The sequence below is a fragment of the Bacteroidota bacterium genome (genome assembly GCA_016715425.1).
In the GTDB taxonomy this organism is placed as follows: Bacteria; Bacteroidota; Bacteroidia; order Chitinophagales; family BACL12; genus JADKAC01.
On the sequence record JADKAC010000005.1, the window covers coordinates 1 to 461,373 of the forward strand.

At 34.5% G+C, this 461,373-nt stretch carries 354 protein-coding genes, 8 tRNA genes, 1 other RNA gene and 8 pseudogenes (1 of these 371 only partly in view); 237 read left to right on the forward strand and 134 right to left on the reverse strand.

What is annotated here, in order from left to right:
• Nucleotides 1-123: 123 nt before the first annotated feature.
• The 3 genes from IPN31_05935 to IPN31_05945 all read left to right on the forward strand — a co-directional run bounded on the left by IPN31_05935 (nucleotide 124) and on the right by IPN31_05945 (nucleotide 3,422).
• Entirely contained in the window at nucleotides 124-1,191 is a 1,068-nt protein-coding gene (locus IPN31_05935) for a tyrosine-type recombinase/integrase (protein MBK8681436.1), read from the forward strand.
• A 476-nt stretch (nucleotides 1,192-1,667) separates the two neighbouring features.
• Entirely contained in the window at nucleotides 1,668-3,173 is a 1,506-nt protein-coding gene (locus IPN31_05940; GenBank protein ID MBK8681437.1) for a F0F1 ATP synthase subunit beta, read from the forward strand.
• A 6-nt stretch (nucleotides 3,174-3,179) separates the two neighbouring features.
• Nucleotides 3,180-3,422, forward strand: a complete 243-nt coding sequence (locus tag IPN31_05945; GenBank protein ID MBK8681438.1) for a F0F1 ATP synthase subunit epsilon — start codon at nucleotides 3,180-3,182, stop codon at nucleotides 3,420-3,422.
• 51 nt (nucleotides 3,423-3,473) lie between these two features.
• Here IPN31_05945 and IPN31_05950 read toward each other — a convergent pair whose 3' ends face one another.
• Together IPN31_05950 and IPN31_05955 are read right to left on the reverse strand one after the other, a co-directional pair.
• Complete coding sequence (locus IPN31_05950) at nucleotides 3,474-5,450, reverse strand: hypothetical protein (protein MBK8681439.1); 1,977 nt, start codon at nucleotides 5,448-5,450, stop codon at nucleotides 3,474-3,476.
• Nucleotides 5,451-5,752: 302 nt separating this feature from the next.
• Complete coding sequence (locus tag IPN31_05955) at nucleotides 5,753-6,934, reverse strand: hypothetical protein (protein ID MBK8681440.1); 1,182 nt, start codon at nucleotides 6,932-6,934, stop codon at nucleotides 5,753-5,755.
• A 238-nt stretch (nucleotides 6,935-7,172) separates the two neighbouring features.
• On the opposite strand from IPN31_05955, the gene IPN31_05960 reads away from it, so the two are divergent.
• The 17 genes and pseudogenes from IPN31_05960 (at nucleotide 7,173) to IPN31_06040 (ending at nucleotide 23,562) form a co-directional block, all read left to right on the forward strand.
• Nucleotides 7,173-8,441 carry a c-type cytochrome gene (locus IPN31_05960; GenBank protein ID MBK8681441.1) on the forward strand — a complete coding sequence of 423 codons (1,269 nt, stop codon included), beginning with the start codon at nucleotides 7,173-7,175 and terminating at the stop codon, nucleotides 8,439-8,441.
• Nucleotides 8,442-8,484: 43 nt separating this feature from the next.
• Nucleotides 8,485-11,555 (forward strand): annotated as a pseudogene (locus tag IPN31_05965) (TAT-variant-translocated molybdopterin oxidoreductase).
• 8 nt (nucleotides 11,556-11,563) lie between these two features.
• Nucleotides 11,564-13,009, forward strand: a complete 1,446-nt coding sequence (gene nrfD / locus IPN31_05970; protein ID MBK8681442.1) for a polysulfide reductase NrfD — start codon at nucleotides 11,564-11,566, stop codon at nucleotides 13,007-13,009.
• Nucleotides 13,010-13,015: 6 nt separating this feature from the next.
• On the forward strand, nucleotides 13,016-13,552 hold the full coding sequence (locus IPN31_05975) for a DUF3341 domain-containing protein (GenBank protein MBK8681443.1): 537 nt from the start codon (nucleotides 13,016-13,018) through the stop codon (nucleotides 13,550-13,552).
• A gap of 10 nt (nucleotides 13,553-13,562) precedes the next feature.
• Nucleotides 13,563-14,225 carry a cytochrome c gene (locus IPN31_05980; GenBank protein ID MBK8681444.1) on the forward strand — a complete coding sequence of 221 codons (663 nt, stop codon included), beginning with the start codon at nucleotides 13,563-13,565 and terminating at the stop codon, nucleotides 14,223-14,225.
• 33 nt (nucleotides 14,226-14,258) lie between these two features.
• Nucleotides 14,259-15,626, forward strand: coding sequence for a quinol:cytochrome C oxidoreductase (locus tag IPN31_05985; protein ID MBK8681445.1), 1,368 nt, complete (start codon nucleotides 14,259-14,261; stop codon nucleotides 15,624-15,626).
• 9 nt (nucleotides 15,627-15,635) lie between these two features.
• Nucleotides 15,636-15,878, forward strand: a complete 243-nt coding sequence (locus tag IPN31_05990; GenBank protein ID MBK8681446.1) for a hypothetical protein — start codon at nucleotides 15,636-15,638, stop codon at nucleotides 15,876-15,878.
• Entirely contained in the window at nucleotides 15,875-17,071 is a 1,197-nt protein-coding gene (locus IPN31_05995) for a hypothetical protein (protein MBK8681447.1), read from the forward strand. The genes IPN31_05990 and IPN31_05995 overlap by 4 nt, the downstream gene beginning before the upstream one ends.
• Before the next feature lie 23 nt (nucleotides 17,072-17,094).
• Nucleotides 17,095-18,990, forward strand: a complete 1,896-nt coding sequence (locus IPN31_06000) for a cbb3-type cytochrome c oxidase subunit I (protein MBK8681448.1) — start codon at nucleotides 17,095-17,097, stop codon at nucleotides 18,988-18,990.
• 37 nt (nucleotides 18,991-19,027) lie between these two features.
• Nucleotides 19,028-19,854, forward strand: a pseudogene (gene cyoE / locus IPN31_06005) (protoheme IX farnesyltransferase).
• Nucleotides 19,855-19,856: 2 nt separating this feature from the next.
• Nucleotides 19,857-20,450 (forward strand): cytochrome c oxidase subunit 3, encoded by a 594-nt coding sequence (locus IPN31_06010; GenBank protein MBK8681449.1) that lies wholly within the window; start codon nucleotides 19,857-19,859, stop codon nucleotides 20,448-20,450.
• 30 nt (nucleotides 20,451-20,480) lie between these two features.
• Nucleotides 20,481-21,145 (forward strand): annotated as a pseudogene (locus IPN31_06015) (cytochrome c oxidase subunit 3).
• A gap of 66 nt (nucleotides 21,146-21,211) precedes the next feature.
• A complete protein-coding gene (locus IPN31_06020; GenBank protein MBK8681450.1) occupies nucleotides 21,212-21,484 on the forward strand; it encodes a cytochrome C oxidase subunit IV family protein in 273 nt (90 codons plus the stop codon).
• Between the two features lie 6 nt (nucleotides 21,485-21,490).
• Entirely contained in the window at nucleotides 21,491-22,129 is a 639-nt protein-coding gene (locus IPN31_06025) for a hypothetical protein (protein ID MBK8681451.1), read from the forward strand.
• Nucleotides 22,116-22,769, forward strand: coding sequence for an SCO family protein (locus IPN31_06030; GenBank protein MBK8681452.1), 654 nt, complete (start codon nucleotides 22,116-22,118; stop codon nucleotides 22,767-22,769). The genes IPN31_06025 and IPN31_06030 overlap by 14 nt, the downstream gene beginning before the upstream one ends.
• Nucleotides 22,766-23,284 carry a DUF420 domain-containing protein gene (locus tag IPN31_06035; GenBank protein ID MBK8681453.1) on the forward strand — a complete coding sequence of 173 codons (519 nt, stop codon included), beginning with the start codon at nucleotides 22,766-22,768 and terminating at the stop codon, nucleotides 23,282-23,284. The genes IPN31_06030 and IPN31_06035 overlap by 4 nt, the downstream gene beginning before the upstream one ends.
• An 11-nt stretch (nucleotides 23,285-23,295) precedes the next feature.
• Entirely contained in the window at nucleotides 23,296-23,562 is a 267-nt protein-coding gene (locus tag IPN31_06040; GenBank protein ID MBK8681454.1) for a hypothetical protein, read from the forward strand.
• Nucleotides 23,563-23,695: 133 nt separating this feature from the next.
• Here the strand turns inward: IPN31_06040 and IPN31_06045 are convergent, their stop codons facing one another.
• Nucleotides 23,696-25,282, reverse strand: a complete 1,587-nt coding sequence (locus tag IPN31_06045; protein MBK8681455.1) for a T9SS type A sorting domain-containing protein — start codon at nucleotides 25,280-25,282, stop codon at nucleotides 23,696-23,698.
• Nucleotides 25,283-25,567: 285 nt separating this feature from the next.
• Nucleotides 25,568-26,617, reverse strand: coding sequence for an IS110 family transposase (locus tag IPN31_06050; protein MBK8681456.1), 1,050 nt, complete (start codon nucleotides 26,615-26,617; stop codon nucleotides 25,568-25,570).
• A 317-nt stretch (nucleotides 26,618-26,934) separates the two neighbouring features.
• Between IPN31_06050 and IPN31_06055 the strand changes: the two genes are divergently transcribed.
• Together IPN31_06055 and IPN31_06060 are read left to right on the forward strand one after the other, a co-directional pair.
• A complete protein-coding gene (locus tag IPN31_06055) occupies nucleotides 26,935-27,225 on the forward strand; it encodes a hypothetical protein (GenBank protein MBK8681457.1) in 291 nt (96 codons plus the stop codon).
• A 226-nt stretch (nucleotides 27,226-27,451) separates the two neighbouring features.
• Nucleotides 27,452-28,771: a T9SS type A sorting domain-containing protein gene (locus IPN31_06060; GenBank protein ID MBK8681458.1), complete on the forward strand. Its 1,320-nt coding sequence runs from the start codon at nucleotides 27,452-27,454 to the stop codon at nucleotides 28,769-28,771.
• 273 nt (nucleotides 28,772-29,044) lie between these two features.
• On the opposite strand, the gene IPN31_06065 is transcribed toward IPN31_06060, so the two are convergent.
• The gene (locus IPN31_06065) at nucleotides 29,045-29,764 is read right to left on the reverse strand and encodes an SDR family oxidoreductase (protein ID MBK8681459.1); all 720 of its coding nucleotides are present in this window, start codon (nucleotides 29,762-29,764) and stop codon (nucleotides 29,045-29,047) included.
• A gap of 42 nt (nucleotides 29,765-29,806) precedes the next feature.
• Here IPN31_06065 and priA point away from each other — a divergent pair, with 42 nt between their 5' ends.
• From priA to IPN31_06090, 5 genes are all read left to right on the forward strand, one after another.
• Nucleotides 29,807-32,248 carry a primosomal protein N' gene (priA, locus tag IPN31_06070; GenBank protein MBK8681460.1) on the forward strand — a complete coding sequence of 814 codons (2,442 nt, stop codon included), beginning with the start codon at nucleotides 29,807-29,809 and terminating at the stop codon, nucleotides 32,246-32,248.
• 281 nt (nucleotides 32,249-32,529) lie between these two features.
• Complete coding sequence (locus IPN31_06075) at nucleotides 32,530-32,964, forward strand: Rrf2 family transcriptional regulator (GenBank protein ID MBK8681461.1); 435 nt, start codon at nucleotides 32,530-32,532, stop codon at nucleotides 32,962-32,964.
• 76 nt (nucleotides 32,965-33,040) lie between these two features.
• Complete coding sequence (locus IPN31_06080; protein MBK8681462.1) at nucleotides 33,041-34,072, forward strand: SLC13 family permease; 1,032 nt, start codon at nucleotides 33,041-33,043, stop codon at nucleotides 34,070-34,072.
• A gap of 23 nt (nucleotides 34,073-34,095) precedes the next feature.
• Complete coding sequence (locus IPN31_06085) at nucleotides 34,096-34,794, forward strand: anion permease (protein MBK8681463.1); 699 nt, start codon at nucleotides 34,096-34,098, stop codon at nucleotides 34,792-34,794.
• Nucleotides 34,795-34,821: 27 nt separating this feature from the next.
• Complete coding sequence (locus tag IPN31_06090; protein MBK8681464.1) at nucleotides 34,822-35,886, forward strand: hypothetical protein; 1,065 nt, start codon at nucleotides 34,822-34,824, stop codon at nucleotides 35,884-35,886.
• Between the two features lie 449 nt (nucleotides 35,887-36,335).
• On the opposite strand, the pseudogene IPN31_06095 reads toward IPN31_06090, so the two are convergent.
• The 3 genes and pseudogenes from IPN31_06095 to IPN31_06105 all read right to left on the reverse strand — a co-directional run bounded on the left by IPN31_06095 (nucleotide 36,336) and on the right by IPN31_06105 (nucleotide 39,584).
• Nucleotides 36,336-37,731: pseudogene (locus IPN31_06095) on the reverse strand (sugar transferase).
• A gap of 6 nt (nucleotides 37,732-37,737) precedes the next feature.
• Nucleotides 37,738-38,565, reverse strand: a complete 828-nt coding sequence (locus IPN31_06100; protein ID MBK8681465.1) for a hypothetical protein — start codon at nucleotides 38,563-38,565, stop codon at nucleotides 37,738-37,740.
• A 38-nt stretch (nucleotides 38,566-38,603) separates the two neighbouring features.
• Nucleotides 38,604-39,584: a Gfo/Idh/MocA family oxidoreductase gene (locus IPN31_06105; protein MBK8681466.1), complete on the reverse strand. Its 981-nt coding sequence runs from the start codon at nucleotides 39,582-39,584 to the stop codon at nucleotides 38,604-38,606.
• 121 nt (nucleotides 39,585-39,705) lie between these two features.
• Here IPN31_06105 and lnt point away from each other — a divergent pair, with 121 nt between their 5' ends.
• Nucleotides 39,706-41,391, forward strand: a complete 1,686-nt coding sequence (lnt, locus tag IPN31_06110) for an apolipoprotein N-acyltransferase (protein MBK8681467.1) — start codon at nucleotides 39,706-39,708, stop codon at nucleotides 41,389-41,391.
• Nucleotide 41,392: 1 nt separating this feature from the next.
• Nucleotides 41,393-42,184: an inositol monophosphatase gene (locus tag IPN31_06115; GenBank protein ID MBK8681468.1), complete on the forward strand. Its 792-nt coding sequence runs from the start codon at nucleotides 41,393-41,395 to the stop codon at nucleotides 42,182-42,184.
• On the opposite strand, the gene IPN31_06120 is transcribed toward IPN31_06115, so the two are convergent.
• Together IPN31_06120 and IPN31_06125 are read right to left on the reverse strand one after the other, a co-directional pair.
• Nucleotides 42,177-43,187: an inorganic phosphate transporter gene (locus IPN31_06120; GenBank protein ID MBK8681469.1), complete on the reverse strand. Its 1,011-nt coding sequence runs from the start codon at nucleotides 43,185-43,187 to the stop codon at nucleotides 42,177-42,179. The two genes, IPN31_06115 and IPN31_06120, sit on opposite strands and share 8 nt — an antisense overlap.
• Nucleotides 43,188-43,191: 4 nt before the next feature.
• On the reverse strand, nucleotides 43,192-43,839 hold the full coding sequence (locus tag IPN31_06125) for a DUF47 domain-containing protein (protein MBK8681470.1): 648 nt from the start codon (nucleotides 43,837-43,839) through the stop codon (nucleotides 43,192-43,194).
• Between the two features lie 181 nt (nucleotides 43,840-44,020).
• Between IPN31_06125 and IPN31_06130 the strand changes: the two genes are divergently transcribed.
• From IPN31_06130 to IPN31_06155, 6 genes are all read left to right on the forward strand, one after another.
• Nucleotides 44,021-44,965 (forward strand): PstS family phosphate ABC transporter substrate-binding protein, encoded by a 945-nt coding sequence (locus IPN31_06130; GenBank protein MBK8681471.1) that lies wholly within the window; start codon nucleotides 44,021-44,023, stop codon nucleotides 44,963-44,965.
• Between the two features lie 20 nt (nucleotides 44,966-44,985).
• Nucleotides 44,986-45,867, forward strand: a complete 882-nt coding sequence (pstC, locus tag IPN31_06135) for a phosphate ABC transporter permease subunit PstC (GenBank protein ID MBK8681472.1) — start codon at nucleotides 44,986-44,988, stop codon at nucleotides 45,865-45,867.
• Nucleotides 45,860-46,714 (forward strand): phosphate ABC transporter permease PstA, encoded by an 855-nt coding sequence (gene pstA / locus IPN31_06140; GenBank protein ID MBK8681473.1) that lies wholly within the window; start codon nucleotides 45,860-45,862, stop codon nucleotides 46,712-46,714. The genes pstC and pstA overlap by 8 nt, the downstream gene beginning before the upstream one ends.
• A 7-nt stretch (nucleotides 46,715-46,721) precedes the next feature.
• Complete coding sequence (locus tag IPN31_06145) at nucleotides 46,722-47,477, forward strand: phosphate ABC transporter ATP-binding protein (protein MBK8681474.1); 756 nt, start codon at nucleotides 46,722-46,724, stop codon at nucleotides 47,475-47,477.
• An 18-nt stretch (nucleotides 47,478-47,495) separates the two neighbouring features.
• Nucleotides 47,496-48,167 (forward strand): phosphate signaling complex protein PhoU, encoded by a 672-nt coding sequence (phoU, locus tag IPN31_06150; GenBank protein MBK8681475.1) that lies wholly within the window; start codon nucleotides 47,496-47,498, stop codon nucleotides 48,165-48,167.
• Nucleotides 48,168-48,432: 265 nt separating this feature from the next.
• Nucleotides 48,433-50,805 carry an arylsulfatase gene (locus IPN31_06155; protein MBK8681476.1) on the forward strand — a complete coding sequence of 791 codons (2,373 nt, stop codon included), beginning with the start codon at nucleotides 48,433-48,435 and terminating at the stop codon, nucleotides 50,803-50,805.
• Nucleotides 50,806-50,976: 171 nt separating this feature from the next.
• On the opposite strand, the gene rny is transcribed toward IPN31_06155, so the two are convergent.
• From rny to IPN31_06175, 4 genes are all read right to left on the reverse strand, one after another.
• Entirely contained in the window at nucleotides 50,977-52,569 is a 1,593-nt protein-coding gene (gene rny / locus IPN31_06160; protein ID MBK8681477.1) for a ribonuclease Y, read from the reverse strand.
• 81 nt (nucleotides 52,570-52,650) lie between these two features.
• Nucleotides 52,651-52,950 (reverse strand): cell division protein ZapA, encoded by a 300-nt coding sequence (locus IPN31_06165; GenBank protein ID MBK8681478.1) that lies wholly within the window; start codon nucleotides 52,948-52,950, stop codon nucleotides 52,651-52,653.
• 97 nt (nucleotides 52,951-53,047) lie between these two features.
• A complete protein-coding gene (locus tag IPN31_06170; GenBank protein ID MBK8681479.1) occupies nucleotides 53,048-53,344 on the reverse strand; it encodes a hypothetical protein in 297 nt (98 codons plus the stop codon).
• Entirely contained in the window at nucleotides 53,344-55,773 is a 2,430-nt protein-coding gene (locus IPN31_06175) for a phenylalanine--tRNA ligase subunit beta (protein MBK8681480.1), read from the reverse strand. The genes IPN31_06170 and IPN31_06175 overlap by 1 nt, the downstream gene beginning before the upstream one ends.
• A 176-nt stretch (nucleotides 55,774-55,949) precedes the next feature.
• Here IPN31_06175 and IPN31_06180 point away from each other — a divergent pair, with 176 nt between their 5' ends.
• Nucleotides 55,950-57,062, forward strand: a complete 1,113-nt coding sequence (locus tag IPN31_06180) for a hypothetical protein (GenBank protein MBK8681481.1) — start codon at nucleotides 55,950-55,952, stop codon at nucleotides 57,060-57,062.
• Between the two features lie 2 nt (nucleotides 57,063-57,064).
• Here IPN31_06180 and IPN31_06185 read toward each other — a convergent pair whose 3' ends face one another.
• Together IPN31_06185 and IPN31_06190 are read right to left on the reverse strand one after the other, a co-directional pair.
• Complete coding sequence (locus IPN31_06185) at nucleotides 57,065-57,931, reverse strand: Omp28-related outer membrane protein (GenBank protein ID MBK8681482.1); 867 nt, start codon at nucleotides 57,929-57,931, stop codon at nucleotides 57,065-57,067.
• A gap of 9 nt (nucleotides 57,932-57,940) precedes the next feature.
• A complete protein-coding gene (locus tag IPN31_06190; protein ID MBK8681483.1) occupies nucleotides 57,941-59,515 on the reverse strand; it encodes a hypothetical protein in 1,575 nt (524 codons plus the stop codon).
• A 163-nt stretch (nucleotides 59,516-59,678) separates the two neighbouring features.
• Here IPN31_06190 and IPN31_06195 point away from each other — a divergent pair, with 163 nt between their 5' ends.
• Nucleotides 59,679-60,179, forward strand: a complete 501-nt coding sequence (locus tag IPN31_06195; GenBank protein MBK8681484.1) for a TlpA family protein disulfide reductase — start codon at nucleotides 59,679-59,681, stop codon at nucleotides 60,177-60,179.
• A gap of 149 nt (nucleotides 60,180-60,328) precedes the next feature.
• Nucleotides 60,329-62,308, forward strand: coding sequence for a S9 family peptidase (locus IPN31_06200; GenBank protein MBK8681485.1), 1,980 nt, complete (start codon nucleotides 60,329-60,331; stop codon nucleotides 62,306-62,308).
• Here IPN31_06200 and hemW read toward each other — a convergent pair whose 3' ends face one another.
• Nucleotides 62,309-63,436, reverse strand: coding sequence for a radical SAM family heme chaperone HemW (gene hemW / locus IPN31_06205; protein MBK8681486.1), 1,128 nt, complete (start codon nucleotides 63,434-63,436; stop codon nucleotides 62,309-62,311).
• A gap of 47 nt (nucleotides 63,437-63,483) precedes the next feature.
• Between hemW and IPN31_06210 the strand changes: the two genes are divergently transcribed.
• The 8 genes from IPN31_06210 (at nucleotide 63,484) to gldN (ending at nucleotide 73,013) form a co-directional block, all read left to right on the forward strand.
• The gene (locus IPN31_06210; protein MBK8681487.1) at nucleotides 63,484-65,268 is read left to right on the forward strand and encodes a BamA/TamA family outer membrane protein; all 1,785 of its coding nucleotides are present in this window, start codon (nucleotides 63,484-63,486) and stop codon (nucleotides 65,266-65,268) included.
• 1 nt (nucleotide 65,269) lies between these two features.
• Nucleotides 65,270-66,133: a DUF4271 domain-containing protein gene (locus tag IPN31_06215; protein MBK8681488.1), complete on the forward strand. Its 864-nt coding sequence runs from the start codon at nucleotides 65,270-65,272 to the stop codon at nucleotides 66,131-66,133.
• A 34-nt stretch (nucleotides 66,134-66,167) separates the two neighbouring features.
• The gene (locus IPN31_06220) at nucleotides 66,168-66,929 is read left to right on the forward strand and encodes a uroporphyrinogen-III synthase (protein ID MBK8681489.1); all 762 of its coding nucleotides are present in this window, start codon (nucleotides 66,168-66,170) and stop codon (nucleotides 66,927-66,929) included.
• A gap of 269 nt (nucleotides 66,930-67,198) precedes the next feature.
• Nucleotides 67,199-68,182, forward strand: a complete 984-nt coding sequence (locus IPN31_06225) for a type IX secretion system membrane protein PorP/SprF (protein MBK8681490.1) — start codon at nucleotides 67,199-67,201, stop codon at nucleotides 68,180-68,182.
• A 142-nt stretch (nucleotides 68,183-68,324) separates the two neighbouring features.
• Nucleotides 68,325-69,614 (forward strand): SUMF1/EgtB/PvdO family nonheme iron enzyme, encoded by a 1,290-nt coding sequence (locus IPN31_06230; GenBank protein ID MBK8681491.1) that lies wholly within the window; start codon nucleotides 68,325-68,327, stop codon nucleotides 69,612-69,614.
• A gap of 82 nt (nucleotides 69,615-69,696) precedes the next feature.
• Nucleotides 69,697-70,521 carry a gliding motility protein GldL gene (gene gldL, locus IPN31_06235; GenBank protein ID MBK8681492.1) on the forward strand — a complete coding sequence of 275 codons (825 nt, stop codon included), beginning with the start codon at nucleotides 69,697-69,699 and terminating at the stop codon, nucleotides 70,519-70,521.
• 37 nt (nucleotides 70,522-70,558) lie between these two features.
• Nucleotides 70,559-72,172 carry a gliding motility protein GldM gene (gene gldM, locus IPN31_06240; protein ID MBK8681493.1) on the forward strand — a complete coding sequence of 538 codons (1,614 nt, stop codon included), beginning with the start codon at nucleotides 70,559-70,561 and terminating at the stop codon, nucleotides 72,170-72,172.
• A gap of 10 nt (nucleotides 72,173-72,182) precedes the next feature.
• Entirely contained in the window at nucleotides 72,183-73,013 is an 831-nt protein-coding gene (gene gldN / locus IPN31_06245; GenBank protein MBK8681494.1) for a gliding motility protein GldN, read from the forward strand.
• Nucleotides 73,014-73,040: 27 nt separating this feature from the next.
• Here gldN and IPN31_06250 read toward each other — a convergent pair whose 3' ends face one another.
• From IPN31_06250 to IPN31_06270, 5 genes are all read right to left on the reverse strand, one after another.
• Complete coding sequence (locus tag IPN31_06250) at nucleotides 73,041-74,864, reverse strand: excinuclease ABC subunit C (GenBank protein MBK8681495.1); 1,824 nt, start codon at nucleotides 74,862-74,864, stop codon at nucleotides 73,041-73,043.
• Nucleotides 74,865-74,887: 23 nt separating this feature from the next.
• Nucleotides 74,888-75,652 carry a M15 family metallopeptidase gene (locus tag IPN31_06255; GenBank protein MBK8681496.1) on the reverse strand — a complete coding sequence of 255 codons (765 nt, stop codon included), beginning with the start codon at nucleotides 75,650-75,652 and terminating at the stop codon, nucleotides 74,888-74,890.
• Between the two features lie 19 nt (nucleotides 75,653-75,671).
• Complete coding sequence (locus tag IPN31_06260; GenBank protein ID MBK8681497.1) at nucleotides 75,672-76,136, reverse strand: DUF1801 domain-containing protein; 465 nt, start codon at nucleotides 76,134-76,136, stop codon at nucleotides 75,672-75,674.
• Nucleotides 76,137-76,227: 91 nt separating this feature from the next.
• Nucleotides 76,228-78,519, reverse strand: coding sequence for a penicillin-binding protein (locus IPN31_06265; protein MBK8681498.1), 2,292 nt, complete (start codon nucleotides 78,517-78,519; stop codon nucleotides 76,228-76,230).
• A gap of 3 nt (nucleotides 78,520-78,522) precedes the next feature.
• Nucleotides 78,523-81,168 (reverse strand): tetratricopeptide repeat protein, encoded by a 2,646-nt coding sequence (locus tag IPN31_06270; GenBank protein MBK8681499.1) that lies wholly within the window; start codon nucleotides 81,166-81,168, stop codon nucleotides 78,523-78,525.
• Nucleotides 81,169-81,253: 85 nt separating this feature from the next.
• Between IPN31_06270 and IPN31_06275 the strand changes: the two genes are divergently transcribed.
• From IPN31_06275 to IPN31_06295, 5 genes are all read left to right on the forward strand, one after another.
• Nucleotides 81,254-82,135 carry a M23 family metallopeptidase gene (locus tag IPN31_06275; GenBank protein MBK8681500.1) on the forward strand — a complete coding sequence of 294 codons (882 nt, stop codon included), beginning with the start codon at nucleotides 81,254-81,256 and terminating at the stop codon, nucleotides 82,133-82,135.
• Between the two features lie 13 nt (nucleotides 82,136-82,148).
• Entirely contained in the window at nucleotides 82,149-82,586 is a 438-nt protein-coding gene (locus IPN31_06280; protein MBK8681501.1) for a polymer-forming cytoskeletal protein, read from the forward strand.
• Nucleotides 82,531-82,776 (forward strand): AtpZ/AtpI family protein, encoded by a 246-nt coding sequence (locus IPN31_06285; GenBank protein MBK8681502.1) that lies wholly within the window; start codon nucleotides 82,531-82,533, stop codon nucleotides 82,774-82,776. The genes IPN31_06280 and IPN31_06285 overlap by 56 nt, the downstream gene beginning before the upstream one ends.
• Nucleotides 82,773-83,147, forward strand: a complete 375-nt coding sequence (locus IPN31_06290; protein MBK8681503.1) for a hypothetical protein — start codon at nucleotides 82,773-82,775, stop codon at nucleotides 83,145-83,147. The genes IPN31_06285 and IPN31_06290 overlap by 4 nt, the downstream gene beginning before the upstream one ends.
• Nucleotides 83,148-83,183: 36 nt before the next feature.
• Nucleotides 83,184-83,256: transfer RNA gene (locus tag IPN31_06295), tRNA-Arg, on the forward strand.
• Between the two features lie 70 nt (nucleotides 83,257-83,326).
• Here the strand turns inward: IPN31_06295 and IPN31_06300 are convergent.
• The 3 genes from IPN31_06300 to IPN31_06310 all read right to left on the reverse strand — a co-directional run bounded on the left by IPN31_06300 (nucleotide 83,327) and on the right by IPN31_06310 (nucleotide 88,490).
• A complete protein-coding gene (locus IPN31_06300) occupies nucleotides 83,327-84,151 on the reverse strand; it encodes a KilA-N domain-containing protein (GenBank protein ID MBK8681504.1) in 825 nt (274 codons plus the stop codon).
• A 212-nt stretch (nucleotides 84,152-84,363) separates the two neighbouring features.
• Nucleotides 84,364-86,520 carry a S9 family peptidase gene (locus IPN31_06305; protein ID MBK8681505.1) on the reverse strand — a complete coding sequence of 719 codons (2,157 nt, stop codon included), beginning with the start codon at nucleotides 86,518-86,520 and terminating at the stop codon, nucleotides 84,364-84,366.
• A gap of 86 nt (nucleotides 86,521-86,606) precedes the next feature.
• Complete coding sequence (locus IPN31_06310) at nucleotides 86,607-88,490, reverse strand: CBS domain-containing protein (GenBank protein ID MBK8681506.1); 1,884 nt, start codon at nucleotides 88,488-88,490, stop codon at nucleotides 86,607-86,609.
• A 106-nt stretch (nucleotides 88,491-88,596) separates the two neighbouring features.
• On the opposite strand from IPN31_06310, the gene ung reads away from it, so the two are divergent.
• The 5 genes from ung to IPN31_06335 all read left to right on the forward strand — a co-directional run bounded on the left by ung (nucleotide 88,597) and on the right by IPN31_06335 (nucleotide 96,620).
• Entirely contained in the window at nucleotides 88,597-89,280 is a 684-nt protein-coding gene (ung, locus tag IPN31_06315) for a uracil-DNA glycosylase (protein ID MBK8681507.1), read from the forward strand.
• A gap of 434 nt (nucleotides 89,281-89,714) precedes the next feature.
• Nucleotides 89,715-90,596, forward strand: a complete 882-nt coding sequence (locus IPN31_06320; GenBank protein MBK8681508.1) for a T9SS type A sorting domain-containing protein — start codon at nucleotides 89,715-89,717, stop codon at nucleotides 90,594-90,596.
• Entirely contained in the window at nucleotides 90,593-90,934 is a 342-nt protein-coding gene (locus tag IPN31_06325; protein ID MBK8681509.1) for a hypothetical protein, read from the forward strand. The genes IPN31_06320 and IPN31_06325 overlap by 4 nt, the downstream gene beginning before the upstream one ends.
• Nucleotides 90,931-93,939, forward strand: coding sequence for a hypothetical protein (locus IPN31_06330; GenBank protein MBK8681510.1), 3,009 nt, complete (start codon nucleotides 90,931-90,933; stop codon nucleotides 93,937-93,939). Before IPN31_06325 ends, IPN31_06330 begins: the two co-directional genes overlap by 4 nt.
• A 206-nt stretch (nucleotides 93,940-94,145) precedes the next feature.
• Nucleotides 94,146-96,620, forward strand: a complete 2,475-nt coding sequence (locus tag IPN31_06335) for a T9SS type A sorting domain-containing protein (protein MBK8681511.1) — start codon at nucleotides 94,146-94,148, stop codon at nucleotides 96,618-96,620.
• A 7-nt stretch (nucleotides 96,621-96,627) separates the two neighbouring features.
• Here the strand turns inward: IPN31_06335 and IPN31_06340 are convergent, their stop codons facing one another.
• The 13 genes from IPN31_06340 to IPN31_06400 form a co-directional block, all read right to left on the reverse strand.
• The gene (locus tag IPN31_06340; GenBank protein ID MBK8681512.1) at nucleotides 96,628-97,764 is read right to left on the reverse strand and encodes an efflux RND transporter periplasmic adaptor subunit; all 1,137 of its coding nucleotides are present in this window, start codon (nucleotides 97,762-97,764) and stop codon (nucleotides 96,628-96,630) included.
• Between the two features lie 8 nt (nucleotides 97,765-97,772).
• Nucleotides 97,773-98,993 (reverse strand): TolC family protein, encoded by a 1,221-nt coding sequence (locus tag IPN31_06345; protein ID MBK8681513.1) that lies wholly within the window; start codon nucleotides 98,991-98,993, stop codon nucleotides 97,773-97,775.
• A 220-nt stretch (nucleotides 98,994-99,213) separates the two neighbouring features.
• The gene (locus IPN31_06350; protein ID MBK8681514.1) at nucleotides 99,214-99,591 is read right to left on the reverse strand and encodes a GxxExxY protein; all 378 of its coding nucleotides are present in this window, start codon (nucleotides 99,589-99,591) and stop codon (nucleotides 99,214-99,216) included.
• A gap of 305 nt (nucleotides 99,592-99,896) precedes the next feature.
• Nucleotides 99,897-103,130, reverse strand: a complete 3,234-nt coding sequence (locus IPN31_06355) for an efflux RND transporter permease subunit (GenBank protein MBK8681515.1) — start codon at nucleotides 103,128-103,130, stop codon at nucleotides 99,897-99,899.
• Nucleotides 103,131-103,239: 109 nt separating this feature from the next.
• Complete coding sequence (locus tag IPN31_06360; protein ID MBK8681516.1) at nucleotides 103,240-103,632, reverse strand: hypothetical protein; 393 nt, start codon at nucleotides 103,630-103,632, stop codon at nucleotides 103,240-103,242.
• Between the two features lie 195 nt (nucleotides 103,633-103,827).
• A complete protein-coding gene (locus tag IPN31_06365) occupies nucleotides 103,828-104,226 on the reverse strand; it encodes a group III truncated hemoglobin (GenBank protein ID MBK8681517.1) in 399 nt (132 codons plus the stop codon).
• A 7-nt stretch (nucleotides 104,227-104,233) separates the two neighbouring features.
• Entirely contained in the window at nucleotides 104,234-104,638 is a 405-nt protein-coding gene (locus IPN31_06370; protein MBK8681518.1) for a cytochrome C, read from the reverse strand.
• Nucleotides 104,628-104,903 (reverse strand): hypothetical protein, encoded by a 276-nt coding sequence (locus IPN31_06375; GenBank protein MBK8681519.1) that lies wholly within the window; start codon nucleotides 104,901-104,903, stop codon nucleotides 104,628-104,630. The genes IPN31_06370 and IPN31_06375 overlap by 11 nt, the downstream gene beginning before the upstream one ends.
• Nucleotides 104,903-105,910: a cytochrome c gene (locus IPN31_06380; GenBank protein MBK8681520.1), complete on the reverse strand. Its 1,008-nt coding sequence runs from the start codon at nucleotides 105,908-105,910 to the stop codon at nucleotides 104,903-104,905. The genes IPN31_06375 and IPN31_06380 overlap by 1 nt, the downstream gene beginning before the upstream one ends.
• Before the next feature lie 10 nt (nucleotides 105,911-105,920).
• Complete coding sequence (locus IPN31_06385) at nucleotides 105,921-107,669, reverse strand: cbb3-type cytochrome c oxidase subunit I (protein ID MBK8681521.1); 1,749 nt, start codon at nucleotides 107,667-107,669, stop codon at nucleotides 105,921-105,923.
• A 48-nt stretch (nucleotides 107,670-107,717) separates the two neighbouring features.
• A complete protein-coding gene (locus IPN31_06390; protein ID MBK8681522.1) occupies nucleotides 107,718-108,152 on the reverse strand; it encodes an Rrf2 family transcriptional regulator in 435 nt (144 codons plus the stop codon).
• Nucleotides 108,153-108,298: 146 nt separating this feature from the next.
• On the reverse strand, nucleotides 108,299-109,144 hold the full coding sequence (locus tag IPN31_06395) for a T9SS type A sorting domain-containing protein (protein ID MBK8681523.1): 846 nt from the start codon (nucleotides 109,142-109,144) through the stop codon (nucleotides 108,299-108,301).
• Nucleotides 109,098-109,640 (reverse strand): hypothetical protein, encoded by a 543-nt coding sequence (locus tag IPN31_06400; protein MBK8681524.1) that lies wholly within the window; start codon nucleotides 109,638-109,640, stop codon nucleotides 109,098-109,100. Before IPN31_06400 ends, IPN31_06395 begins: the two co-directional genes overlap by 47 nt.
• A gap of 207 nt (nucleotides 109,641-109,847) precedes the next feature.
• Here IPN31_06400 and IPN31_06405 point away from each other — a divergent pair, with 207 nt between their 5' ends.
• On the forward strand, nucleotides 109,848-110,300 hold the full coding sequence (locus IPN31_06405) for a carboxymuconolactone decarboxylase family protein (protein ID MBK8681525.1): 453 nt from the start codon (nucleotides 109,848-109,850) through the stop codon (nucleotides 110,298-110,300).
• Nucleotides 110,301-110,347: 47 nt separating this feature from the next.
• Here the strand turns inward: IPN31_06405 and IPN31_06410 are convergent, their stop codons facing one another.
• On the reverse strand, nucleotides 110,348-111,382 hold the full coding sequence (locus IPN31_06410) for an NAD(P)-dependent oxidoreductase (protein ID MBK8681526.1): 1,035 nt from the start codon (nucleotides 111,380-111,382) through the stop codon (nucleotides 110,348-110,350).
• 83 nt (nucleotides 111,383-111,465) lie between these two features.
• Nucleotides 111,466-112,926 carry a catalase gene (locus IPN31_06415; protein MBK8681527.1) on the reverse strand — a complete coding sequence of 487 codons (1,461 nt, stop codon included), beginning with the start codon at nucleotides 112,924-112,926 and terminating at the stop codon, nucleotides 111,466-111,468.
• A 262-nt stretch (nucleotides 112,927-113,188) separates the two neighbouring features.
• Between IPN31_06415 and IPN31_06420 the strand changes: the two genes are divergently transcribed.
• Both IPN31_06420 and IPN31_06425 read left to right on the forward strand, forming a co-directional pair.
• Nucleotides 113,189-115,000, forward strand: a complete 1,812-nt coding sequence (locus tag IPN31_06420) for a hypothetical protein (protein ID MBK8681528.1) — start codon at nucleotides 113,189-113,191, stop codon at nucleotides 114,998-115,000.
• A gap of 132 nt (nucleotides 115,001-115,132) precedes the next feature.
• Entirely contained in the window at nucleotides 115,133-116,953 is a 1,821-nt protein-coding gene (locus IPN31_06425) for a hypothetical protein (protein MBK8681529.1), read from the forward strand.
• A gap of 21 nt (nucleotides 116,954-116,974) precedes the next feature.
• Here IPN31_06425 and IPN31_06430 read toward each other — a convergent pair whose 3' ends face one another.
• The 3 genes from IPN31_06430 to IPN31_06440 all read right to left on the reverse strand — a co-directional run bounded on the left by IPN31_06430 (nucleotide 116,975) and on the right by IPN31_06440 (nucleotide 122,547).
• Nucleotides 116,975-120,415: a T9SS type A sorting domain-containing protein gene (locus IPN31_06430; GenBank protein ID MBK8681530.1), complete on the reverse strand. Its 3,441-nt coding sequence runs from the start codon at nucleotides 120,413-120,415 to the stop codon at nucleotides 116,975-116,977.
• Nucleotides 120,416-120,519: 104 nt separating this feature from the next.
• Entirely contained in the window at nucleotides 120,520-121,239 is a 720-nt protein-coding gene (locus tag IPN31_06435) for a 3'-5' exonuclease (protein ID MBK8681531.1), read from the reverse strand.
• A 27-nt stretch (nucleotides 121,240-121,266) separates the two neighbouring features.
• Nucleotides 121,267-122,547 (reverse strand): NAD(P)/FAD-dependent oxidoreductase, encoded by a 1,281-nt coding sequence (locus IPN31_06440; GenBank protein ID MBK8681532.1) that lies wholly within the window; start codon nucleotides 122,545-122,547, stop codon nucleotides 121,267-121,269.
• A gap of 93 nt (nucleotides 122,548-122,640) precedes the next feature.
• Here IPN31_06440 and IPN31_06445 point away from each other — a divergent pair, with 93 nt between their 5' ends.
• On the forward strand, nucleotides 122,641-123,846 hold the full coding sequence (locus tag IPN31_06445; protein MBK8681533.1) for an aminotransferase class I/II-fold pyridoxal phosphate-dependent enzyme: 1,206 nt from the start codon (nucleotides 122,641-122,643) through the stop codon (nucleotides 123,844-123,846).
• Nucleotides 123,847-123,876: 30 nt separating this feature from the next.
• On the forward strand, nucleotides 123,877-124,947 hold the full coding sequence (locus IPN31_06450; GenBank protein MBK8681534.1) for a 3-oxoacyl-ACP synthase III family protein: 1,071 nt from the start codon (nucleotides 123,877-123,879) through the stop codon (nucleotides 124,945-124,947).
• A 34-nt stretch (nucleotides 124,948-124,981) separates the two neighbouring features.
• On the opposite strand, the gene IPN31_06455 is transcribed toward IPN31_06450, so the two are convergent.
• Entirely contained in the window at nucleotides 124,982-125,272 is a 291-nt protein-coding gene (locus IPN31_06455; GenBank protein MBK8681535.1) for a hypothetical protein, read from the reverse strand.
• Between the two features lie 106 nt (nucleotides 125,273-125,378).
• Here IPN31_06455 and IPN31_06460 point away from each other — a divergent pair, with 106 nt between their 5' ends.
• From IPN31_06460 to IPN31_06470, 3 genes are all read left to right on the forward strand, one after another.
• On the forward strand, nucleotides 125,379-125,744 hold the full coding sequence (locus tag IPN31_06460) for a CoA-binding protein (GenBank protein MBK8681536.1): 366 nt from the start codon (nucleotides 125,379-125,381) through the stop codon (nucleotides 125,742-125,744).
• Nucleotides 125,745-125,755: 11 nt separating this feature from the next.
• Nucleotides 125,756-126,418, forward strand: a complete 663-nt coding sequence (locus IPN31_06465) for a metal-dependent transcriptional regulator (GenBank protein ID MBK8681537.1) — start codon at nucleotides 125,756-125,758, stop codon at nucleotides 126,416-126,418.
• Between the two features lie 209 nt (nucleotides 126,419-126,627).
• Nucleotides 126,628-126,987 carry a hypothetical protein gene (locus IPN31_06470; protein ID MBK8681538.1) on the forward strand — a complete coding sequence of 120 codons (360 nt, stop codon included), beginning with the start codon at nucleotides 126,628-126,630 and terminating at the stop codon, nucleotides 126,985-126,987.
• On the opposite strand, the gene IPN31_06475 is transcribed toward IPN31_06470, so the two are convergent.
• The 5 genes from IPN31_06475 to IPN31_06495 are packed head-to-tail and all read right to left on the reverse strand — an operon-like array spanning nucleotide 126,979 to nucleotide 131,616.
• Nucleotides 126,979-127,824 carry a metal ABC transporter permease gene (locus IPN31_06475; protein ID MBK8681539.1) on the reverse strand — a complete coding sequence of 282 codons (846 nt, stop codon included), beginning with the start codon at nucleotides 127,822-127,824 and terminating at the stop codon, nucleotides 126,979-126,981. The two genes, IPN31_06470 and IPN31_06475, sit on opposite strands and share 9 nt — an antisense overlap.
• The gene (locus tag IPN31_06480) at nucleotides 127,817-129,103 is read right to left on the reverse strand and encodes a metal ABC transporter permease (GenBank protein MBK8681540.1); all 1,287 of its coding nucleotides are present in this window, start codon (nucleotides 129,101-129,103) and stop codon (nucleotides 127,817-127,819) included. Before IPN31_06480 ends, IPN31_06475 begins: the two co-directional genes overlap by 8 nt.
• Nucleotides 129,096-129,893, reverse strand: a complete 798-nt coding sequence (locus IPN31_06485) for a transporter (GenBank protein ID MBK8681541.1) — start codon at nucleotides 129,891-129,893, stop codon at nucleotides 129,096-129,098. The genes IPN31_06480 and IPN31_06485 overlap by 8 nt, the downstream gene beginning before the upstream one ends.
• A 6-nt stretch (nucleotides 129,894-129,899) precedes the next feature.
• Nucleotides 129,900-130,688 (reverse strand): metal ABC transporter ATP-binding protein, encoded by a 789-nt coding sequence (locus tag IPN31_06490; GenBank protein ID MBK8681542.1) that lies wholly within the window; start codon nucleotides 130,686-130,688, stop codon nucleotides 129,900-129,902.
• A gap of 4 nt (nucleotides 130,689-130,692) precedes the next feature.
• Nucleotides 130,693-131,616: a zinc ABC transporter substrate-binding protein gene (locus IPN31_06495; GenBank protein MBK8681543.1), complete on the reverse strand. Its 924-nt coding sequence runs from the start codon at nucleotides 131,614-131,616 to the stop codon at nucleotides 130,693-130,695.
• 92 nt (nucleotides 131,617-131,708) lie between these two features.
• On the opposite strand from IPN31_06495, the gene IPN31_06500 reads away from it, so the two are divergent.
• Both IPN31_06500 and smpB read left to right on the forward strand, forming a co-directional pair.
• Nucleotides 131,709-132,104: a hypothetical protein gene (locus IPN31_06500; GenBank protein MBK8681544.1), complete on the forward strand. Its 396-nt coding sequence runs from the start codon at nucleotides 131,709-131,711 to the stop codon at nucleotides 132,102-132,104.
• Nucleotides 132,101-132,562 (forward strand): SsrA-binding protein SmpB, encoded by a 462-nt coding sequence (gene smpB, locus IPN31_06505; protein MBK8681545.1) that lies wholly within the window; start codon nucleotides 132,101-132,103, stop codon nucleotides 132,560-132,562. Before IPN31_06500 ends, smpB begins: the two co-directional genes overlap by 4 nt.
• Before the next feature lie 6 nt (nucleotides 132,563-132,568).
• Here the strand turns inward: smpB and IPN31_06510 are convergent, their stop codons facing one another.
• Together IPN31_06510 and IPN31_06515 are read right to left on the reverse strand one after the other, a co-directional pair.
• On the reverse strand, nucleotides 132,569-133,183 hold the full coding sequence (locus tag IPN31_06510) for a hypothetical protein (protein MBK8681546.1): 615 nt from the start codon (nucleotides 133,181-133,183) through the stop codon (nucleotides 132,569-132,571).
• Between the two features lie 253 nt (nucleotides 133,184-133,436).
• Nucleotides 133,437-134,093, reverse strand: coding sequence for a protein-L-isoaspartate(D-aspartate) O-methyltransferase (locus tag IPN31_06515; GenBank protein MBK8681547.1), 657 nt, complete (start codon nucleotides 134,091-134,093; stop codon nucleotides 133,437-133,439).
• A 133-nt stretch (nucleotides 134,094-134,226) separates the two neighbouring features.
• Between IPN31_06515 and IPN31_06520 the strand changes: the two genes are divergently transcribed.
• The 3 genes from IPN31_06520 (at nucleotide 134,227) to IPN31_06530 (ending at nucleotide 137,605) form a co-directional block, all read left to right on the forward strand.
• Nucleotides 134,227-135,093 carry an alpha/beta hydrolase gene (locus IPN31_06520; GenBank protein MBK8681548.1) on the forward strand — a complete coding sequence of 289 codons (867 nt, stop codon included), beginning with the start codon at nucleotides 134,227-134,229 and terminating at the stop codon, nucleotides 135,091-135,093.
• A 79-nt stretch (nucleotides 135,094-135,172) separates the two neighbouring features.
• Nucleotides 135,173-136,573: a phosphoglucomutase/phosphomannomutase family protein gene (locus tag IPN31_06525; protein ID MBK8681549.1), complete on the forward strand. Its 1,401-nt coding sequence runs from the start codon at nucleotides 135,173-135,175 to the stop codon at nucleotides 136,571-136,573.
• A 21-nt stretch (nucleotides 136,574-136,594) separates the two neighbouring features.
• Nucleotides 136,595-137,605, forward strand: a complete 1,011-nt coding sequence (locus IPN31_06530; GenBank protein MBK8681550.1) for a DUF2279 domain-containing protein — start codon at nucleotides 136,595-136,597, stop codon at nucleotides 137,603-137,605.
• Nucleotides 137,606-137,842: 237 nt separating this feature from the next.
• On the opposite strand, the gene IPN31_06535 is transcribed toward IPN31_06530, so the two are convergent.
• A complete protein-coding gene (locus tag IPN31_06535; protein MBK8681551.1) occupies nucleotides 137,843-138,067 on the reverse strand; it encodes a DUF1456 family protein in 225 nt (74 codons plus the stop codon).
• Nucleotides 138,068-138,246: 179 nt separating this feature from the next.
• Between IPN31_06535 and IPN31_06540 the strand changes: the two genes are divergently transcribed.
• Complete coding sequence (locus IPN31_06540; GenBank protein ID MBK8681552.1) at nucleotides 138,247-141,384, forward strand: T9SS type A sorting domain-containing protein; 3,138 nt, start codon at nucleotides 138,247-138,249, stop codon at nucleotides 141,382-141,384.
• Between the two features lie 55 nt (nucleotides 141,385-141,439).
• Here IPN31_06540 and IPN31_06545 read toward each other — a convergent pair whose 3' ends face one another.
• Entirely contained in the window at nucleotides 141,440-142,087 is a 648-nt protein-coding gene (locus IPN31_06545) for a methyltransferase domain-containing protein (protein MBK8681553.1), read from the reverse strand.
• Nucleotides 142,088-142,160: 73 nt separating this feature from the next.
• Nucleotides 142,161-142,829, reverse strand: coding sequence for a hypothetical protein (locus IPN31_06550; GenBank protein MBK8681554.1), 669 nt, complete (start codon nucleotides 142,827-142,829; stop codon nucleotides 142,161-142,163).
• A gap of 20 nt (nucleotides 142,830-142,849) precedes the next feature.
• Between IPN31_06550 and IPN31_06555 the strand changes: the two genes are divergently transcribed.
• From IPN31_06555 to IPN31_06575, 5 genes are all read left to right on the forward strand, one after another.
• A complete protein-coding gene (locus IPN31_06555) occupies nucleotides 142,850-143,827 on the forward strand; it encodes a Smr/MutS family protein (protein ID MBK8681555.1) in 978 nt (325 codons plus the stop codon).
• A 14-nt stretch (nucleotides 143,828-143,841) separates the two neighbouring features.
• Nucleotides 143,842-144,221, forward strand: an RNA gene (rnpB, locus tag IPN31_06560) — RNase P RNA component class A.
• Nucleotides 144,222-144,232: 11 nt separating this feature from the next.
• Nucleotides 144,233-144,424 carry a hypothetical protein gene (locus IPN31_06565; protein MBK8681556.1) on the forward strand — a complete coding sequence of 64 codons (192 nt, stop codon included), beginning with the start codon at nucleotides 144,233-144,235 and terminating at the stop codon, nucleotides 144,422-144,424.
• Nucleotides 144,414-145,154 carry a toxin-antitoxin system YwqK family antitoxin gene (locus tag IPN31_06570; protein MBK8681557.1) on the forward strand — a complete coding sequence of 247 codons (741 nt, stop codon included), beginning with the start codon at nucleotides 144,414-144,416 and terminating at the stop codon, nucleotides 145,152-145,154. Before IPN31_06565 ends, IPN31_06570 begins: the two co-directional genes overlap by 11 nt.
• Before the next feature lie 93 nt (nucleotides 145,155-145,247).
• Entirely contained in the window at nucleotides 145,248-146,603 is a 1,356-nt protein-coding gene (locus tag IPN31_06575; GenBank protein MBK8681558.1) for a sigma-54-dependent Fis family transcriptional regulator, read from the forward strand.
• A gap of 446 nt (nucleotides 146,604-147,049) precedes the next feature.
• On the opposite strand, the gene IPN31_06580 is transcribed toward IPN31_06575, so the two are convergent.
• Together IPN31_06580 and IPN31_06585 are read right to left on the reverse strand one after the other, a co-directional pair.
• The gene (locus IPN31_06580; protein ID MBK8681559.1) at nucleotides 147,050-149,872 is read right to left on the reverse strand and encodes a T9SS type A sorting domain-containing protein; all 2,823 of its coding nucleotides are present in this window, start codon (nucleotides 149,870-149,872) and stop codon (nucleotides 147,050-147,052) included.
• Between the two features lie 951 nt (nucleotides 149,873-150,823).
• Nucleotides 150,824-152,086, reverse strand: a complete 1,263-nt coding sequence (locus IPN31_06585) for a metallophosphoesterase (GenBank protein ID MBK8681560.1) — start codon at nucleotides 152,084-152,086, stop codon at nucleotides 150,824-150,826.
• Between the two features lie 144 nt (nucleotides 152,087-152,230).
• Here IPN31_06585 and IPN31_06590 point away from each other — a divergent pair, with 144 nt between their 5' ends.
• The 3 genes from IPN31_06590 to IPN31_06600 are packed head-to-tail and all read left to right on the forward strand — an operon-like array spanning nucleotide 152,231 to nucleotide 154,044.
• Nucleotides 152,231-152,749, forward strand: a complete 519-nt coding sequence (locus IPN31_06590; GenBank protein MBK8681561.1) for a DinB family protein — start codon at nucleotides 152,231-152,233, stop codon at nucleotides 152,747-152,749.
• Between the two features lie 15 nt (nucleotides 152,750-152,764).
• Complete coding sequence (locus IPN31_06595; GenBank protein MBK8681562.1) at nucleotides 152,765-153,403, forward strand: FMN-binding negative transcriptional regulator; 639 nt, start codon at nucleotides 152,765-152,767, stop codon at nucleotides 153,401-153,403.
• A gap of 5 nt (nucleotides 153,404-153,408) precedes the next feature.
• Nucleotides 153,409-154,044, forward strand: a complete 636-nt coding sequence (locus IPN31_06600; GenBank protein ID MBK8681563.1) for a carbonic anhydrase — start codon at nucleotides 153,409-153,411, stop codon at nucleotides 154,042-154,044.
• Here the strand turns inward: IPN31_06600 and IPN31_06605 are convergent.
• Nucleotides 154,032-155,018, reverse strand: a complete 987-nt coding sequence (locus IPN31_06605; GenBank protein ID MBK8681564.1) for a PhoH family protein — start codon at nucleotides 155,016-155,018, stop codon at nucleotides 154,032-154,034. The genes IPN31_06600 and IPN31_06605 overlap by 13 nt on opposite strands.
• 67 nt (nucleotides 155,019-155,085) lie before the next feature.
• Between IPN31_06605 and IPN31_06610 the strand changes: the two genes are divergently transcribed.
• Genes IPN31_06610 through IPN31_06625 form a run of 4 tightly spaced genes read left to right on the forward strand, consistent with a single transcriptional unit; the run spans nucleotide 155,086 to nucleotide 158,421 of the window.
• A complete protein-coding gene (locus tag IPN31_06610) occupies nucleotides 155,086-155,853 on the forward strand; it encodes an SAM-dependent chlorinase/fluorinase (GenBank protein ID MBK8681565.1) in 768 nt (255 codons plus the stop codon).
• Nucleotides 155,850-156,143 carry an antibiotic biosynthesis monooxygenase gene (locus IPN31_06615; GenBank protein MBK8681566.1) on the forward strand — a complete coding sequence of 98 codons (294 nt, stop codon included), beginning with the start codon at nucleotides 155,850-155,852 and terminating at the stop codon, nucleotides 156,141-156,143. Before IPN31_06610 ends, IPN31_06615 begins: the two co-directional genes overlap by 4 nt.
• A complete protein-coding gene (gene aroB / locus IPN31_06620) occupies nucleotides 156,140-157,204 on the forward strand; it encodes a 3-dehydroquinate synthase (protein ID MBK8681567.1) in 1,065 nt (354 codons plus the stop codon). The genes IPN31_06615 and aroB overlap by 4 nt, the downstream gene beginning before the upstream one ends.
• Nucleotides 157,201-158,421 (forward strand): 3-phosphoshikimate 1-carboxyvinyltransferase, encoded by a 1,221-nt coding sequence (locus IPN31_06625; GenBank protein MBK8681568.1) that lies wholly within the window; start codon nucleotides 157,201-157,203, stop codon nucleotides 158,419-158,421. The genes aroB and IPN31_06625 overlap by 4 nt, the downstream gene beginning before the upstream one ends.
• On the opposite strand, the gene IPN31_06630 is transcribed toward IPN31_06625, so the two are convergent.
• From IPN31_06630 to IPN31_06640, 3 genes are read right to left on the reverse strand one after another with little or no spacing between them, the layout of a single operon-like run.
• Nucleotides 158,361-159,917: a hypothetical protein gene (locus IPN31_06630; GenBank protein MBK8681569.1), complete on the reverse strand. Its 1,557-nt coding sequence runs from the start codon at nucleotides 159,915-159,917 to the stop codon at nucleotides 158,361-158,363. The two genes, IPN31_06625 and IPN31_06630, sit on opposite strands and share 61 nt — an antisense overlap.
• The gene (locus IPN31_06635) at nucleotides 159,907-160,875 is read right to left on the reverse strand and encodes an MCE family protein (protein ID MBK8681570.1); all 969 of its coding nucleotides are present in this window, start codon (nucleotides 160,873-160,875) and stop codon (nucleotides 159,907-159,909) included. Before IPN31_06635 ends, IPN31_06630 begins: the two co-directional genes overlap by 11 nt.
• 51 nt (nucleotides 160,876-160,926) lie before the next feature.
• Entirely contained in the window at nucleotides 160,927-162,069 is a 1,143-nt protein-coding gene (locus IPN31_06640) for an N-acetylmuramoyl-L-alanine amidase (GenBank protein ID MBK8681571.1), read from the reverse strand.
• 60 nt (nucleotides 162,070-162,129) lie between these two features.
• Here IPN31_06640 and IPN31_06645 point away from each other — a divergent pair, with 60 nt between their 5' ends.
• From IPN31_06645 to pdeM, 4 genes are all read left to right on the forward strand, one after another.
• Nucleotides 162,130-164,799 (forward strand): LPS-assembly protein LptD, encoded by a 2,670-nt coding sequence (locus IPN31_06645; GenBank protein MBK8681572.1) that lies wholly within the window; start codon nucleotides 162,130-162,132, stop codon nucleotides 164,797-164,799.
• A gap of 145 nt (nucleotides 164,800-164,944) precedes the next feature.
• Nucleotides 164,945-167,371 (forward strand): DUF3536 domain-containing protein, encoded by a 2,427-nt coding sequence (locus tag IPN31_06650; protein ID MBK8681573.1) that lies wholly within the window; start codon nucleotides 164,945-164,947, stop codon nucleotides 167,369-167,371.
• 157 nt (nucleotides 167,372-167,528) lie between these two features.
• Nucleotides 167,529-170,141 (forward strand): ATP-dependent chaperone ClpB, encoded by a 2,613-nt coding sequence (gene clpB / locus IPN31_06655; protein MBK8681574.1) that lies wholly within the window; start codon nucleotides 167,529-167,531, stop codon nucleotides 170,139-170,141.
• A gap of 31 nt (nucleotides 170,142-170,172) precedes the next feature.
• Nucleotides 170,173-170,811 carry a ligase-associated DNA damage response endonuclease PdeM gene (gene pdeM / locus IPN31_06660; GenBank protein ID MBK8681575.1) on the forward strand — a complete coding sequence of 213 codons (639 nt, stop codon included), beginning with the start codon at nucleotides 170,173-170,175 and terminating at the stop codon, nucleotides 170,809-170,811.
• On the opposite strand, the gene IPN31_06665 is transcribed toward pdeM, so the two are convergent.
• Nucleotides 170,812-171,381, reverse strand: coding sequence for a YqgE/AlgH family protein (locus tag IPN31_06665; protein MBK8681576.1), 570 nt, complete (start codon nucleotides 171,379-171,381; stop codon nucleotides 170,812-170,814).
• Between the two features lie 163 nt (nucleotides 171,382-171,544).
• Between IPN31_06665 and IPN31_06670 the strand changes: the two genes are divergently transcribed.
• The 4 genes from IPN31_06670 to IPN31_06685 all read left to right on the forward strand — a co-directional run bounded on the left by IPN31_06670 (nucleotide 171,545) and on the right by IPN31_06685 (nucleotide 175,591).
• The gene (locus IPN31_06670) at nucleotides 171,545-172,780 is read left to right on the forward strand and encodes a hypothetical protein (GenBank protein MBK8681577.1); all 1,236 of its coding nucleotides are present in this window, start codon (nucleotides 171,545-171,547) and stop codon (nucleotides 172,778-172,780) included.
• Nucleotides 172,781-173,561: 781 nt separating this feature from the next.
• Nucleotides 173,562-174,017, forward strand: a complete 456-nt coding sequence (locus tag IPN31_06675) for a hypothetical protein (GenBank protein MBK8681578.1) — start codon at nucleotides 173,562-173,564, stop codon at nucleotides 174,015-174,017.
• Between the two features lie 43 nt (nucleotides 174,018-174,060).
• Nucleotides 174,061-175,053: a hypothetical protein gene (locus tag IPN31_06680; protein ID MBK8681579.1), complete on the forward strand. Its 993-nt coding sequence runs from the start codon at nucleotides 174,061-174,063 to the stop codon at nucleotides 175,051-175,053.
• Between the two features lie 43 nt (nucleotides 175,054-175,096).
• Nucleotides 175,097-175,591 (forward strand): hypothetical protein, encoded by a 495-nt coding sequence (locus tag IPN31_06685; GenBank protein MBK8681580.1) that lies wholly within the window; start codon nucleotides 175,097-175,099, stop codon nucleotides 175,589-175,591.
• A gap of 55 nt (nucleotides 175,592-175,646) precedes the next feature.
• Here the strand turns inward: IPN31_06685 and IPN31_06690 are convergent, their stop codons facing one another.
• Nucleotides 175,647-176,072 (reverse strand): BrxA/BrxB family bacilliredoxin, encoded by a 426-nt coding sequence (locus tag IPN31_06690; protein ID MBK8681581.1) that lies wholly within the window; start codon nucleotides 176,070-176,072, stop codon nucleotides 175,647-175,649.
• 160 nt (nucleotides 176,073-176,232) lie between these two features.
• Here IPN31_06690 and IPN31_06695 point away from each other — a divergent pair, with 160 nt between their 5' ends.
• Together IPN31_06695 and IPN31_06700 are read left to right on the forward strand one after the other, a co-directional pair.
• Entirely contained in the window at nucleotides 176,233-177,549 is a 1,317-nt protein-coding gene (locus IPN31_06695) for an adenosylhomocysteinase (GenBank protein MBK8681582.1), read from the forward strand.
• Nucleotides 177,550-177,634: 85 nt separating this feature from the next.
• Nucleotides 177,635-178,348, forward strand: a complete 714-nt coding sequence (locus IPN31_06700; protein MBK8681583.1) for a pyridoxine 5'-phosphate synthase — start codon at nucleotides 177,635-177,637, stop codon at nucleotides 178,346-178,348.
• 51 nt (nucleotides 178,349-178,399) lie between these two features.
• On the opposite strand, the gene IPN31_06705 is transcribed toward IPN31_06700, so the two are convergent.
• Nucleotides 178,400-179,260: an Omp28-related outer membrane protein gene (locus tag IPN31_06705; protein MBK8681584.1), complete on the reverse strand. Its 861-nt coding sequence runs from the start codon at nucleotides 179,258-179,260 to the stop codon at nucleotides 178,400-178,402.
• Between the two features lie 131 nt (nucleotides 179,261-179,391).
• Between IPN31_06705 and IPN31_06710 the strand changes: the two genes are divergently transcribed.
• The 8 genes from IPN31_06710 to IPN31_06745 all read left to right on the forward strand — a co-directional run bounded on the left by IPN31_06710 (nucleotide 179,392) and on the right by IPN31_06745 (nucleotide 194,615).
• Nucleotides 179,392-181,224, forward strand: a complete 1,833-nt coding sequence (locus tag IPN31_06710; GenBank protein ID MBK8681585.1) for a PQQ-dependent sugar dehydrogenase — start codon at nucleotides 179,392-179,394, stop codon at nucleotides 181,222-181,224.
• 122 nt (nucleotides 181,225-181,346) lie between these two features.
• Nucleotides 181,347-183,776: an endopeptidase La gene (gene lon, locus IPN31_06715; GenBank protein MBK8681586.1), complete on the forward strand. Its 2,430-nt coding sequence runs from the start codon at nucleotides 181,347-181,349 to the stop codon at nucleotides 183,774-183,776.
• Between the two features lie 85 nt (nucleotides 183,777-183,861).
• Entirely contained in the window at nucleotides 183,862-184,899 is a 1,038-nt protein-coding gene (porQ, locus tag IPN31_06720) for a type IX secretion system protein PorQ (GenBank protein MBK8681587.1), read from the forward strand.
• Nucleotides 184,900-184,941: 42 nt separating this feature from the next.
• Nucleotides 184,942-185,619 carry a (d)CMP kinase gene (locus tag IPN31_06725; protein ID MBK8681588.1) on the forward strand — a complete coding sequence of 226 codons (678 nt, stop codon included), beginning with the start codon at nucleotides 184,942-184,944 and terminating at the stop codon, nucleotides 185,617-185,619.
• A gap of 88 nt (nucleotides 185,620-185,707) precedes the next feature.
• On the forward strand, nucleotides 185,708-187,672 hold the full coding sequence (locus IPN31_06730; protein ID MBK8681589.1) for a T9SS type A sorting domain-containing protein: 1,965 nt from the start codon (nucleotides 185,708-185,710) through the stop codon (nucleotides 187,670-187,672).
• 151 nt (nucleotides 187,673-187,823) lie between these two features.
• Complete coding sequence (locus tag IPN31_06735) at nucleotides 187,824-189,884, forward strand: T9SS type A sorting domain-containing protein (protein ID MBK8681590.1); 2,061 nt, start codon at nucleotides 187,824-187,826, stop codon at nucleotides 189,882-189,884.
• A gap of 176 nt (nucleotides 189,885-190,060) precedes the next feature.
• Nucleotides 190,061-192,205, forward strand: a complete 2,145-nt coding sequence (locus tag IPN31_06740) for a T9SS type A sorting domain-containing protein (GenBank protein MBK8681591.1) — start codon at nucleotides 190,061-190,063, stop codon at nucleotides 192,203-192,205.
• Nucleotides 192,206-192,581: 376 nt separating this feature from the next.
• On the forward strand, nucleotides 192,582-194,615 hold the full coding sequence (locus tag IPN31_06745; protein ID MBK8681592.1) for a T9SS type A sorting domain-containing protein: 2,034 nt from the start codon (nucleotides 192,582-192,584) through the stop codon (nucleotides 194,613-194,615).
• Nucleotides 194,616-194,680: 65 nt separating this feature from the next.
• Here the strand turns inward: IPN31_06745 and IPN31_06750 are convergent, their stop codons facing one another.
• From IPN31_06750 to lepA, 3 genes are read right to left on the reverse strand one after another with little or no spacing between them, the layout of a single operon-like run.
• Nucleotides 194,681-195,262: a 7-carboxy-7-deazaguanine synthase QueE gene (locus IPN31_06750; protein ID MBK8681593.1), complete on the reverse strand. Its 582-nt coding sequence runs from the start codon at nucleotides 195,260-195,262 to the stop codon at nucleotides 194,681-194,683.
• 39 nt (nucleotides 195,263-195,301) lie between these two features.
• Nucleotides 195,302-196,186: a bifunctional 5,10-methylene-tetrahydrofolate dehydrogenase/5,10-methylene-tetrahydrofolate cyclohydrolase gene (locus IPN31_06755; GenBank protein ID MBK8681594.1), complete on the reverse strand. Its 885-nt coding sequence runs from the start codon at nucleotides 196,184-196,186 to the stop codon at nucleotides 195,302-195,304.
• A 10-nt stretch (nucleotides 196,187-196,196) separates the two neighbouring features.
• Nucleotides 196,197-197,987, reverse strand: coding sequence for an elongation factor 4 (gene lepA, locus IPN31_06760; protein ID MBK8681595.1), 1,791 nt, complete (start codon nucleotides 197,985-197,987; stop codon nucleotides 196,197-196,199).
• A 174-nt stretch (nucleotides 197,988-198,161) separates the two neighbouring features.
• Between lepA and IPN31_06765 the strand changes: the two genes are divergently transcribed.
• Complete coding sequence (locus IPN31_06765) at nucleotides 198,162-198,689, forward strand: RDD family protein (protein ID MBK8681596.1); 528 nt, start codon at nucleotides 198,162-198,164, stop codon at nucleotides 198,687-198,689.
• Between the two features lie 4 nt (nucleotides 198,690-198,693).
• Here IPN31_06765 and IPN31_06770 read toward each other — a convergent pair whose 3' ends face one another.
• Together IPN31_06770 and IPN31_06775 are read right to left on the reverse strand one after the other, a co-directional pair.
• The gene (locus IPN31_06770; protein MBK8681597.1) at nucleotides 198,694-200,793 is read right to left on the reverse strand and encodes a hypothetical protein; all 2,100 of its coding nucleotides are present in this window, start codon (nucleotides 200,791-200,793) and stop codon (nucleotides 198,694-198,696) included.
• Entirely contained in the window at nucleotides 200,780-201,598 is an 819-nt protein-coding gene (locus tag IPN31_06775) for a hypothetical protein (GenBank protein ID MBK8681598.1), read from the reverse strand. Before IPN31_06775 ends, IPN31_06770 begins: the two co-directional genes overlap by 14 nt.
• A gap of 140 nt (nucleotides 201,599-201,738) precedes the next feature.
• Here IPN31_06775 and IPN31_06780 point away from each other — a divergent pair, with 140 nt between their 5' ends.
• Nucleotides 201,739-204,009 (forward strand): sodium-translocating pyrophosphatase, encoded by a 2,271-nt coding sequence (locus tag IPN31_06780; GenBank protein MBK8681599.1) that lies wholly within the window; start codon nucleotides 201,739-201,741, stop codon nucleotides 204,007-204,009.
• Between the two features lie 680 nt (nucleotides 204,010-204,689).
• Here IPN31_06780 and IPN31_06785 read toward each other — a convergent pair.
• The 4 genes from IPN31_06785 to IPN31_06800 all read right to left on the reverse strand — a co-directional run bounded on the left by IPN31_06785 (nucleotide 204,690) and on the right by IPN31_06800 (nucleotide 209,536).
• On the reverse strand, nucleotides 204,690-206,810 hold the full coding sequence (locus IPN31_06785; GenBank protein ID MBK8681600.1) for a T9SS type A sorting domain-containing protein: 2,121 nt from the start codon (nucleotides 206,808-206,810) through the stop codon (nucleotides 204,690-204,692).
• A gap of 261 nt (nucleotides 206,811-207,071) precedes the next feature.
• Nucleotides 207,072-207,560 (reverse strand): hypothetical protein, encoded by a 489-nt coding sequence (locus IPN31_06790; protein ID MBK8681601.1) that lies wholly within the window; start codon nucleotides 207,558-207,560, stop codon nucleotides 207,072-207,074.
• Nucleotides 207,561-207,776: 216 nt separating this feature from the next.
• Nucleotides 207,777-208,277: a DinB family protein gene (locus tag IPN31_06795; GenBank protein MBK8681602.1), complete on the reverse strand. Its 501-nt coding sequence runs from the start codon at nucleotides 208,275-208,277 to the stop codon at nucleotides 207,777-207,779.
• A 2-nt stretch (nucleotides 208,278-208,279) separates the two neighbouring features.
• Nucleotides 208,280-209,536, reverse strand: a complete 1,257-nt coding sequence (locus IPN31_06800) for a DUF5103 domain-containing protein (protein ID MBK8681603.1) — start codon at nucleotides 209,534-209,536, stop codon at nucleotides 208,280-208,282.
• Nucleotides 209,537-209,723: 187 nt separating this feature from the next.
• Here IPN31_06800 and IPN31_06805 point away from each other — a divergent pair, with 187 nt between their 5' ends.
• The 7 genes from IPN31_06805 to IPN31_06835 are packed head-to-tail and all read left to right on the forward strand — an operon-like array spanning nucleotide 209,724 to nucleotide 216,676.
• On the forward strand, nucleotides 209,724-211,082 hold the full coding sequence (locus tag IPN31_06805) for a Na(+)-translocating NADH-quinone reductase subunit A (protein MBK8681604.1): 1,359 nt from the start codon (nucleotides 209,724-209,726) through the stop codon (nucleotides 211,080-211,082).
• 18 nt (nucleotides 211,083-211,100) lie between these two features.
• Nucleotides 211,101-212,339 (forward strand): NADH:ubiquinone reductase (Na(+)-transporting) subunit B, encoded by a 1,239-nt coding sequence (locus IPN31_06810; GenBank protein ID MBK8681605.1) that lies wholly within the window; start codon nucleotides 211,101-211,103, stop codon nucleotides 212,337-212,339.
• A gap of 10 nt (nucleotides 212,340-212,349) precedes the next feature.
• Complete coding sequence (gene nqrC, locus IPN31_06815) at nucleotides 212,350-213,048, forward strand: NADH:ubiquinone reductase (Na(+)-transporting) subunit C (GenBank protein MBK8681606.1); 699 nt, start codon at nucleotides 212,350-212,352, stop codon at nucleotides 213,046-213,048.
• Between the two features lie 7 nt (nucleotides 213,049-213,055).
• The gene (locus tag IPN31_06820) at nucleotides 213,056-213,703 is read left to right on the forward strand and encodes an NADH:ubiquinone reductase (Na(+)-transporting) subunit D (GenBank protein MBK8681607.1); all 648 of its coding nucleotides are present in this window, start codon (nucleotides 213,056-213,058) and stop codon (nucleotides 213,701-213,703) included.
• Between the two features lie 18 nt (nucleotides 213,704-213,721).
• Nucleotides 213,722-214,312 carry an NADH:ubiquinone reductase (Na(+)-transporting) subunit E gene (gene nqrE / locus IPN31_06825; GenBank protein MBK8681608.1) on the forward strand — a complete coding sequence of 197 codons (591 nt, stop codon included), beginning with the start codon at nucleotides 213,722-213,724 and terminating at the stop codon, nucleotides 214,310-214,312.
• 10 nt (nucleotides 214,313-214,322) lie between these two features.
• Nucleotides 214,323-215,588, forward strand: coding sequence for an NADH:ubiquinone reductase (Na(+)-transporting) subunit F (locus IPN31_06830; protein ID MBK8681609.1), 1,266 nt, complete (start codon nucleotides 214,323-214,325; stop codon nucleotides 215,586-215,588).
• Between the two features lie 59 nt (nucleotides 215,589-215,647).
• Complete coding sequence (locus IPN31_06835; protein ID MBK8681610.1) at nucleotides 215,648-216,676, forward strand: FAD:protein FMN transferase; 1,029 nt, start codon at nucleotides 215,648-215,650, stop codon at nucleotides 216,674-216,676.
• A 423-nt stretch (nucleotides 216,677-217,099) separates the two neighbouring features.
• Here the strand turns inward: IPN31_06835 and IPN31_06840 are convergent, their stop codons facing one another.
• Nucleotides 217,100-217,297: a hypothetical protein gene (locus tag IPN31_06840; GenBank protein ID MBK8681611.1), complete on the reverse strand. Its 198-nt coding sequence runs from the start codon at nucleotides 217,295-217,297 to the stop codon at nucleotides 217,100-217,102.
• A gap of 83 nt (nucleotides 217,298-217,380) precedes the next feature.
• Between IPN31_06840 and mazG the strand changes: the two genes are divergently transcribed.
• The gene (mazG, locus tag IPN31_06845) at nucleotides 217,381-218,157 is read left to right on the forward strand and encodes a nucleoside triphosphate pyrophosphohydrolase (protein MBK8681612.1); all 777 of its coding nucleotides are present in this window, start codon (nucleotides 217,381-217,383) and stop codon (nucleotides 218,155-218,157) included.
• Nucleotides 218,158-218,437: 280 nt separating this feature from the next.
• On the opposite strand, the gene IPN31_06850 is transcribed toward mazG, so the two are convergent.
• Nucleotides 218,438-221,359, reverse strand: a complete 2,922-nt coding sequence (locus IPN31_06850) for a TonB-dependent receptor (protein ID MBK8681613.1) — start codon at nucleotides 221,357-221,359, stop codon at nucleotides 218,438-218,440.
• A 139-nt stretch (nucleotides 221,360-221,498) separates the two neighbouring features.
• Here IPN31_06850 and IPN31_06855 point away from each other — a divergent pair, with 139 nt between their 5' ends.
• From IPN31_06855 to IPN31_06865, 3 genes are all read left to right on the forward strand, one after another.
• On the forward strand, nucleotides 221,499-225,221 hold the full coding sequence (locus tag IPN31_06855) for a HAMP domain-containing histidine kinase (GenBank protein MBK8681614.1): 3,723 nt from the start codon (nucleotides 221,499-221,501) through the stop codon (nucleotides 225,219-225,221).
• A gap of 64 nt (nucleotides 225,222-225,285) precedes the next feature.
• A complete protein-coding gene (locus tag IPN31_06860; protein MBK8681615.1) occupies nucleotides 225,286-226,281 on the forward strand; it encodes a HAMP domain-containing histidine kinase in 996 nt (331 codons plus the stop codon).
• A gap of 89 nt (nucleotides 226,282-226,370) precedes the next feature.
• Nucleotides 226,371-227,075 (forward strand): response regulator transcription factor, encoded by a 705-nt coding sequence (locus IPN31_06865; protein ID MBK8681616.1) that lies wholly within the window; start codon nucleotides 226,371-226,373, stop codon nucleotides 227,073-227,075.
• Between the two features lie 15 nt (nucleotides 227,076-227,090).
• On the opposite strand, the gene IPN31_06870 is transcribed toward IPN31_06865, so the two are convergent.
• The gene (locus tag IPN31_06870; protein ID MBK8681617.1) at nucleotides 227,091-227,519 is read right to left on the reverse strand and encodes a hypothetical protein; all 429 of its coding nucleotides are present in this window, start codon (nucleotides 227,517-227,519) and stop codon (nucleotides 227,091-227,093) included.
• A gap of 128 nt (nucleotides 227,520-227,647) precedes the next feature.
• Complete coding sequence (locus IPN31_06875) at nucleotides 227,648-230,086, reverse strand: TonB-dependent receptor (GenBank protein MBK8681618.1); 2,439 nt, start codon at nucleotides 230,084-230,086, stop codon at nucleotides 227,648-227,650.
• A gap of 245 nt (nucleotides 230,087-230,331) precedes the next feature.
• On the opposite strand from IPN31_06875, the gene IPN31_06880 reads away from it, so the two are divergent.
• Nucleotides 230,332-231,840, forward strand: a complete 1,509-nt coding sequence (locus IPN31_06880) for an acyl-CoA carboxylase subunit beta (GenBank protein ID MBK8681619.1) — start codon at nucleotides 230,332-230,334, stop codon at nucleotides 231,838-231,840.
• A 52-nt stretch (nucleotides 231,841-231,892) separates the two neighbouring features.
• Nucleotides 231,893-232,984, forward strand: coding sequence for a M42 family metallopeptidase (locus tag IPN31_06885; GenBank protein MBK8681620.1), 1,092 nt, complete (start codon nucleotides 231,893-231,895; stop codon nucleotides 232,982-232,984).
• A 3-nt stretch (nucleotides 232,985-232,987) separates the two neighbouring features.
• Here the strand turns inward: IPN31_06885 and IPN31_06890 are convergent, their stop codons facing one another.
• From IPN31_06890 to IPN31_06900, 3 genes are all read right to left on the reverse strand, one after another.
• The gene (locus IPN31_06890; GenBank protein MBK8681621.1) at nucleotides 232,988-234,196 is read right to left on the reverse strand and encodes a DUF1501 domain-containing protein; all 1,209 of its coding nucleotides are present in this window, start codon (nucleotides 234,194-234,196) and stop codon (nucleotides 232,988-232,990) included.
• Nucleotide 234,197: 1 nt separating this feature from the next.
• Nucleotides 234,198-235,592, reverse strand: a complete 1,395-nt coding sequence (locus tag IPN31_06895; protein MBK8681622.1) for a DUF1800 domain-containing protein — start codon at nucleotides 235,590-235,592, stop codon at nucleotides 234,198-234,200.
• 133 nt (nucleotides 235,593-235,725) lie between these two features.
• Entirely contained in the window at nucleotides 235,726-237,129 is a 1,404-nt protein-coding gene (locus tag IPN31_06900; protein MBK8681623.1) for a hypothetical protein, read from the reverse strand.
• Nucleotides 237,130-237,245: 116 nt separating this feature from the next.
• On the opposite strand from IPN31_06900, the gene IPN31_06905 reads away from it, so the two are divergent.
• Entirely contained in the window at nucleotides 237,246-238,883 is a 1,638-nt protein-coding gene (locus tag IPN31_06905) for a hypothetical protein (protein ID MBK8681624.1), read from the forward strand.
• A 330-nt stretch (nucleotides 238,884-239,213) separates the two neighbouring features.
• Here the strand turns inward: IPN31_06905 and IPN31_06910 are convergent, their stop codons facing one another.
• The gene (locus IPN31_06910; GenBank protein ID MBK8681625.1) at nucleotides 239,214-239,549 is read right to left on the reverse strand and encodes a MerR family transcriptional regulator; all 336 of its coding nucleotides are present in this window, start codon (nucleotides 239,547-239,549) and stop codon (nucleotides 239,214-239,216) included.
• Nucleotides 239,550-239,616: 67 nt separating this feature from the next.
• Nucleotides 239,617-240,588, reverse strand: coding sequence for a M23 family metallopeptidase (locus IPN31_06915; protein MBK8681626.1), 972 nt, complete (start codon nucleotides 240,586-240,588; stop codon nucleotides 239,617-239,619).
• A 113-nt stretch (nucleotides 240,589-240,701) separates the two neighbouring features.
• On the opposite strand from IPN31_06915, the gene alaS reads away from it, so the two are divergent.
• Nucleotides 240,702-243,353 carry an alanine--tRNA ligase gene (gene alaS / locus IPN31_06920; GenBank protein ID MBK8681627.1) on the forward strand — a complete coding sequence of 884 codons (2,652 nt, stop codon included), beginning with the start codon at nucleotides 240,702-240,704 and terminating at the stop codon, nucleotides 243,351-243,353.
• Between the two features lies 1 nt (nucleotide 243,354).
• Here alaS and IPN31_06925 read toward each other — a convergent pair whose 3' ends face one another.
• Nucleotides 243,355-245,997, reverse strand: coding sequence for a T9SS type A sorting domain-containing protein (locus IPN31_06925; GenBank protein ID MBK8681628.1), 2,643 nt, complete (start codon nucleotides 245,995-245,997; stop codon nucleotides 243,355-243,357).
• Nucleotides 245,998-246,223: 226 nt separating this feature from the next.
• Between IPN31_06925 and gatB the strand changes: the two genes are divergently transcribed.
• The 5 genes from gatB to IPN31_06950 all read left to right on the forward strand — a co-directional run bounded on the left by gatB (nucleotide 246,224) and on the right by IPN31_06950 (nucleotide 251,322).
• Nucleotides 246,224-247,672: an Asp-tRNA(Asn)/Glu-tRNA(Gln) amidotransferase subunit GatB gene (gatB, locus tag IPN31_06930; GenBank protein MBK8681629.1), complete on the forward strand. Its 1,449-nt coding sequence runs from the start codon at nucleotides 246,224-246,226 to the stop codon at nucleotides 247,670-247,672.
• 43 nt (nucleotides 247,673-247,715) lie between these two features.
• On the forward strand, nucleotides 247,716-248,855 hold the full coding sequence (locus IPN31_06935) for an AhpC/TSA family protein (GenBank protein ID MBK8681630.1): 1,140 nt from the start codon (nucleotides 247,716-247,718) through the stop codon (nucleotides 248,853-248,855).
• Between the two features lie 74 nt (nucleotides 248,856-248,929).
• Nucleotides 248,930-250,189, forward strand: a complete 1,260-nt coding sequence (locus tag IPN31_06940; protein ID MBK8681631.1) for a M1 family metallopeptidase — start codon at nucleotides 248,930-248,932, stop codon at nucleotides 250,187-250,189.
• Nucleotides 250,190-250,434: 245 nt separating this feature from the next.
• The gene (locus tag IPN31_06945; GenBank protein MBK8681632.1) at nucleotides 250,435-250,836 is read left to right on the forward strand and encodes a T9SS type A sorting domain-containing protein; all 402 of its coding nucleotides are present in this window, start codon (nucleotides 250,435-250,437) and stop codon (nucleotides 250,834-250,836) included.
• Nucleotides 250,837-251,061: 225 nt separating this feature from the next.
• Nucleotides 251,062-251,322, forward strand: a complete 261-nt coding sequence (locus IPN31_06950; GenBank protein MBK8681633.1) for a T9SS type A sorting domain-containing protein — start codon at nucleotides 251,062-251,064, stop codon at nucleotides 251,320-251,322.
• 67 nt (nucleotides 251,323-251,389) lie between these two features.
• Here the strand turns inward: IPN31_06950 and IPN31_06955 are convergent, their stop codons facing one another.
• Nucleotides 251,390-252,352 carry a T9SS type A sorting domain-containing protein gene (locus IPN31_06955; GenBank protein MBK8681634.1) on the reverse strand — a complete coding sequence of 321 codons (963 nt, stop codon included), beginning with the start codon at nucleotides 252,350-252,352 and terminating at the stop codon, nucleotides 251,390-251,392.
• Between the two features lie 431 nt (nucleotides 252,353-252,783).
• Here IPN31_06955 and IPN31_06960 point away from each other — a divergent pair, with 431 nt between their 5' ends.
• Entirely contained in the window at nucleotides 252,784-254,619 is a 1,836-nt protein-coding gene (locus tag IPN31_06960) for a fibronectin type III domain-containing protein (GenBank protein MBK8681635.1), read from the forward strand.
• A 56-nt stretch (nucleotides 254,620-254,675) separates the two neighbouring features.
• On the opposite strand, the gene IPN31_06965 is transcribed toward IPN31_06960, so the two are convergent.
• Together IPN31_06965 and IPN31_06970 are read right to left on the reverse strand one after the other, a co-directional pair.
• Nucleotides 254,676-255,623 (reverse strand): ribonuclease Z, encoded by a 948-nt coding sequence (locus IPN31_06965; protein MBK8681636.1) that lies wholly within the window; start codon nucleotides 255,621-255,623, stop codon nucleotides 254,676-254,678.
• Between the two features lie 8 nt (nucleotides 255,624-255,631).
• Nucleotides 255,632-256,003: an STAS domain-containing protein gene (locus IPN31_06970; protein ID MBK8681637.1), complete on the reverse strand. Its 372-nt coding sequence runs from the start codon at nucleotides 256,001-256,003 to the stop codon at nucleotides 255,632-255,634.
• Between the two features lie 231 nt (nucleotides 256,004-256,234).
• Here IPN31_06970 and IPN31_06975 point away from each other — a divergent pair, with 231 nt between their 5' ends.
• Both IPN31_06975 and IPN31_06980 read left to right on the forward strand, forming a co-directional pair.
• The gene (locus tag IPN31_06975) at nucleotides 256,235-258,787 is read left to right on the forward strand and encodes an ATP-dependent Clp protease ATP-binding subunit (protein MBK8681638.1); all 2,553 of its coding nucleotides are present in this window, start codon (nucleotides 256,235-256,237) and stop codon (nucleotides 258,785-258,787) included.
• A gap of 484 nt (nucleotides 258,788-259,271) precedes the next feature.
• The gene (locus tag IPN31_06980; GenBank protein ID MBK8681639.1) at nucleotides 259,272-259,904 is read left to right on the forward strand and encodes a hypothetical protein; all 633 of its coding nucleotides are present in this window, start codon (nucleotides 259,272-259,274) and stop codon (nucleotides 259,902-259,904) included.
• Nucleotides 259,905-259,976: 72 nt separating this feature from the next.
• Here the strand turns inward: IPN31_06980 and IPN31_06985 are convergent, their stop codons facing one another.
• Both IPN31_06985 and IPN31_06990 read right to left on the reverse strand, forming a co-directional pair.
• Entirely contained in the window at nucleotides 259,977-260,795 is an 819-nt protein-coding gene (locus IPN31_06985) for an SDR family oxidoreductase (protein ID MBK8681640.1), read from the reverse strand.
• Nucleotides 260,796-260,832: 37 nt separating this feature from the next.
• Nucleotides 260,833-261,375 carry a hypothetical protein gene (locus IPN31_06990; protein ID MBK8681641.1) on the reverse strand — a complete coding sequence of 181 codons (543 nt, stop codon included), beginning with the start codon at nucleotides 261,373-261,375 and terminating at the stop codon, nucleotides 260,833-260,835.
• Nucleotides 261,376-261,430: 55 nt separating this feature from the next.
• Between IPN31_06990 and IPN31_06995 the strand changes: the two genes are divergently transcribed.
• A complete protein-coding gene (locus tag IPN31_06995; GenBank protein ID MBK8681642.1) occupies nucleotides 261,431-262,033 on the forward strand; it encodes a cytochrome c oxidase subunit 3 in 603 nt (200 codons plus the stop codon).
• 51 nt (nucleotides 262,034-262,084) lie between these two features.
• Here the strand turns inward: IPN31_06995 and IPN31_07000 are convergent, their stop codons facing one another.
• The gene (locus IPN31_07000) at nucleotides 262,085-262,423 is read right to left on the reverse strand and encodes a hypothetical protein (GenBank protein ID MBK8681643.1); all 339 of its coding nucleotides are present in this window, start codon (nucleotides 262,421-262,423) and stop codon (nucleotides 262,085-262,087) included.
• Between the two features lie 350 nt (nucleotides 262,424-262,773).
• A tRNA-Pro gene (locus IPN31_07005) sits at nucleotides 262,774-262,847 on the reverse strand.
• Between the two features lie 131 nt (nucleotides 262,848-262,978).
• Between IPN31_07005 and IPN31_07010 the strand changes: the two genes are divergently transcribed.
• The 5 genes and pseudogenes from IPN31_07010 to IPN31_07030 all read left to right on the forward strand — a co-directional run bounded on the left by IPN31_07010 (nucleotide 262,979) and on the right by IPN31_07030 (nucleotide 268,898).
• Nucleotides 262,979-265,030 carry a BatA domain-containing protein gene (locus IPN31_07010; protein MBK8681644.1) on the forward strand — a complete coding sequence of 684 codons (2,052 nt, stop codon included), beginning with the start codon at nucleotides 262,979-262,981 and terminating at the stop codon, nucleotides 265,028-265,030.
• Nucleotides 265,014-266,285, forward strand: a complete 1,272-nt coding sequence (locus IPN31_07015) for a dihydroorotase (GenBank protein MBK8681645.1) — start codon at nucleotides 265,014-265,016, stop codon at nucleotides 266,283-266,285. Before IPN31_07010 ends, IPN31_07015 begins: the two co-directional genes overlap by 17 nt.
• Before the next feature lie 2 nt (nucleotides 266,286-266,287).
• Nucleotides 266,288-266,815 (forward strand): DUF4199 domain-containing protein, encoded by a 528-nt coding sequence (locus IPN31_07020; protein ID MBK8681646.1) that lies wholly within the window; start codon nucleotides 266,288-266,290, stop codon nucleotides 266,813-266,815.
• Between the two features lie 6 nt (nucleotides 266,816-266,821).
• Nucleotides 266,822-267,775 carry a glycosyltransferase family 2 protein gene (locus tag IPN31_07025; GenBank protein MBK8681647.1) on the forward strand — a complete coding sequence of 318 codons (954 nt, stop codon included), beginning with the start codon at nucleotides 266,822-266,824 and terminating at the stop codon, nucleotides 267,773-267,775.
• Nucleotides 267,775-268,898 (forward strand): annotated as a pseudogene (locus IPN31_07030) (glycosyltransferase). The gene IPN31_07025 and the pseudogene IPN31_07030 overlap by 1 nt, the downstream one beginning before the upstream one ends.
• Nucleotides 268,899-269,013: 115 nt before the next feature.
• On the opposite strand, the gene IPN31_07035 reads toward IPN31_07030, so the two are convergent.
• The 6 genes from IPN31_07035 to icd all read right to left on the reverse strand — a co-directional run bounded on the left by IPN31_07035 (nucleotide 269,014) and on the right by icd (nucleotide 277,935).
• Nucleotides 269,014-269,826, reverse strand: coding sequence for a T9SS type A sorting domain-containing protein (locus IPN31_07035; protein MBK8681648.1), 813 nt, complete (start codon nucleotides 269,824-269,826; stop codon nucleotides 269,014-269,016).
• Entirely contained in the window at nucleotides 269,784-270,506 is a 723-nt protein-coding gene (locus IPN31_07040) for a hypothetical protein (protein MBK8681649.1), read from the reverse strand. Before IPN31_07040 ends, IPN31_07035 begins: the two co-directional genes overlap by 43 nt.
• A gap of 1 nt (nucleotide 270,507) precedes the next feature.
• Nucleotides 270,508-272,004: a T9SS type A sorting domain-containing protein gene (locus tag IPN31_07045; protein MBK8681650.1), complete on the reverse strand. Its 1,497-nt coding sequence runs from the start codon at nucleotides 272,002-272,004 to the stop codon at nucleotides 270,508-270,510.
• Between the two features lies 1 nt (nucleotide 272,005).
• Complete coding sequence (locus tag IPN31_07050; GenBank protein MBK8681651.1) at nucleotides 272,006-274,621, reverse strand: T9SS type A sorting domain-containing protein; 2,616 nt, start codon at nucleotides 274,619-274,621, stop codon at nucleotides 272,006-272,008.
• A gap of 297 nt (nucleotides 274,622-274,918) precedes the next feature.
• Nucleotides 274,919-276,241: an amino acid permease gene (locus IPN31_07055; protein MBK8681652.1), complete on the reverse strand. Its 1,323-nt coding sequence runs from the start codon at nucleotides 276,239-276,241 to the stop codon at nucleotides 274,919-274,921.
• 407 nt (nucleotides 276,242-276,648) lie between these two features.
• Nucleotides 276,649-277,935, reverse strand: a complete 1,287-nt coding sequence (icd, locus tag IPN31_07060) for an isocitrate dehydrogenase (NADP(+)) (protein ID MBK8681653.1) — start codon at nucleotides 277,933-277,935, stop codon at nucleotides 276,649-276,651.
• Between the two features lie 135 nt (nucleotides 277,936-278,070).
• On the opposite strand from icd, the gene IPN31_07065 reads away from it, so the two are divergent.
• Nucleotides 278,071-279,462: an amino acid permease gene (locus tag IPN31_07065; protein ID MBK8681654.1), complete on the forward strand. Its 1,392-nt coding sequence runs from the start codon at nucleotides 278,071-278,073 to the stop codon at nucleotides 279,460-279,462.
• Between the two features lie 789 nt (nucleotides 279,463-280,251).
• On the opposite strand, the gene IPN31_07070 is transcribed toward IPN31_07065, so the two are convergent.
• Nucleotides 280,252-281,139: a hypothetical protein gene (locus IPN31_07070; protein ID MBK8681655.1), complete on the reverse strand. Its 888-nt coding sequence runs from the start codon at nucleotides 281,137-281,139 to the stop codon at nucleotides 280,252-280,254.
• Between the two features lie 254 nt (nucleotides 281,140-281,393).
• Here IPN31_07070 and ruvB point away from each other — a divergent pair, with 254 nt between their 5' ends.
• Entirely contained in the window at nucleotides 281,394-282,386 is a 993-nt protein-coding gene (gene ruvB, locus IPN31_07075; GenBank protein MBK8681656.1) for a Holliday junction branch migration DNA helicase RuvB, read from the forward strand.
• Nucleotides 282,387-282,389: 3 nt separating this feature from the next.
• Here ruvB and IPN31_07080 read toward each other — a convergent pair whose 3' ends face one another.
• Nucleotides 282,390-283,010 carry a PorT family protein gene (locus tag IPN31_07080; protein ID MBK8681657.1) on the reverse strand — a complete coding sequence of 207 codons (621 nt, stop codon included), beginning with the start codon at nucleotides 283,008-283,010 and terminating at the stop codon, nucleotides 282,390-282,392.
• A gap of 67 nt (nucleotides 283,011-283,077) precedes the next feature.
• On the opposite strand from IPN31_07080, the gene IPN31_07085 reads away from it, so the two are divergent.
• Together IPN31_07085 and IPN31_07090 are read left to right on the forward strand one after the other, a co-directional pair.
• Nucleotides 283,078-283,350, forward strand: coding sequence for a hypothetical protein (locus tag IPN31_07085; GenBank protein MBK8681658.1), 273 nt, complete (start codon nucleotides 283,078-283,080; stop codon nucleotides 283,348-283,350).
• Complete coding sequence (locus tag IPN31_07090) at nucleotides 283,347-284,114, forward strand: MBL fold metallo-hydrolase (GenBank protein MBK8681659.1); 768 nt, start codon at nucleotides 283,347-283,349, stop codon at nucleotides 284,112-284,114. The genes IPN31_07085 and IPN31_07090 overlap by 4 nt, the downstream gene beginning before the upstream one ends.
• A gap of 131 nt (nucleotides 284,115-284,245) precedes the next feature.
• Here the strand turns inward: IPN31_07090 and IPN31_07095 are convergent, their stop codons facing one another.
• Nucleotides 284,246-287,056 (reverse strand): T9SS type A sorting domain-containing protein, encoded by a 2,811-nt coding sequence (locus IPN31_07095; GenBank protein MBK8681660.1) that lies wholly within the window; start codon nucleotides 287,054-287,056, stop codon nucleotides 284,246-284,248.
• A 62-nt stretch (nucleotides 287,057-287,118) separates the two neighbouring features.
• Between IPN31_07095 and IPN31_07100 the strand changes: the two genes are divergently transcribed.
• The 34 genes and pseudogenes from IPN31_07100 to IPN31_07265 all read left to right on the forward strand — a co-directional run bounded on the left by IPN31_07100 (nucleotide 287,119) and on the right by IPN31_07265 (nucleotide 326,245).
• The gene (locus tag IPN31_07100; protein MBK8681661.1) at nucleotides 287,119-288,414 is read left to right on the forward strand and encodes a hypothetical protein; all 1,296 of its coding nucleotides are present in this window, start codon (nucleotides 287,119-287,121) and stop codon (nucleotides 288,412-288,414) included.
• A 2-nt stretch (nucleotides 288,415-288,416) separates the two neighbouring features.
• Nucleotides 288,417-289,379 carry a T9SS type A sorting domain-containing protein gene (locus IPN31_07105; protein MBK8681662.1) on the forward strand — a complete coding sequence of 321 codons (963 nt, stop codon included), beginning with the start codon at nucleotides 288,417-288,419 and terminating at the stop codon, nucleotides 289,377-289,379.
• Nucleotides 289,380-289,826: 447 nt separating this feature from the next.
• A complete protein-coding gene (locus IPN31_07110) occupies nucleotides 289,827-292,787 on the forward strand; it encodes a T9SS type A sorting domain-containing protein (protein MBK8681663.1) in 2,961 nt (986 codons plus the stop codon).
• A gap of 168 nt (nucleotides 292,788-292,955) precedes the next feature.
• The gene (locus IPN31_07115) at nucleotides 292,956-295,949 is read left to right on the forward strand and encodes a T9SS type A sorting domain-containing protein (protein ID MBK8681664.1); all 2,994 of its coding nucleotides are present in this window, start codon (nucleotides 292,956-292,958) and stop codon (nucleotides 295,947-295,949) included.
• Between the two features lie 110 nt (nucleotides 295,950-296,059).
• Nucleotides 296,060-296,680 (forward strand): DUF3575 domain-containing protein, encoded by a 621-nt coding sequence (locus IPN31_07120; GenBank protein ID MBK8681665.1) that lies wholly within the window; start codon nucleotides 296,060-296,062, stop codon nucleotides 296,678-296,680.
• A 123-nt stretch (nucleotides 296,681-296,803) separates the two neighbouring features.
• Nucleotides 296,804-297,865 (forward strand): efflux RND transporter periplasmic adaptor subunit, encoded by a 1,062-nt coding sequence (locus tag IPN31_07125; protein ID MBK8681666.1) that lies wholly within the window; start codon nucleotides 296,804-296,806, stop codon nucleotides 297,863-297,865.
• A 30-nt stretch (nucleotides 297,866-297,895) separates the two neighbouring features.
• A complete protein-coding gene (locus tag IPN31_07130; GenBank protein ID MBK8681667.1) occupies nucleotides 297,896-300,928 on the forward strand; it encodes an efflux RND transporter permease subunit in 3,033 nt (1,010 codons plus the stop codon).
• Complete coding sequence (locus tag IPN31_07135) at nucleotides 300,928-302,253, forward strand: TolC family protein (GenBank protein MBK8681668.1); 1,326 nt, start codon at nucleotides 300,928-300,930, stop codon at nucleotides 302,251-302,253. The genes IPN31_07130 and IPN31_07135 overlap by 1 nt, the downstream gene beginning before the upstream one ends.
• A 229-nt stretch (nucleotides 302,254-302,482) precedes the next feature.
• A complete protein-coding gene (locus tag IPN31_07140; GenBank protein MBK8681669.1) occupies nucleotides 302,483-304,156 on the forward strand; it encodes a sodium-dependent transporter in 1,674 nt (557 codons plus the stop codon).
• A 194-nt stretch (nucleotides 304,157-304,350) separates the two neighbouring features.
• Nucleotides 304,351-305,502, forward strand: coding sequence for a helix-hairpin-helix domain-containing protein (locus IPN31_07145; protein ID MBK8681670.1), 1,152 nt, complete (start codon nucleotides 304,351-304,353; stop codon nucleotides 305,500-305,502).
• Complete coding sequence (locus tag IPN31_07150; GenBank protein MBK8681671.1) at nucleotides 305,499-306,032, forward strand: adenine phosphoribosyltransferase; 534 nt, start codon at nucleotides 305,499-305,501, stop codon at nucleotides 306,030-306,032. The genes IPN31_07145 and IPN31_07150 overlap by 4 nt, the downstream gene beginning before the upstream one ends.
• Before the next feature lie 11 nt (nucleotides 306,033-306,043).
• A complete protein-coding gene (locus tag IPN31_07155; GenBank protein MBK8681672.1) occupies nucleotides 306,044-307,183 on the forward strand; it encodes an acyl-CoA dehydrogenase family protein in 1,140 nt (379 codons plus the stop codon).
• A 64-nt stretch (nucleotides 307,184-307,247) separates the two neighbouring features.
• Complete coding sequence (locus IPN31_07160) at nucleotides 307,248-307,442, forward strand: 30S ribosomal protein S21 (GenBank protein ID MBK8681673.1); 195 nt, start codon at nucleotides 307,248-307,250, stop codon at nucleotides 307,440-307,442.
• Between the two features lie 42 nt (nucleotides 307,443-307,484).
• Nucleotides 307,485-308,390, forward strand: coding sequence for a tyrosine-type recombinase/integrase (locus IPN31_07165; protein ID MBK8681674.1), 906 nt, complete (start codon nucleotides 307,485-307,487; stop codon nucleotides 308,388-308,390).
• A 28-nt stretch (nucleotides 308,391-308,418) separates the two neighbouring features.
• The gene (raiA, locus tag IPN31_07170; protein ID MBK8681675.1) at nucleotides 308,419-308,721 is read left to right on the forward strand and encodes a ribosome-associated translation inhibitor RaiA; all 303 of its coding nucleotides are present in this window, start codon (nucleotides 308,419-308,421) and stop codon (nucleotides 308,719-308,721) included.
• Between the two features lie 109 nt (nucleotides 308,722-308,830).
• Nucleotides 308,831-308,903, forward strand: a tRNA-Thr gene (locus tag IPN31_07175).
• A 10-nt stretch (nucleotides 308,904-308,913) separates the two neighbouring features.
• Nucleotides 308,914-308,996 (forward strand) — tRNA-Tyr (locus IPN31_07180).
• A gap of 75 nt (nucleotides 308,997-309,071) precedes the next feature.
• Nucleotides 309,072-309,144, forward strand: a tRNA-Gly gene (locus IPN31_07185).
• 76 nt (nucleotides 309,145-309,220) lie between these two features.
• A tRNA-Thr gene (locus IPN31_07190) sits at nucleotides 309,221-309,296 on the forward strand.
• A gap of 58 nt (nucleotides 309,297-309,354) precedes the next feature.
• Nucleotides 309,355-310,542: an elongation factor Tu gene (gene tuf / locus IPN31_07195; protein MBK8681676.1), complete on the forward strand. Its 1,188-nt coding sequence runs from the start codon at nucleotides 309,355-309,357 to the stop codon at nucleotides 310,540-310,542.
• 42 nt (nucleotides 310,543-310,584) lie between these two features.
• A tRNA-Trp gene (locus IPN31_07200) sits at nucleotides 310,585-310,657 on the forward strand.
• Nucleotides 310,658-310,672: 15 nt separating this feature from the next.
• The gene (secE, locus tag IPN31_07205; GenBank protein MBK8681677.1) at nucleotides 310,673-310,864 is read left to right on the forward strand and encodes a preprotein translocase subunit SecE; all 192 of its coding nucleotides are present in this window, start codon (nucleotides 310,673-310,675) and stop codon (nucleotides 310,862-310,864) included.
• A gap of 17 nt (nucleotides 310,865-310,881) precedes the next feature.
• Complete coding sequence (gene nusG / locus IPN31_07210) at nucleotides 310,882-311,430, forward strand: transcription termination/antitermination factor NusG (protein MBK8681678.1); 549 nt, start codon at nucleotides 310,882-310,884, stop codon at nucleotides 311,428-311,430.
• Nucleotide 311,431: 1 nt separating this feature from the next.
• Complete coding sequence (gene rplK, locus IPN31_07215) at nucleotides 311,432-311,875, forward strand: 50S ribosomal protein L11 (protein MBK8681679.1); 444 nt, start codon at nucleotides 311,432-311,434, stop codon at nucleotides 311,873-311,875.
• 28 nt (nucleotides 311,876-311,903) lie between these two features.
• A complete protein-coding gene (locus tag IPN31_07220) occupies nucleotides 311,904-312,599 on the forward strand; it encodes a 50S ribosomal protein L1 (GenBank protein ID MBK8681680.1) in 696 nt (231 codons plus the stop codon).
• 32 nt (nucleotides 312,600-312,631) lie between these two features.
• Nucleotides 312,632-313,159, forward strand: a complete 528-nt coding sequence (locus IPN31_07225) for a 50S ribosomal protein L10 (protein MBK8681681.1) — start codon at nucleotides 312,632-312,634, stop codon at nucleotides 313,157-313,159.
• 49 nt (nucleotides 313,160-313,208) lie between these two features.
• Complete coding sequence (rplL, locus tag IPN31_07230) at nucleotides 313,209-313,595, forward strand: 50S ribosomal protein L7/L12 (protein MBK8681682.1); 387 nt, start codon at nucleotides 313,209-313,211, stop codon at nucleotides 313,593-313,595.
• A gap of 114 nt (nucleotides 313,596-313,709) precedes the next feature.
• Entirely contained in the window at nucleotides 313,710-317,522 is a 3,813-nt protein-coding gene (gene rpoB, locus IPN31_07235; protein ID MBK8681683.1) for a DNA-directed RNA polymerase subunit beta, read from the forward strand.
• A 36-nt stretch (nucleotides 317,523-317,558) separates the two neighbouring features.
• Nucleotides 317,559-321,877 (forward strand): annotated as a pseudogene (gene rpoC, locus IPN31_07240) (DNA-directed RNA polymerase subunit beta').
• A gap of 169 nt (nucleotides 321,878-322,046) precedes the next feature.
• Nucleotides 322,047-322,364, forward strand: coding sequence for a DUF3467 domain-containing protein (locus tag IPN31_07245; GenBank protein ID MBK8681684.1), 318 nt, complete (start codon nucleotides 322,047-322,049; stop codon nucleotides 322,362-322,364).
• Between the two features lie 10 nt (nucleotides 322,365-322,374).
• Nucleotides 322,375-323,097, forward strand: a complete 723-nt coding sequence (locus IPN31_07250; protein ID MBK8681685.1) for a glycosyltransferase — start codon at nucleotides 322,375-322,377, stop codon at nucleotides 323,095-323,097.
• Nucleotides 323,094-324,217: pseudogene (gene rffA, locus IPN31_07255) on the forward strand (dTDP-4-amino-4,6-dideoxygalactose transaminase). Before IPN31_07250 ends, rffA begins: the two are co-directional and overlap by 4 nt.
• Before the next feature lie 68 nt (nucleotides 324,218-324,285).
• On the forward strand, nucleotides 324,286-325,140 hold the full coding sequence (locus IPN31_07260) for a hypothetical protein (protein MBK8681686.1): 855 nt from the start codon (nucleotides 324,286-324,288) through the stop codon (nucleotides 325,138-325,140).
• Between the two features lie 166 nt (nucleotides 325,141-325,306).
• The gene (locus IPN31_07265) at nucleotides 325,307-326,245 is read left to right on the forward strand and encodes a hypothetical protein (GenBank protein ID MBK8681687.1); all 939 of its coding nucleotides are present in this window, start codon (nucleotides 325,307-325,309) and stop codon (nucleotides 326,243-326,245) included.
• Here IPN31_07265 and IPN31_07270 read toward each other — a convergent pair whose 3' ends face one another.
• From IPN31_07270 to IPN31_07280, 3 genes are read right to left on the reverse strand one after another with little or no spacing between them, the layout of a single operon-like run.
• Entirely contained in the window at nucleotides 326,246-326,974 is a 729-nt protein-coding gene (locus tag IPN31_07270) for a shikimate dehydrogenase (protein MBK8681688.1), read from the reverse strand.
• Between the two features lie 16 nt (nucleotides 326,975-326,990).
• Nucleotides 326,991-327,929 carry a DUF368 domain-containing protein gene (locus IPN31_07275; protein MBK8681689.1) on the reverse strand — a complete coding sequence of 313 codons (939 nt, stop codon included), beginning with the start codon at nucleotides 327,927-327,929 and terminating at the stop codon, nucleotides 326,991-326,993.
• A gap of 5 nt (nucleotides 327,930-327,934) precedes the next feature.
• On the reverse strand, nucleotides 327,935-328,696 hold the full coding sequence (locus IPN31_07280; GenBank protein ID MBK8681690.1) for a phosphosulfolactate synthase: 762 nt from the start codon (nucleotides 328,694-328,696) through the stop codon (nucleotides 327,935-327,937).
• A 120-nt stretch (nucleotides 328,697-328,816) separates the two neighbouring features.
• Here IPN31_07280 and IPN31_07285 point away from each other — a divergent pair, with 120 nt between their 5' ends.
• The 5 genes from IPN31_07285 to IPN31_07305 all read left to right on the forward strand — a co-directional run bounded on the left by IPN31_07285 (nucleotide 328,817) and on the right by IPN31_07305 (nucleotide 335,106).
• Nucleotides 328,817-329,413, forward strand: coding sequence for a methyltransferase domain-containing protein (locus tag IPN31_07285; protein ID MBK8681691.1), 597 nt, complete (start codon nucleotides 328,817-328,819; stop codon nucleotides 329,411-329,413).
• Between the two features lie 108 nt (nucleotides 329,414-329,521).
• The gene (locus IPN31_07290; GenBank protein ID MBK8681692.1) at nucleotides 329,522-330,403 is read left to right on the forward strand and encodes a hypothetical protein; all 882 of its coding nucleotides are present in this window, start codon (nucleotides 329,522-329,524) and stop codon (nucleotides 330,401-330,403) included.
• A gap of 442 nt (nucleotides 330,404-330,845) precedes the next feature.
• A complete protein-coding gene (locus IPN31_07295) occupies nucleotides 330,846-331,475 on the forward strand; it encodes a fibronectin type III domain-containing protein (protein MBK8681693.1) in 630 nt (209 codons plus the stop codon).
• A 156-nt stretch (nucleotides 331,476-331,631) separates the two neighbouring features.
• The gene (locus IPN31_07300; protein MBK8681694.1) at nucleotides 331,632-334,196 is read left to right on the forward strand and encodes a T9SS type A sorting domain-containing protein; all 2,565 of its coding nucleotides are present in this window, start codon (nucleotides 331,632-331,634) and stop codon (nucleotides 334,194-334,196) included.
• A gap of 7 nt (nucleotides 334,197-334,203) precedes the next feature.
• The gene (locus IPN31_07305) at nucleotides 334,204-335,106 is read left to right on the forward strand and encodes a T9SS type A sorting domain-containing protein (GenBank protein ID MBK8681695.1); all 903 of its coding nucleotides are present in this window, start codon (nucleotides 334,204-334,206) and stop codon (nucleotides 335,104-335,106) included.
• An 81-nt stretch (nucleotides 335,107-335,187) separates the two neighbouring features.
• Here IPN31_07305 and IPN31_07310 read toward each other — a convergent pair whose 3' ends face one another.
• A complete protein-coding gene (locus tag IPN31_07310; GenBank protein ID MBK8681696.1) occupies nucleotides 335,188-336,600 on the reverse strand; it encodes a tetratricopeptide repeat protein in 1,413 nt (470 codons plus the stop codon).
• Between the two features lie 99 nt (nucleotides 336,601-336,699).
• Here IPN31_07310 and IPN31_07315 point away from each other — a divergent pair, with 99 nt between their 5' ends.
• The 6 genes and pseudogenes from IPN31_07315 to IPN31_07340 all read left to right on the forward strand — a co-directional run bounded on the left by IPN31_07315 (nucleotide 336,700) and on the right by IPN31_07340 (nucleotide 345,687).
• Nucleotides 336,700-339,708 (forward strand): M1 family metallopeptidase, encoded by a 3,009-nt coding sequence (locus tag IPN31_07315; GenBank protein MBK8681697.1) that lies wholly within the window; start codon nucleotides 336,700-336,702, stop codon nucleotides 339,706-339,708.
• 396 nt (nucleotides 339,709-340,104) lie between these two features.
• Nucleotides 340,105-341,097 carry a glycosyltransferase family 2 protein gene (locus tag IPN31_07320; GenBank protein ID MBK8681698.1) on the forward strand — a complete coding sequence of 331 codons (993 nt, stop codon included), beginning with the start codon at nucleotides 340,105-340,107 and terminating at the stop codon, nucleotides 341,095-341,097.
• 7 nt (nucleotides 341,098-341,104) lie between these two features.
• Nucleotides 341,105-342,799 carry a glycosyltransferase family 39 protein gene (locus IPN31_07325; GenBank protein ID MBK8681699.1) on the forward strand — a complete coding sequence of 565 codons (1,695 nt, stop codon included), beginning with the start codon at nucleotides 341,105-341,107 and terminating at the stop codon, nucleotides 342,797-342,799.
• A gap of 150 nt (nucleotides 342,800-342,949) precedes the next feature.
• A pseudogene (locus tag IPN31_07330) lies at nucleotides 342,950-344,476 on the forward strand (aldehyde dehydrogenase family protein).
• 61 nt (nucleotides 344,477-344,537) lie between these two features.
• Nucleotides 344,538-345,392 (forward strand): hypothetical protein, encoded by an 855-nt coding sequence (locus tag IPN31_07335; protein ID MBK8681700.1) that lies wholly within the window; start codon nucleotides 344,538-344,540, stop codon nucleotides 345,390-345,392.
• A gap of 31 nt (nucleotides 345,393-345,423) precedes the next feature.
• Nucleotides 345,424-345,687: a hypothetical protein gene (locus IPN31_07340; protein MBK8681701.1), complete on the forward strand. Its 264-nt coding sequence runs from the start codon at nucleotides 345,424-345,426 to the stop codon at nucleotides 345,685-345,687.
• Nucleotides 345,688-346,285: 598 nt separating this feature from the next.
• Here the strand turns inward: IPN31_07340 and IPN31_07345 are convergent.
• From IPN31_07345 to IPN31_07360, 4 genes are all read right to left on the reverse strand, one after another.
• Nucleotides 346,286-349,093 (reverse strand): T9SS type A sorting domain-containing protein, encoded by a 2,808-nt coding sequence (locus tag IPN31_07345; GenBank protein ID MBK8681702.1) that lies wholly within the window; start codon nucleotides 349,091-349,093, stop codon nucleotides 346,286-346,288.
• 206 nt (nucleotides 349,094-349,299) lie between these two features.
• A complete protein-coding gene (locus IPN31_07350; protein ID MBK8681703.1) occupies nucleotides 349,300-350,739 on the reverse strand; it encodes a hypothetical protein in 1,440 nt (479 codons plus the stop codon).
• Nucleotides 350,673-351,338, reverse strand: coding sequence for a hypothetical protein (locus IPN31_07355; GenBank protein ID MBK8681704.1), 666 nt, complete (start codon nucleotides 351,336-351,338; stop codon nucleotides 350,673-350,675). The genes IPN31_07350 and IPN31_07355 overlap by 67 nt, the downstream gene beginning before the upstream one ends.
• 50 nt (nucleotides 351,339-351,388) lie before the next feature.
• Nucleotides 351,389-351,751: a hypothetical protein gene (locus tag IPN31_07360; protein MBK8681705.1), complete on the reverse strand. Its 363-nt coding sequence runs from the start codon at nucleotides 351,749-351,751 to the stop codon at nucleotides 351,389-351,391.
• A 103-nt stretch (nucleotides 351,752-351,854) separates the two neighbouring features.
• Here IPN31_07360 and IPN31_07365 point away from each other — a divergent pair, with 103 nt between their 5' ends.
• On the forward strand, nucleotides 351,855-353,156 hold the full coding sequence (locus IPN31_07365) for a glycosyltransferase family 4 protein (protein ID MBK8681706.1): 1,302 nt from the start codon (nucleotides 351,855-351,857) through the stop codon (nucleotides 353,154-353,156).
• Nucleotides 353,157-353,502: 346 nt separating this feature from the next.
• On the opposite strand, the gene wecB is transcribed toward IPN31_07365, so the two are convergent.
• Complete coding sequence (wecB, locus tag IPN31_07370; GenBank protein ID MBK8681707.1) at nucleotides 353,503-354,609, reverse strand: UDP-N-acetylglucosamine 2-epimerase (non-hydrolyzing); 1,107 nt, start codon at nucleotides 354,607-354,609, stop codon at nucleotides 353,503-353,505.
• 112 nt (nucleotides 354,610-354,721) lie between these two features.
• On the opposite strand from wecB, the gene IPN31_07375 reads away from it, so the two are divergent.
• The 3 genes from IPN31_07375 (at nucleotide 354,722) to IPN31_07385 (ending at nucleotide 360,592) form a co-directional block, all read left to right on the forward strand.
• Complete coding sequence (locus tag IPN31_07375) at nucleotides 354,722-355,657, forward strand: NAD-dependent epimerase/dehydratase family protein (GenBank protein ID MBK8681708.1); 936 nt, start codon at nucleotides 354,722-354,724, stop codon at nucleotides 355,655-355,657.
• A 450-nt stretch (nucleotides 355,658-356,107) separates the two neighbouring features.
• A complete protein-coding gene (locus IPN31_07380) occupies nucleotides 356,108-359,650 on the forward strand; it encodes a S8 family serine peptidase (GenBank protein MBK8681709.1) in 3,543 nt (1,180 codons plus the stop codon).
• Nucleotides 359,651-360,592 (forward strand): PD40 domain-containing protein, encoded by a 942-nt coding sequence (locus tag IPN31_07385; GenBank protein MBK8681710.1) that lies wholly within the window; start codon nucleotides 359,651-359,653, stop codon nucleotides 360,590-360,592.
• A gap of 355 nt (nucleotides 360,593-360,947) precedes the next feature.
• On the opposite strand, the gene IPN31_07390 is transcribed toward IPN31_07385, so the two are convergent.
• The gene (locus IPN31_07390) at nucleotides 360,948-362,366 is read right to left on the reverse strand and encodes an MFS transporter (GenBank protein ID MBK8681711.1); all 1,419 of its coding nucleotides are present in this window, start codon (nucleotides 362,364-362,366) and stop codon (nucleotides 360,948-360,950) included.
• Between the two features lie 107 nt (nucleotides 362,367-362,473).
• On the opposite strand from IPN31_07390, the gene pfkA reads away from it, so the two are divergent.
• Nucleotides 362,474-363,454, forward strand: a complete 981-nt coding sequence (gene pfkA / locus IPN31_07395; GenBank protein MBK8681712.1) for a 6-phosphofructokinase — start codon at nucleotides 362,474-362,476, stop codon at nucleotides 363,452-363,454.
• Here pfkA and rlmB read toward each other — a convergent pair.
• Nucleotides 363,451-364,230 (reverse strand): 23S rRNA (guanosine(2251)-2'-O)-methyltransferase RlmB, encoded by a 780-nt coding sequence (gene rlmB, locus IPN31_07400; GenBank protein MBK8681713.1) that lies wholly within the window; start codon nucleotides 364,228-364,230, stop codon nucleotides 363,451-363,453. The two genes, pfkA and rlmB, sit on opposite strands and share 4 nt — an antisense overlap.
• Nucleotides 364,196-367,687, reverse strand: coding sequence for a DUF2723 domain-containing protein (locus IPN31_07405; GenBank protein ID MBK8681714.1), 3,492 nt, complete (start codon nucleotides 367,685-367,687; stop codon nucleotides 364,196-364,198). Before IPN31_07405 ends, rlmB begins: the two co-directional genes overlap by 35 nt.
• Nucleotides 367,688-367,776: 89 nt before the next feature.
• Here IPN31_07405 and IPN31_07410 point away from each other — a divergent pair, with 89 nt between their 5' ends.
• Nucleotides 367,777-368,490, forward strand: a complete 714-nt coding sequence (locus IPN31_07410; protein ID MBK8681715.1) for an RluA family pseudouridine synthase — start codon at nucleotides 367,777-367,779, stop codon at nucleotides 368,488-368,490.
• 300 nt (nucleotides 368,491-368,790) lie between these two features.
• On the opposite strand, the gene IPN31_07415 is transcribed toward IPN31_07410, so the two are convergent.
• From IPN31_07415 to IPN31_07425, 3 genes are all read right to left on the reverse strand, one after another.
• Nucleotides 368,791-375,756 (reverse strand): PKD domain-containing protein, encoded by a 6,966-nt coding sequence (locus tag IPN31_07415; protein ID MBK8681716.1) that lies wholly within the window; start codon nucleotides 375,754-375,756, stop codon nucleotides 368,791-368,793.
• A 111-nt stretch (nucleotides 375,757-375,867) separates the two neighbouring features.
• The gene (locus IPN31_07420; protein ID MBK8681717.1) at nucleotides 375,868-378,765 is read right to left on the reverse strand and encodes a histidine kinase; all 2,898 of its coding nucleotides are present in this window, start codon (nucleotides 378,763-378,765) and stop codon (nucleotides 375,868-375,870) included.
• Between the two features lies 1 nt (nucleotide 378,766).
• A complete protein-coding gene (locus IPN31_07425; protein MBK8681718.1) occupies nucleotides 378,767-379,555 on the reverse strand; it encodes a response regulator transcription factor in 789 nt (262 codons plus the stop codon).
• Between the two features lie 368 nt (nucleotides 379,556-379,923).
• On the opposite strand from IPN31_07425, the gene IPN31_07430 reads away from it, so the two are divergent.
• Entirely contained in the window at nucleotides 379,924-380,790 is an 867-nt protein-coding gene (locus IPN31_07430) for a hypothetical protein (protein ID MBK8681719.1), read from the forward strand.
• A gap of 80 nt (nucleotides 380,791-380,870) precedes the next feature.
• Nucleotides 380,871-381,368, forward strand: a complete 498-nt coding sequence (locus tag IPN31_07435; GenBank protein MBK8681720.1) for a hypothetical protein — start codon at nucleotides 380,871-380,873, stop codon at nucleotides 381,366-381,368.
• 23 nt (nucleotides 381,369-381,391) lie between these two features.
• On the opposite strand, the gene IPN31_07440 is transcribed toward IPN31_07435, so the two are convergent.
• The 5 genes from IPN31_07440 to IPN31_07460 all read right to left on the reverse strand — a co-directional run bounded on the left by IPN31_07440 (nucleotide 381,392) and on the right by IPN31_07460 (nucleotide 384,673).
• Complete coding sequence (locus tag IPN31_07440) at nucleotides 381,392-382,024, reverse strand: nucleotidyl transferase AbiEii/AbiGii toxin family protein (protein MBK8681721.1); 633 nt, start codon at nucleotides 382,022-382,024, stop codon at nucleotides 381,392-381,394.
• Nucleotides 382,014-382,268, reverse strand: coding sequence for a hypothetical protein (locus IPN31_07445; GenBank protein MBK8681722.1), 255 nt, complete (start codon nucleotides 382,266-382,268; stop codon nucleotides 382,014-382,016). Before IPN31_07445 ends, IPN31_07440 begins: the two co-directional genes overlap by 11 nt.
• Before the next feature lie 257 nt (nucleotides 382,269-382,525).
• Entirely contained in the window at nucleotides 382,526-383,425 is a 900-nt protein-coding gene (locus tag IPN31_07450) for a T9SS type A sorting domain-containing protein (protein ID MBK8681723.1), read from the reverse strand.
• Between the two features lie 7 nt (nucleotides 383,426-383,432).
• Nucleotides 383,433-384,326 carry a T9SS type A sorting domain-containing protein gene (locus IPN31_07455; protein MBK8681724.1) on the reverse strand — a complete coding sequence of 298 codons (894 nt, stop codon included), beginning with the start codon at nucleotides 384,324-384,326 and terminating at the stop codon, nucleotides 383,433-383,435.
• Nucleotides 384,327-384,601: 275 nt separating this feature from the next.
• A tRNA-Glu gene (locus IPN31_07460) sits at nucleotides 384,602-384,673 on the reverse strand.
• A gap of 92 nt (nucleotides 384,674-384,765) precedes the next feature.
• Here IPN31_07460 and gap point away from each other — a divergent pair.
• From gap to IPN31_07550, 18 genes are all read left to right on the forward strand, one after another.
• On the forward strand, nucleotides 384,766-385,779 hold the full coding sequence (gap, locus tag IPN31_07465) for a type I glyceraldehyde-3-phosphate dehydrogenase (protein ID MBK8681725.1): 1,014 nt from the start codon (nucleotides 384,766-384,768) through the stop codon (nucleotides 385,777-385,779).
• A 48-nt stretch (nucleotides 385,780-385,827) separates the two neighbouring features.
• The gene (locus IPN31_07470; GenBank protein ID MBK8681726.1) at nucleotides 385,828-387,024 is read left to right on the forward strand and encodes a phosphoglycerate kinase; all 1,197 of its coding nucleotides are present in this window, start codon (nucleotides 385,828-385,830) and stop codon (nucleotides 387,022-387,024) included.
• Between the two features lie 90 nt (nucleotides 387,025-387,114).
• The gene (locus IPN31_07475; protein ID MBK8681727.1) at nucleotides 387,115-388,683 is read left to right on the forward strand and encodes a PKD domain-containing protein; all 1,569 of its coding nucleotides are present in this window, start codon (nucleotides 387,115-387,117) and stop codon (nucleotides 388,681-388,683) included.
• Between the two features lie 183 nt (nucleotides 388,684-388,866).
• Nucleotides 388,867-389,319, forward strand: a complete 453-nt coding sequence (mraZ, locus tag IPN31_07480) for a division/cell wall cluster transcriptional repressor MraZ (protein MBK8681728.1) — start codon at nucleotides 388,867-388,869, stop codon at nucleotides 389,317-389,319.
• Nucleotides 389,312-390,220, forward strand: a complete 909-nt coding sequence (rsmH, locus tag IPN31_07485; protein MBK8681729.1) for a 16S rRNA (cytosine(1402)-N(4))-methyltransferase RsmH — start codon at nucleotides 389,312-389,314, stop codon at nucleotides 390,218-390,220. The genes mraZ and rsmH overlap by 8 nt, the downstream gene beginning before the upstream one ends.
• A 9-nt stretch (nucleotides 390,221-390,229) precedes the next feature.
• Nucleotides 390,230-390,577, forward strand: a complete 348-nt coding sequence (locus IPN31_07490) for a hypothetical protein (protein MBK8681730.1) — start codon at nucleotides 390,230-390,232, stop codon at nucleotides 390,575-390,577.
• Nucleotides 390,577-392,667: a transpeptidase family protein gene (locus IPN31_07495; GenBank protein ID MBK8681731.1), complete on the forward strand. Its 2,091-nt coding sequence runs from the start codon at nucleotides 390,577-390,579 to the stop codon at nucleotides 392,665-392,667. The genes IPN31_07490 and IPN31_07495 overlap by 1 nt, the downstream gene beginning before the upstream one ends.
• Entirely contained in the window at nucleotides 392,664-394,130 is a 1,467-nt protein-coding gene (locus IPN31_07500; protein ID MBK8681732.1) for a UDP-N-acetylmuramoyl-L-alanyl-D-glutamate--2,6-diaminopimelate ligase, read from the forward strand. Before IPN31_07495 ends, IPN31_07500 begins: the two co-directional genes overlap by 4 nt.
• Nucleotides 394,130-394,588, forward strand: a complete 459-nt coding sequence (locus IPN31_07505) for a hypothetical protein (GenBank protein ID MBK8681733.1) — start codon at nucleotides 394,130-394,132, stop codon at nucleotides 394,586-394,588. Before IPN31_07500 ends, IPN31_07505 begins: the two co-directional genes overlap by 1 nt.
• 124 nt (nucleotides 394,589-394,712) lie before the next feature.
• Nucleotides 394,713-395,432, forward strand: coding sequence for a phospho-N-acetylmuramoyl-pentapeptide-transferase (locus tag IPN31_07510; GenBank protein MBK8681734.1), 720 nt, complete (start codon nucleotides 394,713-394,715; stop codon nucleotides 395,430-395,432).
• Nucleotides 395,432-396,772, forward strand: coding sequence for a UDP-N-acetylmuramoyl-L-alanine--D-glutamate ligase (murD, locus tag IPN31_07515; protein ID MBK8681735.1), 1,341 nt, complete (start codon nucleotides 395,432-395,434; stop codon nucleotides 396,770-396,772). The genes IPN31_07510 and murD overlap by 1 nt, the downstream gene beginning before the upstream one ends.
• Nucleotides 396,773-396,781: 9 nt before the next feature.
• Complete coding sequence (locus tag IPN31_07520; protein MBK8681736.1) at nucleotides 396,782-397,975, forward strand: cell division protein FtsW; 1,194 nt, start codon at nucleotides 396,782-396,784, stop codon at nucleotides 397,973-397,975.
• On the forward strand, nucleotides 397,976-399,073 hold the full coding sequence (murG, locus tag IPN31_07525) for an undecaprenyldiphospho-muramoylpentapeptide beta-N-acetylglucosaminyltransferase (protein ID MBK8681737.1): 1,098 nt from the start codon (nucleotides 397,976-397,978) through the stop codon (nucleotides 399,071-399,073). It begins immediately after the preceding gene.
• Nucleotides 399,074-399,081: 8 nt separating this feature from the next.
• Nucleotides 399,082-400,437, forward strand: coding sequence for a UDP-N-acetylmuramate--L-alanine ligase (locus IPN31_07530; protein MBK8681738.1), 1,356 nt, complete (start codon nucleotides 399,082-399,084; stop codon nucleotides 400,435-400,437).
• The gene (locus IPN31_07535; GenBank protein MBK8681739.1) at nucleotides 400,434-401,222 is read left to right on the forward strand and encodes a hypothetical protein; all 789 of its coding nucleotides are present in this window, start codon (nucleotides 400,434-400,436) and stop codon (nucleotides 401,220-401,222) included. The genes IPN31_07530 and IPN31_07535 overlap by 4 nt, the downstream gene beginning before the upstream one ends.
• Nucleotides 401,219-402,568 carry a cell division protein FtsA gene (gene ftsA / locus IPN31_07540; GenBank protein MBK8681740.1) on the forward strand — a complete coding sequence of 450 codons (1,350 nt, stop codon included), beginning with the start codon at nucleotides 401,219-401,221 and terminating at the stop codon, nucleotides 402,566-402,568. Before IPN31_07535 ends, ftsA begins: the two co-directional genes overlap by 4 nt.
• Before the next feature lie 43 nt (nucleotides 402,569-402,611).
• Nucleotides 402,612-404,234, forward strand: coding sequence for a cell division protein FtsZ (ftsZ, locus tag IPN31_07545; protein ID MBK8681741.1), 1,623 nt, complete (start codon nucleotides 402,612-402,614; stop codon nucleotides 404,232-404,234).
• Between the two features lie 171 nt (nucleotides 404,235-404,405).
• On the forward strand, nucleotides 404,406-405,731 hold the full coding sequence (locus tag IPN31_07550; GenBank protein MBK8681742.1) for a T9SS type A sorting domain-containing protein: 1,326 nt from the start codon (nucleotides 404,406-404,408) through the stop codon (nucleotides 405,729-405,731).
• Nucleotides 405,732-405,747: 16 nt separating this feature from the next.
• On the opposite strand, the gene IPN31_07555 is transcribed toward IPN31_07550, so the two are convergent.
• Together IPN31_07555 and lpdA are read right to left on the reverse strand one after the other, a co-directional pair.
• Nucleotides 405,748-406,095, reverse strand: coding sequence for a DUF4260 domain-containing protein (locus tag IPN31_07555; protein ID MBK8681743.1), 348 nt, complete (start codon nucleotides 406,093-406,095; stop codon nucleotides 405,748-405,750).
• Nucleotides 406,096-407,164: 1,069 nt separating this feature from the next.
• On the reverse strand, nucleotides 407,165-408,553 hold the full coding sequence (gene lpdA, locus IPN31_07560; protein MBK8681744.1) for a dihydrolipoyl dehydrogenase: 1,389 nt from the start codon (nucleotides 408,551-408,553) through the stop codon (nucleotides 407,165-407,167).
• A gap of 305 nt (nucleotides 408,554-408,858) precedes the next feature.
• Between lpdA and IPN31_07565 the strand changes: the two genes are divergently transcribed.
• The 3 genes from IPN31_07565 to IPN31_07575 all read left to right on the forward strand — a co-directional run bounded on the left by IPN31_07565 (nucleotide 408,859) and on the right by IPN31_07575 (nucleotide 412,376).
• On the forward strand, nucleotides 408,859-410,499 hold the full coding sequence (locus IPN31_07565) for a T9SS type A sorting domain-containing protein (protein MBK8681745.1): 1,641 nt from the start codon (nucleotides 408,859-408,861) through the stop codon (nucleotides 410,497-410,499).
• Nucleotides 410,500-410,733: 234 nt separating this feature from the next.
• Nucleotides 410,734-411,489 (forward strand): hypothetical protein, encoded by a 756-nt coding sequence (locus tag IPN31_07570; protein ID MBK8681746.1) that lies wholly within the window; start codon nucleotides 410,734-410,736, stop codon nucleotides 411,487-411,489.
• Nucleotides 411,486-412,376, forward strand: coding sequence for a T9SS type A sorting domain-containing protein (locus IPN31_07575; GenBank protein MBK8681747.1), 891 nt, complete (start codon nucleotides 411,486-411,488; stop codon nucleotides 412,374-412,376). Before IPN31_07570 ends, IPN31_07575 begins: the two co-directional genes overlap by 4 nt.
• Before the next feature lie 162 nt (nucleotides 412,377-412,538).
• On the opposite strand, the gene glpK is transcribed toward IPN31_07575, so the two are convergent.
• Together glpK and IPN31_07585 are read right to left on the reverse strand one after the other, a co-directional pair.
• Entirely contained in the window at nucleotides 412,539-414,023 is a 1,485-nt protein-coding gene (gene glpK / locus IPN31_07580) for a glycerol kinase GlpK (protein MBK8681748.1), read from the reverse strand.
• A 7-nt stretch (nucleotides 414,024-414,030) separates the two neighbouring features.
• The gene (locus IPN31_07585; protein ID MBK8681749.1) at nucleotides 414,031-415,092 is read right to left on the reverse strand and encodes an endonuclease/exonuclease/phosphatase family protein; all 1,062 of its coding nucleotides are present in this window, start codon (nucleotides 415,090-415,092) and stop codon (nucleotides 414,031-414,033) included.
• Between the two features lie 68 nt (nucleotides 415,093-415,160).
• On the opposite strand from IPN31_07585, the gene IPN31_07590 reads away from it, so the two are divergent.
• Both IPN31_07590 and IPN31_07595 read left to right on the forward strand, forming a co-directional pair.
• Nucleotides 415,161-416,000, forward strand: a complete 840-nt coding sequence (locus IPN31_07590) for an alpha/beta hydrolase (GenBank protein ID MBK8681750.1) — start codon at nucleotides 415,161-415,163, stop codon at nucleotides 415,998-416,000.
• 28 nt (nucleotides 416,001-416,028) lie between these two features.
• Nucleotides 416,029-416,445, forward strand: a complete 417-nt coding sequence (locus tag IPN31_07595; protein ID MBK8681751.1) for a hypothetical protein — start codon at nucleotides 416,029-416,031, stop codon at nucleotides 416,443-416,445.
• A gap of 51 nt (nucleotides 416,446-416,496) precedes the next feature.
• Here IPN31_07595 and IPN31_07600 read toward each other — a convergent pair whose 3' ends face one another.
• Complete coding sequence (locus IPN31_07600) at nucleotides 416,497-417,333, reverse strand: hypothetical protein (GenBank protein ID MBK8681752.1); 837 nt, start codon at nucleotides 417,331-417,333, stop codon at nucleotides 416,497-416,499.
• Nucleotides 417,334-417,417: 84 nt separating this feature from the next.
• Between IPN31_07600 and IPN31_07605 the strand changes: the two genes are divergently transcribed.
• Complete coding sequence (locus tag IPN31_07605) at nucleotides 417,418-419,100, forward strand: hypothetical protein (protein MBK8681753.1); 1,683 nt, start codon at nucleotides 417,418-417,420, stop codon at nucleotides 419,098-419,100.
• 66 nt (nucleotides 419,101-419,166) lie between these two features.
• Complete coding sequence (locus IPN31_07610; protein ID MBK8681754.1) at nucleotides 419,167-419,667, forward strand: hypothetical protein; 501 nt, start codon at nucleotides 419,167-419,169, stop codon at nucleotides 419,665-419,667.
• Here IPN31_07610 and IPN31_07615 read toward each other — a convergent pair.
• From IPN31_07615 to IPN31_07625, 3 genes are read right to left on the reverse strand one after another with little or no spacing between them, the layout of a single operon-like run.
• On the reverse strand, nucleotides 419,664-420,719 hold the full coding sequence (locus tag IPN31_07615) for a VOC family protein (protein ID MBK8681755.1): 1,056 nt from the start codon (nucleotides 420,717-420,719) through the stop codon (nucleotides 419,664-419,666). The two genes, IPN31_07610 and IPN31_07615, sit on opposite strands and share 4 nt — an antisense overlap.
• A gap of 37 nt (nucleotides 420,720-420,756) precedes the next feature.
• A complete protein-coding gene (locus tag IPN31_07620; protein MBK8681756.1) occupies nucleotides 420,757-421,551 on the reverse strand; it encodes an SDR family oxidoreductase in 795 nt (264 codons plus the stop codon).
• Between the two features lie 8 nt (nucleotides 421,552-421,559).
• Complete coding sequence (locus tag IPN31_07625) at nucleotides 421,560-423,788, reverse strand: hypothetical protein (GenBank protein ID MBK8681757.1); 2,229 nt, start codon at nucleotides 423,786-423,788, stop codon at nucleotides 421,560-421,562.
• Between the two features lie 122 nt (nucleotides 423,789-423,910).
• Between IPN31_07625 and IPN31_07630 the strand changes: the two genes are divergently transcribed.
• From IPN31_07630 to pepE, 9 genes are all read left to right on the forward strand, one after another.
• Nucleotides 423,911-424,348, forward strand: coding sequence for a hypothetical protein (locus IPN31_07630; GenBank protein ID MBK8681758.1), 438 nt, complete (start codon nucleotides 423,911-423,913; stop codon nucleotides 424,346-424,348).
• A 75-nt stretch (nucleotides 424,349-424,423) separates the two neighbouring features.
• On the forward strand, nucleotides 424,424-426,916 hold the full coding sequence (locus IPN31_07635) for a PIG-L family deacetylase (GenBank protein MBK8681759.1): 2,493 nt from the start codon (nucleotides 424,424-424,426) through the stop codon (nucleotides 426,914-426,916).
• Nucleotides 426,917-427,048: 132 nt separating this feature from the next.
• The gene (locus IPN31_07640; protein ID MBK8681760.1) at nucleotides 427,049-428,773 is read left to right on the forward strand and encodes a sodium:solute symporter; all 1,725 of its coding nucleotides are present in this window, start codon (nucleotides 427,049-427,051) and stop codon (nucleotides 428,771-428,773) included.
• A gap of 97 nt (nucleotides 428,774-428,870) precedes the next feature.
• Entirely contained in the window at nucleotides 428,871-430,199 is a 1,329-nt protein-coding gene (locus tag IPN31_07645; GenBank protein MBK8681761.1) for an alginate export family protein, read from the forward strand.
• A gap of 109 nt (nucleotides 430,200-430,308) precedes the next feature.
• The gene (locus IPN31_07650; GenBank protein MBK8681762.1) at nucleotides 430,309-431,103 is read left to right on the forward strand and encodes a thymidylate synthase; all 795 of its coding nucleotides are present in this window, start codon (nucleotides 430,309-430,311) and stop codon (nucleotides 431,101-431,103) included.
• Nucleotides 431,100-431,597: a dihydrofolate reductase gene (locus IPN31_07655; protein MBK8681763.1), complete on the forward strand. Its 498-nt coding sequence runs from the start codon at nucleotides 431,100-431,102 to the stop codon at nucleotides 431,595-431,597. Before IPN31_07650 ends, IPN31_07655 begins: the two co-directional genes overlap by 4 nt.
• A gap of 300 nt (nucleotides 431,598-431,897) precedes the next feature.
• Nucleotides 431,898-433,241 carry a vanadium-dependent haloperoxidase gene (locus IPN31_07660; protein ID MBK8681764.1) on the forward strand — a complete coding sequence of 448 codons (1,344 nt, stop codon included), beginning with the start codon at nucleotides 431,898-431,900 and terminating at the stop codon, nucleotides 433,239-433,241.
• Between the two features lie 67 nt (nucleotides 433,242-433,308).
• On the forward strand, nucleotides 433,309-434,019 hold the full coding sequence (locus IPN31_07665) for an FKBP-type peptidyl-prolyl cis-trans isomerase (protein ID MBK8681765.1): 711 nt from the start codon (nucleotides 433,309-433,311) through the stop codon (nucleotides 434,017-434,019).
• Nucleotides 434,020-434,086: 67 nt separating this feature from the next.
• Nucleotides 434,087-434,791, forward strand: a complete 705-nt coding sequence (gene pepE, locus IPN31_07670) for a dipeptidase PepE (protein ID MBK8681766.1) — start codon at nucleotides 434,087-434,089, stop codon at nucleotides 434,789-434,791.
• A 9-nt stretch (nucleotides 434,792-434,800) separates the two neighbouring features.
• On the opposite strand, the gene IPN31_07675 is transcribed toward pepE, so the two are convergent.
• Nucleotides 434,801-436,279 carry a proline--tRNA ligase gene (locus tag IPN31_07675; GenBank protein MBK8681767.1) on the reverse strand — a complete coding sequence of 493 codons (1,479 nt, stop codon included), beginning with the start codon at nucleotides 436,277-436,279 and terminating at the stop codon, nucleotides 434,801-434,803.
• Nucleotides 436,280-436,370: 91 nt separating this feature from the next.
• Between IPN31_07675 and IPN31_07680 the strand changes: the two genes are divergently transcribed.
• From IPN31_07680 to IPN31_07695, 4 genes are all read left to right on the forward strand, one after another.
• On the forward strand, nucleotides 436,371-437,843 hold the full coding sequence (locus tag IPN31_07680) for a hypothetical protein (protein MBK8681768.1): 1,473 nt from the start codon (nucleotides 436,371-436,373) through the stop codon (nucleotides 437,841-437,843).
• A 40-nt stretch (nucleotides 437,844-437,883) separates the two neighbouring features.
• Nucleotides 437,884-439,392, forward strand: a complete 1,509-nt coding sequence (locus tag IPN31_07685; GenBank protein MBK8681769.1) for a hypothetical protein — start codon at nucleotides 437,884-437,886, stop codon at nucleotides 439,390-439,392.
• 96 nt (nucleotides 439,393-439,488) lie between these two features.
• Nucleotides 439,489-441,396, forward strand: coding sequence for a menaquinone biosynthesis decarboxylase (locus IPN31_07690; protein MBK8681770.1), 1,908 nt, complete (start codon nucleotides 439,489-439,491; stop codon nucleotides 441,394-441,396).
• Nucleotides 441,397-441,515: 119 nt separating this feature from the next.
• A complete protein-coding gene (locus IPN31_07695) occupies nucleotides 441,516-442,568 on the forward strand; it encodes a tryptophan 2,3-dioxygenase (GenBank protein ID MBK8681771.1) in 1,053 nt (350 codons plus the stop codon).
• On the opposite strand, the gene IPN31_07700 is transcribed toward IPN31_07695, so the two are convergent.
• The 3 genes from IPN31_07700 to IPN31_07710 form a co-directional block, all read right to left on the reverse strand.
• Nucleotides 442,565-444,736: an OmpA family protein gene (locus IPN31_07700; GenBank protein MBK8681772.1), complete on the reverse strand. Its 2,172-nt coding sequence runs from the start codon at nucleotides 444,734-444,736 to the stop codon at nucleotides 442,565-442,567. The genes IPN31_07695 and IPN31_07700 overlap by 4 nt on opposite strands.
• 128 nt (nucleotides 444,737-444,864) lie before the next feature.
• The gene (locus tag IPN31_07705; GenBank protein ID MBK8681773.1) at nucleotides 444,865-445,293 is read right to left on the reverse strand and encodes a hypothetical protein; all 429 of its coding nucleotides are present in this window, start codon (nucleotides 445,291-445,293) and stop codon (nucleotides 444,865-444,867) included.
• 338 nt (nucleotides 445,294-445,631) lie between these two features.
• The gene (locus tag IPN31_07710) at nucleotides 445,632-446,504 is read right to left on the reverse strand and encodes a universal stress protein (protein MBK8681774.1); all 873 of its coding nucleotides are present in this window, start codon (nucleotides 446,502-446,504) and stop codon (nucleotides 445,632-445,634) included.
• A gap of 119 nt (nucleotides 446,505-446,623) precedes the next feature.
• Here IPN31_07710 and IPN31_07715 point away from each other — a divergent pair, with 119 nt between their 5' ends.
• Both IPN31_07715 and IPN31_07720 read left to right on the forward strand, forming a co-directional pair.
• Nucleotides 446,624-447,520 (forward strand): MerR family transcriptional regulator, encoded by an 897-nt coding sequence (locus IPN31_07715; protein MBK8681775.1) that lies wholly within the window; start codon nucleotides 446,624-446,626, stop codon nucleotides 447,518-447,520.
• Nucleotides 447,521-447,622: 102 nt separating this feature from the next.
• The gene (locus IPN31_07720; GenBank protein MBK8681776.1) at nucleotides 447,623-448,138 is read left to right on the forward strand and encodes an RNA polymerase sigma factor; all 516 of its coding nucleotides are present in this window, start codon (nucleotides 447,623-447,625) and stop codon (nucleotides 448,136-448,138) included.
• 101 nt (nucleotides 448,139-448,239) lie between these two features.
• On the opposite strand, the gene IPN31_07725 is transcribed toward IPN31_07720, so the two are convergent.
• Both IPN31_07725 and IPN31_07730 read right to left on the reverse strand, forming a co-directional pair.
• On the reverse strand, nucleotides 448,240-448,623 hold the full coding sequence (locus IPN31_07725; GenBank protein ID MBK8681777.1) for a VOC family protein: 384 nt from the start codon (nucleotides 448,621-448,623) through the stop codon (nucleotides 448,240-448,242).
• Nucleotides 448,620-448,997 (reverse strand): YraN family protein, encoded by a 378-nt coding sequence (locus IPN31_07730; protein ID MBK8681778.1) that lies wholly within the window; start codon nucleotides 448,995-448,997, stop codon nucleotides 448,620-448,622. The genes IPN31_07725 and IPN31_07730 overlap by 4 nt, the downstream gene beginning before the upstream one ends.
• Nucleotides 448,998-449,277: 280 nt before the next feature.
• Between IPN31_07730 and lipB the strand changes: the two genes are divergently transcribed.
• The 6 genes from lipB (at nucleotide 449,278) to IPN31_07760 (ending at nucleotide 455,014) form a co-directional block, all read left to right on the forward strand.
• The gene (lipB, locus tag IPN31_07735) at nucleotides 449,278-449,982 is read left to right on the forward strand and encodes a lipoyl(octanoyl) transferase LipB (GenBank protein ID MBK8681779.1); all 705 of its coding nucleotides are present in this window, start codon (nucleotides 449,278-449,280) and stop codon (nucleotides 449,980-449,982) included.
• 2 nt (nucleotides 449,983-449,984) lie between these two features.
• Nucleotides 449,985-451,034, forward strand: coding sequence for an RluA family pseudouridine synthase (locus tag IPN31_07740; protein ID MBK8681780.1), 1,050 nt, complete (start codon nucleotides 449,985-449,987; stop codon nucleotides 451,032-451,034).
• Nucleotides 451,035-451,126: 92 nt separating this feature from the next.
• A complete protein-coding gene (locus IPN31_07745; protein MBK8681781.1) occupies nucleotides 451,127-452,407 on the forward strand; it encodes a T9SS type A sorting domain-containing protein in 1,281 nt (426 codons plus the stop codon).
• A gap of 46 nt (nucleotides 452,408-452,453) precedes the next feature.
• Nucleotides 452,454-453,647 (forward strand): aminofutalosine synthase MqnE, encoded by a 1,194-nt coding sequence (mqnE, locus tag IPN31_07750; protein ID MBK8681782.1) that lies wholly within the window; start codon nucleotides 452,454-452,456, stop codon nucleotides 453,645-453,647.
• A gap of 1 nt (nucleotide 453,648) precedes the next feature.
• A complete protein-coding gene (locus IPN31_07755) occupies nucleotides 453,649-454,263 on the forward strand; it encodes a histidine phosphatase family protein (protein MBK8681783.1) in 615 nt (204 codons plus the stop codon).
• Complete coding sequence (locus tag IPN31_07760) at nucleotides 454,232-455,014, forward strand: menaquinone biosynthesis protein (GenBank protein MBK8681784.1); 783 nt, start codon at nucleotides 454,232-454,234, stop codon at nucleotides 455,012-455,014. The genes IPN31_07755 and IPN31_07760 overlap by 32 nt, the downstream gene beginning before the upstream one ends.
• Before the next feature lie 2 nt (nucleotides 455,015-455,016).
• Here the strand turns inward: IPN31_07760 and IPN31_07765 are convergent, their stop codons facing one another.
• Nucleotides 455,017-455,886: a nucleoside phosphorylase gene (locus IPN31_07765; GenBank protein ID MBK8681785.1), complete on the reverse strand. Its 870-nt coding sequence runs from the start codon at nucleotides 455,884-455,886 to the stop codon at nucleotides 455,017-455,019.
• Nucleotides 455,887-455,936: 50 nt separating this feature from the next.
• On the opposite strand from IPN31_07765, the gene IPN31_07770 reads away from it, so the two are divergent.
• The 3 genes from IPN31_07770 to IPN31_07780 all read left to right on the forward strand — a co-directional run bounded on the left by IPN31_07770 (nucleotide 455,937) and on the right by IPN31_07780 (nucleotide 460,364).
• The gene (locus IPN31_07770; protein MBK8681786.1) at nucleotides 455,937-456,782 is read left to right on the forward strand and encodes a universal stress protein; all 846 of its coding nucleotides are present in this window, start codon (nucleotides 455,937-455,939) and stop codon (nucleotides 456,780-456,782) included.
• Between the two features lie 621 nt (nucleotides 456,783-457,403).
• A complete protein-coding gene (locus IPN31_07775; GenBank protein MBK8681787.1) occupies nucleotides 457,404-458,879 on the forward strand; it encodes a T9SS type A sorting domain-containing protein in 1,476 nt (491 codons plus the stop codon).
• On the forward strand, nucleotides 458,880-460,364 hold the full coding sequence (locus tag IPN31_07780) for a T9SS type A sorting domain-containing protein (protein MBK8681788.1): 1,485 nt from the start codon (nucleotides 458,880-458,882) through the stop codon (nucleotides 460,362-460,364).
• A 402-nt stretch (nucleotides 460,365-460,766) separates the two neighbouring features.
• Here the strand turns inward: IPN31_07780 and IPN31_07785 are convergent, their stop codons facing one another.
• On the reverse strand, nucleotides 460,767-461,373 hold the 3' portion of the coding sequence (locus IPN31_07785) for an ABC transporter permease (GenBank protein ID MBK8681789.1). 602 nt of this gene lie beyond the right edge of the window; the window shows 607 of its 1,209 coding nt (coding positions 603-1,209); its start codon lies off the right edge, out of view; its stop codon occupies nucleotides 460,767-460,769.

Here is a 461,373-nt window from a genome sequence, read left to right on the forward strand (position 1 = left end):
AATATACGAAACTCCACATCTCGCCAATAAAAATAGAGCATTCTTGTATTATGCTAACTATCAAAGGGATGAAAGCAGGAAATTCAAGAATGCGAAGTTTCGTATAAGTTGTATTTTTATGCAATGAATCTAAATGAATATTCAATATCCGAAGGAACACATAATGGTAAAAATGTTATTTGGTTAGAGTTTCCCAATATTGAAAAACTGAAGGCTGCCTTTAAGAAGAAATTTCCTAAGGGCAAATGGAGTGCTTCTGAAAGATGCTGGTATTTACCTGATAATGATTTTATTCGTTCTGAATTGGGTTTGCAACAAGCCTTAATCGGTAAAAATGTAATTGCACATTTGCATGCTAATAATCAGGATGCATTTATGGCTTTTGTTGCTCAGCTTAAATTGAAAGCATATAGTCCGCATACCATTAAAGTATATAGTAATGAGTTTGCTCAATTTTTATTTTTATTGAAATCTAATCATGCAGATAAATTATCACCTGAAAAATTAACTGCTTATTTTCTGTATTGTGTTGAGCATTTGCAATTGAGTGAAAGTCATTTGAACAGCAGAATAAATGCGGTGAAATTTTATTACGAACAGGTGTTACATCGCAGTAAAATGTTTATTGATATTCCACGTCCGAAGAAACCAATTAAATTACCTAAGACTTTAAATCAGGAAGAGATTCGCAGACTGCTTTCTGTTTCTGTAAATGATAAGCATAAACTGATATTACAATTTGCTTATGGAATGGGTTTAAGAGTAAGTGAAATTGTAAATCTGAAAATTGCAGATATTGATTCTGTGAATATGCAGGTATTAATTGAATCGGGTAAAGGCAAAAAAGACAGAATGGTAAACTTGCCAAAATCATTACTTAAAGATTTGCGCAATTATTATAAAGCATATCGTCCAGAAACATATTTATTTGAAGGTCAATATGGAAATCAATATACTGCACGATCTGCTCAATTGGTATTTAAATCAGCAATGAAAAAAGCACGCATAAGAAAAAAGGTGGGCATTCATGGTTTACGCCATAGTTATGCAACACATCTATTAGAAGCCGGAACTGATATTGTGTTTATACAAAAGTTATTGGGCCATAAGGATATAAAAACTACATTGGGCTATACACATATTTCTCAAAAACAAATTAAGAATGTAAATAGTCCGCTTGATAAATTGTAATTACTTTGTTCGAGCATTTGACCCATCTCTTATCTTCCCTTAAAAGTTTACCCGCCGAAGGAGGGGGGAAGATGTTTATGCAGTGGTTCTATCAAATACATTTAATAATAAATAGCAATCGTGCTGTCTAAAATAAGAACAAACAAATATCAATTTGATTAAGAACATCAATAGAAAACTAATTTATCGCTCTCCCTGCCTTCGGCAGGTAAACTTTTTAAGCCTGCCTGCCGAAGGTAGGGGAGAGTAAGGAGAGGGTCAGACGAGGCTAAGAATGAAAGAAAGTAATTAGTCTGCTTGATAATTAATAAAGCAAAAGATTCATCGCTAATCACCCTCACAATACTGATCTCAAAAAAGAATTATCTAAATCACCATTCAACCTACTTATCCCCATTACCAAAAAACCTTTCAGCAGTCTTTGAATATGTAGGGTCTTAATTCTATCTTTGCGGCGAAATTTAAAAACAGAATACATGCCCGGAAAAGGTAAAATCAAGCAAATAATCGGAGCCGTTCTTGACGTTAGCTTCGAGGAAGGGAATCTCCCCGAAATTTTAAACGCATTAGAAATCACTCGTGAATCCGGTGAGAAATTAATTTTAGAAGTGCAGCAACACCTTGGTGAAGACAGTGTGCGGGCAATTGCCATGGAATCTACGGATGGTTTGGTAAGAGGTATGGAAGTGCGGGATTTGGGTGAGAATATTAGTATGCCAACAGGTGAAGGAATCCGTGGCCGTTTATTTAATGTGGTGGGTGAACCTATTGATGGTATTGGTGAAGTGAAAGCGGAAGGCAAAGCACCTATTCACCGCAAACCACCTTTATATGAAGATCTTTCTACGGAAAGCGAAGTGTTGTTTACAGGAATTAAAGTGATTGACTTGATTGAGCCTTATGCAAAGGGTGGTAAAATCGGTTTGTTTGGTGGAGCCGGTGTGGGCAAAACAGTATTGATTCAGGAATTGATTAACAATATTGCAAAGGCTTATGCGGGTATGAGTGTTTTCGCCGGAGTGGGCGAGCGCACAAGAGAGGGTAATGATTTATTGCGTGAATTTATTGAGTCGGATGTAATCCGTTATGGCGAAGAATTTAAACATAGCATGGAAGCCGGCGGATGGGATTTGAGTAAAGTGGATAAACAAGAATTACTGAAATCTCAGGCAACCTTAGTGTTCGGACAGATGAATGAACCTCCGGGTGCTCGTGCTCGTGTTGCGTTGAGTGGATTAACCATTGCCGAGTATTTCCGTGATGGTGATGCAAGCGATGCAAAAGGTAGAGATATCTTATTCTTTATTGATAATATTTTCCGTTTCACCCAAGCAGGTTCTGAAGTATCGGCATTATTAGGTCGTATGCCTTCAGCGGTTGGTTATCAGCCAACACTTGCATCAGAAATGGGATTGATGCAGGAAAGAATTACTTCAACAAAGCGTGGTTCTATTACATCGGTTCAAGCAGTGTATGTGCCTGCGGATGATTTAACAGATCCGGCTCCGGCAACTACATTTAGTCACCTGGATGCCACAACAGTATTAAGTAGAAAAATTGCTGAGTTAGGTATTTATCCTGCGGTGGATCCTTTGGATTCTACTTCCAGGATCTTAACTGCGGATATAGTAGGTGCTGAACATTATAAATGCGCACAGGATGTAAAAATGATTTTACAGCGCTATAAAGAATTGCAGGATATTATCGCCATTCTCGGTATGGAAGAGTTGAGTGAAGAAGATAAGCAAGTGGTGCATCGTGCTCGTCGTGTACAGCGATTTTTATCACAACCATTCTTCGTGGCTGAGCAGTTCACAGGATTAAAAGGTGTATTGGTTCCGATTGAAGAAACTATCCGTGGATTTAATATGATTATGGATGGCGAAGTAGATGAATATCCTGAAGCAGCATTTAATCTTGTGGGTACAATTGATGATGCGATTGAGAAAGGAAAACGATTATTAGCTGAAGCAAATAAATAAAATAATATGCTGGTTGAAATATTATCACCCGAAAAAAAATTGTTTGCAGGTGAAGTGATATCTGCACAATTTCCCGGAACAACAGGATCATTCCAAGTGCTGAAAAATCATGCAGCTATGATAGCATCAATTAAACAAGGGAATATTGTTTTGAAAACCGATTCAGGTGTAAAAACATTTAGCGTTACAGGTGGATTTGTGGAGGTGCTGAATAACCATGTAAATGTGTTGATAGAAGGAACTTTATAAATATTATATTGAAAATAAAAAAAGCCGCCTGATTTTCAGACGGCTTTTTTATTAGGAAGCTCTCTTGAGCTTTTCCGACATAATTCTTGAAATCTTTTTCGGAATACGAATTATAAAAGTACTTCCACTTCCTTCTTCAGAAATTACATCTATCGAACCCTTCAATCGGGTAATTATTTTTTTAGTGATAGCTAAACCTAAACCACTACCTGAATATTCTTCACGATTGTGCAAGCGTTTAAACATCTCGAAAATTTTACCATGATATTTCGGATTTATACCAATACCATTATCCTTTATTGAGATAGTATATTCCAAATCATTTTCTACTGCTAAAATATGTATTTCAGGAATTTCAGATTTGTTATAAGTAATACCATTTTCAATAATATTTCTTAAAGCAAGCACCAACATATTGGTATGTGTTAAAATATTCCCGGTATGAATATCTGTTTCAATTTCCACATGCTTCTTTTTTATTTCCGGAGAAAGAGAACGCAATGCATCATTAATAAGTGAATTAAGTGCAACAGATTTTAAATCAAAATTCACTTTTTTAATTTTTGTAAATTCATAAATATCATTCACTAATTGTGTCATTTGGTTTCCATTAAATTGAATGAGAGATATAAAATCATTCAATTCTGCCTGAGATAATTTTTCACCTTTGCGTTTTATCAAACTGCTAAAACTTACAATGTTTCGAATAGGCTCCCGCAAATCATGCGATGATATATATGCAAACTCTTCCAGTTCTGCATTCGCTTCTAATAATGATAAATTAGATGCAGATAATTCTACTGTTCGGCGTTGTACTTCCTGCTCCAACAGGGCACTTTGATATCTCTTGTTTCTATAAATTATGATGAGTGTGAATACACATGCCATGGCAAAAATAAAAGCAATGGTAATCAGCAAATTTGATTTTTGTTGTTCGCTAATTATTTTTTGATCTTTCACTCGATCTTTAACTAATGCCAGATTATCTTTTTCTGCTTGAGCATATCGCTGTTGAATTTCTAACAAGTTTAAATTCACACTTCGATTCTGTACGTTCAGAGAGTCACTGAATTTTTTAAATAATTTATTATAATGCAATGATGTTTGATAATCTCCTTTTTTCTCATACAAAGAAGTTAACTGCTCATAGATGTCCATTTTGAAATCAATATAATTGAAGTTATCCATGCTTTTCAAAACAGATAGAAGATAAAATTCAGCAGAATCTAATTGATTGAGACCTAAGTAACTTCTTGCAATACATTCCAGTGTACCTTCTATTGAATACGCATCATTCTCACTTACAAAATAGCTGAGCGCATTTTTACATAAATCAATACTCTTGTTATAGTTTCCCTCATAATAATAAGTGTATCCAAGTCCGTAAGCATTAAATGCAAGGGTATGTTTATCGTCGATTAGTCTGGCTAAAGAATCTGATTTAGCATAACATTTTTTTGATTTTTCAAACTCTCTTAATTCAGCGTAGATGCCTGCCTGATTACCCAGAAGTAAACTGTATTCATAGATAAGATCTTCAGTTAATGCATTATATTTTACTATTAAGTCAATTCCTTTTTGATAATAATCATGAGAATCATGGTAATTCTCCACACCATAATGAATATCACCGAGCAAATGATATGCATTGATAAGACTGATTGTATCTTGAACAGCATTATTCCATCGTAGAGATTGTAAGATATAATACTGGCTACTGTCCGGTTTTCCTTCATTCAGGAACACCGTACCTAAATCCAGATTTGTTAACACCAACATTTCTGGCAGGTTATTTTTTTCAGCTATTTGCTTTGCATATTTATAATAATTAAAGCTTTGTGAATTGTAGCCGGCATCATAAGCCAATTTCCCCTGCTTGCGACTAATATCTATTTGAAGGGGAATATTATTTTGTAAAGAACTGAGCAATAATGCTTTTTCATAATATAATTGAGCTGTTGCATATGAATCCTGCGTTTTAAAAATCTCAGCTGAATCCAAAAGATTATATACATATTTCCAACCCAATTCGTCATTTTGTGTTGTTATTTTTTGGGTGGTATTGAAACAAATTTCTTGTCCGAAAAGGGGTAATGTGTTTATAAGTAAAAGGCACAAGACCACTTTTAAGAAAAGGCCCTTGGATGCAAGTAGCGATTTTAATGGTAGATAATTCATGTAGATAGATTTGATTCAAATTAAGCTATATATGAATACGCTCCAATAGTATTGAAAATAATGTGTTAAAATGCCTGTAACTTTTTTCAGGAAAAAGAAGCATACAATTTTGCAAAACAGATTATAGGTTTCTGTGAGATTCTGTAAGGAAACTATTTATTCAGATACTTATAATTATTGTCTTGCATCAATTGTTCTAAAACAGTTTCCAATGTGGCTATTGATTGTATTAAAAGCGCATTGTCAGAAGGAAAAGGCAGTGGTTTTCCTCCTAATTTTTCACGAGAAGCTGGAGTTAAGGCATCATTATATCCTGTAGCCATAGCATAATAATTCTGAAAAATCCCATCCCCCTTCGCAGGAATTGAAGTAATCAACTTCCCATTTGAATCCAGGTAACGAATTTCAGCTTCTACAGTAGCTATTTTTTCCTGAGTTGTTTCACTCACATAGGCAGATATCCATTTATAGGTGGATGTTTTAAGGGGATTACCTAAGCTGTCCAACACCTTATTTCCTTCGGAGTCAAATATATAAGTCCAGCCATCTTCCACCTGCCGTGTTTCTTCATAATTATTCGTGTTAATTACTTCCGGAAAAGATTCTACTTTTTTTATGCGCATCACTACCAAATAATCAAAATATTCTTTTTCATTATAGGGATTTATTTGGTACCAGTCTCCATAAGGATCTCCAGGTGCAATGTCGTATAATGCATTTGCCACTTCCTCACTTAAATTACTATTTGAATTGTTTTCAATAACAAAACCTACTTGATTAGTACCCAATGCACTTGCTTGTTCCAACAAAGATTTTATTTCCGGATGATTTGGATTTAATTCCTGAATCCGGATTAATTCGCTATAAGCTTCACGAGCAGAATATTTATTTCCGGAATTTATTTTTTCTTTGGCCGATGCAAGTAAATAATTTACAGCATTCTTCTTTGCATTAATTAATTCAGCAACCACATCTATCATTTCAAAGGTGGCATTTCTGTCTTCTGATTCAATAAATAATGGTAGAAGAGGATTGATTTTATTTTGACGGCGGCCAATACTTTGATATACATTGTAAATATCTTCCCATCTGTCTGGATTGCCTTCCAGGTTTAATGCTTTAATATATCCAAGATCAGCGGCATTAGCCCGCTTAAAGCCCTCTTCAAGAATTAAAATATATTCTTCTTTTTGCGGATTACGAGTAAGCTTATTTATGCTAATATCAATTGCATGATTATAATCACCTTCACGAAAAACTTTTTCTGCCGATTTGCAACTACTTAAAACAAATAAACTGGAAATAATAAATGCGAGTGTGTAATAATTTTTCATAGAATAATTTTAAGCCAACAATTAAAATAATTATGCCAGATATTGAATATATAAGTGTTTCAATAAAGGCCGGAATTTAAATTCCGGAAAAATATACTTTAAAAATAAATAAGCGAATAAAATTTTTGTTTGTAGAAATGGGTGTAAAATTGTTATTGAATGTTAAAGATTTTAAAATGCAAACATTACATTTGCAGCAATTATAAACAAGGTAATTAAACCTAATAAACTATTGATTGTGCGCACCAGTAAGGTTTCATCTACTTATCGCCTGTTATTTTTAACTCTGTTATCCGTATCGTTTTCACTCTTCAACTCAGCAAATGCAATGGCTGGAGAGGGAGAAGGCAAGCAATTATATCAGGCTAATTGCGCCAAATGCCATATGATTGATCGTAAGATGACGGGGCCGGCACTGCAAGGAGTGAGAGAACGTTGGCCGGATTCTACTCATTTGTATGCATGGATTCATAACTCGCAATCATTTCTTGCTACAGGAGATGAGTACGCAAATAAATTATACCAAGAGTATAATAAAAGTCCAATGCAGGCTTTTCCAAATTTAAAGGATGGAGATATACATGATATTCTTGTTTATATAGATGCGGAAGCGGCGAGAATTGCAGAATCCAAGAAAGTAGCAGAGGCTCCTGTAGGTGGAGTTAGCGCTCAACCTAAAAAGGATAACACTTTATTATATGTGGTGCTTGTCGCAATACTTCTCATTATTGCAATTATTCTCTCCCGTACTATAAATCAGTTACAACGGCTAAACAGAGAAGTAAATAATGAAGATGAGCCGAAATCTGTTCCATTCTACAAGCGCAAAAATCTCAGGGCTTTTCTGGCAATTGTTGGATTGTTTGTTTTTTGTTGGCTGTGTTATTCGATGTATGATAGTGCAACATCATTAGGCAGACAGCAAGGGTATGCACCTGAGCAGCCAATTAAATTTAGTCATGAAGTGCATGCCGGTATAAATATGATTGATTGTAAATATTGCCATTCAGGAGCTGAAAAAGGAAAGGCGGCAGTTATTCCATCCATTAATGTTTGTATGAATTGCCACTACAATATTCAGGAAATGTCGCCCGGAACTGCTGGCTACCCGCCTGAAGAGTATACTCCCGAGATAAAGAAAATTTATGAATTTGCAGGGTTTGATCCGGAAAATTTGGTTTATGATAAAGAACCTAAACCGGTGGAATGGATAAAAATCCATAATCTCCCAGATCATGTTTATTTCAATCATGCTCAACACGTCACTGTTGCAGGTTTAGAATGTCAGTCCTGTCATGGTAAAATTCAAGAAATGAAAGTGGTGGAGCAGGCTGAAAATCTTGGTATGGGATGGTGTATAAATTGCCATCGTCAAACAGAAGTGAAATTTTCGAATGCATTTTATACAGATTACCGGGAATTACAAGAGAAAATGCAAAATGGCGAAATTGATATGGTACATGCATCCGATATTGGTGCTACAGAATGTCAAAAATGCCACTATTAATTAATTCAATATTGCTGAAAGCAAACAAATAAGTTACAACGCAATGGCAGAAAAGAAATATTGGAAGGGACTGGAAGAATTAAAACCGACACCTGAATTTTTACAGAATTCCCAGCAAGAATTTGGAAAAGAACTCGAAACAGAATTCTTTGAAGAAAGCAATGCATTAAGCGGTTCACGCAGGGATTTTTTAAAGGTAATGGGATTCAGTCTCACGGCAGCCACTTTAGCTGCAGGTTGTGAAATGCCTATTAATAAAGTAGCACCTTATATTTTTAAACCGGAAGATATTACACCAGGTATCGCTACGTGGTATGCTTCCACTTACAGCGATGGTGGTGATTATTGTAGTATATTAGTAAAAACCCGGGAAGGACGCCCAATTAAAATAGAAGGGAATAAGGCTTCAACAATAACTAAGGGTGGCACCAGCGCTCGTGTTCAGGCAAGTATTCTAAGTTTGTATGATACAAGCCGCATTAGAACACCTTTGAAAAGGGATTCTGCGGGCAAATTTTCTGAAACTACTTGGGAAGAATTAGATCAGGCGGTGTTGAATAAATTGAGTGCTTCGCCAGATGCACAAGTTCGCATATTAACTTCTACTGTAATTAGTCCTTCTACAAAAAAGGTATTTGATAAATTCACTGAAAAATATCCAAATACCAAAGTTTATACATATGATGCGGTTTCCTATTCAGGTATGTTAACTGCCAATGAGCAATCATTTGGTATGCGGGCAATTCCTAATTATGATTTCGCAAAAGCAAAAGTTATTTTAAGCTTTGATGCAGACTTTTTAGGCACATGGATTTCTCCCGTGGAATACACCAAAGCTTATATCCAAAACAGAAAAGTAAATAAAGATAAAAGGGAAATGTCCCGCCATTATCAAGTGGAATCTAGAATGAGTTTAACAGGAGCAAATGCAGATTATAGAATTGCATTAAAGCCTTCCGAACTGCATTCTGCGATTCAGCATGTTTTCAATGCAATTACCGGAGGGGGAAGTGTTGCTGTAGGTGATGAAAGTAAAATGAGCCACTTGAATCAGGCAGTAGAAATGTTGAAAGCAAACATGGGAAATTCATTGGTAATTTCCGGTTCAAATGATATTAATGCGCAAATTTTAATTAATGGAATTAATAATGCGTTAGGCAATTATGGTACTGTGATAAAATTGAATAGTGCCAATAAATTGCGTCAGGGTTCTGACACAGATTTGAAAAATTTTATTTCTGATTTAAATGCGAGTGCAGGGAGTGTAGCAATGATTTATAATTGCAATCCGGTATATGATTCACCTTTGGGAGCACAAATTGAAGAAGCAATTGGAAAAGCAGAAATCAGTATAGGCTTTACAGGTAATATGGATGAGACATCTCATATTTGTAGTCATATTGCGCCGGATCATCACTATCTGGAATCCTGGAATGATGCCGAACCACATACAGGTGTGTATTCATTTGCCCAACCTACAATTCAGCCCTTGTTTAATACAAGACAAATGCAGGATTCAATGCTTAAATGGGCAGGTTCTGAAATGAATTACCATGATTTTATGGTGGAAAATTGGAACACTACAAATTTTGTTAGCGAAACAAATAAGATAAGAGCATTTAATAAAGCATTGCAATCAGGATTATATCAATCTGAAATGCCAATGGATGCTATTTTGCCTGTATTCAGCGGAGACCTTGCAAAAGCAAGTGCCGGTATTTCTAAATCAGGTGCTGATGGTTTGGAAGTTCAGTTATATGAATCTATTGGATTAGGTGATGGCCGTTACGCAAATAATCCATGGTTACACGAAATGCCAGATCCGGTAACAAAGATTACTTGGGATAATTACTTAAACATATCTCCTGAGTGGGCCGAAGAAAATGATTTGATGCACGGTGATATTGTTACTCTTACAATCGGTTCTAATTCTGTGGATCTACCTGTTTCAATTCAACCCGGTCAAGCCAAAGGTTCTGCATCTGTTGCAATAGGTTTTGGTAGAACAATAGTTGGTAAAGTAGGTCAAGGTGTTGGTAAAGCAGTAGCAATTTTTGCTGATGCTTCTGGAGAGACAGTGAATTATAATCTGAGTGGTGCTTCAATTTCTAAGACAGGACAAAATGTAGTTTTTGCACAAACACAAACACATTTTAATCTGAATGATGGTATTGCAAAAAGAAAAATTGTAAAAGAAACCACCTTAGCAGAATACAAGAAAAATCCTTTAGCTGGTAATACAGATCGTGCTGCAGTATTAGGACAATTGGATACCTTCTATCCTGATTTTCAAGCTGGAAAAAATGGCTTTAATTGGGGGATGAATATAGACCTGAATACTTGTATCGGGTGCGGTGCATGTACAATTGCTTGTATCAGTGAAAATAATATTCCTGTTGTAGGAAAGGATGAAGTACGTAGAGCACATGAAATGCATTGGATACGTATTGACCGGTATTATGCAGGTGAAAATCCTGAAAATCCGGAAGTAGTATTTATGCCGATGATGTGCCAGCATTGTGAAAATGCGCCTTGCGAAAATGTTTGTCCTGTGGGCGCTACCAACCATAGTAGTGAAGGATTTAATCAAATGGCTTATAACCGTTGTATTGGAACAAGATACTGTGCAAACAACTGTCCTTATAAAGTAAGGCGATTCAACTGGTATGATTACACTGGTGCTGATACATTCGGTGAAATGAATGATGCAACTGAAAATGTTAGAATGGATACAATGGATGATTTAACTAGAATGGTTTTAAATCCGGATGTTACTGTAAGATCAAGAGGTGTAATTGAAAAATGTTCTTTCTGTGTGCAGAGAATTCAGGAATCAAAACTCACAGCCAAAAAGAAAACCGCCAATTGCGTGATGGTGATATTCGCACCGCTTGTCAGAATGCATGTCCTGCGGATGCAATCGTATTTGGAAATATGTTTGATGAAAATACAGAAGTGTATAAGTTGAATACCAGTGAACGTGCGTATGGAGTAATTGAAGAAAACCACTGGTTGCCCTCTGTATTGTATATGACTAAAGTGAGAAATAAAGATGCTGAGGATCATGTACACGAAGAGAGATTGGATATAATGGATCTATATAATTATAAATAGCAAGAAAGATGTTTGTATCACCAATTAGGGAACCACTTATTACGGGCCATAAAACTTACGCTCAAATGTCGGATGACATTATTGGGCCGATAGAGGCCAAACCAAATAAAATTTGGATGTTGGCTGTAACCGCAATGGGTATGCTGGCAATTACAGGTTTTATAATGATCGGTCTTACCATCACTTATGGTATTGGACTGTGGGGATTAAATAAAACAATTGGCTGGGCATGGGATATCACCAATTTTGTTTGGTGGATTGGTATTGGTCACGCCGGTACTTTAATCTCGGCGATACTTCTCATCTTCCGTCAAAAATGGCGCACCGGTGTAAACCGTTCGGCAGAAGCTATGACAATTTTTGCGGTAATGTGTGCGGGTTTATTTCCACTTATTCACATGGGAAGAATTTGGCTGGCATTCTTTATTTTCCCTTATCCGAATACTCGTGGACCGCTTTGGCCAAACTTTAATTCGCCATTACTTTGGGATGTATTTGCAATCTCTACTTACTTCACCGTTTCATTGTTATTCTGGTATGTAGGTTTAATACCTGATTTAGCAACTGTAAGAGATCGTGCAAAAACTGCCTTCAGAAAAAAAATATATAATGTTGTTTGTTTTGGATGGACCGGTTCAGCAAAACACTGGCAACGTTTCGAGTCATTAGGACTTGTACTTGCGGGTTTATCAACTCCACTTGTACTTTCAGTACACACAATTGTATCTTTTGACTTTGCCACTTCAGTAATTCCCGGCTGGCACACAACAATCTTTCCGCCCTACTTTGTTGCAGGGGCAATTTTCTCTGGCTTTGCAATGGTGCTTACACTGATGTTAGTAGTTCGAAAAGTCTTTCATCTGGAGGATTACATAACGATTGGCCACATTGAATCTATGAATAAGATTATTATTCTCACAGGCTCAATAGTGGGTGTTGCTTATATCACCGAATTATTTACTGCATGGTATTCTCAGAATCAATATGAGCAATACGCATTTATTAATAGAAGTACCGGACCATACTGGTGGGCTTATTGGGCAATGATGACTTGTAATGTTATCTCTCCTCAATTATTCTGGGTAAGAAAATTAAGAAGAAGCCCTGTATTTACATTCTTCATGTCCATCATTATTAATGTAGGTATGTGGTTCGAGCGCTTTGTAATTATTGGTACTTCATTACACCGTGATTATTTAGTTTCAAGTTGGTCGTATTATATACCAACTTATGTAGAGATATTTATTTATGTGGGAACTATAGGCTTCTTTATGACGCTGTTCCTCTTGTTTTCAAAAGTGGCGCCTGTGGTGGCGTTGGCGGAAGTCAAGAGTATTTTAAAATCAACCGGGGATCAGTATGTTGGCGAAAATGCTATACATGGGCACCACGAAGAACATGCCGGAGGGCATGGCTCAGATGGACATTATGAAACATTAATTAAACCTCAATAAAATAACATGTCAGATAAAAAAGTATTATTTGGTTTGTTTGAAGACGAACAAGTGTTGATGAAAGCGGTAAAAAATGTGCGGGCAGAAGGTATGAAAATTACAGACGTGCTTACACCTTTTCCTGTTCACGGCTTAGATGATGCAATGGGTTTACGTATGACTAAATTGCACAGTGCCGGTTTCATTTTTGGTATTGCCGGAACACTCACTGCATTAGTTTTTATTACATGGATCAGCACTATGAATTATCCAATTAATTATGGCGGTAAACCTTACTTCTCTTTACCTGCATGGATACCAATAACATTTGAATTAACAGTATTATTTTCTGCCGTAGGTATGACACTTACTTATATGTATCTGAATAGACTTGCACCTGGAATGAAACCAAAAATTCTGGATGAAAGAATAACCAGCCACATGTTTGCAATGACTTTTGAATTAGATGGACAAACAGCTGAAAATAAAAAACAGGAAATTCGGGATGTATTGATTGGTAATGGTGCAGTGGAAGTTTATGAAAAAGAACTGGATGCATTATAAATATATAGGCATGAAGAAATTTTTAATAATAATAATAACCGGTGCTTTTGCAATACTAATGTTGCAATCTTGCAAGAAGGCAAGTGGTGATTTTCCAGGTACTTCTTATACTAATGATATGATGTATTCACGTGCGTATGAAACATACGGACCTAATCATTTACTTAAAGATAGTATGGGTGCAATGCTACCGGTAGAAGGTACAGTGCCATTTAGTGGTGATCCACATACTGGAGAATATGATTCGACAATTGCTGCTATCAGTCTGCCTTATGAATATTCAAATTCAATAGAAGACTACGAACGTTCCGCAATGAATCCTAATCCTGTAGCGGCTAGTGCAGAAAACATTGCCCATGGCAAAATTATCTTTGATATTTATTGTGCAGTTTGTCATGGAGTTGCCGGCAATGGTCAAGGTAATATTGTTACATCGGGAAAATATAAAGCGGCACCACCAAATTATTTTGATTCATTGTATATGGTTATGCCTGATGGTAAAATGTATCATTCAATTACATATGGAAAAAATGCTATGGGTCCTTATGCATATGCAGTTTCAAAAGAAGATCGGTGGAAGGTAATTCAATACATTAATAAATTGCAGAATGATTATGCGTTGGCAAATGGCATTGCTATTCCAACAGCTACCGCAGAAGTAACAAATGAATAAGAGAAATTAACGACTGAAAATAACTTTATAACAATGAGCAGTTCAAATTCTTTTGAGTACACAAAAAAACACAAACAAACCTTCCTGTTAATGATTGTGATTGGTTTGGTTGCCGTGCTTGCCGGGTTAATTACCGGGCAGATTAATATGGAGCGTTTTTGGGCAAACTTGCTTTTGAACTCAGTATATTTTTTAGGCATTGCAGTGCTCGCCACTTTTTTTATAACAGTGCATCAAATCGCAATGGCCGGATGGCATATTAATGTGCTGCGTGTTGCTGAAGCAATGAGTCAGTTTACAAAGTATGGTGCTATATTTATTTTGGTAATTGTATTAGGAACTGCCTTTGATTATCACCATCTCTATCATTGGAGTGATGATTTTATAAAACAAGAGTATGTTACACCTACTGAATTAAAAGCCTATGAGATAGAACATACCCATAATGAGATGAAGGAGCATACCGAAGAACACAGTTTGCATTTGCAAAATGCAGAAGTTGTGCTTGCATCCACTGCAAGCGGTGAACAGGAAGAAGTTGTAAATGCGGATGGTAAAATTTTAAATCCATTTTACGATAAAATAATAGCAGGTAAAAAAGCATATCTTAATGATGGTTTCTTTATTCTGCGCACAGTTATCTATTTAGTTCTTTGGTCATTCATTGGTTTCAATCTGCGAAAATTTTCAAAAGCCCAGGATAAGGATGGTGATATAAAATGGTATAATAAAACAAGAAGTTGGTCTGCAGTATTCCTGGTTATTTGGGCGGTGTCCAGTTCTATGATGGCTTGGGATTGGGTTATGTCACTTGACCCGCATTGGTTTAGTACATTGTTTGGATGGTATCTCTTTATATCTATGTTTGTGGCAAGTCTTTGTGTTATGACTTTAATACTTGTGTATTTAAAAAACAAAGGATACATGGTTCAACTAAATGAAAATCATTTACACGATCTTGGAAAATATATTTTTGGCTTTAGTATATTCTGGACTTACTTATGGTTCTCGCAATTTATGTTGATTTGGTATAGCAATATTCCCGAAGAAACTGCATGGTTTCTTGAAATGAAACGTGAATATGGATTATTGTTTCTTCCAAATATGTTTGTCAATTTCCTTGTGCCTTTATTAGTATTAATGCGCAGGGATTCAAAAAGAAATTTAGCTGTTCTTGTAGTGGTTTCATCTATACTAGTAATTTTCCATTGGATAGATTTCTATCTGATGATTATGCCATTTACAGTAGGAGCAGATTGGGGAATAGGTTATTTTGAAATAGGAATGGTATTGGTTTTTACAGGCATGTTCTTATATGTTACTTTCAGCGAATTGGCGAAGGTTTCATTAATGCCTACCAAGCATCCGATGTTTAGAGAAAGTGTTGATCATCATCAATAAAAGAAAGAAATGACAGGTTGGTTAATTTTTATTGCAATTGCATTGGTCCTGATAGTATTATATCAGGTTACCCGCACATTAGATATTGTAAGCCAGTTAAGAGGTCAGGACGACGAAAATGTAGAGCATAGTACAAAAGTGCAGGCAATAGGATTGTTAATTTTTATGATCCTGGGTACTTATGGTTTCTTCTGGTCATTTGGCCATTTTAAAATACTAATATCGCAGCAGCTTCAGAACATGGTGAATTGATTGAACGCATGTTCATTGCCACTTTAATTGTTACAGGGGCAGTATTTGTTATCACTAATATTTTGCTTTTCACATTTGCATATATTTATAGATATCGCAGAGGACGAGAAGCCGAGCATTTTGCGCATAGCAATAAACTGGAATTAATCTGGACCGTAATACCTACAATTGTACTTACAGGGTTTGTAGTATTCGGATTGCAATCATGGACAAAAATTACGGGCAAAGCATCACCCGAAGCGATTGTTTTTGAAGTAACTGGTCAACAGTTTTTCTGGAGTGTAAGATATCCCGGCGTAGATGGTGTTTTAGGTATGAGAGATTATAATCTTATTTGCGCAGACAATCCGGTTGGAATTGTTACTAAAGAATTTATTCAACATAAAATTGCAGTGTTATCCGGCAACCCGGATTTAGGAACAAGAGGTGAAATAGGAGATCTGGAATCAAGAAAAGAAGCATTGCCTGGATTGATAGCAAATTTGCAAACAGATTTGGCGAAAAGACCAAACAGATATAAAGCGGATGATATAAAAGCAGAACTTAAAAAACTGCAAGATGAATTAGATGATATTGATGACCATATTATTGTAAGACAAAAAAATCTAGAGAGAATAGAATTAAAATATACAGATGCATATTTAACTGCAAACGCTTCTTTAATGAAAGCAGGTTATGATGATTTAATGCCATCTCAAATTCATCTGCCTGTAAATAAAGAAGCACTTGCAAAAATTACTGCATTAGATGTATTGCATGATTTTTATGTGCCTCACATGAAAGTAAAAATGGATGCAGTTCGCGGTATGCCCACTTCTTTTAAATTTACACCTACACTTACCACAACAGAAATGCGTGATATATTAAGTAGCAATCCGATTTGGCAAAAAGTGAAGGATGGAGATACCGATCCGATTTGGAAAAGTTTTAACTATGAAGTTGCCTGCGCAGAATTATGTGGAACTGGACATAGTGCAATGAAATTTATTATGGTAATTGATACAGAACCAGAATATGAAAAATGGCTTTCTGAGCAAGTGCCGTATTGGGATAATGTAGCGGGAAATTTGAAAATCAGCAAATTGAGTAATGATGCACCCGTGAAGAAATCGGAAGAACCTGTACAACCTGCAGAAACTAAAGTTGATTCGACAACAGCTGATTCAAGTGCTGCTGTTGCAGTGAAAAATTAATTCATTTTTAAATTCTTTGTATAATGTCAGTTGAAACATCAATTCAAGAACAGCAACATACGGATGTACACGCACATGATCACGATCATGCGCACCATGAACATCACCAAAGTTTTATAACTAAGTACATTTTTTCTACCGATCACAAGGTGATTGCAAAGCAATTTCTAATCACCGGAATTATATGGGCAATAGTTGGTGGTGGCTTATCTGTTTTATTCCGTATTCAACTCGGTTATCCGGATGCAGATCTTACTTGGATTAAGCCCTTCTTAGGAAAATGGATTACAGAGGATGGACATATTGCACCTGAATTCTATAATGCATTAATTACTATGCATGGTACCATTCTTATATTCTTTGTATTAACAGCAGGATTAAGTGGTACGTTTTCAAATTATTTAATTCCATTAATGATTGGTGCCCGAGATATGGCCTCCGGATTTATAAATATGTTATCCTATTGGTTCTTCTTTATTTCCGGTCTTGTAATGGCATTATCTTTTTTCTTAGCTACTGGTCCTGCATCAGGTGGTTGGACAGCATATCCTCCCTTAAATGCCTTGCCGCAAGCAACAAGTGGAAGTATTGCAGGAGTAGATTATTGGCTTATCAGTATTGCATTGTTTATTATATCAGTTCTTCTTGGAGGCTTAAATTATATCACCACAATAATTAATTTGAGAACTAGAGGCATGAAGATGTTTCGTTTGCCACTTCCTATTTGGGCATTTTTACTAACAGCAGTCATCGGTGTTTTATCTTTCCCGGTGTTATTATCTGCTTCTGTTTTAATGTTGTTTGACAGAAATATGGGAACAAGTTTTTACCTCGATCAGATTTATATCAGCGGTGAAGCTTTAGCAAATTCCGGAGGTAGCCCTATTTTATACCAGCACTTATTCTGGTTTCTTGGTCACCCGGAAGTATATATTATTATTTTGCCGGCAATGGGTATTGTTTCCGAAGTGCTATCAGTCCATTCCCGAAAACCGATTTTTGGATATACTGCGATGGTGTATTCCTTATTTGCCATTACGGTCTTATCCTTTATTGTGTGGGCGCATCACATGTTTGTTACCGGTATGAATCCTTTTGTCGGGTCCATCTTCGTAATTTTTACTTTAATTATTGCCGTCCCCTCGGCGGTAAAAGTCTTTAACTGGCTCACCACCTTATGGCATGGGAATATCAAACTGAATCCGCAAATGTTATTTGCAATCGGATTTGTTTCGGTGTTTATCTCCGGAGGTGTTACCGGAATTTTCCTCGGAAACTCTTCTCTTGATATTGAATTACACGATACTTATTTTGTGGTTGCACACTTCCATCTTGTTATGGGTGTTGCTGCATTTTTGGAATGTTTGCAGGTATTTATCATTGGTTTCCAAAAATGTTTGGACGACATGAATCAAACACTTGGTTATGTTCATTTCTGGGGAACACTGATTTGCGCATACCTCATTTTTTATCCAATGCACTTTGAATATATGTTGCCACGTCGTTATCCTACACATGTTGGGTTCGACACCTTCGGAATGTTTGCTCAATTAAATCAATTTATTTCCATCGCTGCATTCTTTTCTTTTGCATTCCAATTGCTGTTTGTATTTAACTTTTTCTATAGCATTTGGTACGGAAGAAGAATGAAAGAATTAAATCCTTATCATGCAAATACATTAGAATGGACTACACCTTTGCGTCCGGGACATGGTAACTGGCCGGGTGAAATTCAGACGTGCATCGTTGGGCTTATGATTACAGCAAACGAGGAAGAGAATTTATTCCACAAACTGAGCCATTATCACAACAAGAAATTGAGTTGGGCGAGCATGGGGATGAATCTGATACTGATAAGATTAAAGAAGAAGAAACATATCGTAAATAATTTTGCCACGCAGTATTTCCATATTATCTGATTTTACTTCCCGAGTTAAATCCAAAGTAACAGACTATTTGTTATTGGTGAAATTCCGGCTGAGTTTTATTGTTGTATTCAGTGCAGGAATAGGATATGTATTTGCCAGTGGCGATATGCATTATTTCGGATTATTTCTGCTTGCAGGATTTTTTAATTACCGCCGCTTCCAATGCTTTGAATCAGATTATAGAAGTGGAAACAGATAAGCTGATGGGGCGCACTGCTAACCGTCCATTACCAGCCGGAAGAATGCAAAGCACCGAAGCCATAATTGCTGCAGGAACTATGGGCATTTCAGGTATTGTTTTAATGTGGATATTATTTAATCCTATAAATTGCATTACTGGGCGCACTTTCATTATTGAGTTATGCATTTATTTATACTCCCATAAAAAGAATATCGCCACTCGCAGTTTTTGTAGGTGCATTTCCCGGAGCAGTTCCACCACTAATTGGATGGGCGGCTGCAACAGGTTCAATTGGCGAGATGGCAATTATTTTATTTGTTATTCAATTCATGTGGCAGTTCCCGCATTTCTGGGCAATTGCATGGGTGGCATTTGATGATTATAAAAGGGCTGGTTTTCAATTATTGCCTACAGTTTCAGGGCAAAGCAAAGCATCTGCTTTTCATGTGTTGATGTACACTATTTTTTTAATTCCAATTAGTTTGATTCCATTTTTATCCGGATTTACAGGAAGTGTTTCTGCAATAATAATTGCATTAACAGGATTAGGATTTTTATATCAGGCTATACAATTGTATAAATCATGTGATGTAAAGTCTGCCAGAAAACTTATGTTTGGATCGTTTCTGTATTTACCTATAGTTTTAATCGCTTTATTTTTTGACAGAATATAATAATGCAAAGAACAATAACACATAGCAGATATATTATTCATCCATTCAGATTTAATCTGTGGATTGCAATAGTTACAATGATCATGATGTTTGCTGCTTTCACCAGTGCCTATATCGTGAAGAAAGGAAACGTAAACTGGGCAGTTACTTCGCTTCCACAATTATTTACCTATAGTACTATAGTGATAGTTGCCAGTAGCGTGATGATGCACATGGCTTATATCAGTTTCCGAAAAAATAATGTATATCGCTATCGGGTTTTTATTGTAATTACTACTTTGCTGGGAGCTACATTTTTGACAATGCAAATTTTAGCATGGATGCAATGGGTGGATAGTGGAATAACACTTACTTCCAGTATTCCAGGTGCTTTTATTTATATCATTACGGGAGCCCATTTTGTGCATGTGGCCGGAGGAGTAATTGCATTGATTATTTTTAGTGTGAAAGCATTTACAAGTATAAAAACTCCCGTGGATTCTGTAATGCAAAATTTAGATCCTGATAAAAAAGTAAGTGTTGAATTAATGGCTACCTATTGGCATTTTGTAGATTTTTTATGGCTCTATTTATTTTTCTTTTTTCAATACGCATAATTAAAAGATAGTATTTTGGAAACAACAACCATGCAATCAAACCCTAACGAACTCTGGAGTGGAGGAGAATCACCATTTGGTTCCAGCTATGGAAAAATAATGATGTGGTACTTTTTGATTTCAGACACATTTACTTTTGCCGGACTGCTGATTTCTTATGGCGCTATTCGCACAAGTCATCCTGCGCATGATCCTACAAATCCTTATAGCTGGCCGGATCCAAATGAAGTATTTAATGGCGTACCTTTTTTGAAGCACATGCACCTTTGGTGTTTGTAACCTTCATGACTTTTACGCTGATTCTTTCCAGTGTTACCATGGTTCGTGCAGTTCAGGAAGGGCATGCCATGAATCGCAAAGGTGTATTGTTCTGGTTAGGCTGGACTATCCTTGGCGGATTAGTGTTCGTGGGAAGTCAGGCTTTTGAATGGACACACTTAATTCATGAAGGAATGAATCTGAAAGGCAATCCATTTGGTGCGCAAAGTTTCGGTCAATTATTTTTTGTGATTACCGGTTTCCACGGATTGCATGTGAGTGTGGGCGTGTTGTTAAATACATGGGCATTCTCAATGGTATTTTTAGGAGTATTTGAACGCCGTGGACATTATGAAATGATTGAAAAATTAGGATTATACTGGCACTTTGTTGATTTAGTTTGGGTGTTTGTTTTCCTTGCATTTTACTTACTATAAAAAAACAGAACGCATGAGTACTTTAACACATGAAGAGGCTGCAAAAAAGTTTGGCAAGTTTGTTATATTCTTGCTTTTGTAACTGCTTTTGAAATTGCTGCGGCGCTTATTCATTATTTCTATATTCCGGAAAGTCCGAGATGGTGGTTGGATATTTTATTCGTGGTACTCAGTGCTGCGAAAGCCTACTATATCATGAGTGAATTTATGCACTTGAAGTACGAATTGAAACCTATGGCGGTAAGTATTATTGCACCTTTTATTTTCCTGATTTGGGCAATAGTTTCATTTCTTTGGGAAGGAAGTTATTGGCTGAGTGCACGAGAATTGTGGAAATAATATTGCATGTTCAAGAAACGGCATTTCATCTTTGCAGGCATTCTTGCAATCATAATTGTATTACCAATACTTAGTTACTTAAGCGTTAAGTCCGGGGCTGAAGTTCGCAGGAATGTGCATGCAAGTGCAATGTATGATTCCATTGGTTACACTTTCCCAACGTTTTATTTTATTTCGCATAGAGGTGATACAATTACTTCGGATAAAATGCATGGTAAAGTTATTGTTCTGGAATTGTTTTCTGCCAAATGCAAAGATGATCCTGAAAAAATAACACATCCATTATTTGAATTGCAGGAGGATTATAATACCAAGACTTTAAGCTTGCGTTTTATTTCTTTAATTACAGACTCTCTTTATATTAATACCGATCTTGAAGAATATGCTACCCGTTATGCTGCCCGTGATCAATGGCATGTAGTGCATGATACTATTACAACATTTAATCCTGTGCTGCAATCTTATAATCAATATCTGCAAAAAGAAGGTATCCTAAATTCAAACCTTTCTTGTCCTGAAAATGTATTGCTTATTGATAAGAATGGAATTGTAAGAGGATGTTATAATATTTTTGATGAACTGCAATATTCTGATTTATATAACGACATACTTTTTCTGATAGATAAAAAATATGAATCGCAATAAAACAATTTTAATTTGGGGAGTAATAGGTGTAGCATTTGTTATGTTTTTCATTTTTGTGTATTTGCCTTATGCAGACAGAAGAGATGCTACCACAAAATTTGCTGATGGACTCACTTCATCCGATTTATTACACGAACCAATTAAACAAGTACCTGCATTTAGTTTTGTAAATCAAGCGGGTAAAATAATTACTGAAAAAGATGTTGCAGGTAAAGTATATGTAGCTGATTTTTTTTACACTTCTTGTGAAGCCGCCTGCCCGATGATGAGCAGTCAATTAACAAGAGTGCAACAAACTTTTGACAATGATTCTTCATTCAAGATTCTTTCTTATTCTCTCGATCCCGAAAATGATTCTATACCTGTGTTGCAAGATTTTGCATTAAAATTTAAAGCAAACAAAAACACTTGGTATTTAATGACGGGTAATAAAAAAGAAATTTATTCTTTGGGCGAACAGGGTTATATGCAATCGGTTTTAAATGATGAAAAATCAATTGTTAATCATTCACAAAAATTTATTTTGGTAGATCAGGATAGAATGATTCGTGGTTTTTATAATGGACTGGATAGTGCAGAAGTGGATTTAATGATTCAGGATATTCGCTATCTGTTATATAAAAGCAGTGTTCGATTATGAATGAAAGAAGTGTAAGTAAATGGATTATTATAATCAGTATTGCCGTTCCTGCATTAATTGCATTTTTATTTTACAGTCCGGTGGTGCATTTAAATGTAGATGTTTCTTTTCTACCAAAATTCCATGCTTTTCTTAATTCCTGTGTTTTTATTTTATTGTTAAGCGGTTATTATTTTATCCGACATAATAAAATTCGTCAGCATAAGTATTGTATGATTTCCGCTTTTTCTCTTTCGGGATTGTTTCTTATTAGTTATGTGTTTTATCATGCTGCAACAGAATCTACAAAATACGGTGGCGAAGGAATTATTAAGTATATATATTATTTTATTTTGCTTACACATATTGTTCTTGCAGCATTGGTATTACCGTTTATTTTAATAACACTCTCCAGAGCTTTATCACAACGATTTGATAAACATAAACGCATTGCCCGTATTACATTACCCATTTGGTTATATGTATCATTCACAGGAGTTATTGTTTATTTTATGATTTCACCTTACTATGCTTAAATTTGTATAACATGAAATTTAAATACATCACTTTAATTGTATTTGTTGTTGCAATACTATTTTTTGCGAACTCAGCAGAAGCACAATGTGCCATGTGTAAGATTACTGCCGAAAGTGGTAGTCAAGCCTCAGACCCACCGGCACCGGGCCTTAATCAGGGAATATTATATCTCGTCTCATTTCCATATATCGCATTCATAGTTATTGTTTTTTTATTCTGGAGAGGATACAAAAAACGCAAAGCAGAAGCGGCCGAATACGGCGTACAGGATTTTTAAATTCTAACTAATTTTCGGTATTTGTAATTATCCTTACCAACCGATAGCCCAAAATAATTAACAGTAAAGCAATGATTATTTCAATGGGTTAATAAAAAAATGCCGACATATTTTTTATGCCGGCATTGTAATTTTATTCTTTTACAAAAGGTGTAAGTGTTTCTTTATTATCAGAAATAATTCTCAGCATATAAACACCTGCTGATAAATCAGACACATCAAGTGCTATCTCAAAGCTTCCATTATACTGTTGTACAACACGGCCATTTATATCTATTAATTCAATTTGCATTTCTTCAAAATCTGTTTTTACGTAAACAAAATCAGAAGCAGGATTAGGGAATATATTCAACGCCACATCAGACTTATTTGCTAAACGCATTACAGCATCCAAATCCCAGCGTGAAGTAATTTCATGATAACTATAATCAGGATTCTGCTTTTGTCCTGTTATGTAAAACTCCGAACCATTAAGTGTTGAAAAATCCGCTACTGAGTAATATCCTTTGAGCGGAGACAACATTTCACCTATCTTGTTTCCTGATGGGTCAAACATAAATAGAGAGGGTACATAATTATAGATAGTATCTACATATTCAGAAACTACAATATAGCAACCTTCCATGTCTTCAGGTACTTCCAGATCAACCAGAGTCTGACCATCTACTTTTTTCTGCCATGCGGTGCTTCCGTCTTCATTTAATCGAGCTACATAAATACCATACGCCCCATTTTTATACACTGAGGCTGCAAAATAGGTAGAACCTGGTCCATTATCTTTCAGTAACATATTCTGGAAGATATAAGCTGATGCACCAAAATTCTGTTCTGTGGCATTTAAGAGTGTTCCATCCGGATGGTAAACAATTGTAATTATACTACCCGAACCGCTTGAGCCGGCAACAACTAAATTTCCGCTATTATTAATTGCAAGTGCATATCCAAAATTAAATTCAAAGGCAGTATCCGCTTCAAATAATTGTGTCCATTCGTAATTACCTTCAGTATCAAATTTTATAGTTTGCATATCATAACTATAATCTACATCTTGTAAGTAACCTGTGAAATAAACGCCGGTACTACCGGCAACCATATCGTAAAAATAGGAATACGTGTCGCCGGGTATATGCACTGCATCCCATTCAACTGTACCATCTGCCAATAGCACAGAATACAATCGCAGTTCAGATGTATAAGTAGCCCCAACATAATTATAAGTCCATGCGGCTATATACACATTATCACCATCAGCACCGGGTTCCATTCCTATAAAGTAAGAATAGCTATCATCCTCATTAATAAACTGTGCCCAGTTAAAACCACCCCCGGAACTATAGGAAAGGATAAATAACTCGTAAATCATTTCATCGGTATTATACACTTGTCCGGAAACAATAACATTGCCTGCATCATCTATATGCATTGCGGATGGCGACCAGCTTGAATACCCGGCATTATTTATATTCTTGGACCAGACTAAATCCCCTTCATTTGTACGGCGTGTAACATTCATAGCATCATAAGTGCCGGCTGAAGCTGCAGTATATACACTTGTTTCGCCGGTTGCTTCATCCAAATCTGCCTGAATTATTCTACCTACAGCATAACTGCCTAAGTCACGTTCTTCATACCAGTTTGGAGTAAACTGTGCACTGGTAAGCACAGGGTTTAACCATGTACATAAAATAGTTAAAACCACGTAAGGAGTAAATTTTTTCATAATAAATATTTGTTTGTTTAATTAAAGGTAAAAAAACCGAAGTAAGATTCAGTTCATTTTTTGCGTACTGCTGATGTTACAGAATGTATTTATGCTTTTATTACAAAGTGGTGAAAGTGGGTAAATAAATTATGCAATTTCTCCTATCTGTTAGGGCTCATACCAATTGATAAATAAGAAAAAAAATTAGGAGCTATTTCTCGCTATCCGTTCCACCCCGATAGATTCTGTGTTAATTTCCAAATAAATATTAATTTTATTTTTGAATTTTAAAACGGCTTAAAGCTAGTTTGTAAGAGGAGCAACTTCCATTAGTTGCCCTCTTTTAGTTTCTATATATTCCTTACAATAGCTGGTTTTGTTCTTGTATAGTGTATAAATTAATTCCAACATCTTTCGTTGAATTGCGATAAGTGCTTTCATTTTTATTCCGTGCTTAGACACTATTCTTTTATAAACCTCCTTATAATTTTCATCATGTTTTACAGTAGACAATGAGGGTAGATGCATTGCTTTGCGTAAATGCCTGTTGCCTTTTTTTGATATACGTGGTTTGCTTTTTATAGAAGTTCCAGACTGCTTCTCTTTAATATCAAACCCTGCATAACTACTCAATTGTTTTTTGTTTCGGATTAATTCAAAACCGTTAGTTTCGGCTAGCACTATTACTGCCGTTAACTTTCCTACACCTGGTATAGTGGTGATATTTTTAATTTGTGCTTGTATATCTTTTTCCTCTTCCAGACTCACATCAATGTCGTTTTTAATTTCTTGTTCTTGTTGGTTCAAAAATTTAATGCGTTGTTTTAATCGCTTTATACTTCTTAAATTGGGTAGGGCTTCTACTTGTTCAGCATGTAGTTGATTTTTAACCATGCTACGTTCTGCCACTATCTGATCACGTTCCCGGGTCAGCTGAAGTAAACACTTGTAGATTGCTTTAGGCCGTTGCCAAGTATCTAACTGTCTTTCTAAACCAAAGAGTGTAATGGCATGAGAACAGGTTTTGTCTGTTATGGTTTTAGTTTCAAGGGTGCGCATGTAATTACTTATTTTATTAGGCAATACAATACTTACACTATACCCTTTTTCATCTAAAAAATAGGCAAGCTTTTCATGATATACACCCGTGGCTTCCATAACAAAATGTACATCCACATTTTCAAGGCTATTTTTTTTTACCCACTTTAATAATGCCATAATTCCACTTGCTTTGTTGCTAAAAACCTTGTGAGCATACACTTCTTTTGAAAGGTCATTAAAAATACGGCCTAAGGATACCACCAGTTCCTTTTGGGCTACATCTACGCCTAGTACTTGTTTTACGATTTCCATTTTTAAATAATTTGGTTGAATTAATTAAGTGAAAATCTCTCATCGTTTTGTCTCCTAGTTGGATATTCTGGATATAATGAAGTTGCATTATTCCTTACATTCTGTTCAAACTCAAAGAGAAAAAAAGAATGAGGTGGTATCTATCGGACAGTATACTTCACGAGCTACTTAGCCATCGATGTACTCTCATTCTTCTTCACTTATTTTCTACTAAAATAATTAATGGCAAACATAGGAGCTATCGGGGCCCCGTGAAAAACGGGGTGCGGGCTTTCCACTGCTATCGGGGCTAAAAATGCAAAAACAATTTTGACTAAATGTCTCAGCAGATTCCCCGCATTTGGCATTTGTGCGGCTGCCTGCGGGAATCTGCGTATAGTTGTTATTTACGCAGGTTCTCAAAGGCTAACGCACAAGGCTATGGTTTGAGGAACCTGCTGACACGGTGGGGATTATGGAGAGAAGAAACAATTATTGATGATCCAATATTTTCAAGTTATTATTATACCCTAACAATGACCGACGAGAGTTCAAGTTATAAATTTGTAAGGCTTTTTTTTAGAGGCAATTTAAAAAATATAAATGTAGATATCTATGAAGTGGAATAGATTGTTACTAATACAACTTTTGTTACTGCCATATTTATGTTTTACACAGGTAGATATACGCTGGTCTAAGATATTAGAAAATGATTTAGATATATTTAGTTTAACTGAGACAGAGGATGGCATACAGGTAATGGGGATAAATTATTTTCAAAGCGCCCTTGTTTTTTGGCAGGTCGATCCGTCTGGGGAATTCAGCCAGGAGAATCTTGTAGCTCATTCGGATACAGTGAAGTACCTCAATATTGATCAGATTGTTTATTGGGAAGATTATAAAGTTGTTTCTGGTAGCATAACTTATTATGGTGCTGGGCGCATTGCAATTTCGGTTATTTCAAGTGATTATGAAATTATTTGGGAAAAGATATTGCCTGATTCTTTAGGGGGAATTACTTCTCAATCATTATCTATTTCCGAGGATACGTTATTTGCACTTACTGCAACTTCAGGCGCACCATTTATAGACCCTATTTTTAGTATCCATAGCTGGAATATTGATGGTGTGGCACTCCCCATAATACAAATACCTCGTTCTTCTGGTGGACAAAATTTTTCATTGACTGAATCAAACGGATTACATTTTATACACGATAAGACAGAAGCATTATATGTTTATGTCGTAAATAGAAATGGGGTAGTAATACAGGAGTCAATTTCTGAATGGCCTGTGGAAGTTGCTACCACATTCTACGGTGGTATGGCAACCACTGAGCCTATACAATTTAATGGATCTATCTATGATGCAACTCCAAAATCAAGTGATGATGGACTTTATTCGTTTGTTTATAATCAAGTGTACACTTTGGGATTTGATCCTGTAATTCAACCCATATCAGGACCAAGTAATGCCTATGGAGTGAATTTAAGTTTAATTAAAAGTACTATTGCAAACAGATTTTTATCATCAGAATACCTTAGTAAAATTGATGGAAGTAAGCTGTTTATTTTGACCGAACTAGATAGTAACCTTCTCATATTAAATACTCGATCATTTACTCTGACGGACATTCCAAATTTACCTAGTTTAGGATCTCACGGAGTGAGTCAAGATTGGAAACATCATTACCACTTTTACCCATATGACGGATCAAGCACAAGCCAAGCATATTTCGTAACTGTAGATGAATTGAATAATTACAACATTGATACATTGAAGGATGGGTTTACAACACATCCCGAATCCGGGACAATGTTGGTTACATCTGATGCTATATATTTGCATGTAAAAAAAACTGATGCTTTGGGAGTAAGCATTCAACAACTGTTGTGTTTAGGAGCACCTGGTTTAAGCATAGAAACAAGCCTTAATTCAACTAGTTGTTTTGTCTATCCCAACCCATTCAGAACAGAGCTTACAATTTCTAATCTTAAACCCGGTCGTTATCATTGTCGTTTGCTATATCTGTCCGGACAAGATGTTTGGTCTTCATCTCAAACGTTATCAGGCGATCAGTTAAAATTACAATTCCCTGCCTTGCCAAATGGATACTATATTTTGGAGTTAAGTGAAAAAGATGTGGTGTACAGAAAATCAATAATTAGATTTTAGATTGCGATATGCTATTTTCTATTCTCCTCGGTTTACCGCCAATCCGATTAATAAATAAAAATTTATTATCTATTTATTACTAAAACAAGTAATGATATGTTAAACACTTAATTATGAAAATTTAATACGTTATATATTTAAATAATGCGGGAATCTTTTACGGTTTGGCGAGGACGCCAACCGTGGAGAAACGATTCAACAATTACACTTTTCAGTTCTACATTTTCCGATTCGACGATTCAACAATTCGACATTTCCCCGATTCCCCAATTCTCAAATATCCCCCAATTGCGGACGAATTAAAATTTCTTCTATCACCGTACTTGCAGAAGTATCATACGCATTGAAAATAATTTTCGCAATATCTTCCGCAGGAATAAATCTTTCAATCGGAAAATCGGTGGCGCCTTCCCAGGATGCGGTATATGTGGCGCCTACAATTAATGCGGTTACTTTAATTTGTTTTTCTTTTAATTCATGGCGCAGGTTTTTTGAAAAACCCAATAAGCCTGCTTTTGAAATTGCATAAGAACCACCTCCTTCATAAGCACCAATACTCGCAACAGAACACAGATTAAATATATGTCCGGATTTCTGTGGCAACATTCTTTTTAATATTTGCCGGCTGATATTATATGCACTTAATAAATTGGTGTCAATTGTTTTTTCTAATACACCTTCTTCTTCATCATAAATATTCCCCGGAATAAAAGTGCCCGCATTATTTACAAGAATATCTATACGCTTACAATGTTCTAAAACATAATTGCAGAAATCCATTGCTTCACTTTTATTCGAAACATCGCAGGTTTTGGAAATAACTGTTACAGCCGGATTTATTTTCTGTAATGCGTCCGCTACTTCTGCAACATCGTTAGCATTGCGTGCACAAAAAGCAATATTGAATCCTTTAGTTGCAAATAATTCGGCTGTAGCTTTACCAATACCTTTGGTGGCACCGGTAATCACAATCGTTGGGAACTCATTTTTCATCGGGTAAATTAAATACATTTATTTTGAATCGTAATGTCTGATTTGTTATTTGCTGATATCATCCTGCCTTTTGCATTGGAAAAGAATTATACATATTCAATTCCGCAAACGATGTACAATGCGGTGAAGCCGGGTACTCGGGTGGAGGTGCAGTTTCGCAATAAATTGTATACGGGTGTGGTGGGCAAGGTGCATAATCAACAGCCGAAGGGATATGCTGTGAAAGAAATTTTATCCTTGCCCGATCATTTGCAAATAGTAAATAAAACACAATTGGATTTTTGGCAATGGATGGCCAATTATTATATGTGTGCAATGGGTGATGTGATGAATGCTGCTTTACCTGCGCCGTATAAATTAAGCAGTGAAACAATTTTGGTTTTGGATAATGAAAAGGAGATTGATTCGGCGCAATTGAATGATAAAGAATATTTAATTGCAGAAGCACTTACTATTAAAAATGAATTGTCGCTGAAAGATATTCAGCAGATATTACAACAGAAAAGTGTGCAACCTGTAATGAAAGGTTTAATTGAAAAAGGTATTGCTTTTATTAAAGAAGAATTAAAAGAAACCTATAAAGAAAAAACACAAAAAGTAATTCGATTAAATCCAATTTATGTGGATGATGAAGAAGCGGCTAAAGAGTTATTTCAGAAACTGGAAAAAGCACCAAAGCAACTTGCATTATTAATGACTTATTTTCAATTAACACATGATGCAAACAGTATTACAAAAACAAGATTGCTGAAAAAATCGGAAGTGTCTTCTTCAGTTTTGCAAACAATGGTGAAGAATAAAGTTTTTATTGAAACAGAAGAATCTGTTAGCCGATTGGTTGATAAAAAAGTAAAAACAGAATCGTTTGAATTAACAGCAGTGCAGCAAAAAACATTATCAGAAATAAAAGAAAATTTTGAAACCAAGAATGTTGTTTTGCTACATGGAGTTACCGGCAGTGGTAAAACAGAAATTTATATTGAGCTGATTAAAGAATATATTGCTAAAGGCGAGCAAGTGTTGTATTTACTTCCTGAAATTGCATTGACTGCACAAATTATTAATCGGTTAAAAAAACATTTTGGAAATGATGTCGGCGTATATCATTCTAAGTTTAATCAAAACGAACGCATTGAAATTTGGCAACGGGTATTACATGGTGAATTTAAAATTATTGTAGGCGCACGTTCTGCATTATTTCTTCCTTTTATAAAAATAGGTTTAGTGATTGTGGATGAAGAACATGATCAGAGTTATAAGCAAATGGATCCTGCACCTCGATATCACGGAAGAGACAGTGCAATTTATCTCGCCAATTTATTTGGTGCAAAAACATTATTAGGAACTGCAACACCTGCTGTTGAAAGTATCTATAATGCGCAACAAGGAAAATATGGTTTGGTGCAATTATCAGAACGCTTTGCTGGAATGCAATTACCGGAAATCATGATTGTAGATATAAAAGAACAAACAAAACTTGCAAAGATGCAATCGCATTTTTCGCAAATATTATTAGATGCAATTCAAAATACTTTACAAAATAAAGAGCAGGTAATTATATTTAGAAATCGCAGAGGATATTCTCCTTTTATTATGTGTCAGCAATGTGGTTGGTCGCCCTCGTGTATTAATTGCGATGTGCATTTGGTATATCATAAATACGAAGATGAATTGCGATGTCATTATTGCGGACATCGGGAAAATACTTATACTGCATGTCCGGCTTGTGGCAGTACACGATTATTAATTCAGGGTTTCGGCACAGAGAAAATTGAAGATGAATTGCAAGGCATATTTCCCAATAACACAATTGCACGATTGGATTTAGATACTGCAAAAGGAAAGCATAGTCATGAACGAATTATTCATGATTTTGAAGAAGGCGGAATTGATATTTTAGTAGGAACACAAATGGTTACCAAAGGATTGGATTTTGATCATGTAAATCTTGTTGGTATTTTAAATGCAGATCAGCTTTTAAATTTCACCAACTTCCGAGCAGCAGAACGTGGTTTTCAAATGTTGATGCAAGTGAGTGGTAGAGCAGGAAGAAAAAATAAAAAAGGAAAAGTAATTATACAGGCAATAGCAACTAATCAACCGGTATTAAATCGTGTAATTCAAAATGATGTTGCGGGATTTTATGAAAAGGAATTAGATGAACGTCGTCAATTTAATTATCCGCCATTCACAAGATTAATTCGCATTACAATGCGACATAAAGAAAAGGAACTTACTTATGCTGCTATGGAATTTCTTGCAAATAATCTGCGTCAGAAATTAGGAAAACGAGTGCTTGGTCCTGCAATTCCTCCCGTAGGCAGAATCCGAAACAGATATTTAATTGAATTACTTATTAAAGTAGAAAATACACCGAAAGCATTAAGTGCAACAAAGCAAATAGTAAAGTCTGCTTATGATATTATTTATTTGCATCGCACATTTAAAAGAGTGGATATAATTACTGATGTAGATCCGCTGTAAAGTGAAGTTTACTAAAGCGAATAAATCAATTTGATATTTATTTATTTTAATCATAATTAGAACTATGCATTTGAATGCACAACTGCATTAACGTCCTCCCTGTTTGAGGGAGGATAAGAGGTGGGTCAAATACAAGATATAATAGGTCAAATTCAGAAAAAGAATTGATTCAATATAAAGACAAAAGCAATTAATCTACTTATAACCCTCTTCTCTTTTGCAAGAAGAATAATTGATGATTTAATATTATACTCTTCAGCTTATTTTATAATCTTTGCTGCATGTTATCAAAAAAAGCCAAGTATGGTTTAATGGCAGTATTCCGTTTAGCAAAAGAATATGGTAAGCAACCCATGTTAATTGTGGAACTTGCTGAACAAGAAAACATACCCAGAAAATTTCTTGAAATCATTTTATTGGAATTAAAAAATGAAGGAATTCTAATCAGTAAAATGGGAAAGGGTGGGGGATACACACTTGCAAAAGCGCCTGCAAAAATTAAGATTGGTCAAGTAGTGCGAGCATTGGACGGGCCGCTTGCACCGATACCTTGTGTAAGTAAAACTGCCTATCAACCTTGCGAAGAATGTGTGAGCGAAAGAACTTGTAACATACGGCTTATTATGAAACAAGTGAGGGAAGCTACTACAACAATATTGGATAGCACATCTCTTGCAGATGCATCCAAAGCAAAATTTTCTCTGTCTCGTTTATGATTATTTTTTCCTTAATAATCTATCAATGAAGTAGATTATTAGAACAGAACATTTATTTTTGACAAAATTTATTTGAATGGAAATAGCGATTGTCTTACTTCTTCTTGTTGTCGCTGTAGCTGCCTTTGCATCAGAAAAATTTCCCGTTGATATAGTAAGTGGAAGTCTTTTAATCATGCTGGTAGTTTTCGGCATTATCACACCCAAAGAAGCATTCACACCATTTGGCAGCGATTTTATTATTATGCTCGCAGCAATTTTTGTAGTAACTACTGCTATTGACAGCAGTGGTGTTTTGGAATCATGGTCTATGCTGTTGATGAAAAATAATAAAGGCATGAAGAAGTGGTTTTTATTTCCTCTTGTAACTATCACCAGTATTTTTTCTGCATTCATGAATAATACTTCTGTTACAGCAATGATGATAAATCCGGCGATGTCAATTGCACGAAGAACAGGTACCAGTTATTCAAAAGTATTAATGCCGCTTGCCTACGCATCCATCGTAGGAGGTACTTGCACATTGATAGGCACATCAACAAACGTTGCTGTAAATGCATATCTCTCAACAAATGGATATGAGACATTGGGTATGTTTGATTTCACTTCCATTGGAATTGTAATGGTAGTTATCACTATTATTTATTTAAGTTTTTTTGCAAAATATTTATTACCTGATCGCAAAACAGAAGTGCTTACAGAAGACTATGGATTGCGTGAATATTTATGTGAAATTGTTATCAGAGATAATGCAATTATAAAAAATCAAACTGTTGCAGAATCTATGCTGACATCAATGGGATTTCAAGTGTTGTCCATTACAAGAAACAAAAGACAATTTGTTCCCGGACCGAATATTCGAATTGAAGCAGATGATGTGTTATTATTAAAAGGTAAGGTGGAACAACTACTTCATATTCGCACCATGTCTGGAGTGGATGTAAAGGCAGATATTCCGGATTTTAATACGTTAGATAAATCTGTACAATTACAGGAAGTGGTAATTCCCGGTCGCTCTGGTTTGGATGGACAAACATTAAGTGAGGCGGACTTGCGCAGAAATTATGGAATGACAGTAATTGCTATTCATCGTCAGGGAAAAATATAATTGATACACCGGAGAATATTATTTTGGAAGTTGGTGATATGCTGCTTGTGCAGATTGATGAAAAAAGATTGCGCAATCCTGAAACACATACTGATCTGATTATTCTTGCTAATCATGAATCAAAAAGTAATAATACGAATAGAGGTTATGCAATGCTCGGTATTTTCGTTGTTGCAGTAATTTGTAGTGCTGCAAATATTTTACCTGTGAGTATTGCATTTTTAGCTGCCGCCGTTATGAGTGTTTTAATTAAAGCAATGCATCCGGATGATATTTATAAAAGTATTGAATGGAAATTATTAGTGTTGATTGGTAGTATGTCTGCATTTGGTACAGCAATGACAAATAGTGGTGCTGATAAATTTCTTGCAGATTTTATTGTGAATATTTTTCAACCATTTGGCGGCGCAGGGATTGTTGCGGGCTTCATGTTGATGACTGTTATACTTACGCAGCCCATGAGCAATGCGGCGGCTGCATTAGTAGTGTTGCCTGTTGCATTGAGTGCTGCAGCAATTCTGCAATTAAATCCTATGACTTTTGCAGTGGCGGTAATGTTATCTGCTTCTGTTTCATTAATCACACCTTTCGAGCCTTCCTGTATTTTGGTGTATGGACCGGGTAAATATAAATTTACTGACTATATAAAAACCGGAGGAATACTTACTGTGATTTTAATGATTTGTATTTATTTCGGAACATTAATGTTATGGCCATTATAATAAAAAAGTAATATAGAAATTACTGTATTGAAAACAATAACTGCAATAGTATTTTTAATAACATGTTTCATTACCCGAAGCAATGCACAATCAGATACTGCCTTATTAAATGTAAAATATGTTTCAGGAGAAACGCCGCCGGATAATTATTTGCAGGTAGGGAAATACATGCAATTCAAAGGATTAATTCAAGGTGGTTTTTTATGGAGTGATGCAGAAACAATTCCAGATGCTTTTTATTTGCGCAGAATACGATTAGATCTTACCGGTGAAATATTTAACAACTTTTCTTATCGCTTGCAAATGGATTTAGTAAATACATTTCGCATTTTAAATGCGGAAGTGGAATATAAAATAGATCCATTATTGAGTTTGCATTTTGGCGCTTCTAAGATTCCTTATTGTTATGATAATTTTTATAGTCCTTATACTTTACCTACTATCAGCCGCACATTATTAGATGAAAATCTAGCCGCAAGATCATCAGATTTTTATGGTAATCAATATGGCCGTGATTTAGGTTTTTGGATTACAGGAAATTATAATCACAACAACAATCGTCCATTGATGGAATATACTTTGGGAATTTATAATGGTGCCGGATTAGCCGTTACAGATAATAATACAGAAAAAGATATTGCAGCAACATTGCGTATTTCACCGGTAAAAAATTTATGGATGAGTGGCAGATATTATACAGGAACAGGTGAAACTATTGCCAACCCAAATATTGCAACAAAAAGAAAAAGATATGGCGGTGATGTTTCTTTTAAACATAAAAAATATTTGTTGGAAGCGGAATATTTATATGGTGAAGATTCCAATGATAGTCTTGGTTTAAAAAATCGCAGCGGATGGTATGTTACCGCAGGTTATATGTTGATTGAAAATAAATTACAAGCAGTAGTAAGACTAGATACTTTTAATGATGATATAAATTTGGATATGGACGGTGTGAAAAGATACGTTATTGCAGGTAGTTGGTTCTTTACAAAAAACACACGTATTCAGTTGGAATATGATTATACCCATAATATGGAAATTCATCAAAAATTCAATTCAATAAACATTCAATTGCTTGCGGGATTTTAATGTTATTTTCATTTGCCTTGCATAATAATCAGTATAATTTGACCCATCTCTTATCTTCCCCTGCCTTCGGCAGGCAAGCTTAAAAGTTTACCTTCCGAAGGCAGGCAATGACGCTCCGATCGTTCATTTTGGAAAACTTTCAAAATATAGTATTCCATATAACATATAGCCATATAAGCAGGATGTTTCTCGGCCTTAAAGGATTTCTGTAGAATTCAAGCAAGGGGATTTGAAGCGCAAGGTTTTGCAGTAAGCAATACAGAAGTGAAGCGCAGCGAAACGGCTTGTATTGCGCTGAAAAAATTCACTTGTGTAGAATTCAAAGAAATACTGTACAGCCTTGAATTTCTTTGGTTCTTTCTTGTTTCAAGACAAGAAAGAACACATAATTTTTATTTCTCAAAAAAAACAAATTCAAAAAATATTCAATTGCTTGCAGGATTTTAATTTTATTTTCCTTTGCCTTGCATGATGATAATAAGCACAGTATAAATCATGATTTTAAAATCCAGTGCAAGGCTCATGTTTTCGATATATAACAAATCGTATTTTAATCGCTCCACCATTTGATCCACATTACTTGCATAACCAAATTTTACCATTCCCCAGGAAGTTAATCCGGGTTTTACTTTTTATTTGATCTATATAAAATTTGCGTTCAGGCCTTGGTCCTACCAAACTCATTTCTCCTTTTAAAATATTATAGAATTGCGGTAGTTCATCAAAACGCCACTTGCGCATAATGCGACCCCATGTAGTAATACGTTCATCATTTTCACTGGATAATGCAGGGCCTTTTTCTTCTGCACCTACATACATACTTCTGAATTTATAAATGAGAAATACTTTTCCGTTTTTACCAATTCTTTCCTGCGAATATATGAGTGGTCCTTTGGAAGAGAGCCGCACTTTAATAGCGATAAAAACATACAATGGCCATAGCAATAAAAAAACAATACACGACGAAACGATGTCTATTCCTCTTTTAATAAATCTCTGCCATCCGGGCATCAGATCCGGATAAATTTCTATTAATACAGCACCTAAAACATTGCTCATTTTTACAGAGCCCGCCATGATATCGTACATGTCGGGAATAATTTTTACTACCACATCATTTTGTGATGATACAATATTCATGATATGATTTAACTGATGATGATCGTAACTTTCAATAGCGATTATTACTTCATCCACATTGCGTTCATTCAGTATTTCTTCTAACTGCTGAATCTTGCCAAGCTTAGGAATAAAATTGATTAATTCTGAATCAGATTCTCCATTCATATCTACAAATCCCTGAAAAGAATAACCTAATGATTTTTTATAATGTGTAATTTCTTTATACAAATTCACTGCACGTTGATTGCCACCAATTATTATTGTATTGTATGCAATTATTCCTCTTTGCAATTGACCTTTTGCAATCGTAAGAATAATTACTCTGGAAATAGTAGTAAGTAAAAACTGTCCGCCTAACAATAAGAAAAAAGTGGGATAGTAATCTCTGTAATCAGAAATATAATCATCCAATAAAAACAAAAAGAAAATAATGAGCACACCCAAAAAGGTTACTATAAATGTTTTATAAATTTCTGCTAATCTGCTCTTGCGATAAATGTCTGTATAGAATCCTGATATAAAATATACTACTATCCAGATGAGAGGAATTCCCAGTGCTCCGTAATAAAATTTAGAATCATTTAATACATGTGCATTTATATTGAATGGATAATCTTCAATCACAAATTTGCGATACAGAAATAATCCTGACCACACCATAAATGCCATCACATAATCGAAAACGATATAAGTGATGATGCCTATTTTTTTTCTGAAACGCATGTGTTGTTAAAATGCGACCAATTTTACATTGTCAATATAAATTTCACCACGGCTTAATGTAGAAGGTTTTGAGGCTCTGATTTCTATGCTATAAGTTTCAGCTTGCAATAGGTTTACTTGACTACCCAGATTGATATATACTTTATTCCAGTTTTCTTTAGCAGATACTGTAATTACATAACTGCCGATTGGTACACCACCTGAATAATTGCCGGTAACCCAAACTTCAAATTCCATATTGTTGCGGTAGTCTAATTCCAGATATAATAATTGTCCGACGGCAGGAAACAACATTGGCGAAGTACCAATGCGCAAAGAAGTAGTTGAATTTTCTAAAACAGCAACTCCACTGCGCAAGCCTTCAAAGACTAATGCACTATCTGTAGTTATCAATAAAGAAGTATCGCTTCCAGGTAATTCAGAAAATGCATTACCTGCTTCAAAACGTTCGAGCAAAATAAATTCTAAATCTGTATAATAAGCAGTGGTGGGTTTTACAGTATCTGTTTGATATGGAATTAATTCTGTTGGATAAGAATAACCGGAATAGAAAGGATAGATAGCGCCGGTTCCTGAAACGCCATTAATTTTTATGCCGGGAAAAAATACGATTGTATGAAAGCCCGTATCCAAAATAGGAATGGCAGCAGGAATTCTAAACACGCCCAATTGCACACCATCCACATACACCCATGCATCTGTAATATTTTCCGAAGGATATCCTTGTGTTGTCAGATCTGATGTGAGTGTAAATGTATCTATGTAGATAAATGCGGGTTGCAATTCATCGCCACCAAATACTTTACAACTTTGATGTGGTAACAGGCTTAGCATTATTAAAATGCAACCGAAAATAAATTGAATTTTTGTTTTCAATGAATTGCGTTTTTATCAATTTTTTGCAAAATAAGATGTGCTACATGCAATGCATTATAACCATCACTAATTGTTACCGGCGTTTCTGTATCCTGTGCAATTGCTTGTGCAAATGTTTCCAATTCCATCTTTATAGAATTTACAGCATGCACTTCGGGTTGAAACATCTTAATGGTCTTCTTTTCAAATTTTTCTCCGGTATTCACTTCAATAGTTAACGCATCCTCATCTGCATTTACATCAGAGAATGATAATACTTCTGTCTTTTTTTCTGCAAAATCAAAAGTGATATATGCATCTCTTTGAAAAATACGCATCTTACGCATCACCTTCATTGAAATTCTGCTGGCAGTTAAATTGGCAACACATCCATTATCAAATTCAATTCGTGCATTCGCAATATCGGGTGAATTGCTAATAACAGAAACACCACTTGCATGAATGCGACGCACTGTAGATTTTACCATACTCAACACCAAATCAATATCGTGAATCATTAAATCCAATACTACAGAAACATCGGTTCCTCTCGGATTAAAATTTGCCAATCTGTGTGCTTCAATAAACATGGGATTAATCTGCATATCCTGTAAAGCAAGAAATGCAGGATTAAATCTTTCCACATGACCAACCTGTGCTTTTACGTTTGCTTCTTTCACCAATGCAATCATTTCTTTTGCTTCTTCCACAGTATTGGCAAGTGGCTTTTCAATAAAAATATGTTTAGTTTTTTTTAATGCTTTACGGGCGCATTCATAATGAGAAAGCGTTGGAGTTACAATGTCAACTGCATCCACCGCATCCATCAACTCCTGCATATCTTTATAATAAGGCACTTCAAGATTTTCAGAAACCTTTTTAGCAATCTCCAAATCGGAATCATGAAATCCTACCAATTCAAATGCAGGAATTTCTTTTAATAGCTTAATATGAATTTTGCCGAGATGTCCGGCACCCAATACACCAATTTTAATCATGTTATGGCAAATTTAACAGCAACATCCATCTTTGCAGGAATAGAAAACATAAATAATCTTAATACCGCTGTTTTTATTACAATTACAAGCGCAATCTAAAGTTTATAACTTCACCGCCTGAATGAGAAACAGAATTTTTTTAACTGCATTTTTTTTATTGCCCTTGCTCAGCGCATTGTTACTGTGGCTTGCATGGCCTCCTTTATCAGGTACATTGTTAGTGTTTATTGGTTTTGTTCCTTTGTTGTTTGCTGAAGAACTTATTGAAAATAATTATTCAAAAAATACACATTCAAAATCATGGTTAGCAATTTTTATTGGCTTGCTAGCATGGAATGGATTCACTACATGGTGGGTAGCAAACACTTACAGTGGCAATCATGAAATTGGAAGTTTAATTGCCGGCATATTTGCAAGTTTCGCAAATGCCGCTTTAATGACTTTGCCTTTTATGGGTTATCGTTATACTAAAAAAAGATTAGGTCGTCATTTAGGATTAATTGCATTCGCAGCCTATTGGATGGTGTTTGAATATGTGCATTTGCGTTGGGAATTTACATGGCCATGGTTGAATCTCGGAAATGTGTTTGCATTAAATCATACTTGGATTCAATGGTATGAATATACTGGCACTTTTGGCGGAACATTATGGGTGTTGCTCACCAATTTAATTGTGTATGCCCAACTGCGAAAAATGATTTTTAAAAAACAGGAATTCGATAAATTCAATTTCAAAAATAAATATCTGCCTTTTGTTATGGTTGTGCTGATAATTATTGTTCCGATAATTATTTCTAAAGTAATGTATGCACATCAGAAAGATATTGGCTTACCTGTAAATGTAACTGCCCTGCAACCAAATCTAAATCCTTATACCGAAAAATTTACATTGCCTTTTGATGTGCAATTGCAAAAAATGATTCGCTTATCATCCGAAGGTGTAACTGATTCTACAGATTATTTAATATGGCCGGAAACTGCAATACCACATCCCATTTATATTGATGAAATGGAACGTTCACAGCCTTTAAAATTAATACGCACATTCACTGATAGTTTTCCAAATCTCACTGCAATAATTGGAGTAAATGGTTATGAAAAATATAGAAAGGCTGAAGAGGCAACAGTTACTTCCCGTGAATTAATAAATCCAAAATTTAACGATACCATTTGGATAGATGCTTATAATACAGCAATACAACTGGATTCAAGTAATAGAGTAGAAGTGTATAATAAATCCAAACTTGTTCCGGGTGTAGAGCGCATGCCTTATCCGGGTGCATTACATTTTTTAGAATTTTTAGCAATGGATTTGGGTGGTATTTCCGGAACACTTGCTATACAAAAAGATCGAGAAGTTTTTTTTAATAAAGATTCAATTGGTGTAGCAACTGCTATTTGTTATGAAAGTGTATTTGGTGAATATGTTAGTAGATATATTAATAATGGTGCAAATATAATTTTCATCATTACCAATGATGGATGGTGGGGAAATACAGCGGGACATAAGCAACATTATTTGTATGCAAAGTTGCGAGCTATTGAAAATAGAAAGTCTATTGCCCGTTCTGCAAATACCGGAACATCTTGTTTCATAAATCAACGTGGAGATATTTCGCAGGCAACGGAATGGGAAAAGGATGCAGTGATTAATCAAACAATTTACGCCAATGATATTATAACATTTTATGATCGCAATGGTGATTACATTGGTCGCACTGCTATTTGGGTTGCAGTATTTCTTTTCTTATTAAGTTTTGTAAGCAGCCGTACAGATAAATTTAAATTCAGAGTTAATAAATTATAACATGCGTGAGAGTGAATTACAACAAATTTGTATGCAGGCTATTCCTGTTTTAAAACGCACAGGTAATTATATTGCAAAATCAAGAAAACATTTAAGGCAAAATCAAATTGCATTAAAAGGAGTGCGTGATATGGTGACGGAAATTGATAAAAATGCAGAGATACGTCTTGTAAAAAATTTGAAAAAAATATTACCCGAAGCCGGGTTTATAACAGAAGAAAAAACCACTGATCAAATAAGCAAAACATATAATTGGGTGATTGATCCATTGGATGGAACCACCAATTTTGTGTTTGGAATTCCTATCACCGCTGTAAGTGTTGCATTGATGAAAGGCAAAAAAATTCTGATTGGAATGGTGTACGAAATAAGTATGCGAGAGATGTTTTATACATGGCAAGGTGCGCCTTCTTTTTGTAATGGAGATATAATTCATGTATCCAAACAAAAAGATTTTTCAAAAGCATTAGTTGCTACCGGATTCCCTTATACAAGAATCAAACGCATTCCTGGTATAACCAAATCAATTGCTTACTTTTTGGAGCATTGTCAGGATATCCGTCGCTTTGGATCTGCCGCAACAGATTTATGTTATGTTGCCTGCGGAAGGTTTGAAATTTATTATGAAGGATATTTACAACAATGGGATATCGCAGCCGGAATATTAATCGTAAAAAATGCAGGAGGTGTTGTTAAAAATTTTGAAGGCAAAGAAGATTATTCAGAAAATAAAATAGTGGCTTGTAATCCATATCTCTTGAAGAATGCGCTGAATGGAATTTTTCTTAATTAATAAAACTACTTATTCCCCAATATAATAATCCACTTACAATGGATGTCGCCGGAATAGTAAACACCCAAGCACCTGCAATTTTATAAACCACATTCCAGTGAACTGCAGAAAAACGACGTGAAGCACCCACACCCATAATAGCACCTGCAATTGTATGTGTTGTACTTGCCGGAATTCCCAATCCTGCTGTAGCAAATAAGGTAACTGCGCCGGCAGTTTCAGCACAGAAGCCACCCATAGGATTTAATGAAGTAAGATTGCTACCCATGGTTCTTACTACTTTCCATCCACCGATTAATGTTCCAAGTGAAATGATTGTATAGCATAAATAGAAAACCCACATTGGCGGATCTTCTATATTCGCTTGACCTGTGGATGCAAGTAATAAAATAATTACACCTGCGGTTTTTTGTGCATCATTTCCACCATGGCCTAAGCTGAAAGCGGCAGAAGAAGTAAGTTGTAACACTCTGAACAACCCATCTACCCGATGTGGTTTTGCTCTGCGGAATACCCAATACGTAATTACTTGTAAGGTATAGCCAATCACCATACCTATGATAGGAGCAAGAAATATAAATAGGATAATAAAACCTAAACCTTTTTGATCATCAGCAAACCAAATCAATGCATCTCCACCGGATTTTGCAAGTGCCGGTCCGATAAGTCCACCGATTAATGCATGCGATACACTAATAGGTAATCCGAAACTAGTACAGATATATACCCATAAGATAGCGCCGGTAAGCGAACAGAAAATAAAGTAATTGTCTCCATCAATTATTGATTTATCAATTACACCTTTGCTCATTGTGCTTGCTATTTCCTGACCGAATAGCCATATAGCAGCAAAGTTGAAAAAGGCTGCCCAAATAACAGCTTTACCCGGACTTAAAACACGAGTTGCAACAATAGTAGAAATTGAATTGGCAGCATCGTTCATGCCATTTAAAAAATCGTACAATAAAGCAATACCGATTGTAATTAAAATGATTGGTGCCATTAGCTCAAGTAGTTTTTACTATAATTGATTCTATTACATTGGCGATATCTTCACACCGGTCGGCAGCACTTTCCATTTTAGCAATGATATCTTTTATCTTGATTATTTCGATAGGGTCTTTTTCATTTGCAAATAAATCCGCCAATGCCAATTCAAATATGGCATCACTTTGATTTTCTATATTATTTATATCTACAATTATTTTCCGAATGGTTTCCAGATCTCCAACATTTTGTAATTCGGTAATTGCACGCCTTACTTCTTCGGCCCCTTTGATAATCAACTCCGCCATTTTCACAATGGATGCAGGTACTTTTTTGGGATTATATAAACGAAAACGCAGTGCGGCATCTTTTACATGATCGGCTACATCATCTATTGAACTGGATAGGTTATGAATATCTTCTCTATCAAACGGGGTAATAAAAACTGTATTCAAAGCATTCATTATCTCATGTGTTATTTCATCGCCAATATGCTCAGCATTTTCAATATTGCGAATTAGCTGTTCCCGTTTATCTTCATCGGTTTCTTTTACGGCCTGATATAACAAATCTGAAATAACACAAATGTTATCAGCAGCTTTACTAAACAGCGGAAAAAATATTTTGTCCTTCGGAGAAAAATAGCGTAAGATTTTATCAATATTCATTTGGTGAGATTTTTATTATAACACTTTCAATTATGGGGTAAAAATATTGAATACAATTAGCAATTTACTTCCTATTAACCTAAATATGGTTTTTCATTTTAATATTTAAATAAATGCTAATGAAAGTTGCAGTTAACATTGGGTTAACATACCAAAGGTAATTTGGCGCTAAATTGTAAAAATGTATAAATCAATAATTGTATTTGGACTTTCTCTTTTTTTATTAGCGGCATGTACCAACAAACAGAAATCAGATTCAAATTTAAAGGGTAAGGTGAGAATTGATGGCTCCAGCACTGTGTTTCCCATTACAGAAGCTGTAGCAGAAGAATTTCGATTTGTTGAAAAAGATATTTTGGTTACAGTAGGTGAAAGTGGAACAGGAGGGGGATTTAAAAAATTCTCTCGTGGTGAAATTGATATTATAGATGCTTCCCGAACTATAAAACCAGAGGAAGTAAAAGCCTGTAATGAGGCAGGAATTGAATATCTGGAGTTGGAAATTGCCTATGATGGCTTAGCAGTAATGATTAACCCTGAAAACAACTGGGTGGATTATTTAACCACAGAAGAATTAAAAAAAATTTGGGAACCGGAAGCGCAAGGTAATATAGTGAGGTGGAGCCAAATTAGAGCCGGTTGGCCGGACGAAGAAATACATCTTTATGGGCCAGGCACTGCCTCAGGAACTTATGACTATTTTACTGAAGTAATTTGCGGTAAAGCAGGTGCAAGTCGGGGAGATTATACAGCAAGTGAAAATGATAATGTATTAGTTCAAGGATTAGCAGGAGATAAAGGTGGACTAGCATATTTTGGAATAGCATACTATGAAGCAAATAAAGATAAATTAAAATTAGTACCAATTAATAACGGAACAGGAGCTGTTCTTCCAAGTAAGGAAACAGTTTTAAATAAACAATATAGTCCACTGTCAAGGCCACTCTATATTTATGTAAATAAGGAGGCACTTTCTCAACCGCATATAATAGCATTTCTAAATTTTTATATGGATAATGCTGGGGACTTAGCCAATGAAGTGGGTTACATAACTTTAGAAAAAAAATTGTATGAAAGTATGAAAGCCAAATTGAAAGAAGTGGATAAAACGGAAAGTGCGCATTAATTAATATCCCATAATTTGCAATGATTAACGTAAAGTCTGAGAAAATTATTGAGTGGTTATTGTTTTTATGTGGAGCAATAACAATTCTTACAACCTTAGGAATAATTTGGGTTCTTTTTTTTGAAACTTTTTTATTTTTTAAGGAAGTTTCTTTTATTGAATTTTTTACCGGTAAGGAATGGACGCCTTTATTTGCAGATAAACAATTTGGAATTCTTCCATTAATTTCAGGTACGCTTTTAACTTCCTCCATTGCAATATTTGTAGCCTTACCTATCGGATTAAGTATTGCTGTATATCTCAATGAATATGCTCACGGAAGTTTAAGAAAACTTGTAAAACCTGCCTTAGAAATATTAGCCGCAATTCCTACTGTAGTCTATGGTTTTTTTGCACTTACAGTTGTAACACCGTTACTTCAAAAAATTATTCACGGACTTTCAGGATTTAATGCGCTCAGTCCTGGAATAGTTATGGGAATTATGATTATTCCACTTATCTCTTCTTTGAGTGAAGACGCACTTTATGCAATTCCAAAATCTTTAAGAGAAGCAAGTTATGGGTTAGGTGCATCTCGTTTTCAAACATCATTTAAAGTTTTAATTCCGGCTGCATCTTCCGGCATAATGGTTTCAATAATTCTTGCCATATCAAGAGCAATTGGTGAAACCATGATTGTTGCAGTAGCTGCCGGAATGGAACCTAGATTAACCTTTGATCCTACAGTTCCTATTGAAACTATTACTACTTATATTGTACAAGTATCCTTAGGTGATGTACCGCAAGGTTCATTGGAATTTAAAACAATATTTGCCGCCGGAATGACGCTGTTTGTTTTCACATTTATACTCAATACGTTTACTGCTTTAATTAGGCGCAAATTTTATCACAAGTATGAATAAACGCTCAAACCGAATTATAGATTCTGCCTTTAAATACTGGGCAATTTTCTGTACCGTATTTGGCCTTGCTATACTTTTCTATTTTATTATAAATATTATTGTTCAAGGTGCTGCAAGAATTGATTGGGATTTTTTAACAAACCTTCCATCAAGAAAACCTGAAAACAGCGGAATATTTACTGCTATAATGGGAACAATATGGATACTCGTTTTAACGGCTATAATTTCTATACCAATTGGTGTAGGAGCGGGTATTTATTTAGAAGAATATGGGAAACGCAGTCGCTTAAATAGTTTGCTCGAAATAAATATTACTAATCTAGCAGGCGTCCCTTCGGTTATATATGGCATTTTAGGCCTGGAAGTTTTTGTGCGAAGTGCTGGATTAGGTGGAAGTGTTTTAACTGGAGCACTCACACTTGGCCTGTTAATTTTACCTGTAATTATTGTGGCAACTCGGGAAGCTATTAAAGCAGTGCCGCATACCATTAAAGAAGCATCCTTTGCTTTAGGAGCAAGTAAATGGCAAACTATTTATAGACAAATTTTACCTGCAGCATCCGGTGGAATTATTACAGGTGTTATTCTCGCTTTGTCAAGAGCTATTGGTGAAACAGCACCACTCATAGTGGTAGGTGCATTAATGTATGTACCTTTTGCACCAAGCAATCCAATGGATGAATATTCTGTTATGCCTATGCAAATTTTCAATTGGATATCACGACCTCAAGCAGGATTTGCAACTAATGCTGCAGCAGCAATAATTGTTCTTCTTATAATTACATTTATTATGAACGGTTTTGCAATATTTTTAAGAAATAGTTGGCAGAAAAAAGTTAAATGGTAAGTAAGGTATGATTTACAAATGCGCAGCAGAAAAAGTAAATGTGTGGTATGGAAATTTTCATGCCTTAAAAGATATTTCAATTAAAATCAGTGCTCATACTGTAACTGCTTTTATTGGCCCTTCGGGATGTGGTAAATCCACATTTTTACGATTAATAAACCGTATGAATGATTATATTGATGCATTTAAAATGGAGGGTAAAATATTATTAGATAATCGGGATATTTATAGTAAACATATTCATGTAGAAGAATTGAGAAAAGAAGTGGGTATGGTTTTTCAAAAACCGAATCCATTTCCCAAATCTATTTTTGATAATGTTACGTACGGATTAGTAATTCAAGGTATAAAAGATAAAAAGGTTTTACAAGAAGCTTGTGAAAATGCATTGCGGCAAGCAGCATTATGGGATGAAGTGAAAGATGATTTAAAAAAATCTGGTCTTGCACTTTCCGGTGGTCAACAGCAGCGATTATGTATTGCACGCACACTTGCAGTTAAGCCAACGGTATTACTAATGGATGAGCCTGCTTCTGCATTAGACCCGATTTCTACAGCAAAAATTGAAGAACTAATATTGCAACTTAAAAAGAATTATACTATAATAATTGTAACTCATAACATGCAACAAGCAGCTAGGATAAGCGATAAAACGGCATTTTTTTATCTTGGAGAACTTGTAGAATTTGATACCACAGAAGTGGTTTTTACCAATCCCAGAAAAGATCAAACACAAGCATATATTACCGGTCGTTTTGGCTAAAAATTAAATATAGAAAGTATGTCGCAAATAGATACACCTGTTATTCGGATGAAGGCAGATTTAGATGAAATGTTTGAAACAGTGGGAATGCAATTACATAAAACAAAAGATGCTATGCAAAACTTTGATAAGGATCTTGCCCGAGATGTAATTCAAAGAGAAAAAAGAGTTAATAGCCAGGAGTTACAAATAGATAGAGCGGCTGAAAATTTTATAGCACTCTTTAATCCTGTTGCCATTGATTTGCGATTTGTATTGGCGGTACTAAAAATAAATAGTAATCTGGAACGTATTGGCGATATTGCCGAGGGTATCTCTAAGTATATCGTAGAATCTTCTTCTAGCTTAAATGAAGATGTTTTAGAAGAGAGCAATATTATGCCAATGTATGACGCAGCACTTATGATGTTATACGATGTAAAACAATCCTTTGAAAAAGAAGATACCGTAATAGCAAGAAAAGTGTTTAAAACAGATGAATATTTGGATCATATTAATTTGGAAGCAATAGCAATATTAAGTACTCTTATCAAAAAGAATCCTGCAATTGCAGAAGACGCACTGTATGCAATTTCCATTATACGCAAGTTGGAACGTATTGGTGATCAGGTAAAAAATATTGCTGAAGAAATAATATTTTATTTAGAAGCGAAGGTGCTAAAGCACAAAGGCGACATGAAGAGGGATTAATAAAAGCAATTTTTCCTTTTGTGTTGAAGCTTAAAATTTTCTGATCATTCAATCCGCAAATGCTTAGCTAAATTGTCAGGCGATAAAAATGATAACAGGGATTAAAAAAATTTGGTAGCACTGTTTGATCGAATATTAAAAACGAATTATTCTAGAAATTCTATTTACACTTAGTTAGCCAATACAAAGTTCTTCTAAGCACAAAATAAATTTGCAGAGCTTCAATTATTATTTAATAATTTTCCAAAACATAATTAAAATCAATATGAAAAAATTAAGAATCAATATTTGTTTATTTGCATTAGCCGGATTGTTTTTGCTTTTTGGCTGTCAGAAGCCTGCTGCAGAAAAGGAGGCTTCAATAGATACCACGGGATCTTTGGACCGAACTATTTTACCAATTAAGGAACCAACCCGTCCGAGTTATTCTGAATTAGATGTCAGAAATGCTACACCTCCTGCAAGATTTGAGGTGAATGCTCCGGAAGGTGCTCCAAATGTCATTGTTATTCTTATTGATGATATGGGCTTTGCTGTTAGTGAAGCGTTTGGCGGTCCTGTTCCAATGCCTTCGGTGGAAAGATTGGGAAATAGCGGATTACGTTATACTCGTTTTCACACCACATCACTTTGTGCACCTACTCGAATGGCTTTGCTTTCCGGATATAATCATCACTCTAACAATATGGGTGTAATTACAGAACTGGCTACAACATATCCGGGATATACGGGTGTGCGCCCGCAAACAATTACACCAATGGCAGAAGTACTAAGACAGAATGGTTATAACACCGGGCAGTTTGGGAAATCACATGAAGTACCACCTTGGGAAATTTCTAATAATGGTCCGCAGGATCGTTGGCCTGCACATTCGGGATTTGAAAAATTTTATGGTTTTCTTGGTGGTGAAACCAATCAATGGGCGCCGTTAATTTATGATGGTGTTACATTAATCGAAACGCCAAAGGATATTAATTATCACTTCACCACTGATATGACAAATCAGGCAATTTCCTGGATAGGAACTCAACATTCACTTCAGCCGGATAAACCATTCTTTATGTATTATGCGCCGGGTGCAACACATGCACCGCATCACGCACCTAAGGAGTGGATTGATAAATTCAAAGGAAAATTTGATGGCGGTTGGGATAAACTACGTGAAGAAACTTTAGCACGTCAAATAAAATTGGGGATAGTGCCTCCGGATACTAAGTTAGCTCCAAAACCAAAGGACATTAAAGATTGGGAAACACTTTCTGCGGATGAGAAGAAATTATTCTCACGCCAAATGGAAGTGTATGCAGGGTTTGCAGCTCAAACAGATTATGAAATAAGCAGATTAATTGATGCGGTGGAAGAATCTGGGGAATTAGACAATACTATTATTATTCTAATTGCCGGGGACAACGGTGCTAGCGCAGAGGGACAAATGAATGGAATGTATTCAGAAATGACATACTTTAATCAAGTACCTGAAACAGTTCCTGAAATGTTAACGCATTATGACGAATGGGGGTCACCAAGTACTTATCCGCATTTCGCAGCCGGTTGGGCAGTTGCTTTAGATGCACCATTTTCATGGACCAAACAAGTAGGTTCTGATTTTGGTGGTACAAGAAATCCTATGGTTATCAGCTGGCCGAAAGGCATTAAAGTACATGGAGAAAATAGAACTCAATTCACGCATGTGATTGATATTGCACCAACAATTTATGAAATCTCCGGAATCCCATCTCCAAAAACGGTAAATGGTATTGATCAAGATCCAATAGAGGGAACAAGCTTAGCTTATTCTTTTAATGATGGTAATGCACCAGAAAAACACACTGTGCAATATTTTGAAATGTTTGGCAACAGAGGAATTTATGAGAATGGTTGGTTTGCAAGAACAATCCATCGTGCTCCCTGGCAGTTTAAACCGGATCATACATTAGCAGAAGATGTTTGGGAATTATATAATACTCTTGCTGATTATAGTCTTTCTAATAATGTTGCTGCGCAAAATCCGGATAAATTAAAAGAAATGCAAAACCTGTTTATGCAGCAGGCTGAATTATACCATGTACTCCCAATTGATGATAGATCATTGGAAAGAATGAATGCAGAATTAGTGGGCCGACCTACAGTGCTTGGCAACAGAACATCTGTAACTTATGTGGAAGGAATGAGAGGTTTAGGAACAGATATATTTATTGATTTGCGAAATAAGGGTTATGTGATGACTGCCGAAGTAGAAGTTGAAGCGAATGCCAATGGTGTTATGGTTTGTCAAGGCGGCAGATTTGGTGGGTTAACATTTTACATTAAATCCGGTAAGCCTGCATTTAGTTATAATTACCTTGGATTGGAAACAACAGATATAATTGCAAATCAAACATTGAAGCCAGGTAAGAATACAATCGTGTATAATTTTGATTATGCCGGTGGTGGCCAGGGAAAAGGTGGTACAGGAACAATTAGTATTAACGGAGTGAAAGTAGCGGAGGGAAGTTTAACCCGCACGCAACCCGGAATATATTCAGTGGATGATTTGGCAGATATAGGAATGGATGAAGGTACCTGGGTAGCCAATTACGGATCCACAGATAAGTTTAGTGGTAAGATTAATCACGTTACAATTGAGATGAAGAAATAGAAACAGAATATTAAATTTAGATTTTAATCTTATAAAGAACGGGTTCTCAATTTTTCAAGACTCGTTTTTTTTATGAATACAATTTGGATAAAATATTCATTTAAATTATTGACAAAAAAAAGATTCTGTAGTGATGATACAGAATCTTTTTTTATAATAGAGTTGAATTAGCTATTTCGCATAAGAGATTGCTCGGGTCTCTCTGATCACGGTAACTTTAATATGTCCGGGATACTGCATTTCATCTTGTATTTTTTGTGCTATCGCAAATGATAGATCTTCTGATTTTTTATCATCTACTTTATCTGCTTCTACAATTACTCGCAATTCTCTACCCGCCTGAATTGCAAATACTTTTTCTACACCATCGTATGCCAAAGCCAAAGTTTCCATTTCTTTAATACGTTTCAGATAACTTTCTAATATCTCACGTCTTGCCCCTGGTCTTGCTCCGCTGATTGCATCACAAGCTTGAACAATCGGGGAAATTACATACGTCATTTCTAATTCATCGTGATGCGCACCCACTGCATTTACAATGGCTGGATTCTCACCATATTTTTCACAAAGTTTTGCGCCGAGCAATGCATGTGATAATTCACTTTCTTCTTCAGGCACTTTCCCAATATCGTGTAATAAACCTGCTCGTTTTGCTATCTTCGGATTCAAACCCATTTCAGCCGCCATCACTGCGCAAAGGTTTGCTACTTCCTTGCTGTGCATTAATAAGTTTTGACCATAAGAAGAACGGAAACGCATACGACCTACAATTCTTACAAGCTCAGTATGTAATCCACTAATGCCTAATTCAATTACTGTGCGTTCGCCAATTTCAACAATATGTTCATCCAATTGCTTTTTTGTTTTTGCAACAATTTCTTCAATACGTGCCGGGTGAATTCTTCCATCTGCAACCAAACGTTGTAAAGACAATCTCGCTATTTCACGACGCACCGGATCAAAGCCGGAGATGATAATTGTTTCCGGTGTATCATCCACAATTAATTCTACTCCCGTTGCTGCTTCTAATGCACGAATATTTCTTCCTTCACGTCCAATGATCTGTCCTTTTTGATCATCACTGTCAAGATTAAAAACAGATACAGTATTTTCAATGGTTTGTTCTGCTGCTGTGCGCTGAATAGTTTGAAGAATAATTTTTTTAGATTCTTTATTTGCTTTCAGCTTAGCCTCTTCAATAATTTCTTTTACATATGCCATCGCTTTATTGCGGGCTTCATCTTTCAATGTTTCAATTAATTGAGTCTTTGCTTCTTCTGCTGTCAACTGCGCTATTTGTTCTAATTTGCTTACATGCTCGGTATAAGCTTTATCCATTTCTTGTTTGCGGATATTTACCAATTCCAATTGTCTGCTTAAATTATTGCGCACATTTTCAGTTTCAGCTTCTTTCTTTTTATAATTTTCTTTCTCCTGCGCCAATTGATTTTCCCGATTGCGCATGCGAGCTTCCTGCTCTTCTAATTTACCCACTTTTTCACGACGTTCCTGTTCCACCTCAGCTTTCATTTGCAGAAATTTTTCTTTGGCTTCCAGTATTCTATCTTTCTTAATACCTTCAGATTCAGTAATCGCTTTTTGTTTTATTAATTCAGATTCTTTGCGAGCACTTGCAATTAAATCATCTGTTTCCTTACGCACAATTTCTCTTTCCTTCTTGTTAGGAGCAAATAGAAATTTTCCAATAATTAAACCGATTATTATGCCTGTGGCTGCACCGATTCCTATAGCCATGTAATCCATATGTTTAGAATTTATAGTGATAGACTGCAGCTATTGCGCACACATAAGAGGGAGAGAATTTATAGCCGGTATGGTAAAAAATTAATCCAGTGCTTTAGTAAGCATTGTATCCATACGGGCAATATCATTTAGGATTTCGGAGTCAACATGCTGATGATTAGAATGAACTGCTTGATTTTCGACCGAAAGTGTTAATGCACACATCGCCAAATAATCCTGTTTATCTTTTCCTGCAAATTGCTCCTGTAATTCTTTCACTTTATCCGATATATTTTTTGCTGCCTTTCTGACAACCTCTTCTTCTGTAGGCTTCACTTTAAGCCTGTAAGGTCTGTCGCAGATTTGCACGTTAATATTTATCAGGGTGTTGTTCTCGCTCATCTTCAATGCGTAATAGCCGTTTCGTCAAAATTGGCAACTAAATTAAGAATTTTATTTAATTGGTATCCACATGTTATGTAGTAGCAGGGATAGATAACTAATTATTCAGCAATTCAATACAGCGGTCAATTTCCCGTATAAATTCATTGATCTGTTGTTTCACCGCAGTTTTATCCTTTGTTTCAACACTACCGGACAAGCTGTTGGCAGTTTTCATCACATTGAGTTGTCGTTGGAGCTCTGCCAATTGCATATTTTTTTCTGCAAGTGCCTGACGCAATGCATCTAATTGATTTTTATTTATTTCATATTCACTTTTCAGTACTGTATGATTGCGGATTAATCGTTCCAATCCGGATTTAAGTGAAGATATATTTTCTTTCAGGTTATTCATTACTTGCGAATTATTGCATTAAGTTCAGTTTCATATCGCTTCATCATAGATTGCATGATTGCATCAATGGTGGTATCAGTTAAAGTTTGTTCATCATCCCTAAAGGTAAGTCCGAGTGCATAGGATTTTTTGCCTTCCAGATTTTTACCTTCATATACATCGAATAAAATTACATCACGCAACACATTTTTTCCTTCTTTATCGGCAACTTCTTTTACCATGCTAAAAGTTATTTCAGGATTCAGTATCAAAGCAAGGTCACGACGCACTTCCGGATAACGTGGTATTTCCACAAAATCGGGTGCAGTTATTCTGCTGTTTTCTAAAATTATATTCCAATCGAGTTCGGCATACCAAACCGGTGTTTTAATATCAAAAGCATCGGTAAGGGATTTATTTACCAATCCATAAATACCCGCTTGTTGTTTATTTACAATTATTCCATTTCCATATTCAAAGATTGCATTATTGGAAAGTGCTTTTTCAGTAAATGCAATTTTTTGATGTGTATAGATTTGATGAATATATTTTTTTAATTCGAAGAAATCTGTTTGCTGTTGTTTTGTGCGCCATGATTCTTCATTGGCAAATCCGGTGAGATATAAAACAAAAATTTCTTTCTCATCAAATCCATTATTGGTCTTAAAAAATGTTTTACCAAATTCGTAAAACTTCAAATTTTGCTGTTTGCGGTTGATATTATATTGTATCACTTCTAACCCGCTGAAAATATGTGTTTGTCGCAAACAATCTAATTCATTGTTTAATGAATTTTTTAATAGCACCATACTTTTTTCCAAGGTGGGAGCAAAATTCAAAATGTACTTGGAACGGCTGATAGAGTTCGTAAATATTTCATAAAAACCCAAAGCCGACATACGTTTACCCGTATTAAGACGCAACTGTTCTTTATCCGGTGAAGGTCGTAATGTAAATGGTATGCGAATGGATTCCGGTACAGGTGTATTATTGTATCCGTATAATCTCAATACTTCTTCAATCAAATCAATTTCACGGGTTACATCATTTTTATAAGAAGGCACTTCTACATCAATGCCTGTTTCATTGTTTGCGATTATTTGAATATGAATTGCCTGTAATATTTCCTGTACTTCCTTATTCTCAATTTTAAAAGCAATAAAATCTTCCAGTCTTTTATAGCGCAATCGAATTTTAAAAGGAGCAACAGGTTTGGGATAAATATCAAAAATATCAGAAGCAATTTTTCCACCAGCAATTTCTAAAATTAATGATGCAGCAAGATGTAATGCCCGAAGTGTTATTTCCGGATCTGTGCCTTTTATAAATCGTGATGATGCATCTGTTTTAATATTATGTATCCGTTCTGACTTTGCTATACTTTTCGCATTAAAACATGCGCTTTCTAAAAATACTGAAGTAGTATTTTCAGTAACACCCGAATGTAATCCACCTAAAACACCGGCGATACACATGGGCTCTTCTGCATTGCAAATCATTAAATCATTTGCAGAAAGTTTTCTTTCTTTTTCATCTAATGTGATGAAAGAAATTCCTTCAGGTAATGTTTTTACAATTATTGAATCTCCTGTAATTGCGTTTGCATCGAATGCATGCATTGGTTGGCCTAAACCATGAAGCACATAATTTGTGATATCTACAATATTATTAATGCTGCGCAAGCCAAGTGAATTCAATTTATTTTTTATCCATTGCGGAGAATCTCCAACTATCACATCTTGAATTAATACACCTGAATAGCGAATGCATTTTTCAGTATCTTCTACTAACACTTTGAAATTTGAATTCACTGCAGGCTGAATTTTTTTATTCATCCATTCAGTTTTCAAATCAACAGATTCTATATTTCGGATTTGTAAAGCTGCTTTTAATTCTCTTGCTACACCATAATGTGAAAATGCATCTGCATGATTTGCTGTTAAACCGATTTCAAAAATAAAATCAGAATACACATCAAAATAATCTTTCAGAGGCGAGCCGATAACTGCATTATCCGGAAGAATAAATAAACCATCATGACTGGTTCCCAATCCTATTTCATCCTCAGCGCATAACATTCCTTCGCTGCTCACACCACGAATTTTTGCTTTGCGTATTTCAAATGATTCGGCATTTGTTGGGTATAAAGTGGTTCCTACTTTTGCAAAAATTACTTTTTGTCCTGGTTTTACATTTGGAGCTCCACAAACCACTTGCACTGTAGTTTCACTTCCATAATTTATTTGTGTTACCTGTAATCTGTCGGCATCAGGGTGTTTTTCAATTGATTCTACATAGCCTACCACTAATCCAATCAGTCCGCCTTTCACAGATTCATATTGTGTAACACTTTCTGTTTCTAATCCTATGTCTGTTAAAAGTGCAGAGGCTTCTTCCACAGATATTTTTGTTGGAAGTATTTCCTGCAGCCAGTTCCACGATATTTTCATCTCCGGCAAATTTAATTGAAATGTACAAGGTCATTATATCTAATCATGAAATAAAATAATAGTAAAAGAAGAATTTGCAAGTACTTTAAACACTTTGCTAACCAATCATTTAAAATTGAATACAATAACTACATTTAGTTTTACAGCCGAATTAAATAATTTCTCAAATTGAATTTATGATTACTAAAAAGACTTACCACATAATTTTAATCTCATGTATTTTATTTCTCAGTCATTCTTTATTAGCACAGGAATTAGATTCACTCGAATATAAACCTTCATTAAAAGTGAAAGCTTTAATTCAAACAAGATATGAAAGTACACTCACGGATAATGTCAATTTCTCAAATCAAATTAATCCCGATGCGGTAAATAATAATTTCAGAATAAGAAGAGCAGAGATACGCACTGATTATTCTTTTAATCCAAATCTGAAAGGTGTAATTCGTGTGCAGATTCCTGCTTTAAAAAGTAGTGCACCGGGAACATTTCTGGAATTGGCATATATAGAATGGAGGTTTAAGGAAGCATTTGTAATAACAGCAGGTCAATTTAAAGTGCCCTTTGACTTGGATGAATTGACTTCGCATACTGATTTGCGTATGATTGATCGTGGAACTACAAGCAGTTTAATAAGTGCAAATAGTCAGGCTTCTTATCAACCGGGAATAATGATTACCGGAAGTTTTAATAATGAGAGGCCAGTGTTGAATTATTATTTTGCAATTCAAAACGGCAGCAACAGAGCAGTGAATTTTGATATAGATAATAAGAAAAATGTAACTGCAAGGTTGGAGTATTTTTTATATAAAGAATTGCGATTGGGAGGCAATGTGCAATTAGTTGGATTAAATGAGGATAATGCTTTGGGTTTTGGAGGAGACATTTCATTGCAAAAAAGATTGAACACAAAAAATCTTTTAATTGCTGAAGCATCTTATTCGCAAGGTGTGAATTCAAGTATTTACTTAAATGATACTGCTGCAATAAAAGAATTAGATAATTATATGCTGAATGGATATTTTGGTCAATTGGTTTGGAAAACAGATATCATGAAAAAGTGGTGTCGCACATTTGAATTAGGCGGGAAATATGAATTGACAGATCCATTATTGGAAATAAATCAAAATGCGTTTTCTGTAATCACAGGCATAATTGGATTTAATTTTTTACCCAATAATACAGCACGATTACAATTGCAAATAGAAAATTTTATTTTTGAAAAAGAGATTCCGGGAGTAACAAAAAATTTTACACGATTTGTAACACAATTTCAATTATATATTTAGATTTAATCAACCACATTTATAGATGATGATTGCAATACTACTTTGTTGGATGCTGTAAACGTATTTACAAAAGCGACCACAGAAACATTGGTATCATTCCAATTATCCGGCAATGCCATTGAAAATTCTTTTTCAAAAACACGACCCGGAATTAATTCTGCATTTAATATTACACCTGTGGTTGGCGTCATCATATCACGCAGTACATGATTATGTTCGTAGTCATAATTTATTCCCGACAAAGTTTCCTGTAAATCAATGATATGATCTTCCAATAACATAATACTTAAATGATTTTCATCAGTAACTGTTCCGGTATAAACAACTTTTACAGTAACATTTAATTGACGTGAATCGGCATCGTATTCCTTTGCCATATATAAATTACACAAAGTGGGTTCATCTAATCTATCTTCCACAAAAATTTGATAATTGGAAATTAATAAAGTGGTAAGATTTCCTGTACCTGCAAAATCATATCTGTCAATAACGCCAGCAGGCCAGCCAAACGCAGGTCCGAGGTATGCATTCAATTCATTTGCTTCAGGTATCACATAATCTTCATTACTTTCCGGGTAAGGTCCTGCAAAATAATTATGTTCTGCAATAACAATAATTCGATCCGGATATAAATTCTGAAGCTCAGTAGTTTTATCATGAGCTGTCGGGCAATTCACACATTGCACACCGGTAAAATCTTCAAACAGTACCACTCGTTGTTGTGGCGTTTCAATTAACGGCTGTACATAAGTAGTATCCGTAAGTGATGTATCCACAGGAGTAAAATCAATTGCTGGTCCTATTTCAGTGCAAGCTTGTAAAATAAAAATACTACAAGCAAAACAAATGATTTGAATATTATTTTTCATAATTCCGAATTAAAAGTTAGTAAGGATTCCAAATTTATATCCGCTAAATGCAGGTTCATATCTGCACACGCCACCGGTACAAACAATACCTTCTGTTTGTTTAACATAGCTTAAAGAAAATCGTGATGCCTTATAAGTATAAACTGCTGCCAACATCGGATAATGCAATGCATCTACTGTTTTCAAAGGTTTGTAATTCCACATATCACTTGCAGTAAACGACCATTGCGGGGCAATATTAAATTCAAGTAAAGCAAATATCCAACTGCCATAATCATGATCATTATATTGATATTGTGCCTCAATACGCAACGATTTTTTTCTGTCTAATTTATAAGTGAATTCAGCAAATGGTGTAATGGGTTCCACCATTGGTGCATTTGGTTTAAACTCAAAAACTTCTTGATTATATTGAATATACTGTGCACCAATAAGTAGCTTATATTTTTGACGGCGCATTTCATAGTCAGCATAAATTTCTCGGAACAACAACGTATCAGCATTAAATGTCTGCGAATAATTTACCCCGAGAGTATTTCCTTTTGAAGGAGTGTAGGTAACATTAAATTGAAATGCATTTTCACCCAACTCTTGAGCAACGGCTTGATATCTTGCAGTAAGTCGTGTGGAATTTTGACGAGACATAGCAGGGAGATAATCCAAAATGCCATCTAGCAATACTTCATTTGGGGAAACACGCATTGCCCAATCCTGCACTTTGCGAAATTGCCCGGTAATACCAAATCCTTTTACTGAATAAGAAAGTGCTGTGAATGCAGCATAGCCATTTGCATTAAATAAATTGCCATCGGTTGCACGAACAGCTTCTTCACTTTTAAAAGCTAATTCAAGATTCCATGCAATGTTTTTTACATTTAAAGTATGATAGTAAGAACCCGCATACATATTATATGCAGGAACAAATCTTTCTTCAACTGGATAACTATTTATGGTTGAAACAATCGTATTCATATTATCCTGATCCAGTGTTCGGTTTAAAATAGAAACACCGGGAACAAAATTTACAGTTCCGTTTCCAAAGGTGTATTCTGCAGTTCCTCCTTTTATTACAGGTTTATAAGTAGAGAATAAATCTTTTTGCTGTCCGGCAAATGCTTTCAATGTAAGATTCGTTGTTAATTGATATTCCAATTGCAATCCGAATAATGCATTATCAATTCCAAGCGGACGTTCTTCATAACTTCTGAAAATAAGTCCATTCGCAATTTGATCGTATAAGTATCCACCACTTATGGTAAGGTTATCTAATTTCTTTTTTACATACCAGCGGCCAATACCTTGAGCTGTGTAAGGTGTGCCCGGATTATGCAGATTTGAGTTATTAAAAACATCCAAACGTATTCCTGCTTCAAAGCCCTGATCCTGATTTTGATAATATACATTTAACCAACCATTTACCCCAGTTAAAAGATTGTCGTAATGTGGTGTGCCGTACGCACCAATTAAAGAGTCACGCTGATAAAATTCAACATTAGATTCAAAATCTCCACTCAATTGCCCCTGCGCATTTACTAAAGTTTGATGGATGCATAGTATACATATAATACAATAGTATCTCTTCATATCTTGTATTGTTAGATGTGCCAAAGATATATTCTTGATCCTAATTTATCATTGAAGTTTGTGGATGTGAGTTGATTTTACATTCAGAATTGAGTAAAAGAATTGGTTTGCATGGCATAATTGTTGGCAAGAGGTAATATCTTTGAACACTTAAAATTATACAATGAAGTTTTTAACCACCTTACTGATTTTTATTCTCGGCAGCCAAATAGTTTTTTCGCAAGATAAATTACCCTCTCTTGAATTATTTGATATTGATGGCAATAAAATAAATGTTGCCACTTATGGTGAAAATGGAAAAATTACAGTTTTTAATTTCTGGGCTACTTGGTGTACTCCTTGTAAAAAAGAGTTGAATAACATTGCAGACTTATATGAAGATTGGCAAGCAGATTATAATGTTGAAATAATTGCAGTATCAATTGACGATTCAAAAACAACCGCAAATGTGAAGTCTTATGTAAATGGTCAATCTTGGGATTATAGCGTATTATTAGATGTAAATAAAGATTTGCATCGCATGTTGAATGGTCAGACTGTTCCTTTTACAGTTATTGTAGATCAGAATGGAGTCATCATTGAAAAACGCAGTGGATATATAGAAGGTGATGAATATATATTGGAAGATATGTTGAAAGAACTTTCTGAAAAATCAAATAAATAATTCTCCAAAAATATTTTAACGCATAACTAAGCAGGTATTATTTTTCGGAATAATACCTGTTATTTGTTAAACACTGTTAAACGTCTGCCTCTGACAGAACTACATAGCAATCTTATCATGTTTCAGGTTATATCTTTGAATTGCAGGTTATGCAGAAAACAAATCAAATTACTTCTTTTAGTTTCAGTGTTATTTTACTGATAAGCATATTTAGTATTTACGGAACTTGCAGAAAAGAAACTCCCACAATAATAAATGATGAAGCAGGTATCCGTGAATTAATAAGTTTCGACGATGGTGATATTCCTGTTGAATCTTTTTTTAAAAATCCTGAAAGAACATCTTATACAATTTCTCCTAATGGGAAATTTATTGCGTATCTGGCTCCTTACCAGAATCGTTTAAATATTTTTATTCGTGGTATTCAGGATGAAACTCCCCGCAGATTAACTTCAGAAACAGATCGTGATTTGAGTTATTATTTATGGAAGAACAACAATACACTCTTATTTGTAAAGGATGATAGCGGCGATGAAAATTATAAACTTTTCAGTGTAAGTACGGATGGAGAAACAAATCAAATAACAGAACTGGAAGGAGTGCGAATAAACATTATTGATGAATTACCTGATTCAGAAGATGAAGTTATTATATCAATGAATAAAGATAATCCGGCATTATTCGAACCTTATAAGGTGAATATAAAAACAGGGGAATTAAAAAAATTAGCTAACAATACAAATTTGAAAAAACCAATTACACAATGGCTTTGTGATAATAGAGGTAATGTAAGGATAGCCTTATCGGTGGAGCAAGGTACTATTACACATTTATTATATCGTGATAATCCAGACTCTGTGTTTCGTTCTATTTTAATTAGTAATTGGAAAGATATGGTGCAGCCTATGTTTTTTGATTCGGACAATATGCATATCTATGCATTGTCGAATTTAAACAGGGATAAAGCTGCATTGGTGAGAATAAATCCAAATGATCCCGAAAATCCTGAATTAATATTTGAACATCCCGATGTAGATATTTGGTGGGCAGAAAATTCACGGAAGCGAAGAGTACTTACTGCATATTACTATATCACCGATAAAAAAAATACGGTGTTCACAGATCACAAATTGAACGAATATTATAAATATTTAAAAACTCAATTGCCCAATAAAGAAATTTATTTTAGTTCTATTGATGATAATGAGGAAAATATTATTGTAAGAACTTACTCAGATATTTCACCTGGCAGATATTATTTGTTTAATACATTAACTAATAAGTTGGATATGCTTGCCATACTCAACGAAAGTATTAACGCCGATGAAATGTCGCCAATGCAATCTATTAGTTTTAAATCGAGAGATGGCTTAACTCTTCATGGTTATTTAACCATTCCAAAAAACAGTAACGGCAAAGAAATCCCAGTAGTGATGATGGTGCATGGTGGGCCTATGTCACGGGATATGTGGGGATTTAAACCAGATGTACAATTGCTCGCAAGCAGGGGATATGCAGTAATGCAAATAAATTATCGTGGCAGTTGGGGCTATGGAAAATCTTTTACAGAAGCAGGCTTCAAACAATGGGGATTAAAGATGCAGGATGATATTACCGATGGCGTTAATTGGTTAATACAACAAGGAATTGCAGATCCGAAACGCATTGCTATTTATGGTTCTTCTTATGGTGGTTATGCTGCATTAGCCGGACTTACATTTACTCCCGATCTCTATGCATGTGGTATTGATTATGTTGGGCCTTCAAATCTTTTTACACTCTTAGAAAACCTGCCTGCATATTGGGAACCTGAAAAAGAAATGATGTATGAAATGATTGGTCATCCTATAAAAGACAGTGCATTACTCGCTTCCGTTTCACCGGTGTTGCATGCTGGAAATATTTCAGCACCATTATTTATTGCACAAGGAGCAAATGATCCAAGAGTAACAGTTTTAGAATCACAACAAATGGTGGAAGCATTACACAATAGAAATATTAATGTGGTGTATATGCTAAAAGAAAATGAAGGTCATGGTTTTCGTCTGGAAGAAAACAGACTTGAATTCTACAAAGCAATGTGTGGTTTTTTAGCTACGCATATTCCAGCTACACAATTAAAACCCTAACTATTCTTCAAGAAAAAGATTGCTGATAATACTATCGGAAATAAATCTAACTCGCTCCTGAATTATTAAAATATCCTCGCCTTCAGTTACAAATACATCTTCTGTTTGCTTAATATTTTCTAATAATGTATTATAAAAAGCATCACCGAATTTTTCATTAAACAAGTGCAAATTCAAACCTTTACTTTGGCGCAAAGAAATCATAATCATTTCATTTGCTTGTTGCACAGGAGTGAGTAATTCTATTTCGTATGGAATGATATGTTGCACTATATTATTCATATATAATGGATTGCTGCTCACATTCCATTGTCTGGAAATTCCATTGTAAGAATGAGCAGATGGACCCACTCCTAAATATTGTTTGCCTTCCCAATAGCTGCTATTATGCACTGCATGAAATCCGGTTTTTGCATAATTGGAAATTTCATAATGTTCATATCCATATTTAGTAAGCAATGCATGCGTGATATGATATTGTCTTTCAGATTGCTCTTCATCCAGAGGAGGTATGTTATTTTTTTTTATTGCATGAAATAATTCTGTTTTTGATTCAACGGTTAATGCATAACACGAAATGTGTGGCACATTTTCCTGTAATAAAGTTTCAAGATTTTGAATCCATTTAGCATCTGTCAATCCGGGCACACCATAAATAAGATCTACTGAATAATTTGTAAATCCTGCTTGCTTAATTGTTGTAATACAATTAATTGCTTCCTCTGCATTATGTGCACGATTCATCCATTTCAAATCAATATCAAAAAAAGATTGCACACCTAAACTTAAACGATTGATTCCTGCTTTGCGCAATGCAAGAAGCATGGTTTCATTAATATCGTCGGGATTTGCTTCCAGAGTTATCTCTGCATTTGAGTCAACAATAAAATTTGAATGAATAGTTTTTAGTATTGATTCCAAATAATTTACATTTACTAATGAAGGAGTGCCACCACCAAAATATATAGAAGCGATACGATTTTTGTTTAAATAGTCCTTTCTTAATTCAATTTCATTTTCAATACACGTTATCATTTGCGGAATTCCTTTTACAGAAGTACTAAAATGAAAATTGCAATAATTACATTTCTGTTTGCAAAAAGGAATATGAATATAAATTCCGGACATCTGATTAATGAGTGAAGAATGTAATGTGATTAAATTTGTTCTGCATCTTGCCAGCGAAATTATTCATATTAACTGCAATACTATGGTTTGGACAAATATCCTTTGCCCAGAATTCCTGTATTCTTCGTTTTGATAATGATACTTTTGAAAAAGAAATTTTCGGTAAAAATTTTAAACCCGATACATTATTTCACAATGAAGCATTTGCAATTAAGAGTTTGAATGAAATGTTGATTGCAGCATATCGTGCCGGCTATCTGCTTGCAAATTATAATATAACCGAAAAACAAGATAGTATTTGGAATATAGATTGGGATGCGAACCGACGTATTAACTGGGTATATCTGAACATGGATAGTATAGATCCATTAATTATAAATGCTTCCGTTTTCAAAGAAAAAAAATTTACTAATACACCTTACAGCCATTTTGAAGTGGTTGAATTAATGGAATCCTTAATTGAATATACCGAGATGCATGGTTATCCTTTTGCAACAGTTTGGTTAAGTAATTTGCTTTTACAAGATACTTTGTTGACGGCTTCAATTCAATTAGATAAAGGTCGGATTATTAAATTTTCTAACATTGAAGTGCGGGGAGATTTACAATTATCCGAAAATTATCTTGCACAATATACCGGAATAAAAAAAGGGAGATTATACAATCAATTATTAATTGATGAAATGGATCCGGGACTTAAAGAATTACCATTTGTAAACTTTTTGCGCACTACACAAATTGAATTTATTGGAAATGATGCGAAGGTGGTTACCTTTCTCGACAACAAAAATGCAAGCAAGTTTGATGTAGTAATTGGAGTGCTGCCAAATAATGAAGTAACCGGAAGATTATTAGTTACAGGTGATGGGAATTTACGATTGTATAATATATTTTCGGCAGGAGAATTATTTGATTTGCGGTTTCGACAATTAGAAAGTTCTACGAAAGAATTGCAGACTTCACTCAATTATCCTTACTTACCATCGCTACCTGTTGGGTTGGATATGGGTTTTAGTTTATTTCTGCGAGATTCCACTTTTCTGGAAAGGAAAGCAAATGTGGGGGTGCTGTTTCACTTCAGAGGCAATAATTATTTAAAAGGATTTATATCTTTTTACAATTCAGATATTTTACAAATAGATACTGCCTATGTTTTAGCAAATAAAACTCTGCCACCGAATGTGGATTTAAAAATTAACTCCTATGGTATTGGTGGACATTATGAAAAATTGGATTACCTGTATAACCCAAGACAAGGCATATTTTTAGAAGGTGTAGCATCGGCAGGTATAAAGACCATAAAGAAAAATGCAGCCATAGTTGATTTATCAGATCCTGCATATCCTGAATATGATTTTGAATCTGTGTATGATAGTGTGGAATTGAATTCTCTCTCTATAAATTATCAATTCAAGTTGCAGTGGTTTATACCCATCTTTTCTCAAGCTACAATACTTGCAGGATTTCAGGGAGCAGGAATAATTAATAATCAGATTTTTAATAATGAACTTTACAGGATTGGAGGAAACAGTATTTTGCGTGGTTTTGATGAGCAATCAATCTTAGTGTCTAGTTATTATATTTTTACTGCAGAATATAGATATCTGCTTTCAAAAAATTCGTTTGTACAATTATTTACAGATATTGGATATACAATAAATGAAAGTGTTAAGCCTGTATTATATGATTTACCAATCGGGTTTGGAACAGGTATTAATTTTGAAACGAAAGCAGGTATTTTTGGATTGAGTTATGCGTTGGGAAAATCAAATGAAATGCCGGTACTTTTCCGAAATGCAAAAATTCATTTTGGGTATTTAAATTATTTTTAGTGTGAAACAAATTTTGCTTACAGGTTACATCATACTTTTTAGTCTGCATTTTATGCAAGCTCAAAATATTGATTCCATTACCCAACAAAATATTCCGGATACTGTCGGCATTGCAGTTAAAGAAAATGTAAATAGTATTGTAGATGTAGATTCATTGCTGTCGGGAACTGGTATGGTAGCAAATAATATAATGGGAAAGCGCACTATTACTATTGATTGGTTTATTCCATTATATCTGCTTTTACTTCTCATCTATTTTACGTTGTTATGGGTTCAATACACACGTCAACTCCGAGAGAATGTTACAGTAATAACTAATAGAAATCTTGCACAACAAATTTATCGTGACCGTGAATTTTCCGCAGGGATTTTTAGTACAATGATTCTTTTAAATTTTGTTTTAGTGTTTGCCATATTCCTTTATCAGTTGTTGACCTTTGTAGGCTTCAGTTATTTTACCGGTAAAATATATTTGGATATCGCTTTCTGTGGGGTATTCATTCCTGTTATTTATTTTATTCGCTCTTTAGTTTATTGGATGCTATCTATGATTTATCCTTTTAAATCAGAAATTAATTTTTTCAGATTCAATACTCGTGTACTTCTGCAAATGACAGGAATATGTATGTTGCCTTTAGTAATATTAATTGCGACGACAGATACACCACTTTCCGAATGGGCTATCTATACAACTATAGGTTTATTGATATTTGTTTACATAATTAGGATTATAAAAGGCATGAATATAGGAGGAGGCTTTGCCAGGTTTCACTTCTTTTATTTTTTACTCTATCTTTGCGTCTTAGAAATTGCACCACTGCTTATTCTTTTTAAAATAGTTAGCAGTAAAGGAATAAATGGCTGAAAAAAATTAGTGAATGTCTAATTATGAAGAGGTAATGACACCAGTTAAAAATATACTGGTATCCCAACCCAAACCTGAAACATCTAAAAACCCCTACACTGACCTTGCTGAAAAGTTTAAGGTGAAGTTTGAATTTCGTCAATTTATCAGAATAGAAGGGATCCCTGCTAAAGAATTCAGAAAGCAACGTATTGATATTAAAGAATACAGTGCTATTATATTAACATCTAAGAACGCCATTGATCATTTTTTTAGAGTATGTGAAGAATTGCGTATCCGCATGACCGAAGAAACTAAGTATTTCTGCATATCAGAAGCAGTAGCAGTATATCTTCAGAAATATATTCAATTCAGAAAAAGAAAAATATTTTTTGGAGCTAATGGTAAAGAAAATGAATTGTTTGATGTAATGACAAAGCATATTCCAAATGAAAAAATTTTATTTCCTTGCGCACATGAACACAGGGATAATATCAATCAATTTTTAATATCAAAGAATGCTGACTTTTCTGAAGCATTTATTTATGAAACCATTCCAACAGATTTAAACGATTTAAATCCTATTCATCAATTCGATATGATAATGTTGTTTACACCAAAAGGTGCAGACAGTTTGTTCTTTAATTTCCCTGATTTTAAACAAGAAAGATTACGAATAGCCTGTATGGGCGATCTCACTTTGAAGTCTTTGGAAAGTAATAAAATTCGAATTGATGTATGCGCACCTACAACAGAAACTACTTCAATATTTATGGCAATTGAAAAGTATCTGTCAGTTGTCAACAAAAAGAAATAGTATAGTTTTTTTTAAAGTTACTTCATAGTGTTTCATTAGAAAAAATAAATAAATTTCACATCTATCTATTGAATTATTTACTAAATTATTTCTAACAGAATTAATATTTAATACAATTTTATTGAAGTTAAGGATATATGATCTTCATGTCAAACCGATGTCAGAATTATATTTAGTGATATTAGAATTTTGAAGAGAAATTAGCATTCTGTATTTTGCACCCGATAATCAATGGAAGCGATTTGCGTTTTGTTCAATACTTTTCTCTTATGCATTTGACAAAGCATTTTTATGCATTGATTATTGGCGTATTACTTTCAATGATAACCTTTGCGCAACATGAACCTCAATTTAGTCAATACATGTTTTCACCGGTAGTTTTTAATCCTGCCTTTTCAGGATTAGAAGATGCGGTGGTTAATGTATTAGATGCTCGAAGTCAATGGGTAGATATTCCCGGTGCACCACAATCTCAAACTCTTTCTTCTCATCTTCCATTGTATCGTATTAATAGTGGAGTAGGAATAAGATTGGTAAATGATAAAACTGGTCAATTGCAAACTACAGCTGTATCACTTTCATATGCATACCATGTAAAGATTAATAAGACAACAATTCTTAGCATTGGTTTATCCGGAGGTATGGCTTATCAAGCATTGGATGGCAGTAAGCTTATTGCACCTCAAGGCAGCTATGAAGGAATTGTAGATCATAATGACAACTACTTACCTGAAACATTAGTAAGTGATATAATCCCAGACCTTAATTCCGGTATTGTTTTGAAATCCAAAAAATTTGAATTGGGAATATCAGCACTTCATTTATTAGGCCAAGCCTTTGAATATCCAACTTCCGCAGGAAGCACCTCAATACAATATTCCCCAACAGGGTACGTTTATTTGAGCTATCTTCAGAAATTGGGTAGCAATTTTCACCTGAGACCTACTGTTCTTTTAAAATCGGATGATATAGAAAGCATGGCTGATGTAAATCTCCTGCTGGATTATAAAAACAATTTAATTTTAGGCGCCTCGTTTAGAGGATACCTTGCGAATCAAACCGATGCAGTTATTATTATTGCAGGATGGAATATATCAGAAAGATTGGGCATAAATTATTCCTACGATATTACATTATCTGGCTTAAGTGCTGTTAGTCAGGGCTCGCATGAACTAACGATTGCCTATAGGATTCCAGTTGAAAGACCAAGAGCAGGAAAAGAAATTAACAACCTGAGATACCTTTATTATTAAATAGATCGTTTGTCATGTCGTATAATGTTTTTAATTTCAAACCGAATTTTAAGATGTCAATCTTTGTAGATTGTCACAGAAAAAGGTTTACTATTGATAAAAAGTATAATTTTACGACACTACTTTGCATAACCACTCTAGTATGAACAAAAGAATACCTTTAATCCCGGCTGTTTTAATCACAGCTTTTCTCCTTTCCGGATGCGTATCGTCCAGTTGGGATGATTACCGGGGACAGCTATTAGGTACACTAGACAGGCCAGGTTGGGAACCTATAAATCCTTATGGCATGGTGTACGTTCCGTCCGGAACATTACATATTGGTCCGAGTGATCAGGATGTAAATAATTCTTTATGGCAACGCCAAAAGTCTATATCCATTTCCGGTTTTTATATGGATGATGCAGAAGTTACGAATAACGAGTATCGTCAATTCGTCTTCTGGGTGAGAGATTCCATTGCACATGTCTTGCTTGGCCATTATCTTGAAGCTGAAGAAGGGCAGGTTACAGAAGAGCCTGTTTTGGACTGGACTCAGGAAATTGATTGGGAGGATCCGGAACAAACAGCAAAATTGCAGGAGATGTTATTACCTCCGGGTGAATATAGATATTTCAGAACTATAGATCCTAACAGATTGGTATATACCTATAACTGGATAAAATGGAAGGATGCGGCCAGCAAGGTGATGAATATGGATCGTGAAAAATATATCAGTGAATTCATGGATGAAAAAACAGTAAGAGTTTATCCGGATACATTGGTTTGGGTACATGATTTTGCTTATTCATATAATGAACCAATGACTCGTCAATATTTTTCGCACCCTGCATTTGATGAATATCCGGTAGTGGGAGTTACCTGGCATCAATCAAACGCATTTTCTCATTGGCGTACTGAATTCTGGAACTGGTGGAGAATTAAGAATGATGAAGTAATTGTTGATGATTTTAGATTGCCTACCGAACATGAATGGGAATATGCCGCCAGAGGTGGTAGAGATCTAGTTCCTTATCCTTGGGGAGGTCCTTATGTACGAAATACAAAAGGATGTTTTTTAGCAAACTTTAAACCTGGTCGTGGTAATTATCCTGAAGATGGAGGTTATTATACCGTGAATGTTTATTCTTATGCTCCTAATGATTATGGCCTTTATAATATGGCAGGAAATGTTGCAGAATGGTCATCTACCGCCTTTATGGAAAATGCATATGCATTTATTCACGATCAAAACCCTGATATCCGATATGATGCCGAAGATAGCGACCCTCCTGCAATGAAACGCAAGGTAATTAGAGGAGGCTCGTGGAAAGATATAAGCTATTTTATTCAAACTGGAACAAGAGATTATGAATTTCAGGATACAGCAAAAAGCTATGTTGGCTTCCGTTGTGTAATGCCGTTCTTAGGAAGATCAATGAGTGACTTCTAAAGTAATTCAACCTACAGTTTTATCTGCAAGTTGAAATGTATGATTTAAACAATTTTAATTAACCAAAAAATCAAGTATCACAATGTCTGCGTTTTTCGAAAGCGATCGTTTTAAAAGAATCAAAAACCTTATTATTGGTGCAGGTGCATCCATTGTTCTTGTTGGAGCTCTTTTCAAGATTCTTCACTGGGATGGAGCCGACTTTATGCTTATGGTTGGTATGTTTACCGAAGCCTTTATTTTCCTCTTATTGGGGGTATTACCTCCTCACAAGGATTACTATTGGGAAAAAATATATCCGGATCTCGATGTAGCTCCTGAAGTAGAAGAAGCCAAAACTGGCAAAAAAATTCACAAACTTGAACCTAAACAAAGTGTTACTCAGCAATTAGATAAAATGCTGGAAGATTCCAAAGTGGAACCAATGATGATTGAACGTTTGGGTGAGAACTTAAAGAAACTGGGAGATAATATCGAGAAGTTATCCGATGTTCATGATGCAGCACTCAATACGAATGAGTATAGTGCCAGCATAAAAGAAGCAACATCAGCAGTATCTGAAATGCGAGAAGCATATCATAATGCCGCTAATGCAATGTCTCAAATTGCATCTTCATCTGTAGACACTTCAAAATATCACGATCAGGTACAAATTGTTACTAAGAATCTTAGCCAGTTAAATTCCATTTACGAATTAGAGTTACAAGACACCAATAACCATCTGAAAGCTATGAACCGTTTCTATGGCTCATTAAATTCAGCCATGGATAATCTGAACGAATCTTTAACTGATACTCAAAAGTATAAAGAAGAAATCGGGCAGTTGTCCACAAATCTTGCAGCCTTAAATAGAGTATATGGAAATATGCTATCTGCTATGAGTGCAGGTGCAGGCAGCAACCGTTAATTAATTATTTAATATTTAATAAGAAAAGTAGAAAGAAATGTCTATACCTAAGGAACCACGCCAGCTCATGATTAACCTCATGTATCTGGTGTTGACAGCCCTACTTGCACTTAATGTTTCTGCCGAGATACTTAATGCCTTTAATTTGGTAAATAAAGGAATTGGTAATACCAATACTATTTTATCAGATAAGAACTCTCAGATTGTTGCAGGCATTGCTGATAAAGCTGCAGAAGAACAAACTGATAGAGTTCAGCAAATAAACCAAGATGCCATTGCTGTTCAAAAAATCACCAGTGAATTTTATAGTTACATCGAAGGAATAAAAGATGAACTTATAGAATACACAGGCGGAACAATTCCAGACAAGCATACCGGTTTAGAAAAACTAAAAGGCGAAAGTGATACGGAGAAACCAACCACCATGTTTATTAATCGTGGTAAGGGTGCAGAATTGAAGGCTGAAATAGAAAGAGTTGGTGAAGAATATAAAAAAATACTGAGCAAGTGGGATGGGGAATCAAAAGCATCGCAGATTACACTTTCCATTGACGAAACAGATGCTAAAGCAAATAAGCTATCTTGGGAAGAATTTAACTTTTATAAAGTTCCTACCATTGCAGTTGTTACCATTCTTACTAAAATTGAGAATGATGCAAAAAGCACTGAATCTACAGTATTGGAGCATCTTGCATCTCAAGTAGATGCAGCAAAAATCAAATTTGATAAAATGGCTGCGAGGGTTATTGCTCCCTCCTCCTATGTTAAAAGAGGAAATGAATATACAGCTGATGTTTTTATTGCAGCTACTTCAGAGCAAGCTAATATAGAAGTATATTTAGGTACATTCACAAGTGCTGTTCAAAAAGATGCATCAGGGGATTATAATGTAATTAAAGGAAAAGATATTCCACTTTCAGGAGCTCGTAAAGTTGATGTTACAGGTGGTATGGGAAAAATTAAAGAAATCGCTTCCGGTAGCCCAAAATATCAAGGTGTTATCCGATTACCGGATCCCGTTAAGGAAGGTGAGTATCAATTTTATCCATTTGACTTTGGATATGAAACATTTGAAGTTGGTCAGGCAGTAATTTCACCTACAGCTATGAATGTTCTTTATATCGGAGTTGATAATCCAGTAAAAATTTCAGTTCCTGGTTATGCGGCGGATAAAGTTTCTGCATCGGGTTGTGGAATCACTAAAGTTAAAGGCGAAGAATTTATTGCTAAACCAACAAATGTTGGGTTGGATAAAATCAACGTTACCGTCCAATCTCCGGAAGGCTCAAAAAGCTACTCCGAAGAGTTTAGAGTTAAGCGTATTCCTGATCCGTATCCTTATTGTGGTTCTTCTAAAGGAGGTACCATGAAAGTGGGAGAATTTAAAATTTCTGAGAAGATTGATGCAAAAAATCCGGATTTTGTATTTCAAATTCCATACTCCGTTACAGGATTTGAGATGGTGTACGCTCCAAGTGGAGGTGGAAACGTTGTTTCTGATGTCTCCAATTCCAACAAGTTTACATCACTGATGAGCGATATCAGGAAGAAAGCAAAACCCGGGGATACTATTGTATTCCCAAGGATTTCTGTGAGAATGCCTGATGGAACTACTCGTCAGTTAAGTTTATCATTTAAGCTTATAGGATAAAATTTAATTTATGAGAAATCGAATTCTTTTTTTTCTGACTCTTACTCTTGCAACAGTAAGTGTATTTGGACAACCTACTTCTGAAGCGAAGTTAGATGGCGCATACACGAGGACTTTAATAAATACTCGTGAAGTAATTCCCTATGACAACATCAGAGAATCTGATGTGTTTTGGGAAAAGCGTGTATGGCGTAACATTGACTTCAGAGAAAAAATGAATCTGGTATTTATGTGGCCGAAAGATCCCTTTATGCAATTTTTATACAATTCAATTAGATCAGGTGAGGTTACTGCATATAGTCCATTGTATGATGATTTTCGTGAAGGATCTGCATTTACAGTTGAAGAGATTACTAATCGTTATGAAGGTGTGGATACCATTTATCAATATGATGAAATAACATATGAAGAGGTGATTAAGGAAGTACCTAGAGAATTTGATTATCAGCTGATTAAAAAATTACAAATAAAGGAAGACTGGATTTTTGATGAGGAAACCTCAACTCTTGTTGTGCGCATCATTGGTATTGCTCCTATTCGGGAAAGGATTGATGAATTTACCGGAGAACCTATCGGGGAAGAACTAATGTTCTGGCTTTACTATCCCGATTTAAGGAGTTTGATGGTGCGTCATGAAGTTTTTAATGAAAAGAACAGTGCCCGTTATTTTACTTTTGAGGATATTTTTGAAATGCGTTTTTTCAGTAGCTATATCATTAAGGAAGATAATGTGTACGATAGATTCATAAACTCATATGCAGCAGGAATTGATGAAGTGTTGGAAAGCGATAGAATTAAAAATCAAATTTTTGAATTTGAACACCAACTATGGGAGTTCTAATATAATATTATTATATAATGCCACACTCTATAGTGTGGCATTTTTATTTACATCATCTTTGTTTTTAAAATAGGCAGTAATTAATTGAGCTCGTGCAATACCTATTACTTCTGCAAGTTCTGTTTCCTTAGTTTCTTTTATTTTTTTTACACTCTTATATTTTTTAATGAGCTGACTTACAGTAAATGATCCAATCCCCGGAATAATATTGAGTTCCGAACCTAAGGCAGACTTACTTCGCTTCTGTCGATGAAATGTAATTGCAAACCGATGTGCTTCATCTCTTAGCTGTTGAATGACTTTTAAACTTTCTGATTTTTTACTTAAATAGAGTGGCACACTATCTTCCGGAAAATAAATTTCTTCCAGCCTCTTTGCAATAGAGCAAATTGCAATCTGACCATAAATATTTAATTCTTTTAATGCTTCTGTTGCAGCATGTAACTGACCTTTTCCTCCATCAATCACAATGAGTTGAGGTAAAGGAATAGCTTCATCAATTAAACGTTTATATCTGCGATACACAATTTCCTGCATACTAGAAAAATCATCGGGTCCTACCACAGTTTTAATATTGAAATGCCGGTAATCTTTTTTACAAGGCATGGCATTTCGAAATACTACCATGCTTGCAACAGGTGTTGTCCCTTGAATATTTGAATTATCAAAACATTCAATATGATAAGGCAATTGAGTTAACCTGAAATCATTTTTAATAGCTTCCAAAACTCGAATATTACCTTTCTTCTTTTCTCTTTTTTCATTGCCGGCTTCTTTTTCTTCTTTTACATACATTGCATTTTTTAATGCGAGATCAAGGAGTTTTTTCTTTTCACCTGCTTGCGGAATATATTGTGTGGCAGCGGTTTCGGGTAGATCAATAGCGAAAGGTAAAATCAATTCTGAAGCTTCACTCTCAAATTCAAGTTGTAGTTCTGTAATACCATATATCAATAGTTCTTCGGGAGTTTCATCTAGTTTTTTACTTATCTCCAATGTTTTAGCTTGAGTAATCATTCCCTGCATAATTTTTAAATAACTTATTACAGCGAATCCTTCGGCATCGGCTATTGCAAATACATCTACATTAGTGATACTAAAATTTACAACACTACTTTTATTTTGGTACTGATCAATTATCTCTATTTTTTTTCGGATTTCTTCTGCTTGTTCAAACTCAAGTGCTTCCACATGATTGGTTAATTTTTCTATAAAAAGATTTTTCACTAATCCCATATTCCCTTTTAGGATATAAATTATCTGCTGCACATTTTCCATGTATTCTTCTTCACTCTGTAAATTTTCACAAGGCCCTTTGCAATTTCCTAAATGATATTCAAGACAAATTTTGAATTTACCTGCCTGATTATTTGCAGCCGATAAATTATAAGAACAAGTGCGAATAGGAAAAAGTGTTTTAATAAAATCAAAAATTGTTTTCACTCTTGTAAGTGATGTATAGGGACCTAAATACAATGAACCATCCTGTATTTTTTTTCGTGTAAAAAATATTCTTGGAAAGCGTTCTTTTTTAATTACAATGTAAGGATATGTTTTTCCATCCTTCAGATTAATATTATATCTGGGTTGTAATTTTTTGATTAAAGTGTTTTCTAAAAGAAATGCATCTTGCTCTGTATTGGTAATTGTAAACTCAATTGTACTTGTTTTTTTTACCAGTACTTGAATTCTTCCGCTCAATCCACTTTCCCTAAAATAGGAACCTACTCTTTTTTTAAGATTCTTTGCTTTGCCTACATATAGTATTTGATTGTCTTTATCGTAATACCGATATACCCCAGGATTGGAAGGCAACGTAAACTCTATATTTTTAAAATAATCGGTAGTCATGTATTGAAGTGCTGTGGTGCAAATTAATCACATTCATGATTAATGTTTTTAATATAATCGTTTAACACATTTAATTCTTTTGCAGTTTCCACACCTGAAAAACCATACATGTTTTTTATATCTACTTCTTTATTATATAGTGGTAATAGACTATCGGAAATAGGGTAGAAAGACCAATGCCATTTTTCCTCCTGATAGCCGCCTTGACGATTGTTGTAGTCATTATAGGTTTGACAAAAACCATAATCATTTGCATGTAACAACAACCAATCATACATTTTTTTTCCTGTAGTGGTTTCAAAAAATTCGTTGTGCAAACTATTCAAATCTATCTCTGTACCCCAATGATGCCGGCTTGTTCCAGGCATTGCACTAAATTGCATAATGTATTGCGCACGTTGTGTTGGGTCAGGGTAAGCTGCTGCATTTTTTTTCCATTTATCTTCCCATAAATTTTTCTGCTCATCAAATGTGCGAGATGCAGAAATAATTTTTAAAGTAATCCCATCTGCTTTTGCCGCATCATACATTTGTGCAAATGCATGATATGTATCTTTTAATAAATACATTTTAGTACGGTATGCCTGAAATGCCGGAATTTCCATAAAATGATTATCTGTATAATAATTATTTCTTCCTGTTAAAAAATTTGCATCCACATCATCAAAATTTAAAGTCACTGAAATATCAATTGCAACATCTGCATTTGGAATTCGAGCGGACGAAAATAAAATAGTGATTAAACAAACTATTAAAATGCTGAATATAATTTTTCTTTTTCCTGACATTGATAATTTATAATCGTTCTTATTTAGTATTCCTGGTTAAATTTCCTTCATAGATTTTTATCCATTGTTCTACAGATAATTTTGTTGCTAATTCAGCAATCAGATCAAATGGAATAGCATCCGCATTTTTAAATCGAATACAGCTTTTTCCCATATCCAATTTTGTTTTTACTTGCTTGGCATATTCAGTAGTAAACCATTTCAATAATGCATTATCTGCATATAATCCCATATGATATAAAGCGATAAAATTTTTTTGTGAAGCAATACTCATCAACATAAGAGGAAGTTTAGAATCTACATGATAACCCGCAGGATATATGTTATGAGGCACACCATAAGTAGGCATGTTATAAGCTAATATTTCAGTATAACCTTTGGGTAAATTTTTTTTAATTGCGCTGCGTAGTTGCTGCATTGCTTTTTTCCTTTCATCAGGAATAGCTTCCATATATTCATTTACTGTGGTTGCTTCTATACGCATGAGTTATTAATTGTTATATCCAAATCTAATTAAAATAGAATGGGAAATAAAATAATATGAGAAATAATGAATAGAATTTTAGAGGTGAAAATTATTGATAGCCTTCCAATAATTCTTCATATACGTTTTCACGTATTGTTTTGTATTTGCTGCAATCTAATTCAATAGTGCGTGTTCCTTCAAATGCGGGGAATTTTGCTTTTGGATCTATTCCTGTAGAAGGATCATTATAAAGTTTGCGCATAAATAATCCATAAATTGGCAAAGCCATATTTGCTCCTTGTCCTAATGCAGTAGATCGGAAATGTACAACGGGATCATCGGCGCCCACCCAAGTTCCGCAAACTAATTGTGGTGTTATTCCCATAAACCAACCATCGGTATTTTCCTGAGTTGTTCCTGTCTTGCCTGCCACTTCACCGGTGAGCCCACCGTATGCTTCTCTGCGCAAACGATTTCCTGTTCCGTAATTCACCACATATTGCAACATGTTTAACATAACGCTTGCAATTTCTTCACGCATCACTTCCACTTTTTGCACAGGAAACTCCGCTATTATATTTCCATTTTTATCTTCTATACGAGTAATAAAAGTAGGCCTCACGGCAACACCTTTATTTGCAAATGCACTGTAAGCTGCGGTCATTTCAAAAACTGAAATATCACTCACTCCTAGACAAATAGAAGGCTGAAATGGTAACTCCGATTCAATACCCATATTATGGGCTAAATCTATTACAGGCTGAATACCTACTTCACGCAATAAATAAGCGGTGATAGTATTTACTGATTTCCCCAAACCCATACTTAAGGTTAACATACCTCCATATTTTCCATCACTGTTTTTGGGAGTCCAATCTTGTAATAAACCCCACTTACTTCCTCTTTCAAAAGTGATTTGAATATTAGGAACTTCCTGACAAGGAGAAAATCCTTTATCGGCAATTGCTGCTGTATAAACAAATGGTTTAAAAGTAGAACCCACCTGACGTTTTGTTTTTGGATTCACGTGATCTAATTGGAAGTAACGCAAATCAACACCACCCACCCATGCTTTTATTTCGCCGGTATGTGGATCCATTGCTAAAAATCCGGGATGTAATATTTGTTTTGAATATTTAATAGAATCGTAAGGAGAAATAATTGTATCTAAATCTCTACCCGGAGATTTCCATGAAAACAAAGTCATCTCAATAGGTTGTTTAAAATTTTCTACAATTTCATTTTCCTTCATTCCTTGTTTTTTCAACTTGCGATAACGTTCAGAATTTTTCATCGCTCTGTCAATTAAGTCCGGCTGTGTACGACCTGAATAAGGATAGCTCCAGGGTTCATATTTATTTCCTTTCCAATGCTTATAAAATTCATCTTGTAATTTCGTCAACCATTCAGAAGAAGCCTCTTCCGCATACTGTTGCATTTTAGAATCAATGGTGGTATAAACTCGCAAACCATCTCGATAAATATCCCATGAGCTGCCATCCGGTTTAGGATTTGCTTTTACCCAATTCGCCAACCACAATCTCAAATATTCTCTAAAATAAGTTGCTTCACCGGCGGTGTGATCTTGTCTGCGGAAATGCGAAATATCAAGAGGGATTTGTTTTAAAGAATCATATTGATTGCGTGAAATATAATTTGCATGCATCATTTGTGATAGGACAACATTGCGCCTTTCAAATGTTTTTTCAGGAAAGCGTACAGGATTATATAACGAAGGATTTTTTACCATACCAACCAATACTGCGGACTCTTCAATTTTAAGTGAATCTATCTCTTTATTAAAAAAAGTTTTGGCTGCTGTTTTTACACCGTGCGCATCATACACATATTCTACTGTGTTCAAATACATCAACAGAATTTCATCTTTTGTATATCTTCTCTCCAATTTGGCAGCAGTAATCCACTCTTTAAATTTAATTATGCCGAGAGAAAAAATATTTCCACTGGTTGGTCTACCATATAAATTTTTTGCAAGTTGTTGACTCAGGGTACTGCCTCCACCGGAATCTTTTTGGCGCAGGATAATAGTTTTAAAAATCACACGACCTAAAGAACGGATATCAATTCCTGAGTGCTTGTAAAATCTTTCATCTTCTGTAGAAACAAGTGCTTGTGTTAAATGCTCAGGCAGTTCATCAAAAGTGGCATTTGTCCGATTCTCTTTATAATATCTGCCGATTAACTCGCCATCACTTGATATTATTTGTGTAGCCAAATTGCTTTGTGGGTTTTCTAATTCTTCAAAGCCGGGTAATTTACCAAAAGTGCCAACGCTAATTAGAAAAATAAATAAAACGATGAAGCCGATACCACAGAAAAGTATCAGCCAAAAACGGAGTATATATTTCCGGTAAACAAAGTATTGTTCCTTAAGCGTCATGCGTTATTTATTCTCCAGATAATTTTCATTAAAAAATAACTGGTAGGCATCTACATCTTTACTTTTATAAAATTGAATGTAATTACTTTTAGCAATTACCATAAAAATAATTCCTTCTGAATCTACATTCGTCAATATTTCAGCTTCGTTCTTTTTTACATTCGAATAATATTCTAATGCAGAAGAACTTTCAGGAAAAGATTTAATTAGTACCAATGTTTTTTCTTTACCCAACAACAATGAACTCAAGCGAAGATTTTTCAGATTATAATTTTTAGAATTAAATGAGGAGAGATTATTTTTTAAAGTGGTTGCTGCTTTACCCGCCACATTAATTACACCTATAAAGTAATGTTCTTCAGTTCCATTAAATACATATACCGTATTTGGATCTGTAATTTCCGTATCCTTCACCACCTTTTCAGAATAACCGAGTCCTAATAATATTTCTTTTGCTTTAATACCCACTTCATCTGTTGGGTAGGTAGCAACAATTTTATCTAATGCTTCTATAAATGCATCTTTATCTCCTGTTGTAGCAATTATCAATGCATTCAGCATATCAAATTTGGGCTTATAAGGATTTTCTTTAAATAAGCTATCTACAGCGGCCAAGCGGGCAGTAACTGTGGAATACGAACCTTCATTATAAAGATTTAATGTAGTGGTATAATATTCTTCCACCTCTGCATCTTTATTCATTTGTTTTGATAGATATTCAGGGTCACGGATAATATTTGCAAATAAACTTTCAGGATACTTTTCCAGAATTTTATTTTTATATGCATCTTTTTGTACACTTGCCGTTTCAATTAAATATAATTGATACAGCGATTGTAATTCAAATGAATTACCCGGATATTGATCTACATTTTCTTTAAAATTTGATCTTGCCTCTGTTAACTGATTAAAGCGCTGTTTGTAAACAACACCTGCGTTATATAAAGCAATTGCAATTTTTTCATTGGATGCTTTCAGTTTTGTTTCTGTATTTGGCAGACTGGCAATGATTTCTCCACGGGTAATTTTATCACTGTTTAAATCCACCGTTGTTTCTTCCGTTTTTTCACCTTCTGTTTTTTCTGTGGCAAATTCATCCGTTGAAGTTTTATCTCCACGGCGCCAATTGTCTTCCAATTTTCTAGTACCCCAAACTCTTTTAAATTCAGTAAATCCTTTTGATTTTAATAATGGATTGTAGAAATAAAAATCACCAGTACTTCCTGATGTTTCAGTTTTCACTTCTCCATCTTCTGATTCCAGGAATTGTTGGTTTTGAATTTTTTCCTCTTGTTCCGCCAACATTTTATCTAATTCTTTTTCAAGATCCCATTCATTCAGCGATGCTAGATATTGCAATCGTTTTTCAGTTTCTATAATTTTTAAATATTGTACAAGCTCTCCAAGCCCATCTCTGCGATCTAATGTTTGATTATAACGATCATTTGTTTTTTGTAAAGTAATTAGACAACTGTCGTAATAATTATAAGAGACAATATAATTCACATCCTGATAATAGATATCACCCAGCTTCATATAACTCATAGCTTTTTGATCAGGATCACTATCACCGTTGCGCACAGATAAATTTAAATAATCAATTGCTTGTTCTTTATCTTTTCTAGCCAGTTCTATTTCTGCCAACGAATAATATAGCAGGCTGTAAAATTCTTTATACTTTTCTGAAGTGGCCATTTCCTGAAGCGTCTTCAAAGTGGCAGCATCAGAAAAGCCATAATTATCCATACTGATTTTTGCAATGGCAAGTCGGGCATAGAAGTCTGTAATATAATCCGGCTTTAAAGCAATTACTTTTTTCAATGATTCAATTGCTTCGGGGTTTTCACCTTTTTGTTGATGCAATTGAGCGAGTATATAATTATATCTTGCCTTTAGTGCTTTGTCTTTGGTATTCTCAATTGCAAGTTCAATCGGAATTATTGCCCCTTCATATTGCCTTTGTTTCAAATATAAATCCGCTTCCACTGCATACAATTCTGCATACAATTTTTCAGGGAAATTTTTCTGCGCTTTAATCACACTCAATGCGGTTTGTGCTTCGGTATATTTTTTTTGTTCAATATAAGTGCGCACTATCCAAAGTGAAGCATCGTGATAGGAGGGTTGATGTTTGAAATTGTCGAAGAATTTCTTTTCGCCGGTATCTGGTTTTTTCTTTTTCTTCTTTTTACTGCTTTTAGATTTTTTCTTTTTTGGATCTGAATATTTAGAAACTACATATTGAAATGTTTTCAGTGATTCATCATATTCACCTTTATAAAAATTTGATTTGCCAATTAATAAATAGCTATCATCCACCCAATGACTTTTTGGATGTAATTGAATGGCAATAGAAGATTTTTTAATTATCTCATCATAAGAAGGAGCCATTGACTGCACCGATTGCTGATTACCGTATTTAAATACAGGCAGCAGTTCAGTAAAAATATCTTCCTGACCATCCCATTGCATTTTTTCATTTTGCTGCATCAGCAATTTTGCATTGAAGTATCCATTATCTCTTGCAGTAACATCGTGATAACCACGGCTGAGCCAATTATCTTTAGATGACTTTTTGGAGGAGGCACATGCAGATAGGTAAAAAAGGCTTAAAATTGCAATAGAAATATGTAGTGTATTACGTTTCAAAAATCGTTTTTAACTAATGAGTATATATAACCGTACTGCTACAAAAATATTTTAAAAAGGGCAGATTATTTAGATTTAAAAGGATATGGGTAAAACATCCACCGGCCGCAAGTCATGGTTTCAACAATTACGCAATAAATACAGGCTGGTATTGATGCATGATAAAACTTTTGAAGTGCGCACTTCGGTTACACTTACCACCTGGAATGTCATCATCATTTTAAGCACTGTATTCGTTGTACTCACCGCTTTGGTGTATTCCATTTTAGTGTTTACACCTTTAAAAAATTATGTGGTAGGATACTCGGAATATAATACTATGCGACAGATTGTTTCAAATTCGTCAACCACAGATTCGATGTTGCTCCAATTAAAAGCCTATGATATTTATTTTGAAAATTTACAACGCCGTTTAAATGGCGAATTGGACTCGGCACAATTTGCATTAATAATGGACTCAACAAAAGATTATACAGCCATAGATATCACTACAATTTCTGATCTGGATAAACAATTGAGAAATGATGTGGAAAAGGAAGACTTATTTAATTTATCGGCAAATACTGGTAGCGGTACTAGTAAAGAAAATTTTCGGTCGTTGTTATTTTTTCCTCCATTGAAAGGTACAATTACTTCAGAGTTTAATGTAAGTGAAGGTCATTTTGGAATTGATATAGTTGCCAAAGAAAATACACCAATTAAATGTTGTTTGGATGGAGTGGTAATAGCAGCATTCTGGAGTTTGCAGGCGGGGAATGTTATAATTGTGCAACATGATCACGGATTAATTTCGCAGTATAAACACAACTCGCAATTATTGCGCAAAGAAGGTGATGCTGTAAAAGCAGGGGATGTGCTTGCAATAATTGGTAATACAGGAGAACTGAGTTCGGGACCACATTTACATTTTGAGCTTTGGCATGAAAAAATTGCAATGAATCCCGCAGAATTTATTATCTTCAATTAAAATTTGAACTACAATGTTTGGTAATAAAAATGAATCAGAAATTCCAAATCCAAATGGTAAAGGAATGATTATTTCCAATCGTATAAATCAAGGCACTACATTTTCAGGGGAACTGGAAAGTGATGGTGATGTACGGGTGGAAGGAGTTATTAAAGGCACTGTGCGCACTTTGGCAAAAGTGGCTATTGGTGCATCCGGCTTAGTAAACGGAGATATTATTTGTAAAAATGCAGATATAGAAGGAAAGGTAAACGGCGATCTGGAAGTGGGTGAATTGCTTACCTTAAAAAGTACCTGTATTGTAGAAGGAAACATATATACGAACAAGATTGTGATAGAAAGCGGTGCCCGTTTTAACGGTATTTGCACCATGGGATCAAAAGATAAAAAAGGGAATGCAACAGAAGCCATCAAAGCCATCATCGAACCCGAAAAAGCGGCCGTTCGATAATTATTTAAAGTATTCCAACATTGCATTTCAGTTGGTGGCTGCTATTTTAATAGGAGTTTTCGGTGGAATAAAACTAGATGCCTGGTTGGGCACGGATCCGGCATTCACAATAATTCTTTCTTTGTTAGGTGTATTTGCCGGATTGTATCTTGTATTAAAAGAATTTCTTAAACCTCTCAAAAAAGAATGATCGCTTATTTAAAAAAATTTTTACCCTTTGCAATTGTGGTTGGTATCGCATTATTTCTGTTAGGTTTTGTAGATGAATTTAAACCTGCTATGGCGTTTGCATGGATTTGTTATGCGGTGTTTTTCTTATTGAGTGTGGGGACCTTTTATTTATTTTCAAAAAATATGCAAGGGCGATTTCAAAATTTTATGAATATTTATTTTTTGGGAATTGTGGTAAAATTATTTATCACCGGAGCCTTGGTGTTAATCTATAAACATTATTATCCCGACACATCCACACTTGCTTTTGCTGTTCCTTTTGCTTTAATATATTTCTCTTTTTTATTTTTTGAAACTGTGGCTTTATCAAAACAAAGCAGGAAGAAATAAAAAACTTATTGATTTACTTAAATTTGCAAACTTATTGGCCCCGTAGCTCAGTGGATAGAGCATCTGCCTTCTAAGCAGATGGCCGCACGTTCGAGTCGTGCCGGGGTCACTTTAAAAATAAAACTCTTTCAAATTTTTTTTTGAAAGAGTTTTTTTTATTGAATGTAAACCATCCTGTATTAGCTCAAATTTTTAAGTCTATTACTTTGCAACAAACTTTTCATTTGACTAATAGCAATAGAGTTCAGTTGCATTAAACGGTCAGACTGTTTCAATCCTTGATGAATGAGCACAGCATTTATACTTTCCATATTTGATAAAACAACTAACTGTTCTATTGTGGCAGCATCCCGAATATTGCCTTCTGCTTTTGGATTTGAATTTCGCCATTGTTTTGATGTAATTCCAAACAAAGCAACATTCAACATATCAGCTTCGTCAGCATACACAAAACTCACCTGTGTTTTACTTAGCTCTTTGGGTATCAAATTATCTTTTATAGCATCCGTATGAATATGATAATTCACTTTGGATAAAGTGCGTTGTAAATTCCAATTTAATTTTAATCGGTCATTTTCATCTGCTTTGAGACGTTGAAATTCTTTAAGCAGAAATAGCTTGAATTCAATAGAAATCCATGATGCAAATTCTAATGCAATATCTCTGTGTGCGAATGTGCCTCCATATCTCCCGGCTTTTGATGTGATACCAATTGCATGGGTTGTTTCTATCCATCTTTTGGGAGTCATAACAAAACTATTCAGCCCTGCTTGTTTTCTAAACCCGTCGAATTCGACGGGTTTAAAATTTGGGTTATACATGGTTTCCCAAAAACCTAACAACTCAATAGTATTTCTATTTCGAAGCCAATTTTTAATAATGTCATCTGTGTTGCTCGCATCCTTGTGTCTTGCAATATCTGTTAACGAAATATAATCACTTTTCAATCCACTGATAACAGCAATCTCAGTTCCTTTTACTAAAATTATTTTATTCTTATTCATGGTTCAGGATTTAAATATTTTTAAAACTTTTATTTTTCTTGCATGTAATTAAATCGAAATGAAGCAGTATAAATTTACTGAAGATTTATTTTAATATTGGTATAGAAATTACTCAAAATAAAAAACCCCGAAAATGTCCGAGGTTTTTTATTTTGAGAATACATTAAGTATTCAACTACAATTGCGATTTACTTTTTTTTAAGTTTTATTTATTACTCTGTAGATTTTATAAATTTTGTAATACCCATATTCCACATTGTAAAACTTATCAAATCTGCTTCTTCATCAATAATTTTTGTCAATGGTTTTCCACCTCCATGACCGGCTTGCACATCAATGCGAATCAACACCGGTTTATCACCTGCTTGCGCTGCTTGTAATGTTACTGCAAACTTAAATGAATGTGCAGGTACAACTCTATCATCATGATCACCTGTTGTAATTAATGTTGCCGGGTATTTTGTACCGGATTTAATATTATGCAATGGTGAATATTTAATCAGATAATTAAATTGAGATTCATCTTCACTGCTACCATATTCTACAGCCCAACCCCAACCCACTGTGAATGTGTGATAGCGCAACATATCCATTACACCTACTCTCGGCAATGCTACTGCAAACAATTCCGGACGCTGCACCATCACTGCACCCACTAATAATCCACCATTGGAACGACCATAAATTGCAAGCTTATCACTTGATGTATATTTTTCTGCAATTAAGTATTCTGCTGCAGCAATAAAATCATCAAATACATTTTGTTTTTTATCCAACATTCCTGCTTTATGCCATTCCTCTCCATATTCACTTCCACCTCTCAAATTTGCAACTGCATACACATAACCTTGTTCTAATAATGCAGCATTTGTTGTATTAAATTCCGGTTTGCGGGCGATATTAAATCCACCATAAGAATATAAAAAACAGGGATTGTTTCCATCTAATGTGATTCCTTTTTTATAAGTGAGAAACATCGGAATTTTTGTGCCGTCTTTACTCGGATAAAATACTTGTTTGGTTTCATATTGCGATGCATCAAAATTTACTTCACTCTTTTTATACAAAGTAGATTTAGCTGAAGCAATATCATATTTATAAATATCCGCAGGTGTGGTAAATGATGTGAAACTGTAATACACTGTGGTATCGTTTTGTTCACCATAAAATCCACTTACTGTTCCCAAACCCGGCATTGCAATTTCATTTTCTAAAGTACCTGTTCTCGAAAATTGAAACACAACAGAAGTTACATCTTTAAGATAGGTTGCAAATAATTTTCCACCTGCCGTTGCAACACTCTCCAACAATTCATTTCTTTCAGGAATTATTTCTTTCCAATTTTCCGGTGCCGGATTTTTTGGATCTACTAACACAACTTTATAATTCGGTGCATTATAATTTGTCATTACCAATAACATATCTCCTGCATTATCCAATATATTGTATTCCCAATCATATCCTGCAAAAAGAGTTTTAAAATTTCCGGATTTATCATTCAAGTATTTCCATAAAATTCCGGTGCCGCTGGTTCCTGCACTTTGAATAATAAATAAGAATTTTTCATCGTGTGTTGTTTGCACACTATTATAAATTCGTGGATTTATTTTATCCTGATAAATCAGTTTATCACTGCTTTGTGGTGTGCCTAAATTATGATAGTAAACTTTCTGACTTTCACTGGCAGCAGTGTAAGTTGCATTTGGATCCGGCTTATCAAATGCGGAATAAAAAAAACCATTTTGATACCATGCAGCACCACTGAATTTTGTCCATTCTATTTTATCTTCTAATTGTGTATTGGTTTCCAAATCCCTTACATACATTGCACTCCAATCACTACCCGCTGCACTTTGACTTATCACTGCATATTTCCTATCTGTTGAAAATCCTGCAATACCGGAAGTAACTGTACCATCCGTACTTAATGTATTCGGATCAATAAATAATTTTTCTTCACCATCCATTCCTATCTTATAATATGTAGCAGATTGATTTTGTAAGCCATCATTTTTATCATAGAAATAATATTTACCCGAGCGATAAGGTGTACTCATTTTCGGATAATCATTTAATGCCGTTAATCTTTCTTTTACTGCATTGCGATATGGAATTTTATCTAAATAATCAAAGGTTATTTTATTCTCTTCATCAATCCATGTGCGCACTGCGGCATCACTTTCATTTTCCATCCAGCGATAGGGATCTTTTATTAAGGTGCCAAAATAATTATCAACGGAATCCACCATTTTAGTTTCGGGATAAATCACCGCTCCCGGATCTTGCACAGATGTTTCTTTTGTGGAATTGCAAGAGAAAAGAAAAAATGCAGAACAAATAATTGTTCCTGTAAAAAAAATATTATTCATCATATATATTTATTAATTAATTGCAGTGAAAAGTGTTTAATTATTTTATCTATTTATTCGCAGCGAAGAATTTTTATAAATGCCTTTTAAGTCTTTATCATAGATAACCACCACAGCATATCCTTGCGTGTAACAATACCTACTAATATATCATCTGAAACTACAGGTAAGCTGGTAATGCTATTGGTTTGCATAAGATTTAATGCATTTTTAATAGTATCCTCCGGGCTAATAGTTATTACTTTTTTCTTCATAATACGATCCACTGTTATTTTATTTAAGGAGCCATGTTCCTGCATATATTCAATTACACTGTTGGCAGTTACCAAACCCACTAATTTTCCTTTTTTATCTTCAATTAACATGTGTCCGATTTTTTGCCATTGCATAATATAATTTACTAACTGAAGCAAATCTTCGGGAAAAACAGTAATTAAATTAGTACTCATTAATTGTTTTACGTACACCATTTTACTATATCGCTCTGTAACACTTTTTTTAGTATCAATAGGCTTCCAATCGCATACTGCATTTTTCTCCTGTTGTCGTTCATAAATATTTTGTGTAAGGGAAATTACTGCATCACTCTGGCCCATCACCTCTCGTAATTTTCTATAATTATTTACTTGCCATTGTGCCCCTGTATGTGTTTTTAATCTGCGTTCAATAATGCCAAGATATTTAATAATATCAGCCTCATCAATACCGGCTTTTCTTAAACCAATAAATGCAAGCGGCAATAATTCCTGTTCAATTAATTGTTTTGTAGAAATTTCTTTTCCTTTCCAGATTAATACAGATTCTACACCTGTTCTTGCTGCTTTAAAAAAGTTAGATTTCACATCTTTAAAATCAAAATGATTCCAAATATCAAATGCTTCTGCCGGTGGATTTATCATCAAGCCTGTCCAAAAAACCATATTGGCAATTTCATCCTGAACAGTGGGTCCTGCTGGAATATATCTGTTTTCTAAACGCATGTGTGGTTTGCCATTACTGATTCCATAACATAACCTATTCCAACTATACACTGTGCCATTATGCATGCGTAAAGAAAATAATTCAGGTACTTCGCCTTGCTTTAATTTTTTCATCGCATATTCTTCATGCTCCATAAAAAGCAATGGATGATAATTGGCAATATTATTTTTATATACTTCGGTAATACTATTTTTTATCCAATTCTCTCCAAATGTTACACGGCCTTTGCGTTCTCTTATTTCATCAATTGTTTTTCTTGTATCAATTGCTTGTTGAAATAATGCAATGCGTATTTCGCTCCATAATTCTTTGCCTAATAATAATGGTGAATTAGTAGCGGCGGCAAGTACAGGACCGGAGATAGCCAATGCCCAATTATAAGCGATGGCAAAATCCTTTGGATGTAACTGTAAATGACATTGAAAACTTGTATTACATGCTTCAAATAAAATATTATCGTGTCGCACATGTATTTCATCCAGGCCTTTTAAAAACAAATCAAATTTTAATCCTCTTGCTTTTAATAAAGCACCATTTAAATGCTCATATCTTTTCAATGGAGTAAGATATTCTAATGTAAGTTCATTGCGGGTAATAGAAGGTAAAATTCCAGCTATTACTATTTTATCATTATACTTTGCTGCAGCATTTTTCAGCACCAATAATTTCTCTTCTAATTGTTGTTGAATCAAGCTGAAACAATTGTGTTGCAATCGCAATGGATCCAAATTTATTTCCAGATTATAAGTAGCCAGTTCGGTAGTGATATAAGGATCATTTGCATCCGCTAAAATTTTCATAGCATCCGGTGCCGGTTTCCAATCTTCATTCACAATACATAATTCCTGTTCTGCACCAATGCGCCAAGTATCTGCTTCAAATAAATCATGATCCACCATGTATTCCAAAGCTTCCACATCTTCTAATAATTGATGAATAAACTTATGACGAACCTGTCTCGAAATATTTCCTTCTACCTGAATTCCCATAGCTTTTAATTTTTAAAAACAAGCGTTAAATATTGAATGATTTAAATCTCATTGGTGTGAAGTTATAAAGAAACTGTAAGTTAGCACACCAATGATTGAAGAGGAAATGCCAACAAAAATACCTGCGCTGGAATCCGGCTGGTTACATGCATTGCAACCGGAATTCAGCAAAGCATATTTCCTTTATATAAAAACTTTTTTGAAGTCTGAGATGAAAAATCAAAAACACATCTATCCCCCCGGACCGCAAATATTTAATGCATTTAATCAAACACCTTTTGATAAAGTAAAAGTGATAATTCTTGGTCAGGATCCTTATCATGGTGAAGGGCAGGCACATGGACTATCTTTTTCTGTACCTGATGGAATTAAACCGCCACCTTCTTTGGTAAATATATTTAAGGAGTTGCAATCCGATTTGCAAATTCCAATTCCGCAATCAGGAAATTTATCGCATTGGGCACAGCAAGGTGTATTCTTATTAAATGCAATGCTTACCGTAGAATCTAATCTGCCGGCAAGCCATCAAAAAATTGGTTGGCAATATTTTACAGATGCAGCCATAAAACAATTGAGTGAAAAAAAAGAACACCTTGTTTTTTTATTATGGGGGAAATTTGCGCAGCAGAAAAAAGTACTCATAGATGCTAATAAACATTTGATTCTTGAAGCTGCACACCCTTCACCTTTCTCTGCATATAATGGTTTTTTTGGCTGCAAACATTTTAGTAAAACAAATGCATATCTTGAACAACATAATTTAGAATTGATTAACTGGGAGATTAGATAATTTAATTGACAATAAAAAAAACTTAGACTATTGACTTTGACAAAATGCTATTTGCTGTTAGCTTTTGGCAGTTGGCTAACTTAGACTATTTAATAAATCCTAATTCCTAATTCTTTTTTCCCATCGTACAAGCAGGTTCCTCAAAACATTGCCTTGTGCGTTTGCCTTTGAGAACCTGCGTGAGTGATACTTAATTTTATTTTGTTTGAATTGTGATTAAATGGGTATTGAGTATCGAGTATTGAGTACAAAACTTTGCTATTTAAAATTGACAATTGACAGTTTTAATAACAGTTCAATTTATTCGCTTTCGACTTTGTATTTTTTCCGATTACACAGTTAGACGATTCCACAGTTACACTTTTTTTCAGTTCTTCATATACCGATTACTACATTCCACAAAATTTTAAATACCTTACATTAAATTTAAAAAAATGAAAAGATTTTTACTCCCTTTTATTCTCCTTTTTACAATTCAAATATTGCATGCACAACTCCCTCCATGGAACTTAGAATTTTATGTGTATCACCCAGATGGACAAACAGATACATTGTGGGTAGGCTGCGACGAAAATGCAACTGCCGGTTACGATGAAGGGTTGGATATTATTGACACCACTTTTAATACACCTATTGCCATCCGAGGTTTTAGCCAAGAAGTGGAAGATGAATTTAATTTTGGCACTTGCGTAAATCTAAAAAAAGATATCCGACCATTTGGCTACCCTGCCGAGTTTACTTTCTATATTCTGCATGATGAAATAAGTACTTCCGATTCCGTCTATTTAGGTTGGGATACTTCTATGCTAAATTATGAAGTAGGTGATTACTGGATAGAGGGAGCGATAATATTTGGTGTAAATGGATATATTGAAGGTATAGATGGAGAAACCTACCTAATTTTCGGTCGTGATGCTGTCGATTCAACTTTAAATATTTATGGTGAACAAACACCCATTTTTGTTATGGGAGAATATTTGTCTTGTATTCCGAATGCTTCGATTTCAATTATGAAAATATACCTTGAGGTATATTTTAAAGATTATGGAGTATTTATAAAGGATAATAAGTTAAATAATAAAAATCTAACTATTTATCCAAATCCATCGATAAATCAATTACAAATTCAATCAGAATTATTAGTTGCAATTCAAACTAATATTTATAATTTTTATGGACAGCTTATCGATACTATTTTAATTAAACCTGGAAAACAAGTATTTGACATTTCAAATTTTCCTTCTGGTATTTATTATTTAAGTATAGCAGAAGACAACTCAAACAAATCATTCACTTATAAATTTATCAAGTTATGAAAAAAACTTTATTAATTACATTGTCATTTTGCTTTTTGCTTAAAAGCGTTTTTTCTCAAGTAACAGACTATTCCTATTATGGTAGCTCTGTAACCCCTAAAGGTGATTTACATACACTCATTGTTTTTATCGGATTAGACGATGCTACAAGCGCAGATGATTACGACAATTGGGATTACAATGATTTACCGGAATGGGCAAAAGGAGATTATAATGAGGTATTTGATACAGATGCTACTCAGATACATACTGTACGCAACCTTACAAGTTATAATCATACGATGAGTAATGGAGCATTTACAATTACCGGAGAAATATATCCTGAATTGAATAAATGATAAAACTCAGAAGTAGAATATCACTTTTAGTAATTACATTTTTAGTGAAGTGTACTTTGCTGATTTCTACTTTAGTTGCACAAAATAATTTATACTTTGAATCCATCGCTTCTCCGGGAATTTATACACCGGTTACCCGTGCTTTAGCGTTTGACGCAAACGGTTATTTATATTCAGGAACTAATGATGGATTGTATAAATACAATGGGTTTATATTCAGTAAATACCCCACAGCATCATCGGGTAATTTATCTTGTCCGGTTAATAATATTCGTGCATTGTTGTTTGATGGTTCCTCTATGTGGATTGGTGGCAGTGAAGGATTGGCAAGATTAAACACAAATACAAATGAGTTTAAGGAAATAAATTTAAATCTTCCTGAAAAGCAGAAATTGGTAAAAACAGTTCGGGTGTTGGCGCAATTAAATGATAGTGTAATTTGTGCCAGTACATCCACAGGTATTTCATTGATTAATATGCATACAAACATTGCTTCTTATTTTTCAATGCCCGAAGAGTTTAATGCAAGTGGAAAAAATATAGTGCGCTCGCTATTTTTAGATCCAAATGGAAAGCTATGGATTGGTACTGAATCACAAGGTATTTTTATTTTTGATACAGAGGTTGGCGAAATATTTATGGGTTCAAAATATTATCCCGCTTTGAATCAGTTTTCGGAATCCGTTGTAAGCACAATTTCAAATTATGTAAACGAGAATTTCATTTTTTCTGCCGATGATATTATTTATCTTTTTAATTATCAGCAAGGCAGTTGTAGTTTATTTTTTGATGAAAAGCATTTGCAAACTGATTTTCAATCTGCTATAAAAAAAATCCAAAAAGTAAATGCAGATGGAGACTTACTATTAATAACATCCGATGAAGGTTTGTATTATTTTAATGCAAACCATAATACATTACAGCAATATAGTTATGATGCCCGTTGGTATAATAGTTTGAAGGAAAATTATTTGAATGATATAGTGGTTGGCGGCGATGGCATGTTTTGGCTTGCAACAGAAAATGCAGGTATTATTAAATGCAATACATGGTATTCTAAATATCAATTTGCTCTTTTACCACAAATCGGTTCTAATAATTTTGTGGTAAGTGTTAATGATATAACTACACTTGCTGGTGATGTTTGGTTAGCTACTTCCGAAGGTTTGATTCAATATAAAAAAGATAATACTTTCAAAACATTTAATAGTAATTCTGTTTTTTCGGAGTCTTACATGCAGTATATTCATGTGCTTGATAGCAATCATTTAGTATTTCAGGTATGGATGGATGGCGTTGGCGAATTTGATCCTACAACAAACACATTTTCTTATTTACAACATCCAAATAATTCGGGCAATAGCAATGCACCTGTTTTTGATTGGTTGAGTTATGTGGATGAAAATCAAAATTATTATCTCGCAGATTTTGATGGCAATTATTTGCGTTGCAATTATACCAGTAAACAAGTGGATACTTTATTTACAGCGGATGAAGTGGACTTATCGTTGCCTGTTGTAATTCCACAAAATGAAAATATTTTATGGATATTTTCTTCATCAAAACTGTATAGATATGATATGCAAAAAAAGCAATTGAATCAAATTGCAGAGGATGGGTTTGGCAATACTTTGCCTCCTGTTTCATTTCAGGAAGATATTATTGTGCGCACTAATGGAGTTGTATATCTCAGTTCTGATGAGGGTTTCTTTAAATATGATTATACTGAAAATAAGTTGAAACATTTTACAACGAATGATGGATTGCCTTCAAATAATTGTTATTCGCTGTTCGAAAATCCGGAGGGCAAATTATATATTTCTTATAAAGATGGTATTGTAGAATATAATGAAACAACAGAAAAATTTGTTGTGATTCCATTGCCACTTTTAGTTGCTTCATCACCAACTCCACATTATGATGGAAACTATTTTTATCAGGGTGCAGATAATTGTTTTGTAAAAGCAAATATCAAGGACCTGCAACCCAATACATATAAACCCCAATTGAGAATACTTTCATTTACTGCCGGCGATAAAATTATTTCTTTAGCCGATTTATCAAAACCAATTTTATTAAAGTATTCTGATTTCCCAATTGTCATTAATTATGAATTAATAGATTATGTAAATGATGCAAATAATATTTTGCAGTATCAATTATCAGGATGGGATAATAGTTGGATTGATGATGATAACCGGAATATGAAAGCACTATATTCTAAAATTACACATGGGGAATATAACTTTCAATTGCGCAGTAATAACCCATCCGGCAACAGCGAAATATTATTGGAAATACCCTTTGATGTATTAGCTCCATTCTGGCAAACGCCATGGTTTATTGCAGGTGTAATTCTATTTTTATTGGCGGTGCCGTATAGTATTTATCGCTATAGAATAAATGAATTAAAGAATATTCATAACATGCGCAATAAAATTGCATTAGATCTGCATGATGAAGTAGGTAGCTCACTGAGCAGTATTAAAATGTTGAGCGAAATGGCAACACAACAAGTGGATAATAAAAATTTGCTGGAACGCATTGGAAATAATGCAGGTGAATCTGTAGATAAAATGCGGGATATAATCTGGATGATAAATCCGAAGTATGATCAGATTGAAAATTTGGGTAACCGAATGGAAAAATTTATTGCAGAAATATGCAATGCAGCCGGTATTGAATACACTTTCGAAAATACATTAAATACACAAATTAAATTGCAGATGAATCAGCGAAAAAATACTATTCTGATTTTGAAGGAAGCTGTTCATAATGCAGTAAAATATTCTGAAGCTACACATTTGCATGTACATTTATCGCAATCAGGAAAAGTGTTACAACTAGAAGTAAAGGATAATGGTATTGGATTTAATAGTGAAATAATTGAACCCGGAAATGGTTTGGATAGTATGCAAAAAAGAGCAGAGGAATTAAAGGGAAGTTTACACATTATTTCATCTCCCGGAAACGGTACTGTGGTGTTGTTGAAATTTGGCTATTAGCTTTTGGCCATTTGCATTTGGCGGATTACTTAGACTATTGACTTAGACTATTGACTGGACATTAACAAAAAACTTATTACTGATTACTCACTACTCACTACTCACTACTCACTATTCACAACTCACCATTCACTACCCGATTCTCACAACCATTTTTCTATTATATTTGACTCGCTGCTTGCCATCAACTTTAAACTTGATGATTTATGCAACTCAACCTTCTCCTCCTTCTGGCGAGCATCTCATTTACAGTATGTAGCCAAACTATTGACGACGAACGCACTGTTAACTGGCACAACGTCGGCCTTACAAACAGTTGTAATTCTCCTACGCAAATTATAAATTTTTTAGATGCAGGCGGAAGCGGCGATGGTGCTTCTCCTAATGATGCAGTAATGAATACTGTCCTCGCTTCTATCTCTTCCGGAGTTACAGTTATTTATTTTCCTCCCGGAAATTATTTTTTTCAATCATCAATTAGCCTGCAAAGTAATACAATAATAAAAGGTGCAGGTGCTGAAAGTACTACGCTCACTTTTGATCTTAATGTACCTTCTGATGCAATTATAATTAAAGGCGGTGAATCTGCTACTTATTCTTTTTGTACAAATAATATTTCGAAAAATGCACATACACTTCCTTTAGAAGATGCAGGTGATTTTGATATCGGTGATTATGTGGAATTATTCGAACAAGATGGAATGCTTGTTACTAGTGATTGGGCAATAAATACAACTGGACAAATTTTTAAAATTGAGAATATCATTGGTAATACTTTATATGTAGATGCCGAAGTGCGCAGAGATTTTTTTACTTCCAGATCAGTAGAAGTGAAGAAATTAAATCCTAAAATAAATGTGGGTATAGAAGAACTTACTATTATCCGACAGGATGAAACCACTAAAAATTATTCTAATATTTATTTTAAATATGCTGCCGAGTGTTGGGTGCGGGGTGTTGCAAGTTATGAATGTAATTATGCGCATATAGAACTGCATACTACCACACATTCCGAAGTTTCCGGTTGCTATATTCAGGATGCATTTGATTATGGTGATGGTGGTCGTGCTTATGGTGTTGTAGTGCATTATACTTCAGGAGATAATCTGGTTACTGATAATATTTTTAATCATTTGCGTCATAGTATGTTGTTGCAAGCAGGGGCAAATGGAAATGTGTTTTCTTATAATTATTCTATCAATCCGCATTGGTCAGATACATGGCTGCCTTCATCTTCTGCAGGTGATTTAGTATTGCATGGAAATTATCCTTACGCCAATTTATTTGAAGGCAATACGATACAAAATATTGTGATTGATGATTCGCATGGTGGCAATGGCAAGTACAATACTTTCTTTCGCAATCGTGCTGAACTCTATGGTATTTTTATGAGTAGTTCTTCTGCCGGTGGATATCAAAATTTTGTTGGAAATGAAATAACAAATAGCGGTTCCTTACTTGGATTATATAGTTTAAGTGGTAGTGGACATTTTGAATATGGCAATAATAAAATAGGTACTATAATTCCTTCCGGAACTTCTGATCTTTCTGAATCTACATTATATATTGCAAGCCCTGATGCATTTTATTTAACAGAATCTGAATTTCCTCCAATCGGTACACCACAGCCATTTAATAATTTTTTAATTGAATCTGAAATGCGTTACACCGAAGACTTGCTTACAATGTCTGACGACTGTAATTCAAAAATAATTTTAGTTGAAAGCACGGATAACACTTCTTATTGCAATGGTGATTCTATAAATATACATTTTGTTGTTGCCGGATTATTTAATCCGGAAAATATCTTTCGTGTGCAATTGATAAATAGTGCTGATGAAACGGATGTAATAAATTTGATTGGTGATGTATCAGCTAATGAAATCATTTGCAATGCATCAGGTATAGCAACGGGCAATTACTATTTACGCATTGTTGCAAATAGTCCGTTTTCTATTGGAACAATTTCAGAAAATACAATTGCGATTGGAAATAATTCTTCTACCGCAATCACAGAAACTATTGATGAAGGTTCTTCTTATACATTGCCAGATGGTTCGCTTACTTCAACTGCAGGAACCTATGTATTTAATTATACAAACACATTCGGTTGCGACTCTATAATCACAGTTACTCTCAACATTAATTCTGTTTGTGCTATTCCCTCCGGAATGAATGTATTGTTCACCACTGCCACAACAGCAAAAATCTATTGGACAGCCGATGAAGATGCAGCATTGTATCACTTGCAATACAGAGTTGAAGGAACTACTACATGGCATAAGAAATATTGCTACTCCTCAAGTAAATTAATAATCGCTTTACTTCCTTCTACAACCTATCAATATAAAATCCGTGCAAAATGTGGTGGCGAATGGACTGATTTTTCTGCAATTAATACATTCACTACTCTTGAATTGCGTAAAGGAGAAACTCTTGCAGAGAATTCTCTTGTTGTTTTTCCAAATCCCGGTGATGGATTGTTCGCCGGAAATTTTATGAATACAGATGAAAGTTATCGGATAGAAATTACAAACATCAACGGAACAAAAGTTTTTAACGGAATATTTTCCGGCGAAATATTTCAGATTGATTTGCGAGGCTATTCATCCGGGTTGTATTATCTACAATTAATTACCGATGATGGGTCAATAATTACCCAACCAATAATCGTTAATTAAAAACAAATTATTCTTCTCCCATATTTTTCATTTTCATAAGTAAAGTATAAGCACCTTTTGTAACAAATATTTTATCACTCATTTGGGTACTATCAGGAAAAGTGATTTGAGTAAAACCATGTTCGGAGTTTTGAGTTGTAACTTCTTGCATTAAGTATTTTTTGTTTTCAGTTTGTTTAAAAACATACTGCTTACCTTCAAAGCGTACCAAACCTTCATCAGAAATAGCATAAGCATTATGAGAAGCTACATCTACTTCGGCATTCATATACATTCCTGGAATCAGCGATTTATCGTATTGCTCAAAGTGGCAATGTACCGTAACGGCTCTTTCATGCGATAAATCTTTTCCAATTAAAATGATTTCGCATTCATATTTTTTATTTGGTTGATTGTTGTTGTAAGCAATAATTTTTTGTCCAATAAAAAGTTTATCAAAATCTTTTTCAAAAACAGTTAACGCCAAATGAATATCATCAGGATTTACCAGCTCAAATAATACATCAGTTGGTGCAACATATTTTCCGATATTCATATTCACATGTGTTACAAATCCATCAATAGGTGAAGGAATATTTATACTTCGTGAAATTGTATTTTCATTGAGATTATCGGGATTGATATTGATGAGCTTTAGTTTTTCTGACAATGAATTAATCAGCACTTTTTGCGCAATATATTCTGCTTGTGCAGTTTCAAACACTTTATCGCTACTGGACTTGCTTTGGTTTAAATCTTTCTGTCGCAAGTATTCTTTTTCAATGGAAGTAAAATGCGCATTAGCTGTAAGATAATCCTGTTGCAGTTGAATATATTGCTGGTCTTCCATTATCGCAATTATCTCACCTTTGTTCACATGCATACCTTCCAACAGTTTTGTTGATTTTAAATATCCGCCCAAAGGCACACTTATAGAAACCATGTTTTGTGGTGGCACTTCAATTACACCATTTACTTTTAATATTGAAGAAATTTCCTGTTGCTCAAGCTTTCCGGTTTGTATATCCGAATTTTTTAATTGTGCATCTGTGAGTTCCACTGTGTTTTCTGTTAAGTTTTCTGAAGTGCTTTCATTTAAATTTTGCTTGCTTCCGCAAGATGCAAGAATTGCAAACGCTATTGATATGATGAATATATTTTTCATTACTAAAATTATTTAGAAGTTAAGAAGTTGAGATGAATGATAGCTTGATTCAGATCGTTCACCGAATCGATATAGTTACTTTGAATTGAAATTGCATTATTAATCAGCATGGTCCATTCCAGATAATTGATGTCGCCATTTTCAAATTGTTTTGTTGCTGTTTCACTTATAATGTCTGCATTTCGCAAAGCTGTTTCTTCAAAATACTTTACAGTTGCCAATTGAATTTCATATTTTTTAAAAGCGCTTTCATACTCTGATATTAGTGTTTGTTGTCCGAGTCGAAAATTGTTTTCACTAATTAATTCTAATGATTTTGCAGCATCTATATTTGCTTTTTGTGCACCAAAGAATAATGGAATTCCAATGCCAAACTGCACTGAACTAAACCGTTCTGATTTTGGATAGAACAAATCATCTGCTCCCATTCCCTGTTGGCTCATATTATTATAAGCGAGTTGTAAATCGGGGAGTAGTTTTGATTTTTGTAACTGTGTATTCACCATTGCAACATTTTTTTCTTGTTCCAATAATTGTAACGACGGATGATTGTTTATAAATGAAGTATCCGCAATTGCATTGAAATTCATTTTTGTATTATTAGCCGAAGGCAAATACACTATTGTGGTATTCAGCAATAATTGAAATTGCATTTGTAAAATTTCAATGTCTTGTTGAATTTGTTTTAACTGTATGGCTATTTGTCCACGTTGTGTTTCAGCGGTTGTTTTTTCCAGTATATTGCTTTCGCCTTTTGCAAAACGCAGATTTGCTTTTTCTAAAAATGCTGCATATACACTGTCTATTTTCATTAAGATATGTTGCTTCTCATTCATATAGATAATCTGATAGAAAACCTCACTCACTTGTTTTTTTAACTCCGCTTCCTTTAATGCAATGTGCAACACACTTGTTTTATAGTTTTCATTTTGCAGAGATTTTTGTTTTGCATAAACAGTCGGGAAACTAATTGACTGCGCAATTCCAAACTTGTTATCTGAAAAAGCCGAATTAAATTGCCCGAATTCACCAATCAAATTTGTTTGCGGAATATCAACGGCTGTTGCTTTTAATTTTTTTTGATATTCGGAGTACAACTTTTCATTTCTTACAGATAAATTATTATTCAATGCAGTATCAATTGCACTCTGTAAACTGATAGTTTGTTGTGCTGATGCAATGCCGCTGAGAAGGCATATTATCGTAATAATTATTAAATACTTTTTCATTAGTTATTTTTTACTCAAGATTATTTTTATATTATTTATATGTGCAAATCTCCGTGATCTGCGGGCTATAATTCTCCCGCAGATTTCGCAGATAACCGCAGATGCTATTTTTATATAAGTCATTTTTTTAATTTATTTATCTGCGTAAATCTGCATGATCTGTGGGCTGTATTTCTCCCGCAGATGTCGCAGATAACCGCAGATGCTTTTGTGAGCCTTTTCATAAATTGTTTACTTTTCTGTGGATTGATTCGGAAATATTCTCACTGTTGAAATTAACCAGGATTCCAAGTTTTAGCTTTGTCAATTTTAAATATGTGAGAATTTGTTTGTGATGTACTTTAGCAAGTTCTTCTACTGATTTAATTTCAATGATGACTTTATCTTCTACCAAAATATCCAAGCGAAAACCTACATCTAAATATTGTCCGTCATATATTACAGGAATAGGTTGTTGCGCTCTTACATGGAGTCCGTCTTTCTTTAATTGATAAAGTAAGGCAGCTTCATATACATTTTCAAAAAGCCCTGGACCAAGTTGATTATATACTTCAAAGATGGCTCCTCTGATTTTGTATGATATTTCATTTTCTGTCATAGTGATAAAATTTTAAGTGTCCATTATTTTTTTATCTGTGTGGTATAATTCTCCCGCAGATAACCGCAGATAATAGTATCTGCTTTTTTATAGATTATATATTTTTCTTTAGTTTATTTTTTTTATCTGCGTAAATCTGTGTGATCTGCGGGCTATATTTTTCCCGCATATTTCGCAAATAACCGCAGATGCTATTTTTTTATAAGTCATTTTTTTAATTTATTTATCTGCGTAAATCTGTGTGATCTGCGGGCAATCTTTTTCTCGTAGATTAGCTCAGATACTTTTATATACTTTTTCATTGGTTATTTTTTTTTCTGTAATGATCTGTGTGATTTGCGTGGTGCTATTTTCTCAAACATGATATAGAGAATTGGCAAAACAAAAAGTGTAAGGAATGTGGCAAGTAATAATCCACCAATAACAACAGTAGCCAATGGTCTTTGTACTTCTGCACCGGCTCCATGACTTAATGCCATCGGTAAAAAACCAAGTGAAGCAACGAATGCTGTCATCAGTACCGGACGCAATCGTGTTTTTGTTCCACGCAATACAATTTGTTTTAAGTCTGTTTCACCACTCGATTTAATTCGGTTAAACTCTGCTATTAATACAATGCCATTGAGTACGGCGACACCAAACAAGGCGATGAAACCAATTCCTGCACTGATGCTGAATGGAATGCCACGAATTGCTAATAATAATATTCCGCCAATTGCAGAAAGTGGAATTGCTGAATAAATAAGCAGGCCTTGTTTTACAGAATGAAAAGCAAAATAAAGAAGTATAAAAATCAATAGTAATGAAACCGGAACGGCAAAGGCTAATCGTTTTTTTGCTTCAATTAAATTTTCAAATGCACCACCATAAGACACATGATAACCCGGTGGCAAATTCAAATCTTTGTCAACCTGAATTTGTAAATCTTTTACAATGCTCTCCACATCTCTTCCACTTATATTGAAGCCAACAATAATTCTTCGGTTTGCATTTTCCCGTTGAATTTGATTTACACTTTGCTTAATAGAAACATCTGCAATTTGATATAATGGTATTTGTGTTCCTTGTGAATTAGGGATTAAAAGATTTTGTACATCTTCAATATTCTGCCGTTGCTCACCTGCCAGACGAACCACCAAATCAAAATGTTTTTCATCCTCATATACCTGTCCACTGCTCTGTCCAGCAAGTGCTGTGTTCACCACCTTATTGATGTCGGAAATATTTAAACCATATTGTGCAATTGCATTTCGATTGTAATTGATTATTAATTGAGGGAGTCCATCAATTGGCTCAACATAAATATTCTCTGCACCATTAATTTTGCTTGCAATGTCGCCCAACAGTTTTGAATACTTTGAAAGAGTATCCAGATTTTCACCGAAAATTTTGCAGACCACATCTTGTTTTGCGCCGGTCATCAATTCATTAAAACGCATTGCAACAGGATATTGAAAACTATAAGCAACACCCGGAACATCTTTCAATGCCTCATTCATTTTTTCGGAAAGTTCGTTCCATGTTTTTGCTGATGTCCATTCGCTTTTATCTTTTAAAATAATCATCATGTCCGAAGCTTCCATTGGCATAGGATCGGTTGGAATTTCACCGCTTCCTGTTTTGCCAACTACCTTTTCTACTTCGGGAAATTTATTCAATAAAATGTGTGCTGATTTCATTACAGCCTCAGTTGAAGTTTCGATATTACTTCCTGTTAATACAAGTGTTTCCACTGCAAAATCACCCTCAGGTAATTCAGGAATAAATTCTCCGCCCATGCGTGAAAAAATAACAATTGCAAATACAAATAAGGCCACTGTAATTCCAATAACAGTTTTAGGAAATCGCAACACTTTTACTAAATATTTTTGATAAAAATTTTCAATAGCATGCATCATTCTGTCGGATATATTTTTCTTGTGCGTAATATTTTTACTAAGAAATAATGCACTCATCATTGGGATATATGTAAGTGAAAGAATAAATGCACCCAGCAATGCAAAGGCAACAGTTTGTGCCATCGGCTTAAACATTTTTCCTTCTATTCCTTCCAATGTAAAAATTGGGAGATACACAATCAGAATAATTATTTGACCGAATACAGCACTGTTCATCATCCTGCTTGCCGAGTGATTTACTTCGCTGTCCATTTCGCTTTGTGATAATTTCGTATGGTGTGATGCTGGTAAATGATCGGCCCATCGTTCTTTGTTTTCTATTTTTATTTCTTCGGTTGAAATAGGTTGCGCATTCACTTTTAGCAATGTACTTTTCACCATTAAGGAGTGCATCACGGCTTCCACAATAATTACCGCACCGTCCACTATCAAACCGAAATCCAATGCACCCAAACTCATCAGGTTACCACTTACTCCAAATATGTTCATCATGATTACTGCAAACAACATGGACAATGGAATTACCGATGCTACTAAAATTCCTGCTCTGAAATTTCCAAGAAATAACACCAATACAAAAATTACAATTAGAGCACCTTCCAATAAATTTTTTGAAACGGTACTTATCGCATTGTTCACCATTTTTGTTCTGTCTAAAAATGGTTCTATCTCGACACCTTCGGGCAGTGTTTTTTCAATTTCTGCAATTTGATTTTTTACATTTTTAATTACTTCACTGCTGTTACCTCCTTTCAACATCATTACCACTGCACCGGCAACTTCACCTTCATCATTGTAAGTCATTGCACCGTAGCGAATGGCATTTCCAATGCGCACTTCAGCAACATCATTTATTAAAAGTGGTGTTCCGTTTTTAGTATTTTTCACCACTATATTTTTTATATCATCAATATTTTCAATTAAACCTTCAGCACGGATATAAAGCACTGTGGATGCTTTTTCAATATATGCACCGCCAGTATTTTCATTGTTTTTTTCCAAAGCGGTAAACACATCATTGATTGTAATTGCGTAAGAATTTAATTTGTTTGGATTAATAGCAATTTCATATTGTTTCACTCTACCACCAAAGCTGCTCACATCAGCCACACCTTCCACACCAAGCAATTGTCTGCGCACAATCCAATCCTGGATTGTCCGTAATTCTGTTGCATCATACTTTGATTCATAACCTTTTTTCGGTTTCAATACATACTGATAAATTTCTCCTAAGCCGGTTGTAACTGGTGCTAATTCCGGCGAACCAATTCCTTTAGGAATTTCTTGTTCGGCTAATTTTAATCGTTCAGTAACTTGTTGTCTCGCCCAATACACATCTACATCATCTTCAAAAACAATAGTAATCAGCGATAGACCAAAGCGAGAAAAACTGCGGATCTCTTTTAGTCCGGGAATGTTGCTATTTGCCTGTTCAATAGGAAAAGTGATAAGTCGTTCCACATCGGGAGCACCTAACGAAGGTGTTACTGTAATTACTTGCACCTGATTATCGGTGATGTCGGGCACAGCATCAATAGGAAGATGGGTTAATTGATAACTACCGTATGCAATGAGGGCAAAAATGAACAAACCTATAATGAGTTTATTCTTTACAGAAAATGCAATTATTTTATTGAGCATAATTATTCATTAATGAATTGAAAATATAAAGAGAAGGTGAACCCTTGTCTTATTTTCTATGACTAAGTCATAGAAATATCTCACCCGAATAGCAATTCGGGTTTATTCATTAAATGAATTGCGGAGGTTGGAGAATCTTATTTTGAAACGAAGATGAATAAATCAGTTCGTTGCAAATAGAAATAACTTTTACTGAACAATAATCAATTTGATCAATAGAAAAATCGTTCGCATTATTAAAAGCTAGTACTGTGTGTACTGTTGCACAATCATTGGTTTTAAATGGTAGCTTTTGATGATCGTGATGTTTGTTATCAGTATCGTTATGCGAATTGTTATTATTGTAATGTTCATTCAGGAAGTCAATAAAAGATACACTGTTATCATTGTCATCATGCTCTAGATAATGATGAACCAGAACAGGAATTTTCAATAACTCATGTAATTCTGTATTTGCATACAGAAACAAAGTGAGAAATGATATTACAATTGTATTTTTCAATGTGTTAAAGGTAAGTATAATTGAAATTGCAAACAATGACTTGTGTCCGTAGCAAATTCATTGAATCAAATCCCTATATATTAGTTAAGTTCCCATTTACTTTTTAACAGAAAAAAAGTGTTGGAATCCAATTGCAAATCACAATTGAGTAGAGTAATTATTCAGGATTATAAAAAATTTGAATGGAGTCGCAGATCACATCAATGGGATGGAACTATTGTGCTTGTAATATTCAATTTTGGAATAAAACATTTCCGCCATTCTCTCACCTTGCCATTTGGCTCTGTCAGCTTTTTCACCGGCAAATAATTCGTCAACAGTAGTGTAGAATAAATTCAACCAATTATCAAAATGTTCTTTGGATACAGGCAATTTAGCATGAGGAAAAAATGGATTGCCCTGATAGGTTTTTTCTTCTAATAACACAGTTTGCCAGAAGCGGCACATTTTTTCAAGATGCTGTGGCCAACGGTCCTCAATTACATTATTAAAAATATCTTTCAATAAATCGTCTTCACGAATTCTGCCGTAAAAAGTATCTACCAAAAGTGTAATGTCCTCAAGTGATTGAATGTCCTTTTTAGTTTGATTCATTGTCTGTTTACATATTGAAGTGTGTGATAATAAAATATGCTGCCCATCCCAAAAATGCAACTAATATTATCCATAACCAACTAGGGATACTTTTTGGCGTTTCACTGCCCTCAATAATAAACTTTTTTTGATTGCCTTTATCATACGCATTTATCATTATAGGAATCACACCATCCACAATTTTATTATCGCTAATACCATCCACTGCAATGGCAGGTCCGTTCCTCACAATAAATTTTATTTTTCTGATACCTTCTTTGCCTACCGGTGATTTACTTACAATTTTTAATGTGTGTTCTCCATCTGTTAATTTCCGTGTATCTAATTCAAATTGCACAGGTGTGGAAAGTTCTGCAATAGGTTGCAAATCATCATCTACAAATAATGTAACTCTGCTCTTATTATCTTGCATCTTCAAAGTTGGTTAGAATTGTTTGTTTAATATGATTACCGTTTTTTTCACCGGGCTTAATTAAATATTTTATTGAAAGAATGAGTGTTACCAAAGTAAGTGCAGCAACAACACCAATTATTACCCAATCCCAATTGCTTTGAGGACCGGTACCATGCGTAATTCCCTGTGTTATTTTTGGCTGTTGTTGTTCACATACTTCACATGCCCACATAAACTTATTTAAAAGCATCAGAACAATCAATATCACAAATTGCTTTTTCATTATTTACTTGAGATTACGTTTAAGAAATCAATAATTTTTTTAACCTCTTCTACACTTACTGTTGCTGCATTATTTCCCCAACTTGATTTTTCATGATTAATAATTGCAGTTACTTCTTCAGGCGTTAAATTATTATCCGTACCCACTCCAGTCATCACTGCATATTCAGGTCGGGCATCATAGCCTTGCATTATTATTTTCACAAATAAATCCAAGTCATCACCCAATACAATCGGACTGTTTTTTAATGGAGGGAAAGCACCTTGCAATCCTTCACCGTTGGGTTGGTGACAAGCTGCGCAATTATTTGTATACAGTAATTCTCCATCAAGTTGAGCGGGTGCATCGCCACTGGCAGCAACAGTTTTTTCAGCTTTCTTATATAAAAATTCAAGAGGTAATTTTCCATCAGGTAATGGAGTTTGTTTTAAACTTTGTAAATAAGCAACCAATTGCAAAGCTTCTTTAGTTGCTACAATTTTTCCATTAATTCCTTTTCTGAATTTATCCGGAACAGTTACTTCCACTTCATCATCACCTACTTCATTTTTAATTTTAAATAGCCAGGGATAAGCGGGCATTATTGATTTTTCTACAACTGCCCGTGGCTGATATAAATGTAATAAATTCCAGGCGAGTGAACCTTGTCTGTTTCCTACATTTGTAAGGTCAGGACCTGTTCTTTCAGTACCCATAAGCGTTGCGGTATTTCTCCAGATATCCATACGTTTATTATCTGCATAATCCGCTGCAATTCCCGGTCTGCTGCCCCACATTTTATCCATATCAATATTGCGTACTTGCTGTGTATGACATGCAACACAACCATTTGCAATATAGATTTTTTTACCTGCCATTTCATCTGCTGATAGTGGTATTGCATTGGGAAGTGGCGCATTATTTTTTTGATTATTTAGCGCAGGCATCACAGCAACAATAATTGTGAGTGCAACAAATAATCCCAATGCTGCACCGAAGAGTTTTTTATGATTATCGAAAAAATCCATTGCGTTTTTTTTAATTAAGGTTTGATTGTGTATCCGTTTGTGCCTTTGCATTTAAAATATCTATCGCAGATTTAGGTATTTCGAATTCATCTTGCTTCTTAACCATTGTATAAAAATTATAAGCAAACAAAATATGTGAAATCCACATCAATGAACCACCTATTGCACGCCATAACCAAAATGGAGTCATCATTGCAACGCTATCAATAAATGGTTTGCCGTCCATCCACATTAATCCTTTCAATGTGGAGCCATACATTAAAGGCACGGTATAAAATAATAGGCCTATAAGTGCAAGCCAGAAATGTGCACCCACTGTATTATGTGGAGGCTCTTTTCCAGTAAGTCTTGGAACGATAGTATAAATAAAACCCCATAACATAAATGTGATAATTCCATACATAGTTAAGTGGGAATGCGCAACTGTAAAATCGGTAAAATGCCATACTAAATTTGTAAATCGAAAGGCTTCCGCAGTTCCTTGTAGTGAGCCTGTGAAATAAAAGATGATACCTATTAAATAAAAAGGAAGTGTATAGCTGTCAGAAAGTTTATTCCAAGATCCTTTAAAAGTCATTAAGAAATTTGTAGTACCTGCAACAACCGGAATTATCATACCCACACTTCCTACAATGGCAACAGTTTGCAACCACCATGGAATTGCACTGAAAATAAAATGGTGTGTACCGATGAGTGTATAGAAAATAATTTGTGTCCAGAACGCTAATATCCCTAAGCTATAAGAGTATATAGGTTTATTGAGTTGTTGCGGTAAAAAATAATACATCAAACCAAGAGACAATAACATAAACCACATTCCCACACCTTGATGCATGTAGTAACCTTGTACAATTGTTTCTCCTAATCCGGTTTGCCAGCTTGGCCAATATGCAACAATTGCAATTACTAATACAAACATCATTGCCGAAACAATATACCAGTTAGAAACATAAATTTCTTTGGTAGTTCTGCGGGCAATTGTTTTCAGAAAATTTAATAATGATATGAATACACCAATACCAAATAATGCCATAACAGGCCAGATATATTCTCTGTATTCACCACCTCCATTATTAATACCCGCCATTAACATTACACTGCCAATTATAACACTTGCATTAATGAGAATTAGAGTAGTATAACCTGTTTTAATACTTGCAATACGCACATTACTTACTCGAGGAATTACATAGTATGCTAATCCAATCATTGCCAAAGATGCCCATCCCCAAAATACCATATTAGTATGTACAGGTCGTAATCTTCCAAAACTTAACCAACTGATATGATCAACATCCGGTGCCGAGAATTTTATTCCGAGATATTCTCCGAATGTTGTACCTAACACCAACCAAAAAGTAGCACATCCTAAATACCATAGAATTAGTTTGGTTAAATCAGGTTCTATATATGGTCGTAATTGTCCTCTTTTCTTTTTTTCTACAAAGCGCAATACATCTGTATTGCTAATATTATCTATCAATCCTTTTTTGTCGGATGGAGGTGCATCTCCTGCCAACTCATTATTAGCTAATGTATATTCCAATTCTTTTTTTCGTTGTTCCAATTTCTCCACCTCGTCAGGAGATAAACTTCTGAGGTAAGTATTAAATTTTTCTAATTCCTTTTTGTGTAGATATTTTTTAAATATCGAATATGTACGGGTAACTACCAATAAGGAAGCTACAATTATCGGTATTGCAATAAGTAGTATGGTAATTATTATACCTGATTCACCTAAAATATTATTACTTTCCATAATTCAATTTATATTGGATAAAATTGTCCATTATTAAGATAAATTTTTTTATCGTCTTAAAAATGCTAATCCGTTTTTTACATCCATACTCAACGATTTTACAGATGTGGTTTCCAGCATTTGTTTAAGTTCCTCTCTAATATTTTTAAACTGATAATGTACAGGGCAAGGCATGTTTTCATTGCATCGTTTCAAACCCAATCCACACCCTCTATAAATTACATCTCCATCAATTGCAAATACAATAGTGCTTAGCATAACTTTATCTAATGCTTTACTATCCATATAAAACCCACCTTTCGGGCCTTTTTCAGAATTGATAATGTTATTGCGGGTGAGTTGTTGTAAAATTTTTGAAGTATATGCTTCCGGTGAATTAATTGCTTTAGCCACGACTTTTAAACTCACCTTTTTATCCTCAAGTGATTTTTTTGCTACATAAATTGTAGCCTTAATTCCGTATTCGCATGCCTTTGAAAACAATTTCTAAATCTTTCGGAACAAAGATATGCAAAGTTTGATTATAACGGACAAATTTGTCCAGTATAAATTTATTTGTTTTTTGAAATCGTGAGGATAGTTTAATTACTACAATTGATGTAGCAATTATACCTCAAATTTTGACAGTATTATTTTTGAATTATTAATTTTTCTTTTAAAAATCCTTTTTCGTTCTGCAGAGTTAGAATATACAAGCCATCGGGTAATTGTATTTCAAGTGTATTTTCTTCATTATACAAATAGGAGAGTTGTGTTATTAATTCTCCGGTACTATTATAAATGCGCACTACCGCATCTTCATAAAATGTATCAGGTAGAACCAGGGTAAAAATTCCATTATTGGGATTTGGATAAATATGGAGTGTAGTATTCTTATTAGTATTTTCTATGAGTTCTGTTGTTGAAAAAATACTTTCTGCATAACCAATATCCCAATAGTATCCCATGATAGAATCTATTATTGCGGTGTCTCTTCCGGTGTACCACATTTTAAATTTATTGGCGATGCTATCATAAATTACTGTGGGATGTGTAGCCCAATATCTATCCCATTCATTTGTATTACCTATTTGTAATACCGGATTTTCTGTTGACTTTGTCCAGTTAATTCCATCCGTTGATTCAGCAAATCCTATTTGAAAATTTTCAATAGCCCATTGATTAAGTGCCGAGTAAAACATATAGTATTTGCTTCCCACTTTTATCACAATTGGTTCTGCAATACTCGCCGAATCCCAGTTATCCTGAGCACCGGCAATTAAAACCGACGAGGGAAATACTTCCCAATGTATTCCATCCAATGAAGTGGCATATCCAATATTTCCTTTTCCATCGGTTGGTTGACTATTAAATATAAGATCAGGTGCAGTGAACCACATTTTATAAATTCCTTCTTCCAAAATAACTGAAGGACCAGAGATAAAAGTGTTATACCAATCCACATCCACTTCCCGGAGATAAAACAGGATTATCAATATACTTTATCCAATTGATTCCATCGGCAGAATATGCATATCCAATTTGATGATCATTTATTGGCTGGCAACTTGCTTTTCTTCCCGCATACCATAATTTGTATCGTTCATTTACAGGTGCTGAAATATCTTTAATTACAGTAGGTGTTTCAATACCGTCAGAATCAAATTGAGAAGTATCTGCACTGATATCCAACACCGGATTTCCTGCAAATTCATTCCAGATAATGCCATCCACAGACCATGCATAACCCATTCTTACATGCGGACAATCATCTGTTGCGGTTAACCAACCCACACCTGAATACCACATCTTTAAAGTATCATTATCATGGATCACAAATGCATCGCCTGTTGCAAGACCTTTCCAATCGGGAAATACTGCACTTCTTGAAAGTACAGGTGTAGAATGTTTTGTCCAATTAATTTGTGCAATACTTGTATTGAAAAAGAAATTACACAGCATGCAAATAAAAAATAATCTTATAGGTTTCATTTTATAATTAAAATATAGAATTTAATCGCAAACAATTGTTTTGATAATAGCAGATTTCAAAAATGTATTTTTAACAATGATCTACTGATTTTTTTTAAAATGTAACCAAAGTAAAATATTATTCCAAAATACGATTAATTGATGATAATTTAAATTACAACCTTTATTAGAAATTTCTGTTTTTTTATTGGATAAAATTTTATTACAATGAAACAAAGATTGAATTACGGTGAAGTTGCACCCGAGGCAATGAAAGCCATGTATGGTTTGGAGAATTATGTAAAAAATTCCGGTTTGGAAATATCGCTTTATGAGTTGGTGAAAACAAGAGCTTCTCAATTAAATGGCTGTGCGTATTGTATTGATATGCATACTAAAGATGCTCGCAAAGCCGGTGAAACAGAACAGCGTTTATATGCTTTAAATGCCTGGCGGGAAACGCCTTTTTATACTGAGCGGGAAAGGGCTGCACTGGAATGGACAGAAGCGTTGACATTGATTGCAAGTAATCCAGTATCTGATGAGTTATATGCCTTGGTTCGCAAACAATTTACTGAGCAGGAAATTGTTGCACTGACTATGGCGATTTTTGCAATTAACGGATGGAATCGTTTGGCGATTGGTTTTAGAACAGTGCCCGGTACTTATGTAGCTCGATAAATATTATTGCTAATATAGGAGAATGGCAAAATGCATTAAAACCTTTTTTACTTTTCAATATTAAAATAATGTTCCATCTCTTTTTTATTCTGTTGATTGTAAGCAGCTAAAGGTTCTGATTGTTTTTTTAAATAGTTTTTTATTGGCTTTTTAAAAACCTGGGTTAATATTTTTCTAAGAACAGAAATTTTGGATTGTTCTTTTTCAAAATAACTATCTAAAGTATCCTTGGTGAAATTCAATATTGCATCTAATTCATTGCCATCTTTATAATAACCGCAGTGGAAATTTTTATCAGCAAATGTGTTTGGGGGGAAATCAAATTTGCCCAAACCGAATATTTTAAATGAGCGTATTAATAAATCGGAATAGCTTATTCTACAATTTTCTCCACCACCCAGATTGAATATTTTTTTTGATACTTGTTCTTGTTTGAATATTGCATTCACAAAAGCTCTTGCTGTATCTTCCGGTGTTGCAATTTCAAGTGAAGTATTCAGCGGTTGATGAAACATTAATTTGGAAATTTTATGTCCACCCATTATTGCAGACAATCTGAAAATACTCCAATCAAGTTTACTGTTTTGAATTATTTTTTCAGCCGCAATTTTTGTAGTTGCATATTCATCCCTCGGACTGGGGTTTAATGGATCTTGAGTTGTTATCCAGGGATTTTTTATTCTATCACCATATACCGAAACAGATGAACTATATAAAAAAAATGCATGAGGAGAATGTTGTTCTAAACAGCGGATTAATTGTTCCGTACCTATTGTATTTACTTGGTATGCTAACTCCGATTTTTCATCGGCCAAAGGTGGAATTATTGCTGCAAGATGGATAACAACATCTTTATCAAAACAAATATTTTTTAAATTATCCGTCTTGGTAATGTCTCCATAAACTATCCGTACTTCCTTTGAGAATGGTTTGAATTTTTTTCTTGATTTTTTCGAATTTACATCGAATACTGTGATCTCAAAATTTTCTTTTATTGCATACAGTTGTTTTAATACTTCATACCCCACAGTTCCTGAAGCACCGGTTAATAAAATTCTTTTTTTAATTGTAGGAGATAGCATTGGATATATTCTAAATTAAATAAAAAAGCTATCCAAAAGAAAAGTTCTACTTTCGGATAGCTGTATTTTACAATGTGTTTTAATTACATTTTTATATCATTCATATTTATTCCCAAAGCCATTGCTACACCTTTGCCATATTCAGGATCTGCTTTATAGCAATTGCCGATATGACGCTCTTGAATAAATCTTTCAGCACCACCAATTGCAGCAGCAGTATTATTAAACAGCGCTTGCTTTTGGTTATCATTCATAATTCTGAATAAATTTCCTGGCTGAGTAAAATAGTCAGGATCTTCACGATGATCATAATGAAAAGCAGCACCTTCCAATTCTAAAGGAGGTTCCACAAATTCTTTTTGTTCTTTCCATTGATCATAACTATTTGGTTCGTAATGAAGCGTTGAACCTTCATTGCCATCAATGCGCATTGCACCATCCCGATGGAAATTATGGAAAGGACATTTCGGTTTATTCACCGGAATCTGATAATGATTTACACCTAATCTATACCGTTGTGCATCACCATAGGAGAACAAACGACCTTGCAACATTTTATCAGGAGAAAAACCAATTCCCGGAACTACGTTTGCAGGATTAAAAGCAGCTTGTTCTACATCCGCAAAATAATTTTCAGGATTTCTATTTAATTCCATAATACCCACATCCATTAATGGATAATCTGCATGTGGCCATACTTTAGTTAAATCAAATGCATCAAAGCGATAATTTTTTGCATCTGCTTCCGGCATTATTTGCACTTGTAATTTCCATTTAGGGAAATCACCTTTTTCAATTGCATTAAATAAATCCCTCTGACTACTTTCTCTGTCTTTTGCAACAATAGCTTCTGCTTCTTCATTGGTTAAGTTTTCAATTCCTTGCTGTGTTCTGAAATGAAATTTCACCCAATGCCTTTCATTCTTTGCATTTATAAAACTGAATGTATGACTTCCAAAACCATGCATGTGTCTCAATGATTTAGGAATTCCTCTCTCACTCATTAAAATTGTAACCTGATGCAATGCTTCAGGCAATAGTGTCCAGAAATCCCAGTTGTGATTTGCACTTCTCAGGTTTGTTTTTGGATCTCTCTTTACGGCTTTATTCAGATCAGGAAATTTATAAGGATCCTTCATGAAAAATACCGGAGTATTATTTCCTGCCAAATCCCAGTTACCTTCTTCTGTATAAAATTTAAGCGCAAAACCACGAATATCTCGTTCCGCATCAGCAGCACCTCTTTCTCCGGCAACAGTAGAGAACCTTGCAAACATTTCAGTCTTTTTTCCTATTTCGGAAAATATTTTTGCTTTAGTGTATTTGGTAATATCATGGGTTACTGTAAACGTACCGAAAGCACCTGAACCTTTTGCATGCATTCTTCTTTCAGGAATTACCTCTCTGTCGAAATGCGCTAATTTTTCAAGAAACCAAAAATCCTGTAACAGCATTGGCCCTTTTCTTCCCGCAGTTTCTACGTTTTGATTCTCAGCAATCGGCCTTCCTGAAACCGAGGTGAGTTTTTTCTTTTCATTGTTCATTTTACTTTATTTTGTATTATTAAATTTCATATAAAGCTGCTATTTTTCAGCTTGTTACCTAAAAGTCAAATCTAATAAAAATAATATGGAATTACAGCAAATAAAAGTTAAGAGTTGTTGCGAGAATTAATTATTATTTTTTAAGAACTTTCCTCATTATTAACTGATATTTTTGCGTATTACCTTTTTTACAAGAAGGCACCAGATAAAGGCATGTATCTGAATAATAAGTTTACTTTTAGCCCTCAAGAATTGTATGCAGATGAGCAAAAAAAGAGTTTGGATATTGAGCATTATCGGTGGTGTTGTGTTGGTGATTTTATTAACAGGTGTTTTACTGAATCGCAACCTCAATATACTATTGAATAAGGCACTGATTACCAGTTTCAATCAGAGTAGTCTTTCGGACATGTATGAATTAGAATTTGAAGGATTGCATAGTAATATTTTTAACAGGAGCATTACGGTAAACAAGGTGCGCTTTTTTCGCAAAGAAAATTTGCCTCCTGAATATTCTTACATCAATTCAAAAATTAATTTAACTACAGATAAAATTGAACTCAGTAATGTGAGGTTATTGCAACTTCTTACGAAAAAGCAATTATCCATACGCAAACTTGAAATCCGAAATCCGGAAATTATTATAGAAGTATTAGGTAGCAATACAATTTTTTTTCCAATTCAAATTTCTCCAAATAGTGAAAACACTCAAAATATTGTTACTACTAAAATCAATGAATATCACTTGGATATATTAGAACTTACGAATGCAAATATTCATGGCGTTAATAATTTTCTAAACAGGGAATATTTTATTCATAATCTTCAAATCAGTTTACATGACTTTAAGTTTGATGCTGCGGAAGGAAATAATACAATCTCAAATGCAAAGGTGGAGTTGCAGATAGATTCTTTAAATGGAAAAATGTTTGGTAATCAGATCAGGAATTTTAATGTTTCGGCATATCATATCAATCTCGACTCATTTACACTTAAAAACTATATTGATAGAAGCATTTATGATTTTAGTAATGTGGAAACTTCTTTTAGGAAATTATCTTTTCTTACAGCAGACAGTGCGTTGCAATGCAAATTGGATTCTATGCATTATAATTATTCCAAGGGATTATTATATCTCCGAAATATAGAATTAATTCCAAATGTTTCTGATGAGGAGATTCAGCGAAAACATAAGTATGAAACTTCAAGTGTCACAGGCTCAGTGTCTGAAATGGATGTATCCGGAATTCGCTTGAAGTCATTTATAAATTATAGTGAATTGAAAGCCGATAGCATTCGAGTGCAAGGTGTAGATTTAAAAATTTATAAGGATAAAACCAAGCCATTAAACACAACCCGGATTGCGGATTTATTTCCCCAGTTACTCATGAATGTGAAAATACCGGTTGACATAAAACGATTGGTTGCTAAGGATATAGATATTTTAAGCAAAGAGAAAATGCCGGATAGTAAAATTTTAGAGGTGCAAGTAAATGATATTGATGCGCAAGTTTATAATATCTCCAATCAATATCCGGATTCCTCTATTACGATTACAGGGAATGGCGTAATTGAGAATGTGGTTCCATTTGATGCTACACTAATTTATGATTATAACAAAACACATTTTACTTTTAATGTAAATACCTCTTCTTTTGATATTACAAAAATAAATCCGCTGATAAGTAAAATTGCACCCGTAACCCTTGATAGTGGAATAGTGGATAGATTATATATGCGTGGACATGGATATAAAAATTACGCTACAGGTACTTTAGGATTTGAGTATCACGGACTACAAATAAGTATGCTATTGGAGGATAAAAGCAATTGGTTTAATTCGGTGGCTTCACTTGCCGCAAATTCTTTTATCAAAGGAAATAATCCTGTGAATGAAAAAAAGCCTCCCTTTATCAGCACATTTAGTATCGAACGAAATATGTACAGACGTTCTATAAATATGATGATGCTTTCAATAGCAGCAGGAATCAAGGAGTCTTTGGTGTTTAACCGTTCAAGTAAGCAACAGTTTAAAAAGGTGAAGGAAGTTATTAAGGATATTACATCAGAATGAGCTGGATAATTTAGTTGTATTAATGGCTTGTTTAATTTTAAATACCTTTAGATTGGTGAAGGATTTAAAAAAACAATCGGGTGTTAACTACTTAGTAACAATTAACTTGAATTCCTATTCAAAAGCACGCAAATGAACAACAAAAAAATTTGGATAATAAGTATAGCCAGTGGAGTATTACTTATTATTTGTATTGCAATAATTTTACTCTTGCATAATTTTAATACTGTAATAAGTCAGGCACTCCGGTTGAGTTATGATAACAGTAGCTTGTCTGAAGTTTATGATTTGCAGTTTGAAGATTTAAGTGTAAATGTCTTTAGTGGAAATATTACCGTACACGATGTGAAATTTTCCCGCAAAGAAGAATTGCCCGAACAATACGCTTACATTAATTCAACGATTATTCTCACCACCGAAAAAATTGAATTACAAAATGTGGAAATATTTCATTTGTTGCGGAATAAAGAATTGGATTTAGAAAGCATTGAAATACGCAATCCGGATATATCATTAAATGTAACCGGTAGCAACTTTATTATTTTTCCAATAAATGCAGCAAAACAAGAAGAAAAGAAAACAGATAAGGAGGCAAAGAAAAAATTGCAAGCATATAAATTAGTGAAGTTAGAATTAACCAATGCAAATTTACATGGGATTAATACTTTTTATGATCGTGAATTTTTTGTACATAATCTACAGATAATTTTAGATGATTTTCAACTGAAATCTGAGGAAGGAAAAAACACGATTACAAATGCTGCAGTTGCATTAAGTATTGATTCCTTAGAAGGTAGAATGCACACCGGACCCATGCGGGATTTCTCTCTACATAATTATAAAATAAACTTAGATTCGTTTGCGCTTACAAATTATATAGACACAAGTACTTTCGCATTTAATGATCTACAAATGTCTTTTAATAATTTATTTTTTCTTACCTCAGATAGTACTGCGCAATTCAAAATGGATTCGCTTTCGTATGGGTATTCGCAAGAGATTCTATCCATTCGTAACATACAATATATTCCGAATGTAGCGGAGGACGTTATTCAACAAAAATATCAATATCAAACTGCCGACTTGTTTGGTACTGTAGCATCGGTGGATATATTGGGAATACAAACAAATTCATTACTTAATAGTAATTCGATAATTGCAGAAAGCATCACTGTGAGTGGAGTCAATCTGAATATTTATAAGGATAAAACGAAACCTATTGATAATACCAAGTTTCCTGTATTTCCTACACAGAATTTATTAAAATTGAAAATGCCAATTGATATAAAACATGTTATTGCAAAAGATATTAATATAACCAGTAAAGAAAAATTGCCGGAGAATAAATCATTGGAAGTAAAAGTTTCTAAAATGGAGGCTAACGTTTCTAATATTTCAAATAGAGATACAGAATTACCACTCACAATTTCCGGCAGTGGAGTTATTGAAAACACAATTCCATTTCAGGTAATGATTCAATTTGATTATGATAAACCGCATTTCACTTTTGATATAAGCACTTCATCATTTGAAATTAATCGTATGAATACTTTAGTAAGTCAGATTGCACCTGTTACATTAGATAGCGGCATAGTGGATAGAGTGCGTATGCAGGGCAATGGTTATGAAGGATATGCTACAGGTAAAATGGGTTTTGAATACCACGGGCTTAAGATTAATATTTTAATGGAAGACAAGGATAATTGGATTAATTCAGTTATCTCACTTGCTGCAAATACCTATTTGAAAGGAAGCAATCCGGCAAATGAAAATGATCCACCTTTTGTAAGTAAATTTCGAATTGAACGCAACATGAATAAAGGCTCTATAAATATGTTGATGCTTTCAATGGCTGCCGGTTTAAAAGAGTCCTTAATTATGTCGAGAGAAAGTAAGAAGGACTACAAAAAAGTAAAATCAGAAAATAAAAAGAAGAAAAAAAAGGAAAAATAGAATTTCACATTAGCAGATTCATTACAGCACCACAATTTTACCAAAGCGCATAAAACTATCACCCGCAATTTTAAATGTATAAATACCGCTGCTGAATGTAATATCTATTAAAATTTTTTCACCTGTATGTATTTGTTGTTTCTTTACCATCTTTCCATCCATATTAAAAATCTCCACATCAAAATTTTCTAAACCACTTCCAGAAAGTGTAATATAATTTCCTGCAATTACAGGATTAGGAAAGAAATTTACATTTATGTTTTCCGGTGTTTGAATAGACACTGCTGTTCCATTTAAATTCACATTATCTATATAAAGTAATTGCCCCCAACCGCCAATATTTCGAAATGCGATAATTGCATTCGACTCACCAATAAAGTCATTTAATAGAATTGTATCTGTTCTCCATTCATCGTCTTCAGGAATAAAATATCCACCTGAATATGTTGGTGCGGTTGCTAAATCAAAACCACCTTTATAATACACTTGCGTAAAGGTTTCTCCGCAATCCGTTGTAATTAAAACTGCAAGAGAATCAATGTAGCCACTCGCATACGGAGTGTAAGCAATATCGAAAGTGAGTATGGGATCTGTTATATCTTCCAGATTTATAAATGCACGTAAATCACTATATCCACCTTCCAGATTTACATCGTAATTATTTGCTAATGCACTATTGCTGCTTGTACTATATCCACCTGCAAAATCTGTTTTGTTCCAAATGGAAGCACCGCTATTTACTCCGCTTGTTGTCCAATAATCCGGAGGAAATGTAGCTTCAAAATCCTCCGCAATATTTGTTCTGTCCACTTCCTGAATTTCAATTGTAATTGTATTGCTGCTGCTGTTTCCATTTATATCTGTAACTGTAAGCGTTGCATTATGCATTCCAATACTATTAAAAACAATTTTCGGATTTCGAATATCAGATGTTGCCGGTGTTGCATCTTCAAATGTCCAGCTCCAGGTTGCACCCTCATGATTTAAAAAAGAATAATCTTCAAAATAAAAAGTATCTGTTGCACAGAATGTATTAAATTTATTTACTGTTGCCTGTGCAATCGGATAAGCAGGATCTTCATACAATGCACTTTCCCAAATACCTTTTCCATACGTTGCAATACGAATTTTTCCATCACGATAAAATGGTTTTAAGATATTGCTGTTGGTATAAAAAGGTAATCCATTATTAAATTCATTCCAACCTAAAGAATGATTGTAATAATAAATGCTGTAGTTAGTTGCATAATATAATCCGCCATCAGTTCCCGCAACATAACTTATACTTCTGCAATCTTCACTGTTTAAAATGCTGTTGGTAATATTGGACCATGATGTTCCACTGTTATCAGAATAAAATATTTTACTGCCATCATAAGCACCCGGATAAGCTAAATAAATCTGCTCTGGATTTTCAGGATTAATAGCAATTAAAATTCTGTCTTTTGATCCGCCGGCAACTGAAGGAATTGTAATTTCTGAAAATGAAATTCCGCCATCTGTTGTTTTCCAAAGCTTACCACTTCCACTTGCAGCAGGTGCTTGCGTCACATACATTATATCGGGATTATTACGGGCTATTTCAATATATCTTACTGATGCATTTGCATTTGTTCCGAAAGTATATAATGCATTAAAAGAGGAACCACCATCTTCTGACTTCCATAATTTATGTTCCTTTCCTGTAAAACAAATATTATAGCATGAAGGATAAAATTCTAATTCACTGCTTGCTGCTGTCCAATAACTTTCGTTGGGTTCAATTCCAAAACTGCCATATAAAATTGGTTCGCCAATTGATTCGGGAATAATTGCAGAACCAATTTGTGTTGAATAAATTTTTCTATTGTTTCCCGGATTCACATAACCCGATGCAGGTTCGCCGCCACCGAGTTGTAAATAATTACCTGCTTCGTACGGAGAATAAAAAGCAATTACTCCATTGTGATATAATCCACCAACAGTAACATCTTCATTCCATCCTTGTCCGAAACCCCAATATTCTGCACCGTGAATTCCTGCAGACTTTCTCAAATTTTCACTGAAAAAAAAATCATTACTATAATTTACACCACCATCACTTGTTATCCAATATCCATTTTCATTTGCACGAAAATCCTGCATATCGGGATGCATATCTAAAGTGGAACTGATGTATCCGCCCAGTGGAGTAAATGTATTTCCACCATCATCACTCTTCCATAAATTTAAACCACCAATTAAAATGTTATCTGCATCATCATTACTCGCCATAATTGCGCAATTATAAAATCCCTGATGATAATCCCAACCAACCCAACCGATAGCGAGATTTTGATGAGTTGCATTATAAGGGCCACCATCCGGACCGTTGGGCAATGTCCATGTTTCGCCGCCATCATCACTGCGATAAATTCCGATATAACCATAATCGCCGGATTTTGCATCACCAATTAAATACACATAAATACGATTGGGATCTGCGGGTGTAACAGCTATTCTGGAACCGCCAGCATAACGTGAAGGATCAGTACTACTATACCATCCATTATCTTTTAAAATAAAAGTTTCTCCCATATCGGTTGACACAAAAAATTCACTGCGTTTTTCTGTTGCATTATTTTTTAATAAATACACGGTGTTATCATCATCTGATTTTAATTTAATATCCCATGCCTTTGCAGAAAATAAATGCGTCCAGGTATCACCTGCATCTGTACTGCGATACACACCATTTTCACCGACGATAATTACAATATTTGTATTTGATGGATTTACTAAAATTTCATGTGGCCATAAACCTGTTGCATATAACATTGAATTCCATGTTACACCTCCATTCGTTGTTTTAAATAAACTATATCCATTTGCTGCATATACAATATCTGCATTCGTAGGATCAATTTCAATTGCTTCCACACCACTGAAATAATAATCGTGAGTAACACTTTCCCATGTTGCTCCGGCATCTGTTGATTTATAAATTTCTCCCGGTTCTGTTCCGCAATACAAAATATTTGGATTACTCGTACTTTGATCAATACTATACACATTAGTTTGATCATTAGAAAAATCTCCTTCCTGATTATACACTTGATAAGGACCCACATTTGTCCAATCACCTGAAGAAGATCTTGTTCCACTTAAATGTTTATTACGCATTATTTCATCTTGTGCAATTAATGTTTCTGCATCGGGTAAAATATAAGTGCCATCGGTTTGAATATACGGTTCAACAAATCTTCTCCAACGTTTATAATATTGCGTATGATAATTTTTTTCGAAAAGATGATTTTTATAATACTTTGTATATGCATCCTCCACAGTAAATACATTCGGATTATCGGCATACATCAATTGCGCCCAATGTGGTGCCTCCGCTATTTCTGTTGGAGCAGGTGGAGCTAAATAAATAAATTGTGCTTGTGAAAAAGAAATTGATAATACAAAAATGCAGAGAGTAATTAAGTAGCGATATAACATAACTGTTTTTTATTGGAGTAAAGTTATCGGACTTATGGCGAAGAGTATAATTTATAAATTCATAAGTTGTTCTTGGAAATTACTTTAATTAAATAAAATTATTTCTATTCCGAAAAAGTAATATGTTCTTCTGCTATCAATGGCAATCCTTTTAAACGCATAATAAGTTGCGCAACTGCAATTACATCTTTATTACAATACACTGCAATGTTATCTAATCCATCTTCTTCCCAATATGATTTGCCAACCATACTGCCATCCATATTATCTTTTGGTGTAGGAATATCTAAAATATTTGCAAGCAGATTTAAAGAAGTGTAATGTTTAAAATCACCAAACTTCCAAAGATCTAATGTATCAACATGATTTACTTCCCAGGGTTTTTTTCCATATAAATCAATTGCATGGGGAAGGGGCAATCCATTAATCAGCATACGACGACATAACCAAGGCACATCAAACTCACGGATATTATGTCCGCATAACTGAAAATTATTTTTAGAAACATTAATAAGTGTGTGAGAAAATTCCTGCAACAATTCTTTCTCGTTATGATTTTTATATGTTTTCAATTTCAGATGATATGCATTGTTTTTTTTCTGCATATAACCACAAACAATAACAACCACTTTTCCAAACTCAGCAAAAATTCCTGCACGATTAAAATAATATTTCTCGGGTGATTCATCTTCCGGTCTGTTACGACCATTTTTATCTTCCCACAATTTTTGTAATGCAGGATTTAAATTATTAAAGTCTTTTTCTGCCGGTACAGTTTCTATATCAAACACAAGCAGATTTTCAGGGAGTAAGTCGTTCAGCATTTTTATTTTGAAGATACAACATTCTATTTATTCAGGTCGCTTATACGGACGAATTATTAAACGCAATGCACGGTCGTAAGTAAAATAATTCCACATCCAACTCATGAATACCATAAACCGATTTCGAAAACCAACCAAGGTCATTAAGTGTACAAACATCCAGACATACCAAGCTAAATATCCACCAAAAGAAACATAAGGAAGATCCACCACAGCTCTGTGTCTGCCTATGGTTGCCATGCTTCCTTTGTCGTGATATCGAAAAGGTAATAATTCTTTTTTGTGATGCATGCGCATAAAATTTTTACCGAGATTTTTTGCTTGTTGAACAGCACCTTGTGCAACACCGGGATGTCCTTTCGGATATTTAGGATCGGCAGTCATTAATGCAATATCTCCAATAGCAAAAATATTGTCATAACCTTCAATACGATTAAATGCATCCACTTTATATCTGTTGCCACGCACAATTAATTCTTTTGGAATTCCATTCAGTACAACACCTTTTACACCTGCAGTCCATATCACATTTTCTGATTCAATTTTTTGTCCATCACCCAATGTAATTACCACTCCATCATAATCCGTAACTGTTGTATTCAACAATACCTCAACACCTAATTGCTCCACATATTTTTTTGCAAGTCTGCTGGATTTTTCACTCATTGGTGGAAGCAATCGATCACCTGCCTCAATCAATTTTACATGCATGCGATCTTTTTTTATTTCCGTATAATCTTTTGGTAACACATACTTTTTTATTTCTGCCAATGCACCCGCAAGTTCAACACCGGTAGGTCCACCGCCAACAATTACAAATTTTAAAAACCTATCCTGTGATTCAATCGCCTCTGTAATTAATGCTGTTTCAAATTCCTGTAAAATATCACTGCGTAAATTCAGAGAATCCGGAATGCTTTTAAGAGGCAAACCATATTTTTCCAGATTTACATTTCCAAAATAATTTGTTGTAGATCCCGTCGCAATTATTAAATAATCATAATTAAAATCACCGATGTTAGTATGTACAATTTTATTTACCGGCGATACTTCTGTTACTTCTGCCATGCGAAATGCAATATTGGGATAAGGACCAATTTTTCTGCGGAAGGGAAATGCAATTGCATCCGCACTGATACCTGCCGAAGCAATTTGATATAACAAGGGTTGAAATGTGTGATAATTATGTTTATCCAGAAGTAGTACACGATAAGGTTTATCATTTAAACGTTTCACCAATTGCAAACCACCAAAGCCACCACCAATTATAATAATAGTAGGTAGTGACAAGTCATCAAAGAAATACATTTGATTATGAGTTTATTAGTATATAGAATGATTTTAATCAATGTCAGAAGTTAACAAGCTATTAACTGCTATTTTTATGCAAAACTATTTGATTTGAAACAGAATAAGTGGAGTAAAGGTTTTGCCTCGTTGTGTGTGGAGCATATTAATTTGGAAAAGAAAATTTTGCCACATGCAGAAGCTATCTATGCCACATCTGCTTTTACATTCGAGTCGCCGCAGCATGCAATGGAATTATTCAACGATAGAGATAAAGGATATATCTATTCTCGTTGGAGCAATCCCACAGTGGAAATGGCGGAACAAAAACTTGCATTGTTAGAAACATACAAAACTGATATTTCAGCAAGAGCGCAATTATTCAGCAGTGGTATGGCGGCAATTTCAGCAGTGATTCTTTCGGTTGTAAAAGAAGGTGAAAAAATGCTTACTCAACATCAATTATATGGAACAACCGATGAATTAATGCAATCGCTATTACCTGAATTTGGAATTGAAACAATAAATGCTGACTTACATAATTTAAAAGCAGTAGAATCTTTATTACAATCCGACAAAAAAATAAAATTGATTTATATCGAATCACCATCAAATCCATTGATGGAAGTTTTTGATATATCTGCATTATGCAATATGGCATTAACGTATAAAGTGAAAGTTGCAGTGGATAATACTTTTTCTACAAGTTATTTACAACAACCATTAAAATTGGGTGCTGATTTTTCTGTGTATTCCACCACAAAATTTTTAAACGGACATGGCAATAGTTTAGGTGGAGCTGTAATTGGAAAAGACAAAAAATTTATAAAAGAAAAAGTATGGCGCTATGTGAAATTACTCGGCTCCAACAGTAATGCATTTGATGCATGGTTATTATTGCAGGGATTAAAAACCTTATCCTTGCGTATGGATCGTCATTGTGTAAATGCAAAACTGGTAGCAGAATTTTTACAACAACATCGAGCCATTGCACATATTAATTACACCGGATTTAAAACACATCCACAATACAACATCATTAAAAAACAAATGCGCTTGCCGGGTTCTATGTTGAGTTTTGAATTAAAAGGCGGATTGTCAGCAGGAAAAAAATTGATGAAGAAAGTAAAAGTGTGTAAATTAGTTACCAGTCTCGGCACTACGGATACATTGATACAGCATCCCGCATCCATGACGCATGTAAATGTATCTGTAGAAAGAAGGATTGCGATGGGATTAACCGATGGATTTGTGCGCATGAGCGTGGGTATAGAAGATGCAGAAGATATAATTAATGATTTGAAGTATGCATTGGAATAACAATAAATTAAATAAAAAATAATTGGATATATGCATTCAGTAATTACAGGAACAGGTTGTTATATTCCTGAAATAATAAAAACAAATAAACAGTTTGCAAATCATGATTTTTATGATTTGAATAACAAACGCATTGAAACACCTGCACAGGAAATTGCAGAAAAATTCCAGCAAATAACGGGTATAGAAGAGCGGCGATATGCGTCATCAGATATGAATACCAGTGATATGGCTACCATAGCAGCTCGTCGGGCAATTGAGGCTTCGGGTATTGATCCTGAAACATTAGATCAGATAATTTTCGCTCATAATTTTGGTGATGTAACCAAGCATACTATTCAAACGGATGTGTTACCACCACTTGCCTCCCGACTTAAAAATACATTGGCTATAAAAAATCCTGCGTGTATTCCTTATGATATTTTATTTGGTTGTCCGGGATGGTTGCAGGGATTAATTCAGGGGCATGCGTTTATTCAATCCGGCCAGGCAAAAAAATGTTTGGTTATAGGTGCTGAAATGTTATCTCGAGTATTAGATATTTATGATCGTGACAGTATGATTTTTTCCGATGGCGCCGGGGCATGTATTCTTGAAGCTATTCCTGCAGAAAAAACACAAAGTGGAATTCTCGGTATTTCCGCAATGGCTCATTGTGGTGAGGAAATGAATTATCTGCGTTTTAATAAATCTAATTTTCCTGAATCGGATCCACGTATTCGATATATAAAAATGAAAGGTCGTAAAGTATATGAGTATGCCATAACCTATGTGCCGCAGGCGATGAAACAATGTCTTGAAAATAGCGGTGTAAATATTACAGATGTAAAAAAAGTATTTATGCATCAGGCAAATGAAAAGATGGACGAAGGCATAATAAAAGGGTTGTACAAATTATATGGTATAACTGATTTGCCGGAACATATAATGCCGATGAGTATTCATAAGTTAGGCAATAGCTCGGTAGCAACTATCCCTACTTTATTAGATAGAGTTTTAAAAGGGGAAATGCCTGAACATGTTTTAAATAATGGCGATATTATTTTACTTGCATCAGTTGGTGCAGGTATGAATATAAATGCAGTTTGTTATCGCATTTAATCGGTTATCGCATTGTAAATTTCCTAAAAAAAGCTTAAGGAATTATCACACCATGAATGCACTTTATGGGTAAATACACTGCACCTTTCAGCAAAACAAAATCATCGGTTGTAGCCCAAATAGTTGTGTCTACCTGAAAAATTCCATTTCCGCTTTCAAAGATGATAATCACTTTTGTATGATAGGTATTTCCCAATACCATACTTTGAATAAGTAATTGTTTACGGTATTCAATTTCATCCCGTGATTGCAATACTTCCCTATTGGAAAAATCCAGTAATGGTATAGCTTCTTTTGCAATTGTGTTTATGTTTTCTATATTCATTGTTATGTTTTACAAATGTATTTTTTGAACAGTACCTGCTTTTGAATTGTTCTGCAAATTAATAGCTTATTTAATACAAATCAATAGATGTTACAATTTTAGGAAAATGGAAAATAAAAAAACAGTAGTTCTGGGTGCTTCACCTAAGCCTGAGCGTTATGCTTACAAAGCAATAAAACAGTTGGGTCAACATGGTCATGATATAGTGGCAATAGGAAATCGAGCAGCAATGGTGGATACAGTTGCTATTCAAACCAACTTGCCTGACGAGAAAAATGTAGATACCGTTACGCTATATTTAAATCCGGTGCGGCAAAAAGAATATTATGATTATATCCTGAGCTTAAAGCCAAAGCGGATTATTTTTAATCCGGGAACAGAGAATGATGAATTGGAAGAATTAGCGAAAAAAAACGGAATTGAAACTGTTGAAGCATGTACCTTAGTTTTGCTTTCAATAAACCAATATTGAAAAAGCAAACCATTATATCACAAACGGAAGAAAACTATTTGAAAGCCATTTTTAAATTAAGTGAGATATCAGATAAAAATATTAATACCAACGCTATTTCTGAAAAAATGGGAATTGCTGCCGCATCGGTTACGGATATGTTGAAAAAGTTGGCGCAAAAAAAATTAATTAATTACGAAAAATATTATGGTGTTACATTAACTGCAAGCGGAAAAAAAGAAGCACTTCGTTTAATTCGCAGCCATCGCTTATGGGAAACATTTTTGGTTGATCGTTTAAAATTTAATTGGGATGAAGTGCATGATATGGCTGAGGAATTAGAGCATATAAAAAATGATACGCTCACTGAAAAATTAGAGAGCTATCTGGGTTTTCCCAAATTTGATCCGCATGGTGATCCTATTCCTGATGTGCATGGCAATATTGCATATCATGAGGAAGTAACTCTGGATAAAATGCAGGTGGGGGATACAGGAATTATTGTTGGAGTAATTGATCACTCATCAGACTTTTTAAAATACTTGAATAAAATACAATTGGTGCTTCAGGCAAAAATGTTGATTTTAGATGATGAAGAATATGATAAGTCAAAGCATATACGCATTAATAATAAATCCGATATAGTTATCTCTCAGAAAGTAGCAGGAAATCTTATTGTAAGAAAGATTAATTGAAGCTCAACTCAAATAGAAAATCTTTGGTATAAAGCTATTACCAATAAAAATATTTTTTTAATTATTTTTTTTTCTGCCCCTTGCTGTTTTTTCGCAGTCCATGTTTATGCATATCTATGAAATCGAGAAAAGTGAATTCAGATTTTTAGAAGCCCTACCGGATAATAATGTTCTTGCTGGATTAATTTAAGTTTCAATTACAAGATGGATTGTCCGAAGGCACACTATTAAGCAATAAAGCATTAATTTATTTCGATTATAATCCTGCCGTAATTACAGCACCGGTATTTACATCTCTGCAAATATTTGTTCCGCAACTCATAAATACTATTCAACCAAATCAATTACATATTTATCTGAATCCTACATCTGATGCATTATTCATTGAATTAAAAGAAACCTCATCAATTTTAATTTTTGATATGCAAGTGAATAATGTAAAAACACTTCCTGATTTTTCACCATGTCAGCAACTAATTAATGTGAATGATTTAAATGCGGGAACTTACATTATTCAATCTGTAAATAATGATATGATAAGCAGTGTAGTTTTTATTATTTTAGGATAATGCTATTGCAGTTTTAGTACGGATTGTTGTGAATAGGAAAACTATAAAAAATAATATTCCCAATACAGTTACCATTGCGCCGGAAATTGATGCATTTAATAGTGCTGCTAAATAATATCCGGTGATTGATGCAATAATTCCGATACATGCTGAAAGCCAAAGCATAGTTTTTAGTTTATGTGTCAATAAATAAGCAGTTGCACCAGGAACAATTAAAAATGCAACTACTAAAATTGCTCCTACACTTTCGAAAGACATAACTGTAGTAAGTGAAACTGCACCCATCAGCATATAATGCCATAAGCCAACAGAGATACCAATTGTTGCAGCATATTCCGGATCGAATGTAGTGAGATATAAACCTTTATATCCAATGAAAATAAATGCAAGAATTAAAATAAAAATTGCTCCTAACATCCACACTGCGATAGGAACACCATTCCATGTTTCGAAATTGATAAACGCAATTTCGCCGTATAACACACATTCCTGATCAAGATCAACTTTGTCTGCAAAATATGTGATAAGAATAACTCCGATTGCAAACAACCATGTGAAACTAATGCCGATAGAAGCGTCTTCCTGCAACTTAGCCCGTTTATGAAATGCCTCAATCATCACCGTACATAAAATACCAAAAGCAGAAGCACCAATTAACATCAACACCGGATTTCGTGAACCTGAAAACAAATACGCCAATGCAATACCCGGAAGTACCGCATGCGAAATAGCATCACCTACCATTGCCATTTTTCGCAATATCAAAAAGCAACCAAGTAAACCACTGGTAACCGCTACTAAACTGCCCGTAACTATTATCCATAATGCATCATGCATAAGGTATCTCTTTATCGTGAGGATCTTTTTCAGGGAATCCTAAAATTTCTATTAATCGTTTTTCCATTTCTGGTGTAATGATATGTTCCACTGCTTCTGCATCATCATGTACATGATCGCTTGCAATATTAAGTTGCTGGGTTAAATACATTTCCCATAAGCGATGTAATCTTACAATACGTTTTGCTTCTGTTAATCCAAATGCAGTCATTCGATAACCTTCCTGCATTTCGACAATAAGATTTTTATGTAATAAATTTTTTATGCCGTTGCGTATATCGGCAGTGGCCATTTGTCTTTTTTGTTGTATTGCAGAAGCTGTAACTGCAGTTTCTTTTTGTTCGGATTCCTGAATATGATACATTACTTTCAATACGTTTTCATACACCACTTTTCTACTATGTTTTTTGCGCAAAAATATTTTAGGAATGGCACCTTTATGTGGTGCAAATAAAATTGATAATAAAGCGAATAATGAAACTACGGTTACTATCCAAGGGCCTGTTGGCATTTTATTATTGACGAAAGAAACGTATGCTCCTGCAATACCGCCAATCACTGCAAACAACATACTGAGAGCAAGCATTTTTTTTAAATCATCTGTCCAATAACGAGCTGCGGCAGCGGGTGTAATTAACATGGCTGCCATTAATACTACACCTACGGATTGAATTCCACTTGCAACAGCTAATACCGTGAGTGTAGTGAGAGTAATTTCTAAAAACACTACTGGTAATCCTGATGTTTTTGCAAAGTCAGGATCGAAAGAAAGTAAAGTAAATTCTTTGAAAAAAATAAACAACACTGCAAGAATTATTATACTTACAATTGCCATAGTTTCAATATCCGATGGAGACATTGCCGCTGCCTTTCCCAGCAGAAAGTTATTTAATCCGCTTTGTGATGCATCACCTGTTTGTTGAATAAAAGTGAGTAACATAATACCGATTCCAAAAAATACACTTAGTGTCAATGCAATTGCAGTATCGCTTTTTAATTTGGTGCTGCGTGTTATCCAATCAATAAATGCAAGAGAAATCCATCCGGTAACAAATGCACCTCCTAATAATATCCAAAGATCCTTACTATTAAAAATTAAAAATGCAAGACATATTCCGGGTAATACAGAATGTGCTACGGCATCTCCGGTGAGTGATCGTTTACGCAAAAATGCAAACGTGCCGATAGCTGCAGTACCAATTCCCATCAGTATCATTCCGATTACAACAAAACGAACATTCGGTTCTGAAAATGAAAAGAATTTTATAAAGTTATCCATCTGATTTTTTTAAAGAAATAAGATAGGAGAAACCAATTCCAAATGAATAGTACGCATTGATATTTGTTAATTCATAACCAAAGGATAAGTCAGCTTGTAACATAGGAGTGAAACCATAAGTGAAACCTGCATCTAAAAACAAATTATCGGAAACGTTTGCATCTAATTTATTTGCAGGGAAATTGCCATAGGCTTCTACAAAGCAACCTGCTTTTTCATTAATTGCAAATCCTGAACTTAATGAATACACATATTGCGGAGATGTTATGCTGCTAATTATTGCACCGAAATTCCAACCAACGCTCCACCATTCTGTAAAAATATGATTGGCTGCCATCCTATATTCATAAATAGCTACTTCGGGTTGCATATTTTCTGTTGCAAGTAATCCGGGATATGCGGTTGCCAAAATTGCTATTTGTGGAATTGCTCCATCTCCAGTAAAAAGTTTTGATTTAATACCTAATCCCATTGGTGGTAATCCCGTTATTGATTCTCCTGCAATAGTGGAAACTGTAGGATTAAATTCTAATCTCAATTCCACCAAATCATTTATACCATAGCGCACTAATGTAGAAGCAATTTGAAGTACATTATAATCCACATCGAATGTTGGATCAAAAGTATTTTTTATTGTACCCCAACTATAGGAAAGGCCATGTTCAAATTGCAAATGATTTTGCGGAACAATGTATGGACTTTCTGTAATGTCCGGTCTATCAGTTATAAGTTCCTGACTATATACTTGTATTATAAAAAAACAGGTGATAATTAATGTAAATATTTTCATAACAAATTATTTTTTTTCTCTCACGGGAATTTGAAGCTCACCAATTATATCTTGTACTTTGGTAAGCATATTTAATTTGCCTCCATAAGTTTTTTGTAAATATTCCGGTATAAATATTTTTTCTTTTGGTCCATTTGCAATCAATTGCGTATTCAAAAGAAGTATCCAATCGAAATAAGTAAATGCACTCTGCAAATCGTGATGCACAACAAGAATAGTTTTATTTTCTGAACGCATAGCGAGCAATAATTCAAAAATTGTTTTTTCTGTGGTAGCATCTATTCCTGCAAATGGTTCATCCATAAAATATAAATCCGCTTCCTGTGCTAAAGCTCTTGCAATAAAAACCCGTTGTTGTTGCCCACCACTTAATTGTGAAATTTGCCGTTTGCTGTAATCCTGCATACCCACTTTTAAAAGACATTCCATTGCAAATTTTTTATCTGCTTTGGTTGTCCGTTTCAGCACACCTCTTATTCCATATCTACCCATCAACACGACATCAAGAACGCTTGCCGGAAAATGCCAATCCACAGTTCCTCTTTGTGGGACATATGCAATACGATTGCGTACTGTATTTAAATCTTCACCAAAAATTTTTACATATCCACTATCATTTGCAATTAATCCCATGATTGCTTTTATCAAAGTAGATTTTCCTGCGCCATTAGGACCTATAATACCTGCAAGCACCCCTACCGGTATTTCAAAATCTATATCCCATAAAGCCGGTTTGCGGAAATAGGAAACCGTAAGGTCATGTACTTCTATTGCGGGTTGATTTTTTTCTTGCATAATATTATTTTAAGGCCTCAAGCATTGTTTGAATATTATGGCGCACCATACCTATATAAGTACCTTCCGGCGTTCCTTCATACCCCATTGCATCGCTGTATAATGTACCTCCAAGTTGAATATCGTATTTTTTTTGTCTGCACCCTTCCTGCACCGATCGTATTGATTTTTCAGATACACTACTTTCTACAAATACTGCTTTCACTTTTTCTGCTATAATAGTGTTCACCATATCTGTTATATCTTTTAATCCAAATTCCGCTGCGGTAGAAATTCCCTGTAATCCAATTACACGAACATCATACGCTCTTCCGAAATAAGAAAATGCATCATGAGATGTAATTAAAATTCTGTTTTCAATTGGAATTGTTTGCATAGTGGAAATTACTTCTGCATGTAATTGTCGCAGATTTTCTAAATACTTTTCTCCATTTAATTTATAGCTGTCTGCATGTATCGGATCTATTTTTATTAATTGTTGCATTGCAAAGGCTGTCGCTTGTTCCCATAAACTGACATCAAACCAAATATGCGGATCATAAGTAATTTTATCACCTTCTTGATTTATTGTTATTAATTTGTTTTTATCTATACCATCACTTACTGCAACCACAGGTTTTTCCTTTCCAAGACTTTCAAATATCTCCGTCATTTTGCCTTCTAAATGCAACCCATTGTAAAATACAATATCGGCATTGCGCAGCTTTCCGATATCTCCCTGAGAAGCTTTATATAAATGCGGATCAACGCCCGGACCCATCAGTGCTTCTACTTGTGCATATTCACCCGCAATGTTTTTTAATATATCTGCAATCATTCCTGTTGTGGCTACTATTCGTAACTGTGTTGATTCTGATTCCGAATTTGATTTACAGGAAGCATAAAATATACATCCAAGAATTGTTATTAGTAATAAATTAAAACGCATGCACAAATCTAGCTAATATTTTAGCAATCGAAAAAATATATTTAGATATACCTAAAAATAATCCACTTAGCTGAATATTATCTTTACGCATCATGAAACAAATTTTTCAAATCGGAGATCGTAGATTTTACGAAAGAACTGTGAGGTCAGAGGATAAGGCGCATTTTGAAGATGGCGGAACAGTGCATGAAGTATATGCTACATTTAATCTGGCAAGAGATGCGGAATGGAGCACCCGATTATTTGTTTTGGAAATGAAAGATGCGGATGAAGAAGGGATTGGTACTTTTATCGAAATAAAGCATTCATCTCCGACGCTGATTGGAAGTAAGGTATTATTTATTGCAACAATAGAAGAGATAAATGGCCATGAAATAATTTGCAGCTTTAAAGCACATGTGGGGGAGCGGTTGATTGCAAGCGGAAGAACCGGACAGAAGATTTTAAAAAAGGAAAAACTAAACAGATTACTTAATTCAATCGGATGAAATATAAAGAGGTAAGCATTAGAAATAAGAGGGCGACGTTTGAATTTGAAATTATTGATTCTTATTCTGCCGGTATTGTATTGCATGGCAGCGAAATAAAATCTATCCGTGAGGGAAAGGCAAGTATCAGCGAGGCATATTGCATTTTTAAAAATGAAGAACTCTGGGTGAAAAGTATGCATATCAATGAGTATAACATGGCTACGCATTATCAGCATGAACCATTGCGACTGCGCAAATTATTATTAAGTAGAAAGGAATTGGCAAAGCTGGGTGCAAAAGTGAAGGAGAGAGGTTTTACAATTGTGCCGCTAAGGTTATTTGTGAATGAAAGAGGTTTTGCCAAATTAGAAATTGCATTAGCAAGAGGTAAAAAAGTACATGACAAACGCAACACTATAAAAGCCCGGGATGAAAAAAGGGATCTTGATAGATCCCTTCGTGATTATAAGAAATAAATAAATTTAATTTTTACTGTCAGGAAGAATTACTTCAAATTCAATATTCAGATTCACTGTTGTATTGGTCGAAGTAGTAACACCTGTTACAGGATCAATTTGTTGGTAGTTATCGGTATAATCCAGCAGCAATGCCAAATCATTCCATGCAAGACGAGGAATGTCGTAAGCAGGATAGGGCTGGAAAGTGCCTGTAAGATCTAAGTTGATAGTAGTTTTATTCTTCACATCATTTGCCCAAAACCAATAGCTGGTTTTAGTACTTGTAATAACTACGGTATTCGGATTAGCAGGGTCAGTAAAAGTTTCTTTGGAAGTTACAGTACCCTTATCAGAAACATTCATTTCAAAAGCGTAACCATAACTTACAGTAGCACCATTGGTAGTTATAAAAATATTTGTTCCATCATAGTTGTAACTGATGTTGGTAGTGAGGCCTCCAATTGTATTTACAACAGTTCCTGTCATTTTAGAAAGTTGCCAGTTCTGCGCTATACGGGCATCACGAGTATGTAATGACATCCATGGATCTTCTTCTCCACGTCCAAAACAGCCGGATAAAACAAAAGAAACTCCAACAATCATAATAGTTAGAAGGCGGGCACTAGTATTAATTTTCATACTTGATTTTTAATTATGGGTGCAAATTTAGTGTTTACAAACCTTATGAGTTAAAAATCTGTCAAGAAGTTGCAGAAAAAGAAAAAAAGTGAATGGTGTGTAGTGAATGATGAATGGTGAATAGAAAAATCAATAATGAGTAATCTGTAATGAATTTTTATTTTTAAAACGTTCTGAATTATTTTCACATTTGCTAATCGGCTAAAGATCACATCGGCTAATCATTTCATTCGCACATTCTCACATTTTCACATTAAAAAACCTTCCCCGGTAGCATAGGTACAAAGCGAAAATTATCTCCGACTTCTTTTTTAAAATCATTGTCTGCAGTTTTTGTAATCTTCAGCATCATCTGATCTTCTTCTTTTCCTAAAGGCAACACCATAATGCCACCCACTTTTAATTGTAGTAATAATGCATTTGGAATTTCAGGTGCGGCTGCTGTAATTATTATTCTATCGAAGGGTGCAAATGTGGGAAGACCTGCATAGCCATCGCCAAAAAACATTTTAATGTTGGAATAACCCATTGACTCCAATAGTTTTTTTGATTTTAAATGCAGTGATTTAAAACGTTCTATAGTAAATACTTTTACACCCAACTCTGCTAATACACAAGCCTGATATCCGCTGCCGGTCCCAATTTCCAAAACCTTCATCATTGGCGTTGTTTCCAACCATTCGCTCATGTAAGCAACTGTATATGGCTGACTGATAGTTTGACCTTCACCGATTTGAAATGCTTTGTCTTCATAGGCATGATCAATAAATGCTTTATCGAAAAATGTATGACGTGGAACCCGATTAATTGCCTGCAAAACCTTTTCATCCACAATGCCTTTTTTGCGGAGCAGTTCCACCAACTTAAGTCTTAATCCTTGTTGCTTATGTGTATCTGTTGCGTTTATCATAACTCAATGCGGGTAAATTTACATTACCATGCCCATTGCCAACATCATTAATTCCGTTCAAAACTTTATTTTTACGACACCTGTCCCGAAAACATGAATTGAATAATTATTTTATCACATTAGAAATCAAATTATGAATTACAGAGTTTTAGTTTTTACACTTATCAATGTATGTCTGTTACAAACATTACAGGCACAGAATTCTATCGGCCTGATGACGGAAAAAGAATATGCGGTTACACCTGCCGATTACGGTTTGAACTTTGAAGAAATCAAAATTGAAACACCCGATAAAAATGCAGATAACACACCACTTACTTTATTCGGCTGGCATTTAATTCCCGCAGAAAAATTATCAAAGAAAGCAGTGATTATTGCAAGCAATGGGCAGGGTAATATGGCAAACTCTTTAGAATATGCAGGTTTATTTTTGGGTATGGGTTATCATGTGTTTATGTTTGATTATCGTGGTTATGGACAAAGCGATGATTTTAATGTGAATCCTAAATTTTACATCTATGCGCAATTTGGAACTGATTTAAATGCAGTGGTGGATCACGTGAAAAAATATTTTGCTACACTTACAATTACAGTTTACGGACAAGGTATCGGTGCCGGTTTAGCACTTGGTGTTTCTGCCAATAATGTGAAGGTAAATAATGTAATTGCAGACGGACCTTATACTACTTTAGAAACAATAGAAAAACGTTACAAAGAATTTACCGGTGGAAAAATTATGATGCCGCTTGCATTCGATAAAGCATTGATTGAACCTTTGAATGCGCTTGCAGTGAAAGGTGATCAATTGCGTGGAATTATGCTGATCGTTGGTGCAAAAGGAGATTATGTTACGCCCGCAGATATTACAAGTATTGCAGATTTAAAAAAGAAAGTAACTACAGTGTATGTTGTACCAAATGTGAACAATGATGAAAATTTCAGCAGTAATAAAGATCAGTATTTTAAAGAAGTGAAAGCCTTCTTGGATAAATTAAATTAAAGCTATATAATACAAGAAATTTCCGGCAAGAACAGCCGGATTTTTTTTTATTAAAATTGCAAGAGCTATAAAACAAAATATGACACAGATAAAATTTGGTACTGATGGATGGAGAGCAATCATTGCAAAAGAATTTACGATTGCAAATGTGGCAAGAGTGAGTAAAGCAACTGCAGATTGGGTGTTGCAATCGGGTAAAAATCATTCTGTTGTTGTTGGTCATGATTGTCGTTTTGGTGGTGAAATGTTTGCGGATGTTACTGCAAGAGTATTGTGTGAAAACGGAATAAAAGTATTTATCGCAAAAGATTTTGTTGCAACACCGATGGTGAGTTTGGGTGCAAATAAATTAGGTGCATTTGCCGGTGTGGTTATTACTGCAAGTCATAATCCACCTTCATACAATGGCTTTAAATTAAAAAGTGGATATGGCGGACCAACAATTCCTGAAGAGATTTCTAAGGTAGAAAATATGATTCCGGATGTATATGATGTGCCTGAAAAATCCTTAGAAGAATTCGAAAAAGATGGTTTGTTGCAATGGGTAGATTTGGAGCAAATGTATTTTGAACATGTACAACAGGAGTTTGATTTAAATCTGATTAATAACTCCGGAATTAAACTCGCTTATGATGCAATGTATGGTGCAGGTCAGCGAATTGCTCAACGCATTTTTACAAACTTAATTCCATTGCACTGCGATGAAAATCCGGGATTTAAAGGTCAAGCACCGGAACCTATTGAAAGAAATTTATCTGAATTAAAAGTTTTAATTAAATCAGATAAATCTATACATGCAGGTTTGGCAAATGATGGTGATGCAGATCGTATTGGAATGTATGATGGTGATGGAAATTTTGTGGACTCACATCATATTATTTTATTGCTGATTCATTATTTGCATAAGTATAAAAATTACACTGGCAAAGTTGTAATTGCATTCAGTGTTAGTGATAAAGTGAAAAAATTATGTGCGCATTATGGATTGGATGTGGAAGTAACTAAAATCGGATTTAAATATATCTGTAGTAAAATGATTACCGATGATGTGTTGTTAGGTGGCGAAGAAAGTGGTGGCATTGCAGTGAAAGGAAATGTGCCTGAACGAGATGGCATATGGTGTGGATTATTACTGATGGAGTTTATGGCGAAAACAGGAAAATCATTGCATGAATTAATTCAGGAAGTATATGCAATTACCGGTTCATTTAATTACGATCGTTATGATTTACATATTACTGATACATTGAAAAATCAAATCATCGCTAATTGTAGAAACAATACATACAATGCATTTGGAAAATATAAAGTAGAAAGAATAGAATCTATTGATGGCTATAAATTTCATTTCTCAGATAAAGAATGGATGATGATTCGTGCATCAGGTACGGAACCCTTGTTGCGAGTATATGCAGAAGCTCCTGATGCTAAAGGAGTGATTGACATCCTTGATACAGTAAAATCCATCTTGCTTGCATGATTAAATTTTTGACAGAAACAAATGCATAACAGAATACTCACACCGCATAAGTATGTACTTCTGATTTCGCTTTGTATGATATTCTATACTTCATATGCGCAAGTAGATTCTTCCAAATTTTTAAATCCATTTCTTACACCTGCTACAGAATATAATTCGAAACGTTTTGGTTTAGTATTGGGAACGGAAGCTGTATTATATACCGGAGCTACTATTGCACTTTATCATTATTGGTATAAAAATTATCCGCAATCTGCATTTCATTTTTTTAATGATGATGGCGAGTGGTTACAGCAGGATAAAATGGGACATATGTACACTGCTTATTTTGAAACCAATCTTACCACAGCCATGTATCGCTGGACTGGAATGAAAAAAGAAAATGCGTATTGGGCAGGTTTTGCAACGGCTTCTTTATTTCAATTAACCATAGAAGTATTTGATGGCTTTTCTGCGGAGTGGGGATTTAGTTGGGGTGATTTTGCAGCCAATACTTTTGGTGCAGGATTAGCAACAGGTCAAAATTTTTTATGGGATGAACAACGCATCCGATTAAAATTTTCGCAACACTTTGTTGACTATTCTTCTTACCCACTAGAAGTACAAGATCGTGCAGCATTTTTATATGGCAGCAGCGGTCCTGAAAAAGTGATAAAAGATTATAATGGATTAACTACTTGGCTTTCTGTAAATCCATCTATGTTTATGAAAGAGGATAATCATTTTCCGAAATGGCTGATGTTTTCTGCCGGCTATGGAGCCGATGGAATATTTGGTGGCTATGAAAATATATGGTGTAGCAATACAGATATTAAATATGAAAATTGCCCGGATGATTTATTAATTGATTACAGTTCTATTCCCCGCACACGTCAATATTATTTATCGTTTGATGTAGATCTCACCGCATTTAAAGGCAAATCGCCATTCTGGAATATGGTGTTGGAAATTGCGAGCATTTTAAAATTCCCTGCACCTGCAATTGAATTTAATCAGGGTGGAAATACGAAATGGTATTGGTTGTATTTTTAAAAAAAAAGGTATCGAGTAGTGGGTATCGGGTATTGAGAATAAAAAAAACTCATAACTCATCACTCCTCACTGATTTTTTAATTTACCATTGCATTTGCCTGTTGCAAATTGCCTATTGCTAATTGCCTATTGCTAATTATTTTTTTCACTACTCACTACACCACTACTCACTACTCACTACTCACCACTCACTACTCACTACCCACCACTCACTACTCACCACTCACTACTCACCACTCACTTTTTTTCCCCTCGTAAATGAATAATTAATCCATTTAAGAAATTACGCAGAACTTGATCTCCGGCTTCTACATAACCGGGATGATCCGGATTGCGAAATAAATCGCCCAATGCACCTTTGGAAATTTTAAAATCAACGAGCGAAAGAATATGAATTATATCCTCATTGCGGAGTGCTAATGCCACTCTTAATTTTTTCAGAATATCATTATTGGATAACATTTTCGAAATTTAGTTTATTGAAGAATATTTGTATGGTATTCTTTTATTGTATAAAATTAAATTTTATCCAGTATATTTTTAATTCCGCAATCCAAAACAATCTTAGAGTCGTAAGTAATGGTTTTAAATCTAAATCAAACGATATGACTCAAAAATTTACTCCATTCTCAATTCTAGTAATGCTATTCATTGCTGGAATTATGCCCGCATTTGCAGCTAGCATAACAGTATCAAATTCTTTAGACGCAGGTGCTGGCTCTTTCCGTGATGCGATAATTGCTTCTAACAGTGGCGATACTATTTACTTTTCACCCTCTATAGATGGAAATACAATATTTCTATCTACAGGAGAAATTATTATTGATAAATCTCTTGTAATTATTGGCAATGGAACGTCAAATACATTTTTAGATGGATCAAACAATAGCCGCATTTTGCATATTAGCTCTGCTGGAAATGTTTCTATTGAAAATATTTCTTTTTCAAATGGATTTTCTGTAGGCAGTGGCGGCGCTATTTTATCTGAGTCTTCAGATTTATTTCTGGAAAATATTGTAATTACAAATTCTGCTGCTATGATTAGTGGTGGAGCACTTTATAACAGCCTTGGTTATGTTTCTGTTTCCGCTTCTGCATTTGAAAATAATATTGCATCTGGTGCTGCTTCTGACGAAGGTGGTGGTGCAATTTGCAATGATGCCGGCAATATTGAAATAAAAGATAATACCACATTTATAAATAATACAGCAAATGGAGCGAGTGGAAGTGGTGGGGCTGTTTTAAATGATATAGGTGGATCACTTTCCGTGCAAAGTAGCAGTTTTACAAATAACTCTGCAAGCAGAGCGGGTGGTGCAATTGAAGATAACAGTGGCAGTACTACAACAGTAGAATTATTGAATGTTACTATGCAATTAAATGAAACCGGTCCTTCTCCCGGAAACGGTGGTGGAGTGCATATTACAGGTGCAGGTAATATGAATGTAACGGATGGAAATTATAGTTCAAATAGTGCTGCATCAGAAGGTGGAGGATTATGGAATGGGAGTGGAGTAATGACAGTTTCTGGCGCAACCATTACAATGAATATTGCAAATGGTGCTGATGCTACAAATGGTGGTGGCGGTATTTTTAATAATGGGGGTACTTTAATAGTAATAGCAGGAACTTTCATTGACAATAATATGGCGCCCGGTGCAAGTGGAAGTGGTGGTGGAATTTTCAACGAATTAAACGGTGATCTCACCGTAACAAATAGTATTATCACTAATAATTCTGCAAGCCGTGCGGGTGGTGGAATTGAAGATAACAGCGGTGCTGCAACTACTATTTATTTAAAAAATAATGATTTAAGTAATAACACAACCGGAGCCGCTCCCGGAAACGGAGGTGGATTACACATAACAGGAGCGGGTAATGCACAAATTTCCGGAGGAACTGTAAATGGAAACTCTGCATCGCAAGAAGGTGGTGGATTATGGAATGGCAGTGGAACCATGCGGGTAATTAATGTAATGATTTCCGGTAACGAAGCTAATGGTAATCTTGCGGATGATGGCGGTGGTGGAATATTTAATAATGGAGGAATTCTTTTCGTACAAAATAATACTTCAATTACTAATAACTCAGCCAATGGAACAAGTGGAAGTGGCGGTGGAATATTTAATAATATTGGTGGAAGCACTACAATAATTAATAGTGTTATTTCTTCTAATTCTTCATCAAGAGCAGGTGGTGGAATTGAGGATAATGTCGGTAATTTTCTCGTTATTAATAATTCTGTTTTAGATGATAATTTAACTTCATCCAATCCAGGTAATGGCGGTGGTGTGCACATGACAGGTGCTGGAAATATACGGGTAAGCGGATCTACTATTACAAATAATACAGCCTCATCAGAAGGTGGCGGACTTTGGAATGGTACAGGAGTTATGATTGTAAAAAATTCTTTTATAGATAATAATATCGCAAGTGGTGTTGAGGCTACCAATGGTGGTGGGGGAATATTTAATAATGGAGGTGCTGTAATTGTTGAAGAGAATACAATTATTACCAATAATTCTGCTGACGGCGCAAGTGGCAGTGGTGGTGGAATATTTAATGAAGTAAATGGAAATCTTACCGTTGATGAAAGTATTGTTTCCTCAAATTATGCAAGTCGTGCAGGTGGTGGTTTAGAAGATAATTCTGGTTCTGCTACCACAGTTCTTATTCGCAATACAACTATGGCAGAAAATCAAACAGGCTCGGCTCCGGGCAATGGTGGTGCAATACACATTACCGGTGCTGGAAATATGCATATAGAAACTTCAGATTTTTATTTAAACACTGCAGTGCAAGAAGGTGGTGGATTATGGAATGGCAGCGGCGTAATGACTGTTAGTAATAGCAGCATTACTGAAAACACTGCAACCGGGCCACTAACAGATGATGGCGGTGGTGGTTTATTTAATAATGGTGGTACACTCGAAATTTTTCGCACTACCGTAGCAGGAAATTTTGCTACAGGATTAAATGGAAATGGCGGAGGAGTACATAATAATAATGGAAATGTAACCATTACCCGATCTACCATTTCTGGTAATACTTCTGCAAGTAATGCAGGTGGTGTTTTTAATAAAGGAAAAATCAGATTGAACGCAAATACAATAGTTAATAATACAGCTATGAATAATGGAGGAGGATTTGCCCAAAATCTTTCTACTGACAGTGCTGCTTTTCAAAGCAATATTATAGCATTAAATACAGCAACATCCGGTATGGATTTAAGTAGTTCAGGAACTATTATTTCTGCCGGATATAATTTAATCGGTCAGGATGATGCGAGTATTTTTGCAGCAATAGCTACTGATATTGAAGGAACATTTGCTACTCCTACGGATCCGCAAATTGATGCATTAGCAGACAATGGTGGATTTGGTAAAACACATGCTTTAGTTTGCGGAAGTCCCGCAATAAATACCGGAAACCCATCTGATAATTCAGATGATCAGAGAGGTTTTGAGGTTTTTGGATTATCTAGAGATATGGGATCATATGAATTGCAAGAAGAATGCTTCACTCCTGATGGTCGCTTGTCTTCAGTTTTAACTCCTGTAATTATTTATCCTAATCCCGCAACTTCAGATGTAATTTCTATTACACTAACTGAGTTGGCAGATGTAAGGATTTATGAAATAACCACAGGGAAATTAATTCTTGAAACTAAATCTTTTGATGGCGGAGCATTAAATATTTCATTGTTGCCTGCCGGTAATTATCTCATTGAGATCGTTACACAAAGTTCTATTGAAAGATTGAGCTTGGTTGTAATTTAATCATTTAGTCATCACCAATATAAGCTGCTTCATGGTAAAAAATGAAGCGGCTTTTTTATTTCTCCGCCACCTGCATATAATGATCAAAGAAAAATTCGGATTTTAGTTTTTCGGTTTGCAACATCTTAAATCCATTGTCGGTAATAAAGGCTGCATATTCTTTTAAATCATATTGATGCGGATGTAAAATATCGCCGGGAATTAATCGAAACAGATGTTTGAAAAAACTATGATTATGCGCATCAATTGTTACAACTAATTTGCCTCCCGGTTTCACCCATTTGCCAAGAAGCTGATAGCTGTGTTTTATATCTATCACATGATTAATTGCATTCATACAAAACACAATATCATATTTGTTATCTGTTGCAAATTGTTCCATCGGTGTATTGAAAAAAGTAACGTAGGGATAATCTGCAGTTTTAAAATGCGGAAGTGTTTTATTGTAATTATCTAACAGCGGATCTATTGCATCCACTTTACATTGTTGCAGATTCATAAATACACCCGCTGGTCCACAACCTGCATCCAATACTGACATTCCATTTTCAATGGGACAAACACTCGAAATCTTATCTAACAAACCTTGCCAGTATTTTCTTTTCCATGCATGATATTCCTCTACATTTTTTCCCTTCAGATAATTTTCCCACCATTGCAACTCTGCTTTTTGCGCAATATTCCACTTCAGCGTTTTTTTCATTGTGTAATTAAATAATTGACAGCGAAGATAAGTGTTGAAAAAAAATAACTACTTAGTAATTTAAGTAAACAAGTTATTTTGTTTTTGATGTATCCTGATTCATCATGTAAAAGAAATTATCTGTATTTACATAATACAGACAAGTATAACTACTGACATTTTCTTTATAATCATTTACAGTTTTAATAAGTCTTTTGCTTTGGCGACCCATAAATTTATTCCAATACACAATTATTGTTTCATCATTACAATTTGATTGTGCATCTGGTGTTGGCTCGATTGCAGAATAATAATCGGTAAGTGTATTAACGAGAAGAGTGGAATCTGATAAATGGGTACGAGGCATGGAGAGTGGTGAAGTTTCAAAGTCACCATATCTATCCCATTTCAAATTTGGAAATCCGCCCACGGTGCAATTAATCAGTTGAAACTGTATAATGTCTGTGCTGTCAAATCCGTAAATCTGCAAGGGCTGATATAAATCTTTATAAGTGTTACGGCCATTTATCGTTTTCCCCTCATACGTTTTAATGAAGGATAAATAAGCAGTATCATTTAATACATATAAGTTTGAATCCGGGATATGATATTTTTTTGACTGCTTTATTATTTTCTCTGTGCTTAAGTGTTTTATATCATTTACTCCCACCATTGCCTTCATTATCGGTTGACAAGAAGAAGTCAATCCCAATAAAAAAACAACTGTTATAATTTGCCAACAAATTGATTTGCCTTTTTGCATTGTTTACCTTTGTTGATTCAATGACTAAGATAGAAAAAGGCGAACAAGTTTTTATAATCAATACCGGCGAGTTAGGTGTGTTTGAAGGTTACATGGATAAATTTACTGTTGTGGTGGATATAGATGGTAAATCAAGCACCTTCCATTCTACTGCTGTTGTAAAGGCTTCTGAGTTTGGTTTAGACCCAAGAAAACAGGAAGTTCAAAAAAATAAAGAACAAGAAAATAAAATTGTACTTCCCCACGGTTTACATTTAGTAATAGTGCCGATGCGAAAAATGAATGGTGAAATTGAAAGATTTCAAATGTTAGTTTGTAATCGCCTGAAAGAAAATTTGCTGATGGATTACACTTATTATTTAAGTCAGACAACACAGGAAAAAATTAAAAAAGAATTGTTATCCGGAGCTGATTTGAAATTGCATTTTTTTAAAACTGATCAATTAAATGATTTGCCGGTTTGTAGTTTTAATTTTTGGGTGAAGAATGCACAGGGATCAACAAATCCTTTCAGCAAAGAATTGAAAATTAAAGCCAAACAATTTTTTACGCAAATGGAAAGTGATGCTTTTCCTGAAAAGAATTATATCGCATTTGAAATAGTAAAAGAAATTCCTGGCAAACAGGAGAAAATAAAAATTTCGAAAAAAGAGGAGGATGATTTTTGGGATACACATTCTATTAAAAAACAAGAAAATAAAATTATAGAAAAAGCAGCTATGCCCGATCACATAGATTTGCATATTGAGAAGTTGGAAAAGAATAGTGCATTGCTGGATAAAGGTGAGATTCTGCATATTCAATTGCGGCATTTCGAACGATTTTTAGATAAAGCAATTAAACATCATGTGCATCGTATTTATGCAATTCATGGTATAGGAAAAGGTAAGTTGAAAATAGAGATTGAAAACATTTTAAAACAAACACCGGAAGTGGTTTCCTATAACAATGATTATAATTCGAGGTTTGGATATGGTGCCACAGAAATAAATTTATAATGTTCTTTAAAATATCTGCAGGCCGGCCTGTCGTGCTAATTCTTAATTGTTATTAGTGAGGAAAGTCCGGATAACAAAGAGCGCCGCACCACCTAACGGGTGGCTGCAATGTTTCGACATTGTGCGAGAAAGTGCCACAGAAAATAACCACCTGATGCAAATTGGGAAAGGGTGAAAATGTGAGGTAAGAGCTCACGATAATAAGTAGCAATATTTGTTATGGGTAAACCTTGCGGGTTACAATGCCAAATATGCCGGAGTTTTCCGTTTCGACGGAAAAGAGGATTGCTCGTCCGAATCTCCGGTGGGTAGGCAGCAGGAGCTATGCAGTGATGTATAGCCTAGATAAATGACAGGATTGAAACAGAATCCGGCTTATGAGCCTGCAGATTTTTTTTATTTACAATGGAGTTGAATACTGAAATAATTATCTGCCCCTTTTGCGGAATGCCTGCACAAATTGTTTGGGTGCATGGTCATGGGCAATGCAGCATTTGTAAAATGGTGTTGGATGAATGTTGTCGTGGTGAACAACAAACAGAAAAAGATAATCAGAATAAAAAAATTGATGAAAATAAAAACAAGAATGATGAATAACATTTTAATTGCAATACTTATTTGCAGTACAACAATTATACATGCACAACAAGATACTGTTTTTACGAAAATAGATTCCGATAGAAATTTAATTGCGTTTGAAACGACGAATAAAGATTTATCTATTGATAAGGGAACAATTAAGGATGGCAAACTGCATGGTAATTTATTGCATTATTTTCCGAATGGTGTATTGATGGGAATGAAACAGTATCGTCATGGTGTGCAAGACGGTGTGCAATTATATTTTGATAAAACCGGTCTTTTATCCAAACAAGAAAATTATATAAACGATACATTGAATGGTGAAATGCGCACTTATACCACATCTAATAATGTGCGCATTCTTCAACAGAGTCAGTATTATAAAAATGGAAAATTGGATGGACTTGCAATAGAATATAATAATATGGGTAAAACCAGTTCCGCTGAAGAATATAAAGCGGGAATAAAGAACGGTCGCAGCATTTGGTATTATAACAACGGTGAACCTGCAATGGAACAATTTTATGTGAATGGAATCTTAGAGGGAACTCAAACAGTGTATAATATGAATGGCGTTGTTATTTCTCAAGGTAAAAATAAAAACGGCGCTAAATCCGGAATGTGGTTGGAGTATTTTGATAATGGAAAAGTGAAAAGCGAAGGCAATTATACAGAAGATAATAAAACAGGTAAATGGAAATATTATGACGAATCCGGAAAGCTGATTAATGAAGAAAATTTATAAGTGCTTCATTGGCAAAACCGTTGCTTTTAAATTGGGTAATTTTATAGCTGTTATCAAACACAAATTGTAAAACAAATTTTGAATACAAATCTTATGGCAAATATATTATTGGTAGATGATGAGAAAAGCATTCGCAAAACATTAAAAGAAATTTTAGAATACGAAGGATACGCTGTGGACGAAGCACAAGATGGTGCGGAAGGTTTGCGCATGATTCAGGATGGTGATTATGATGTGGTGTTGATGGATATTAAAATGCCGAAGATGGATGGCATGGAAGTGTTGGAGAAAATGCAAAATACCAATGCCGATGTTCCGGTAATTATGATTTCCGGTCATGGCACTTTAGAAACTGCGGTGGATGCAGTGAAAAAAGGCGCATTTGATTATGTTGCAAAACCACCGGATTTAAATCGCTTATTAATTACAATTCGCAATGCACTTGATAAAAGTAATTTGCTGACGGAGACAAAAGTGTTAAAGAGAAAAGTTTCTAAAACAAGAGAAATTATTGGTGACTCACCTGCAATAAAAAAAATAAAAGATACTATTGATCGTGTTGCGCCAACAGATGCAAGAGTTTTAATTACGGGTGATAATGGCACAGGAAAAGAATTAGTAGCAAGATGGATTCACGAACGCAGCAATCGCTCCAACGGTCCGCTTATAGAAGTGAATTGTGCGGCCATTCCAAGTGAGTTAATTGAAAGTGAATTATTCGGTCATGAGAAAGGTGCTTTTACATCAGCAATAAAACAACGCATAGGAAAATTTGAACAGGCAAATGGCGGCACATTATTCTTAGATGAAATTGGCGACATGAGTTTAAGTGCGCAGGCAAAAGTGTTACGTGCATTGCAGGAAAATAAAATTACCCGTGTGGGTGGGGATAAAGAAATTCCGGTGGATGTGCGTGTGGTTGCTGCAACAAATAAAGATTTAATAAAAGAGATGGAAGCAAATACATTTCGTATTGACTTATACCATCGCTTAAGTGTAATATTAATTCATGTGCCTTCATTGAATGATCGCAAAGAGGATATACCATTGCTTGCAGAACGATTTGTAAAAGAAATTTGTGAAGACTATGGCATGCCCCGTAAAGTAATTACACCAAAGGCAATGCAGGAAATGCAGAACATTGCTTTTACAGGAAATATTCGTGAGTTGCGCAATGTACTTGAGCGGCTTGTTATTTTAAGCGAACAAAAAATTACAGAAGAAGATGTGCTTGCTTATGGCAATACTTCTGCAAGTGGTGGCAGTCCAAAAGACTTATATGAACGCTTCGAAAAATTCCAGGATTTTAAAGATCATATCGAAAAAGAATTTATACTGTTCCGCTTAAATAAAAACAGTTGGAATGTTTCTAAAACTGCAGAAGAATTAGATATACAACGCTCGCACTTGTATAATAAAATTGAGAAGTACGATTTGAAGAGGGAATAGATTATAATGTTATCACAGTGTTACCCGGAGGGAACTCTGAGATGTGAGGTCTTCGTTATTCAATAACCACTTTTTGAGAAAAAACTATTTGTCCATTTCTGTCCAAGGTTGGCGTCCCCAACCTTATTCAAGATAATTTTTTACCACATAGATTTTTTTAGAATTAGCAAATGTGTTGATTAGCCGATTAGCTATTGAAAAAATATTACACTGAGTTTAGCAGAGTATTCACGGAGAGCCATCGGCTCTGTAAATTTTGCAACTTCGGACTTCAGTCCGAAGAAATAAACTTAAAATAAAACATGAAGAGCCGTAAGCTCGATGCATATATTTTGAGAAGGATTGGCCACCAACCTTGGAGAAACATTATTCGGGACACTTAAAAAAAAATGCAGCCACGAACCTGCCTACCGGCCAGGCAGGTTCGTGGCTGCATTTCTCGCCCTTCAAATCTTATTCACTAAGAAAGTATAACTCTCTCCATTCACCATACTTGTTTTTAGAATATAAATTCCTTGTGTAAGAAAATTTGTGTTGAGGATAATAGTGTTTTCAACTGTATTATAACTTGTGCTAAATACATATTGAGCTGTAGCATTTATGATTTCAATTTTAGAAATTGCTATCTCAGATTCCACCTGTATCGTTTCATCAAATGGATTTGGATAAATAGTTATTTGAGTATTTTCATTATCAAAAATTCCTGTGCCGATGCCAACAAAAACAGTGGTGGAAATACTGCAACCCAATGCATCTATCACTGTAAGATAATAGGTTGCGGGATATACATTTTCTATTTCTGTTCCGATTAATCCATCGCTCCATAAATAAGTGTAAGGTGCTGTTCCTCCACTCACATTTATTGTAATACTTCCACCCGGACCATCATCGGGTGAAGGTGTTGAAGTGCTTTCAATAAATATTGGTGAATTATAATTAATTGCAATAGAATCATACAGCGAACAGCCCGATTGATATTCTATTTCCAATGCATAATTTCCTGCTTCGGATACTATTATTATTTGCGTAGTATCTACTGTATTCCAATGAAAAGAAAATATTGTATCTGCATAATTAATTTCTAATTGCAAAGTATCACCATAGCAAAGTAAAGTATCATTGCCTAACACATTTGCAAATACATCCTGTTCTGCTGATGCAATAGTTATTGTATCAAATAAATAACAATCACCCGAACCATAATGCATTTGAATAGTATAAATTCCTGCTTCTTCTATATTGATATGCGGAGTAGTTTCTCCTGTATTCCAAAGTATTTCCGTACCCGGATAATCTGTACCAATTTGCAAACTACCACCCGGACAAAAAGTAGTATCATTTCCCAATACATTTACTGCAACATCACCGGTTACTAAAATGGTATCGGTGATTGTTCTAAAACATTGTTCAGGTGAAAAGCGGTAAGCCACTTCTTCAATATCGGTATCATACCATTTATCTCTTAACCACGGAATCCTTTCGGGATTATGTGTATTAATTCCAATAGTGCCTTCCAGATTACTTATGCCCTGAGATATACCCCAAAATTCAACGCCGGGTAAATGATTTACAACAATATCAATACTATTATTTTCTTCATACAAAATACCATACACATCTATATATTTTCCCGCTTCATAATCGCAACGTACGCTATCATAATGCAGAATAAATCTTCTATAAGGAGCTGTGCCTTCTGTGCTATATCGCACCCTACCATAAGCAGCAGGATTCATATCACCCCCTGCCAGCACAACAAGATTTGTTATAGCTCCGGAATAATCCGGAATGGCAGGATACCATGTATCATGTGGCGCACCAAAACTCATATATCCATTACTTGCTACATACACACTATCGTAAGTTTGATTGAAATAAGTAAAATAAAATCCGAGATATATCTTTTCCCAATCCGTATCTGCAAGTGGAATACTATCGGCTTCCGTCATTGTAGGTTCTGCATATTCTATTTCTGAAAACTGATAATTAAAACTCATTTCATAAGTATAAGAAATTTCAGAAGTAAAATCCTCACCAACAATCATAGGATCAAAACTTCCTGTTGCACTATTTGTAATTCCTGTTCCATTCCAAAGTCCTCCACCTTGTTCAGGTGATGCTTGAATTAAGCCTGCATTAATACAAATAGTATCCGGCAAACCTGCACTACTTAATGGTGGACATAAACTTTCTATTTGCATAACAAGTGTATCATTATCCGTGATAGTGTCTCCCTGAGTTATTGTATAAGCTGTAATAGAATGTACACCACATCCTGAAAAATTTGCTGTAGCAGAAAACATTGCAGTATCACTATGTTGAGGTGGAATTGCAAATTCAAAATTTTCGCAAACTTCTGCGCCACCATCCACACTAAAACACACTGTAATCTCAGTTAGCGTATCTGTTCCATAATTATATAATAACACTTGTAAAGTTTCTTCTTCTGTAAGTTGACAATTAACTAATGGTGCAGCAATAGCAAAAGCACCGGCATCTACAGGCCCATGCATACAACCCGATAAGTAATACAAAATATTACGACGAAGATTTTTGTAATTGGATAATAATTCATCCCAATGCCAGATGGCGAAAGTAGAAGCTATTACTTTACCTTCCCCCCATTCAAAATAAATTAAAGGTGCTCTTTGTGGAAATGTATCACCGGATGATGTATTAATTATGGTATCATATAGGATTGTATCTATTGCGTTACCCGTGAATGACCCAACAGAAAGTAATGGACCACTTCCTGGTCTTGCTGTAATTGGATAAGCAAAAGAAATTAGATTAGGGGCATAAGTAATGGAATGCAGAGTATCAACAATTAATGCATACGCACTCCCATAAGGTATAATTTTTAAGCTATCAAATCCTAAGGATAAATATACCGGATCAGGTAAGGCGATGTTCATATATAAATTTCCACCTCCGGCTACAAATTCTTCTATTTCAGTAGTATAGATTTCATAAAATTCTGTGAATTCATAGTAATCACAAAATCCATCCAAAAACAACAAACAAGTATTATCTAAAAACTCATTTGCACTATCAATTTCATCAAAAGTAAATCGCTGCCAGCCACCATCATCTTCATTGCCAAATACATCACGAAATAATTTTACATCTTCATCCAAGTAGTACATTCCATCATAACAATATCCAGAATAATTAGAAATAAAAACTACTCTTTGAGCATTTGCATTAATATTAAAGTAACATGAAATAAAAATTAGAAGAAGAAAAGAAAAAGATTTTTGAGAATGCATGCTATGAGGTAATTGAAAAAATTTATTATTCAAATATACAAAATATGAAAATCACTTTAAAATTTACTTATCTGATAAAAAAAATAAATCAAAATAGAAAGGTAAAATGATTTGGGAATAGAGTAATCATTTGATAAGTACTAAGCATAAATTTTTCTATGTGACTCTCTGTGTAATTTTCAGCTCTTCCAACTCACCCCTGCCCCTCTCTTTGGAAGAGAGGGGGATTCTCTGTGTAAATTTTCAGTTTGTTTTGCTGTTTTTTTCTTAGCGTTCTTTGCGGTTATTTTTTTTTACCATTCATTCCGATATTAATCGGAACTTTCAGCTACTCACCATTCACTATTCACCATTCACTATTCACTTTTTTTTCTCTGTGAATCTCCGTGTAATTTTCAGCTCTTCCAACTCACCCCTGCCCCTCTCTTTGGAAGAGAGGGGAATGCACATTAATTTTTCAGTTTGTTTTTGCGTATTTTTCTTAGCATTCTTTGCGGTTTTTCTCACCTCTCTACTCACTTCTCACTACTCACCATTCACCATTCACCATTCTCAGTGCAGCTCTTCCAACTCCCCCTCTCTTTGGAAGAGGGGGGACTCTGTGTAATTTTTCAGTTTGTTTTTCGCTATTTTTTTCTTAGCGTTCTTTGCGGTTATTTTTTTCCTCACTACTCACTACTCACTCTACCATTCACTACTCACCATTACCATTCACTATTTTCTCTGTGAATCTCTGTGTTTTTCTCAGTGTTCTCCGTGTAATCTTTTTTTATATTTTGAGAAGGAAGACTATTTTTAATAAATCGGATTTATTTCTCTTTTTACTCTTTTTCTATGTATCTATGTGGTTAAATTTTATCAATGTCAAAAAAAAGTCAAGAGTCTATGTTATTTGCCAACTGCTAAAGGCTAACGGCCAATAGCCATTAGTCAAAAGTCTAAATAAATGGTCTAAATTTTTCTTCTTAAAGTGAGCTGTGTAATCTCCGGCCAAATTCCTAATCTACCCGGATAACCAACAGTGCCCAACCCACGATTTACATAAATATATTGTGTGCCTTTTTGATATAATCCTGCCCATTGCTTATAAATAAATTGCGCTGGCGAAAAACGAAAACCGGGTATTTCAATTCCCATTTGAAAACCATGCGTATGACCACTTAATGTTATGTTCGGTTTGCTGGAATGTGGTATCGCATGTGTTTCCCAAAAAGTAGGATCATGTGAAAGCAGAATTATAAAATCTTTATCAGTTAAACCTTCTGCCGCCTTATTTAAATCACCCAGCTTAGGAAAATCTCCTGAGCCCCAATTTTCAATTCCCGCAAAGTGTAAAAATTGTCCGTTGCGTTCTATTGTTTTTTTCTCATTCAATAATAATTCGAATCCAATTTGCGGATGAATATTTTTTACTTCATCCAGATTTTGTTTTTTATCTTCTTCCGTTTCCCAGTTTACATAATCACCGTAATCATGATTTCCCAGAATAGAAATTTTTGCAAGTGGTGCTTCCATTTTTTTAAATACATCAAACCAGCCATTCATTTCATCCGATCTGCTATTTACTATATCACCCGTAAAACATATAATATCTGACTGCAACATATTTACTTGTTGTACCGCATATTCCATTTGATTTTTTGCAAAATGATCCCAACTGCCAATATGTAAATCGCTGAGTTGTGTAATAGTAATTCCATCAAATGCTTCAGGTAAATCATTAAAAAAAAGTGTTTCCTTATGTATTGTAAAATTGTATCGCCCTTTCACCATTCCATATATAAATCCTCCAAAAGGTAGAGCTGCAAAAACCAATACAGAACGAGATAAAAATTTGCGTCTTGAAATAAGCGATTTCTCACCTTCTTCCGGTTTTTCTTTTTTAATCCACCGTTTGTAAATGCTGATAGGAACACGAAAAATATCTTCGCCAAATAAAAATGCTGCCACCAAAATTTTTGTGAAAAGAAAGGCTACAAAAATTCCGAACATATACAGATTGATCCGAATAAATTCATTTTCTAAATTCCGGTTAAGAATCAGTCCGGAAAATGCAATTAATAAAATGATAATATTGAATATCCAATAAATGCGCAATGCCTTTCTACTTTTTTTCGGAAAAGCAGTTTTAATTCCGCTGCGTATAAACAAGTCGGGCAGAAAATAAAAAGCGAGCATGAACAACATGCGGAAAAGAATGGAAAGGATAGACATGATTTTAAAATTCGGCGGTAAAATTACACAAGCAAAAATGTTTTGATGCTTGCAATAACTAATAATAACATATCAAGTGCAGAAAATGATTTTGTATTTGCAAAACAAAAATTATTTTTAATGGTTACCATTAAAATCTAAATCATGAATTGGCCGGAAGTAAAAGAAGGAGATTATATTCCCTATCATAAAGCATATCTCGATAGATTGCCATCGCAATGTGATGTGCCTTTGGAATTTGAAAATAATACTACGCATACAATAGAATTTTTAAAATCAATTCCCAAAGAAAAACTTGATTACAGATATGCAGTAGGGAAATGGACTATTAAAGAAATTCTCGGACATATTATAGATACCGAACGCATTATGAGTTACAGAGCATTGTGCATTGCACGAGGTGAAACCCAGCAACTTCCGGGATTTGAAGAAGATGAATATGCAGCCGCATCCAATGCAAATGAAAGATCTATAGATAATCTTATAAATGAAATGGATTTGTTGCGAAAATCTACAATTGCAATGATGCGCAGTTTTACGCATGAAATGATAGATTCAAGAGGTAATGCAAATAAACATCCTGTAACCGTGAACGCAGTTTGCAGAGTAATGGCAGGACATGAACTGCATCATCTGGCAATTATAAAAGAGAGATATTTATAAAAATTTTATTCATCCTTGTACATTCCTAAAATCAATCGCTTCGAACAGGAACCAGAGATACTGGAGTTTATCCGGCATCATCCTTTTGCAACTGTTATAAATATGTTGGATGGTAAATTTTGGGCTACACATGTGCCTGTGGAATTAGAAAAAAATGCAACCGGAGAATATGTATTGCATACGCATATTGCAAAAGCAAATCCACAATGGAAATCTTTTAATGAGAATCCGGATGTGATGGTAATTTTTCAAGGGGCACATGCATATATTTCTGCTTCCTGGTATGATCATGAAAATGTTTCTACCTGGAATTATTTTGCAGTGCATGTGTATGGGAAAGTGCGGGTGATGGAAGGAGAGGAGGTAGTAACTTTATTGGATAGATTGGTGAATCGCCATGAAACGCAAGAAAAAAATCCGGTACATGTAAATGATCTTTCAGAAAAATTTATGGCATCGCATCTAAAAGGAATTGTTGCTTTTGAAATTTCAATAAGTGATTTGCATGCGATGAAAAAACTGAGTCAAAACCGGGATGAAAAAAATTATACTGTTGTAATTGATAAATTGCAGGAAAGAAAAGAGGTGAATAGTAAATCAATTGCGGATGCGATGTTGACGAATAAAAAATCATTATTTAAAAATAAAAAATAACACCAATGTCGAGATACAAAAAGCTGATGCAGAATAATGCAAATTGGAAAGCGGAGGAAATGAAAGCCAACCCAGACTATTTCAAGGAATTATCGAAACCACAGCATCCACCGTTTTTATATCTTGGTTGCAGCGACAGCCGATTGCCAATTGATTTATTTACTGGTGCCAAACCGGGAGAAATTTTTATCCATCGTAATATCGCTAATCAGGTATTTCTAAACGACATGAATTTTTTATCTGTCCTGGAATATGCAGTGGATGTATTGCATGTGGATCATATCATTATTTGTGGTCATTATAATTGTGGTGGTGTGGAAGCGGCCTATGTTGGAAAAGCCAGTGGACTTATAAAAAATTGGGTAATGTCTATCCGTGATCTTGCTTTGGAGAAGAAGGATGAATTGGAATTAATTCCTGATATAACAAAGCGTTTACACAGATTAAGCGAATTAAATACAGTTCGTCAACTACGGCAATTATGCAAAACTTCTATTATGACTCAAGCCTTTGCTTCAGATAAATATCCGAAAATTCACGGTTGGGTATTAGATATTTATGATGGATCAATTTTAGAATTACCATTGCCGATTGCTGAATGGAAAAAGTACGGACTGCTGCCTGCTGATTATGAAGAATGATCATTATCATGCACATCATCTTGTCTTCTTTTTTCATAATCATAGGCTTTAATGATTTGTTTTACTAAACGATGGCGCACGACATCATTTTCATTCAGAAAAACTGTACCTATTCCATCAATTTCTTTTAGAATTCTCAAACTGGTAAATAATCCGGAAGATTGATTTCTGGGTAAATCAATTTGAGTAAGATCACCGGTGATAATACATTTTGCGCTGGGGCCTAATCTGGTTAGAAACATTTTTAGTTGTGCATCAGTCGCATTTTGTGCTTCATCTAAAATTATAAATGCATGATCTAAGGTACGACCTCGCATAAATGCAAGAGGCGCAATTTCTATTATGCGGTTAGTCATAAATAAATTTAATTTTTCCACCGGAATCATATCATCCAAAGCATCATACAGCGGACGCAGATACGGATCAATTTTATCTTTTAAATCACCCGGTAAAAAACCCAGATTTTCTCCTGCTTCTACAGCCGGTCGTGTGAGAATAATACGCTTAACTGATTTTTCTTTTAATGCTTTCACAGCCAATGCTACGGCGGTATAAGTTTTTCCTGTACCTGCAGGACCAATTGCAAAAACTATATCATGATCTTGCGCAAGATGTACCATTACTTTTTGATTAGGTGTACGAGCTTTCACCATTAATCCGTTGGGGCCATGCACAATTACATCTTCTGGTAAATGTTGTGTATCCGTTAATTCATTGGGTTTAAGTCCAAATAATAAACTTTGCAGATTTGCATCTGAAATGCTGCCGTAATCTTCAAGATGCGTTACCACTTGTTCAATTTTTACACGAAAGTCTTCTATTTCTTTTTCATTGCCACGCACTTTTAATTCGCTGCCTCTTGCAGCAATATTTAAATATGGAAATGTTTTTTTTATTATACCCAATCGTGAATTATGAATGCCATAAAATTCTACGGGTTTAATTGCGCCTAAAGGAATGTTTACTTCTATCAAATGGTTTATTTTTGTATGTCCAAATTTAATACATTTATAATTCGCTACTTAATCCAAAATAATTTGAATGGCAATAGTTACCCTTACTTCTGATCTCGGAAACAAGGATCCTTATGTTGCTATTCTGAAAGCCGGAATATTACATACAGATTCAAATGTTACTATTGTAGATATTTCTAATGAAGTATTACCATTTGATATTTCACAAGGAGCCTATTTTCTAAAATCATCATATCATTATTTTCCCAAGGGTACTATTCACTTAGCTGCGGTTGATGCGGGTAATTCATTTGGAAATTGTATTGCATTGCGATATAATGACCATTTTTTTATTGGTCCTGATAATGGAATATTATCTCTGGTAACTGAAGCTAGATCGGATGAAATAGTTTTATTACCTAAGTCTGTCGTACAAAGCACATTTGCTGCAAGAGATATTTTTGTAAAAGCTTGTGTTCAATTACTCAAAGGAAAGCGATTATCAGATATCGGATCGCCACTACAACAAATGAATACAAAAATTCCGCTTACACCTCCGGCAAATAGCAATTTTATTATTGCAGGCGTTATTCATATTGATAGATTCGGAAATATTATTTTAAATGTTACACGTTCACAATTTGACAGCATAGTGCAGGGCAGAGAAGTGAGCATTAGTTATACAAGAAAAGATGTGTTTGAAAATATTTCAAATAACTATAGTGATGTGAAGTTGGGTGAACGATTAATTTTATTTAATTCAGCAGGTCATTTGGAAATTGCAGTGAATAAAGGCAATGCGCAATTGCTGTTAGGTATTCAGATGGATGCGAGAATTCAAATTGAAATTAAATGATTACACGTATTGTAAAAATGTCGTTTGATACGGATAAGATTGAAACCTTTATTGAAATCTTCGCAAATGCAAAATCTAAAATTGCTGCATTCCCGGGATGTTCAGGTGTAACTTTGTACAGAGATATTTTGCATAGTCATTTATTTTTTACTTATAGTGAATGGGAGAGTGCAGATGCGTTGGAAGAATACCGACAATCTTTATTATTTAAAGAGACATGGGCAAAAACAAAAATTTTATTTAATGAAAAACCACAAGCATGGAGTATTCAAAAAGTGATGCAGGGATGAATACCATTACTCCAATTCAATATCCTATTAAGATTTCTACTTTAATTGAAGGAGGATTTTTAAATGAATTGATTTCAGTTGGAAATTATTCACAACTATTTGTGTTGGTAGATTCGATTACTGAAATTGAATGTTATCCAAAAATAAAAAACATAATTCCTGCACATACACTCATCAGTATTGCCACCGGCGAGCAGCATAAACATATTGATACCTGCAAAGAAATTTGGGATGTATTAGCAATAAATAATGCAGACAGAAATGCAGTATTAATTAATTTGGGTGGCGGTGTAATCGGTGATATGGGAGGCTTTGCTGCAAGCACTTTTAAAAGAGGAATTGCTTTTATTCAAATGCCTACAACATTGTTAAGTCAGGTGGATGCATCTGTCGGTGGAAAGTTGGGTGTGGATTATAATAGTGTGAAAAATATTATTGGGGTTTTTAATAATCCGGTTGCTGTTCTTATTGCAACAGATTTTTTAAATACACTTCCTGAACGACAATTAACAAATGGATTTGCAGAAGTAATTAAACACGGATTAATTGCGGATAAAGAGTATTGGGAAAAAATAAGTCAAGAAAATCCAACAGAAATTAAGGATTGGGTGGCGATTATTCAGACATCTGTAAATATTAAAAAGCATGTGGTGGAAACGGATTATAAAGAAACCGGTTTGCGCAAAACACTCAACTTCGGTCACACCATTGGTCATGCAGTAGAAACATGGTCAATGCAACAGGATGCGGATCCATTATTTCATGGTGAAGCAATTGCCATCGGTATGATTTGTGAAGCATTTCTTAGTCATCTATATCTGGAATTACAATCAAAAGAATTAGCTGCAATTACAAATTCAATTTTGCAATATTTTCCTGGTTATAATGTAAAAGATTTAGATACTGCAACTTTAATTTCTTTTATGATGCAGGATAAAAAAAATTGCGGAGATAGTATTCGTTTCAGTTTATTAAATCACATTGGCGATTGCAATTATGATATTGCAGTGAAGCAAAATGATATTTTAGAAGCATTACAATTTTATTCAAGTCAGTCATGAAAGTAGGATTAACATATACAGCAGATGCCTTAAATGCATCGGTGGAATTAGAAGGTTCGAAGAGTATCAGCAACAGACTATTAATTATGCGTGCGCTGAGTAAATCGGATTTTGAAATAAAACATCTTTCACCTTCAGATGATACACAAACATTATTAGCTCTGTTGAAATCTGATAATATCATTTGTGATGTAGGTGCAGCCGGAACAACTATGCGATTTCTCACAGCTTTTTTTGCATTGCAACCAGGTTTAAGAATTCTTACCGGATCGGAGAGGATGAAAAAAAGACCTATTCATATTTTGGTGGATGCGCTTCGTGAATTGGGTGCTGAAATTGAATATAAAGAGAAGGAAGGATTTCCTCCATTGAAAATTGAGGGCAAACATTTATCGGCAAATGAAGTGCATATTAAAGCTGATGTAAGTTCACAATATATTTCTGCTCTCATGATGATTGCTCCTGTTTTGGAAAATGGATTGACTTTGCATTTGGAAGGAAAACTTTCTTCTTTCCCTTATATCAGTATGACTTTAAGACTGATGCAATCCATGGGAATTGAATGTAGTATTTCGGAAAATATAATTAGTATAGCACATGGAAATTACAATGCAAAAAATGTACATGTGGAAGGCGATTGGAGTGCGGCATCTTATTATTTTTCTATAGTGGCACTTTCTGAAAATTCCAGATTGCGTATATTGGGAATTGATGAAAATAGTTTGCAGGGTGATGCTGTGTTACCACAAATTTATAAGCAGTTAGGAGTTACCACAAATTTTAATTCAGGTGTTTGTGAGTTGCAGCAAACAGGAAATATAACTTCTTATTTCGATTATGATTTTTCCAATTGTCCTGACCTTGCACAAACGGTTGTTGTTACTTGTGCGGCATTGGGTATTCCTGGAAAATTTTCAGGATTGGAAAGTTTGAAAATAAAAGAAACAGATCGCACTAATGCACTTGCAACAGAATTAAAAAAGTTTGATGTAAATTTTTCTGCTGAAGGCAATAGCTGGATTTTAGATGGAAAAATTTCAATTAAAAAGAATGTAGAAATTGAAACTTATGAAGATCATCGGATGGCAATGTGTTTTGCGCCGCTTGCATTATTGCAACCAATAATTATTTGTGATAAAGATGTAGTAAAAAAATCTTATCCGTCTTTCTGGGATGATTTAGTTTCACTGGACTTCACAGTTTCTTCTATTGGTTGAAATAAATCTGCTTTTGATGCAGGTCGTTTTTCCGGCGACCAATTAAAATTATCTAATCGCTGTTCATTCACGTTTACTTGTTGCATCGGTGTAAAATTAGATTCAGGTAAATTCTTAAATGTAATTCTTGTAAAAGCATTTTTTCGAATATATAAATCTATATCACTGCACACTGCTTTGTTTACACCAATAAATCTTTTCTCTTCATCCTGACCATAATAAATACTTTCACCATTGCCACGTACTTCTACTTTACGCAATTCCTGTTCAGTAAATAATCCATAAATATCTCTGCCCGCTACTTGATTATAAATTAAACTGTCCACTTCATTTACGATTATTGCATTGGTATGCATTGCAATTTCTGATAGAGAAGAGTTCTTGATATATAACATTAAAGTATCTGCGCTAAACTGTGTGCTGTCGCTCCATAATAGTGGCTCGCCAAACATGCGAATTATAGAATCCACATCTGCGTAATTTAAAGAATCACATACACCCTGCAAATCACTTTTAAAAATGCGCACATTATAATATACCAACAAAGTTTTTAATCCTGCGCTATCTTCTACAATACGAATTGTATCACCCGCAATAAATAATGTATCGCCCTGAAATGCATATGCAGCTACTGAGCCTTTTGTAGAAATTAGAGTTTGAGTTATTTCATTGTATTTACCAAACTGACTGTATTGCAAAATATTTTCTGCGGTGTCTTTAAAAATAATATTGCCATAAGCTTCACCAATTCCGGTTTCACGATTATAAAAAATACTATCTGCTTTTAATTCCTGTGGTGGATTTGTAAGAACTACATTTTTATTAAAAACTGCAATGCCCGGTTTGGAATCGTAATATCCTTCTTCACAATACACAGTGCTGTTTTTATTGTAAATATTTGTAGGGCCGTGAAAATAAGCTCTGTCAAGTGCGGTATTATATTGTAGAGTATCTGCTTCCAAACTATATTCAGGATGTGTGAGAATTACATTTTTCCGAAAGAATGCATCACTTGAATTGGAATAATAGTATCCTGTTTCACTCGCCAATTTTGTTTCACCATTATCCAATTGACCACCATTTGTATATACGCCTGTTTTCGTTTCTAAATTATAAGTAAGTTGATTCGTTGTGAGAATCATATTCCGATCAGTAAGCTTTACATTATTATAAAGCACAGCGATTTTTGTATCACCATTGTAGGTTACAGAATCACCATAAGCATGTACTGAATCTGCTTGATTAATATGCACATTACCTATTGCAAGTGCAGAGTTTTGAGAAGAATATAAATATGCAGTATCACAAAACAATGTAATTTCATTTTGTTGCAATTCTACATTGTTTATCAAATAATAAGTGCGTTGTCCATTCTTATCACTGAATTCTAAAACATCGGCATTTTTTATTGTTATCTCCCGTTGTGCATGCGCTATATCAGCATGAAATACTATAACAATGAAAAGAAAAAGAAGTGGATGAAATTTATTTTTCATCACTTTTACTTTGACCACCAATTTGAATAAGTGGCGGCAGATATTTCTTTGGATTAGATTCTATTTCCTGAGTAATGCGATCTAAATTTTCAGAAATCTTAACGAGGTTTTCATAGAGTTCTTCATCATTCACCATCTTACCGAGTGTACCTTCTGAAGAATCTATTTTTTGAAGTATGCTGTTCAATGAAGTAATTGTGCTATCTAGGCTGGAACCAAATGCGCCCCAATTTATTGTAGCAAGGCTATCTGTAATAGTATTTAAATTAGTAATGATTCTATGTAATTCTGTTTCATTATCTGCTATGTTAACTGAAATGCCTGTGATAATACTTTCAATTTGTGGCTCTTGTCTTTTCAATAATGCATCCATGCGTTTTGCTGCATCATTAAAGGTTTCTAATGTCTGTTTAATATTACTGATACTGGTTCCGAAATCATCTTTAAACGCAGGTGTAAAAATGCTGCTCATCACAGTGATGGCAGTATCTACAGAAACAATCATGCTTTGTACTTTTTCAGTAAGTGGTCGCAACTCTTCACGAATCTGATTTGTAATATCCGATTCTATATCACCAGCAATTGTATCACCCGGTTTAAGATAAACTTCACTCGCTCCTAATTGTAATGCAATAAATTTTTCACCTAATAGATCTGCGCTTCGGATTGTAGCTTTTGAATCTGATGGAACTTGTATTGGTTCAGTAATATTCAACACAACGAATATTATCCCGGAATGTACATTGGCAATACCAATGTCTTTTACTCTGCCTATCGGATATCCGTTAATTTGAATTGCATCTCCTTTCATTAATCCGGGTATATGGCTGTATTCTACATAATAATCAGCACCTTTATTAAACAGATTAATTCCCTTTAGATAATTCACACCTAACAATAAAATCAACACCGCTCCAAGTGCAAGTGCACCTACTTTAATTTCTTTGCTATACTTCAAGATTAAGAATGTTTTATGGTGCTAAATTACCAATTAATGACTTAGCCAATTTTATTTTGGTTGTATTGCCTTAGCTTCTTCAACGGAAATGCGGATATTATCTTTCAGTGCAATTACAAAGGCATCAGAAAAGCCGAGAGTGCGCATTTCAGTTTGTTTTTTCACTGCCTCTTCCAGAGAATTAAAGGGCCCTAAGCGATATTTATATATACCGGATTCTTCTACAAAACTGATAGGTTCACCAGTTAATTTTTGCAATTTAGAATCCGTGGTGGTTAATTGGTTTCCCGATGTTAAAAATTGTATTCTGTATTCTACTTCTCCACTTGATAACGTTTCTTTTGTAATTGTTGATTGTGTATTCGTATTATCGGCGTAAGTGTTTTCCGTTAATCCATTTGTATTTTCCATTTTGGTTTTATAGGATGTAAATGCTTTGAAAATACAGTCTGCAATTTTTTGTTGACCATCCTCTTTTCCTAAAAATTTCTCCTCAGTAATGTTGGTTAAAAAACCTGTTTCAATTAATACTGCAGGCATACTTGTTTTCCATAACACTAAAAATCCCGCTTGTTTTACACCTCTGCTTTTTCGCTGTCCGGTTGTGGTAAATTGCTCTTCCACTTTGGATGCAAATAAAATACTCTGCTCCATGAATGCATGTTGAAACAACGAAAAAATAATATTTGCAGTCGGATCATTTGGATTAAATCCCTCATAATGTTTTGAATAATTAGTTTCCATGAGCACAACATCATTTTCACGTTTTGCAACAGATAAGTTTGCTTCTGTTTTATGTAAACCCATTACATAAGTTTCTGTCCCATAAGGTGAAGTGGACTGATTTGCATTGCAATGAATACTAATAAATAAATCTGCATCATTGCGGTTGGCTATTGATGCTCGCTCATACAATTCTATAAATACATCAGTCTTGCGGGTATAAATCACTTTAACATCCGGAAAATTTTCTTCAATCATTTTACCCAATTTCAATGCAATGGAAAGTGTTACAATTTTCTCTTTTGAAAAACTGCCACTGCATCCTCCATCATGTCCACCATGCCCTGCATCAATAACTACTGTCTTTAATTTATATAAAGATGCAGGTGGAAGTTCTGCATTGCTATTGCTAAATGCAGAGCACATAAAAACGAGTATAATTACAGGTAGTATCTTTACGTTGCTATTCATTCCAGGAACAATAATTTGCGGTTAAATTTTATTTACATATTAAAATTATCTGAAATTCGATTGCCGGCAATTATATTATTACTGGGGTTAGTTCAATTTATACCATACAAGCGTATTTCGGCTCATAATAACGCATTATTTGTACAATTTATTGAGCAAGAAACAAATGCTTTTGTGGATACGTCCATAAATTTTTTAGCTGATAGCACCACTACGGATTCACTATTAGCAGATTCATCCGCAATTATTAAAGACACTCTTTGGTATACACTTGCACCTGCAGCATTGGATGCACCTATACTTTATAAAGCAACAGACAGTATTGTTTATGATTTGGATTCCGGCAAAACATATTTATATAATTCCGGTGAAATAACCTACACCACATTTTTTCTTAAATCGGATTATGTTGTATTTGATTGGAGTAAAAAAACTTTACATGCCATGCGGCTAATGGATAGTGCCGGTAATTTTTCCGGACCTACTTATTTTAAAGAAGGGGAGGATGAATTTACTGCCGAAAGTATGAGTTATAATTTCGATACCAAGAAAGGAAAGATTTATAATTTTAGAAGAAAAGAAGGCGAAGGATTTATAGTATTATCCGAAGGAAAGAAAAATGAGAACAATGAATATTATGGTGATCGTGTGTATTATACTACTTGCGAATTAGATCATCCGCATTATTATATTATTGCCGATAAAGCGAAGATAGTTCCGAAAAAAATTGCAGTAACTGGTCCTGCAAATCTTGTAATTGCAGACGTGCCCACGCCATTATTTTTACCCTTTGGTTTGTTTCCGATACAAACAGGAAGATCATCAGGATTAATTATTCCATCCTATGGTTACAGTTTTACTCAAGGATATTTTTTAAGAGATGGCGGATATTATTTTGCCATAAATGATTATATGGATCTCGCATTAACCGGCGATATTTATTCTCAGGGATCCTGGCGATTAGATGCTTCTTCTTCTTATGCCAAACGCTATAAATTTCGTGGCAATATGAATGTGGAATATGCACTCAATAAATACGGGTTGGATTTTGCTCCGGATTATTCTGAAAACACCGGATTCTTTATTCGATGGAATCATTCACAAGATCCAAAAGCAAGACCGAATAGTGTGTTTGGTGCGAACGTAAGTTTTGGTTCTACTAATTATTTGCAGAATAATTCTTACAATGAAAATTATTTAACTAACTCTTATAATTCGAGTGTTTCTTATACACAAACATTTGGTAATTCTCCTTTTTCATTAAATGCAGCATTGCGCCAAAGTCAAAATACTGCTACTGGATTAATGAATTTAACATTGCCGGATGTAACAGTGAATATGACTCGTATTTATCCATTTAAAAATCTTGCGAAGAGTCCAAAAAGTGCATTGAATCAATTTGGTATTTCGTACAGTATGGCAGCTAAAAATTATTTAAGTGTGCAGGATTCTTTATTATTTGAACCAGAGACTTTAGATAAATTTCAAAATGGATTTTCTCATCAGTTTAGTTTTTCTGCACCATTTAAATTGTTGAAATATTTTACATTAACTCCGGCACTGAATTATACGGATAACATGTATTTCCAATCCATTAGAAAAACTTATGATCCCGATACTGTTATTACAGAAATTGTAGATCCTGTTACTGGTGAAATTATTACTGATACTTTAATTAACTATGTGCGTACAGATACTATCAGAGGTTTTGAGAATGCGAGTTATTTTAATTTGAGTGCATCCCTCAGCACAAAACTTTATGGCTATTTATATTTTAAAGGAAAATTAAAAGGATTCAGGCATACACTTACTCCTTCACTTTCTTTTAATTATAAACCCGATTATGCGGACCCTTCTTATGGGTATTATGGCACTTATCAATCTGCTCCGGGAGGTGAAGTGTTGCAATATTCAATTTTTGAAGGAGGAATTTTTAGTGGCCCTTCTGCTGGAAAAAGTGGAACGCTTAATTTAAATCTTGGCAATAATTTAGAAATGAAAGTATATTCTAAAAAAGATACAGTAACACATGAAAAGCGATTGAAATTGATTGAAAGCTTTTCAGTAAATAGCGGCTATAATTATGCAGTGGATTCATTAAATTTTTCTTATATCGGTTTATCGGGTTATACCACCTTATTTAATAAATTTAGATTAAATGTTTCTTCTTCTTATGATCCTTATGTGCTGGACACTGCAGGTCGCAGAATAAATAAATTTGAATGGGATGTGAATAATAGATTAGGAAGATTAACGGGTGGTAATTTTTCTGTAGGTACTTCATTTCGATCTGCAAGAAAAGAAAATCCATCATTGGAAACAGAAAGTGGAACTGAGGGAGAACGCAATATGGTTTGGGATAATCCGCAATATTATATTGACTTTGAAGTGCCATGGCAATTTAATATTAGTTATAATTTGAACTTCACCAATTTGCCGGTGAATGGAAGAGATTCATTAACAACAACGCAGACATTAAATTTAGGCGGTGATATAAATTTTACTCCTAACTGGAAGCTTGGTGTTTCCACCGGTTATGATTTTGAATTATTACAATTTACATATACTGCTATTGATATTTATCGCAATCTCCATTGTTGGGAAATGAGTTTCCATTGGATTCCATTTGGAGCAAGACGCAGTTATTTTTTCACTATCAATGTGAAAGCTTCTGTGCTTCAGGATTTAAAATTAAACCGCAAGCGTGACTGGAATGAATATAATTTCTAATCGACTGTTTTTTCCGAATTCATTTCAAATTAAATATTTGTAATCTTATTGCCAATAGAAATAATTCTACTTTTTAAAAATAAATATCGCAATCAGTTTCAAGTATCATCTATTTAATAGTAAGGGATAATTAATTTTAACCCAAATGGAAAAATATATTTGTATTCACGGTCATTTTTATCAGCCACCCCGTGAAAATCCCTGGCTTGAGGAAATTGAATTACAGGAAAGTGCGCATCCATATCACGATTGGAACGATCGTATTCATTCTGAATGCTATGGCCCTAACAGTGCTGCTCGGATTTTAAATGAAGAAAAACGCATTACCCGCATTATAAATAATTATGCTGAAATCAGTTTCAATTTTGGCCCTACTTTATTATCGTGGATAGAAAAAAATCATAACAATACTTATCTGCAAATTTTGGAAGCAGATTTAGTAAGTCGTGCAAAACATAGCGGTCATGGCAATGCGATTGCGCAAGTATATAATCATCTTATTATGCCATTGGCAAATGCAAAGGATAAGGAAACACAAATATTATGGGGGATTGAAGATTTTAAATTTCGATTTAAAAGGGAGCCGGAAGGTATGTGGCTTGCAGAAACTGCGGTGGATACTGACATATTAGAATTATTAGCAAAACATAATATTACTTTTACAATACTTGCACCTCGTCAGGCTAAAGCAATTAAATTATTCGACAACTCTACTTGGAAAGAAATTGAAGATGAAAATACATTGGATACTTCTCAACCCTATTTATACAAGTTACCTTCAGGAAGAAGTATCGCTTTATTCTTTTATAATGGGAAAATATCACGTGAATTAGCATTTAATGGTTTATTAAATTCCGGTAATGTGTTTGCAGAAACATTGAAGCAACAATTTCTTCCTATATCAGCAAATGCACAATTAGTAAATGTTGCAACTGATGGAGAATCCTATGGACATCATCACAAATTTGGTGAAATGGCTTTGGCAACTTGCTTATCAATTTTAAAAGAAGATCCTGAAATTAAGATTACCAACTATGCCGAATTTTTGAGTTTGTTTCCACCGAAATATGAAATTAGAATAAAAGAAAGCTCTAGTTGGAGTTGTGTGCATGGAGTGGAACGCTGGCGCAGTAACTGCGGATGTAGCGATGGTGCAAATAAAGATTTTCATCAAAAATGGCGTGAACCTTTACGCAATGCACTGAACTGGTTGCGTGATGAAGTGGCTGCTATTTATGAATTGGAATTAAAAGCAATGCATGTGGAACCTTGGGGTTTGCGAAATGCATATATTTTTTATCTGATGGATAGAAATGAAGAAGAATTAAAAGCGATAATTCAAAAATATGCACTAAAAGAAATTACTGAAGAGCAAAGATTAAAAATTATCCGACTATTGGAAATGCAGCGAAATACATTGTTGATGTTTACCAGTTGTGGTTGGTTTTTTGATGAAGTTTCAAGAATTGAAACCAAACAAATTTTGCAATATGCAGATCGTGTAATTCAAATTGCAGAAGGTGAAACAAAAATAAAATTGTACGAAACATTTTTGGCAATGCTGCAATTGGCGCCTTCCAATATTGCAAAGTATGGAGATGCTTCTGTGTTATACAAAAAAGAAATCCGACCTATGCGTTTGGATTTAAATGGTGTGGGAATGCATTGGGCTGCTGCAAGTTTATTCGAAGAATTTCCTGAGAAACTCAGTATGTTTAATTATCAAACAAAAGCAGATTTTTTTGAGCGATTGGAAGCAGGAAATTTGCGATTATGTTTTGGCAGAATTCGTATTTCATCTCATGCTACATTTTATGAAAAGCCTTTCATATTTACAGCAGTGTATATCGGGCAACAACATATTTTGGGGTTCTTCGCCGACAGCATGGATACAGATGTGTTTGAAGAAATGTATTTAAAATCCAGAGATGCTTTCCGCAGTGCACAGATGAGTGAAGTATTTAATATTATGCAACAAACTTTTGGAGAATCACGATTTTCTTTTCGGGATTTGTTTAAAGATGAACAAAGTAAAGTGCTGCATACCATTATGAATCAGGATATCATAAATGCACAAATAGGTTATAAAAACATTTATGATCGCACTTATAACCTGACGAATGTATTGCGACAAAATAAACTGCCAATTCCGGATATTCTGCTAAAAAATATGGAAGTGGTAATTAATAATGAAATTGGAAAATTCTTTGATTCCAATAATTCAAATCCTGCTCGATTGGATAAGTTAAGTGAAGAAGTTGCAAAATGGAAAATTAAACTCGATACAGATGTTCTCAATAAAAAAGCATCAGAATGGTTGCTGAATAAGGTGAATTATTTTGAACGTAATGTAGATGATCTCACTACAATGGAAGAACTGAGTAAAATATTAATTCGTCTGAATGATATCGGATTAAAAGCAGATATTTATGAGGTGCAAAATGCATATTTCAGAATAGGTGAGAATTATTTGAATAACACCAAGTTTAAAAATTTATTGAAAGCCAGATATTCTAAATGGATGCATAAATTTAAATCGGTTGGTGAACAGCTAAATATTCGATTTGAATAAATGTGATTAATTATTTTCCGCCAGTTTGACTTAGCAAAATTGTTTGTGCTGTTGTGTTTTTGTTTTCATTTCACAAGTTTGTCTTAATGTGTAGCCACTATGTCAGATTAAGTTGTAACGGATTATTATTTGATAGAGTAGGGCCAAACGGAATACTATGAATTTAAATAATTATACAATAAAAAGCCAGGAAGCTATTCAGCAAGCACAGCAAATGGCTTTGCAAATGGATCATCAGGAAATAAGAAATGCACATCTGTTAAAAGCATTGTTGGGAACGGATGAAGAAGTGATTTCTTATCTATTGAAAAAGCTCAATGTGAATGTTGCCTTTATTCAACAAAAGCTTGATGAAGAATTAAAAAAATTACCCAGAGTTACATCGCAGGGCGGTACATATTTAAGCAAAGAAACAAATCTTGCTTTAGCGAAAGCACAAGGTTTTTTAAAAGAATTTAATGATGAATTTATTTCGGTGGAACATATTCTGCTGGGCATACTTGCGAGTGGTGATTCAATAAGTAAATTATTAAAAGAACAAGGTGTTGTAGAGAAAGATTTGAAAGCTGCAATTCGTGAATTGCGCAAAGGATCAACAGTAAATAGTCAATCAGCCGAATCCCAATTCAATGCTTTAAATAAATATGCAATCAATTTAAATGAACGTGCAAACAGCGGTAAGTTAGATCCCGTAATTGGTCGTGATGAAGAGATAAGAAGGGTGTTACATATTTTATCTCGTCGCACAAAGAATAATCCTATTCTTGTGGGTGATCCTGGTGTTGGAAAAACTGCGATTGCCGAAGGGTTAGCTCATAGAATAGTGAATGGTGACATACCTGAAAACTTAAAATCAAAAGTGATTTATTCACTCGATATGGGGGCATTAATTGCCGGTGCAAAATATAAAGGTGAGTTTGAAGAGCGATTGAAAGCAGTGGTGAAAGAAGTGATGGAAAGTGAAGGGCAAATCATTTTATTTATTGATGAAATTCATACACTCGTGGGTGCCGGTGCAAGCGAAGGCGCAATGGATGCAGCCAATATTTTAAAACCCGCACTTGCTCGTGGTGAATTGCGTGCAGTAGGTGCAACAACATTAAATGAGTATCAAAAATATTTTGAAAAAGATAAAGCGCTTGAACGTCGTTTTCAAAAAGTATTTGTGGATGAGCCATCAATTGAAGATTCCGTTTCTATTTTACGTGGCTTGAAAGAGCGCTATGAAAGTCATCATAAAGTGCGCATTAAAGATGAAGCAATTATTGCATCTGTGGAATTGAGTAATCGTTATATAGCAGATAGAAAGTTGCCGGATAAAGCAATTGATTTAATTGATGAAGCCGCTGCAAAATTGCGATTGGAAATGAATAGTGTTCCAGAAGAACTAGATAAAATTGAAAGAGTAATCCGACAACTTGAAATTGAACGTGAAGCAATTAAAAGAGAAAAGGATGAAAAAAAATTAGATGAACTCAATAAAGAAATTGCAGATCGCAGTGAGGAAAGAAATTCTATAAAAGCGAAATGGCAGAAGGAGAAAGATATTGTGGATCGTATGCAACAGCAAAAGTCAGATATAGAATCTTTTAAATTAAATGCAGACCAAGCAGAACGTGAAGGAGATTACGGAAAGGTTGCAGAAATACGTTATGGAAAAATAAAAACTGCTGAAAATAATCTTGTTGAATTAGAAAAAGAATTGCAGCAATTGGAAACAGGAAGCCGATTGATGAAAGAAGAAGTGGATGCAGAAGATATTGCTGAAATAGTGGCGAAGTGGACAGGAATTCCGGTGAGTAAAATGCTGGAAAGTGATAAAATAAAATTGCTACGATTAGAAGAAGTATTGCATAACAGAGTGGTTGGTCAGGATGAAGCAATCACTGCGGTTGCCGATGCGATTCGCCGTTCAAGAGCAGGACTGCAAGATCCGAAAAAACCTATTGGTTCTTTTATTTTTCTGGGAACAACAGGTGTAGGAAAAACTGAATTAGCAAAAGCAATTTCTGAATTTTTATTTAATGATGAACATGCAATGACTCGTATTGATATGAGTGAATATCAGGAGCGGCATTCAGTGTCTAGATTAATTGGTGCGCCTCCGGGATATGTGGGTTATGATGAGGGTGGGCAACTTACAGAAGCAGTGCGCAGAAAACCATATAGTGTTATTTTATTAGATGAAATTGAAAAAGCACATCCCGATGTTTTTAATATTTTATTGCAAGTGTTGGACGATGGAAGATTAACAGATAATAAAGGGCGCACTGTTGATTTTAAAAACACTATTGTAATCATGACATCTAATATTGGCTCACATATTATTCAGGAGAGATTTGAAGGTGTAACAGAAGATAATTTATTAGCGACTACAGAGACAACAAAAATTGAAGTAATGGAAATGTTGCGGAAAACAATTCGCCCTGAATTTTTAAATAGAATAGATGAAGTAATCATGTTCAAGCCATTAATGCGCAGCGAAATAAAAGGCATTGTGGTGCTGCAATTACGACTTCTGGATTCCATGTTATTGGATCGGAATATTCAAATCCAATATAGTGATGAGTTGATTGAATGGCTGGCGGAAGAAGGCTTTGATCCGCAGTATGGAGCAAGACCATTGAAGCGGGTAATTCAAAAAGAAATAGTAAATACATTAAGCAAAAAAATTCTTGGAGGAGAAGTTCATAGTGATGATATCATTTTTGCAGATGTATTTAATGGCGAAGTTGTTTTTACAAACAAAACAGAAGATAACGCTGCTTAATCAATATATAAGAACCACCTAAATTTGTCGGATGCAATTTAAAATCCGGCAACAGGTGTTTCATTTATCCGCAGAAAAAGCAATGTATTGGGAGAATACAAAAACGCTGTTGCTTGCGGATATGCATTTGTCCAAAGAAACACATTTTAGAAAAAATGGAATTGCTGTTCCGGATGGAATAACCAAACATAATTTTCAACGATTAACAACACTCATTGAAATCTTTTCTCCCGAAAGAATTATTGTAATTGGCGATTTATTTCATAGTACAGAAAATGCGTCTCTCGCTTTATTTAAACAATGGAAAGAAACATTTCCAAAAATTCCTTTTCAATTAATTAGTGGTAATCATGATATTTTGGAAACAAGTTTATACGATGCATTAGATATTGAATTAATAGGAGAAACATTTTTACAAAATGGAATTTCGCTAACACATCATCCTCCAAAATCTACAGATGAATCTTATGTTATTTGCGGTCATATTCATCCCGCAATTCGATTAAGTGGTAAAGCAAAACAGAGTTTGCGATTACCCTGTTTTTGGTTTGGAAATTCTTATGCGGTGATGCCAGCCTTTGGAGGATTTACAGGTATGAAAACAATTCAAGCGGAGAAAACAGATATCGTATTTGCTGTTGCGGAAAATGAAATTATACAAGTGCAATAATTAATTAAGAGATGGATGCTCGGGATAATTTTTTATTTGTTTGAATTTTCCACCCATACTATCCAACACACTTTTCCAAAGTGCTTCTGATGACATTTCAAAAATATGCGCAGCTTTTGCAGGTGCAATTATCCAGGAATCATTTTCCAATTCAAAGTTTAATTGTCCGGGATCCCAACCACTGTATCCCATAAAAAAACGAAAACCTGCAGGATCTAATTTTCCCGATTTTAATTCTTCTGTTATCTGTTCAAAATTTCCACCCCAATACACGCCATCAATTATTTCCATGCTGTCTTCAATCTGCGCACCATAGCGATGCAGATAATGCAAATTATCATGAGCAACCGGTCCGCCATAATACAATGCATCTTGCACCATATCAAAATCAGCAAGCGCATCAGCAACTTTTATATGATCAACCGTGCGATTTAAAATAAATCCCACAGTTCCATTTTTCTCATCATGTTCGCAAATTAAAACAACAGTGCGTTTAAAATGTGGGTCGAGCATAAATGGCTCTGATAATAATAAACTTCCCACTTGCGGTTTTACATTTTCCTGTATCATAAGTTATAAATATAATAATTGAATAGTATTTTTTTGCTCATTTCATTTTTAACAACCATGCAAATGATATGGTTTAAAAGTAGGTGCATTTTATCAACTAAAAAGAAAAATGATTCTGCTACTAAATACAATTAGCTATTTTTGATTTTATAAAAAACAATTTATGAAACAAATTTTTACTCTATTTATTATTGCAATTAGTTTTACCATTGCAAACGCACAATTAGAATTGACAACTGTAGGTTCAACTTATACATTAGACTTTACAGGTTTTGCAGGAGAGGGTTTTGATGCTGCCGGTTCGGATGGTTCTTTAGATGCGGATACATGGGCCATTACGGGATTTAGTGATGGCGATAAAGATTTTGGAGAAGAAGCTACTACAGGAGATTTTGCAAGAGGTTCAACCATGGGTGGCGAAACAACAGGCGGTATTTATGGAGTGGATGTATTCGGTAATCAGGGTATAATGGTGCAACCCGGTGAGCCTGATTTTACACCCGGAAGTTTGCGTTTAAAAATCTGGAATAATACAGGAAGTGCAATCGGGCAATTAGATATTCAATATACTGTATATGTATATAATGATCAAGGTCGTTCAAGCAGTTTAAATTTTGCGCACTCTATAGATAATAGCAGTTATACAGATGAACCAACATTAGATTATACTTCTGGAGAAGCTCCTGCAATTTTACCCGAAACAGAAACAAAAACAATTTCAATTACAGGATTAAATATTCCTGCCGGAGATTTTTATTATTTAAAATGGGAAGGTGATGATGTTGCCGGTTCCGGTTCAAGAGATGAATTTGCATTGGATGATATTAGTATAACACCTTATGGTGCGGAAGCAAGTTCTGAAATACAATTCAGCAGTATTGTGCTTACAGCAACAGAGGGAGAAACTGCTACTTCTTATGTAGTTATTTCTGAACCTGCTGATTGCAGTATAGAAGTTTCAGTGGATGCATCTTCTACAGCCAGTGCATCGGATTATGAATTTGCAAGTCCATTAGTTTTAGATTTTACTTCTGGTGGTGATGCATTTCTTTCTTTTGATGTAATTACTAATGATGATGCTTTAGTAGAGCCGGCAGAAACAATTGTTTTAAAATTGATGAATGTTACAGGTGGATGCACAATCGGTTTTGGTGATACGTTCACTTTAAATTTATTGGATAATGATGATACAGAACCAATAGTTACAGAAATAGCTGATGTAACTGCAGAAGATGTAAATGGCATTGGAACTTCTATTGGTGAGTTTGTGCAAATTACAGGAATTGTGCATGGTATAAATCTAGCAGATGCAGTAGGTTTAAATTTTACTATTATAGATGAAACTGCTGGAATAAATGTATTTAATTGGAGCCATGATTTGGGATATACTGTTGTCTGAAAAGATGAAATTAATGTAGTGGGTTTTATAGATCAAGTAAATGGTTTAACACAAATAAATCCTGAATCTATTTTATACTGAGTGCAGATAACATTTAGAAACTTCCAACAGACATTTACTTAATATAGGAGAAAATATTGAGAGTAATCTTGTTCATCAATTAATGAATGTGTATTATGTAAATGACCAAGAAGATTGGTTAGAGTGAAGTACTTTTTGGTTACAGTTTCGAATGGGGCTACTATTTAAACAAATGATTCACTCAAAATTTGACATATTTGATCTGGACATCTAGGAATTATTTCTCCAGGAGCATCTGATCACATTTTACATTATGACCGGCATAATGAGTCAAAATGATAGCTCTTCTCCATTTAAGATGGGTACATTTTAATGCCACGTTTGATTCTGATTTTTATATTAATCAAAGTCTTATTGATTGAGATATTACCTATTCAACATTTCAATTTATCCAAATCCTGTTCTGGAATCATTTGGCAATTCAATCATGCAGAAAATATTTACTCCATTGAAATATATAATACAATCGGAGAGTCGGTATTTAATAAAAATAGTTTTTGACAAGACACTATAGATGTTAAATAATTTAATACCCGGTTTGTATGTAGCAAAAATTTCTGCTGAAAGTGGTTTATACACCCATTCATTTATTAAGCAATAATTCTTTCTATAATCATTTAAGAAAAATGGTTTTTGTTTACAACAGAAGCCATTTTTTATTTGTATTCTTACTGTCTTATAAATAATTAAAAATTATATTATGATTGATGATTTAATTAAACAACATTCCGGAGAAATTACAAACCTGCTTAAAGACAAATATGGTTTGAATGCGGAACAAGCTTCTTCTTCTTCCAACAGTATTACTGATGCAATCGGGAATGTATTAAACAATAAGCTTGGATCAGGAAATTTGGATTTCAATACTATCATGGATTTATTTAATACTTCCACAGATAATAAATCCAGTTCAATGTTTTCTCAACTCAGTGAAACTGTAATGCATGCATTATCAAATTCAGGTTTGGGAAAAGATTTAATTTCAAAAATTTCCACTGATGGTTTGGATGATATTATCAGTGCAATATCAAAAGGCAAATTTGGTAATATTGATATGGATACACTCACTCAACTTATTGGATCTTTCTCCGGTAAAAGTGGTGGCGGCGCAGGCGGCTTATTAGATAATCTTACAGGATTGTTCGGAAAGAAATAATATTTTTTGAAGTCAAATTTTTTGCATCATACATATCCGGTAATTGAATTCCCTTAAAGCATATTACAATGCATTCTTTAATCATGAATTATATCATGGTTGGTTTAAGAATAAAAAATTTTTTGAAGGTTGGTATTTTAAAATAGTAAGTGCGGATGGAAAACATGCATTTGCATTTATTCCGGGGATTGCAATGGACAATGCAGGAAAAAAACAGGCATTTGTTCAGGTGCTTGATGGAAAAGGATATACTGCTACTTATCATGGTTTTAATTCGGATACTTTTAAACCAAATCCCGATAAATTTTTAGTTGAAGTAGGAGAGAATTCTTTTTCATTAGATTCTATTCATCTTCATTTATCAAACATTCAAGGAGAAATTAATTTTACTGATCACTTTTTATGGCCAAAAAAAATGTTGGCCCCGGGTATAATGGGATGGTATGCATTCGTACCATTTATGGAATGTTATCATCAGGTAATAAGTATGAATTTTCGTTTGAAAGGATCATTGCAGATTAATAATTCAACAATTGATTTTACAGATGGAAAGGGATATTTGGAAAAGGATTGGGGGCACTCATTTCCCGAAGCATGGATTTGGATGCAGAGCAATCATTTTAATTCTGATCCTACTTCATTTAAATTAAGTGTTGCAAAAATTCCATGGTTGCGTTCGCATTTCATTGGATTTATTTCTGCTTTTTTAATTGACGGAAAACTCTATCGCTTTGCAACTTATACCGGAGCGAAACTTACACAAGTGAATGTGAGTGATGAAGTAGTGTTTGTGGAATTGATTGATAAGAAGTATAAATTACAAGTTACCGCACACAAAGCTGAAGGTGCAGAACTTGCTGCTCCCATATTAGGATTTATGGATGGCAGAGTGAAAGAAAGTATGGGTGCAACTTTACATGTGGTGTTAATGAATCGAAAAACAAATGCCGTTATATTTAATGATAAAGGTGTAAATGCAGGGATGGAAGTTGCAGGTAATATTCAGGAAATTTTAAATGGGTATAAAAAACATTAAAGTACTTTGGTAGGATAAACACGAAGCCATTAACTTTACAATGATGCGTATATTAATATTATTTTTATTTTTTTCAATTTCAGCCTCAGCACAGGTGGATGGGATATTTTATTTCGCTGTAACTGATGGTGTTGGCAATAAAATTTTACCATCTGCATATTGGAAGGTTTCTGCTTCTATAAAAGATGGAGATTTATTACCGATACAATTCAGTGAATCAGATACCGCATATATCCTTGCATTACCGAAAGAATCATTTAATAAATTATTACAAATTCAACTTGCATATTCCGCAGGTAGTTATACAGGCATAATGAATGTGTATGGTAAAATTGCAGATACAAATGGCAATGGTGCATGCAATACATGTGCAATTACTAATATGGAATATCGTCCAGGTAATTTTATGTTAGACCTACCTTACCAACAAGCTTCCTGGGATTTCTTAGATACAATAAATTGCGCTTATGGAGATAAGAATTACACATTAAAAAATATCTCTATGCTGCAAAATTGGAGTGAGCCAAATTTGAAATAAAAAAATCCTGCTTCATCAGAAACAGGATTCGTATTGTTAAAGCTTAAATAGTTAATCAGGCAGTAACCTCACACAATTCATTATATACTTTTCCAAGTGCATTTGCAATCATCATTGAATTAGCTCCTTCTATTTGATGGCGTTCCATAAAATAAACAAGCTTACCATTTTTAAACATGGCAATTGATGGTGATGATGGTGGATAAGGCAATGTATGTCTGCGAGCTTCTGCAACTGCTTCGGTATCAAATCCTGCAAATACAGTAGCTAAGCGATCCGGTGTTTTTTCATTTTTTAAAGACATAACAATTCCGGGTCTTGCATTGCCTGCAGCACATCCACAAACGGAATTAATTACCATTAGCAAAGTGCCTTCAGTATTCTTAATTGCATCACGTACTTCTTCAGCAGTGGTAAGATCTTCAAAACCAACTTCGATTAGTTCGGCTTTCATTGGTTTTACGAGTTCGGCTGGATACATAGTTTATTATTTTTTACAAAGTTACAATTCGAAATTTAGTTATCGAAAACATGAACCTTCGTATAGGTGTATTGGTTCAGTATTGCGGTCGGTAAATGATTTTACTACCTTTGCGTCACTCAATAACTTGATTACGAAAAGCTAAAACAAATAATAATAAATGCAAACAGTAACAGACAACAAATTACCTTATAAAGTAAAGGATATTGCCCTTGCTGCATGGGGTCGTAAAGAAATTAAACTTGCCGAAGCAGAGATGCCCGGCCTAATGGCTATTCGTGCAGAATATGGTCCATCAAAACCTTTAAAGGGCGCACGCATTGCAGGATGCTTACACATGACAATTCAAACAGCAGTGTTGATTGAGACATTAACAGAATTAGGTGCTGATGTGCAATGGAGTTCATGTAATATTTTCAGCACACAAGATCATGCAGCAGCAGCAATTGCAGCAGCGGGTATTCCGGTGTATGCATGGAAAGGTGAAACTATTGAAGAATATGATTGGTGTATTGAACAAACATTATTCTTTGGTAAAGAAAGACAACCCTTGAATCTGATTTTAGATGATGGTGGTGATCTCACTAATATTGTATTGGATAAATATCCTGAAATGGTTTCTCATTTAATGGGTATCAGTGAAGAAACTACCACTGGTGTTCATCGCTTATACGAGCGTGTGGAAAAAGGTACTTTACCTGTTCCTGCAATCAATGTAAATGACTCGGTTACAAAAAGTAAGTTTGACAATAAATACGGATGTAAAGAATCTTTGGTGGATGCAATTCGTCGTGCAACAGATATTATGATGGCAGGTAAAGTTGCTGTAGTTGCAGGTTATGGTGATGTAGGAAAAGGTTCTTCACAATCATTACGTGGTTCAGGTGCAAGAGTATTAATTACAGAAATAGATCCGATATGTGCTTTGCAAGCTGCAATGGATGGCTTTGAAGTAAAACGCATGGAAGAGGCTGTGAAAGAAGCTGATATTGTTGTTACTGCAACCGGTAATTGCGATGTAATTACAGGTAAACATTTTCAAGCGATGAAATCAAATGCAATCGTTTGTAACATTGGCCATTTTGATAATGAAATTGATGTGGCTTGGTTAAATGAAAATTGCGGTGATTCAAAAGATGAAATAAAACCTCAGGTAGATAAATATACTGTTGGCAATAAGGATATTATTTTATTGGCGGAAGGTAGATTGGTAAACTTAGGTTGTGCAATGGGTCATCCAAGTTTTGTAATGAGTAACTCATTTAGTAATCAAGTATTGGCACAAATTGAGCTTTGGAAAAATCATGATAATTACGAAAACAAAGTGTATACATTACCAAAACATTTGGATGAGAAAGTAGCGAGATTACATCTTGATAAACTCAGTGTTCAATTAGAAGTATTAACTGATAAGCAAGCAAATTATATCGGTATAGATAAAAACGGTCCATACAAACCGGATTATTACAGATATTAATTTTTTAATAAATATTTTTATAGGAGTTGAAATTTTTCAACTCCTTTTTTTTTTATTTTAAATGATGATTATTTAATTTATATCAATGACAAAGCTTTCAGTAAATATTAATAAGGTTGCAGTAATCCGCAATGCAAGAGGTGGGAATTTACCTGATGTAGTAAAATTTGCAATGGACTGCGAACGCTTTGGTGCGGATGGAATTACAGTGCATCCACGTCCGGATGAACGCCATATTAAATATGATGATGTAATTTCTTTATCCAAAGTGGTAACTACAGAATTTAATATTGAAGGATATCCCGACGAGAGATATATGCAACTTATTAAAAAAGTGAAACCTGCACAGGCAACGCTGGTTCCAGATCCGCCAAATGTTATAACTTCGAATACAGGCTGGGATGTAATTAATAATATGCAACTCTTGAAAAATATAATTGATGAAATTCATTCAATTGGAATTCGGGTTTCTGTTTTTTTAAATGCTGAAATTGATCAAGTACATGCAGCCAAAGAATCAGGAACAGATAGAATTGAATTATACACCGGCCCCTATGCCGAACATTTTCCTACGAATAAAGAGAAAGCTATTGAAGATTATACTGCAGCCGGATTGATTGCAAAAAAAATTGGCTTAGGATTAAATGCCGGACACGATTTGAACTTAGATAATCTGAAATTTTTTAAACGCCATTTGCCAAACTTAGATGAAGTATCTATTGGTCATGCATTAATTAGTGATGCTTTGTATTTCGGTATTGAAAATACAATTCAATTATACAAACGACAATTGGTATAAATAAAAAGACCTTTCGTTTCCGAAAGGTCTGTATTCAAAATCTTTTATTGTTTACTTAGGAAGATCTTTAGAGTTTACAACGTTAACAACATTGTATTCAAACTGAGAAGTTTCTTTATTCTTTGCATATTTCCATACCACTGCAAGAGCATAAATATCTGCTGATTTCCAACTGGTTTCTTTTGGTACATTATAAATCTTAGTGTACATCAAACCTGGGAAACCACTTCCAAACACAAATTGCTGTCCGAACATATCGCCAGTTGCTGAAGTTCTTAAAACATGTTGGTGTACAAAATCAGGATCATAAGCACCACCTTCACCAGCACCATTTTGTGAGTATTTAAGATTATTTTCTAAGATATAAACAGCAACGTAATAATCACCTACTACTTGTTCGAAAGTACCGGCAGAAACGCCTACTTCAAAACTTCCGCCTTTATCAGTTAATACTACAATTGCACCTGCTTCAGCAAGTGGATCATCTAATTCCTGTTCTACAGCAGATGCCATTGAAGAACTATCAGAGAAATCATTTGCTGCATTCCAAACTTTTAAAGTTGGGATGCCTGTGATATTATAGAATGATAAAAATTCGTCGGCAAGTGGATTAGACATTTCATCACCTGAGTGGATACCAATTGGTTCAGACATGCCTTCAGTCATGCTGATCGCACCCTCAAAATTTGGAGCACCCCAATCACCACATGGTCCGCACCATGTGGCAGTGAAATCTGCCATCAATACTTTTTTAGTTTGGATAGGTGTGTAACATGCACCGTTGTCATCGCTTGCTTGTGGATTAAAGTTTAAAGCGTAAGGGTTTGTGCAGCCTTCTATTCTTTCATCAGCACAAGAGGTCATAATAAATGTACCTGAGATGATGATAACTGCAAGAAATAAATTCTTCATGATTGTCTATTTTGGAATAAAAGTAACTATAACCTATGCAACAAACAAATTGTAGTGTCTGCATAGTGACATACTTTTTACAAAAGGAATTCATGTATTCTCTAACTTAGGAGCTTAATATTTATATACGCATGAAGAGATATTTAGTACTGCTTCCATTGATATGCAGTTTGCTTACACTTAAATCACAGCCAATTATTCAACTTGAAAATTATGCATCAGGCTTTGACGAACCGGTGGATATAGCACATGCAGATGATGACAGATTATTTATTGTAGAACGTAATGGTACCATCAGAATAATTGATACCGATGGAACTGTACTGCCTGACGATTTTTTAGATATACATACTTTAATAGAATCTGGTTATAGTGAACAGGGCTTGCTGGGTTTAGCATTTCATCCCGATTATGAAACCAACGGATATTTTTATGTCTATTACATAGATTTAGATGGCAACTCAGTTGTTGCTAGATACAGTGTTAATCCGTTCAATGAAAATGATGCGCATGAAGATTCTGAATACATTATCTATACTGCCGACCAACCATTTTCGAATCATAATGGAGGCTGTATAAAATTTGGCCCGGATGGATATTTATATATTGGTTTTGGTGATGGAGGTTCTGCCGGCGATCCCGGTGGTCGTGCACAAGATCCTGAAAATGCATTGGGGAAAATTCACAGATTAAATATTGATAGTGGCGACCCTTATGCTATTCCTGCGGATAATCCATTTTATGGTTCCATAGATACTCTGGAAACAATTTGGGATTTAGGATTAAGAAATCCATGGCGCTATAGTTTCGATAGATCAACAGGTGATTTATGGATTGCGGATGTTGGCCAAAATCTTTGGGAAGAATTAAACTTTGAAACTGCCGGAACTGGCGGTGTAAATTATGGCTGGAAATGTTATGAAGGCAATCATAATTTTAGTTTAGGTGGTTGCGAAGACGAAGACTTTTATACGTTTCCAATTTATGAATACAATCACAGTTTTTCCACGGGAGGCTATTCTATAACTGGTGGCTTTGTTTACAGAGGGGATGCTTTTCCGGGTATGAATGGATATTATATTTTCGCTGATTATGTAAGTGGCAATTGGTGGTACACCGTCGCTTCTGATTCAGGAGAATTTACTACTACTTTTTTAGATGACATCGAAGATGATATAAGTGCTTTCGGTGAAGATGTGAATGGCGAATTATATTGTGCGGATATGAGCAGTGGAATTATTTATCATATCACCGATGAATGTGGTGCTTTTGATATTTCCACTACTTCAACAGATTATTTCTGTGAAGAAAGTATGGGTGCAATTAATTTGGAAACTATTGAAGGAGTAGATCCAATTTCAATTGAATGGAGTACCGGTTCTACAGATTCTGAATTAAATAATTTATTGCCTGGGGACTATACAGTAACTGTTACAGATGGAACAGGATGTGTACGTGAACAAACTATATATATCAGCGATCTTGAAGAAGAACCAGCAATACCTATTTTCAATGAATTGACAAGTATAATTTCTGTTTCTGAAGGTGTTGCCTGGCAATGGTATTTTAATGGTAATCCTATTGTAGGAGCTAATGAAAGTAGTTTATCTATAGGCGATACAGGAAACTATACAGTAGATATAACATACGATAATGGATGTGTAGTAAGTTCTGAAACCTATTACTTACCGCCACTAGATTTGTTGCAGAATTTACTAATGAGTCAGATAAAAATTTATCCGAATCCGGCAGATGATATTGTGAATATTAGTTCGCCGGAACAAATAGAAATTATTGCATTGCGACTATATTCAATTGAAGGAAATGAAATTTATCAATTGCAGAATATTTCTAAAAGCAAAAATTTTTCAATTGATATTTCTTCATACCCGGCTGGGCTATATTCTTTGATGTTAAATACTTCGGTAGGAACTGTAAATTATATGCTTCAAATAATAAAATAAGTTTTGTTTTGGGCAGATTGTCAGCGGTTACATGACGATAATGCCGATATAGAATGGCATATAATGATAAAATTCCATTGGCACTATCATTGAGTTCAGCCTAAAGTTTAAACTATTTCAGCATGCGAGATTATGGATTTAAGGAAGAAATATATACTTCAGCAATTGAAGATGATGTAGAGTTTTTGCCATTATTATCATTGGAAGAAGAAGAAGAAGATTCGAACATCAAATCAGAATACCCAGCCATTTTACCAATTATTCCTTTGCGAAATACAGTATTGTATCCGGGAATTGTTTTGCCAATTACAGTTGGCAGAGATAAATCCTTGAAAGCAGCGAATGAGGCATTTCGATCCAATAAATTGGTTGGTATTGTTGCGCAAACTGATTTATCCATAGAAGATCCCGGCTTTGAACATGTATATAAAATAGGAACCATTGCCCGTATTGTAAAGCAATTGAAAATGCCTGATGGAAGTACTACAATTATTATTCAGGGTAAGAAAAGATTTTTATTGGGTGATGTTGTTCAGGAAAGTCCTTATATGAAAGCGAATATAAGTGTGTTGAATGATACAGGTGATCTGAAACAAAAAGAATTTGTTGCAACGATATCCTCAATTAAAGATCTTGCTTCCGGTATTATAAAAATCTCACCGAATATTCCTGCTGAAGCGAGTATTGTTTTAAAAAATATTGATAGCCCTGTTTTTTTAATGCACTTTGTTTCTTCTAATTTGCAAATAGAAGTAGAAGACAAACAAAAAATTCTGGAGACATTAGAATTGCATGCAAGATCACAATTAATTTTTAAGCATATGCAAAGCGAAATGCAAATGCTAGAATTAAAAAATCAAATACAAGGTAAGGTTCGCACCGATATTGAAAAACAACAGAAGGAATACTTTCTGCATCAGCAATTAAAACAAATTCAGGAAGAGTTAGGTGGTTCGCCAAATGATGTGGAGGTGAACAGATATAAAGCTAAAGCAAAAGATAAAAAATGGTCTAAATCTGTGGCTGAAGTATTTCAAAAAGAGATAGAAAAATTACAACGCATTAATCCGAATGCTGCCGAGTATAGCGTAATTACAAATTATATTGAATTGCTGTTAGAATTACCATGGAAAGAATACACAAAAGATAATTTCGATTTAAAGCGTGCAAAGAAAGTTTTGGATGAAGATCATTACGGATTAAATAAAATTAAAGACCGTCTGATTGAATATCTTGCCGTATTAAAATTAAAGGGCGATTTAAAATCTCCAATACTTTGTTTGGTAGGTCCTCCGGGTGTTGGAAAAACTTCATTAGGTCAATCGGTTGCAAGGGCATTGGAAAGAAAATATGTACGTATGAGTTTAGGTGGATTGCATGATGAAAGTGAAATTCGTGGTCATCGTAAAACATATATCGGAGCAATGCCCGGACGTATATTGCAATCATTAAAAAGAGCAAAATCTTCTAATCCTGTTTTTATTTTAGATGAAGTAGATAAAGTGGGAGCAGATTTTAGAGGTGATCCAAGTAGTGCATTATTGGAGGTGTTAGATCCGGAACAAAACACTTCCTTTTATGATAACTATCTGGAAGTGGAATATGATCTGAGTAAAGTGTTATTTATTGCTACTGCAAATAATCTAAATAGCATTCAACCTGCCTTGCGTGATCGTATGGAAATAATTTATGTGAGCGGTTATAGTACAGAGGAAAAAGTGGAAATTGCAAAGCGGCATTTAGTACCAAAGCAACGTAAAGAACATGGTTTGAAGTTGAGAGATATTACATTGAATGATGCAGTGCTTGAAAAAATTATTGAACACTATACTCGTGAAAGTGGTGTACGTGAATTGGAACGTACTTTAGCAAGTGTGATGCGTAGAATTGCAAAACATGTTGCCACCAATGAAAAATATAATAAGACAGTAAAAATTGCTGATCTCGAGAAAATATTGGGTATTCGCAAATACGATAGAGATGAAATTTTTGCAAATAATCCCGCAGGTGTGGTAGTAGGTTTAGCATGGACATCTGTTGGTGGAGATGTGTTGTTTGTAGAAACAATTACTAGCCCCGGAAAAGGTAATCTACAGCTAACAGGAAACTTAGGTGATGTGATGAAAGAAAGTGCAACAACGGCATTGAGTTATATCAAAGCACATGCAGATCATCTTGGAATTCCAAAAGATACATTTGATAAAATTAATATTCATATCCATGTGCCTGAAGGTGCAATACCTAAAGATGGCCCTTCAGCAGGTATTACAATGCTTACTGCCTTAACATCTGCAATAACCGGAAGAAAAGTAAAACCATATCTCGCTATGACCGGAGAAATTACTTTGCGTGGAAAAGTATTGCCTGTTGGTGGTATTAAAGAAAAAGTGTTAGCTGCGAAACGTTCGGGAATCAAACAAATAATTGTAAGCAAAGCAAATGAAAAAGATGTGAAGGAAATAAATGCAGCATTTATTAAAGATGTGAAATTTTTATATGTAGAAGACATGTTGGAAGTAATTGATCTTGCATTATTAAAGCGAAAGAAGTAACTCAACTTATTATGTAATGCATTTATCATAACTTCGCTGCGTGTGTAATATGCAGCAAAACACTTCGTTTTTTTCCTCATCAACTATGCGAATATTTTTATTAGCCAGTTTTTTATTTTCCGGTATTTCTGCTTTCGCACAATTGGGTGGAAGCAGTACTTATCAATATTTAAATTTTCCCGTTGCATCTCGTATAGCCGGGTTAGGTGGAACTAACTTATCTACACCTTCTGATGATATCTCTTTTGCTTATTATAATCCCGCATTATTGAATGCTTCTATGGATAAAGATTTATCATTGAGTCATGCACTTATGGCCGGCAATATCAATCATGGATATATTGCTTACGGTGATTATCTGGATTCTCTTAATATTACTATCCACACCGGATTATTATATAGAAGTTATGGGTCAATGCAAATGTATGATGTGAATGGAATCCAAAACGGCACCTTCTCCGCAAATGAATTTGCATTGGTTGGGGGCATGTCTTATCAATCAGATAAATTATCTTATGGAGCAAATTTGAAATTTATTTGGAGTCAATTGGAGTCGTATTCTTCTGTAGCTGCCGCCTTCGATTTAGGTATGGCTTATAATGATACTGCACATTTATTCAGCGCAGGTGTAGTATTGAAAAATATAGGCACACAATTTAAACCTTATGTTGCAGGCAATCGAGAAGAGTTACCTTTTGAAATTCAATTGGGTATTTCACAGCGATTGAGATATTTGCCATTGCGCATAAGTATTACAGCGCATAATTTAGAACAAGGAGATATTCGATATGATGATCCCAATGTAAGTACAAATCAAACTTTTATTACCGATACAACATCTTCAGATGAAAAAAAATATATCGCAGATCAAATTTTTAGTCACATAATTTTTGCGGGAGAATTTTATTTTGGAAATAATTTTTCTGTACAAATCGGTTATGATTATATGGGTAGAAAAGAATTATCACTTGCTACCAAAAAAGGTCTTACCGGTTTCTCAATAGGTATGGGATTGCAGGTGAAGAAATATGCATTTTATTATTCTTACGATATCTATAGTGTTGCAGGTGGAAGCCACATGCTTACCATAGGTACTAATCTGAATTACTTTAATAAAAAGTAAACAATAATTTCTTTTCTACTTATTTTTTCGCAGATTCGCTTCGTGAAAAAAATAATTATAGCTATTGATGGATATTCTGCTTGCGGTAAAAGCACCCTTGCAAAGCAACTTGCTGAAAAATTAGATTATAAATTTCTGGATACCGGTGCAATGTATCGGGCAGTTACACTTTTTTTATTGCGCAATAATATTGATTGGAATAATGCGGTGTTAATAGAAAATGCATTAAAAAATATACATATTGATTTTAAAAAAACTGCATCTACTTATTCCACTTTTTTAAACAATGAAAATGTAGAAGAAGAAATTAGAAATATGCATGTAGCAAATAAAGTAAGTGAGGTTGCTACGGTGAGTGCTGTAAGAAAGTTTTTAGTAAAACAACAACAAGAAATCGGGAAGCAAAAAGGAATTGTTTTAGATGGAAGAGATATTGGTACAGTAGTTTTTCCTAATGCAGAAGTGAAATTATTTATTACGGCATCTATGGAGGTAAGAGTAGATAGGCGATATAAAGAATTAATGAAAAAAGACACTGAAATAACACCTGAAATAATCAGAATGAATTTAATGAAAAGGGATATTGAGGAAACCACCAGAACAGATAGTCCATTGATACAACATCCTGATGCTGTTGTGATAAATACAAGTTATTTAACTCCGAAACAGCAGTTGGAATTTGCATTTGGAATTGTAAAAGAGTATTTAATCGAAATTTAATAATTAATTGAAAGAATTATTTACTAATTTAAAGTCAAATTTTAAACAAAATAAAAATCTATTTAATTAAATCTTAAAAATTTAAACAATGAGAAAAAATTTTTACTTAAAAACATTAGTAGCTTTTATTGCACTTACTATAGGTATTGCAAATGTTGCAACTAGCCAAACTGTTTTCACGATTGGGGATAGCATAGTCAAATCCTCAGCAACCAATTACCCTACTCCTTATGGTGATTATTACAAAACCATGCGGACGCAATTCCTTTATCATGCAGATGAATTGGTAGTTGCAGGTATGGGAGCTGGTGATATTACAGAAATTATTTTTTGGGTTTCAACACCTGCTTTTGTTGGGGACGATCCCGGATTAACTGAAGGTGTTACTGTGAGTATGAAAAATACCGAAACTTCAAGCCTTGCGGCAGGTACCTGGGAATCGGATGCTGAACCAGTATGGGGGCCTTATGATAATGATCCTGTATCTGGTGCATGGAATACATTTACTTTAGATGTGCCTTTTTATTGGGATGGATCCAGCAATTTATTAATAGAAATTTGCGGAGGCAGCGATCTTGGCGGTTATACTGATAATGGTGAAGTAGCGATAACTACAGGTCTTGCTTTTAATGGTTCACGCACCTATCGTACCGATGGATTTACAGAGGGTGGAATTTGTGGTTATTCATTAACACTTGAAAATGGAACAGCTACCAGCCGTCCTGTTATTAGATTAATGGGCTCAGAAGGCGATGCGTGTACTGGTACACCTGATGCAGGAATGGCAACTTCTTCTGCAGAATCAGTTTGTGTTGATGAAATTTTTACAGTTTCTATTCCTGCTACCCTTGCAGCCGGCATTACTTACCAGTGGGAAGTATCTACTGATGGCATTTCTTGGGCCGGAATCATTGGAGCTACCTCTTCGTTGTATGGTGCCTCACAGACAGAAGCAAGCTGGTATCATTGTATAGTTACATGTACTGAAAGTGGAGAAAGCAGTACTTCCGAAGCTGTTTATGTAGGTCAGAATGCTGCAACAGATTGCTATTGTGAACCTGTTTATTTAACTGGTACAAGTGATGGTGATTATTGCTCTTATGTAGGTTTGGGTAGCATTGACAATCCAACTGATGGAGCAGATGCACCTTTTTACACTTATTATAGCGATATGTCAACTGATTTAATTACAGGGTTTGAATATACACTTGAAGCTACTACAGGGCTATATGATGCACTTAACGGTTTAGCTGCCTGGATAGATTTTAATAAGAATGGTTCCTTTGAGGATGAAGGAGAATTTCTTGGATCCTCAACAGGTTTGGGTTCTTTTACATCCGCATATTTTGTTTTTACAGTTCCGGTAGATGCTGAAATTGGAACCACAAGATTGCGTGTTCGTGAAATTTTTAATATGAGTGAGTCTCCAAGCCCTTGTGCAGAGGCAAGCTTCGGTGAAACTGAAGATTACAATGTAAACATAATGGGTGGTGGTGATTGTTTTCCTGCTGCACCAACGGATATTTATGCTGACGGAATTACAGCAACTACAGCTACAATTCATTGGACAATTGCACCAGGTACCTCTGCATCCAGATTAGTAGTTTGGGAACTTTCCACCGGTAAAGTTGTGAAGTATATCATTTATGATGGCGATAGTTTTACTGTACCAGGTGAATTATCACCTTCCACTACTTATGGCGCTCGTTTAAAATCCGGATGTTTAGACGGCGAAATATGGACACCGGGAGATTATTCTGAGTGGTATTATTTTACAACTGATCCATTGCGTGAAGGAGAATTTTTACAATCGGTTTCTGTATTTCCAAATCCAAATAAAGGAAACTTCCGCATTCAGTTAAATGGATATGAAAGTGGAAAAGCACAAGTAATGATAATGAATGCAGTAGGTCAATTAATGTATGATGCAACTATAAGTATTGATGCAAATGCATCTGTACATGATGTATCATTAAATCTTGCTGCTGGTACTTACATTGTGAAAGTGATTAATGGTTCTGAAATTGTAACTAATACAATTATTGTAGAATAAATAAATTCATTTTAGAAATAAAAAAAGGCTCTTCATTTGAAGGGCCTTTTTTTTACACATTCTTTGTTTTATTATTTATAAGATCTCAAAAAATATATTTTTTAAGTTTTAAAAAATTAATCATACCTTAATGCAAACAAAATTTATAAATATGAAATCTTATTACAAAAAAATTAAAGGGGAGTTCTCCATTACTTTCCTTCTGGCAGTCTTGCTGAGTGCCACTGCCTTTGGACAATATTGCGAACCTGTGTATTCTTCGGGTACTGGTGATGGTGACTATTGTTCCTATGTGGGGTTAGGCGATATTTCTAATGCTACCGATGGTGCAACTTCACCCTTTTACACCTATTATGATTTATCAACTGACTTGCAACCAGGAACTGAATATACTCTAGAAGTTACTTCCGGTTCTTATACTTCAAATAATGATTTAGCAGCATGGATAGATTATAATGCCGATGGTGATTTTTATGATGAAGGTGAACTGCTTGGAACTGTTCTGGATTTAATTGATTTCTCCACAGGGTATATTGTATTTACTGTACCTGTTAGCGGTACATCAACGGGCACCACAAGAATGAGAGTAAGGGAAATTTATAATATGGGAATTCCTCCTGATCCTTGTGGTGAATACGCTTATGGTGAAACAGAAGATTATAATGTGAATCTATTGCCAGGAGCTGAAAATGATATCGCAGTTACAGCTATTACAAGTCCGGTGTCAGGTGCAGATATGGGCTATGAAGATGTAACCATTACTGTTAAAAATAATGGTACTGCAGATGCCAGTGGATTTACCGTAAACTATAATGTGGATGGTGGATTTACTACCGGTGAATTCTTCCCTGGAACATTAGCTGTTGGTGAAACTGTTAGCCATACTTTTGGCGAAGGCTGGACATTTTCAGAATATGATTGCTATGAAGTTATGGCTTGGATTGAATATGATATTGATGAAATTCCTGAAAATGATTCTTATACAAAAACAGTTTGTAATCTAGGACCTATTACAGGCACTGATGCATATTTAATTTATTCAAACGTTTACGGAGGTGCTGAACCGTGGTCATCAATCAGTAATACAAATGCTATGAACTCTGTATTTGGTGCTGATGGCTGGAACCTGGACTTCTTTGAAACTCTTGATCCTTCTCTAATATTTAACTCCAGCACTTGCTTTGTATTCCTTGAAGGTGGCGATGCAATGGCGGATGAATTAGAAACATTTCTTGGAGCAAACTCATCATTAATTGAAAGTTGGGTTTCTTTTGGAGGACATTTATTATTGAACTCGGCTCCAAATGAAGGTGACGGAATGAGTTTCGGATTTGATGAAACAACATTGAATTATCCTTACTTTACAGATATTGCCAATTCAGCAACAGAGCATCCAATTTTTGATGGTCCATTTACACCTGTTGGTTCAGAATGGACTGGAGGTTCTTTTGGTCATGCTAGTGTTTCAGGCTCAGATTGGACAGCATTAATTGTAGATGCTATTGCAACAGACAATATTGTACTTGCTGAAAAAATGTGGGGAGATGGAATTGTGATTTTTGGTGGTATGACTCCAAATAATTTCCACAGTCCGCTTCCGGAAGCAGATAATTTGCGGGCTAATATTATCGCTTATCTTTCTTGTGGTGGTGAAATTTGTACTCCTGCGCCTCCAATGGATATATATGCTGACGGGATCTCAGCCACTACCGCATCAATTCATTGGACAATTGCTCCTGGTACATCAGCATCCAGATTAGTTCTATGGGAACTTTCAACCGGTGAGGTTCGGAAGTATATAATTTATGATGAAGACAATTTTACTGTACCTGGTGAACTATCCCCATCTACTACTTATGGTGCTCGATTAAAATCCGCTTGTTTAGAAGGCGAAACATGGACACCTGGAGATTATTCCGAATGGTATTATTTTACAACTGATCCTTTGCGTGAAGGTGAGTTTACAAAAGCAGTTTCACTATATCCAAATCCGAATGATGGAAATTTCCGCATTCAGTTAAATGGTTATGAAAGTGGTAAAGCACAAGTGCAAATTATAAATGTAGTAGGTCAAGTTATGTATGATGCAACAATGAGCATTGATGCAAATGCATCTGTTCATGATGTATCATTAAACCTTGCCGCTGGTACTTATATTGTAAAAGTGATTAATGGTTCTGAGATTGTAACCAATACAATTATCGTGGAATAAATAAATTCATTTTCAATAAATAAAAAAGACTCTTCAATTGTAGAGTCTTTTTTATTTAATTCCGCTTGTAGGGCTTTTTATAGATTTAAAAAATCTGAATAATTATTTTCAATTAGGATATTTCTTTCAAATATTTAGTAATTTTCATTCCATTATTTCACATTAAAAATCTGAATATGAAAAAATTTAATTACCCAACTATCATTTTAGTTTCCGCAATTTTACTTCTGGGAATTTTATTTCCAATGCAAAATGTAATGGCTCAGGCTGCAGAAGAACAGCTTCAGTATTCTCCTATGCAAATTACAAGCATGGATCAACCTATTTTGCATAAATGGCAAGGTGCAAATGCAATTAAAAGAAGTGAAAAATCTGGAAGCCGATATGCAGTTTCTTATGTAGCAATAGGTACTGCTTATAATCTCTTCACCATTTTATTATCTGAGCAAGCACAAGTTTCCTATAATCCTGACATAAACAGCATTACATTTATTCATCGCCAAAATGATTTAACTGCTGGCGGATCCGGTGGTTTATCTTACGATTTATCTACAGATGGTGGTGCCATTTGGTCAACTAACAATATTTTGACTCCTGCATTTAATTCGGGAACAGAATTGCCGGATATGACTGGCGGCCGATATCCAAGTGCTACAATCTGGAATCCGGAAGGGAATACCGATCCAAATAGTGCATATATTGTTGGGCATGGTCCTGAATTAACACCTATTACAGCTGGTTCATGGGGTGCTACTTACAAAGTGTCGCAAAAACTTGATGGTGATGATAACAGCGAATCATATTATTCCGAAGGAGATTTATCTGCGGATTATCATGCATATGGTATTCAGGCTTATCAAAGTGGTAGCATGTGGGATATAAAATCTAATACTTCATACAACACATATTATGTAAATGAAATAACCTTTGATGGTATTTCAGGTTTTGATTATAACACCACTACTATCACTAACGATTGGTATGCAGTTCAACCAAAAGCCCAATGTGTTTTTGATGAGTCAGGAACAATTGGTTATATAGTAATTATTGGTGCAAGACTGGATGAAGTGGAAACCAATATGTATCCAACTATATTAAAAACTATTGATGCAGGAGCTACATGGGATTATCTGCCGTATTTTAATATTGGTTCTTTACCTGCAATGGAATCCACTCTCCTTGTAGCTGATGATGGTATTACTTACAGACCATTTTTTTCTGATTTTGATGCAACCGTTGATGCTAATGGAAGACTGCACATCATATCAGATATTGAAAGTGGTTCTTTAGCTGATCCTGTATCTATTTATAGTTACTATTCAAGTTTTTCTGCAGTAATGCATACTTCCGTATCTGATGGAACAGATTGGGATGCAGAAGCATTGGGAAGCACAAATCAGTTGGATTATGTTTTTGGGACTGCTCCAGTTGATCATAGTCCACAGATTTCAAGAACAGAAGATGGTAGTAAAGTATTTTTTTCCTGGACGATGTCGCCTGAACTTAATTTATCACATGACTCTCCAAATTTGATGGCAAAAGGCTATGATATATCTTCAGATAGTTATTCACCCACAGTAGATTTTACAACAGGTACTGACTTTGAAAATAATTGTTTCTTTCCGACAATGGCACCCGTATGTAAAGATTTAGGGGGCACCTATGAATTGCCAATTGTATTTGCCGATCCGGGTGCTACAGATTTAGTGGCACCACAATTTTATTACGCTGCCGGAGTAACATTTATTGATGATGATTTTGGAGGTTGTTTTCCTGCTCCACCTACAGATATTTATGCTGACGGAATTACAGCAACTACAGCTACAATTCATTGGACAATTGCACCAGGTACCTCTGCATCCAGATTAGTAGTTTGGGAACTTTCCACCGGTAAAGTTGTGAAGTATATCATATATGATGGCGATAGTTTTACTGTACCAGGTGAATTATCACCCTCTACTACTTATGGTGCTCGTTTAAAATCCGGATGTAATGTAGATGAAGTTTGGACACCGGGAGAATATTCTGAGTGGTATTATTTTACAACTGATCCTTTGCGTGAAGGCGAGTTTACTAAAGAAGTTTCTGTGTATCCAAATCCGAATAATGGCAATTTTAATATTCAGTTAAATGGATATGAAAATGGAAAAGCACAAATACAAATAATGAATGCAGTAGGTCAAGTAATGTATGATGCAACTATTAGTATTGATGCAAATGCATCTGTGCATGATGTATCATTAAATCTTGCTGCTGGTACTTACATTGTGAAAGTGATTAATGGTTCTGAGATTGTAACCAATACTATTATTGTAGAATAAATAAATTCATTTTTCAAATAAAAAAGACTCTTCGCATGAAGGGTCTTTTTTTATTAATTAAAGAGAGCAACTGATATATTTTACTTATTAAAATTTTTATTCAATCTTGAATTTTTCTTTTTAAATAATAGTAAATAGTATACTCCAAAAGAATACAATATTTTAATAACAACATTTTTTTTATTGCCAATTTATCTTCTCAATTTTTCAGTATTTTGTGATTAGCATTTTAAAGCTTTCGCAATAAATTTTTTAATTATTTAAAAATATTTACTGTACTTTTATTTTAAGATTTTTTATGCATGCTCTCATTAATTGAGATTATGTTTTCGAAATTGTAATCAAATATTAAATACCAAAAAAAATTTTAAAGCTTATGAAGAACAAAATTTATATACAAATCAAAAAAGGAATCCTTGCCTTAAGTCTTCTTGGATTTACTTTCGGAAGTGCATATGCGCAATATTGCACACCCACATTTACTGATATTGGTGGTGGCGATTTCATCAGTTATTATGAAGTTGGCGACATCGTAAATTATTCAGATGAAGATGCTGATAATTATGCTGACTACACCGCAGATTTTTCTACAGATTTACTTATGGGTGCAACATATACAGTCTATTGTGATGTTGGACCCGATTGGGATGAAGCCATAAAAACATTTATTGACTACGACCAGAATGGGGTATTTGAAGATTATGAAGAAGTTGGTTGTGTAATAGTACCCAATGCCACCGGCGGTGGCTCTTATGAATTTACCGTACCTTTTGATGCTGTTCCCGGAACAACACGTCTTCGTGCAATATGTGAATATAATGGTCCTTGTGATGGTTTAACAGCATGTTTTTCCGGTACCTATGGAGAAGCCGAAGATTATACTGTTGTAATTATTGGAGGAGATGATTGTGAAGGTACCCCGGATGCCGGAACCGCTTCATCCACTATGGAAACTACATGCGCTTCCTCTGTATTCACATTGTCGGTTCCTCCTGTAACTGCTGCAGGTGTTACTTATCAATGGCAAAGTTCTGTTGATGGAAGTACTTATACTGATATTGACGGAGCTACATCTTCCTCCTTATCTACAAGTCAAACCGATGCTACCTGGTATCAGTGTGTTGTAACTTGTACTGGAAGCGGAGAGAGTTCAATTTCAACTGCAGTTTTTGTAAATAATGAATGCCTTGGTTGTATGGATGAAACTGCCTTAAATTATTATGCAGAAGCAAACGTAGATGATGGCAGTTGTTTTTATGGATATACAATTTCTGATTGCGATTATGAAGGATCATTGCTTACAGTGCCTGATGGAACTGTTGAATTATGTTTAACTGATGATGGCGTTAGTACTGCACAACCAATTGGTTTTGATTTTCCATTTTACGAAACACCTTATAGTGAAGTGTATGTGGGAGCTAATGGCTATATGTCATTTAATTCCGGCTTGGGAAGTGCTTGTTGTACCGGGCAATTATTACCCTCTGCAACTTATCCAAATTCTATTTTCTTTGGTCAGGAAGATTTTGATCCAAACTCTTGTACAGATGGCGACATTTATACCTGGACTCAAGGTGATCCCGGAAGTCAGATCTTTGTTTTGGCATTTGAAAATGTTCCTCATTATCCCGGACCTGATATTGCTTTGGTTACTGTTCAAGTACAATTATTTGAAGCAACAGGTGAAATAAAAATTGTGAGCACCGAAATAAATAATGACGGTGGTTCCAGCACAATGGGGCTTAATCTTGATGGCACTATTGCACAACCGGTGGATGGTCGTAATCAAGAACTATGGACTGCTTATGATGAGTGTATTTTATTTTCACCCGCAGATGCAGGTGGTGGTAGTGATTGTGATCTTGTACCTCCAACAGATATTTATGTAGATGGTTTAAGTGCTTACACCGCAATATTTCATTGGACTAATCCCGAAGGAACCGGAGCAACAAAAGGTACTTTATGGGAGTTGTCAACTGGTGATTATAGAAAATTCACAGTATATGAAACAGAAGAATATTCTTTTGCAGGAAACTTAACTCCTTCCACTACTTATGGTATCCGTTTAAAATCTGCTTGCGCAGATGGCGACTACTGGACTCCTTCACTTTTCTCTGACTGGTATTATTTCACTACCGATCCATTGCGTGAAGGCGAATTTGCACAATCAATTGCGTTATATCCAAATCCGAATGATGGAAATTTCCGCATTCAATTAAACGGATATGAAAGTGGTGAAGCACAAGTGATTATTATGAATGCAGTTGGTCAAGTAATGTATGATGCAAATATTAGCATTGATGCAAATGCATCTGTACATGATATATCATTAAATCTTGCTGCTGGTACTTACATTGTAAAAGTGATAAATGGTTCTGAGATTGTAACCAATACAATTATTGTAGAATAAAATAAACTGAGATAATTAGTTATTAATTTTTTAAAATGCTCCGGTTGTTACCGGGGCATTTTTAGTTATGGTACATCCATGTACTTATGCAACTGCAAGGATATTTGCCATTCCGGATGTTGCTTTGTGTATTCAATTATTAATGGCATGATATGATTGCGCTTTTCCCATTCGGGTTGAAGAAATAATAAACACTCTGCAGATACTTTTTTTCTGTTTTCTTCTGCCCACAAAAAATCACTTTTATTAAAAATCACAATCTTTAATTCGTTTGCTTTTTTTGCAACTTCATCAAGTGGCGCTTTAAATTTTTTTGGTGAGAAACAAATCCAATCCCAATTTCCGGATAATGGATAAGCACCAGAAGTTTCAAGATGTGTTTTTAATTTGTTTTCATGTAATGCATCTGTAAGAGAGTCTAATTGATACATCAATGGTTCGCCGCCGGTTACTACACAAATTTCTGTTGGATACTTTGCTGCGGTATGTGCTAATTCCTGAACTGATAAAACAGCATGTTTTTCGGCATCCCAACTTTCTTTTACATCACACCAAACACAACCTACATCACAACCTGCTGTGCGAATAAAATACGCTGCTTTGCCCTGATGAAATCCTTCGCCTTGCACCGTATAAAAATGTTCCATTATTGGAATTACAGGATTTAAAGCTTCCATTATGATTGCTTAAGCGTAATAAATTTTCTTTGCTGCACTCAAAGTATTTTGCATGAGTGAAGTAACCGTCATTACTCCAACGCCACCGGGAACAGGAGTTATGGCTCTGCATTTTGGCGCTACGTTTTCATAATCTACATCGCCTTTAATTACATATCCTTTTTCATTATCCGCAGATAATCTTGTAATACCAACATCAATTACAACAGCTCCTTCTTTCACCATATCTGCGGTTACAAATTCAGGTTTACCTAATGCAGCCACAATGATGTCTGCTTCTAATAATATTTCTTTCATATTTTTTGTGTGGCTATGGCAAAGTGTTACCGTACAATTACCCGGCTCACTATTGCGTGAAAGTAAAATACTCATGGGTGTTCCAACAATATTACTTCTTCCAACAACTACACAATGCATCCCATTTGTTTCAATATGATATCTTTCCAAAATTGTCATTATACCCATTGGTGTGGCAGATACAAATGCAGGTAAATTCAATTGTACTCTGCCAATATTTTCGGGATGAAATCCATCCACATCTTTCTCCGGTTTTATAGCTAAGGTTACTTTATTTTCATCAATATGTTTTGGCAATGGAAGTTGCACTATAAATCCATCTATATCCGTATTATTATTCAACTCATCAATTACCTGCAATAATTTTTCTTCTGATGTATCAGCATCTAATCTTATTAAAGATGATTGCATTCCCACTTTATTACAAGAAGTCACTTTGCTTTTTACATAAGTTTCACTTGCACCATCAGTACCAACTAACACTGCTGCAAGATGTGGAATTTTACCACCTGCTTTTTTGATGTTTTCAATTTCGTTAGCTATTTCTTCTTTAATAACTGCGGACAATTTTTTTCCATCGAGTATTAACGGACTCATAATTATTAATTTATTCTTCATTTAATTTAAGAACTGCTAAAAATGCTTCCTGCGGAACTTCAACAGACCCTATCTGACGCATTTTTTTCTTTCCTTTTTTCTGCTTTTCTAATAATTTTCTTTTCCGGGAAATATCACCACCATAACATTTTGCTGTTACGTCTTTTCGCATAGCAGAAATAGTTTCACGAGCGATAATTTTTGCACCAATTGCAGCTTGAATGGCAATCATGAATTGTTGACGTGGTAATAAATCTTTTAATTTTTTACAGAGCTTGCTTCCAAATTCATAGGCTTTATCACGGTGAATTAATGCAGAAAAAGCATCCACAGGTTCACCATTTAATTTTATATCCAGCTTTACCAGATCACCTGGTTTATAATCTGTTAATTCATAATCAAAAGAAGCATAACCACGTGATATAGATTTTAATCTATCATAAAAATCAAAAACAATTTCAGTAAGCGGCATTTCAAATATCAGTTCAACTCTGGAAGTAGTGAGATAAATTTGGTTTTGCAAAACACCTCGTTTATCCATACATAATTTCATGATGGAACCGATATAATCCGGTTGAGTAATAATTTGCGCTTTTATATAAGGCTCTTCTACATGATCCAAATAAGAAGCATCCGGCATATCTGTGGGATTATGCACTACTAACATTTCACCCGAAGTTGTAAATGCATTAAAAGATACGTTGGGAACAGTAATAATGATATTTTGATCAAACTCTCTTTCCAATCTTTCCTGTACAATTTCGAGATGTAGCAAACCTAAAAATCCGCAGCGAAAACCAAAGCCTAATGCAACAGAACTTTCAGGTTCGAATACAAGTGATGCATCATTCAGTTGCAATTTTTCAAGACTATCACGCAAGTCTTCATATTCATCATTATCTAATGGATAAATACCTGCAAATACCATCGGCTTTACATCTTGAAATCCTTTTATGATATCTGATTTTATTCCTACATGAGTTATGGTATCACCTACTTTAATTTCTTTCGCTTGCTTTATTCCTGTAATAATATAACCAACATCACCCGCAGAAACTTTTTCACGTGGCTCGAAACTCATGCGCAAAATTCCAACTTCATCTGCCTGATATGATTTTCCTGTTGCAACAAATTTTATTTTATCATTCTTTTTCAATGTGCCATTGAAGATGCGATAGTAAGCAACTACTCCACGATAGTTGTTGAACATGGAATCAAAAATCAAAGCTTGTAATGGAGCATTTGGATCTCCTTTTGGTGCAGGTATACGATTGATAATAGCATCAAAAATATCTTGAACTCCCAATCCTGTTTTTCCACTTGCTTCAATTATTTCTTCTCTTTTACAACCGATTAAATCCACAATCTGATCCTTCGTTTCTTCTACCATTGCACCATCCATATCAATTTTATTTACGATAGGAATAATTTCAAGATTATGTTCTATCGCTAAATATAAATTGGAAATTGTTTGTGCTTGAATTCCTTGAGAAGCATCCACTAAAAGCAATGCGCCTTCACATGCCGCAATGGAACGGGAAACTTCATACGAGAAATCTACATGACCGGGTGTATCAATAAGATTTAATACATAGTCTTCATTACCATGCACATAATCCATCTGAATTGCATGGCTCTTAATAGTAATACCACGCTCACGTTCTATATCCATATTATCCAGCATCTGGTCTTGATAATCTCTGTCACTAACAGTTTTTGTAGCTTGTAAAAGTCTATCCGCCAAGGTGCTTTTGCCGTGATCTATGTGTGCAATAATGCAAAAATTTCTTATGTTCTTCATATTGGAAAATCTCCTGAAACTGGCGGCAAAAATAGGGAATTTAAAAGCCTTAACAGGAGTATTTCTTTTTTTTGAATTACTACAGAAACAATTGTAACCATCTTAAAATAAAGTATATTACTTTTTTTTTATAACATTGCTCAAATAATTAACTAATCCCATAATTTTACAATTATGACACACCAATTTCAAAATGCGAATCTAATTGTACGTTCCATTGCATTTATTATAGATCTAATTATAATTGGAATGATTTCCACACTATTTCTAATAATGGCATTGGGAAAAACACCTATAGAAATCAGAGTATCTAATGAAGGTGGACCTACCAACCTGATGGATGAATATCAGTTATTTGCTTACATGGCACCCATCGTTACAGATCCGCAAAGAAGTGTGTACATACAAGATTTTTTGAAAAATTATCCAATGGAATCTTTTGTCGGAATCATTTTTATTCCGTGGTTATTCCTAGGCTTAATAGAAGGATTATTTGGTGGTAGTATAGGAAAACTTTTAACGGGAATTCGAGTTCGGCGAAAGGATGGGGGAAAGGCATCTTTAGCTACAACTACAGTTAGATTTTTTGCGAAAATTGTATCTACACTTATATTCTTTATAGGGTTTATAATTGCATTTTTCGATAAGAAAAAGCAAACCTTACATGATAAAGTAGCCAATACACTTGTATTAAAAAAATAGAATTCTACCAAGTAATTCGTACCTGCAATCGTGTATCTGTTTTATTGTTGCCGTAAATTAAATCATTGCCGCTGCCAATTTCATTGCGATCAGTGTAATGTGTATTTGCAATCTTAAACCAGAATTCCAACCATCGCAATGGAGAATACTGTATCATTATATATGTTCGTGTACCATGCCCGCTGAAATTGCTTATACTATATGCATATAACAAATCACTTTCGTAAGTATAGATTCTTGTATCGTAGGAGTCAGTATTAAAAACTGCAAATCGTGTATAGAAAGCAAAAGGTGAATTGAAGGGTTTATAATTTACATCCTGATAAAGAATATAGCCCTTTTCGGGACTATCAAAACTCTGATCATAAAACACATATTCAAACCGGTTACGCAAAGTAATAGTTTGACTTATTTTATATTCCAGATGTAATCTTATATTTCTTTTTATAACATTGGTAATTATATCATGTGGTATTTCACCTTGAAAATCTGCATCTGCATTTAGTGAGGAGGTTTCTGTTTTAAACCGCAGATAAGTTTGCATTATTTTATTTGGCTGATAAGTAATTTGCATAATTATATCCGTGCCATAAGTGGGTGCATCTGCATCATATTCAAGCCATGGATTTTTATACATATCCAGATATCCGGAAAACTTTATTGCTCGTTTCGGACGAATTTCAAAACCGGTATATAATCCTTGTTCATTTTGAGGAGTAGAGTTTTCAGAAAAAGCATTTGCATATAACGATTGATAGGCTCTGTCGTAATAGCGATGCACAATTGAAATATCTACTTTGGGATCTAATGAAAGTACGAGTCCATTTATGGTTGCAATCTTTTTATTTTCACTCATTGCAGTTTCTCCAAAAAATAAATTATTGCGGAGTAAAACAGAGTAATGTACCCCGAGATTTAATAATTCATCATCATTAAAATCAAAAATTTCATACGGTGAAATATCTTTATTTAATGGTGCACTTAATTTTGTATAATTACCAGAAACTCCAATTGAAAACAAGGGATTATAATAAGTAATATCTGCTCCGGTTATTAATTCTTTAATAGCATCTTTATCTTCCCATTCATTTACTGTGCGATGCAAACCTGTATAAGTAATTGAACTTACTTCAGAAGGGATATCGCTATCCACTGAATCTACAGCAGAAACATTAGCATCAATTTTTTTATAAGAACCGAATACCGTTGCCTGTAATTTATCACTGCCGAATGTTGCAGCAGCACCCCGTAAAAATCTATTTTCATCCACAGAAGTATATGGGTCCAGAACCGGTCCTGTGCGACGCACAGCAATTGAATAGATACTTTTTCCCAATCCGAATCCATTAAAAATTGTAAGTCCTTGACCAATACGCACTTCATAATCACCCAAAGCAAGAGATTTCATAAAACCATTTGTTCTTCGAAAAAAATGTGCGCTATAAAAATCAAATCCTTTCGGTTGATAGCTATCACCAAAACTTTCACCAGGATCTTTTTCAGCAGTGATTCCATAGCTTAATTTATTTTTATATGCATATCTGAATCTTGTATAAATGCGATAATTATCACCGAGATACGGACTGGATAAAGTGGAATCACCCGAATAACCTATTTGCTCTTGTAAAATTCTGGAAGTGCGAAAATAAATTTGATATTTGCCGCCATCCAATTCATTAAAAATATTCTGAATAGACGCACTATTATTTTGTTGTACAATTATATAAGGTTTAATTCTATTAATATCATTTAAAGTAAATGAAGAAATAGTTTGAAGTTCATAAATATTTAAAAGTGATCCGTAATATTTTTTATGTTGCAACAGATCACGAATTTGTATTTCAGAAAGAAGTCTTGTATTCCTTAATTCAGTAAGTGTAGCATTATTTAAATTAATTGGATTTGCTTTTAAAAAATCGAGATACTCTAAAAAAGTGTCGTAATCAAATTCACTTAGGTCTTCTGATTCCACCATTTGTTCCAGCACATCACCGGTTTGAATATTATCACCGGCAGGATTTATTTGAGCATATGTAACAGAAATGGATTGAAAAGTTATCCATAAGATAATAATTGTATCATATACATTCTTATTCGAATTCATATAAGAAAGCAGCAGAAGGCGACATACCTAATTGCGGGTGATATTGAGTGGAAGCATCTAAGAAAAAATTATCGAACATTAAACCAAAGCCAACAGTGTATTGCGCAGGATTTGACATGAATCCACCACGCAAATACAAAATATCTGCAACTAAATATTCAAGACCTGTTTTAATTCTAAAACTTTCGCTGGTATTTAATTCGCCATCTAAATAAATTCCAAATACATCTGAAGGAATATATGCGATACCAAAATTCACAAAGGTTGGTAATTGATCATCGGGTATGCCACCACCAATTTTAGTTTGTGCTGCATTAAAAATTCTGAAAGAAGCTGCAAATTCTTTAATAGGGGTATAATATAAACCAACTTCACCAGTAGCCGCCCAACCATCATCCGTTTGTGTAATTACTGTATGCAAACCATTTAATTGAATACCTATTCCAAACTGATCAAATAATTGTAAGCCATAGGCGATTCCTGCTTTATTGTATTGAAACGTTTCATCACCACGAAAATTAAAAGTAAAACCAAAAGTGCCTGCATTTTCCGTAGGCAATGTAAAAGCTATCCATGCAGATGTAAGATCTTCGAATTGATAATAGGATATTGCAGAAACAGCAAGTGTTATGTTCTCTACAAATGCCATTGCGCCCTGATTATTTGCAGCACTAAAACCATCAATCAAACTGGTTCCAGCATCACCTAATGCATTCGTGCGTGCGCCTGCATTGTTTATTCCAAATTGCGAAAAACTAAAAGTAGTAGTAAAGCTTGCGAATACAACCAGTATTATTTTCTTCATTTTATTTTATTAGTAGTGAGATAAAGATATTGGTTAATAATTGATCTGAATGGTTTAAATAGTGGTAAAAACTACAAAATTTTATAGAGGTAAATACCTATTTTTGCGCCTCTAATTAAAGAACAAAAATTAATATTACGATGGATTATCAAATGATTTTGTACATAGTGCCCCTGATGGGTGTGCTGGCGTTGATTTTTACTTACATAAGAGCCAGCTGGGTTTCCAAACAAGAGGTGGGCACTGAGCGCATGGCCATAATTGCTAAAAGTATTTCAGATGGCGCAATGGCATTTTTAAAAGCTGAGTATCGCATACTTGCAATTTTTGTTGTAATTGTTGCAGTATTGCTGGCATTATCGGGTGCCAGCGAAGAAAATAGCTCTGCCTTACTTGGAGTTTCATTTGTTGTTGGTGCATTATGTTCTGCATTAGCCGGATTTATTGGAATGCGAGTAGCTACAAAAGCGAATGTGCGCACTACAAATGCAGCTAGACAGAGCCTTGGCAAAGCATTGGAAATTGCTTTCAATGGCGGTTCAGTTATGGGTATGGGCGTTGTTGGTCTTGGTATTCTTGGGCTAGGATCTTTGTTAGTCATTTATTCTAATATGTATGGTTTTGGTGGTGTTACTGCCGAGGAAAATCAATTAGCAGCAATAAAAATCATTAACATCGTTACCGGATTTTCCTTTGGAGCTTCTTCTATTGCATTGTTTGCCCGTGTGGGTGGTGGTATTTATACCAAAGCTGCAGATGTTGGTGCTGATCTTGTTGGAAAAGTAGAAGCGGGAATTCCTGAAGATCACCCATTGAATCCAGCAACTATTGCAGATAATGTGGGTGATAATGTGGGTGATGTTGCAGGCATGGGTGCCGATTTATTTGAAAGTTATGTCGGCTCTATAGTAGGTACAATGGTGCTTGGAACTGCTTTTATGTTAGGAACAATAGAAGGTGGTTTACCTTTTAGGGAAGATGGATTTAATGGACTATCAGCTATTTTGCTTCCGTTGGTTTTAGGCGGGGTAGGTATTGTTACATCCATTATCGGAACTATGTTAGTGCGTGTTAAAGAAGGTGGTGATCCACAAAAAGCATTAAATGGGGGATCCATTGGTTCCGCTATAGCAATGGTGGTATTATCTTACTTCATTATTACATGGATGCTTCCTGCAAAATTTACTTTTACCGATATTTTATATGGAGTTGATCGCACAATTACAGCAGTTGGCATTTTCGGTGCAACAATCGTTGGGTTAGTTGCAGGAACAGCAATTGGATTTATTACTGAATATTATACTGGAACAGGTAAAAAGCCGGTATTAAAAATTGTGAAGCAATCTTCAACAGGTGCTGCAACAAATATTATCTCCGGTTTAGCAGTAGGTATGATGTCAACAGCTTTACCAATTCTCATTTTAGCGGTATCCATTATTGTTTCATTTATGTTCGGTGGTTTATATGGTATTGCAATCGCTGCGGTGGGAATGCTGTCAAACACAGGTATTCAATTGGCCGTGGATGCTTATGGACCTATTTCGGATAATGCAGGTGGTATAGCTCAAATGGCAGATTTACCTAAAGAAGTGCGTCAACGTACTGACAAATTAGATGCTGTTGGAAATACCACTGCGGCTATTGGAAAAGGATTTGCTATTGGCTCTGCAGCATTAACTGCACTTGCTTTATTCGGTGCCTTCATGCAAATAACAGGATTAAAGCAAATCGATATTTCTCAGGCACACGTTATTGCAGGTGTATTTGTTGGCGCAATGCTCCCATTCTTGTTTAGTGCAATGGCAATGCAAAGTGTGGGTAAAGCTGCCATGAGTATGATACAGGAAGTACGTCGTCAATTTGCTGATATACCCGCATTAAAAGCAGCGTTGGAAGTGATGAAGCGCAACGATGGTAAAGAAATGGAAGAATGGAGTCAAACTGATAGAGATACATTTGAAGCAGCAAATGGTAAAGCAGAGTATGCAAAATGTGTTGAAATTTCTACTCAGGCTGCTGTGAAGGAAATGGTTCTTCCGGGTTTGATGGCTGTTTTGGTTCCTGTAATTGTAGGCTTTGCACCAAAAGTGTTGGGATTAAATACCGCAGGTCATGAGTTAATGGGACCTGAGATGTTGGGAGGATTACTTGCAGGGGTTACTGTTAGCGGAGTACTAATGGCAATATTCCAGTCTAATGCCGGTGGTGCTTGGGATAATGCAAAGAAAATGTTTGAAGAAGGTGTGGAGATAGATGGTAAAATGCAATACAAAGGTAGTGAAGCACATAAAGCTGCGGTTGTTGGAGATACCGTTGGTGATCCATTTAAAGATACTTCCGGTCCTTCCATTAATATCTTAATTAAATTAATGAGCGTGGTAAGTTTAGTACTTGCAGCATTAATGATATAATCGTTTTTAAAAAAATAGGAAGCCCACTGGTTTAACGGTGGGCTTTTTTTATTGGATTAATTGGCTGTTGGATTAAAAAAGTAAATACCTGATTGCAATAAAAATACTATTAACCAAGAATGCATGGAATATATTCAGTGATTAATAAATAGAATTTTTAAGAGAATCAAATATAATCTGGCACTAAATCTTCAAAGTGATTTAATCTTCTTAAATCTTAGAAGAAATAAAAGTAATTACGAATTCAACAATTCTTTTTTATTAAGGAATGAATGACAATATATGTATTGATTAAAAAACCAATGCACTTTATCAAAGCTTGAAAAAAGTAACAACGAAATGCAATCCTTTTTTTTGATGAAAGGAATACAAGTATATGTATTGGCTAATAACTAATTCTTTGCGTGTTAACCACTTTATTTGAAACTAAATAGCCTTATGTAAAGCATTGACACGTATAGGATTTGCGGTTGTCTAAAGTGTATATGAAGATTATTCTATCACTTTAAAAAATGTGCAAACTATATAAAAGACGTTTACTATGAATTTGAAATCTAGTTAAAGCCTACCCATTAAAACAGATAAAATTTGTATTGAATTAAAAGCAGGAAAAGTTTGAATTAATAGCAATAAAAAACCCCGGCAACTTGCCGAGGTTTGTATCAGAAAAGATTATTTATTTATTTCACTATGCTTATCTGACGGATAGCATATCCATTATCAGTATATACTCTAACAATGTAGTTTCCTTCTGCTAATGTAGAAACATCAATAGAAGTTGTTGAACCGTTGTTCAAATTAATTTCAACTGGCTTCATTGCACTTTCACCACGCATATTGAAGAATTCAATAGTTACATTTTGGTAAGAGTTACTGTTGATAGCAACTGTTATTACATTAGAAGCAGGAGAAGGATATAATTTTAATGCATTAGCAAGAATTACATCTTCAATAGCAATTATATTGTCAACGAGTACATCTTTACAAATTTCATTGCTGCTAGTTGCATTTGAAGCTGTTAAACATACTTCATAAGTATCTTCTAAAGTATAAGTATGCGTAGGGCTTGTAAGCGGGCTAGTAGCAGTACCATCACCAAAATCCCAGCTATAAGTAGTGGCATTTGATGAAGTATTAGTAAATGTAACTGAACCTAAGGTTCCTAAAGTATAATTAAAGTTTGCAACTGCTGCTGGCTCACCACCAAATTCACTTTCTAAGAATTTCAGTCCTTTAATATAATAGAACTGTGGAGGATCTGTATCCAAAGCACCAGGTAAAGCAAATACAACAGGAATCTCATAAGAGTCACCATTGTCAATTGAAACTGATGCAGTAGTTGGATAGTAAGCTCCATATTCATAATCTGTACCAGCAGTTACATTTCTCTCTGCGGTATAATCTCCAGATTCAATATTGTAACCCATTGCATAAATATCAGGAGCAGTATGCTCAGTAAAAATTAATGAATCAGAATTCATCCATGTCATAAAAATTCTGTCACCATCTGCATTTGCACTCATCTGTGGATTGTAAGTAACTGCAACAGCACCAAAGGTAACGCCTGTTAAAGTACTATATGCAATTTCTTTAGCAGTCCAGTCAGTACCATTAGATGTTGTAAAGTGCATCATAACAGTATAGTCTGCATAAATAAAGTAAAGTGAATCATCAACATTTGATGTAAAACCACTTAATACAGCAGCGAAAATATTCAGTTTACCATCTGCATCAACCACTGCATCCATTTCGCTGAAGTAAGGTTTGATAGGACCAGCTCCTAAATCAGAAGCAGCAATCCAATCCTGAATTTCAGATAATCCACTTAAATCAAACCAAGGTAGGTAAGACCAAGTAGCCCCTGCGTCTATAGTTTTCAAAATTGTTGGTTGAATGTTATGGAGGCCATCAGAATTTAAAGACCCATTAAATAATGCATATCCAATTACACCTGCATGATCAAAAACAACAGTGTAATCAGTAGTAGTAGCTGTTGTTGTATCAGCAAGGATATACCAATCAGAAGCAACCTCAGTTGAATTCCAATCAAATCCACCGGCACCATCAGATGTGATTTCATATACATAATGAGTATCACCATCTAAATTCATATTAGCACTCCAAGCACTTCCACTTTCATAACTGTTGATACCAAAAGGGATATAATCGTTAGAATTACCACCTTCTGAAAAATACACTTCACTGCCATCAGTTCCATCTAATTTCATAGAAGCTTGAAGTGTAGCACCCCATGATCCGGTTGCCGGAGTAAGAGTAGGAGCATGCGCTAAATAATATGCATTCATAGGATCCGTGTTTCCAGCAGGATTCCATAATGAACCACTTGGGTAACGATTTCCATCCATACCACTAGTTCCTGCAACAAAATCAGGAGTAACTACATTATTAGTTACCCAAGTAGCACCACCATCAGTTGATAAATCGTAAGCTATAGCTCCTGAGCCACCAGGTTCACCACTGTTCTGACGATGAACAAAAGCAACGCTGTTGATTTCAGGTATATAAGATACCTGTGATTGTGGAGCTAATAGAATAGTGTAGAGATTATAAGCTGTACCAATAGCTATAAATTCTTCACCTGCTCTGCTAGAACCTTTGTTTGAATTATTAGAAATAAGTGCGTTGGCCACATTGTTTTTGTAAAATGCTGGTTGCTCGAGGTCCACAATTGCATTACCTCTTGCAGGCATTAGCTTAGCTGGTGTATTTACAACGGGTGCCTGACCAATGGCGTAGATTGTAATGAACACCGTTAAAATACTTGTAATTAATCTTTTCATAGTTAACTTTTTAGTTTTAAAATTATCACTTTTTTGAAGCTATAAATATAGCAGTAAAAAATGAAAATCAAATTTGATTGTTAAAATAATATGTTATTAAACGGTTATTTTGACGATATTATGTATTAGGAAAGTGATAGATATAAATATATAATATTAATAGTATCAAATAATTTTTGGATAAGAATTTATTCTACACATATAATATAGTGTAAATAAAAAAAGGAGCCTTGAGAGCTCCTTTTTTCGGTAAAAATTAAATTACATTTCACCAACAGCGCCTTCGGTTGCCGGAGGTGCAGCTTTTTTAGTAGCCTTTTTTGGGCTAGCTTTTTTAGCTGTTTTTTTTGTTGCAGCTTTTTTAGTTGCTTTTTTAGGAGCAGCTTTTTTAGTTGCTTTTTTCACTGTTTTTTTCGCAGCTTTTTTAGTTGCTTTTTTAGGAGCAGCTTTTTTAGTTGCAGTTTTCTTAGCAGCTTTTTTAGTTGCCTTTTTAGGAGCAGCTTTTTTGGTTGCTTTTTTCACTGCTTTTTTTGCAGTCTTTTTTCCAGCTTTTTTAGGAGCAGCTTTTTTCACCACTTTCTTAGCAGTTTTTTTCACAGTTGCTTTTTTAGGAGCAGCTTTTTTAGCTGTTTTCTTTACCGCTTTTTTTGCAGTTTTCTTAGCGGCTTTTTTTGCAGCCGGACGGCCACGTTTTGCAGCGGCTTTTTTTGGCGCAGCTTTTTTTGCTGCTTTTTTTGTTGTTTTTGCCATTGGAACTATATTTTGGTTACAGCAAAAGTAAATACATTTTTATATAACCAAAAAATATTTTTTTGTAGGGTGTTGATTTTCTACTCCATGTGATTATTAGAATATACAAATGTGAAATTCATTTTGATGTTCATCAGGAATGTTTTTATTATGAATGCGAGTGCATTTTATGTGAAAAATTTATACGGCATATGTAAATAAAATTTTGAAGAATTGTTATTGATAATTCCGCAAATAATAGATAAAATCTGTTTGTGGAATTTCTGTTATTTTTAATTGATGCATGCATGTTATTATTTGACCACGATGATAGGTAGAGTGATTCATACAATGCATAATTATTTGTGCAAAGGTTTGTTTGTATTCATTCCCTTTTAAATCATGATATATGCATAACTCATCAAAGTAATTATCTGATTTATCCGTAAAGTAATTTAAAAATTCTTCCGATTGTTTTAAAAAAGAAATATACCATTCATCAGAATTGTTTATGTTGGTTTTATCAGGACATTTATCCAAAGAAATTCCCTGCATTCTTTTTAACCAGATTACTTGCGCATCCCAAATGTGAAAGTATGTTTTGTGTAAGGTGTTAAAACTACTTTCAACCTCAGTATTTATAGGGCTTTCCGGTATTTTATTTATGTGATTTATAAGGGTGGTATTCGCCCAATTATTATATGAAATATAACTGATTAATAGGCTTTTTTGAGACATAATTATTTATAAGAACTCAAGCTTTTAAAACCGACAAGTGTATCGTGATTACGTTCATATGAATGTAAATATACGAATACCATGTATTCATTTTCTGTTTCGAAATAATTACCTTCTGCATATGAAAAATCAAATGTAGATTCTGTATTCGGTATAAATACATACATATAATTATAGTACCCTTGTTTTAAAAATAATTGACTACTGTATTGTTGTTTATCGAAATCATATTTCATCTTATTTTCTTCGGTAATTGTATAGTCATTAAAACTACCTACTACATAAAAATTACCATTGTTTAACCAGTAAGGATATTCCATAGTAAAATATATCATTGCATAGTCTGCTTCCACATTTGGATCGTTTGTTAAGTCAGCCATAATTACAAAGTTTCCATTCATATCCTTCTCATAAAAATATTGTTTGTATCCACGGCTTTCATCTATGTTGATAAATACGTTAGTAATTTCCGGACGCCTATCAATTTTTACGATGCGATCGGTTTGAAATTTTAAAGTGCGGGTATCAAATCTTCTGTATTCTTTTAGTGCAGAAAACACTTGATTATTATCATCATAAATCATCAGATTATTTTGAATTAATCTTGGTTTAAGATTATACATACCTCTGGACGAAATTCCATTTTGTATCACACTTACTTTTATTAGCTCATAGGGATTGTTTACTGATATGGTTTTTAGATCAAGTGTAAATTCAATTTTTTGATATTCCATTCTGTTTGCAACTACATTTGGTCGAACAATACCTGCATTCACAGGCACTAGATTTTCAAACACATAAAAGCGTCTTGTAATTACAGGCATAGTATCATTGTTCTGATCCCAGATCTGAATAATATAATTTCCAGATACTTTAAATTTTACATCCTGATTTGGAAAGTCAATATCATAATGTACATATTTGGTAGAGGTAGCAAATGAATATGCAAATTCTGTTATATAATTCTCTTCAAAGCCATCCAGAAATTCATAATGATTTAAATCAGATGAAGACCAATCCTGATTACAGTGTATAAAAGTATAATAGTAAGACTTTGCTACTCCCGATAAATCATCAAATGAAAGGCGAAGTTGGTCGCCGGTATTTATTTCAACCGCCGGAGGAGCCAAAGTAAGATCAATCCGACGTAACTCCACTGTGCGTATAAAAGGATAGTGTGCCTTATTAATATAGACATCATCCTGCGCCTGGATTTGAGTAAAAAAAATTGAACAGATTATTAAGCAAATAAATCTCATTGATTGTGGTCGTTGGAAAGTTGGAAAATTACAATTTAACTAATAAAACGTTATCTTATTTAATAATGTGTATGTAAAGTTGATAGTTAAGTATAAATGTTTTCATTTTGTTCGAAAATGTTTTTTAAGTTGCTGATTAGAATAATTTGCCTTTAACTTTGGGGGTCTTTTAAAAATCGGTTAACAGATGACAAAAGTGATAAAGCTGACGAGAGGTTTCGATATTAAAATTGAAGGCGTTCCGGCTAAAAAAAATAATAGCACATTTACTTCCAAAACATTTTCAATTAAACCAATTGATTTTCATGGACTGGCACCTATACCTAAGCTTTTAGTAGCGGAAGGAGATGAGGTAATGGCAGGTGATCAATTGTTTTTTGATAAACAAAATGATAATATCTTTTATACGGCTCCGGTTTCAGGAGAAGTAATTGAAATACGCAGAGGAGAAAAGCGGGCAATTACTGAGATAATAATTCTTGCCGATCAAGTTGTGAAATACCGTCAGTGGGGAAAAGCAGATGTAAATTCTATTTCCAATACTGAAATAATTGATCGCATGTTAGATTCAGGTGCATGGCATTTTCTTAAACAACGGCCTTATGATGTTGCTGCAAATCCTAAAGACGAACCCAAAGCAATTTTTATTTCAGGATTTGATTCTGCTCCATTAGCACCTGATTATAATTTTATAATGGCAGGTAAGCAATTTGATTTCCAGAATGGTATTAAGATTTTAAGCAAACTGACTAAAGGAAAAATTCATTTGTCTCTATCCTCAGATCATAAACCATGTGATACATTTGATTATGCAAAAGGTGTGGAAGTGCATTGGTTCTCCGGTCCTCATCCGGCAGGAAATGTGGGCATTCAAATACATCATATAGATCCTATTAATAAAGGAGATACAATTTGGTATATCAATCCGCAGGATGTTGCCAATCTTGGAAAATTATTTACTGAAGGTATATATCAACCGGAGCGCACGGTTGCTTATGCAGGGCCTGAATTAATTCATACTGGTTATATTAAAACTTTACAAGGCGCAAATATTTCTGAAATCATAAAAAATAATCTGAAGAATACACATGTGCGATATATTTCTGGTAATGTATTAACAGGCAAAAAGATTGAAGCAAACGGCCATCTTGGTTATTACGATCATTTGCTAACAGTTATTGAAGAAGGAGACCAGCCGGAATTATTCGGATGGTTAATACCCGCCTATCCACGTCCTACAAAATCAAGTGCATTTTTGGCTTATATGAATGAAGCCCCTTCGGGTTTTCGGGTAAATACCGGAATGCATGGTGAAGAACGGGCATACGTAGTTACCGGTCAATATGAATCTGTTTTACCAATGGATATTTATCCGGTGAATCTGGTTAAAGCAATTATGGCAAGAGACTTTGACCTGATGGAAGGTTTGGGTATTTATGAGGTGAGTGAAGAAGATTTTGCTCTATGCGAATTCGTTTGCACATCTAAAGTTGAAGTACAAGAAATTATTCGTGAAGGACTGGATTATGTCCGTTCACAAAATTGATAAATCATACAAAACTGAATGGATCCGATTAAACCATTGCGTGATAAAATCAGCAAACCACTTTGGGAAAAAGTAGAAGAGCTTGAACCCAGTTTTAAAAAGGGCGGCATGCTCGAAAATTTGCATTCCACTTTTGATGCATTTAAAACTTTTTTGTTTGTTCCACCACATGTAACCACTCAAGGGGCGCACATACGTGATGGAATTGATATGAAGCGAACAATGATTATTGTTGTGTTTGCATTAATCCCTTCGCTGATTTTTGGAATATTAAATGTTGGTCACATGCATTATGTTGCCAATGGTGAACACCTTGCTTTTTTCGATGGCTTTTTGGCAAAGCTGGGTTATGGACTTATAAAAGTATTGCCAATAGTTATTGTAGCTTATGTAAGTGGATTGGCAGTAGAATTTATTTTCGCTCAATTTCGTGGTCACCCGGTAAACGAAGGTTATCTCGTTAGTGGGATGCTTATTCCATTAGTTATGCCTCCGGAAATTCCCTTATGGATGGTCGCATTAGCATCTGTTTTTTCAGTAATTATTGTGAAGGAGGCTTTTGGTGGAACTGGAATGAATATTTTAAATGTGGCTTTAACTGCAAGGGTATTTATCTTCTTTGCTTATCCAACTTATATCAGTGGCGATCAAGTTTGGATTGCAGGTTTACAACAAGGTCCTGATGCATTTTCAGGTGCCACAGTTTTAGGCACATGGGCAAAACAAGGCATGGAAGGAATGAGTAATGTCGGATTTTCCACTTTTCATCAGCAGGTGGGATATGCACCCATTGATATGATATTTGGATTTATTCCCGGATCAATTGGTGAAACAAGTAAGATAGCAATATTATTAGGTGCCGTGATTTTAATATGGACAGGAATAGGCAGTTGGAAAATAATGTTATCTGTTATAGTAGGTGCATTTACTATGGGTTTATTATTAAACGTAGTTGATCTGATGTTTGAATTTAATAATCCACATATTGGAGTGCCGGCATATATGCATTTAATTGCAGGCGGATTATTATTTGGTGCTGTATTTATGGCAACAGATCCGGTTACTGCATGTCAAACTACTATCGGAAAATATTGGTATGGATTCTTAATAGGATTTCTTGCAATTATAATTCGTGTTTTGAACCCAGCTTATCCGGAAGGAGTTATGATGGCAGTTCTATTTATGAATGTATTTGCACCACTTATTGATTATGCAGTTATTCAATCAAATATTAAAAGACGTTTAGCCCGTGGATAGAAATAGTAATATGTATACAATTGTGTATGCCTCAATTGTTACAGTGATAGTGGCCATTGCACTTGCCTTTGCGCATAGCAGTTTAGAACCTCAGATGCTGGAAAATGAAAAGCTTGCTACGCAAAAAGATATTCTGCGTTCTGTAGGCTTAGTTGATCTTCCTAACACTGCAGAAGTTTATGGTAAATCAATCACTAGCGTTGTGATTGACGCCAATGGAAAATTAGTGGAAGGTGTGCCTGCAGAAACAGTTTCTATGGCTGCTGAATATAAAAAGCCCGAAGCTGATCAAATTCATCCCTTATTTATATATACCGCTGATGATGGCAGTAAGAAATATATTTTGCCTGTTTTTGGAAATGGACTATGGGATAAAATTTGGGGCTACGTTGCTATAGAAAGTGATTTTAATACGATCGCTGGTGTGTCAATGGATCATAAATCAGAAACACCTGGCCTTGGTGCTGAAATAAAAGATAATCCCGAAAAATATGATGATCCATTTATTGGTAAATCTATCTATGATTCAAACAATAATTATGTTTCTATCCGTATGGTGAAAGGAGGCATTAAAGAACCTGAACACGAAATAGATGGAATCTCAGGTGCTACTATTACCAGTGATGGTGTGAATGAAATGATGGAACGAGGCATTGGTTATTATTTGAGTTATTTTGAAACCATTAAAAATCAAACCTCATTAAAGTAAATATATTATGAGCGAGACAACAATAGTAAAAACCAAAACCGAATTATTCGGCAAAAAGGAAAGACGTTTACTCACTGATCCGTTTAACGACAGTAATCCGATTACTGTGCAGATACTTGGTATTTGTTCTGCGCTTGCGGTTACTGTTGCTTTAAGAAATGCATTGGTAATGTCTGTGGCAGTAATTATTGTAACTGCTTTTAGTAATTTAATTATATCACTGCTGCGCAATACAATTCCCGGACGCATTCGGATGATTATACAATTGGTGGTAATTGCATCCCTCGTTTCTATTGTTGAAATGGTGTTGCATGCCTATCAATATGATGTCTATAAACAAATGTCTGTTTATATCGGATTGATTATTACCAACTGTATTTTAATGGGAAGATTGGAAGCTTTTGCAATGGCAAATAAACCCTGGCAATCTTTTTTAGATGGTATTGGTAATGGAGTGGGATATGGTGCTATTTTAGTTACCGTTGCTTTCTTCCGTGAATTACTCGGTAAAGGTTCTTTATTTGGATATTCACTTTTACCTTCCTGGTATGTACCCAATGGATTGATGTTGATTCCTGCTGCTGCAATTTTTTTAATTGGAATAATCATCTGGATTCAAAGAGCACGTAACACCAAACTTATTGATATTTCCTAATCTGCAAAGTTTTAAAAAATGGAATACGTAAATATATTTATCAAGTCAGCATTTATAGAAAATATGGTGTTGAGTTTTTTCCTCGGCATGTGTTCTTACCTTGCTGTATCAAAAAAAGTAAAAACTGCAGTAGGTCTTGGACTTGCAGTAATATTTGTACTGGGAATTACCATTCCGGTGAATTGGCTAATTAATAATAAATTGTTGAGTGAGAATGGCCTTTTTCATACAGATCTTACTTTCTTAAAATTGATTATTTATATCGCCGTAATTGCAGCAATGGTGCAATTAGTGGAAATGGTAGTTGAGAAATCTTCTCCCTCGTTATATAATGCATTAGGAATTTTTCTACCTCTTATTACTGTGAACTGCGCAATTCTTGGAGGCGCATTATTCATGGATTCAAGGGAATACCAATTAGGTGAGGCTACAGTATTTGGTTTAGGTTCCGGCTTCGGTTGGTTTTTGGCAATTGTGGCTATCGCTGCCATTCGTGAAAAAATCCGCTATTCAAATGTACCTGCTCCATTGCGTGGATTAGGTATTGCATTTATTATTACCGGACTAATGGGTCTGGCATTTATGAGCTTTATTGGTATTAAACTTTAACAAGGTTAAGATGGACTTTATATTATTACTCGATCTCAATATAATTATTTATAGCATCGCTGCATTTGCAGGTGTAATACTTTTTCTTACCGTTGCATTACTGTATGCAAAAACAAAACTTACTGCATCTGGGGATGTAAAAATTACTATTAATGGTAAAACGGAAGAACCAGTAATTGCAAAACCGGGAGCCTCTTTATTAAGCACACTTTCAGAACAAAAAATATTTCTTCCTTCTGCTTGTGGAGGTGGTGGTACTTGTGCCATGTGTAAGTGTCAGGTGGTTGAAGGTGGGGGTGATATTCTACCAACAGAAGAAGGATATTTTACTCGTAAAGAAGTGAAAGATAATTGGCGGCTTGCGTGTCAGGTGAAAGTACGCAGTGATCTCAAAATTAATGTGCCTGCTGAAATATTTGGAATTAAAAAATGGGAATGTGAAGTGGTTTCAAATAGAGGTGTAGCAACATACATTAAAGAGTTTGTTGTGCGATTACCCGAAGGTGAGATTTTACATTTTGAAAGTGGTGGATACATTCAAATTGATGTGCCGGTATGCACAGTGGATTTTAAAACAATGGATATAGAACCACAGTTTAAACCAGAATGGGATAAGTACAATATGTGGAATTTGACAATGAAAAATCCTGAACCGATTTTCCGTGCGTATTCTATGGCAAATCACCCGGCGGAAGGAAATATTATTATGTTGAATATTCGTATTGCAACACCACCCTGGGATAGAGTGAAAGGACAGTTTATGGATGTGAATCCGGGTATTTGTTCTTCGTTTGTTTTTGGATGTAAGCCCGGAGATAAAGTAACTATCAGTGGCCCTTATGGAGAATTCTTTATTAAGCCGACACAAAAGGAAATGATTTATATAGGAGGTGGTGCAGGTATGGCTCCATTGCGCTCACATGTGTTTCATTTATTCCATACAGAAAAAACAACCCGCAAAGTTTCTTATTGGTATGGTGGCCGTTCCTTGCGTGAATTATTTTATACCGATCAATTCCGTGCAATTGAAAAAGATTTCCCAAATTTTCAATACAATGTTGCATTGAGTGAACCTTTGCCGGAAGATAATTGGACAGGTTATAAAGGATTTATTCATCAGGTGGTGTTAGATAATTATTTAAAGAATCATCCTGAACCGGAAGAGGTTGAATATTACTTATGCGGACCTCCCCAAATGAATGCCGCCGTTATGAAGATGTTGGATAATTTGGGAGTGCCGGATGAGAATATTGCGTTCGATGATTTCGGCGGATAAATAGAAAAAATTATTTACTCAAACCCCGGTCAATGCACCGGGGTTTTATTTTTAGCTATATGAAGAAATTAATATTTGTTGTTAATACCATTGCAATTTTTGTTTTTGCATCATGCACATCATCAGTAAAAATGGTGGAAGTAAAATCGCATGGCGAAACCATGGGTTCCGATTTTAATATTACTTATTTAGATAGTGCAGGTCGTGATTTAAGTGGAGCGTTGGATAGTTTGTTATTAGAGTTTAATGCAATATTCAGCACTTATGATTCCACATCCGTTATCTCTCAATTTAATGATAGTGATACTGGAATTGCATTAATAGGAAGTAATTTAGAATGGTTTACACGATTAATGATTGCAGCAGATTCTGTGTATCAATATTCGCATGGTGCATTTAATCCTGCTGTTGCGCCGCTTGTAAAATATTGGGGATTTTATGGTAAACAAAAATCATTGGAAGTGGATGCTTCGCAAAAAACAATTGATTCACTTTTGGTAATTGCACAATGGGAAAATATATATCAGTACAATCAATTTCTAAAAAAGAAAAACCCAAAAGCGAGATTAGATGTAAATGCATTTGCACCCGGTTTTGCTGCGGATTTATTGGGTGAATTTTTAGAATATAATAACATACATAATTACCTGATTGAAATTGGTGGTGAAGTAAGAGCAAGAGGAGTAAATGCAAACAAACACAACTGGACTGTTGCTATTATGCAACCGGAAGAATTATCCAAACAATATATTTCAACCATTGCATTGCAAAACAAAGCATTGGCAACAAGTGGTAACTATAATAAATATGTAATGGTGGAAGGCAAGCGATATGGACATACAATTAATCCGCATACCGGTTATCCCGAAACCAATAATTTATTAAGTGCAACAATTATTACCGATGAAGGAATTTATGCAGATGCATTTGCTACAGCATGTATGGTAATGGGTTTTGAAAACGCAAAACAATTTGTAGAAAACAATGCTTCATTACAAGCATATTTTATTTACACCGATGCAGAAGATAATATGCAAACCTGGTATAGTAGCGGACTGAAAGATTTGGTGGAAGAGAGAAAGAATTAAGAATTAGGAATTAGGAATTGGGTATCGGGTACCAAACAAAAAGAAATAAAAATCCTATCATCCAATAATCCTACAAATCCTAATTCAGCTAACTGTATTTTTTCAATTCCAAATTATTAAATATTAATTCATCAGTTTGCCAATTCATATTTCCCAATACCCGATACTCTTTTTTTTATTCATGCCAATCACAAAATCAAATAAATCATAGTTCAGACAAATACAGGAATGTTTCAACACAGCTTAATTGATTGTTGAAATTGTAAAATGATTTTTGTTTTCCTCCCTTCGGAAGGGAAATTGTAAATGTTGATTAAGATTGCTTCGCCTCTCAATGACGCTGCGGTTGAGTGTTTAGTTTAAGAATAATAATACGCTTGAGACTTGTGCGAATTGCTAAAGGCAAGTAGTCAAAAAAAACATTTATGCTTTATTCGGATCAGCACATGCTTCGCCGGGAGCACGACCACAAACAGTACATTCGCCGATTTCATTTTTCAACATAGGATTGTTGCTGGAACAGGTACCACGAAATTCTCCGCCTTTTACGAAGATGATTCGGATAGAAAATAAAAAGATGGCAGCGCCAATTAATAGTATTGTATAAAGTAGAGTGCTCATTTCTTAAAATTTTTACAAATTTACAAAGCCATTATGGCTTATTCGATATTAGTTTAACAAGTCATCATTTTTAAAGTTCGACAATGCATAATACAGAAGAAAAAAAACAAGCATTTGAAAGATTGCTCACCATTATGGATGAGCTGCGGGCGCAATGCCCCTGGGATAAGAAACAAACGATACACACACTTCGCAATCTCACTATTGAAGAAACTTATGAGTTAGTGGATGCAATTACAGCTTCTGATTTTAAAGGAATAAAAGAAGAGCTTGGTGATATTCTGTTGCACATACTTTTCTATTCAAAAATTGCATCTGAAGAAAATGAGTTTGATATTGCAGATGTATTGAATGCACAATGTGAAAAATTAATTCATCGTCATCCGCATATTTATGGTGATGTAAAAGTGGCTGATGAAGAAGAAGTGAAAAAGAATTGGGAGCAATTGAAATTAAAAGAAGGAAAGAAATCTATTTTGCAAGGTGTTCCTAAATCATTACCCGCAATGATAAAAGCATATCGCATTCAGGAAAAAGCAGCACAAGTAAAATTTGAATGGGAACATAAACAACAGGTTTGGGAAAAAGTGGATGAAGAACTCTTGGAGTTTAAAGAAATTGCATTATCCGAAAATCCCGATGCAAAAAGATTGGAAGAAGAGTTTGGTGATTTAATGTTTTCACTTATTAATCTTTCCCGATTTATAAAAGTAGATCCGGAGAATGCATTGGAGTTAACCAATTTAAAATTCATAAAACGATTTCAATACATTGAAGAAAAAGCAAGAGAACAAAACAGAAATTTAAATGATATGACGTTGGAAGAAATGGATGTGTTTTGGAATGAAGCAAAAAGGTGAAAAGTGAGTATCGGGTAGCGGGTATCGAGTATAGGGTAATCAGTAATGAGTTTTTTGTCAATGGTCAAAGTTTTTTAAGCCAACAGCAAATAGCTAATAGCCAATTAGTGAGTGATGATTAATCAGTAATGAATTTTTTTTTGTCAATTGTCTATTGTCAATTCCCCAAAAAACCTTTGCGCCCTTTGCGAAAAAACTTTGGGCTCTTTGCAGTTAAAAATAAAACAAAACGCCTTTCGAAATTTCTTCCGAAAGGCGTATTCTTTGAGAATGCCAAGCCTCAAAAAGTTTTCATCACTTTCACAAACATGCTGCGACCAATTTCCGGCGCACCTACAAAATATTGTTGCTCATGATTATAAATATTCATTATCACCATCGAGAACATAGAATTCTCCCACCATGGTGGCATATAATTGAAAGTAAGATCTAAATCATGATTTGCTTCTACAGTGCCAACATATGCTCCCGAGTTTGCAGGAAAACTTTCCTGATAACGGAATGTAATTCCAACATTCATATCTATTGGATTAATATCATAACTTGCTTTTACAGCTACTTTATTTTTAGGTGCATTCAATCCTACATAACCCAATTGCGCACCTTCCAAAGGAATAGAATCTTTATTCACCCAAGAATATCCTAACGATAATCTAAGATCATCAGTAGCATAATAAGTAACACCCAGATCGGCACCAAACACAGTTACATCACCCAGATTTACATAAGTAACATAAATAGATGCATCATTAAATTGGGTAGGAACTACAGTACCCATCGGCACACCTGAACCTGCTCCAAGAACTTGATTAATAAAAGGCTCCAGACCACTTCCAGGAGTTCCGTCACCTAATGCACCATCTAATAAATTTGCAGCAATTGTATTTGTAGGATCCGTATATGCGGCAGTAATTTGTGGAGCAATATCACTTGCTAAAGTAGTTGGATCAAGAAAAACATTTGGTGTAATATTCGTCAGCGGACTTACATAATCATAAATTGTAGTTGTATAGGCATCTATTGTAACAAACAATTTATCATTTAATAAACCACCTTTCCATCCTGCTTCAATTGTAGTGGTTGCAGAGTTTAAAATTGTTCCGTAATCCTGAACGTTGGAAGGATCAATTACATCAAATTCTGCAGTAGTAAGATTTAATAAACGCAACTCGTTGGATACATTCGAAATATCATCCGGAATTAATGGGCCGAATAATAATTTCACTTGTGCTGTGGGTAAACCTGTTGCCTCAGCAAATCCTTGAAATAATAATTCCATACCCATATCCCATGTCATATTATTTAAAGTGTTATTACCATCTAATGAATAATAATCATTTTGCAATCCGCCAATTGCTTGCGAATAAGGAGAATGCCACATAGGTAATCCATTATCATCATAAGCAAATGTAAATCCTTGTCTGTTGCCGCTTGCACGTACACCAATAGAAGGCAAATAGTCCAAACCATAAAAGCCCTGACCTAATTCTCCAAGACCACCTAAGTCTGCTAATTGCAAAATATCAAGATTTAAATTGTTACTGGATGGTGCGCTAAACGCACGATTAAAAGTTAAGCGGAATGTATTGCGTGAATCTGCTTTGTAAACAATTGCAGCACGAGGAGAAAAGAAAATATCTTCAACAAAATTATGATAGTCGCCACGAAGAGCAGCTATGAATTGCCACTTTTCATTTAAGCGATAATCACCTTGCAGATATGCGCCAAACTCATTGATATTATCATCGTCTTCATAACGACCATTGATTGTATAATCTGTATTCGGACGAGTAAGAATCATATCCATACCATAAATAAGATTTAATTTTTCATTCATCACTGTGGATGAATATTGCACTTGACCTGCATATAATTTTGAAAGGTCAGTAATTAAATCTCCTGTGCGTAACAAATACGTTTCACCGGAATTACTTCCATTCATAAATACTTGTGCAAATAATTTTTTATAATTAAATCGCACCTGACCATAATAATATTTCCAGTCAATTCCCTGACCTGCACCAATGCCTGTCATTTCAATTGTATTGTTTTGTGTTAATCCGGAAGCAACAATTAATTGCATATCCGGCTTCGGACTGAAATCAAGTCTTACATCCATTCCGATTTTATTAATTGTATAATCTCTAGCATTTAAAACAGAATCACCAACAGTTTCTCTACCATCAGTAGTTTGTTTTCCTTTCACAATATATTGTGGTTCGAGAGGATCATCATATTTCCAATCCGTGCCTGTGAAGTAAGTGCCTAAAATTTTATAACCAAATTTTTCAGAAACTTTTCCGCTATGTCGCAATGCCATAGAATACATTGTTCTATCACCAAGATTTTCGTAATCAAACTCAGGAGTATAATTTGCAAATACAGAACCTGTGGAAGGATCAATCGGATTTGCAATAGCAATTGTATCACTAATTTTTCCACGAAAACCTCCACCTAAACTAATTGTGGTCATATATTTTTTATCTTGTTGCAAAGGTGATTTTGTAATCATGTGCAATACACCATTTGCGCAATTAGGTCCATACAGTGCAGAAGCCGGACCTCTTAATATTTCAATACGTTCAAGATCAGAATTATCAGTTGGAATAAACATATTGATGTTTACACGCAACGAAGGAACAGCCGCATATCTGTTGTCAACCATCGTTAACAGTGAGCCACCAAAAATATTATTAAAGCCACGAGTTACCACACTGGATTGTACCAAACCCATATTAATAATATCCACTCCCGGCACACCTTTTAAGTTTGCAGTTGGAGTAATGGCAACTGTATTTTCAATTTGTTTTGTTGTAATTAAACTGATGGAAGCAGGTGCATCCAGAATTTTTTCTGATTTACGAGATGCACTAATTACCACTGCATCCAAATTTAAATTTGCAGATTTTAATCGAACATCAATTTTGTTGGAACTGCCCAAAGCAACTTCCATTTCTTCATATCCGACACTGCGAAAAATAATTGCTGTAGTGGATGCAGGAATCTCCAATGTGAAATTTCCATCCAAGTCGGAAACGGTACCAATGGAATTGTCCTGTTTGCAAAAAATACCAACTCCGGGCAAAGTTTCATTATCGTTGGCATCTACTATTCTGCCGGTAATGGTTCTTGTGTTTTGTGCTTGCAAATTCGAAAAATTGCAAATAAGAAGGATAGCTAAAAGTGTGTAAGCGTATTTCATAAGCAAATTCATTTTTGATTTTACACATAATAATAAAACTTAATTTTGAAATTGCAAGCACAATTATTGTTTAGAATCAGTCTATCTTTAATTTTAGTGATGCTGAAAAAAAATTCCATAGCAAATAAGAAAGTTCGGTTTGAAGATTTCACATAAATATTTATTGCTCATTATTCTATTTATTCTTGCATTGATAAGCTCATTGTGGGCATATCGCAATGGAACTCTTGCCATAAAACCGTGGGTACAGGCAAAGCATATTGAAGCAGAGTTAGGTGCAATAGAACCTGATATCCGCACCCACATTGCAGATGAAATAATGGTGAGTAAGTTATTAACTGACTCCTATACATTTGATGAGTTTAAAAAATTTACAGTTCTTCCTTACGGCATAGTTGTATATGAAAATGATTCCGCAGTGATGTGGACAAACAACAGCATAATTCCGGTGCAGGCAAAAATTAATGCAGGCACTGCGCCTTTGCTAATTACAGAATCCAACGGGAGCTATATTTTATTCCGACATGATTTTGGAAATTCAGGAATCAGTACAATTGGTTTTTTACCTATTCAATTTGAATATGGTATTCACAATAAATATTTAACCAATATAAAAACAGAAGGATTACATGTGCCTTCTTATTTACATATCAGTATCCGTCCAACAGATTTTACTTTTCCTGTGCATGATCTTTCCGGTGCGGTTATTTTTTATGTTTCGGAAGATACTGCAAGCGAAGTCACTGCAAATTATCCCGCATTATTATATATCGGCTTTTTAATAATGGGTATCATTTGCATTATTCTTTTGTTTGATATTGCCGTGTATGCAGCACAAAATTTTAATAAGGGTGTTGTAACTCTATTATTTGTGGCAAGTCTGGTATTGTTATTTTTAATTATTAAAGTAGCATTTTATCATGTGTTGTTTAATCAATTGGAATTATTTGATCCACATAATTATGCATCTTCCGGGTTTGCAACTTCACTTGGTGAATTAGTTATCAAATCCATTTTATTTTTTGCATTTGCAATTTTCTTTTACCGACAATTTCCGTTTGTAAATTCCACACGCATAAACAAAATAATTAGTGTATTGATTTTTGTTTTCACCGGCTGGGTGTTTGTACATTTCTTTAATGGGATGGTTTTGGATTCTGCAATCTCCTTTAATATTCATAATTTCTTTTCATTAGATTTCTTTAGTCTGGCTGCGTTCATAGTTATTGCAATACTGTTTCTCAGTTTTTTATTAATAGCATTCCGCTGCTTGAATTTAATCTGGCAATCAAAAAAGATTAATCAATATGCTGTTTGGATTCTATTACCAACAATTATTATTTCCATAATTATTTCTGTTCTGCGCAATCATTATGAAGTGCAGTTTATAGTATTAGTTGCACTCGTTGCTATAGTATATTTATTTACTCAAACACGTAGGATTGCATTGTTGTCTTTTCCTTCTTTATTGCTATGGTTATTGGTGTCATCGGGTTTCAGCGCATTGTTGTTGAGTAAAGCTATTGCACAAAAATCAGAAGAGAATAAACGATTATATGCGATTAAGAAATCGAATGAAAAAGATGCTCTGACAGAATATTTATTTAATGAAGAACAAATGGAAATTGGCAGAAGACTGGCGCTTCAAATTTCTTCTTTAGAGTCAGCAGAGCTGATTGATAAAGGCATGTTACACAAAGTATTTAAGCCCGGCCTATTAAATCAGTTTCGTCAGGAGTTGCAAACCAGTTATTTTAAAAAATACGATAGCAATATTTTTATTTATAAAGACGATTCACTTTTAAGTGCGACGACAAATAAGGTTCCTGTTTTCAAAAAATTAAAAGAAGCAATTGAATATAATGGAGAATATACCGCTTCACCAAATTTGTATTTTATAAATGATAACACCGGCAACTATTATTATTTAGCGGATATACCGGTGTTACAAAATAAGGTGGAGAATGTAAATGTGTTTGTCGAATTAATTCCTCGCCGATACAATAGCAGAAGTTTGTATCCCGAATTATTGATAGATGATGATTTGAAAGTGCCCGGAAGTTTTGATCAATTTAACTATGCAGTATATTACAATAATAATCTTGTGGAAAGATCGGGGGCGTATTCGTACCCAATTATGGATGTGTTTTATGTGGATAAGGAAAATGAATTTGCCGAAGAAACAATTAATGGCTATAAACATTTGGTGTATCGGGTAAACGATATAAAAAAAGTAGTGGTGTCGGATGCAAACAGAACATTATTAGAACCGGTTTCTTATTTTTCATTTCTGTTTTTCTTTTATCTCATTTTTACTTTTCTGGTGATTGGTATTGATGTAGGTGTAAAAATGTTGAGTGGCAAAATAGATATCTATAAATGGTTAGATACTACATTGCAAAATAAAATTCAGGTGTCGGTAATCAGTTTAATTATTCTTGCTTTTATAACATTAGGTGTAGCAACTGTTATTTATATTACCAATCAATATAATATTTCGCATCGGGATGGATTACTTACAAAAATTGAAGCAGTACAAACCAATTTAGATTTGGTAATTAATGATAACAGAATAGTAAATATTGATCGCAAAGGAACAGATGCTCCCTTGCGCAAAGTTTCGAACCGCATTAATGAATTATCGGAAATTCACGATATGGATATTAATATCTATGGTCCAGGAGGTGGGTTATTGGTTTCATCTCAACCGGATATTTTTAATCGTGGATTAATTTCTAGAAACATGAATCCACTTGCATTTTTTAAAATGACTTGCGAGAAAGAAACATGGTATATACAAAATGAACATATCGGTAATTTAAAATATTTATCTGCGTATGTTCCGGTGTTGAGTGAAGGTGGGGAAGTAATGTTTTATTTGAATTTGCCATACTTTGCAACGGAGCAAAATTTACGTCAGGAAATATCCAGTTTCCTTGTAGCTCTCATCAATGTGTATGTGATTTTATTAGTGATGGCAGGTATTATTGCTTACTTGGTTTCTCGCAGTATTACACGTCCATTAGCTGCAATTACCGGAACATTTAAAAACATAAAACTCGGCACTAAAAACGAACCGATTTTTTGGCAACATAATGATGAAATAGGATTGTTGGTGAATGAATACAATAAGATGTTGCAAGAGCTGGAACAGAGTGCAAATTTATTGGCGAGATCAGAAAGAGAAAGTGCATGGCGGGATATGGCAAAGCAAGTGGCGCATGAAATAAAAAATCCATTAACACCAATGCGTTTAAGTATTCAGCATTTGCAAAGGGCGTTACAATCCGATCAGGATAATATAAAACCGTTGACAGAAAGAGTGTCAAGAACATTGCTGGAACAAATAGATAACTTATCATTTATCGCATCGGAGTTTTCAAATTTTGCAGTAATGCCTAAAACCCAAAATGAATCTGTTTGTCTGAATGAGATTATCGAAAACGTTACTGCTTTATTTAATGAAACTGCTCATGTGAATCTGGAAACACATTTGGTTTCAGAACACTTGTTTGTATGGGCCGACAAAAATCAGATGATTCGTGTATTTAATAATATTTTAAAAAATGCATTACAGGCAATTCCTGATGATAAAAATGGCAACATTGTAATTGAGCTTGAACATACAGATGATAAAGCTTCAATTTCTATTAGCGATAATGGAGCGGGTATTCCGGAATCTTATCGGGATAAAGTATTTGTTCCAAATTTTACAACCAAGAGTTCGGGGATGGGAATCGGTTTGGCTATTACAAAAAACATTGTGGAGTCTGCCAATGGATTTATTTGGTTTGAATCGGAAGAAGATAAAGGCACTACATTTTATATTGAATTACCATTGATGAAAATGGCGGCAGAATAAAAAATTAAAGAACGATAAATTTATTATACATCATGAAATCAAAACAAATCTGTATCCCTAAGTAATGCGATTTAAATATAAATACGGCTTATTCTTTCTAATTGTATTTATTTACATCATTAGCTCTTTTGCATGGTGGATGTATATTTTGCAGAATAATAACCGTGAAAATTACAGAGCACTTATTGCAAAAGATCAGGCTGAGTACATAATGAGGGGAAACTCTGCAGATGATTTTTTAGATACGGATGTGTTTGAAGAAATTCACAGCGATTATATGCGCAAACAATATATGCTGATGGGTGAAGGTGTGATTTTTATTACTTTGATTGCACTTGGGTTTATTCGCATTCGCAATACCTTTCAGGAAGAGATTCAACTTACCCAACAACAAAATAACTTCTTGCTTTCTATTACTCATGAATTGAAATCACCACTTGCGTCACTTAAACTTTCTATGCAAACACTGCATAAGCATAATTTGGAAACACAAAAAGTGCAACGGCTTGCCACCATTTCATTGGATGATATTGATCGTTTGGAAGCATTAGTTGAAAACATTTTGCTCGCATCAAAAATGGATAGCAGTAATTTTATGTGGGATACTGATGCGGTAAATATTTCGGAATTAATAAAAGAAATTACAAATAGGTTTTTAAATAAATATAAAGACGAACGCAAATTTATTATTGAAATTCAGGAAGATATTTATGTGAATGGCGATAGGTTTTCACTTACATCTGTTTTTAATAATCTATTGGAAAATGCGTATAAGTATTCAAGACTACATGCTACAATTGCAGTGAAGTTATTTTCTAATGATCATCATTGTACTTGTATTGTTTCGGATACCGGAATTGGCATTGATGAAAAAGAAAAATTAAAAATATTCGATCGCTTTTATAGGATTGGAAGAGAAGAAACTAGATCTACAAAAGGCACAGGCTTAGGATTGTTTATTGTTAAACAGGTTGTACTTATTCATAAAGGAACCATTCAGGTGAGCAATAATACACCGGTTGGAACTGTATTTGAAATTCAATTACCATTGGTATCCTAACATATAACAATCTGATGACATAGATGACAAACTAAACCTTTAGTCAAGGCGTATTTTTACTAAACATTTTACAAACTAAAAAAAAATCTATGTTATACCGCATATTGATTGTTGAAGATGAAGATCACATAAGAGAAAATCTAAAATTAAATTTAGAATTAGAAGGATATGAAATAGTAGCTGTGGGAGATGGTACAAAGGCAATTAAAACATTTCGTGAGCAACGCTTTAATCTTGTAATACTTGATGTGATGATGCCTGAAATGGATGGCTATGATGTATGTGAACAGTTGCGTCTTGAAGATTCTGAAACTCCTATTTTATTTCTTACTGCAAAGGATACAGCTCAGGATAAAATAAAAGGACTGAAAACTGGTGGCGATGATTATATGACCAAGCCATTTAACCTCGAAGAATTATTATTACGTGTAAAAATTCTTATCAAGCGCAGTGTGAAACCCTCCGGTGCAAATGATGAGATTAATGAATATCATTTTGGTAGTAACAGTGTAAACTTTGTAACTTATGAAGCGCAAGGAGTGCGAGGCACATTGAAACTCACCAACAAAGAATTAAAACTTTTGAAATTACTTATTGATAGAAAAAATGAAGTGGTTTCGAGACAACATATTTTACAAACTGTTTGGGGTTATGATGTATATCCTTCTACACGCACTATTGATAATTTTATTCTTGCATTCAGAAAGTACTTTGAAGAGGATCCTAAGAATCCGGTATTCTTTCATTCTATTCGTGGTGTAGGATATAAGTTTGTGGAAGCGGTGAATGTGTAAATAACACATATTAAATCAAGGATAGTTAAGAATGAGATTCGCTCCACTTAAAATGCCATCCTCTTTTTTACCAAATAATTTTCCACTTGATTGAAAATTACCTTCCAATAATTCACCATTGCGCAACAACTCGATACGCATTGTACTTCTTGAAATTCCTTCGCACTCAATTACAGAGCCTTTCAGTTTTGCAATGATGAGATATGCATTTTCAATATTATTATTTTGAGTTATTTCAGCACTTGTAATTAGTGCATCACCAATATTCCCATTTACATCACCATCGGTGGTAATTATCAAATGAAACTTCAGCGTATCCTGAGAGCACCAATCTACAGCTATATGCCCTGTGCCTTCCCATGTACCTGCAAGTTCTAAAAGCGATTGCCCATAAATGGTATGGGCAATCAAAACCAACCAAACTAATATAAAAGAATTTTTCAACTGAATTATTTTAAATGTTTATTTAATATTTTCACAATCAAATATAAGAGCGATTTAAAGAAAATAAGATGATGCATATCAATATGCACCATGATTGACATCACTCAGAAAATATTTGAAATTAATTGTTAGAATCCTTCATATCCACCGCCATCACCATTATCCATATCCGTGCGGCCACCGCTCTTGCGTTTAGAATCCTGTTGACCAAATTTGTAAGTGGCTTTAAGAGTTAATGCTTGTGAATTTCTCTTGCGATAAAACTCCTGATTGAAATTTGTACCATATGAGTTGCCACTGAATTCTCTTGTATTAAAAATATCTGTTGCAGAAAGATTTAATGTAAGTCTGTTTTGAAAGAAATCAGATCGAATACCGGCATCCATAAATACAAATGGTTTCATATCTCCCTGCGCCATTGCCCAAGGTGTCCAATAACTAAAAGTTACTTGAAAGGATGTTTGTTTTGTTATTTTAAAAGAAGGCATTAATCGGATGTTGTAATTCATTTGACTATTCGTTAATCCTTCTTGTGTGCTTGCGGCACTTACAAAAACTTGTCCCATGTTAATGCTGGAAGTCATGCTAAACCATTGGGTAAATTCATCACGGGATACTAACTCGATGCCGTATTCTTTTTCATAATCATAATTTACAAATGTGGTAACAGAAACACCGGAAGTATCCACTTGTGTGAAAGAAGAAATTTCATCTTTTGTATCCTTAAAATAAATTGCGGCAGATAAGGAATGTTTTTGCCAAGTCTGCAAAAATCCCAACTCATAAGAGTCTTCATTTTCAGGTAATAAAAATGGATTACCAACCCGATAGCTGTAGGGATCAGAATAATCCGGGAATGGATTTAAAAACCAGGAACGTGGTCTGTTCATGCGTCTTGAATAGCTACCATATAATTCAGAACCTTCCGAAAATTGATAGCGCATATGCAAGCTGGGAAATACTTTAAAATAATCGTTTTTGAAATTTTCATCCGTTGTTACTAACTCTGTAAATACATAGGTTTGTTCTGCACGCAAGCCAATCTGATATCCGAATTTATTAAAACTGGAATTCCAAATACCATAAGCTGCAAGTACATTTTCATCATATATAAAACGGTTGGAAATAGAATCGTTTTCTACCCAATCATTAATCACATTATCAAAATTTTCTGCAAACTGATCATTGTCATTATAGCGGCGTGTATACTTTACACCAGTTTCAAATTTATTGCCGTTATCAAATGGCTGCACATAATCTGCCTGTGCATTTATATTTTGATCATTATCATCATAATTTATATTTTGCTGAATCGGCAAACCAATTGGCAGATTAGCAGGATCTGTTATTTGTTCGTAATAATTATTTAGATCAGTACCATTGCCATTCGAAAAATATCCTTCTACTGAAAGTGTATGTTGCGGACCTGAAAAAATCTTTTTGTAATTCATCACCGCATTATAATTTATATTTTCGCCACTGCTTGTATTCGTACGGTCGCTCATGGATGAAAGCACTTGTTCGAAATCTTTGAAATCATAATGTGTAAGATCGGAGCCATCGGAATTGTGCGTACCAAAATACCCGGATAGGCTGAACGTATTGTTATCGTTGATATAATAATCAAAACCGCCACGTAAGGAGTTGGTTAAATTTTTATTTTCATTATTTCCGGTTTGATCTAAATAAAAACTTGTGTCTTCATAAAATGTTTCTCTATACACGGAACTTTCACCATCACGATTCGAATTCATATAGGAATATGTACCAAATAAATTCCATTTTTTATTTCTATAATTTAATGTTGCTGAAGCATCATAACCGGGATAGGTATTTACACCCAGAATTACGTTTCCATTAAGTCCGAGTTGTTTATTTTTTTTCAAAACTATATTGAGAATACCAGCAGAGCCTTCGGCATCATAACGTGCTGATGGATTAGTAATCACTTCAATACTTTCGATGGAGGATGCGGGAATTTGATCCAGTATCGCAACCATGCTGTTGCCCATAAGTCCGGAAGGTTTTCCATCAATAAAAATGGTGACGTTGGAATTTCCACGTAATGCAACATTACCATCAATATCAACAGTAACAGAAGGAATATTTGCCAATGCCTCAGTAGCGGTTCCGCTGCTACCTACAATATCTTTTTCCAGATTATATACTTTTTTATCAATGCTGTTTTGGAAAAAAGTTTTATCGGCAGTGATAACTACATCATCAAGATTTGCTGCACTCACCGTCATAAATATTTCTCCGGCATTAGTTGAATTTCCGGAAACATTCACCACCTTATCTGCAATAGAATATCCAACAAAATTTGATTCTACAATATAACTGCCTTCTTCATAAAGAGTAATTGAAAACTTACCAGACTCGTCGGTTATTCCGCCTGTAATTACAGATGAATCAGAAATGGATTTTATAGCAACGGCTGCAAACTCAATTGGCTTTTTAGTATCATTATCCAATACTTTTCCAATTAATTTAAAATCACTTTGTGCATACATGGTTTGCATACTCAATAAGAAAAAAATAAAACAGAATTTTTTAATATTTATCATTTATCAACTTTAAAACAACACTACAATTCTTGAAATGTAAAGTTCATGTTTATTGATGGCTTTATTCCTAATAGAGTGTGAATCAGATTTGATTTAACGTTTTATAACATTTATAATTCTGTCTTATAGGGAAAATAGAAAAATGAAATAGATTTTTTTATTCTTTAAGATGCGGAGTATTTAGTATTTTTCCCACTTACAATGAATTTATAGTGAAAGAAAAAATACAAAAACTGCAAGGAAAAATGGATGAAGCCATGCTTGGTGGCGGCCAAAAACGAATTGATTCACAACATAAAAAAGGAAAATTAACTGCAAGAGAGCGCATAGAATTACTTATGGATACCGGTTCATTTGAAGAGATTGGTATGTTGGTGCGCCATAGAAGTCATGATTTCGGCATGCAGAAGGACAGACCTTATGGTGATGGTGTGGTTACAGGTTATGGAAAAATTCACGGCAAATTAGTGTATGTATTTGCACAAGACTTTACTGTATTTGGTGGTTCACTTAGTGAAACACATGCAGAAAAAATTTGTCGCATTATGGATCTTGCAATGGAAAATGGAGCACCAATAATTGGATTGAATGATAGTGGTGGAGCAAGAATTCAGGAAGGAGTAAATTCATTGGGCGGTTATGCAGAATTATTTTTCCGTAATACAATTGCCAGTGGTGTTATTCCGCAGATTTCTGCTATCATGGGACCATGTGCCGGCGGTGCAGTGTATTCACCTGCTATTACAGATTTTGTGTTTATGGTAGAAAATACTTCCTATATGTTTGTTACCGGACCGAATGTGGTAAAAACAGTTACACATGAAGAAGTGACGAGTGAAGAATTAGGTGGTGCATCTTCTCACAGTACAAAAAGTGGTGTTGCACATTTTACCGCTCCCAATGACGCAGAAACTTTATTACAGATTAGAAAACTGATGCAATATATTCCGCAAAATTGTGAAGAGGAAACACCTGTATATGCATTTAATTTAGGTGATGAAAAAAGAGAAAAACTTACTACACTTCTTCCTGAAAATCCAAATCAGCCTTATGATATGCGTGATGTAATTTATGAAGTGGTGGATACAGATTCTTTTTTTGAAGTACATCAGGCGTATGCAGAAAATATAGTTACCGGTTTTGCTTTTATCGGTGGAAGAAGTATTGGAATTATTGCAAATCAACCTGCTGTTCTTGCGGGTGTGTTGGATATAGAATGTTCTCGTAAAGCGGCAAGGTTTGTTAGGTTCTGCGATTGTTTTAATATTCCTCTTTTAGTATTTGAGGATGTTCCGGGATTTCTTCCCGGCACAGATCAGGAATGGCGGGGAATAATTACCAATGGTGCAAAATTATTATTTGCATTCAGTGAAGCAACAGTGCCGAGAGTTACTGTAATTACTCGTAAAGCATACGGTGGTGCGTATGATGTGATGAACTCAAAACATATTGGTGCGGATATGAATTTTGCATGGCCTTCAGCAGAAATTGCAGTGATGGGAGCAAAGGGTGCAGCAGAAATTATTTTCAAAAAAGAAATTGAAGAATCAGAAAATCCGCAAGAAAAATTGCAGGAAAAAATTGCAGAGTTTACCACTACTTTTGCCGATCCATACAGAGCCGCTTATCGTGGTTTTGTGGATGAAGTTATTCTTCCTTCTGAAACCAGAATTAAAGTGATGAAAGCTTTTGAGATGTTGCAAAATAAAGCAGTAAATCGTCCGAGAAAAAAACATGCAAATATTCCATTGTAAACAACTATTTCCTTTACAATCCATTCTATAATTATAATTGAAAATATCTATAATGCCTACAGTTTTAAAAAATATTATTGGTCCTAAAGAATTAGAATTTCTTAAAAATTATATTAATAATCCTTCACCAACCGGATATGAAGTCGCAGGTCAAAAAATTTGGTTATCGTATATAGAAAAATATTGTGATACTTATTTCAGTGATACTTATGGATCTGTTGCCGCAATAATAAATCCCAAAGCAGAATATAAAGTTGTGATAGAAGCACATGCCGATGAAATTGCATGGGCAGTACATTTTATTAATGAAGATGGTTTTGTTTATGTAGAAAGAGTGGGTGGTAGTGATCATCTTATAGCACCTTCAAAACGAGTGAATATTCATACTGAAAAAGGTATTGTAAAAGGTGTGTTTGGATGGCCTGCGATTCATACTCGTCGTCCGGGAAAAGAAGATATGCCTGAGCTGAAAAATATTTTTATTGATTGCGGTGCAACAAGTAAAAAAGAAGTTGAAAAACTCGGCATTCAGGTAGGTGATGTAATTACATTTGATGATGACTTCATGGTATTAAATGAAAAATATTTTGTGGGCAGAGCATTGGATAATCGCATCGGTGGATTTATGATTGCGCAAGTTGCTCGCTTATTAAAAGAGAATAAAAAGAAATTACCTTTTGCGTTATACATTGTAAATTCTGTGCAGGAAGAAATTGGATTGCGTGGCGCCGAAATGATGGCACATACGATAAGACCTGATGTTGCAATTGTTACTGATGTGTGTCATGATAGCAATACACCAATGATTAGTAAAAATCTGGAAGGCGATATTAAAATAGGACAGGGACCTGCATTAATGAAAGGTCCGGCAGTGCATAATAAATTATTACAGTTGGTGAAAGATGCTGCCAATAAAAATAAAATTCCTTTTCAAAAAGATGTGGCTTCTCGTTCTACAGGAACGGATACGGATTCATTTGCATACAGCAGAGGTGGTGTGCCCACTTGTTTGATTTCATTGCCATTGCGCTATATGCATACAACTGTGGAGTGTGCGCATAAAGAGGATGTGGAGAGTGTTATTAATTTAATTTATAACACATTGATTTCGCTGAAGCCGGGATATAATTATAAATATTTATAAGCATTAGATAAAGCCTAGATTAGTAAAACTTTTTCCTAAAATTGTTTTTGAATCCACATGTAACCAGCTTTCTAAAATTGTAGAATATATATTTCTGAAATCCATAGTGTATAGAATATCGCCATCAACTAATGCATTTAAATCCGGCAAATCATTCATCATTCCACCTTGCTTTAATCCGCCGCCAATTAAATAGATATTATTTGCAGTTCCATGATCTGTTCCCTTCGATCCATTTTCTTCTACTCTGCGACCAAATTCAGAAAAGGTCATAATAAGAGTATCATCAAATACATGATGTGCTTTCAAGTCATCACAAAATATTTTTACTGCATCATTGTATTGTTTCAATTGTCGTTCTTGTTGACCACGTTGCATTGCATGTGTATCAAAACCACTCATAGAAACATAATAAATATTGGTGTCCGTTTCGGCGAGAATTAATTCCGCAATTGTTTTTAATTGTTTACCTAATTGTGTGTCGGGATATACTGTTGGATTTTGATAGATTTTACTTTGTGCATAAATATAATTTGCGCTTGAATATGTAGATGCTAATTGTTTATATAAATATGCTACCTGATTTTCACCGTGTTCATCAGCTCCTGTTTCTGCTATATGTTGTATCATTTTATTTTCGGTGGTGCTTTTCAAAAGCTCCATATTATTAGTTGCAAATCCACTTACTTTTTCACCTTTTAATGCAAGACTTAAACTGTCATCTATTTCAATTGCAGTATGTGGTTTTGGCATAACTGTATTTGTACATTGTGCATCTAAAGTACGTCCAAGCCAACCTGTATTCAGAAATGTATTTGCATCACTGCCGCTTTGCCAAATATCCATGCTTCGAAAATGAGAACGGTTTGGATTGGGATAACCTACATTATTTATCATTACAACATTGCCATTAAAAAATAAATCTGCAATGCCTGAGAGCTGTAAATTCAAACCCACATCATCACTTAACGCAATCAATTCATTGCTGCGATATCCTAATGTTGGTCGTAGTTTATAATACAAATCATTGCGGAAAGGAATAATACAATTTAATCCATCATTGCCGCCACTCATTTGAATCACTACCAATTTTTTTTGCTTGCTGAGAGATTCAGGTACAGCAGATGCCATCAAAAAATTAGGAACGAATAAAGAAGCAGATGCAAATCCCGATAGTTTAATAAAATCTCTGCGATTGAATTGTGTGTTCATATTAAATCAATTGAAATTCTGGTAAACTCATTATATAAGATGCCGATTTAATAATGTATTCTTCTTTGTCGGCTGAAGTGGCTTCTGCAAATCTTTCTAATTCGGTTCTGTTAATTCGCTTTGATTCACTTTGCACCAATACATCAATTAAATGTTCAGTAATCTCCGTTTTGTTTTTTGAAGAATATGTTTCGGCAAATGATTTCCAGTTACTCGTAACTTTTGCTTTTTTTACTGCGATTACATTTGTTTCCGGCACATCTTCAAATTCCGGTTTAGGTTGCAGATTAAATCCGCCTTGCATTAAAATATAATACGGCATCTGTAAGCGCAATGGTAAAGTTGTAGAGTCTATCCAATGTGTATTGCCCGGCCATCCCGCAACATTAGGAGGAAAAAATAATACCTGACCCAATACTCTTTGCAACTTCAACATTTCTTTTTCATTTTTAAAAGTGAGTGCTGTAAGCTTTTTATAACGGATAATTAATTCCACCGGCGAAATAATTATGCAGCCTATATTTTCATCATCATAAAACCAATCTGATAAAAATATGGATTGCATTAATGCAGTTATATCATAATCTGAAGCATAGAATTCCTCTGCAAGAATTTCTATATGTGCTGTATTAACTTTTGCATTTACAAAGTGTTTATAAATTTTAGTTGTGATAAAATACGCAGTTTGTTTTTCTTCCAATATAATATTGAGAATATCATCACCGGTAAAATTTCCTGTACGACCTAAAAATATTTTTTCACCTGAATCATGTTCTTCTTCCTCAAATTCAAACACTCCTCGTTTATTTACGGTCCATCCTGTAAATGCACGTGCAGCTTCTTTAATATCATGTTCTGTATAAATATTCCCTTCACCTAAAGTGAATAATTCCATCACCTCTCTTGCAAAATTTTCGTTGGGGGCATCTTTTTTATTCTGCTGATTATTCAAATAAATAATCATTGCCGGATCATGTGCCACTGCAAATAATAATTCTCTGAAAGAGCCGAGTGCGTTTTTGCGCAAAGTATTATTTTGGACTTGCATCAGCCAAGCGAATGGTGCCGAGGTGGCAAAGTGATTATGCCAAAACAAAGTCATTTTCTCACGCAATTGCGCTGAAGTAACTGTCATTTTTTCTATCCACGCACAATTTAAATCCTGCGTTTTTCCTTCCGATTTTAATAGCATAAAAAGAATACGCAGATCGCCAACTTCTTTTCCTTTTGTAGGATCTTCTAAAAATTCTAATGGTTGAATTGATTTAGATGCTTTAAAAATTTTCTCAACCGATGTTTCTCTGTCTTGTTGCAGTTTGTTTTTTAATTCAGATGGTATTAATCCAAAACCGGCTCTTAGATGAAGATGTTGCAGATGTTTTTGGGTAAATGACAATTGCCTTTAATTTTAGTATTAAAGGCAATTACCATCGCAATTATTGTAATATAATTTGCATACGTTTTTTAAAAGAATGTCGTTTGTGCAAATTTTTTATCCGCAATCTATCACAACAATCTTAAACAATATTTCAAAATTGATATTCGATATAGCCGAATGAATTTTTTGGAATAGTACCATTAAATTCTCCTACCGCAATACTGGAAATTTCATGTGATGCTTTTGATCCTGCTTTCATAAATCCTGTATAGCCCGCAGAACTATAAGCATATTTTCCTTGCACACAATGTAGTGTAGCAGATTTAAAATTTACTCCGGTAGTTGTAATATCCGGCTTATAAGATTCGCCTACATTGTTAAAATAATAACAGATACTTTCACCGGCTGCTTCTTGTACTAACTTATGTTTGCACTTCTCATCCATATAAATTCCATCCCCAACTTCTGATGCTAATTGGAAAGCATAATAGCCGACACGACGTATATTTTTTGTTTTATCTGTATCAAATTTTGAATTGGTTCGGCTTATCATTCCATATTTATCAGGACTCACACCATTATGCACCAAAAAATATTCAACACGATTGCGCAGCGATACCATTTGATTAAATTGCCAAGCACCGTTGGCAATTGTATTGTTTAGTTTTTCAGATGGTTTTGAATTCCATTCTGTAATCCATATTTTTTTTCCATGAAAAGTTTTATCGGCATAGTTCAAACCATTTTCAATTAATTTCTTGTCCATCATTTCTTTAAATGCTAATTGAAAAGCCTGATCAAGATTTGCATAATATGTACTTGGATCATATTCTAATTTATCAGGAATCATATCATAGGCTTCAGCCAATTCTCTTGAAGTATAATAGTAATGTAATATCACTGCATCATAATCACCTTTATAATTTGCGAGATCGTTATTCCATTTCTCAAATTCTTTGCGTTTAAGATTTGCACCAGCTACTAATCCTTTTTTAATATTTGGAAATTCTTTTTTTATTTGTGTGAAAGTGGGTTCAAAATCTTTGATATATTCACTAAAGCTTGCATACTTTCCATATACTTCATTACCTGCTTCCACACCAACAACATTAACACCATTCGAAACCAAGTATCTGATTGCCTGAAGATTTGCTTCTGTAGTACTATTTAATACATTAAGCACATACAATACCTGCATATCCGGAAATTGTTTTTGCATAGCAACTAAATCATCCATATAAGAATGGTCAGGTTGTGCGGCTGCTTTTTCTAACCATTTATCCAGACCGGAGCCGTCTTCATCAAAGCCAACAGTGTTAAACCATTTTTTAATATTATCATCCGTCATTCCCCATCCTTTTTTCACATTATAAGGGTCATGAAATTTTGAAACAGCACCACCGGGAACACGAATTGTAAAAGGTTGATCCCAGTCTTTAAGCCATTGATAAGATTCTGCATCTACATTTTCAAAAAATCCTTGACCATTAAATCCAAGGTTTTGTCCAAAAGTGACTTGTGTCCACATGATGAATACTAACAGTAATTTTTTCATATTAAAATATTTTGGTAATTCTGCGTGCAAGGATTGCAAACTGCATGCCGCTGTAAATCTAAACTTAACTAATGAAAATTTTATTTTACTCCACTTTATGCATTTGTTTTTTTTGCTTGAATAAAATTTGTTCTGCACAAGTTACTTATGCGCCATTAAATGGATACAGTTATCATTTGGTTGAACGCTATGATATACTTGATACAGGTGCGAATTTAATATTTCATACTGCAACTAAACCTATTATGCGATTGAGGTTGGCAGAACTTGCTGACCGTGAAAATGATTTCATTGCGTTTAATAAACGAGATGCATTTAATATGCAATATTTAAAAGAAGATAATAGTGAATATACAGAAGCAGTGGAAGTAAATGAAAAAGCATTGTGGAATTTTTTCTACAGAGAAGATGCTTCTTTGTGGAATTATAGTGGTGAAGATTTTTATGTAAAAATTAATCCTGTCTTGAATATGAGTACGGGTCTTTCCTCAGATACCACTGAAATGAAATATCAAAATACAAGAGGTATTGAGTTGCGTGGTGGGGTTGATAATAAAGTGGGATTTTATTTATTGGCAACGGATAATCAAATGAAACCACCGGGGTATGTAAAATCAAAACAGCAATCGCAAGGACCTTATCCCGGAGCTGGAATATCTAAAACATTTAAAGAAACGGGTTATGATTTTTCTGTTTCTAAAGGGTATATCGGTATTAATGCAACAAAACATATTTCTGTATTATTTGGCCAGGATAAATTATTTATTGGTGATGGTGTGCGCTCTTTTGTGTGGAGTGATAATTCCAATAGTGTATTGTTTTTGCGCTTAAATACAAATGTGTGGAAGATCAATTATCAGAATAATTTTATGGAGTTAATTGATTACAATAATCCTCGTTTGCCCAATGGTTTATTCCGTAAAAAATATGCAACTATGCATCACCTCAGTGTGAATATTACAGAGGATGTGAATGTCGGATTATTTGAAACTATTGTTTTTGGTAGACAAGATTCTGCGGGTTATACTCAGGGTTTTGAATGGCAATATTTTAATCCGATTATTTTTTATCGTGCAATTGAATACGGATTAGGTAGTCCGGATAATATTATGATTGGTTTAAATTATAAATGGAATATAAAAGGCACTGCTTCATTATATGGTCAAGTAGTTATGGATGAAATGAAATTTTTTGAACTTGTAGAGAATACAGGTTGGTGGGCGAATAAATATGCAGTACAAGCAGGATTAAAATATATCAATGCATTTAAGATTGCCAATTTTGATTTGCAATATGAATTCAATACCATCCGTCCGTATATGTATTCCTATTACGATAATAATGTTTCCAGTTTTACTAATTATGGTCAGGCAATTGCGCATCCTGTCGGCGCAAATTTCAATGAACATATTATATCTGCATGGTATCAGCCGTTACCGAAAATTATGATTAACAACAACATGATTATAAATATTTTTGGTGCGGATACAATGGGTACAAATTGGGGTGGAAATATTTTTAAAAATTATACCACTTACGAAATGGAATATGGCAACACAACAGGGCAGGGGGCAAGTACACAATTATTTATGAATGACTTGATGGTGTCGTGGATGTTTTGGCATAATGCGTTTATTGATTTCCGGTATATCTATAGAAAAGTGGAAAGCGAATGGAATCCGTATGATACGAAAGAAACTTTTTTCAGTATTGGATTGCGATTAAATGCAGTGCCTGACAAAATGTGGTTCTGAAACTACATGATGAGGTCAAAATAATTGACAATGGACAATTGACAGTTGACAATGAAAAAAAACTCATTGAATATATTATTAAATCTGATATTATGAGAAGTTTCTCATCATAATAAGAACATTGCATTTGATTGAACCACTACTTTACCGTCTTCCCTTTTAAGGGAAGATAAGAGATGGGTCAAAACAATTGACAGTTGACAATGAAAAAAAATCATTGCTTATTAAAAAAATATTACTTCATACATATAAGCAAATGCATCCGCAAAATCTATTTATTTTTTATGTGGGTTTCTCTGAGTAGAATTCAGAAAATGGGGTTCTGAAATATTAAAGCTGCTCTTTAATTTCAGTTAAGAATACCCGTAATTTTTTTAGAGTTTCTATAGTTTGATGTTGTGCTTCTGCATCATCACCCTTTTGACTTAATCTTTGCTTTGCACCTTTCAAGGTATAGCCTTTTTCTTTTACAAGATGATAAATCATTTTCAGATTCTCAATATCCTTCTTAGTATAATATCTGTCGCCTTTACGATTTTTACGAGGTTGGATATTATCAAATTCATTTTCCCAAAAGCGCAACAGTGATAAAGAAACGTTTAGCATTTCAGCAACCTCACTGATGGACCAGTAAATTTTTTCTATTTGTTTCTCCTTGTAAGGCATTGTATTATTCTTATAAATGTAATACTAATTATTGTTTGGATAAAGATAGTCTAAATTAAAAATTTTATCAGTCATAAGATTGATTAGGTTGATTTGCAATTTGAATCAGCTTCAAATATTCTTCAGGTGTAAGATCATTATAAAAGAAATTGATTGGATCTAATTTTATACCATCCTTTTCAATTTCATAATGTAAATGTGGTGCAGTAGATAAACCTGTGTTACCGATATATCCAATTAATTCACCTCGCTTCACAGATTGTCCTTTGCGCACATTAAAACCATTGAGATGCGCATAACGACTTTTATAGCCGAAGCCATGATTGATCACAAGTTCATTTCCATAACCCGAAGCAGATGGACTTGCAAATTCCACTACACCATTTGCGGTAGCATAAATTTCTGTTCCTCGTGGTGCTGTAAAATCTATTCCTTCATGCAATCGCAATACTTTATAAATTGGATGAATGCGATAACCAAAACCCGAAGATATTCTGTCGAGGTCTTTATTTGAAACGGGTTGAATGGCAGGAGTGGCCATTAAAATTTCTTCTTTTAATTGAACAAGTTTGCTGATTTCATCAAAGGATTTTGATTGCACTACCATTTTTCTGCGCATCAATTCCAGTTTTGATGCTGTGTTTTTTAATAATGCAGAATTATCTAATCGATCCATTCTTTTAAATCTTTCGCTGCCACCAATTCCTGCAAGACGATCATTTCTTGAAATCGGATCTGCTTCGAAAATGGTGCGATAAATATTATCATCACGATGTTCAATTTCATCCAGAATAATTGCCATTGTATCTAATCGGTTATCTAATAATGAAAATTCCAATTCCATTCCATCCAACTGATTTTTTAGATAACGTTCCTTTGGAGAATCCATATAAGTATATGCAAGGAAAACAATTGCACCTGCAAAAACAAGTGCCGTACAAATCCAGCCAAACACACGCAGCACAATGCTCCAGTTAGAAATTTCTAACTTTTCAAAGCGCAGAGTTGCTGGGTTATAGAAGTACTTTATCTTTTTCATCACACGGCTTAATTTCCGTAAATTTGCAAATCCTTTAGGGATGCAGGTTTGCAGTCAACAGAAACGAAATTACAAAACCAATTAAAGAGTACAAACGCAGCATTGAATTACTTATGTTAACGTCGCAAGAAATACGCAAGAAATTTTTAGATTTTTTTGAAGCAAAACAACATAAAATTGTTGCTTCTGCTCCCATCGTTGTGAAGGATGATCCTACACTTATGTTTACCAATGCCGGTATGAATCAATTTAAAGATTTATTTCTTGGCAATAAAAAAATTCAATACAATCGAATTGCAGATACACAAAAATGTTTGCGTGTTTCCGGTAAGCATAATGATCTGGAAGAAGTAGGCGTAGATACATATCATCATACTATGTTCGAGATGTTGGGCAACTGGAGTTTTGGGGATCCTGCCCGTCCGGAAGGCGGGTATTTTAAAAAAGAAAGTATAAACTGGAGTTGGGAATTGCTTACTAAAGAATTTAATATTCCTGAAGATAGAATTTATGTAACTGTTTTCGAAGGTGATAAATCAGAAGGATTAGAATTTGATCAGGAAGCTTTTGATGTTTGGAAAACTTGTATTGATGCAGACAGAATTATTAATGGCAATAAAAAAGATAATTTCTGGGAGATGGGTGATACGGGGCCTTGTGGTCCGTGTTCAGAAATTCATGTGGATTTGCGTACAGATGATGAAAGAAAAAAAACCGATGGAAAACTATTAGTGAATGCAGGTGATCCGCAAGTGATTGAAGTATGGAATTTAGTATTCATACAATTTAATCGCAAAGCAGATGGTACATTAGAAGAGTTGCCTGCAAAACATGTAGATACCGGAATGGGCTTCGAACGATTAGTGCGCACCTTGCAAAATAAATCTTCTAATTACGATACAGATATTTTTTTACCACTGATTCGCAAAACAGAAATGTTATGTGGTTTGGAATATGGAAACAATGAAAAAACAGATATTGCTTTTCGAGTAATTGCTGATCATATTCGTGCGGTAAGTTTTTGTATTGCCGATGGACAATTACCTTCCAACACCGGAGCGGGTTATGTGATACGCAGAATTTTACGTCGTGCAATCAGATATGGTTATTCATTTCTGAATTTGAAAAAACCATTTTTTCATTTGCTTGTACCGGTGCTTGCGGATGAATTTGCAAATGTGTTTCCCGAATTAAAAGCACAGGAAGATTTAGTGAGTAAAGTTATTATGGAAGAGGAAACTTCTTTCTTGAGAACTTTAGAAACAGGTATGCAGAAATTGCAAGATGCATCTGCGCAAATGCTTAAAAATTTACAGCGGCAAATTCCCGGAAATGTTGCTTTTGAATTATATGATACTTATGGTTTTCCGCTTGACCTTACTGTTTTAATTGCAAAAGAATTTGGTTTTGAAGTGGACACTGCAGGTTTTGAAATTGCGATGCAGGAACAGAAAAATCGCTCTCGCAATGCATCTGTTTCTGAAGCTGATGATTGGACTGTTTTGAATAATACAAAGCAAATTGATTTTGTGGGATATGATGCTACAGAAGCAGAAGCACATATTGTGAAAATGCGTAAGGTGAAACAAAAAAATGCAGCTCAATTTCAAATTGTTTTAGATAAAACTCCTTTTTATGCAGAGAGTGGGGGACAGATTGGTGATACAGGTATTCTGCAAATAAATGATAAGAAAATAAAAGTACTCGACACTAAAAAAGAAAATGATTTAATAATTCATATCACCGACAAATTACCAGAACATACAGATGGAATTGTGCATGCAACTATTGATGTAGATAGAAGAAATGCAACAGCAAATAATCACAGTGCAACACATTTATTACATGCTGCTATGCGACAAGTATTGGGAACACATGTGCAACAAAAAGGAAGTTATGTAGGGCCGGATCGTTTGCGTTTTGATTTCTCGCATTTCACAAGAGTAACGGAGGAAGAATTACTGGAGATAGAAAATATTATCAATAAAAAAGTAAGAGAAGATATTCGTTTAGATGAACGCCGTAATGTGCCGATTGAAGAAGCAAAAAAATTGGGGGCCATGATGTTGTTCGGAGAAAAATACGGCGAACAAGTGCGGGTAATTACTTACGATGAAAATTTTAGTCGTGAATTATGTGGAGGAATTCATGTACCATCAACAGGAGTAATTGGTTACTGTAAAATAATTTCTGAATCAGCCGTAGCTGCCGGTATCAGAAGGATAGAAGCGATTACAGGTGAAGCGGCAACACAATTAATTCAACAAAATTTTGATACACTAAAAAAACTGACAGAGCTTACTAAAAGTCATGATGCGGTGAAAGCAATGCAATCTATGATGGATGAAAATGCAGCACTTCAAAAAACAATAGAGAAGTTTAGATTGCAATCAGTAAATGGAATAAAAGATGAGTTGAAAAAATCCTTATCAACTAAAAATGGGATTCAATTTATTGCCACAAAAGTGGAATTGGACAATGCTGATTTAATAAAAAAACTCGTGTATGATTTGCGCAATGAAACTGATAATTTATTTGCAGTAATTGGTGCCGAGTTTGATGGCAAAGCACATCTCACAATTATGATTAGCGAAAATTTAGTTGTTGCCAAAAATGTGAATGCTGCAACACTCGTTCGTGAATGGGGAAAAGAAATTCAAGGCGGCGGTGGTGGTCAGAATTATTTTGCAACAGCTGGCGGAAAAAATCCAAACGGATTAGATAAAATATTTTCACTTGCAAAAACATTGGTAGAAAATCTTTGATCTATTTCACAAAACCGTTTGTAATAATTTCACCCGAAATTAAATCAGTTATCCCAATCTGGTAAGTGCCTTTCGAAAATGAAGTGGTATTAATATCCATGCTGTTTTTACCCGGTTGAATGGTTTGAATATTTTCATAAACAAGTTTACTGAGTACATCATAAATTCTCAATACAACTTTGGTGTCAGCCGAAGAAATTATTTCAAGATGTAAATTATTCTGCACCGGATTTGGAAATATCATTATAGCATGTACTCCACTGCCATCAGCATCAATTGAAATTATATTGCTGAATTTAAAAGTGCCGTCAAAGTCAACCATGCGCAACCGATAATATTGAACCCCGGCCAATGGATTATAATCATAAAATACATATTGATGCATAGTGCTGCTGTAACCCTGAGCGCTTACTTCACCAATGGAATTAAATGAAATTCCATCTATAGATTTTTCAACTTCAAACTTATCTGCATTTACTTCACTATATGTTTTCCAATGCAGTTCATTTGCTATACCATTATTCCATCCTGTGAATTCTGCAAGTTCGATTGGAAGAATATAAAATGTATCTAATCCAATTACAAAATTGCTGAAAGAAGTTACACCGATATTAGTAACCGTAACCGGATTTGAAGCACCACCCACTACAATATCAGTTATACAATCTGCATCATAAACAGCACCTGCTTCACTCCATGTAGAAGCATCTAAAGATTCATTTTTAAATATGCCGTGATTTTCAATTAATGGTGCAGCGTTGGAATGTCCTGTTGAAGTTAAAGTGATATCATAGTTTAATGAAGCAGTACTTCCAGAAGGTATTATACTCCAGTAACCATAATCTAAAAAGAAATTCACATCCGTTTCTTCTGTATCGCATGCAGACCCAAATGAAGAAAGATCAACAGGAGGAGTTGGAACGGGGGTATTAAAATTTGTAGTTAAACTATCCAATCCGGAAGAAGAATTCAAATTAATTACAGCAGGCTCATAATAGGAAATATTTCCAATAGGAAAAACATAATTTCCGGATGGGCTTACTTTTCTGGTGAGTGTTCCATTTATATATTTTGTTGCATCATAACCCACAATAGAAGTTGTCGCAGCATTATTTAAAATTAATTTATTCGTTCCTGTATTAATGATACCATCTGTAAAAGTAAGTGTGCTGTTTATACTTAAATTTCCTGTTTCACTAGCAAAAGATTTTATTCCACCACCAAGAATTTCTACTTTTCCATAATCAAGTCGGGGAGTAACTATTTGTGTACCTCCTGATGAATCTGCATATTGAACAAGTGAATTTGTATGTATTGTCCAGTCAGTAAATCCATTTCTAAAAGTTGAATTTATATTTCCACTAAAACCCAAAAGATTTGTTGTGATAACAGTACCATTTAAACTTACAACACCTGTTTCTAACATAGAAGTATAACTTATACAACTTGTATTTGCATTTAATGTAGCACCCGAGCTGACAGTAACTTTTTTTGCATCAAAAGTATTTGTGCCTGTCTGTTGCAACGTTGTATTTCCACTGAACGTGAGATTTAAAAAATTCCCGCCGTATTCGCCATACATAGTACCGCCATTTCCGATATGAGCAAGTCCATTGCTCCCATTCATTGTGATTGTATAATTACTAACATTTGATTTTATTCTAGCAACAGAACCATCAATAACAAGATTATGTGTAACAGAAACATTACGCTCTATATCTAAATAATTTGGACCTCCAATTTCCCCGAACACTGTCATATCATATACAATTCCAAGTTGTGCAATTGTATAATTATAAGAGCCATGAGTTTCAAAACTGCGCAATGCAAAAGAGAATGGATCAGAAGTCCCGGTAGAACTTGTATTGGGAACGGTTTGATAAAATGAAAATTTTTTATTTCCATAAGTACTATTTACATGGCCTCTGGGATTGGTTATACCTGTAGTATCATTAGGGACAGTTTGAAATATATAATCATACAATCCTGTTAATGGTGAAGGATTATTAATACTGTCATTATAAGCATAAGCAAACCAATTAAAAGAATTAGGACGTCCACCGCCGGAGCCATTTATTTCTGACCACTTAATTCTCGCTTCAACAAAATTTTTTCCTACATCTATGTTGTTAAAATAATCTTCTAGTTTTCCGGCAATTTCATTTTGTGTTGTATAGGAACCGGTACCATTGCGTTCATAATATATTATTTTACTGCCGCCTGACCCTGTACCTGTTTTTTGCCAAAACACACACATATCCCATCGAAAAGGAGGCTCCATTGTATGTAAATTAAAAGGAATACCACCTAAGTTTCCGTTTGCATCACTACCTCCACTCACTGGTAAATAAGGATCCAAATCAAAATACATTACAACACCACTAGAAATTAAATTTTTATAACCTAAATATAAATATGTATCATCCCATCCTATATAAATATTAGATTTTCCCTCATTGCTTTTGTAGCCTGCTTCATCCAATACACCGTTTAAAGTTTGTGCTGTTGAAAACCATTGCGCATCCACCTGCATACTTATCAATAAACAAAAACACAATACTGCATTTCTGAAAATAGAAATACTATTTTTTATAAAATAAATAATATTGTTGTTGTTTCTGCGCACTTGAATATTAATATACAACTTATTTATAAAGTTACTGAGTTTAATAAAGCAGAGTAATGAATAAAGGGATTTGTCAGAATGTTTTTACAATTAAAATTTTAAATACGTTCAATACTTTTTTAAAATTTTAGTTATCAATCCAAAACAAGTTTAAAACTTATAGTTAGCCATTGTTTTATTAATTCTGCGACCTCATTTTAAGCGATTATTCGTTTCGTATCTTTGAGCTTCCACGAATAAGGTTATGAATATTTACGACAATTATGAGCCTGTAATAGGATTGGAAGTGCATGCGCAACTTCTCACAAATACAAAAGCATATTCTACTGATATTGCAGAATATGGCGGCTCGCCAAATACGCATGTGAGTGTGGTTACGCTTGGTCATCCGGGAACATTGCCGGTGATGAATAAAAAAAGTGTAGACTTTGCAATGTTGATTGGTTTGGCAACACATTGTGAAATCACCCGATTAAATCAATTTGCCCGCAAAAATTATTTCTATGCGGATTTACCAAAAGGCTATCAGATTACGCAAGATAAAACACCGATATGTACGAATGGTTATGTAATGATTGGCGGTTACGGAAACGAAAAAAAAATCCGCATTCATCGTATTCATCTGGAAGAAGATGCCGGAAAAAGTATTCATGAATTAGATCCGTTTTATACGCTTGTAGATTTAAATCGTGCAGGAACTCCATTGATAGAAATTGTAAGCGAACCGGATTTGCGCAGCGATGAAGAAGCCTATGCATATCTCACTGAAGTTCGTCAGTTGGTGCGTTATCTTGGAATTTGCGATGGCAATATGGAAGAAGGTAGTTTGCGTTGCGATGCAAATGTGAGTGTGCGCAAAAAAGGAACAGAGCCATTTGGTGTAAAAGTGGAAGTGAAAAATATGAATAGCATCCGCAATGTAAAACTTGCAATTGCGTATGAAATAAAAAGACAGATTGAGGCTATAGAAAATGGTGAAATTATAGTGCAGGAAACAAGGAGTTTTGATGCGGGCAAGGGAACAACTTTTAGTATGCGCAGTAAAGAGGGAGCACATGATTATCGGTATTTTCCTGAACCGGATTTGCCACCAATTATTATTTCAGATGCAATGCTGGATAACGTTAAAGAAAACATGCCTGCATTGCCTCGGGATTTAATGCATCGCTATATTGACCAATTGGGATTAACTATTTATGATGCGGAAATTCTTACTTCCGAAAAAGAAATTGCATTGTATTTTGAGGAACTGATTCAGCATACTGCTCATTATAAAAGTGCTGCTAACTGGATGATGGGTCCTATAAAAGAATGGATGAACAGCAGTGCAAAAGGTATTATAGAATTTCCTTTAGCGCCAAAACAAATTGCTGATATTATTGCTTTAATAGATACCGGTAAAATAAATTTCACCATTGCTTCACAACAATTATTTCCTGCAATGTTAAATGCTCCAGACACATCGGTAGCGGAACTTGCAAAGCAACAAAACCTGTTGATGGAAAGTGATGATAGTGCAATTAAGGAAATGATACAACAAGCACTTTCAAAATTCCCCGATAAAGTGTTGGAATACCGCAATGGAAAAAAAGGAATTCTCGGCTTGTTTATGGGTGAAGTAATGAAGTTGAGCAAAGGAAAAGCAGATCCGAAAATTACTGCGAGATTATTAGAAGAAGAATTGAATAAATAACAATTAGAAATTTTATATGACAAGCAATTGTAAAATATTTTACATGCTATTAGTTGTTGCAACTATTATGGTAGCATGTAAACCGAAACAAGGAAAGGAATATGTAATTCTTGGAACAATGAATGGTGCTGCCAATGAAATGATTCAGGTAGAAATGCTATCTTTTCCAAATATTAATTCGGCACCCAAAGCAACTATAATTGATACTGTGAAAACAGATGCCGATGGAGAATTTGCAATTTCAAATATTCAAAGTGGTCCGGCAATTTTACGCATCAGATCATTGCAAGATCCCAACTACCAGATTATACTTTCGGTGAATAACGATAATATTGAAATACATGCAGATCCAACCACTAGAGAAAATCCTGATGTAAAAGGCTCTGCAAGTAATGCATCCTTTTATGAATTCATAAATACAAGTCGCAATTATAAAAATTCTATCCTAAGCAAACGTGATCAGGTGCAGACTATTCGTGGTAATGGAAATGATTCATTAGCCGCAATTGCGGAAGCGGATTATTCAGCCGAGAATAAAAAATATATTGACTTCATATTGCAATATGCAGATACTGCAAAATCTGTTGCAAATAAAATTATTGCTATTGAAAGTTTACAATTTACCACACAGTATGATTTAATAAAATTGGTAGCTGATAAAATATTTTTAACGGATACTTCTACAATGTATGCAAAAGAATTACAAACAAAAATTGCGAGATACGAATCGTTTATGAAAACGGAAACGGCAAATTCTTTTATTGGAAAACAAGCTCCCGAAATTGCACTGCGTAATCCGGATGGAAAGGAATTTAAACTCAGTGATCTGCAAGGTAAATTAGTGTTATTAGATTTTTGGGCAAGTTGGTGCGGCCCGTGCAGAAAAGAAAATCCAAATGTGGTAAACGTTTATAATAAGTTTAGAGATAAAGGATTTACTATTTATAGTGTTTCATTAGATGGTAATCGTGATGCATGGATGCGTGCAATTAAAAGTGATAAACTGGAATGGCCATATCATGTAAGTGAATTAAAAGAATGGAAATCCTCTGCTGCAACGGCTTATAATGTTTCGGGTATTCCGGCTTCTTATCTCATTGATAAAAATGGTGTAATCGTCGCTGAAAATCTGCGAGGTGCTGCTCTTGAAAAAGCTGTACAAGATTATCTGGATAAAAATTAATTGTGTTTTTATTTTTTAGCAGATAAAAATTTACAGAATACAATTACATATAGTTAGTCGTTTAATATTTTTTTATGCTACAACTATTTTCACTCTTCGTATTATTATTTTTCCAACATTCTATGGGTTTGGGGAATACTAAATTTTTATTTCCTGAAATTCAAAATCAACCACAACAATTTATATTAGAAAAAGAAGGTGGAATACGGGAATCTATAGATGCGTATAATGTGATTTATCAAATGATGGAATGGCAGGTGGATCCCAACGTAAATTTTATTTCCGGAAAAATTACTTCCTATATTATTCCTGAAAATGATTTGAGCAGTATTGAATTTAATATGAGCGCATTGCTGATTGCGGATAGTGTTTTTGTAAATAATACAAAGATTATTTTGTTTGATCACAGCAGTGATATTCTTCAAATCCCCACTGAATTAAACGCAGAACAAACTGATACTATCCTTGTGTATTATCATGGTACTCCGGCGGGTACAGGCTTTGGAAGTTTTGTGCAAGACACACATAATGAGTCGCCGATTATTTGGACATTATCGGAGCCTTATGGTGCGCAGGATTGGTGGCCATGTAAACAATCTCTAACGGATAAAATAGATTCTATTGATGTATTTATTTCTACACCAAATGCATACACTGGAATTAGTAATGGGTTATTAGAAAGCGCAATTACAACCGGTGATTTTACCATCTGGCATTGGAAGCATCGCCATCCGATTGCAACCTATTTAATTTGTTTGGCGGTTACTGATTATGTGCAATACAATGATACAATTCCAGTGGGTGATGTATCTATTTTAGTTGAAAATTTTGTGTATCAGGAATCATTGGAAGATGCACAAATTGGAACAGCAGCTCTTGCCGGACCGATGCAATTATTTTCTGATTTGTTTGGATTATATCCTTTTGCAAATGAAAAATACGGACATGCAGAATGCAATTTCGCCGGTGGAATGGAACATCAAACTATCACCTTTGTCGGGTTATGGGATTATGAATTATTAGCACATGAATTAGCGCATCATTGGTTTGGTGATTTCGTTACTTGTGCAAGCTGGCAGGATGTATGGCTCAACGAAGGATTTGCTACTTACTTAAGTGGTCTATGTTTGGAATTTTTGAAACCCGATGAGTTTCAGAATTTTTTATACTGGAGAAAAGTATGGGCAGTAAGTGCGCCCGATGGTTCTGTTTTCTGTGAGGATACAACTATTGTTTCGAGAGTGTTTAGCGGAAGATTAACTTATTCAAAAGGTGCTTTGGTGTTGCATCAGTTGCGTTGGGTTGTGGGTGATGCTATATTTTTACTGCATTAAATAATTATCTCTATGATCCGGAAATTTCAAATGGATTTGCTACAACTCGACAATTAATAACTCATTTTGAGAATGTATATGGCGGTGATTTAGATTGGTATTTTGATGATTGGATTTATGGCGAAGGATTTCCTTCATACACTATTTCCTGGAAGCAGGATGCAAATAATTTAGTTACTATTGAAATTGATCAAACGCAATCAGATAACAGTGTTGACTTTTTTGAATTACCACTTGAATTGCAATTGAGTAATGGTGATTATGATACAAGTATTGTTGTTCAAAATACTTTTAGCGGACAAGAATTTTCTCTGCAATTAAATACCACAGTGAACACACTAATTTTTGATCCGAAGATTCATATTATTTCTGATAGCAATATTATTCGTGGCAACTTATTAGAGTGCGAAGATTTTGATATCCTAATTTATCCAGTACCAGCGGGAAAAGAAATTTCTGTTTCTGTTTGTGGCGATGCATTATATAATTTGCAGATATATGATATCAATGGCAGATTAGTACTTAACAGCACCATAAAGCAGTTTGATACTTTTGATATTTCACAATTAACAAGTGGTGTATATATTGTTTCCGTATTTGAAACAACAGGGCAATTGAAAAAGAGTAAAGAAATTGTGGTGAATTAATTAGCCGATTAGCAAATTAGCCAATGAGCAGATGTGTTAAATGTGCCCACTATAGCTATCGGATTGTTTAATGTGCAAATGAAATGTATTCAGTCAAAGGTTGGTGTAATCGCCACACCTTATGGATCATAATCATCACTGATTACTCATCACTCATTTTTTTATTCACCATTCACTACTCACCATTCACTTTTTTACCGCAAAGGCCGCAAAGTTTTTCGCAAAGTGCACAAAGAATTTATCAGAAAGGTTTGGCCTTTATCTGCTGAGAACATTGCTTACTTTCAAATAGCATTACCTGATGAAGAAGATTTTTATACAATTAATTTATATTCTTTAACAGGAGATTTAGTAAAGCAAAAAGATTTTTCGGCAAGTGGTTATAATGTGATAGAACGAGATAATTTATCTGCCGGAATGTATTTTTATAGTATAATAAATCAAACCGGATTAGAAGTAGCGAAGGGTAAAATGATTTGGGAATAGAGGATTTATTTTATAGGTATAAAGCAAAAAATTTTAATTAGTGAATCTTTTTAGTGTCAGGTCTTAGTTATTCAATAATCACTTTTTGAGAAAAAACTATTTGTCCATTTTGATTGCATTGCAAATAATAAATGCCGGGTGATAAATTATTTACTTCAATAGCATTCAATCCACATTGCGTTTTAATATTTTGCAAAATCAATCCACCTAACGCATTATACACATTGATAGATGTAGGTTGGCTCAAACAATCATTAGAATTTATATCCAGATATAAAAAATCTTTTGCGGGATTTGGATACAATTTAAAATCATTTTCAAGTTCTGATTCTGTTACTGATGTTAAAATATATGTTGTATCACAGGTTGCTGCCAAGCCGGTTTCGTATAAACCGAATTCAGAGTCTTCATAACATCGCAGTCCATAAGAGTATTGATCATCACAAAGTCCAAAATATCTATCAAAATAGATATGCAGATAATCATAGCTACCAATTTTTTCATAGATAATTGTTCTGAACTTAAATCCATAAGATTCTAAATAGGAATGAGTCATGGTAACATATAAAGCTTTCAAGGATTTATCATTAATCACTTCATATTTAATAGAATCAATATACAATTGTATTGAATCATAAACATCGGGTTCTGTATATGCAGGGACTTTAGTAGACCAATATTCACCTTGGTTTGCTGTATAATCGTATAGAATTTGAAATGCATCGAAATTTGAATCATAAAAATATACCACACTATCTTCTTCATATATATAGTCAATATATGCTCCGCCATAACAACCCGGTCTATTTTCTTTAATTAATATTCTGCATACCTTTCCTGCAATAATTGTATCACCAACAACATTGATTGTCGAAAACTCAACCGCACCATCAAAAGGATGTCTTATTTCATAATGCCATTCTGCGCCTAATGGTGCAAAGCCGGTGCTTTGTGCATTTACTTGAAAAGTTAGACAAAATGTTACAACAAGAAGTAACACTATTTTCAAAAAACTATAGGATGATTGCATAACACTAAATTACAGTATATATATCTTGAAGAAAATAATAGTGTAATAGCTGAGTAATTATTTAATTCAATTTTATTCTTGAGGACATAACTCGGTGATGATCTTATTAATTAAACACTCTCGCCAACCATTTTTTAATCGCTTGCGTCCTTTGCGTATTTTTTTCTTAGCGTTCTTAGCGGTTAATTTTTTCACTACTCATTCCGATTTTAATCGGAACTTTCAGCTACTCACCATTCACTATTCACTATTCACTATTCACTATTCACTATTCACTACTCACACTACTCACTACTCACTACTCACCATTCACTATTCACCATTCACCATTCACTATTCACTATTTTCTCTCGAGAAAACTCTGTGAAGGTTGAATTCAATCATTTTGATTCACTTTCAAATAATCGTACATTTAATAAAAATAATTAGCCATGAAAAAGTTAATCTACATAATTTGCATTCTATCTTTTACATTCAATTTAAATGCACAAACTTCTGATTTAGATACCGGATTTGGAGTGGTTGGAATAGTTGAACTTCCACTCGATGCATATATCAGTTATTGTTGGGATATTGTTTTATATGATGATGGTAAAATAGCTGCCAGTGGATTTATTGATGATGAAATCTTTAGTAGATCAAAAGCTATCGTAGTCAGGCTACTTACCAACGGTGATTTGGATTCTACTTTTTCTGAGGATGGTATGGTTGAATTTGGTTTGGCAGATAAAGATTTTTATGCAAATGCGATTTCAATACATCCGGATGGTGGATTATTGATTGCTGGTCAAATAAAATCTACAAATGGAATTGACAACAATTATTTTGTTTTAAAACTTTTGGATGACGGCAGTATAGATACAATGTTTGCAGATGCAGGATTTTATATTGATCCTGTAGAAGGCGCAAATTCAGAATTTGAAGATTTAGTAATTACTGCAGATGAAAAAATTTTACTTGCAGGCACTACATATATTTCAGGTATTGGTTGGACCATGATTACTTTACAGTTAGAAGCAAATGGTTATGTGGATAGCACCTATGGTGTAGATGGATTAACAAATTATAATATTCCCCTTCAATCTACCACTACTGCTACCATCGAATTAACAACGGATGGCAGTTTCTTCTTAACCGGATATGTGTTTTTTTCTAACCTGGATTTTTTTGCTGTTAAATACTTTGCTGATGGAATACAGGATTTGAGTTTCGGTAGTGGAGGTAAAATAAAAGTAGATTTTTATTCACCTGAAAATTCAGTTGACTATCCCTATGATGCAGTGGTTGATTCTGACGGTCGTTTATTTATTACCGGACTTAGCAAGCCCATTCCGTCTGGTGAGAATTCAAGAGGAGCAACGGTTTGCATATTGGATGAAGGAATAATAGACAGTAGTTATGGGAATGATGGTGTGCTGTTGTTAGATACATGCGTTTCCACTTTAATAACTGGTAATGCCATTCAACCCGACGGAAAATTAATAGTTGGAGGTCATGGATATTGTGGGGATTCTACACAAATTATTCTTGCCCGATATACTATTGATGGATTGATTGATACTACTTTTTTTTCCGGTGGTGTGCATCTTGAACCTGTAAGAGGTTTGGTTCAAACATTAGAATTACAAAACGATGGAAAAATTATGGTGGGCGGAAAATTGAATGGGCAATTTATGATTATAAGATTTAAAACTCCTGATGTATCACCTTGTTCTGAAGCTCCCGCAAATTTATCTGTGCCAATGATAAATGCGAACAAAGCAAAATTACAATGGGAGCCGGTTATTGGGGCTGTGAAATATAAATTGCAATATAAAGAAATAGGAACTGAAATATGGAATCAATTCATTCTAAATACAAATTCAAAAATAGTTTCAGGATTATCACCATCTACAAATTATAAATTCCGGGTGCGAGCATTATGTGAGGATACTATTTCTTTACCATGGTCAGAAGCATTTGCATTTAATACACCCGCATTAAAATTTGCATTTAATAATAACATGGATGATCAAGAGGTATTAATTTATCCAAATCCATTTAGTGATTATTTGCAAATACAATTACCGGAAATTTTAGATGAAAAAATACATATTGAAATAGTTTCGCTAACAGGAGTTGTTTTAGATAGCAGATATTTTATTTTAAACAATACAAATTATATTTCTCTGGATGCCACAGATATTCCTGCAGGTTTATATACTGTAATACTTGCAACTAATGCAGGTAAAATAAGAAGTCAAGTTGTAAAATTGTATAGTGAATAATGTGTTAGGATTACTAACTGTCATCACATAGTTACCCGAAGGGAACTTTGTGAAATTTATTCCACCACTTTAACCTTTTCTGCAATGCGGGGGATTTCAAAAGTAATTCCTTCAATAGCCAATTCTGTATTCTGAAACACTTCTTTTGCTTCTTCCAACAAAATATTCAGGTCGCTGTATTTTGCAGAAAAATGTCCAATCAATAATTTTTGTACGCAAGCTTTTTTAGCCATAGTTGCTGCCTGCTCTGTAGTAGTATGAAATGTTTCTTTCGCTCTTTCAACACCACTTTTATCGAAGGTGCAATCGTGATAAAGCAGATCGGTGTTTTTTAATTGATGCAATATTCTTTCATCATAAGCAGTATCACAACAATATGCATAGGAGCGTGCCTGCGGTGGATCAATAGTGAGTTCTGCATTTGAAAACGATTCTCCGGTTTCCTTCAATTGTATATCATTTCCTTTTTTTAATTCGGGAACGTAATCAAAAGAAATATTATGCTCCTGCATTTTATCTCTATTAATTTTTCTGTCCTTTTGTCTTTCACGAAATAAAAATCCGGTGCAGTCAATGCGATGATTCAGTATAATTGTTTCAACCGTAATTTCATCATTTTCATAAATGAGTTTCGAAGTATTGGAATCTGTAGGATGAAAAATTAATTCGTAGCATAATGTTGTTTTACCTACATGCAATTGTGCATTGATGATATTCAATAATGGAGCAGGCGCAAAAATTTCCAGAGGTTTTATTCTTTTCAATAAATGATAAGTAGAAATCAAACCAATTAATCCGAAGTAATGATCTCCATGCAAATGGCTGATAAAAATCTGATTGATTTTACTCCATTTAATTCCACAATGCTGAAACCGCATTTGTGTGCCTTCACCGCAATCAATTAAATACAATTTATCCGAAATAGTAACCACCTGCGCACTGGGATTTCGTCCGTGTGCCGGCACCGCTGAATTACTTCCGATGATGGTTACTTCAAATGACATAGTTGTTTTTACTCACCTTCAATTTCACGCTGCACTTCTTCCATTAAAATGAAATCTGTTGCTTCGCTTTCAGTCGGCACCACATTTAATATAGTATCTAACTGTGAAATTTTGATGAGTTTTATAACTGCTTCGTTGCACCCGCACAATACAAAGGTGCCTTTCGATTCCTTGCAAATTCTATGGCCAATGAGTAAAGCACTCAGTCCGGATGAGTCCACAAATGATACTTGACTCAGGTCTGAAATAATATTTCTATAACCCTCTTGATTTAATAAGATGAGTTCGCTTTTTAATAATGGAGAAATCAGTGAATTGAGTTTGTCCTCATTCAACTTAAACACGCAATACCTTTCTTTCTTGTCTAATGTAAACTTCATAATGATTCTTTTTGATGAACAATTATAGCGAGATTTAATTGATTGTGGATAAGAACCAATTAATTTTTTTTTCAAATTTGCGAAACAAGCTTAAAATTGTAGTGCATTGAATCATTATATAAATGCAAGTGTTTTACAATCACGTTACAATTATTATCACTTTCGTATTGTGGTAATTGTTATATTGGCAGTTCGATTTAATTGGTTTAATAATTGAAACAAGGTAAAAATATGGATGCAAAATTTTCTCCCAAAGTAAAAGAGGTTATTTCCTATAGCCGTGAAGAAGCACTGCGCTTAGGACATGATCATATCGGTACTGAACACCTGTTGCTTGGATTAATCCGGGAAGGTGGTGGACTCGCAATTAAAGTATTGCAAAGTTTAGAGGTAAATATGGTGCTGCTGCGCAAAAGCGTGGAAGAAGCTATTCGTGAAAAATCTCCACGACAAGCTGTAAATGCAGGTAGTTTACCATTGACTAAACAAGCTGAAAAGGTTTTAAAAATTACTGTGTTAGAAGCTAAGGTTTTGAAAAGTGAAACTATAGGTACAGAACATTTATTACTTTCTATTTTGAAAAATAAAGACAATATCGCTACGCAGATACTCGGACAGTTTGACGTTGATTATGAATTGTTCCGCCAGGAATTGGATTATGTGCGCCAGGAAATGGGTCAGGATATGCCGACGAATTCTGCAGAAGATGAAGGATTTGAAGAAGAAGAAAAATCTGAACGTCAGTTTAATGTTCCGAGAAAACCGGGTGCTGCTAAATCTAAAACTCCGGTGCTCGATAATTTTGGTAGAGATATTACCCGTGCTGCCGAAGATGGAAAATTAGATCCCATTGTTGGAAGACAAACAGAAATAGAACGTGTAAGTCAAATATTAAGTCGTCGTAAAAAGAATAACCCGATTTTAATTGGTGAACCCGGTGTAGGTAAAACTGCAGTGGTGGAAGGATTGGCTTTAAGAATTATTCAAAGAAAAGTTTCCCGTGTTTTATTTGACAAGCGCATTGTGATGTTAGATCTTGCTGCTTTAGTTGCCGGTACAAAATATCGTGGACAATTTGAAGAGCGTATGAAAGCAATTATGAATGAGCTCGAAAAAAACAGAGATGTAATTCTGTTTATTGATGAGATTCATACTATTGTTGGTGCAGGTGGTGCAACAGGTTCTTTAGATGCAAGTAATATTTTTAAACCTGCATTAGCTCGTGGTGAATTGCAATGTATTGGTGCTTCTACTTTAGATGAGTATCGTCAGTATATTGAAAAAGATGGAGCATTAGACAGAAGATTTCAAAAGGTGATGATTGATCCACCTACTGCGGATGAAACCATTGAGATTTTAAATAATATAAAATCGAAATACGAAGAATATCATAATGTGGAATATGCAGACGATGCGATTGAAGCATGTGTTACATTATCCAACAGATATATTTCTGATAGATTCTTACCGGATAAAGCTATTGATGTATTGGATGAAGTAGGTGCAAGAGTGCATTTAAAAAATATTCATGTGCCTGAAGATGTGGTAAAATTAGAAGCGAAGATTGAAGAGATTAAGGATAAAAAAAATCAGGTTGTAAAAAGTCAGCGTTATGAAGAAGCTGCGCAATTGCGGGATAATGAAAAGAAATTATTGGAAGAATTAGAAGCTGCAAAAGCATTATGGGAAGAGCAGGTGAAGACAGAAAAATATCCTGTTACTGAAGATGATATTGCAGAAGTGGTTGCGATGATGACCGGCATTCCAACAAAACGGATTGCGCAAAGTGAAGGATCCAAATTGGTGAACATGGCGGATGAATTACGTCTGGGAGTTATTGGACAGGATGAAGCAATTACAAAAATTACAAAAGCAATTCAACGCAATAGAGTAGGATTAAAAGATCCGAAAAAACCAATTGGCTCATTTATATTTTTAGGACCAACTGGTGTTGGAAAAACAGAATTAGCTAAAGTGTTGAGTCAGTTTTTATTTGATAATAAAGATTCATTGATTCGCATTGATATGAGTGAGTACATGGAGAAATTTAGTGTCAGCAGATTGATTGGTGCGCCTCCCGGATATGTGGGTTATGAAGAAGGTGGACAGCTCACTGAAAAAGTGCGACGTAAACCATACTCAGTAATTCTGTTGGATGAAATTGAAAAAGCGCATCCGGATATTTTTAATATTTTGTTGCAAGTGTTAGATGATGGTCAGTTAACAGATGGCTTGGGTAGAAAAATTGATTTTAAGAATACGTTAATCATCATGACATCTAATATTGGTGCAAGACAATTAAAAGATTTTGGTCAGGGCGTTGGATTCAGTACAGGAGCAAAAGAAAGAGCTGCCGATGATCACAGTAAAGGTGTGATTGAAACTGCATTGAAGCGCACATTCTCTCCGGAGTTTTTAAATCGTATTGATGATGTGGTAATATTTAATGCATTAGCTAAAGAAGATATATTCAAAATCATTGATATTACATTGCATGAAGTGCGCACTCGATTAGAAGTGTTGGGCTTTAAATTAAAGTTAGAAGATTCAGCAAAAGATTTTCTTGCCGATAAAGGATATGATCCACAGTTTGGAGCAAGACCATTACATCGTGCAATTCAAAAATATCTGGAAGATCCACTGGCAGAAAATATTCTTTCAGGTAAGTTTAAAGCAGGTGATACTTTAGCTGTAGAGTATGATGCAGAGAAAGGTGAATTAATAATTAATACACCTCCGCCAAAGAAAAAAGAGAAGAAGGAAGAGAAAGAAAAAGAAGTATAGCAACTTAAAAAAACCTCAGGAAGCTGAGGTTTTTTTTTTGTTTAAAATTTATCAAAGTGTTACTCTAAGGGAACGCTGTGAGATTATATTATTCCTAATATAAAATGTTTCCCCACTGTGCCAGCATGTTCCTCAAAACAAAGCCTTGTTTGATAGCCTTTGAGAACCTGCGTTAGAATATTTAATTATTTTTTAACTGGTAATTTATCTGAATCACGGATTATTTGGATTACACAGATTGCACTGATTTTAAAATATCAATTCAAAAAATCTGTGTAATCTATTAATCATTTAAATCAGTGATTCAGACAAAAAATAATCGAACAAACAGCTCACTTTCTTTTCTTCATTATTTTCCCCAACCGTGCCAGCAGGTTCCTCAAAACGCAGCCTTGTGTGTTAGCATTTGAGAACCTGCGTTTTTTTAAATCCTCCTTCTTATATTTTCTAAATAAAAAATCTAACTTTAATAAAAGAAAATTTTATGAGAGCAATTTTTTCATTTAGTATAATAGTAATTTTTCTTGCCGCATCTTGCGAAACATCACCTCCTGTTTCTGATTTGCAAAATGGAATTGTAAATGGTATTGTTAGTGAAAAAACAACTGATGCAGGTATACCTAATGCAATTGTATATCTTCTAGGTAATGAAGGTGGTGGTACTTGGGGTGGTGGGGGAAGTCCTTCTTTTGAAATTGACCAAACTGTTTCTGATGCTAACGGAAATTTCTCTTTTCTGTTTGATTATAATGGGAATTATGGTTATTACTGCACAGCAATTGCAGAGAAATACTTTAATTATTATAATGAGGTTCCGGTAGATGAGGATAAAGTTGGTGTAAATAATGTTGAGGTTAAATTACAGCCTATTGGGTATTTAAGATTAAATTTAAAAAATGTTATACCGTATAATGAGTCTGATAAAATAGCAATAAATGGAGCGATAACTTTTTCTTTTGTTGGTGATATTCTTGATACGATTTTGATATTTAGTGTGCTTGGGAATTACGAAAACTTCCTTTATTGGGGAGTTACTAAAAATTTAACAACAATAGTTTATGGCGACACTTTATATTGCACATCATTTGATACTACAGACTTCGAAATTTTTTATTAACTAATTAAATATAGTACTATGAAAATTCAAGTTTCCTCAGAGTTACCTGAAATATCTCTGTTCGATAACAATTTATTCCTTATTCATAAATAATTCCATCACTTCATCGCTAACACCTACACTGCTGAATCCACCATCATGAAATAAATTCTGCATGGTTATCATGCGGCTGAGATCGCTAAATAAAAACAAGCAATAATCAGCACAACTTTCTGCACTTGCATTTCCCAATGGTGATAGTTTATTTGCATAATTAAAGAATGCATCAAAACCTGTTACACCACTTCCAGCTGTTGTCCATGTGGGTGATTGAGAAATTGTATTCACCCGCACTTTACGGAATTTACCATAGTGATACCCAAATCCTCTTGCAATACTTTCCAATGTTGCTTTTGCATCTGCCATATCTCCATAACTTGGGAAGGTGCGTTGCGCAGCTATATAAGTTAAACCCACAATACTTCCCCATTCACTTACTGCATCTTTTTTATATGCTGCCTGCATTACTTTATGAAATGATATTGCAGAAACGTCTAATGTTTTTGTGAGATAATCATAATTCAAATCGGTATATGTTTTCCCCTTGCGGACATTTGGCGACATACCGATGCTGTGCAGAATAAAATCTAATTTACCGCCGAGATGCTCTACACTCTGATCAATTAATTTTTCAAGATCTTCCATTGATGTTGCATCTGCCGAAATCACTATTGTATTGCATTTTTCAGCAAGTTGATTTATTGCACCCATGCGCATGGCAACAGGTGCGTTTGTCAAAGTAAATTTGGCGCCTTCGGCAAAACATTTTTCTGCTACTTTCCATGCAATAGAACTCTCATCTAATGCTCCGAAAATAATTCCTCTTTTTCCTTGTAGTAAATTATTGCTCATAATATTTGTATGTGTTGTTTTAATAAATTTAAAAGAATTACTCTTCCGTTTTAGGCAAATCTTTTTTCTTCAGTTTTATTCGATTGTCTTTATTTGCTCTTGCCTTTTCCAATGCACCCGAATATTGCACAGCCATGGAAAGATATGTAGCTTCCTGAGTTGCTTTATCGGAAGGCATTTCAACAAAACTAAATGTACCTTTTTGTTTTATATCCGTGAGTTTATCATTGGTAAAAACATAGCGTGCATTAAAGGTGGGTTTTATGCTGTCAATATCAGCCGAGGTTTCCGGATTATATAAGCGATGTGTTTCTTTCACCATAATCATTTTACCTTGCCAATAATAAAATTCACGATTAATATCGCCGCTTGCAAAACCAATCCATGCTACCATTTCCACCAATGAATCTTTTTCGTAATAGCCCGTGAGTTTTGAACCACGGTCGCTTTTACTGTTGGTGAAAGAGCCATCATCAATAACTACAAAATAGGGCTTTACCTTTTTTTTATTCTTGCTTTGTGCAAATGTGCTTTGTCCGGCGCAACATGCAATCAGCAACAGTATTATAATCTTTTTCATAACATGCGAAATTAAGAAATTAAGAACCGAGTGCCTGTAAATTTGTTCTTTCACTATGCGCATCGGAATTGATAATACAAATAATAAAGTGGTTTGGCCGCTTTCTCTTTTTCTGTATTTTGTTTATAGCGGAATTGTGATGTTGTTTATTGCTTTAAGTCTTGCCTATTTATTAAATGAAAAACAACAAACCTGGGAACAATTTCAATTGCCACAAATATTCTGGTTGAGTACTTTGATAGTTGCTGCTATCAGTATTATTATGAAACGCCAAATCCGATGTTATCAAACGGAAAGATTTATGAAATTGCGAAGAGGATATATAATTGCATTATTACTTTCAATAGCATTTATTGTGTGTCAATTTATAGGTTGGCAGCAATTACAAAAGCAAGGTATCACATTAGACGGCACACCGTCTGCAAGTTATTTATATGTAATAAGCGGATTGCATGTGATACATATACTTGTGGGAGTTGTTATGTTAATGGTGGCTGCATATCGCTCAAATATTTATACCAAAGATGAAATTTCCCGATTGCTATTTTTTACAGATCCTATTCGCAAATACCGTTTGAAATTATTGGTGGATTATTGGCATACCATAGATTTTTTGTGGATATATCTATTCTTAGTTTTTCTGTTTATGCATAATTAAAAAAACCACCCTTTTTTGAGAGTGGTTTTTTGAAATGAGATTTAATATACTTTATTCTTTTGACCGTGCTTGCGATTTAGAGGATTCTGCTTTTTTGGTTGGTTTAGTTTCAACGCCTGTATTTTTTACAGTTTTTGATTTCTCCACTTGCTTTTTATTTGTCACTTGATTTGTTGCCGGTGTTTCTGTAGGTGTTTCCGCTGGTGTTTCTTTCACAGAATCAGATTCAGTTTTTTCTGTTACAGTAACATCTACTTTTTTCAAAGATTTAATTTGCGGTTTGCCCATTGCTTCTTTTTTGTCGCTATCCACCTTTTGTTCCGGGGTACTTTGTGCCATGCTGATAGTTCCAATCATCAAGACAACTGCAATCATTATTAATTTTTTCATTGTTTAAATATTTTACGGAGTGAAGTTACTAAAACCGTACCTGAATTTTATTAAAAGGCTATTGGCAATTGGCCGTTAGCTATTGGCAAATTACTTTGACCATTGACAAAAACGTTTCGAGTTTTGGGTTAAAAAAATTATCGTTCAATATTATTATTAATCTATTGCTTGAACTTTGATTAAATGATTTGTTGATTAGCATGAATTCAAAAATTCATTAAGAAAATATTTTTCTCTCGGTGAATCTCAGTTACTTACTCAGTGCACTACGTGTAATTTTTTTGCGACCAAGTTTTTTTTTATCTGCGTCCTCAGCGCAATCTGCGGGACTATTATATGAAGGGATCAAGTCGGGATGACAGGATTTGAACCTGCGACCACTCGCCCCCCAGACGAGTACTCTACCAAGCTGAGCTACATCCCGATGTAAAGAAGAGTTGCAAATTTACAGCACCACATCTTCTATCACAAAAACAAACGCAATGGAATTGATATGCTAACACTTTAAAATATTTCTGCAATGATGTTGTTTAATCTGCTGACTATCTTTACGACGTGAGTTTTATATATCCAAACTTCCTGTGGGCACTGCTGCTGCTTGGTATCCCGATTATTATCCATCTGTTTAATTTCCGCAGATACCGCACTGTGTATTTTACCAATGTGCGTTTTCTAAAAAATATTCAGGAAGAAACTGCAACAAAAAATCGCTTAAAACATTTGCTTGTATTGCTCACTCGTTTGCTGGCAATTACTTTTTTGGTGTTTGCATTTGCACAACCATTTATTCCATCAGAGTCTGCAGAATCAAAACCTACTTCACGGGCAGTAAGTATTTATATTGATAATTCTTTCAGTATGGAAACGATGCAAGATGGAAAGCGATTGTTTGATATTGCAAAAGAAAAAGCAACTGAAATTGCAGATGCATATAAAGTGGATGATGCATTTCAATTACTCACTAATGATTTTGAAGCAGGTCATCAGCATTTGGTAAATAAAGAAGCGTTTTTACAAATGCTCGCACAAGTAAATATTTCTCCCGAAGTAAAAACTACAGATGAAATATTAAAACGTCAGAAAGATATTTTAAATCGTGCCGATGAAGAACAGCGTTCCATTTTTGTAATCAGCGATTTTCAAAAAAACAATACACAAATAACTCCCGACAGCAGCTATCAAATTAATCTTGTGCCGATTAGCAGTAAGAATATTCGCAATCTATCTATTGACAGCGCATGGTTTATTTCGCCGGTGCAATTAATTAATCAACCATCTTCATTATGTGTTCGGGTGCATAATTATGGAACAGAAGATATTACCAACGCTACATTAAATCTTAAAATACAAGATCAGGTAAAAGGATTATCCACTTTGCAAATTTCTGCCGGAGCCTTCATCATTGACACTTTAAATTTTACTGTGAATGAAAGCAATTGGCAAAGAGGAGAATTATTTATTCAGGACTATCCGGTAACCTTTGATGATATATTTTATTTTACTTATAAACCTGTTGCGCAAATTCCTGTGCTGACTATTAATGGCAATAATGCAAATGCATATCTCACTTCTTTATTTTCCGGTACTGATGTGTTTGCATATACACAGCAGCAGGCTAATCAATTAAATGTAAGTGAACTGGATGGATTTAATCTTGTGGTATTAAATGAAGTAAAAAGTATCAGCAGCGGTTTATCAGAAATGTTGGTGAAAGCAGTAAACAACGGAACATCTGTTGTTGTAATTCCAGCTTTGGACATGGATGAAAATAGTATCAATACTTTTTTATCCGCATGCAATGCAGGTTCTTTTGGTGAATTGATAAATACAAAAAGAACGGTTTCAAAAATTAATAGCGAGCATGCAATTTTTTCGGAAGTGTTTGAAAAAATTCCGCAGAATATTACCTTGCCTTTTGCAAATAAAAGTTTTATAATTAATACTTCCGGTCGCAGTATGAGTGATGGAGTTATGTTATTCAGTGATGCTATTCCATTTCTCGCAAGTAATAATTATGGAAGCGGAAAAGTGTATCTATTTTCTTCACCCTTACAAAATACAGTTACAGATTTTCCGGTGCAAGGTGGAATTTTTGTTCCGGTATTTTTTCGCATTGCAGTATTAAGCCAACCCGAATCTCCATTGTTTGTTACCATCGGAAAAGATATTTGGATTAAAGTGCATGATGTAATTGCAATAGGAGATAAGCCACTTACAGTTTCTGGTGCTGCCGGTGAATTTATTCCCGGTTTGCGTCGCAGTGGAAATAAAGTAGAAATTAATGTGGGTACAAATAATAAAGCCTCCGGAATTTTTGTAATTAATGAATCAACAGATAAACAGGAAATAGCATTGAATTATGATAGACGTGAAAGTAATCTCACTTTTTATTCTGCAAAAGATTTAGAAGAATTATTTAACGCACCGAATGTGCGCATCATTTCCAATACTTCACAAAATCTTGCAACAGCAGTTTCACAATTCAATGAAGGAAAAGCGCTATGGAAAATTTGTATTATTTTAGCACTTGCTTTTTTTAGCTTTAGAAGTACTGCTTATAAGGTTTTTACCTTAACAGAAAAACAAATGCATGCACTTACTTATTAAAGGTGTAACCATAACCGACCCAAATTCTCCATATCATAATTTTATTAAAGATATTCGCATTGTCGGCAATACTATTTCCGAAATTGGAGATGCGTTGCAATCAATAAATGAAGAAGAAGAAGTGTGGGATTATTCCGGAAAAAATATTTCAACCGGATGGGTGGATGTTTTAGCATCATTTGGTGATCCGGGTTTTGAACAAAAAGAAGATTTATTAAGTGGAGCAGATGCTGCAATGCATGGTGGATTTACGCATGTATGTTGTATGCCGAATACAAATCCTGTATTGCAAACAAAATCTGATATTGAATATGTAATCAATAAAAATAAAGGGCATCTTGTTACTATTCATCCTCTTGGTGCTGTTACAAAAAATTTGCAGGGAAAAGATCTCACCGAAATGTATGATATGCGTTCAGCCGGAGCAATTGCTTTTACAGATGCCGATCATGCGATTTCTGATGATGGTATTTTATTGCGCAGCTTGCAATATGTAAAACCATTTAACGGAACCATCATAAATATTCCAAACGATCATGTAGTAGTTGGCAATGCAAATGTGAATGAAGGTGTGATGAGTATGCAACTTGGTATGTATGGAATTCCCGATGTGTTGGAAGAATTGATGGTGATACGTGATATTAAATTATCGGATTACACAAAATCAAAATTGCATATTGCATGTATATCAAGTGCAAGAGCAATTGCACATATTCGTGAAGCAAAAAAAGAAGGTATTCCTATCACTGCATCTGTAAGCGGTTATCAATTATTTTTTGATGAACAAATGCTTGCAGAGTATGATACAAATTTTAAAGTGAATCCTCCTTTGCGCACTGCTAAAGATAATGCCGCATTATTAGAAGCAATTGCAGATGGAACTATTGATACTGTTTGCAGTTATCATTTACCTCATGAAAGCGACGCAAAAGAATTAGAGTTTGAATATGCGGCTTTCGGTATCGCAACATTAGAAGCAACATTTGGTGCATTCCGTTTTGCAACTTCTAATAAACTTGATATAGAACAATGCATTGAAAAATTTACAAGCAATCCAAGAAAAGTAATCGGATTACCCATTGCAACTATTCAAGAAAACGCACCTGCTGATCTCACTATTTTTGATGCAGATGTAGAATGGCAGTTTAATAAAAGCGATACATATTCAAAGGCATTTAATAATCCTTTTATCGGTAAAACTTTAAAAGGAAAAGCATTGGCAGTTATTGCAAATAATCAATTTAAAAAATTATAGTTATGGAAGAAAACAACACAACACTAATTCCCCGTTCGAAAATAATCTGGCGCAATGCAATTGCAATTACTTTGTTATTTGCAGTGGTGCTTATACTTACTGATATGTTTAAAGATCAGATGATGGAGAAAAATAATCTGATGTCTGTAATCTATATGGTTGTATTATTCGGTACAATTATTTTTACGCAAATACAAGTACGTGAACAATCGCTTGGAGGCATCATGTCGTTTTCAAAAGCATTTGGAACAGGAATGTTACTTGCTTTGGCAGTCGCTTTAATGTTTGGCGTATTTAATTTTATTTTTTACACTGTTATTTCTCCGGATACATTAAGTGAGGCAAACAGAATGGCTGAAACAAGTATGCGTGAAAAAGGAAATTCACAGGAAGAAATTGATATGGCAATGAAATTTACAGGATTCATGTTTACACCGGTTGGAATTTTAATTTCTACAATAATTTTTTATCCTTTATTTGGAATGTTGCTTTCATTAGTTGCTTCATTGTTCACACAAAGAAACAGATAACACATCATGCAAATTTCTGTTGTTGTTCCATTATTAAATGAAGAAGAATCATTACCCGAACTTGCGGATTGGATTGCAAGGGTTATGGATCAACATCAATTTGAATCATGGGAAGTTATTTTTATTGATGATGGCAGTACTGACAATTCCTGGAATATAATTACAGCATTACATCAAAAAGATAATCGTTTTAAAGGAAGGAAATTTCGTCGCAATTACGGAAAGTCTGCTGCTTTAAATATTGGTTTTGAAGCTGCACAAGGTGATGTTGTAATTACTATGGATGCCGATATGCAGGACAGTCCCGATGAAATTCCCGGGTTATATAAAATGATTATTGAAGAGAAATATGATATGGTGAGTGGTTGGAAAAAAGAACGCCATGATCCTCTTATTAAAACAATTCCTTCTAAATTTTTTAATCGTGTTACTTCTATTATGACCGGAATTAAATTGCATGATTTTAATTGCGGATTAAAAGCATATAAAAAAGATGTAGTAAAACATATTGAAGTGTATGGTGAAATGCATCGCTACATTCCAATGATTGCAAAATCTGCGGGATATAATAAAATTGGTGAGAAGATAGTACAACATCGTGCAAGAAAATATGGCACTACAAAATTCGGATGGGAAAGATTTACAAGAGGGTTTCTGGATTTGCTAAGCATCATGTTTGTTTCCAAATTCGGAAAACGGCCAATGCATATTTTCGGGGGCTTGGGATTCTTATCTTTTCTTGCAGGTGGATTAATTACGATATGGTTGATAGCAGAAAAGTTGTATAAAATAAATCACCATTTACCTTACCGTCAGATAACAGATCAACCATTGTTTTTTATTGCATTGGTAGTTGTTATCGTTGGCGTGCAATTATTTGTCGCAGGATTTTTAGGTGAGTTAATTTCTCGTAATTCTCCACTGCGCAATACTTATGAAGTAGAAGAAACTCTGCATTAATGAAATGTATTTTACTTGGTACTGCATATCCTTATCGTGGCGGCCTCGCTGCATTTAATGAAAGATTAGTAAGAGAATTTATTGCAGCAGGACACGATGCATCTATCATCACCTTCACATTACAATATCCCAATTTTTTATTTCCGGGTAAAACACAATTCAGTGATTCAACACCGCCTGAAAATATTTCTATCCAGCGAAAAGTAAATGCAATTAACCCTTTTAATTGGTGGAGCGTAGGGAAATATATTCAACAACAAAAACCTGATGTATTAATTATAAAATATTGGTTGCCATTTATGGCGCCGTGTTTTGCAACTATTGCCCGCATTGCAAAAAAAATGGTATTACTAAAGTGATTTGCATTGCTGATAATATTATACCGCATGAACCAAAATTTTACGATAATTATGTTACAAAGTATTTTATAAAACAAATGGATGGGTTTGTGGTGATGAGTAAACAAGTATTAAAAGATTTGGCAAAATTTAATAGAAATAAACTGCGGGCAACAACACCACATCCGCTGTTTGATAATTTCGGAACACAGATTTCAAAACAGGAAGCATGCAAATATTTGCAGTTAAATGCAGATAAAAAGTATATCCTGTTTTTTGGTTTTATTCGTGATTATAAAGGATTGGATATTTTATTAAATGCATTTTGTAATACAGCATTATCCGATGAAATTGAATTGATAATAGCCGGAGAATTTTATACCGATAAAGAACAGTATCTTAAAATAATTCCTGAAACTGCTAAACACAAGATTCATTTGTTTGAAAAATTTATTAGCGACGAAGAAGTAAAATATTATTTCTGTGCCGCCGACCTCGTAGTGCAACCATACAAACACGCAACACAAAGTGGTGTAACACAAATAGCCTATCATTTTGAAGTACCGATGATAGTTACCGATGTTGGTGGTTTAGCGGAAATGGTGCCCGATAATGAAGTAGGTTATGTAGTAAAACCCAATGCAACAGAAGTTGAAAATGCAATACAGAAATATTTTTCTGAAAATAAAAAAGCGTTTTTTATTGCGAATATGAAGGAAGAAAAAAAACGTTTTGGTTGGGATAGAATGGTGGAGGTGATTATGGGGGTTTTTGGGAAATTGTAGAGGAAATTAAGAGGGTAACTTTTTAATTAGAGTAACTACTGCAAACTATGTAATTAAGAATAATTGATTAAAAAATAAAGCCATTGCAAAAGCAATGGCTTTATAACTTTTAATATTATTCTGTTATCACCAGCTTTTCAGAAAATTGTTTGCCAGAACTTGTTGTAATTATTGCGAGATACACACCTTCATTTAGTTTTGGTAATTGAATTGTTGCATTTACAAAAACATTATCATTACTACTTACAAGTGTGCCAGTAGAATTATATAACTCCAATAGGCATTTTTCAATCTTATATGTATCTGATGCAATATAAATATTCTCTTGCGCTGGGTTTGGATAAATATGAAATGCACCTGAAGCTTGTATATTATTTATTGCTGTGCCAAGTGTATCGCATGCACTCTTAGGTAATACACCGAGATTGTAGTTAGGCATATTAGGCAGTGCATAGGTTACTCTTTTTCCACCGAGGTATTGTGCAAGATGCTCATAGTCACATGCTATACCTGCTTCATTTGGATTATTAATTACTGATAAACTTAAATTTTGTGGTGCATCATAACTATAATATTCAACCCCATCATGTGGCATAGCACAATAAATTTTACCATTTGGTGCAAGCTGCAAACTACTATACATATATCCTAAACTATCTTGTCTTAAAATTACTTGTGAGGATTTTATATCTGTAGCAGCAAGATCATATTGATATAATTTAGAAATACCATTACCCACACCGCCTGACTTTGTAGCATAGAGTTTTGTGCCATCAAGGGAAAACTCTATACCGTTAATGCAATCTGAAGGATTCCCTGTAAATATGCTATCTATTGTATAATAATGGCTAAAAATACCTGAGCATCTATCAAATAAATAAAGAATTATTGACTTGCCATGTGCCATTCCAAACATTGAACCATCCAAAGTGAATTTACATTGACGGGTGTAGTTATGGAGTTTTGTTCTTCATAAATTACTCCTTCAAAAGTAGTATTAAGTTGAATTGTATAAGGATTGATTAAAAATAAATAAATAATTAATGGATTGCCAAATCCATCAGCACCCCCATCTAATGGGTATGCTGGGAAAACTAACCACCAGTCTCTACCATTTCCATGTTTAATTAGATTCATTTTTTGTGATTGATTATATGGGTTAAATCCAGATTGCAATTGAATATTTTTTTCAATTACCTTACCTAAGCTACCTTCCAAGTTCAAATCTATTACCGAATAGTTATAAGGATAGCTTTTTTGAATTAGATAATAAATATTTTCGTTTAATGGAACTGGTATTATTATGGCGCCTTGAGTTACGTTTCCAAGAGAATAACCCGGTATATCTAATCCACTGCCATTGCTCATAAGTGTATGATTCTTATTCCAAATTTGACCTCCATTTGTGTAAAACAGTAGATTTCCTATAGAATCAGAAATGCAGGCATTAGTTTCATAGGTCAATATACTAGTTTCAAAAAAAGAAGGTGGCTCTGTAGAAAAGTTAAGACCAATAGAATCACCAAATACCCAATTAATATCTTGAAACTGAGAAAAGGTAAAGTTGCCGGTTAAGGCAACTATACTAATTAATAAAATAGCTTTCATGTTAATTAAGGATTAAGAGGTTTTCAGTAAATATGTTTTTATTATCTTCCAAAAGACGGACAACATAAACGCCGGAGTTTAATTTACTTATGTCAACCGAATTGTTTATTTGATAATCAGAAGAATAAACTGATATTCCCTGCATATTATATATCTCCACTTTGAGTTTTTCATTTACTTCAATATTTGATTGAATTGAAATATATTGAAAAGCAGGATTTGGATAAATATGAAAAGTACCATCTTCTTGTATATTATTTATTGAGGTACTAAGTGTATCGCATGCACTTTTAGGTAATACACCAAGATTGTAATTTGGCATGTTAGGGAGGCCATATTCTACTTTTTTACCGCCTATGTATTGACCGAGATGCTCATAATTACATGTCAATCCGGGTTCATTTGGATTATGAATAATAGATATAGACATTGTTTGCGGTACACCGGAATCATATGTTATTGAATTATCCGGAGGCATTGTTGCATATATTTTTCCATTTGGAGCAAGTTGCAGTTGTTGGTATGAATAATCAGAATTATTCTGATGGATTATAACTTGTGATGTCTTTATATCATCTGCATTCAAATCATACTGGTACAACCTTGATACTCCATTGTAGCCACCTATTTTAGTTATATACAATTTATATCCATCTGGAGAAAATTCAAAACCACTCACATAGTCGTTGGGATTCCCAGTCCAAATGGAATCAATTGTATAATAATAGTTTAATACACCACTACACCTGTCAAAATGATAAAGCCATACTTTTTTTCCACATGTGAGGCCAAGCATTGACCCGTCAGGTGAAAATTTACTTTGCCCATCATCATAACGATTATCATCTTCATTGAAAATTTCACCCTCAATTGTCGGCATTTGAATAATACCTTCCGGAGTAATAAGTAAGATATAAAATAATGTAGGTAAACCGTAGCTGTCATCAGCCCAATCATAATAAATAGATGGAAAAATAATCCACCAATCACGACCATTGCCATGCTTTACTGCATTTAATTTATGAGTAGAATTATTAGGCCATGGAGTTTCTAAAAGTTTATTTTTGTCAATTACTTTCCCAAGCCCATCATTGTAACTAATATCAATTAAGGAATAATAGACTGGCTCACTTCCATGAAACAAAAAATAAATATTCTCGTCATGTGGTTTTGGAATAATTAGAGGGTAAATATATGGGTAGTCGGAAGACCAAATGCCAAATAAACCACTCCCATTTTGCATCAGATTATGTTCCTTATTCCATACTTTGTTTCCATTCGTATAAAATAGTAAATTTCCGGTTTCGTCTGAAATACAAGAAACTGAAATACTAGAACTGTTATTATATGAAGTTAAACTACATTCAAAAATTGCTGGCGGCGTAGTTGAAAAATTAAGTCCTATAGAATCAGCGAAACACCAGTTGATATGACGATACTGTGCTTTAGTATAGTTACACAATATTGTAACTATACTAATAATTATTAATCGTTTCATATTATTTCTGAATTATAAGACTATTAACAAATAATAAATCATCCGCATTTTTCAACTTTATAAAATATATTCCGGAATTGAGTTTACTTATATCTAAAGGTTGGTTTAATGTATAAACTGACGAATAGATTCTGTAACCTTGCAATGTGTAAATTTCTAATTGCAGAACTTTTTGTTCTTCATAATTTGCATTTATTGAGATGGAATAATTGGCAGGGTTAGGATATAAAATAAATTCTTTTTCTAAAAAGAAACCGATTTTTTCTTCATTAGATTCATATAGCTCAGCTTCCACTCTTAAATTCAGAATAGCCTGCGCAATATAAACTGAAGAACCATAAATTTTGGGATCATTAAATGCAAGATTATATAATGTTTCAAAATCAGAATCAGAAATTATTAATGAAACAGAATCATTATTGCTAAATGTAAAAGGAATAACAAAAGAAAGTGCTTCTTCCATTGCACTTGCTGGGGTAATTTTTTCTAGTAAAATTGCAGCGCTGTCAAAATTTGCTGATTTCACGAATTGCAAAATATTGAAATATGCAGGAATATTTGTTTCTTCAATTGAAGAATATATTTCCAAATAAGCATCCTCCAAAGAATCTATAAACTGTGGATATTGCTGTAGGATTTTCCAATAATATTTTTTGTATAAATAAGCACTACCTTCTGAACCACCATCTAATGCATTATTAATCCAGTAGTTGAATTTATAATTAAATGCGATAAATAATGCTTCTTCACTATCGCCTGACAAACGATATGGTGAACTGCATGTATCTAAATAATCTGAATATTCATTAATAGGAATTAAATACAGGTCGTCAATTAATCCAGTTGGCATATCGAAACCGGGAAGGGGAGTTAAGCCATCACGATATAAATTCCTATATCTCCAATCTAAATTCGTTAAGTCGGTGCTTCCATAACTTTTTTCCCTATTGGCAGTATTGCTCGGATACCAAGAATTATCCGCTGGAAGTGGCTCCATTTCAAATTCATCAAATTGTTCTATTGGATCTAAATCGTTCGAAAATGCATCAACTTCAACATCATTCATTGCATATCCAATTAAGCAATTATACATTTCATTACAAATCATATTGCCAGTTTGATTATTGCCATCTATAACAGCTCCGTATTTTGTATTTGTAGAATAATTGCTTTTCATCAACATGCCTTCGCAGCTTTCCACATAATAGCCCGCCACAATAATTCCGCTCGGGCAACCTGTGTAGCAAGGGCCAGTGGCACTGTTCGATTCAATTAATATATCTGAACAGTTTACTGCAAAAATACCTCTTGTATTTCCGGCACCATAATCATAGTTAATTACATTTCCTCTTAAATAAGCATCTTCATGATTTCTTATAAAAATTCCATGCTCTACTTTATCAATAGTGTTATCAAAAATATTTACTTCTTGATTTGATGCGGCTGCATCTACATATATTCCAAATGGAATATCGGTAGAACCCGGATTTACAACACGACTTATAGTGTTGTTTTGAATTAATGTAGTACCATTTCCAACTTTATAGCTCAAAATTCCACATTCTGTAAAATTATTAATGATGTTATTTCTAATATCATGTGATGATGTATTTTTTCGGATATAAATAGCAGTATCTATCAAGTATGCACTTACATTATTCCCTTCAATTTTATTAGATAATATTTGTGTGCTCATCGAATTGTAAGCAATAATGGCATTATTTCCCGGGTCGCCATTCTGAAAGAAATAATTATTAATTGCACCACCACCAGTAATGGAATTTCCAACAATTAAAATATTATCCAGATTAGGACTATCAAATGATGTTGCTAATATTCCAATATTGCCGTTATGAAATAAATCTAATTCATTTATTGGAGAACCCGCAGGCATATCAGCCGGATCTGTAATCAACATATTTTCAATAAATGTATTTTGCACAATTGTATTTGCTGTTTGTGTGCGTATCCCAATAGCCACATCATGAATATGATTAAAGGTAGTGGAGCTTGTAAATGGTAGAGAATTTCCAATTTGAAAATTATCACTTGGAGAAATACTTGGTCCTATAATAAGAATTCCGTAATCTCCTAATTCACCGCTTTTAGGGGATACAAGAGCAGGGGCAGAAATTTCTGTATCCTCAATTAAATGCGTAAGACTGCTTGGCTCGCCATGCAAATAAATTCCAATCTCGTTATTACCAATGCAAGTATTATTTTTAACTATCAATGTAGAAATATTAGAACCATTACCTGAAGTTTCTATTGCAATTTCGGCATGCAGAATTGTGGAGTGATCAACATATATATAATTACCCGGCTCACCGATAATTCCTTCCCACATGCCGGCATCACCGGAAGCATATAATTCAGCATCATCAATAATTAATGAACCGCCATCCTCTACTGTAAAGGAATATCCTGGTTCAAAAGAAACATTAGTTCCGCTACTAATAGTTAATATGCCGCCATCAGCAATTGTTACATCTGCATCAATACATACAGTACCTGTCCATGTGGGAGTTCCGGTAATAGTAAGCGGTGCTGTAATGGAAAGGCTGCATCCTACACCAGGAGTATAGCTGCATTGACTAAAACTATGATAAGAAATCATACAAAAAATACCGAGAGAAACAAGTGCTTTAAGCTTTCCTGCTTTGTGGCGAAGCGGCGAAGCGGCGAAGCGGCGAAATAAGATTTGGGAGTAGAAAGTTAAGGTATTAATGATAAAATATTTAGTAGTTAAATAAATAATTATCTACAGAGTTAATCAATTTTATTTGAAAAGTCAAGTGTTGAAGGATAATACTATTCTGAATTAATGTTCTTTTTAAATTCATAAGTATATTAAAACTTAGAATACAATTGAAACAATTTTACTTTTTTCTTTTAATACTTCAACCCAATAATTTCACCCTCCACTCATCAACTTCCTCAACCCATAATACAAAGGCAATCCTGCAATCAGAATTAAGAAACCATAAGCTGCGGATTCTGCATCGGAGAGAACAGTATTGTAAGTAACAAATAATAATGTGAGAATAAATATGGCAGGAATTATATTTCGCCAAATATTTTTCAATTGAAATCCTGTGAATGTATCTTGAGTTTTTTTGCGTAAAATAAAAACTGCAAAACCTGCGGTTGCTAAACTGATACTGTCAATAAAAATAACGTAGTTCACTATTTTCTCGAATGAGCCAAGAGCAAAAATGGAGATGAGCATGACGGCAACAAAAAAACTCAATCCAAATTCCTGTGTTTGTGTTTTGGTATTTACCTTTTTAAAAATAGCGGGTAATGTTTTATCCTCTGCCATTGCATAATACACTCTTGGGTTACTCATCACCGATGTATTTAAAAATCCTAAAACGGAAATAAATAAGATGATGGATGCAATTCTTCCTCCGTTAGTTCCAAATAATTGTTCACCAACCGCTGCTGCTAATAATGGTGATTCTTTTACGCCATCAAAACCCAACACTTTTACGTAGGTAATATTTAATAATAAATAAAGCACAATAACTATTGCCATTCCTTTGATTATTCCTGCGGGAATATTTTTTTGCGGATGTTCTACATCTGCTCCGAAATTTACAGATTGCTGATAACCACCAAACGTAAAAAAGATAGAAATAAAACTTAAGCCGATTGCAGTTACAAGATTGATATCATGATTAAAAAATGCAGTAGAGGAATCCGGATTTGATTTTCCTGTAAACAGTGCAGAACAAAACAGCAGAATCAAAATAATTTTTAATGTGCTTAAAATATTTTGGGTGCGTGCACCCATTTTTATTCCGGCGTAATTAATTGCAAACAAAATAATAATTATAGATACTGCAATTATCTGCACTATTTGTAATGGACTACTTGCAGATGGAAATAAAACAGGTTGAATATATTCTGCACCGATAATTGCAACACCTGCTGCACTTCCAGCATTTATAATTACCTGACTCCAATTCAACATAAAGGCGTAGGCAGTATGATAAGCAGCAGAAAAAATTTTATAATAACCACCCGCTGCCGGTAAACGACTTCCAATTTCAGCAAATGTGAGAGCGCCACAAATACTTACTATTCCACCGAGTATCCAAGCGAGATAAAATACAAAAGGACTTTGTGCATGTTGAGCAACGATGGCTGGTGTACGAAAAATACCAACACCAATCACCATACTTACAACAAGCATTATGAGATCGAATTGTTTCAGGCGAGGTTGGATTGACATTTTAAGAGTTTCGGGTTTCGGGTTTCAGGTTTCAAGTTAGAAAAAACTTAGACTATTGACTTTTTAAATTGACAATTGACAGTGGACAGTTGACAATGAAAAAAAACTCATCACTGATTAATTAGCTATTAACTATTAGCCATTTGCTTTTGGCTGTTGTCAGATTACACGGATTCAAACATTTTTATTTTTCAATTAAACAATTCAAAAAAACTCAAAGAGCCACCGAGAATAAAATCTCAATGGCTCTCTTTTTATAAAATATATTAAATGTATTAAATTGTTTTTTTTCAATTACACAATTACACAATTACACAATTACACAATTCGACGATTCCCCAGTTCTACAATTCTCCAGTTCTACGATTCTACAGTTCTACGATTCTACAATTCTACAATCCCCCCCTCTACATATTCCCAATTATCTCATCGCCAAACTCAGAACATTTTAATAGTGTTGCACCTTCCATCAAGCGATGAAAATCGTAGGTAACACGCTTCTTGGTAATTGATTTTTCAATGCCGGCAATTATCATATCACTTGCTTCTTTCCAACCCATATATTCCAACATCATACATCCGCTTAAAATAACAGAACCCGGATTTACTTTATCCTGATCTGCATATTTTGGTGCAGTACCATGTGTTGCTTCAAAAATTGCATGACCACTGATATAATTAATATTTGCACCCGGTGCTATTCCGATTCCACCTACTTGTGCAGCTAATGCATCACTTAAATAATCACCATTTAAATTCAATGTAGCTATCACATCAAATTCATTAGGACGTGTAAGCACTTGTTGTAAAGTGATATCTGCAATTGCATCTTTAATAATAATTCCTGCACCCGGTTTTCCTTCAGGAATAACACACCAAGGGCCGCCATCTAATTCCACTGCACCAAACATTTCTTTCGCTACCTGATAACCCCAATCACGAAAGGCACCTTCGGTATATTTCATGATATTTCCTTTATGTACAATCGTAACACTTTTGCGTTTGTTTTTAATTGCAAAGGAAATTGCAGAATGAATTAATCGCTCGCTTCCTAAATAACTCACCGGTTTAATTCCAATTCCAACATCAACACTTACTTCTCTTTTACTCATTCCGGTTTGTTCTAAATCATGTTGCCAAGCTTCCGCTTTTTCTTTTGTACCAAAACGAATTTTTTCAAAATCTTTTGGAGAATTTTCTTTTAACCACACTAAAAATTTTGTTGCTAATTCGCCATCACCCGGCCAATCAATTCCCGCATAAATATCTTCTGTGTTCTCACGGAAAATTACCATTTCCACTTTCTCAGGAGATTTTACAGGAGAAGGCACACCTTTAAAATATCTTACCGGACGCAGACAAACATATAAATCTAAAATCTGTCGCAACGCAACATTTAGAGAACGAATACCACCACCAACTGGAGTTGTCAACGGACCTTTAATTCCTACTAAATAATTACGAAATGCATCTAATGTTGCATCGGGTAACCAACTATCTGTTGCATTAAAAGCTTTCTCACCGGCAAGTACTTCTAACCATTCAATTTTTCTTTTTCCGCCATAGGCTTTTTCAACTGCTGCATCAAATACTCTTACAGATGATTTCCAAATATCACGACCTGTACCATCACCTTCTATAAATGGAATAATAGGATTGTTGGGTACATTAAGCACGCCTTTACTGATTGTTATTTTTCTCCTTGCATAAAATTTATGTTATTTATTAATTAGAATTTGCGCTTGCAAAGGTAGGGAAATAATAGGCGAGGGCTTTGAAACCATTTACTTTTTTAAGATAGACGAATATTTTGTAATGTTACGCCGACTATGCATGTAAATCCAACCTTAAAGCGCACACTTGGGCTATCAACTGCCACACTTCTTGTAATGAGTTCCATGATTGGATCAGGAGTTTTTAAAAAGGTAGCACCAATGAGTACTGTGCTCGGAGATTCCAATCTTGTATTGCTTGCATGGCTTGCTGCCGGATTAGTAACCGTAATGGGAACACTCACTTATGCAGGCCTTGCTTCACTCACTGAAGAAGCGGGCGGACAATATGAATACTTGCGGATTATTTTCGGAAAATTTTTTAGTTACTTATTGGGATGGGCATGTTTTGCAGTTATACAAACTGCATCAATAGCATCTATTGCATTTGTATTTGCAGAGTCGGTAAATAATCTTTTGCCAATGCCGGCATTTACGGAGCATTGGGCAAATATTAGTATTGCCGGATTTATATTTCCTTTTGCAAACAGCGGCGTAAAATTGCTGGCAATACTCACTATAATTATTCTTACTTATATAAATTATCGTGGTGTAAAAGAAGGTGGTTTGCTGAATGATATTTTTTCGTGGGCAAAAATTCTGGGTATTTTAATTCTCATCATTTTAGGTTTGAGTTATACAAGTACAACACCACTTGCACATCATGCAGCAACGTATGTTCCTTTAACTTTCAATCAGATTCTCGCTCCATTTTTTCTGGCCATGCTCGGTGCATTTTGGGCGTATGATGGTTGGGTAAATGTTACTTATATAACAGGTGAAATAAAAAATCCGAAACGCAATGTGCCTATAGCAATTATTGCCGGAACCATTCTAGTGATGCTGCTTTATCTGTTGGTAAATGTTGCTTATTTCCGTGTATTAACTGTAGATGAATTTTCAGCAATTGATGCGGCGGGAAATCAAATTGCGGGAGTAGAGGTTGCAAAAAAAATAATGGGTAATAGCGGAAACATTTTAATTTCTGTTCTTATTATGGTATGTACGTTTGGTGCAACAAATGCAAGCCTGATGTCCAGCCCAAGAATTTATTATCGCATGGCAAATGCCGGTGTATTTTTTCCTGCGGCGGCGAAAATTCATCCGGAATTTAAAACACCACATGTTGCATTACTGATGCAAATGATTTGGGCAATTGCGCTAGTAATGTCGGGTACTTTTGATCAATTAACAGACATGCTGATATTCGCCGCATTTATTTTTTACGGAAGTGCAGCATTGGGATTGATTATGATGAAAAGGAAAAAACTTATTACAGTGAAAGTATTTGGCTATCCCTATATACCAATGATATATTTTCTTTTCTGTGTTGGATTAGTCGTTAATACATTAATCACCATGCCTAAAGAAAGTATTACCGGATTGCTTTTAATAGCTACCGGAATTCCACTCTATTTTTATTTCAATCGCAAAAAGTTATTGCCATAAAATTTTCGGCCGGTGAGACACCAACCGATAGGGTAATAGTAAACCCCCTCTCTTCCAAAGAGAGGGGCAGGGGTGAGTTGGAAGTGCTACATTAATCTGTAATTCATATCACATATTTCAAAGAGTTCCCTTCGAAAATTAACTTTATAAATTCAGTTCAAAGAGTCGGATAATTCTGTGAGAACATGAAAGAAGAATTAGGAATGAGGAATTAAGAATCAGAAATGAGCAATCAGTGATGAATCCTATAAAAAAAAATAAATGCAGCCACGAATGCACGAATTAAATACGAATGCACGAATAAAAAAATGTATTTATTTCGATACTCGTTGAATCAGAGAATGTATTTATTCGTGCATTCGCTATCTATTAAAATGAATTCGTGTAATTCGTGGTAACTTTTTTTTAAGAAAAGACGCTAAGAAGACAAAAACTTATAGGCAGAGGCTTGGATCAAATTGAAGCTAACTACCATTGATAATTATTCAAAATTTTATTTGGATACAAGAATAAAACTAATCTCATTTATAAACCGGAAAATGAATTAGACTTTCGGTCAGCCTGGGGACACCAACCGATAGGGTAATAGTAAACCCCCTCTCTTCCAAAGAGAGGGGCAGGGGTGAGTTGGAAGTGCTACATTAATCTGTAATTCGTGGTAGCGTTTTTTTTACGCAAAGACGCTAAGAAATATTTTATACAATAGAATAAGTTCAACGTAAATTTTTAAATAAAAAAAAAAGGGCACCGTGGCGGCAACCCTTTCTTTTTCTAAACAAATTTGACGTATTAGTCAACAATCACTACTAAGTATTTTGAAGATTTCCAGAATGCTTCCGGATTATTTATCATCAGCGCATCTATCTTTTTACCGTTTTGAACCAGTTCATAAGAATCTGATGGATGAGTAGTCACCACCTTCGCACTCTTATTATCTATTTTCAATTCTTTGAAATTGCGTATATCAACTTTTGTGAAAGCACTGGCATCAAAATCACTGGATAAATTATCTGTTTTACCAATTCCGATGAATCCACCTTCTTTAGAAATTACATTTTTTGCTTTTAAATCTTTATCAGTACCAATGATATAATAAGCAGTATTTAAGTCAGTAGTTTGTTTGCTGATAACTTCACCTTTCTGAACATTTTCTTCTTGCAATCTTTCGTTAGCAGCACTTACAGTACCCAACTCTGTAGTTAAAGAAGCAATTTGATAATTGGATTTTTCCAATTCTGATTTCAATGTCATCAATTCATTTTCTTTATTGGTGATTTGTTCATTTAATTCAGAAATCATTTTATCTAATTCCTTAATCTTGAAATTTGCATTCTTGTATTTCTTATCAAGATCTCCCACTAAAGTTTTATTCTTCTGTATCAGATTATTCAATGTTTCGATACTTGCAACAATATTCTCTTTTTGATTAGTGCCTTCTCCGCTCAAATTAGTTGAGATGATACCTTCATGTTTTTTAATTTCTTCTAAGTTCGATTCTACTTCATTCATAGTTGCGAAATAATCATTCAATTGATCATCTCTTTCAGTCATCACTCTTGTGAATTCTGCATTTTCTGAACTTAATGTTGCTACCTGTGATTCCAGTTCGTTTACTTTTTTCTGGTTACAAGCAAATAAGAAAGGAATAAATCCTAATACGATCAAATACTTTTTCATAAATTATAATTTTAAATTTTTTGTGCAATGTTGTGAATAGAAAAATTCCTGCCAAAGGTTATTTCTCTATTAAAACAGCGTTAGTTGATTAATTTTTGCAAAAATCACTACAACTATCTACTTATGTTTGAGGAATTGTTCCTCATAATGTGGATATAATAAATTGCAAACATATTTAATAGGACACTTCATATTTCTAATTATCTAATTTTACAAAAGTGAATAATCCAAACTTAGATCCATCCGGTGCATTTATGAGTGCTTCTGAAAAAGAAGTAGAAAAAGTGCTGCGTCCACAAGGATTTTATGAATTCAATGGACAGGAAAAATTAATTGATAATCTCAAAGTATTTATTGAAGCTGCAAGAAAAAGAGGTGAAGCATTAGATCATGTGTTGTTGCATGGCCCTCCCGGTTTAGGTAAAACAACGCTCTCGCATATTATAGCAAATGAGTTACAAGTGAATTTAAAAATCACTTCCGGACCTGTTTTAGAAAAAGCAGGAGACCTTGCCGGATTGCTTACCAGCTTAAATGAAAAGGATGTGCTGTTCATTGATGAGATACATCGCTTGAGTACTGTGGTGGAAGAATATTTATATCAGGCAATGGAAGATTTTAAATTGGATATATTAATTGAAACCGGTCCGAATGCAAGAACTGTTCAAATTAAATTAAATCCATTCACTTTAGTTGGTGCAACTACAAGATCAGGAATGTTAAGTGCGCCATTGCGATCACGATTCGGAATTACTTCACGCATTGAATATTACAGCAGCGAAGTATTGCAAACAATAATTGAAAGAGCTGCTCAAATTTTAAATACAGAAATTACGAAAGAAGGCTCTTTTGAAGTGGCGAGAAGAAGCAGAGGCACACCAAGAATTGCAAATAACTTATTGCGCAGACTTCGGGATTTTGCACAAGTGAAAGGCGATGGAATAATTACAATTGATATTGCAAAGTATGGTTTGAATGCATTGAATGTGGATGAACATGGTTTGGATGAAATGGATAACAGAATACTTTCGGCAATCATTGAAAAATTTGCGGGTGGTCCTGTTGGAGTTACTACAATTGCAACCGCAGTGGGAGAGGAACCGGGTACTATCGAAGAAGTATATGAGCCATTTTTAATTCAGGAAGGATATATTCAACGCACTCCACGAGGACGGGAAGCCACAGCAAAAGCATATCGGCATATTGGAAAAGTACCGCCCGGAACTACGCAAGGTTTATTTGATTAATTATCAGAAATAATACATTCCTCTGAGGGAAATTAAACGGTTGGTTAATCCGGATACTTGCGGGTTAGCTGATTTACCAATAGTAGTTATACTACCCTGAAACCGCAGATTTACGCCAAAATGTTTTGCTTCACCCACTAATACTGTTGCACCAATAATATAACTGAATTCATCTTTGCTAAATGCATCTGCATTATTCTGAAGTTCCAAACCATTTTCTATTTCCTTAAAACTAAATAAACGACCATACGCAAAACCTGCCTGAAAAAGCATCCTGCTTTTATCATTAAAATTTACAAGCAAGGGCACTTCTGCATAATTCAAAACAAGTTTATAAGTATTAATAGCATCCGGACTCGGGAAGGTGCGGCTGCCTTTTTGCGAATACAACAACTCAAAACTTACTGACCAGTGATGATCAAAATTTACATGGGCAACAGCGCCGGCATTCCAACCGAATTTATTAAATCCTGCAAGGTTATCACCATCCACCTGAGATGCATTAAAACCAATGGCAGCTCCGGCATCAAACATTCTGAAACTCTTATCCTTAGCGTCGTGTTGGATCTGACCTTGCACTATTGAAACACAGGCTACACATAATAAAAACAGGAATACTTTCATCTGATGTTGATTATTTATTCGTTTGATTATTTTGATAGAATTACTTTTGAACTAACAAGAATTATTTATGCTCAAATATACACCAAACAACCTAAAACGATTGGAAGGCCTGCTGAATGAAGCGGGTTATATAGTGCGTTATGAAAAGGGAAATTTTGTTTCCGGATTTTGTCTGTTGGAAACAAAAAAGGTGGTAGTAGTGAATAGGTTTTATGAAATTGAATCCCGGATTAATGCACTGATTGAAATCATTTCTCAAATAGATTTAGATGAGGAAAGATTGAGCGAAGCATCCCGTGATTTTTTGAAACAATATAATTTACAAACTGAAAAATCTTGATTGTTACCATACTTGGTTCGGGCACTTCCAGCGGTGTACCTATGATGGGTTGCCATTGTAAAGTGTGTACATCCACCGATCCAAAAGATAACAGACTGCGCACTTCTGTTTTAATTGAAGTGAATAATAAAAGAATTTTAATTGATACCGGTCCTGATTTACGTATGCAAATGTTGCGTGAAAAAGTGGATGATATAGATGCGATTATTTATACCCATGAACACAATGATCATATAGTGGGATTGGATGAAATTCGCCCATATAATTTTCTGCATAAAAAACCAATGGATATCTATTTATCCGAGCAAGTGGAAGCGGCATTACGACAAAGATTTCATTATGTATTTGGCGAAAAAAATTATCCCGGTTTACCGGAAGTAACATTACATCGCATTACAAATATTCCTTTTTTTATAGAAGATATTAAATGTATTCCCATTCAATTATATCATTATCATTTACCTGTATTTGGTTTTCGTATTGGCGACTTCACTTATATAACCGATGCGAATGTATTACCCGATGAAGAGAAGCATAAAATAGCAGGCACAAAAGTTCTGGTGATAAATGCACTGCGAAAAGAAAAACATATTTCGCATTTTAATTTAGAAGAAGCAATCGCATTAGTGCGTGAATTAAAACCGGATATTGCATACTTCACACATATCAGTCATCAAATGGGATTGTATGAAGCAGTTGAAAAAACATTACCACCGAATATGCATCTGGCGTTTGATGGATTGGTTTTGAGAATTGACAATTGACAGTTGACAATTGACAATGAAAAAAACTAAGACCGTTGACTTTTTAAAATTGACAATTGACAGTTGAGAGTTGACAATGAAAAAAAAATCATAACTGATTATTCAATACTGATTTTTTCATTCACGATTCTCTATTCACCATTCACTATCACATAACTCATTTCACCTCCATTTTCCAAATAAATTTTTAGCACATACATTCCTGTTGGTAGAGTGGATGTATTAATTATATAATTATTTTCTGTGGTATTAAATGATTTGAAAAATACTAATTGACCAAGTGTATTATGAATTTCTATTTCGTTAATACTATTATCAGATTCCACCTGTATTGTTTCATCAAATGGATTTGGATAAATAGTTATTTCTGAAATTTCATTATCAAAAATTCCTGTGCCGATGCCAACTGAAACCGTGGTTGAAACACTGCAACCTAATGCATCAATAACTGTGAGATAATAAGTTGCAGGATATACATTTTCTATTTCGGTGCCGCTTAATCCATCGCTCCAGTTGTAGGTGTATGGTGCTGTTCCGCCACTTACATTAATTGTAATACTTCCACCCGGACCATCATCGGGTGATGGTGTTGTTGTGCTTTCAATAAGTATTGGTGAATTATAATTTATTGCAATAGAATCATACAGCGAACAGCCCGATTGATATTCAATTTCTAATGCATAATTTCCTGCTTCGGTTACTGTAATTGTTTGAGCAGTATCTTCTGTATTCCAATTAAAAGAATATATAGTATCTGTATAATTTATTTCTAATTGCAATGTATCATCATAACATAGTATAGTATCATTACCCAATACATTTGCAAAAACATCTTGCTCTGCTGATGCAATATTTATAGTATCATATAAATAACAATCACCCGGACCATAATGCATTTGTATAGTATAAATTCCTGCTTCTTCTATTGCAATATGCGAAGAAGTTTCTCCTGTATTCCAAAGTAATTCTGTACCCGGATAATCCGTACCAATTTGCAAACTACCACCCGGACAAAACGTAGTATCATTTCCCAACACATTTACTGCAACATCTCCTGTTACTAAAATGGTGTCGGTAATTATGCGTGGACAAAATTCAGGAGTAAAACGAAAAGCGGTATCTTCTGCGCCAAAAGTCCATGCGTGACTAAACCATCTAATTTTGGTAAAATTGCGGGTTTCTATTCCAAATGTTCCTTCTTCATTACTGATGCCTTGCGTAATTCCAAAAATATCTACAGGTGGTAAATGTTTTACAACAATATCAATTACACCTGTTGTTTCATATAAAATACCACTCACATTTACAGTTATTCCCCATTCATAGTCGCAGGGTACATCATTATATTGAAATATAAATTGGCGATACGGCGCTTCACCTTGAGTAGAAATAATTACATCTCCAAGCGCACCCGGATTTAAATCGGCACCGGCAAGTACAATTAAATTATTTACATGATATACATTATCAGGTAATGAAGGAACAAACCAAGTATGGGGAATTCCAAAACTTGTGTATCCATTTGAACTTATAAAAGTGGAATCGTAAGTATTATCAAAATAATTAAATGTAAAACCAATAGGCACTTCTTCATAATCAGTATCAAATAAAGTAAGTGTATCAGGATTTAATAATGTAGGTTGTTCAAATGGAATGGTACTGATGTTATAATTAAGTGGCATTTCATAACTGTAATTAATTACTGTAGAATTATTTTCACCAACAATCATAGGATCAAAAATTCCATCCGCAGTAATACCCATTCCACTCCATGTACCTGTTCCTTTTTCGGGTTCTGCATTTAATAATCCGCTGTTAATACAAATGGTATCGGGTAAACCAATTGTTGTTAATGGCGCACAAATATTTTCTATTGTGGTAAATAATGTATCATTAAAATTGAGTGTATCACCATCTAAAATTGTCCATGCTTTAAACGTATGAAAACCACAACCTGCAAAAGAAGCAGCAGCAAGAAAAACAGTATCGCTATGTTGAGGTTCTAAATTAAAACTCACTTCTTCGCAATGCATATCGCCATCATCAATAACATAACATACGGTTGCATCAGTTTGTGTTTGCATACCGTAATTATAAATTACAACAGCCACTTCTTCACTATCAGTTAAATTGCAACCCGGCTGCGGACTAACAGAATGCACCACACCAATATCTGTATCACCATGCATACATCCACTTAAATAATATAAAATATTGCGACGTAAGTTTTTATAGTTGGGAAGAATTTGATCCCATAGCCAGATTGCGAAATTAGAGGCCATTACCTGCCCTGTTCCATATTGTTTACTAACAAGTGCAATCGCAGGAGTTTCATAACCAATTAAAAGATCTGTAGAGTCAACTAATAAAGTATCTAATTCAACTCCCGAAAAACTACCTATACCCAAATAGGGTCCAGCACCCCATCTACAGGTAATTAATCCATTGGCAGGCTGCCATGGAGCATTAAAAATTGAATGATTAACATTATTTGAATAAATATTTGCATAAGTTGAACTACTTTCAAAATTTTTTGAAAGAGAATCAAATCCTAAATATAAAACCAAATGATTGGCAAAATTTAAATAAAGATTTCCCCCATTAAACACATAATCATTTATTTCATTTCTATACAATTCATAAAATTCTCCAAACTCTTCTTCTTCACAAAACCCATCTAAAAACAACAAACAAGTATTATCTAAAAATTCTGCTGCACTATCAATTTCATCAAAAGTAAAGCGCTGCCAGCCCCCATCATCTTCATGTCCAAATACATCACGAAATAATTTTACATCTTCATCTAAAGCGTCCATACCATCATCGCAATAATTACCAAGATAGGAAGAAATGAATACTACTCTTTGTGCATTTGCAGAAATATTAAAGTAACATGAAATAAAAATTATTAGAAGAAAATAAAAAGATTTTTGAGGATGCATATTTTTAGGAATAAGTGAATAAATTAATATTTTTTTAAATTTATCATTCAAATATAACAAATATGAAAACACTTTACCAAATTATTATCGCAACTTTATTATTAAATACTTTAATAATTAATGCACAGGTATCTGCCAGTATCTACTATCACGACAACCGTGATATCGAAACAAATTTTTATGGATTTCACATGAGCAATTTTTTTGAACAATGTATTTGTTATGACCCGGATAGTCCCGGAACACCTGATCCTGATATAGACCAATGCATGGAATTTGCAGCATCGCTGAAACCTAAAGTTGTGCGTTTCCCCGCAGGTGGCGACCATAAGTTTATGCATTTATTAGATGATGATGGTTATGGTTATAGAGAGCAAGATATTGATGAATTTGTAAATCAGGGATGGTTAACTACAGAAGCGGCTGCACCATTTTATTCTTATATTAATTCAAAACAAGAAGTGGATTTTAATGATATCCGGTTTATTGATCGCTTTATAAATTTCCTTGAATTCTGCGAAGATGAAAATGGATTCAAGCCACAGGTAATATTTGTTGCAAATATTCTACTTACAAAATTAGATACATTATATACTGAAGATTCCACTTTTCGTGAAATAGAACATGAAAATATGGAAGTGATGCGTTACCTAATGGATCATAAGGTAGAGATAGTTGGAATTGAAATGGGAAATGAGCATTATGATGATAGGGATAAATATGGTGATGCAATCTTTAATAGTGGAGATGAAAAACCTAATTTTAATATATATTTTCAAACATGCAAGTATCTGTTAGATAGTTTGGATAGTGATCCTGACTTTAGCTCAATTCCTGTTGCGTTATTAGCAGCGCCGGAACCGATTCATGGTGCAGCAACCGGGATAGGTTCTACCAAAATCGGTTACTATGAAGAATGGAATGAAAAGCTAAAAATAAAAGCAACATCACCTTCTACAAGTTATCTATTTGATGCTTACACAGTGCATATTTATAATCGCCCTGATGATCTTCCGGAATGTTATAGATTGTATTATGATGATTATGTGAAGACAAATCCTACTGATCCGATAAGTACAATTGATGATCAAATCATCCCTGCCTGGGAATGTGCTCAGGATAGTTTTAGAAATTATACCACTAAGACATTGCAAACCATATTAAATAATTATGCGGGCACTTGCACCTCATGCCTTGGAAATGATAAACCATACTGGATTACAGAATGGGGACTTTTTGGAGTAGATAATAATAGTCCGGAGGTGAATTATGGCTACAGTACCGTATTGAATGATACAGTTGCCGGAAATTTCGGAGATACATTTATAGATGCAGCTTATGCATTTCATATTTATTAGAAATGGTTGATTATGAAGCAGGGTTAGATGGAGTTCATTCTGCAGATATTGATTTTATGATTAAACATAATTTTATGAGTAAATCAGTAGGTGGTGCAATTAACTATAGAAGTGGAACAGATCCTATTGGTGAATTTGATCCTGTATATATTCGAAGAGCAAACTATTGGCCTTTTTTATTAACAAAGGAAATATTTGAAAGAGACTATGAAAGAATTCATACTTCTACAATTCTACTGGGCAGTGAAACTCGTAAACCTTTTATTAAATGTTTTTATTATGATAATCCAGCCTCCTTGGTTCTTCCTTCCAACTTTTGTGGAGGAGGTGGTCAAGGAACAGGAGGTACTATAAATCCAGTTTTTTATATGTATTATTATAATCCATATCCGGATGATATCACATTTAAACATGAAGAAATTATAGGATATTACGATGATCCGGGTATTAATTTCACTCCCACAAGTGATCAGGCTGCATTTAAAAAATATTTTAAAGTAAATGAATTGTACCGTCATGGTGGAATAAATCAATATATGAAAGACAATACTTTTTATAATTCTGCTACCAATGTTTCACCAGATATAAATGGAATTTCATCTCAGGTTTATCATTTATGTGAAGGAGATTCAATAGTATTAAATGCATATAGCATTGGTTATGTATATTGGGAGATAACACCTACTCCATATCGTGAAGGTTTATTTACAGAAAACCCTACACATAAAGTTTGGCCGGTACCTGCTGAAAAAACTGCATACATTCAACTTACATTACCCAACGAAGAAGATTTATATACACTCAATGTATTTTCATTAACAGGAGAGTTAGTTCAACAAAAAGATTTTTCTGCAAATGGTTATGATGAAATACAACGGGAAAATTTATCTTCCGGAATGTATTTCTATAGTATCATAAATCAAACAGGATTGGAAATAGCTAAGGGGAAGATGATTTGGGAATAGAGAAAATAATCGATAGATATAAAGCATTAATTTTTCTTGGCTAATCTCCTGTAATTTTCAGATCTTCCAACTCACCCCTGCCCCTCTCTTTGGAAGAGAGGGGGGATTCTCTGTGTAAATTTTCAGTTTGTTTTTTTTGCGAAGGATTGAGGACGCCAACCTTGGGGAGCGATTTTTTATTTAATCGCTTTGCGTCCTTTGCGTATTTTTTTCTTAGCATTCTTTGCTGTTAATTTTTTCACTATTCACCATTCAATACTCACCATCAAAGTAGTTTATGCAAATTTTACATTAATCCGGCATTAACTCTATGTATTATCCAAATTCAAGGGAACAAAACCGCACTCTATTTGGTATGGTAAGTACTGAATGAATTAATTTTGCCCAAGCAAATATTCAAGGACTTCATAACTCTATCTTTAAAAAAATAATAATACATTCCATTTTATGAGAAAATTTTTATCGCTGTGTTTTGTGCTCTCAATTATAACTCTTGTTCAAGCACAAAACCCAAATACCAATATTGACCCGTATGTGAAAACATATATCACAGATACAAAGTATCGTCCGGATGCAGAAAAACAAAATGCATTAAAAGCTGAATCTGCATGGCATAATTTTATTGCTGCCAATGGAAAATGGAATGTGGAGTTTAATGAACTAAGCGGTAAACCATTTCGTGCTTTTGGAAAAGGTATTGCAACAGAAGGAACAACTATTGAAGAACGTGCAATGCATTTTATTCAAAATACAATTCAGGATTTTACACCGGAAGCAAATGAATATGTTTTGCAAAGTATTACTACTTCAAAATATCACTATATAAATTACACACAGCAATTTGAAGGATTAGATGTGTTGTTCAGTAAAGCAACTTTGCGAATGACTACAAGTGATTATAAAATAATCCTATTTGGTTTGGAAACATTTGCAGATATTAATGTGAATACAACACCTGCAATAAATTCTGATGCTGCTGCAAATTTTGCTTCTGCTGATTTTGCAATTACAGTAAATAGTTCTACTACTCAACCTGAACTTTCTATATTACCTGTTCCTAAATCTGATAACAGTGGTTACACATATAAATTGGTTTATACTGTGTATGTAAAAACAACAGACTACAATAATATTCCCGGAAATTATTACACACTTGTGGATGCACATTCGGGTGAAGTATTATACCGACAAAATGATGTGAAAGCATGTGGTGCTTTTTTAATGGATGCCAATGCAAGTATTGAAGCAACAATTACTGATAATCCATTACAACCTACAGAAGTGAGAGGCTTACCATATATTAGAGTTACTATTGATGGCGTATATTATTTTGCAGATGAAAATGGTGTATTGAATTTGGATTTTATTACAGAAGCTACAGAAGCAATAGTGAGTTTAAGAGGTACTTATGGTCAAGTGTTTGAAGGTGAAGCAGGGATGGATATGGAAACAGCAACAGTAACATTATTACCCGGTGATAATTATATTTCTTTTGATAGTTCATCCACTGCAACATCAAGAGAAGTATCTGCATATTATCATCAAACAATTGTGCATGATCATGCAAAAGATTTATATCCTTTATTTTCTTCTTTAGATTTTGCACAAGCAATTCGTGTTGATCGCACCGATGGAGAATGCAATGCATACTATGATGGCAGCAGTATTAATTTTTTTGCTGAAGGAAGTGGATGTCAGGCAAGTGCATTATTTAATGATGTAGTGTATCATGAATATGGTCATGCTATTAATGAGAATTTATATTCTTTCTTAGGAGATTTCAGTGGAATGAATAATGGTGCAATGGGTGAAGGTTATGCAGATATCTGGGCATACACAATTACTGCATATCCGATAATTGCACAAGGTTGGAATTTCTCTTCTTCTTCAAATATCAGACGTTATGATTTGGGGCCGAAATATTACCCTGATGATATTATTGGAGAGGTACATAATGATGGTGAAATTATAGCAGGTGCATGGTGGGATTTGTATGAAAATTTTGATTATGATTTAGATGCAATGGTAGCAATTTGGGTTGAATCACAATACGGTACTCCCGATGGACCATCAGGTACAGAAGGCACAATTTATACTTCTGTTTTAATTGAAGCTTTACTCGCTGATGATGATAATGATGACCCGACAGATGGCACACCAAACATGGATTTAATTTTAGATGCATTTGCCGAACACGGTATATTTATTTTGGGTGATGTACGTATTGAACATATTGAAAGTATTACTTCATTATCTCCAACTGAAACGGTAATTATGTATGCAAATCTGATTACCGAATTTCCACTGTATGCAGGCAGCTTTAAAATTTATTATCGCACTGATATTTCTTCTCCATTTTCTTCAGCAGGTATGTATGCTTTAACAGAAGGAAGTTATTTTTCTAATCTCGGTGAATTTTCTCCGGGCACTGTAATAGAATATTATTTTCAGGCGAATGATATTTTCGGAAATCATGCAGCAGATGCTCCTTTAAAAGTGGGAACAGGTGATCCGAATTTATCCTATTTTGCATTAGTGGGTTTTAGTGAAAAAGCGATTGAAGATTTTGATTCTTTTATGGGCTCATGGATTGTAAATCCTTTAGGTGATGATGATGCAATTACAGGAGAATGGGTAATAGCAAACACTATTCAAACACAAGATATCGGTGGTGTAGTTGTGCAACCGGGATATGATCACACACTCGGTTCTTCTAATATTTGTGCAGTTACCGGGAATGAATCCGGACCAATGAATGTGAATGATGTGGATGAAGGAAAAACAACTTTGCAATCACCAAATTTTGATGTAACAGAATTGTTAGATCCTGTATTTACTTATTATCGTTGGTTCAGCAATGATGCACCAACAGCTTCTAATAAAGGCAATGATCCTTGGCGTGTTTATATTTCAAATAATGGTACGGATTGGGTGAATGTAGAAAATACATTTACTTCAGATAATTCATGGAGAAAAAATGCGATAAGAATTAAAGATTATGTAGAACCATCTACTATGGTTTCTTTATTATTTATTGCGCAGGATAGTATATTGCCGGAATTACCTTCTAATGGACAATCAACTGTGGAAGCAGCAATTGATGATTTGCAATTATGGGATGTGGATCTTTCTTCTGCTGTAAATAATTTGAATGGTGAAGCAACATTAAATATTTATCCAAATCCTGTATCTAATATTTTAATGCTGAACACAGGAAATTTTTCCGGTAATACAACTATAAAAATTTATAACGCACTTGGTGAAATGGTGCATTCAGAATCTAGAGATTTAATTTCGAATAACATTTATTCGTTACAAGTTCAAAAACTTGATGCGGGTATTTATTTGCTTGAGTTATATAATGATAATGGCTTTGCCTCTTCACGATTTGTTCGTGAGAATCCTTGATATTATTTCAAATAAAAAAACGACTTGCTTGCAGGTCGTTTTTTTTTGAGAGTATTCAAACAGGCTTCTTACATAGCAATGACAATCGTTTTCCTTATTTTTGATGTGTAAGCGCAACTAATTATTCAACTCCACAATCTCATATTACATCACTTAATAAAATTACAAATGAAAAAATTTACACTGCTGTTTTGTGTCTTGTCCATCTTTTTTTTAGGAAATGCACAAAATGCACAAATTGAGAATGATCCTTACATTAAAACATTTATTCTGAATCCACATTACCAGCCGGATGCAAATCAACAAGCGAAATTACGGGCAAGTGATGCATGGCAAAACTTTCTTGCAGAAAACGGAACCTGGTGGGTAGAGTTTAATGAAATTACAGGCAAACCACAAAGAGCAACCGGACAAGGAATTGCAACAAGTGGTGCAACAGTTGAAGAACGTGCATTGAATTTTCTTACCAATAATGCAAAAGCATTTGCTCCCGAAGTAACTTCTTTGCAATTGCAAAAAATTAATACATCTAAATATTACTATGTAAATTTTTATCAGACTTATGCAGGTTTGAATGTATTGTTTTCACAAGCAACTTTGCGCTTAACAAAAGAAGATTATAAAGTAATTCTGTTTGGTTTAAATGTGTATTCTGATATTTCAGTAAATACAATTCCATCATTAAGTAAAGAAGCTGCTGCAAATTATGCAAGTACGGATTTTACAATTGCAGTTAATTCTACAGAAGTGGAATCTGATCTTGCAATTTTACCTATACCAAATGTGAATGCAGGAGGATATGCTTTTAAATTAGTGTATACAGTTGTTGTAAATACAACGAATACAGAAAATCTTCCGGGTAAATACCGCACATTAGTGGATGCACATACAGGTGATGTATTATATCGCACAAATGAAGTGCATAGCTGCGGTGCATATTTATTATCCGCCAATGCAGATATTCAATCTGTGATAACTGATAATCCATTATTGCCAACAGAAAACAGAGGCTTGCCTTATATAAAAGTTACTATTGATGGCTCCAGTTATTATGCAGATGAAAATGGAATTTTAAATCTTGATTTTATTACCGAACCTACGGAAGCAACAGTGGAATTAAAGGGTCTGTATGCAAAAGTGTATCAAGGTGAAACAGGTTCTTCTTTGGAGTCCATTTCAGTTACTTTAGAAGAAGGTGATAATGTAATTGAATTTGATACAGAATCCGGAGCAACAGCATCTGAAGTATCCGCATATTATCATCAGAATATTGTACATGATTATGTGAAATCATTGTTTCCTGATTTCACTACTTTAGATTTTGATCAGACAATTCGCACAGATAGAGGGGATGGAACCTGCAATGCATTTTATGATGGAACGAGCATAAATTTTTATGCGAATGGTGGGGGATGTCCGGCTACTGCATTATTTAATGATGTAGTATATCATGAATATGGTCATGGAATTAATTATGATTTATATGCTTATCTCGGTGATCCGAGTGGAATGAATAATGGCGCAATGCAAGAAGGCTATGCAGACATCTGGGGATATACAATTACTGGCTATCCAATACTTGCGCAAGGATTTTCCGGCAGCTCTGCAACCTATATAAGAAGGTATGATGCTGACCCAAAAGTATATCCTGAAGATTTGGTTGGAGAAGTACATGCGGATGGTGAAATTATAGCAGGTGCATGGTGGGATTTATATGAGAATTTAGATTCTGATATGAATGCAATGATTGCTATTTGGACAGAAACTTTATATGCAACATCCGATGGTTCTGCTGGAACAGAAGGATTAATTTTTCGTGATGTATTATTGGAAGCATTGCTTGCCGATGATGATAATGCAGATCTTTCTGATGGTACACCAAACGACTTAGCTATAATTGAAGCATTTGCAGAACATGGAATTACTTTACTTGCAAATGCAGTGGTGGAGCACGATGAAAATACTGCTTCATTACCTGCTGCTGAGCCTGTAATTATTGAAGCAACTTTAGAAGTGGATTTCCCTGTGTATCTCGGTGATTTATTTATGTATTACCGCACTTCTCCTACCGATATCTATTCTGAAATGATAATGACTGAAACAGGTGCTACTACTTATGAATCAAACATTGGTGTTCAACCTGCAGGCACCATCGTTGAATATTATTTTCTTGTTACAGATATTTACGGTGGTGTTGCAGTTACTACTCCTAAGAATGTGAATAGCGATGATCCAAATTTGCCTTTTTATACTCTGGTAGGTTATGAGTTAAAAGAAACAGAAGATTTTGATAATGTTTTCACCGATTGGGAAGTGGATCCTTATGGTGATGATGATAATACAACTGGAACATGGACGGTGGATGTGCCTATTGAAACTATAGATGGATCTTATATCAATCAACCAGGAGATGACCATACACCCGGCTTTACAAATTTATGTGCATTTACCGGTAATGCCCCATCAAGTGAAGGCTTAGGTGCAAACGATGTGGATGGCGGTGCTACGAGTTTGAGAACACCTCTATTTGATGTAACTGATTTGGATAATCCTGTGCTTACATATTATCGTTGGTATGCGAATGATTCACCTACTAGTGCAAATCCGGGTAATGATGTTTGGCAAGTTTATATTTCAAATAATGAAACAGATTGGGTGCGTATTGAAAGAACATACACTTCTGATAATAGCTGGAGAAAAAATGCCGTGAGAGTTTTAGATTATGTAGAAGCTTCTTCAACTGTTGGGTTATTGTTTATTGCTCAAGATAGTGTTATGCCCGGTTCTGATTTAGATGGCGGTAGTTTAGTGGAAGCAGCTATTGATGATTTGCAATTGTGGGGTATTGGTATAGAGGATACTGTTATAGAAGATACAACAGGAAATTTTATCAATGCATTTGCAGCTAATACTTTGATCGGAAAATTATATCCAAATCCGGCGAATGATTTTGTGCAATTGGAAATAAAAGATTTTTCAGGAGCAATTGCAATTCAGGTATATAATTCTTTGGGTGAATTAGTATTGAATGAAACAGCAATAGTTTCACCACAATCACTTTATCCAATTAATATCAGCATACTTACCGAAGGTATTTATACAGTGCAGATAAAAGCGGAAATGCTTGAAATAAATAAGCAATTAATTATTCAACATAATTAAAATAAAATACACTATAAAAATAAGCAGCTTTATACAGGCTGCTTATTTTATAAAAAAAATTATACTACAGTATTTGATCGTATATTTGGGTACACGCAAATGATTTACTTATGAAAAAAAAATTACTATTTTCACTATTCGCAATTTGCATTACAGGTAATGTATTGATTGCACAAAATGAAGTAACAGCTCCTGATGTAATAAAAAAACGGGCATTTAAATTCGAATTCTTTTCACCCACTTATGGTACGCTTAATTTTGGCTACGAGCAATCAATAAGTAAAAGAATAAACATCGATGTAGGTGCCGGTATAATCGGTGTAGGATTTAATGAAACAGCTACAGCATCAAGTGGTATGTTTGTTCGTGGAGGAGCCCGTTTATATTTTTCTCCGGATTATTATACAGATGATCTCAGATATTATAGTGACTTCCAGGGATCTTATTTCCGACCAGAGCTTATTATGAGTTTCTTCAATTTTGATTTCACAGATGAATTAGGTTCTGATGTAATAGGTAATAATGCATCCATGGGGATTCAATTAAATTTTGGAAAGCAGTGGGCAATTGCCAATACAGTTCCTTTGGATCTTTGGTTAGGAATTGGATATAATATTAATTTCACTGAGGACAGCGATGAAATGCCATTTAAATATGGATATGTTGGTGGAAGCGGTGGCGTTCCACTTTCTTTAAGTTTTGGGTTTAGTGTTGGAATACTTACTAAATAAAAAACAAGCTATTACAAAAATAAAAAGCCGGCGAGAGTCGGCTTTTTATATTATAATTAACGTAAACCTAATGAAAGCCCTAATAAATTTTAACCATCTTTGTCCCACTAATTTTTTAAAATAATGCGAAAAGTAATTGTTGGAATTTTCTATTGTTTGTCTGCAACACTCATATTAAATTCTTGTTCTGAAAAAGTAGAAGAACAACCAGAAGAAATAAGACCGGTAAAAATTATTACGGCATCTTATAGCAATGAAACTTTAATAGATGGTTTTCCCGGTGTAAGTCAGGGATTATCAAATTCTGAATTATCATTTAGAATTGATGGACCTGTTACAAAGTTTGATGTGGAGGTTGGCCAAAGATTTCAAAAAGGACAAGTAATTGCGCAGTTGGATAAACGAGATTATGAAATTGATTTGCAAGCAAAACAAGCAAGATATGATCAACTGTTAGCAGAGAGTAAACGCTATGCATCTTTACTACAAAAAGGCTCTGTTTCTCAAAATGCATACGATCAGATTGTAGCACAACTTGCCGAAGCAAACAGTCAATTAATGGTTGCGAAAAATAGATTAAGTGATGCCACCATCACAGCGCCTTATGATGGAATAATCACAAAAAAAAATATTGAAAATTATGATCAGGTAAGAGCACAACAGCCCATTGTAGATTTTGAAAATTTATCAGGTATTAAAATAAAATTTTATATCTCGGAATTTTTATCTGTTGATACAAAATCCTATGAATCTTTTAAAGTAACATTCAATGCCTATCCGAACATGAGCTTTAAAGCCAAGTTATTGGAAATTGGCAGAGTATCAGAAAATGCAGGCTATCCGGTTATTTTATTATTGGATAAATCTGATATTCCGAATGACTTACAGATAAATGCAGGGATGTCTTGTATCATTCAAATTACTAAAAAGCAGGAAGGAAATAATGCATCTGTAATTGGTGTACCTATATCAAGTGTGTTTGAACAACAAACAGATAATCATGCATCCGTTTGGATTGTGGATGCAAATAATACAGTACACAAACAAGCAATAACAATAATTAATTTTCTCTCCAATGATATGCTTGCAGTGGATGGTATAAAAGAAGGTGACAGAATTGTTACTGCCGGTACCAATCGTTTGGTGGAAGGGCAATCAGTGAAAATATTTTCCGGTGAATTATAAAAATCACCTTACACTTAATTATTACACTCAATGAGTTTAGCGAGTTATAGTTTAAAGAATACCAGAGTATCGCATTTTGTATTAGTACTCTCTGTAGTCGGCGGCATGTTTGCATTTGGTCAATTAGGTAAACAGGAAGATGCACCCTTTATAATAAAACAAGCAGTAGTAAGTACTGCATATCCCGGCGCAAGTGCAGAAGAAGTAGAGAGACAAATTACCGAAATTGTAGAGCGTGAAGTGCAAACAACAAGAGGAGTTGAGTTCTTGAAATCTGAATCCTTACCCGGTGTATCTATTGTGAATGTGTATTTCTTTGAAGATATTTCCGGATCAGAATTTAATCAGATATGGGATGAACTCCGGCGCAAAGTAGAGAATGTAAAATCGCAACTTCCGGAAGGTGCTTCAGACATTGTGGTGAATGATGATTTCGGCGATGTGTTCGGAGTGTATTATGCTGTAACTGCAACTGATGGATATACAGATTATGATTTAGAAAAATTTGCCGATTTTATAAAACGTGAATTAGTTACCATTGGCGAAGTTTCTAAAGTAGAATTATACGGTGTACAAAAGCGTGTTGTAAATATTGATATCTCCAATGCAAAACTTGCAAATGCGGGTGTGAATCCGATGCGGCTAATTAACACATTGCAATCGCAGAATAAACTAATTAGAAGCGGTGATGCCCAAACTGGTGAGAAACAAATTCGCCTGAATGCAGAAGGAACATTTCAGAATCTTACAGAAATAGAAAATTTAATTGTTGAAGATGCGAATGGTAATCAGATAAGATTAAAAGATCTGGCTACTGTTTCAATGGGCTATGTAGATCCACCCACTAATAAAATGCGCATGAATGGTGCAACCGCAATCGGTATTGGTATTTCAAATCGTGCAGGTGGTAATTCCATTGTAATGGGTGAAGATGTGGATGCTAAAATGGAATATTGTCAATCACAATTACCGGTTGGAATTGATATTCAACAAATTTATGCTGCGGATAAAGTGGCTATTGAAGCCAATAACAATTTTATTTTAAACCTGATTATTTCTGTTGCAACAGTAGTGCTTATCATTTTATTTGCAATGGGTGTACGAGCAGGTATTTTAATTGGTACGAGTTTGATTTTTACTATTCTCTCTACACTATTGTTTATGTTGTTTTTTGGTGTGGATTTACATCGTACATCTTTAGCTGCAATTATTATTGCAATGGGTATGCTGGTGGATAATGCAATTGTGGTTACGGATAATGCTCAAAATAATATGAAGCGGGGATTGCCGAAAAAACAAGCATTATTACTCGGCGCTCAAACGCCACAATGGGGTTTATTAGGTGCTACATTTATTGCGATCATTTCTTTTTTACCCTTGTATCTTGCTCCATCCAATGTTGCAGAAGTTATCAAACCATTATTTATTGTTTTGGCAATTTCACTTACATTGAGTTGGGTATTTGCAATGATGCAAACAACGGTATATGGAGAGTTCATTTTGAAAGAACCAAAGAAAACCGAAGGTGATTTATTTGATAATAAATTTTATAGAAGTTTTAGAAATTTTTTGGAGAAAGCAATCCGTTTTCGATGGGCTACTATACTCATGGTGGTTGGCGTTTTTGCTTTATCCTTATTTGCTTACCGATATGTGAAACAAGCATTTTTTCCTGCCATTAATAAAGCCATGTTTAAAGTGGATTATTTTATGCCGCAGGGAACATCTATCGAAGCAGTAGAGTCAGATATAAAAATTATTGAGCAGTTCTTATTACAAAAAGAGGAAGTAAAAAATGTTTCGATAACTATTGGTTCAACTCCATTAAGATATTATCTCGCTTCTGTTGCATGGACTACAAGACCTAATCTTGCACATATAGTAGTTGAAACAGAAAGTCATAAAGATGTGGCTGATTTAATGTTAGAATTTGAATCTTACTTAAAAGAAAATTACCCTGAATCACAATCTATTTTTTACAAATTCAAAGTATCACCACAACCGGAGGCAACAATTGAAGCAAACTTTAAAGGACCTAATATGGATACATTGCGCATGCTTTCAGAACAAGCAAAAGCAATTATGCGCAATGATTCCTTATGCGAAAATATTCGGGATAGTTGGGGCGAAAAAACAATGGAATATTCTCCTGTGTATGATCAGTTGAAAGGACAATCTAGTGGTGTGTCAAGAGATGCAGTTGCTCAAGCAATGCGTAGATTAACCATCGGTACAAATGTAGGTGTTTATAGAGAGGATAAAGATGTTATTCCTATTGTAGTAAAAGATGCAGATCGCAATAATTACAACTTTGCTAATATAGGTGCTTTGCCAATTTTTAATAACAGAGGAGAAACAATTTTATTAGGACAAGTAATAGATAGTGTACAAATTAATTTTGAAGAGTCGAGAATAAAACGACATAACAGACAACGCTCCATTTCTGCACAATGCGATCCCATTTGGGGAGTTGAAAATGTGGAAGTTGAAAAAACATTAGTGCCACTTGTGGAAGCTATTCCCTTACCTGTTGGCTATGAATTATGGTGGGATGGAATTAAATGGAGTCAGGAACGTAGTCAGGCTGCAATTAAATTAAATTTACCGTTGGCATTTATTTTAATGCTCGGCACTTTAATATTCTTATTCAATAGTTATCGCAAAACGCTTATCATCTTTTTAATAGTACCATTAATGGTAATTGGAATTGTGTTAGGATTTTTACTTACAGGACAATACTTCGGATTTTTTGCTGTGCTTGGTGTACTTGGTTTAGTTGGTATGGTAATTAAAAATGCGATTGTTTTAATTGATCAGATCAACATTGAAATTGATGAAAATGGAATAGCGCCTTATGAAGCCGTTGTAATGTCTGCAGTTTCCAGAATTATGCCTGTAAGTATGGCTGCGGGAACAACAATACTTGGAATGATTCCGCTATTACCGGATCCAATGTTTGGTGGTATGGCCGCAACAATTATGGGTGGCTTATTAGTGGCAACGGTTCTTACACTTATAGTATTGCCGGTGTTCTATGCCACTATTTATAAATTAAAAAAATAATGCAATTAAAAATGATCTACAAGCAATTAAAAAAGGGTTTAGTTATTTGCATATTGTTTTCATGCGCTTTTTCAAGTATTGTATTTTCTCAAAATACAGTGCTGTTAGTAGATAGTGCAAGGAGCATTGCATTGCAAAATAACAATACAATTAAAGCCGCCACATATAATGTGAATGTTGCCACTTCTAATATGTTGGAAGCAAAAGGAGGTCACTTACCTTCTTTAGATTTAAATGCAGGATTTTTATATCTGCAGGATCCTATTTCTTTTACCGGAAATGAAATTGCCGGAGCATTAAATGATATTTATTCTGTAGGTCTTTCACTTAATCAAAATATTTTTAGTGGTAACAGAGTAAAAAATAATGTGCTAATAAAAGAAGAATTGGAACGATTGGCAATGGCGCAAAAAGATCTCACTATTTCAGAAATTATTTATCGCACAGATTTATATTATTGGAAATCTGTTGCCATGTCAGAAATGATGATTGTATCCAATTTATTTGATAGTGTTGTAAACAGATTTTATACAGATATTAACGATCGTGTAACGGATGGTCTTACACCTTCCAATGATTTATTGCAAGGCAAAGTGCGGGTGAATGAATCTGCTTTAAATCTAATGCAAACCAAAAATGCATTTGAAATAAGTAAGATGGAATTGAACAATTCTATGGGCAGAAATCCGGATGAATTTGTTGAGGTTCCTGATTCTATTTTATTCTATTCTCAAAACAGTATGATGTATAGTGATACAATTCAAATTGATAGTGTGGCATTAGATAATCGTGCTGAAATTGATATTAGTCAGGGGCAATTAAATACAAGTATGTTGAATGAAAAAATAACGAAAGCAGATTTTTATCCTACTATTGGATTATCCATGTCTGGTCGTTATGGAGTGCCTGGTGAATCACCGGATTTTAATACACCGAATTTTAATTTTATGGGAAGTGTATATCTTAATTACCCAATCTTTCAGGGTAATATGCGACGCAACAGAGTAGATGCTTCTGTTTATAATACAATGATGTCCGGCGAAATGTTAGAACAACAAAAGAAAGATGTTTTGTTGCAGGTAAATAAAGCTGCATATTCATTTCAGGAATCAATTCAAAAAGTAGAACTCACACAAAATTCACTTTCACAAGCGAAGCAGAATCTGGATGCAATAAGTACAAAATATTCAGAAGGACTTTCACCACTCAGTGAAGTTTTGGATGCACAAAGTTTTTGGTTAAATGCATATAGTGCATATATACAAGCGAAGCTTGAAAACAAAGTGAATTTGTCATCCTTTCAAAAAGCATTGGGTTTATATTAATGCGCTCCTGACATAAAGTGTTTAGAAATCGTTTCAATCCACTGCCTTCAAATTTTTTTTACAAGAATTAAATAAAGAGAAATAGTAATTCCATTTTATACAAATGCAATTCATAATTAATTTGAAAAAACAATTGTGACTTCAAGTCCTGATGTTAATTATTCTATTCACCAGCTTTTTATATAAAATGTGTATTTTAACCGCTTCAATCAACCTATAAACAACATTAATGGCAGTACAAAAAGAAGCATGGGGTTCACGGGTAGGCCTCATTCTCGCAATGGCAGGAAATGCAGTAGGTCTCGGAAACTTTCTTCGTTTTCCGGTTCAGGCAGTAAATAATGGAGGCGGCGCCTTTATAATTCCTTATCTGATTTGTTTTCTTGTAATGGGAATTCCATTGTTATGGATCGAGTGGGCATCGGGAAGATTTGGTGGAAAATTTGGCAATCACTCAACGCCATTTATTTTGGATAGCATGGATAAAAGAAGATTCTGGAAATACATTGGTGTATTCGGAATTTTTACAAACGTTGCAGTTGCTTCATACTATTGTTATATTGAAAGTTGGACAATGAGTTATGTTTATCATTCCATCATCGGCACATTTAATAATATGGATCAGGCAGGTGTTTCTTCATTTTTTGATAAATATCTGGACGTTTCGAATTCCACAACAGGCATTCCATATGAGAGTATAATTTTCTATATCCTTTGTCTTGCCTTAAATACGTGGATTTTATCTCGTGGATTGAAAGGCGTGGAAGGTGTTGCAAAAGTGGGAATGCCATTATTAATATTATTTGGTGCTTTTCTCGGAATCAAAAGTATTACTATGGGAACAAGTATGGCATCACCAGAACATCCTGATGCAAGTTCCATAGCGGGTTTAAATTTTTTATGGACACCTGAATTTAGTTCTTTAACAAATCCCACAGTTTGGTTGAATGCTGCGGGACAAATATTTTTTACACTATCTGTAGGAATGGGAACAGTGCATTGTTATGCAGCTTATGTGAAATCAAAAGATGATATTGCATTGAATGCAATGAGTGCCGGATGGATGAATGAATTTGTAGAAGTGGTATTAGGTAGTATGATAGTTATTCCTTTGGCAGCAGGATTCTTTGGTGTGGAATGGTTGAAAGATAACGCAGGCTTTGGAATGGCATTCCGTACTATGCCATTTCTTTTTGAACAATGGGGAAATATACTCTCAATTATCACGGGTGTTATGTGGTTTGGTTTATTATTTTTTGCGGGAATTACTTCTTCATTGGCAATGGGCACACCATGGATGGGTTTCTTGCGTGATGAATTTGGATGGAGTAGAGCTAAAGGTGCATTGTCCTTTGGTCTATTAGTTTTAGCCTTGGGTTTACCAACTGTTTTGATATATAATTTTAATGCAAATGGTAGTGTAAATTCATTTGTATTTAATGAATATGATTATTGGTCGGGAACAGTTTCACTGGTAATTTTTGCATTGCTTGAAACGATATTATTTGTTTGGGTTTTTGGAATAACCAGAGGCTGGGACGAAATTAATAGAGGTAGTGATATTCGCTTACCTAATTTCTATAAACCCATCATGAAATATATTACACCTACGTTATTGTTATTTGTATTTGTGGGGGCATTAATTACACCAGAGGGAAATGATTGGATTAGTGCAGTTCAAAATGGATGGGTGCTGGATAATTCATCAATCATAAAAACAATTGCGAATAGCGGATTAAAAGATCAAATAGCCGCATCTACAGATCAGGCTGAAATAACTAAACTGGAAAATCAACTTATGTTGACTAATTATGCAAGGTTGCTATTGTTATTGTTGTTTGCAGGCATTAGTTATTTAGTATATATTGCTTACAAAAAAAGAGTAAAACTAGGGAGGGCTTAATATGAATTTATCAGCTTTAATTTTAATGTTAACTGTAATGATTTTAGTTACATGCGTTACTTTATATTTTTTCTGGAAAGTACTTACTACACCACCCAAGCCAGAACCGGATTCGTATGAGGATAATGATGACGCTCTCCGGTAATTTTTCCGGATTTAATAGTTTGTTTTATTGATTTTTACTTTATTTTTAGATGCAACTACGCATCACCATGAGAATAAAGCGTATCATTCACCGACATCTTACTTTTTCACGCAGCGAGCGTTGGATGCTGATTTATTTTGCAGTTATTATCCTAGCAATATTTATTAGTAAAAATTTTATTGTGGATTTATTTACCCGTAGAGATCGAGAGGCGTCTTTAAAAGAACATCAGGAACTTGTTGCTCAAATACTTCATATTAAAGATTCCTTATCAATTGTTTATAATGAAGTGAATTTTGAGGAGGAGCTGGAAAATGAAAGTGCATTATTCAAATTTAATCCCAATACAATTGATTATGCAACTTGGATTGAATTAGGGATTTCGGAAAAAGTAGCAAGTATTATTATAAATTATGTGAATAAGGGAGGCAAATTTTATAGTGCAAATGATTTGCTGAAAGTGTATGGTTTTAAAGCGGAATATTTGGAAAGACTACAACCGTATATTGTTTTTGAAAATTCAGAATCAATTTCTAAAACCATTATTAGGAAGGATGAAATTGATTATTTTATTTTCGATCCCAATCAGATTTTAATTAATGATTGGGTACAATTAGGTATTCATTATTCAATTGCCGAACGCATTGTTAATTATCTTTCCAAAGGGGGGCATTTCTATCAAGTGGATGATCTAAAAAAAATATACGGATTTAAAGAAGATGATTTTGAGAGGTTGAAATCTTATATGGTAATTGCCGAAAGAAATCCAGAAGAAAATTTGGCCAAAGAATTAGCAACAGGTGAAATTTCAACAAATGAAATAAATGCATTTACAAAAAATGATTTGATGATTCTTGGCTTCACTTCAAAGGTGGCAGATAATTTTATTAATTATCGAAGTAAGTTGGGAGGATTTTATTCTAAACAACAATTATTGGAAATTTGGGATATAAATAAAGAAATGGCTGAATCAGTATTTCAGAAATATTCTTTAGATACAATTAATATAAAGCATATCCGAATGAACAGCGCTTCAGAAGAGGAATTAAAAAATCATCCCTATATTTCGGACGAATTAGCTGAAGCAATAATACTTTATCGCAATAAGACAGGTAAATTCTACAGCATAACAGAAATTTTTAAAGCCGGTTATGTCTCAAAAAAGACTTTTGAAAAATTGGCACATTACCTACAATTATGAGTTTAGAATCAAGAATAAAACTAGCTATACGTGATGTAGCAGATTTTCCAAAAGAGGGTGTTGTGTTTAAAGATTTGACACCATTATTATTAGACCCTGTGCTAACTGAGGATATTACAAACGAAATTATTCAACGAGTAAATGGAGAAAGAATTGACGCTGTTTGCGCCGTTGAAAGTAGAGGATTTCTATACGGTATGGTGCTGGCGCATAAATTAAAAGTGCCCTTTATACCCATTAGGAAAAAAGGAAAATTACCCGGAGAAACAATTGAATTTACTTATGATCTGGAATATGGTTCAGCCACAGTTGAAGTGCATTTGGAAGATATTCAGGCGGGTTGGAATGTGCTGGTTCATGATGATTTATTAGCAACAGGTGGCACTGCCGCTGCAGCAACTGAACTTATGAAAATGCGCCATGCAAAAGTTGTAGCCTATGCCTTCCTTTTAGAATTGGATTTTCTACATGGTAGAAAACGACTTGAAAAATATAACTCAAAAATAATTTCTTTAGTAACCTATAATTAATTTTAAAAAATATGGATTTTAAAAATACAGAATCACTGGAAATGGTTTCTTCCGTTGCAAGGGATTTTGCTGAAAAATATGTGCGACCTGATATGATGATATGGGATGAAGATCAAATCTTTCCTGTTGAAGTATTTAAAAAAGCAGGAGAACTTGGTTTGATGGGTGTGTTTGTCCCCGAGGAATATGGTGGCTCCGGATTTGGATATTTTGAATATGTAAATGTGATTCGTGAAATTTCAAAAGTATGTGGATCTATAGGCTTATCCGTTGCTGCGCATAATTCATTATGTACAGGTCATATTTTGCAACATGGAAATGAAGAACAAAAGAAAAAATATTTACCACTGCTTGCCACCGCAGAATGGATTGGTTCCTGGGGATTAACTGAACCGAATACAGGAAGTGATGCGGGGAATATGAAATGTACCGCTGTTAAAGAAGGAGATGAGTGGGTGTTAAATGGAACAAAATGCTGGATTACACATGGTAGATCTTCTGATGTATTAGTCGTGATAGCAAGAACAGGAGAACCCAGAACAAAAAATAATTCCAGTGCTTTTATTGTGGAACGTAATACCCCGGGATTTTCTGCTGGTAAAAAAGAAAATAAACTAGGAATGCGTGCTTCTGAAACAACAGAACTTATTTTTGATAACTGCCGGATACCAATTGCAAACCTTATTGGGAAAGTGGGAGAGGGATTTAAACAAGCAATGAAAGTTTTGGATGGTGGCAGGATTTCAATTGCAGCTTTGGGTTTAGGTATAGGGGAAGGCGCATATCTTGCTGCAAAAAAATATGCCCAAGAGCGCCATCAATTTGATCAGCCTATTTCAAATTTTCAGGGTATTGCCTTTAAATTAGCTGATATGGCAACCAAAATAAAAGCGGGAGAATTACTGACAATGCAAGCAGCAGATTTGAAAAACAGAGGAGAAAAAGTTACTAAGATTTCTGCAATGGCTAAATATTATACTTCTGAAGCTGCAGTTAGTATTTCAAATGATGCCGTTCAAATTTTTGGTGGATATGGATACACCAAAGAATTCCCAGTTGAGAAATTTTATCGTGATTCAAAACTTTGTACTATTGGAGAAGGCACTTCCGAAATTCAAAAATTAGTAATTGCAAGAGAAATTTTATCATAAATCATTATTAGGTAAATTGAATAGTTGATATTAACTTTGCCGACCTTAAACTTAAAATATTAGTATGCTAATTATAGATGCAAGAGAAGCAGATTCAATCGACAAAGCTTTAAAAAATTACAAAAAGAAATTTGAAAAGGCGGGAATTCTGCGTGAGCTTAGAAGACGTCAGGCATTTATTAAACCTTCCATTGTCAGACGTACTGAAATATTGAAAGCTAGATATAAGCAACAGATTATGATGGATATGGAGGAATAAGCCCTCCTGTTACTCGTTCCTACTTTATTAAGATTTGATATTATGCATCTGAACGGGTTTTATACATATTTACAATACGAAAAAAGATATAGTAAGCACACTTTAGAAGCTTATAAAAATGATATTGAGCAATTCAATAATTATCTGCATTTAATATATTCTGAAATGGATTCTGACTTGCTTGATGTAAATCATAGGCAAGTGCGCTCCTGGATTGTGAATCTCATGGAAAAAGGTTTGGAAGCGAAATCTGTAAATAGAAAAATCTCTTCTTTAAAAACGTATTTCAGATTTCTTTTGAAGAAAGGAGTAATAATTAATAATCCGATGCAAAAAGTGATTGCTCCTAAAATACCAAAACCATTACCTGTTTTTGTGGATTTAATTTCAATGGAAAAAGTATTTACATCTATTCAAACAAATTATCCTGAAACAGAACCAATAGAAATTTTTGTGAAATTGAGGGATTTACTTATAATTGATTTGCTATACTCTACTGGAATCCGTCGTAGTGAATTGCTGGGACTTCATACAAATTCAATTGATATTTACAACAACTCAATGAAAGTTTTGGGAAAGGGTAATAAAGAAAGAATTATTCCAATAAATTTAAGATTAATAGCACTGCTTAAGTCGTATTTGAAGATTAGAAATAGTATCTTTGGAGAATCACATAATTTATTAGTTACAGAAAAAGGAGAGCCCGCTTATCCGGGGTTAATTTACACTATAGTGAATAGACTACTTACAGGAAATACAAGCATCACAAGGCGGAGTCCGCATGTGCTTCGGCATTCATTTGCAACTCATTTAAGTAACAATGGCGCTGAATTAAATGCTATAAAGGAATTGCTAGGTCACGCAAGTTTAGCCAGTACACAAATATATACTCATAATACAATTGAGAAACTAAAAGAAGCTCATAAACAGGCACATCCAAAAGCCTGAATTTTTTGAACCATAAAAATTATTAATTATGCAAATAGATATTCAGTCAATTCGATTTACAGCCGACACAAAGCTTATTGATTATACAGAAAAAAAAATAGGTAAGCTTGATACATTCTTTGACAAAATTCAAAGAGCAGAAGTTTATCTTAAATTAGAAAATGGCAATGCACAAGTAAAAGATAAAGTTGCCGAAGTCAGGCTCTTTTTACCAGGTGTAGATATTTTTGCAAAAAATATGAATAAATCTTTCGAAGAATCAATTGATGAATGTTTCGAAGACCTTCGTAAGCAGATAATGAAGCGGAAAGAAAAATTACAAGAGAAATAGTTGTAAAAATTTTACCATTCCGAATTATTAGTTTTATATTTGCGGGCATTTTTCGACAAGGTATAAGCAAAAAAATGCCTAAGTCTTTGAAATTTTGAAGAGTGGTTTGGCCAATGTAGCTCAGTTGGTAGAGCAGCTGATTTGTAATCAGCCGGTCGGGGGTTCGAGTCCCTCCATTGGCTCGAAGCTTATGGGGAGATTCCAGAGTGGCCAAATGGGGCAGACTGTAAATCTGTTGTCTTACGACTTCGGTGGTTCGAATCCACCTCTCCCCACTATGAGTCCGGTTATGACCGTTTGAGCAAGAATGCGAAAGCATTCGCCTTCATAACCTAAACTCAGAAAAAGATGCGGGAGTAGCTCAGTTGGTAGAGCATCAGCCTTCCAAGCTGAGGGTCGCGGGTTCGAGTCTCGTCTCCCGCTCTTATTGTCCGAAATGACTTGAAACTATCCGAAAGGAAAATTAAGGAATCATCGCAGCGACAGTTGTGGTGGGTCTGCCAATGTAGCTCAGTTGGTAGAGCACATCCATGGTAAGGATGAGGTCACCAGTTCGATCCTGGTCATTGGCTCCATTGTTAGTATGTGATATTATTTTATTATTATTATAAACAAGTATTAAACTCAATAAAAATGGCTAAAGAACAATTTGTACGTTCAAAACCGCACGTGAACATAGGAACCATTGGTCACGTGGATCACGGTAAAACTACCCTTACAGCTGCAATCACTTTGATTTTATCAGATATGGGATTAGCTGAGAAAAAGGATTATGATTCAATTGACAATGCACCTGAAGAAAAAGAACGGGGTATTACTATCAACACATCACACGTTGAGTATTCGACCGTAAATCGGCACTATGCACACGTGGATTGTCCGGGACACGCCGACTATGTAAAAAACATGGTTACTGGTGCGGCTCAAATGGATGGTGCTATCCTTGTTGTTGCGGCAACTGATGGTCCTATGCCTCAAACTAGAGAGCACATTCTGTTAGCTCGTCAAGTAGGTGTGCCTGCTGTTGTGGTATTCATGAATAAGGTAGATCTTGTAGATGATCCTGAATTATTAGATCTTGTTGAAATGGAAATTCGTGATCTTCTCAACTTCTATGAATATCCTGGAGATACTGTTTCAATAATTCGTGGTTCAGCTTTGAAAGCAATGGAAGGTGATGAAAACAGTAAGCAACAAATTTTGGATTTAATGGCGGCTGTTGATACAGAGATACCAATTCCTCCAAGGGAAATAGACAAACCATTCTTAATGCCAGTTGAAGATGTCTTCTCAATTACTGGTCGTGGAACCGTTGCGACAGGAAGAATTGAAAGAGGTGTTGTAAACTCTGGGGAATCAGTAGATATAATTGGGCTTACATTCGAAACCCAAAAATCAACTGTAACTGGCGTTGAGATGTTCCGCAAAATATTAGATCGAGGTGAAGCCGGTGATAATGTGGGTTTACTTTTACGAGGTATTGAAAAAGACCAAATCCGCAGAGGAATGGTAATTTGCAAACCAGCATCAGTTACTCCACACACTGAGTTTAAATGCGAAACTTATGTATTGAAAAAAGAAGAAGGTGGACGCCACACTCCATTTTTCAATAAGTATCGTCCGCAATTCTATTTCCGTACCACAGATGTTACAGGTGAAGTTACATTACCTGAAGGTGTAGAAATGGTGATGCCTGGTGATAATGTAACAATGACAGTAAAATTGATCTATCCAATTGCTATGGAGAAAGGATTGCGTTTTGCAATTCGTGAAGGCGGTAGAACAGTGGGTGCTGGACAGGTAACTGAAATTTTAAAATAAATAATAGATGGAAATCCGCCACTCGTGCGGGTTCCCGCCTATACGGGTGTAGCTCAATTGGTAGAGTGGCGGTCTCCAAAACCGTAGGCTGGGAGTTCGAGCCTCTCCACCCGTGCAAGAAAAGATTATTATGAATAAGATCAGATCATACATAATGGAGTCGTATCAAGAATTACGATATAAAGTAAATTGGCCTACTTGGCCGGAACTGCAAAATAGCGCCACAATTGTTTTGGTTGCAGCAGCAATACTTTCGATTGTGATTTTTGCAATGGACTTTGTTTCTAACGAAGGGCTGACTTTATTCTATAGTTTATTTTAATGTTTGAACTTAGAACAATGGCTGAAGAAACGAAGTGGTATGTATTACGTGTGATTAGTGGTAAGGAACGCAAACTCAAAGAATATATTGAGCAGAACGTGAACCGCAATGGATGGGGCCATGCTATACCTAACGTTTTGGTTCCGACGGAAAAGATTTATAAAATTAAAAACGGAAAAAAAGTAATTCAAGAAAAAAATTCGCTTCCCGGTTACATTTTACTGGAAGTGAATGATGAAAAAGTAACACACGATATGCTGCAAACAATATCAGGTATAACAAATGTTATTCATTTTCTTGGAAAAGAAAACCCTATTTCACTCCGTAAAACTGAGATAAACAGGATTATGGGTAAAATGGATGAAATGAGTGAAGAAGGGGTTACCCTTAATGAACCATTTATTATAGGTGAGACTGTGAAAATAATTGATGGACCTTTCAATGAATTCTTGGGTAATGTAGACGAGATTTATGAAGACAAGAAAAAATTGAAAGTGATAGTTAAAATTTTCGGTAGAAAAACACCGGTTGAATTGAATTTTGTACAAGTAGAAAAAGTAAGCTGAAATGGCAAAGGAAATTATTAACTATGTAAAATTACAGGTGAAAGGCGGACAGGCTAACCCTGCACCACCAATCGGACCTGCACTTGGTTCCAAGGGTATTAACATTATGGAATTCTGTAAGCAGTTTAATGCCAGGACACAAGAAAAGCAAGGGAAAATATTACCGGTTTTGATAACCGTATATAAGGATAAATCTTTTGATTTTATCATTAAAACCCCACCTGCAACTGTTCTGATTTTGGAAGCTGCAAAAAAACAAAAAGGCTCGGCAGAACCTAATCGCAATAAAGTTGGGAATGTTACTTGGGATCAGGTAAAACTAATAGCAGAAGAAAAAATGCCCGACTTGAATTGCTTTAATGTGGAGAGTGCCATGAAAATGGTTGCCGGCACAGCAAGAAGTATGGGCATAAATGTAACAGGCGATGCGCCCTGGAATAATTAATAAATAGATCACTTAAATAATAGCAAAAGTGAAAATTACAAAGAATAGAAAAAAAACCGACGGAAAATTGGAGCCAGGAAAGATGTATACCATTCAGGAAGCATCTGCACTTGTAAAACAAGTTACCACATGTAAGTTTAATGCATCTGTAGATTTGCATATACGTTTGGGTATTGATCCCAGGAAAGCAGATCAAGCAATCAGAGGAACTACTGCATTGCCTCATGGTACTGGTAAGGAGAAGAAAGTATTGGTATTGTGTACCCCCGAATTTGAGGAGGATGCAAGAAAGGCGGGAGCAGATTTTATTGGCCTCGATGATTATGTAGAAAAAATCATGGGTGGTTGGACTGACATCGATGTGGTAATTGCCACACCAAGTGTGATGCCTAAAATTGCAAAACTCGGTAGAGTATTGGGACCAAGAAACTTGATGCCAAATCCAAAAGTAGGTACTGTAACTAATGATGTTGGAAATGCTGTTACTGAAGTTAAAAGAGGTAAAGTAGCATTCAAGGTTGATAAATATGGTATCATCCATTCATCTATTGGAAGAATTTCTTTTGAACCCAATCAAATTGCTGAGAATAGCGAAGAATTGATCCGGACTTTGTCTAGAATGAAACCATCTTCTGCAAAAGGAATTTATTTTAAAAGTATTACAATGGCAAGTACAATGAGTCCCGGAATTGCTATTGATCCAAGAACAATACCGGGTGCCTAATAAATAAATAGAAACGTAGAAATACAATTACAATGAATAAAGATCAAAAATCCCTTGCAATTGAAGAATTGAAGAATCAGGTTGGGCAATATGATAATTTTTATATTGCAGATGCCTCAACTCTTTCTGTAGCAGACGTAAATAAATTGCGCCGTCTTTGCTTTAACAAAGGGATTAAATTCCACGTGGTAAAAAATACTTTACTGCGCAAAGCTTTGGAATCTCATGGTGAAAAATATGAAGGTTTATATGAAATTCTCCATGGGCCAACTTCCGTTATGTTCAGTGAATCTCTTAATGAACCGGCAAAGGTTATCAAACAATTCCGTAAGGAAAATGATAAAGAAAAACCGAGTCTGAAAGGTGCATATGTAGGTGAAGGAGTTTTCATAGGTGAAGAAAATTTAGAATCACTTATCAATATGAAAACAAGAGAAGAACTTGTTGGCGAAATTATTGGTTTATTGCAGAGTCCTGCACGAAATGTTATTTCTGCATTGCAATCAAGCGGCAGCAAGCTTGCCGGAATAGTAAAAACCCTTTCTGAAAAAGAAGCATAATACATTTAATAATTATACAATTTTAAAAAATCAATAAAACATCAAAGCAATGGTAGAATTAAAAGAGTTTGCAGAAAAGCTGGTTAGTTTATCTGTAAAAGAGGTTAACGAACTCGCTAAAATACTTAAAGATGAGTACGGAATAGAACCCGCTGCCTCTGCACCGGTAATGGTTGCAGGTGCTGGTGGTGGTGCTGGCGACGCTGGTGCTGCTGAAGCAGAAAAAACAGCTTTCGACGTAGTACTTAAAAGTGCTGGAGCTGCAAAATTAAACGTAGTGAAAATCGTAAAAGATATTACTGGACTTGGATTAAAAGAGGCTAAAGATTTAACCGACAATACTCCAAGTAATGTTAAAGAAGGTGTAAGTAAAGCAGAAGCAGAAGAAATTGCTGCTAAGTTAAAGGAGGCCGGCGCTGAAGTTGAGGTCAAGTAATTTACTTGATTTGACTTTAGCCACGCCAATGCGTGGTTAGATCTGGAAGGCTTGCTCTCGTTAATTCGGGATAAGCCTTATTCCTATTTGATTTAACCCAAACTTTAGCAAACTATGCATGTAAGTACTTCTAAAAAACAAAAGCGGATCAATTTTGGAAAAATTAAAAGCTCCGCTGAGTATCCCGATCTATTAGAGATACAGCTTAAATCATTTAAAGACTTTTTCCAGTTGGAAACAACGCAGGAAAATCGCAGTATTGAAGGTTTGTTCCGAGTATTTTCGGAAAACTTTCCTATTACTGATGCCCGCAATATTTTCGTACTGGAATTTCTTGATTATTTCATTGACCCACCACGATACAGCATTGAAGAATGTATAGAACGTGGGCTTACCTATAGCGTTCCGCTCAAGGCTAAGTTGCGATTGTCGTGTAATGATGAAGAACATATTGACTTTAAGACAATTGTTCAAGATGTATTCTTAGGTAATATCCCCTATATGTCTCCCAAAGGCACCTTTATTATTAATGGCGCTGAGCGTATTGTGGTTTCTCAATTGCATCGTTCACCCGGAGTTTTCTTCGGTCAGAGTGTGCATCCAAATGGATCAAAAATTTATTCCGCAAGGGTTATTCCTTTTAAAGGTGCCTGGATGGAATTTGCTACCGATATTAATAATGTAATGTACGCTTATATTGATCGGAAGAAAAAATTTCCTGTTACGACTCTATTGCGTGCAATTGGTTATGATACGGATAAAGACATTCTGGAATTATTCGGTCTTGCCGAAGAAGTGAAGGCAGATGCAAAAACTTTAAAGAAAAATGTTGGACGAAAACTTGCCGCCCGTGTTTTGAAAACTTGGCGTGAAGATTTTGTAGATGAAGATACGGGCGAAGTTGTTTCCATTGAACGTAATGAAGTTATCCTGGAAAGAGATACAGAACTGGATGAAGACAATATTCGTCAGGTAGTGGATACTGGTGCAAAAACAATTATCCTTACGAGAGATGATATCACCAGCGATTACACTATTATTTTAAATACACTTCAAAAGGATGTTTCGAATTCTGAAATTGAAGCAGTTCAGCAAATCTATCGTCAATTACGTGGTTCCGAACCACCGGATGATGAAACTGCTCGTGGTATAATTGATAAATTATTCTTTTCAGATAAGCGGTATGATCTGGGTGAAGTTGGTCGTTTTAAAATCAATGAAAAATTAGGTTTTGATACTGCCCTTGATACCAAAGTACTTACCAAAGATGATATCATTGCCATCGTTAAATATCTGGTTGAGCTTTCTAATAATAAAGCAGAAATAGATGATATTGATCACTTGAGCAATCGTCGTGTGAGAACAGTGGGGGAACAATTGTATGCACAGTTTGGTGTTGGTTTGGCAAGGATGGCAAGAACCATTCGTGAGCGAATGAATGTGCGTGATAATGAAGTGTTCACTCCAATAGAATTAATCAATGCACGTACGCTTTCATCCGTAATTAATTCATTCTTCGGAACAAGTCAGTTAAGTCAGTTTCTCGATCAAGTTAATCCACTTGCTGAGATTACACATAAGCGTCGTATTTCAGCATTAGGACCTGGAGGTTTATCCAGAGAAAGAGCTGGTTTTGAAGTACGAGATGTACATTATAGTCATTATGGTCGCCTTTGTACTATTGAAACTCCGGAAGGACCAAACATTGGTTTGATATCTACGCTATGTGTGCATGCTAAGATCAATAAAATGGGTTTCATTGAAACACCATATCGTCCGGTGAAAAATGGTAAGTTAGATCTAAAAGCCGATGTATTATATCTCAATGCACAGGAAGAAGATAAGCTTGTTATTGCACAGGCAAATGCAAAATTTGACGAAAAAGGAAACTTCGAAAACGAAAGAATAAAATGTCGTGAACAAGGAGATTTTCCTGAATATGATCCATCGCAAATTCAATATATGGATGTTGCACCAAATCAAATTGTTGGTGTTTCAGCATCCTTAATTCCATTCTTAGAACATGATGATGCAAACCGTGCATTGATGGGTTCTAACATGCAGCGTCAGGCAGTTCCATTATTGAAACCACAATCACCAATTGTAGGAACAGGATTAGAACAAAAAGTTGCCGAAGATTCGAAAATGTTAATCAATGCTGAAGGGGAAGGAGTGGTTGAATATGCAGATGCAAATGAAATCATAATTCGCTATAACAGAACAGAGAATAATAGACTGGTAAGTTTTGAAGAAGATCGTAAAATATATAAACTGCGTAAATTCAAAAAAACAAACCAAAGCACTTGTATTAATATTAAACCAATTGTAAAGAAAGGTGATAAGGTTACTGCAGGGCAAGTATTATGTGAAGGTTATGCAACTGAAACCGGGGAACTAGCATTGGGAGTAAACTTGAAAGTGGCATTTATGCCATGGAAGGGTTACAACTTTGAAGATGCTATTGTAATTAATGAGCGTATTGCAAGAGAAGACGTGTTCACTTCAATTCATATTGAAGAATTCGATCTTGAAGTGCGTGATACTAAATTAGGTGAAGAAGAACTTACCGCCGATATTCCTAACGTATCTGAAGAAGCAACAAAGGATTTGGATTCAAACGGAATCATTCGCATTGGTGCAACCGTGAAGGAAGGAGATATATTAATCGGTAAGATTACTCCTAAAGGTGAAAGTGATCCAACACCGGAAGAAAAATTGTTGCGTGCAATTTTTGGTGATAAAGCAGGTGATGTAAAAGATGCTTCAATGAAAGCACAAAGTGGTGTAGAAGGAACGGTGATTGATAAAAAACTTTTTGCTAAAGCCAAGAAAGATAAGAATGCAAAAACTCGTGAAAAAATTGCACTCGAAAAATTAGAGAAAGAACATGCTCGTGCATTAGACGAATTGCGCAACTTGTTAATGGAAAAACTTTCTGTAATTCTGAAAGACAAGAAAAGTGCAGGTGTAAAAACAGCCTATAAAGAAGAACTGGTTCCGGCGAAAGTAAAATTTAGTCCAAAGGCATTAGAAGGAATTGATTTTCTCGGTGTAGATCCAAGAGCTTGGACAGGTGAAGCAGAAACAGATGATCTAGTGCGCATGGTTTTGCATAATTATACCATTAAAGTGAATGAAGAGTTAGGCCGATTTAAACGTGAGAAATTTAATATCAGCGTGGGTGATGAATTACCAAACGGTGTATTAAAACTTGCCAAAGTATTTATCGCTAAAAAACGCAAGCTGAAAGTGGGTGATAAGTTGGCGGGTCGTCATGGTAACAAAGGTATTGTTGCTCGTATTGTACGTTCCGAAGACATGCCGTTTCTTGAGGATGGAACTCCTGTAGATATTGTGTTGAATCCGCTGGGTGTACCTTCCAGAATGAACCTTGGTCAGATATATGAAACTGTTCTAGGTTGGGCAGGTGAAAAGCTGGGAGTGAAATATGCAACTCCAATTTTCGATGGAGCTACTTTAGAAGAAATCGCTGATCAGGTGATTGAATCCGGCTTACCACCATTAGGTAAAACCTATTTGTATGATGGTGAAACTGGTGAAAGATTTCATCAGCAGGCAACAGTAGGTGTTATTTATATGATCAAACTTAATCACATGGTAGATGATAAAATGCATGCTCGTTCCATTGGACCATATTCACTTATTACACAGCAACCATTGGGTGGAAAAGCTCAGTTTGGTGGTCAGCGTTTTGGTGAGATGGAAGTGTGGGCATTAGAGGCATATGGTGCTTCTAATATCTTGCAGGAATTATTAACTGTGAAGAGTGATGATATTATTGGCCGTGCAAAAACATACGAATCAATTGTGAAGGGAGAAAATATGCCGACACCAGGTATTCCTGAATCATTCAACGTATTGTTGCACGAGTTAAGAGGTCTTGCACTTGATTTAAAATTTGATTAATTCAGTTTACTCCAATAAAAACAAAGGGGAATAGATATGCCTTTTAAAAAGGATCTTAAGATCAAATCTGAATTCAATAGAGTAACCATTAGCCTTGCATCACCAGATGCAATATTAGAGCGCTCATATGGTGAAATATTAAAACCGGAAACCATTAATTACAGAACTTACAAACCTGAAAGAGATGGTTTGTTTTGCGAAAGAATTTTTGGCCCTATTAAAGATTACGAATGCTATTGCGGTAAATACAAGCGTATCCGATATAAAGGAATCGTGTGTGATAGATGTGGTGTAGAAGTTACTGAGAAGAAAGTGCGTCGTGAACGGATGGGGCATATTAAACTCGTTGTTCCGGTAGTACATATTTGGTATTTCAAATCATTGCCAAATAAAATTGGTTATTTGCTGGGAGTATCTTCAAAAAAATTAGAATCTATAATTTATTATGAAAGATACTGTATCATCAATCCGGGTCCTATCACGGAAGGTATTACCATCAACGGTGAATTGAAAAAGTTTGACAAGTTAGATCTGATTACTGAGGAAGAATATTTCGACATTTTAGATGCACTTCCAAAGGACAATCAAATGTTAGATGATTTAGATCCAAATAAATTTATCGCCGATATGGGTGCTCCTGCTGTGCATACATTGCTAAGCAGATTGCATTTGGATGATATGTCTGCTGCATTAAGACATCAGGCAAATACAGAAACTTCACAACAAAGAAAGGCTGAGGCTTTAAAACGATTAAGTGTCGTTGAAGCATTCCGTGATTCTAAAGAAAATATCGAAAATCAACCGGAATGGATGGTTATTCAATATCTTCCTGTGATACCTCCGGAACTGCGCCCATTAGTGCCTCTTGATGGAGGAAGATTTGCAAGTTCGGATTTAAATGATTTATACAGAAGAGTAATTATACGTAACAATCGCTTAAAGCGTCTAATTGAAATCAAAGCACCTGAGGTGATTTTGCGTAATGAAAAACGCATGTTACAAGAAGCCGTTGATTCATTGTTTGATAATTCTAGAAAATCAAATGCTGTTAAAGCAGAAGGTGGCCGAGCATTGAAATCTTTGAGTGATGTACTGAAAGGTAAGCAAGGTCGTTTCCGCCAAAACTTATTAGGTAAGCGTGTGGATTATTCAGGTCGTTCAGTTATCGTTGTTGGTCCTGAATTGAAATTACATGAGTGTGGTATTCCGAAGGATATGGCAGCAGAATTATTTAAGCCATTTATTATCCGGAAACTGATTGAACGTGGTATTGTAAAAACGGTGAAGTCTGCTAAGAAATTAGTTGACCATAAAGAGCCGGTTATTTGGGATATTCTTGAAAATATTTTAAAGGGACATCCTGTAATGTTAAACCGTGCACCTACATTACACAGATTATCCATACAGGCATTCCAACCAAAATTAATTGAAGGAAAAGCAATTCAATTACACCCTTTGGTTTGTACTGCATTCAACGCCGATTTTGACGGTGACCAAATGGCTGTTCATGTTCCATTAAGTAGTGCTGCAATTATTGAAGCACAATTATTAATGCTTGCTGCACATAATATTTTGAATCCGCAAAGTGGAAATCCAATCACAGTTCCTTCACAGGACATGGTGTTGGGTTTATACTATATTACTAAAGCAAAACGCAGTACAAAGCAAGAACCGGTGAAAGGGGAAGGCAAAATATTTTATTCTGCCGAAGAGGTGGTGATAGCATATAATGAAGGTAAAGCTGACTTACATGCAATTATTAAGTGCAAGGTTGATATGCTGGAAGATGGTGTATTAGAAAATAAGTTAATTGAAACTACAATTGGTCGGGTTATATTTAATGATGTTGTTCCAAAGAGTTTTGGTTTTATTAATACCTTAATTACTAAAAAAGCGATTGGTCGTATCATAGGTGAAATCATTCGTTCCACTGATGTACCGACAACTGCAAAATTCTTAGATGATATTAAAGATCTTGGATTCCGTTGGGCATTTAAAGGTGGATTGTCATTTAATATTGGTGATCTCGTTGAAGTGGATAGACAACCGGAATTAATTGCTAGTTCGCAGGAAGAAGTGGATGAAGTCGTAAGCAGTTATATGAATGGTTTTATTACACCGAATGAAAGGTATAATCAGATCATTGACATTTGGTCAAGGCTAAATACAAGGTTAACCGGTGAGTTAATTACAAAACTTACAAATGATAAGCAAGGATTCAACTCCGTGTTTATGATGTTGGATAGCGGTGCAAGGGGTTCCAAAGAACAAATTCGGCAGTTAGCTGCAATGCGTGGTTTGATGGCCAAACCAAGAAAATCTGGAAGTTCCGGCGGTGGAGAAATTATCGAGAATCCAATTCTTTCAAATCTGAAAACTGGTTTGTCGGTATTGGAATATTTCATTTCTACACATGGTGCTCGTAAAGGTCTTGCAGATACAGCATTGAAAACTGCAGATGCGGGTTATCTTACAAGAAGATTAGTTGATGTGGCGCAGGATGTTGTAATTACTGAAGAAAATTGCGGGACATTACGAGGTATCAAAATCGCTGCATTAAAAGATAATGAGGATATCGTTGAACCATTAAGTGACCGTATCATGGGTCGCACCAGTTTGCACGATGTATATGATCCTATAACTGATGAATTAATTTTAAAAGCAGGTACGCTAATTACTTTAAAGAATGCGGAGTATATTGATACTACTGCAATTGAATCAATAGAAATTCGCTCTGTACTTACTTGCGAATCAAAGCGTGGTGTATGTGTAAAATGTTACGGTACTAACATGGCTAATTACAGAATTGGTCAGATTGGTGATGCCGTTGGTATCATGGCAGCACAAAGTATTGGTGAGCCGGGTACTCAGCTTACATTACGTACTTTCCACGTGGGTGGTACAGCAGGAAGCATTGATACCGAATCAAAATTGGTTGCAAAATTTGATGGGAAGATTGAATTTGAAGGAGTGCGTTTGGTAGATAACAAAAATGACGATGGTAAAAAACAAAAAATTGTTATTGGCCGTACCGGTGAAATAAAAATTATTGATACAAAAACTGGTCGGGCACTTATCACCAATAATGTTCCTTACGGATCTTTAATGCATGTTACAGATGGTAAAATGCTTACCAAAGGTGATATTATCTGCTCTTGGGATCCATTTAATGCAGTTATTATTTCTGAGTTTGGTGGGTTTGTAGATTATGAAAGTATAATTGAAGGCATCACTTTCCGTGAAGAAAGCGATGAGCAAACCGGACACCGTGAAAAGGTAATTGTAGAAACTCGTGATCGTACAAAAATTCCAACCATCATTATTAAGGATAAAAAAGGTAATGAAATAAAGAATTACAACTTACCGGTAGGCTCACACATTATGGCTGATTTAGGTGAGGAAGTAGATCCTGGACAAGCTATTGCAAAAATTCCACGTGCTCTTGGAAAGGTGCGGGATATTACCGGAGGTTTACCCCGGGTAACGGAATTGTTTGAAGCTCGTAATCCAAGTAATCCTGCTGTGGTTGCCGAGATTGACGGAGTTGCTTCTTTCGGAAAAATTAAGCGTGGTAACCGTGAGATTATCATTGAATCGAAAGATGGAGAAATAAGAAAATATCTGGTGCCATTATCCAAACAAATATTGGTGCAGGAAAATGACTATGTATATGCGGGTATGCCATTATCTGATGGTGCAATCACTCCGGGTGATATACTTGCTATTAAAGGTCCTTTTGCCGTACAAGAATATATTGTGAATGAAATTCAGGAAGTATATCGTTTGCAAGGTGTAAAGATTAATGATAAACATATTGAAGTTATCGTTAGGCAGATGATGCGAAAAATGACCATTACTGATCCGGGTGATACTCGTTTCCTTGAAGGTCAGTTGGTAGATAAAATTGAGTTCCTTGAAGAAAATGATAGAATGTATGATAAAAAAGTGGTGGAAGAAAATGGAGATTCTACGAAGTTTAAACAGGGAGCTATCATTACTATCCGTCAATTGCGTGAAGAAAACAGTTCGCTGAAACGTGCAGATAAAAAAATATTGAATGCCGTGATGCAAATTCAGCCACTGCCACTCCTACATTGCAAGGTATTACTCGTAGTTCATTGGGTACTTCCAGTTGGATTTCAGCTGCATCATTCCAGGAAACTACTAAGGTGTTAAGCCATGCAGCTATTTCAGCTCGTGTAGATAATTTGTTGGGACTAAAAGAAAATGTAATTGTAGGTCATCAAATTCCTGCAGGAACAGGTCAGCGCCATTTCCGCAACTTGATTGTTGGAAGTAGAGAAGATCTGGAGCGTATGGAAAATGCAAGAAATAAAAAAGTAGAAGTAGAATAATTTAATTCTATTCTATAATAAAATATTAAACCGGGATGTGGAATGCATTCCGGTTTTTTTTTATTTACTTGAATGCTGATTTATTCTTACAATAGATTTTCAGTTAAAAATTGTAATTAAAAATATTATTCAAGTCAATTATATAATTTTGAAAATAAAACATTTAGATATGGCGGAAAATAAAGAAAAACCGGGTAATCAATTAAATATTGAATTAACTGAAGAAATAGCAGAAGGTACGTATTCTAATCTTGCAATTATTACACATTCGAATGCAGAATTTATTGTGGATTTTATACGGGTAATGCCTGGCATCCCAAAAGCAAAAGTGAAGAGCAGAATATTGATGACACCGCAACATGCAAAAAGATTATTAAGAGCATTGTCAGATAATATTTCAAAATTTGAATCTACACATGGTGAAATAACCGATTCAGATTATATACAAGGCTTGCCAATGAATTTTGGGCCGACTGCAAAAGCATAACTTTTTTTGCTTGCGAAATTTTGATGTTATAATACCCGTGTATAATAGTGCAGCAATTTTGCCTGTACTCATAGAAAAAATATCGGATAGCTTTTCAAACATTTCAAATCAATATAAAATTATTTTGGTGGATGATGGCAGCAAGGATAATTCATGGAGTGAAATAAAGAATCTAAAAAATAAATACAATTTTATTTTAGGAATTAAACTCGATAAAAATTATGGTCAGCATCAAGCTATAAGAGCAGGTCTTGAACATGCAAATGCAGAATGGAATTTTGTAATGGATTGTGATCTTCAGGATAATCCAAAATATTTAATTGACTTATATAATAAAGCAATTGCCGATAAGGTGGAAGTAGTTCTTGCCGACAGGCAGGCGAAAGCAGGACGACTTTATTATAAAGTAAGTTCATGGTTAATCAATGCAAAACTCTCAGTTCTGCTAAAGAAAAAAATAAATTATCGCACAGCGAATTTTGGGATTTACAGCAATGCAATTATTTTAAAAATTTGCACCTTATCCTACAAACATTTTTATCTACCTGTTGCAGTCCGCAAATGCACAGAATCAATTTCTGAATTGAAGGTGATTCACAACGATAGATTTGCGGGCAAGAGTAATTATAATTTTTTCAGGCTAATTACATTAGCAATGCATGCCATTTTATTTGTATTTCAAAAAGGAGATAAAGGCAAACCATTATTTCATATTTCAGAAGTGGTAGAATGATACCATTTAATAAACCCACATTTTTAGGTACTGAACCGCAATTCATGTTGGATGCAATTCATCGTGGGCAATTATCCGGCAATGGATATTATACTAAATTATGTCAGGAGTTTTTTGAAAAGCGATATGGTTTTCTGAAAACATTACTGACTACTTCCTGCACAGCAGCTCTTGAAATGTGTGCAATGTTATGCGATATACATGCGGGTGATGAAGTGATAATGCCATCTTATACATTTCCTTCTATGGCAAATGCATTTGCGCTGCGTGGTGCTAAAATTATTTTTGTTGATTGCAATACGAATATTCCCAACATAGATTCAAATCTGATTGAAGATGCAATTACTCCAAGAACAAGAGCAGTAGTAATTGTTCACTATGGCGGATATGCATGTGATTTGGAAAATATTTTGCGTATAACGAATAAACATAATCTGTTTTTAATTGAAGATTGTGCGCATTCCATTGATTCTTTTTAAAGGGTAAACCTCTTGGAAGCTTTGGACATTTCGCCGCATTTTCATTTCACGAAACAAAAAATATTACTTGTGGTGAAGGTGGAATGTTAGTTATTAATGATACGAATTTTATAAATAAAGCAGAAATAATTTGGGAGAAAGGTACAAGTCGTGTTGCTTTTAAAAGAGGTGATATAGATAAATATAATTGGGTGGGATTAGGCTCTTCGTATGTACTGTCAGAATTGAACGCTGCTTATTTATATGCGCAATTATTGAGTCTGGATGAAATTCAAAACAACAGAATACAAAGTTGGAATCTATACTTTGAGTTGTTACAAATGCCCGAATTTCAAAACCACATCCTACTTCCAAAATTTGATGATGGAATTACAATAAATGGTAATCAATTTCATCTTTTAATTTCTGATGAAAAACATTTACAAAAACTAATTGCTTATTTATTGCAATCAAAAATTTTAGCTCTTACACATTACGAACCCTTACACAGCTCACCTTTCGGTAAAATTGAAACTGTTTCCGGTGATTTATTTCATACAGATTATATTTCAAAACATCTGATTAGACTTCCATTATACTATAACATTAGCGCAGTCACAATACGTGAAATATGCAAAATGATTAGTGGCTATTTTAAATAGTTTTGGCTCTTGAATTAAGTAAATGATTCACGAAACAAAATCTAATTAATACCCTCAATTCTAATGTTATGAAAAAACACTTACTCTTTACATTGTGCTTAATACTAATTGTTTCAAGTGCATTTTCGCAACGCATGCGACTAAACAGCGAAATCGGATTTACTTCAGGAATATCTTATTTCTTAGGAGATCTTGGCGGTGGTTCAGGTGATGGTCAGGCATTTTTACACGATGTGGATATGCAATCCATTGCACCTGCTATTTCTTTTATTTATAGAGAAGAGATAGTTCCTAATTTCGGCTTCAGAACTAATCTTACCTATACAATTCTTAGAGGTAATGATGCAAATTCAGAAAATGAATCAAGGAATGAACGCAACCTCAGTTTTAAATCTAATGTATGGGAAGCCACTGCAATGTTCGAATACAGTCCTTTTAGATTTAGTGGCAGAGACCGTAAATATTTTACACCTTATGTGTTTGTTGGTGGTGGTTTATTTTATTTTAATCCAAAAGCGCAATACAATGATTATTGGATTGCATTACAACCGCTGGGAACAGAAGGACAAGGATTACCTCAATATCCTGAACGTCAGAAATATAATCGAGTGCAAGCTGTGTTGCCATTTGGTGGTGGTGTAAGATTTTTATCTGATTTTGGTTGGGTATTCGGTGCTGAACTTACCTGGCGATTAACAAGTACAGATTATCTGGATGATGTGAGTACTTCTTATCCTAACACAGATTATTTTTTCCAGAATTATGATCTTGCAACTGCAACACTTGCAGCGAATTTATCGGATAGAATGGATCGTGATGTAACACCGGAATATGGTCAGAGAGGAAGTGCTGATCATAATGATACATATTTTATGGGCATGTTAACTGCAACTTATCATATTATTAAAAGCAGACACAGATAATTATTCTGACCCGATAATTATTTGCAAACAGTTGATATAGAATATTTAAAATTAGGATTGCAATCCAAAAGTCCATTTTGAATTAATCGGATTTCGCATAAAAATTACATTGTGAAATCCGATTTTTTTGAATCAAATGCAACCATGTATTTTTAGATTCTAATCTTTGCAAAAAACAAACGCTAAACCTGAACCCATGATTTCTAAAAAATGTCTATCAGTAATACTACTCTGTATAGGCATTTCTAATTTTATTTATGGACAATTAGATGAAAGAGATCGTGAATACGGTTTGAATTTAGGCTTCTCTTCTTTCCTCGGTGATCTTGGTGGTTCTAATGATATTGGTCGTGCTTTTTGGTGGGATATTGATCCTCAGGTTACAAGACCGGCAATCGGTTTTGTTTTCAGACAAGAAATATTTCCCCGCATTGCAGTTCGCTATAATATTATTTATTCTGAATTAAGAGGTGATGATGCATTGACAAATAATGAATGGAGAAATAATAGAAATTTAAGTTTTAAATCGCCGATTGTTGAAGGATCTGTAATGATTGAAGTTGGTCTCAACAGATTTTCAGGACCTTTTAAAAAGAAAGTAACTCCTTATATCTATGGAGGTATTGGTGGGTTCTGGTTTAATCCGCAGGCAAAATATGAAGGGCAATGGGTGGAACTGCAACCTTTGGGCACTGAAGGGCAGGGCTTAGCTGCATATCCGGATAAAGAAAAATATTCTAAAATTCAGGCTTGTTTTCCTCTTGGCGGTGGCCTTAGATATCTCGCAAGCAATAGTTTGGTATTTGGGTTTGAAATGGCTTGCCGTTTTACCACCACTGATTATATAGATGATGTTAGTGGCTTTTATGCTAACCCCGATTATTTCTTCGAATATTTAGATCCGCAAACTGCCTCATTAGCCGCTGCTTTATCCGATAGATCGGATGGTTCTGTTCCCGGTTGGACATCACCTGAAAATGGAAGGGGTAATCCGAATAATAATGACACTTATATTTTTGGAGGATTATTTACACTCACTTATCATTTCACTACCACAAAAAAACACAAGAGTAATTTGAAATGTTATTTTAATGAGAAGAATTAATTAAGCATTCCAGATTCTCCAACTTTCTTCTGCTTGCAATTTTAGCATCTCCATCCCATTCATAATTTGTGCACCATAACTTGATGCTGTCTCCATAAATTTTGTAGTAGTTGGATTATAAATTAAATCATAAGCCAATTGATTTTCATGCATTGCTGAATAAGGGATATCCGGTTTTGCATTTATTTCCGGATACATTCCCAATGGTGTTGTATTAATAATTATTCCTGCACTTGCAATTATTTCTTCGGTAAGATCTGCATAACTCAATTGATTTTTTTCAGGTTTTCTTGAAACAAGAATTGTTTTAAAATCCATTTGCGATAATCCGTATTGAATTGCTTTTGATGCTCCACCATTTCCAAGTACAATTGCAATTTTATTTATGGCAGAAATATTTTTTAATGATTCTGTAAAACCAAAATGATCGGTGTTGTATCCGGTTTTAATTCCACCTTTGATTTTAATACAATTTACTGCGCCAATTTTTTTAGCAGCTTCATCCAAATCATCTAAATAAGGAATGATACTTTCTTTATAAGGTATGGTAACATTTAATCCTTCCAGATCATCATAAGAATGAAAAAGCAATTTCACATGTTCTATTTCATTCAATGGATATAACTCATAACTGCAATCAGTAATTTCTAATTCTTTAAATTTATTACTGAAATAATTTGCAGAAAAAGAATGTGATAACGGGAAACCTATTAATCCAAATAGTCGCATGAAATATATTTTTGTTTCAGACTAATTTCTTTTTTCTTCCGGCAAGATATTCAATGGTGTAAATAGAAATTAATCCAAACAATATGAGCAGAATACATTGTACTAAAAAATCCGGTTTGCCTGTAAGTTCTGTATAAGCATTTGGTAATACATTCACTTCTTTTATCACCACTTCTTTATCGTGCACAATCTTAGTTTCTAAAATTTTTTTCCATGGCCATACTTTATTCAATGAGCCAATCATAAAGCCTGTAAGTATTGCTATAGTGAGGTTATGATACTTGCGCAGCATCCATGATAGCAAATGTGAAAAGCTAACAATACCAATAGCTGCACCAGCCATAAAGGTGAGTATTACAGAAATTTTTAATGATGTAAGTGAATTTAAAATAAACTCATACATACCCATTAGCAGCATAATAAAACTACCTGAAATACCGGGTAATATCATTGCACAAATTGCAATAGCTCCTGTTATAAAAACAAACCATAATTCTGTTGGGCCTTGTGCTGGTGATGCTATTGTAATATAAAATGCGAATGCAGCTCCGGCGATTAATCCAACTATTAATTGCAAATTCCATTTCTTAATTGTGGAGCCAACATAAATTGCAGATGCTATTACTAATCCGAAAAAGAACGACCAAAGTAATGTAGGATAGTTGGTTAATAAATACAGAATTAATTTTGAAAGTGAAACAATACTAATTCCGATTCCTAATAATAGAAATAATAAAAACCAACCATTTATTTTTTCCCAAAAAGCAGGAATGCCTTTGCTAAATAAAATTTTAAATGCATTTAAATCAATCGCTTTTATAGAGTTAATCAGCTCTTCATAAATGCCGGAAATAAATGCAATCGTTCCACCGGATACACCGGGCACAACATCTGCTGCACCCATCGCCATACCTTTAAAAATTAAAAGGTAGTACTTCTTAATTATCGCAATCATTGAATTTATTTTTTCAGGAAATGATGAAACGTATCTCCCCGTAATCCCATGCGCAAAGTTTCGAGTGCGATTATTTCGTTGGGTGCAATATTGCCGAGATTTACATTGGTACCCAACAATTTTATAAACCAAACTTGTTGTGATTTAATAGGTGCTTCCCAGATTATTTTTTCCTGCGGCACTTTAGTAAGTATCTCATCAATTAAATCGCCACGCACTTCTCCCTTCTCACGATATATTCCAACAGTACCACTTTCTCTTGCTTCTGCAATTACTTTAAAACTTCCTGCTTCAATTTCTTTTTTCATCAGGTCAATCCAAACATAAGGAGCTAACACTTTCTTCTCATCCTTTGAACCTACTTCAGATAATACATTATACTTCTCAGAAAGCTTACGGATATATTCGCATTTTTTATCGTGCTCCAAATCAATAGAGCCATCACTAACTTCTACAAATTCTAATTTGTATTTATCCATCAGTCGCATATAATCTTCAAATTGATTGCGAATAATAAATGCTTCGAACATAGTACCTCCCAAATACACCGGCATATTTGCATTTTTATACACTGCAAGTTTTGCTTCCAGATTTGGTGTAACGAATGCAGTACCGAACCCGAGTTTTATCATATCAATATAAGGCTCACCCACACTCATTAAATCTTCGGCTTCCCGAACACTTAAACCTTTATCCATCACCATTGTAATGCCTTGTGTTCTTGGCTTTTTATTGCGTTGGGGTAAATTGCTCATTTCAAAATTCATAACAATATTTTTTATTGGCGCAAAAGTAGGAAACATACGCAACTCCACTTATACCATTACTGCACTATTTGGAAATATATATCATCAAACAATGCATTTTAGAATGATATATTTACAATTATGTTAGATGCACATTTTTGGAACCAACGCTATTTAGATGAAAATACAGGTTGGGATTTGGGTCAGGTATCACCGCCAATAAAATCATTTATTGACCATTTAGAAAACAAAGCAATAAAAATTCTGATACCCGGCTGTGGTAATGCACACGAAGCCGAATATTTATTGCAAAAAGGTTTTACCAATATCACACTCGTAGATATTTCGGAAGTAGCTGTAAACAGATTGCAGAAAAAATTTGCTGGAAATAATTGTATTAAAATTTTAAATGAAGATTTCTTTGCACATGAAGGCACTTACAATTTAATTTTTGAACAAACATTTTTTTGTGCATTGCATCCTTCACAAAGAGAAAACTATGTAAAAAAAATGTACAACTTATTAGCAGCATCCGGCAAATTAGTTGGCTTATTATTTAATGTAGAATTTGATAAAGACGGACCACCATTCGGTGGAACAGAAGAAGAATACAGACCGATTTTTAAACCCTGGTTTCGCTTTAAAATATTTGCACCATGTTATAATTCCATAGGTCCGAGAATGGGCACTGAATTATTTATGTATTTGGAGAAGAGAGGACTTTCAAAAAGTTCTTGATTTTATTTAGTGGAAAGAAGTGCGTAGTCTTTCAGAATAAAAAAGTGGTTTTTTGTATTTTTAGGAGTTACCAATTAATTAATGAACCCATATCTTTAAATAATAAATATGAAGAAAATACAAAGATTTTTTATCTGGGTACTTGGTCTATTTCTTATTATTTTAAGCTTAGGTGGTTTTGCAAATGGGGATAATTTAGTTGCAACTTTGTGTTTCGTTGCAGGGTTATTAATTCTGCCTCCAGTATTTAAAAGGTTATTTCATAAAAAGCAAAATCAAACAAATACTACTTCATCAACTAAAACTATTTCTAAAGAAACACTGAATGAGAAAATTTCATTTGACGATGTTTTTAAGATTTCTACAGAAAACACTGGCAAAAATGAAATGACAACCACATTAGGTTTCGAAAATGAAACTAAATTATTACCTTATTTGGAGCAAAATGAAAGGGAGAACCAAGATGCTATTAAAAACTTCAATTATATTCCTCAACAAGTAATTGCTCAGGCTATTCAAACATGTGAAAGCATTTACATAATGTACTCTACAAAAAACTTCGATACACTTAAGGGGCGAAGTGAGTTTGTTAAAATAAAATTAAATTATCTAAACCTTGCATCACATCACAAAAGATATATTGCAGATGTGCAAACTGCCCTTGATCAGTATAAAATTATGTACTATGACCGAATTCCTACAGAAGTACAAATTACTTCCTTAATTAAACCAAATGAATTTGATTTTCCAGAGTTTTATTGCCAATGCCTAATTCAATCGTTTGAAAAGTTTTATGAAGAACAAAATAAGCAAATCTCATTTCTAAAGAGAGAAGATGCTATAAAAAATAGAAGGGAAAATATTATGGATACCATTCGGGAGTTTCAATTAAATATTCCAATAGAAGCAATATCTTTTAGCGAAGTAAATCATCAGTTGGAAACAATTTATCAAAAGGTATATGAAGATACATTTGGATTTCCTTTATAAAAACCAATTGCAATCCCACAAAACAATTAGTTTTCTTCAGAAAATCTGTCGGACTTCGGTAATTAAGTAAATTATTATCGTAAGCCGGAAACTTTCTACCGGAAGAAACTCATCGAATTAGGGAAGCCGGAGGTTTTCTTCCGGAAGAAAACCTCCGGATTATGTAAGAACATGGCAAGCTTCCGGAAGAAGATCAGTTCTTTCCCTAATAAAATTATTTCCTTCCCTAAAAAAACAATTTCCTTCCTTAAAAAACCATTTTCTTCCGTAAGAAAATCATTTTCTGACTCTCAAAAAGGCATTTGTTTGAGTAAATAATCATTTAATTTATTCGTTTTCAATGGGTTATATTTTTAGTCACTATTTGGCTTACTCTTTAATGGTGGTTTTTAAACTATGAAATAAGTTTGATTATTCAGTTCATTACCAAAAAAATAAAAAAATGGCTAAAGTAAAATTAGAGTTAAGTACTCTTACCAATGAGGAGATAATTGCTTTTGCAGAAACTATTATCGCTGGGATGACAGGCAATGCAAATTTCACTACTCCAAATCCCTCCATTGTTGATCTGACCGCTGCTAAAACAGCAGCGCAATCAAAATTGAATAATGCAAACAATAGAAGGCAGCAAAGTGAAAATGCCACAATTCAGGCAAATAATGCCATTGCCGACCTTAAAATTATATTGACACAGGAAGGCAGCTATGTGGACAATGTAGCTAACGGTGATCCCGATATAATTACAAGTGCGAATATGCCTATAAGGGACGAACGTAGTCCAAAACCAACACCGGCAAAAGTGTCGGATGTAAGCCTTACACAAGGCGACGATGAAGGCGAAGTGGATATACATTGGCATCCGCAACTTAAGGTGGTAGTGTCTTACAGTATTCGTTATACTTACGGAGACATAAATACACCAAGTTGGCAAAATGCACCGGAAAGTCCCACAAAAAGTAAGTACACTTTAACAGGACTTACCAAAGGCCAACAAGTGTGGATAGAAGTGGCAGGTAACAATGCACAAGGCAAAGGCGGCTGGAGCGATCCGGCTGTTATTTATGTGCCTTAAAATTTCTTTTGTCTTGTCCCTTAGAGGGACTACCGAGAGGTGGTTCCTCTTTTTTTTGGGGGATGTAATGCGGTAACCAGATAATATAAAAATAGTTGGAGTTAATAATAAAAGAATATAAATTTGAATAATTCATTTAATCTAAATCCATCCAATATGAAATCTTTTTACATCTCTACTATCCGAATTTTTTTATTTATTTTATTTACTTCTATTATTAATATTTCAAATGCGCAAACAGATGATGACTCCGAATGGGAAGAAATAATTTTAAATAGCGATAGCAGTTACACGGATGGAAAGGATATTATTTTTATTATTGATGATAGTATAGGCACTGAAGAAGCCATGCGTTTAAACAATAACATTGAATCAGGAAATTACAATAAGGGAACAAACATTATTAACTATCAATTAATTGTTCCGCCGCCAAATAACAACATATTAATACAACCCAGGGCTATGCTTAAAAATGTAGCTATGGGACAACATGGTCTTCATATAGGAGGTGCGTTTGATAATAATACAATACCAAATGATTCCAGTGCAATGGATCAGTGGAACTGGCTTAGTGAACTTGCACCAAAAGTCTTAAGATTTCCTTCCGGAGCTAACAATAAATTTATGCATTTGCTTGATGGACCGGGTTATGGTTATAACCCTCTGGAAATGATAAAATACTACGATAATACAGATGGGGTTACAGATTTTCCGGTAGTAGATTTTGCTGCTTTAGGGGATGTACTTGATGATAACCGTGACTCTTTAGAACTTTGGATAAACGAAAGTGAAGTTTCAAACTTTGAAAGTTTATTCGGTAAATGGACAAACCAATTGGATTTGTCATCTACCCATCGTTATATTGATGACTTTATAACCTTAGTTGAGAAAATAGAGACAGACAACCCGGGTCATGTGGTAGATGTAATTGTTTGTCTAAACATAATAAGTGAACCAGCAAGTGTATGTAAGCAAATAGTGGAATATATGCGCAGCAACAGCATACACAATGTGAATGTAGTTGGAGTAGAATTTGGCAATGAAGTGGGTGCAAAATGGAGTGTTAGTATGATGGGTTGGGATTGTTTTAATGAATACTACAGTTTCCTGAAAGGTGAGTCAGGGGCATGGGATTCCGTCTTAAGTACTACTATGCAATCCGACCATGATTTTTTCTATCAGTTTAAAGCCATATCCTCTTTTAGTTGTAAAGTGGGGATACCTGCGGAGAATTTACCGGGAGATTTTGCATTTCGAATGCCTGCGGATGATGGACCACGAGAGGGATGTAGCTGGAACGACAGCCTGCGGGCGCATTATAGTGATAATACCATTACGATAAGTGGCGGCAGCAGATATAATTTTGATGCAGTGATTTTACATCCTTATTATGATGCAGAGAACAACTGGGGTGATCTAATGAGTAATAATTTATATGCAAATTACTCATGCAATTTGGGAGATTCCGATAGCACCAACGACTATTGGCTATATGGAATGTACGATCCAAGATTATACAATGCGTTTGACAGTATAGGTTTGAATTTTCAAAGTCTGATTAAAACGAAATATTTAGAAAGCTACAATGAACATAATACCGTATTAAATTTTAACCTGAGCGGTCCAATTGCCAAAAATCTTTGGGTTACAGAATGTAATTTAAAAACTAATATAAAAGGTGTGAATGATTCTATTAATGATAAAATAAATGCTATAACGCAAACATGGCAGCATTCTATGGTTTTTCAAGAATGGTATTTAAAAAATATTAAACTGAATTTTACTACAGGCTACAGAACCAATTTTTTTACATATACGACTTGGCAAAATTATGCAGGAGGTTCTGGAACAGATTTTATTTCACCAGCCAATAGAGAGGAGTTAGATTCTTTGGGTAAATATGTATTTCCTTATAATCTCTCAACTTCAGATACTGCATTTCGAAATTATTATGTAAAACGTACAACACATTATAGTTTCGAATTACTGAGTGTAATTGTAAAAGAAAATTTAAAATATGTACCTTCCTTTTTTGCATTGAATAAAAAGGAACGTAATCTGAATCCTACTGTATTTATGGATCCTGCTAAGGAAAATTTATATATTTTTTACAGCAATGTAAAAGGCAATTCTCAGAATTATAAATTAAGTACAACCGAGTTACCGGATTTATTCCCGGGTAGTGATTGGGTGGATGCAGATACGGCAACTATTTATTATATGCAGGGGTTAAAACCATATTCCACCTCTGGCAAAGGAAAAAATACCTTGTTCGATATTAATGCATGTTATTCCACGAATCCTTTCCCATTGGGTATAACGCATTTAGATACAATGATAAATATACCTGAATGCGATAGCACTGTCGGAGCTAATCTGTGCCTAACAGCTCCTTCCTATTCTATGGGTTATTTTAAAGTGCCAATTCAATCACATTCCTATCCCCCCGGCGGTGCAAAGCTTAATGCTGAAAATCAGGATAAACTAATTGTTTATCCTAATCCATCGAGTAATTATTTTTATTTTTTTACTACACATCCGGGAGAGTATGAATCGACTGAATGGGATATTAAAATATCAACAGTTTCCGGAGTATTTATTAAAAAAATTAGTATTATACCACTTTCGCCAATAGATATAAGTGAATTACCACCCGGTATTTATCAGATTACATTTACAAATAATAATTCAATTTATTATAAATCCTTAATTAAAATATAAGTTAGTGATGAAAAATAATAAATTCAACATTAAGGAGTATTCTGCACTTAGCTTATCCTTTATAGCAGTATCCGCATCATTACAAGGCCAAGTTATTTATACGGATATAGAACCAGATGCTGTGTTAGAATATTCGGGTGGTGTAATAGGTATTGATATGGATAATGATGGCACTTATGATTTTGCATTTAAAAACACCGTATTCTCAAATTATTCTACATTATATCATACAAGTTTTAGATATGAAAGAATTTTGGCAGGTCCAGTATATACTCCATTAAATTTAATTGCGGGTAGCCGAAAAACATACGGTGGATCTTATGCTGGTTCATTTTACGTATATTTTCCCTATGCACTTGAGGAAGGTGCTTTAATTACACCACCTGCTTTACATTTCCAAAATTATGGGTTTCAACGAATGGCTTTTGCTGATTATTATTATTCTCCATGGTTAGGATGGACAACTTGGGATGGCGGTCTCTGGTTTCCAGAAAAAATAGAACATTTTATCGGAGTACGTTTTATTGATGATGATAGTTTATATCATCATGGCTGGATAAGATGTAGTGTTATAGACACCGGTCACACATTAATAATTCATGATTATGCGTATGAATCTCAACCAAATCATCCTATAGCAGCAGGCAGTTTAGAAACGTATGTAGATATAGAAAATAATAATCCGCTTTACAGTATTTATAGTTTTGGTAATACCATTTATTATCATTTACCATCGGAAGATCTTGGTTCTGAAATAACCCTATTTGATTTGGCAGGTAGAATAATTTATTCAGGAATAATTAGTGAAACCTATTCTTCAATTTCACCTAATTGTTTACCCGGAATTTATGTTGTCCGTATTACAACATCCACACAAAGTATAACAAGGAAAGTATCTATTGGTAATTGAAAAAATTAAGTTTGGAGTTTCAAGTTCCGAGATAAATAAAATTTATTATTTTTTTACTCACTACTCACTACTCACTACTCACTATTTATAAATCTCCACCAACTCCATTACCTGATCAAGATGGAAAAATGCATCATCCACTTCAAGTAGTATTGAATGATGTTTGAAGTCGGTGGCTAACGCATGTTCTAATACACTCATGCTTTCTTTTTGCTTACCTGTTTTCCAAAGCAACATACTTTGCAGATAATAAAATTCTACATAAGTACCGCAACGGGTTAATGCATCATTAGTTAATTCTAAAGCTTCGGCATATTCTTCTTGTGCATATAATAATTGAATTAAATCAATCCAATAACTTGGTATTTCACTGCGACTATTTACCAATCTGCGTTGATAGGATAATGCATCAACCTCACGATCTAACTTATGATACAAACGGATAAGTGCAGATAAATAAAATTCATTATCCTCGTCAATCTTCAATGCTTTTTTATAATTCACAATCGCTGCTTCAAATCTTTCTTCAGTGCGATATGTTTCGCCAATTCTAAAAAAAGCTTCATCCAAAAAAGGATCTAAACGCACAGCTTTGCGATAATGAAATCTCGCTTCTTTTAAATTATCATTTCTTTCATAACACAAGCCAATACGAAAACTATAATCTTCAAAACCACCACTTTTATCATGCGCAGTTTCAAACATCTGAATTGCTTTTTCAAATTCTTCTTTGCGATAATGTACATCTGCTGCTTCACGATAAGCAAGATCATAATCTTCATTAATTGCATTTACAAATTCAAATGCATCCAACGCTTTTTCATATAAACCCACACCGGTATAAGCACGACCGAGATTATACCATGCTAACCATAAATAAGGATCTTTTTCAATGATTTCTGAATGCAGTTTTATACTCTCATCAAACTTATCTGTCATCTCTACAATATGCGCAGTTTTTTGCAACGCATCTTCACTTTTTGGATTTAATGTAAGTGCTTTTGATAATGCATCATAAGCTGATTCGAAATCTTCTTTCATTTCAAAAATATCACTCAACTGCGCATAGATAACATCGTGTTCATCCGTATCCACCATTTGCAATGCCTGCTCTAAAATTTCCTGTGCGCCATCTATCTGATTTGTTTCAATAAATACATCGCTTTTTATCAAATAAATATCAATATCATGACTGTCGAGAATAATGGCTTTATCCAACCATTCCAGACAAGCTTTATAATCTTTTTTTTGTAATTGTAATTCTGCTTTGCGAATAAGAAATTCCGAAGAGTAAGGGTTTTGTTCGATAGCATAATCTGCTACCATTTCCATTTTTTCAAAATCATTCCGCATCTCATAAAACTCAAGAATGCGCTCTAATGATTCTTCATCAAAATAATGTTGCTCCTTTGTTTCAACAAAACGCTCAAATAGTTCAATCAACTCAACTAAGTCAGCTTCTTCAGCATGGTCATCAAAATCCGGCTTTAGCATATATGTACAAATTTAAAGTTTAACAACGGATAATATGGTAAAATCAGTTCCCGCTCATTCTTATTAACTTCGCCTGCTATTGTAAAATGGTTTTTTATTATGCTTAAATATATTTTTATTCTTGTTTTGGGGTTCAATTTACTGCCTATTGCAATTGCGCAAACACCAAGTTATTGGCAGCAAAATGTGGATTATGAAATTCATGTGGCTTTAAACGATGTCAATCATCTAATTACGGGAAATATTATTATTAAATACACCAATAATTCACCCGATACTTTGCGACAAATTTATATGCATGTGTGGCCGAATGCATATATGAATACAGAAACAGCTTTGGCAAAAGAATTTGCAAAAACAAATGATTTTAAAATGTTGAAAGCAAGTAATGCGGATTTGGGCTTTATTGATTCTTTAAATTTTGTGGTGGATGGAACTCCCGTTGATTGGAAATTAGATGATACAAATCCGGATATTGGTGTGCTTACAATGCGCTCACCAGTTTTACCCGGAGAAACAATTGTAATTACAACTCCTTTTCGGGTAAAAATTCCTTCATCAGATTTTTCAAGATTAGGACATAGCGATCAGTCATATCAAATTACACAATGGTATCCGAAACCGGCAGTGTATGATCGCAAAGGATGGCATCCGATTCCGTTTTTAAATCAGGGAGAATTTTATTCTGAATTCGGAAATTTTAATGTGTTTATTACAGTACCAAAAAATTATATTGTTGCTGCAAGTGGTGATTTACAAACGCAGGATGAAATTCAATTTTTAAATCAAAAAGCAATTGAAACAAGTGCGATTGAATCCTATACAAATGATCTTTCATTTCCGCCTTCGGATACAGAAACAAAAACTTTGCTTTTCACCCTGAAAGATGCACATGATTTTGCATGGTTTGCAGATAAAAGATTTCATGTATTAAAAGGACAAGTACAATTACCCTTATCACAACGGAGTGTAACTACATGGGCTTACTTCACAAATTTTGAAGGAGACCTTTGGAAAAATTCTATTGAATATATCAATCGTTCAGTATTTAGTTATTCCGATTGGGTGGGCGAATATCCATGGAATGTTGCGCAGGCAGTGGAAGGTGCGTTAAGTGCAGGTGCGGGCATGGAATATCCTACAATAACTATTATAGGTGCATCGGGCAGTTCTCGTATGTTGGATAATGTAATTACACATGAAGTGGGACATAATTGGTTCTATGGAATTTTAGGGACAAATGAAAGAGATCATGCTTGGATGGATGAAGGCATTAATTCTTATTATGAATATCGTTATCTGGATAAATTTTATGGGAAAGGAATGGACTTAAGTGCGTTGGGATTAAATAATTTTTCTTTGATTAAAATTTCAAAGAATAAAAATATGATTCAACTTGCGTGGGATCTTACTGCCGGATTAGAACGCATGAACAGAGCACAACCTATTGACATTACATCAGCAGAATTCGGCAGTATAAATTATGGTGTTCTCGTGTATATGAAAACTGCATATCTAATGGCTTATCTCGCTGATTTTTTTGGCCAAAGTCAATTCGATAGAGTGATGGCGCAATATTATAAAGATTGGAAATTTAAACATCCTTATCCGGAAGATATGCAGGAAGTATTGGAACGTGAAAGCGGCGAAAATTTAAATTGGTTTTTTGATGGATTATTAAAAAACGATCGCAGTCTTGATTATAAAGTGAAAGATGTTTTGGTGGGCAAATCAACAATAGCTGTGCGCATTCAAAATAATACGGATATAGCTGCACCATTTCCTGTTTCATTAATGGATGGTGATAGTATTTTGCGTACAGAATGGCAAAGGGGATTTCTTGGAACACAAAGTATTTTTATTCAGATACCAAAAGGGAAAAACATTACGCATGTAAGAATTGATGCGAATGAATCTATACCGGATAATAATCGGGAGAATAACACAAGTAAATTAAAAGGCTTTTTGCGCAAAGTAGAACCATTAAATTTCAAACCATTTATTTCACCGGATAATCCTTATCATTCTACTATTTCTTATTCACCATTAATTGGTGGAAATGCAAATGATGGATTAATGTTAGGTCTTGGAATTTGGAACAGTACTTTTCCTGCACCGAAGTTTGAATATGTGTTTGCACCGATGTATGCTTTTAATTCCAACGATCTTGTTGGGCAGGGTTCTGTGGGAATAAATATGTATCCGAAGCAAGGTACTTTCAACAGAGCAAGGCTATCAGTATTTGGCGCTCACTATACTACTGATCGCCTGACAAGTGCAAGTTATTATAAATTACAACCCCAATTGGATTTGGATATAAAACCAAAAACATTCACATCGCCAATTACACAATTTATAAAAATAAAATCTGCTTTTATAAGAGAAAATACCGGAATGTATATACAAGATAGTATTGGTGTTGAATATTATTTTATAGAAGATAACTGGTATCATTCTGTGCAATATATTTTAAATAGAAAAAATATATTGTTTCCTTTTCTATTAAATGTAAATGCAACTGCACATTCTGATTTTTTAAATTTCTCTGCTGAATATATTCAGAAAATAAAATTCCCGCATTACAAACAAGGAATAAGTGTTCGTGTATTTGCAGGATATGTTTCTGCTGTCGGAAATAAAGAATTAGATGATAGATATGCGCTAACACTTGCCGGAACAAATGGCGCTTATGATTATGCATACAACTCTGTTTATCTTGCAAGAAATACAGATGGTACTTTGCTCAGTAATCAAATGTATCGTGGTAATGGATTTTTTAAAGTACCTTATTATCAGCCCGGAATAAGTACAAGTGATAATGCATTAGTTGCAACGAATCTTGTAGTGAATGTACCGAAAACACCAATTGCATTCTTCGGAGATTTCGGATTTAACAGCGGACATTTAATAGATGGTATTTCTCCGTTTCAATATGATGCCGGCGTTATGTTTAAAGCAATTGATAATGGATTGGAAATTTATTTCCCACTGTTTGCATCTAAAGATTTACCGGATTTATATGCAGGAAATTATACGCAGTATATCAGTTGTCTGATTAATATTAACAAATTAAATCTGTTTGAATATTTAAGAACATTGAAATTGTAAGTTAAACTATAAAATGTATTTGACCCACCTCTTATCCTCCCTCAAAAAAGGGAGAACGGTCGTGCATCATTCTATCAAATTCTTTTTAATTTAAACAGCAGTCGTTTTATCTAAAAATAAGAACCACAAAATATCTCTATGATTTTTCACATCATAATATCTATAATTTACGGCTCTCCTTTTTAAGTTTACATACCCAAATAAGATGAAAGTGATTAGCGTGTTAAAAATAGAAACACTTTGGATTCAATAATCAGAGTTCTCATCTTAGATTTGTGCGCTTGCTCGAAATCCGGATGATTTAAACGAAATGTATTTTTGAACACTGCAGAAATTTAAATATTTAAGAATATTGAAATTGTAGAATTTGAAACTATAAATGTATAATTTGGATGTGTGATTAATTCCCAGCCTGATATATCCATTATTGTTCCTGCTTATAATGAGCAAGAAGTGTTGCCTGAATTTTATAAGGCAATATGCCAGCATCGAAATGCATGGAATGGAACTTCCGAATTGGTTTTTGTAAACGATGGATCAAGTGATAATACTTCCCAAATATTAAATCAATTTGCAGATGCAGATGAAACTGTAAGAGTGATTCATCTCTCACGAAATTTCGGTCATCAACCTGCGCTTTCTGCCGGCATGGCAGCAGCAAGAGGAAAAGCAATTGTGATGATGGATGCTGATATGCAAGATCCACCGGAAGTGATTCAAGATTTAATATTAAAATGGAAAGCAGGTTTTGAAGTGGTATATGCAATCAGAGAAAGTAGAGAAGGCAATGCAATTTTAAATTTTGGATATCGCACTTTTTATTATTGGATGAATAAGAGCAGTTCAATTTATATTCCAATGCACACAGGAGATTTTGGTTTGATTGATCGAAAAGTAGTGGATATTATACTCTATGAATTTCCTGAGAAAAATAGATTCCTGCGTGGACTACGAGCATTCACCGGATTTAATCAAACTGGAGTAAACTATGCCCGACCAAAACGTGCAAGCGGTAATTCTAAATATGGTTTTCGCAAACTGCTTGCATTAGCTTTAGATGGATGGTTTGGCTTTTCAAATAAGCCATTGCGCCTTGCAACTTATCTTGGAATTTTATTCGCCGTTCCCAGTTTTTTAATTGGCATTTTATATATACTCAATAAATTATTTGGTATAACGATATTTACTTATCCAAGTACAGATCAACCGGGAGTGGCAACACTAACAGTTGCTGTTTTTTTTATAGGTGGTATTATGCTTATAATTCTTGGAATAATTGGAGAATATATCTCTCGTATTTATGAAGAAATAAAAGGTCGGCCAACTTATATTGTTCGGGAAGAATATTCTGTACTTACAAAAGCTAAACGGATAACAACAGTTAAATAGTAAATTCTTGAAAAGAAATTACTTTACACAGAAAAGAATAGTAAGTATTGCAATCATTTTCTGGTTTGTAATAAATCTGTTGCAGGCAATTTTCACCAACTTACATAGCGACGAAGTGTATTATTGGACTTACAGTTGGAAATTGCAATGGGCATATTGGGACAATGCACCTCTTATTGGTTTATATATTTTTATTGGTGATTATTTATTTCCTTATTCAGAAATTGGAGTACGTCTGATTACTGTTTTTTCAGGTACACTTGCAATTTATATTGTGTGGCTTTGCACTGATAGAAAAGATGCTGTATTATTTTTTGCATTAATATTTGGAATGGCCTTAATGCATGCCGGCGGTTTTATGGCAGCACCTGATGCACCATTAGCATTGACAAATGCATTGCTTTTACTCTCGTATAAAAAATATGCTGAAACAACATCGGTAATGCATGCTGTTTTCTTAGGCTTAGCAATGGCAATGGTAATGTATAGCAAATATCAAGGAGCCATGTTAATTGGAATGTTAGTTATTGCTAATCCCAAAATTGTTTTTAAAAAACAAAGTGTAATCACTTTACTTGTTTTTATTATCGCTTTTTTACCCGGGTTTTTAGCATTGTATAATTTGAATTTCAGCACCTTTCAATATCATCTCTCCGGTAAAAATCAGGAAAGCTGGAAATGGAATTGGACTACTGATTTTATAGCCGGGCAATTTCTTGCGGCTGGTCCTTTCGTAGGATTGATTATTATACCATTATTATTTATCCATAAGCCTGCAACAGTATTTTTGCGTTCAATGAGATTATCTGCCATCGGTATTTATTTATTTTTAATTCTTCTCAGTTTTAAAGTATATGTGTTGGGAAATTGGTCGGCATCTGTTTTATTTCCATTGATATTAATTGGTCATGATGCATTAAAATCTAAACTGCAATTTCGTAAGTGGGCGATAAGAGGTGGCATTGCCGGATTGGTTTTGATTTTACTTTTTAGAATTTATATTGCCACAACACTTCCATTACCAAAAACATTAAATTTTCATTTTAGAGATTGGGATAATTGGGCAAAAGAAACACATGCAATTGCCGGAGATAAACCTCTTGTATTTTTTAATTCATTTCAATTGCCGGCACGATATGCATTCCTTATTAAAACGCATCAAGTCTTTTCTCTATCAAATCTTTATTATCATCCCACACAATTTGATTACAGCGAAATAGAACAAGAATTACAAGGCAAGTCGGTAGTGTTTATTTGTAAAACCGATTTTCACTCCGGTGATAGTGTAATTGATCCTTTACATGGCAATTATTATTTGTATCAAATACATAGTTTTTGTTCAGGTCAAAAAATTATTATTGAAACAACTACTAAAACTTACACTGTTAAAGCAGGAGAAAAATTTATTGTACCAATCACTATTTTACCAAATCCTTTGAGTATAAGTGAAAGTATTATTTGTGATGACTATAACTTTTATCCTGCATGTCATATTCGCTTAGGAAATAAATATGTAACTGAGCAAATTATAAAATCAGATTCACTTGATATACATAATCCTGAAATACAAAACTTGCAGGTAGAAATTACTGCACCTTATGAACCGGGAAGTTATGATATGTTATTTTCAATTGCTACTGATTGGTATATTCCTTATTTCGGAACAAATGGGAAATGGTTGGAGCTTATTGTAACTCCTTAACCAAAAGAGTTTTTAATACTTAAATTTATTTGTGTTTTAAAAGTTGAAAATTTCATGCAGAAGGAATTATTCAATACACCATGCGGTTGTGAATTTGTAACTTCGCAATAACGAAAAATAGAATATATGGATACGACAATTAAATTAAGTATGATAAGTAATGAACTGAAAGCATTACGGATTCAAAGTACTAATAAAGGTGTTTCTACCGGTACACAATGGCTGGCCGGTGAAGGGCATACTTTGGAATCTTTTTCTCCTGTTGATGGTGAATTAATTGCCACATGTACTTCGGCAAGCAGAGAAGAATATGAGCAGATTATGCAAACTGCACAAGCTGCTTTTTTACAATGGCGCATGGTGCCCGCTCCGCAAAGAGGTGAAGTGGTTAGACAATTAGGGGATCAATTGCGCAAATACAAAGAGCCTTTAGGAAAATTAGTGAGTTATGAAATGGGAAAGAGTTTGCAGGAAGGAATGGGAGAGGTGCAGGAAATGATTGACATCTGTGATTTTGCTGTGGGATTAAGTCCAATTATATGGACTTACCATGCATAGCGAAAGACCGATGCACAGAATGTATGAGCAATGGCATCCGCTGGGAATTGTAGGAGTTATTTCTGCATTTAATTTCCCGGTTGCAGTGTTTAGTTGGAATGCTGCACTTGCATGGGTTTGTGGTGATGTGTGTATTTGGAAGCCTTCTTCAAAGTGCCTCTATCTGCAATTGCAGTTCAGAAAATTGTTGCAGATGTTTTTCATAAAAATAATGTTCCCGAAGGTGTGAGTTGTTTAATGATTTCTCATTCAGCAATTGGTGAAGAAATGGCGAGAGATAAAAGAGTGCCTCTCATTTCAATTACAGGTTCTACAAAAGTGGGTAAAAGAATTGGTGGTATTGTTGGTGAAAGATTAGGAAGAGTTATTCAGGAATTAGGTGGTAATAATGCAATCATTATTAGCAAACATGCAGATATGGATATGGCAATTCGTGCTGCTGTTTTTGGTGCTGTCGGAACTGCCGGGCAACGTTGCACAAGTACACGCAGATTAATTATTCATAAAGATTTATATGCAGAAGTAAAGAATCGTTTGGTAAAAGCATACACACAATTGCGTATTGGAAATCCGCTTGATGAAAATAATCATGTGGGTCCGCTGATTGATAAAAAAGCAGTGGAAGATTATTTAAATGCAATAGAACAATTACATGCAGAAGGCGGCAGTATGTTAGTGGAAGGTGGTGTTGTTTCGGGTGAAGGATTTGAAAGCGGATGTTATGTAAAACCATGTATTGCAGAAGCAAAAAATACAATGCAGATTGTACAGCACGAAACATTTGCACCGATACTATACATTATGTCTTATGATACAATAGAAGAAGCGATTGCAATGCATAACGGAGTGCCTCAGGGATTGTCGAGTGCAATCATGACAACAAATATTTTAGAGTCAGAATATTTTTTAAGTCAGGCGGGAAGTGATTGCGGAATTGCAAACGTAAACATCGGAACTTCAGGTGCTGAAATAGGTGGTGCATTTGGTGGTGAAAAAGAAACTGGCGGAGGAAGAGAAAGTGGAAGCGATGCATGGAAAGCTTATATGCGGCGACAGACAAATACAATAAATTATTCAACTGAAATGCCGCTTGCGCAAGGTATTAAGTTTGACATCTGATAAACAGAAATGTAACTTTAAAATCTTGTGGTAATCGCCACAAGATTTTTTTTAATTTGCAATGAACACACCTGTAATTCAATTTCAAATTCATTCTGAAATATCTCAGGAGATTGCATACACTCTGCAAGTGTTTGGAAGATATATTGGTTTCTCCTGTAAATTTTTAAATGCGGATTCTGATGTGGATGATGCAGTTGTAATTATTGCAGAACATGGTGCATGTGATATACCACTTTCACATTTTTTCAGCAAGTGTTATTTAAGTGGCGATTATGCATTTAAATCCTATTTTAAAAAAGGACCCTTACATTATTCTTCTTCCGGCAAACCCGATTATTTAAGTACTTGTTTTTACTTGTTGGCTTGTATTCAGGAATACGCCGATTATAAAGCAGATCGTTATCATAGGTTTCCTTTTTCAGAAAGTTTACAACATACATTTAATTGCGTAGAGAAAAATTTGGTTGCTGATTATTTTGATTTGCTGTATAACAATACCAAGAAAATAAATACGCAAGTTTCTAAACAAACCATTCCTTCAAGAGTATTTCTTACGCATGATATTGATACACTTTACGGCGCATTGCGGGAGAATGCAAAACCATTGTTGCGCAAAGGACAAATAGGAAAATTGTTGCAACTGATGATGCATCATTATTTTCAAACTCCTGATTATATGTTGTTTGATAAAATTATGCAATTGGAAAATGCGTATGATGTGAAGAGTACATTTTTCTGGTTAATACATCGCAACAAATATGCACTGCGTATTCCAAATGCAGATTATGTGTTGGAGAAAAAAGAAGTACAACAATTATTAATTGCGGTAAAAGAAAATGATTGTGTAAATGGTTTGCATAAAAGTTATTCCACTAAAAGTTATAGCAATGAATTGCAATTGCTAAAAAGATAAAGCAGAACCGATAAACAGAAATCATTTTTTGATGATGGAGTTACCACACACCTTTAATGCAATAGAAGAAGGCGGCATTCAATTAGACAGCACATTAGCATTTGCGGAAACTCCAGGATGGCGCAATAATTTTGGTTTGCCATTTCAGCCTTATAATGTAAAGCAACGCAGCGCATACAATTTTACAGAAGTGCCCTTGACAATAATGGATGCTACATTTAATCACTACATGCATTTAACTCCGGAAGCATCAACAGAATATATTATTAATTTTTTTGGAGAACAATCGTTTTAATTGTGTGCATACTATTCTGTGGCATAACAATTATTTTTTCAATTACGATGTACCCGGATGGCTGGATACTTATAAATCAATTTTAGTGTGGATGAAAGAAAATAATCTGCAACATATTATGCCGAAGGAGATGATTATTTCGAAGTAGAATTTTTTAGAATTAGCAGATGAGTTACTTAGCCGATTAGCTAATGAAAAAAAATGTGCAAATGTGCAAATGTGCAAATGTGAGAATGTGAGAATGTGCGAATGAAATGAATATCGGATTATATCCATGGTTGGCGTCCACGCCAATCCTTATTCAAGAGGAAATGTTTTTTTACTACATAGTTACATAGGAAATATAGTTTAAGGAAAGCTTTATAAAAAATAATGTGGTTTAATTATTCACTTTTTATAAAACCACATAGATTTATATTTCTCATGTATTCTTTATTTTTTTCTATGTTTCTATAATTCTTCTATGTGGTTAAATTTTTTCTACTCTCCAAGGTTGGTGTCCTCGCCAACCATTTTTAAATGCTTTGCGTTCTTTGCGTATTTTTTTCTTGGCGTTCTTTGCGGTTAATTTTTTTTCACTACTCACCATTCACTACTTTCAGATCTTATTTATCAAAAACGTATAACTCTCCCCATTCACCATACTTGTTTTTAGAATATAAATTCCTTGTGTAAGAAAATTTGTGTTGAGGATAATAGTGTTTTCAACTGTATTATAACTTGTGCTAAATACATATTGACCTGTAGCATTTATGATTTCAATTTTTGAAATTGCAATCGAAGATTCCACCTGTATTGTTTCATCAAATGGATTTGGATAAATAGTTATCTGCGCATTTTCATTATCAAAAATTCCTGTGCCGATGCCAACAGAAACAGTTGTTGAAATACTACAACCTAATGCATCTGTTACTGTAAGATAATACGTTGCCGGATATACATTTTCTATTTCTGTTCCGCTTAATCCATCGCTCCATAAATAATTGTATGGTGCTGTTCCGCCACTTACATTAATAGTTATACTTCCACCCGCACCATCATCGGGTGAGGGTGTGGTTGTGCTTTCAATTAATATTGGGGCATTATAATTTATTGCAATAGAATCATACAGCGAACAGCCCGATTGATATTCTATTTCCAATGCATAATTTCCTGCTTCAGTTACTATAATTGTTTGCGCAGTATCTTCTGTATTCCAATGAAAAGAAAAAATAGAATCTGAATAATTAATTGCAAGTTGCAAAGTATCACCATCGCAAAGTACAGTATCATTTCCCAACACATTTGCAAACACATCTTGTTCTATTGATTCAATAGTTATTGTATCAAATAAATAACAATCACCCGGACCATAATGCATTTGTATAGTATAAATTCCTGCTTCTTCTATTGTAATATGCGGAGAAGTTTCTCCCGTATTCCACAGTATTTCTGAACCCGGATAATGCGTACCTATTTGCAAACTTCCACCGGGACAAAACGTAGTATCATTTCCTAATACATTTACTGCAATATCTCCTGTAACTAAAATAGTATCGGTAAATATGCGTGGGCAAAATTCAGGAGTAAAACGAAAGGCGGTATCTTCTGCGCCAAAAGTCCATGCATGACTAAACCATTTTATATTATTAAAATTTCGTGTTTCAATTCCAAATGTGCCGGGTTCATTACTAATGCCTTGTGTAATACCAAATATATCTACAGGTGGTAAATGTTTTACTACAATATCTATTACACCAGTTGTTTCATATAAAATACCACTCACATTTACAGTTATTCCCCATTCATAGTCGCAGGGAACATCATTATACTGAAAAATAAATTGGCGATACGGTGCTTCGCCTTGAGTAGAAATAATTACATCTCCTATTGAACCCGGATCTAAATCCGCACCGGCAAGTACAACTAAATTTGTTATGCCATAAGGATCAGGTAAGCCGGGAAGAAAATAAGTATGAGGAGTACCAAAACTTGTGTATCCATTTGAACTTATAAATGTAGAATCATAAGTATTATCAAAATAATTAAATGTAAAACCAATAGGCACTTCTTCATAATCAGTATCAAATAATGTAAGTGTATCCGGATTTAATAAAGTAGGTTGTTCAAATGGAATTGTACTGATGTTATAAGTAAGTGGCATTTCATAACTATAATTAATTACTGTAAAATTATTTTCACCCACAATCATCGGATCAAAAATTCCATCCACAGTAATACCCATTCCGCTCCAAGTACCTGTTCCTTTTTCAGGTTCTGCATTTAATAATCCGCTGTTAATACATATAGTATCGGGTAAACCAATTGTTGTAATCGGAGCACATATATTTTCTATTGTGGTAAATAATGTATCATTAAAATTTAATGTATCACCCTCTAAAATTGTCCATGCTTTAAACGTATGAAAACCACAACCTTCAAAAGAAGCAGCAGCAAGAAAAACAGTATCGCTATGTTGCGGTTCTAAATTAAAACTCACTTCTTCGCAATGCATATCACCATCGTCAATAACATAACACACTGTTGCAGATGTTTGTGTTTGCATACCGAAATTATAAATTACCACAGCCACTTCTTCGCTATCAGTTAAATTGCAATTTGCTTGCGGACTTATAGAATGCACCACACCAATATCTGTATCACCATGCATACATCCACTTAAATAATATAAAATATTGCGACGTAAGTTTTTATAGTTGGGAAGAATTTGATCCCATAGCCAGATCCAAAAAGAACTAAAAACAACTTTTCCTTCTCCAAAATTTTTTGATATAAGAGGGATTCTTAAATTGGAAATAGTATCTCCGGGATAATATGTAACAGTATCAATTAAAATAGTATCTACATTAAAACCATAAAAATCTGCTTCGCCTAAAATGGGTCCTGCCCCCCATCTCGCAGTATATAATCCCGACACAGGAAATACCGGACCTTCCAAAATTTCATGATCTTGAAATTTAAAACTATATATAGTTGCCAATGGTTTTGAATGTACACCTTCGAATCCAAAATCATAGATGGAATCATAATCATGGCTCGAATAATTTAAATATAAATTTCCTCCTTCGTTGACATAATTTTCCAAATCCGTTCTATATAATTCATAGAAATTGAAAAATTCCACATCATCACAAAATCCATCTAAAAACAACAAACAAGTATTATCTAAAAATTCTGCTGCACTATCAATTTCATCAAAAGTAAATCGCTGCCAGCCACCGTCATCTTCATCGCCAAATACATCACGAAATAATTTTACATCTTCATCTAAAGCATCCATTCCATCATCGCAATAATTACCAAGATAGGAAGAAATGAATACTACTCTTTGGGCATTTGAAGAAATATTAAAATAACATGAAATAAAGATTAGTAGAAGAAAAGAAAATGATTTTGGAAAATGCATTCTATGAGGTGGTTAAAAAAAATTTATTATTCAAATATACAAAATATGAAAATCACTTTAAAATTTACTTATCTGATAAAAAAATCAAATCAAAATAGAAAGGTAAAATGATTTGTCACTACTCACTACTCACTACTCACTACTCACTACTCACTACTCACTACTCACTACTCACTACTCACTACTCACCACTCACTACTCACCATTCACCATTCATTCTTTCTATACGCCATAAATAATCCACCACAAATAAGCAGAATCATAATTGAAGAACCGGCAAGAGAAATTTTTCTACCCTTCACATACGATGCAGGTTCAAAGCGGAATGTGATTTCGTGTGAACCCGCCGGAACCCATAATCCACGCAATGTATAATTTGCACGAAAATGATCTACATAATTACCATCAATATATGCCTTCCAATCCTGATTGCCACGATACCAAATTTCTGAAAAAATTGCAGGTGCATCCACATTGTTTTTACTTATGTAAGTAATTTCATTTGGAGAATAAGTTGCCATTTGAATTGATGCAGTGGAATCATAATTAACTGTAGTTGCAGGAATCTGATTTTTAAATTGCTCATCCACCACTGCAAATTTTAATGGCTGCAAATTTTCGAGTTCTTTAAATTCTGCATCTGCTCCTTGCCTGAAAACAATGGAATCCACAAACCATGCATTGCCACAAGCACCCGGGTTTTGTTCTACTACTAATTTATTATTGCGATTGCTGATTACATACTTTGCATTCAGCATATTTATTACTGGTAAATTTCCCTTCGAAATATATCCATCAATTAAATCCTGATAGCGACCGAGTTTAGCTGCATTATATCCACCTAAACTTTTATAACTGTAAGAAGTAAATCCATCCTGATCTAATCGTCGTGTTGTATTAAACACACGGAAGTTTGGATCTGCATCATTTATTTTCGGCATCTGCGATAAAAAGTATTGCTCATAATAATTACTATCACCATAATTTTCATCGGTTAAATAAGTGCGACCTGTTGTCCATAAATCAACTACAGATAAAATTCCGATAACAGCAATTACCCAGATTTTATTTATTTTATTTTTTATATAAAACCATATCATCGCAGCTGCAATACCAATAAAAAATAATGTGCGCACACCATCCATTCTTATCATACTTATACGGTCCTGTTTTAATGCAGCGATGAGTCCGCTTAAATCTGTATCACCGGAGTTTTGTGCCATCAATTCTAATTCACGTGGACTTGTCATATTAAATAGTAATGTAGGTACTAACACAAAAATGCTGATTACACCGGCCGCAATTGCCGCATATTTTAATCCTGTAATTTTTTGCAGATCCGGAATTACATTTTCTTTACGCAATAATTTATCGAGCATAATAAAAGCAAGCAGAGGCATTGCAAGACATGCAATTATCAATGCCATCATTACGGTTCTGAATTTATTATACAGTGGAAAATAATTAAACATCGCATCATTAAATGCCGGAAAGTTCTTTCCCCATCCAAGAAAAAGAGATAGAATAGTGGCCGCAATTAACCACCAGCGCAAACGACCTTCCGCAAGAAAAACAGCTATTAAAAACAAGAAACAAATAATAGCACCAACGTAAACAGGACCACTGGTGAAAGGTAATTTCCCCAATATTTTGAAGTGAGTTGTTGCAGTTGTTGCGCTTTATTTTGATTGCGTGCAGCAAGCCCTTGCATATACAACATGGTTTTACTTTCCGGATTTTCTAAAAAAGATTTTGATGAAGCCTGTCCGGCAAAACTTGGATACATTAATGTGAGTGATTCACCAACTCCATAACTCCATGCAAACACATAATCTTTATCCAACCCTTCATTTGTATAATTTTCGTTGTGCTCCGTTAATTCTGAACCACCACGAATTGTTTCTTTACTGTATTCATACGTAGTTAATAATCGGGATGCATTTACCACAAGTGCAATAATTGTGATGCCTGCAAATATGCCCAAAGTGCGCAAAAATTTCGGCAATGTTTTTTCTTTAATTGCATAATATAATTCAGATAAAAACCAAAAGCCGATTATAAAAAATAAGTAGTAAGATATCTGTACGTGATTGGCAGTTATTTCCAAACACATTCCTAATAATGCCAATGAAATTCCCAACCATAATTTATCTCTGAATAAATAATTTATTCCTGCAAATACAATTGGTGCAAGTACTAATGCATTCACTTTCGAATTATGTCCTGCTTCTATAAATGAAATCATGTACGTTCCCAAACCATAACACAAGGCACCGGAAATTGCTATCCAGTTATTTACTTTAAAACTGCGAAGCAGAATATAAAAAATAAAAATCCAATAAAAATATAATTTGCCGGACGTGGTAAATTCAATCCAATAAAATCATGTACTCTTTCAAATAAATTTCCTGTATCACCCAAGTGAATTTGATAAGTGGGCATACCGCTGAATCCGCTTCCTGTCCATAATGCAACATCATCATGGGTATCATTATAATTCAGAATTTCTTCACTCATTGCCTTGAAACTGATGATATCACTTTGTATTAAAACCTTACCCTGGAATACAGGCATAAAGAAAATTACACTCACAGTAAGAAAAACTGCAACGGCAATTCCGAAATCAATGAGGCGACTTTTTATTGTAGCATTATCCATATTACACTCAAATTTGAAGCAGCTAAATTAAAACTTACATGGAACAAAGTATCCGATTGCACGATTAGTTTTAAGTTTGTAAGTAGTTCAGCGTATGGATAAAATAGTTAAAGCACTTATCATCACTTATTATTGGCCGCCTTCCGGTGGCGCTGGTGTGCAGCGTTGGTTGAAAATGTCAAAATATTTCAGGGAGTATGGAATAGAACCTGTGATATATACTCCCGAAAATCCGGATATGGCAATGCAGGATAGTTCATTACATGCTGAAATTCCCGAAAATATTAAAGTATTAAAACAACCGGTTTGGGAACCGTATGATGCGTATAGAAAATTGCTGGGAAAAAAGAAAACAGAATCCGTGAATCAGGGATTTATTTCTGAATCAAAAAAATCCGGGTTTTTAGAAAAATTTGCAATTTGGGTGAGAGGGAATTTCTTTATTCCGGATGCAAGAAAATTCTGGATAGAACCATCCGTAAAATTTCTTTTAAAATATATTTCTGATAAACCGGTGGATATCATTATTTCAACCGGACCACCACATAGTATGCACATGATAGCGCTTGCATTAAAACAAAAAACCGAGTTACCATGGATTGCAGATTTCAGAGATCCCTGGACAAATATTGATTTCTATGATCAATTGCATTTATCTAAATGGGCAGATAAGCAACATCATTTTATGGAACAACAAGTGTTGCAAAATGCAGATTGTGTTGTTACGGTGAGTAATAGTTGGGCAAAAGATTTTATAGAATTAGGCAGAAAGGAAGTGGAAGTAATTACAAATGGATTTGATGAAGCAGATTTTCCAAATGAAAGTGTAGAATTATTTTCAGGCTTTGTGTTGCATCATATCGGCTCCATGAATAAAGATCGCAATCCACATGTTTTATGGAAAGTATTAAAAGAATTATGCGCAACAAATTCTGATTTTAAAAATGATTTAAAAATTATGTTGACCGGTAAAAATGATTTTGCAGTTATTGAATCAATAAAAGAAAATGGATTGTTTTCACATTTGGAATTGATCGAATATATGCCGCATGCTGAAATTGTAAAGCAAGTGCCTAAGTCAACAGTATTATTATTACCGTTGAATGATACACCGAATGTTGCAGGTGTTATTCCCGGAAAATTATTTGAATATCTTGCAGCTAAACGACCAATATTATGCATTGGCGATTCAACAGGAGATTCCGCAAAAATTATTACAGAATGTAATGCAGGATATGTTTGTGATTTCACGGATGCGCATGCAATGAAAAATGCGTTGATTGATATGTATCAAAAATTTCGCAACAATACATTGCAAGTAAATTCAAAAAATATAGAACAATACACTCGTAAAGGCGGCGCTAAAAAGTTTGCGGAGATTATGCATGGATTGGTAAGTCTCTGATGTTGCATGAGATTGCTTCGTACCTCGCAATGACGCTCCGATTGATTATTTGCAGAAATAATAAGTACTTTTTTTAAATCTTCACGATAACTCCGAAATTCGATTCTGTGCGTCATTGCGAGGAAGGAACGCAGTGGATGACGAAGCAATCTTAGGATAGGAAGAAAAATAATTTGATTAAATAATGTTGAGTGAGATTGCTTCTTAAATCCGGAAGGCAGGCGCAATGACGCTCCGATTGATTATTTTTTGGTAATTAGAAAGAATTTATTTCCCTCCCTTTTAAGGGGGGGAAAGGGAAATGGAAAATAAAAATTTTGAGATTGCTTCGTACCTCGTTCAGAAATTACCCACCGATTGGTAAATCACCAATCACTTCAATAATACGTTTGGTTGCTTTGCCGTCCCACAATGGTGGCACATCTCCTTGCTTATATTTATCAGATTCAATTTGATCAATATATTTTTTCAGCAATTCAAAATCCCACTCCACTAATGTATTGCTGCCGATTTCGATAGTGCTTGGTCGTTCTGTATTCGGACGAATAGTTAGACAAGGTATTCTTCTGAAAGTAGATTCTTCCTGAATGCCGCCACTGTCAGTTAAAATATATTTACAGTCTGCAATTAATTTTTGAAATGCAAAATAATCCAGCGGTTCTGTTAGAATTAAATTTTTATTTGTGGTGAGTTTTTCTAATAAATGATATTCTTCAAAACGTTTTGTAGTTCGGGGATGCATTGGGAAAATTAATGTTTGGATAGCAGTGATATAATCAATCAGTTTCAATAGTTTTTTAGCGCCTTCAATATTATCTACATTCGATGGACGATGAATAGTCATCAGCACAAAATCTTCATTACTACCTATTTTCAATTGTTGTTTTATATCCGAAGCTTGAATTTTTTCTTCAAATGCCACCATCGTATCAATCATGGTATTTCCAACAAAAAAAATATGTTCTTTTTTTCTTCCATCTCGCAGCAAATTATCTAATCCGCTTTGTTCAGTTACAAAATAATAATCACTTAATTCATCTGCCGCCAAACGATTAAATTCTTCGGGCATAGTTCTGTCGTAACTGCGCAAACCACTTTCAAGATGTGCCAAAGGAATTTGCATTTTATTAGCTGTAGTAGCTGCTGCAAAAGTAGAGTTCACATCACCCACCACAATTAATAAATCAGGAGTGTATTGTTCCAGAATTAATTTCTCTAATGCCAACATAATTTTCGCCATCTGTGTATTCGGAGTTCCACTTTCTATTTGCATAAAATAATCGGGAACAAGATCGAACTGTTCAAAAAAAACATCTGCCATATTGCGGTCGTAATGCTGACCGGTATGCACAATTTTAATTTCGACATTTCCCGCAGCCAATGCTTCTTTTCTGAATTGGGTAACCTTAATAAAATTTGGACGAGTACCGACAACAATGAGTATTTTTTTCATATTGCGCCAAAGATACATATTGCATTACTGCTCTCTTTTATATGTAGTTGACATAACAAATTCCGTGTTTGCAAAATCTAATATTTAAATTTGACACACATTAAAAATTACTATGCAAAATAAAATTCTTCTCATCGGTGCTTGTGGTCAAATTGGTTCTGAGTTAACAGCTTACTTACGCAATAAAAAAGGCAATGAAAATATTATAGCCGCTGATATTAAAGAACCACCTGCGGCAATTGCCGATGGTCCGTTTGAAATTTTAAATGTATTGGATAAACAAGCGTTGGCTGATTTAATAAAAAAACATGAGATAACAGAAATTTACAATCTTGCTGCCATGCTTTCTGCAACAGGTGAAAAATATCCATTGAAAGCATGGGATTTAAATATGAATGGATTATTAAATACATTGGAACTTGCAAAAGAATTACCTATAAAAAAAATATTCTGGCCAAGTTCAATTGCAGTATTCGGACCAAGCACACCGGTTAATGATACACCACAATTAACAGTGATGGAACCACAAACAATTTATGGTATCAGCAAACTTGCCGGTGAACGTTTATGCGAGTGGTATTTTTTAAAACATGGTATTGATGTGCGCAGTATTCGCTATCCCGGTTTAATAAGTTATAAAGCAGAACCCGGCGGAGGCACCACAGATTATGCAGTGGATATTTATTTTCAGGCAAAACGAAAAGGCAGTTACGATTGCTTTCTTGAAAAAGATACTGTGTTGCCAATGATGTATATGCCCGATGCATTGCGGGCAACAGTTGATCTAATGGAAACAAATGCAGAACAAATTAAAGTGCGTTCTTCTTATAATGTGTCGGCTATGAGTTTTTCTCCGCAAATGATTAGTGAAAGTATTAAAAAACAATTACCTGATTTTGCTATTTCTTACACTCCGGATTTTCGTCAGCAGATCGCCGCAACATGGCCACAAAGTATTGATGATTCAGTTGCAAGAAATCATTGGAACTGGAAACCGGAATACGATCTGGATGCAATGACGAAAGATATGCTTGAAAATGTTAAGTGATAGGAAAAAAAGTAATTACGAATTATATTTTATTTCTCCAAGTTTGGCGTCCTCGCCAATCCTTTTAATAAAACATTTACCACGAATTAAACTAATCTATGATTTGAAATTCTAATGCACGAATATATTTTTATTCGTGCACTTGCCTACCGAAGGCAGGTTCGTATTATTTATTCGTGCATTCGTGGCTGCATTTTTTTTTCTTTTTTTGATTTTTTTTTCTGGTATAGAAATCAAAATTTAAATTGGATTTATTTGAATAAAAAATTCCACTTTAATAAATTAAAAAATCAAATTAAAATATTTAGTGCTAAATAATTTTTATTACCTTAGTCATCTAAACCAATTTATCATGAAAAATTTATTTACTAAATCTACCCCCCCCTCAGAATCTTACAAATAGCATCATGCTTAATCTGTTTTCTGCTTTTTAATTTTAATAATATTCTTATGAGTCAAACATTGGTAAACCAACTTTGGCAACTTGAATTAAACTATCCTGATACTGTAGAATGGAATGCATCTATTTTAGATGGTGGTTATCTGATTACCACAGGAAATACATGGAATGGTGCAACTCAAAAAACAAACATCGTTACTACAAAAACAAATCAGGGTGGCAGCATTGTTTGGCAAACTGAATACAACGGAACAGCAAGTGGTTTTGATTATGGTGCTGCATTAATTAAAGATGGCAGCGGTAATATATTTGTTGCAGGTGCTACTAATGCATCCGATGATTATACTTATGATATTGTAGTAATTAAATATAATTCAATTGGAGTGCAACAATGGGCTACCACTTTTGATGGTACAGGTGCCGGTAATGATATACCTTCCGATATACTTTTAATAGGTACTGATATATATGTATGTGCCGCAAGTATTGGAATTACTACCGGATACGATTATTTATTATTAAAATTAAATTCAGGTGGTACAGTGCAATGGAATAAGCGATATGATTACACAAGTTTATACGATATACCCGGTCATCTTATTAGCAATGGTGGAACCAATATAGTAGTGAGTGGTGCGAGTCAGTCCTCAGCCACAAATTGGGATTATACTTCACTTAAATACAATCCGTCAGGCACATTAATTCAGACGCAACGCAGCAGTGCAGCAGGCTATGGTTTCGACAGACCAACAGGATTAGTTACCGATGGCAGCGATAATTTTTATATAACAGGTTATACTTATAATGGTACTGACTACGATATGCGCACAATAAAATTAGATGAAGATTTATCACCTGTTTGGACAGTAAGCGAAAACGATGGCGGAGAAGATGGCAGCAATGCAATATGTATAGATGGTAGTGATAATATTTATATAGCCGGCTATGCAGAAAATTCGGCTGATAACAAACAAATAAAAATAGTAAAGTACAACAGCGGCGGAACTTTGCAATGGGAAAAAATACTGCAAAACAGCAGTAACGATATAGAAGCGCAGGCAACAGGAATAACATATAATAGTACAAGCGACCGTGTAGTAATTACAGGTTTTTATGAATATACATCAGGCAAAAAAGTGATTACCACTTTTGCATTAAGAACGGATAATGGAAACCTCACCTGGAAAAAAGAATATCCAAATCTGGGAGAAAGTATTGATATACCAACAAATGTATTAGCTAATAATAATTATGTTTGGGTATATGGTAGAAGAACTGTAGATGATACCACCAGATATGTTACGGTGAAGTATGAGACGTGGGAAAAACCTAATACAAATATTTTAGATAGTTTAGATAGACCTATATATAGAGATAATGAAGTTATCATCAGATTTAATCCCGAACTGCTTGATAAGAATTTTATTGACAACAAACAACAGGTTTATACAAATCTTGCAGATGTTTTGATAGATACAACATATGATAAAATAGCTTCACTTTTAAAGGGTAATGGAGTTCAATTTACACCAAAAGCAATTAAAATTTATAAACAGTTTACAAGTAATGATTCTACTTCGATTAGCCGAACTGGAGAGACAATAAAACTTACCGAATTTTGGGCAAGTATTTTAGTGACATGCGATCCGAGTGTTGATGAATTTAATTTATCAGATACACTTTCAAATATTACAGGAGAAATTTTATATGCTCATCCTAATTGGATAGGATTTCAGTTTGATGATGCTAATGATGAGGATTATAATACACAGCTAAGTTTATTTACTGAAAATCCTGATTTTGTAAATGCACACATTGAAATAGAAGATGCTTGGGATATTGAAGTTGGAGATGAAAACATTAAAGTTGGTATATTGGATAATTCTATTGATTGGTCACACGAAGATTTTGGAGATGGAACACTTTCTGGTAGTAAGATAAAAGGGGGTTTTGATTTTGCAAATTCTGTTGATTTTGCTTCTATGGGATTGCCAACAAGTAATGACCATGCAACAAATGTAGCGGGTATTATTGGAGCTTTGCGAAATAATGAAATTGGGATTGCAGGTATAGCTGGTGGAGATAATACTACCGGAATTAATAATGAAGGGGTTAGCATTTACTCTTTAAAATGTTTCTATGAAGATGCCATTCTATCAGTTACTTCGTTGTCAGAAGCATTAGTTACTTCTTCTATATCTGGTTTGGAAGTATATCAAGGTTTAAATATTTTGAATTTAAGTGGGGGCTTTTTAGAAAATGCAATAAATGAAGATACACCTGAATTTAGAGAATTACAATCAGCAGTTGATTTAGCATACAGAAATGAAGTAGTTTTTGTAACTGCAAGAGGGCAAGTAAACCAATCAAAATTTGAGGAAGATGGCGATGAACTTTACGCATGGCCAGCCAGTTTTCTCCAAAATAAAAATTATTGGACAATATGTGTAGGTGCGGCAGGAAATAATGGAGAAAGAAAAACACCAATAAATAGTGACCCCTCTGACGAGATTGACGAATTTTATTCATTGATTGGAGGAGGAATAGATTTAATTGCACCAGGAACAAGTGATTTAATCTGGACAACGGGCATTTCAAGTGATGCTGATGCTTCAAATGATTATATTGTTTTTAGAAATTCTTCAGCGGCTGCACCCCATGTTGCAGGTGTTGCTGCTTTGATGTTAAGCTATGTCAACGATAATCCAATGGTTTTTAATAATCTTTCTCCAGAAGATGTTGAATGGATTATTCAGGAATCAGCAGATAATTTTCCGACAAGTGAATATCCTGCTGAATACGATGATTTTACGGGACACGGAATGTTAAATGCAACTAATGCTTTGGAGTGGCTTGAACTACCTTATAACAAAATCATTCATTATCCTATTAGCGCCCCAACATCGTTAGGTTATTATAGATTAGCTGAACCCGATTATATTAAAATATTTATTGCCGATCCGCCCGGAGGGCTTGCTGCTGGTGTTTACTTAGCAGAAGTATGGGATGTTGATTTTGTTTATAATCATTCCATACCCGCAACAGCTACATTTATTGCTGGATGGATTAGAAACAGCACAACCACAGGATTAGAACCTATTGATTTAGAGGAAGAGGATTATATCATTCCTTCAGTAACAAATATCTTCGGCTCTGATTATCTTGATGATTTTGATATTTCTTCAACTACAGCAAAAATAAAATCAAGAGTTTATAGAATTACTTACACACAATTTGGAACAGCAGTAACACCTTTTTATTATCCTAATGCACCAGAAGATGTGGAAGTAAATTATTCTATTTATATAAATGACCCCGCCGCTACAAATATTGAAACTGCAGCATTTAATGATGCCAATGTAGTTGTCTTTCCTAACCCTACAAATGAGTTATTAAATATAATTATAGACGATCATATTTGCATTGAGAGGATAGATATATTTAATATGAATGGGGAGAAGGTATTCAGTAAAAATAATTTTTCAATAGAATCTTTTTTTTCAATTAATATTAATTTTTTGTCTTCTGGATTATATAATATTCAAATAACTACCAACAATAAATCTTTTAATACTAAAATAATTAAGTATTAAATGAAACGCCTTTTCTTTATTGCAGCTTTGTGCATATTTTCACAAAGCTGTTCAATTGACAACAACTTAAATCCACCGTGCAGCGAACCTGGGGGCTGGGGTTATGCAACAATTGTTTCTCCTGAAAATAAACCATACAGAAATGCTCCTTCATCAAATCCACTAAATTTTTATGAATTTGCATATATAGCGTTAGACAACGGAATTGAAGGCTATTGGAAGTATGATTTATTATCAAATACTAAAAAATTAATTAAAGAAATAGATGCTGATGAACCCCTTGACTGGAATATAAAAGACTGGATTGTTTTTGGTAGCAATGCACAAATATATATTTGTAAAAGTAATGGAGATAGCCTTATGCAATTAACTTTTGAAAACTATAATTATGATCCATCATGGTCTCCCGATGGTGAATATATAATTTTTAAATCAACCGTTTCAAATTTTAGAGTCATTAATCGTTTGGGACATCACTTTAAAGATTATAATTCAACTATCTATGCAGGTAATTCTTCCAGTTGGTCTCCTGATGGTGAAAAAATTGCATTTATTTCTACATCAAATGAATTTAATAAATCGTTAATAGCCTATTTTGAAATTTCTACACCAGAAGATATTCATTATATAAACGGAACAGATATAAAATTTAATGGATCAGCACTCTTAGGACCATTAGATTGGTATCCGGATTCTAAAAGACTGCTCTACAATTATAATAATGATATTTATTTAGCAAATATTGAAACGGGAGATATTCAATTAGTGAAAGAAGGTGTTGATTGTATAAGTTATAATTACCATACAATTTTAACTGATGGTGAAACCATAATCTCTGTTAAACAAGAAAGCAGTTATGATTCAAAAACAAATACCGAATTTCATGATTATGATTTAATTCAAATTAATCCGGATGGCAGTGTGTTTACATTGCCATATTAATATATTTCCCTATCATTTGGTATTATAAGATTTAACAATAAGGAAATGCAGAGATGAATCTTGTTTTAACAAATAAATATGATGAAGCCACAAATACAACATATAATTATATTGATCTTATTCATAAATTTCCGGATGGATCGGAAGTAATTATTCCTTATTGAATTCTGTTATTATAAAATTACTTTTTTCCGAAGGTTGACGTCCACGCCAATTCTTTAAAAGTTTTACCACGAATTACCAGAATCTATTTTTATTCGTGCACTTGCCTACCGAAGGCAGGTTCGTATTTCTTTGTTTGTGAAATTCGTGGCTTCATTTTTTCTCCGTGGTTGGCGTCCTCCAATCCACGACTTTATTTTTCCGCAATAATTCCTACACCCTGCGCTTTATGCATACCTGCAATTTTCCATGCAAAAAATGCGAGATATGCAAAACAACATACACCCACAATATAACTGTATTGAATACCAAGCAATGCATCATCGGATAGAAATCCTTGTATCAAACTAATTATACCACCACCCATAATCATCATGATTAATAAGCTGGAAGCAGTATTGGTTTTATCACCCAACCCTGCAATACTTAAAGTGAAAATGCATGGCCATAATGTGCTGCAAAATAATCCTACAGATATAAATGCAAACACACTTATTAATCCACTTGAGAACATGCCGACAAATAAAGAAGTGATTCCAAGAAAAGAATACAACAATAATTGCTTTACCGGATGGCCTTCACTTATCGCATCCGCAGTGGCTAAAACTATTACTAAAAATAAGTAAGGATAGAATTGAGAAACAGAATGTCCGGCAATAATATTTACCAATAAAAAAATTCCAAATGCAAGGAATGGTAATAAAATACTCAAGCGCATTTTTGTTAATTCGGGTAAATTAAAAGCACCCGCAGCGGATGTCCATCTGCCAATCATTAAACTCGCCCAGAATAATGATACATAAGGTGCAATTTCATGCTCGCCTGTATTCAGATGTTGACGCATAAATTCAGGTAAATTGGAAGCAGTAGAAACTTCAACACCAACGTAAACAAAAATTGCTATCATACCCATCCATACCTGCGGTTTTTTTATTGTTTGAGAAAAGCCTGTATGCGTAATATTTTTTTCACCAATATGATCGGGTACAGAAGAAAGTTTTATAAATATTGCAGCAATAATAAATGCAGCACCGAGAATGAGATACGGAATTTTTACCGCTTCTAAATTCATGGTTGTTTCTGCTGTTGGTAATCCACCAAAAATTGCAAAGGCAACTATCACCGGACCAATTGTAGTTCCCACATTATTAATTCCACCGGCAAGACTCAATCGCATATTTCCTTTTTCAGGATCACCCATATTTATTGCAAGTGGATTTGCTGCAATTTGTTGTAAAGAAAATCCAAGACCAACAATAAATAATCCGCTGATTAAAAGAAAGAAAGATTGCGTATCTGATGCCGGAATAAATAATAAAGTACCTAATGCAGAAATTATTAATCCCAATGCCAATCCATTTCTGTAACCTAAAGAATTTAAAATATCTTTTTTGAGAATAGAAGTAAGTATAAAATACACTAATGAACCAATGGTATAAGCAACATAAAATGCAAACGAAATCATTTGCGATTGCCATTGTTCCAGATTTAATGCAGATTTAAAAACTGGAATGAGAATATCATTACTTGCCGCAACGAATCCCCAAAAAAAGAAAACCGAAATTAATGTTATCAGAGCCATGCCTGAATTTTTTGAAGTAGCTTGCGTCATTATATTTTGTTAGAAGTAAAGATTTAAAGTTGCCAAATAATAGTGGTTCAAAAATGGAAATAACTTTGCAACACTTTATAACGAATTTTACACATACTTAAAACTGAATGATGGAACTTAAGAAAATTGGTGTTTTAACTTCCGGTGGTGATGCACCCGGAATGAATGCATGTATTCGTGCTGTTGTGCGCACAGCCATTGCAAACAAATTAGAAGTAGTAGGTATTCAAAGAGGATATGAGGGAATGATTGACGGAGATTTTATCACCATGTATTCGCATTCGGTAAGTAATATTATTCAGAGAGGCGGCACCATTTTAAAGTCTGCACGCAGCGAAAGATTTCATACTAAAGAGGGAAGACAGAAAGCGTATGAGCAAATTAAACTTGCAGGTATAGAAGCATTTGTTGCAATTGGTGGAGATGGTTCATTTCGTGGTGCTACTAAATTTTATGATGAACACAAAGTGCATTGCATTGGTGTTCCCGGAACAATAGATAATGATTTATTCGGAACAGATTTTACTTTAGGTTTTGATACTGCAATCAATACAGCAATTGATGCAATAGATAAAATCAGAGATACTGCTGATTCACATAACAGATTATTTTTTGTGGAAGTAATGGGTCGTGATGCAGGATTTATTGCGTTGAGCTGTGGTATTGCCGGTGGTGCAGAAGCAGTTGTAATTCCCGAAACTGAAACCAATATTGAAAACCTGATACAGATTCTTGAACGTGGTTGGTATCATAAAAAAAGTTCTGCGATTGTAGTGGTTGCAGAAGGTGATGAAGCAGGTGGTGCGTATGAAATTGCCCGCATGGTAAAAGAAAAATTCAGTGAGTATGATACTCGTGTTGCAGTGTTTGGACATATTCAAAGAGGCGGAAATCCAACAGTGTATGATCGCATTTTAGGAAGCCGTTTGGGTGCTGCTGCAGTGCAGGCATTAATGGAAGGAAAATATAATAAGATGGTGGGAGTGCGCAATCTTGAAGTAGCATTTACACCATTTTCAAAAGCAACAAAACATCACGGAACTATCAATCAGGAAATGTTGCATTTATTAAATGTGCTTGCACTTTAAAGCAAACTGCGTTGACGCATACATTCATATAATACCATTCCGGCCGCTACAGAAACATTATAAGAATCGAACTCCTGAATAACAGGAATGGAAGCTAAATGTGTAAGACGTTTTCTTAAAATATAACTGATGCCTGTGTCTTCACTTCCAATTATAAATGCAAGTGGGGGAGTTAAATCAAGAGTATAAATTTTTTGCTCTGCATTGGCATCTGTTCCAATAAGTAATAGTCCGTTTAATTCGAGATAATCAATAACTGCCTGCAAATTTTTTTCTCTGCAAACCGCAATTTTATACAATGCACCTGCAGATGTTTTAATAGCTTCAGAATTAATGGGAGAAGTATCTGTAAATGGAATTATTAAAGCATGTACACCGGCAGCATAAGCAGTGCGAGCTATTGCACCAAAATTGCGCACATCAGTAATTCCATCTAATATCAATAGTAAAGGAGTTTCTCCTTTTTCAATTATTAATGGTAAAATATTTTCTATTTTTTGAAAATCAACAGCAGAAGTAAATGCAATTACTCCCTGATGATTTCCTCCTGTAATAGTATTTAATTTTTCTTCTGGAACAGTTTTAACAGGAACCTCTTTTTCTTTAGCGAGTTTGCGAATATCATTCACTGTTTCACCATGTGCACCTTGTTGCAATAATATTTTATCAATTGGTTTTGCAGCCTGTAATAATTCAATTACAGGCTGCCTGCCAAATACGATATTATCATACGCTTTCCGCTTATTGTCCCGGGAGTGGTGTGGCTGGTTTCTCATCTAATATAGAAGGTAAATTATTGGATGTTCTTAAACTGTTCCACTCTTGTTGAATGCTTGTACTTAACTCTGTTTCATTTGCTTTTTTTGCAACATTTACTGCGGATGCCAAACAGCGTTCTGCATCCCGCATATCCGATTCATATTGCACTCGTGTTAAATAGTTATCCGCAGAATTATTATACATCTTCCACCCGAAAAGGTGATGATTAATATAGCGTGTTAAATAGTTATCCGCAGAATTATTATACATCGCATAATAATATTCCAGATCATCCAAACAAATTTCTTTTAATGTTTTAACTATCGCTATTGCTTTATCATTAGCACCAAGAATCTGATAATAATTTGCGGCATTAATCATATTATAATCGTAAGGAAAAGAAGATGCAGGAAATTTTTCCATCATCAAATCCATAACCGTGAGCGCCATTTCTCCTCTTTCCTTTGCCAATTCCTGCAAACCATTACCCACTTCATTTAAGCTGGTATCTGTTTGCTGCGAAAGCATTTGTGTTGCTTGCTGTTCGTAGTTCATTTTTTCCTGAATTAAATCACCCGCAAGTTGCTGATAGTTCACATATTTTGATGTAAGTATAGAGCCTTCAGAACTTGGATCGAGATGCATTTTTTCGCCATTTTCCACACCACCGTAATTAAATAATTCCTGATGATTCACTAACAGATCATAAGTGATATCTGTATTGGCAGCTTTGTTAAATCCATTGCCTTCATTTTCCACCGGAGTTATTCTGTAAGCCATACCTGTTTGCATAAAATATTTATCCAAACCGAGATTTGCATCCGGCGAAACAGTGATTGCAAAACATATTGGTCGTTTAGAAATATTGCTTGCAACAATATCCAAAAGCATTAAATCATTTTTTAGAAGTGTGGTGTTTTTTAATGTGAAATTCATTTCTTTCACAATTCTGTTTTTTAATGTTTCATCTACCACATTATTGTCGGCAACAGATGAAGAATCCACTGCTACTTTTATATTTTGAGATGGTATATAATTATCACCTTGCGCATTTAATGCTTCTTGTTTATCGTTGCCCATAAACATTACCATCTCTTTTAAATCCAATGTGCGGTTTTTGAATTTACTGTTCTTATCAAAACGAATTGCATTGCGTTTATCGCCCAATATTTTATCGGCACCTAACATCAAATCAATTTTGCCCGCATCATTTGTTGCATGTCGCAATTGATTGATATACCAATCCACACCTAATAAACTCAAGTTAATTATGCGTATATCCGTGCGGATTCCTTCTACTTCCTGCGCATACCATAATGGATAAGTATCATTATCACCTTGTGTAAATAAGATCGCATTTTGCGGACAAGATTCTAAATAATTTCTTGCAAAGTCACGAGCTAAAGTTCTGCCATGTCTGTTGTGATCATCCCATCCCTGCGAGCCCATAAGTATAGGTGCAGATAAACAAATGACTGTGAGAATTATGGCTATTACTTTTTCATTTTTCAAACTTCGAAATAATGCACCCGAAATAAGCGAGAGCACCATTATAATTACACCGGAATAAACAAGTAATGCAATAAAGCTATCAAAATCATATACCGTTAATCCGGTAATAAAAAATATGATCATGATAATACCGGAATACAATAAATACTCAGTAAGTTTTTTCCTATCTATACTTTTTCCTAAATCATACAATGCCAATAATCCAAAGCCAATCCAAATAGCAAATGCAAAGAAAGCACCTACCAATGCATAATCACGTTCACGAGGTTCCACTGGTGGTTGATTGCTATTGATAAGGTTCATCGCACCCATGAAAAAGAAGAATAGAAATATTACAATAAAGCCATTGCGATCTTTTCGAATTTGATACACCATTCCCAACAATCCCAGAATAAATGGAATCATAAAATATTTATTGCGGGCATCATTGCTCAACAAACTTTCAGGAAGATCTTGCAGATTCGGATTTTTCATTTTATCAATTGCTGTTATTCCCGTAATCCAATTTCCATTTTTCATACCCTCATGATAAAATCCCTGTTCATCATTTTGTCTACCTGAAAAATTCCACATGAAATATCGCCAATACATAAATCCTAATTGATAATTGAAAAAGTATTTCATGTTATCACCATATGTAGGTACATAGGTTTGTTGTTGATCCGAAGGCACACCAACGAAGTTGTAATACAATCCTGCATGTCTGCTTTCCAATGATCCCATTCTTGGGAAAATCACTTCTTTGTTGCGGCCTTTAATCACTGCAATTTGTTGTGGACTTAATCCTGCTCCGGATAATTGCTGATCAGATAATTTATAAATGATTTTAAAATCTTTACCGATAGAAACATATTTATCTTCTCCCTCTACACGGCCCCATTTATCTTTAGTGTATTCTATATCTAATGGTTGAGCTGTCCATAGTGGACCATATACTAAATCTCTTGAACCGTATTGTTCACGTTTTAAATAGGAGAGAAAACTATTTACATCGTTAATGCCATTCATATTTATCACCGGTTCTGCAGCGGCACGAACAAGCACCATTGCATAGGATGATAAACCAATCATCATCATTGTAAAAGAAACAAGTGTGAGATATAAAATGCGTTTTTTATTTTTTATAGAATACCAAATACCATAAAGTGCAGCACCCATAATTATTATAGAAAACAATAAAGCACCTGTACCGAATGGAGCGCCAAATCCATTTACAAAAGTTCTGTCTAATGTTGCTGCAACACCAATTAATTTATCCAATACACCAAATAAAATAAATGCTAAAACAAGAAAGCTGATTCCGAAAGCAACCCAAAATCCTTTGCGTGTATATTCATAATTTTTAAAATAATAAATCAGCCCGATTGCAGGGATTGCGAGTAAACCTAAAAGATGCACACCCATACTTAAACCCAGCATCAAAAAAATAAATATTATCCAGCGATCGCCTGTGTGAGTATTTGCATGTTCTTCCCATTTAATCATTGCCCAAAAAATTAATGCAAAGAAGAATGTTGCCAATGCATACACTTCACTTTCCACAGCACTAAACCACATACTATCTATAAATGTACAAGCAAGTGCGCCGACAATTCCACTACCCATAATGAGTGCAGTTTGCACACTGTCCGGTTCATTATTTCCGGCTATCATTTTTCTTGAAAGCCTTGTGATTATCCAAAAGCAAAATAATACTGAAAACGATGTTGACAATGCAGAAAAAATATTTGTCATAACAGGCACTTGCTCTGGTGAGCTTGCAAACAATGTGAATATGCGGCCCATCATCAAAAAAATCGGAGCCCCCGGTGGATGCACTACTTGTAATTTATAAGTGGCGGCAATAAATTCACCACAGTCCCACCAACTTGCACTGGATTCCATTGTCATCAGATACACAATAGATGCAATTGCAAATATGAACCAACCCGTAATATTATTGATCCGGCTGAATTTAATCATAGCATTTTTTTATTTGAAGCGGTAAAGATAAACATTTGACTATACCGCATCCCTAAAGAGTTTGTGAGAAAAAGCTGAATTTCGTGGCTTTGAAAAAGCTTAACATAATTTATGATGATGATCACCTTGTGGTGATAGACAAACCTGCGGGCTTACTTGTAATCCCCGACAGAAAAGGTGCGCCCTCAGTTAAAGAGTATCTGAATAATTTGTTCCCCGGTATTTATACTGTGCATAGAATTGATAGAGATACAAGTGGTTTAGTAATTTTTGCAAAGCATGCAGAAGCACACAGGAATTTGTCTATGCAATTTGAATCACATAGTGTAATTAAAAAATATCAGGCATTTGTTAGAGGTAGATTACCTGAAAAATCTTTAGTGATTGATAAGCCTATTGGTAAACATCCACGCAAGGCAAATGTGATGATAATTGACTCTCGAGGTAAAGCAGCGCATTCGGTTTGTACGGTAATTGAAATTTTTAAACATGCATCTTTTGCAGAAATAGAAATCAGTACAGGAAGAACACATCAGATTAGAGTGCATTTGCAATTTGCTGAATATCCATTATTGGTAGATCCTGTTTACGGAAATAAAGAAGCTTTTTATTTATCTGAAATAAAACATAATTATAAAGCAAAGGAAATAGAAACACCGATAATTCAACGATTGACTTTACATGCAAATTTTCTACAAGTGAAACATCCTGATTCAGGAAAAGAAATTTCTTTTGTTTGTGAACTACCGGCTGATTTGCAATTGCTTTTAAAAATGCTAAAAAAGTATGATGCGGTGAATTAATACTATCAGGATAAGGAAGGTTTATTTCCAATTACATTTTGAGCTTGAAATTCTTGTTATTGTTGGTGTATCTAACTTTCCCTTCGGGATAAAATTTTAGCCACGAATTCACGAATATTTTTAAAATCACGAATGCACGAATAAAGGATAATTCATTCGTGCATTCGTTTTTTTATTCGTGCATTCGTGGCTATTTTTTTTCCTTAATTAGACGCTTAAATATTGACATAAAAAAAATTTCGGTGCTTATTATTTAAAAAAAAAAGAGCCAACTTTCGCTGACTCTTTTTCTTAGGGTTTTCAATTTGTTTTTATTAATCGCTCAACCGTTATTTCACTGTTGCCGGTGTATTTAACAAAATAGATTCCGGAAGGCAGGTTTTGAATTTCAATATTAAATGTATTTATGCCTTCGAATAATTCAACAGATTCTGATTTTACCATTTCACCTAATTCATTTGTAATGATTAGTAATCCGTTTTCATCATATACTGATTCCAAAGTAACCTTCACATAATTATTTGCAGGATTTGGAGCTAAAGTCATTGACAGTCTTGCCTCAATTCCTTCATTTAATTTAGGTGATGTTTTTGTTCTTATTTTAAATCGGAAAGAACAAGGTTCGCATTCAAATCCACCACAAACAGGATAAATAAACACTTCGTAATTGCCATTTGCTGTTGGCGTATATGTTACAGGTAATCCGTATCCTGTAGTAACTGTTGTGCCATTTCTTTTTACTATCCATGAATAAGTTGCTGCACATTCTCCATAACAAGTATAGGTGCCATTGATAGTTATTGGTGAATTGATTTTCCAATTATATGAAGTGCCGCAAGATTGCCCATACATTGTTTTTGTAGCGTTGCTTACAGTAAATAATCCCCATGAACCACAATCGCAAATCGGTGCATCTTCAACCACAAATGTTATAATGCAAGTTCCGCATTCATTTCCATTACATGATCCAGTAAAGGTGAGTGTATATGTACCGGGAGTTGAAAAGGTAAATGTTGGTAATCCGCTTCCTGATGAAGTTACAGGGCCTGTTAAACTCCATTCCAAATCTGATCCGCAAACTGCTGGGTCGCCAATACATAAATATCCTCCAGCAACGAAATTAATATTCGTTCCGATTTGGAAAGTCGGTAGAGTATCTCCGCATTCAGAGACGATAGAATAATCAAAATCTCCGGGTACATCTACTATTGCACCGAAGGTTTCCCAATTTCCGCATTCACATCTTGATTCTTCCACCACAAAAGTAATTACACAACTATCGCATAAATTACCTCCGCAATATCCGTAAATAGTTAACACATAAGTACCTGAAGTGGTAGTTGCAAAAGAAGGTAATCCTGTTCCCGATGCAGTGATTGGGCCATTAACATTCCAGGTTGTTAAAGCATCGCAAATTACAGGATCACCAATGCAATTAATTCCGCCACTATTAAAAGAAATATATCCAAATGTTTCTATGCCGGAATATGTACCGCCACATTCCACATCATAAGTATCAATACCACCACCAGATTCATCGGTTAAATTAAATGGTGTCCATGTTCCGCATTCGCATTCTTCATCTGCTATTTCAAAATAAATGATACAAGAGTCGCAAATGTTTCCACCGCATTCACCATATAGAGTTAAAGTATAAGAACCAGCAACAGAGAAATTAAATGTAGGGTAACCAGTTCCGGATCCACTTACAGGACCATTCATATTCCATGTAATTGCACTGGTGCATAATGAATCTCCAATACAAGTATAACCACCTGCATAAAATACTATAGTATTCCCCACTTCAAAATCAATAGTATCTCCACAATTTACATTGCCATTAATTGCATCATAGGAATCAAAACTAAATGTTGTCCAATCACCACATTCACACGAATTACATTCAGGTAAAGTAATACAAATACTATCCATAGTATGGCAGCACCATCCTGTTGAATCAGCTAATGTAAGATCAAAACAAATTGTGGTTCCCGGAAGATAAATTCCCGGATCAATAATCACAGTTCCGGAATACGTACCGGCAGGTAAAATTGGAGATGCAGGTAATATCGGATTCGGAATAATATTTACGTAAGGAGAAACACTTGTAAATACTAACATGGTAACCGCCTGCGCACTATTATTTGTAAATGTATAATTGTAAGAATAAGTACCATCCTCATTGCAAATAATATCTCCTAGTATTTCACCGCAATCATTTTCCATTGGTGAAGTACAATAAAATAATAATGTATCTACACAAGCAATACTATCACCTTCCATTGCTCCGGGTACTAACCAATTCACTAACACGATTTGTGGACTTGTTGTGGCAGGTGCAAGGTTTAAACAAATGTCAACAAGCGATGCAATATTTCCTGTTGGAATAAATCCTGCATTTGGAGTAAAGGTCATTTGCGATGCATTACCCATTCCTGTCCATGATCCTAAATAAGGAAATCCTACTTGAGCAGAACCGATACTTGCACCCGGTGTTATCGGAACAATTTGTATCCCTGAAAAATAATTGGAAAAATAATTATTAGTAATTGAAATTGACTTACAACATTCTTCGGTTGAATCTGCACTTACACTTATGTTTTCACATGGATTACAATTAGGAATAGGAATACAATACAGTGTTGTATCATGACAACAAGAATCTGTATTATACAAGGATGCTTTGAAACAAATATCTGATGGCAGTGGTCCCGCTGGATAACTTACTGTGATAAAAATTGGTGCAGATGTTTGCCCTTGTAATAAAGTTAAAGGCACAATATAATTTGGCGTTAAAGTAAATGGTGTTGTAACATCATGCAGCCATAAATATGTAGATGTTGCAGTGTTATTATTTGTAACTAAAAGTTCAATGGTAAATGTGCCATCTTCATTGCAATAGATAGTGTCTTCCAAATCAAAACAATCCGTTGAATCGCAATTAAGTGGAGTGTATTCAAAATCTGTTGAATCAACACAACCATTTAATGTGGTTGCAATTAATGATACTGTATATGGAATTCCATACACCGGCATATTCAACGGACTTAAAGATAAATTTTGTGTTGTGGCAACAGTTACATTATTAATTTGCCAATCATAGGATAACATATTTGGTGGCCCGGTAATAATATTTGGAACAGGATTAATACAAGCAGAATCACAACCAATTGGCAACATACTCAAGTCAGGTAATGGATGAATAGTTACTAATGAAGATGCTGATGCAGTGCAACCTAATGCATCAGTTACTGTAACGCTGTATGTTCCACTGGATTTAATAAATACAGGATTATAAGTATAACTATTGCTCCACAAATAACTAATTGCAGTTGCTGAATTCGCTGTCAGTTGAATTGAATCTCCTGAACATTTTCCACTTGGATCACTGTTCGTGATATAAACAAAAGGCGAAGGATTTACATTTATCGAAATGGAAGCAGAATCATTACATCCTGTAGCAATATCAATTGCAGTTAAACTTATAGTATGTGATCCGGGAGACAAGGAATTAAGTACTAAACTATTTCCACCGAAAGCAGGATTTCCATCCACTATCCAATTCAATGTATAAAAACCATTGAGGTTAGAATTAATGGTAACAGGGTCATTGCTGCAAAGAGGATTTGGTGATGCTGTTAATGCAATTATTGGTGTTGGATTAATAATTACCGGAGCAATATTACTTGTAATTACACATCCATTTATATCTGTTACTTCAACCGTATAATTTCCGGATTGAACTGCCAGATAAGAATTGGAAGTTGCACCCGGAATTATTGTTCCATTATTATACCATTGAAATAAAGTATAAGCACCTGCACCCGGAATCGTAATTAATGTGGGGCCACAGGATGGTGTCGCATAAATTAAATTAAATGCTGGTGGTGGAGTAACAATATTAATTGTATCAAAAACAGTAACAGTACATCCGTTTGCATCAGTTCCGGTAACAGTAACTATATAGGATCCGGTGGCATTAAAAATATGTTGCGGATTTTGAATATTTGAACCGTAAGTATCTCCAAAATCCCAGCTCCAATCTACAATAGGTCCACCTAAAGTAATTGCACTGAAATTCACAGGCCCATTGCATCCTGTCGGAACAATTGTGGCTGAAATTGCAGGTCCATTTAAAATAAAAGTTTGTGTTGATATTGCTTGACAACCGGCAGCAGTATAAACAGTTAATGTAATGGTATAAGTACCGGGTAATAAATAAGTATGCGGACCTGGTGTTGCTGATGTTGTTGTAAATCCATCTCCAAAATCCCAGAAATATCCGGTGATATTATAGCCGGGTAAATAGGTGGAATAATCCGAAACAGAAACAGTATTACAAATAATATTGTAATCAAAATCGGCAGCTACAGGAACAACAATAACTGTGCATGCAGGAGGAGGAGGACAACAACCGGGATCTGAATTTTCATAACAAACTGTGTAATAACTTGCTGTTGCATAAGTATGCGAAACTGAATTTCCTGAACCGCCTGTTAAATCTCCAAAATACCAAAATGGTGTTCCGGAACAGGTTGAATTTGCACTGAAATTATATATGTTACAATTCGGATTTCCTTGAGTGGCTGTGGGTGTATTATTTACACATGCGCAATTTGTTGGAAGTTCACAGCTATCAACTTCAGGACAAGCAACTATGTAATATGCTGTGTCTTTACAACCATTATTATCAGTAACAATTACGGAATATGTTCCAGTAGAAGTTGCACTTATTGAGCTTGTAGTATCGCCACTCGGTGACCATACATAGTTATATCCGCCAGGGCCATTCAGTGCAACTAAATTCACTGTGTCTAATAACACACCATTTGTATCACACACGCTAATATTTGACTGAGAAATAGTTGTAGAAGGTGATGAAAATGCAATTACATTAATATAATCTTTTGCGGTGCATCCATTAGCATCCGTACCAATTACATAATAATTTCCTGGTAAGCTTACAGTGGCTGTTGGTCCGCCCAAAGGATTATTAGCAGCATTGAACCATGAATAACCAGTTCCGCCTGTTGCGGTGAGAACGGTATTTGAACCCGGACAAAAAGGTGCAGCGCTTGCAGTTATTACAGGTAAAGCATAAATAGTTATTGGTAAAGAATAAGTGCCCGTTAAAGAAAGACATGTTGTTTCGGTAACTGTAAGAGTTACATTTTGTGGTGCATTCGGAATTACAGAATGCCATTCAATTGTTGGCGTTGCAGTTCCTTGTCCGCTTATTATTGTTCCTGCGCTTGGTGGAGTGATTGTCCAAACTACATTTGATAATCCGGGATAGCTGAGGATAGCTGTGTATATTTCATTTTGATCTGGGCAAACAGTTTGATTTCCTGTAAATGTAGGTGCAGGGATAGCAGGGGCATTTAAATTTAATATTGATGATGCAGAACAGCCATTTTCTGTTACAGTTAAGGTGAGTGTTCCGCTGGTAAATCCTGCAGGTAGTGTTAATGAAAAAGGATTTCCATTTCCAAATGCGGTATTAAATAATACATCTATAAAATACCAATTATAAGTTGCACTGGCAGAATATCCTGATGTGGAATAATTATAAGTGCCTTGAGGACAAACAATGATTGGTCCTGTAATTATTGGAGTAACCGGAGTTGGTTTAACCACCACTGTAATAGTTTGAGGATTGTTACAAACAGCACCCGCAGGAATTGTATTTGCAGTTACGGTGTAAGTTCCTACTGTATTAAAAACAAAGGAAGCTGATGTTCCTGATTGTGGGGAATTACCAGGAGAGGTGGTTACCCAATTGCAATTATATGCTGAAGAAAAAAATGTAGGAGGACTATTTTCGCATACACTCGTTGGACCAAAAATGTCTAAGCTTGGTCGTACTTTTATTTTAATAGTATCTGCTCCTTCGCAATCCAAAATGTCATTCACCATATTACAAATGAGCGTATAATTTCCGGGCGTATTAAATGTTACCGATTGAATATAAGGAGGTGTATTGTAAGGTAAAATTGTAGTTGTTGATGAGGGATCAATTAATGTCCAAGTATATTGTGAACCCGGAACATAAGGTGCATTATACATTTCTGTTGCACCAACACAAACTACTAAAGGACCTAAAATATTAAAGTTGCCATTGGGCATAATAGGAACTGAAACAGTAGTTGTAGAAGCACAAACAGCAGGTGAACAACCTGATACGGTTAACGCAATTGTTCCAACAGGACCGGCACCCCAATCCACAGTTATACATGAAGTTCCTAATCCTGAAATAATAGTTCCTCCTGTTACTACCCACGTATAAGTGCAACCAGTTACACTTGTGCAATATTGTACTTCAGGTTCATTTGAACAAACAGGAGTGATACAAAAAATATCAGGTCCGGGAAGATCACCAACTACTACAGTAATAGTATCAGTATTACTACAACAATCTGTACTTGCAGTTAAAATAACAGTATAAGTGCCGGGTAGGGAATAACTATTTGTAACATTGGTAGCACCTAAAGTTGTGGTATAATTTCCATCCCCAAAATCCCATGTATAAGAGGTAAATGGTCCGGTGGAATTATTTATAAATGTGATTACTTCATTTAAACATGCATTAATAACACCGCCAACAATTGCAGAATTTGAACCTATAGAAACTGTGCCATTTGGATAAGCGGAAACTCCATGTACACAAGCGGGTTTTGTGTTTGTACAACCTGCTGCATTTGTTTCTTCTACGCATAAGGATCCGCATTCGCCTGCTCCCGTTCCTCCGGTTGTGTTCCATTGCACCATTACCGAATTTGTTCCAAGTCCACTAATAATTGTTCCTCCGAAAATGGTCCAGTTATAAGTACTGCCTGGTGTATTTATTACAAAATAATTTACGATCTCATCCACACAAAAAGTATCACAAACCAAATCGCTTCCTCCCACTCCTCCATCATCAGGTTTAATTGAGCAAGGATTTTTTGCATATTGGATAAGAGGTTCTGGTATTGAATAAGCATTGATATTAAAAGTTTCTGTGGTTGTTCCGTTATCTGCAGTTAGAGTATAGATTCCGACAAGCGTCCAGTTAATAGAAACGGTATTTCCTGCCGCATTAAGTGCTGGGCCGGTTGGCGAAATTGTCCAGGTTATATTTCCAGTTAAACTAGTTGTATAGGAAGAAGAAGTTCCAATACAAATGGTGGAATCGCCCGTTATTTGAGCCTGGATTTCAAAGCTGCAAAAAATACAAAATAGTGAAATGGTTAATGCAGCTAAATGGCGTGTAAAATTTGGTTTCATGTTAATTGGTTTTTGTATAATATGAATTATCAAAAATCAATAAAAGCAGGATTAAACTTTCAGTAAATGAGTGAACGGTTAAAAATGAATATTAAAATGCGTTGTGCATTATTAAACGGAATCGGACTTGAGTGGTAAGGTTATAGTAACAAGTGTCCCCTCTACATTTTGATTATTCTTTTGAGCTGAGCTAATGGTAAAAAAATGTGGTTTGCCGGTTTGTTTTTCTAACAACTCTAATCGCCTTTTAGTAATAATAGAACCCATGCTTGTTTTGATAGAATTTGTTTCTGTAGCTTGATTTAAAATATATCCCACACCATCATCTAATATTCGGATTATAATATTTAAATCTTTTTTTTCGATGCTGATATTTACATGTCCGTTTTCAGCTTTTGGAATCAATCCATGCCAGATCGCATTTTCAACAAAGGGTTGAATAATCATTGTAGGTATAAATAATTTATCGGTTTCTAATTCAGGAGAAACGGTAATTGAATATTCCAGTTTATCACCAAAACGCACTTTCTCAAATTGTAAATACAAGGATAGCCTTTCAATTTCTTCTTCCAGAGCAATGTATTTATTTTTAGATGTTTCTAAGTTGAGCCGAATTAATCTTGCAAATTGTGTTAGATATTTGTTCGCTTCTTTCTTATCATTTCTAATAATATATTGTTGCACTGAATTCACTGCATTAAAAATAAAATGCGGATTCATCATTGCTTGTAGAGCTTGTTGTTCCGCAAATGCAAGATCCTCACTTAATTTTAATTGTACTACAGCTTTGTGTTTTGCTTTATTAATTCTAAAAATAATTACAGAAGAAATGAGCATTGCAATAATTCCTATTAAAAGTGGTATAAACCATTGTTGTGAATAAAAAGGAGCTTCAATAAATATAGTAAGTGAATTGTCGGGTAAAGGAATAATATCGCCATTCATCAAACGAAATTGTAGATGATGCAGACCCGGACTTAAGCCATTTAATTCTAACAATCCAACAGCAGCACTTAGCCAGTTTCCATTATCTATAGAATATTCTACTAATGGAACTGTAGAAGCATATCGAATTGCAGAATAATGTATTTTGATAAATCCATTATTATATTCAGAAATAATTTTATCATTACCTCTGAACTTGCCCATGTCGGTTATGATGTTTAAGATATGAAATTTGGGTGCAGGTAGATTGACAGGCGCAATAAAATTTTTCCATTGAAAAGCACCAAAATTTCCCGCTATTACTAATGTGTTTCCTTTTATATAAAAATCTTTGATATCGTCGGCGGGTAAGCCGTTGGACGATGTGAGTGGTTGTAATTTTTGAAATCCTTTTTTAGAAATAATTAATCTGTTTAATCCGGAGGCAGAATTTATCCATAAGGTATCGCCAATTAATTGCAGGTGACGTGTTAAGTTTGTTGTTAAACCATTTTGTGAATGCGCATGCCATAGTATGGAATAATCTTTTTCATCAATTGCATAAATTCCATAACCATCCGTAGAGATTAATACAAGATTTTCTTTTTCATAAAATGCAAAATCAAGAATACGTTTGCCATCTAATTCTGCAACATTAATTCTACGGATAGAATCTTTATAAGTGTACGTTCCGCTTTCAGCAGAGAACCAAAGCAAATCATTATTATATTGAACACTGAATGATCGTTTGGAAAATATTTTTTCTTCAGTCCAAATATTTTTCTTAAACCTAAAAATTGAAACTCCATAAGAATAAGCAGCGGCAAATTCTTTCTCATTTAATACCGAGATTGATTTTACTGTTCTTCCACCTATACTCCCTGAAATCAATGTTTTTTCCTTTCTATTAATTTGATAAACACCTTCATCTGAAGCAACCAGTAGGGAATTGCCAGCAACATCAAAATCAATTATTCTTGCATATTTATTTATATCTATTAGCTTGAAATTGCGTTTCTCATCTTTATTGTCAATCATAGTAACGTTTGCAAAAGAATTTCCTGCCCAAATATTATCTGCGCTATCTATATACAAACAATTAATGGATAATAATTCAGCTTCATTGTCTGAAAATATTTGTTTTTTATTAAAAAAATCTGCATAAAAAACAAATATCCCGTTTGAAATAGTAGAAATCCAAAAATTTCCTTCAAAATCTTGATCTATACTATTTATTTTATACTCTGAAAGTAAAGTTGTGAATACTCCGTTATGGATATATTGTATTCCTTTATTGAGGTCGAAATACCAGCAATCGTTATTTGAATCTACGAAGAGATAGGGTATTTGATTCAGTTTAGGATTAAAATTTAGAGGTACTATTAAGTTTGAGATTGTATTGGAAATTATACCTTTATCAGTAATGTAATAATATTCATCATTCGCATTTGTATAAGAATAAATAAGAGGCACTATAATTTCATCGCTATTAATTTCTGCAACATCGTTTTTTAGAACATATACTATTCTTGTTTCATCGCATAATACTGAAAAGTATATTTTATTATCCAGTTCAAATAAGCCGGATACAGGGTTGCATTTTTTATCATATTTAAAATCTATTTTTTTTATTGTTTCTTCTTCAATCCTCACAATATCGTATGGGGAATATAGATATAAATCATTGGAAACTGTGATCAAAAAATTCGATAGCTTGTAGTTATTATTTAGCTCAGCTAACAGGGGGCTGTTTGTTTCGTTGTAAACGATATTATCTTTTATAAAAAATATTTTCCCATTAAAAGTGATGCCCCAAATTCTATTTTGATTATCGCCGAAAACTAAAATTACTTCTGTGTCGGGCAACCCATCTTCAGTACTGAATGTTTCAAAAGCAACTCCATCATATCGTATCAGACCAATGACGCTTCCAATCCAAAGAAAACCATCATCCGCACAGAATACATTATAAACATTCATTGTAGGAAGGCCATTCAAATAATTGAATTGCTTACTGTAATAATTTTGAGTAAAACTTTGAATTGAAATACTAATCAACAAGAATGTGATGCACTGTTTTATCATATCATTGAATTAACAATGCCTGCATTAATTCCTGGATTTTTCTTCGGGAAACCGGTAACGAAACTCCATCATTCATTATAACACTGTTGCCGTCTTTTTTAATATAATCTGCTACATGGCTGAGGTTAATATGAAATGATTTATGTATTCGAAAAAATCCTTCCGGAAGTTGTTGTTCAAATTCGGCCATTGTTTTAGATGCTACTATTTTCCCTCCATTTAGAAGATGAAAAATTGTATAATTACTATCTGCCTCCATATACACTATATCTTTTGCAAGTATAAAATGAATACCTTCCAAATGGGGGACAGCAATGCGATTTAATTTATTTGGATTGGTGAATTTATCTAAAATGTCCTTTATAGATTTTTCATATTTCAAGTCTATAGTATTTTGTTTAGCAAGCCGGTCTTTTACTCTTGATACTGCATGAATCAATTCGTCAGAATCCACGGGCTTTAATAAATAATCAACTGCAGCTTCACGAAATGCTTTAATAGCATAATCGTTATGTGCTGTTATAAATACTACATGATAAATATTTTTTGGTAAGGAGGATAACAAATCAAACCCATTTTCTCCCGGCATGGAAATATCCAAAAAAATAACATCAATCTTGTTCCGATTTAAAAAATTGCGTGCCGCTTCTGCAGAATGCGCCACACCGGACACAACTACTTCAGGACAATATTCATTGAGCAACCAACTTAATGTTTCGCAGGCCGGAAGTTCATCATCCACCAAAAGAGCATGTATTTGTTCAGACATATTTTGTACGAACTTGCGCATAAAAACAAATTTAGCATCCATTAATGAGTAAACTGCTAATGCGGATGAGCAAAAGGGTTTTATTAATGTGTATAGGTTTGTTATGAGTAAAGGGAATTGGGTGGAATTCAAATTAATACTTTGCTTATTTCTTCCGAACTTACTATTCAATGTATCCACTAAATCAAACTGATTGCCATTGCAGTGATTATCTAAAAGTGATTATCAATAGGGTGAGCTTAAAGAAAAATAGTGATTCAACTGTTTTCTGAAGAAGTAATTTCTTTTATTTGCGAAATGCCCCTTGATTTGCAACTGTTGTTAAAAATGCAGCAAAACTATGAGACAGTTAATTTTGTAACATACTTTTCAATAAGTAAAAATCGGCAATGGCTAAACTCCTGTATTATATAATTATTAAACCGCTTTCACTGCTTCCTTTGCGGATGTTATATTTTATATCTGATGGTATTTTTTTTATACTCTATTATCTTACACCGTATAGAAAAAAAGTAGTGTTGGCAAATTTGCGTAATTCATTTCCCGAGAAAAATGATACAGAAATAAAGAAGATTGCAAAGGGATTTTACAGACACTTTGTGGATTTAATTGCAGAGAGTATTCGCATGTTCAGCATGTCAGAAAAAGAAGTTTTGCGACGGTTCAGAATTGATGATGTAGCGCTGCATCATCAATTGTATCAAGAGGGGAGAAGTATTATATTAACCGGCGGACATTATAATAATTGGGAAATGCTGGCATTGGCAATTAATCAACAATTACCACATCAGGTTGCTGCGCTTTATACGCCAATGCGGAATACGTTTTTCGATACTACTTTTTTGAAATCACGCAGTAAATTCGGATTATTAATGATACCAAAAAAAAAGGTAAAGGAATTTTTTGAAGACAATACACAAAATTTAACTGCCACTATTTTTGGTGCAGATCAAAGTCCATCTACACACTCTAAAAGTTATTATCGCACCCGGTTTTTAAATCAGGAAACTGCAGTATTGTTTGGTGCTGAAAAATATGCCATGGAATATAATTATCCTGTCGTGTTTATGCATATTCATAAAATAAAACGAGGATATTATAATGCTACTTCTCAAGTAGTGGAACTGTACCCGCAAAATGCAGAATATGGAAGCATTACCAAAAAGCATACAGCATTGCTTGAAAAAGAAATTCAAAACAATCCTGAATTTTGGTTATGGTCGCATAAACGATGGAAGATAAAATTTGAAAAATAAATTGAGTATTGTGAGAATTAATTTTTTATAAGTCATCACTTACAATCTATTTATAATTTACATTTGGGAAAATTTTATTTATGTATAAAGCATTGTTGTTTCTTGCGCTTCCATTGATGTTGATTTTAACCGGTTGTCCTTTGGGTGATGATTATCCTTTGGGAGAAAAATCGGATTCAAAAGTAGATACTTCTATTCTTGGCACTTGGTCAAATGATCTCGATTCCGCCGAAGTTAAAAAGGTGTTGATAGAACCATTGGATGCTGAGAAAGTGAAAGTGACTGTGTTGGAAAAGAGAGAAGCATACGTAGAAGTAGTGGAAGTTTTTTATGGTTGGTTCACAGAAGTAAATAAACAAAAATTTATTTTTCTTCAGGATGTAAATGATGAATCTGCACAATACTATACGTATGGGTATTCTATCAATAAAAAGAAAATGAAAACCTTTGATATGGGTTTCTTAATTGCCTATTTTGAGTCTGTTACCTCCACAGAAGAATATCGTAAAGAAGTAAGTGAACTGCTGAACACATATGATACATTCAGCACCGAGGTGAACTGGAAAAAAGAGAAGTAGAAAAAATAAAATTCCGGGTTCCGCTATTCAGAAAAAATCTTATCGGCATGCAGTGTAGCCTGCTGAATACGTTGCTTGATATTTTTAAGTGGAAGAGGTTTTAGCATTTTTGGCGGATCAATAGCCTCATCAATATCATCAAAATAATTTAGCGCTTTTATTGCAGAAACCGCATTGCTATTCGGATATTTATTTGTGTAAAAACCAAGCATTTGATTGAGCGAAAATTCTGTTAGCAAAACATACACATCAATAAAATCTTTTATACGCTGACCACTATTCACAATTGCATTGAGTTTCATTGCCGCAATATCCTGCTTTGAAAGAAAGGTAATGCCTTCCTCTGTTATGGGTGGCAAAACATATGGATAAGGATGTGAAATAAAATCAACTTTAATGTTATTGATAAAGCAAATGATGGTATTGGTTCTAACAAATATTACTCTGTAATTAAATCTTGATTCTAATAATGAAATAATTTGAAAATATTCAAAACTGTTTTGAGTAAATAAATCAATAGAGGTGCGATGTCCGAGTTGTAAGGCAAGAGCTATTCCTCCGCCTAATTTAAAGTCATTAAACTCAAGTATTGTTTGAAGTTGTTGAATTAGGGTAAAAGTTTCAGGGGCAATAATCATGGAGTCTTTATGCAGCATGTAATATGTCAGATTGTAAAAACAACATTGTAAAATCTTTATCTCTCTTATCAAGTTGCCGACTCCATTCTACTGTTTCAATAATTTTATCAGAGCCATAAAACGTAAGAATCTCCTTCCATTCATTAATCTCTCCTAATTGTACTACCCGTTCAATCACTATCTTATAAGACTTTACCCAATTGAAGGTTTCCAGGTCATATTCCCAAAGCAAAGAAGGTCGGATATTTGGTTTGTTTTGCATAGTGTTGAACGCATACAAATTCACGAAAAAAATTGGCCACGAATTACACTAAAAAATAAAACGAATGCACGAATAGATTATATTGAATTTAAAAATCAGATAATTTATTCGTGCATTCTTTAGTGGGATAAAATGGATATGAGTAATTCGTGATTACATTTTACTTTTTTATTTTTTACAATTTATAGATATCCTGAAAAGAATATTTTAAAATTGTCTTTTGGGTTTTGGTGAGAATTAATTTCAAACAATAGTTCTTATTCCGATACCACCAATTTTTTAGAAAACTGTTTTCCTTCTGCTGTTTTAATATTTACCAAATACAATCCGGGTAATTCGATATTGCAAATTGTAGTTGCATTTTTAATTTTTTCATTATAAACCAATCTACCCGAAACATCATAAATAAAATATTCTGCATCATTATATTCTTGAAGTCGGATATAAATATCTTTATTAAAACTATACACAACAGCATTTAAACTTGCAGTATTATTAATTGAAACTGTTGTTGTATCTCCGATAGTATCTCCTGTATGTATTGGTGTATCGGGTTTACTTTCATAAGCATAATCGTGAATGATTAATGTTCTGTTACTATCCACTACGCTGCAACGTATCCATCCATAACGTTTTACAAAATCATCATCAGTAAATCTAAAACCTATAAACTTTTCTATTTGAGGACCCCAAAAATATGAGTTCCAATCTCCTCTGTGTGCCGTTGATGGTGGCCACTCTGGCTTGTAAATAGTCATTGCTAATGTTTGGTAATTAGCGTTATAAAATGGAATAGTAGATTTAATACTGATATTGCTTTCCAATGCATAAGGACGGTAATATGTATATCCGCCATTACCGGAAAAGAAAACAGTATGTCCATTTAGCCCATTCTGCATATTATCGAAGACACCCGCAAAAAGAGCTTTTACTTGTCCTTCCACGCCATACCATACAGTAGTAGTAAAACTTTTATTAAAGAAATTAAAATCATTCAGTCCATCCATATCCAAATCAAATCCCCAATATTCACCTGGCACATCCAAAATAATATCAGGATCAACATCGGTATAAACAGCTTGCGAAAATGCTGTAGCAGGAACTATAAGCGCTCCTGCTGCAAGTGAATATTGTGATAGAGAATATCCTTTTTTCATTTTAAACTTATTCCGCTACCACCAATTTTTTAGAAAACTGTTTGCCCTTTGCAGTTTTAATATTTATCAAATACACTCCGGGTAATTCGATGTTGCAAATTGTGGTTTCGTTTTTAATTCTTGCATTGTAAACCAATCTACCCGAAATATCATAAATGAAATATTCCGCATCATTATATTCTTTCAATTGGATATAAATATTTTTATTAAAACTATACACAACTGCATTTAAATTTTCCAGATTGTTAACTGAAACTGTTGTAGTATCTCCGATAGTATCACCTGTAAGTATTGGTGTATCGGGTTTGCTTTCATACGCATAATCGTGAATGATTAAAGTATGCCCACTATCTATGACGCTACAACGGATCCATCCATAATGTTGAATTGCTTCTTCATTTGTGAAGCGAAAACCAAGAAAATTTTCAGTTTTATTTGGAAACCAATTTCCTCCTGTCCACGATACTATCGAAGAACCAAATACGAAAAATGTTTGACAAGCTACTCTTTGATAATTCCAATTTTCAAAGTTTAAATATTGATCAACAGTGATTCCTGAATCTAAAGCAAATGGATAATATTGATAAAATGTCCCATAATATCCTAAAATAGTTTTCTGGCTACCTGCTATTCCATTTTGCATTGTATCAAACGCCCCAACCCAAATTCTGTAAGCTGAAGCATCACCAATTGGCCACATATATGATTGAAGTAAAGTATTAAAGAAATTAAAATCATTTAACCCATCATCATCCAAATCAAAGCCCCAATGTTCACCCGGTTCATCTAATATAATATCAGGATCAATGTCAGTATAAACTGCTTGTGAAAATGCTGCAACAGGAGCTAAAATCGCCCCTGCTGCAAGAGAGTATTGTGTTAGAGAAAAACCTTTTTTCATAGTTGTATTTTAATAAATGAATGTGAGCTTTGCTCTAAGCATATAAAAATACAGGCAACGAATTTAAATATCAAATAAAAAAAAACCAACCTTTTCAGATTGGTTTTTACTTTGTAGCCCGTAGGAGAATCCCTGCCTGCATGACGCAGTCAGGCAGGGAACTCCTATTTCAAGAATTAAAATCTGGTAGTACTTTTAGAAAACTAATAACCACAGTAGTATTATTATTTCTCTTAAATTAAAAAACCAACCTTTTCAGATTGGTTTTTACTTTGTAGCCCGTAGGAGAATCGAACTCCTATTTCAAGAATGAAAATCTTACGTCCTAACCGTTAGACGAACGGGCCGATTATGAAAGCGCTGCAAAAATAACCAGATAAACGGATTCACAAAAACATAAACAGATTTTTGTTGTTCAGCATCTAAATTTGCACCTATTATGGATAAAATAAGAATTGGTATTAATGGCTTTGGCCGAATCGGCCGCTTAGTTTTTCGTGGAGTAAGTACTCTTGATGGATTAGAAGTAGTGGCAATCAACGACTTGACTTCACCTAGAACACTCGCACACCTTCTAAAATATGATAGCGCACAGGGAAGATTTAATCATACTATTACACATGATGAACATTCTATTACAGTAGATGGAAAAAATATTAATATCTATGATCATGAAAACCCTGCGGATATTCCATGGGCTGCACATAATGTGGACGTTGTGATTGAAGCAACCGGTTATTTTACAAGCTTAGAAAAAGCATCTGCACATCTTACCGCCGGTGCCAAGCGTGTGATACTTTCTGCTCCCGGTACCGGTGATATGAAAACTATTGTCTTTAATGTGAATCACGAAATTCTGGATGGGTCAGAAAAAATAATCAGTTGTGCATCTTGTACAACGAATTGTCTTGCTCCGATGGCAAAAACATTGAATGATAGTTTTGGAATTCAGGTGGGAAGTATGACTACCATCCATGCTTATACAAATGATCAGAATACATTGGACTCGCCACATCGCAAAGATGATTTGCGCAGAGCAAGAGCCGCAGCAGCGAATATAGTTCCTAACACCACAGGTGCAGCAAAAGCATTGGGTTTGGTGTTGCCGGAATTGAAAGGAAAATTAGATGGCAGTGCACAGCGTGTTCCGGTTATTACAGGTTCGGTAACTGAGCTTACAAGTATTCTCAATAAAAAAGTTACTGTGGAAGAAGTGAATGCTGCAATGAAAGCTGCTTCAAATAAATCTTTCGGATACAATGAAGATGAAATAGTGAGTTCCGACATTATTGGAAGTACCTACGGATCTTTATTTGATGCCACTCAAACAAAAGTGATTTCTTCGGGCGATTTTCAATTAGTGAAAACAGTGGCATGGTATGATAATGAAATGAGTTATGTAAGCCAACTGATTCGCACTGTAGATTATTTTGCAGGTTTAATCAGGAATTAAATCAATTAGTTTTTTAAATTAAAATTTTAGCATTTTTAAAGTAGAATTATGAAAACGGTAGATACATTTAATTTTAAAAATAAGAAAGCAATTGTGCGGGTGGATTTTAATGTGCCTTTAAATAAAGAAACATTTGAAGTAACCGATGATACAAGATTAAGAGGTGCTTTGCCCACAATAAAAAAAATATTGAATGATGGCGGTTCGGTAATTCTTATGAGCCATCTCGGCAGACCGAAAACAGGACCGGAAGAAAAATATTCTTTGAAACATATTCTGCCAACACTTAAAAAATTGTTGGGAAAAGAAATTGTATTTGTCGAAGAAAGTATTGGTGATAAAGCAATACAAGCAGCAAATAATTTACAGCCCGGTGAAGTATTATTAATTGAAAATTTGCGCTTTCATCCTGAGGAAGAAAAAGGGGATTCTGGTTTTGCAGAACAGTTGAGTAAGCTGGCAGAAGTATATGTGAATGATGCTTTCGGTACAGCACATCGGCCACATGCAAGCACAACAATAATTGCAAATTATTTTATTCCTGAAAATAAAATGTTTGGTTATCTCATGGCCAATGAAGTGGAAGCTGCAGACAAGGTATTGCACAAAGCAGAAAAACCTTTTACTGCAATTATCGGCGGAGCAAAAGTGAGTGATAAAATTTTGATACTCGAGAAATTATTGGATGTTGCGGATAACATCATTATTGGTGGTGGCATGGCCTATACTTTTTTCAAAGCGATGGGTGGCAATATCGGAAAATCATTATGTGAAGAAGAACGTTTGGATACAGCAAAAGAATTATTAGCGAAAGCAAAATCCAAAGGTGTTCAAATATTTCTTCCTGAAGATTCCGTGATTGCAGATGCATTTTCTAATGATGCTCAAATTAAATCTGCAGACAGTAATAATATTCCCGACGGTTGGATGGGTTTGGATATTGGAACAATCGCAATTAATAAATTCACTGAAGTTATACTTGCCTCAAAAACAATTTTATGGAACGGACCAATGGGAGTTTTTGAAATGGAGCATTTCAGTAATGGCACTATTGATATTGCACATGCAGTTGCAAAAGCTACAGCCAACGGCGCATTCTCTTTAGTGGGTGGAGGTGATTCTGTTGCTGCTGTAAATAAATTTAAACTCGCAGATAAAGTATCTTATGTCTCTACAGGTGGCGGTGCAATGTTAGAATTCTTTGAAGGAAAAACTTTGCCGGGAGTTGCGGCTATCGCAGGTTGAAATTCTGTTGATGATAAACACAATTTATTTTTCGTAAATAAAATTGATTGATTATTTTTTCTTTACCTTCATCAGCAAAAGCTAAAAACAATGAAACCAATTTTACCCGCAATTTTATTCCTCATAATATTTTATTCTACTAGTTTTTCACAAGGAATTTGTGATCCGGGAGGAAATATTATTATTTATTCCAACTACGATGGTGGCACTCTTAATATTGATATTGATGAGGATATACCGAATATCAGAATTGGTATTTGTTCCTATGAAAGTGTTACAATAAATATTACAGGTACTTACATTGATAATGTAGTGGAAGTATTATATGCCGGTTATGATAGTGATGGATCTACGGAAGTAACCGGTGTATCAAGTGGAATAGTTGATATTTTATTATATCCACCTGCAACAATTTCAGATCCTGATGGATATCCCTATATTATTTGTGCTTATGATTGTGATACATTGTATGTTCCCGGAGGATGCAATACAGTTGAGCAATTAACAGATTATTTTCTTACAGAATTGACTGGCACATTCAGATATAGTTATATGCAATATGGTATTTGGTCAGGTACTTATGATATTAGTGATGGTGGTAATTGTTGTTACGGGGGATTGTACGAACCTGCACCGGTAGATGTAGGAATAAGTGCAATTTCAACTCCTGTTTCCGGTTGCGGATTAAGTGATGATGAAACGGTTAGTGTTACAATTTATAATTATGGTGTAACAGATGTAAGCAGCGTTCCCGTAAATTTTTCTGTTGATGGAGGAATAGCAATTACTGAAACTGCGGTTGGTGCAATTGCCGCAGGTGAAACTTCAACTTATACATTTGTAACTACTGCAGATTTAAGTACATCAGGTACTCATATAATAAATGCATTTACTAGTATCGCCGATGATGCGGATGATAGCAATGATGATTTTTCTTTAAATATAAATTCTCTTGCAACACCTGTAATTGATTTGGGTGATGACCAAACTGCTTGTGATGAATTAACCTTAGATGCAAATAATCCCGGTGCAACTTATAATTGGAGTACAGGTGCAACAACTCAGGAAATAGTGGTTACTGAAACCGGTGGTTATTCTGTTACTGTTACTGATCCTGTTTCAGGATGCATTGCAACAGATTTTATAAACGTAGAAATATTTGCATCACCCATTGCAAGTTTTACTTACACATCTTCCGGCTTCATTGTAACATTTACAAACACCTCCACAATCGGAACATACACATGGGACTTCGGCGATGGATCACCATTAAGTAATGTTTCTTCACCTACACATTCATTTGCAACAGTGGGAACATATACAATTACACTTACTGTTAACAATGAATGCGGTGATGATATTTATACGGCAATTATTTCATTTAATATTGCAATCCTTAATTTGGATAATGATATTTCAATTAATATTTTTCCAAATCCTGCAAATGAATATTTAAATATTTGTGCCAATGGATTGTTAAAGGAAAATATTTGGTATTCCTTATTTAGCATCAATGGTGAAATGCTGATACCCCAAACCCAATTAATTACTTCCGGTAATTGTCAGCAATTATATCTCACCCAATTTGAAAGCGGCTTATATATTCTTCAATTACATTCTTCTTCTCTAACTGCCAGATCAGTTGTGATTTTGCAATAAGCAATTTACTGTAAATACACTTGGAAAGGCACTCTGCAAAGGGTGCCTTTCTTTTTTTATGCGGCTTCAAAAGAGATGTTAAGTGAGTGTGGAAAAATTTATTAGTGGGATTAAGTGGTAAAATGTGGGAATTTGTGGAATAATAGCCATAGATTAGCGTTCAATTCCACACTTAGAAAAATTATGTCGGGTTTATTAGGCGAATTTCAATGTACAATGGATCCCAAAGGGAGGGTGAAAGTGCCGGCTGCATTAATCAAACAACTTGATGCAAACGACAAAGGGCGCTTTGTGCTTAACCGTGGTTTTGAAAAATGCTTAATTCTTTATCCCTGGACTGAATGGCAAGTGCAGAGCGATAAGCTCGGCAAGCTGAACATGTTCGTTCAGAAGAACAGAGACTTTGTGCGCTATTTCATGAGTGGTGTTTCTGAAATTACCCTCGACAGTACCGACCGTTTTCTAATTCCCAAATCCTTACAGGAATATGCCGGCATATCAAAAGATGTGGTGCTTTCTGCTTTTCAGGGAAAAATAGAAGTATGGAGTAAGGCTGCTTATGAAAAAGCAGTGGATATGAATTCTGATGATTTTGCGGGACTGGCTGAAGAAGTAATGGGCGGCTCAAATGAGTGACGCTTACCACATACCCGTTCTTTTACATGAGAGTATTGAAGCATTGACAATTAAACCGGATGGTGTGTATGTAGATCTCACTTTTGGTGGGGGCGGTCATAGCAGGGAAATCATTAAACATCTGAATGCAAAAGGAAAATTAGTTGCATTTGATCAGGATGCAGATGCACAAAAAAATGCAATTGCTGATGAAAGATTTTTATTGTTCCCAAATAATTTCAGACACTTCAAAAAATTTTTGCGCATAGCAGGAATTACACAAGTGGATGGGATATTAGCTGACCTCGGAATTTCTTCATATCAAATTGATCAACCGGAAAGAGGATTTTCTATTCGAAGTAATGCAACATTGGATATGCGCATGAATAATTCTGCTGCGGTAACTGCTGAAGAAATAATTAATACATACAGCGAAAAACAGTTGGTAGAAATTTTTAGCAAGTACGGCGAAATACGCAATGCAAAACAATTAGCCAATACAATTTTTAATGCACGGATTCAGCAACCCATTAAATCAACAATGCAATTAGTAGATGTTGCAAAAACGGTGGTGAAAGGTGAAGTGCCCAGATATCTTGCTCAATTATTTCAGGCAATAAGAATTGAAGTGAATGATGAAATGCGGGCACTGGAAGAAATGCTGGAATCAGTTTACGATGTGCTTGCACCAAATGGAAAATTAGTGGTAATCAGTTATCACTCTTTGGAAGATAGAATAGTAAAACATGTGATGAAAACAGGAAATGTGCGTGGTGAAATAATTACAGATTTAAAAGGTGTCGGCAAAAAATATTTTCAAATAATAACTAAAAAACCTATTGAAGCAAGTGAGGATGAAGTGAAAAAAAATCCAAGAGCCAGAAGCGCAAAAATGCGAGTGGCAGAAAAAATAAAAGAATAGCATTTTATTATGAAACAATCGGAAGAACAAAAACAAAAACCTAAATCGTCTATCAGCAATTTGCTGAAGAGCACGGACAAGGTGAGCTATCTCCGTGCTGAATGGTTTATTCAAAATATTTACTACTTGATTTTCCTGATTCTTATTGCAGTTGTTTACATCTGGAATAATCATAAAGGTGTACACTTAGTACGTGATTTAAATAAAACAGAAAGTGATTTGGTGGAAATACAATGGTATTATAATTCCACTAAAGATTCACTCACTCGCAAGAGTCGTCAAAGTGCAGTTGCTGATATGGTAAAAGATCAGGGCATGTACGAATTATCTAACCCACCATATATCATCGAAAAATAATGAGCGGAGCGAAGAACGATATCATGTGGCGTTTGTATCTCTCGTTTTGTTTGATACTTGTGTTCGGTATTGTAATCGTTGTGCAAATCGGAAGAATACAATTTGTGCAAGGCGAATCGTATCGTGCAAAAGGTGATAGTCTGCAATTAAGATATCGTGTAATTCCTGCTAAGCGTGGAAATGTATATGCAGAAAGCGGCAATTTATTAGCGGCTTCTTTTCCTTATTATAAAATTATTATGGATCCCGTTGCTCCTTCGAAAGAGTTGTTTAATAAGAAGGTGGATTCACTTGCTTTATGCTTATCTCAAACCTTCGGAGATAAAAGTAAAAATGAATATAAACGCATTTTAGTTGAGTCGAGAAATAAAGGAAAACGCTATGTGATTCTTTATAAAAAAGCAACCGTCCCTCAAATGAAATTAGCTCGCAATTTTCCGATTTTTCGTCAAGGACAATACAGCGGTGGATTATTAATTGAGCCTGTAGAATACAGAATTAATCCTTATGGTTTAATGGCAAATCGCACTATTGGTTATGTGCGCAACGAAACTAAAGTAGGAATTGAAGGTGCATATAATGAAGCACTCTCAGGAGTAACAGGAAAACAATTAATGCGCAAAGCTCCCGGTGGTGTTTGGGTGCCTTTAAATGCAAAAAACGAAGTAGAACCGGTGGATGGTGATGATGTTTTTACAACCATTGATATTAATATTCAGGACATTTCTGAAACGGCATTACGCAGTGCACTTATAAAAAATAATGCTGCCTGGGGAACTGCAATTGTTATGGAAGTTGCCACAGGAAAAATAAAAGCTATTACGAATCTTACTCGTTTGGAATCCGGTGGATATGAAGAGCGATATAATTATGCGATTGCGGAATTGGTGGAGCCTGGAAGTACATTCAAATTATTTTCTCTGCTTGCATTATTCGAAGATGGATATGTGGGTTTAAATGATAGTGTTGATCTCAACAACGGTTCTATTCAATATTATAATCGCACAATGAATGATAGTGAAGGCCGCCATCATTATCGCAATGTAACTGTAGAAACTGCTTTTGAAAAATCATCGAATGTCGGCATATCACGTTTGGTAAATGAGAACTATAAAAACAATAAAGAAAAATATCTCAACCGCATTCATGATGTTGGTTTAGATCAAGCAACAGGAGTTGATATTGCAGGTGAACCAAGTCCGATAATAAAAACTGATCCCAATGCAAAAAGTTTTAGTGGTGTAACTCTTCCATGGATGAGTGTAGGATACGAATTGCAAATTACGCCATTGCAATTATTAAATTTTTATAATGCAGTTGCCAATGATGGAAAATTAATGAAGCCGATGTTGGTTTCTGAAATAACAAGTTACGGACAAGTAGTGCATACCAATAAACCGGAAGTATTAATTAACAGTATTTGTTCTGATAACACTTTAAAAAAATTACAAGCATGTTTATTAGCAGTTGTAGATAGTGGCACTGCAAAAAATATTCATAATCCGTACTATCAAATTGCAGGTAAAACAGGTACTGCACAATTAATTGAAAACAAGAGATATGTAAATCGTTATCTCGCAAGTTTCGCCGGTTATTTTCCTGCGAATAATCCAAAATACAGTTGTATTGTAATGGTGAATTCACCAAGCAATGGTGTGTTTTATGGCGGCTATGTTGCAGGCCCTGTATTCCGTGAAATTGCAGATAAAGTTTACTCTCATCACATCTCCATGGCAACTGCCATAAATGATAATGACAGTAGTTATCAGGGTGTTACTGCTTATAGTAAAGGTTATCGCTATGACTTTGAAGAAATACTGGATTGGTTCAATCTTGATAAGCAATTAAATGAAGATGAGGATTGGATAATTGTACATCCGGAGAATGATACACTGCAAGCATCAGAATTAAAAATTGCAGATAATGTAATGCCATCGGTAAAAGGAATGGGCTTGCGTGATGCAATGTATTTGTTAGAAAATAAAGGTTTAAAAGTGGAAGCTTCCGGAAGAGGAAAAGTAATTAAACAATCTATTGATCCCGGTCAGACAATTAATAAAGGAATGTATGTAGTGCTAAAATTAGGATGAGAAATTTGAATGAAATATTAACCGGCGTAAATGTAATTTCTGTTTCAGGTAAAACAGATTTGCAATTGAATGCAGTTACTTCTGATTCAAGAAAGATAACTGCCGGTGATGTATTTGTGGCAGTGAAAGGTTATTTATCTGATGGACATACATTCATAAAATCAGCAATTGAAAAAGGAGCTGTTGCGATAATTGCAGAACAATTGCCCAATGAAATTTCTGAAAAAATTACTTATGTATTAGTAAAAGATTCTGCAAAAGCGTATGGTATTATTTGCCATAATTATTTTGATGCGCCAACTACAAAATTGAAGTTGATTGGCATCACCGGAACCAATGGTAAAACTTCTGTAGCTACAATTTGCTATCAAGTTTGTGAGAACATAGGAATTCATTCCGGATTAATCAGTACAGTAGAAAATAAAATTCATAACACTACTATATACGCAACACATACTACACCTGATCCACTGCAATTAAATGCATTGTTGGCGGATATGGTAAAAGCAAATTGTGAGTATGTATTTATGGAAGTGAGTTCGCATGCAGCGCATCAGCAACGCATTGCAGGATTGCAATTTGCAGGAGCTGTATTTACAAATATTACGCACGATCATTTAGATTATCATGCAACTTTTGATAATTATATTGCTGCGAAAAAATCTTTCTTTGATGGCTTATCAAAACAAGCGTTTGCATTAGTAAATGCGGATGATAAAAGAAGTGGTGTGATGGTGCAAAATTCTGCTGCACACAAATACACTTTCGCAGTAAAAAGCAATGCAGATTTTACTGCAAAGATTTTAGAAAATAATTTATCCGGTCTTGTATTACAGATAGATGGAATGGAATTGCATACCCGACTTGCAGGTGCATTTAATGCATGGAATATTTTAGCGGTGTATGGTGTATTGCAATTACTTGAATTAAATAAACAAGAAGTATTAAATGCACTGAGTTTATTAAGTCCGGTAGAAGGAAGATTTGATATAGTGCATTCTGTATCAAAAAATTTAACAGGCGTAATTGATTATGCGCATACTCCCGATGCAGTAGAAAAAATTTTAAGCACCATTCGTGAAGCGGTAAAAAATCGCAGTAAAATAATTACAGTAATAGGTTGCGGTGGTGATAGAGATAAAACAAAACGTCCGGTGATGGCTAATGTGGCTGCGAAAATTTCTGATAAAGTAATTCTTACTTCCGATAATCCACGCAGTGAAGAACCCGAAATTATTATTCGTGAAATGCAACAAGGATTAGATAATGTATTGATGCAAAAAGCACTTTCCATTACGGATAGAAAAGAAGCAATTCGTGCAGCAGTGATGCTTGCACAAAATGATGATGTGATTTTAGTTGCAGGAAAAGGACATGAAAAATACCAGGAGATAAAAGGAGTGAAATATCCTTTTGATGATAAACAAATAATTCAGGAAATATTTAAAACACTTAATTACTGATGCTTTACTATTTGTTCAATTGGCTCGATCAACAATTTAATTTCCCAGGTGCAGGATTATTCCAGTACCTGTCTTTTCGTGCTGCAATGACTATCTTTTTTTCGCTGATTATTTCTATTGTTTTTGGTAAAAGAATAATTATCTATTTGCAAAAAAAGCAAATTGGTGAATCCGTGCGTGATCTTGGTTTGGAAGGACAATTAAGTAAGAAGGGTACACCGACAATGGGTGGAATTATTATTCTGCTTTCCATTATTATTCCCACATTATTATTTGCGGATATTCTCAATATCTATATTCTGTTAATGCTCATCGTAACCATATGGTTAGGAGTAATCGGATTCTTAGATGATTACATTAAAGTATTTAAGAAAAATAAAGAAGGATTGCGTGCAACATTTAAATTGATGGGGCAGGTGGTGATTGCATTAATTGTAGGTCTTGGTGTTGTTTTTTAATGACAGCATTAAAGTGCGTGATTTTAAAAATATTTATGTGTATGAATCTGTGGATGGAGAACCCGTTGGAAAACCAATTGATATCTATCCTGCCGGTGCAGAAAAATTGGAAGGCAATGGAATAATGCGAGCTGATGGAAAATATATTTCTCATGATACACCTTCCACACATACTACAATTCCTTTTATAAAAAATAATGAGTTCGATTATGAATGGTTAGTAGCATGGGCAGATACAAATACACAACGCATTTTATTTCCTATTGTATTTATTGCGATAATAATTATCATCATAACGGCGGTATCCAATGGCGCAAACTTAACAGATGGATTAGATGGATTAGCTGCGGGCACTTCGAGTATAATTGGATTAACATTATTAATATTTTCTTATGTTGCGGGTAACGTAATTCTCGCACAATATCTCAATGTAATGTATATACCCAACTCAGGTGAGTTGGTGATTTTCAGTGCGGCTTTTATTGGTGCATGTGTTGGTTTCCTTTGGTACAATACTTATCCTGCGCAAGTATTTATGGGCGATACCGGAAGTCTGGCATTGGGAGGAATTATTGCCACACTTGCAATTATTGTTCGCAAAGAATTATTGATACCTGTGTTGTGCGGCATATTCCTGATGGAAAATCTCAGCGTGATGGTACAGGTAAGTTATTTTAAATACACCCGTAAAAAATATGGTGAAGGAAGACGCATTTTTTTAATGGCTCCACTACATCATCATTTTCAGAAAAAAGGATATCACGAAACAAAAATTGTTGCACGTTTCTGGATTATAGGAGTGCTTCTCGCAATCATCACTATCGTAACACTTAAAGTAAGATAATGGGCAAACGCATTGTGATATTAGGTGGTGGCGAAAGCGGTGTAGGTGCAGCAAAACTTGCACAACAAAAAGGCTATGATGTTTTCTTAAGTGATAAAGGAAAACTTGCAGAAAAATATAAAGTAGAATTACAATTACATCATATTGCTTTTGAAGAAGGTATGCATACGGAAGATAAAATTTTGAATGCAGATGAAATTATTAAAAGTCCGGGTGTACCTGATAAAGCTGCAATAATTCAGAAAGCAATTGCACAGAATATTTCATTAACCGGCGAGCTGGAATTTGGATATAGATATTGTAATGGAACCATCATTGCAATTACCGGCACCAATGGAAAAACAACCACCACTTCTCTTACTTATCACATGATGAAAAAGGCGGGATTGGATGTGGCAATGGGAGGCAATATCGGAAAAAGTTTTGCAGGATTAATTGCAGAAAAATCGAATGCATATTATGTATTGGAAGTAAGCAGTTTCCAATTAGATGATATCAAAACTTTCAAACCATTTATCAGTGTATTATTAAATATTACACCTGATCATTTAGATAGATACGATTATAAATATGAAAATTATATCGCATCAAAATTCAGAATTACACTTAATCAAAATGCATCTGATTATTTTATTTATTGCGCAGATGATGCGGTAATTAATCAGCACTTAAATGCATTTCCTATTCACAGCAAACAACTCGCATTCACACTTCAACATGCAACTGATAAAGCAGCATGGATAGAAGATAACAATATCATTTTACAATTGAACAACCAAAAAACAACGCTTATGACTATCAACGAACTTGCATTACAAGGCAAACACAATATTTATAACACGATGGCTGCAGGAATTGCAGGTCATGTTTTGCAACTGAAAAAAGAAACCATTCGTGAGAGCATGATGGATTTTACTGGTCTGGAACACAGACTTGAATTTGTTGCAAAAATTCATGGAATGAACTTTATAAATGATTCAAAAGCAACCAATGTAAATTCAACATGGTATGCATTGGAAAGTATGACTGAACCTGTGATTTGGATTGCAGGTGGAGTAGATAAAGGCAACGATTATGAAATGTTGGTTAGCCTGGTGAAGCAAAAAGTAAAGGCAATAGTTTGCATGGGTGCTGATAACAGAAAATTGCAGGAAGCTTTTTCAAAACATGTAGACGTTATGATGAATACAACAGGTATGGATGAAGCGGTTGAAATGGCGTATCGCCTTGGTGCAACTGGAGATGCAGTGTTGTTATCACCTGCTTGTGCAAGCTTTGATTTATTCGAAAATTATGAAGATCGTGGCAATCAATTTAAATTAAAAGTGAGATCTCTATAATGTAATTGTATGACAGCGTATAAGTATCTTATAAATAATATTCGTGGTGATAAAATCATCTGGTTAGTAGTGTTTGGACTTTCTGCGTTCAGCATTCTTGCCGTGTATAGTTCTACCGGTATGCTTGCCTATAAACAACAAGATGGCAACACAGAATATTATGTAATTAAGCATGCAGCATTATTATTTGCAGGTATCGGAATGATGTATCTGGCACATCTTGTTTCTTATAAATATTATTCAAGATTTGCACAGATAATATTATATATTTCTATTCCATTATTATTTTATACGTTAGTGTTTGGTTCGAATTTAAATGAGGCAGCACGATGGATAACATTACCGGTAATTAATCTCACATTTCAAACAAGTGATCTTGCACGATTTGCATTGATTATGTACACGGCAAGAATGTTATCAAAAAAGCAAGAACAAATAAAAGGATTTAAAGAAGCATTCGTACCTATTATTTTACCCATTGTTTTAACGTGCGCACTTATATTTCCCGCTAATCTTTCTACAGCTGCAGTATTGTTTTTTACTTGTATGTTGCTGATGTTTATTGGTAGAGTGAATCTAAAATATATCGCACTCACCTTTGGTTCCGGTATTGCAGTTCTTGCTCTTGTCATTGCATTGTCTTATGTAATTCCTGATGTATGGAGATTTGGTACTTGGCAGAATCGTGTGGAATCTTTTATTGATGGTAATGGTGAAGAAGAATATCAGGTAGAGCAAGCAAAAATTGCAATTGCCAATGGTGGGATTTTTGGTTTGGGCCCCGGCAATAGTCAACAACGCAATACTTTGCCACATCCTTATTCCGATTTTATTTATGCAATTGTTATTGAAGAATACGGACTCTTTGGTGGGATAATAATTATCGTATTATATCTCGTTTTGCTGTATCGGTGCATTCGTATTGTGGCAAAAGCACCAAATAGTTTTGGGGCATTCTTAGCTACTGGTTTAGGATTAAGTTTAACAATACAAGCCTTTATAAATATGGGTGTTGCAACAAATGTGTTACCTGTTACAGGTCTCACTTTACCTATGCTCAGTATGGGTGGAACTTCCATTTGGTTTACTAGTATTTCTGTCGGTATTATTTTAAGTGTGAGCCGTGAAATTGAAATACAGGAATTAAAAAATACAGAGAGTGAAAATGAAGATATTTTAAATACAGAAACAGCTATTGCATAAATGATTTCCAATGCAAACATATTAATTTCAGGTGGTGGTACAGGCGGTCATATTTTTCCGGCTATCGCTATTGCAAATGAAATTGTGCGTCGCAATCCCGATGCAAATATTTTATTTGTAGGTGCAAAAGATAAAATGGAAATGCAGAAAGTACCTGCTGCAGGATATCGTATTGAAGGATTATGGATTAGTGGAATTCAAAGAAGTTTTACTTTGAAAAATTTATTGTTTCCAATAAAACTTATTGATAGTTTTTTTGCTGCAAGAAAAATTGTAAAAACGTTTAAACCACATATTGCAATCGGCACCGGTGGTTTTGCAAGTGGTCCGGCATTAAATGCAGCAGCTTCTTTCGGAACACCGATTGTGATACAAGAACAAAATTCTTATCCTGGAATTACAAATAAAATTCTTGGCAAGAAGGCAGCTAAAGTTTGTGTTGCATATAGTGGTATGGAAAAATATTTTTCTGCAGCACAACTTATCGTTACAGGAAATCCGGTGAGAAAAAATGTATTTGAAAATATACCGTTAAGAGAAGTAGCAGCAAAACATTTTTTTAAAAATCCCGGAAATAAAATTCTTTTTATAGTTGGTGGAAGTTTAGGTGCACGCACTTTAAATAATTGTTTAATACAAAGTCATGCGCAACTTACTGAGTTGGGAATACAAATTATTTGGCAAACAGGAAGTGCAATGGCAGAGGAATGTAAAGCAGCAGCAGCAAATAATCCAAATGTATTTGTAACAGAATTTATTTCTGAAATGCAGTATGCGTATTCTGCGGCGGATGTAATTATTTCCCGTGCAGGTGCAATTGCTATTTCTGAATTATGTCTGGTGGGTAAGCCTGTTATTCTTGTTCCATTTCCTTTTGCCGCAGAAGATCATCAAACAAAAAATGCGATGGCGCTTGTAAATGCAAATGCGGCAATTTGTATTAAAGATGCTGATGCACAACAACAACTTATTCCTGAAATATTAAAATTAGTAAGTGATGAAATTTTATGTAAAGTACTTGCTGATGGTATTAAAAAGTTAGGAATTGCAGATGCTACTGATCGTATTGTGGATGAAATAGAAAAACTGATTGCATGAGCAGTACAATACAATATACAAATCTGAAACGCATATACTTTATCGGTATAGGTGGGATTGGTATGAGTGCACTTGCAAGATATTTTCATTTCAATAATGTAGTTGTAACCGGATATGATCGCACAGAAACTGCACTCACAAAACAATTGCAACAAGAAGGAATTGCTATTCATTTTACAGATGATATTGCACTTGCAGATTTAAATGCTGACTTAATTATTTATACACCTGCTATTCCAAAAGAGCATAAAGAGTATAATTACTTTTTGGCAAATGGATATCCAATTAGAAAACGTGCACAAGTGTTGGGTGAATTATCTGCAAGCAAGTTTACAATTGCAATTGCGGGTTCACATGGAAAAACTACGGTGAGTTCCATGATTGCATGGATATTAAAACACAGTGGTTATGATTGCACTGCTTTTCTCGGTGGAATCAGTGCGAATTTTAATTCCAATTTCGTTGCGGGTAAAAATGATGTAATGGTAATTGAAGCCGATGAATTTGATCGTTCGTTTTTGCAGTTACATCCCGATATTGCAGTAATCACTGCAGTTGATTCTGATCATCTTGAAATTTATGGAACGCAGCAAGAATTGGAAAAAACATTTACCGAATTTGCACATCAGGTAACAGAGAAAGGTAAGGTAGTTTTAAAATCTTCACTGCCAATTTTAAAAAATATAAAAAGAGAAAAATATAGCTATTCAATAAATGATACCAATGCAGATTTATTTGTAGCCGATTATAAAATCACCTTGAGTGGTTCGCAGGTAAGATTAAATAATGGGATGCAATACAAATTGATTTATCCCGGAATTCACAATATCGAAAATTCAGTTGCCGCTTCCAGTGTTGCATTATTACTTGGTATTGAAAAAAATAACATTATTTCTGCACTGAATGTATTCAATGGTGTACACCGCAGATTTGAAATTATGTATCAAAATGATGCAATAGTTTTCATTGATGATTACGCTCATCATCCGGAAGAGATTGCAATGTTTTTAAAAAGTGTAAGAGCAATTTATACCGGTAAAAAAATTACTGCAATTTTTCAACCGCACTTATTTACAAGAACAAGAGATTTGGCAGAAGGATTTTCTGAGAGCTTATCTATTGCAGATGAAGTATTGTTGTTGCCCATTTATCCGGCAAGAGAATTACCCATTGAAGGAGTGAGCAGCGCAATGATTTACAACAATATTCTTTCGCCTTCAAAGCATTTAATGGAGAAAGAAAATTTATTGGAATACATACAAACACAACCGCTGGAAATAGTGTGTACAATAGGTGCCGGAGATATAGATAAACTGGTGGAACCCATTGCTAGAACACTCAAACAAAAAAATCCGCAGCTATGAAAGAGAAACAGAGTACATCAAAAATATTGGGATATACTTTCGCACTTGTAGGGGTGGTAGCTATCCTGTTTTTAATGGCATTTAATTCTGAACGGCAATTGAAAAGTGCATGTGGTAAAATTGATATTTCTTTTAATAGCAGCCAGGAATTATTTTTTCTGGAGACTTCAGATATTGAAGCAATACTTCATAAAACTATTGATACAAGTTTTACAGATCAATCTATTAAATACGTAGATCTTTCAGAGATGGAATTTGCTATTGAACAAAATCCATTTGTTGCAAAAGCAGATATGTTTATTGATATGCAGGGGAATTTACATGTAGCTATTACTCAGAAGCAACCTATAGCAAGGATTATCAACAAAAATGGTGTGAATTATTATATAGATAAAGAGGGTAAAAAATTTCCGGTTAGTAATAAATTTACCTCCAGAGTAATTGTGATAAACGGCAATATAAATGAAGATCTTAAAAATCCGGAGTTATTAACAACACAAGAAATGCAAAATGCATTTTCACTTGTAAATTTCATCCATAAAAATGATTTGTGGAATGCGCAGATTGAACAGATTTATGTAAACACACTTGGAGAGTTTGAGTTAGTACCGAAATTGGGAGATCACATTATTCAATTTGGATCCGCTGAAAACATGGAAAATAAATTTGATAAACTGGAAGTGTTCTATAAAAAGGGACTAAGTTATGTGGGATGGGAAAAGTATTCAACAATTAACCTGATGTACGACTCGCTGGTAGTGTGCACTAAAAAACAAGCATTATGAGTAAATCACCTGAACGGATTATTACAGGATTAGATATTGGAACTACAAAAATCTGCGCCATTATCGGCCGAATGAATATGCATGGAAAAATTGAAGTGCTAGGCATTGGAAAAGCAGATTCATTTGGCGTAATGAGAGGTGTGGTTGCCAATATTGATAAAACTGTGGAAGCAATAAAATGTGCAGTAAAAGAAGCAGAAGAAAAATCAGGACAAAAAGTTACTGAAGTGTATGTGGGAATTGCAGGGCAACATATTAAAAGTTTACAACACAGAGATATTATCACACGAGATAATCCGGATGCAGAAATTGATAATAATGATATCAATCGTTTGATTGAAAATATGCGTAAGATTTCTTTGAATCCGGGGGATAGAATTATTCATGTTTTACCACAGGAATTTCAAGTAGATCATGAACACGGAATAAAAAATCCGGTAGGTATGTGTGGTGTGCGCATCGAAGCAAACTTTCATATTATCACCGGACAGATTGCTGCAGCAAGAAATATTTTTCGCTGTGTAGAACGTGCCGGTTTAAAAGCAATGGATTTAATATTAGAACCACTTGCATCTTCTGCAGCTGTATTAAGTGAAGAAGAATTGGAAGCTGGTGTCGCATTAGTTGATATTGGTGGAGGCACTACAGATATTGCAATTTTTCAGGATGGCATAATCCGACATACTGCCGTAATTCCAATTGGTGGAAATATTGTTACAGAAGATATTAAAGAAGGTTGTAAAATAATGAAGAACCAGGCAGAAGCTTTGAAGGTGAGGTTTGGTTCAGCACTCGCTACTGAAACTCCTTCAAACGAATTAATTTCTATTCCCGGAATTAAAGGAAGAGAGCCGAAAGAAATTCGCATGGATAATCTTGCCCGTATTATTCAAGCGAGAATGGAAGAAATTTTAGAGCATGTATTTTATGAAATTAAATTAAGCGGCTACAACAAAAAATTAATCGGTGGTATTGTAATTACCGGTGGTGGATCGCAAGTAAAACATCTCGTGCAATTAGTAGAATATGTAACCGGTTTAGATACTCGAATTGGTTATCCTATTGAACATCTCACTCAAACAAAATTTGAAGAAATTCATCATCCGATGTATGCAACAGGTGTGGGATTAATTCTAAAAGGATTTGAAGCTAATCGCAAACAAGAACCTGAACCGGTGGAAATAGCAGTAGCCGCAGAGCTTGAAGAAGCAATGAAAAATGAAATGCACACCGAAGAAATTAAAGAAGAAAAACAAACCAATAAAGAAAGAAAAGGGTGGTTCAATAATTTATTGAATACCACCAAACGTTGGTTTGAAGATGATGACACAAAAGATTTTAATTAAAAATAATAATTGAACAAACCATTCCGGATAAAATATTAAACCTATGTATTTCGATTTGCCAAAAGAACAATCCTCAATCATTAAAGTAATCGGCGTTGGCGGCGGTGGCTGCAATGCTGTTAATCACATGTTCCATCAAGGAATAAAAGATGTGAATTTTGTAATTTGTAATACCGATAGTCAAGCATTGGATGCCAGTCCGGTTGCAAATAAAATTCAATTAGGACCAAGCCTTACAAAAGGCAGAGGTGCGGGTTCTCATCCAAGTGTTGGAAAGGATGCCACAATGGAATCTTTACAGGAAATAAAAGAAATTCTGGAGAAGAATACGGAGATGGTTTTCATTACCGCAGGTATGGGTGGCGGAACTGGAACTGGTGGTGCTCCGGTGATTGCAAAAACTGCAAAAGATTTAGGTATTCTTACTATTGGTATTGTAACAATTCCATTTGGTTTTGAAGGAAGAAGAAGAAAGAATCAAGCGTTGGAAGGTTTGGAAGATTTAAAAGATAATGTGGATGCAATTCTTATTGTTTCCAATGATAAGTTGCGGGAGATTTATGGCAACCTTCCCTTCAATGAAGCATTTGCAAAAGCAGATGATATATTGACAACAGCAGCTAAAGGCATTGCTGAAATAATTACAATTCCAGGTTATGTAAATGTGGATTTTGAAGATGTGAAAACTGTATTGCGCAAGAGTGGTTTGGCAATCATGGGATCAGCAATTGCAAGTGGCGATAATCGTGCTTTTGAAGCGGTGGAAAATGCTTTAAAATCACCTTTGTTAAACGACAATGAAATTAGTGGAGCAAAAAGTATTTTATTAAATATTTCCTCCGGAAGTAAACCTGTGTTAATGGATGAAATTTCTGAGATAACAGAATATGTTCAAGATGCTGCCGGTTATGATTGTGATATTATCTGGGGTAATTGTAACGATCCGAATTTGGGAGAAAATTTAATGGTAACAATTATTGCAACAGGTTTTGAAACAGATATAGAACGTACAAAGAGATTGAAGGAAAAAAACTTAAAAGTAAATTTTTTAGAAGAAAATAAATCAGCACCCAAAGCTTCTACAAAAGTTTTATCGTCAAAAGCAATTGTAGATCCGAATGAAATGCGTGTAGAGAAAATAGAACCTCCACAGGAAGATTCGAATGCAAAACAATTTACGTTTGAATTCGACAGTATTCAAAATGAATTCGAACCAAAAAAAGATATTCCTGAAATCACTTCCTTTTTTAATCCATTAGTAGAACCAATTGCAAAATCGGATGAGAATGAAAAAGATGATTTTGATTTTATAATTAAAAATACTGTTGAAGAAGAAGAAGAAGAAACCCAGGTTGAAGATGAGCAAGAACAAATTCCACCAACAGCAAAGCAATTACCTGCCTCTGACGAAATAAATAATGATGACAAAATGCGTTTTGTTTCTGCCTCTAATGATGAAAGAGTTAAGCGATTAAAGTCAATGAGTTTGAAGCTCAACAATCTGGATGAATTGGAAAAGGTGCCTGCATATTTACGCCGTCAGGTTGATCTGGAAAATACGCAGAATTCTTCTGAGAATAATTTTTCTAAATACACTGTTTCCGGTAATGAGAACGGTCCGGAGTTTAGAAAGAACAATTCTTTTCTGCACGATAATGTAGATTGATAAGGCTGTCGGTAAGAATATTTCTTATTAACCTAAATTACAGATTGCAATAGGACTCCACATCTTAGCACTAAGTCAAGAAAAAGTTAAATTCACAATTGTTCTGTGAAATAAATTCCATTATAGTAAAGTGTATTGGAATGAGTTGGTATTTTTAATCAATTCATAAATATGCGACTGAAACTCTTTTTATTGTTATCTACTTATTTGTCCTTCAATATAATATATGCACAGGACTTACAATCATTTATCGGAGTGGATGAATTGCCCGCAGATGATGCAGTTATTTGCGAAATCCCTTTGGCAGATCCCGAATTGGAAGGGATTTATGAAGCGGATACAATTCACGATTTCAGGCTATATGATTTATATGAAAATGAGTATGTAATGTCGGATATTTTGCAAGAAAAAAAACCGGTATTATTAATTAGTTGCAGCTACACATGTTTTGTTTTTCGTAGTCGAATTGAAAGAATAAATTATCTGAATTCAATATATGGCGATAGCTTAAATATATATTTAGTTTATACTGTAGAAGCACATCCTGTTACTGATATCAGTCCCTATTTTGGATATGTGAATACAAGCTCACATAATTATGAGGATAATGTGTTATACCGTCAGCCCACAACATATTTACAGCGCAAACATATCGTACATGATATGTTGCAAAGAGAAACTATATCAGTACCTGTTTTAATTGATGGTCCATGTAATTATTGGTGGGAGAATTTTGGTAAATCGCCTAACTGTGCTTTTTTAATTGATACCAACGGAATTGTTTTTGAAGCGGAAAAATGGTTTGATAGATTTCCTGATGATATTCAAATGAGCATACAAGAAATATTGGAAGAAACGGTAGTTCCAAAGGATACTGTTTATGGTGAAGTGGAATTTCCGCAAAGTTCTACAGATTGTATTTCCGATGAGCCGGGTGCTATAATTTTTGCCGGTGATTATGTTGTTAATAATGATGTTTCAGAAGCAATAATTGATATATCTATTTCTGATTTAGAATTACCTGCCGATTGGAATTTTTCCATCTGTACAGATGTGTGTTATCCTCCCGGAATTGATTCCGTTACTATGGTTATTGAACCGGGTGATTCCATGTTACTTAGTGTGCATTTTTATACTTCCGAAATACCAAATGAATTTAGCAGCATAACAATGGAATTGCAAAATCAAAAAATATTTGAAAACAGAACTGCTTTTGCAGTGAATGCTTGCACTACCGAAAAAGAAACGGTAGAAGAGGAGGCGACTGTAATCGAATTATATCCTAATCCTGCATCCGAGCAATTATTTATAAATAGTGCGGATGCGTTTATTACTGATGTGCAACTCTATCAAATCAACGGACAATTAATGTATGAAAACAATTCATCTGCAAATGCAATCCAAATGGATGTGCGCAATTTTCCTGTAGGAATTTATTTTCTGCATTATGTAATTGGTGATTCAAAACATTCTGAATTAATTGCAATTACTCACTAAGCAATTTCTGAATAATTTATTGTAACCAACCGAGGTGTGTATGCTTAAAATTATCCGGCATTTTTAATCCATAACCAAACATGCGATCCATACTGGAATGTCCGAATAATAATATTCCGGAAAATGTAAGAGTGTCATTTTGTAAATACATACCTAGTATCCAAACTATTATTGCAATGCCTTTATGGTGAAATACATTATAAGTAATGCTTCCTGTTTTTGTATTAATTAAATAACCAATCATTCCAATATCAGGAGCTAATAACAATGCCCAGAATAGCCAACCTGCAAAAGGTAATTGATAGGATAAATAAATTGCCAGAATAAACATTCCAGCCTCTTCAATTTTTATTAAGTTTTTCATAAATGCAGGTCTTGATTTTTATAAGGGTAATATTATTCAATTATATAAATAGACATAAATTTAAATTCTCTTTCTATTGAAGTATTGAAGATATATTAATATTTATTTCCCCCGGTTTTAACCGAGGGAAAAAGGGCAATATATTATGTGATCTTAAATTTCTATTTTCTTGATGCTATGAAGATTTGTTGATTTTTATTTAATCCTTTTTCCCTCCCTTAAAAGTTTACCTGCCGAAGGAAGTTTACCTGCCGAAGGAAGGGGGGAGGGAAATAAATTCTTTCAAATTGTGCTATGAAATGTATTGTGGATTTGTTTTTCTTTTTTAGACCCTCTCCTTACTCTCCCTCAAACAGGGAGAGCGATAAACTCTCCTAATCTTGATGTCTTTTCATCATATTGATATTTTTTAATTCTTATTATAGAATGATTGATAGTAATTGATAATACTAATTGTTTGATAGAACAACTGCTTAAACGTCTTCCCCCCGCCTTCGGCGGGTAAACTTTTTAAGGGAAGATAAGAGATGGGTCAAAACAATTGACAATGGACAATGGACAGTTGACAATGGAAAAAAATTAACCTTTCTCATTATCCTTAGATTGCTTCGTCATCCACTGCGTTCCTTTTTAGTTTACCTACCGAAGGCAGGCAATGACGCACAGATTTGAGATTTGAAGTAGTATTGAAAATTCAAAAAAAGTCACTTATTTATTTTGAATTTAAAATGTTTTATTACTCTACAATTTGATAGAACAAATGCATAAACGTCTTCCCCCTCCTTCGGCGGGTAAACGTTTAAGCTTGCCTACCGTATGCAGGGGAAGATAAGAGATGGGTCAAATAAAAGGGAAATAAATTGTTTTTGAATGTGATGTATTTATCCATTTCCCTCGGTTTTAACCGAGGGCTAATTGGCAATAAATTATCTATTAGGAAATAATTTATATTGATGTATTTATCCATTTCCCTCGGTTTTAACCGAGGGAAAACGGGCAATATCTTGATAATTCATAAAAAAAAATGCCCCGCATTGTATGCAGGGCAATATTATAAATGAATAAATTATTACAGATGAATTACCTCTCCATACGCAGCGGCAGTTGCTTCCATCACTGCTTCACTCATTGTTGGATGCGGATGAATTGCTTTTAATATTTCATGTCCTGTAGTTTCTAATTTACGGGCAACAACTACTTCAGCAATTATTTCAGTAACATTTGCACCAATCATATGTGCCCCTAAAAACTCACCGTACTTTGCATCAAATATTACTTTAATAAAACCTTCGGGTGCGCCGGCAGCTTTTGCTTTTCCGCTTGCACTAAATGGAAATTTTCCCACTTTAATTTCATGACCAGCTTCTTTTGCTTTTGCTTCAGTAAATCCTACACTTGCAATTTCCGGTGAACAATAAGTGCAACCCGGAATATTATTATAATCAATTGCTTCCGGTTTTTTTCCTGCTATTGCTTCCACACAAGTAATACCTTCGGCACTTGCCACATGCGCTAATGCAGGGCCGGGAGTTACATCACCAATTGCATAATATCCTTCCACATTTGTGCGATACATTGCATCAACCGTAATTTTTCCTTTTTCAGTTTTAATTCCTGTTTCTTCCAATCCTATATTTTCAATATTTGCTACCACACCTGTTGCAGATAACACAATATCACATTCAATTATTTCTTCACCCAATTTTGTTTTCACTTTCACTTTACAACCCTTACCTGAAGTATCTACGGATTCCACACTGGAAGAAGTCATTACTGTCATTCCTTGTTTTTTAAAATTGCGCAACAGTTCTTTTGAAACTTCCTCATCTTCCACAGGAACCAAGCGATCCATAAATTCTACTATCGTAACTTTTGTACCGATAGAATCATAGAAATATGCCAACTCAACTCCGATTACACCGTCTCCAACTATTACAATTGTTTTTGGTTGTTCCGGCAATACCATTGCTTCACGATAACCAATTATTTTTTTACCATCTTGTTTCATTGTAGGTAATTCTTTTGATCGTGCACCTGTGGCAATGATGATATGTTTTGCTGATACAGATTGTTTGCTATTATCAGCTTTGGTTACTTCAATTTGATTTCCCTTTTTCACTTTAGCCATTCCTTCAATCACATCAATTTTATTTTTCTTCATCAGAAAACTTACACCTTTGTTCATGCCACTTGCCACTTCACGGCTACGGGAAATAATGCCTTTAAAATCTGGTTTTGCATCACTGATTTGAATACCATAATCAGCAGCATGTTGCATGTATTGAAAAACCTGCGCACTTTTTAAAAGCGCTTTCGTTGGGATACAACCCCAGTTTAAACATACTCCACCTAATTCTGCTTTTTCTACAATTGCCGTTTTTAAACCCAACTGTGTAGCACGGATAGCAGTAACATATCCGCCCGGTCCGCTGCCAATAACTATTACATCATAATTCATAATCTATATAATATTTTGAGTTGCAAAGATAACCAATGATGTATAAAATGTTGTGATAGAATTTAATGAGTATTATCAGATTAGTTGATTAGCAGATGTGATGATTAGCCGATGAGTGCAAATGAGATGATTAGCCAAATAGCAAATGGAAAAAAATGCTTAGCACTCTTTACAGTTAAATTAATTCAAGGCTATCTCCTAAAATTATCCAATGACTATAATTTAATTAATAAGTATTTCTACACACATCAAAATTTTACTACTCACTTACAATTACTCAATTTCTTTTTCCTTAGATTTGATAAATGCAATTAGTAGTAAAATTCACAGCATTAATATTTTTATACTTCGCTACGCAGTTTGCAAATGCACAGCAATCCACTTATCAAATACTGGATGTAAATAATTTTCATTTGGGTTTATTTCAACAAGGCAGATTGGCACTAAGCGGCAACAATAACATTTATGCAGAAGCTCCGGCAGGTGGAGGAGTGGGGCCATTATCAGCCGGAATGTTATGGCTAACCGGACGAAATCAATATGGAGAATTATTGGGATATATGAGTACGTATTATAATTACGGAGCACCTGGAGTTGGCCCGACTGCCGACAGTATTTTTACTGTGGATCAGTTAAACATTTATTACGATAAGTATTATGGTGTTTGGAAGATTACTGCTGATGAAATTGAATATCATCGTCAGCATTGGTTTGAGAATAAATACGTAATGCCTCAATCAATTTCCGAATGGCCTGCTAATGGTGATGCGGATTTAAAAACTGCGGAACAACTTGCACCCTTTGCAGATAGCAATGGAAATAAATTATATGAACCGCAACTCGGAGAGTATCCTGTTATAAGAGGCGATAAATGTTTGTTTACAATGTTAAACGATTACAATCTTTTGCCCGGTGATATTCCTGGTGTAACTTCTAAATCCGAAACAGAAATACATGTTATGTTGTATGCTTATAATGAAGCACCGAATTCACTTATAGGAAATACAATTTTCTTGAATTATAAAATTATAAACCGTTCTGATTATAATGATTTGACGGAATTATATATCGGACAGTTTATAGATTTTGACCTTGGTTATTATAGTGATGATTATAATGGATGCGATAGTGCACTGAATTTATTTTATGTGTATAATGGAGATTTATTTGATGGCTTCGATACACTTAATTATGTAAATCAACTTCCGGCTTTTGGAGTTATTTCATTAAGCCATCCGCTGTTGTCATTTATGCCTGCATTTCAGGATTTTACAACCATTTCAGAGCCCGAAAATATTGAACAGGCATTCGATTATTTGCAAGCGATATATAAAGACGGTACACATTTAACCTACGGAGGCAATGGATATGGAGGCGAAACAATTACGAATTTTTATATGAACAGCCGACCAGATGATCCACTTGGTTGGAACGATACAAATGAAGGTAATCCACCAACGGATAAGAGAGGTGTGGGAGGTTTAGGTCCTTTTCAATTAATGCGTGGTGATACACTTTGTATTGAAATGGCAATGATTTTTGCAAATGATCTTAATTATATAGATAATACAACTTCAGTTAATCTCTTGTATTCATTTGCTGCGCAACTGCAAGCTATTTATGCATTTAATAATACGCAACCTTGTATTAATTCTATAAATGATACAACAATAAAAAGTTTGTATGCGCCGGATATGAATTCATTTTTATTATTTCCAAATCCTGCAACAGAATATGTGAATGTATTTGCCGGATCAATGCATGATGAAACTCTGGAAGTAGAATTATTTAATATGGCCAGACAAAAAGTATTCGCCGGCAGTTATGAAATTGCAGAGCCGAATTCAACTTTCACAATTCCATTATCCAATTTACAAAGCGGAATATATGAAGTTGTATTTTATTACGATGGTTATCCAAATACTGAACTGTTGATGGTGAAATGAAAGGAGAATGTGCAAATGTGAAAATTTGAAAATGTGCAGATGAGATGATTCGCCGATTAGATGATTAGCAGATTAGCAAATGGAAAATATACTTTGTGGTCTTTGCGTATTTTTCTTTGCGTTCTTTGCGGTTAATTTTTTCTCCAAGGGTGGCGGTCAATCATTTTTCAATGTTTAATTTCAAATTCATTTTCCTTTCACCAGAATAAACTTAACTTACTTTCCGATTCCACTATGCAAAAAGCAAAATATTATATCACCACATTTTTACTTGCAATTGCTTTTACTATTAATGCACAAGTACCCACCGGACCGGAGATAGCATGGCAGAGGTGTTATGGAACAAGTGGTTACGACTTTTTTACAGATGCGATTACTACAAGTGATGGAGGCTTTGCTGCTTATGTCGTTTATGGAGCAGCAGATGGTGATTATCTGGATACATTACAAGCGTATGGAAGATTAATGAAGTTTGATTCCGCCATGAATATAGTCTGGCAAAAAAGTGTAGCAAATCTTGCTTTTGAACAAATTCTCGAAGTAAGTGATGGTTATGTATTATGCGGAGCTACATTAGCAGATACAGGCATTGCATCGGGTAATCATGGACATGCTGATATACTACTTGTGAAAACAGATTTAAATGGAAATTTTCTTTGGAGCAAATGTTATGGGAGCAGTGGAGTAGAGACTTTTACTTCCTTTCTTGAATTAACCAATGGTGATTATCTAATTACAGGTGCCAGCTATTCTTCCGGAGGTGATATTCCATATAATCATGGAAGTGGGTTTACCACTGATGCTATTATTATAAAAACAAATAATTCGGGTGATATATACTGGGTTAAAGTAATAGGAGGAAGTGATTATGAATTTCCAATTGGTAATTCTTTAATATTAAATGATAGCGTTACTCAAATACAAATTTATGGTGCCTCTTATGACTTTGATTTTATGGATTGCGAAACGGAGGATTTGAAAAAAGAATGATAATTAATATTGATACTTCAGGGAATATACTTAAGCAAAATTGTATATCTGCAGAAGATGATTTGTTAGATTTTGGTGGAACTGTAATACATTATAAAAATAAAACTTTGGTGGGAAGTGTAGGAAATGCAAGTTCTGAATTGTACCCAGCACCATCAGGACATTTACTAAGAGAAGGGGTGATTGCTTTATTAGATACCAATCTAATTTTAAATTCTATGTACCAATATGGTGGCAGTAAAAATGATATTGCTTATAAAATTATTAATGATTCAGAAGATAATTTTTACTTGTTTGGAGTCAGTAATTCTAATGATTATGATCTACCTGAAAATTACAATGCAGGCGAAGAAGATGATTATTGGTTGTTTGCTATTGATTCTAACTTTAATTTGCTATGGAGTAAAAATTTTGGAGGATCAAACCCTAATGGAGAATATACTTATAAGGTAACACCATCACCTGGAATAATTCTTTATGCAAATAACTTTTTGTATTTCTTCGGTCAATGCCAAGTACCTGATGTTTTACCCGATTACGATATCGCTTGCGGACATATAAATCCTGATCTTGATGATGACACAGATGCTTGGTTAGTAGCATTTGATCTTTCAACTGTTAGAATTGATACCCCTATTATAAAAAATAATTTTTCTGTTTATCCCAACCCGGCAGAAAATACAATTTATGTTTTAAGTAATATGCTTGATTTCAACGCATTTACATTCGCAATATATAATACGCTTGGTCAAATACTTTTAGAAACTTCACTCATAAATAATGAAGAAAACATAATTAATATTCAAACACTACCATCCGGTTTATATGTGGCTGCTTTTTTAAAAGATGGAGTAATAATTCAAAGTGAAAAAATTATCTTACAATAAAATTTTGCATTAATTTTTTTTCGGTATGAATGTTAGAATAGGGGACTGCAAATATTTTTAAGATGAATATTCTTTTTGTTCATTATTTCTGTGTGTTCATGATTCATGAACATTTATTGATACTGAAGAAAAAGATACTAATACCAATTTCAAATAAATTTTTTAATCATTAACATTATTTCTAATTGCATTAGCTACCGCACTCTTCCATGCACTATAATATTGTTCTGTTTGCATTATATTCATCTGAGGTGAAAAAGTATATTGTTGCTTAGAAAAATTTTGCCATGAGGATGGCGAATAAGAGTTTGTGCTGATACTTGCAAGCATAGCCGCACCCAAAGCAGTACTTTCAGAATATTGATTGCGTATTACTGGTGTTTGTAAAATATCACTTTGAAATTGCATCAACCAATTATTTACTGATGCACCACCATCCACTTTTAATTCTTGTAATGTAATTCCAGCATCTTGTTGCATTGCATCAAATACATCCCGCACCTGGTAAGCAATACTTTCTAATGCAGCCCGTACCAAATGTGCTTTGCCGGTGCCTCTTGTTAATCCTGTAATAGTACCTCGTACATCTTGATTCCAATGTGGCGCACCTAATCCGGTGAAAGCAGGAATAAAATATACGCCACCATTATCTTGTAATTGCGCAGCTATGTTTTCTGTTTCTTCTGCGGTATTAATTATCTGCAACGAATCCCGCAACCATTGAATAACTGCACCTGCAATAAACACACTGCCTTCTAATGCATAAGTTGTTTTATTATTAATTCTCCATGCAATTGTTGTAAGCATGTTATGTTTTGAATGCACTGCCGTTTCACCTGTATTCATCAACATAAAACATCCGGTGCCATACGTGTTTTTACTGCTGCCAATTTCAAAACATTGCTGACCAAATAATGCCGCTTGCTGATCGCCCGCTACACCTGTTATCGGAATTTTACTGTTATAAATTATTGCATCACCAAATGTATCCGACGAATTTTTTATTTGTGGTAACATCGCAATTGGTATATTGAATATTTGCAACAACTCTTCATCCCATTCGCAGGTATGAATATTCATCAACATAGTTCTGCTTGCATTGCTTGCATCTGTTGCATGCACTTTCCCTTCGGTAAATTTCCAGATTAACCAAGTGTCAATTGTGCCGCATAACAATTCATTATTAATTGCACTTTGTTTTGCTCCGGAAACATTGTTGAGTATCCAATTTATTTTTGATGCACTGAAATATGCATCTATTTTCAACCCGGTTTTTTCTGTAATAATATTTTCTTTACCATTTTTTTTTAATGCTTCGCAATAATCACTTGTGCGTCTGTCTTGCCAAACAATTGCATTATATATTGGAAGGCCTGTTTGTTTATTCCACACCACAATTGTTTCCCTTTGATTTGCAATTCCGATACAAGCAATTTCAGAAATCGGTATTTTATAATTTTCAATTGCATCCCAAATAGTATTGTATTGCGAATTATAAATTTCCATTGCATCATGTTCCACCCAACCGGGTTTTGGAAATAGTTGTGTGAATTCCTGTTGTGCTTTTGCTACTTCCTGAAATATTTCATTGTAAATAATAGTACGGGAGGAAGTGGTTCCCGAATCTATTGCTAAAATGTAAGGCATATTGCAATCATTTTAATTTCACTTGTAACACAACAGGTTGATGATCGGAGAAATCAAATCCTTGATCAATTGTTTTTACGCTGAGCATTTCTATGTTTGGCGATAATAAATAACCATCAATAATAATTTTAAAAGTTTGTGCATCCAATGGTGTTTCTAAATGTCTGTTTGTTGGTGTAGTGGGATCATATGCCCAAGTCCAACCCTCCGGCATAAAATCATTTTCAATAGCAGGAGGAATAAATTCACCTTCCGCCATTTTACCAAAAGTTTGCGGATCGAAACCGGGAGGACATTGATTAAAATCACCACCAACAATTACATAATTTCCTTTATTATATTCTTCAATAATAATGTCTTTCAGAAAATCCATTTCCTGTTTTTTTACAACACCACTTTCATCATAAGCAGAGTTATGTGTGTTGATTACAACCAATTCTTTTCCTCCACGCAATGCATATCTGTTTAACAACATACAGCGATCAAGAAAAAAGATTCTGGTAGGCCATGGAAATTTTCCGGGATACTGAAATCGTATTGATTCAATAGGAAGATAATCACTAAAAGTAGCAACACCGCTTAATACTTTTCCCAATGGATTTGTAAAAGGCAAAGGAACATGATTCACATTATAATTCATTGCGAAAGATGCCGTAACATGATTTAAAGAATTAAAAATAGAATCATATTGATTAATAAAATAACTTCTTTTAGAACTCTGATCAATTTCCTGAATAAGATAAAATTGAATAGAATCATTATTTAAAATAGTAGATAGAATTCCTGCAAAATCTTTATCCCAAATATCCCGAAGTGAGCGCACGGTTTTCCCACCATCATAAAAGAAATCATTTTCTTTTCCCAATCCACCATAACCGATATTCCAATTCAATAAATTAAAAATAGTATCCGTATTTCCGATTGCAGAGCCATGTCCGGAGATGTCAACAATTTCTTCTTCTCCCGGTGCCGGACGATAATCTGTGATGGTGCCGTAAAGAATTAATCCACCAAAAAATATTATAGCTCCAATGAGTAATAAGAGCACTATTCGAACAAGTAGTTTCATAAGTTTCATTTCTACTGCTTACATTTATTGTGAAATTAAGTTTTTCAAATTAAAACAAGATTAGTGAAATGATTCAACACACATACGAATGGCCGCATTCAAAACAATATTCTATTTATGCAAAATTATCGGAACACAGCGATGATCCTTATGGCACAATTGGAATTATTCATGGTCAGTCGGATCATAGTGGTCGCTATAATCATGTTGCTGATTTTTTAAGTGCACATCATTATGCTGTGATGAATATTGATTTGCCCGGGCATGGAAAATCAGGAGGTAGGCGTGGACATATTGATACCTTTCAGGATTACATTGAAGCGGCGGATATGTTGGTAGAAGCATTACAAAATCGCCATCCCGGAAAGCCGGTGTATTTATATGGTCATAGCATGGGAGGAAATATAGTTTTAAATTATTTGTTGTCTGGTAAATATCAAATCAATGGTTGTATTGTAACATCGCCTTGGATACGACTTGCATTTGAACCACCGAAATGGAAAAGAACAATTGGAAAAATATTGCGCAATGTTTTTCCAACGTTACAACAACCTACCGGATTAGCTGCTGAATTACTTACACATGATAACGCAGTAAATACAGCTTATAAAAAAGACCCATTAGTACATGGTAAAATTTCGTCTTCTGCATTTTTTGAGATTATGGAACATGGTGAAAAAATTATAAACAATGCACAACAATTTTCGCAACCTATTTTTCTTGCACATGGTGATGCGGATAAAATAACAGATCATACTGCAAGCCAGGAGTTAGCAGCATTACGGCCGGATATAATTACCTATAACGAGTATGAAGGACTGTATCATGAATTACATAATGAACCAGAGAAACAGCAATTGTTTAATGATATTATACATTGGTTAAACCAACAGACGCAGCATGAATAAAAATTCTTTAGGAACAAAATTTTCGCAGATGCTCATCCTCTTCTATGCAATCATGTTAGGACATACCATGTTTGCTTTAGTGATTGTATTAATCTTGAAAGGGGAAATGGCAACATTGGATTCTTCTAATAATATGTTGTTATATGTTTCAGCTTTTATTTCAACTTCTGCTGTTGCTGCCGGCTACATATTGTATAAATCCAGAATAAATCGTATTCAAGAAAATGATGCAACGGATAAAAAATTAGATATGTGGCGCACTGCATTTTTAATTAAAATGATGTTAATTGATGTTGCATGTTTTCTGAATTTAACTTTTCTTATGCTCACCAATAATCGTATATTTTTATATCTCTATATATTGATGGCTATTATAATGTTGATGAATAAACCATCGCAATATAAAACAATAGAAGAATTGCAAATAGGAGATGAGCAGATATAAAAAAAGGGATTCAATCAATTGAATCCCTTTTAATAAAATTTTTTTTTCTACTTACCATCTTACAACAACACCGCCATTATATCGGGTTGATTTTCCCACATTCTCTCCATCTAAAACTACTGCACCACCCACATAAATTCCGAGCATATCAAATATATTATAAGCCAAGGTAATACCTGCTTTGCTATAGCTTACACCCAACGCTTTAAAATCTGAAGGGTTAGGTAAATCCTCGCCACCATGAATGCTTTGAATCGCATAAAATACATCACCATAAAATTTTGAGTTGAAATAACCCGCTTTAAAATTAAATTGAGAACCACTTGGTGCAGGATCAAAACGCACTAAACCCGCTCCTTGTGCTTCCGCAAAAAGACCGTTATTAAAAGTAGCCATAACAATTGCACGCAAATCAACCGCTGTTGCATGTTGACCAATACCATAAAAGTCAACTACGTAATTCGAAAGCGGAGTACTAAATCCAAGTGCAGGTGAAACACTTAAATTCAAGTTACCTATTTGGGCATTAATTACTTTATATTTCGCATATAATCCTAAATCCTGAATTCCTTTTCTATTCACTTCCTCATCATTAAAATTCATTGTGTTTATCATTATGTAAGGAACAGAAACTGCTACTGCAAATTTATCAGTGATGCCGTAAGTACCATAGATGCCAATTGTATTTGTGTTATAATCGTCCGCCCAATTGGCTTCGGATCCATCGCCGAGAAAGAATTCATCGTAAGATTCAAAAGAACCGGAAACAGCGATTGCTCCATTATTTTTGCCGGGATAAAAACCATCAATAGGGGCTTGTGCATTTGCAATCACTCCCGAAAAAATAATTGAAAGAATTAATGTGAATTTTGTAATTCGATTTTGCATATTTACTTTTTTAGATTTTAGAAATTCAAAAATAGGATTTAAAATAGACTAAGAACAACCATATATCATATTAGTTCGGCCAAAATGTTAATTCAAATAGATATACAATCAGGAATTCAGATTCTAAATAGCCGTACTAATAATCGGGAACAGCAAGTGTTGGAGAATGATGATATATGTTTGATTATTTATGGTAGTTTGTTTGATAGCACAAAAGTACATTGGATAGATGTAAATGAACTTCAAAACTATAAAGATTTAAAAAGTGCTTTGCAAAATTTTTTTGAAGGTGCGGCTTCAATAATTATTTGCAATAAAAAAGAGAATAGCATTCAAGTATATACGGATCCATATAGATTGTTTTGCTTATATATTTTCAGGTCGTTGAAAAAAATACTTATTTCTGATTCTATTGTTCAATTGAAAAATAATATAAGTGTAACTATTAATGAAACTTCAATCCTGGAATTAGCATGTATAAATAATACGATAGGCAACAAAACTATATTTAAAGAAATCAGCACTTTGCCGGAAGGGAAAATTTATTCTTTTAGTAAAAATGAAAATGCAATTGAAGAAGATGTAGAATCATATTGGGATTACCCGAAAAGACAAGGGCAAGATATTTCAGTAAATGAAATTGCAGAAGTTTTTAATAGTCATGTAAAAAAAGGATTACAACTTTCTGATTCTATTTCACTGGCATTAACTGCCGGGTTGGATAGCCGGGCAACACTTGCTGCTGCATTAACCGGAAAAGAAAAATTGAAATTATATACACATGGTTTTGCAAAGAGCAATGATGTGAAAGTAGCCTCAGGTATTGCAAAGCATTTTGGTATCACACATAATTTCTACGATTTAAATAGTGCTGATTTTATTCAATCTATTCCTGAATTAGCGAATGTAGTTAATGATGGATATGAAGGTTCTTTAAATGGATTATCTCATGCGCATGCCGTGCTGTCTTATACCAAACAACAACAGCAGGCTGAAGTATTTTTTTCTTCCTTTGGCGGCGAATTATTGAGGACTTATTATTTGCCTCAGGGCTTACCTTCTGAAATTTCTATAGATGAGATGGCCGATGGTATTCGAAAAATATCACAAGTGAAAGTTTGGATTCCGGTATTTAATAAAAATGAAAAATTAGTGCAGGAAGAATTGAATCAATCTATTTATAATGAGTTACAATTAGCTCCAGATAAATCTTCGTATGTGGCGTTGGCTGATTTTTATTATCACCGTCGAAACTTTAATAGCGTTACAACCAGATTTGCAGCTAAGTATTTTAAAATATTTAATCCTTATTTCTCCAGAGAGATTTATAAAATGTTGCCAGATGTTCCGGCGCATTTAAAAATCAATGGTGATATTCAAAAACAAATTGTGAAAGATGGAGATATATATTTAAGTAAAGTGCTTTTGAATAATCAATATGCAGCAGGTAATTCTGTGTATTCTAAACTGCTGGTAAAAGCAGCAAGGGCAGAACATATTTCGAAGGTGCTTATCAATAAAATTACTAACCGGCAATTGCATACTTTATATTTCACCGATTATGATACATGGATAAAAAATTATCATAGTGAGTGGTTTTTAAATGCATTTGAAATGAATAACAAAACAAATGCATTTAATAATATGGAGTTAGTAAGTTTTACAAAACAATATTTAGAAGGGCACCAGCCATTTGCCTACTACAGATTTCTCACAAATATATTTTCAATTTTAAGTTACGTTAACAATATTAAACTTGAAAAATAAGATAGAATTGATAGCGATAGAAAAACTTTTAAAACTTCATTACAACGAGTTGCATAATTTTGCCGCATGAAATTATTTGAAGCTGCCGGAAATTCTTTAAATCAGGTGAGTGCATTGTTGGTTAACCTCAGTAATCAGGAGTATAGTAGACCATTATCCATTTTGCATAATGCATCCATTGGAAAACATGTAAGGCATATTATTAATTTTTACCAATGTGTTATTAATCCACAAGATAATAATGTGGTATGTTATGACGCTCGGGAAAGAGATTTACAATTAGAAGAAAATACTGTGTATGCAAGAATTATTATTGATGCATTAGTTTCTGATTTAAAAAACTTAAATACGGAAACACATATAAAAGTGAGTCAAAATTTTTCCACCAATGGAATTAATGAAGCGCAAATTATTGAAAGCACTATAGGTCGTGAGGTGATGTATGCCTTTGATCATGCAGTGCATCATATGGCAATAATAAAAATTGGATTGATTGAAAATTTCCCTGATAAAACAATTGATGTTAATTTAGGAATTGCACCTTCTACAGTGCGTAATAATAATTAATCACGCACTCTATTTAATCCCATTGCTTTTAAAATCCATTTCGGTAAAGCGGCACCAGGTTCCCGTTTTTTCAAATGAATATACCAACCGAATTTTTTAAGTATCGGCACTTTATGTGTTTCTACAAATTCGATTAAAGCGCCATCCGGATCTTCGATATAAGTAAAATGTCCTGCTGCTTCACCCATATTAAATGCGCCGCTATCAACAGTAAATGGAAAACCATTTGCAGCAAAACGTTTTCCTAATTCGTGCATGCCTATCACATCAAAACATAAATGAATAAAACCCATATCTCCCCAAAAACGATTTTCAAATATTTTTCTTGGTGTGCGTCCATCTATTTGAACTAACTCAATTGTATTGTTGCCGAGCAGTGGAGCAAAAGGTCCACTTCTGGGTTTGCTATGTGCAAGTAACACTCTGCGAGAAATTGTGTTACCGCCAGGTAAAACTGCAGTATCTGTAAAATTATTTTTGCTGTCGTAAATAACTTTATCGAAGCCGAGTAAATCACGATAAAGCATAAGTGATTGTTCCATATTGCTCACACAAATCATTGCACCATACACGCCACCGGTACTTAATTTTGTTTTACCAAACCAATCATCTGCTTCTATTACTTCAAAAATATTTCCGTACAAATCTTTTAAGAAAAAATGTTTTTGGCCGGCAGGATTTTCTGAAATCTCGCCGAGAATTTCAGCACCTGCATTTTTAATATGTGCAAAGGATGCATTGATATCTCTGCTTTTTATTTTACATGCATAAATTCCGAGATCACCATATTGAATTTCAAAATCTGCACTCACCGGTTTGCGACTTGTATATTGCCATATTTCCATACCGCCTCCACCATTCATATTTACTGCAAGCACTGCATGTCGTTTATGCGGCATGCCGCCGGTATAACGCAACATGAGATTTGCTTTGGCGGCTTCATCAAAAATTTTAGTATCCATACCAAACACTTTGCGATACCATTTCCATGCTTCATGCACATAAGGATTACCTATTCCCATTTGTTGGATACTGCTAATTATTGGCTCCATCTTTTACTTGATTTATTATAAAAAATTGTAATAAAAATTAATCTTTATTGGGATCTACTTTAGCGGCTAATCTGTAAAACATAAAAGGACAAAATTTGCGCAGATAATATGCAATCCATTCTACTTGCGCAATCATCAATTCTTTGTTATCTCTTTCAATTGCGGTTACAATTTTATTAGCAACCACATTCGCAGATAAACCTTTCTGTTGTGCGGGATCGGAAATTCCATGTTTGCTTCCATCTTCCTTAATTGCATTGATAGAAATATCTGTATTTACTCTTGCCGGACTAATAATTAAAACTTTGATATTCTTATCAAAAAGCTCTGCACGCAATGATTCATAAAATCCCTGTAATGCAAATTTTGAAGCGGCATAAGCGGTGCGTTCTTTCCATCCGAATTTACCCGAAAAACTGCTCATCACTGCAATCATTCCATCACCCTGAAGTAGCATGTGAGGTAATAATGCTTTGGTTAATGCTACACTGCTGAAATAATTAATATCCATTATTCGACGATCAATTTCCATCGGTGTTTCTATAGCTTTCGATCTTTGGCTGATACCACCATTATTGATAAGCAAATCAATTCGACCATAAATTGCCAATGCTTTTTCTGCAATTTGTGGTAGTATATGTACACCTGCAAGATCAAAGGATAATACGTGTGCATCGGCACCTAATTCCCGACATTTATCGCAAACTCTTTGTAACTCAACTACTCGTCGGGCAGATAAAATTAAACGCACATTTTTCTTTGCCAATGCATATGCTAATGCTTCTCCAATTCCACCGGATGCACCCGTTAACCAAACTACTTTTCCATTCAAATTTTTCACTACCGTCGGCCGCCTCCACCGCCACCTCTATTTCCACCGCCTCCACCGCCTTTATATCCACCGCCACCGGCAGAACCACCACGGTTAGTACTTGGGGTTTTTGTTGAATTATTATAATTCTGATATCCTCGGTTTCTATCAGAAGCAGATTGATTTAAAGAGCCCTTGTTTTGATTATAAGAATTTTTTGTATTGGAGCTCTTATTTGGATCTACCCATTTATTGGAACTTGGATCCTTTGTTTGCCACTGATTATTTCCATTATTCTTATAGACATTTCCCTGCTTATCAGAATATACATTGTTTTTTGGTAAATTTTTATTTGATGTTTTGTTTGTGGTATTAGCGCCACCTTTTTTAGTTGATTGATTATTGTTATTGTTTGAAATGGTTCCTTTGTTAGATGCACTCTTATCAGGTGTTTTTACACCCTTGTCATGATTTTTATACAAGTTGTTTGATGAGCGATTTATATCTTTAGTCTGAGGTTGATTATAGTCCCTGCTGCCACCTCCATTGTTATTTGACGAACCACCTTTGTTTGGTCCATAGTAACCATTATTATAATGTGAATAATGGTTGGGATAATGATGTGGTGGTCCATAAAAGCCGCCATGATGATGATGATGGTGATAATGCGGGTAATAATAATTAAAGCTGAATCCAAAGCCAAACGACCAACCGGCATAAGGATTATAAGTCATGTTAAATCCATAAGTCATTGGACTCGGATAATAATAACTGCCATACCAGGGTTGATAATAATATCCGGTTCCGTAAACTACAGTACCTCCATAAATATAACTTCCTGTATATCCGGGAGTATATCCCACATAAACAACTTCGGGAGTGGATTCATATATATACACATATTTCACATTATATACCGGGCTGCTTGGCGGAATATCATCTACTTCTTTCGGTCTTTCATCGGAAACAATCCAGGGACCTTCCGGTGATTTTGATTCGAACCAAACACCATCATCCACTACATAATATATTTTATCGCTTTTAATTACCGTTGATGATGTATTTATAGCATATTCCATGTCAGTGCCTTCAACATCTTCAAAATCAGGAGCACCATCATACTCCACCGAAGTAGTAGTTGTTTTTCTGTCAACCACTGCAGTTTGAGGAATTTGTGCATCCATAATTGCTTCTTCTGCTGCCTTTGTTCCGGGAACACTTGCAAGCACTATATCTTTTTCTGAGCCTTCCGGAATCTTCTTAAAATCTTCAGGTAAATTTTCAGCTTTTAAACTTTCCCAAGAACCTTTCAGTGTTGGTGATGTAAACCAACGTCCGGCTAAAAGCAAATAATGCTTCTGGGTTTTGATATCCATGAAAATTTGGTTATCTGTATTTTCAACGTAAAGTAATTCGGTTCCGGCAATATTTTGATAGCTTGCTTCTCCAGTTGTTTGAATTAATTCCGTAGGTTTTGTTGCAATAATGATTTGCGGTATGGTAGATTGTTTAGAAACATTAACACTGTCTTCACCAATCATATCATCAGCTGTTTTTTTAATATTTTTTGGTGGACTGCTAATATTTTCCCAACCATTCAAACCATCAGCAGAGCTGAACCATAAATCTCCACCGCTGAGATAATATTTTTTGTCATCGGGATTCAATAGCATAAGGTAAGGTGTATTTACTGCCCGCTTTATTTCAGTTCCTTCCAGTTTTTGGTAAATGGGTTCTCCTTCAAAGGTTACCAATACAGAAGGGGTATCAGTATATATCACTATTGGGGGATCCATTTTAATATCATTCGCCAACATTTTCTGATTTTCTTCCACATTCAATGTAGCTAACAATTGATCTAAGGAAATATCTAAAGTCCAGGTTTTGGAATCCTCGAGAATAATTTGCCTGATTGCATCTAATACTTTTTCGTCGGGATTATCAGGGAATTTTAAATTTGGAATAGCCAACGAAGTAATAGTTACAATTCTATTTTCTCTATCAGTTTCTACAACGGCATCAAACCAAATAGCTCCAAATACTGGATCCTTTACACCTGTTGGAGTAACAGCCACGGCTGCTCTTCCCGTAAGTTTGTTTCCTTCAAAGCTTTCAGGTTGAGGTTGATAAATTACAACTTTGCCATCATCAACATTAATAGTTTTTGGCCAAATGGCTGCATTTTGACTAAACATTGCTTGTGAAGCAATGATTAAAATTAGTGTGCTATAAAATTTCATATTTGTGTTTTGACGCATGTTGCAAAGTTACAAATGAAAGGTGGATGGTTTTTTAGGGATGTAATAATTGAATTAGAAATTTCTCAAACTTATTGTAACTTTTTGTACAGGATAATCGCTTTACAGTTAAATATCGTTAAATGCAGTTAATAAGAAATATTTTTCTAGTATTTTCACAATGGAATTTTAAAACAACCTTGAAAATTAATTCCTCATATCTATTATCTATTGTACTTACTGCTGCAATTTCATTCAGCACGGTTTATCTTTTAGGGTGCAATACAATAGAAGCTCAAAACGACGATTCTAAACAACAACAAAATAGCAGTTCCATTAATCAGGACGAGCTTTCCTTAAAATTTCCTTTAGATAAATCTCTGGATGCAGTGAATAAAAATATCACCATTGTATTTACTGTGGATGATTTAAAGCGTATTCATATTGTGCAAATTAGTGGTGGATATAATTTACTCACCGAATATATTCGTAAATCTCTGGAAGGAAAAGTTCTAGAATCTGATAATGCAGTTCCGGGTATCAATTATGTAATGACTGTGAAATTTCCTTCCACCGTTTAACAATCTTAACTCTTACATTTTTAATGTCTGATTTCTGTTTCTTTATATTTGAGCTTATTCAATTAGTTATCAGATATGGTCAATAATAAATTTATTACTACTTTATTTTTACTTGTAATCATTTTTTCAGGAGTTGCCCGTGCTCAAAATATTGATTGGGATGCCGCCCGTATTTTACATGAACTGGAAAAATTAAATACAACAGGCAATGTGTTGTATATGGCAGCACATCCTGATGATGAAAACACAAAATTGATCACCTATTTTGCAAATGAAAAAAAATCACGCACTGCATATTTATCATTAACCCGAGGTGATGGCGGACAAAATCTTGTTGGTGTCGAGCTGGGTGCATATCTCGGTTTATTGCGCACGGAGGAATTAATGGAAGCAAGAAAAACGGATGGCGGTGAACAATTTTTTACAACAGCAGTAGATTTTGGTTATTCAAAAACTGCGAAAGAAACTTTTTCTATTTGGGATCACGATAGGTTATTGGAAGAAGCAGTTTGGGTAATCCGAAATTTCCAACCTGATATTATTATAACACGATTTCCTCCGGATGAAAGAGCAGGGCATGGACAGCATACGGTAAGTGCAATTATTGCGCAAGAGGCTTTTGATGCAGCAGCGGATCCAACTATGTTTCCCGAACAACTTGCGTATGTAACGCCTTGGAAAACACAACGCATTTTTTGGAATACAAGCATTTGGTGGGATACTTCACTTGCAGAAAAATTAAAAGATGCAAAGGATGTAGGCATTATTGATATGGGTTTATACAATCCATTGCTTGGTGCATCGTATGGAGAAATTGCAGCAAATAGCAGAACACATCATAAAAGCCAGGGCTTTGGTAGTACACCGGTTCGAGGTTCACTCATAGAATATCTCACACTTACAAAAGGGCCATCTTTTGATACCGATATTTTTGAAGGTATAAATACAACATGGGAACGCTTTCGTATGGGTGCCGATATTGGAAGTATGATTGATTCAATAATTAATAATTATAACATCGTAAATCCTGCCGCTTCATTACCAAAATTATTACAATTATATAAAGTGATAAATGCACTTCCAAAACAAAACATTACTACTTATAAAAAGCAACAATTGCAAAATATTATTTTGGCTTGTGCAGGCATATGGTTGGAGCCGGTTGCAACACAGGATATGGCTGCAATAGGAGAAAATTTAACAATAGTAAATAATTCAATAGTGCGCATGCCGGCAAATGTTGTTTTAAAAAATATAGAAGTAAATGATTCTGTAATTGCGATAAACAGAACTCTGGAATTAAACAATAATTATTTGGATACAATGCAAATTATTATTCCTACACATGCAAGTTCAACACCGTATTGGATGGAGTTACCTTATAATGGTTTTTTTGAAGTGAAAGATAAAACGATGATAGGAAAACCTGAAAGTGATCCTGCTGTAATTGTAAAATATCATTTGCAATTTATGCAAGATGTAGAAATGGATATTATAAGAGGTGTTGTATTTAAGGAAACAGATGCAGTGAAAGGGGAAATAATAAAGCCATTGGCAATAGTTCCTGAACTCACAGTGAATCTTGCGGAAGATGTGTTCGTTTTTGGTGACAATAAGCCGAAAAAAATTATAGTTACTGCAAAAGCATTCAGAGATATTAAACAAGGAAATGTGCGCTTGCAAATAGCAGATGGTTGGAAGATTACAAACGATAATAAAAATATTATTTTACAAAAAGGAGAATCACTGCAATTAGAATTTGAAATTACTCCACCCGCATTTGCTTCTTCAACAACATTACAAATATTTTCCTCTACAGAATATGCACCCGAACAAGTTGCAGAAAAAATTACGGTGATAGATCATGATCATATTCAACGACAGGTAGTAGTTGAAAATGCAATTGTAAAAATGGTGAAAGTGTATACAGAAATTCCTGCTTTGAAAATAGGATACATTGAAGGTGCAGGAGATAAAGTATTTGAATCATTACAACAATTAGGTGCAGATATCACCTTATTAAATCCGCAAAATATTTCCGTAAATGAATTAATGCAATATGATGTAATTGTTGCCGGCATTCGTGCATACAATACTTCAAAAGATTTAGCAGACGCACGCAATACCTTCAAAGAATATATGCAACAAGGTGGAATTTATATTGTGCAATATAACACCCATCGTGATTTGTATTCGGATGACTATGCACCTTATCCGTTTAAAATTGGTAGAGGCAGAGTAACAGATGAGAATTCGGAGGTTACATTTTTATTACCTGCACATACGATATTAAATACACCGAATAAAATAACCGCAACCGATTTTGAAAGTTGGATACAAGAACGAGGGTTATATTTCGCCACAGATTTGGATGCGGCGTATGTTACTCCACTTGCATTTACAGATCCGGATGAAAATGCGCAAAATGGCTCATTAATTATTGCCGATTATGGTAAAGGCGCATTTATTTATACAGGTATTTCTTTTTTTAGAGAGTTGCCTGCAGGCGTTCCCGGAGCATATCGTTTGTTTATAAATTTACTCGCCTACAAACCTGCAACACCTTAATATGGTAACGAAAAAAAATGATCAGAAAAATGATGCACCTATATTCGGCACTTGGAATAAATGGTATATTTTATTGATTGTTTTTCTTTTGATTCAAATTATTCTCTTTACATATCTGACAATATTTTATAGATGAGTGCTGTAGATTGGTTAGTGATGTTGGGCACTTTAATTTCTATTGCTGCTTACGGTATTTATCATACTCGAGGCAATAAAAATCTTGAAGGATTTATTAAGGCTGATAATACAGAACGATGGTGGGGAATCGGCTTATCTGTAATGGCAACTCAGGCAAGTGCAATCACTTTTTTATCTACACCCGGTCAAGCATATTCCGATGGTATGGGGTTTATTCAATTTTATTTCGGGCTACCTATTGCAATGATACTTGTTGCAGTATTTTTTATTCCGATGTATTATAAATTGAAAGTATTTACTGCGTATGAATTTCTCGAAAAAAGATTTGATGTAAAAACTCGCACATTAACTGCAGGTTTATTTTTATTGCAAAGAAGTGTTGCGGCAGGAATTACCATTTATGCACCTTCAATTATTGTATCGCAATTAATTGGCTGGAGTTTAAATTTTACAGTGATTTTTATAGGCACTTTTGTAACTGGATATGTTTTATCCGGTGGTACAAAAGCCGTTGCAATTACACACAAACAACAGATGGCTGTAATCTTTACAGGAATGTTTGTCGCCTTCGGATTTCTGGTGTATTATATTACCCGGCAAATGAGTTTTAATGATGGATTGCATGTAGCAGGAACACTCGGCAAAATGAATATTGTAGATTATAAATTTGATCTGAATAATCGCTATACAATTTGGAGTGGAATTCTGGGTGGATTGTTTTTACAACTCAGTTATTTTGGAACAGATCAAAGTCAGGTCGGTAGATATATTTCCGGTAAGTCAGTTGCACATAGTCGTCTGGGATTAATATTTAATGGACTGATGAAAATACCAATGCAGTTTTTTATTTTAATTACAGGTGTATTGGTATTTGTTTTTTATCAAATGTATCAGCCACCTGTGTATTTCAACACGCAGGAAATTGAGAATATAAAAACTTCAAAATACAGTGCAGAATTTTTTGATTTGAATGATAAAATGGAATCTGCTTTTTCTAATAAATCAATTGCATTAGATAATTATGTTTCCGCATTGCATGCAGAAGAAGATGTTCAGATTGAAAGTGAAAAAAGTACATTGATTACTACTCAAACACATTATGATAGTTTGCGTAGCGAATTGCAATTGTTGGTTACTAAAAATAATCCGAAAGCAGAAGATGATAATGATTATATTTTCATGCGCTTTGTAATGGACTTCCTCCCGATAGGATTAGTAGGTTTATTATTTGCCGTAATTTTTTCTGCGGGGATGAGTTCTTCTGCATCAGAAATAAATGCGTTAGCTGCTACTTTCACTATTGATATTTATAAAAGACTATTAATTAAAAATGCTTCACCTGAAAAATATTTAACTGCATCAAGAATACTCACCTTATTATTTGGATTATTGGCGATTGGATTTGCGCTTATCGTATCTCAATTTGAAAATCTGATTGAAGCTGTAAATATTATTGGCAGTTTATTCTACGGTACCATATTGGGGATATTTTTAACAGCACTATTATTGAAATCAGTTTCGGGCAATGCGGTATTCATTGCAGCCCTAATTACACAATTCATTATTTTCTATATTGATTTCAATGATCGGTTCAATTGGGGGCTTCCGTCTCTGCATTTGAGTTATTTATGGTATAATGTTCTGGGTAGTCTGTTAGTTATGCTCTTAAGTTTAATAATTCAACAAGTGTTTACCCGAAGATTGTTTACAAACCATTAACAAACCTTTAAATATTATTTACAAATGTTGATCATTTGTAGGATAGTTTCGCATTTACAGTTTCAGCGAATCCATGTATATCAGACGTTTTGCTCCATTGATACTTCTTTTAAGTGTATTTACATTTAATGCATTCTCTCAATCATTTTCATTATCCGGCGAGTTCCGTCCTCGTATAGAGTATCGTGATGGTTTCAAAACATTACCTGCTTTGGATGCTGAACCCGCTTTCTTAGTAAATGAAAGAACACGTTTGATAGTAGATTATAAAAGCAAGCGAGTGAATTTCAGATTTACACCGCAGCACACCGGCCTATTTGGACAGAATAGTTATATCAACTCAGCAGAAAATAATTTCTCAATTTATGAAGCGTATGCCGATTTGAATCTTTGCAGTAAGGAATTAGATTCTTCAAAAGGTCCGGATCTTTTAAAATTTAGAATCGGACGACAAGCATTGAATTATGATGGAGGCAGAATATTAAGTAATCTGGATTGGCCACCTCAGGGAATCCGACATGATGCTGCGGTGCTTTTTTTGGAAGAAAAAGGATGGGAGGTTATTTTGGGTGCAGCTTTCAATCAACAATCAGATGAATTGACCGGCACGGCATTTTATGGTAATTATTATAAATCGTTACAATTTGCAAGGCTTCATCATAAATTTAAAAATCTTGATTTTGCTGTTTTATTTCTGAAAGATGATTTTCAAAATGTACTCACAGATTCCGCTGGTATTATATCAACCAATGGAGTTAATAGTAGAATAACAACAGGGACAAGATTAAAATATACTGTATCACCCGGGGTAAATATTCATGGGGAATTTTATCAGCAATTAGGAGAAGATTTAGCTTACAATTCTTTAAATGCACAATTGTATAGTATAGAAGTGGAATTTAAACTCGCCAATAAAAAATTAGTAATTACACCGGGGGTGGATATGTTGAGTGGTAATGATGGTGTAGCAGGAGAAGATCAAACACCGGAAAATACAAATCGTTTTTTTACTCCAAGCTATGGTATCAATCATAAATTTTATGGACATGCAGATTATTTTTATTGCGGTAATGGATTTGGTGATGCCGGCTTAAAAGATATTTATATTCGAACTTCTTATGCATTTACAAGTAAGTTTAATACATGGGTTCACCTGCATGCCTATCAATCATTTACTGAAATTGCTGACTTAACAAATCCCACACAATCTGTTTCACCATATCTGGGAACTGAGATTGACTGGTTGTTAAATTATACGTTTGACGATCAGGTAACTGTACAATTTGGAACATGTTTTATGTTTGGATCAGAAACACTTAAGCAGGTGAAACAACTCATACCAGAGGAAACACGCAGTGTAGGAAATTTTACATATCTCCAATTCAAGTTTACACCGAAATTTTTTGAATCAAAAGTTGCCGGATAATTCAAACCGTATTATTTGTGTGTTGAATGATTGTGAATAAAAAGAATTCATCTTTTTATTAATTAGTATTTACTGGATTGTATTGCGTTGCTATTCTTAATTTTGATTTATGCAACAATATCATGCGTTACTTAAAAAAATTTTAGAAGAAGGTGTTTCCAAAAGCGACCGGACAGGAACAGGTACCTTAAGCATATTTGGTTATCAGATGCGCTTCGATTTATCAGAAGGGTTTCCATTACTCACCACAAAAAAATTACATGTACGTTCTATTATTCATGAATTGCTTTGGTTTATTAGCGGTGATACGAATATTAAATATTTAAAAGAAAATGGAGTTTCTATTTGGGATGATTGGGCAGATAAAAGTGGAAACTTGGGTCCGGTGTATGGTCATCAATGGAGATCATGGCCGGGAGCAGATGGAAAAAAAATAGATCAGATTCAACAACTTATTCATCAGATAAAACATAATCCGGATTCACGCAGATTAATTGTGAGTGCATGGAATCCTGCGGATATTGAACATATGGCATTACCTCCCTGTCATTGCTTATTTCAATTTTATGTAGCGGATGGAAAGTTAAGTTGCCAGTTATATCAGCGCAGTGCAGATACATTTTTGGGAGTGCCATTTAATATTGCATCTTATGCATTATTCACAATGATGATTGCTCAGGTGTGTGATTTAGAACCGGGTGAATTCATTCATACTTTTGGTGATGCACATTTATATAGTGATCATATTGAACAAGCAAAATTGCAAATGACAAGAGAGCCGAGAGCGTTACCCAAAATGCAAATTAATCCGGAAGTAAAAGATTTGTTTGCATTTAAATTTGAAGATTTTTCTTTGCTGGATTACGATCCACATCCACATATTAAAGCAAAAGTAAGTGTATGATATTTTCAATAATAGTAGCAGCAGATTCAAATGGAGTTATTGGTTTCAATGGCGAAATGCCCTGGAAAAAACTCACTGCCGATTTGCAATTTTTTAAAAATACCACAATGCATCATTGGTGTATTCTCGGCCGCAAAACATACAATGCTTTAGGTAATAAAGTGTTGCCCGAAAGAAAATTTATTATTGTTACCAGAGATAATTCATTTAAAGCATCGGATAGTTTAATCGTACATTCTATCGAAACTGCAATGCATTTGGATGTAATTAAAAATGAAGAAGAGGTTTTTATTTTGGGCGGGGGAGAAATTTACAAACAAGCTCTGCCAATGGTGAATAGAATTTATCTCACCCGCATTCATGATACATTTGAAGGGGATACTTATTTTTTAATTCCCGATCCGGAAAATTGGGAAATGATATCTCGTTCTGATTATTCAAAGGATGAAAAAAATCCTTATAATTATTCCTTTTTAGTATTTGACAGGAAATGATTTTCTTATACAAGGTTAACATCCACCACACTTAATTTTATCAATAATAAATGCATAAAGAATAACTCCGGTTAGTTAATCCTTAATTCAGCCTTCTAACGAAGATTAATATGGCGAGAGGAATTGAGGAATGCGTTCGCCTTTTATTTTTTAAATTCTGCCGAAGAATACTTTTTGCCTTTATTTAAGATTGATTAAGTATTTTTTGTATTTGATTAACAAATTCAATTGTGAAATTTAATTTCTGTTTGATTTTGGAATTACAAAAGGTCTTTCCTTTGTATTTCAAAATAAAACGATATGAAAATTACTACTAGACAACAATTTTTTACTGCCTTTTTCGCCATAATATTATTAATGGCAAGTTGTAAAAAAGAATCATCTGTCCTAGATCCGGACGGAGATTTTGTTCAAAACAGCACATCAGATTATGATGCAAGAGTTGCTCAAACTTATATGGATGAGTTTTTGAGAATGGTAAAAGAAACACCAGGTTGGTCGCCACCGGTAGCTGCCCGTGGTTTTGGCTATGTTGGACTTGCATTATATGAAGCCACTCGTCCAGGTATAGATGGTAGTCATTCTATGGCAGGTCAATTAAATGAACTAGGTTCATTACCTCAAGTTGAAGCAAATGAAAAATATCATTGGGCATTATGTGCAAGTGAAGCGATGTTTAATATGATTTTAGATTTAACGCCTACTTGCTCAGCTGATAATCTTGCTTTGTTAACTGGAATCTACAATGATTTTGATGCAGAATTTTCTAATATTCCTGCTGATGTATATGATAGATCAGTTGCATTTGGACAAGCAATTGCAGATGCAATTTTCGAATATTCTAAAACAGATGGCGGTCATGAATGTTACGCATCTAATTTCCCTTCAGATTATATAGCACCGGTAGGTGACGGTATGTGGGTTCCAACGCCTCCGGGATTTACAGGTGCATTACAACCATACTGGGGAACAGTTCGCCCTTTCTTGGCTGTTAATCTTACAGAAGCTGTCGCTGTTCCTCCTTATGCATATTCTACTGTGCCTACTTCTACTATGTATCGTGCTGCAATGGAAGTATATGATTATGTAGAAAACAGCACTCCTGAACAAACTGCGATTGCATTATTCTGGGCTGATGATCCGGGTAATACAGTAACGCCTCCTGGTCATGCTATCTCAATTGCAAAACAAGTTATAGATAAAGAAAATAGCAATTTAGCAGTGGCTGCAATTACTTATGCAAAGCTTGGTTTATCAATTAACGATGCCTTCATTGTTTGTTGGAACAATAAATTTATCTTTAATCTAATCAGACCTATTTCTTATATCAACCAAGTAATTGACCCTGCATTTAGTACGATTGTAGGTACACCTCCATTTCCTGAATATACCTCAGGTCACTCAGTAAATATGGGCGCATTCTCTTATATAATGGAAACTACATTTGGTTATGATTATGCATTCACTGATGATACGCATGCAGGTGTGCATCCGGCAAGAAGTTTCAGCAGTTTTGATGATGCTGCAGGTGAAGCAGCAATATCAAGAGTATATGGTGGAATACATTATACGCAAGCTTGTACTCAGGGAATTAAAATGGGACACATTGTTGCAAAGAATATCGATGCTCTAAAGTGGGATTAATTATTTTTTGATTTATAATTTTTAATGAATAGGCCGGATTTACCGGCCTATTTTTATTTTTACAGATATGAAAAACATTCAATTTATTTGTTTAGGTATTGTGGCAAATGTTTTAATGTCATGCAATCAAACTCCTGCAATAACATCAGGCAATAGCAGCAACCATGTTGAACTAAGAAATAGTTTGGATTCAGTAAGCTATGCATTAGGAGTAAATGTAGCTCGCACCTTAAATGGTCAGGGCTTTGATTCCATTAATTATGAAGCATTTAATACTGCAATTGCAGCCTCATTAAAATCTGATATTTTATTAATTGATCAAACGCATAGCATGCGTTATATCAATACTTATTTACAAGGCTTATCCAAATCTATATTAGCAAAAAATCTCACTATAGCTGAAAATTTTATTGATAGTATTTCTCAGCTTGAAGGTGTGAAAAAATTAGATGAGGGAATTTACATGCGCATAATAAAAGAAGGAACAGATAATCCCCCAACTTTAAATGATGAAGTAGTATTTAATTTTTTAGGACAATTACCCGACGGTAAAGAATTTGATAATTCATTTAGCAGGGGAGTGCCTGCAACATTTAATGTGAATACGGTTATAGTCGGATGGCAAGTAGCACTTAAAAAAATGAACGAGGGAACAATTGCTGAAATTTGGCTATCTCCGGAAAAAGCTTATGGCACGCATGGTGGATATAATGGGATTATTCCCGGAAATTCTGCTCTCTACTTTAAAATTGAGTTAGTCGGGATTAATAGGAAATAGTTATTGATTAATTATTTGAAATTATTTATTTTCGACCAATTACAAAATGAACTGAAAATTTTTTCAAATGAATTTAATTATTGCCAGCACATCCACAATTTACGGACAAGTCTATTTAGAATATCTTAAACCAACACTTTTAGAATTTTATAAATCGAGTAACGAAATCTTGTTTATACCCTATGCAAGACCTTCCGGTATTTCCCATGAAGTATATACAGAAAAAGCATCTACCTTTTTTTCGGGTATTGATAAGAAATTAATAGGTATACATACTTTTTCAAATCCCGTGGAAGCTATACAAAATGCAAAAGCAATTTTTACTGGAGGCGGTAATACCTTTATGTTATTGGATCAGTTATACAAAAACAATCTGATTTCTCCATTACGCACAATATTAAAATCAGGAATTCCATTTCTAGGTACAAGTGCGGGAAGTAATATTACCGGGTTGACTATCGGCACGACGAATGATATGCCTGTAGTTTACCCACCATCATTTGATGCATTACAGTTAGTACCTTTTAATATTAATCCGCATTTTCAGGATCCAATTGAAGGCAATATACATATGGGCGAAACCAGAGAAACCAGAATTGGAGAATTTATTCAATTTAACACGCAACCTGTAATTGGATTAAGAGAAGGAAGTTGGATTCATGTCACTGGAAATAAAGCTGTTTTAAAAGGTGATTTATCTGCAAGATTATTTCAACAAAATCAAAAAACGGTTGAGTTAAATGCAGGTTCTGATTTAAGTTTTCTTTTATAAAAAATCCTTTTAGTAAGCTTTAGCAAATAACACTCGTTGTGAACTTGGCTTACCGGAATACACACATTTTCCTTCTTCAGATTTTGCATCCAAAGGAATACAACGAATTGTGGCTTTGGTTTCTGTTTTAATTTTTTCTTCAGTTTCTGATGTGCCATCCCAATGTGCTAATACAAATCCGGCTGAATTTTCAATTATATTTTTAAACTCTTCCCAACTATCTGCTTTGCGCAAACTATCATTGCGGAATTGCAATGCTTTATTGTAGATATTGGATTGAATATCTTCTAACAATTTGCTTACTTGCTCTGCAATATTTTCTGATTGCCAAATCATTTTTTCTTTAGTATCTCTGCGTACAACTTCTATCGTTCCATTTTCAATATCACGCATTCCAATAGACATTCTTATAGGCACTCCTTTCAATTCGTATTCTGCATATTTCCAACCGGGTTTCGCCTGATCATTATCGTCCAATTTTACAATGATGTTAGCTTGTTTCAATACGGAAATTATTTCCTGTGCTTTTGCAGAAACAGTTGCCAACTGTTCTTCGCTTCTAAAAATTGGAACTATTACAACATGTAGTGGTGCAAGTTTTGGAGGAAGAATTAATCCATTATCATCGCTATGCGCCATAATTAATGCACCCATCATTCTAGTTGACACTCCCCAACTGGTTGCCCACGCAAATTCCTGTTTGCCTTCTTTGTTTAAAAATTTTACATCAAATGCTTTTGCAAAATTCTGACCCAGAAAATGTGAAGTACCCATTTGTAATGCTTTGCCATCCTGCATCAATGCTTCAACACAATAAGTATCAATGGCACCGGCAAATCTTTCTTTCGCAGTTTTCACTCCTTTAATAACAGGAATTGCCATGTAGTTCTCCATAAAATCTGCATACACATTTAGCATTTTTACAGTTTCTTCAACTGCTTCGTCAGCAGTTGCATGTGCAGTATGCCCTTCCTGCCAATGAAATTCTGAGGTTCGCAGAAATAATCTTGTACGCATTTCCCAGCGCATCACATTTGCCCATTGATTAATTAGTATCGGTAAATCACGATAACTCTGAATCCAGTTTTTATAGCAATTCCAGATTATTGTTTCAGAAGTAGGGCGTATAATTAATTCTTCTTCTAATTTAGAATCCGGATCCACCATTAATTTCCCTTTTTTAGTAGGATCAGTTTTTAATCTGTAATGTGTTACAACGGCACACTCTTTGGCAAACCCTTCGGCATGTCCTTCTTCTTGTTCCAAAAATCCTTTAGGTATCAACAATGGGAAACTCGCATTCACATGACCCGTTTCTTTAAACTTTTTATCGAGAATGCATTTCATTTCTTCCCAAATAGCCCATCCATAAGGCTTTATCACCATGCTTCCACGTACAGCACCGTATTCAGCCAGTCCACTTTGAAGTACAAGATCATTGTACCATTGAGAATAATCTTCCGCTCTACTTGTAATATTATCAGACATTGTTTAAATTTGGTATGGTGTTTGAAATTTATAGAAATACAAAGTTAATAAAGCAACAAGAAGCACGTTTAAATTTTAAAAACAAAAGAATATGAAACATACAACTCTACTCCAAACATTATTTTTAACTACTACACTATTTATCATTAGTGGGTTGAGTGCCCAAGTATATGATGATATTTATTTTACACCTGGAAGTTCAAATACAACAACAACTACTACAACAACTAACAATCAATCAGCTAATAATAATGATTCTGAATATTCTTCAACTGGCGAAGATGAATATAGAGTGTATTCAGATGGATTTAGCAGTGAAGAATATTATGATGAAGAAGGTAATTCCTATGTAGTAAATAATTATTACTACGATGAGAATGATGAAAGCTATATGAATTCCATAGACAGATATTATTCACCTTATTATGGATTTAGTTATTACGCACCTTGTTATTCATCTTCTTATTACTACCCTTCTTATTACGGCGGTTTTGGATTGTCAATAGGATTTAATTGGGGCTGGGGTTCAATGGGTTGGGGTTATCCTTCTTACGGTTATGGTTATCCTTATTATGGATATGGTTATGGTTGTGGTTACCCTTATTACGGTTATGGATATGGTTATGGTTATCCTTATTATGGCTATGGATACGGATATAATAATGGTTATTACAACGGCTACTATAATGGTTACAACAATGGGTATTATGATGGCTATTATGGCTATGGCTATGGCAATGATTATTATTACGGACCAAATGGTACCGGCTCGAGTAACACCAGTGGTGGCGACAGAACTTATCATGGAATTACAGGTGGTGGTTTATCCGAAAGACTGCCTTCAAATAAAACTGATAATTTGAATTTGGATAATGGTATTTCGGCTAATACAAATAATATAAATGGCCTAAATAAAAATGATGCTATTGCAACTAATAAATCTGATATCACTTCCAAAAAAGATTTTGCTGTAAATAATGATGCAGTTGCAATGAGTAATAATAGCACTGTAAAAATTGTAAAAAGTTATTCCAATAATAAGCCTACTCAAGCTACTAAATCCGTAAGTAACAGTAGCAATAAAGGAAATGTTAGCAGCAAACCTGCAAATACATATACCAATAGCAATAATAATAGTAAGTCTACATTTCAATATGCACCTTCTGATAGAAATTCAGGACAAGCCACTCAGGATAATTCATATAGATTTGATAAACCTGCAAGCAATAATAATAGCAGCAATACATATCAAAAACCTGAATTCACTTATCCTGAAAGAAGTAGTGAGCGTTTAGATAATAATTATTCTCAGCCTCCAAGTAAGAGCACTCGCAGTGAAGTTGCTCCTGAACAGCCAAAAAATAATTGGTTTGAAAATAAGGGTAGTCAAAGCAATAAGAGCTCAGGCTGGAATAATAATTCATCCAGTTCTCAACCTTCCTACAGAAGTAGCACTCCTTCTTCTTCTCCTTCTCCATCCATTAATAGTGGTGGAAGTTCATCAGGAGGAAGAAGTGGTGGTGGTTCATCTTCAGGAAGTTCCGGAGGTGGAAGCAGAAGATAAGGTCTAAAGCAATTACTCTTTTATTTTTAAAAAACAGTTTATGAAAAAATGGTATACAATTTATGCCCTGCTATTGGTATTGCCTTTAAGGTTGGTTGCTCAATCCGATGAAGATGCTTTACGATACTCTACACTTGACTTCGGGGGCACTGCCCGTTCATGGGGATCCGCCAATGCATACGGCGCAGTTGGTGGAGATTTTAGTACGCTGAGTATGAACCCTGCAGGTTTAGGTATTTATAGAAGCTCCGAATTGTTTTTTGGAATGGGTCTGGCTTTTATTAATAATCGTTCTGAAATGTATGATAATTATCAGGATAGAGATCGTGATAATTTCCATGTGAGTGGTGCAGGAATGGTGCTTACCAATATGTATAAAGGCCGGGAAAATTCTACGAATAATTGGGTGAGTACCAATTTTGGTTTTGGATATAATCGTTTGGCAAATTATAATTCTGAAATTAATTATTCCGGATTTAATAATGCTAATTCTTTATTGGATGATTATGTTTCTCAATTAAATGCCAATGGAGGCACCAATCCATCTAACGTTTATAATAGCGCTCCTTTTGGTGCCGGTTTAGCTTGGGAAACTTATATGTTAAATCCTTATCCCAGTGATACAACACAATACTCTTCTGTAATTCAAGATGGCAATGTGCAGCAAAGCAAATACATTCAAACATCCGGAGGCTATGATGAAATGGTGTTATCTTTTGCTGGAAATTATGGTAATAAATTATATATCGGAGCAACGATGGGAATGCCGATTGTCAATTATAATTATTCATCAATTTATTCAGAAGCAGATGTAAATAATGTGCATGATGATTTTAATTCTTTCGATTTAGTAAATAATACAGATGCACATGGTTTTGGTATCAACGGTAAATTCGGTTTTATTTATCGCATAAGTAATTATGTGCGTATTGGCGGTGCAGTGCATACACCTACTTATATTGATATGCATGAAAGATATTACAGTTCAATGAATTCACAATTAGATATGACGGGCTCCTATTACTATGAATCTCCATATGGTGAATATTTATATGGCTTAACCACTCCATGGAGATTATTTGGAAGTGCTGCTGTTACAATTCAGAAATACGGCTTCTTGAGTTTTGATTATGAGTTTGTTGATTATGGTGAAGCACATTATAATTTTAATCGCATTGGTTCAGGAAGTGATATTAATTATGAAAATAATTTGAACAACACGATAAATGGAAAATATACGGGGGCACACAATTTTAGATTTGGTGCCGAAGCGAGTATTGATATTTTTCGTTTAAGAGGTGGTTATGCAATTCAAGCAACTCCTTTTAATAGTGGTGTTGCAACAGGTAATGCAGATTATGCAAAAAATACATTTACTGCAGGATTTGGTATTAAAGAGAGATCTTACTTTGTTGATTTTGCTTATGTGAATTCTTCATCCACCGAATACGATCAGGAATATTATAGTGATGTAAATGGAGGCAATTCAGGCGCAACAATTGACAAGCGCTTTAGTAACTTTTTAATGAGCTTTGGTTTTAGATTTTAGTAAATGAGTACACACACTCATAACGGCGCATCTATGATGCGTCGTTTTTATTTTATTAAACCACCAACAAGGTTTGGTTATTTTTGTTAGTACTATATGGCTTATAAAAATTTACAGGAATTTATTCAACGGTTGGAGCAGGAGGGCGAACTCATTCGTATTAAAGAATATGTAAATCCGCATTTAGAAATCACTGAGATTGTTGACAGAATTTCCAAGCACAACGGACCGGCATTACTTTTTGAAAATACAGGATATCAATTTCCTTTACTAATAAATGCATTGGGTAGTGAAAAAAGAATGTGTCTTGCATTGGGCGTTGAGAAATTAGATGATATTGCTGCTGAAATAGAAAGTTTATTTAAAACTATTGCAACTCCAAAAGATTCTATTACTGATAAATTAAAGTTGTTACCACAATTAGGAAAAATTGCTTCATGGATGCCAAAGATGCGCAAAGGCAAAGGCGATTGTCAGGAAGTAATAAATAAAAATCCGGACATAACACAACTACCGGTTATGACGTGCTGGCCTGAAGATGGCGGACCATTTTTAACATTGCCCGTAATTAATACAATGGATCCCGAAACTAAAATTCGCAATGTTGGAATGTATCGCATGCAAGTTCTTGGACCTACACTTACAGGTATGCATTGGCATAAACACAAAGTTTCTGCAGGGCATTTTAATTCTTATAAACGCTTAGGTAAAAAAATGCCGGTTGCTGTAATTCTGGGTGGTGATCCCGCATATACTTATGCGGCAACTGCGCCACTTCCTCCTAATGTGGATGAATATGTTTTAGCAGGATTTTTAAGAAAAAAGAAAGTAGATCTGATAAAATGTATTACTCAAGATATGTATGTTCCTTCGGATGCAGATTTTGTGATTGAAGGTTTTGTTGATCCAGAAGAAGATTTAATTTGGGAGGGCCCCTTTGGCGATCATACCGGATATTACTCTTTAGCTGATTGGTATCCGAAATTTCATATTACTTGTATTACACATCGTAAAAATGCAGTGTATCCTTCCACTATTGTTGGCATTCCTCCACAAGAAGATGCATGGATTGGAAAAGCAACAGAACGCATTTTTATAGCACCTATAAAAATGACTATGCTTCCTGAAATGCTGGATATGGATATGCCGATTGAAGGTGTATTTCATAATCTGACTACAGTAAGAATTAAAAAAGAATTCTCAGGTCATGGACAAAAAGTAATGAATGCAATGTGGGGTGCAGGACAAATGATGTTTAATAAAATATTGATTATTGCTGATGAAAATACTACGATTCAAAACTATAAAGAACTGGCACGTTCTGTAAGTAATTATACTGATCCTGCACAAGATATTTATATCAGTCAGGGGCCGATGGATGTGTTAGATCATAGCTGTTCAAAATTTGCATTTGGTGGTAAAATGTGTATTGATGCTACTTTAAAAAGTGAAGAAGAAAAAAATGATCTGGCTAAAAATATTGTAATATCAGAAATACAAATTGATACAGAGAAATTAATGCAAAAGTATCCTGAAATTCATTCAATAAATATTAATCTGATTTTAGAAAATATCTCTCTCGTTTTAATTTCAATTGAAAAAAATCGATTGCATCATGTAGGTGAATTATCAGAAAAATTATTTTCAGAACCGGGAATGGATGCAATTAAATTTTTGGTAATTACTGATAGCGTTGTAAATGCTGCAGATATAGATGTGGTAACATGGCATGCTGCAAATAATATTGATCCCAAACGTGATATCTATATTTTTAAGCACGGAGTGAATGGAATTTCGCATGCTGCTATTGATGGAACGAGAAAAACAAAGCAGTTCGATAATTTTAATCGTGACTGGCCAAATATTATTTGCATGGATGATGATACCATAAAAGCGGTGGATGCAAAATGGGATAAGTTAGGTTTAGGAGCATTTATTTCTTCTCCTTCATTGAGATATCGCAATCAATATTTAAAAGGCGGTGCTATAGTAGAGCAAAATTGATATTCATTTCTAATTCAAATAATTCTTCTTTTTTAAAACCTCTAAATGTTAGAAATATTTTTATTCCTGCAACACAGGTTTTACATTTGACCAATTGATAACTTTTAAATACTATAATTATGAATCGTCCACCAGTTGAATATACCGAATATCTGCAATTAGATAGAATTCTAAATTCTCAAGCTCCGGAAAGTGATAAAGAAAATATTTCAGCTCACGATGAAATGTTATTTATAATTATTCATCAAGCGTATGAATTGTGGTTTAAGCAAATTCATCATGAATTGGATTCTGCATTACAAATAATGAATGGTAAAATGTTGAATGATAATTCACCTGAATTACAGACTATAGTGCATCGTATGAATCGTGTAGGTACAATATTAAATTTGTTAGTACATCAAATTGATATTTTGGAAACAATGACACCGTTGGACTTTCATGATTTCCGTGATTTGTTGCGTCCGGCATCCGGTTTTCAGAGTTGGCAATTTAAAATGATAGAAGCAAAACTTGGTTTGAAATTCGATAATCGTCATGGTCAGCAATATTATTTATCGCAATTGAAACCACAGTTTGTGGAAATGATAAAAGAAGTAGAGAAGCAACCTACTTTATTAGAATTGATTGATGGGTGGTTATCCAGAATGCCGTTTTTTGATTCACCTGAATTATGGGAAAATTATAAGGCCATTACTTCAAATGATAATATAATGCATCCTTTCTGGTCGGATTTTATAAATATTTATGAAAGTGGATTAGTGGAAGGAGAGAAACAGAATATTGAAACTTTTAAACAAATATTTTTCTCTGACTCTAAAAGTGAATATACTTCCTTATCTTCAAAAGCAATGCGTTCTGCATTATTTATTTCTCTATACAGAGGATATCCAATCTTGCATATGCCATTTAATTTTATGAATGCAATGGTGAATATAGATGAGCAAATGGCTACGTGGAGATTCAGACATATTAATATGGTGCATCGCATGATCGGAAATCGTGTTGGAACTGGTGGAAGTTCTGGTAAAGATTATTTGCAAGGAGCTTTAAACAAACATTATATTTTTAAAGACTTTGCCATACTCTCCAGCTTTTTAATTGAACGCCATAAATTACCTGTATTAAGTCAGGAATTAGAATTAAGACTTGGTTTTTATCGCAACGCTTAATCCTGTTTTTCCTGATTATCTTTTATCTCATTATTTTCAGGAGCAGGGTCCACTTCAATTTCATCCGGCGCATCTGAGTTAAGATTAAATGTATCACTAACAATATTAAAAGTGGTGCGACGATTTAACTGATGCAAAAATTCAAAATCATCTGTTTTGGATTTGAAACCATTGATATACTTTTCGGTGAGAATAGTATTTTTTGGAATAACAGTTCCACTCGGAACAGTAACCAATGTTTTTATTTTATCAGGATTACTTTCACCAAATCCTTTTGCAAATAAGCGTTCCGAATCAATACCTTTTAATATTAAATAAACAACTACACTATTAGCACGACCTTGCGATAATTTCTGATTATACTTATCAGAACCACGAGAGTCCGTATGTGAATTTATTTGAATAGTAAGATTTGGATTTTCAGTTAACATCACAACTAATTTATCCAATTCAGGAAAAGATTCTGCACGCAATGTAGTATCATCATAATCGTAATAAATATTATTCAACTTAATCTGCGCTTCTTTGCTTGAAGGTATTTTATCTAACACGAGCTCACTATAAATTATTAAAGTGTCTCCGGGTTTTGCTGTATAACCTGTGATGCTAATATTTTTGGAGCCTGTAAAATATCCTTCTTTAGCTCCGCTGAACTTATATGTTTTTAATGAATCAACAATTACATTGAATGAGGAATCTATAGGTAAAACAAATTTTGCGAGCAAGGTATTTAATTCTGAAAATCCAATTGTTGCAATTGCTCCCGGTAATGAAATTGTATCTATAACTGTTGAAGTTACATCGCTGGTGTCTTCATACACTTTCTGATTTATTTTTCCATTTAAAACAAATACAGGGGCACGTAATTTCTTTGGTTTCTTTACAAACATATAAAGATCATCACCACCAACACCACCTTTTCGTGCTGAAGAAAAATATCCAACCATTAATGTATCTGCTGAGACATCTTTAGTTTGTTTTACTATCATCATCCCGAAATCATCCGCACCTGAATTAATTGGATATTTCATATTAGTTACACCACTGAATTTACCTTTATTAAAACTTGCTGAAAATATGTCGAGACCACCCATACCCGGATGTCCATCACTGGCAAAATAAAAATTACCTTCAGCATCAAAATTTGGAAACGCTTCATTGCCAACTGTATTAATTGAAGTACCCCCATTTACCGGAGTATCCCAACCTTCAAATAATCGTTTGCTATAATAAATATCGCTGCCGCCTAAACCATTTGGTCCCATTGCCGCAAAAAATAATGTTTGTCCATCTATAGATAAACATGCTGTGCCGATATTTAATGAGTCTTCAAAGAAAGGTAATACTTCGGGTTCGCTCCAGCCGCCTTCGGGAAGTATTGCGCTGTAATATAAATTGCAGTAGTCATCAATCTTCCTGTCATCAGAACCACATCGAGTAAAAAACATTTCAGTAAAATCAGAAGAAAAAATAAGAGAGCCATCATTGTATTCTGAATTTACTTTTCCAGAATATAATTGTGGGGTATTAAATTTTCCATAGCCCGTAAATGTGGCTTCATACACATCGTAAAATTTATTTCCTGTCCATTTATCTTTTAAATCACCCGTTGAATTTTCTCTGGAGGAAGTAAATGCAATAGAGGTGGAACTTGAAAATGCAGGACTAAAATCAGCATCCGCCGAATTCAATGTTTTAAGATTAGTAATATAAATCTCTTTATCAAATTCATCATTATCCGCTTTAATCCAGGTCAACGCATTTTCACTTGATGTGATTTCTGCGGTAATCTCCGGTCTACGATAAGGTTCCTCAATTAAGTACGCTTGAAATTGTTTTATCGCCTCATTATATTTTTCTTGTGCCTTCAACATTTTTGCAAACGCCAGAACTGCATCAGAACCATACTCCCAATCAATTGCTGTTTTATACCAGGTAGCCGCTGCTTCTGTTTGATTATTATATTGATAACTCTGGCCAATCTGATAAGCCAATTGCGCTTTCGTAGTACCTAACTCATCTTTATTAAATTCCTTTTCTAAAAGTTCTGCAGCTAAGGAGTACTTTTTTAAATTATAGGCAGTTTGTCCGTCTGTTATATTTTCAGTGTATTTGCATCCCCAAATTAGTAACGCAATGCATCCGGAAATCAGAAATAGTTTTTTCATATTACAGTGCTAATTTACTAAACGAGGGTCGGTATTCTTTGTTTTAGATAATGTGGATTCTACTAATTGGGTAAAAATAAAAAAGGTCGCATTATTTATGCGACCTGATTATACACTTTGTAAAAATTTTATTTTGGTATTACAGCGATATTTTTTGGATTGCGTGGGTCTAATCTTACTTTCAATGTTCTACCTTCTTTAAATTGAGCCATGTCAGTTTTAGAAACATTTTGTTTTATTTCAACTTCATAAGGTATGCGTTCAGGTGGAAATATTTCAAGTTTTAATCCAATGCGTGGATTTTGCTGAACTGTTCTTCCGGTTTCCCAAACCTTAAGAATAACTGCTGTTGCCGGTTCACCTTCTTGAATTAAGTTAAGTGCAATTAATGCAGGGCGAAAGAATATTCGATAGCCGATATATGCAAGAACAGCGAATAAAGCAAATGTTGCTATTCCAAAAGTCCATTCAAAAATGGCAATTGATCCGGCGACAACGAAAGCGATGCCGGCGAAAATCCAGATAACATAATTAGGAAGAGCAAATTGTTTAATCATGGCAAATCAGTTTTTTAATAATACATATAATACGAAATAGTTTGCCGATTTGTTCAAAGTGTATGCCATTCAATTGCAAGTTCGATTAATTTTTACAATAATAAATAGCAGTGGTTGGAAGGTTCGTTTTAAATAGTTGAATTCTTTTTAAAAAACGTTGCATCCTCTCCGCTAAGGATAATATTTTTTTTGAAGTTAATGGTATGCTGGATTGGATTTGATAAACATATTAGGTGCATTTTCAATCGCTAGAAAAAAAAAGTTCAATTCATTTTTTTAAAATTGGGAAGTAAAAATAGTTTGTTGAAAAAAAAGAATATTACTTTATCAATTGCTATTTATACCTCATGAAAAACAAGCAATGGAATATCTGTGGCATTTAGCAACATAATTGTATTGCTTTTTGTAAACAGATTTTGCCACATATTCATTTTTCTGGCGGTGAGCGCTACCATATCAATGGAATAATCCGCTATAAATTCTTCAAAACCTTTTTTCAATTTCTCACTATTAATAATTTCAAATTGTAGCCGGGCATTCCGATAATCATTTTCTACCTGACTAGACAATTGCATCATATTTTTTTCATCAGAAACTATATCATCATCTAAATTGAAATGCGTGATATGAAATTTACATTCAGAATCCTGAAGTAAGTGCATCATTTTACCAATGGCATACACATCATAATTATTAAAATTGGTACCGTATAATACTTTGGATATTTTACGGAAAGAATAATTTAATGGTAAAGCTAATATTGGAATATGCGCATGCTTGATTACACTTTGAGTTACAGTACCAAACATCACTCTATCAATTTTAGAATGTCCTCTGGTCCCCATAATTATAAGATGTGGTCGCCAGGCCCGTGCTTCATTTAATATTTCATCGGCAGCAAAACCACGTCGCACAGAACTACTAAGAATAAAATCTGAATCTTTTCTATCCTTGGTTGCTTCTCGCACCTTTGCCAACATCACTTGCATATTTGAATGTGCATCGGTTTCCATTTTATGAATCAGTTCCTCTGTGTATCCTGTAACCTGATTTTTAATGGGCGTTTGGCTAATATCCTTGTCCACAAACGGATCGTCAAAAACATGCACAAGTCTTATTTCACATGCAAAATGTTTGGTGAAGTCTAATGCATATTGAACTTGCGTCCAGGTATAATCACTAAAGTCAACAGGAATTAAAATATTTTTCATCACTTATTATTTATGAATGGCAAGTTAATAAGAATGCAAGTTGATTTCCAAAATTGCAGTCAACCTTTTGCATTAAAGTATGTTAACCTACTAATTCTTTTTCTAAACATTTTGAAGCAATGTCAATTACCTATTCTATTAAGGATCTTGAAACATATTCAGGAATAAAAGCGCATACCATTCGCATTTGGGAACAGCGTTATGGTATTTTAAAAGCTGCTCGCACTTCTACCAATATCCGATACTATACAGAAGATGAAGTAAAATATCTGATGAGTCTTGCACTGCTAAATCGAAAAGGAAAGAAAATTTCAACCCTTTCTCAAATGTCGCAGCAAGATATTTCTGACGCTATTAAAGCGCTAACCAAATTGAGCGACGATTACCGAACGCAGATTGAAGCAATGATAGAAGCAGCCATTGCATTTAATGAAATTCAATTTCTGCAATTATTCAATTCCTCTATTAAACAAATAGGCTTTGAACCAACCATGATAAAAATTATTTTTCCTTTCTTGGAAAAGTTGGGAGTATTGTGGGTTTCTGGAGGTATTATGGCAGCTCAGGAACATTTTATTTCTCAGTTAATAAGGCAAAAATTAATAGTGTGTATAGATGCTAATAGCGGAAAACTTAATCCAAACTCAAAAAGATTTGTTTTATTTCTTCCGAATGGTGAATGGCATGAACTCACTTTATTGTTCTTGCATTATCTTTTAAAAGTACGCCGCCAAAATGTTACCTATTTAGGGCCAAGTGTCCCACTTAAAGATGTTCTCACGGTCGGTGAACGTCTTAATCCGGATTATTTCTATACAATAATAACCAATGCTCCGCATGGTTATTCTGTAAGCGAATATCTCAATAAACTTTCAGATAAATTTCCCGATTCAACAGTTTTTGCTTCTGGTGTTCAGCTGTTTAATCCACCTCGGTCTTTAAATAAGAATGTTTCCATACTAAATAATATGGAAGATGTAACGGCAAAAATTGAAGACTTGACAGGCAATACTTAAAATTAGTTAATGTTTAATGTTAAAATTATAATATTAAACAAAAGTTTGTTTTTTACAAATGTTTTGTTCAACTTTGAACTATCAACATTAAACAATATAACTATGACAAGTAATCAGTTCCACACCCAGATGATTGAGCATAAGCAACCCCTTAAAGCTTTTGCCATGAATTTAACCAGAGAACATAATGATGCTCTGGATTTAATGCAGGAAACATACGCACGAGCAATATCCAATCAGGATAAGTTTAATGATGGAACCAACCTGAAGGCTTGGTTAATTACCATTATGAAGAATATTTTCATCAACAACTATCGCAAAACTTCCCGCCGAAATGTGGTAAATGATTTTTCAGAAAATTTATTTCTGCTAAACTCAGGACCTATAACCATTGAAAATTCTGCTGAGAAAAGTTTCGTGATGGAAGATCTGCTTGCAGCAGTGAATAGTTTGAATATTGAATATCGCAAACCATTTATGATGCATCATCATGGGTTTAAATATGATGAGATTGCCGAGGAGTTAAGTTTACCTCTTGGTACTGTGAAGAGCCGTATCTTTTTTGCCCGCAAACAAATGCAGCAATTTTTAAAAGAAAAAGGATTTGTGAGATATTGATTTAAAGTATTTCTGTTTTCAATAGAAATATCAAATCCAATTTTTCAAGATACGATCAGCAGATTGATATTGATTGAAACAATATTATTCTGCTGATTTTTTTATACTTCATATAATTCAATGGGCAGATCATCAGGGTCTGCAAAAAAAGTAAATCGCTTTCCTGTTATTAAATCCGTACGAATACTTTCAACTTGAATACCTTTTGAAATAATTTTCTGAACAACATCTTCTATATTCACAACGCTTAATGCAAGATGTCGAAGTCCGATGGCTTCGGGATAGGATGGTCTTTCAGGTGCATTTTCAAACGTAAATAATTCTAAGGTAATATTTGCAGGATGATGCAAATCCACTTTCCAGGATTTACGTTCTTGACGATAAGTAGATTTCATTTTTTCAAATCCTAATACATCAGTATAAAATGCAATTGATTTTTCAATGTCCTTGCAAATTATAGCAATATGATGCAATCCATTAATCATTGTAAATCATCGGTTGGATTTGGAAAAAATGCATCTTCAAAATGGCGTATTTCATTTGTTTTATTATTTGAAATAATGGTTATAATATCAAATCGGATTTCATTTTCTAATTGCTTTTCATATAAATACGCTTCGGCAGTGGCTGCAAGTAATTTTTGTTTTTTGGCTGTAACTGCAAATTCAGGATAACCAAATTTTTCTGTGCTGCGGGCTTTTACTTCTGCAAATACAATGATGTTGTTTTGCTGTGCTATAATATCTATTTCTCCTTTCTTAAATCGCCAGTTGCGCTCAAGCAGAATATATCCTTTGTCCTGCAACATCCTAGCTGCCTGATCTTCACCTTCTTTTCCTTTAATATGGTGTACCGCCATAAAATATTGTTATTTTGCCCGTGCAAATGTCTTCAGACAAATATATTCAAGGTTTTTCGATTGTGTTTATTCTATTAAACTTTATAAGTAGTATTATTTTGTCTGTGAATATTTTTCACATCAAATTTTTATTCTCAACCAAGAAATTATTTTGTGAACGATTATGCATCATCCGGGATTTTGAATTAATGAATATAAATTTTATAACAAGGAATTACCTGCTATTCACATTTCAAAAATCAAATTGTAAAATGGTATTGGATCTAAAAATAATTGTATCATGAATCGGGTAATATTTGAAGACTTAGGAACAATTAATTATAAAGATGCCTGGGATTATCAGGAAAAAGTATTTAATGAAACGGTGCAAATTAAAATACAAAATAGGGAAGCGGATAAACCAAAGCAGGAAGTGCAACATCATTTATTATTATGCGAACATACACCTGTTATCACGCTTGGAAAAAATGCAAATGCATCTAATGTGTTATTGAGTAAAAGTGTATTGCAACAAAAACATATTGATTTGTTTCCAATCAATCGGGGAGGGGATGTTACCTTTCATGGTCCCGGACAAATTGTAGGTTATCCCATTTTAGATTTAGATGCATTTTATACGGATATCGGAAAATATTTAAGAGATATTGAAGAAGTAATTATAAGAACTATTGCTGAGTACGGAATAAGTGGAGAGAGATTAAAAGGTGTAACCGGTGTGTGGTTAGATGCTGAAAATCCATTTAAAGCCAGAAAGATTTGTGCTATCGGAATCCGTTGCAGCAGATGGGTTACCATGCATGGTTTTGCATTTAATGTAAATACAGATCTCAGTTATTTTGATACTATTATTCCATGCGGATTAAGTGATAAAAAAGTAACTTCTCTGCAGCAGGAATTGGGTGAAATAATTGATATGGAAATTGTAAAGAAAAAAGTGATGCATCATTTTGAAGATGTGTTCCAATGTAATTTATATACGATATGAAAATGAAAATACCTGAAGAAAAAATAACAAACCCCGGAGAAGAAACGGAAGAAGATTTATACGAAGTGTTTCGTGTAAAAACAGATCCTAAACAAGAGCCTTTACGCATTGATAAATTTCTGTTGAATAGAATAGAAAATATCAGTAGAACAAAAATTCAGAATGCTGCTAAGGCAGGTTCCATACTTGTAAATGGGATTGTTGTTAAATCCAATTATAAAGTAAAACCGGGTGATGAAATTTCTGTAGTGCTGCCGGGTAAAGCATTTGACGGTACAGTGCATGCTGAAAATATTCCGCTCAATATTGTTTATGAAGATAAGTGTATTGCAGTAATAGATAAACCTGCCGGGCTTGTTGTGCATCCCGGTGTGGGCAATTATACAGGCACACTTGTAAATGCATTGATGTATCATTTCGGCACATTACCCAATGCTTCCACCGAATATATTCGTCCGGGATTAGTGCATCGCATTGATAAAAATACCAGTGGATTATTAGTGGTGGCAAAAGAAGATTATGCTATGCAACATTTAGCTAAACAATTTTTTGCGCATAGTATTGAACGCACTTATCATGCGTTGGTGTGGGGAGAATTTGAAGAGAAAGAAGGAACAATTACAGGAAGTATTGCACGACATCCGAGATTCAGAAAATTATTTACAGTAACACCTGATCCTGAAGATGGAAAACATGCTGTTACTCATTATAAAGTATTAGAAAGTTTTGGTTATGTATCCCTTGTGGAATGCAAATTGGAAACCGGCAGAACACATCAGATTCGTGTGCACATGCAATATATTGGCCACCCTATTTTTAATGACGATACTTATGGCGGCAATAGAATAGTGAAGGGAACAATCTATACCAAGTACAAACAGTTTATTGATAATTGTTTTCAAATTATTCCCCGTCAGGCACTGCATGCATATTCATTAGGATTTATACATCCGGATACTGAGGAACAAATGCATTTTATCAGTCCTTTACCTGAAGATTTTCAAGGAGCAATTGATAAATGGAGAAAATACTCGCATCAGTTGAAAATGTAGTAATGACATCTCTTTTACTTTGCTCAAACACGATTCGCCAAATTGAAGTTGATTTATACTTAACTTTGTTTTCCATCAATTAAATATTTTTCATGTTAAAATCAGCTTTAGTTATACTGGGAATTATACTTTATTGTAACACCTTTTCACAAACTCGTCCTGTTTGTGCAACCAATGAATATATACAACAATTGGAACAGCAATATCCTGGATATTTACAACAATTAAATACGATTGATATGCATGTGGATGAAATGATTAAAAATAAATCTGAATCCAGATCTAGTGAGGATACAATTGTTTATTATATACCTGTTGTATTTCATGTGGTGTATAATAATCTGACTGAAAATGTTTCCGATGCACAATTACTTTCTCAATTAGATGTACTGAATGAAGATTACAGAAGATTAAATGTGGATAGAACAAATACGCCGGCGGCATTTGAAGATCTGGCAGCAGATACATATATCCAGTTTATAATGGCAGAAGTAGATCCCGATGGTAATCCAACGGATGGAATTACAAGAACTGAAACAACTATTACATCATGGAATCTTTTTACCGGACCAGGTGAGGATAATTATGCAGAGAACATAAAATTTACAGATAAAAATGGACATGATATTTGGGATCGTAATTGTTATTTAAATATTTGGGTAGGTGATTTAGGTGCTTCAATTCTAGGTTATGCGCAACCTCCCGGTGGTGCTTTGCTAAAAGATGGTGTTGTGATTGGTTATAAATGGATTGGCACAGGTGGCACTTCTATTTATCCTTATAATAGAGGAAGAACAACCACACATGAAGTGGGCCATTGGTTAAGTTTAAAACATATTTGGGGTGATGATGGAAATTCTTGTGTGGGAAGTGATCTTGTTGCAGATACGCCTAATCAAGCAGGTGAAAATTATGGCTGCCCTAATTTTCCAAAAACAGACGCTTGTTCTCCAACAGCACCCGGTGTTATGTTTATGAATTATATGGATTACACAGATGATAATTGCATGAATATGTTCACGCAAGGTCAGGCAAATAAAATGCGTGCTATTATGGTAAGTACCCGTGAAGAAATTCTAGAATGTGCTTCCCTTGTAAATATTCCCAGTGTAAATTCTTCGGTACCTTTTGGTTTATCGGTGTATCCGAATCCTGCAACAGATGCTATTGTTTTAAGATCAAATGGATTAAATAATAATACACTGTTTGTGGATGTATTTAATATCATGGGTGAAAGAGTTTATTCAGAAACTTTTGCCGGTAACGAAACTGCACATTTAATACAAGTGAATTCTTTTTCTGTAGGTTCTTATTTAATTCGTGTAACTGATGGAACTGTTTCTGAAACAATTCAATTTATTGTAACAAAATAAATTGCAGGCAGCTTGCTTGCCTGATATCAAAAACAAAACATATTTTATGAGCGACTCACAGAAAGTTTTTGATCATCTTTCCGGAACTACGAATAATCCGGTGTTATTTAAAATTGCAGATAAAGTGTTGCAAGATAAACGCATCAGCTTTGATGAAGGTGTAATTCTTTTTGAAAATGCTTCTCTTGGTTTTACCGGTACGCTTGCAGATTATATTCGAATAAAAAAACACGGGCTCACTACTTATTTCAATCGCAACTTTCATATTGAACCCACTAATTTATGTGTGTTCTCCTGTAAATTTTGTTCCTATAGCAGATTGATAAAACAAAAGGAAGATGGATGGATAATGTCCAAAGAACAAATGATGGATATTGTGAAATCGTATTTGGATAAACCTGTTACTGAAGTGCATATTGTGGGTGGAGTATTGCCGCAAATGAATCTTGAATTCTTTGCAGATTTATTGCGCTCGATAAAAGAAATTGCTCCGCATTTGCATATCAAAGGATATACTGCGGTTGAATTAGAATATATGATTCGCAAAGCAAAATTGAGTTGGCATGATGGATTAAAATATTTGAAAGAAGCCGGATTGGATTCATTGCCCGGCGGAGGGGCTGAAATATTTGATGAGGAAATTCGCAATCAGATTTGTGCAGATAAAGCAGATACAAAAACATGGTTAGATATTCATGAAGCAGCACATAATTTAGGAATGCATAGCAACGCAACTATTTTATATGGACATATAGAAAACTATTCTCATCGTATTGATCATCTTGATAGATTGAGAAATTTGCAAGATAAAACCGGTGGATTTAATACATTCATTCCATTAAAATTTCGCAATAAAAATAATGAGATGAATTATGTGCCTGAAGGTTCTGTAATAGAGGATTTACGCAATTATGCAATCTCCAGAATTTACCTCGATAACTTCCCGCATATAAAAGCATATTGGCCAATGATTGGAAGACAGGTGGCGCAGATGTCTTTAAATTTTGGAGTAAATGATATTGATGGAACAATTGACGACAGCACAAAAATTTATTCAATGGCAGGCGCTGAAGAACAATCACCAACAATGAGCACAAAAGAAATTGTTGAATTGATTCGTGAGGCCGGAAAACATCCGGTGGAAAGAGATACGCTATATAATATTTTGCATGATTTTCATGATGTAGAATTTGCAGATGATACCTCTCAAGGGTTTATTAATCTTCCTGTAATTCATTAAATTGGAAAAGCATATTTATTTAATTCGCCACGGTGAAACTGATTTTAATAAACAAGGAATTGTGCAGGGTAGAGGAGTGGATAGTTCGTTAAATGAAAATGGAAGATTGCAAAGTCAATTATTTTTTGATGCATATAACAATGCAGGTTTCGAAAAAATTTTCGTTTCGAATTTAAAACGCACTTATCAAACAATAGAGCCATTTGCACTATCGGGAATTCATATTGAAAAACATGCAGGTTTAGATGAAATTAGTTGGGGTGTGCATGAAGGACAAAGTGATGGCGATTCTTTTAAACGGTTTTATGAAATTTTGCATTTGTGGAAGAGCGGTGATATCTCACAAAAAATTGATGGCGGTGAAAGTCCGGTAGATGTGCAACAACGACAATTAGAGTTTTTGGAAAAGCTCATCACAACTCCAGAAAATAATATTCTTATTTGTTCGCATGGCAGAGCAATGCGGATTTTACTTTGCACTATGTTGCAACAGGATTTAAAAGAAATGGATAGCTACCCACATCGCAATCTCAGTTTGTATAAACTTAATTTTAATGAAGGTGTTTTTCGAGTAACACTGTTTAATGAAATACAACATGTTGAATCCACATTTTAAAGTAAGCCTTGTTTCGTATTGGAATACCAAACCATTTTTATTTGGAATTCAACACAGTCCGGTGAAACAATTTTTTGATATGCAATTGGATGTACCTTCTGCGGGAGGTAAAAAAATGTTGCAGTCAGAAACTGATATTGCATTAATACCCGTTGTTATAAAAAATGAAATTCCTGAATTACAACTCATCACAGATTATTGCATTGGTGCTATCGGTCCGGTGCGCACAGTTTGTTTGGTGAGCAATGTTCCGATTGAAGAAATAGAAGAAATATTTTTAGATGATCATTCACTTACTTCTGTGCAATTGTTGCGAGTACTTTTAAAAGAATACTGGAAATTATCTCCAACAATGAAACCTGCTTCATCGGGATTTTTAGATGCAGTAAAAAATAACACTGCTGCATTGGTAATTGGTGATCGCAGTTTTCATGTAAGCAGCCGTTTTAAATATGTATATGATCTTGCTGAATGCTGGATACAACATACAGGATTACCATTTGTATTTGCAGCATGGTTTAGTCGCAAACCTATAGATGCAGAAATAATAACGATGCTAAATGAAGCATTAAAATTTGGTGTAGATCATATTGATGAAGTAGCAGCTTTATTATCCGGCGCCACTATCTCAGAACAGGAAATGCATTATTATCTCACGCACAATATTAATTATCATTTGGATGATGCAAAACGCAAAGGCATGGATTTATTTCTGCAAAAAATAAAAACATTAGAGACTGTGCAATCCTGATTTTAATTTATCCCCCCAATTACATCCAGACATTTTTCAATCAATCTTGCAATTGTTTTTTCAGGCTGTTTACTAAATGTGCCATCTGCACGATTTGCTAAAATTGCATTGAGTGAAATACATTGATGATTTAATAAAGCACATAAACCAAACAATCCCGACGACTCCATTTCAAAATTGCAAATGCGATAGTTCTGAAATTGAAATGCATTGAGTTGTTCTAAAAAATTCGGGAGTATTGGTGATGAAAAAATTGCTCTCGCCTGCGGACCATAAAATCCCGGACAAGTCATTGTTATTCCTTTATGAAAACCGGAATCAAAATGTGTTTGTAGTTCTTTGGATGATGCAAAGACATAAGGAGATATTGTATTCGGAAAATGAATCGCTTTTAATAAATATTGTAAAAGTGCATCTTCCTCATTTGTATTTTGATAAGGATAAAAATGCATCAGATTATCTAAACCAATTGCGTAATGACTCGCAACAAAACTATCTACCGGAATATCCGAATGCAAACTTCCGGAAGTGCCAATTCTGAAAATTTTAAATGGATTATTTATTGGTAACAATTTGCGAGTTTGCAAATCCACATGTTTCAGAATATGCAATTCATTCAACACAATATCAATATTATCCGTACCGATTCCGCTGCTGATTACTGTAACACGTTTGTTGTTATAATATCCTGTATGTGTAATAAATTCTCTGTTTTCAACAGTGTGTTCAATGGTTGTAAAATGTCTGCTCACCAATTGTACACGTTCCGGATCGCCGACAGTTATGATTGTATCTGATACTTGTTCTGGATGCAGATGTAAATGATATACACTGCTATCGGCATTTAATATAATCTCACTCGCTTTAAACACAGTGCAACAAATTTAATCAGACTGAGTAACTAATTTTGCGCTGATTCATTATGATTGAAAAGAAAGGCATACTTGTTCCCACTGATTTTTCTAAACCTGCATTTTCTGCTTTGGAATATGGTATATACATTGCCAATCGCCGTGACCTTCCTATTTATCTATTGCATATTGCTGATAAAAGTAAGTTGCGAGATAAAATAGAAGTAAGAGATGAATACCGCAATCGTATAGCTGCGCTTTATAATAAGTTAGAACAATTAAAAAATAAAAGTGGTGGTGCATTTCGCATTAAAACATTTTTGATAATATCTGATGAATCCATCTCAGAAGAGATAATTGCTTTTGGTGAAAAAATGGAAACAACCTTGTGCCTTATGGGCACGTTTGGAGGATCTTATTCTGCAAGTAAAATTCGCATTGGTACCAACACAGGAAAAGTAGTAAGCGATGCACCATTTCCGGTTGCAACAAGTTTTACTACGAAGAAACCTATCAGCTTTAAAAATTTATTATTACCCATTGATTTTACAAAACATACTACTGAAAAAGTAGAACGCATTATTTATTTCGCAAAAGATTATGATGCTAAAATACACTTACTTGCAACATCAGAATTTTTGGAAGAACTCACCACCTCCGATGATAAATTAATTGAGCGATTAGAAGAAGCTGCAACAGAAATTCGTAAGCAAGGCTTGCGATGCAGCACAGAAATTATTCGTCATGATGCAGTGAGTAATTCAGTAACCAGTTATGCAAAAGAAGTAGATGCAGATTTAATTGTAATTATGGCAGCACATCAAAACTGGTTATCACAATGGATATTCGGCAGCCGTACCAATAAAGTAATTATGTATGCAGATATTCCGGTATTAAGTTTTCGTCCGCAGGAGTAAGGGTATCGGGTATTGAGTATTGGGTATTGGGTTTTGAGTTCGAGGTTTCAGGTTTCAAGTTAAAAAATTATCGTTCGTCTGATTATTAAAAGGCTATTAGCATTTAGCAATTGGCAGTTGGCGAAAAACGTCATTGGGAGGAGTGAGGTACGAGCGACGTGGCAATCTCCGGTTTCGGGTTTCAAGTTCTAGGGTTACTCAAATGCAGTTATCGCCTTAGCCATCGCCTTCGCTTTTTTCAATTCCACTTTTTTTTAATTCTACAATTCTACAATTCTACTTTTCCAATTCCACGATTTCACAGTTCCTCAATTCAATAATTCTCCATTAAGAATCTATCGGAACATTATTACTTATCTGTTACACCATTGTTAAAAAAAATTATTTAGATTTGGAATAACAAAAATTTCAATCATAATGGAACTATTGAAATCTTGCCTTCTTCACAAAAGATTATTTACCTTTTAAATTTAATTATATGATAGATTATTTAAACACCTCTACTTCAATCACCGCAACGTCCCTAAGCTGCGCAAGGGAGACGATGCGGGAACGGAAAAAAATTGAGCAGAATAACTCTATCATATATCAAGATAAGTTATTCATATTAAATTCAGGATTATGAAAAGCATTTTATTATGTATAGCAGCAGCAATAAGCTGCTGCTATACTTTTGCTCAACAAGATGCGAATTGGGTATTTGGAGATAGTGCAGGATTATATTTTCATGATGGAATTGTAGAATCATTTACTACCAGTATGCAAGGATATGATGCAAGTGCCAGCATTTCAGATAGTGATGGTAATTTGCTTTTTTATACAAATGGAATTTATATTTGGAATAAATACCATGAGTTAATGACAAACGGTGATAGCTTGCAAATAGGTGGCTTGCCATATGGTGTGGAATATGGTAGCAGCATTACGCAGGGTGTTATTATTGTTCCTAAACCTGATTATTATAATCAATATTATATTTTTTATATCAAGGACTTTGGACTTGCCTATGCGTTGGTGGATATGAGTGATTCAACGGGAATAGTCCTAGATAAAAATATTGAAATCTATGATAAATCGTTAACAGAGAAAATGCAAGCAGTTAAGCACGCAAACGGTTGCGACTGGTGGTTGGTATTAAGAGGCTGGCCAGATGTATTGGTAGGAGATTCTGCTTTTTATTTTCTTACATATTTAATTACTGCATCAGGTATCGAAGGTCCTTTTTTTCAATACTATGGAGAAGAATACGAATTTGAGAATATATCCGGAGTAGGACAAATGAAATTTACTCAAGATGGATCTAAAGTAGCACTAATTAGAAATACATATATAGATATTTATGATTTTGACCGCTCTACGGGGTTATTCAGCAACTGGCAAACAATTAATAATGTATTTGAATATGGTGCGTATGGGTTAGAATGGTCATCCGACAAAACAAAGTTATATGCCACTGGTAATTATGGACCAGCTGCCAAAACGCAATTAGTTCAATATTGCTTTAATTGCAAATCTATTCTTGACAGTACACGTACTTTAATTTTTAAAGAATCTTTTGAAGGATTTGCATTAAGCCAAATGGAAATTGGAAGCGATAGTAAGATTTATATAACAATCTCTCACTATATAGATCCCAATTGGGTTTATGATAATTATAATAAAAACCTATCAGTAATCAACAAGCCAAACTTAGAAGGATCAACATGCGATTTTGATACCCTTACAATTTCCTTGGGTGGTCATCGAGTTAAATATGGGCTACCCAACATTCCCAATTACAATCTTGGTGCATTGCCGGGTTATGAATGTGATAGCATAATTATTTCTGCTACAGATGGAATGAAGGAAAATAATATTGCCTTATATCCAAATCCATCCAATGGATATTTACAAATAAGTGGTATAGATGATTATAACATTCCTGCTCAAATTACAATTACTGATTTAAGTGGGAATATGATAGAGTCATTTTCAAATAAATATTTGACAACTCCGATAGATGTAAGTGCATTGAGTAATGGATTATATATTATTACCATTATCCAGGGAGGACAAATGCTTTTACAAGATAAATTCCTCATCCTAAAAAACAATTAAATGAAAAGAATATTTATTTTCATTGCATGCGCCTTTTGCGCATGCAATGCCTTTTCGCAATATGATGCTAACTGGGCTTTTGGCGATGGAACTGGATTGTTTTTTAGCGAGGATACTATTATACCCTTTGAATCATCAATATCTGGATTTGAAGCACAAGCAAGTATTTCGGACAGCAGCGGTAATTTATTATTTTATACAAATGGTCAGAATGTTTGGAATAGGGAGCATGAATTAATGCCAAATGGCACAGGACTCAAAATTGGTAAATTAAGCCCGGATTCTGCATTCGGTTCAAGTATAACACAAGGAGTAATAATTTTACCCATGCCATTATCCGAACGCATGTATTATATATTTTATAATAAGGATAACGCTTTGGAAAATGGCCTCGATTATTGTGTGGTTGATATGGATGCAGAAAGTGGACTTGGAGATGTAATTGAAAAAAATATAACTATATTAGAAAGACCAACAACAGAAAAAATGCAAGCAGTTCAGCATGCCAATGGAAGGGACTGGTGGTTAATGATTCATAGCAGCATTATTATAACAGATGAAGATTGGCCGGACTATATCACCACTTTTTTGATAACACCATCTGGTATTGAAGGTCCGTTCGACCAGGAGCCTGGATTTGAAACTGTAGATGATGATAATTATAATGGTTTAGGTCAAATGAAATTTAATAGACAAGGGAATATGCTTGCCTATACAAGAGGGAAACATGTGGAACTTGCCGATTTTGATCGTTGTACTGGTTTATTGTCAAATTGGTACACAATTAAAAACGTACATGAGTATGGTACTTATGGGTGTGAATTTTCGCCTGATGGAACTAAATTATACATAACTGGAGGAATAGTTTCGCCAAGTAATAATACCCAACTTTATCAATATTGTTTAAATTGTAAGGATGAAATAATTGATTCTACGAAACAACTTATTTATAAGGAAAATTTTGAAGATTTTAAATTAGGGCAACTTCAATTAGGTACAAACAATAGAATCTTCATTGCAATGACTTATATATATCCGGATTATATTTTTAGTTTTCAGAATATGAATTTATCAATTATTAATACACCTAATAATATAGGTCTAAGTTCGGATTTTGATACTTTAACGTTATCGTTAAATGGTAAAGGTGTGAAAGGAGGTCTTCCCAACATGCCCAACTATAATCTGGGTGCATTAGCAGGCAGTGGATGTGATACTGTAATTTCCGGTGTAATTAATTCGGAGCAATTAAAAAATGCCATTACATTTTATCCCAATCCCGCATACGACTACATCATTATTTCAGGAGATATAAATGCAAATGATATTTTAAAAATATACAGTGCAGATGGCAGAGTTGTGTTGCAGGAAAAAATAAATACAACAAATACGAAAGTGGATATTTCTAAGCTTCCTCCGGGTGTGTATGTTATTCAAATAAGTGAAGATGGGTTGGTGAAGTATTCGGAGAAGTTATTCAAATAGTATCGGGTAGTGGGTATAGGGTATTGGGTATTGAGAAATCAGTTGTCAGTAATTAGTAATGAATATTCAGTGAGAAAGTTTTTTCCGCCGGAACTTGAAACTTGAAAATCGAAACCCAAAAATCCATTGTCAACTATCCATTGTCAATTAATAAAGTCCACTGGCAATTTATAATGTCACCCCTTCGGGGTTTGTATTTTTTGTTCGTGTTGTTTGTTAAAATAATGACAACCCTTCGGGTTTATCACCGAATCATTTCATTCTCACCCCGATAGATATCATGGGCACATTTTCAAATTTGCACATTAAACACATCGGCTAATCAGCTAATCAACCAATCAGCTAATTCTACATTCCTAATTCTCAATTCCTAATTCTTAATTCTTAATTCTTAATTCTCACTCATCCTCGCATTATATTCTTCTCATTATTAAAGAATCTCACGCTAATTATTAAGCTGATTCCGGCATACACTAATAATGAAACATAAGTAAGTATTAATGGTATTGGTTGTGCAGTTCCTGAAATAATTTCTTTGGCTCCTAATGACACATTTAATATGGGAATAAATGCGGTGGTGGTATCTAATCGAACACCGGGCATCATACCTATAATTGCAGGAAGCACTACTATTATCATCAGTGGACTGATATAACTCTGTGCTTCTTTAAATGATCTTGCATAAATAGATAGCATCAGTAAAAGTGCTGCAAAGAAAATATTTAATGGAAGTAGAATTAATAATAATTGAATTACGGTGCCCGGTTCTAAAATGCCATTCATTAATTCTGCCATTGCGCCGCCGCCTGCCATATCCCCTGAATCAAAATTTATTTTTGCTGCGATAAGCATTCCGATGATTGCACTTATTGCAGAAATAAATCCGGATAATGCAACAACTAAAAATTTACCTATATATATTTCAACTCTGCTTGCTGATGAAACTAATAATGTCTCTAACGTACCTCTTTCTTTTTCTCCCGCTGCTAAATCTATTGCAGGATACATA

Coding starts and splice junctions, on each gene's coding strand:
- IPN31_05935 (MBK8681436.1), top strand. CDS start 124: ATGAATCTAAATGAATATTCAATATCCGAAGGAACACATAATGGTAAA.
- IPN31_05940 (MBK8681437.1), top strand. CDS start 1,668: ATGCCCGGAAAAGGTAAAATCAAGCAAATAATCGGAGCCGTTCTTGAC.
- IPN31_05945 (MBK8681438.1), top strand. CDS start 3,180: ATGCTGGTTGAAATATTATCACCCGAAAAAAAATTGTTTGCAGGTGAA.
- IPN31_05955 (MBK8681440.1), bottom strand. CDS start 6,934: ATGAAAAATTATTACACACTCGCATTTATTATTTCCAGTTTATTTGTT.
- nrfD (MBK8681442.1), top strand. CDS start 11,564: ATGTTTGTATCACCAATTAGGGAACCACTTATTACGGGCCATAAAACT.
- IPN31_05975 (MBK8681443.1), top strand. CDS start 13,016: ATGTCAGATAAAAAAGTATTATTTGGTTTGTTTGAAGACGAACAAGTG.
- IPN31_05980 (MBK8681444.1), top strand. CDS start 13,563: ATGAAGAAATTTTTAATAATAATAATAACCGGTGCTTTTGCAATACTA.
- IPN31_05985 (MBK8681445.1), top strand. CDS start 14,259: ATGAGCAGTTCAAATTCTTTTGAGTACACAAAAAAACACAAACAAACC.
- IPN31_05990 (MBK8681446.1), top strand. CDS start 15,636: ATGACAGGTTGGTTAATTTTTATTGCAATTGCATTGGTCCTGATAGTA.
- IPN31_06000 (MBK8681448.1), top strand. CDS start 17,095: ATGTCAGTTGAAACATCAATTCAAGAACAGCAACATACGGATGTACAC.
- IPN31_06010 (MBK8681449.1), top strand. CDS start 19,857: ATGCAAAGAACAATAACACATAGCAGATATATTATTCATCCATTCAGA.
- IPN31_06025 (MBK8681451.1), top strand. CDS start 21,491: ATGTTCAAGAAACGGCATTTCATCTTTGCAGGCATTCTTGCAATCATA.
- IPN31_06030 (MBK8681452.1), top strand. CDS start 22,116: ATGAATCGCAATAAAACAATTTTAATTTGGGGAGTAATAGGTGTAGCA.
- IPN31_06035 (MBK8681453.1), top strand. CDS start 22,766: ATGAATGAAAGAAGTGTAAGTAAATGGATTATTATAATCAGTATTGCC.
- IPN31_06040 (MBK8681454.1), top strand. CDS start 23,296: ATGAAATTTAAATACATCACTTTAATTGTATTTGTTGTTGCAATACTA.
- IPN31_06045 (MBK8681455.1), bottom strand. CDS start 25,282: ATGAAAAAATTTACTCCTTACGTGGTTTTAACTATTTTATGTACATGG.
- IPN31_06050 (MBK8681456.1), bottom strand. CDS start 26,617: ATGGAAATCGTAAAACAAGTACTAGGCGTAGATGTAGCCCAAAAGGAA.
- IPN31_06055 (MBK8681457.1), top strand. CDS start 26,935: ATGTCTCAGCAGATTCCCCGCATTTGGCATTTGTGCGGCTGCCTGCGG.
- IPN31_06065 (MBK8681459.1), bottom strand. CDS start 29,764: ATGAAAAATGAGTTCCCAACGATTGTGATTACCGGTGCCACCAAAGGT.
- IPN31_06075 (MBK8681461.1), top strand. CDS start 32,530: ATGTTATCAAAAAAAGCCAAGTATGGTTTAATGGCAGTATTCCGTTTA.
- IPN31_06080 (MBK8681462.1), top strand. CDS start 33,041: ATGGAAATAGCGATTGTCTTACTTCTTCTTGTTGTCGCTGTAGCTGCC.
- IPN31_06100 (MBK8681465.1), bottom strand. CDS start 38,565: ATGCTAAGCCTGTTACCACATCAAAGTTGTAAAGTATTTGGTGGCGAT.
- IPN31_06105 (MBK8681466.1), bottom strand. CDS start 39,584: ATGATTAAAATTGGTGTATTGGGTGCCGGACATCTCGGCAAAATTCAT.
- lnt (MBK8681467.1), top strand. CDS start 39,706: ATGAGAAACAGAATTTTTTTAACTGCATTTTTTTTATTGCCCTTGCTC.
- IPN31_06115 (MBK8681468.1), top strand. CDS start 41,393: ATGCGTGAGAGTGAATTACAACAAATTTGTATGCAGGCTATTCCTGTT.
- IPN31_06120 (MBK8681469.1), bottom strand. CDS start 43,187: ATGGCACCAATCATTTTAATTACAATCGGTATTGCTTTATTGTACGAT.
- IPN31_06125 (MBK8681470.1), bottom strand. CDS start 43,839: ATGAATATTGATAAAATCTTACGCTATTTTTCTCCGAAGGACAAAATA.
- IPN31_06130 (MBK8681471.1), top strand. CDS start 44,021: ATGTATAAATCAATAATTGTATTTGGACTTTCTCTTTTTTTATTAGCG.
- pstC (MBK8681472.1), top strand. CDS start 44,986: ATGATTAACGTAAAGTCTGAGAAAATTATTGAGTGGTTATTGTTTTTA.
- pstA (MBK8681473.1), top strand. CDS start 45,860: ATGAATAAACGCTCAAACCGAATTATAGATTCTGCCTTTAAATACTGG.
- IPN31_06145 (MBK8681474.1), top strand. CDS start 46,722: ATGATTTACAAATGCGCAGCAGAAAAAGTAAATGTGTGGTATGGAAAT.
- phoU (MBK8681475.1), top strand. CDS start 47,496: ATGTCGCAAATAGATACACCTGTTATTCGGATGAAGGCAGATTTAGAT.
- IPN31_06155 (MBK8681476.1), top strand. CDS start 48,433: ATGAAAAAATTAAGAATCAATATTTGTTTATTTGCATTAGCCGGATTG.
- rny (MBK8681477.1), bottom strand. CDS start 52,569: ATGGATTACATGGCTATAGGAATCGGTGCAGCCACAGGCATAATAATC.
- IPN31_06165 (MBK8681478.1), bottom strand. CDS start 52,950: ATGAGCGAGAACAACACCCTGATAAATATTAACGTGCAAATCTGCGAC.
- IPN31_06170 (MBK8681479.1), bottom strand. CDS start 53,344: ATGAATAACCTGAAAGAAAATATATCTTCACTTAAATCCGGATTGGAA.
- IPN31_06175 (MBK8681480.1), bottom strand. CDS start 55,773: ATGAAAATATCGTGGAACTGGCTGCAGGAAATACTTCCAACAAAAATA.
- IPN31_06180 (MBK8681481.1), top strand. CDS start 55,950: ATGATTACTAAAAAGACTTACCACATAATTTTAATCTCATGTATTTTA.
- IPN31_06185 (MBK8681482.1), bottom strand. CDS start 57,931: ATGAAAAATAATATTCAAATCATTTGTTTTGCTTGTAGTATTTTTATT.
- IPN31_06190 (MBK8681483.1), bottom strand. CDS start 59,515: ATGAAGAGATACTATTGTATTATATGTATACTATGCATCCATCAAACT.
- IPN31_06195 (MBK8681484.1), top strand. CDS start 59,679: ATGAAGTTTTTAACCACCTTACTGATTTTTATTCTCGGCAGCCAAATA.
- IPN31_06200 (MBK8681485.1), top strand. CDS start 60,329: ATGCAGAAAACAAATCAAATTACTTCTTTTAGTTTCAGTGTTATTTTA.
- hemW (MBK8681486.1), bottom strand. CDS start 63,436: ATGTCCGGAATTTATATTCATATTCCTTTTTGCAAACAGAAATGTAAT.
- IPN31_06220 (MBK8681489.1), top strand. CDS start 66,168: ATGACACCAGTTAAAAATATACTGGTATCCCAACCCAAACCTGAAACA.
- IPN31_06225 (MBK8681490.1), top strand. CDS start 67,199: ATGCATTTGACAAAGCATTTTTATGCATTGATTATTGGCGTATTACTT.
- IPN31_06230 (MBK8681491.1), top strand. CDS start 68,325: ATGAACAAAAGAATACCTTTAATCCCGGCTGTTTTAATCACAGCTTTT.
- gldL (MBK8681492.1), top strand. CDS start 69,697: ATGTCTGCGTTTTTCGAAAGCGATCGTTTTAAAAGAATCAAAAACCTT.
- gldM (MBK8681493.1), top strand. CDS start 70,559: ATGTCTATACCTAAGGAACCACGCCAGCTCATGATTAACCTCATGTAT.
- gldN (MBK8681494.1), top strand. CDS start 72,183: ATGAGAAATCGAATTCTTTTTTTTCTGACTCTTACTCTTGCAACAGTA.
- IPN31_06250 (MBK8681495.1), bottom strand. CDS start 74,864: ATGACTACCGATTATTTTAAAAATATAGAGTTTACGTTGCCTTCCAAT.
- IPN31_06255 (MBK8681496.1), bottom strand. CDS start 75,652: ATGTCAGGAAAAAGAAAAATTATATTCAGCATTTTAATAGTTTGTTTA.
- IPN31_06260 (MBK8681497.1), bottom strand. CDS start 76,136: ATGCGTATAGAAGCAACCACAGTAAATGAATATATGGAAGCTATTCCT.
- IPN31_06265 (MBK8681498.1), bottom strand. CDS start 78,519: ATGACGCTTAAGGAACAATACTTTGTTTACCGGAAATATATACTCCGT.
- IPN31_06275 (MBK8681500.1), top strand. CDS start 81,254: ATGGGTAAAACATCCACCGGCCGCAAGTCATGGTTTCAACAATTACGC.
- IPN31_06280 (MBK8681501.1), top strand. CDS start 82,149: ATGTTTGGTAATAAAAATGAATCAGAAATTCCAAATCCAAATGGTAAA.
- IPN31_06285 (MBK8681502.1), top strand. CDS start 82,531: ATGCAACAGAAGCCATCAAAGCCATCATCGAACCCGAAAAAGCGGCCG.
- IPN31_06290 (MBK8681503.1), top strand. CDS start 82,773: ATGATCGCTTATTTAAAAAAATTTTTACCCTTTGCAATTGTGGTTGGT.
- IPN31_06300 (MBK8681504.1), bottom strand. CDS start 84,151: ATGAATAAGAATAAAATAATTTTAGTAAAAGGAACTGAGATTGCTGTT.
- IPN31_06305 (MBK8681505.1), bottom strand. CDS start 86,520: ATGAATAATATTTTTTTTACAGGAACAATTATTTGTTCTGCATTTTTT.
- IPN31_06310 (MBK8681506.1), bottom strand. CDS start 88,490: ATGGGAATTCAGGTAGAAGGAAATATTTCGAGACAGGTTCGTCATAAG.
- ung (MBK8681507.1), top strand. CDS start 88,597: ATGCCAACAAAAATACCTGCGCTGGAATCCGGCTGGTTACATGCATTG.
- IPN31_06320 (MBK8681508.1), top strand. CDS start 89,715: ATGAAAAGATTTTTACTCCCTTTTATTCTCCTTTTTACAATTCAAATA.
- IPN31_06325 (MBK8681509.1), top strand. CDS start 90,593: ATGAAAAAAACTTTATTAATTACATTGTCATTTTGCTTTTTGCTTAAA.
- IPN31_06330 (MBK8681510.1), top strand. CDS start 90,931: ATGATAAAACTCAGAAGTAGAATATCACTTTTAGTAATTACATTTTTA.
- IPN31_06335 (MBK8681511.1), top strand. CDS start 94,146: ATGCAACTCAACCTTCTCCTCCTTCTGGCGAGCATCTCATTTACAGTA.
- IPN31_06340 (MBK8681512.1), bottom strand. CDS start 97,764: ATGAAAAATATATTCATCATATCAATAGCGTTTGCAATTCTTGCATCT.
- IPN31_06345 (MBK8681513.1), bottom strand. CDS start 98,993: ATGAAAAAGTATTTAATAATTATTACGATAATATGCCTTCTCAGCGGC.
- IPN31_06350 (MBK8681514.1), bottom strand. CDS start 99,591: ATGACAGAAAATGAAATATCATACAAAATCAGAGGAGCCATCTTTGAA.
- IPN31_06355 (MBK8681515.1), bottom strand. CDS start 103,130: ATGCTCAATAAAATAATTGCATTTTCTGTAAAGAATAAACTCATTATA.
- IPN31_06365 (MBK8681517.1), bottom strand. CDS start 104,226: ATGAATCAAACTAAAAAGGACATTCAATCACTTGAGGACATTACACTT.
- IPN31_06370 (MBK8681518.1), bottom strand. CDS start 104,638: ATGCAAGATAATAAGAGCAGAGTTACATTATTTGTAGATGATGATTTG.
- IPN31_06375 (MBK8681519.1), bottom strand. CDS start 104,903: ATGAAAAAGCAATTTGTGATATTGATTGTTCTGATGCTTTTAAATAAG.
- IPN31_06380 (MBK8681520.1), bottom strand. CDS start 105,910: ATGGATTTTTTCGATAATCATAAAAAACTCTTCGGTGCAGCATTGGGA.
- IPN31_06385 (MBK8681521.1), bottom strand. CDS start 107,669: ATGGAAAGTAATAATATTTTAGGTGAATCAGGTATAATAATTACCATA.
- IPN31_06400 (MBK8681524.1), bottom strand. CDS start 109,640: ATGAAACCTATAAGATTATTTTTTATTTGCATGCTGTGTAATTTCTTT.
- IPN31_06405 (MBK8681525.1), top strand. CDS start 109,848: ATGAAACAAAGATTGAATTACGGTGAAGTTGCACCCGAGGCAATGAAA.
- IPN31_06410 (MBK8681526.1), bottom strand. CDS start 111,382: ATGCTATCTCCTACAATTAAAAAAAGAATTTTATTAACCGGTGCTTCA.
- IPN31_06415 (MBK8681527.1), bottom strand. CDS start 112,926: ATGAACAATGAAAAGAAAAAACTCACCTCGGTTTCAGGAAGGCCGATT.
- IPN31_06420 (MBK8681528.1), top strand. CDS start 113,189: ATGAGCAAAAAAAGAGTTTGGATATTGAGCATTATCGGTGGTGTTGTG.
- IPN31_06425 (MBK8681529.1), top strand. CDS start 115,133: ATGAACAACAAAAAAATTTGGATAATAAGTATAGCCAGTGGAGTATTA.
- IPN31_06430 (MBK8681530.1), bottom strand. CDS start 120,415: ATGTTATATCGCTACTTAATTACTCTCTGCATTTTTGTATTATCAATT.
- IPN31_06435 (MBK8681531.1), bottom strand. CDS start 121,239: ATGCTGAACGACTTACTCCCTGAAAATCTGCTTGTGTTTGATATAGAA.
- IPN31_06440 (MBK8681532.1), bottom strand. CDS start 122,547: ATGTATTTCTTTGATGACTTGTCACTACCTACTATTATTATAATTGGT.
- IPN31_06450 (MBK8681534.1), top strand. CDS start 123,877: ATGCATTCAGTAATTACAGGAACAGGTTGTTATATTCCTGAAATAATA.
- IPN31_06455 (MBK8681535.1), bottom strand. CDS start 125,272: ATGAATATAGAAAACATAAACACAATTGCAAAAGAAGCTATACCATTA.
- IPN31_06460 (MBK8681536.1), top strand. CDS start 125,379: ATGGAAAATAAAAAAACAGTAGTTCTGGGTGCTTCACCTAAGCCTGAG.
- IPN31_06475 (MBK8681539.1), bottom strand. CDS start 127,824: ATGCATGATGCATTATGGATAATAGTTACGGGCAGTTTAGTAGCGGTT.
- IPN31_06480 (MBK8681540.1), bottom strand. CDS start 129,103: ATGGATAACTTTATAAAATTCTTTTCATTTTCAGAACCGAATGTTCGT.
- IPN31_06485 (MBK8681541.1), bottom strand. CDS start 129,893: ATGAAAATATTTACATTAATTATCACCTGTTTTTTTATAATACAAGTA.
- IPN31_06490 (MBK8681542.1), bottom strand. CDS start 130,688: ATGCAAGAAAAAAATCAACCCGCAATAGAAGTACATGACCTTACGGTT.
- IPN31_06495 (MBK8681543.1), bottom strand. CDS start 131,616: ATGCGTTTTAATTTATTACTAATAACAATTCTTGGATGTATATTTTAT.
- IPN31_06500 (MBK8681544.1), top strand. CDS start 131,709: ATGAAACAAATTTTTCAAATCGGAGATCGTAGATTTTACGAAAGAACT.
- smpB (MBK8681545.1), top strand. CDS start 132,101: ATGAAATATAAAGAGGTAAGCATTAGAAATAAGAGGGCGACGTTTGAA.
- IPN31_06510 (MBK8681546.1), bottom strand. CDS start 133,183: ATGAAAATTAATACTAGTGCCCGCCTTCTAACTATTATGATTGTTGGA.
- IPN31_06515 (MBK8681547.1), bottom strand. CDS start 134,093: ATGATAAACGCAACAGATACACATAAGCAACAAGGATTAAGACTTAAG.
- IPN31_06520 (MBK8681548.1), top strand. CDS start 134,227: ATGAATTACAGAGTTTTAGTTTTTACACTTATCAATGTATGTCTGTTA.
- IPN31_06525 (MBK8681549.1), top strand. CDS start 135,173: ATGACACAGATAAAATTTGGTACTGATGGATGGAGAGCAATCATTGCA.
- IPN31_06530 (MBK8681550.1), top strand. CDS start 136,595: ATGCATAACAGAATACTCACACCGCATAAGTATGTACTTCTGATTTCG.
- IPN31_06535 (MBK8681551.1), bottom strand. CDS start 138,067: ATGTTATCCAATAATGATATTCTGAAAAAATTAAGAGTGGCATTAGCA.
- IPN31_06540 (MBK8681552.1), top strand. CDS start 138,247: ATGCTATTCATTGCTGGAATTATGCCCGCATTTGCAGCTAGCATAACA.
- IPN31_06545 (MBK8681553.1), bottom strand. CDS start 142,087: ATGAAAAAAACGCTGAAGTGGAATATTGCGCAAAAAGCAGAGTTGCAA.
- IPN31_06550 (MBK8681554.1), bottom strand. CDS start 142,829: ATGCAAAAAGGCAAATCAATTTGTTGGCAAATTATAACAGTTGTTTTT.
- IPN31_06555 (MBK8681555.1), top strand. CDS start 142,850: ATGACTAAGATAGAAAAAGGCGAACAAGTTTTTATAATCAATACCGGC.
- IPN31_06565 (MBK8681556.1), top strand. CDS start 144,233: ATGGAGTTGAATACTGAAATAATTATCTGCCCCTTTTGCGGAATGCCT.
- IPN31_06570 (MBK8681557.1), top strand. CDS start 144,414: ATGATGAATAACATTTTAATTGCAATACTTATTTGCAGTACAACAATT.
- IPN31_06575 (MBK8681558.1), top strand. CDS start 145,248: ATGGCAAATATATTATTGGTAGATGATGAGAAAAGCATTCGCAAAACA.
- IPN31_06580 (MBK8681559.1), bottom strand. CDS start 149,872: ATGCATTCTCAAAAATCTTTTTCTTTTCTTCTTCTAATTTTTATTTCA.
- IPN31_06585 (MBK8681560.1), bottom strand. CDS start 152,086: ATGTCTATCCTTTCCATTCTTTTCCGCATGTTGTTCATGCTCGCTTTT.
- IPN31_06590 (MBK8681561.1), top strand. CDS start 152,231: ATGAATTGGCCGGAAGTAAAAGAAGGAGATTATATTCCCTATCATAAA.
- IPN31_06600 (MBK8681563.1), top strand. CDS start 153,409: ATGTCGAGATACAAAAAGCTGATGCAGAATAATGCAAATTGGAAAGCG.
- IPN31_06610 (MBK8681565.1), top strand. CDS start 155,086: ATGGCAATAGTTACCCTTACTTCTGATCTCGGAAACAAGGATCCTTAT.
- IPN31_06615 (MBK8681566.1), top strand. CDS start 155,850: ATGATTACACGTATTGTAAAAATGTCGTTTGATACGGATAAGATTGAA.
- aroB (MBK8681567.1), top strand. CDS start 156,140: ATGAATACCATTACTCCAATTCAATATCCTATTAAGATTTCTACTTTA.
- IPN31_06625 (MBK8681568.1), top strand. CDS start 157,201: ATGAAAGTAGGATTAACATATACAGCAGATGCCTTAAATGCATCGGTG.
- IPN31_06630 (MBK8681569.1), bottom strand. CDS start 159,917: ATGAAAAATAAATTTCATCCACTTCTTTTTCTTTTCATTGTTATAGTA.
- IPN31_06640 (MBK8681571.1), bottom strand. CDS start 162,069: ATGAATAGCAACGTAAAGATACTACCTGTAATTATACTCGTTTTTATG.
- IPN31_06650 (MBK8681573.1), top strand. CDS start 164,945: ATGGAAAAATATATTTGTATTCACGGTCATTTTTATCAGCCACCCCGT.
- clpB (MBK8681574.1), top strand. CDS start 167,529: ATGAATTTAAATAATTATACAATAAAAAGCCAGGAAGCTATTCAGCAA.
- pdeM (MBK8681575.1), top strand. CDS start 170,173: ATGCAATTTAAAATCCGGCAACAGGTGTTTCATTTATCCGCAGAAAAA.
- IPN31_06665 (MBK8681576.1), bottom strand. CDS start 171,381: ATGATACAGGAAAATGTAAAACCGCAAGTGGGAAGTTTATTATTATCA.
- IPN31_06670 (MBK8681577.1), top strand. CDS start 171,545: ATGAAACAAATTTTTACTCTATTTATTATTGCAATTAGTTTTACCATT.
- IPN31_06675 (MBK8681578.1), top strand. CDS start 173,562: ATGATTGATGATTTAATTAAACAACATTCCGGAGAAATTACAAACCTG.
- IPN31_06685 (MBK8681580.1), top strand. CDS start 175,097: ATGCGTATATTAATATTATTTTTATTTTTTTCAATTTCAGCCTCAGCA.
- IPN31_06690 (MBK8681581.1), bottom strand. CDS start 176,072: ATGTATCCAGCCGAACTCGTAAAACCAATGAAAGCCGAACTAATCGAA.
- IPN31_06695 (MBK8681582.1), top strand. CDS start 176,233: ATGCAAACAGTAACAGACAACAAATTACCTTATAAAGTAAAGGATATT.
- IPN31_06700 (MBK8681583.1), top strand. CDS start 177,635: ATGACAAAGCTTTCAGTAAATATTAATAAGGTTGCAGTAATCCGCAAT.
- IPN31_06705 (MBK8681584.1), bottom strand. CDS start 179,260: ATGAAGAATTTATTTCTTGCAGTTATCATCATCTCAGGTACATTTATT.
- IPN31_06710 (MBK8681585.1), top strand. CDS start 179,392: ATGAAGAGATATTTAGTACTGCTTCCATTGATATGCAGTTTGCTTACA.
- lon (MBK8681586.1), top strand. CDS start 181,347: ATGCGAGATTATGGATTTAAGGAAGAAATATATACTTCAGCAATTGAA.
- porQ (MBK8681587.1), top strand. CDS start 183,862: ATGCGAATATTTTTATTAGCCAGTTTTTTATTTTCCGGTATTTCTGCT.
- IPN31_06730 (MBK8681589.1), top strand. CDS start 185,708: ATGAGAAAAAATTTTTACTTAAAAACATTAGTAGCTTTTATTGCACTT.
- IPN31_06735 (MBK8681590.1), top strand. CDS start 187,824: ATGAAATCTTATTACAAAAAAATTAAAGGGGAGTTCTCCATTACTTTC.
- IPN31_06740 (MBK8681591.1), top strand. CDS start 190,061: ATGAAAAAATTTAATTACCCAACTATCATTTTAGTTTCCGCAATTTTA.
- IPN31_06745 (MBK8681592.1), top strand. CDS start 192,582: ATGAAGAACAAAATTTATATACAAATCAAAAAAGGAATCCTTGCCTTA.
- IPN31_06750 (MBK8681593.1), bottom strand. CDS start 195,262: ATGGAACATTTTTATACGGTGCAAGGCGAAGGATTTCATCAGGGCAAA.
- IPN31_06755 (MBK8681594.1), bottom strand. CDS start 196,186: ATGAGTCCGTTAATACTCGATGGAAAAAAATTGTCCGCAGTTATTAAA.
- lepA (MBK8681595.1), bottom strand. CDS start 197,987: ATGAAGAACATAAGAAATTTTTGCATTATTGCACACATAGATCACGGC.
- IPN31_06765 (MBK8681596.1), top strand. CDS start 198,162: ATGACACACCAATTTCAAAATGCGAATCTAATTGTACGTTCCATTGCA.
- IPN31_06770 (MBK8681597.1), bottom strand. CDS start 200,793: ATGAATTCGAATAAGAATGTATATGATACAATTATTATCTTATGGATA.
- IPN31_06775 (MBK8681598.1), bottom strand. CDS start 201,598: ATGAAGAAAATAATACTGGTTGTATTCGCAAGCTTTACTACTACTTTT.
- IPN31_06780 (MBK8681599.1), top strand. CDS start 201,739: ATGGATTATCAAATGATTTTGTACATAGTGCCCCTGATGGGTGTGCTG.
- IPN31_06785 (MBK8681600.1), bottom strand. CDS start 206,810: ATGAAAAGATTAATTACAAGTATTTTAACGGTGTTCATTACAATCTAC.
- IPN31_06790 (MBK8681601.1), bottom strand. CDS start 207,560: ATGGCAAAAACAACAAAAAAAGCAGCAAAAAAAGCTGCGCCAAAAAAA.
- IPN31_06795 (MBK8681602.1), bottom strand. CDS start 208,277: ATGTCTCAAAAAAGCCTATTAATCAGTTATATTTCATATAATAATTGG.
- IPN31_06800 (MBK8681603.1), bottom strand. CDS start 209,536: ATGAGATTTATTTGCTTAATAATCTGTTCAATTTTTTTTACTCAAATC.
- IPN31_06805 (MBK8681604.1), top strand. CDS start 209,724: ATGACAAAAGTGATAAAGCTGACGAGAGGTTTCGATATTAAAATTGAA.
- IPN31_06810 (MBK8681605.1), top strand. CDS start 211,101: ATGGATCCGATTAAACCATTGCGTGATAAAATCAGCAAACCACTTTGG.
- nqrC (MBK8681606.1), top strand. CDS start 212,350: ATGTATACAATTGTGTATGCCTCAATTGTTACAGTGATAGTGGCCATT.
- IPN31_06820 (MBK8681607.1), top strand. CDS start 213,056: ATGAGCGAGACAACAATAGTAAAAACCAAAACCGAATTATTCGGCAAA.
- nqrE (MBK8681608.1), top strand. CDS start 213,722: ATGGAATACGTAAATATATTTATCAAGTCAGCATTTATAGAAAATATG.
- IPN31_06830 (MBK8681609.1), top strand. CDS start 214,323: ATGGACTTTATATTATTACTCGATCTCAATATAATTATTTATAGCATC.
- IPN31_06835 (MBK8681610.1), top strand. CDS start 215,648: ATGAAGAAATTAATATTTGTTGTTAATACCATTGCAATTTTTGTTTTT.
- IPN31_06840 (MBK8681611.1), bottom strand. CDS start 217,297: ATGAGCACTCTACTTTATACAATACTATTAATTGGCGCTGCCATCTTT.
- mazG (MBK8681612.1), top strand. CDS start 217,381: ATGCATAATACAGAAGAAAAAAAACAAGCATTTGAAAGATTGCTCACC.
- IPN31_06850 (MBK8681613.1), bottom strand. CDS start 221,359: ATGAAATACGCTTACACACTTTTAGCTATCCTTCTTATTTGCAATTTT.
- IPN31_06860 (MBK8681615.1), top strand. CDS start 225,286: ATGCGATTTAAATATAAATACGGCTTATTCTTTCTAATTGTATTTATT.
- IPN31_06865 (MBK8681616.1), top strand. CDS start 226,371: ATGTTATACCGCATATTGATTGTTGAAGATGAAGATCACATAAGAGAA.
- IPN31_06875 (MBK8681618.1), bottom strand. CDS start 230,086: ATGATAAATATTAAAAAATTCTGTTTTATTTTTTTCTTATTGAGTATG.
- IPN31_06880 (MBK8681619.1), top strand. CDS start 230,332: ATGGATGAAGCCATGCTTGGTGGCGGCCAAAAACGAATTGATTCACAA.
- IPN31_06885 (MBK8681620.1), top strand. CDS start 231,893: ATGCCTACAGTTTTAAAAAATATTATTGGTCCTAAAGAATTAGAATTT.
- IPN31_06890 (MBK8681621.1), bottom strand. CDS start 234,196: ATGAACACACAATTCAATCGCAGAGATTTTATTAAACTATCGGGATTT.
- IPN31_06900 (MBK8681623.1), bottom strand. CDS start 237,129: ATGAAAAAATTACTGTTAGTATTCATCATGTGGACACAAGTCACTTTT.
- IPN31_06910 (MBK8681625.1), bottom strand. CDS start 239,549: ATGCCTTACAAGGAGAAACAAATAGAAAAAATTTACTGGTCCATCAGT.
- IPN31_06915 (MBK8681626.1), bottom strand. CDS start 240,588: ATGAAAAAGATAAAGTACTTCTATAACCCAGCAACTCTGCGCTTTGAA.
- alaS (MBK8681627.1), top strand. CDS start 240,702: ATGTTAACGTCGCAAGAAATACGCAAGAAATTTTTAGATTTTTTTGAA.
- gatB (MBK8681629.1), top strand. CDS start 246,224: ATGAATATTTACGACAATTATGAGCCTGTAATAGGATTGGAAGTGCAT.
- IPN31_06935 (MBK8681630.1), top strand. CDS start 247,716: ATGCTATTAGTTGTTGCAACTATTATGGTAGCATGTAAACCGAAACAA.
- IPN31_06940 (MBK8681631.1), top strand. CDS start 248,930: ATGCTACAACTATTTTCACTCTTCGTATTATTATTTTTCCAACATTCT.
- IPN31_06955 (MBK8681634.1), bottom strand. CDS start 252,352: ATGCAATCATCCTATAGTTTTTTGAAAATAGTGTTACTTCTTGTTGTA.
- IPN31_06960 (MBK8681635.1), top strand. CDS start 252,784: ATGAAAAAGTTAATCTACATAATTTGCATTCTATCTTTTACATTCAAT.
- IPN31_06965 (MBK8681636.1), bottom strand. CDS start 255,623: ATGTCATTTGAAGTAACCATCATCGGAAGTAATTCAGCGGTGCCGGCA.
- IPN31_06970 (MBK8681637.1), bottom strand. CDS start 256,003: ATGAAGTTTACATTAGACAAGAAAGAAAGGTATTGCGTGTTTAAGTTG.
- IPN31_06975 (MBK8681638.1), top strand. CDS start 256,235: ATGGATGCAAAATTTTCTCCCAAAGTAAAAGAGGTTATTTCCTATAGC.
- IPN31_06980 (MBK8681639.1), top strand. CDS start 259,272: ATGAGAGCAATTTTTTCATTTAGTATAATAGTAATTTTTCTTGCCGCA.
- IPN31_06985 (MBK8681640.1), bottom strand. CDS start 260,795: ATGAGCAATAATTTACTACAAGGAAAAAGAGGAATTATTTTCGGAGCA.
- IPN31_06990 (MBK8681641.1), bottom strand. CDS start 261,375: ATGAAAAAGATTATAATACTGTTGCTGATTGCATGTTGCGCCGGACAA.
- IPN31_06995 (MBK8681642.1), top strand. CDS start 261,431: ATGCGCATCGGAATTGATAATACAAATAATAAAGTGGTTTGGCCGCTT.
- IPN31_07000 (MBK8681643.1), bottom strand. CDS start 262,423: ATGAAAAAATTAATAATGATTGCAGTTGTCTTGATGATTGGAACTATC.
- IPN31_07015 (MBK8681645.1), top strand. CDS start 265,014: ATGCACTTACTTATTAAAGGTGTAACCATAACCGACCCAAATTCTCCA.
- IPN31_07020 (MBK8681646.1), top strand. CDS start 266,288: ATGGAAGAAAACAACACAACACTAATTCCCCGTTCGAAAATAATCTGG.
- IPN31_07025 (MBK8681647.1), top strand. CDS start 266,822: ATGCAAATTTCTGTTGTTGTTCCATTATTAAATGAAGAAGAATCATTA.
- IPN31_07040 (MBK8681649.1), bottom strand. CDS start 270,506: ATGAAAGCTATTTTATTAATTAGTATAGTTGCCTTAACCGGCAACTTT.
- IPN31_07045 (MBK8681650.1), bottom strand. CDS start 272,004: ATGAAACGATTAATAATTATTAGTATAGTTACAATATTGTGTAACTAT.
- IPN31_07050 (MBK8681651.1), bottom strand. CDS start 274,621: ATGATTTCTTATCATAGTTTTAGTCAATGCAGCTATACTCCTGGTGTA.
- IPN31_07055 (MBK8681652.1), bottom strand. CDS start 276,241: ATGTCAATCCAACCTCGCCTGAAACAATTCGATCTCATAATGCTTGTT.
- IPN31_07065 (MBK8681654.1), top strand. CDS start 278,071: ATGCATGTAAATCCAACCTTAAAGCGCACACTTGGGCTATCAACTGCC.
- IPN31_07070 (MBK8681655.1), bottom strand. CDS start 281,139: ATGAAAAAGTATTTGATCGTATTAGGATTTATTCCTTTCTTATTTGCT.
- ruvB (MBK8681656.1), top strand. CDS start 281,394: ATGAGTGCTTCTGAAAAAGAAGTAGAAAAAGTGCTGCGTCCACAAGGA.
- IPN31_07080 (MBK8681657.1), bottom strand. CDS start 283,010: ATGAAAGTATTCCTGTTTTTATTATGTGTAGCCTGTGTTTCAATAGTG.
- IPN31_07085 (MBK8681658.1), top strand. CDS start 283,078: ATGCTCAAATATACACCAAACAACCTAAAACGATTGGAAGGCCTGCTG.
- IPN31_07095 (MBK8681660.1), bottom strand. CDS start 287,056: ATGCATCCTCAAAAATCTTTTTATTTTCTTCTAATAATTTTTATTTCA.
- IPN31_07100 (MBK8681661.1), top strand. CDS start 287,119: ATGAAAACACTTTACCAAATTATTATCGCAACTTTATTATTAAATACT.
- IPN31_07105 (MBK8681662.1), top strand. CDS start 288,417: ATGGTTGATTATGAAGCAGGGTTAGATGGAGTTCATTCTGCAGATATT.
- IPN31_07110 (MBK8681663.1), top strand. CDS start 289,827: ATGAGAAAATTTTTATCGCTGTGTTTTGTGCTCTCAATTATAACTCTT.
- IPN31_07115 (MBK8681664.1), top strand. CDS start 292,956: ATGAAAAAATTTACACTGCTGTTTTGTGTCTTGTCCATCTTTTTTTTA.
- IPN31_07120 (MBK8681665.1), top strand. CDS start 296,060: ATGAAAAAAAAATTACTATTTTCACTATTCGCAATTTGCATTACAGGT.
- IPN31_07125 (MBK8681666.1), top strand. CDS start 296,804: ATGCGAAAAGTAATTGTTGGAATTTTCTATTGTTTGTCTGCAACACTC.
- IPN31_07130 (MBK8681667.1), top strand. CDS start 297,896: ATGAGTTTAGCGAGTTATAGTTTAAAGAATACCAGAGTATCGCATTTT.
- IPN31_07135 (MBK8681668.1), top strand. CDS start 300,928: ATGCAATTAAAAATGATCTACAAGCAATTAAAAAAGGGTTTAGTTATT.
- IPN31_07140 (MBK8681669.1), top strand. CDS start 302,483: ATGGCAGTACAAAAAGAAGCATGGGGTTCACGGGTAGGCCTCATTCTC.
- IPN31_07145 (MBK8681670.1), top strand. CDS start 304,351: ATGCAACTACGCATCACCATGAGAATAAAGCGTATCATTCACCGACAT.
- IPN31_07150 (MBK8681671.1), top strand. CDS start 305,499: ATGAGTTTAGAATCAAGAATAAAACTAGCTATACGTGATGTAGCAGAT.
- IPN31_07155 (MBK8681672.1), top strand. CDS start 306,044: ATGGATTTTAAAAATACAGAATCACTGGAAATGGTTTCTTCCGTTGCA.
- IPN31_07160 (MBK8681673.1), top strand. CDS start 307,248: ATGCTAATTATAGATGCAAGAGAAGCAGATTCAATCGACAAAGCTTTA.
- IPN31_07165 (MBK8681674.1), top strand. CDS start 307,485: ATGCATCTGAACGGGTTTTATACATATTTACAATACGAAAAAAGATAT.
- raiA (MBK8681675.1), top strand. CDS start 308,419: ATGCAAATAGATATTCAGTCAATTCGATTTACAGCCGACACAAAGCTT.
- tuf (MBK8681676.1), top strand. CDS start 309,355: ATGGCTAAAGAACAATTTGTACGTTCAAAACCGCACGTGAACATAGGA.
- secE (MBK8681677.1), top strand. CDS start 310,673: ATGAATAAGATCAGATCATACATAATGGAGTCGTATCAAGAATTACGA.
- nusG (MBK8681678.1), top strand. CDS start 310,882: ATGGCTGAAGAAACGAAGTGGTATGTATTACGTGTGATTAGTGGTAAG.
- rplK (MBK8681679.1), top strand. CDS start 311,432: ATGGCAAAGGAAATTATTAACTATGTAAAATTACAGGTGAAAGGCGGA.
- IPN31_07225 (MBK8681681.1), top strand. CDS start 312,632: ATGAATAAAGATCAAAAATCCCTTGCAATTGAAGAATTGAAGAATCAG.
- rplL (MBK8681682.1), top strand. CDS start 313,209: ATGGTAGAATTAAAAGAGTTTGCAGAAAAGCTGGTTAGTTTATCTGTA.
- rpoB (MBK8681683.1), top strand. CDS start 313,710: ATGCATGTAAGTACTTCTAAAAAACAAAAGCGGATCAATTTTGGAAAA.
- IPN31_07245 (MBK8681684.1), top strand. CDS start 322,047: ATGGCGGAAAATAAAGAAAAACCGGGTAATCAATTAAATATTGAATTA.
- IPN31_07260 (MBK8681686.1), top strand. CDS start 324,286: ATGAAAAAACACTTACTCTTTACATTGTGCTTAATACTAATTGTTTCA.
- IPN31_07270 (MBK8681688.1), bottom strand. CDS start 326,974: ATGCGACTATTTGGATTAATAGGTTTCCCGTTATCACATTCTTTTTCT.
- IPN31_07275 (MBK8681689.1), bottom strand. CDS start 327,929: ATGATTGCGATAATTAAGAAGTACTACCTTTTAATTTTTAAAGGTATG.
- IPN31_07280 (MBK8681690.1), bottom strand. CDS start 328,696: ATGAATTTTGAAATGAGCAATTTACCCCAACGCAATAAAAAGCCAAGA.
- IPN31_07285 (MBK8681691.1), top strand. CDS start 328,817: ATGTTAGATGCACATTTTTGGAACCAACGCTATTTAGATGAAAATACA.
- IPN31_07290 (MBK8681692.1), top strand. CDS start 329,522: ATGAAGAAAATACAAAGATTTTTTATCTGGGTACTTGGTCTATTTCTT.
- IPN31_07295 (MBK8681693.1), top strand. CDS start 330,846: ATGGCTAAAGTAAAATTAGAGTTAAGTACTCTTACCAATGAGGAGATA.
- IPN31_07300 (MBK8681694.1), top strand. CDS start 331,632: ATGAAATCTTTTTACATCTCTACTATCCGAATTTTTTTATTTATTTTA.
- IPN31_07305 (MBK8681695.1), top strand. CDS start 334,204: ATGAAAAATAATAAATTCAACATTAAGGAGTATTCTGCACTTAGCTTA.
- IPN31_07310 (MBK8681696.1), bottom strand. CDS start 336,600: ATGCTAAAGCCGGATTTTGATGACCATGCTGAAGAAGCTGACTTAGTT.
- IPN31_07315 (MBK8681697.1), top strand. CDS start 336,700: ATGCTTAAATATATTTTTATTCTTGTTTTGGGGTTCAATTTACTGCCT.
- IPN31_07335 (MBK8681700.1), top strand. CDS start 344,538: ATGAACACACCTGTAATTCAATTTCAAATTCATTCTGAAATATCTCAG.
- IPN31_07340 (MBK8681701.1), top strand. CDS start 345,424: ATGATGGAGTTACCACACACCTTTAATGCAATAGAAGAAGGCGGCATT.
- IPN31_07345 (MBK8681702.1), bottom strand. CDS start 349,093: ATGCATTTTCCAAAATCATTTTCTTTTCTTCTACTAATCTTTATTTCA.
- IPN31_07355 (MBK8681704.1), bottom strand. CDS start 351,338: ATGATTTCATTTATAGAAGCAGGACATAATTCGAAAGTGAATGCATTA.
- IPN31_07360 (MBK8681705.1), bottom strand. CDS start 351,751: ATGGATAATGCTACAATAAAAAGTCGCCTCATTGATTTCGGAATTGCC.
- wecB (MBK8681707.1), bottom strand. CDS start 354,609: ATGAAAAAAATACTCATTGTTGTCGGTACTCGTCCAAATTTTATTAAG.
- IPN31_07375 (MBK8681708.1), top strand. CDS start 354,722: ATGCAAAATAAAATTCTTCTCATCGGTGCTTGTGGTCAAATTGGTTCT.
- IPN31_07380 (MBK8681709.1), top strand. CDS start 356,108: ATGAGTCAAACATTGGTAAACCAACTTTGGCAACTTGAATTAAACTAT.
- IPN31_07385 (MBK8681710.1), top strand. CDS start 359,651: ATGAAACGCCTTTTCTTTATTGCAGCTTTGTGCATATTTTCACAAAGC.
- IPN31_07390 (MBK8681711.1), bottom strand. CDS start 362,366: ATGACGCAAGCTACTTCAAAAAATTCAGGCATGGCTCTGATAACATTA.
- pfkA (MBK8681712.1), top strand. CDS start 362,474: ATGATGGAACTTAAGAAAATTGGTGTTTTAACTTCCGGTGGTGATGCA.
- rlmB (MBK8681713.1), bottom strand. CDS start 364,230: ATGAGAAACCAGCCACACCACTCCCGGGACAATAAGCGGAAAGCGTAT.
- IPN31_07405 (MBK8681714.1), bottom strand. CDS start 367,687: ATGATTAAATTCAGCCGGATCAATAATATTACGGGTTGGTTCATATTT.
- IPN31_07415 (MBK8681716.1), bottom strand. CDS start 375,756: ATGAAACCAAATTTTACACGCCATTTAGCTGCATTAACCATTTCACTA.
- IPN31_07420 (MBK8681717.1), bottom strand. CDS start 378,765: ATGATAAAACAGTGCATCACATTCTTGTTGATTAGTATTTCAATTCAA.
- IPN31_07425 (MBK8681718.1), bottom strand. CDS start 379,555: ATGCGCAAGTTCGTACAAAATATGTCTGAACAAATACATGCTCTTTTG.
- IPN31_07430 (MBK8681719.1), top strand. CDS start 379,924: ATGGCTAAACTCCTGTATTATATAATTATTAAACCGCTTTCACTGCTT.
- IPN31_07435 (MBK8681720.1), top strand. CDS start 380,871: ATGTATAAAGCATTGTTGTTTCTTGCGCTTCCATTGATGTTGATTTTA.
- IPN31_07440 (MBK8681721.1), bottom strand. CDS start 382,024: ATGCTGCATAAAGACTCCATGATTATTGCCCCTGAAACTTTTACCCTA.
- IPN31_07445 (MBK8681722.1), bottom strand. CDS start 382,268: ATGCAAAACAAACCAAATATCCGACCTTCTTTGCTTTGGGAATATGAC.
- IPN31_07450 (MBK8681723.1), bottom strand. CDS start 383,425: ATGAAAAAAGGATATTCTCTATCACAATATTCACTTGCAGCAGGAGCG.
- IPN31_07455 (MBK8681724.1), bottom strand. CDS start 384,326: ATGAAAAAAGGTTTTTCTCTAACACAATACTCTCTTGCAGCAGGGGCG.
- gap (MBK8681725.1), top strand. CDS start 384,766: ATGGATAAAATAAGAATTGGTATTAATGGCTTTGGCCGAATCGGCCGC.
- IPN31_07470 (MBK8681726.1), top strand. CDS start 385,828: ATGAAAACGGTAGATACATTTAATTTTAAAAATAAGAAAGCAATTGTG.
- IPN31_07475 (MBK8681727.1), top strand. CDS start 387,115: ATGAAACCAATTTTACCCGCAATTTTATTCCTCATAATATTTTATTCT.
- mraZ (MBK8681728.1), top strand. CDS start 388,867: ATGTCGGGTTTATTAGGCGAATTTCAATGTACAATGGATCCCAAAGGG.
- rsmH (MBK8681729.1), top strand. CDS start 389,312: ATGAGTGACGCTTACCACATACCCGTTCTTTTACATGAGAGTATTGAA.
- IPN31_07490 (MBK8681730.1), top strand. CDS start 390,230: ATGAAACAATCGGAAGAACAAAAACAAAAACCTAAATCGTCTATCAGC.
- IPN31_07495 (MBK8681731.1), top strand. CDS start 390,577: ATGAGCGGAGCGAAGAACGATATCATGTGGCGTTTGTATCTCTCGTTT.
- IPN31_07500 (MBK8681732.1), top strand. CDS start 392,664: ATGAGAAATTTGAATGAAATATTAACCGGCGTAAATGTAATTTCTGTT.
- IPN31_07505 (MBK8681733.1), top strand. CDS start 394,130: ATGCTTTACTATTTGTTCAATTGGCTCGATCAACAATTTAATTTCCCA.
- IPN31_07510 (MBK8681734.1), top strand. CDS start 394,713: ATGCGAGCTGATGGAAAATATATTTCTCATGATACACCTTCCACACAT.
- murD (MBK8681735.1), top strand. CDS start 395,432: ATGGGCAAACGCATTGTGATATTAGGTGGTGGCGAAAGCGGTGTAGGT.
- IPN31_07520 (MBK8681736.1), top strand. CDS start 396,782: ATGACAGCGTATAAGTATCTTATAAATAATATTCGTGGTGATAAAATC.
- murG (MBK8681737.1), top strand. CDS start 397,976: ATGATTTCCAATGCAAACATATTAATTTCAGGTGGTGGTACAGGCGGT.
- IPN31_07535 (MBK8681739.1), top strand. CDS start 400,434: ATGAAAGAGAAACAGAGTACATCAAAAATATTGGGATATACTTTCGCA.
- ftsA (MBK8681740.1), top strand. CDS start 401,219: ATGAGTAAATCACCTGAACGGATTATTACAGGATTAGATATTGGAACT.
- ftsZ (MBK8681741.1), top strand. CDS start 402,612: ATGTATTTCGATTTGCCAAAAGAACAATCCTCAATCATTAAAGTAATC.
- IPN31_07550 (MBK8681742.1), top strand. CDS start 404,406: ATGCGACTGAAACTCTTTTTATTGTTATCTACTTATTTGTCCTTCAAT.
- IPN31_07555 (MBK8681743.1), bottom strand. CDS start 406,095: ATGAAAAACTTAATAAAAATTGAAGAGGCTGGAATGTTTATTCTGGCA.
- lpdA (MBK8681744.1), bottom strand. CDS start 408,553: ATGAATTATGATGTAATAGTTATTGGCAGCGGACCGGGCGGATATGTT.
- IPN31_07565 (MBK8681745.1), top strand. CDS start 408,859: ATGCAATTAGTAGTAAAATTCACAGCATTAATATTTTTATACTTCGCT.
- IPN31_07570 (MBK8681746.1), top strand. CDS start 410,734: ATGCAAAAAGCAAAATATTATATCACCACATTTTTACTTGCAATTGCT.
- IPN31_07575 (MBK8681747.1), top strand. CDS start 411,486: ATGATAATTAATATTGATACTTCAGGGAATATACTTAAGCAAAATTGT.
- glpK (MBK8681748.1), bottom strand. CDS start 414,023: ATGCCTTACATTTTAGCAATAGATTCGGGAACCACTTCCTCCCGTACT.
- IPN31_07585 (MBK8681749.1), bottom strand. CDS start 415,092: ATGAAACTACTTGTTCGAATAGTGCTCTTATTACTCATTGGAGCTATA.
- IPN31_07590 (MBK8681750.1), top strand. CDS start 415,161: ATGATTCAACACACATACGAATGGCCGCATTCAAAACAATATTCTATT.
- IPN31_07595 (MBK8681751.1), top strand. CDS start 416,029: ATGCTCATCCTCTTCTATGCAATCATGTTAGGACATACCATGTTTGCT.
- IPN31_07600 (MBK8681752.1), bottom strand. CDS start 417,333: ATGCAAAATCGAATTACAAAATTCACATTAATTCTTTCAATTATTTTT.
- IPN31_07605 (MBK8681753.1), top strand. CDS start 417,418: ATGTTAATTCAAATAGATATACAATCAGGAATTCAGATTCTAAATAGC.
- IPN31_07610 (MBK8681754.1), top strand. CDS start 419,167: ATGAAATTATTTGAAGCTGCCGGAAATTCTTTAAATCAGGTGAGTGCA.
- IPN31_07615 (MBK8681755.1), bottom strand. CDS start 420,719: ATGGAGCCAATAATTAGCAGTATCCAACAAATGGGAATAGGTAATCCT.
- IPN31_07625 (MBK8681757.1), bottom strand. CDS start 423,788: ATGCGTCAAAACACAAATATGAAATTTTATAGCACACTAATTTTAATC.
- IPN31_07630 (MBK8681758.1), top strand. CDS start 423,911: ATGCAGTTAATAAGAAATATTTTTCTAGTATTTTCACAATGGAATTTT.
- IPN31_07635 (MBK8681759.1), top strand. CDS start 424,424: ATGGTCAATAATAAATTTATTACTACTTTATTTTTACTTGTAATCATT.
- IPN31_07640 (MBK8681760.1), top strand. CDS start 427,049: ATGAGTGCTGTAGATTGGTTAGTGATGTTGGGCACTTTAATTTCTATT.
- IPN31_07650 (MBK8681762.1), top strand. CDS start 430,309: ATGCAACAATATCATGCGTTACTTAAAAAAATTTTAGAAGAAGGTGTT.
- IPN31_07655 (MBK8681763.1), top strand. CDS start 431,100: ATGATATTTTCAATAATAGTAGCAGCAGATTCAAATGGAGTTATTGGT.
- IPN31_07660 (MBK8681764.1), top strand. CDS start 431,898: ATGAAAATTACTACTAGACAACAATTTTTTACTGCCTTTTTCGCCATA.
- IPN31_07665 (MBK8681765.1), top strand. CDS start 433,309: ATGAAAAACATTCAATTTATTTGTTTAGGTATTGTGGCAAATGTTTTA.
- pepE (MBK8681766.1), top strand. CDS start 434,087: ATGAATTTAATTATTGCCAGCACATCCACAATTTACGGACAAGTCTAT.
- IPN31_07675 (MBK8681767.1), bottom strand. CDS start 436,279: ATGTCTGATAATATTACAAGTAGAGCGGAAGATTATTCTCAATGGTAC.
- IPN31_07680 (MBK8681768.1), top strand. CDS start 436,371: ATGAAACATACAACTCTACTCCAAACATTATTTTTAACTACTACACTA.
- IPN31_07685 (MBK8681769.1), top strand. CDS start 437,884: ATGAAAAAATGGTATACAATTTATGCCCTGCTATTGGTATTGCCTTTA.
- IPN31_07690 (MBK8681770.1), top strand. CDS start 439,489: ATGGCTTATAAAAATTTACAGGAATTTATTCAACGGTTGGAGCAGGAG.
- IPN31_07695 (MBK8681771.1), top strand. CDS start 441,516: ATGAATCGTCCACCAGTTGAATATACCGAATATCTGCAATTAGATAGA.
- IPN31_07700 (MBK8681772.1), bottom strand. CDS start 444,736: ATGAAAAAACTATTTCTGATTTCCGGATGCATTGCGTTACTAATTTGG.
- IPN31_07705 (MBK8681773.1), bottom strand. CDS start 445,293: ATGATTAAACAATTTGCTCTTCCTAATTATGTTATCTGGATTTTCGCC.
- IPN31_07710 (MBK8681774.1), bottom strand. CDS start 446,504: ATGAAAAATATTTTAATTCCTGTTGACTTTAGTGATTATACCTGGACG.
- IPN31_07715 (MBK8681775.1), top strand. CDS start 446,624: ATGTCAATTACCTATTCTATTAAGGATCTTGAAACATATTCAGGAATA.
- IPN31_07720 (MBK8681776.1), top strand. CDS start 447,623: ATGACAAGTAATCAGTTCCACACCCAGATGATTGAGCATAAGCAACCC.
- IPN31_07725 (MBK8681777.1), bottom strand. CDS start 448,623: ATGATTAATGGATTGCATCATATTGCTATAATTTGCAAGGACATTGAA.
- IPN31_07730 (MBK8681778.1), bottom strand. CDS start 448,997: ATGGCGGTACACCATATTAAAGGAAAAGAAGGTGAAGATCAGGCAGCT.
- lipB (MBK8681779.1), top strand. CDS start 449,278: ATGAATCGGGTAATATTTGAAGACTTAGGAACAATTAATTATAAAGAT.
- IPN31_07740 (MBK8681780.1), top strand. CDS start 449,985: ATGAAAATACCTGAAGAAAAAATAACAAACCCCGGAGAAGAAACGGAA.
- IPN31_07745 (MBK8681781.1), top strand. CDS start 451,127: ATGTTAAAATCAGCTTTAGTTATACTGGGAATTATACTTTATTGTAAC.
- mqnE (MBK8681782.1), top strand. CDS start 452,454: ATGAGCGACTCACAGAAAGTTTTTGATCATCTTTCCGGAACTACGAAT.
- IPN31_07760 (MBK8681784.1), top strand. CDS start 454,232: ATGAAATACAACATGTTGAATCCACATTTTAAAGTAAGCCTTGTTTCG.
- IPN31_07770 (MBK8681786.1), top strand. CDS start 455,937: ATGATTGAAAAGAAAGGCATACTTGTTCCCACTGATTTTTCTAAACCT.
- IPN31_07775 (MBK8681787.1), top strand. CDS start 457,404: ATGAAAAGCATTTTATTATGTATAGCAGCAGCAATAAGCTGCTGCTAT.
- IPN31_07780 (MBK8681788.1), top strand. CDS start 458,880: ATGAAAAGAATATTTATTTTCATTGCATGCGCCTTTTGCGCATGCAAT.